382 protein-coding genes, 10 tRNA genes, 3 rRNA genes and 66 pseudogenes (2 of these 461 running past the window's edge) are annotated in these 461,373 nt (G+C 34.6%); 194 read left to right on the top strand and 267 right to left on the bottom strand.

Annotated features, from left to right (window positions below; all coding sequences use genetic code 11):
* The 12 genes from ABLO99_RS02905 to rpsL all read right to left on the bottom strand — a co-directional run.
* Nucleotides 1–3,522, bottom strand: the start of a protein-coding gene (locus ABLO99_RS02905) for a DNA-directed RNA polymerase subunit beta/beta' (RefSeq protein WP_349968193.1). It extends 4,998 nt beyond the left edge of the window; the window shows 3,522 of its 8,520 coding nt (coding positions 1–3,522); it begins with the start codon at nt 3,520–3,522; its stop codon lies off the left edge, out of view.
* Between the two features lie 59 nt (nt 3,523–3,581).
* Nucleotides 3,582–3,980, bottom strand: a complete 399-nt coding sequence (gene rplL, locus ABLO99_RS02900) for a 50S ribosomal protein L7/L12 (RefSeq protein WP_349968192.1) — start codon at nt 3,978–3,980, stop codon at nt 3,582–3,584.
* 26 nt (nt 3,981–4,006) lie between these two features.
* Nucleotides 4,007–4,525 (bottom strand): 50S ribosomal protein L10, encoded by a 519-nt coding sequence (rplJ, locus tag ABLO99_RS02895; protein ID WP_349968191.1) that lies wholly within the window; start codon nt 4,523–4,525, stop codon nt 4,007–4,009.
* A 12-nt stretch (nt 4,526–4,537) separates the two neighbouring features.
* A complete protein-coding gene (gene rplA, locus ABLO99_RS02890; protein ID WP_047759007.1) occupies nt 4,538–5,191 on the bottom strand; it encodes a 50S ribosomal protein L1 in 654 nt (217 codons plus the stop codon).
* Nucleotides 5,192–5,195: 4 nt separating this feature from the next.
* The gene (locus ABLO99_RS02885; RefSeq protein ID WP_349968189.1) at nt 5,196–5,636 is read right to left on the bottom strand and encodes a 50S ribosomal protein L11; all 441 of its coding nucleotides are present in this window, start codon (nt 5,634–5,636) and stop codon (nt 5,196–5,198) included.
* Nucleotides 5,637–5,638: 2 nt separating this feature from the next.
* Nucleotides 5,639–6,475, bottom strand: a complete 837-nt coding sequence (nusG, locus tag ABLO99_RS02880; RefSeq protein ID WP_349968187.1) for a transcription termination/antitermination protein NusG — start codon at nt 6,473–6,475, stop codon at nt 5,639–5,641.
* Nucleotides 6,465–6,665 (bottom strand): preprotein translocase subunit SecE, encoded by a 201-nt coding sequence (gene secE, locus ABLO99_RS02875; protein WP_238580378.1) that lies wholly within the window; start codon nt 6,663–6,665, stop codon nt 6,465–6,467. Before secE ends, nusG begins: the two co-directional genes overlap by 11 nt.
* A gap of 19 nt (nt 6,666–6,684) precedes the next feature.
* A tRNA-Trp gene (locus tag ABLO99_RS02870) sits at nt 6,685–6,757 on the bottom strand.
* Nucleotides 6,758–6,769: 12 nt separating this feature from the next.
* A complete protein-coding gene (tuf, locus tag ABLO99_RS02865; protein ID WP_349967923.1) occupies nt 6,770–7,942 on the bottom strand; it encodes an elongation factor Tu in 1,173 nt (390 codons plus the stop codon).
* Nucleotides 7,943–7,954: 12 nt separating this feature from the next.
* Complete coding sequence (gene fusA, locus ABLO99_RS02860; protein ID WP_349968185.1) at nt 7,955–10,021, bottom strand: elongation factor G; 2,067 nt, start codon at nt 10,019–10,021, stop codon at nt 7,955–7,957.
* A gap of 21 nt (nt 10,022–10,042) precedes the next feature.
* Nucleotides 10,043–10,519, bottom strand: coding sequence for a 30S ribosomal protein S7 (gene rpsG, locus ABLO99_RS02855; RefSeq protein WP_114517759.1), 477 nt, complete (start codon nt 10,517–10,519; stop codon nt 10,043–10,045).
* Between the two features lie 5 nt (nt 10,520–10,524).
* Nucleotides 10,525–10,899, bottom strand: coding sequence for a 30S ribosomal protein S12 (gene rpsL, locus ABLO99_RS02850; protein ID WP_047759012.1), 375 nt, complete (start codon nt 10,897–10,899; stop codon nt 10,525–10,527).
* Between the two features lie 427 nt (nt 10,900–11,326).
* Here rpsL and prmC point away from each other — a divergent pair, with 427 nt between their 5' ends.
* Entirely contained in the window at nt 11,327–12,178 is an 852-nt protein-coding gene (gene prmC / locus ABLO99_RS02845) for a peptide chain release factor N(5)-glutamine methyltransferase (protein WP_349968182.1), read from the top strand.
* A gap of 1,259 nt (nt 12,179–13,437) precedes the next feature.
* Here prmC and ABLO99_RS02840 read toward each other — a convergent pair.
* The 5 genes and pseudogenes from ABLO99_RS02840 to ABLO99_RS02820 all read right to left on the bottom strand — a co-directional run bounded on the left by ABLO99_RS02840 (nt 13,438) and on the right by ABLO99_RS02820 (nt 16,250).
* On the bottom strand, nt 13,438–13,752 hold the full coding sequence (locus ABLO99_RS02840; RefSeq protein WP_349968180.1) for a transposase: 315 nt from the start codon (nt 13,750–13,752) through the stop codon (nt 13,438–13,440).
* A 43-nt stretch (nt 13,753–13,795) separates the two neighbouring features.
* Nucleotides 13,796–14,011: an IS110 family transposase gene (locus ABLO99_RS02835; RefSeq protein WP_349968178.1), complete on the bottom strand. Its 216-nt coding sequence runs from the start codon at nt 14,009–14,011 to the stop codon at nt 13,796–13,798.
* A 20-nt stretch (nt 14,012–14,031) separates the two neighbouring features.
* On the bottom strand, nt 14,032–14,238 hold the full coding sequence (locus ABLO99_RS02830; RefSeq protein WP_047758971.1) for a hypothetical protein: 207 nt from the start codon (nt 14,236–14,238) through the stop codon (nt 14,032–14,034).
* A 252-nt stretch (nt 14,239–14,490) separates the two neighbouring features.
* The gene (locus tag ABLO99_RS02825; RefSeq protein WP_047759014.1) at nt 14,491–15,249 is read right to left on the bottom strand and encodes a cell division protein FtsQ/DivIB; all 759 of its coding nucleotides are present in this window, start codon (nt 15,247–15,249) and stop codon (nt 14,491–14,493) included.
* 4 nt (nt 15,250–15,253) lie between these two features.
* Nucleotides 15,254–16,250: pseudogene (locus ABLO99_RS02820) on the bottom strand (D-alanine--D-alanine ligase).
* 582 nt (nt 16,251–16,832) lie between these two features.
* On the opposite strand from ABLO99_RS02820, the gene ABLO99_RS02815 reads away from it, so the two are divergent.
* The 3 genes and pseudogenes from ABLO99_RS02815 (at nt 16,833) to ABLO99_RS02805 (ending at nt 20,234) form a co-directional block, all read left to right on the top strand.
* Nucleotides 16,833–17,009: a hypothetical protein gene (locus ABLO99_RS02815; RefSeq protein ID WP_349968087.1), complete on the top strand. Its 177-nt coding sequence runs from the start codon at nt 16,833–16,835 to the stop codon at nt 17,007–17,009.
* 8 nt (nt 17,010–17,017) lie between these two features.
* Nucleotides 17,018–17,152 carry a hypothetical protein gene (locus ABLO99_RS02810; RefSeq protein ID WP_349968089.1) on the top strand — a complete coding sequence of 45 codons (135 nt, stop codon included), beginning with the start codon at nt 17,018–17,020 and terminating at the stop codon, nt 17,150–17,152.
* Nucleotides 17,153–18,432: 1,280 nt separating this feature from the next.
* A pseudogene (locus ABLO99_RS02805) lies at nt 18,433–20,234 on the top strand (reverse transcriptase domain-containing protein).
* A gap of 145 nt (nt 20,235–20,379) precedes the next feature.
* Here ABLO99_RS02805 and ABLO99_RS02800 read toward each other — a convergent pair.
* From ABLO99_RS02800 to ABLO99_RS02790, 3 genes and pseudogenes are all read right to left on the bottom strand, one after another.
* A pseudogene (locus ABLO99_RS02800) lies at nt 20,380–20,755 on the bottom strand (phospholipase D-like domain-containing protein); the annotation flags it as partial.
* Nucleotides 20,756–20,795: 40 nt separating this feature from the next.
* Nucleotides 20,796–22,274 (bottom strand): UbiD family decarboxylase, encoded by a 1,479-nt coding sequence (locus tag ABLO99_RS02795; protein WP_349968176.1) that lies wholly within the window; start codon nt 22,272–22,274, stop codon nt 20,796–20,798.
* Nucleotides 22,275–22,321: 47 nt separating this feature from the next.
* A complete protein-coding gene (locus ABLO99_RS02790) occupies nt 22,322–24,208 on the bottom strand; it encodes a DUF3857 domain-containing protein (protein ID WP_349968173.1) in 1,887 nt (628 codons plus the stop codon).
* A gap of 364 nt (nt 24,209–24,572) precedes the next feature.
* Here ABLO99_RS02790 and ABLO99_RS02785 point away from each other — a divergent pair, with 364 nt between their 5' ends.
* From ABLO99_RS02785 to ABLO99_RS02775, 3 genes are all read left to right on the top strand, one after another.
* Entirely contained in the window at nt 24,573–25,313 is a 741-nt protein-coding gene (locus tag ABLO99_RS02785) for a DsbA family protein (RefSeq protein WP_349968171.1), read from the top strand.
* Nucleotides 25,314–25,570: 257 nt separating this feature from the next.
* The gene (locus ABLO99_RS02780) at nt 25,571–25,960 is read left to right on the top strand and encodes a hypothetical protein (protein ID WP_047759394.1); all 390 of its coding nucleotides are present in this window, start codon (nt 25,571–25,573) and stop codon (nt 25,958–25,960) included.
* A gap of 161 nt (nt 25,961–26,121) precedes the next feature.
* Nucleotides 26,122–26,715, top strand: coding sequence for a TIGR02217 family protein (locus tag ABLO99_RS02775; protein WP_349968167.1), 594 nt, complete (start codon nt 26,122–26,124; stop codon nt 26,713–26,715).
* An 85-nt stretch (nt 26,716–26,800) separates the two neighbouring features.
* On the opposite strand, the gene ABLO99_RS02770 is transcribed toward ABLO99_RS02775, so the two are convergent.
* Together ABLO99_RS02770 and ABLO99_RS02765 are read right to left on the bottom strand one after the other, a co-directional pair.
* Nucleotides 26,801–26,923 (bottom strand): hypothetical protein, encoded by a 123-nt coding sequence (locus ABLO99_RS02770; protein ID WP_349968166.1) that lies wholly within the window; start codon nt 26,921–26,923, stop codon nt 26,801–26,803.
* Complete coding sequence (locus ABLO99_RS02765; protein ID WP_349968163.1) at nt 26,916–27,083, bottom strand: hypothetical protein; 168 nt, start codon at nt 27,081–27,083, stop codon at nt 26,916–26,918. The genes ABLO99_RS02770 and ABLO99_RS02765 overlap by 8 nt, the downstream gene beginning before the upstream one ends.
* A gap of 195 nt (nt 27,084–27,278) precedes the next feature.
* Between ABLO99_RS02765 and ABLO99_RS02760 the strand changes: the two genes are divergently transcribed.
* From ABLO99_RS02760 to ABLO99_RS02730, 7 genes are all read left to right on the top strand, one after another.
* Nucleotides 27,279–27,710 (top strand): hypothetical protein, encoded by a 432-nt coding sequence (locus tag ABLO99_RS02760; RefSeq protein WP_047759391.1) that lies wholly within the window; start codon nt 27,279–27,281, stop codon nt 27,708–27,710.
* A gap of 3 nt (nt 27,711–27,713) precedes the next feature.
* The gene (ccmA, locus tag ABLO99_RS02755; RefSeq protein ID WP_349968161.1) at nt 27,714–28,337 is read left to right on the top strand and encodes a heme ABC exporter ATP-binding protein CcmA; all 624 of its coding nucleotides are present in this window, start codon (nt 27,714–27,716) and stop codon (nt 28,335–28,337) included.
* 221 nt (nt 28,338–28,558) lie between these two features.
* Nucleotides 28,559–28,690, top strand: coding sequence for a hypothetical protein (locus ABLO99_RS02750; protein ID WP_255565463.1), 132 nt, complete (start codon nt 28,559–28,561; stop codon nt 28,688–28,690).
* A gap of 247 nt (nt 28,691–28,937) precedes the next feature.
* Nucleotides 28,938–31,499: an ATP-dependent chaperone ClpB gene (gene clpB, locus ABLO99_RS02745; RefSeq protein ID WP_349968159.1), complete on the top strand. Its 2,562-nt coding sequence runs from the start codon at nt 28,938–28,940 to the stop codon at nt 31,497–31,499.
* 27 nt (nt 31,500–31,526) lie between these two features.
* Nucleotides 31,527–36,179, top strand: coding sequence for an NAD-glutamate dehydrogenase (locus ABLO99_RS02740; RefSeq protein ID WP_349968158.1), 4,653 nt, complete (start codon nt 31,527–31,529; stop codon nt 36,177–36,179).
* A gap of 5 nt (nt 36,180–36,184) precedes the next feature.
* Nucleotides 36,185–36,475, top strand: coding sequence for a hypothetical protein (locus ABLO99_RS02735; protein ID WP_047759387.1), 291 nt, complete (start codon nt 36,185–36,187; stop codon nt 36,473–36,475).
* Nucleotides 36,447–37,814, top strand: a complete 1,368-nt coding sequence (locus ABLO99_RS02730) for a PleD family two-component system response regulator (protein ID WP_047759386.1) — start codon at nt 36,447–36,449, stop codon at nt 37,812–37,814. The genes ABLO99_RS02735 and ABLO99_RS02730 overlap by 29 nt, the downstream gene beginning before the upstream one ends.
* Before the next feature lie 7 nt (nt 37,815–37,821).
* Here ABLO99_RS02730 and recO read toward each other — a convergent pair whose 3' ends face one another.
* Nucleotides 37,822–38,565, bottom strand: coding sequence for a DNA repair protein RecO (recO, locus tag ABLO99_RS02725; protein ID WP_349968157.1), 744 nt, complete (start codon nt 38,563–38,565; stop codon nt 37,822–37,824).
* 122 nt (nt 38,566–38,687) lie between these two features.
* Between recO and ABLO99_RS02720 the strand changes: the two genes are divergently transcribed.
* On the top strand, nt 38,688–39,278 hold the full coding sequence (locus ABLO99_RS02720; protein ID WP_179943856.1) for a hypothetical protein: 591 nt from the start codon (nt 38,688–38,690) through the stop codon (nt 39,276–39,278).
* 93 nt (nt 39,279–39,371) lie between these two features.
* Here ABLO99_RS02720 and ABLO99_RS02715 read toward each other — a convergent pair whose 3' ends face one another.
* Entirely contained in the window at nt 39,372–39,710 is a 339-nt protein-coding gene (locus ABLO99_RS02715; RefSeq protein ID WP_047759384.1) for an outer membrane protein assembly factor BamE, read from the bottom strand.
* A 123-nt stretch (nt 39,711–39,833) separates the two neighbouring features.
* On the opposite strand from ABLO99_RS02715, the gene ABLO99_RS02710 reads away from it, so the two are divergent.
* Nucleotides 39,834–40,829, top strand: a complete 996-nt coding sequence (locus ABLO99_RS02710) for a ribonucleotide-diphosphate reductase subunit beta (protein ID WP_047759383.1) — start codon at nt 39,834–39,836, stop codon at nt 40,827–40,829.
* Between the two features lie 179 nt (nt 40,830–41,008).
* Nucleotides 41,009–41,968, top strand: a complete 960-nt coding sequence (locus ABLO99_RS02705) for an ankyrin repeat domain-containing protein (RefSeq protein WP_349968154.1) — start codon at nt 41,009–41,011, stop codon at nt 41,966–41,968.
* Here the strand turns inward: ABLO99_RS02705 and secA are convergent.
* Nucleotides 41,952–44,615 (bottom strand): preprotein translocase subunit SecA, encoded by a 2,664-nt coding sequence (secA, locus tag ABLO99_RS02700; RefSeq protein ID WP_349968153.1) that lies wholly within the window; start codon nt 44,613–44,615, stop codon nt 41,952–41,954. The two genes, ABLO99_RS02705 and secA, sit on opposite strands and share 17 nt — an antisense overlap.
* 50 nt (nt 44,616–44,665) lie before the next feature.
* Here secA and ABLO99_RS02695 point away from each other — a divergent pair, with 50 nt between their 5' ends.
* Nucleotides 44,666–44,845 (top strand): hypothetical protein, encoded by a 180-nt coding sequence (locus tag ABLO99_RS02695; RefSeq protein WP_153295581.1) that lies wholly within the window; start codon nt 44,666–44,668, stop codon nt 44,843–44,845.
* Nucleotides 44,846–44,956: 111 nt separating this feature from the next.
* The gene (locus ABLO99_RS02690) at nt 44,957–45,751 is read left to right on the top strand and encodes a hypothetical protein (RefSeq protein ID WP_349968151.1); all 795 of its coding nucleotides are present in this window, start codon (nt 44,957–44,959) and stop codon (nt 45,749–45,751) included.
* Between the two features lie 1,784 nt (nt 45,752–47,535).
* On the opposite strand, the gene metG is transcribed toward ABLO99_RS02690, so the two are convergent.
* The 3 genes from metG to ABLO99_RS02670 all read right to left on the bottom strand — a co-directional run bounded on the left by metG (nt 47,536) and on the right by ABLO99_RS02670 (nt 51,533).
* A complete protein-coding gene (metG, locus tag ABLO99_RS02680; RefSeq protein ID WP_349968149.1) occupies nt 47,536–49,065 on the bottom strand; it encodes a methionine--tRNA ligase in 1,530 nt (509 codons plus the stop codon).
* A 116-nt stretch (nt 49,066–49,181) separates the two neighbouring features.
* Nucleotides 49,182–49,523 carry a hypothetical protein gene (locus tag ABLO99_RS02675; protein WP_349968148.1) on the bottom strand — a complete coding sequence of 114 codons (342 nt, stop codon included), beginning with the start codon at nt 49,521–49,523 and terminating at the stop codon, nt 49,182–49,184.
* Between the two features lie 606 nt (nt 49,524–50,129).
* Nucleotides 50,130–51,533, bottom strand: a complete 1,404-nt coding sequence (locus ABLO99_RS02670; RefSeq protein ID WP_349968146.1) for an NAD(P)H-dependent flavin oxidoreductase — start codon at nt 51,531–51,533, stop codon at nt 50,130–50,132.
* A 136-nt stretch (nt 51,534–51,669) separates the two neighbouring features.
* On the opposite strand from ABLO99_RS02670, the gene coaE reads away from it, so the two are divergent.
* Nucleotides 51,670–52,248 carry a dephospho-CoA kinase gene (gene coaE / locus ABLO99_RS02665; RefSeq protein WP_349968144.1) on the top strand — a complete coding sequence of 193 codons (579 nt, stop codon included), beginning with the start codon at nt 51,670–51,672 and terminating at the stop codon, nt 52,246–52,248.
* Here the strand turns inward: coaE and ABLO99_RS02660 are convergent.
* From ABLO99_RS02660 to ABLO99_RS02640, 5 genes are all read right to left on the bottom strand, one after another.
* A complete protein-coding gene (locus tag ABLO99_RS02660; protein ID WP_349968142.1) occupies nt 52,238–53,422 on the bottom strand; it encodes a ribonuclease D in 1,185 nt (394 codons plus the stop codon). The genes coaE and ABLO99_RS02660 overlap by 11 nt on opposite strands.
* An 84-nt stretch (nt 53,423–53,506) precedes the next feature.
* Nucleotides 53,507–54,832 (bottom strand): dihydroorotase, encoded by a 1,326-nt coding sequence (locus ABLO99_RS02655; protein WP_349968140.1) that lies wholly within the window; start codon nt 54,830–54,832, stop codon nt 53,507–53,509.
* A 116-nt stretch (nt 54,833–54,948) separates the two neighbouring features.
* The gene (locus tag ABLO99_RS02650; protein WP_349968138.1) at nt 54,949–57,600 is read right to left on the bottom strand and encodes a lipase family protein; all 2,652 of its coding nucleotides are present in this window, start codon (nt 57,598–57,600) and stop codon (nt 54,949–54,951) included.
* Nucleotides 57,601–57,735: 135 nt separating this feature from the next.
* Complete coding sequence (locus ABLO99_RS02645) at nt 57,736–58,353, bottom strand: RDD family protein (RefSeq protein ID WP_349968137.1); 618 nt, start codon at nt 58,351–58,353, stop codon at nt 57,736–57,738.
* 22 nt (nt 58,354–58,375) lie between these two features.
* Nucleotides 58,376–58,458 (bottom strand) — tRNA-Leu (locus tag ABLO99_RS02640).
* 103 nt (nt 58,459–58,561) lie between these two features.
* Here ABLO99_RS02640 and ABLO99_RS02635 point away from each other — a divergent pair.
* From ABLO99_RS02635 to ABLO99_RS02625, 3 genes are all read left to right on the top strand, one after another.
* Nucleotides 58,562–60,004: a replicative DNA helicase gene (locus ABLO99_RS02635; RefSeq protein WP_349968135.1), complete on the top strand. Its 1,443-nt coding sequence runs from the start codon at nt 58,562–58,564 to the stop codon at nt 60,002–60,004.
* Between the two features lie 323 nt (nt 60,005–60,327).
* Nucleotides 60,328–60,462: a hypothetical protein gene (locus tag ABLO99_RS02630; protein WP_349968133.1), complete on the top strand. Its 135-nt coding sequence runs from the start codon at nt 60,328–60,330 to the stop codon at nt 60,460–60,462.
* Between the two features lie 66 nt (nt 60,463–60,528).
* Complete coding sequence (locus tag ABLO99_RS02625) at nt 60,529–60,696, top strand: hypothetical protein (protein ID WP_349968132.1); 168 nt, start codon at nt 60,529–60,531, stop codon at nt 60,694–60,696.
* Between the two features lie 541 nt (nt 60,697–61,237).
* On the opposite strand, the gene ABLO99_RS02615 is transcribed toward ABLO99_RS02625, so the two are convergent.
* The 5 genes and pseudogenes from ABLO99_RS02615 to ABLO99_RS02595 form a co-directional block, all read right to left on the bottom strand.
* Nucleotides 61,238–61,489 (bottom strand): integrase core domain-containing protein, encoded by a 252-nt coding sequence (locus ABLO99_RS02615; RefSeq protein WP_238580427.1) that lies wholly within the window; start codon nt 61,487–61,489, stop codon nt 61,238–61,240.
* A gap of 261 nt (nt 61,490–61,750) precedes the next feature.
* Nucleotides 61,751–62,001: pseudogene (locus tag ABLO99_RS02610) on the bottom strand (transposase); the annotation flags it as partial.
* Nucleotides 61,988–62,682: pseudogene (locus tag ABLO99_RS02605) on the bottom strand (IS5 family transposase). The pseudogenes ABLO99_RS02605 and ABLO99_RS02610, both read right to left, overlap by 14 nt.
* 191 nt (nt 62,683–62,873) lie before the next feature.
* A complete protein-coding gene (locus tag ABLO99_RS02600; RefSeq protein WP_238580455.1) occupies nt 62,874–63,209 on the bottom strand; it encodes a histidine phosphotransferase family protein in 336 nt (111 codons plus the stop codon).
* A 14-nt stretch (nt 63,210–63,223) separates the two neighbouring features.
* Entirely contained in the window at nt 63,224–63,499 is a 276-nt protein-coding gene (locus tag ABLO99_RS02595; RefSeq protein WP_047759543.1) for a hypothetical protein, read from the bottom strand.
* A gap of 137 nt (nt 63,500–63,636) precedes the next feature.
* Here ABLO99_RS02595 and purM point away from each other — a divergent pair, with 137 nt between their 5' ends.
* Nucleotides 63,637–64,674, top strand: a complete 1,038-nt coding sequence (purM, locus tag ABLO99_RS02590) for a phosphoribosylformylglycinamidine cyclo-ligase (RefSeq protein ID WP_349968130.1) — start codon at nt 63,637–63,639, stop codon at nt 64,672–64,674.
* Here purM and purC read toward each other — a convergent pair.
* Nucleotides 64,671–65,393 carry a phosphoribosylaminoimidazolesuccinocarboxamide synthase gene (gene purC / locus ABLO99_RS02585; protein WP_047759544.1) on the bottom strand — a complete coding sequence of 241 codons (723 nt, stop codon included), beginning with the start codon at nt 65,391–65,393 and terminating at the stop codon, nt 64,671–64,673. The genes purM and purC overlap by 4 nt on opposite strands.
* Nucleotides 65,394–65,458: 65 nt before the next feature.
* Here purC and trmD point away from each other — a divergent pair, with 65 nt between their 5' ends.
* From trmD to ABLO99_RS02565, 4 genes are all read left to right on the top strand, one after another.
* The gene (trmD, locus tag ABLO99_RS02580) at nt 65,459–66,157 is read left to right on the top strand and encodes a tRNA (guanosine(37)-N1)-methyltransferase TrmD (protein ID WP_349968129.1); all 699 of its coding nucleotides are present in this window, start codon (nt 65,459–65,461) and stop codon (nt 66,155–66,157) included.
* Nucleotides 66,154–66,531 carry a 50S ribosomal protein L19 gene (gene rplS, locus ABLO99_RS02575; RefSeq protein ID WP_047759546.1) on the top strand — a complete coding sequence of 126 codons (378 nt, stop codon included), beginning with the start codon at nt 66,154–66,156 and terminating at the stop codon, nt 66,529–66,531. Before trmD ends, rplS begins: the two co-directional genes overlap by 4 nt.
* 221 nt (nt 66,532–66,752) lie before the next feature.
* Nucleotides 66,753–68,003 (top strand): phosphate ABC transporter permease PstA, encoded by a 1,251-nt coding sequence (gene pstA / locus ABLO99_RS02570; RefSeq protein ID WP_047759547.1) that lies wholly within the window; start codon nt 66,753–66,755, stop codon nt 68,001–68,003.
* A complete protein-coding gene (locus ABLO99_RS02565; protein ID WP_047759548.1) occupies nt 68,000–68,797 on the top strand; it encodes a phosphoribosylformylglycinamidine synthase subunit PurQ in 798 nt (265 codons plus the stop codon). The genes pstA and ABLO99_RS02565 overlap by 4 nt, the downstream gene beginning before the upstream one ends.
* Before the next feature lie 1,053 nt (nt 68,798–69,850).
* Here ABLO99_RS02565 and ABLO99_RS02560 read toward each other — a convergent pair.
* The 4 genes and pseudogenes from ABLO99_RS02560 to ccmC form a co-directional block, all read right to left on the bottom strand.
* Nucleotides 69,851–70,798 carry an IS110 family transposase gene (locus ABLO99_RS02560; RefSeq protein ID WP_349967103.1) on the bottom strand — a complete coding sequence of 316 codons (948 nt, stop codon included), beginning with the start codon at nt 70,796–70,798 and terminating at the stop codon, nt 69,851–69,853.
* Nucleotides 70,799–71,147: 349 nt separating this feature from the next.
* Nucleotides 71,148–72,135, bottom strand: a pseudogene (locus ABLO99_RS02555) (IS110 family transposase).
* Nucleotides 72,136–72,178: 43 nt separating this feature from the next.
* Nucleotides 72,179–73,422 (bottom strand): annotated as a pseudogene (locus ABLO99_RS02550) (IS110 family transposase); the annotation flags it as partial.
* 726 nt (nt 73,423–74,148) lie between these two features.
* Entirely contained in the window at nt 74,149–74,859 is a 711-nt protein-coding gene (gene ccmC / locus ABLO99_RS02545; RefSeq protein WP_349968431.1) for a heme ABC transporter permease CcmC, read from the bottom strand.
* A 126-nt stretch (nt 74,860–74,985) separates the two neighbouring features.
* Here ccmC and ABLO99_RS02540 point away from each other — a divergent pair, with 126 nt between their 5' ends.
* The 6 genes and pseudogenes from ABLO99_RS02540 (at nt 74,986) to ABLO99_RS02510 (ending at nt 79,426) form a co-directional block, all read left to right on the top strand.
* The gene (locus ABLO99_RS02540) at nt 74,986–75,804 is read left to right on the top strand and encodes a pyruvate, water dikinase regulatory protein (protein ID WP_349967104.1); all 819 of its coding nucleotides are present in this window, start codon (nt 74,986–74,988) and stop codon (nt 75,802–75,804) included.
* A 69-nt stretch (nt 75,805–75,873) separates the two neighbouring features.
* Nucleotides 75,874–76,002, top strand: coding sequence for a type B 50S ribosomal protein L36 (gene ykgO / locus ABLO99_RS02535; RefSeq protein WP_349967106.1), 129 nt, complete (start codon nt 75,874–75,876; stop codon nt 76,000–76,002).
* Nucleotides 76,003–76,656: 654 nt separating this feature from the next.
* A complete protein-coding gene (gene ltrA / locus ABLO99_RS02530) occupies nt 76,657–78,414 on the top strand; it encodes a group II intron reverse transcriptase/maturase (protein ID WP_349968127.1) in 1,758 nt (585 codons plus the stop codon).
* 95 nt (nt 78,415–78,509) lie between these two features.
* The gene (locus ABLO99_RS02525; protein ID WP_047759341.1) at nt 78,510–78,764 is read left to right on the top strand and encodes a PAAR domain-containing protein; all 255 of its coding nucleotides are present in this window, start codon (nt 78,510–78,512) and stop codon (nt 78,762–78,764) included.
* Nucleotides 78,748–79,138: pseudogene (locus ABLO99_RS02520) on the top strand (DUF1016 N-terminal domain-containing protein). The gene ABLO99_RS02525 and the pseudogene ABLO99_RS02520 overlap by 17 nt, the downstream one beginning before the upstream one ends.
* A 33-nt stretch (nt 79,139–79,171) precedes the next feature.
* Nucleotides 79,172–79,426, top strand: a complete 255-nt coding sequence (locus ABLO99_RS02510) for a PDDEXK nuclease domain-containing protein (protein ID WP_047759304.1) — start codon at nt 79,172–79,174, stop codon at nt 79,424–79,426.
* On the opposite strand, the pseudogene ABLO99_RS02505 reads toward ABLO99_RS02510, so the two are convergent.
* A pseudogene (locus ABLO99_RS02505) lies at nt 79,423–79,934 on the bottom strand (transposase); the annotation flags it as partial. The gene ABLO99_RS02510 and the pseudogene ABLO99_RS02505 overlap by 4 nt on opposite strands.
* Nucleotides 79,935–80,418: 484 nt before the next feature.
* On the opposite strand from ABLO99_RS02505, the pseudogene ABLO99_RS02500 reads away from it, so the two are divergent.
* The 4 genes and pseudogenes from ABLO99_RS02500 to ABLO99_RS02485 form a co-directional block, all read left to right on the top strand.
* Nucleotides 80,419–81,662 (top strand): annotated as a pseudogene (locus ABLO99_RS02500) (IS110 family transposase); the annotation flags it as partial.
* Nucleotides 81,663–81,705: 43 nt separating this feature from the next.
* A pseudogene (locus tag ABLO99_RS02495) lies at nt 81,706–82,693 on the top strand (IS110 family transposase).
* Between the two features lie 349 nt (nt 82,694–83,042).
* On the top strand, nt 83,043–83,990 hold the full coding sequence (locus ABLO99_RS02490; RefSeq protein WP_349967103.1) for an IS110 family transposase: 948 nt from the start codon (nt 83,043–83,045) through the stop codon (nt 83,988–83,990).
* A 485-nt stretch (nt 83,991–84,475) separates the two neighbouring features.
* Nucleotides 84,476–85,492, top strand: a complete 1,017-nt coding sequence (locus tag ABLO99_RS02485) for a substrate-binding domain-containing protein (RefSeq protein ID WP_047759030.1) — start codon at nt 84,476–84,478, stop codon at nt 85,490–85,492.
* Between the two features lie 106 nt (nt 85,493–85,598).
* Here the strand turns inward: ABLO99_RS02485 and ABLO99_RS02480 are convergent.
* Nucleotides 85,599–86,352, bottom strand: a pseudogene (locus ABLO99_RS02480) (IS5 family transposase).
* A gap of 467 nt (nt 86,353–86,819) precedes the next feature.
* On the opposite strand from ABLO99_RS02480, the gene ABLO99_RS02475 reads away from it, so the two are divergent.
* Nucleotides 86,820–88,139, top strand: a complete 1,320-nt coding sequence (locus tag ABLO99_RS02475) for a pyruvate dehydrogenase complex dihydrolipoamide acetyltransferase (RefSeq protein ID WP_349968124.1) — start codon at nt 86,820–86,822, stop codon at nt 88,137–88,139.
* Nucleotides 88,140–88,220: 81 nt separating this feature from the next.
* Nucleotides 88,221–89,480 (top strand): hypothetical protein, encoded by a 1,260-nt coding sequence (locus tag ABLO99_RS02470; RefSeq protein ID WP_349968122.1) that lies wholly within the window; start codon nt 88,221–88,223, stop codon nt 89,478–89,480.
* Nucleotides 89,481–89,614: 134 nt separating this feature from the next.
* Here the strand turns inward: ABLO99_RS02470 and ABLO99_RS02465 are convergent, their stop codons facing one another.
* The 6 genes from ABLO99_RS02465 to ABLO99_RS02440 form a co-directional block, all read right to left on the bottom strand.
* On the bottom strand, nt 89,615–91,360 hold the full coding sequence (locus ABLO99_RS02465) for a type I secretion system permease/ATPase (RefSeq protein ID WP_349968120.1): 1,746 nt from the start codon (nt 91,358–91,360) through the stop codon (nt 89,615–89,617).
* Between the two features lie 245 nt (nt 91,361–91,605).
* Nucleotides 91,606–92,460 carry a hypothetical protein gene (locus ABLO99_RS02460; RefSeq protein ID WP_349968118.1) on the bottom strand — a complete coding sequence of 285 codons (855 nt, stop codon included), beginning with the start codon at nt 92,458–92,460 and terminating at the stop codon, nt 91,606–91,608.
* A 13-nt stretch (nt 92,461–92,473) separates the two neighbouring features.
* Nucleotides 92,474–95,566 (bottom strand): ankyrin repeat domain-containing protein, encoded by a 3,093-nt coding sequence (locus ABLO99_RS02455; RefSeq protein ID WP_349968116.1) that lies wholly within the window; start codon nt 95,564–95,566, stop codon nt 92,474–92,476.
* A 118-nt stretch (nt 95,567–95,684) separates the two neighbouring features.
* A complete protein-coding gene (gene tsaD / locus ABLO99_RS02450; RefSeq protein WP_047759033.1) occupies nt 95,685–96,695 on the bottom strand; it encodes a tRNA (adenosine(37)-N6)-threonylcarbamoyltransferase complex transferase subunit TsaD in 1,011 nt (336 codons plus the stop codon).
* 107 nt (nt 96,696–96,802) lie between these two features.
* On the bottom strand, nt 96,803–97,252 hold the full coding sequence (locus tag ABLO99_RS02445) for a hypothetical protein (RefSeq protein ID WP_047759034.1): 450 nt from the start codon (nt 97,250–97,252) through the stop codon (nt 96,803–96,805).
* 127 nt (nt 97,253–97,379) lie between these two features.
* Complete coding sequence (locus ABLO99_RS02440; RefSeq protein WP_047759035.1) at nt 97,380–98,117, bottom strand: hypothetical protein; 738 nt, start codon at nt 98,115–98,117, stop codon at nt 97,380–97,382.
* 327 nt (nt 98,118–98,444) lie between these two features.
* Here ABLO99_RS02440 and ABLO99_RS02435 point away from each other — a divergent pair.
* A pseudogene (locus ABLO99_RS02435) lies at nt 98,445–99,355 on the top strand (IS110 family transposase).
* A 232-nt stretch (nt 99,356–99,587) separates the two neighbouring features.
* Here the strand turns inward: ABLO99_RS02435 and ABLO99_RS02430 are convergent.
* Nucleotides 99,588–101,015 carry a HAMP domain-containing sensor histidine kinase gene (locus ABLO99_RS02430; RefSeq protein WP_349968115.1) on the bottom strand — a complete coding sequence of 476 codons (1,428 nt, stop codon included), beginning with the start codon at nt 101,013–101,015 and terminating at the stop codon, nt 99,588–99,590.
* 64 nt (nt 101,016–101,079) lie between these two features.
* Between ABLO99_RS02430 and ABLO99_RS02425 the strand changes: the two genes are divergently transcribed.
* Nucleotides 101,080–102,255: an aspartate aminotransferase family protein gene (locus ABLO99_RS02425; RefSeq protein WP_349968114.1), complete on the top strand. Its 1,176-nt coding sequence runs from the start codon at nt 101,080–101,082 to the stop codon at nt 102,253–102,255.
* Here the strand turns inward: ABLO99_RS02425 and ABLO99_RS02420 are convergent.
* Nucleotides 102,252–105,884, bottom strand: coding sequence for a DEAD/DEAH box helicase (locus ABLO99_RS02420; protein WP_349968113.1), 3,633 nt, complete (start codon nt 105,882–105,884; stop codon nt 102,252–102,254). The genes ABLO99_RS02425 and ABLO99_RS02420 overlap by 4 nt on opposite strands.
* 97 nt (nt 105,885–105,981) lie before the next feature.
* On the opposite strand from ABLO99_RS02420, the gene rimM reads away from it, so the two are divergent.
* The 3 genes from rimM (at nt 105,982) to ABLO99_RS02405 (ending at nt 107,792) form a co-directional block, all read left to right on the top strand.
* A complete protein-coding gene (rimM, locus tag ABLO99_RS02415) occupies nt 105,982–106,479 on the top strand; it encodes a ribosome maturation factor RimM (RefSeq protein ID WP_349968110.1) in 498 nt (165 codons plus the stop codon).
* A gap of 62 nt (nt 106,480–106,541) precedes the next feature.
* The gene (gene efp, locus ABLO99_RS02410) at nt 106,542–107,108 is read left to right on the top strand and encodes an elongation factor P (protein WP_047759040.1); all 567 of its coding nucleotides are present in this window, start codon (nt 106,542–106,544) and stop codon (nt 107,106–107,108) included.
* Nucleotides 107,109–107,792, top strand: coding sequence for an inositol monophosphatase family protein (locus ABLO99_RS02405; protein ID WP_349968108.1), 684 nt, complete (start codon nt 107,109–107,111; stop codon nt 107,790–107,792).
* Here the strand turns inward: ABLO99_RS02405 and ABLO99_RS02400 are convergent.
* A pseudogene (locus ABLO99_RS02400) lies at nt 107,789–108,854 on the bottom strand (IS256 family transposase); the annotation flags it as partial. The gene ABLO99_RS02405 and the pseudogene ABLO99_RS02400 overlap by 4 nt on opposite strands.
* 408 nt (nt 108,855–109,262) lie before the next feature.
* On the opposite strand from ABLO99_RS02400, the gene ABLO99_RS02395 reads away from it, so the two are divergent.
* Nucleotides 109,263–110,963 carry an ABC transporter ATP-binding protein gene (locus ABLO99_RS02395; protein WP_349968107.1) on the top strand — a complete coding sequence of 567 codons (1,701 nt, stop codon included), beginning with the start codon at nt 109,263–109,265 and terminating at the stop codon, nt 110,961–110,963.
* A gap of 884 nt (nt 110,964–111,847) precedes the next feature.
* Here the strand turns inward: ABLO99_RS02395 and ABLO99_RS02390 are convergent.
* From ABLO99_RS02390 to ABLO99_RS02380, 3 genes and pseudogenes are all read right to left on the bottom strand, one after another.
* Nucleotides 111,848–112,515, bottom strand: a pseudogene (locus ABLO99_RS02390) (IS630 family transposase); the annotation flags it as partial.
* A 130-nt stretch (nt 112,516–112,645) separates the two neighbouring features.
* Nucleotides 112,646–113,478 (bottom strand): IS5 family transposase gene (locus tag ABLO99_RS02385; RefSeq protein ID WP_349967383.1). Its coding sequence is split into 2 segments (ribosomal slippage): nt 112,646–113,112 and nt 113,112–113,478, totalling 834 coding nucleotides; the frame shifts between segments, so codons are not numbered across the junction.
* Between the two features lie 60 nt (nt 113,479–113,538).
* Nucleotides 113,539–113,832 (bottom strand): annotated as a pseudogene (locus ABLO99_RS02380) (IS630 family transposase); the annotation flags it as partial.
* A 283-nt stretch (nt 113,833–114,115) separates the two neighbouring features.
* Between ABLO99_RS02380 and ABLO99_RS02375 the strand changes: the two are divergent.
* The 5 genes and pseudogenes from ABLO99_RS02375 (at nt 114,116) to ABLO99_RS02355 (ending at nt 118,097) form a co-directional block, all read left to right on the top strand.
* Complete coding sequence (locus tag ABLO99_RS02375; RefSeq protein WP_349967716.1) at nt 114,116–114,949, top strand: transposase family protein; 834 nt, start codon at nt 114,116–114,118, stop codon at nt 114,947–114,949.
* A 33-nt stretch (nt 114,950–114,982) separates the two neighbouring features.
* Nucleotides 114,983–115,516 (top strand): hypothetical protein, encoded by a 534-nt coding sequence (locus ABLO99_RS02370; protein ID WP_349968106.1) that lies wholly within the window; start codon nt 114,983–114,985, stop codon nt 115,514–115,516.
* A gap of 87 nt (nt 115,517–115,603) precedes the next feature.
* Nucleotides 115,604–115,882 carry a hypothetical protein gene (locus ABLO99_RS02365; protein WP_349968104.1) on the top strand — a complete coding sequence of 93 codons (279 nt, stop codon included), beginning with the start codon at nt 115,604–115,606 and terminating at the stop codon, nt 115,880–115,882.
* A gap of 48 nt (nt 115,883–115,930) precedes the next feature.
* Nucleotides 115,931–116,971, top strand: coding sequence for a hypothetical protein (locus tag ABLO99_RS02360; protein WP_349968103.1), 1,041 nt, complete (start codon nt 115,931–115,933; stop codon nt 116,969–116,971).
* A gap of 459 nt (nt 116,972–117,430) precedes the next feature.
* Nucleotides 117,431–118,097, top strand: a pseudogene (locus ABLO99_RS02355) (JAB domain-containing protein).
* A 98-nt stretch (nt 118,098–118,195) separates the two neighbouring features.
* On the opposite strand, the pseudogene ABLO99_RS02350 reads toward ABLO99_RS02355, so the two are convergent.
* The 9 genes and pseudogenes from ABLO99_RS02350 to ABLO99_RS02310 all read right to left on the bottom strand — a co-directional run.
* Nucleotides 118,196–119,162: pseudogene (locus tag ABLO99_RS02350) on the bottom strand (DDE-type integrase/transposase/recombinase).
* Between the two features lie 36 nt (nt 119,163–119,198).
* Nucleotides 119,199–119,585 (bottom strand): annotated as a pseudogene (locus tag ABLO99_RS02345) (IS630 transposase-related protein); the annotation flags it as partial.
* 92 nt (nt 119,586–119,677) lie between these two features.
* Nucleotides 119,678–120,292 (bottom strand): annotated as a pseudogene (locus ABLO99_RS02340) (IS4 family transposase); the annotation flags it as partial.
* 83 nt (nt 120,293–120,375) lie between these two features.
* Nucleotides 120,376–120,519, bottom strand: a pseudogene (locus ABLO99_RS02335) (transposase DNA-binding-containing protein); the annotation flags it as partial.
* A gap of 117 nt (nt 120,520–120,636) precedes the next feature.
* Nucleotides 120,637–121,188 carry a 5-formyltetrahydrofolate cyclo-ligase gene (locus ABLO99_RS02330; RefSeq protein WP_349968100.1) on the bottom strand — a complete coding sequence of 184 codons (552 nt, stop codon included), beginning with the start codon at nt 121,186–121,188 and terminating at the stop codon, nt 120,637–120,639.
* Nucleotides 121,172–121,792 (bottom strand): oxidoreductase NAD-binding domain protein, encoded by a 621-nt coding sequence (locus ABLO99_RS02325; protein WP_047759048.1) that lies wholly within the window; start codon nt 121,790–121,792, stop codon nt 121,172–121,174. The genes ABLO99_RS02330 and ABLO99_RS02325 overlap by 17 nt, the downstream gene beginning before the upstream one ends.
* Before the next feature lie 99 nt (nt 121,793–121,891).
* Nucleotides 121,892–123,034, bottom strand: coding sequence for a SurA N-terminal domain-containing protein (locus ABLO99_RS02320; RefSeq protein WP_349968097.1), 1,143 nt, complete (start codon nt 123,032–123,034; stop codon nt 121,892–121,894).
* Nucleotides 123,035–123,356: 322 nt separating this feature from the next.
* A pseudogene (locus ABLO99_RS02315) lies at nt 123,357–123,467 on the bottom strand (IS5/IS1182 family transposase); the annotation flags it as partial.
* Nucleotides 123,463–123,780, bottom strand: a pseudogene (locus ABLO99_RS02310) (integrase core domain-containing protein); the annotation flags it as partial. The pseudogenes ABLO99_RS02315 and ABLO99_RS02310, both read right to left, overlap by 5 nt.
* A 465-nt stretch (nt 123,781–124,245) precedes the next feature.
* Between ABLO99_RS02310 and ABLO99_RS02305 the strand changes: the two are divergent.
* Both ABLO99_RS02305 and ABLO99_RS02300 read left to right on the top strand, forming a co-directional pair.
* Nucleotides 124,246–124,383: a hypothetical protein gene (locus ABLO99_RS02305; RefSeq protein WP_153295409.1), complete on the top strand. Its 138-nt coding sequence runs from the start codon at nt 124,246–124,248 to the stop codon at nt 124,381–124,383.
* Nucleotides 124,384–124,404: 21 nt separating this feature from the next.
* Nucleotides 124,405–125,160: pseudogene (locus ABLO99_RS02300) on the top strand (integrase core domain-containing protein); the annotation flags it as partial.
* Between the two features lie 320 nt (nt 125,161–125,480).
* Here ABLO99_RS02300 and ABLO99_RS02295 read toward each other — a convergent pair.
* Nucleotides 125,481–125,840: an IS3 family transposase gene (locus ABLO99_RS02295; RefSeq protein ID WP_349968094.1), complete on the bottom strand. Its 360-nt coding sequence runs from the start codon at nt 125,838–125,840 to the stop codon at nt 125,481–125,483.
* A 195-nt stretch (nt 125,841–126,035) separates the two neighbouring features.
* Nucleotides 126,036–126,191: a hypothetical protein gene (locus ABLO99_RS02290; protein ID WP_349968092.1), complete on the bottom strand. Its 156-nt coding sequence runs from the start codon at nt 126,189–126,191 to the stop codon at nt 126,036–126,038.
* Nucleotides 126,192–126,333: 142 nt separating this feature from the next.
* On the opposite strand from ABLO99_RS02290, the gene dapF reads away from it, so the two are divergent.
* Nucleotides 126,334–127,131, top strand: a complete 798-nt coding sequence (dapF, locus tag ABLO99_RS02285; protein ID WP_349968090.1) for a diaminopimelate epimerase — start codon at nt 126,334–126,336, stop codon at nt 127,129–127,131.
* Between the two features lie 225 nt (nt 127,132–127,356).
* Complete coding sequence (locus tag ABLO99_RS02280; RefSeq protein ID WP_349967103.1) at nt 127,357–128,304, top strand: IS110 family transposase; 948 nt, start codon at nt 127,357–127,359, stop codon at nt 128,302–128,304.
* Nucleotides 128,305–129,105: 801 nt separating this feature from the next.
* Here the strand turns inward: ABLO99_RS02280 and ABLO99_RS02275 are convergent.
* Entirely contained in the window at nt 129,106–129,240 is a 135-nt protein-coding gene (locus ABLO99_RS02275) for a hypothetical protein (RefSeq protein ID WP_349968089.1), read from the bottom strand.
* 8 nt (nt 129,241–129,248) lie between these two features.
* Complete coding sequence (locus ABLO99_RS02270; protein ID WP_349968087.1) at nt 129,249–129,425, bottom strand: hypothetical protein; 177 nt, start codon at nt 129,423–129,425, stop codon at nt 129,249–129,251.
* 604 nt (nt 129,426–130,029) lie between these two features.
* Between ABLO99_RS02270 and ABLO99_RS02265 the strand changes: the two genes are divergently transcribed.
* Entirely contained in the window at nt 130,030–130,569 is a 540-nt protein-coding gene (locus ABLO99_RS02265; protein ID WP_047759141.1) for a demethoxyubiquinone hydroxylase family protein, read from the top strand.
* Between the two features lie 122 nt (nt 130,570–130,691).
* Here the strand turns inward: ABLO99_RS02265 and ABLO99_RS02260 are convergent, their stop codons facing one another.
* The gene (locus ABLO99_RS02260; protein WP_047759142.1) at nt 130,692–131,918 is read right to left on the bottom strand and encodes a hypothetical protein; all 1,227 of its coding nucleotides are present in this window, start codon (nt 131,916–131,918) and stop codon (nt 130,692–130,694) included.
* Between the two features lie 479 nt (nt 131,919–132,397).
* Between ABLO99_RS02260 and purF the strand changes: the two genes are divergently transcribed.
* Both purF and ABLO99_RS02250 read left to right on the top strand, forming a co-directional pair.
* Entirely contained in the window at nt 132,398–133,783 is a 1,386-nt protein-coding gene (gene purF / locus ABLO99_RS02255; protein WP_349968085.1) for an amidophosphoribosyltransferase, read from the top strand.
* Between the two features lie 588 nt (nt 133,784–134,371).
* Nucleotides 134,372–134,560, top strand: a pseudogene (locus ABLO99_RS02250) (IS110 family transposase); the annotation flags it as partial.
* 159 nt (nt 134,561–134,719) lie between these two features.
* Here ABLO99_RS02250 and ABLO99_RS02245 read toward each other — a convergent pair.
* Nucleotides 134,720–135,544, bottom strand: a pseudogene (locus ABLO99_RS02245) (IS4-like element ISWpi18 family transposase); the annotation flags it as partial.
* Between the two features lie 51 nt (nt 135,545–135,595).
* Here ABLO99_RS02245 and ABLO99_RS02240 point away from each other — a divergent pair.
* Both ABLO99_RS02240 and ABLO99_RS02235 read left to right on the top strand, forming a co-directional pair.
* Nucleotides 135,596–136,701: pseudogene (locus tag ABLO99_RS02240) on the top strand (integrase core domain-containing protein).
* 49 nt (nt 136,702–136,750) lie between these two features.
* Nucleotides 136,751–138,028 (top strand): annotated as a pseudogene (locus tag ABLO99_RS02235) (IS4-like element ISWpi18 family transposase).
* Between the two features lie 518 nt (nt 138,029–138,546).
* Here ABLO99_RS02235 and putA read toward each other — a convergent pair.
* The 3 genes from putA to secB all read right to left on the bottom strand — a co-directional run bounded on the left by putA (nt 138,547) and on the right by secB (nt 144,935).
* The gene (putA, locus tag ABLO99_RS02230; RefSeq protein ID WP_349968083.1) at nt 138,547–141,687 is read right to left on the bottom strand and encodes a bifunctional proline dehydrogenase/L-glutamate gamma-semialdehyde dehydrogenase PutA; all 3,141 of its coding nucleotides are present in this window, start codon (nt 141,685–141,687) and stop codon (nt 138,547–138,549) included.
* A 131-nt stretch (nt 141,688–141,818) separates the two neighbouring features.
* Entirely contained in the window at nt 141,819–144,425 is a 2,607-nt protein-coding gene (acnA, locus tag ABLO99_RS02225; protein WP_349968081.1) for an aconitate hydratase AcnA, read from the bottom strand.
* A 6-nt stretch (nt 144,426–144,431) separates the two neighbouring features.
* Nucleotides 144,432–144,935, bottom strand: a complete 504-nt coding sequence (gene secB / locus ABLO99_RS02220) for a protein-export chaperone SecB (RefSeq protein ID WP_047759449.1) — start codon at nt 144,933–144,935, stop codon at nt 144,432–144,434.
* A gap of 164 nt (nt 144,936–145,099) precedes the next feature.
* Between secB and ABLO99_RS02215 the strand changes: the two genes are divergently transcribed.
* From ABLO99_RS02215 to ABLO99_RS02205, 3 genes are read left to right on the top strand one after another with little or no spacing between them, the layout of a single operon-like run.
* Nucleotides 145,100–145,759 (top strand): Tim44/TimA family putative adaptor protein, encoded by a 660-nt coding sequence (locus tag ABLO99_RS02215; RefSeq protein WP_349968078.1) that lies wholly within the window; start codon nt 145,100–145,102, stop codon nt 145,757–145,759.
* 13 nt (nt 145,760–145,772) lie between these two features.
* Nucleotides 145,773–146,468 carry a DNA polymerase III subunit epsilon gene (gene dnaQ, locus ABLO99_RS02210; RefSeq protein WP_047759448.1) on the top strand — a complete coding sequence of 232 codons (696 nt, stop codon included), beginning with the start codon at nt 145,773–145,775 and terminating at the stop codon, nt 146,466–146,468.
* Between the two features lie 44 nt (nt 146,469–146,512).
* On the top strand, nt 146,513–147,121 hold the full coding sequence (locus tag ABLO99_RS02205) for an SCO family protein (RefSeq protein WP_349968075.1): 609 nt from the start codon (nt 146,513–146,515) through the stop codon (nt 147,119–147,121).
* A gap of 48 nt (nt 147,122–147,169) precedes the next feature.
* Here ABLO99_RS02205 and rnc read toward each other — a convergent pair whose 3' ends face one another.
* The 19 genes from rnc to ABLO99_RS02110 all read right to left on the bottom strand — a co-directional run bounded on the left by rnc (nt 147,170) and on the right by ABLO99_RS02110 (nt 167,071).
* Nucleotides 147,170–147,868: a ribonuclease III gene (gene rnc / locus ABLO99_RS02200; protein ID WP_349968430.1), complete on the bottom strand. Its 699-nt coding sequence runs from the start codon at nt 147,866–147,868 to the stop codon at nt 147,170–147,172.
* Nucleotides 147,869–147,968: 100 nt separating this feature from the next.
* Nucleotides 147,969–148,994 (bottom strand): quinone-dependent dihydroorotate dehydrogenase, encoded by a 1,026-nt coding sequence (locus ABLO99_RS02195; protein ID WP_349968074.1) that lies wholly within the window; start codon nt 148,992–148,994, stop codon nt 147,969–147,971.
* A gap of 103 nt (nt 148,995–149,097) precedes the next feature.
* Nucleotides 149,098–149,715, bottom strand: a complete 618-nt coding sequence (locus ABLO99_RS02190) for a hypothetical protein (RefSeq protein WP_349968073.1) — start codon at nt 149,713–149,715, stop codon at nt 149,098–149,100.
* A gap of 285 nt (nt 149,716–150,000) precedes the next feature.
* A tRNA-Cys gene (locus ABLO99_RS02185) sits at nt 150,001–150,072 on the bottom strand.
* Between the two features lie 5 nt (nt 150,073–150,077).
* A complete protein-coding gene (locus ABLO99_RS02180; RefSeq protein WP_047759445.1) occupies nt 150,078–150,974 on the bottom strand; it encodes a class I fructose-bisphosphate aldolase in 897 nt (298 codons plus the stop codon).
* Nucleotides 150,975–151,032: 58 nt separating this feature from the next.
* Nucleotides 151,033–152,043, bottom strand: coding sequence for a molecular chaperone DnaJ (locus tag ABLO99_RS02175; protein ID WP_047759444.1), 1,011 nt, complete (start codon nt 152,041–152,043; stop codon nt 151,033–151,035).
* A 56-nt stretch (nt 152,044–152,099) separates the two neighbouring features.
* Nucleotides 152,100–154,379, bottom strand: a complete 2,280-nt coding sequence (locus tag ABLO99_RS02170) for an AAA family ATPase (protein WP_349968070.1) — start codon at nt 154,377–154,379, stop codon at nt 152,100–152,102.
* A 291-nt stretch (nt 154,380–154,670) separates the two neighbouring features.
* Nucleotides 154,671–155,879 carry a DEAD/DEAH box helicase gene (locus ABLO99_RS02165; protein ID WP_410543679.1) on the bottom strand — a complete coding sequence of 403 codons (1,209 nt, stop codon included), beginning with the start codon at nt 155,877–155,879 and terminating at the stop codon, nt 154,671–154,673.
* A 52-nt stretch (nt 155,880–155,931) separates the two neighbouring features.
* Complete coding sequence (locus tag ABLO99_RS02160) at nt 155,932–156,183, bottom strand: cold-shock protein (protein WP_047759441.1); 252 nt, start codon at nt 156,181–156,183, stop codon at nt 155,932–155,934.
* A 174-nt stretch (nt 156,184–156,357) separates the two neighbouring features.
* Nucleotides 156,358–157,692 carry a TldD/PmbA family protein gene (locus ABLO99_RS02155; protein ID WP_349968065.1) on the bottom strand — a complete coding sequence of 445 codons (1,335 nt, stop codon included), beginning with the start codon at nt 157,690–157,692 and terminating at the stop codon, nt 156,358–156,360.
* An 18-nt stretch (nt 157,693–157,710) separates the two neighbouring features.
* Nucleotides 157,711–158,583 carry an ATP synthase F1 subunit gamma gene (gene atpG, locus ABLO99_RS02150; RefSeq protein ID WP_349968064.1) on the bottom strand — a complete coding sequence of 291 codons (873 nt, stop codon included), beginning with the start codon at nt 158,581–158,583 and terminating at the stop codon, nt 157,711–157,713.
* A gap of 105 nt (nt 158,584–158,688) precedes the next feature.
* Complete coding sequence (locus ABLO99_RS02145) at nt 158,689–159,912, bottom strand: tetratricopeptide repeat protein (protein WP_349968063.1); 1,224 nt, start codon at nt 159,910–159,912, stop codon at nt 158,689–158,691.
* A complete protein-coding gene (locus tag ABLO99_RS02140; RefSeq protein ID WP_047759437.1) occupies nt 159,909–160,640 on the bottom strand; it encodes a hypothetical protein in 732 nt (243 codons plus the stop codon). Before ABLO99_RS02140 ends, ABLO99_RS02145 begins: the two co-directional genes overlap by 4 nt.
* Nucleotides 160,633–161,862 carry a lipoprotein-releasing ABC transporter permease subunit gene (locus ABLO99_RS02135; protein ID WP_349968061.1) on the bottom strand — a complete coding sequence of 410 codons (1,230 nt, stop codon included), beginning with the start codon at nt 161,860–161,862 and terminating at the stop codon, nt 160,633–160,635. Before ABLO99_RS02135 ends, ABLO99_RS02140 begins: the two co-directional genes overlap by 8 nt.
* A 116-nt stretch (nt 161,863–161,978) precedes the next feature.
* Complete coding sequence (locus ABLO99_RS02130) at nt 161,979–163,280, bottom strand: sugar phosphate nucleotidyltransferase (protein WP_349968059.1); 1,302 nt, start codon at nt 163,278–163,280, stop codon at nt 161,979–161,981.
* A 101-nt stretch (nt 163,281–163,381) separates the two neighbouring features.
* Nucleotides 163,382–164,647: a hypothetical protein gene (locus ABLO99_RS02125; protein WP_349968056.1), complete on the bottom strand. Its 1,266-nt coding sequence runs from the start codon at nt 164,645–164,647 to the stop codon at nt 163,382–163,384.
* 76 nt (nt 164,648–164,723) lie between these two features.
* Nucleotides 164,724–165,089, bottom strand: coding sequence for a succinate dehydrogenase, hydrophobic membrane anchor protein (sdhD, locus tag ABLO99_RS02120; protein ID WP_153295603.1), 366 nt, complete (start codon nt 165,087–165,089; stop codon nt 164,724–164,726).
* Entirely contained in the window at nt 165,086–165,463 is a 378-nt protein-coding gene (sdhC, locus tag ABLO99_RS02115; RefSeq protein ID WP_047759433.1) for a succinate dehydrogenase, cytochrome b556 subunit, read from the bottom strand. The genes sdhD and sdhC overlap by 4 nt, the downstream gene beginning before the upstream one ends.
* Nucleotides 165,464–165,567: 104 nt before the next feature.
* Nucleotides 165,568–167,071, bottom strand: a 16S ribosomal RNA gene (locus tag ABLO99_RS02110).
* Between the two features lie 220 nt (nt 167,072–167,291).
* Between ABLO99_RS02110 and ABLO99_RS02105 the strand changes: the two genes are divergently transcribed.
* The 10 genes and pseudogenes from ABLO99_RS02105 (at nt 167,292) to ABLO99_RS02060 (ending at nt 175,547) form a co-directional block, all read left to right on the top strand.
* The gene (locus tag ABLO99_RS02105; protein WP_349968054.1) at nt 167,292–167,840 is read left to right on the top strand and encodes a hypothetical protein; all 549 of its coding nucleotides are present in this window, start codon (nt 167,292–167,294) and stop codon (nt 167,838–167,840) included.
* Nucleotides 167,841–168,496: 656 nt separating this feature from the next.
* Nucleotides 168,497–169,232 (top strand): annotated as a pseudogene (locus tag ABLO99_RS02100) (transposase).
* Nucleotides 169,233–169,266: 34 nt separating this feature from the next.
* Nucleotides 169,267–169,471 (top strand): annotated as a pseudogene (locus ABLO99_RS02095) (IS256 family transposase); the annotation flags it as partial.
* A 461-nt stretch (nt 169,472–169,932) separates the two neighbouring features.
* On the top strand, nt 169,933–170,880 hold the full coding sequence (locus ABLO99_RS02090; RefSeq protein ID WP_349967103.1) for an IS110 family transposase: 948 nt from the start codon (nt 169,933–169,935) through the stop codon (nt 170,878–170,880).
* Nucleotides 170,881–171,405: 525 nt separating this feature from the next.
* Complete coding sequence (locus ABLO99_RS02085; protein WP_047759610.1) at nt 171,406–171,723, top strand: hypothetical protein; 318 nt, start codon at nt 171,406–171,408, stop codon at nt 171,721–171,723.
* Nucleotides 171,724–171,832: 109 nt separating this feature from the next.
* The gene (locus tag ABLO99_RS02080) at nt 171,833–172,507 is read left to right on the top strand and encodes a hypothetical protein (RefSeq protein WP_349968052.1); all 675 of its coding nucleotides are present in this window, start codon (nt 171,833–171,835) and stop codon (nt 172,505–172,507) included.
* Nucleotides 172,508–172,543: 36 nt separating this feature from the next.
* The gene (locus ABLO99_RS02075) at nt 172,544–172,684 is read left to right on the top strand and encodes a hypothetical protein (protein WP_153295642.1); all 141 of its coding nucleotides are present in this window, start codon (nt 172,544–172,546) and stop codon (nt 172,682–172,684) included.
* Nucleotides 172,685–173,296: 612 nt separating this feature from the next.
* On the top strand, nt 173,297–174,031 hold the full coding sequence (locus ABLO99_RS02070) for a hypothetical protein (protein ID WP_349968050.1): 735 nt from the start codon (nt 173,297–173,299) through the stop codon (nt 174,029–174,031).
* A complete protein-coding gene (locus tag ABLO99_RS02065) occupies nt 174,019–174,231 on the top strand; it encodes a hypothetical protein (RefSeq protein ID WP_349968048.1) in 213 nt (70 codons plus the stop codon). Before ABLO99_RS02070 ends, ABLO99_RS02065 begins: the two co-directional genes overlap by 13 nt.
* Before the next feature lie 659 nt (nt 174,232–174,890).
* Nucleotides 174,891–175,547, top strand: coding sequence for a J domain-containing protein (locus ABLO99_RS02060; RefSeq protein ID WP_349968047.1), 657 nt, complete (start codon nt 174,891–174,893; stop codon nt 175,545–175,547).
* Between the two features lie 144 nt (nt 175,548–175,691).
* Here ABLO99_RS02060 and ABLO99_RS02055 read toward each other — a convergent pair.
* The 8 genes and pseudogenes from ABLO99_RS02055 to ABLO99_RS02020 all read right to left on the bottom strand — a co-directional run bounded on the left by ABLO99_RS02055 (nt 175,692) and on the right by ABLO99_RS02020 (nt 187,852).
* Nucleotides 175,692–176,969, bottom strand: a pseudogene (locus ABLO99_RS02055) (IS4-like element ISWpi18 family transposase).
* A 101-nt stretch (nt 176,970–177,070) separates the two neighbouring features.
* A pseudogene (locus ABLO99_RS02050) lies at nt 177,071–178,314 on the bottom strand (IS110 family transposase); the annotation flags it as partial.
* 962 nt (nt 178,315–179,276) lie between these two features.
* Nucleotides 179,277–182,069 carry a hypothetical protein gene (locus tag ABLO99_RS02045; protein WP_349968045.1) on the bottom strand — a complete coding sequence of 931 codons (2,793 nt, stop codon included), beginning with the start codon at nt 182,067–182,069 and terminating at the stop codon, nt 179,277–179,279.
* Nucleotides 182,050–184,404, bottom strand: a complete 2,355-nt coding sequence (locus tag ABLO99_RS02040) for a type VI secretion protein (protein ID WP_349968043.1) — start codon at nt 184,402–184,404, stop codon at nt 182,050–182,052. The genes ABLO99_RS02045 and ABLO99_RS02040 overlap by 20 nt, the downstream gene beginning before the upstream one ends.
* Before the next feature lie 47 nt (nt 184,405–184,451).
* The gene (locus tag ABLO99_RS02035; RefSeq protein WP_047759266.1) at nt 184,452–184,817 is read right to left on the bottom strand and encodes a hypothetical protein; all 366 of its coding nucleotides are present in this window, start codon (nt 184,815–184,817) and stop codon (nt 184,452–184,454) included.
* A gap of 104 nt (nt 184,818–184,921) precedes the next feature.
* On the bottom strand, nt 184,922–186,199 hold the full coding sequence (locus ABLO99_RS02030) for a DUF350 domain-containing protein (protein ID WP_349968040.1): 1,278 nt from the start codon (nt 186,197–186,199) through the stop codon (nt 184,922–184,924).
* 97 nt (nt 186,200–186,296) lie between these two features.
* Nucleotides 186,297–187,325: a nitronate monooxygenase gene (locus ABLO99_RS02025; RefSeq protein ID WP_349968038.1), complete on the bottom strand. Its 1,029-nt coding sequence runs from the start codon at nt 187,323–187,325 to the stop codon at nt 186,297–186,299.
* Nucleotides 187,326–187,330: 5 nt separating this feature from the next.
* On the bottom strand, nt 187,331–187,852 hold the full coding sequence (locus ABLO99_RS02020) for a cytochrome b (protein WP_047759269.1): 522 nt from the start codon (nt 187,850–187,852) through the stop codon (nt 187,331–187,333).
* A 254-nt stretch (nt 187,853–188,106) separates the two neighbouring features.
* Between ABLO99_RS02020 and ABLO99_RS02015 the strand changes: the two genes are divergently transcribed.
* Together ABLO99_RS02015 and ABLO99_RS02010 are read left to right on the top strand one after the other, a co-directional pair.
* Entirely contained in the window at nt 188,107–189,279 is a 1,173-nt protein-coding gene (locus ABLO99_RS02015; RefSeq protein WP_047759270.1) for an NADH-quinone oxidoreductase subunit D, read from the top strand.
* A gap of 747 nt (nt 189,280–190,026) precedes the next feature.
* Entirely contained in the window at nt 190,027–190,311 is a 285-nt protein-coding gene (locus ABLO99_RS02010) for a hypothetical protein (RefSeq protein ID WP_153295528.1), read from the top strand.
* A 342-nt stretch (nt 190,312–190,653) separates the two neighbouring features.
* On the opposite strand, the pseudogene ABLO99_RS02005 reads toward ABLO99_RS02010, so the two are convergent.
* The 6 genes and pseudogenes from ABLO99_RS02005 to pstC form a co-directional block, all read right to left on the bottom strand.
* Nucleotides 190,654–191,756, bottom strand: a pseudogene (locus ABLO99_RS02005) (IS256 family transposase).
* A 319-nt stretch (nt 191,757–192,075) separates the two neighbouring features.
* Nucleotides 192,076–192,695, bottom strand: a pseudogene (locus tag ABLO99_RS02000) (IS66 family transposase); the annotation flags it as partial.
* 107 nt (nt 192,696–192,802) lie between these two features.
* Nucleotides 192,803–193,447, bottom strand: a complete 645-nt coding sequence (gene fsa / locus ABLO99_RS01995) for a fructose-6-phosphate aldolase (protein WP_349968035.1) — start codon at nt 193,445–193,447, stop codon at nt 192,803–192,805.
* Between the two features lie 350 nt (nt 193,448–193,797).
* Nucleotides 193,798–194,142 (bottom strand): F0F1 ATP synthase subunit epsilon, encoded by a 345-nt coding sequence (locus tag ABLO99_RS01990; protein ID WP_047759332.1) that lies wholly within the window; start codon nt 194,140–194,142, stop codon nt 193,798–193,800.
* 5 nt (nt 194,143–194,147) lie between these two features.
* Nucleotides 194,148–195,584 carry a F0F1 ATP synthase subunit beta gene (atpD, locus tag ABLO99_RS01985; RefSeq protein ID WP_179947463.1) on the bottom strand — a complete coding sequence of 479 codons (1,437 nt, stop codon included), beginning with the start codon at nt 195,582–195,584 and terminating at the stop codon, nt 194,148–194,150.
* 94 nt (nt 195,585–195,678) lie between these two features.
* A complete protein-coding gene (gene pstC / locus ABLO99_RS01980) occupies nt 195,679–196,767 on the bottom strand; it encodes a phosphate ABC transporter permease subunit PstC (RefSeq protein ID WP_349968033.1) in 1,089 nt (362 codons plus the stop codon).
* 107 nt (nt 196,768–196,874) lie between these two features.
* Here pstC and rpmH point away from each other — a divergent pair, with 107 nt between their 5' ends.
* The 3 genes from rpmH (at nt 196,875) to ABLO99_RS01965 (ending at nt 197,667) form a co-directional block, all read left to right on the top strand.
* The gene (rpmH, locus tag ABLO99_RS01975; protein ID WP_114517097.1) at nt 196,875–197,015 is read left to right on the top strand and encodes a 50S ribosomal protein L34; all 141 of its coding nucleotides are present in this window, start codon (nt 196,875–196,877) and stop codon (nt 197,013–197,015) included.
* A gap of 7 nt (nt 197,016–197,022) precedes the next feature.
* On the top strand, nt 197,023–197,367 hold the full coding sequence (gene rnpA / locus ABLO99_RS01970; RefSeq protein ID WP_153295560.1) for a ribonuclease P protein component: 345 nt from the start codon (nt 197,023–197,025) through the stop codon (nt 197,365–197,367).
* A gap of 90 nt (nt 197,368–197,457) precedes the next feature.
* Nucleotides 197,458–197,667: a hypothetical protein gene (locus ABLO99_RS01965; RefSeq protein WP_047759273.1), complete on the top strand. Its 210-nt coding sequence runs from the start codon at nt 197,458–197,460 to the stop codon at nt 197,665–197,667.
* 25 nt (nt 197,668–197,692) lie between these two features.
* On the opposite strand, the gene rrf is transcribed toward ABLO99_RS01965, so the two are convergent.
* Together rrf and ABLO99_RS01955 are read right to left on the bottom strand one after the other, a co-directional pair.
* Nucleotides 197,693–197,799, bottom strand: a 5S ribosomal RNA gene (gene rrf, locus ABLO99_RS01960).
* A 57-nt stretch (nt 197,800–197,856) separates the two neighbouring features.
* Nucleotides 197,857–200,643 (bottom strand): 23S ribosomal RNA (locus tag ABLO99_RS01955).
* A gap of 331 nt (nt 200,644–200,974) precedes the next feature.
* On the opposite strand from ABLO99_RS01955, the gene ABLO99_RS01950 reads away from it, so the two are divergent.
* The 6 genes and pseudogenes from ABLO99_RS01950 to ABLO99_RS01925 all read left to right on the top strand — a co-directional run bounded on the left by ABLO99_RS01950 (nt 200,975) and on the right by ABLO99_RS01925 (nt 208,852).
* Nucleotides 200,975–202,027, top strand: a complete 1,053-nt coding sequence (locus ABLO99_RS01950) for a methyltransferase domain-containing protein (RefSeq protein WP_349968029.1) — start codon at nt 200,975–200,977, stop codon at nt 202,025–202,027.
* Between the two features lie 68 nt (nt 202,028–202,095).
* Nucleotides 202,096–203,880 (top strand): ribonucleoside-diphosphate reductase subunit alpha, encoded by a 1,785-nt coding sequence (locus ABLO99_RS01945; RefSeq protein WP_349968028.1) that lies wholly within the window; start codon nt 202,096–202,098, stop codon nt 203,878–203,880.
* A gap of 309 nt (nt 203,881–204,189) precedes the next feature.
* A pseudogene (locus tag ABLO99_RS01940) lies at nt 204,190–205,323 on the top strand (IS4 family transposase).
* 292 nt (nt 205,324–205,615) lie between these two features.
* Entirely contained in the window at nt 205,616–207,133 is a 1,518-nt protein-coding gene (locus ABLO99_RS01935; protein WP_349968027.1) for a hypothetical protein, read from the top strand.
* Nucleotides 207,134–207,362: 229 nt separating this feature from the next.
* Entirely contained in the window at nt 207,363–208,070 is a 708-nt protein-coding gene (locus ABLO99_RS01930) for a uroporphyrinogen-III synthase (RefSeq protein ID WP_047759277.1), read from the top strand.
* Nucleotides 208,070–208,852 carry an exodeoxyribonuclease III gene (locus ABLO99_RS01925; RefSeq protein ID WP_349968025.1) on the top strand — a complete coding sequence of 261 codons (783 nt, stop codon included), beginning with the start codon at nt 208,070–208,072 and terminating at the stop codon, nt 208,850–208,852. Before ABLO99_RS01930 ends, ABLO99_RS01925 begins: the two co-directional genes overlap by 1 nt.
* 39 nt (nt 208,853–208,891) lie before the next feature.
* On the opposite strand, the gene ABLO99_RS01920 is transcribed toward ABLO99_RS01925, so the two are convergent.
* Nucleotides 208,892–209,848 (bottom strand): hypothetical protein, encoded by a 957-nt coding sequence (locus ABLO99_RS01920; RefSeq protein ID WP_349968023.1) that lies wholly within the window; start codon nt 209,846–209,848, stop codon nt 208,892–208,894.
* Nucleotides 209,849–210,040: 192 nt separating this feature from the next.
* Complete coding sequence (locus ABLO99_RS01915) at nt 210,041–210,295, bottom strand: hypothetical protein (RefSeq protein ID WP_047759280.1); 255 nt, start codon at nt 210,293–210,295, stop codon at nt 210,041–210,043.
* Nucleotides 210,296–210,437: 142 nt separating this feature from the next.
* Here ABLO99_RS01915 and ABLO99_RS01910 point away from each other — a divergent pair, with 142 nt between their 5' ends.
* The 7 genes and pseudogenes from ABLO99_RS01910 to ABLO99_RS01880 all read left to right on the top strand — a co-directional run bounded on the left by ABLO99_RS01910 (nt 210,438) and on the right by ABLO99_RS01880 (nt 218,309).
* A complete protein-coding gene (locus ABLO99_RS01910; protein ID WP_349968021.1) occupies nt 210,438–210,917 on the top strand; it encodes an OmpA family protein in 480 nt (159 codons plus the stop codon).
* Between the two features lie 142 nt (nt 210,918–211,059).
* On the top strand, nt 211,060–212,355 hold the full coding sequence (tilS, locus tag ABLO99_RS01905; RefSeq protein ID WP_349968019.1) for a tRNA lysidine(34) synthetase TilS: 1,296 nt from the start codon (nt 211,060–211,062) through the stop codon (nt 212,353–212,355).
* A 78-nt stretch (nt 212,356–212,433) separates the two neighbouring features.
* Nucleotides 212,434–213,510: an ATP-binding protein gene (locus ABLO99_RS01900; protein WP_349968018.1), complete on the top strand. Its 1,077-nt coding sequence runs from the start codon at nt 212,434–212,436 to the stop codon at nt 213,508–213,510.
* A gap of 54 nt (nt 213,511–213,564) precedes the next feature.
* Nucleotides 213,565–213,720, top strand: a pseudogene (locus ABLO99_RS01895) (tRNA(Ile)-lysidine synthetase); the annotation flags it as partial.
* A 12-nt stretch (nt 213,721–213,732) separates the two neighbouring features.
* On the top strand, nt 213,733–215,562 hold the full coding sequence (gene ftsH, locus ABLO99_RS01890) for an ATP-dependent zinc metalloprotease FtsH (protein ID WP_047759283.1): 1,830 nt from the start codon (nt 213,733–213,735) through the stop codon (nt 215,560–215,562).
* A gap of 187 nt (nt 215,563–215,749) precedes the next feature.
* Nucleotides 215,750–216,860, top strand: a pseudogene (locus ABLO99_RS01885) (IS256 family transposase).
* Nucleotides 216,861–217,676: 816 nt separating this feature from the next.
* Entirely contained in the window at nt 217,677–218,309 is a 633-nt protein-coding gene (locus ABLO99_RS01880) for a hypothetical protein (RefSeq protein ID WP_238580396.1), read from the top strand.
* Between the two features lie 95 nt (nt 218,310–218,404).
* On the opposite strand, the pseudogene ABLO99_RS01875 reads toward ABLO99_RS01880, so the two are convergent.
* Together ABLO99_RS01875 and mgtE are read right to left on the bottom strand one after the other, a co-directional pair.
* Nucleotides 218,405–218,647: pseudogene (locus tag ABLO99_RS01875) on the bottom strand (IS5/IS1182 family transposase); the annotation flags it as partial.
* A gap of 135 nt (nt 218,648–218,782) precedes the next feature.
* The gene (mgtE, locus tag ABLO99_RS01870) at nt 218,783–220,153 is read right to left on the bottom strand and encodes a magnesium transporter (RefSeq protein ID WP_047759284.1); all 1,371 of its coding nucleotides are present in this window, start codon (nt 220,151–220,153) and stop codon (nt 218,783–218,785) included.
* Between the two features lie 154 nt (nt 220,154–220,307).
* Between mgtE and prfB the strand changes: the two genes are divergently transcribed.
* A protein-coding gene (gene prfB, locus ABLO99_RS01865) for a peptide chain release factor 2 (protein ID WP_349968015.1) occupies nt 220,308–221,409 on the top strand; the annotation gives its coding sequence in 2 pieces (ribosomal slippage) (nt 220,308–220,373 and nt 220,375–221,409; 1,101 coding nt in all).
* A 173-nt stretch (nt 221,410–221,582) separates the two neighbouring features.
* Here prfB and ABLO99_RS01860 read toward each other — a convergent pair.
* On the bottom strand, nt 221,583–222,869 hold the full coding sequence (locus tag ABLO99_RS01860; RefSeq protein WP_349968013.1) for a Na+/H+ antiporter NhaC family protein: 1,287 nt from the start codon (nt 222,867–222,869) through the stop codon (nt 221,583–221,585).
* Nucleotides 222,870–223,035: 166 nt separating this feature from the next.
* Between ABLO99_RS01860 and ABLO99_RS01855 the strand changes: the two genes are divergently transcribed.
* Both ABLO99_RS01855 and ABLO99_RS01850 read left to right on the top strand, forming a co-directional pair.
* Entirely contained in the window at nt 223,036–225,252 is a 2,217-nt protein-coding gene (locus tag ABLO99_RS01855; protein ID WP_349968011.1) for an ankyrin repeat domain-containing protein, read from the top strand.
* Between the two features lie 69 nt (nt 225,253–225,321).
* Complete coding sequence (locus ABLO99_RS01850; RefSeq protein WP_349968009.1) at nt 225,322–226,242, top strand: RluA family pseudouridine synthase; 921 nt, start codon at nt 225,322–225,324, stop codon at nt 226,240–226,242.
* Nucleotides 226,243–226,248: 6 nt separating this feature from the next.
* Here ABLO99_RS01850 and ABLO99_RS01845 read toward each other — a convergent pair whose 3' ends face one another.
* Nucleotides 226,249–227,511 (bottom strand): MFS transporter, encoded by a 1,263-nt coding sequence (locus tag ABLO99_RS01845; protein WP_349968548.1) that lies wholly within the window; start codon nt 227,509–227,511, stop codon nt 226,249–226,251.
* A gap of 34 nt (nt 227,512–227,545) precedes the next feature.
* Nucleotides 227,546–229,348 carry an aspartate--tRNA ligase gene (gene aspS / locus ABLO99_RS01840; protein ID WP_349968008.1) on the bottom strand — a complete coding sequence of 601 codons (1,803 nt, stop codon included), beginning with the start codon at nt 229,346–229,348 and terminating at the stop codon, nt 227,546–227,548.
* Between the two features lie 300 nt (nt 229,349–229,648).
* On the opposite strand from aspS, the gene ABLO99_RS01835 reads away from it, so the two are divergent.
* A complete protein-coding gene (locus ABLO99_RS01835) occupies nt 229,649–229,951 on the top strand; it encodes a hypothetical protein (protein ID WP_349968007.1) in 303 nt (100 codons plus the stop codon).
* On the opposite strand, the pseudogene ABLO99_RS01830 reads toward ABLO99_RS01835, so the two are convergent.
* Nucleotides 229,902–230,058, bottom strand: a pseudogene (locus ABLO99_RS01830) (transposase DNA-binding-containing protein); the annotation flags it as partial. The gene ABLO99_RS01835 and the pseudogene ABLO99_RS01830 overlap by 50 nt on opposite strands.
* 405 nt (nt 230,059–230,463) lie before the next feature.
* Between ABLO99_RS01830 and ABLO99_RS01825 the strand changes: the two are divergent.
* Both ABLO99_RS01825 and rpe read left to right on the top strand, forming a co-directional pair.
* On the top strand, nt 230,464–231,750 hold the full coding sequence (locus ABLO99_RS01825; protein WP_349968006.1) for an N-acetylmuramoyl-L-alanine amidase: 1,287 nt from the start codon (nt 230,464–230,466) through the stop codon (nt 231,748–231,750).
* 266 nt (nt 231,751–232,016) lie between these two features.
* On the top strand, nt 232,017–232,697 hold the full coding sequence (gene rpe / locus ABLO99_RS01820) for a ribulose-phosphate 3-epimerase (protein WP_349968004.1): 681 nt from the start codon (nt 232,017–232,019) through the stop codon (nt 232,695–232,697).
* A 5-nt stretch (nt 232,698–232,702) separates the two neighbouring features.
* On the opposite strand, the pseudogene ABLO99_RS01815 reads toward rpe, so the two are convergent.
* A pseudogene (locus tag ABLO99_RS01815) lies at nt 232,703–233,523 on the bottom strand (transposase); the annotation flags it as partial.
* Nucleotides 233,524–233,790: 267 nt separating this feature from the next.
* Complete coding sequence (locus ABLO99_RS01810; RefSeq protein ID WP_349968554.1) at nt 233,791–234,108, bottom strand: hypothetical protein; 318 nt, start codon at nt 234,106–234,108, stop codon at nt 233,791–233,793.
* 199 nt (nt 234,109–234,307) lie between these two features.
* Between ABLO99_RS01810 and ruvX the strand changes: the two genes are divergently transcribed.
* Nucleotides 234,308–234,775, top strand: coding sequence for a Holliday junction resolvase RuvX (gene ruvX / locus ABLO99_RS01805; protein ID WP_349968003.1), 468 nt, complete (start codon nt 234,308–234,310; stop codon nt 234,773–234,775).
* A 27-nt stretch (nt 234,776–234,802) separates the two neighbouring features.
* On the opposite strand, the gene ruvC is transcribed toward ruvX, so the two are convergent.
* From ruvC to pheS, 11 genes are all read right to left on the bottom strand, one after another.
* Nucleotides 234,803–235,291, bottom strand: coding sequence for a crossover junction endodeoxyribonuclease RuvC (ruvC, locus tag ABLO99_RS01800; RefSeq protein WP_047759292.1), 489 nt, complete (start codon nt 235,289–235,291; stop codon nt 234,803–234,805).
* The gene (locus tag ABLO99_RS01795; protein ID WP_349968001.1) at nt 235,292–236,119 is read right to left on the bottom strand and encodes a cytochrome c oxidase subunit 3; all 828 of its coding nucleotides are present in this window, start codon (nt 236,117–236,119) and stop codon (nt 235,292–235,294) included. It lies immediately after the preceding gene.
* 47 nt (nt 236,120–236,166) lie between these two features.
* Nucleotides 236,167–236,826 (bottom strand): TenA family protein, encoded by a 660-nt coding sequence (locus ABLO99_RS01790; RefSeq protein ID WP_047759294.1) that lies wholly within the window; start codon nt 236,824–236,826, stop codon nt 236,167–236,169.
* A gap of 48 nt (nt 236,827–236,874) precedes the next feature.
* Entirely contained in the window at nt 236,875–237,552 is a 678-nt protein-coding gene (locus tag ABLO99_RS01785) for a TenA family protein (protein ID WP_047759295.1), read from the bottom strand.
* A 94-nt stretch (nt 237,553–237,646) separates the two neighbouring features.
* Entirely contained in the window at nt 237,647–238,822 is a 1,176-nt protein-coding gene (metK, locus tag ABLO99_RS01780; RefSeq protein WP_410543409.1) for a methionine adenosyltransferase, read from the bottom strand.
* A 36-nt stretch (nt 238,823–238,858) separates the two neighbouring features.
* Nucleotides 238,859–238,935, bottom strand: a tRNA-Ile gene (locus ABLO99_RS01775).
* 8 nt (nt 238,936–238,943) lie between these two features.
* Nucleotides 238,944–239,213 (bottom strand): 50S ribosomal protein L27, encoded by a 270-nt coding sequence (rpmA, locus tag ABLO99_RS01770; RefSeq protein WP_047759296.1) that lies wholly within the window; start codon nt 239,211–239,213, stop codon nt 238,944–238,946.
* Nucleotides 239,214–239,223: 10 nt separating this feature from the next.
* Nucleotides 239,224–239,526, bottom strand: coding sequence for a 50S ribosomal protein L21 (gene rplU, locus ABLO99_RS01765; protein WP_047759297.1), 303 nt, complete (start codon nt 239,524–239,526; stop codon nt 239,224–239,226).
* A 476-nt stretch (nt 239,527–240,002) separates the two neighbouring features.
* On the bottom strand, nt 240,003–240,473 hold the full coding sequence (locus ABLO99_RS01760) for a P44/Msp2 family outer membrane protein (protein WP_349967999.1): 471 nt from the start codon (nt 240,471–240,473) through the stop codon (nt 240,003–240,005).
* Between the two features lie 82 nt (nt 240,474–240,555).
* On the bottom strand, nt 240,556–241,791 hold the full coding sequence (locus tag ABLO99_RS01755) for an NTP transferase domain-containing protein (RefSeq protein WP_349967997.1): 1,236 nt from the start codon (nt 241,789–241,791) through the stop codon (nt 240,556–240,558).
* Nucleotides 241,792–242,835: a phenylalanine--tRNA ligase subunit alpha gene (gene pheS, locus ABLO99_RS01750; protein WP_349967995.1), complete on the bottom strand. Its 1,044-nt coding sequence runs from the start codon at nt 242,833–242,835 to the stop codon at nt 241,792–241,794.
* 763 nt (nt 242,836–243,598) lie between these two features.
* Here pheS and ABLO99_RS01745 point away from each other — a divergent pair.
* Genes ABLO99_RS01745 through ABLO99_RS01735 form a run of 3 tightly spaced genes read left to right on the top strand, consistent with a single transcriptional unit; the run spans nt 243,599 to nt 246,599 of the window.
* Complete coding sequence (locus tag ABLO99_RS01745) at nt 243,599–245,326, top strand: hypothetical protein (RefSeq protein WP_349967992.1); 1,728 nt, start codon at nt 243,599–243,601, stop codon at nt 245,324–245,326.
* A gap of 40 nt (nt 245,327–245,366) precedes the next feature.
* Nucleotides 245,367–245,954 (top strand): riboflavin synthase, encoded by a 588-nt coding sequence (locus tag ABLO99_RS01740; RefSeq protein ID WP_349967991.1) that lies wholly within the window; start codon nt 245,367–245,369, stop codon nt 245,952–245,954.
* Nucleotides 245,955–246,011: 57 nt separating this feature from the next.
* Complete coding sequence (locus tag ABLO99_RS01735) at nt 246,012–246,599, top strand: CvpA family protein (RefSeq protein WP_349967990.1); 588 nt, start codon at nt 246,012–246,014, stop codon at nt 246,597–246,599.
* A 132-nt stretch (nt 246,600–246,731) separates the two neighbouring features.
* Here the strand turns inward: ABLO99_RS01735 and ABLO99_RS01730 are convergent, their stop codons facing one another.
* The gene (locus tag ABLO99_RS01730) at nt 246,732–248,090 is read right to left on the bottom strand and encodes a phosphomannomutase/phosphoglucomutase (RefSeq protein ID WP_349967989.1); all 1,359 of its coding nucleotides are present in this window, start codon (nt 248,088–248,090) and stop codon (nt 246,732–246,734) included.
* A gap of 96 nt (nt 248,091–248,186) precedes the next feature.
* On the opposite strand from ABLO99_RS01730, the gene ABLO99_RS01725 reads away from it, so the two are divergent.
* The gene (locus ABLO99_RS01725; RefSeq protein ID WP_349967988.1) at nt 248,187–250,526 is read left to right on the top strand and encodes a hypothetical protein; all 2,340 of its coding nucleotides are present in this window, start codon (nt 248,187–248,189) and stop codon (nt 250,524–250,526) included.
* 146 nt (nt 250,527–250,672) lie between these two features.
* On the opposite strand, the gene ABLO99_RS01720 is transcribed toward ABLO99_RS01725, so the two are convergent.
* Both ABLO99_RS01720 and uvrA read right to left on the bottom strand, forming a co-directional pair.
* A complete protein-coding gene (locus ABLO99_RS01720) occupies nt 250,673–251,377 on the bottom strand; it encodes a ComF family protein (RefSeq protein WP_349967986.1) in 705 nt (234 codons plus the stop codon).
* A 65-nt stretch (nt 251,378–251,442) separates the two neighbouring features.
* Nucleotides 251,443–254,265, bottom strand: a complete 2,823-nt coding sequence (gene uvrA, locus ABLO99_RS01715) for an excinuclease ABC subunit UvrA (RefSeq protein WP_349967985.1) — start codon at nt 254,263–254,265, stop codon at nt 251,443–251,445.
* 278 nt (nt 254,266–254,543) lie between these two features.
* Here uvrA and ABLO99_RS01710 point away from each other — a divergent pair, with 278 nt between their 5' ends.
* Nucleotides 254,544–256,175, top strand: a complete 1,632-nt coding sequence (locus tag ABLO99_RS01710; protein WP_349967983.1) for an ankyrin repeat domain-containing protein — start codon at nt 254,544–254,546, stop codon at nt 256,173–256,175.
* 67 nt (nt 256,176–256,242) lie between these two features.
* On the top strand, nt 256,243–257,241 hold the full coding sequence (locus ABLO99_RS01705; protein WP_349967982.1) for a pyruvate dehydrogenase complex E1 component subunit beta: 999 nt from the start codon (nt 256,243–256,245) through the stop codon (nt 257,239–257,241).
* Here the strand turns inward: ABLO99_RS01705 and ABLO99_RS01700 are convergent.
* Entirely contained in the window at nt 257,228–257,599 is a 372-nt protein-coding gene (locus tag ABLO99_RS01700) for a TrbC/VirB2 family protein (RefSeq protein ID WP_349967980.1), read from the bottom strand. The two genes, ABLO99_RS01705 and ABLO99_RS01700, sit on opposite strands and share 14 nt — an antisense overlap.
* Nucleotides 257,600–257,912: 313 nt before the next feature.
* Between ABLO99_RS01700 and lepB the strand changes: the two genes are divergently transcribed.
* Complete coding sequence (gene lepB / locus ABLO99_RS01695) at nt 257,913–258,659, top strand: signal peptidase I (RefSeq protein WP_047758880.1); 747 nt, start codon at nt 257,913–257,915, stop codon at nt 258,657–258,659.
* 3 nt (nt 258,660–258,662) lie between these two features.
* Here lepB and ABLO99_RS01690 read toward each other — a convergent pair.
* The 4 genes and pseudogenes from ABLO99_RS01690 to iscU all read right to left on the bottom strand — a co-directional run bounded on the left by ABLO99_RS01690 (nt 258,663) and on the right by iscU (nt 261,751).
* Nucleotides 258,663–260,515, bottom strand: a pseudogene (locus ABLO99_RS01690) (Hsp70 family protein).
* Nucleotides 260,493–260,951: an iron-sulfur cluster co-chaperone HscB C-terminal domain-containing protein gene (locus tag ABLO99_RS01685; RefSeq protein ID WP_349967975.1), complete on the bottom strand. Its 459-nt coding sequence runs from the start codon at nt 260,949–260,951 to the stop codon at nt 260,493–260,495. The pseudogene ABLO99_RS01690 and the gene ABLO99_RS01685 overlap by 23 nt, the downstream one beginning before the upstream one ends.
* Nucleotides 260,944–261,348, bottom strand: a complete 405-nt coding sequence (locus tag ABLO99_RS01680) for an iron-sulfur cluster assembly accessory protein (RefSeq protein WP_349967973.1) — start codon at nt 261,346–261,348, stop codon at nt 260,944–260,946. The genes ABLO99_RS01685 and ABLO99_RS01680 overlap by 8 nt, the downstream gene beginning before the upstream one ends.
* A gap of 10 nt (nt 261,349–261,358) precedes the next feature.
* The gene (gene iscU, locus ABLO99_RS01675; protein WP_096617533.1) at nt 261,359–261,751 is read right to left on the bottom strand and encodes a Fe-S cluster assembly scaffold IscU; all 393 of its coding nucleotides are present in this window, start codon (nt 261,749–261,751) and stop codon (nt 261,359–261,361) included.
* A 192-nt stretch (nt 261,752–261,943) separates the two neighbouring features.
* On the opposite strand from iscU, the gene ftsY reads away from it, so the two are divergent.
* Nucleotides 261,944–262,855 (top strand): signal recognition particle-docking protein FtsY, encoded by a 912-nt coding sequence (gene ftsY, locus ABLO99_RS01670; protein ID WP_349967971.1) that lies wholly within the window; start codon nt 261,944–261,946, stop codon nt 262,853–262,855.
* On the opposite strand, the gene radA is transcribed toward ftsY, so the two are convergent.
* From radA to ABLO99_RS01650, 4 genes and pseudogenes are all read right to left on the bottom strand, one after another.
* Nucleotides 262,842–264,185: a DNA repair protein RadA gene (gene radA / locus ABLO99_RS01665; protein WP_349967970.1), complete on the bottom strand. Its 1,344-nt coding sequence runs from the start codon at nt 264,183–264,185 to the stop codon at nt 262,842–262,844. The genes ftsY and radA overlap by 14 nt on opposite strands.
* 375 nt (nt 264,186–264,560) lie before the next feature.
* Nucleotides 264,561–265,007: pseudogene (locus ABLO99_RS01660) on the bottom strand (hypothetical protein); the annotation flags it as partial.
* 65 nt (nt 265,008–265,072) lie between these two features.
* Nucleotides 265,073–266,139 (bottom strand): annotated as a pseudogene (locus ABLO99_RS01655) (IS4 family transposase).
* A gap of 362 nt (nt 266,140–266,501) precedes the next feature.
* Entirely contained in the window at nt 266,502–267,269 is a 768-nt protein-coding gene (locus ABLO99_RS01650) for a response regulator transcription factor (protein ID WP_114516870.1), read from the bottom strand.
* Between the two features lie 332 nt (nt 267,270–267,601).
* Between ABLO99_RS01650 and ABLO99_RS01645 the strand changes: the two genes are divergently transcribed.
* The 4 genes from ABLO99_RS01645 to ABLO99_RS01630 are packed head-to-tail and all read left to right on the top strand — an operon-like array spanning nt 267,602 to nt 271,041.
* Entirely contained in the window at nt 267,602–268,585 is a 984-nt protein-coding gene (locus tag ABLO99_RS01645) for an NAD(P)H-dependent glycerol-3-phosphate dehydrogenase (protein WP_047758888.1), read from the top strand.
* Nucleotides 268,586–268,604: 19 nt separating this feature from the next.
* Nucleotides 268,605–269,087, top strand: coding sequence for a phosphatidylglycerophosphatase A (locus ABLO99_RS01640; RefSeq protein WP_047758889.1), 483 nt, complete (start codon nt 268,605–268,607; stop codon nt 269,085–269,087).
* Nucleotides 269,077–269,856, top strand: a complete 780-nt coding sequence (locus ABLO99_RS01635) for a GNAT family N-acetyltransferase (RefSeq protein ID WP_047758890.1) — start codon at nt 269,077–269,079, stop codon at nt 269,854–269,856. Before ABLO99_RS01640 ends, ABLO99_RS01635 begins: the two co-directional genes overlap by 11 nt.
* 48 nt (nt 269,857–269,904) lie before the next feature.
* Nucleotides 269,905–271,041, top strand: coding sequence for a hypothetical protein (locus ABLO99_RS01630; protein WP_349967968.1), 1,137 nt, complete (start codon nt 269,905–269,907; stop codon nt 271,039–271,041).
* Between the two features lie 3 nt (nt 271,042–271,044).
* Here the strand turns inward: ABLO99_RS01630 and ABLO99_RS01625 are convergent, their stop codons facing one another.
* From ABLO99_RS01625 to ABLO99_RS01600, 6 genes are all read right to left on the bottom strand, one after another.
* Nucleotides 271,045–271,833 carry a succinate dehydrogenase iron-sulfur subunit gene (locus tag ABLO99_RS01625; protein WP_047758891.1) on the bottom strand — a complete coding sequence of 263 codons (789 nt, stop codon included), beginning with the start codon at nt 271,831–271,833 and terminating at the stop codon, nt 271,045–271,047.
* 55 nt (nt 271,834–271,888) lie between these two features.
* Entirely contained in the window at nt 271,889–272,347 is a 459-nt protein-coding gene (ybeY, locus tag ABLO99_RS01620) for an rRNA maturation RNase YbeY (protein ID WP_047758892.1), read from the bottom strand.
* 339 nt (nt 272,348–272,686) lie between these two features.
* The gene (locus tag ABLO99_RS01615) at nt 272,687–273,085 is read right to left on the bottom strand and encodes an EVE domain-containing protein (protein ID WP_349967966.1); all 399 of its coding nucleotides are present in this window, start codon (nt 273,083–273,085) and stop codon (nt 272,687–272,689) included.
* Nucleotides 273,085–274,269, bottom strand: coding sequence for a cell division protein FtsZ (gene ftsZ, locus ABLO99_RS01610; RefSeq protein WP_047758894.1), 1,185 nt, complete (start codon nt 274,267–274,269; stop codon nt 273,085–273,087). Before ftsZ ends, ABLO99_RS01615 begins: the two co-directional genes overlap by 1 nt.
* Before the next feature lie 223 nt (nt 274,270–274,492).
* On the bottom strand, nt 274,493–275,020 hold the full coding sequence (locus ABLO99_RS01605) for a hypothetical protein (protein ID WP_349967964.1): 528 nt from the start codon (nt 275,018–275,020) through the stop codon (nt 274,493–274,495).
* An 84-nt stretch (nt 275,021–275,104) separates the two neighbouring features.
* Nucleotides 275,105–276,613, bottom strand: a complete 1,509-nt coding sequence (locus ABLO99_RS01600) for a YifB family Mg chelatase-like AAA ATPase (RefSeq protein ID WP_349967963.1) — start codon at nt 276,611–276,613, stop codon at nt 275,105–275,107.
* 120 nt (nt 276,614–276,733) lie between these two features.
* Here ABLO99_RS01600 and ABLO99_RS01595 point away from each other — a divergent pair, with 120 nt between their 5' ends.
* Nucleotides 276,734–277,570, top strand: a complete 837-nt coding sequence (locus ABLO99_RS01595) for a polysaccharide deacetylase family protein (RefSeq protein ID WP_047758896.1) — start codon at nt 276,734–276,736, stop codon at nt 277,568–277,570.
* Nucleotides 277,525–279,081, top strand: coding sequence for a penicillin-binding transpeptidase domain-containing protein (locus ABLO99_RS01590; protein WP_349967962.1), 1,557 nt, complete (start codon nt 277,525–277,527; stop codon nt 279,079–279,081). The genes ABLO99_RS01595 and ABLO99_RS01590 overlap by 46 nt, the downstream gene beginning before the upstream one ends.
* 98 nt (nt 279,082–279,179) lie before the next feature.
* Here the strand turns inward: ABLO99_RS01590 and lon are convergent, their stop codons facing one another.
* The 5 genes from lon to ABLO99_RS01565 all read right to left on the bottom strand — a co-directional run bounded on the left by lon (nt 279,180) and on the right by ABLO99_RS01565 (nt 285,149).
* A complete protein-coding gene (lon, locus tag ABLO99_RS01585; protein ID WP_349967960.1) occupies nt 279,180–281,636 on the bottom strand; it encodes an endopeptidase La in 2,457 nt (818 codons plus the stop codon).
* Between the two features lie 15 nt (nt 281,637–281,651).
* Nucleotides 281,652–282,929: an ATP-dependent Clp protease ATP-binding subunit ClpX gene (clpX, locus tag ABLO99_RS01580; RefSeq protein ID WP_047758899.1), complete on the bottom strand. Its 1,278-nt coding sequence runs from the start codon at nt 282,927–282,929 to the stop codon at nt 281,652–281,654.
* Nucleotides 282,929–283,555: an ATP-dependent Clp endopeptidase proteolytic subunit ClpP gene (clpP, locus tag ABLO99_RS01575; protein WP_047758900.1), complete on the bottom strand. Its 627-nt coding sequence runs from the start codon at nt 283,553–283,555 to the stop codon at nt 282,929–282,931. The genes clpX and clpP overlap by 1 nt, the downstream gene beginning before the upstream one ends.
* An 11-nt stretch (nt 283,556–283,566) precedes the next feature.
* On the bottom strand, nt 283,567–284,910 hold the full coding sequence (gene tig, locus ABLO99_RS01570; RefSeq protein ID WP_349967959.1) for a trigger factor: 1,344 nt from the start codon (nt 284,908–284,910) through the stop codon (nt 283,567–283,569).
* A gap of 157 nt (nt 284,911–285,067) precedes the next feature.
* Nucleotides 285,068–285,149: transfer RNA gene (locus ABLO99_RS01565), tRNA-Leu, on the bottom strand.
* 217 nt (nt 285,150–285,366) lie between these two features.
* Here ABLO99_RS01565 and ABLO99_RS01560 point away from each other — a divergent pair.
* Entirely contained in the window at nt 285,367–285,960 is a 594-nt protein-coding gene (locus tag ABLO99_RS01560) for a BON domain-containing protein (RefSeq protein ID WP_349967957.1), read from the top strand.
* A 447-nt stretch (nt 285,961–286,407) separates the two neighbouring features.
* On the opposite strand, the gene ABLO99_RS01555 is transcribed toward ABLO99_RS01560, so the two are convergent.
* Nucleotides 286,408–286,593: a hypothetical protein gene (locus ABLO99_RS01555; RefSeq protein ID WP_047758903.1), complete on the bottom strand. Its 186-nt coding sequence runs from the start codon at nt 286,591–286,593 to the stop codon at nt 286,408–286,410.
* A 618-nt stretch (nt 286,594–287,211) separates the two neighbouring features.
* Between ABLO99_RS01555 and fabG the strand changes: the two genes are divergently transcribed.
* On the top strand, nt 287,212–287,946 hold the full coding sequence (gene fabG / locus ABLO99_RS01550; protein ID WP_047758904.1) for a 3-oxoacyl-[acyl-carrier-protein] reductase: 735 nt from the start codon (nt 287,212–287,214) through the stop codon (nt 287,944–287,946).
* Between the two features lie 93 nt (nt 287,947–288,039).
* Nucleotides 288,040–288,375 (top strand): TrbC/VirB2 family protein, encoded by a 336-nt coding sequence (locus ABLO99_RS01545; protein WP_047758905.1) that lies wholly within the window; start codon nt 288,040–288,042, stop codon nt 288,373–288,375.
* A 1-nt stretch (nt 288,376) separates the two neighbouring features.
* Here ABLO99_RS01545 and ABLO99_RS01540 read toward each other — a convergent pair whose 3' ends face one another.
* The 36 genes from ABLO99_RS01540 to carA all read right to left on the bottom strand — a co-directional run bounded on the left by ABLO99_RS01540 (nt 288,377) and on the right by carA (nt 309,223).
* Nucleotides 288,377–289,666 carry a M48 family metalloprotease gene (locus ABLO99_RS01540; RefSeq protein ID WP_349967955.1) on the bottom strand — a complete coding sequence of 430 codons (1,290 nt, stop codon included), beginning with the start codon at nt 289,664–289,666 and terminating at the stop codon, nt 288,377–288,379.
* A gap of 71 nt (nt 289,667–289,737) precedes the next feature.
* A complete protein-coding gene (ribB, locus tag ABLO99_RS01535; RefSeq protein ID WP_349967954.1) occupies nt 289,738–290,391 on the bottom strand; it encodes a 3,4-dihydroxy-2-butanone-4-phosphate synthase in 654 nt (217 codons plus the stop codon).
* Nucleotides 290,392–290,394: 3 nt separating this feature from the next.
* A complete protein-coding gene (gene greA / locus ABLO99_RS01530) occupies nt 290,395–290,889 on the bottom strand; it encodes a transcription elongation factor GreA (RefSeq protein ID WP_349967953.1) in 495 nt (164 codons plus the stop codon).
* A gap of 9 nt (nt 290,890–290,898) precedes the next feature.
* Entirely contained in the window at nt 290,899–292,440 is a 1,542-nt protein-coding gene (atpA, locus tag ABLO99_RS01525; RefSeq protein WP_349967952.1) for a F0F1 ATP synthase subunit alpha, read from the bottom strand.
* The gene (atpH, locus tag ABLO99_RS01520) at nt 292,437–292,988 is read right to left on the bottom strand and encodes an ATP synthase F1 subunit delta (RefSeq protein ID WP_047758910.1); all 552 of its coding nucleotides are present in this window, start codon (nt 292,986–292,988) and stop codon (nt 292,437–292,439) included. Before atpH ends, atpA begins: the two co-directional genes overlap by 4 nt.
* Before the next feature lie 38 nt (nt 292,989–293,026).
* A complete protein-coding gene (locus tag ABLO99_RS01515) occupies nt 293,027–293,380 on the bottom strand; it encodes a YraN family protein (RefSeq protein WP_047758911.1) in 354 nt (117 codons plus the stop codon).
* A gap of 29 nt (nt 293,381–293,409) precedes the next feature.
* Complete coding sequence (rplQ, locus tag ABLO99_RS01510; RefSeq protein WP_349967949.1) at nt 293,410–293,832, bottom strand: 50S ribosomal protein L17; 423 nt, start codon at nt 293,830–293,832, stop codon at nt 293,410–293,412.
* 7 nt (nt 293,833–293,839) lie between these two features.
* Nucleotides 293,840–294,907: a DNA-directed RNA polymerase subunit alpha gene (locus tag ABLO99_RS01505; RefSeq protein WP_349967948.1), complete on the bottom strand. Its 1,068-nt coding sequence runs from the start codon at nt 294,905–294,907 to the stop codon at nt 293,840–293,842.
* A 21-nt stretch (nt 294,908–294,928) separates the two neighbouring features.
* Complete coding sequence (rpsK, locus tag ABLO99_RS01500) at nt 294,929–295,315, bottom strand: 30S ribosomal protein S11 (RefSeq protein ID WP_047758914.1); 387 nt, start codon at nt 295,313–295,315, stop codon at nt 294,929–294,931.
* A gap of 24 nt (nt 295,316–295,339) precedes the next feature.
* A complete protein-coding gene (gene rpsM / locus ABLO99_RS01495) occupies nt 295,340–295,708 on the bottom strand; it encodes a 30S ribosomal protein S13 (RefSeq protein WP_349967945.1) in 369 nt (122 codons plus the stop codon).
* A gap of 59 nt (nt 295,709–295,767) precedes the next feature.
* Nucleotides 295,768–296,409, bottom strand: a complete 642-nt coding sequence (locus tag ABLO99_RS01490; protein ID WP_047758916.1) for an adenylate kinase family protein — start codon at nt 296,407–296,409, stop codon at nt 295,768–295,770.
* Nucleotides 296,406–297,734: a preprotein translocase subunit SecY gene (secY, locus tag ABLO99_RS01485; protein ID WP_047758917.1), complete on the bottom strand. Its 1,329-nt coding sequence runs from the start codon at nt 297,732–297,734 to the stop codon at nt 296,406–296,408. Before secY ends, ABLO99_RS01490 begins: the two co-directional genes overlap by 4 nt.
* 3 nt (nt 297,735–297,737) lie before the next feature.
* Nucleotides 297,738–298,208 (bottom strand): 50S ribosomal protein L15, encoded by a 471-nt coding sequence (rplO, locus tag ABLO99_RS01480; RefSeq protein WP_349967943.1) that lies wholly within the window; start codon nt 298,206–298,208, stop codon nt 297,738–297,740.
* 3 nt (nt 298,209–298,211) lie between these two features.
* Nucleotides 298,212–298,724, bottom strand: coding sequence for a 30S ribosomal protein S5 (gene rpsE, locus ABLO99_RS01475; protein WP_047758919.1), 513 nt, complete (start codon nt 298,722–298,724; stop codon nt 298,212–298,214).
* Nucleotides 298,725–298,736: 12 nt separating this feature from the next.
* On the bottom strand, nt 298,737–299,108 hold the full coding sequence (locus tag ABLO99_RS01470; RefSeq protein WP_349967940.1) for a 50S ribosomal protein L18: 372 nt from the start codon (nt 299,106–299,108) through the stop codon (nt 298,737–298,739).
* 5 nt (nt 299,109–299,113) lie between these two features.
* Nucleotides 299,114–299,659 carry a 50S ribosomal protein L6 gene (rplF, locus tag ABLO99_RS01465; RefSeq protein ID WP_349967939.1) on the bottom strand — a complete coding sequence of 182 codons (546 nt, stop codon included), beginning with the start codon at nt 299,657–299,659 and terminating at the stop codon, nt 299,114–299,116.
* A 16-nt stretch (nt 299,660–299,675) separates the two neighbouring features.
* Entirely contained in the window at nt 299,676–300,071 is a 396-nt protein-coding gene (gene rpsH, locus ABLO99_RS01460; protein ID WP_047758922.1) for a 30S ribosomal protein S8, read from the bottom strand.
* Between the two features lie 21 nt (nt 300,072–300,092).
* Nucleotides 300,093–300,401 carry a 30S ribosomal protein S14 gene (rpsN, locus tag ABLO99_RS01455; protein WP_047758923.1) on the bottom strand — a complete coding sequence of 103 codons (309 nt, stop codon included), beginning with the start codon at nt 300,399–300,401 and terminating at the stop codon, nt 300,093–300,095.
* 16 nt (nt 300,402–300,417) lie between these two features.
* A complete protein-coding gene (gene rplE, locus ABLO99_RS01450) occupies nt 300,418–300,951 on the bottom strand; it encodes a 50S ribosomal protein L5 (RefSeq protein ID WP_047758924.1) in 534 nt (177 codons plus the stop codon).
* A 6-nt stretch (nt 300,952–300,957) separates the two neighbouring features.
* Nucleotides 300,958–301,275, bottom strand: a complete 318-nt coding sequence (rplX, locus tag ABLO99_RS01445) for a 50S ribosomal protein L24 (protein WP_047758925.1) — start codon at nt 301,273–301,275, stop codon at nt 300,958–300,960.
* Entirely contained in the window at nt 301,275–301,634 is a 360-nt protein-coding gene (gene rplN / locus ABLO99_RS01440; protein WP_047758926.1) for a 50S ribosomal protein L14, read from the bottom strand. Before rplN ends, rplX begins: the two co-directional genes overlap by 1 nt.
* An 18-nt stretch (nt 301,635–301,652) precedes the next feature.
* Entirely contained in the window at nt 301,653–301,883 is a 231-nt protein-coding gene (rpsQ, locus tag ABLO99_RS01435) for a 30S ribosomal protein S17 (protein ID WP_349967934.1), read from the bottom strand.
* Complete coding sequence (gene rpmC, locus ABLO99_RS01430; protein ID WP_349967933.1) at nt 301,876–302,079, bottom strand: 50S ribosomal protein L29; 204 nt, start codon at nt 302,077–302,079, stop codon at nt 301,876–301,878. The genes rpsQ and rpmC overlap by 8 nt, the downstream gene beginning before the upstream one ends.
* A gap of 11 nt (nt 302,080–302,090) precedes the next feature.
* Nucleotides 302,091–302,504 carry a 50S ribosomal protein L16 gene (rplP, locus tag ABLO99_RS01425; RefSeq protein WP_047758929.1) on the bottom strand — a complete coding sequence of 138 codons (414 nt, stop codon included), beginning with the start codon at nt 302,502–302,504 and terminating at the stop codon, nt 302,091–302,093.
* Between the two features lie 11 nt (nt 302,505–302,515).
* Nucleotides 302,516–303,136, bottom strand: a complete 621-nt coding sequence (rpsC, locus tag ABLO99_RS01420) for a 30S ribosomal protein S3 (RefSeq protein ID WP_349967931.1) — start codon at nt 303,134–303,136, stop codon at nt 302,516–302,518.
* A gap of 39 nt (nt 303,137–303,175) precedes the next feature.
* Complete coding sequence (rplV, locus tag ABLO99_RS01415) at nt 303,176–303,526, bottom strand: 50S ribosomal protein L22 (RefSeq protein ID WP_047758931.1); 351 nt, start codon at nt 303,524–303,526, stop codon at nt 303,176–303,178.
* 5 nt (nt 303,527–303,531) lie between these two features.
* Nucleotides 303,532–303,816, bottom strand: a complete 285-nt coding sequence (gene rpsS, locus ABLO99_RS01410) for a 30S ribosomal protein S19 (RefSeq protein WP_047758932.1) — start codon at nt 303,814–303,816, stop codon at nt 303,532–303,534.
* 3 nt (nt 303,817–303,819) lie between these two features.
* Nucleotides 303,820–304,644, bottom strand: a complete 825-nt coding sequence (rplB, locus tag ABLO99_RS01405) for a 50S ribosomal protein L2 (RefSeq protein ID WP_114517040.1) — start codon at nt 304,642–304,644, stop codon at nt 303,820–303,822.
* Nucleotide 304,645: 1 nt separating this feature from the next.
* Nucleotides 304,646–304,933, bottom strand: coding sequence for a 50S ribosomal protein L23 (locus ABLO99_RS01400; protein ID WP_047758933.1), 288 nt, complete (start codon nt 304,931–304,933; stop codon nt 304,646–304,648).
* Complete coding sequence (rplD, locus tag ABLO99_RS01395) at nt 304,930–305,544, bottom strand: 50S ribosomal protein L4 (protein ID WP_349967927.1); 615 nt, start codon at nt 305,542–305,544, stop codon at nt 304,930–304,932. The genes ABLO99_RS01400 and rplD overlap by 4 nt, the downstream gene beginning before the upstream one ends.
* Nucleotides 305,545–305,546: 2 nt before the next feature.
* On the bottom strand, nt 305,547–306,269 hold the full coding sequence (gene rplC / locus ABLO99_RS01390) for a 50S ribosomal protein L3 (protein WP_349967925.1): 723 nt from the start codon (nt 306,267–306,269) through the stop codon (nt 305,547–305,549).
* Between the two features lie 9 nt (nt 306,270–306,278).
* Complete coding sequence (rpsJ, locus tag ABLO99_RS01385) at nt 306,279–306,599, bottom strand: 30S ribosomal protein S10 (protein ID WP_047758936.1); 321 nt, start codon at nt 306,597–306,599, stop codon at nt 306,279–306,281.
* Between the two features lie 14 nt (nt 306,600–306,613).
* Entirely contained in the window at nt 306,614–307,786 is a 1,173-nt protein-coding gene (gene tuf / locus ABLO99_RS01380) for an elongation factor Tu (protein ID WP_349967923.1), read from the bottom strand.
* 78 nt (nt 307,787–307,864) lie between these two features.
* Nucleotides 307,865–307,935, bottom strand: a tRNA-Gly gene (locus ABLO99_RS01375).
* Nucleotides 307,936–307,939: 4 nt separating this feature from the next.
* Nucleotides 307,940–308,022, bottom strand: a tRNA-Tyr gene (locus ABLO99_RS01370).
* A 106-nt stretch (nt 308,023–308,128) separates the two neighbouring features.
* Complete coding sequence (gene carA / locus ABLO99_RS01365) at nt 308,129–309,223, bottom strand: glutamine-hydrolyzing carbamoyl-phosphate synthase small subunit (protein ID WP_349967921.1); 1,095 nt, start codon at nt 309,221–309,223, stop codon at nt 308,129–308,131.
* A 201-nt stretch (nt 309,224–309,424) separates the two neighbouring features.
* Between carA and ABLO99_RS01360 the strand changes: the two genes are divergently transcribed.
* Nucleotides 309,425–309,901, top strand: a complete 477-nt coding sequence (locus tag ABLO99_RS01360; protein ID WP_349967919.1) for a hypothetical protein — start codon at nt 309,425–309,427, stop codon at nt 309,899–309,901.
* A gap of 472 nt (nt 309,902–310,373) precedes the next feature.
* Here the strand turns inward: ABLO99_RS01360 and ABLO99_RS01355 are convergent, their stop codons facing one another.
* Both ABLO99_RS01355 and prfA read right to left on the bottom strand, forming a co-directional pair.
* On the bottom strand, nt 310,374–310,661 hold the full coding sequence (locus tag ABLO99_RS01355; RefSeq protein ID WP_238580360.1) for a hypothetical protein: 288 nt from the start codon (nt 310,659–310,661) through the stop codon (nt 310,374–310,376).
* Nucleotides 310,662–310,750: 89 nt separating this feature from the next.
* Nucleotides 310,751–311,830, bottom strand: a complete 1,080-nt coding sequence (gene prfA / locus ABLO99_RS01350; protein ID WP_349967916.1) for a peptide chain release factor 1 — start codon at nt 311,828–311,830, stop codon at nt 310,751–310,753.
* A 106-nt stretch (nt 311,831–311,936) separates the two neighbouring features.
* Between prfA and yihA the strand changes: the two genes are divergently transcribed.
* The 3 genes from yihA (at nt 311,937) to ABLO99_RS01335 (ending at nt 314,798) form a co-directional block, all read left to right on the top strand.
* Nucleotides 311,937–312,530, top strand: a complete 594-nt coding sequence (gene yihA, locus ABLO99_RS01345; RefSeq protein ID WP_349967915.1) for a ribosome biogenesis GTP-binding protein YihA/YsxC — start codon at nt 311,937–311,939, stop codon at nt 312,528–312,530.
* A 4-nt stretch (nt 312,531–312,534) separates the two neighbouring features.
* Entirely contained in the window at nt 312,535–313,464 is a 930-nt protein-coding gene (argB, locus tag ABLO99_RS01340) for an acetylglutamate kinase (protein ID WP_349968546.1), read from the top strand.
* Nucleotides 313,465–313,763: 299 nt separating this feature from the next.
* Nucleotides 313,764–314,798 carry an efflux RND transporter periplasmic adaptor subunit gene (locus ABLO99_RS01335; protein ID WP_349967913.1) on the top strand — a complete coding sequence of 345 codons (1,035 nt, stop codon included), beginning with the start codon at nt 313,764–313,766 and terminating at the stop codon, nt 314,796–314,798.
* 10 nt (nt 314,799–314,808) lie between these two features.
* On the opposite strand, the gene grxD is transcribed toward ABLO99_RS01335, so the two are convergent.
* The 3 genes from grxD to ABLO99_RS01320 are packed head-to-tail and all read right to left on the bottom strand — an operon-like array spanning nt 314,809 to nt 316,724.
* Complete coding sequence (gene grxD / locus ABLO99_RS01330) at nt 314,809–315,132, bottom strand: Grx4 family monothiol glutaredoxin (RefSeq protein WP_349967912.1); 324 nt, start codon at nt 315,130–315,132, stop codon at nt 314,809–314,811.
* Between the two features lie 15 nt (nt 315,133–315,147).
* Nucleotides 315,148–315,366, bottom strand: a complete 219-nt coding sequence (locus ABLO99_RS01325) for a BolA/IbaG family iron-sulfur metabolism protein (RefSeq protein WP_047758942.1) — start codon at nt 315,364–315,366, stop codon at nt 315,148–315,150.
* A gap of 38 nt (nt 315,367–315,404) precedes the next feature.
* Nucleotides 315,405–316,724 carry a malic enzyme-like NAD(P)-binding protein gene (locus tag ABLO99_RS01320; RefSeq protein ID WP_349967909.1) on the bottom strand — a complete coding sequence of 440 codons (1,320 nt, stop codon included), beginning with the start codon at nt 316,722–316,724 and terminating at the stop codon, nt 315,405–315,407.
* Nucleotides 316,725–316,796: 72 nt separating this feature from the next.
* Between ABLO99_RS01320 and ABLO99_RS01315 the strand changes: the two genes are divergently transcribed.
* The 3 genes and pseudogenes from ABLO99_RS01315 (at nt 316,797) to ABLO99_RS01305 (ending at nt 319,034) form a co-directional block, all read left to right on the top strand.
* On the top strand, nt 316,797–316,967 hold the full coding sequence (locus tag ABLO99_RS01315) for a hypothetical protein (RefSeq protein WP_153295440.1): 171 nt from the start codon (nt 316,797–316,799) through the stop codon (nt 316,965–316,967).
* A gap of 36 nt (nt 316,968–317,003) precedes the next feature.
* A pseudogene (locus ABLO99_RS01310) lies at nt 317,004–317,426 on the top strand (IS110 family transposase); the annotation flags it as partial.
* Nucleotides 317,427–317,701: 275 nt separating this feature from the next.
* Nucleotides 317,702–319,034 (top strand): annotated as a pseudogene (locus ABLO99_RS01305) (IS110 family transposase).
* 44 nt (nt 319,035–319,078) lie between these two features.
* On the opposite strand, the gene ABLO99_RS01300 reads toward ABLO99_RS01305, so the two are convergent.
* A tRNA-Arg gene (locus ABLO99_RS01300) sits at nt 319,079–319,152 on the bottom strand.
* Nucleotides 319,153–319,303: 151 nt separating this feature from the next.
* On the opposite strand from ABLO99_RS01300, the gene ABLO99_RS01295 reads away from it, so the two are divergent.
* From ABLO99_RS01295 to ABLO99_RS01270, 6 genes are all read left to right on the top strand, one after another.
* Nucleotides 319,304–320,047, top strand: coding sequence for an ABC transporter ATP-binding protein (locus ABLO99_RS01295; RefSeq protein WP_047758943.1), 744 nt, complete (start codon nt 319,304–319,306; stop codon nt 320,045–320,047).
* A gap of 143 nt (nt 320,048–320,190) precedes the next feature.
* Entirely contained in the window at nt 320,191–320,358 is a 168-nt protein-coding gene (locus ABLO99_RS01290; protein WP_006013840.1) for a twin-arginine translocase TatA/TatE family subunit, read from the top strand.
* A 249-nt stretch (nt 320,359–320,607) separates the two neighbouring features.
* Nucleotides 320,608–321,687 carry a hypothetical protein gene (locus ABLO99_RS01285; RefSeq protein ID WP_349967904.1) on the top strand — a complete coding sequence of 360 codons (1,080 nt, stop codon included), beginning with the start codon at nt 320,608–320,610 and terminating at the stop codon, nt 321,685–321,687.
* Between the two features lie 154 nt (nt 321,688–321,841).
* Entirely contained in the window at nt 321,842–322,498 is a 657-nt protein-coding gene (locus ABLO99_RS01280; protein WP_047758945.1) for an exopolysaccharide biosynthesis protein, read from the top strand.
* Nucleotides 322,491–323,855, top strand: coding sequence for a cysteine--tRNA ligase (gene cysS, locus ABLO99_RS01275; protein WP_349967902.1), 1,365 nt, complete (start codon nt 322,491–322,493; stop codon nt 323,853–323,855). The genes ABLO99_RS01280 and cysS overlap by 8 nt, the downstream gene beginning before the upstream one ends.
* Before the next feature lie 6 nt (nt 323,856–323,861).
* The gene (locus ABLO99_RS01270; protein ID WP_114517227.1) at nt 323,862–324,275 is read left to right on the top strand and encodes a YqaA family protein; all 414 of its coding nucleotides are present in this window, start codon (nt 323,862–323,864) and stop codon (nt 324,273–324,275) included.
* A gap of 229 nt (nt 324,276–324,504) precedes the next feature.
* Here ABLO99_RS01270 and ABLO99_RS01265 read toward each other — a convergent pair whose 3' ends face one another.
* The 7 genes from ABLO99_RS01265 to hemJ form a co-directional block, all read right to left on the bottom strand.
* On the bottom strand, nt 324,505–327,432 hold the full coding sequence (locus tag ABLO99_RS01265; RefSeq protein ID WP_047758947.1) for an AsmA-like C-terminal domain-containing protein: 2,928 nt from the start codon (nt 327,430–327,432) through the stop codon (nt 324,505–324,507).
* On the bottom strand, nt 327,425–327,862 hold the full coding sequence (rnhA, locus tag ABLO99_RS01260) for a ribonuclease HI (protein ID WP_349967900.1): 438 nt from the start codon (nt 327,860–327,862) through the stop codon (nt 327,425–327,427). The genes ABLO99_RS01265 and rnhA overlap by 8 nt, the downstream gene beginning before the upstream one ends.
* A gap of 175 nt (nt 327,863–328,037) precedes the next feature.
* On the bottom strand, nt 328,038–328,925 hold the full coding sequence (locus tag ABLO99_RS01255) for a heme o synthase (protein WP_349967897.1): 888 nt from the start codon (nt 328,923–328,925) through the stop codon (nt 328,038–328,040).
* A 1-nt stretch (nt 328,926) separates the two neighbouring features.
* Nucleotides 328,927–330,477 (bottom strand): cytochrome c oxidase subunit I, encoded by a 1,551-nt coding sequence (gene ctaD / locus ABLO99_RS01250; protein WP_047758950.1) that lies wholly within the window; start codon nt 330,475–330,477, stop codon nt 328,927–328,929.
* Nucleotides 330,478–330,492: 15 nt separating this feature from the next.
* Nucleotides 330,493–331,257 carry a cytochrome c oxidase subunit II gene (gene coxB, locus ABLO99_RS01245; protein ID WP_349967895.1) on the bottom strand — a complete coding sequence of 255 codons (765 nt, stop codon included), beginning with the start codon at nt 331,255–331,257 and terminating at the stop codon, nt 330,493–330,495.
* A gap of 532 nt (nt 331,258–331,789) precedes the next feature.
* The gene (locus tag ABLO99_RS01240; RefSeq protein ID WP_349967894.1) at nt 331,790–333,304 is read right to left on the bottom strand and encodes an HlyD family type I secretion periplasmic adaptor subunit; all 1,515 of its coding nucleotides are present in this window, start codon (nt 333,302–333,304) and stop codon (nt 331,790–331,792) included.
* A 182-nt stretch (nt 333,305–333,486) separates the two neighbouring features.
* Nucleotides 333,487–333,915: a protoporphyrinogen oxidase HemJ gene (gene hemJ, locus ABLO99_RS01235; RefSeq protein ID WP_047758953.1), complete on the bottom strand. Its 429-nt coding sequence runs from the start codon at nt 333,913–333,915 to the stop codon at nt 333,487–333,489.
* 65 nt (nt 333,916–333,980) lie between these two features.
* Here hemJ and pdhA point away from each other — a divergent pair, with 65 nt between their 5' ends.
* Complete coding sequence (pdhA, locus tag ABLO99_RS01230; protein ID WP_349967893.1) at nt 333,981–334,961, top strand: pyruvate dehydrogenase (acetyl-transferring) E1 component subunit alpha; 981 nt, start codon at nt 333,981–333,983, stop codon at nt 334,959–334,961.
* A gap of 198 nt (nt 334,962–335,159) precedes the next feature.
* Entirely contained in the window at nt 335,160–336,584 is a 1,425-nt protein-coding gene (gatB, locus tag ABLO99_RS01225) for an Asp-tRNA(Asn)/Glu-tRNA(Gln) amidotransferase subunit GatB (protein WP_349967891.1), read from the top strand.
* A gap of 202 nt (nt 336,585–336,786) precedes the next feature.
* Here the strand turns inward: gatB and radC are convergent, their stop codons facing one another.
* Nucleotides 336,787–337,482 (bottom strand): RadC family protein, encoded by a 696-nt coding sequence (radC, locus tag ABLO99_RS01220; RefSeq protein WP_047758956.1) that lies wholly within the window; start codon nt 337,480–337,482, stop codon nt 336,787–336,789.
* Between the two features lie 283 nt (nt 337,483–337,765).
* On the opposite strand from radC, the gene ABLO99_RS01215 reads away from it, so the two are divergent.
* The gene (locus ABLO99_RS01215) at nt 337,766–337,960 is read left to right on the top strand and encodes a hypothetical protein (protein WP_047758957.1); all 195 of its coding nucleotides are present in this window, start codon (nt 337,766–337,768) and stop codon (nt 337,958–337,960) included.
* Here the strand turns inward: ABLO99_RS01215 and ABLO99_RS01210 are convergent.
* From ABLO99_RS01210 to ABLO99_RS01180, 7 genes and pseudogenes are all read right to left on the bottom strand, one after another.
* Nucleotides 337,901–338,979, bottom strand: a pseudogene (locus tag ABLO99_RS01210) (transposase). The gene ABLO99_RS01215 and the pseudogene ABLO99_RS01210 overlap by 60 nt on opposite strands.
* 428 nt (nt 338,980–339,407) lie before the next feature.
* Nucleotides 339,408–339,689: pseudogene (locus ABLO99_RS01205) on the bottom strand (transposase).
* 21 nt (nt 339,690–339,710) lie between these two features.
* Entirely contained in the window at nt 339,711–339,848 is a 138-nt protein-coding gene (locus tag ABLO99_RS01200; RefSeq protein ID WP_153295409.1) for a hypothetical protein, read from the bottom strand.
* 456 nt (nt 339,849–340,304) lie between these two features.
* Nucleotides 340,305–340,526, bottom strand: coding sequence for a diacylglycerol kinase (locus ABLO99_RS01195; RefSeq protein WP_255351234.1), 222 nt, complete (start codon nt 340,524–340,526; stop codon nt 340,305–340,307).
* Nucleotides 340,527–340,839: 313 nt separating this feature from the next.
* Entirely contained in the window at nt 340,840–344,136 is a 3,297-nt protein-coding gene (gene carB / locus ABLO99_RS01190) for a carbamoyl-phosphate synthase large subunit (RefSeq protein ID WP_349967889.1), read from the bottom strand.
* Between the two features lie 305 nt (nt 344,137–344,441).
* A complete protein-coding gene (locus ABLO99_RS01185; protein ID WP_349967887.1) occupies nt 344,442–345,206 on the bottom strand; it encodes an SDR family oxidoreductase in 765 nt (254 codons plus the stop codon).
* The gene (locus ABLO99_RS01180) at nt 345,193–346,008 is read right to left on the bottom strand and encodes a YihY/virulence factor BrkB family protein (RefSeq protein ID WP_047758960.1); all 816 of its coding nucleotides are present in this window, start codon (nt 346,006–346,008) and stop codon (nt 345,193–345,195) included. Before ABLO99_RS01180 ends, ABLO99_RS01185 begins: the two co-directional genes overlap by 14 nt.
* A 135-nt stretch (nt 346,009–346,143) precedes the next feature.
* Here ABLO99_RS01180 and ABLO99_RS01175 point away from each other — a divergent pair, with 135 nt between their 5' ends.
* From ABLO99_RS01175 to ABLO99_RS01140, 8 genes are all read left to right on the top strand, one after another.
* Nucleotides 346,144–346,491: a TrbC/VirB2 family protein gene (locus tag ABLO99_RS01175; protein ID WP_349967886.1), complete on the top strand. Its 348-nt coding sequence runs from the start codon at nt 346,144–346,146 to the stop codon at nt 346,489–346,491.
* A 115-nt stretch (nt 346,492–346,606) separates the two neighbouring features.
* Nucleotides 346,607–346,933 (top strand): TrbC/VirB2 family protein, encoded by a 327-nt coding sequence (locus ABLO99_RS01170; protein WP_047758962.1) that lies wholly within the window; start codon nt 346,607–346,609, stop codon nt 346,931–346,933.
* 388 nt (nt 346,934–347,321) lie between these two features.
* Complete coding sequence (locus tag ABLO99_RS01165; RefSeq protein WP_349966866.1) at nt 347,322–348,599, top strand: IS4-like element ISWpi18 family transposase; 1,278 nt, start codon at nt 347,322–347,324, stop codon at nt 348,597–348,599.
* Nucleotides 348,600–348,991: 392 nt separating this feature from the next.
* Nucleotides 348,992–349,201: a hypothetical protein gene (locus ABLO99_RS01160; protein ID WP_114517362.1), complete on the top strand. Its 210-nt coding sequence runs from the start codon at nt 348,992–348,994 to the stop codon at nt 349,199–349,201.
* Entirely contained in the window at nt 349,182–349,466 is a 285-nt protein-coding gene (locus ABLO99_RS01155) for a type II toxin-antitoxin system RelE family toxin (RefSeq protein ID WP_114517363.1), read from the top strand. Before ABLO99_RS01160 ends, ABLO99_RS01155 begins: the two co-directional genes overlap by 20 nt.
* A gap of 117 nt (nt 349,467–349,583) precedes the next feature.
* Nucleotides 349,584–349,820 carry a hypothetical protein gene (locus ABLO99_RS01150; RefSeq protein WP_114517364.1) on the top strand — a complete coding sequence of 79 codons (237 nt, stop codon included), beginning with the start codon at nt 349,584–349,586 and terminating at the stop codon, nt 349,818–349,820.
* 7 nt (nt 349,821–349,827) lie between these two features.
* Complete coding sequence (locus ABLO99_RS01145) at nt 349,828–350,112, top strand: type II toxin-antitoxin system RelE family toxin (RefSeq protein WP_179947484.1); 285 nt, start codon at nt 349,828–349,830, stop codon at nt 350,110–350,112.
* Nucleotides 350,113–350,311: 199 nt separating this feature from the next.
* Nucleotides 350,312–351,181, top strand: a complete 870-nt coding sequence (locus tag ABLO99_RS01140; RefSeq protein WP_349967882.1) for a DnaB-like helicase C-terminal domain-containing protein — start codon at nt 350,312–350,314, stop codon at nt 351,179–351,181.
* On the opposite strand, the gene ABLO99_RS01135 is transcribed toward ABLO99_RS01140, so the two are convergent.
* The 4 genes from ABLO99_RS01135 to ABLO99_RS01120 form a co-directional block, all read right to left on the bottom strand.
* Nucleotides 351,178–351,486 carry a type II toxin-antitoxin system RelE/ParE family toxin gene (locus ABLO99_RS01135; RefSeq protein WP_349967879.1) on the bottom strand — a complete coding sequence of 103 codons (309 nt, stop codon included), beginning with the start codon at nt 351,484–351,486 and terminating at the stop codon, nt 351,178–351,180. The genes ABLO99_RS01140 and ABLO99_RS01135 overlap by 4 nt on opposite strands.
* Entirely contained in the window at nt 351,467–351,688 is a 222-nt protein-coding gene (locus ABLO99_RS01130; protein WP_007301853.1) for a hypothetical protein, read from the bottom strand. Before ABLO99_RS01130 ends, ABLO99_RS01135 begins: the two co-directional genes overlap by 20 nt.
* A gap of 91 nt (nt 351,689–351,779) precedes the next feature.
* Nucleotides 351,780–352,079, bottom strand: coding sequence for a type II toxin-antitoxin system RelE family toxin (locus ABLO99_RS01125; protein WP_349967877.1), 300 nt, complete (start codon nt 352,077–352,079; stop codon nt 351,780–351,782).
* Complete coding sequence (locus ABLO99_RS01120) at nt 352,069–352,308, bottom strand: hypothetical protein (RefSeq protein ID WP_349967876.1); 240 nt, start codon at nt 352,306–352,308, stop codon at nt 352,069–352,071. The genes ABLO99_RS01125 and ABLO99_RS01120 overlap by 11 nt, the downstream gene beginning before the upstream one ends.
* Nucleotides 352,309–352,539: 231 nt before the next feature.
* On the opposite strand from ABLO99_RS01120, the gene ABLO99_RS01115 reads away from it, so the two are divergent.
* Both ABLO99_RS01115 and ABLO99_RS01110 read left to right on the top strand, forming a co-directional pair.
* Nucleotides 352,540–352,818, top strand: a complete 279-nt coding sequence (locus tag ABLO99_RS01115; protein ID WP_349967875.1) for a hypothetical protein — start codon at nt 352,540–352,542, stop codon at nt 352,816–352,818.
* A 120-nt stretch (nt 352,819–352,938) separates the two neighbouring features.
* A complete protein-coding gene (locus ABLO99_RS01110) occupies nt 352,939–353,319 on the top strand; it encodes a hypothetical protein (RefSeq protein ID WP_349967874.1) in 381 nt (126 codons plus the stop codon).
* Between the two features lie 184 nt (nt 353,320–353,503).
* Here the strand turns inward: ABLO99_RS01110 and ABLO99_RS01105 are convergent.
* The 3 genes and pseudogenes from ABLO99_RS01105 to ABLO99_RS01095 form a co-directional block, all read right to left on the bottom strand.
* Nucleotides 353,504–354,781, bottom strand: a pseudogene (locus ABLO99_RS01105) (IS4-like element ISWpi18 family transposase).
* Nucleotides 354,782–354,830: 49 nt separating this feature from the next.
* Nucleotides 354,831–356,495 carry a hypothetical protein gene (locus tag ABLO99_RS01100; protein ID WP_349967872.1) on the bottom strand — a complete coding sequence of 555 codons (1,665 nt, stop codon included), beginning with the start codon at nt 356,493–356,495 and terminating at the stop codon, nt 354,831–354,833.
* A gap of 41 nt (nt 356,496–356,536) precedes the next feature.
* Nucleotides 356,537–357,055 (bottom strand): hypothetical protein, encoded by a 519-nt coding sequence (locus ABLO99_RS01095; RefSeq protein WP_349967871.1) that lies wholly within the window; start codon nt 357,053–357,055, stop codon nt 356,537–356,539.
* A gap of 475 nt (nt 357,056–357,530) precedes the next feature.
* On the opposite strand from ABLO99_RS01095, the gene ABLO99_RS01090 reads away from it, so the two are divergent.
* The 5 genes and pseudogenes from ABLO99_RS01090 to ABLO99_RS01070 all read left to right on the top strand — a co-directional run bounded on the left by ABLO99_RS01090 (nt 357,531) and on the right by ABLO99_RS01070 (nt 363,421).
* The gene (locus ABLO99_RS01090) at nt 357,531–360,185 is read left to right on the top strand and encodes a hypothetical protein (RefSeq protein ID WP_349967869.1); all 2,655 of its coding nucleotides are present in this window, start codon (nt 357,531–357,533) and stop codon (nt 360,183–360,185) included.
* A 335-nt stretch (nt 360,186–360,520) separates the two neighbouring features.
* Nucleotides 360,521–360,748 carry an ankyrin repeat domain-containing protein gene (locus tag ABLO99_RS01085; protein WP_349967867.1) on the top strand — a complete coding sequence of 76 codons (228 nt, stop codon included), beginning with the start codon at nt 360,521–360,523 and terminating at the stop codon, nt 360,746–360,748.
* Nucleotides 360,749–360,829: 81 nt separating this feature from the next.
* Nucleotides 360,830–361,381, top strand: coding sequence for a hypothetical protein (locus tag ABLO99_RS01080; protein ID WP_349967864.1), 552 nt, complete (start codon nt 360,830–360,832; stop codon nt 361,379–361,381).
* Nucleotides 361,382–361,384: 3 nt separating this feature from the next.
* Entirely contained in the window at nt 361,385–362,212 is an 828-nt protein-coding gene (locus ABLO99_RS01075) for a hypothetical protein (protein ID WP_349967862.1), read from the top strand.
* Between the two features lie 98 nt (nt 362,213–362,310).
* Nucleotides 362,311–363,421 (top strand): annotated as a pseudogene (locus tag ABLO99_RS01070) (IS256 family transposase).
* 54 nt (nt 363,422–363,475) lie between these two features.
* Here ABLO99_RS01070 and ABLO99_RS01065 read toward each other — a convergent pair.
* The 4 genes and pseudogenes from ABLO99_RS01065 to ABLO99_RS01050 all read right to left on the bottom strand — a co-directional run bounded on the left by ABLO99_RS01065 (nt 363,476) and on the right by ABLO99_RS01050 (nt 364,664).
* Nucleotides 363,476–363,769, bottom strand: coding sequence for an ankyrin repeat domain-containing protein (locus tag ABLO99_RS01065; protein WP_349968545.1), 294 nt, complete (start codon nt 363,767–363,769; stop codon nt 363,476–363,478).
* A gap of 3 nt (nt 363,770–363,772) precedes the next feature.
* A pseudogene (locus ABLO99_RS01060) lies at nt 363,773–363,880 on the bottom strand (hypothetical protein); the annotation flags it as partial.
* 58 nt (nt 363,881–363,938) lie between these two features.
* Nucleotides 363,939–364,298: an ankyrin repeat domain-containing protein gene (locus ABLO99_RS01055; protein ID WP_349967860.1), complete on the bottom strand. Its 360-nt coding sequence runs from the start codon at nt 364,296–364,298 to the stop codon at nt 363,939–363,941.
* A complete protein-coding gene (locus tag ABLO99_RS01050) occupies nt 364,299–364,664 on the bottom strand; it encodes an ankyrin repeat domain-containing protein (RefSeq protein WP_349967857.1) in 366 nt (121 codons plus the stop codon).
* 603 nt (nt 364,665–365,267) lie between these two features.
* Here ABLO99_RS01050 and ABLO99_RS01045 point away from each other — a divergent pair.
* The 3 genes from ABLO99_RS01045 (at nt 365,268) to ABLO99_RS01035 (ending at nt 366,163) form a co-directional block, all read left to right on the top strand.
* Complete coding sequence (locus ABLO99_RS01045; protein ID WP_237350128.1) at nt 365,268–365,714, top strand: MFS transporter; 447 nt, start codon at nt 365,268–365,270, stop codon at nt 365,712–365,714.
* A gap of 91 nt (nt 365,715–365,805) precedes the next feature.
* Complete coding sequence (locus ABLO99_RS01040) at nt 365,806–366,021, top strand: hypothetical protein (RefSeq protein WP_238580422.1); 216 nt, start codon at nt 365,806–365,808, stop codon at nt 366,019–366,021.
* Nucleotides 365,978–366,163: a diacylglycerol kinase gene (locus tag ABLO99_RS01035; RefSeq protein WP_349967855.1), complete on the top strand. Its 186-nt coding sequence runs from the start codon at nt 365,978–365,980 to the stop codon at nt 366,161–366,163. The genes ABLO99_RS01040 and ABLO99_RS01035 overlap by 44 nt, the downstream gene beginning before the upstream one ends.
* 11 nt (nt 366,164–366,174) lie before the next feature.
* Here the strand turns inward: ABLO99_RS01035 and ABLO99_RS01030 are convergent, their stop codons facing one another.
* Genes ABLO99_RS01030 through ABLO99_RS01020 form a run of 3 tightly spaced genes read right to left on the bottom strand, consistent with a single transcriptional unit; the run spans nt 366,175 to nt 371,060 of the window.
* Nucleotides 366,175–367,122: an RluA family pseudouridine synthase gene (locus ABLO99_RS01030; RefSeq protein WP_410543675.1), complete on the bottom strand. Its 948-nt coding sequence runs from the start codon at nt 367,120–367,122 to the stop codon at nt 366,175–366,177.
* Complete coding sequence (locus ABLO99_RS01025) at nt 367,110–368,867, bottom strand: hypothetical protein (protein ID WP_349967853.1); 1,758 nt, start codon at nt 368,865–368,867, stop codon at nt 367,110–367,112. Before ABLO99_RS01025 ends, ABLO99_RS01030 begins: the two co-directional genes overlap by 13 nt.
* A 60-nt stretch (nt 368,868–368,927) precedes the next feature.
* Nucleotides 368,928–371,060 (bottom strand): ComEC/Rec2 family competence protein, encoded by a 2,133-nt coding sequence (locus ABLO99_RS01020; protein WP_349967850.1) that lies wholly within the window; start codon nt 371,058–371,060, stop codon nt 368,928–368,930.
* Between the two features lie 73 nt (nt 371,061–371,133).
* Here ABLO99_RS01020 and ABLO99_RS01015 point away from each other — a divergent pair.
* Together ABLO99_RS01015 and ABLO99_RS01010 are read left to right on the top strand one after the other, a co-directional pair.
* Nucleotides 371,134–371,210 (top strand) — tRNA-Met (locus ABLO99_RS01015).
* 386 nt (nt 371,211–371,596) lie between these two features.
* On the top strand, nt 371,597–371,827 hold the full coding sequence (locus tag ABLO99_RS01010; RefSeq protein WP_349967847.1) for a hypothetical protein: 231 nt from the start codon (nt 371,597–371,599) through the stop codon (nt 371,825–371,827).
* A 207-nt stretch (nt 371,828–372,034) separates the two neighbouring features.
* Here the strand turns inward: ABLO99_RS01010 and pdxH are convergent, their stop codons facing one another.
* Genes pdxH through ABLO99_RS00995 form a run of 3 tightly spaced genes read right to left on the bottom strand, consistent with a single transcriptional unit; the run spans nt 372,035 to nt 373,559 of the window.
* The gene (gene pdxH / locus ABLO99_RS01005) at nt 372,035–372,628 is read right to left on the bottom strand and encodes a pyridoxamine 5'-phosphate oxidase (protein ID WP_349967845.1); all 594 of its coding nucleotides are present in this window, start codon (nt 372,626–372,628) and stop codon (nt 372,035–372,037) included.
* A gap of 15 nt (nt 372,629–372,643) precedes the next feature.
* Complete coding sequence (mutM, locus tag ABLO99_RS01000) at nt 372,644–373,459, bottom strand: bifunctional DNA-formamidopyrimidine glycosylase/DNA-(apurinic or apyrimidinic site) lyase (protein ID WP_349967843.1); 816 nt, start codon at nt 373,457–373,459, stop codon at nt 372,644–372,646.
* Nucleotides 373,425–373,559: a hypothetical protein gene (locus ABLO99_RS00995; protein ID WP_349967842.1), complete on the bottom strand. Its 135-nt coding sequence runs from the start codon at nt 373,557–373,559 to the stop codon at nt 373,425–373,427. Before ABLO99_RS00995 ends, mutM begins: the two co-directional genes overlap by 35 nt.
* A gap of 28 nt (nt 373,560–373,587) precedes the next feature.
* On the opposite strand from ABLO99_RS00995, the gene ABLO99_RS00990 reads away from it, so the two are divergent.
* A tRNA-Thr gene (locus tag ABLO99_RS00990) sits at nt 373,588–373,660 on the top strand.
* Between the two features lie 53 nt (nt 373,661–373,713).
* Here ABLO99_RS00990 and ABLO99_RS00985 read toward each other — a convergent pair.
* Nucleotides 373,714–375,231: an acyl-CoA carboxylase subunit beta gene (locus ABLO99_RS00985; protein WP_349967840.1), complete on the bottom strand. Its 1,518-nt coding sequence runs from the start codon at nt 375,229–375,231 to the stop codon at nt 373,714–373,716.
* 205 nt (nt 375,232–375,436) lie between these two features.
* Nucleotides 375,437–376,459: a hypothetical protein gene (locus ABLO99_RS00980; RefSeq protein ID WP_238580424.1), complete on the bottom strand. Its 1,023-nt coding sequence runs from the start codon at nt 376,457–376,459 to the stop codon at nt 375,437–375,439.
* 137 nt (nt 376,460–376,596) lie between these two features.
* Here ABLO99_RS00980 and der point away from each other — a divergent pair, with 137 nt between their 5' ends.
* From der to ABLO99_RS00965, 3 genes are all read left to right on the top strand, one after another.
* The gene (der, locus tag ABLO99_RS00975) at nt 376,597–377,922 is read left to right on the top strand and encodes a ribosome biogenesis GTPase Der (RefSeq protein WP_047759529.1); all 1,326 of its coding nucleotides are present in this window, start codon (nt 376,597–376,599) and stop codon (nt 377,920–377,922) included.
* A 132-nt stretch (nt 377,923–378,054) separates the two neighbouring features.
* Nucleotides 378,055–379,089: a hypothetical protein gene (locus tag ABLO99_RS00970; RefSeq protein ID WP_349967837.1), complete on the top strand. Its 1,035-nt coding sequence runs from the start codon at nt 378,055–378,057 to the stop codon at nt 379,087–379,089.
* Nucleotides 379,090–379,180: 91 nt separating this feature from the next.
* Nucleotides 379,181–379,672 (top strand): disulfide bond formation protein B, encoded by a 492-nt coding sequence (locus tag ABLO99_RS00965; protein WP_349967835.1) that lies wholly within the window; start codon nt 379,181–379,183, stop codon nt 379,670–379,672.
* A 1,003-nt stretch (nt 379,673–380,675) separates the two neighbouring features.
* Here ABLO99_RS00965 and ABLO99_RS00955 read toward each other — a convergent pair.
* From ABLO99_RS00955 to ABLO99_RS00940, 4 genes and pseudogenes are all read right to left on the bottom strand, one after another.
* The gene (locus tag ABLO99_RS00955; protein WP_349967834.1) at nt 380,676–381,557 is read right to left on the bottom strand and encodes a hypothetical protein; all 882 of its coding nucleotides are present in this window, start codon (nt 381,555–381,557) and stop codon (nt 380,676–380,678) included.
* A 112-nt stretch (nt 381,558–381,669) separates the two neighbouring features.
* Nucleotides 381,670–381,858 carry a hypothetical protein gene (locus tag ABLO99_RS00950; RefSeq protein WP_349967831.1) on the bottom strand — a complete coding sequence of 63 codons (189 nt, stop codon included), beginning with the start codon at nt 381,856–381,858 and terminating at the stop codon, nt 381,670–381,672.
* 239 nt (nt 381,859–382,097) lie between these two features.
* A pseudogene (locus ABLO99_RS00945) lies at nt 382,098–382,440 on the bottom strand (transposase); the annotation flags it as partial.
* A gap of 50 nt (nt 382,441–382,490) precedes the next feature.
* Nucleotides 382,491–383,138, bottom strand: coding sequence for a hypothetical protein (locus ABLO99_RS00940; protein ID WP_349967830.1), 648 nt, complete (start codon nt 383,136–383,138; stop codon nt 382,491–382,493).
* A 635-nt stretch (nt 383,139–383,773) separates the two neighbouring features.
* Between ABLO99_RS00940 and ABLO99_RS00935 the strand changes: the two genes are divergently transcribed.
* The 5 genes and pseudogenes from ABLO99_RS00935 to ABLO99_RS00915 all read left to right on the top strand — a co-directional run bounded on the left by ABLO99_RS00935 (nt 383,774) and on the right by ABLO99_RS00915 (nt 398,995).
* The gene (locus ABLO99_RS00935; protein WP_349967829.1) at nt 383,774–385,318 is read left to right on the top strand and encodes an ankyrin repeat domain-containing protein; all 1,545 of its coding nucleotides are present in this window, start codon (nt 383,774–383,776) and stop codon (nt 385,316–385,318) included.
* A 429-nt stretch (nt 385,319–385,747) separates the two neighbouring features.
* A pseudogene (locus ABLO99_RS00930) lies at nt 385,748–387,145 on the top strand (IS4 family transposase).
* Nucleotides 387,138–387,332 carry a hypothetical protein gene (locus tag ABLO99_RS00925; protein ID WP_047759684.1) on the top strand — a complete coding sequence of 65 codons (195 nt, stop codon included), beginning with the start codon at nt 387,138–387,140 and terminating at the stop codon, nt 387,330–387,332. Before ABLO99_RS00930 ends, ABLO99_RS00925 begins: the two are co-directional and overlap by 8 nt.
* Complete coding sequence (locus tag ABLO99_RS00920; RefSeq protein ID WP_255351244.1) at nt 387,329–387,457, top strand: hypothetical protein; 129 nt, start codon at nt 387,329–387,331, stop codon at nt 387,455–387,457. Before ABLO99_RS00925 ends, ABLO99_RS00920 begins: the two co-directional genes overlap by 4 nt.
* 18 nt (nt 387,458–387,475) lie before the next feature.
* Nucleotides 387,476–398,995: an ankyrin repeat domain-containing protein gene (locus ABLO99_RS00915; protein WP_349967826.1), complete on the top strand. Its 11,520-nt coding sequence runs from the start codon at nt 387,476–387,478 to the stop codon at nt 398,993–398,995.
* On the opposite strand, the gene ABLO99_RS00910 is transcribed toward ABLO99_RS00915, so the two are convergent.
* From ABLO99_RS00910 to ABLO99_RS00895, 4 genes are read right to left on the bottom strand one after another with little or no spacing between them, the layout of a single operon-like run.
* Nucleotides 398,896–400,086, bottom strand: a complete 1,191-nt coding sequence (locus tag ABLO99_RS00910; RefSeq protein ID WP_349967825.1) for an Rpn family recombination-promoting nuclease/putative transposase — start codon at nt 400,084–400,086, stop codon at nt 398,896–398,898. The genes ABLO99_RS00915 and ABLO99_RS00910 overlap by 100 nt on opposite strands.
* Nucleotides 400,083–400,502 (bottom strand): group II intron maturase-specific domain-containing protein, encoded by a 420-nt coding sequence (locus ABLO99_RS00905; protein WP_161794193.1) that lies wholly within the window; start codon nt 400,500–400,502, stop codon nt 400,083–400,085. The genes ABLO99_RS00910 and ABLO99_RS00905 overlap by 4 nt, the downstream gene beginning before the upstream one ends.
* On the bottom strand, nt 400,492–400,797 hold the full coding sequence (locus ABLO99_RS00900) for a reverse transcriptase domain-containing protein (protein WP_161794194.1): 306 nt from the start codon (nt 400,795–400,797) through the stop codon (nt 400,492–400,494). Before ABLO99_RS00900 ends, ABLO99_RS00905 begins: the two co-directional genes overlap by 11 nt.
* Nucleotides 400,724–401,548 (bottom strand): reverse transcriptase N-terminal domain-containing protein, encoded by an 825-nt coding sequence (locus ABLO99_RS00895; protein ID WP_349967823.1) that lies wholly within the window; start codon nt 401,546–401,548, stop codon nt 400,724–400,726. The genes ABLO99_RS00900 and ABLO99_RS00895 overlap by 74 nt, the downstream gene beginning before the upstream one ends.
* A gap of 1,005 nt (nt 401,549–402,553) precedes the next feature.
* Between ABLO99_RS00895 and ABLO99_RS00890 the strand changes: the two are divergent.
* The 3 genes and pseudogenes from ABLO99_RS00890 to ABLO99_RS00880 all read left to right on the top strand — a co-directional run bounded on the left by ABLO99_RS00890 (nt 402,554) and on the right by ABLO99_RS00880 (nt 405,310).
* Nucleotides 402,554–403,463, top strand: a pseudogene (locus tag ABLO99_RS00890) (helix-turn-helix domain-containing protein).
* Between the two features lie 171 nt (nt 403,464–403,634).
* Nucleotides 403,635–403,932, top strand: a pseudogene (locus ABLO99_RS00885) (DNA repair protein RadC); the annotation flags it as partial.
* 100 nt (nt 403,933–404,032) lie between these two features.
* Nucleotides 404,033–405,310 carry an IS4-like element ISWpi18 family transposase gene (locus ABLO99_RS00880; protein ID WP_349966866.1) on the top strand — a complete coding sequence of 426 codons (1,278 nt, stop codon included), beginning with the start codon at nt 404,033–404,035 and terminating at the stop codon, nt 405,308–405,310.
* 333 nt (nt 405,311–405,643) lie between these two features.
* On the opposite strand, the gene ABLO99_RS00875 is transcribed toward ABLO99_RS00880, so the two are convergent.
* Complete coding sequence (locus ABLO99_RS00875; protein WP_349967821.1) at nt 405,644–407,191, bottom strand: cytoplasmic incompatibility factor CifA; 1,548 nt, start codon at nt 407,189–407,191, stop codon at nt 405,644–405,646.
* Nucleotides 407,192–407,580: 389 nt separating this feature from the next.
* Here ABLO99_RS00875 and ABLO99_RS00870 point away from each other — a divergent pair, with 389 nt between their 5' ends.
* A complete protein-coding gene (locus ABLO99_RS00870; protein ID WP_349967819.1) occupies nt 407,581–409,884 on the top strand; it encodes a hypothetical protein in 2,304 nt (767 codons plus the stop codon).
* A 776-nt stretch (nt 409,885–410,660) separates the two neighbouring features.
* Here ABLO99_RS00870 and ABLO99_RS00865 read toward each other — a convergent pair.
* Nucleotides 410,661–411,200 (bottom strand): annotated as a pseudogene (locus ABLO99_RS00865) (pyrimidine dimer DNA glycosylase/endonuclease V).
* A gap of 12 nt (nt 411,201–411,212) precedes the next feature.
* A complete protein-coding gene (locus tag ABLO99_RS00860; RefSeq protein ID WP_349967816.1) occupies nt 411,213–412,094 on the bottom strand; it encodes an Rpn family recombination-promoting nuclease/putative transposase in 882 nt (293 codons plus the stop codon).
* Between the two features lie 205 nt (nt 412,095–412,299).
* Here ABLO99_RS00860 and mutL point away from each other — a divergent pair, with 205 nt between their 5' ends.
* From mutL to ABLO99_RS00845, 3 genes and pseudogenes are all read left to right on the top strand, one after another.
* Nucleotides 412,300–414,126, top strand: a complete 1,827-nt coding sequence (gene mutL, locus ABLO99_RS00855) for a DNA mismatch repair endonuclease MutL (RefSeq protein WP_349967814.1) — start codon at nt 412,300–412,302, stop codon at nt 414,124–414,126.
* Nucleotides 414,127–414,194: 68 nt separating this feature from the next.
* Nucleotides 414,195–415,113: pseudogene (locus tag ABLO99_RS00850) on the top strand (helix-turn-helix domain-containing protein).
* A gap of 170 nt (nt 415,114–415,283) precedes the next feature.
* Nucleotides 415,284–415,940 carry a RadC family protein gene (locus ABLO99_RS00845; RefSeq protein WP_349966961.1) on the top strand — a complete coding sequence of 219 codons (657 nt, stop codon included), beginning with the start codon at nt 415,284–415,286 and terminating at the stop codon, nt 415,938–415,940.
* Between the two features lie 18 nt (nt 415,941–415,958).
* Here ABLO99_RS00845 and ABLO99_RS00840 read toward each other — a convergent pair whose 3' ends face one another.
* From ABLO99_RS00840 to ABLO99_RS00770, 15 genes and pseudogenes are all read right to left on the bottom strand, one after another.
* On the bottom strand, nt 415,959–416,378 hold the full coding sequence (locus ABLO99_RS00840) for a hypothetical protein (protein ID WP_349967811.1): 420 nt from the start codon (nt 416,376–416,378) through the stop codon (nt 415,959–415,961).
* Entirely contained in the window at nt 416,379–416,588 is a 210-nt protein-coding gene (locus ABLO99_RS00835) for a tail protein X (RefSeq protein WP_208571687.1), read from the bottom strand.
* Entirely contained in the window at nt 416,585–416,932 is a 348-nt protein-coding gene (locus tag ABLO99_RS00830) for a phage tail protein (protein WP_349966949.1), read from the bottom strand. Before ABLO99_RS00830 ends, ABLO99_RS00835 begins: the two co-directional genes overlap by 4 nt.
* A gap of 1 nt (nt 416,933) precedes the next feature.
* Nucleotides 416,934–419,243: a phage tail tape measure protein gene (locus tag ABLO99_RS00825; protein ID WP_349967808.1), complete on the bottom strand. Its 2,310-nt coding sequence runs from the start codon at nt 419,241–419,243 to the stop codon at nt 416,934–416,936.
* Between the two features lie 109 nt (nt 419,244–419,352).
* Complete coding sequence (locus ABLO99_RS00820) at nt 419,353–419,610, bottom strand: phage tail assembly protein (RefSeq protein ID WP_349968542.1); 258 nt, start codon at nt 419,608–419,610, stop codon at nt 419,353–419,355.
* Between the two features lie 133 nt (nt 419,611–419,743).
* Nucleotides 419,744–420,619: an Rpn family recombination-promoting nuclease/putative transposase gene (locus ABLO99_RS00815; protein ID WP_349967806.1), complete on the bottom strand. Its 876-nt coding sequence runs from the start codon at nt 420,617–420,619 to the stop codon at nt 419,744–419,746.
* Nucleotides 420,620–420,714: 95 nt separating this feature from the next.
* Nucleotides 420,715–421,221 (bottom strand): phage major tail tube protein, encoded by a 507-nt coding sequence (locus tag ABLO99_RS00810; protein ID WP_349967805.1) that lies wholly within the window; start codon nt 421,219–421,221, stop codon nt 420,715–420,717.
* A 121-nt stretch (nt 421,222–421,342) separates the two neighbouring features.
* The gene (ltrA, locus tag ABLO99_RS00805) at nt 421,343–423,043 is read right to left on the bottom strand and encodes a group II intron reverse transcriptase/maturase (RefSeq protein ID WP_349967804.1); all 1,701 of its coding nucleotides are present in this window, start codon (nt 423,041–423,043) and stop codon (nt 421,343–421,345) included.
* A gap of 490 nt (nt 423,044–423,533) precedes the next feature.
* A complete protein-coding gene (locus ABLO99_RS00800; protein ID WP_349967802.1) occupies nt 423,534–424,721 on the bottom strand; it encodes a phage tail sheath subtilisin-like domain-containing protein in 1,188 nt (395 codons plus the stop codon).
* 33 nt (nt 424,722–424,754) lie between these two features.
* The gene (locus tag ABLO99_RS00795) at nt 424,755–425,318 is read right to left on the bottom strand and encodes a hypothetical protein (RefSeq protein WP_349967801.1); all 564 of its coding nucleotides are present in this window, start codon (nt 425,316–425,318) and stop codon (nt 424,755–424,757) included.
* A 23-nt stretch (nt 425,319–425,341) separates the two neighbouring features.
* Nucleotides 425,342–426,763 carry a hypothetical protein gene (locus ABLO99_RS00790; protein ID WP_349967800.1) on the bottom strand — a complete coding sequence of 474 codons (1,422 nt, stop codon included), beginning with the start codon at nt 426,761–426,763 and terminating at the stop codon, nt 425,342–425,344.
* Nucleotides 426,760–426,945: a hypothetical protein gene (locus ABLO99_RS00785; protein WP_349966935.1), complete on the bottom strand. Its 186-nt coding sequence runs from the start codon at nt 426,943–426,945 to the stop codon at nt 426,760–426,762. The genes ABLO99_RS00790 and ABLO99_RS00785 overlap by 4 nt, the downstream gene beginning before the upstream one ends.
* A 2-nt stretch (nt 426,946–426,947) precedes the next feature.
* Nucleotides 426,948–428,127: pseudogene (locus ABLO99_RS00780) on the bottom strand (hypothetical protein).
* Nucleotides 428,128–428,131: 4 nt separating this feature from the next.
* Nucleotides 428,132–430,064: pseudogene (locus ABLO99_RS00775) on the bottom strand (DUF4815 domain-containing protein).
* Nucleotides 430,065–430,070: 6 nt separating this feature from the next.
* Nucleotides 430,071–430,754, bottom strand: a complete 684-nt coding sequence (locus ABLO99_RS00770) for a hypothetical protein (RefSeq protein WP_349967798.1) — start codon at nt 430,752–430,754, stop codon at nt 430,071–430,073.
* 188 nt (nt 430,755–430,942) lie between these two features.
* Here ABLO99_RS00770 and ABLO99_RS00765 point away from each other — a divergent pair, with 188 nt between their 5' ends.
* Together ABLO99_RS00765 and ABLO99_RS00760 are read left to right on the top strand one after the other, a co-directional pair.
* Nucleotides 430,943–432,193: a hypothetical protein gene (locus tag ABLO99_RS00765; RefSeq protein ID WP_349967796.1), complete on the top strand. Its 1,251-nt coding sequence runs from the start codon at nt 430,943–430,945 to the stop codon at nt 432,191–432,193.
* Entirely contained in the window at nt 432,135–433,274 is a 1,140-nt protein-coding gene (locus ABLO99_RS00760; protein WP_349967794.1) for a hypothetical protein, read from the top strand. The genes ABLO99_RS00765 and ABLO99_RS00760 overlap by 59 nt, the downstream gene beginning before the upstream one ends.
* Here ABLO99_RS00760 and ABLO99_RS00755 read toward each other — a convergent pair.
* The 8 genes and pseudogenes from ABLO99_RS00755 to ABLO99_RS00720 form a co-directional block, all read right to left on the bottom strand.
* On the bottom strand, nt 433,264–434,172 hold the full coding sequence (locus ABLO99_RS00755) for an AAA family ATPase (RefSeq protein WP_349967793.1): 909 nt from the start codon (nt 434,170–434,172) through the stop codon (nt 433,264–433,266). The genes ABLO99_RS00760 and ABLO99_RS00755 overlap by 11 nt on opposite strands.
* 9 nt (nt 434,173–434,181) lie before the next feature.
* Nucleotides 434,182–434,742: a hypothetical protein gene (locus ABLO99_RS00750; protein ID WP_349967790.1), complete on the bottom strand. Its 561-nt coding sequence runs from the start codon at nt 434,740–434,742 to the stop codon at nt 434,182–434,184.
* Between the two features lie 27 nt (nt 434,743–434,769).
* A complete protein-coding gene (locus ABLO99_RS00745; RefSeq protein WP_349967788.1) occupies nt 434,770–435,261 on the bottom strand; it encodes a hypothetical protein in 492 nt (163 codons plus the stop codon).
* Between the two features lie 32 nt (nt 435,262–435,293).
* Nucleotides 435,294–436,100 (bottom strand): AAA family ATPase, encoded by an 807-nt coding sequence (locus tag ABLO99_RS00740; RefSeq protein WP_349967785.1) that lies wholly within the window; start codon nt 436,098–436,100, stop codon nt 435,294–435,296.
* A 17-nt stretch (nt 436,101–436,117) separates the two neighbouring features.
* Nucleotides 436,118–436,474 (bottom strand): annotated as a pseudogene (locus ABLO99_RS00735) (AAA family ATPase); the annotation flags it as partial.
* 21 nt (nt 436,475–436,495) lie between these two features.
* Complete coding sequence (locus ABLO99_RS00730; RefSeq protein WP_153295509.1) at nt 436,496–436,633, bottom strand: hypothetical protein; 138 nt, start codon at nt 436,631–436,633, stop codon at nt 436,496–436,498.
* 465 nt (nt 436,634–437,098) lie between these two features.
* Nucleotides 437,099–437,563 (bottom strand): annotated as a pseudogene (locus tag ABLO99_RS00725) (AAA family ATPase); the annotation flags it as partial.
* Between the two features lie 56 nt (nt 437,564–437,619).
* On the bottom strand, nt 437,620–438,135 hold the full coding sequence (locus tag ABLO99_RS00720; RefSeq protein WP_349966921.1) for a sigma-70 family RNA polymerase sigma factor: 516 nt from the start codon (nt 438,133–438,135) through the stop codon (nt 437,620–437,622).
* A 216-nt stretch (nt 438,136–438,351) separates the two neighbouring features.
* Here ABLO99_RS00720 and ABLO99_RS00715 point away from each other — a divergent pair.
* A pseudogene (locus ABLO99_RS00715) lies at nt 438,352–440,315 on the top strand (AAA family ATPase).
* Between the two features lie 704 nt (nt 440,316–441,019).
* Here the strand turns inward: ABLO99_RS00715 and ABLO99_RS00710 are convergent.
* Nucleotides 441,020–441,145 (bottom strand): hypothetical protein, encoded by a 126-nt coding sequence (locus tag ABLO99_RS00710; RefSeq protein ID WP_019236432.1) that lies wholly within the window; start codon nt 441,143–441,145, stop codon nt 441,020–441,022.
* Between the two features lie 1,217 nt (nt 441,146–442,362).
* A complete protein-coding gene (locus tag ABLO99_RS00705; protein WP_349967783.1) occupies nt 442,363–443,385 on the bottom strand; it encodes a virulence RhuM family protein in 1,023 nt (340 codons plus the stop codon).
* Between the two features lie 517 nt (nt 443,386–443,902).
* On the opposite strand from ABLO99_RS00705, the gene ABLO99_RS00700 reads away from it, so the two are divergent.
* From ABLO99_RS00700 to ABLO99_RS00585, 24 genes and pseudogenes are all read left to right on the top strand, one after another.
* Nucleotides 443,903–444,364: a crossover junction endodeoxyribonuclease RuvC gene (locus tag ABLO99_RS00700; protein WP_047759131.1), complete on the top strand. Its 462-nt coding sequence runs from the start codon at nt 443,903–443,905 to the stop codon at nt 444,362–444,364.
* A 103-nt stretch (nt 444,365–444,467) separates the two neighbouring features.
* A pseudogene (locus ABLO99_RS00695) lies at nt 444,468–445,744 on the top strand (DNA modification methylase).
* Nucleotides 445,745–445,877: 133 nt separating this feature from the next.
* Nucleotides 445,878–447,815 carry a hypothetical protein gene (locus tag ABLO99_RS00690; RefSeq protein ID WP_349966919.1) on the top strand — a complete coding sequence of 646 codons (1,938 nt, stop codon included), beginning with the start codon at nt 445,878–445,880 and terminating at the stop codon, nt 447,813–447,815.
* A 180-nt stretch (nt 447,816–447,995) separates the two neighbouring features.
* Nucleotides 447,996–448,478, top strand: a complete 483-nt coding sequence (locus ABLO99_RS00685; RefSeq protein ID WP_349966917.1) for a hypothetical protein — start codon at nt 447,996–447,998, stop codon at nt 448,476–448,478.
* A gap of 19 nt (nt 448,479–448,497) precedes the next feature.
* Nucleotides 448,498–449,941 (top strand): annotated as a pseudogene (locus ABLO99_RS00680) (ankyrin repeat domain-containing protein).
* Nucleotides 449,938–450,168, top strand: coding sequence for a hypothetical protein (locus ABLO99_RS00675; protein ID WP_349966915.1), 231 nt, complete (start codon nt 449,938–449,940; stop codon nt 450,166–450,168). The pseudogene ABLO99_RS00680 and the gene ABLO99_RS00675 overlap by 4 nt, the downstream one beginning before the upstream one ends.
* Nucleotides 450,128–450,883, top strand: a complete 756-nt coding sequence (locus ABLO99_RS00670; protein ID WP_349966913.1) for a phage terminase large subunit family protein — start codon at nt 450,128–450,130, stop codon at nt 450,881–450,883. The genes ABLO99_RS00675 and ABLO99_RS00670 overlap by 41 nt, the downstream gene beginning before the upstream one ends.
* Nucleotides 450,853–451,741: pseudogene (locus ABLO99_RS00665) on the top strand (terminase gpA endonuclease subunit). Before ABLO99_RS00670 ends, ABLO99_RS00665 begins: the two are co-directional and overlap by 31 nt.
* On the top strand, nt 451,731–451,964 hold the full coding sequence (locus tag ABLO99_RS00660) for a gpW family head-tail joining protein (protein WP_349967781.1): 234 nt from the start codon (nt 451,731–451,733) through the stop codon (nt 451,962–451,964). The pseudogene ABLO99_RS00665 and the gene ABLO99_RS00660 overlap by 11 nt, the downstream one beginning before the upstream one ends.
* 39 nt (nt 451,965–452,003) lie before the next feature.
* Nucleotides 452,004–452,291: a hypothetical protein gene (locus ABLO99_RS00655; protein WP_143688829.1), complete on the top strand. Its 288-nt coding sequence runs from the start codon at nt 452,004–452,006 to the stop codon at nt 452,289–452,291.
* Between the two features lie 93 nt (nt 452,292–452,384).
* Nucleotides 452,385–452,582 carry a type II toxin-antitoxin system RelE family toxin gene (locus ABLO99_RS00650; RefSeq protein ID WP_237350101.1) on the top strand — a complete coding sequence of 66 codons (198 nt, stop codon included), beginning with the start codon at nt 452,385–452,387 and terminating at the stop codon, nt 452,580–452,582.
* A 128-nt stretch (nt 452,583–452,710) separates the two neighbouring features.
* The gene (locus tag ABLO99_RS00645) at nt 452,711–454,108 is read left to right on the top strand and encodes a phage portal protein (RefSeq protein WP_349967777.1); all 1,398 of its coding nucleotides are present in this window, start codon (nt 452,711–452,713) and stop codon (nt 454,106–454,108) included.
* A gap of 23 nt (nt 454,109–454,131) precedes the next feature.
* Nucleotides 454,132–455,144: pseudogene (locus tag ABLO99_RS00640) on the top strand (S49 family peptidase).
* Between the two features lie 67 nt (nt 455,145–455,211).
* Entirely contained in the window at nt 455,212–455,571 is a 360-nt protein-coding gene (locus tag ABLO99_RS00635; protein WP_349967030.1) for a head decoration protein, read from the top strand.
* A 33-nt stretch (nt 455,572–455,604) separates the two neighbouring features.
* Nucleotides 455,605–456,601 (top strand): annotated as a pseudogene (locus ABLO99_RS00630) (major capsid protein).
* Between the two features lie 83 nt (nt 456,602–456,684).
* Nucleotides 456,685–456,990, top strand: coding sequence for a hypothetical protein (locus ABLO99_RS00625; RefSeq protein WP_052265018.1), 306 nt, complete (start codon nt 456,685–456,687; stop codon nt 456,988–456,990).
* Between the two features lies 1 nt (nt 456,991).
* Nucleotides 456,992–457,489 carry a phage tail protein gene (locus tag ABLO99_RS00620; protein WP_349967776.1) on the top strand — a complete coding sequence of 166 codons (498 nt, stop codon included), beginning with the start codon at nt 456,992–456,994 and terminating at the stop codon, nt 457,487–457,489.
* Entirely contained in the window at nt 457,486–457,968 is a 483-nt protein-coding gene (locus ABLO99_RS00615) for a hypothetical protein (protein ID WP_349967775.1), read from the top strand. The genes ABLO99_RS00620 and ABLO99_RS00615 overlap by 4 nt, the downstream gene beginning before the upstream one ends.
* A complete protein-coding gene (locus ABLO99_RS00610) occupies nt 457,955–458,419 on the top strand; it encodes a phage baseplate assembly protein V (protein WP_349967773.1) in 465 nt (154 codons plus the stop codon). The genes ABLO99_RS00615 and ABLO99_RS00610 overlap by 14 nt, the downstream gene beginning before the upstream one ends.
* A 1-nt stretch (nt 458,420) precedes the next feature.
* Complete coding sequence (locus tag ABLO99_RS00605) at nt 458,421–458,675, top strand: PAAR domain-containing protein (protein WP_349966980.1); 255 nt, start codon at nt 458,421–458,423, stop codon at nt 458,673–458,675.
* 23 nt (nt 458,676–458,698) lie between these two features.
* Nucleotides 458,699–459,034, top strand: coding sequence for a GPW/gp25 family protein (locus tag ABLO99_RS00600; RefSeq protein WP_349966978.1), 336 nt, complete (start codon nt 458,699–458,701; stop codon nt 459,032–459,034).
* Nucleotides 459,035–459,036: 2 nt separating this feature from the next.
* Nucleotides 459,037–459,813, top strand: coding sequence for a baseplate J/gp47 family protein (locus tag ABLO99_RS00595; RefSeq protein WP_349966977.1), 777 nt, complete (start codon nt 459,037–459,039; stop codon nt 459,811–459,813).
* Nucleotides 459,813–460,967, top strand: a complete 1,155-nt coding sequence (locus ABLO99_RS00590) for a phage tail protein (RefSeq protein WP_349966975.1) — start codon at nt 459,813–459,815, stop codon at nt 460,965–460,967. The genes ABLO99_RS00595 and ABLO99_RS00590 overlap by 1 nt, the downstream gene beginning before the upstream one ends.
* A 159-nt stretch (nt 460,968–461,126) precedes the next feature.
* Nucleotides 461,127–461,373 carry the 5' end (the start) of an ankyrin repeat domain-containing protein gene (locus ABLO99_RS00585; protein ID WP_349966974.1) on the top strand. 449 nt of this gene lie beyond the right edge of the window, so 247 of the gene's 696 nt are visible here — the first part of the coding sequence; it begins with the start codon at nt 461,127–461,129; its stop codon lies beyond the right edge, outside the window.

The raw sequence follows: 461,373 nt of genomic DNA, 5'->3' as shown, positions 1-461,373 counted from the left end.
ATCATCATCATTAAGAGATTTAATTCCCTCACAAAAAGCACGTTTGATTTTATTAATCTCGTCAAGAATATTGCCTACTTTTTCTCCTAATTTTTTACAAGCCCAACCTACATGCGCTTCCAATATTTGCCCTACATTCATTCGTGAAGGAACGCCAAGAGGGTTAAGAATAATATCAATAGGAGTACCATCTTCCAAATAAGGCATATCTTCCACTGGAACAACTCGAGAAATCACACCTTTATTTCCATGTCTACCAGCCATTTTATCTCCTGGTTGCAGACTATGTTTCACAGCAATGAAAATTTTTACTGACATTGACACACCCTGAGGTAAATCATAACCTTCATGTAATTTTTCTACTTTTTTCTTAAATTGTGCTATTGCATTTGATATCTTTTGATTAAAACCCTCTTTTAAGCTCTCAACTTGCTTAGAAATAGATTGGTTTTTTAATCCTATACCCCACCATACCTCACGTTCAATAAAATTAATACTTTCTCGATCTTGAGAGCCAGAACTAATAAGAAGTTTTTTCAATTCATCATAGAAATATTGACTAATAACATTGATTATATGGTCTCGCTCTTTCTCAAAGTCATTTACCTCTTTTTGCTTAATGAGAAATGCCCTTTCATTTTCTTCTCCCCCCCTGCGTGTAAAGACTTGCACGTCAATCACTGTCCCTTCAATATCCGGAGATGTATATAAAGAGGAATCCGCACAATCAAATGACTTTTCACCAAAAATTGTCATTAACAGTTTTGTCTCAGGAGGCAATGAAAGAGAATGCTTAGGTGTAACTTTCCCCACCAAAATATAGCCCGGACCAACTCTTGTACCAATTTTCACTATACCACTATCATCCAAGTGATAAAGATTTTCTTCATTAACACCGGGTATGGCACGAGTTATTTTTTCTGACCCTAAAGGAGTATCATGCACAACACATTCAAATTCTTCTATATGAATAGAAGTAAAGAGATCTTTTTTAACAACTTCACTAGAAATAATAATTGAGTCTTCAAAATTATAACCTTGCCAAGACATAAAAGCAACTAGCAAGTTTTGACCAAGTGCCAATTCACCATTATTAATAGCAGGACCATCAGCTATCACATCACCTTTCTTAACACAATCACCTACATGCACCAGTGGTCTCTGATTAATACAAGTATTATGATTAGAACGCTGAAATTTCCTTAGATGATAAATATCTACATCCAAGTAGTTAACCCCTTCTTTATCAAAAACACGTATAACTATAGAGTTACTATCAGAGCTATCAACTATGCCATCACGTTTTGCTAAAACTACAGCGCCAGAGCCAGAAGCTACGAAAGACTCCATACCAGTAGCAACCAAAGGAGCAGTAGGCTTCAATAAAGGTACAGCTTGACGTTGCATATTTGAACCCATTAGTGCTCTATTAGCATCATCATTTTCTAAAAATGGAATTAAAGAAGCAGCAACTGATATTACCTGCTTAGGAGATAAATCAATGTAACTCACTTGGTTACTACTTACCATGACAAAAGTACCAGCATATCTACAATACAGCATATCATCAACAAAGCAATTGTTTTCATCAAGCTTTGCACTGGTATCAGCTATATAATATAAACCTTCATCTATAGCAGACAGATACTCAATTTGATCAGTAACAACCTTATTCACTACTTTCCTATAAGGACTTTCAATAAACCCATATTTATTAATACGAGCGTATATAGCCAAGCTGTTAATTAAGCCTATATTTTGCCCCTCAGGAGTTTCAATAGGGCAAATTCTTCCGTAATGAGTTGGATGAACATCACGCACTTCAAATCCCGCCCTTTCTCTTGTTAAACCACCAGGACCTAACGCCGACAACCTTCTTTTATGTGTTATTTCAGATAATGGATTAGTCTGATCCATAAATTGAGATAATTGAGAAGAATTGAAAAAATCTCTTAAGACATTGGTTAACACTTTTGGGTTTATAAAATCGGATGGAGAGACTTTATCTAAACTAGAAGTAGACATAGAATCAACTACTGCCCGCTCCAATTTTAATAATCCAGTTCTAAATTGATTTTCTATAAATTCCCCAACTGAACGGACTCTTCTATTTGCTAAATGATCAATATCATCTACAGATCCTTGACCATCACGTAACAATACTATTTTTCTTATAATTCCAATAATGTCTCCATGTGTTAAAGTAGTTAAATTTTCGTCATAATTTAACCCAAAGCAAGAGTTAAGTTTTAATCTACCAATATCAGACAGATCATAATATTCTTGATTGAAGAAAAGATTATGGAAAAATTCCTCTACTATCTCTAAAACAGGAACTTCACCGGGACGTAAAACTTTATATATTTCGTATAGCGCATTCTGATAAGACATATTTTCATCTAAGAAAAGTGTATTTAATATATAAGGTCCAACAGAAACATTATCTATGTTCAATACTGATATTTTATCTATAGATAACAACTCAAGCTTTTTTACATCCTCTAATTTTATAGGTTCACCAGCAGATAAAACTTTTGCAGAACTAGCACTATCTATTAAATCTTCTGCAAGAAATAAATCACATATAGAATCAGAAGGCACCAGATACTCTTTCAATCCATCTTCATGCATCTTTTTGGCTAGCCTTGCGGTAATACGAACATTAGCTTTAAGCAGGATATTACCTGTAACATCCCTTAAGTCAAAAGGCAATCTAACTCCCTTAAATTTATCAGGAGTGAAAGGTACTTTCCAACCACTTTTATGTTTTACATACTCTACTTTTTCATAAAATTTATTAAGTATATCATTATTTGATAGGCCAAAAGCCTTTAATAAAACTGATATTGGCAATTTTCTCTTTCTATCAACACGAAAATACAAATGATCTTTAACATCAAACTCAATATCAAGCCAAGAACCTCTATAAGGAATAACTCTGGCAGAATAGATCAATTTACCAGAATTGTAAGTTTTTCCCTTATCACTATCAAAAAACACTCCAGGAGATCTATGCATTTGTGAAACGATAACTTTTTCTACGCCATTAATGATGAAAGTGCCATTATCAGTCATCATAGGCAGTTCACAAAAGCGAACTTCTTGCTCTTCAACAGATTTTATAACAGTTGCAAATTTAGAATGATCGCCACTCTCTTTAATTAATTTATATTCATCAAGAGAAACACCATCCTGCATAATAACAAGACGTATAGAAGCAATAACCTGAGCAGAAAAAGTTATACCACGTTTTATACATTCAGATTCATTATACTTAAGATCATCTACCCTACAACTCATAAACTCGATAGTAGCCCTATGCAAAGGATCATTTATTGGAAAGATTGTATGAAAGATAGCTTCAAGCCTTTTATTATCCTTACTATTAGAACTAAAGGAACTATATGATTCCTTTTGAACTTTAACCAAATCTAACAAAGAATCTTTTAAATCAATCGACCTGGAATAAGAAACTCTAGGAACAAAAGCACTAGAAGCACACATATAAGAAGAATCAATCATTAAAATACCTTCAACTAATTAAAAGAGCTATATCAACATAAAATTAATATACTAACACTTTATTCAAACTCAACTTTAGTTGCTCCTGCTTCAATAAGTTTTTGCTTTATTTTTTCTGCTTCGTCTTTAGAAACATTAGCAATCAAATCTTTAGGCAAAGATTCAACCAACTCTTTTGCTTCTTTTAAACCCAATGTAGAATTAACCTCTCTAGTAGCTTTAATAACTCCTATTTTTTTGCTCGCATCAATTTCTTTAATTACAACTTTATACTCAGCTTTTTCTTGAGCAGCAGGAGCGGCATTATCACTAATAGGCGCCCCAGCACCAACAACTTCACCAAGAAAAGAATTAGCAGGCAACCCTATTTTCTCTTCTAGAACTTTTACAAGTTCAGAAGCCTCTATTAGTTTTAAATCTAATATTTTATTAGCTAAATCACTTATTACATTACTCATAATTACCACCTTACTTAACAACAAATTTATTTTTTAGAACTATAATAATCCAAAACTCTCATAAGCCTCATAGAAGATAAATTAATAGACAACGCCAATCGAGCAGGAATATCATAAGATATTAAACGCATAATTTTAACACGTAATTCATCCAGAGAAGGCAATTTAGCCAATTTATTAACATCTTCCACTGTCAACAATTCATTTATATGAGCTGCACAAATTACAGACATTTTTTCTTTATTAGTATTAACAAAATCAACTATTAATTTTGCAGCTTCTACTATGCCACTAGAGTATATAATAGCAACAGGACCAGAAAATTTGCCTGATAAATAAGAAAATCTGCCAGTCCTTTCCAAAGCTAAGCAGGCTAGAGTGTTTTTAACTACCAACATCCCACTCATTACAGACTTTAGGCTATTCCTAAGAATTAATAAATCATTAACATTCATAGACTTAAAATTTACCAATATTAAGAAATCATTATTTACAAATATATTCATTATGCTCTGTATAAATTCATCCTTATCTTTACGCTTCACGGTACCACTCCCCTAAATTATATCTTCTATTTTGTTTATTTTATAAGCTTTACCCATAGTTGAATTTAAAAAAACACCTTTAAAGTAAACTCCTTTTACAGAAGTAGGTTTATTATCTTTAATTACTTTAAGAAAGGCTTTTAAATTTTCCAATAAATTATCAACATCGAACTTAACACTCCCTAACTTACCATGAATAATACCACTCTTATCTGTCCTAAATCTTATTTGACCAGACTTAATAGTTTTAATAGCCTCCTCAACATTAGAAGTCACAGTACCAAATTTAGGATTAGGCATCAGCCCTTTAGCACCCAATATTTTTGCAATAGGAGTAATTTTTACAATAAAATCAGGAGTAGTGATGCACCAATCAACATCCAACTTTTTACCTTTTTTTATTTCTTCAACTAAATCCTCTCCCCCTGCAATATCAGCATCAGCTTTTTTAGCTTCTAATAAATGCTTACCCTGAGCAAAAACAGCCACTTTAATATCCTTTCCAATACCTTTAGGTAAAACTACTGTACCACGCACCTGCTCTTCAGATTTACGAGAATCTATTCCTAAATTGACTGCAATATCAATTGATTCATTAAACTTTGCTGAAGCAAACTCAATAATCTTCTTCAAACACTGCTTAGGATTATCATTATATGTATTCATTTACCTAACCTTCCACAACTTCTATACCCATAGATTTTGCAGTGCCTACAACCATTTTCACCGCTGAATCTTCATTACCCACTTTCATATCAACCATCTTGCACTTTGCCACTTTAATTATAGCAGACATAGGTAATTTAGTCACTAATTCTTTACCAGGATTACCAGAACCTTTAGTTAATTTAGCCTCCTGCTTAAGTAAATAAGCCACAGGCGGACCGCTAACAGTAAAATCATGAGAGCGATCATCCTTTATGGAAATTCGCACTGTTACTAAATCGCCTACTTTATAATTAGCGTTAGCAGCGCTAGTAACTTTATTAAAAGCTTCACAAAACTTAGGAATAGGTATACCACGCGGACCAAGTACTGAAGCAATTTTCGGTCCTGGAACTGCTTTTCCAGCTTCCATAAGTAAGTTAATCTTAGCAATTATAACACTCATAACTACTCCTCTATTTTTTCAACTTGAGCAAAATCAAGCCCTATTATTGTTGGCTTACCTAAAATCGATACTTCCACATTAATAATTTTTTTCTCATCATTTACCATATCTACCTTACCAGCAAAATTTTGAAAAAGACCATCATTGATTTTTACTTTTTCACCTTTCTCATAACCATAACTTAACTTTTTCGTTTCTTGAGCATTGTAAAGCGCACTACACATTGAGCGAATCTCATCATCCGTAATTACCTTTGGAACATTACCATTTTTCAAAAATCCATAAACCTTAAGAGATTTTGGTATATTATTGATAAAATTCAATACCTCATCACATAAATTCACGTATAAAAAAACATAACCAGGAAAGCATTTCCTCCGTGCAGCAATTTTTTTAGATTTTAAGTCCATCTCACTTAACTCTTCACAAGGAATAAAAACCCCATTAAAATAATTGTTAATACCCAATCTCATAGAATTTTCTAATATATGTTGGCGCACTTTCTCTTCATAATTAGAGGCAACTCTTAAGATATACCACTTATATCTATTAAATTCCTTGCGTTTTGAATTTATCTCATCATCTAAAATCTCCTCAAAATTACCAGACTCGTCACTACAAAATCCAATCATTTGATTCAAAATATTTTTGCTTTCATCACACAGATGCATACATATATATACTTCACATAACTCTTTTATATTAGACTTTGAGTTATATACTATCTGATAAGGAATAAATACCTCCTTAAAATAGACAGTATTGCTTACCAATTCACGTATATCTGATTCATACCCATAATCAACTTTAATGATATACCATTTATATTCACATTCCATAAATAATTCCAAACAAAGTCTTAATTATGTAAAGAGACATAAAATCCACGAAACAGAAGAAAATCGAAAAACATAATATAACAACTATTACAACAAACAGAGATGACAATACCTGCTGTTTTTTTATCCAAGCAATCCTCCTTATTTCTTGCTTTATATCACAAAAAAAACCACACAAATTTTTTAACATTTTTACTATAACATTAATGCAGGAGCGATAGGAATCGAACCTACAACCTCTGGTTTTGGAGACCAGTGCTCTACCAATTGAGCTACACTCCTATAATTCAAATCTTACTCCAAAATTTCCGAAACCACACCAGAACCAACAGTTCTACCACCCTCTCTTATCGCAAAACGCAACCCCTTATCCATTGCTATTGGTGCTTGCAATTCTACTTCTACACTCACATTATCTCCTGGCATTACCATCTCCTTCCCATCTAGCAATTTTATGCTCCCAGTTACATCCGTTGTCCTTAAATAAAACTGTGGCTGGTAATTCGCAAAAAATGGTGTATGCCTTCCTCCTTCTTCTTTCTTCAATATATATACCTCCGCATTAAATTTCTTATGCGGCGTTATTGTCCCCGATTTTGCTAATACTTGCCCTCTTTCCACCTCCTCTCTCTTTGTCCCCCTTAGTAATATCCCTACATTCAGCCCCGCACTCCCCTTATTCAGCAACTTCTTAAACATTTCTACACCAGTACATATCGTCTTTTGCGTCGCTTTTAGACCTATTATCTCTATCTCATCACCTGTTTTTATCTCTCCCTTTTCTATCCTTCCCGTTACTACCGTCCCACGCCCCGATATCGAAAATACATCTTCGATTGGCAATAAAAATGGTAAATCTACAGGCCTTGGTGGAATCTCCACATATTCATCTAATTTTCCCATCAATTTGTCTATTGATTTCTTTCCATATTCACTGCTATCATCCTCCAGCGCCTTGAGTGCTGAACCAACTATCACAGGTACTTCATCCCCCGGAAATCCGTACTTGCTCAGCAACTCTCTCACTTCCATTTCCACTAAATCTATCATATCAGCATCAGCAACATCAGCTTTATTTATGTATACCACAATATATCCAACACCCACCTGCTTTGCCAGCAATATATGCTCTCTCGTTTGTGGCATTGGCCCATCAACCCCCGACACCACCAATATTGCTGCATCCATCTGTGCTGCACCTACTATCATATTCTTTACATAATCAGCGTGCCCAGGACAATCAACGTGTGCATAATGCCTTTTTTCCGTCTGATATTCAACATGCGCTGTTGCTATTGTTATTCCCCTCTTTCTTTCTTCTGGCGCTTTATCTATTTGATCATATGCTATAAAGTTCCCGTAATGTTTTGTTATTGCCGCTGTTAACGTTGTCTTTCCATGATCCACATGTCCTATCGTTCCCACATTTACATGCGGCTTGTCAAATGCTTCTACTACTGCTGTCATAATTACTACCCTTTAATTATACTTTAACTCATCAACTACATATTGTGGCACTTGTTCATAACAAGAAAAATGCATACTATATTGAGCTCTTCCTTGAGAGATAGAACGCAAAATATTTATATAACCAAACATATTTGCAAGAGGTACAAAAGCAAGAATCATAGTACTACTATTATGCGTTTCCATACTCAAAACTTGCCCCCTTCTGCTATTTACATCACCCATTATATCACCCATATACTCTTCAGGTGTAATGATTTCAACCTTCATTATAGGCTCTAACATTTTTGGACCAGCTTTATTCGCCATCTCTTTAAAAGCACCTTTAGCAGCAAGTTCAAAAGCTAAAGGACTAGAATCAACCTCATGAAAAGCACCATCAAGAAGAATAGCCTTAAAATCAATCAATGGAAAGCCAGAAATGATACCACCTTCTTTTATCAATTCCAAACCATTTTGTACACCAGGAATATATTCCTTTGGAATTGCACCGCCTACAATTTTACTTTCAAATTGAAACCCAGAACCAGGCTCAAGAGGTTCAAATTTTATTTTAACCTTAGCAAACTGACCAGCACCACCTGATTGTTTTTTATGAGTGTAATCAATTTCAACAGATTTAGTGATAGTTTCACGATATGCAACTTGAGGTGCACCAACATTAACACCAATATTGAATTCACGCCTTAGCCTATCTATAATAATTTCAAGATGTAATTCACCCATACCTTTCAGTATAGTCTGACCGCTTTCCGCATTCACTAATATCCTTAAAGAAGGATCTTCCGCAACTAATCTATTCAAAGCAACACCTAATTTTTCCTGATCTGAAGTAGTTTTAGGTTCTATAGCAATTTCAATAACAGGCTCAGGAAATTCCATACGCTCCAATAATATAGGAAAATCAACAGAACATAAAGTATCCCCGGTGGTTGTTTTCTTTAATCCAACCAAGGCAACTATATCACCAACTTTAGCTTCGTTTATATCTTCTCTGTTATTTGCATGCATAAGCAGCATTCTACCAATCCCTTCAGTCTCATTTTTCCCTGCATTTAACACGATAGATTTAGATCTCAATTTACCAGAATAAATACGAATAAATGTCAAACTGCCTACAAATTTATCTGTCATCACTTTAAATGCAAGAGCAACGAATTTCTCCTTTTCTAAAGGTTTGATCTCAATTTTCTTTTCTGAATCTTTAGGATCAGTTCCAACAATTACATCAACATCAATAGGAGAAGGTAAAAAATCAACCACACCATCTAAAAGTGGTTGCACGCCTTTATTTTTAAAAGCTGATCCACATAATACAGGGACAAATTTTCCTTTAATGGCCCCACTTCTCACACATTTTTTCAATAAATCAACTGGTAAATCATTAGATTCAAAGTAAGTATTCATCGCCTCGTCATCCATCTCAGCTGCAGCATCTAATAAAAAATTTCGATATTCTTGAGCCTTATCAAACAAATCAGAAGGAACATCTTCATAAGAAAATTTAGCGCCTAACGTTTCTTCTTGCCATATAATGGCTTTCATAGAAATGAGATCGATTATACCTTTAAAATCTTTCTCACTTCCTATTGGTAACTGAATAACTAAAGGTGCTGCACCAAGCTTCGTTTTTATCATATTGACACATCGATAAAAATTTGCCCCTATTCTATCCATTTTATTAACAAAGCAGATACGAGGAACATTATATTTATCAGCTTGACGCCAAACTGTCTCAGATTGGGGCTCAACTCCAGCAACTCCATCAAATACAGCAACCGCACCATCTAAAACCCTTAAAGATCTCTCAACTTCAATAGTAAAATCAACATGACCAGGAGTATCTATTATATTAATCCTATGATCATTCCAAAAACATGTTGTTGCAGCAGAGGTAATTGTAATACCACGCTCTTTCTCCTGCTCCATCCAATCCATAGAAGCTGCACCATCGTGCACTTCACCAATTCTATTTTGTTTACCAGTATAAAATAAAATACGCTCTGTTGTGGTAGTCTTACCAGCATCTATATGAGCCATTATCCCTATATTTCTATACCTAGATATTAAAATTTCCATATTACAATCAATCAGCTAAAATTAAAAACGAAGATAAGAAAATGCCTTATTAGCTTCAGCCATTTTATATTTTTCTTCGCACATCTTAAACGCACCACCGCATTTATTATAAGCATCTAGTATTTCAGATTGCAGACAATCAACAGTAGTTTTGCCACTCTTTTTTCGAGTAGCAGAAGCTGCTCTAGCAATCCACCTCAATGCTAAAGAAATCGCCCTCTCTTGCCGAACTTCAACAGGCACTTGATAAGTTGCACCACCAATACGTCGAGAACGCACTTCTATAGAAGGGGTAACATTTTCTACTGCTGTTTCAAAAATTGACAAAGCACCTTTGCCTATTTTCTTTTCAACTAAAGATAAAGCACTATAAGCAATCTTTTCTGCAATAGATTTTTTACCACATTTCATAATTGTGTTAATAAAACGCATAAGCAAGACACTGCCATAACGAGAATCAGGACTTGTTCTTTTTTTTGCTTTATTACGACGAGCCATAAATTTTAACCAGATTTCTTTACACCATATTTTGAACGAGCTTTCTTTCGATTTTGCACACCACGCAGATCAAGAGCACCTCTTATTATGTGATAACGCACACCTGGCAAATCTTTAACCCGCCCACCACGTATTAAAACAACAGAATGCTCTTGTAAATTATGACCTTCACCAGGTATATAAGCCGTCACTTCACCATATCCACTAATTTTTACTCTAGCTACCTTGCGTAGCGCTGAATTAGGCTTTCTAGGAGTTGTGGTATATACTTTAGTGCAAACACCCCTCCTTTGAGGATTGCATTCTCCTAAAGCTGGTACCTTTTTCTTGCAGATCAATCTTGATCTACCTTTAGACATCAATTGATTTATCGTAGGCATATGTTATAAACTCAAAGCTCTCAAAATAACTAAGTCTCTAGTTATAAAATAATAAACCTCAATAGTCAATATAAAAATAAACATTATCACTCTAATAATCTCAGCCTAACTGCTTTGAAAGCTACTGATAGTCATATGCCAAAGCGCAGATTAGCTCGAATATCAAAAAATTATCGCTTCACTTGCTATAGCTAAATTAGTATGGATATAGTGTGAAGGCTACCACAGAATATGCAAAGAATATTGCTTATAACAGAACCAAGAGCTTCTCACATTAACACCAATTGAATTAACCAGGTTACTTAGTAAATCCAGACGATTTTTACAATCCTACGCTTGACACTGGGATTGAGTGCAGCTATCCTAAGTTCAAAGTTTTACACTTAATTTTGCTGTCCTTAGCTAAAAGGGACACATTTTTAGAATAATGAAAACAATCAACGCTTTAATTCAGGAAGGATCGAAGCTACTATCGTCACATAGAATTGAATCATCACATTTGGATTGTGAAATCATCATGCAGCATGTACTTGGAGCAGAAAGATCATTCATAATCATGAATCACACCAATCATGTACCAAGAAACAAAGAACTTTTATTCTGGGAATTAACAAAAAAAAGAGTAGAAAAATATCCAATATCGCAAATAGTAGGTAATCGTGAATTCTGGAGTAAAAATTTTATAGTTAACCAACATGTTCTAGATCCAAGGCCAGATAGTGAAACAGTAATCTCGACAGTATTAAAATATTACCCGAATAAGAAGCAAAAAATAAAAATTGCAGATTTTGGCACAGGCACAGGTTGTTTGTTGATCTCCGTGCTTAGTGAGTATGAATATGCTATTGGAGTTGGTTTTGAAAAAAGCCTGGAAGCATACAAAATTGCCTACCAGAACACAAAGAAACATAATCTTCTCAGCAGAGCTAAAATATTTCCAAATTCGTGGACAGAATGTAGAGGCTTATTTGATCTCATAATAAGCAATCCCCCATACATTAAAAGAAGTAAATTAAAAGATCTGCAAGCTGAAGTACAAAAGGAGCCAAGAATTGCTCTTGATGGAGGTATTGACGGATTGAACTGTTACTTGAGTATTTTTCCAATATTGAGAAAGTGCCTTAAAAAAGATGGGTTTGCAATACTGGAAATAGGCGAAGATCAAAGCAATATTGACAAAATAATACCCTCGTATGGACTAGCTTTTCAAGAATACATATATGATTTGGCTGGAATGAAAAGATGCATTGTTGTAAAGCAAGGTAAAGAATATGACTAGCAGAATGCTAACTTTCTAATCCGTAGGAACAAAAACTCCTTTACAAATTTCGTTAGTTCACTTATCATGACAATAAGGGTATTTATGACTCAAAACTTGTTTTTGACCTGCAGGCTCAATGACAAAAATTCAGTAAAAAACTTAGGGTACTTATTGGCGGATTACATAAAATTATAGCGGCTGCATGTCTTTTTTATTTTTTCTACATTCAGCCAAAACGCGCTTATTTTAAGCGTTAGCACATTATTACAGCGCCAGTTTAAATTATTATAGGGTCAAACTCACTACGTGGGGGTTCTTTTGCCTTTTTTGCAATTAGTAAATTTATTAATATTTATAGTTAGAGTAATTTAAGAGAGCCAGCGCATGAGGCACGGCTGCACGAACATTATCTGCAGGATGCCAGTGCCCAGACACTGGCATCCAGGAATTTTATTACGTTGGTAAGCACAAAAGTAGCTGCTTTATGTTAGAATAAAGCGTTTCCAATGATTACGAAAAAGCTAGATTCCAGTACTGGAATGACATCCTACTTGGCATGACACCCTACTTTAGTAAATTTGCAAAGAAAACTGGATTCCAGTGTTACGCACTAGAATAACAGGAAAAGTTCTCTAATTGCATAAAAGTCAACAATAATTTTTTGTATCATGAAAAATATTTTTTGATGTAAAATTCAGCTCTAATACAACCTTTTATTTATTATTGTATTATCTTATTCAATCAAAAGAGGTTTTATTGGCAATAAAAACATCAACACTAATTTCCAATTAATCTCTTTTAAACTATGTAGCCAATGAATATGTGCGTCCACACAAACTTAAACCACATATTCATTAAGCTTATAAAAACTAAGGTATCATTCTTTTCCTCTATAGTCTTAATATAAGTTAAAAGTAGCATGCTTCCATTGTTCTCTCCGCGGTCTAATATGGCTAATTTATATTGTAGCACTATACTTGTTAGGCGGAAGTGGACGGCCACGAAGTCTATGCTTCAACTTATCCTCTTGCTTATCCCTTCCATCGGCATTTACTTTCAGTAAAATTATTGTTTTATACTTCTTTAGTGTTTATTGATAGCAAAACTCTTTTCTATCGATTAGCATCTTGTGCATAATCACGGCTAATTTTCTTGCTACTGCAACAATTGCTTTTTTCATGCCCTTTTTCTTTTTAAGCTTCAATCCCCAGCTTCTTAATTTAAATGTCCTTTTACATTTTACCAGTAAGACCTGCGCGGCTTCATATAACATATTCCTACAGTCCCATTTTTGATATACTTCCGTGTCGATCAATCTCACCAGAAGCGTACTGTCTTGGACTTAATCCCATATAGGCTCCAACTGTATAAGATGTTTCAAACCTATGCAGATCATCTATTGCAGCTTTATATGTCATTACTACTATAATACCAACTCCTGGAACAGTAGTTAATAATTTACAATCCTCATCTTTTTTGCTTTGTTCTGAGAGCATTTTATCAAGTTTTCTTGTTGATTCTTCTATTATTTCTAAACTATGTACTAATGATTCAATTGAGGTTTGGCTAATTTCATCTAGATTATTAACCATTTCTTGCACTTTTAAAGCAAAGTTTGCAGAACTAAGACGTTGATTAACTTTTATCCCGTATATTTTCCCTTATTGTTCCCGCAATTTGCTCTCTGCAACGTATTAATTGTCTTCTGCTTCCAAGTATTATTTTAACCTGACAAGCTTCGTCTGATTTTACTAATACCCCCTTAAATAGCCCAACTCTCATCATTTGTGCTATGCCTCTTGCATCATTTTTATCATTCTTATTGATTCTCGCAGATAATGCTGCTGCCATATGCCTTGCATCTACACAAGTTACTGGTAATCCAAAACTCTTTGCACATCGATATTGATAATTGCCCGCTTTCTATTCCTATGGACTCGTATTTTTTGTTTTGACCAATCAGCTATTGCACTGCTTTCACTTGCAACAACCCCTTCTTTAACAATTTTTCCTTTCTCATCAATGATACTAATAAAAGTTTCTTTGAGTGAGACATCTAACCCGCTATAATGTTTCATGAGACTACTCCTACTGTAAAAGTTTAAATTATTCTTGAAGAACTAATTCATTGAATTTGTTACTTCGTGCTAAAATAATGGAGTATGTCTCTCCATCATTCAATAGCAATTACAGTATGTATAGCCTTTCTTATAATAGTCCGAACAGGGTAAGATATGTGTTTATACCTATAGTAGGCTAGTAGCATATTATGATCTGTTCGGATTATTGTGAAAAGAGCTATAGCTACTTGCATGACAAGAAAAGGAGCACTACCTTTTTACAAAGATCTTATCAGCAACACGCATATCAATTATGCTCCAATTGCTAAAAGTAAAGTCAGTTGTATTTTGCAAGTGGTTTAAATAATCCCATGCGCTATAAGGATTATCTTCAGGCAATTTTACTGTAGAATTGTCATCAAGTACGATATTCCACCTTCTATTTCCTACATAAATACAAGAAGAAATATGATCTCTTAATTGAGTTTTTCTCTCTAGCATATCTTTAATGAATCTTAGGTTTGATAACGAATTTTGTCCTTTGATTACAACGAGGTCATCTATCGGGTAGTCATTTACGATCACTTTACCTTCAGAATCAATTACTGAAGTTCTGTTATCATCTTTCCAGAGAGCGAAAGGTGTATGTTCATCTACATCAATGTGTAAGATATTAGGCAAAATTCTATAAATTCTTACATATTTTATCCATTCGCTTACAGATTGTATATTATCTATAAGTTTTGAGAGTGATATATACATGATAGGTTGCGTTCTATCTACCAAACTTATAATGTCCTTTTCATTTGTAAATTTGTTGCCGGTGACAACTACTTTATCGATTAAAAATCCATTGCTGAGTAATAAGTTGGATAAGTGATCATTATACCAGGTAAAGTAGCAATTAAATCGATTTATTATTTTATCAAGTGAGCTGTAGAGTATTAGCGTAAGAAAAAGTGCTATGATAACAACCAAGGCACACTTACGCAAAAAACTCCTTTGGCTTCTAGTAACATTGCTCAACATTTACTTAATCTCTAACATTTTTGTGCTGCTTCAATAATAATTTTAACTAATTCATTAAAATTGATTCCTTTTGTCAATTTTGCAATTTCTGGCACTAACGATAATTCAGTAAAGCCAGGATGTGTATTAATCTCAAGCATTTTTAAAGTGTTGTTTTTTGGATTATAACGGAAGTCTGAGCGGGAAATAGTTTTGCATCCTAAAAATTGGTGAACTTTCAGTGCGTGTTTCAAGGTCATTTTATATATATTGCCAGGAATTTCAGCAGGAAATATATGTTCTGCAAATCCATCTGTATACTTTGCTTCATAATCATAGAATTTATTTTTTGGTCGTATTTCCATAGTGCCAATGGCTTCATCTAGCAACACAGCAGTATGTAACTCTATACCCGGTATGTATTCTTCTATGATCATCAAGTCTCTTGAGTAGTCTTTTGTCATCCAAGTATCTCCTTCCTTGTCATTCGAGTAGCTTGACACTGGTTCTTCTTTCTGGTCACGCGCTGCAAACATATTTTTTAATTTTAAGTAATCCTCATGCGAGCAAATCATGTGTACTCCAATGCTTGAGCCTTCGTTAATCGGCTTTAAGACGTACGGATAATCAATTTTAATATTATTTTTTAGCACATCTTCTCGACTAATTACATAACCTTTTGGAGTGTCGATACTAAGAGACCGAAATATATGTTTTGACATTGCCTTGTTCATCGCAACAGCCGAAGCTATAACTCCGGAGTGTGTATATTTTATACCTAAGATTTCCAATAAACCTTGAATACAACCATCTTCACCATAAGGTCCATGCAGAGCGATAAAAGCAAGGCCCGGATTAATTTTTCTAAGCTTTTCAGCAATGTTGCTATCAACATCTATTTCTATTGCATTATATGAAAGGCTACCAAGCGCCTTCTTTACTGCTTTTCCGCTCATAAGTGATACTTTTCTTTCGCAAGAAAATCCACCACTTAAGATTACTATAGTTGGAACCATAAGCATTCTATGTTTTGCTATATATCATATATAAAAGATACTTTTATCTTCAATAGAAAAAATGTTTTGAAAAATTCTATAGCTCTATCCTATGCACAACTGTACGAACGTTCGTTTTGTTAAGTGATCTATAGCTCTAACCCAAGAAAGGTTTTCCTACGTCATACCACCACGACATTTCTTAGCATATCTTACTTTACCCACAAATATAAATGTTTGTTGCATAGCTCTTAATGGCATAACTTTTGCTTGAAACAACTGTTTATATGGTGCAATTTACAGCTTTTAGTTGCTAAAATTATAACTCTTAGTTTAATAATTTTAATCTAATAAGCTTTCAGGTTAATAAAATTAAATTATCTGAGTAAATACAATACTATGTTTTTATTTGTGGGTAATAGTAAGCTTAGCATATAGCTCACACAGATAAAGTTTACTCTTTTGTCATCCTATGGCTTGACCATAGGATGGCTTTGTTGCATCACTCAAGAGAAAAGAACTGGCAGTTACTGACGAAATTCACTATAAAACAGGCATTTAACCTACGAAAGAAAAATATGCCAACTAAAATGAAGATCAGTAACTGCCATGAATATAACAGATTTCTGCAAGAAAGAGGAAATATTTTTCATTTTATTAATGGAAAATTGGTACGAAAATAGCCCCAAAATGCGAGGTGGCAATTATATTTATAGTGATAAAGTTGTGATTTTAGTGCATATAGTCGCTAGTCTCTTTAGAATTGGCAAACGGTGGGGTTTATAAAAGGATATTTGCAGCAAGTAGGAAATAGCTATTCGCAGGCTTCAAGAAGGTTTAAAAAACTCAATATTAAGATCGATGATTGCAGAGTTGATAAAAACAATATGGAAGATATTGCAATTGCCATAGACAGCACAAATTTATAATAACACCCCTGGCTACAGTAAGGAAAATAGGAAAGTATCGCAGTTATAAACAGGTAAGATGTAATGTTGAATATAAATAGTAAAAAAGCTATTGCTGCAAAATATAGCAATGGTCAACCATTACGGTACTTGCTGACTTGATTTCAGCACGCTATAAAAGCATTATAGAGCATACGATAGGCACAAGCTTTATAAATTGTATATGATATAAAGACAAAAGTTCTACCGAAAAATTGTGCAGCAGAACATACAAAATTGGATTATATGGCTGAGAGAAATGCCGCCATTAGATTATGTGGTAAAGAAGGTGTGAAAGAGTGGAAGCAATTTATGGGAAAAGGTCATATATTGAAGGATTTTTCTCAAGCAAATATTTGGGTTTAGTTTTAGAATGAGATAAATCGAGAAAAAGAATTGCTAATAAAATGCTACTTGCTCAATAAATTTACTGATATTGGCACGGCTAAGTTTGAGGTAGTTTCATGAATTTATTATGCTTTACCCACTATCCGATAAGCGATGCAACAAAGCCATCCAATAGTCAGAGGCTGGCTATGGCAGGTTTTATAAATCGGAGATGTATACATCTCTCAGAAATATAGAAAGATACCTCGTAAGATGGGTCAGGACAAAATATGAGAAACTTCGGGATCATGGAAGGCTAGCAAAGCAATTTCTAGGAAAAGTGAGAAAGAGGTCTCCAAATATTTTCTATCACTGGACACTAGGATTGAGATCAAAAGGCTGAATAACGGGAGCTGTATAAACCGAGAGTGTGCGCCGTGGTACGCATTAAGAAATACTTAGCGGAGCTAAGCGGGGTTCAGAATAAAGGGCCTCGAGGTGAACAACTAACTTTAACCCGAAAGGGAAGGAGGACAAGAGCATGTATGTAAAGCGAGAGTTATCTGAAGATGTGTAAGATAACGGCTTGCAACACCTGATCAATATGGTTAAAGCTAAACTGCTTGAATTCCAATCTTCAGGGGTGGAACTTCACATCCATGGGTATCACATTTAAAACCCCATGTCTACAGTAAGCAAAGATTAAACTTTCGTCTGTGTGACATTCTGGCTGTAGAACGATAAGTAGTGAACTTATTTAAGAGGATGAATAGAAAACCTAAGTTGATCTAGAACAGTTCTTAGTGACGGAACATGGGATGACCTAAGGAATGCGAGTTCTATGGTTACGGAGTCATCGTAGTAGTCGTGAAAGTAACGAATCACCGGGGAGTGTGGGAAAGCCACATACAGGGCAAAGGGTGACAGATAATCGAATGTTGAAATTGGGAGGTACGCAGGCTGAAACAATACTTAACATTATACGTGAACGTGGACAAAGAAATTTGCCGGTTAAAAACGTATATCGCCTACTTTATCAGCGTGATCTTTACCTTCGAGCGTATGGCAAACTTTGTTGTAATAAAGGTGCTATGACAGAAGGTGTGACAACTGAAACAGTTGATGGTATGTCTTTGGAGAAAATCGATAAAATCATAGAGGATCTACGCTATGAGCGATATCGGTGGACACCAGTAAAACGTATCTATATTTTAAAGAAGAGTGGTAAACGCAGGCCGTTAGGATTGCCAACATGGTCAAATAAGTTACTTCAAGAAGTAATCCGATTAATATTGGAAGCCTACTATGAGCCTAAATTTAGTGAATGTTCACATGGATTTCGACCAAAGCGTGGATGCCACACTGCATTAAGAGCAGTAATGCAAAAAGGCAGAGGTACAAAATGGTTTATAGAGGGAGATCTCAGTGCATGTTATGACTCAATTGATCATACTATGTTGTTGAAAATACTGAGTGAAAGCTTCCAAGATAACCGTTTTATTCAGCTAATCAATCGACTGTTAAAAGCAGGATATATGGAAAATTGGAAGTACAATAAGAGTCATAGTGGGGTACCACAAGGTTCTATTATTGGTCCAATTCTGAGTAACATATTACTCGATCGGTTAGATAAACATGTGGAGCATATACTAATACCAGCAAATAACCGAGGTAAGCGAAGAAGGACAAATCCAAAATATTTAAGGTTAACCATGCAAGTATCGATGATGAGAAAACAAGGGAACTGGGATCAAGCAAAACAACTGCGTCAATTAGTGCAGAGTATGCCATCTAAGGATTCTTGCGATCCAAATTATCGACGTCTTTGGTATGTTAGGTATGCTTTCTAGTAGGGTTTGCAGGACCAAAAAATGAAGCTGAACAAATTAAAAATGAGATTGCTAAATTCCTCAATGAGGAGCTCAAACTTATGCTTAATGAAGATAAAACGCTTATTACACACGCATGTGATAGCAAAGCCAATTTTTTGGGTTATGAAATACACGTCTTGCATGCAGATGATAAACATGATCATCGGACACAACGATGTATTAACGGTAGTATTGGGTTACGTGTACCACATCATATAAAGCAGAAAAAGTGTTCTGAATATATGCGTTGTGGAAAGCCTATACATTTACCTCAACGTACACTTGATACAGCTTACAGTATTGTTGCTCAGTATCAAACTGAATATCGAGGAATTGTACAATATTACAAAATGGCCTACAACCTTCACACACTAAGTTATTTGAAGTATGTGATGGAAGTATCATTAGTAAAGACTTTAGCATCTAAATACAAAACAACTTGCAGGAAAATTTATAGAAAATTTGGTGCGATGATTGAAAACGATGAAGGTGAAAAACGAAAAGTCATCCAAATCAGAGTAGATCGTTTATCATCAAAGATACCATTAATTACACACTTTGGTGCTGTACCACTAAAATGGAATAAATGGGTAAGCATAAGTGACAACCTTATACCAATATGGAATAAGCGTAGTGAAATAGAGCAAAGACTATTGGCACAAACTTGTGAATTATGTAAATCACAAGAGCAGATTGAAGTACATCACGTACGTAAACTTGCTGATTTGCTAGGTAAACGTAATACTGAGCTACCGAAATGGAAAAAGAGAATGATTGAACGACAGAGGAAGACTCTTGTTGTTTGTCATGAATGCCATAAGAAAATCCAATATGGAAAATATGATGGTGACTCCTTAAAACGTTAGATTATTGGAGAGCCACGTGATACGGATGCGTGATTCGGAGAGGGGTTGTTGGAAAAGTACTTAACAAGTAACTCGCTGGCTGCCCACTCTACTTTCCGTACAGTTCTGCGAGAGACTGGTGGGGAAGTTCTGCTGATCTACTCTCCTTTTGATTATCAATAACTATTACCTTATTATGGGCGATTTTTGGCTTATTATCGATCCAAATAGGTATTCCATTTGAAAACAGTTCACTTATAACACTATATTTGAGTGGAGTTGTGATTTATCTAAGACGACTTTAACATCAACACCACGCTCTTTGCGTTAATCAAAGATTTTGCAACTGTTCCAAGAGTAAATGTATATTCTTGAACTAAGATAGACTCTTTAGATTGGTCTATCTCGCTGATTATCGGTACAGCGCAGTCTTCTTCAGGTGAGAAACAAACTGTAGCTTTTGGGCAAGGCGAGAATATAGGACCCGCATGGTAATACAGAGAAAAACATGCTAACAAAAATAGAAGATACAAAAGCCTCACAAACCACACCTAAATACACGGCGGTAGTCTACATCATAGTTTAATCACCTGTCAATCCATATTCTCCCCACTTCTCTGTAACTTTTTTTACTATTTCTTCATCCATTTTAATTTTTCTTCCCCACTCTCGTTTGGTTTCAGGTGGAAGTTTGTTTGTTGCATCAAACCCTATTTTACCTCCAAGTCCGCTTTCAGGAGAGGCAAAATCTAAATAATCAATAGGGGCATTCTCTATCATGATTGTATCACGCACAGGGTCCATTCTTGTTGACATTGACCACATCACTTCCTTCCAATCACGTATATTTATATCATCATCAACAACTATAATAAATTTCGTGTATAAAAATTGCTTGAGAAAAGAGAGTATACCCATAACAATTCTTTTTGCGTGTCCAGGATAAGATTTTTTTATCGACACTATCGCTATTCTATATGAGCAACCTTCTGGAGGCAGGTAAAAGTCCACTATCTCTGGAAATTGATTGACAAGAATTGGTACAAAAATTTCATTGAGCGCTTCACCAAGAATTGATGGTTCATCAGGTGGCTTGCCAGTGAAAGTGCTGAGATAAATCGGGGTTTTGCGCATTGTAATTGCAGTAATATTAAATTCAGGAAATTGCTCAACAGAATTATAGTAACCGGTATGGTCTCCGTATGGCCCTTCATCTTGATACCTATCCAAACTCATATAGCCTTCCAAAACGATCTCTGCGTGAGCTGGAACCTGAAGGGGAATAGTTCTACAATTTACAAGCTCAAGAGGCTTTTTGCGCAGCAGCCCAGCAAATTGGTATTCCGACAATGTTTCTGGCACCGGAGTTACCGCAGCAATAATTGTTGCAGGATCACTACCAATCACAGCAGCAGCAGGAAATTTCACATTTTGCCCGCTCTCTTTCCATCGTTTATGGTGACCTGCACCACCACGATGTGCAAGCCAGCGCATTAAAGTCGTTTTTTTATCCACGACCTGCATACGATATATTCCAAGATTAAAGTTATCTTGCTTGTCTGCTGTTGGTCCTTTTGTGACCACAAGCGGCCAGGTGATAAGCGGTGCAGGCTCATTTGGCCAGCATGTCTGAATAGGCAGCAGACCTAAGTCAACCTTATCCCCAGTCAGCACCACCTCTTGACATGGAGCTTTGCTCACAACTTTGCTTCGCATTGACAATACAACTTTCAGCAAAGGAAACATCTTCACAGCATCCTTGAAGGTTTTGGGTGGCTCAGGTGATCGCAAAAATGCTAGAAGTTTACCTAAATCTCTTAGCTCACCAGCAAGTCCCAATGCAATTCTCTCAATAGTACCAAATAAATTCACCAGAACTGGAATCGAGTTTTTGCCGTTTTCTGTGACAACGTTTTCAAAGATGATAGCTGGTCCTTTGTTTGACAAGACTCTGCGATGAATTTCTGTCATTTCCAGAACTGTTGAAACTTCCTTTTTAATCCTAATTAGATCTTTTTTCTCTTCTAAGGCTTTGATGAAGTCGCGTAAGTTGTTGTACATATTTTAAAAATTTTAAGCCTTTTAAGAAGTGTTTTCCCCAGCACAACTCATTCACTTATTATTATAGAAGCTCTAGAAAAATTATTCTCCAACTCGCTTTTTAAGTTTTTATACTCAGCAGTCTTTAATTCTTCATTAGTAATAAAACTTTTCTTTATAGCTATTACATTGCTAAATTCAGTTCCGTCATTTTGATATTTACATGATCTATTTACATATAACCAAGGAGAATCTATTTCAAAATTCAAACTTTCACAATTTTTAATTTTGATATTTTTTATTATCATATGGCTTTCCTTAGTTTTAGGTACACCGATAAAAAGGTCTGATACTTGGTCAGAAGCTGTATTCACAACATCATTAAGCCAATTGTCTCCTAAATTTAAAGCAGGCCCTAGATTTGTCTTAAAAACCTTATTTTTTTTCTGAAATTCATACTTAATTATAAGATCCTCTACATTACGCGAAGTAAGGTCAGGCAATTCTAAGAACTTCTTTTCTTCTTCATCAAGATATACTCCACTAATCATACGAAAAACAGAATCTCTTAATTGCTCATCTGAATAATATAATCCAACACCTGTTAAGCCTAGAGCTGCTTCCCCTTGCACGATAAGCTGGCCATATTCATTTACAACATTATCTTCTATAGTTAATTCACTATGGGATATCACTTTTGAATTTTCACCTTGTACAGCAGGAATTTTTATGTAATCCGCTTCCTCAGAATCGAGTACTAGAGCGTTCCTATCAGCAATGTCTGGAAAAATACCCTGTGCCATACTGACGGTATTAGTTGGATCAATCCAATATATTTTTCCACCTTTATTTGTTACTTTGAGCATCACATGATTAAAATTACCCATATTGGGTAACGCTGCTTCAAAATTCGAAATGCTAGTAGTTCCTCTCATAACTAAAATAGGTTGAACTTTATAACCAAATTTTTGCAAAATAGCAGCCGTGCTAGCAGAAAAGTCTTTGCAATCCCCAACTTGAGAATCAGCAATTTTCTCCAAATCTCTCGGAAAAAATTTTCCTGACACTGTACGCCAGTCTCCCATGTACTGAACTTTTTCATTCAATAAAGAAGTAACAGCATTGATCTTATCTTCATCAGTACTCTCACTGGTAGCAGATTCTGCTATAGCTTTAAAAGTTGCAGGAAGTGGCTGGTTAATGACGCTATGATAACCAGGAGCTAACTTTTTAGCTAAATCCTCCCATTTAGATAGGCTTGAAAGTGATACCCAAGTGTTGTGTTTAATATTCAATATTCCATTATGTGGTTCATTTGTTGTGTTTTCATAAACTGCTTTCTTCAGAGCAATGCTTATAGAGTGTATATCATCATTTTTTTCCTCAGCGATTTCTAATACTTCTCTTGGATCATTAACTTTAATCTCCAGGGGTAATTCAGAATTGATTTTAGTATTGTCTGCTTGTAAATAATTTCCCCAATAGTTAAAAGTACGACCATAAAAGTTATCAATAGGAACCTTTTTGTTAACTTGTTTATACCTTAAATATACTTCTGTACCAATTTCTATTTTAGGAAACGATATAGTTACTTGCCTTAACTGATCGAAGCCTTTACTAGGACTAGCTAGCGGTTTATCCTCTATCATGTCTTCAGTGACTATATATTCCTCTCCGTTATAAGCTGTTTTAGCTTCTAAAACAGTCAAATCTGCACTATCATCATTGTAGATTAAACTATACAGGGAAAATCTATCACGCCCAGACTCCTTGAGTATTTTTGCTTGAAGTTCTACTTCCGTTTCGTAGGTACCATCTTTATTAACATTAATGTTAACATTAGAAAACTTATACTCAATAGAAGCATCTTCATACTTACTCCACCTTGCTTCAGCTGCAGAAGTTACAAAAAATACTACCAATGCTAAGTTAAAGAGAGTTTTTAAAAATTTCATTACGTCACCACATTTACTGAAAAATCATTTTATTAGACTTACACAATGCCACCTACAATACAAACAGCCAGCTAATTAGGAAAGAAACTTACTTTCTATAGGACGGCTGTTTCTTTACCAATCATTCATATAATTTACCGCCGCGTTTGTTAGTATTATACGCGGCGGTTATAATATATCAACTTTTTTTACCACATTTACAGTTGATATACCTGGCGGTAAAGACCACCTAAAACTTCTGAAATGCCCGCGCCAAGTTTTCTAATATAACAATATACTAAGTTTTGATGCAAATATTTTTATATATTAACATTCAACATTTCTTTACTATAATGTGTCTTAATTATCTCTTTTAAGTAAGTGTATGTCTAAGATACCATTTTTATTGATTTTTATATTTGCAGTAGCAAGTTTACCAGTAATAAACAATTGGCTTTCACATCGCAGTCAAGTCTTAAATGATGACTATATAAGTGAGAGATTAGATGACTACATCAGTAAAAATTTTGATAAGATCATAAAAACTCTTCGGGAAGAATCAGCTAAAGGTAGTTATGCTAATGCAATCAAAAGTAAAATTTCTCAGCATAAAAATGAAATATTCGACTCCGCTTATCCTTACTCAGGAAATGAAAATAGCAATGTCATAGCTGTAGGGTTTTTTGACTATTCTTGTGGTTACTGTAAAGCTATGAAGGATGATGTAAAACAATTGATCAATGATGGCAAAGTTAAGTATATTTTTAGGGATGCTCCAATACTTGGTAACAACTCTTTAAAGGCAGTAAAAGGTGCTCTAGCCACTTATTTTATCGATAAAGAAAAGTACTTAGATTTTCACTATGCTGCCTTAAGTCACAGAGGAGAATTTTCGAATGAAACTATATTAGGTATAGTAAAAAATATAGGGATTAACGAGGACGATTTTAATAACTCTATGAAGGATAATGCAGACAAAATTGAGCAAATGATAAACAACAGCAAACTTTTAGTAAGGGATTTGGGAGTAGGCGGTACACCTTTTTTGATAATTGGAGATAGTCTTTTTGTAGGAACAACTGATTTGAATGTACTGCGCAAAAAGGTGGATGAGTTAAAGGGCTAATAAATTTCTTGCTTGACAGAGCAAATGAACCTCAGTATAGTAAGGTTAGGTGTGATAATCTTACATTGCATAATAGCTCAAGAAGGCAAGTAACATCTATAATTTGAGCGTAGCCAGTTTACAAACACTGGTCAATCTGTAAAAAAAAATTTAAATTTACTGGAGTTCAATATGATAAAGCTTAACTATCTATTTTATTTGACTTTTAATAAAATTTATTATATTTTTAATAAATTAACATTGTTTAGGAAAATGATATGACTGGTAACACAAATTTAGATTCAATAATTCCTGAAACAAAAAATGGTCAAAAGACGATTAAGGATTTAAAGACTGCTCTTAAAGAAAAAGAAGTAAGCTCTATATGTGATGCTTTAAAGCTTGTCTTTGCTACCATTCCTGCTTTTGCTGCACTTGGATTGGTTGTGTCTATGGTAGTAGTATGGGCTTCAGAAAGTTTAGCCGGTTTTGTATTACTTGGTGCAATCATAGCCTCTCCTCTTGTTGGCATAGCTGCTGGATTAATTACATATTTTTTAGATCAAGACCGTAAACAAGCTAAAGCGATAGAAAAGCCATTGGCGCTTCTGGAAGAAGCTGAAGTGTCTGAAAAATTACCATTATTACAACCCTCTATGCAGTCATAATATTACTGGTTTCTTCTTTCACTAGTAATCAACATCTTACATTTACTTCATCTCTTAATATTATCTAGAAACCTAGATAATATTAAGTGTTTGTTGTAACTTGCATAAACCACACTTTTTTTTAGCTAAAATATCTCAACTTCATTTTCATAGGAGGACATATGCCATTTACAGAAATTAGATTTCCAGAAAATATATCTTATGGGTCCACTGGAGGACCGGAATTTTCTACTGACGTTGTAACAACTCATAATGGTTGTGAACAGCGCAATATCAATTGGTCTCATGCACGTGCCAGATACAATATAGCTTATGGAGTCAGGTCAAACGAGCAGCTAACAGAACTCATAACATTTTTTCAGGCACGAAAAGGTAAAGCAATAGGGTTTCGTTTTAAGGATTGGTCAGACTTTACAGTTGTCAATCAAGAAATTGGCATAGGAGACGATAAAAAAACGACCTTTCAACCGATCAAAACTTACATAAGTGAAAAAGACAAGCATACACGAACGATTAAAAAGCCAGTGCATGATACAATAAAAATTTACCTAGATGGTGAAGAGACAGAAAAATATTCAATAAATCATTCAACAGGAGAAATCACATTTATGAAGCCACCAGCAAAAGGCACAATAATTATTGCAAGTTTTGAATTTGATGTGCCCGTGCGTTTTGATACAGATTACCTAAACGCTTCTATTGATAACTACAGCAGCAATAGCTGGAATAATATTCCCTTGGTGGAAGTGAAGTAAGCTATTAGCTACCATAAAAATTAAGCAATGTTAAGTTTTTCTCTATATCTCTGCAAAAATCATCATAGTAATCAGACTTAGTTCTCTAAAGTAGCTGGTCACTTTGTGTAAATTGCTCAAAAGAAAAATCATCACTAAGTTGTTGTATATCACTCTCATCTTTATCTAGTAAATTGAGTTTATCAGATTGTGTTTCTTTATCAGTCATTAATAAAAGGAATATTTTCGTTTTTATCTGTTATATCAATACCTTCCTCTTTTGCTTTTAGAGCACCTACTATATCTTTATAGCCCAGAATGTCAGCCAAATCCAGAGGAGTCTGTTTCATAATATTTTTTGCATTAACATCAATACTTTCTTCTTTCAACAGAGCACGTACTACCTCTTCATGATTATTAATGGTAGCTAAATATAGAGGATTTTTAAGCTTGCTATTATAATACGTTGTTTTTGTCCTTTAGAAAGTTTCAGTCTACTGTCTTTCTTCAGAGAAGAAATTGCAAAATTTCTATAGTTATGGTATAATTATAAATACTGCTTTCCAATAAGCTGAGTACGAAAAATGCCTTTCGGACAAACCATTATATATAGCACAACATTACTTGCTGTAATTACAGTATTTTTCTTTTTTAGAAAAATATACAGAGATCGGATTAGGAGAATCGTATTTCCTAAAAAAGTCCTTGAAGAAGAGTGGGAAGAAGACAGAAAATTTAATGAATTATATCAAAAAAATAAGCAAAGAGAGCTGATGAAACAACAGGAAATGCTACGCGAGAAGCAAAAAGATATACAAGTTTACAAAGATGATCTAGAAATAGTTGATATAGCAAAACCGGTAGGTAAGTGGACAAAGATGGTTATGATAGGTAATGGTTTAATGCAGCGTTTTGCACAATTGATACATAGGGAAGGCGGACAGAAAGGGTTTTGGGAGCTATTTGTAAAAGCTCAGGCTTCAACTCAAGGGAAGCATAAAGGAAAGGGCAGATAATTCATGCTAGAATGTGAAAATTTATCCTGCGCTCGCAATAACAGAGTATTATTTGAAAATCTTAGTTTTAAAGCTAAGCCAAAATCAAAGATTTTAGTTACTGGTCCAAATGGTAGTGGTAAAACCAGCTTAATTAGAAGTTTATCTGGACTTTTGCCACCAGTATCAGGCAATATAATGTACTGTGGAAAGGATATATATGATGACATAAAATCCTATATACCTTCCATGGTCTATATAGGCCATAAAAACGCCTGTAAAGATAGCTTAACAGCTGGTGAAAACATAGAATTCTGGGCAAGAATACGGAACACTAGAGAATTAATTATGGCAGCCGTTTGTTGCTTACAGTTGCAACCTGTACTTAATATCAAATATAGTGAACTTTCTGTAGGATGGAAAAGAAGGGTTGCGCTTGCTCGCCTCTTAATTTTTAATGCAAATGTTTGGCTGATAGATGAACCCTTCTGTAATCTTGATAGCACAACGTGTGAATTAGTATTGAACCTAATCTCAATACGCTCTGAGCAGAACGGTACAGTAATTATTACAGGGCATAGCTCTACAGAACAATTATGTGACTTCACAACAATCGATATACGTGATTTCAATAGACTTCTTGTATAATTTTTGGCCTTACGGATTAGTAACCTTACCCAGAAAAAGTAGAAGGAAGTTAAGACGTTTTTGAAATAAAATAAAATGTTTTTTCAAAGAAGTGTGATATGGCAAATAGAAGGGAATATACAGCAGAATTTAAATTAGAAGCAATTAAGCTGGTCAAAGAAACGGGTTAACCCAGCAAAAATAGCAAAAGATTTGGGTATAAGTGGCGATTTGTTAAGCAGGTGGTAAGAAAATATAATGAAAAAATGTCTGGAGCAGACGCATTTCCAGGAAAAGGAAAGTTAGCTCCTTATGATAAAGAAAAGCCCTTGCCAACTAAAAAGAGTAAAATATTCTTTTATAAAAGAGCATAGAAATTATGGATGTTGATGTGCTTTGTGTTGTTAAGGGCCTTATAGTAAAATTATCAATATTCATCATTTCTCTAATAATTAAAATATATACTTAATATAATTCTATTTTTTACAAAAATCTTTTTTCCCCTACTTTGTGTAAATCTAGAAAATTTTTGTTTGTAATCTTTATCGATAAATGACTTTAGGTTTAAAATTGAGGAAGTAGTTGCTATATATACCAGCAAGTATGAGTTAAATTTGTATTATGGATTTAAATAAATTTACCGAAAAAGCGAAAAGCTTAATTCAGAGTGCTCAAATGAAAGCATTGGGATCTGGGCATCAGGTTTTTATGCCCGAGCATTTACTGAAAGTAATGCTTGAAGATGAATCAGGTTTAGTCCAGGATTTGATAGGCGCTTGTGGTGGAAATATGCAGAATATTTCTGATGCTGTAGATGGTGCAATAAAAAAGTTTCCAGTAGTTAAAGGTCCAGGAAGTGGCAGCCTTCAACTTTCAAGAGAAGTAGCAAAAGTTTTTGAGGATTCAATCGGTATTGCAAGGAGGAACAAAGATTCATTTGTTGCCGTTGAGCGTTTACTGCAGGGCCTTGCTGCACAAAAAGATGATACTGTAGGTAAAATTCTAGCGGAAAATGGTGTTACACCGCAAAAATTGAACTCAGTTGTTGCAGAAATGAGAAAGGGCAGCAGTGCAGACTCGCCAAATAGTGAAGAGAAATTAAATGCGGCAAAGAAGTATACAAAAGATATTACAGAACTTGCTATGCAAGGTAAGCTTGATCCTGTAATTGGCCGTGATGAGGAGATCAGAAGAACTATGCAGGTATCGTTGAGGCGAACAAAGAACAATCCAGTGCTGATAGGTGAGCCTGGTGTTGGAAAAACTGCAATAGTTGAGGGACTTGCAAATAGAATCGTTGCAAATGACGTACCACTTGGTTTGCGTGATGCAAAAGTTTTAGCTTTGGATCTTGGTGCATTAATTGCTGGAACGAAGTTTAGAGGGGAGTTTGAAGAAAGGCTAAAAGCGGTAATCAATGAGGTTTCAAAAGCAGAGGGAAAAGTTATTTTGTTTATAGATGAGCTTCATACTTTAGTTGGAGCAGGGGCAACAAGTGGTGCAATGGATGCTTCAAATTTGCTAAAGCCTGCTCTTGCGCGTGGAGAAATTCGCTGTATAGGGGCTACAACTTTAGATGAGTATCGTGAACATATAGAGAAAGACCCTGCGCTTGCGAGACGTTTCCAGCCTGTGTTTATTTCTCAACCAACTGAAACTGATACTATTTCAATACTCAGGGGCTTGAAGGAAAGATATGAGGTACATCACGGTATTAGGATTACAGATGGTGCAATAATCGCTGCTGCAACGCTTTCTAATAGATATATAACAGATAGGTTTTTACCTGATAAAGCGATCGATTTAATTGATGAGGCAGCAAGTAGGGTTAGAATTGAAATGGACAGCAAGCCTGAGGTTGTTGATGAGCTTGAGAGAAAGATTATACAGCTAAAAATCGAGTCAGAGGTTTTGAAAAAAGAAAGTGATGAGAATTCTAAACAACGCTTAAGGAAGATAAATGAGGAAATTGAAAGTCTAAACAGTAAATTTGCTGACTTAAGCAGTAAATGGCAGATAGAGAAGAATAAAATAGCTAAAATACAAGAAATTGCTGAAAAATTGGATAACGCGAGGAAAGAGTTGGAATTAACTCAGCGCAATGGAAATTTAGGAAGGGCAGGGGAACTGATGTATGGTGTGATTCCTCAACTTGAAAGTGAGTTGAAAGGTCAGGAGGAAGTTACTGATAGTTTCCTAAAGAAAGAAGTTACCGAAAATGATATTGCAAATATTGTTTCAAAATGGACAGGCATTCCAGTTGATAACATGATGCACAGTGAAAAGGAAAAGCTTCTTAATATGGAGAATGAAATAGGGAAAAGAGTAATAGGACAGAAAGGTGCAATAGAAGCGATAAGTAATGCAGTGAGACGCTCCCGCTCTGGTGTGCAAGACACTAATCGACCTTTTGGTTCATTTTTATTCTTGGGTCCAACCGGAGTTGGAAAAACAGAGCTGGCAAAAGCCCTTGCCGAATTTTTATTTGATGATCAATCAGCACTTCTGCGCTTTGATATGTCAGAATATATGGAAAAACATTCTGTTTCAAAGCTAATTGGTGCGCCTCCTGGGTATGTTGGTTATGAACAAGGTGGCAGGTTAACTGAAGCAGTGAGGAGAAGACCATATCAGGTAATTTTGTTTGATGAAATAGAAAAGGCAAATCCAGACATATTTAATATATTGTTACAGATTTTGGATGAAGGCAGGCTCACCGATAGCCACGGTAAATTGATTGATTTTCGCAATACCATACTAATTTTAACTTCTAACCTTGGTGCTGAGGTGATGCTCAAAGGAACTGCTGAATCCGTAAAAGATGAAGTGATGCAAATAGTTAAATCAGCATTTCGTCCAGAATTTTTAAACAGACTAGATGAAATTATTATATTCCACAGCTTAACCAAAGATGACATTTATAAAATTATAGATGTTCAATTCTCTTATTTACAAAAGATGCTTGCTAAGCGTAAACTAAGTATGAATTTGTCACAGGAAGCTAAAGAACTAATAGCACAAACTGGCTATGATCCTGAATATGGAGCAAGACCTCTAAAAAGGGTAATACAGGAATATATTCAAAATAACCTAGCTAAGTTAGTTTTATCAGGGGAAGTAGTAGAAGGAGATGAGCTAATAGTGCACGCTTCCGGTAATGAAATCTTAGTTAAAAAGATTTAAATTCGCTGTGTATTTTTGTTTTAAGAAATGTGTATAAATCATAATGTTAAGGTTGAGTTTTTATTTAAGTTAGTTGATCAGGGAAATCAAAAGGAAAAAGAAAAGATTAAAGAGTTTATAAAATACTTTTATAATTTTGTCTATAATAGTGACCTAAAAGTCAACGATAAATTTCTTTTATACATTGCAGAAGATGCATACAACTTCATTCTCAAAAAAGAGAAAGAAGGAAGTAAATTGGCGGTAAATAATGTAAATGATATTTCAGGGATAGAAGGCAATTTCACTATAATTAAGATAACAAATGATGACATACCTTTTTTAGTTGATTCTATTATTGCCACTATTAAGTCGCATGATTTAACCATATGCTACTACAGTAACAGCATAATTAATGTCCAAAGGAAAGATAGCCTAATAGATAAGATTTATCTTTTGGAAGAAGGTAATGGAATCAAAGAGTCAGTAGTATATGTAATTATTAAAGGTATAAGTGACAGTTTTGTTGATACATTAAAAGAATCTCTACAGAAAACGCTGAAAGCGGTTAATTGTGCTGTGAAAGATTGGCACTTAATGCTGCAAAAGCTGGATGAGGTTCTTGAACAGCCGGAGTCGAACGCTGTAAACAGAGATTTTCTGGCTTGGTTGAAGAATAACAATTTTGTATTTCTAGGTTACCAAGAATACATTGCTAATAAAGATGAAAAACTTGTTCCAAGTGATGAAAAAAATCTTGGTTTGATGAGAGCAAGTGAAGAGTATCAGGATTCATTGATTTTTTCTGAAAATTTGAATTCTTTATACATACTAAGATCAGACCTAATCTCAATAGTTCATCGGCGTACGTACATGAACTGTATAGGGGTGAAAGAATTTAATGACCAGGGTGATATGATAAGGGAACGGCATTTCTTTGGGCTATTTACTTCTGTAGCGGAAGTTCAAGATATTCAAACTATTCCGATAATAAAGAATAAAGTCAAGACAATAGAAAAAAAGGCAGGGTTTGTGCCTGGTGGCCATAACAACAAAGCTTTAATCTCTATCTTACAGACATTCTCTTGTGATGAATTATTCCAGTCAAATGAAGACGAGTTATTTGAAATTTGCACTTCGATCATGTCTCTTGCGATTAGACCAAGAGTCAAATTATTTTTGAGAAAGGCAGGGAACTTTATTAGTTGCATAGTACTGATACCGATGCGTTATGCTAGTGCAAGGCTAATGTTTAAGATACGCGATATATTGAAGGATGAGACGAATGCAGAAAGTTCAGATATTTATAACAATCACATTATCAATGAATATGATTTGATGAAATTGCACGTGGTGCTAAGAACCAAAAGCGCTAGCGTTTTTGATGATGAAGTTTTACGTATCGAGAACAAATTAAGAAACATTACAGAAAAGTGGGAAGATCGTTTTATAGACAATTTATATAATACTTTTAGCACTGTTGAGGATGTATTCATTCGTTACTGCAAAGCGTTTCCAATAAGCTATCAAGAGAATTTTGAACCTCATGATGCGTACTATGATATGAAAAAATTGGAGATAGTGAGAAAGAAAAAAGTCAGCGAAGTTGATTTGAGGCTTACTCGTGACAATCTCAACTATCAATTGAAGGTTTACACTCCAAGCAACGGAGGCCTTGAATTGTCAAAGATATTAAAGGTTACTAAGAATTTAGGAGCTAAGATTCTATCTCATAATGGCTATTACATAGAAATTAACGATGGAATATGGATACACCATTTTGTGTTGTCAAGAGTTGACGAATTGATAGATAACATTATTCTGAAAGAACAATTTGAAATAACGCTTGCAAAAGTATTCAGCAAGGAAATTAAAAATGACTATTTCAACAGTTTGATCATTATTGCTGGGCTCAAATGGAAGGAAGTGCTTCTGATTAGAGCGCTAAGTGCCTATCTAAAGCAAACGTTATTTAACTATAATCCAGAATATATACAAAAAATAGTATCAGAGTATCCAAAAATAATGAAATATCTGATACAGCTATTTCGTGCAAGATTCAATCCTAATATAGATATTGATAGAACAGAAACTACTAACATTTTCCAAGAAAAAATTGAAGAACTACTAAAAGAGATCAGCAATGTTTCACATGATTGCGTTTTACGTTCGATATTTAACTTGATAATGGCAATTTTGAGGACTAGTTATTATCAAGATGATAAGCCATACTTATCTATAAAATTTGATTCGAGTAGAATGAATGATTTACCTGATCCGCGTCCATATCGTGAATTGTATGTTTATTCAAACCTTTTTGAAGGAATACATCTAAGAGGAGGGAAATTAGCCCGTGGTGGTTTAAGATGGTCGGATAGGACGGAAGATTTTCGCACTGAAGTTTTGGGACTCATGAAAGCCCAGATGACAAAAAATGCGGTCATTGTGCCTGTTGGTGCAAAGGGTGGATTTGTAATAAAGCAAGTTTATAAAGACAAAAACATTTTAAGAGAGAAAGGTGTTGAATGTTATAAGAATTTTATCAGAGGAATGCTTGATATTACTGATAATGTAATTGATGGCAAAATAATTCCACCAGAAAATGTGATTAGGTATGATGAAGATGATCCATATTTGGTAGTTGCAGCAGATAAAGGCACTGCTTCATTTTCTGATTATGCTAACCAAATAGCCTCTGAATATAATTTTTGGCTTGGAGATGCATTTGCATCTGGTGGATCAGCAGGTTATGACCACAAAAAAATGGGTATTACAGCAAGAGGTGCATGGATTGCAGCACAACGGCATTTTTGGAGAATGAATAAGGATATTTACCAAGATGCAACTGTTATTGGAATTGGAGATATGGCTGGTGATCTGTTTGGAAACGGTATGCTGCTTTCAAGAAATATACGTTTAATCGGCGCATTTAACCATATGCATATTTTTATTGATCCAAATCCTGATGCAGAAAAGGGTTTTGCAGAGCGTAAACGCCTCTTTGAATTACCGTTTTCAACTTGGATAGATTACAGCAAAAGTTTGATTTCTCAGGGTGGCGGAGTATTTGAGCGTAGCAGCAAGCAAGTAGACATTTCTCAAGAAATGAAAAAGTGCTTTGATATAACGGAAGATACGTTATCTCCAAACGACTTGATCCGATATCTACTCAAGGCAAAGGTGGACTTCATATGGAATGGAGGAATTGGCACATTTGTTAAAGCAAAGAGTGAAAGTCATGGCATGGTTGGTGATAAAGTAAACGATGAGTTAAGAGTAAACGGTCAGGATATTAGAGCTTCTATGTTTATAGAGGGTGGCAATCTTGGTTGCACACAGCTTGGAAGGGTAGAATATGCTAAAATAGGTGGGTATATCAATGCAGATTTTGTTGATAATTCAGCGGGAGTAATATGTTCCGATCTTGAAGTTAATATCAAAATTGTTTTTATGAAAGGAGGGAAAATTTCCTTAGAAAAAAGGAATGAAATACTGGCTAGCATGGTAGACGAAGTTGCATTTAAAGTGCTTGAGGATCATAACAAAATTGAAACAAAAGCATTACTCCTTGAGTGCTTGCAAGCTAAAGAAAGATTGGAGCAGCACCATAGATTATTACTCAATTTAGAGAAATCTGGGCTGTTAAACCGAGACGTAGAATTCCTTCCAGCTGAAGAAGAGATAGCGAGAATGTTAGAAGGTTTCAGTTCTTCTCAGCTTTCTGTTCTGATGTCTTATGCAAGAACAGCAATAAAAAATGAAATTATACACTCTGAGCTACCTGAAAAAGATTTCTTATGCTGTGATTATTTACTAAATTACTTTCCACAAAAGATGGTAACAGAGTTCAAGGATTCCATACTGAAACATCAACTTCGCAGGGAAATTATTTCTACTTGCATTGCAAATGATGTAGTAAATAGGATGGGCTGTATATTTATTAATAATTTGGTTGAGAGTACTGGAATTAAAGTACATGAAGCAGTTAACATATATATCGTTGTCAATCACCTATATAATTTAAGTAGCCTTTGGCAGGGAATTGATAAATTGGATGGAAAAATAGATGTTGATTCATACTTGCAAATAGTGAGAAATGTACAAAAATTTATTGGTAGAGTATCATTTTGGTTAGTAAAAAATCTTGATCTTGTAGAACTAGATGGTGTTGCAGAATTTAGGGGTGCAATTGAAACTTTAGGCCATGATGTTTTAGATGAGCACCTGTTAAATGTCTATAATCATGGATACACTTCTTTAGTAGAACTTGATATAAATGAAGATCTAGCAAAGAGGGTTGCTGATCTACGTATTCTTATTTATGCGCTGGACGTTATATCTGTTGCTGAACAGACGTCTTTGTCCATTTTTGAAGCTGGTAGAATATACTTTGAATTAAAGTCGCTGCTAAGGTTTAATATGATCAGAACAATTGCCATCAATATGAAAAGCCGTTCTTCCTATTGGGATCGCAGCTTAATTAATGACTTATTGGATGATTTAAGCAATTATCATCATAAGCTAGCTGTTAAAGTCATAAAAGCTACTGATAATCATGTAGATAAGGTTCAAATTTGGGCTTATAGTAATAAGGATTGCATAGAACGTTACAATAGCTTTTTAAATGAGATGACTGCTTCTAAGCTTGATTTAAGCAAATTAATATTCATAATCAGAAGAATTAAAGTACTTGCTTCGTAGGAAAAATGTTTAACATAGGTTTTTCAGAAATTTTAGTTGTAGCTTTAGTGAGTATAGTTGTTCTTGATAAGAGTAAGGTACCTGTATTTCTTAATCTTATTAAAAATATATATAGGTATTTTGTGATTGTAAAGTCAAGAATTAGGAAATTGTTAAAGGATGCTGGGATTGAAGACTTATATGAAGAGTGTAATACTGAGAAAGTCAATTACATAGTTGGTGAAGATGGCAAACTTTATCCTGCTTATAATGTAGATAATACAAAAAATGACAGCAAAGATCCTAGTAGTAGATGATATACCATCTAATGTTAAGCTTTTGGAAGCTCAGCTAAAAGCAGAGTACTATACAGTTATAGTAGCTCACGATGGCGAAGAGGCGATTGATTTAGTAGCGAAACAGCAGCCAGATATTATCTTACTCGATGTTATGATGCCAAAAATTAGTGGTTTTGAGGTTTGTAGGGAGCTAAAGAATGATCCCTTAACGACTCATATTCCAATAATTATGGTAACTGCGCTGCATGACATTCACGATAGAGTGCAAGGCATTAATGCTGGTGCAGATGACTTTCTAACTAAGCCAATAGATGAAACTGCTTTATCTGCGAGAATTAAGTCTCTTATGCGCTTAAAGACAGTAATAGATGAATTACGCTTGAGAGGAGAAACTAATGCTGAGATTGGCGGAGTAACAGGTATGGATTATTCTAACCAAATCTTTGATGCTAGCATACTTGTTGTAGATGAAGACGTCTTTCAAGCAGAGCAGATATATAATGTACTAAAGCAGCGCTTTAGTTCAATTAGAATACTGAGTGATCCAATGGAGGCATTAAAGGTTGGTATTAAGGATAACTACGATCTTGTTATTTCTGGCATGCAATTTTCAAAAACTGATGGCTTACGTTTGTGTTCTTGGTTTCGTAGTAAGGTGGAGACACGTTATACACCAATTCTAATTCTTTCTGAGGATTATGATAAAAGCAATTTAGTAAAAGCACTTGATGTAGGTGCTAATGACTATTTAACAGTACCTTTGGATGAGAGTGAATTAATAGCTAGGGTTAATTCGCAAGTGAAACGCAAAAGATATCAAGATGCCTTGAGAATGAATTTATTTAATAATGTGGAGATGTCTATAAAGGATCCACTTACTAACTGTTATAATAGAAGATATTTTGATGCACACTTAAGAAACATTGTTAAGGATTCCATGGAAAAGGATAGAAGTTTGTCCCTTATGATGCTTGATATAGATTATTTTAAGATGGTGAATGATAACTTTGGGCATAATGCTGGAGATGAATTTTTAAAGCAAGTGCAGAAAAGAATTTCTGAAAATATCAGAGTGACAGATTTATTGGCTAGGTTTGGCGGTGAGGAGTTTGTTGTTGTAATGCCAGATACCAGTATATCGGATGCATGTACTATTGCGGAGAGAGTACGCAAAATCATTGCTAAAAAGCCTTTTATACTTGCAGATAAAAATACAGCTCACAATTTAACTGTGAGCATTGGAACCGCAGAAATGCAAAAATCTGACCTTGACAATATTAAAGAATTTATAGTACGTGCCGACAAATATTTATATAAAGCAAAAAACAGTGGTAGAAATAGAGTAGTTGCTGGTTGAAATTCTTTCAAAGAGGTGGTGACTCAGATTCAAATGATAGCATAAAATTTCTCAACTCTGGAAATTTCACATTTAACTGCAAAAATAGATATTTATTTAAAAAATGCCCTGTAATTTTCAGTCCTAGTCTAAATTCTTGATATGAGTAGCTGTTTTGTAGGTTGTTATTGTATACATCATGCAACATTTGTGGAAAAGGTAGTAGTTTATCTGCATAACAGTCGCCTGCTTTTTTCGACACTGCTCTACCAGTTTTTGGAGAAATAAATTGCAGATTTTCTTTCACACCTGTTACAGCACATTTTGATAGGTCTAACTTAAATCCAAGTTGCGTAAGAAGCAGAAGCTCTAAGTTAAGGTAATAGCTTTGCCAAAATTGGCTATTGTATTTAATTACATCGATGAAGTGTCTAAAATTGTCATACAACTCTGTACAGGATTCACTATCTGGAAGGATTTTTTCTAAGATAGAGGAAAAAGAAATAGCAGCAATACTTTTTAACCTATCTTGAAAAAAATGATGGAATGGAGATTCAATTAACTCGCACTTTAAAAAACCTAGATTTTCAGGTAACTTAGCACTCCATTCTACATGTAATAAATTACTTATTTGAAATTTATAGTTGCTATTGTTTGTTAATCTAGTTAATCCTCTGCACTTTCCATGATTTCTTGTAAATAGGGAAAGAATTAAATTTCTATCACCGTATTTTTTAGCAGCTATAATAACACCTTCATCTTTCCATCTCATTTGGAGTATATTGACCATATAGAAATATAAGGTTAATACGGCAAATTTGGTTAAGTCAACTGAAATACATTGACTTTACGTGCAATATTAGCTTTAAACCAGTAAAATAAGCTGCTCGACATATGCGTTTTTTCTATTTTAATTATATTCTTTTTTTGTCTCTATGTTGTTTTTTGCTTTTTTCAATGAAAGCCCAAACCGATGATACGTCAGTTATTCCTATACCACAAAGGAAAAAAGGATTAGTTGAACACGCGCAACCAAGGCAAATTATTGAAATGCAAGAAATTGATGAGGGTATTCCAATTCCAAAAAGAAAAAAGGGTGTAGAGAGAAAGCTAGGAGAGGATATCAAAGAGGCAAAAAATGAAATAAGAGACAAAAAAACCGTTGAAAGCAAAAAGGATGAGTTAGTTGTAACAGAAATTATTAACTCTATAAGGGACAAGCTGACAGAGTGTTGGAGCATTCCTGAAGGCATAGTTTATAAGGAAAATTTTAGTATAAAAATTAACTTATTGTTATCCAATAAAGGTGAGGTCATTGTGGCCAATATAGCAGACAGTATTTCCTATCAAAATCATCCACTTTTTAGGTCAATAGCAGATAACGCAATGCGTGCAGTATATAAATGTAGCCCGTTAATTGGCTTGCCTGCTGAGCACCATCACATTTGGCGCGAAGTCACATTGGATTTTATTCTAAATAGGTAAAATAAACTTTTCACATTACTCAAACTACTTCTATGCGATTCTTCGATGACAGTACTCAAGCGGCAAAAAACGGGCAGCACAACTAGCGAGTTTTCAATAAATGACGGTTAAAGACCTCTCTGCAACGTTGACTTCTCTTATATCTGTAATTTCACCGCTCTGATCGAACGAAATTTGCAGAGATTTACTGCTGTACTTCCTTTTTCCCAAGAAATTAGCTTGTTTAATTTTATATGAGACATAGTACCAAACGTTTTCATCGAACTTTGATACTAATGTTGGTGATCCTAAAGTATGAACCACTTTTTCTTTATCATCACCTACTTTTATCTTGCTCCACAGTTCAACATTAATGCCAGGAACTCCGCGATTATGAATAGTGTGTGTGCAGCTCACTGTGAATAATAAAATAAAAGATATTAATGCTCGCATTTTTGTTGATAAATCACTCGAAGCTATAATACACTAATAAATTACCTGCCGTCAAATTTCAAAAAGTTAAATTGACTAATATCGCTTAATATAGTATTTACTTCAAAGATAATTAGGTGTCTTATGTCGTTATTAGAATCGGATCCAATATACAAGCCTTTTAATTACCCTTGGGCATATGATGCATGGCTCCAGCAACAAAGGATACACTGGATACCTGAAGAAGTTCCGCTTGCTGATGACGTGAAAGATTGGAAAACTAAACTTTCGAATGTGGAGAAAAATTTATTAACCCAGATTTTTAGGTTTTTTACTCAAGCAGATATTGAAGTAAATAACTGCTATATGAGGCATTATTCAAATATATTTAAGCCAACAGAAGTATGTATGATGCTTGCAAGCTTTTCCAATATGGAGACTATACACATTGCAGCCTATTCATACCTTCTAGATACGATTGGCATGCCAGAAAGTGAATATCAAGCATTCTTAAAGTATGATGCTATGAGAAAGAAGTATGAATACATGTTAGAATTCGAGGAAAGCAAAAAACACGATAAAAAACATGTAGCTAAAACTCTAGCAGTGTTTGGTGCATTTACCGAGGGGTTGCAGTTATTCGCATCATTTGCAATTTTGCTCAATTTTCAACGCTTTGGAAAAATGAAAGGCATGGGACAAATAATTGCCTGGTCAGCCCGTGATGAAACTTTGCACACCAATTCAATTATCATGTTGTTTAATACATTTATTAAAGAGAATAATGAAATTTGGGATGACGAGTTTAAAGAGGAATTATATTCTGCATGTCGCACCATCGTTGAACTTGAGGATGAATTCATAAAGCTTGCTTTTGATTTCGGAGACGTTGAAGGATTATCCGCAGAAGAAGTGCGCAATTACATACGCTACGTAGCAAACAGACGGTTAATGCAATTAGGTCTTGAGTCCATATATGATGTTAATGATAATCCTGTTCAGTGGCTTGATGAAATACTAAATGGCGTGGAACATACGAATTTCTTTGAAAATAGAGTAACAGAGTATAGCCGTGCAGCAACTCAAGGCACATGGGAGGAAGCTTTTGCTGAAAACGATACAAACAGTAAAGAGCAGTAATTACACCTTTTTTTATCATTCCAGCACTTTATGCTGGAATCTGAAAAGAGGGGCTGCTGGTTTGATATTGTAATAACTGGGTCATAAAATAAAAATCCTACCATATTTTCTTAAATTTTCATTGACATCAACTATACACTATGATGAAATTCCCTAGTTTGTGCTAAGAGGTAGTATCAATGTTCAAAGCAATATTAGAAGAGGTTAACAGTAGTCCAGATCTAAATAAGGAGAATTTAATTGATAGAATTAAAGATGAGCTAAAGAAAAGAAATCAACTTATATATGATGATTGGAAAAAAAGCGAATTTGATATAAATCATCTATTTATACAGGATTTTATATTAAGTAAATTAGCTAAAGATGATGAGGAATTACTAAAGCTCTTCATGAATCAAGGAGAAACTCTTTTGTGTGTTGCTGCTAGACATGGATGTATAAAAGTAGTAAAAAATCTTCTAGAAAACGGGGCAAAGACCGATATAAAAATTAAGTATGGCGCAGCTCCTTTACATGGGTCTGCTGCATATGGGCATACGCAAATAGTAGAAGTCTTACTAAGAAAAGGAGCAAAGGTTGATTTACAAAGCGAAGATGGATTGACTGCTTTACATTATGCTGCTTGCCGCAATTGTACACGAGTAATCGAAGCTTTATTAGAGGAAAGAGCAGATATTAATATACAAGATAAAGATGGAAGAGCTTCTTTGCATTATGCTGCCGAATGTGGATATACAAGTACGGTAAGACTTTTACTAATAAATAGAGCTAATATCGATCTACAAGATAAAGATGGACATACTCCTTTGAATTATGCTTGGCGTAGTAAATATCCAGAAACAGCAAAACTTTTACTAGAATGTGGCGCAAATCCATCATTTATTCACAGGCCTAAAGCAAAAAAAGCAGGAGTTATTGTAGGTGTTACAGTTGCTATTGGGGTTCTAATAGCACTTGTTCACGTTACTACGTTATCTTTACTGTCAGGAGTTGATATTAGTATAGTATCTGCACTAATAATCGGTGGAATTTACTATGAGGTTGCGTATGGAGTATCAGAGTACTCATTGAGTAGTGAGTTAGATGATATTGATATTAGCAGCTATAGCATGCTTGTAACAACTAATTCAATACAGTAGTAACCGCGCCATGGCAGTGTTTGTATTTCTTCCCGGAGTTACAAGGGCACTTGTCGTTTCTTGAGACTTTGGGAAGTCTGATATTTTTAGCAGGGTGTAACCTGTTGCCTATTTCTTGGTTGTCTGCCAACTTAAAGTGTGCTAGGCGGTGAATGGTAAGTTCCTTCCATTTTTCAAGCATCGACTCAAACATCAAAAAAGCTTCACGTTTAAATTCATTCAGTGGGTCTTTTTGCCCCATGGCACGCAAATTTATGCTTTGTCTTAGGCTCTCTAAAACCGAAAGGTGTTCCCTCCATAAATGATCAAGTGTCATGATCATCACTTGTTTCACTATCGTATTCCACAAATCTGTAGTTTGTTGACTATTGAAATATTTTTCTTTCTCAGTAAAAAATTCTTGTATCTTATCATTTACATAATCTAAGGCTTCTTGTTTATTCAAAAACTCTTCTAGAGCTTCCTTGTTAAGCGTTACCCCATACCTTCTATCGAATTCTTTGGCAATATCTTCAACATAATCCTCGTAATAACCACTTTGTACTATACCTTCTATTACATCCTCATTTACTTCACTATATACTTCAACTAAGTCGTTGATTTCATTATTTAAAATATTATTTCTCTGCTTAAAAATAACCTTACGTTGATTGTTGATTACATCATCAAACTTTAACAAAGACTTCCGCACATCATAATTTCTAGCTTCAACTTTCTTCTGTGCCTTCTCAAGTGCTTTATTAATCCATGGATGATGAATAGCCTCGTTGTTCTTTAGTCCCACTCTTTGTAAAAAACTCCTCATTCTATCAGATCCAAATATCCTCATTAAATCATCTTCAAGTGATAAAAAGAACTTAGAAAGCCCAGGATCCCCCTGACGGCCAGAACGGCCACGCAGTTGATCATCTATTCTTCTGCTTTCATGCCTCTCGGTTCCAATAACACATAAGCCACCAGCTTTTATAGCAATTTCCTTATCTTTTTTTACTTTTTCAACTATTTCTTGATATTTTTTCTCTCTTTCATCAGCATTTTTTATTTTCTCGAGCTCTACCTTTACAATCATTTCAGCATTCCCACCAAGCTGAATATCAGTTCCACGTCCTGCCATGTTAGTTGCTATAGTAATGCTTCCTGGTACTCCAGCTTGCGCTATTATGTATGCTTCTTGTTCATGATAACGAGCATTCAATACTGAATGCTTAAGAGAATGGCTTTGCAAAAGTGTAGAAAGTTTCTCAGAGTTTTCAATACTTACTGTGCCAACAAGGACCGGTTGAAGGCGTATATGGCATTCTTCTATGAACTTCAACACAGCATTAAATTTTTCTTTTTCTGTGCCATAAATTTCATCATCAATATCAACTCTTTTTACAGGTACATTGGTTGGAATTTTTACTACATTTAATCTGTATATATCACGAAACTCTTCTGCCTCTGTTGCTGCTGTTCCCGTCATTCCGGAAAGTTTATTGTACATACGAAAGTAATTCTGAAATGTGACCGATGCTAAAGTTTGGTTTTCATACTGAATTTCAAGATTCTCCTTCGCTTCAAGTGCCTGATGAAGACCATCGGAATATCTCCTGCCCTCCATCATACGCCCAGTAAACTCATCAATAATCACTACCTTGCCATCCTTTGCTATATAATCTTTGTCAGCAGTGAACAGCTTATGTGCACGCAATGCTTGGTCTATGTAGTGAGTCATTATCATATTGTTGGTATCATAAAGCGAAGAATTTTCAGGAATGAGATTATATGACTTCAGTAGTTCTTCCACTCGTGAAATACCATCTTCAGTCAAGAACACCGTCCTACCTTTTTCATCTACTTCATAATCAGAGTCAACTAATTTGGTCACTATTTTATTGATATGCTTATATATCTGATTGTTTTCCTCAACTGGGCCAGAAATAATAAGCGGAGTGCGAGCTTCATCAATGAGTATTGAGTCCACTTCATCAACTATTCCGTAGTGAAAGCCTCTCTGAACCATGTCTTCTTGAGAGAATTTCATATTGTCCCGCAAGTAATCAAAGGCAAGCTCGTTATTTGTGGAATACACGATATCTGCACTGTAAGCCTCTTTTCTCTCTTCATCTGTCAAGTTATTCGTAATAAACGCAACAGAAACCCCAAGAGAATTATATAATTTGCTCATCCATTCTGTGTCTCGTTTTACAAGGTAGTCGTTAACAGTTACAACGTGCACGCCTTTCCCTTCTAAGGAATTTAGATATGCTGCTAAAGTTGCAACAAGTGTCTTTCCCTCTCCTGTTTTCATTTCTGATATCATGCCATTATGAAGGACCATTCCACCAATTAGCTGAACATCAAAGTGCCTCATACCAAGAAATCTTCGCGATGCTTCGCGTACAACCGCAAATGCAGGTATTAGAAGGTCATTTAGTGTTTTTCCATTTTTCAATTCTCTTTTAAATTCCGCGGTTTTACCAGCAAGCTCCTTATCAGATAAGCTCTGCATTTCTGGCTCTAGCACATTAATCTGCTGAACAATTTTTCTGAAGGACTTTATTATCTTCTTGTTCGTTGATCCAAATATCCTTTTTATAAAAAGAAGCGACAATGTAAAAATGAAGAATATAAGAATAGTTGTTAAAACTAACATAGAGTCTGGCATAAACTTGGGTAAAGTCTTATTTAATATGAGATTATATTACTAAACGTAGCTTGCGGCAATTAGATTCAGAAAATCTTTATTTACACACTAAGGAAAAGCTTCTTGCAGACGAAATGTTAAAGAATCTGCCAAAAGGGTTTAAAGATTCTCCGGTCAAGTTAGTTATCAAACGTTCCGAAGATCCAACTTTAATTTTAACTTTACCAAGAAAAGCAATACCTCATTACTAAGAAGTGGCTGGTTATATAATGTTTATCCATACCTAATTAAGTATATTAATGGGTAAATGAATTTTAATACAATCTTATTATACTTATACACACGTTGTATAGAATGAAGGCATGGAAGATTTTATAACTGCAAGAAGGAAAGATGATGCTGTGATATCTGTTTGTCAGGATAATAAGAAAAAAAACGTGTTAATCTCGGGACTCAATCAAGCCGCAAGGGATTTATTAAAATATGAAGAAGACAATTTACTTAATAAGCCGTTAATCAATATTTTGAGTACAAGAGCAGCCGATGATGTGAAAAGCTATTTAGAGTATACTGAAGATGGACGCGATTTGCCGGATATATTGCCAAAAGTGATAGGTTTTTCCTTAATTGACGCTAAAGGAGAAGATATAAAAACAAAGGTAAAAGTTTTTTGCACAACGCAATTTACTAATAGCAAGATTAATTATGAGCTATTGATACGTGACATTAGCCTGCTTCATAAGTTAAGAATATTTAGGGATAAATATCTGATGGGTAAAAAATATGAAAAACACAACTTGTTTGATATACCAAACAATGAGTCCACTATTTTGGAGTTGTATGTTCTATTGAGTTTTGCTTTTCAATACCAAATTACTGCAGTTATAGGAATAATAGGCTTAAATAGTAGCTGTAACGAGGCAAATGATGCACTAAAAATTGTCATAGAACATTTCTATCAAAATTGCCGTAGTGATGATTTTCTAGGATGTATTGATGAGAATAAGGTGCTTTTTATTTTGATTAACTGTGATGCAAAGAACACATCTAAAATAGTTAATCGTATACATTCTGCCATTAACAAGCAGTTATTAAAGCGAAAACTACTAAGTATATCAATAATTTATGGGAGTGTAATAAAAAGCATAGTGTCTTAAGATTCAGAGACACTTCTGTAGATGTGTAGTTTATTGTTATCTGAAATTCTTGACTTCCAATTTGGAAAATGCTATTATTATAATAGGTTATGTGAGGTAAGTATGGGTGCGCCAAGAAAAGCGTTTAGAATACAGTTGGTCAACCTAGGCAAAGTCTAGCCAATAGCCTAGAACAGACCATTATGGTGCGTAAGGTAACGAGCGTATCAAAGCTAATGGAATGGACAATTGCAGGGTACAACGAAAGTGAAGGTGTTGAGTCCCGAAATTTGTTATGACATAGAGGTTGACATTTTCCATGAGATGGAAGACAGCATGAAGGGTAACAACAAGGCAAGTTATCACTCACTCTATCGGGATCTGAGGCCGTGTCATGTGTTGAAATGGATTCTAAGTGAACTTGGGAGATCCTTTGTATTCCTAAAAGGTGCTCTGGAACAAGTCAATAAAGGCAAGGACTGGAGGAAGTGACCTTACCCAGAAAAAGTAGAGAGGAAGTTAAGAAGTTTTTTCAAAGAGGTGTGATATGACAAAAAGAAGAGAACATACAGCAGAATGCAAAAATGAAGACTGGAAAAAGAAACAGGTCAATCATCAGCAAAAATAGGAAGAGATTTGGGTATTAGCGGCTAAGCAGGTGGGTAAAAACATACAATGTCTGGAACCCAGGAAAAGGAACTTGTGACAAAGAAAAGTTTGATTTAAAGAAAGAGCTGGCAACGAGAGAAAGAGACATTTTAAAAAAAGCCCTGGGATATTTTGCAAACCAAAAAGAGTTTTTATAAAAGAACATGAAAACTGCTATAAAACACGGGAATTATGAAGGTTTTTGAACGTATCTGCTTGTATAGATGGATTACTCAGAAAAAAACAATAAGAGAAGAGCTCATACAAAGAAAAGCATCACAATGCAGGTGCGGAGCTCCTAAACTGAATTAAAGGCTTTAGGTAAAATCAAAACAATGTTATGCAGAAAAATGGCATTCAAGCTAAGCTTAGATGAAGGTTTAAAACTACAAATAACATATTGAATCAGAATTTCACCACTGATCAACTAAACAAGATATGGGTTTACGTACATAAAAACCAATCAAGGATGGTTGGCAATAATAGATTTAGTTGATAGGCATAGATATGGCTATTGCGCAAATCTGCTTATAGCGATCAAGGATCACAATACACCTCTAAAAATTATCAATTTTTACTGAGTACAAAAAGTATTATTTCTAGACAAAGGTTGTTGTTATGATAATGCTGTTTCAGAGAGCTTTTTTAGTTCACTCATACTCATTGATACTTCACAATACTCTGCACAACACCGCAATATTTGAATATATAGAAATTTTTTATAATAAACAGCGTAGACATTCTACATTGCATTCCTGAACTTTTTATTTTCATAGCAAAAACTTCTTTACTTCCTCTCTACTTTTTCTGGGTAAGGTCAGGCTTTAATCAAATCGCTTCAATTGCCGGAGCTGCTTGCCGTTGGAGCTGCTGCTGTTATGTATTATACTCAATGCAGACAACAAGATACTCAAATTGCTAATGCTCAAACAAATCAGGTAATTTCTAATAACTTAACTTTAGTTGAGTAAGACCAAGCTAAAAATCAATAGCATAACCATTATCTGAGAAAAAAGTTCAGAAAGATGTGTCCAATTAGCTAGTCAAGCAGAAGAGATAAAATGTAAAAATAGAGCTATTTCTACTGAGGTTGATTCTATTGAGTTAAGCAAGCTAACTAAAGCAACACTAGTTCAGCCTGGTTTACTAAGGGTTTTTTAAGTATCAACCCTTAAAAAAATCGGTGTAGGTTTGGGTAGTGTAATGTCTAAACCTACGCATGCGTTGCACAGAGATTTTAAATCACGTTGTTCTTTTGGAATTTGCAACTGATCGAGTATCATTTCTGCTGATTTTGGAACGATTGGCTTCAATAAAATGCCAATTATTCTGATATATTCGAGTAATTTATAAATCACTAAATTCATACGCTCTCTATCGGTTTTACTGAGTGTCCAAGGTGCACTTTTATCTATATAAGTATTAGCCTCAGAGGAGATATTGATAATTAAAAATATAATATGATTAAACTCATACTTTGAGAGATGATTCATTACTTGATCAAGTGTAGCTTTGCAATTTGGCAAACTCTCATCATCTTTAAGCAAATTTCGATCAATTGTTGGTACAACTCCCGAGCATTGCTTGTGCAGGAATGAAATTGTTCTTTGCACTAAATTACCTATATTGTTTGCCAATTCTGAATTTATTCGGCTGATCATGTTTTTCTTACTGAAATTACCATCTTGACCGAAACTTGCTTCTCGAAGAAGAAAATAGCGTAGTTGATCAACGCCAAACTCTTCTGCAAGACCGATTGGGTTGATAACGTTACCAAGAGACTTGGATATTTTTTCTCCTTCATTTAGCCACCAACCATGAACTGCAATTTGTTTTGGCAGTGGTAAATCTGCTGCAAGAAGAATAGCTGGCCAGTATACAGCGTGAAAACGCAATATGTCTTTACCGATCACATGAACGTTGAAGGAGTTTGTCCAAAACTTCTTATATTCCTCATCTTCTATATTAGGAAAGCCTATTGACGTGAGATAGTTAGTGAGCGCATCTATCCAAACGTAGATTACGTGTTTGTCATTTCCTGGTACTTTTATTCCCCAGTCAAAACTAGTACGAGAAATCGAAAGGTCAGTCAGTCCTGACTTTACAAACGATAACACTTCATTTTTTCTGCTCTCAGGAAAGATGAAATTCAGCTGATTTTCATATAACTCTAGCAGTTTGTTCTGCCAATTTGACAAGCGAAAAAAATAGCTCTCTTCTTTTATCCACTGAACTTCAGCGCCTGTTGGTGCTCTGCCATCTATCAACTCTGACTCCTGATAAAAAGCTTCGTCACGAACTGAATACCAACCTGAGTAAGAATCTAGATATATTTGTCCTCTCTCTTCAAGCCTATTCCATAGAACTATAACTGCTTGTTCATGACGTTCTTCTGTGGTGCGAATAAAATCATCACAATCAAAGTTCATTAGCTCAGCTAATTTTTTGAACGTAACACTTATTTCATCTGTAAATTCTTTTGGCTCTATTCCCTTTGCTTTAGCTGCTTTTTCAATTTTTTGTCCATGTTCATCTGTACCAGTAGTAAATTTGATGTTCTTTCCAGCTAGTTTTATAAATCTAGCTGCAACATCACAGATAAGGGAAGTATATGCGTGGCCGATGTGTGGCTTGTCGTTTACGTAATATATTGGCGTAGTGATATAAAAGCTCTCAAATTGCTTCATTTCATAGTGCTTAAAACTTAATCATATCTGCACTAGTAATAAAAATCAATATAACACAAACGATCTGAAAATCCATTATACCGCTGCGCGTTGCAGCGGTATTCTCGATTAGTAACTTATGCTTTAGCAGCACAACCTCCAAACTGTTGTGTCGCATTAGGATCACCAAATGCATACCCAGGTGTGCCATCATAAGAAGGAGCACTTGGAGAGTAAGCAGGTGGTGGTTCACGATACGAAGGATCTCTATGATAATTATCTACCGCTTCTTTAGCTCTCTCAATATTTTCTGACTCTTTCTCATGCTTCATATGAAAAGCCAAACTACCAGCAAAACATACAAGAGAATTAATACCAAGAATGACTAAACCCCAAACTGGTAAGACTGGGTTAATAGCGCAACCTACCAAAGCTGCTAAAGAAATTGCACCAACTGCAAATTCTATATTTCTGAACATTTTAAGTTTATTATCCAGGTAATCTACCTTTTCTGATTTTCTAGCCGTTTTTTCGCTGCTGTTGTACCAAACACACATTAAAGCATGGAAAGCAACACACGCAACTACAGCTACTATCCCTAAAGCTAATAATTTCCTGTTGTCTTCTGCGTCTTTTTTCTTATCTTCTCTGCTTAGCTGGTTACTACTACCAGAACCAAGGTTATTTATAATTGTAGTATGACCATTACCACTAAATAGGCTACGCAGTAGAAAATAATCCCAAAAATCTAAACCTCTATTATTGTGTACATGTACGTGTGTAACCTGAGGTCCCGTAGGTTGTGCCTACTACTTCCATTATCACGTTCTGTACTGTGCCTACGAGTTGGAATGCTATGTGTAAACTCTCCATACATTCTGTCGAACTCTTGCTCATTCCAAGTCGAATTCAGTGTATGCTGTAAAAACTCTTTAACATTATCGTTACTGTCAGATTTTTTTTATATAGGCAAGAGCATACCTTTCTAAAGCACTATCACGCATAGATATTTTCCTCAAATTAAGATTAAATTAATAAATACTCATTATAACAAAGTAAAGTTTACTTGTCAATTCAACCATAACCTAATACCCAGTTAATATCCTTCCCACCAGTTCTTTTACTGTCGGTACGTAGCCATTCTCATAAAATGGGTCTTGCTTAAATCTGTACACATTGTGTCCAGAAAACATGAGTTCATTTTCAACATTGCCGTCATGTACAATGTTTTGCAGTGTCTTTTGTATACAGAAACTCCTTGGATCTGGTTTTTGTCCTGTTGAATGGTCACCGTGATCTTTCCAATTGCTAAACAAACAATGGCTCAAACATCCCATGCAATTGATTTGATCTTGTCTTATCTCTGAAAATTTGCTTGGTGTCACAAAAATAACAGTTGTATCTGGAGTTTTCATTGCCTCTGTATAACCTGCTTTAGTCCATGTATTTGCTAGTTCTTTGCCTTTTGCAGTAAGGTAAATCTTTCTACCTCTGCTACCCATTGCAAATTCATTATTAAACTCTTCGCTTGCACTTTCCGAAAATTTTATTTGACGTGAATTTCGTTCCTGTAGCTCATGTATGAAGTTATTTCTTACTGCAGATGAGTAGAACCCTGTTGGACTAAATTTATTTAAAAATACATCACCTTCTTCTAAAGTAAGTAACTTCTTTTTCCATTCTGTAGAGATCGGGCTTTCTTTCGTCAAAAGCGGACGAGTACCAAACTGAAAAGCTATTGGTCCGATTTGTAAATTGTCAAACCAATGTTCCCAATCTTTCAAATGCCACACTCCCCCCGCCATAACAATTGGTGTTTCAGAAAGACCGACCTCATTCATGAAAGATCTAAGCTCTGCAACTCTTTCAAATGGAGCCTGTGGTAATTCCGGATCTTCACTATTACTGAGTCCATTGTGACCACCAGCAAGCCACGGATCCTCGTATACTACTCCACCAAGTAAAAAAGAAGATATTTTTCGGTAAGCACGCTTCCATAATGCTTTAAAAGCGCGTGCCGATGAGATAATAGGGTAATAATAAACTTGATATTTAGCTGCAATTTCTCCGAGTCTGTAAGGCATACCAGCACCGCAAGTGATACCATGAACTAAGCCTTTTGCTTTTTCTAATATGCCATGAAGCACTTGTTCTGCTGCCCCCATTTCCCAAAGCACATTCATATGTACTCTTCCACGGCCTTTTGATATTTCATTCGCTATTTTTGCTTGACTAACTCCAGCCTCGATACTATACTCAATTAATTCCTTATGTTTTTCATTTCTTGTTTTACCTTTATAAATCAGTGGTACTAACTCGCCGTTGTCATCGATAAGTTTAGCATTTGCACCAGAAAACGTACCGACAGCACCTGCTGCAGCAAATGCCCCACCTGATCTTCCATCACTGATTGCAATGCCTTTGCCGCCCTCGACGATTGGCCACACTTCTTTCCCTGAAATCACTATCTTTTTTATCTTATTTTTCAAAATTTCCTCTTAATCTTTTACTCTATTTTACTTGATTACTAAAAAAATAATAGCTTTTCTTTTAATACACATACATTCAGTTTTAAGTAGACATAACAGCTACGGCACATATTCTCTTTAAGAAGTCTTTTGCTATATGATAATAGGTCTAACAGGTGGAATTGCAGTCGGAAAGAGCTTTGTAGCCAATTGCTTTAAAGAATTTGGTGCCATTGTGTTTGATGCCGACTCTGTCGTGCACCAGCTTTATAAAGTGGACGAAAACATAATAAGTTATGCAGAAGAAAAATTTTCTGGGGTAGTAATAAATGGGAAAATTGATAGAACAGTATTGTCTAAATATTTTTTAGCCTATGATGAAAATTGGAAGCAATTCCAGTCTTTAGTGCATTCCGCTGTGCGAAATGAATTAGAAATTTTTATTGCTCAGGAAAAAAAGACCGATAGGAAGCTCTTAGTCTTGGACATTCCACTCCTGCTGGAAACTAGATTCCGTTTATATTGCGACTTTATTGTTTTCATCCATGCAGATAGCATTGTGCAAGCTAAAAGGCTCAGTGAGCGTAATATGGATAAAGAAAAGCTGGATCTAACGTCCAGTATTCAGCTACCTATTGAAGAAAAAAGGCAAATGAGTGACTTCATCATCGATACCAGCGCAAATGTTTTTTCTCAAGTGAAAGATATAATAAACTCGTTAGATTTCAGCATGTGATACGGTTATTTTCCACCAGATTACTCCGAATTTTAGCTGTACTATCCGCAGGTTTTACCATTAAAATTTCAAACCTTGAGCCTGCGTTCAAAAACGATTCTACTGATCTGCCGAAAAAATCATATCTCCATCCCTTGAATAATTTATCTATCTTCCCAGATATTGATCCAGCTAACTCATTTTTTGATGAAACTAACTTTCTTGATATGTTGTTTTCCTTACATTTGCTCTCTAAAATAATCGAGAGTATATCAAATACAGATTTATCATAATTATCTGACAGAGTATAATTTTGCTGCACAAATTCCTTTTCATTCTCATTGAAAATATCTATAAATTCTAATAAATCTTCCTCTTTTATATTTTTTGTGTTCCTCTTAAGGTCATCTAAAACCTCGTCAATACGCTCCACATTTTTTTCAATAAGACCAATTATTACAGCATTATTAATTACTTTATTACGATTGATATTATAGCGTTGTGCTAAAGTCTCTTGCCACTCACTTACTGCTTTAACAACTAACATTAGCCTCGGATTTGCTTCATAGTTAAATTTAACCCTCCTCCATGCATCTTTTGGACTATGCAAATACCTATTTATATTAACCAATAATTCCATCTCTTCTTGAAACCAACTCATCCTATTACTTTCTTCAAGTTTACTGCACAATATTTGGTGTAGGTCATATAAGTGTACCACATCGCTTATTGCATAGTCTAATTGGTCCTCAGATAGTGGACGACCTAACCAGTCTGAATTTTTAGCTTTAATCTTATCTAGCACTATCCCTTGATATTGTTCTACTACTTTTGAGTAACCAATAAAGTCATGATAATAATGACAAAACATAGCAGCAACTTGAGTATCAAAAATGGGAGTGGGAACACACTTAAACACAGTTAATAGGGACTCTATGTCTTGCCGACAACTATGAAAAACTTTGGTTATGTCTCGATTCAGCATTATCTTCTTAATGAGCGACAAGTCAATCTCTGGTACTAGTATATCTACAATAAAACTCTTATCTCCGTAAGAAATTTGAATTAGCGACAATCTTGGGTAGTAGATTAAATTGTTTCTAATGAACTCCGTGTCAACTGCTATAAATTTTGGCTCTTTTGCTATCAACTCTTCACATGCATTCTCCAGTTCCGATGTCGTACTAATTAGCATATATTTTTTATTCAGTGGCTATATTTTACCACTTATATTAAATCTTTACAATTGGTTGAAATTCAAAGCACAACTATATGATAACTAACTCTTCTGTAAATATACAGTTTTGCCAGACACAACAGTACGTATTACGCACCCTTTTACCTTACGTCCATCGAAAGGAGAATTCTTTGACTTACTAGCAAAGGTGTCAACTTTAATTTCCCATTCATGATTCAAATCAACTAAAATTAAGTCCGCTGCAAGGTTTTTTTGTATACGACCACGTGGCACATGTATTATATCTGCAGGCTTATATGTCAATTTTGCAAGCACATCAAGTAGACCCATTTGTCCACTGTGATATAGTTCAAGTGAAAGGGGCAGAATTGTTTCAAGGCCAACAATACCAAATGCAGCATTTTCAAGTGGTAGATCTTTAGAACTACGATCATGGGGTGCATGATCAGTTGCAATGCAATCAATCACACCTGTTTTTAAACCTTCAATCATAGCTAAACGATCTTCTTCAGTGCGAAGCGGCGGATTCATTTTTGCGATTGCTCCATGTTGCTTTACTATATCTTCGGTTAAAGTAAAGTGATGAGGAGTTACTTCACATGTAACATTTAATCCCAAATCTTTTGCACGTTTAATAGCATCAAGTGAATCTTTTGAAGATACATGTAAAATATGGTAGTGTACATTTTCTATGTCCTTCATTAGCAGTATATCACGAGTTACCATAACCGATTCCGATGCACTCAAGATTCCCTTCACTCCCAATTCTTCAGAAATCTTACCCTCATTAATTGCACCACCAGCAGATAAATTTAAATCTTCTGCATGTTGAGCAATAGGAACATCAAGCATACTTGAATAAAGCAGCGCCTGTCTCATAATCATTGGGTTCATAACTGGCATACCATCATCGGTGAACCCAACCGCACCTACTTCCTTTAAAAGTGCCATTTTAGTTAATTTTTCTTCCGAAGTGGTGATTTTAGCGTAAAATTCAACATTCACATGTGAAGTTTCAAGTGCTCTATATTTCAAATATTTAGCCAAGACAACACTATCAATTGCTGGAACAGTGTTTGGCTGACAAACTACAGTTGTAACGCCTCCTGCAGCTGCAGATTTGCTACCCGTATGTATAGTTTCTTTATGCTCTTGACCTGGTTCACGAAAATGCACGTGAATGTCAATAAGGCCTGGCATTAGAACAAGCCCTTTACAGTCTATTGTTTCATCAACTCCACTTGTTGAAAGTAATGATTCGCTAAAATCAACAATTTTATCCCCTTCAGTTAACAATGAACCTTTTATATCAAGTTTAGTTCCTGGGTCGATAATACGAGCATTTATATACGCAATTTTATAGCCTTCCTTTTGCCCTGTCTGCAATAAATTCCAAGATTGTGTCATTATATTTAAGTATCGATTACAAAATAAATCTAAAGTTTTTTTAGTAAAATACAACCAAATTAAAGTGATGGTATAATAACTAGCAATAAAGAATATTTAAATTACTAACTTAATATCTAAGCAGCTATTCTATAACTATTATTTTCGATCTCGACATTACTAAGTGCTGTATTTGCCTTATAAAAACAGTAACATCCTACTGCAAGAAAAGTTGATGCAGCTATAATAAGTGAAACACATATTGCTAAATGAAGCATTGTTAGATTTGCACCAACAGCAAATGCTCCAGATGATACAAAAGAAACAGCGGCGTAAATACCTTGCTTTTTACTATAAATTCTTGCTTTCAAGAATTTTTCATTTAGCTCTTCATCTTTGCTTTCAGATTGTTTCTTTAGATTCTTCTCTAGTACTTTACTTTTATTTTCAGATTCCTGTAGCCTTGTTTTCAGGTCGTTATTTTCATTTTTAAGTTGAGTTACTTCGTCAGTTAAGCCTTGCCTTGTATCATTCAGCTGATTACTTTGTGCAGTCAGTTGAGTTACCTGAGCTTCGAGCTTTCCAATCTCTTCTTTCTTCCTTTCAAGCTCCCTTGTTTGACTAGCTAAATTACTGTTTTCCTCTTCAAATTGAGCTGCTTCTCTAGTTTTTTCATTCAAGCCTTTCTGCAACTTGTTAACTGCGTTTTCAAATTCCTTTGTTTTTGCAACTAAGCTTTGCTGTGCTTGTTTTAGTTCTTCTTTTAATTGAGAAGCATTGTTCTTTGCAATATCTAGCTCTTTCTCCCTCTCTTTGAGTTGAGCTTGAGTATCCTCCAGCTCTTTTCCTGTAAATTCTGCCTTTCCTTTTAGCTCAGTTTTTGCTTCCTTGAGCTCTGTGATCTCTGCTGTGAGAACAGCTATTTTACTAGCCTGACCTTGCTTTATACTGTTCAGCTCTTCTATTTTTTTCTTGAATTCTTTCTCATTTTGTTTTGATTGAACTTTCAAATCTTCCAGTGCCTTCTTTTCTTCTGCAAACTGATTGTTCAGATTACCAACATTCTTTTCTAGCTTAGCGTTTGTTGACTTAAGTTCCTTTATAGTACTATTAAGCTTGGTTACTTTTTTAGTTTGTTCATCCAGCTCTGCTTTCTTTTCTGCAAGCTGATCTTTTGTCCCTTTAAATTCTGCAGTAAGTTTATCTACTTGATCATTGAGTTGATTAGTCTTCTGTTGTTCTTGTGTTAATTTTTCTTTTTCATCATCTAGCTCTTTAGTTTTTCCAACCAAACTTTGTTGTATATTCTTTAACCTTCCCTCTAATTGAGTTTTTTCATTAGTAAGCTTAGCTACTTCTTCTTCTCCTTTTTTAAGTTTTTCTTCTACGTTTGGAGCATATTCAATGGGTATTTCAGAAAGCTTAATCTCTTTATTTTCTTCCTCAACTTTTTTAAAGAACTCCTTATCATTCACATCGACATATGACAAAACTGCATGGTAAAATATGCCACAAATATAAGCAATAGGAAGATACTTAGATGGATTGTTGTCTGATTTAAAATTCTCCTGCTGCACTTCCTGAATAAGGTTATAATAGGTATCAATTTTATGATAGTGTGGCTCCAAATACTCTAAAGCTTTACCCGTTTCCAGTTTTAATGGTTTACCTACATGCTTATAATGCATACCAGCATTACCGTGTGGCAAACATGGTACTGGATCTGATTGACAAGCTACTCTAGTAGTCTTATTTCCAAGACAATCATTGTAAACTTTAGCAGCACCATTATAGAAAACTCTTGGAGAGCCAAAAGTTGCAACATGAACATCTTCGGCATTTTCTGTTTTATTAAGGCATAAAGCAGCTATACTAGCAAGAGCACCTCCCATGCTATGACCTGTAACATTGATTTTTAAATCTTTGATTGCTAACCCTTGATCATTAGCATAACCTTGTAATACTTTATGTATGCTAGGCCAAGAGCGTTTGAATAAGAAGTAGAAACCAGAGTGGACATAATGATCTTCAGGTAAAAATGATAATTTAGCTAAAGAAGCACGAAGATCTTCCTTCACATCATTCAAATCGCGAGTCCCATGATAAGCTATAGTCACTTCCTCGCCTTTAATAAAAATATAACCAGCATCTCGATTATATGAATTGCTACCAGTTAAAGCATAGCCGACATCGTGTTGTTCTAACTTATAATCAGTATCCGAGCAATATTTGTCTTCAATGAGTTCATTGTCGTAAAATTTTATAATTTGATAACCTTCTTCTTCAAATTGCCTTTTAGTTTTGTACTCATCTTGCTTTAATTTTCTGTCCACATTACCGTAGGAAATCTTGCTAAAAGTACACATTTTTCGCAATTTTTCTTTATCAAATCCTGCAATTTCTCTTTTTATCAGATCAGCAAGATCAGAAGCATAGTCTAATTCAGCTTGTTTTGTATTTAAACCTAGAACTTCGCATAAAGCAGCATGATCTAAATCAGGTTCTTTATCTAAAGATTCTATTAAACTCTTATATATTCCATTTATAAGGAGAGGATCAGAGTTAGCATTATCTACTTTACTAAGAAATGATTTTAACCGTCCAAGAGAATTTTTGTATTGCGGAGTTTTCGCTTTATTTAAAAGTAATTCTAAAGCTTGAAGTGTTTTGCCTATTTCCTCATGATTAATATGCTCAAAACTATTACCAATAGAATTCATTGAACTTTCAGCAACAGTTGATCCGCTCAAAGAAGTATGTAGATCATTCTCTAGATTAGGAGGCGCCATATTTCTTACCTACTATAAGCTTAATTAATTTAAGTATACTACTTAGGTAAGTATTTAGTCAAGTAATGTATTTAATTTATTTAGTGAAATTACTAAAATTCTCTTATTTTTAACGATATAAGTAACACGTAAGACTTAATCCACTCCATTATGTTCTGAGACCATACATCTAAGACTTTTACTTGTTACAACTACTGTGCCTGCAATCTTATCATGCCAAGTTTGGCAACTTTTGTCGAAGCTTGCCCATATGAAACCTAAGAATAGTGGTGTAGTTGACAATATAAAGGAAAAAAACCTCTTTATTGCTTGTTTGAGAGTCAATTTTTCAAAAGTTTGTGCACTCACAACTCTAAGCCCAAGTAATAATTTTCCAGGTGTAGCACCAAACCTTATCCACATATATGCCACATAACTAAAAAGCATAATAAATTGAACTATCTGATTTAGAACTAGTAACTTAATTACTTTACTCTGCATTGCTGTTTCCTCTGCAGATAGTGGCACATGCATTTGATATTTTGCAGCAACTTGGCCTAATATTTTACTACTCTCTGAGCTCATAAAGAGTTGATTTAAGACCTGACCGCAAAATTGCAAAAATAAAACAATGATAATTAAATCAAGTAGCACTGACAAATAGCGTCTAAGTCCCGTTACGTAACATATTCCATTTTCATCTTTCTTTACCCTTTGAATAGCATTTATAGAAGAAAGAATGGCAAATGAACGATTAAAAAACTTGTGTAACATAAAGCACTTTCCAATGTTTGAGTGCCCCTGGCCGGACTTGAACCAGCATGCTCTTGCAAGCAACAGATTTTGAGTCTGCCGTGTCTACCATTCCACCACAGGGGCCTACTTTAATGCTATAAGCAACACAGGATTAGTCAAATTTTTTTCTCTTTTAAGTCGAGATTGAATATTCTACAATAATCAATCATTACTCTAAAAACTTAAAATGAATGAATTAGTTAACCTTATTGATTCAAGAGAAGAAATATGTAAATTGCCACATAATTTAGAAGCAGAGCAAATGCTCATTGGTGCAATGATTCGAGATAATAGAATTTGTGATGCAGTTGAAGACATAATCACAGCAGATAATTTCTATGATCCACTACATCAAAGCATTTTTACCCAGATATCTAAAACCAGAAAACACGGCATAGTCGCCAATGAATTAAGCCTAAAGATGTTTTTTGAAAATGATAAAGCATTTGCCGAATGTGGTGGAGTTGAGTACCTAGCAAAACTTGCAGCAAAGGCAAGCATTGCACTTGATATCTATAGCTTGACCAGAATAATCCGTGATACTTATTTAAGGAGATGCTTAATCAAACTCGGGCAGGAGATAGTTGACGATAGTTACAACTACGACATTGAAAATCCTGCACAGGTACAAATTGAGCAGGCAATGACAAAATTGTTCAACTTAGCAGTAAAAAAGCAAGGTGAGAAAACATACATAAAGCTTACAAGTTCAATTAAAGATGTGGTTGAGAAGATCAGCAAGCTGAAGAATAACCCAGAGGCGCTAGGTATTACAACCGGACTTCAAGACCTAAACCAGCTTCTTGGTGGTTTGCAGAAATCTGATCTGTTAATTATAGCTGCAAGACCTTCAATGGGGAAGACAGCATTGGCGCTGAACATCGCACTTAATGCTTGTAAGATTTTGCAAAAAAGAACAGATAAACAACACTACGTAGCGTTTTTCTCACTTGAAATGTCAGCAGAGCAATTGACTGCAAGATTGATTACTATAGATTCAGGCATTGGTTATTATAAGGCACTGACTGGGAGAATTAGTGATTTTGAATTACACGAATTCATTAATGCTAGTACAGATCTATCCGAATTACCTTTCATCATAGATGACACTCCTGCGTTATCAATTAGTGCTCTTCGTACCAGAATACGTCTTCTCTATCAACTATATAATGTAGAGGTGGTCTTTATCGATTATCTGCAGTTAATTCGAGGAACAACAAAAAGGAGTAGTGAAAATAGAGTGCAAGAAATCTCAGAAGTGACACAAGGTTTGAAAGCAATTGCAAAGGAACTAAATATTCCCATTGTCGCACTATCGCAGCTCTCTCGTTCTGTTGAGCAGAGGGATGATAAGAAACCACAACTTTCCGATTTACGTGATTCAGGAAGCATAGAGCAGGATGCAGATATAGTAATGTTCCTCTATAGAGAAGAATATTATGAATTAAGAAAACAGCCAAATGAAGGGAGTAATAAACATCGAGAGTGGCAAGAGAAAATGGAGAAAATTAGAAATATTGCAGAACTGATTATTGCAAAACAAAGAAACGGACCAATTGGTAGTGTGAAGCTACATTTTGACTCTAACAGAGGTGCGTTTAAAGATTATACAGAAAGATATAGTCTCTAGTGGTCTTTAGGAAATGCTGGAAGTATTCAACAAATCATACGAGTCAAGTTAAGGAAAAATAAGAATGAAGAGGATAGAATAATAAGGTATAAGTTCTGCAAGATACATTTTTAATGAGAGAAGCAACAATGAATAAAATAACTCGCTTATCAAAGAACCTCAATGAATTTTTAATGAAAAAGCAATCGATTAAGACAGAAAAGAAAGAGGTAATTTCACTAGGCTCTGTGAACAAAATGTTAGCAGGTCAAATTAATTGAGGGCAGGAAGTATAAAAAAGCGGTAATTTAACCTAATGATCATAAATATAGAGAAGTTACCGTATGAAATATCACATAAAAAAGGAAATTTGGAAGCAAATTTTTGCATTTTTAAAGAGCACAAAAGGAATACACAGTAAAAATGAGGAGAAGTTAAGAATATTTATGGAAGCAGTGTGGCAAAGTGGCCGCCAATGACCAAGAATTTACGGTAATTACAGGAGTATACATAGGAGGTTTAAAAAGTGGTGCGAAAAGGGAATTTTGGCAAAATTACTTAAGTATGCACAACAAGATCCAGATTTGGAAATCTCCATAATTGATGGAACAATCATCAGATCTCATTCATGTTCAGCTGGATATAGAAAAGATTCTCAGGCTCAAGAGGTCTTAGGGCGGAGTAAAGGTGAACTAAAATCACGCACTTGTTGACGCATTGGGAAATCCACTCAAATTTATTCTGACCTTAGGCCAAAGGAACGCAGGCATCACAATTCTGATTAAAAATGTCTCTAGCTCCACTGTAGTGGCCGATAAAGGCTATATGCTTTTATTGCTAGTCTTGAAAGTAAAGGATGCACTGTTGTTATTCCACCAAAGCGGAATCGTAAAGTGCAGAAACATTATGATGAGCATATTTATAAAGAGCGGCATCTGATTGAGTGCTTCTTCGGGAAAATTAAAAATTTTAAACGCATTTTCTCTCGTTTTGATAAGACTACTGAGGTCTTTATGGGTTTTTTGAATTTTATCAGAGTACTCATATGGTTATTCTAAAATTTTGTTCACAGAGCCTAGTTTTATGTGTGTGATTCATAGAGGTTATTACAGCTGATTTGTCAAATCAAGTCTAAACTCGAAATAGGTAGTCTGTTAAGAGATTTTATATTTTTGAAGTGATCTTAACCTCTGATCGTGCTTGTAATTTTGCATGACAAATGGCTCTTTTGACGAGATATAATTTTTTTGCACTTCACTTAAACAAGGAATTGTACTTTCTAGTTCTTTGCCATGGAGTTTTTCCTTGAAGAGTACTATGAGAACGTTGTTTATTATAATATTCTTCCCAACCTCTAAGTTTAATTTGCAGTTCAGGATCCTTGATGTTAACGCTACTATAAAATTCATCTAAATCTGTACGCTGTGCTCTTTCCACTTTGCCATTTAAATGTGGAGAAAACGGCTTAATAGGACGAAATTTAATTTTCCATTCTACTAAGCACATTCCTACACCTCATAAGCAAAAAATTCCTGCCCTCTATCAGTTTGAATTCTTTGACAATGAAAGGGCATTCTTTCTCTTAGCTGTTCAAGGAAATCCAGAGTATTTTTTGAAGCATACGCGTCAAGTTAAGAGAATACGCCCAATATAGCAACCATTTAAGGTTTATTTGTTATATTTATTTTTTAAGAAATCTTGATCTAAAATAAGATAATTTTTTTTAAAGAATCGGAAGTGTTAAATAAACTGTGTCAAACCGAATTTTTAATTCAACTCAATTTTCAATCTACCAGGAAAGAAGATGTCAAGTTGAGATACAGTTAAAGACCAATTAGGCAGAGCCATTTTTGCTCTACTTTTTTTATAGCACAATATACCTGCTTATACAAGGCATTTGTGTTGGTAAATGCGCCCTTGGTCTTGGGAAATTTCCTAATTTGCCTGTGTAGCCCCTCAATGGGATTAGTAGTATAAATTAGCTGCCTAACTGGCCCAGAATATTTAACACTCCCGGCTGGTGTTGAGTTTTCGCTCGCAATTTTTCCATAACCGTCTACACTTCTCCAACCAAGCAAAAAACAACCCATCTTTTTGGCAATACGGCAAACCTGTGTAATTCGCTTCACCTCAACAGTTGCATCAATAGTATCTTTTATTTGGGTTGCAAAATTTTCTCCAGTGTAGCCGGCATCAACTAGTATATTTTGAGAGGTTTTCTTTAGCATTTTTAACCATTATCAAAGCACTGCTACGGTCAGTTACTTCTGCAGTTGTCACATGAATTGCATGTCTTGAGTATCAACTGCAACATGGGTTTTATACCAGAAATCTTTTTGCCAGCATCATAGCCCTTCTTTTCAGCAGTATCTGTGTTCTTTACACTCTGTGCATCAATTATACAAAAGCTGATTTTCTCTCTCCGACCATTGCTTTGTCTCAATTAATTTTTTTTAAGACTAGTTGCAGAAAACTTGATTCTTCTCCATTTTTTTATTCCAGATTTGAAAATAGTAGTATATGTTTTCCCACTTTGGAAAATCCTTTGGTCCATTGACAACCGCTTTTTAGAATGTACAGCACTCCACAAAATATACCATAAGTTTTCTTGGCCTTGTTTTCTTTCTGCTGCTTTCCAGTATTGGTCTGATTTTTTTAAATTGTTCTCGACTTACATCACTTGTTTTGCATATATATATACCACACTCTTAAATCTATGCCTACTTTACCTCATCCTCTAGAGATTTTAAACAGGTTCTAAGAATCTGTAGCTTTCAAAAAGAAATTAACTACAGATTTTATATCTAAGTTATTTTACAGAATTTTTCCTTTCTTTATTTAACACCCAAACTTACAACATTGAGTGCTTTTCATGAAATACGAGGTCATTTTAAGTTATAGTTAAGCCTATATTCAGCGAATTACTTTCGCAAGTACAATTGATTTTAGTGTTATAATGCTCTAACAGTAAAGAAGTCATATAGATACTAATGTTTTTTGTGTCCAAAGGAATATCATTTTTTTTTGTTAACTTGCTTACTAATGATGTGCTTATTGATCTATGTTCATTTTCTACTTTTATAGTTAGTAGTGTTTTATCTTCTGTTTTAGCCAGCAAAATAGACACTAATTCAATTTGTGCCACTGCACTGACTATAGTTATCACCATATTGGAGATTATCTTATTTATTCTTTCAATTAAGTCTTCTGTAGGGCATTCACTTATCTTCCACTTAAGCTTTACTTTTTTTTTAATAAATAATTTTCTATATTGGATTTAGTCTTATCAAAGCTGCGATTATCTAATGAAGAAGAATACGCTTGCTTCATAACTTTATATTTATATATTAAACCATTAGAGCTTTCTTCAAGTAGTGATGTTATTTCTTTTAGCATATTAGGATTGTTTTCTTCAAACTCTTCCAATCCACCCACTATTCCTTGCATAGAACTAGCAAGATCATGAAGAATTCGTCCTGATAGGCATTCTGTTATTAACATTATGTTTTTATTCATTGGATAAAAGTATAAATGATTTAAGTTAACCCTATATTGGTAGGCACGTAGTAGTCAATTTAAGAGAAAGTTTCGTTGTGTTTTTTGTGTCCAAGCATTAATGTAGTATTAATAATTGTGAGATTTATAAAAGAACTATGAGTACTTATGCTAAATCGGGAATAGATCTAAAACTATATAATGAGCTGATAAAAAAAGTTAAACCTATTATTGAAAAGACTAAAGGAGAAGAAGTAATTAGCGAAGTAGGGTCATTTTCTGCATTGTTTGATTTTTCTACGCTGAGTAAGAAGTACGACCATCCAGTGCTCGTTTCCTCAACTGATGGAGTGGGAACAAAATTGTTAATAGCTCAAGAAGTGAATAAGCATGATACTATAGGTATAGATTTAGTTGCAATGTGTGTAAATGACTTACTTGCACAAGGAGCAACGCCTTTATTTTTTCTTGATTACTTTGCAACAGGCGTTTTGAGCAAAGACGTTTTAGTATCTGTGATCCAAAGCATTGCAAAGGGGTGCAAGCAAGCTAAAATAGCATTGGTTGGTGGAGAAACTGCGGAAATGCCTGGAATGTATGGTAATAATCACTATGACCTTGCAGGATTTGTAGTTGGTGTAGTTGATAAAAGCAAAATTCTTCCAAAATGTGATGCTATGAAGGAAGGTGACTATATAGTCGGCTTAGAGTCAAATGGAATTCATTCAAATGGATTTTCTTTGGTGCGCCATATTTTCAAAAGCTTAGGTATAAATTATAATGATATATCTCCATGGAATAATAAATCTTGGGGTGAAATACTACTTGAACCAACAAAGATATATGTTGATTCTTTGTTGCCTATCGTGTCAAAAATAAAAGGCATTGCACACATCACAGGTGGCGGATTAATAGATAATATTCCGCGGATTCTTCCAAAAAACTTATTTGCAAACATAGACATTAACTCCTGGAAGTGGCCAGATATATTTTTATGGCTGGAAGAAAAAGGCAAAATAGAAAAGAGAGAAATGTTAAAAACATTTAATTGTGGTATTGGTATGGTGCTGATTGTAGATCCCGAAAATGTTAAGGATGTGGAAAGCCATTTCCAAAAGCGTGGAGAAAAAATTGAAATTATTGGAAAACTTGATGAAGCATGTAATCCTCTATCTGATAGAGTGGTATTTAGTTAACCTAACTTTACTGGCAGTCTTTTTGCAACTTCTAAGTATGCTTCTTTCAAGTCACCTAAATTCAAACGAAAGACGTCTTTATCTAGCTTTTTATAAGTATTTTTATCCCATAACCTGCAGTTATCAGGGCTGATTTCATCGGCTAAAATGATTTTAGTACTGTCATTTATTAATCTGCCAAATTCTAATTTGAGATCAACTAAATGTATATTTGCATTTGAAAATAGGTCGACTAAAATTTTGTTAATCTCTAAAGTTTTAGCTTTAACTTCATCCATTTCTTTGCTAGATAGCCAATTAAAGTACAGTATGTGATTTTCATTCACCATTGGGTCGGCTAGGTCATCATTTTTGTAAAAAAACTCGATTATAGGAGATGTAAGTGCCTCACCTTCTTTGATATTAAAACGTTTGCAAAAGCTGCCAGCTGCAATATTTCTAACCACTATCTCAAGAGGTATTATCTTAAGTTTTTTAACTAGCTGTTCTCTTTCGTTTAGAGTTTTTATAAAGTGCGTGCTAATTCCTGCTTCTTCAAGCTTTTTCATGATAAAAGCACTAACATGATTATTAATTATTCCTTTACCCTCAATGATTTCATATTTTTCCTTGTTGAACGCTGTAACATCATCTTTAAAGTGCTGTATGACAGTTAACGAGTCTTCAGTTGCTATAATGGATTTTGCTTTACCTTCGTAAATGATTTTATTCGATGACATGATTAATTTAGCTGTATACTATAAGATAATATCAAATTGCTGCTTAGTTTACTACAAATTTGCTAATGACATTTAGTGTTACAGTGTTAACCATATTTCCAGAAATGTTCCCCGGGTTTTTGAACTATTCTCTTGCCGGAAAAGCGTTAGAAAAAAAAATATGGAACCTTGAAGTAATAAGTATTCGTTCTTTTGCAAAAGATAAACATTCAACTGTGGATGATGTTCCATATGGAGGTGGAGCAGGAATGGTTATGCGTCCTGATGTGGTTGGCGATGCAGTTAATAACGTGCTTTCTGTTCATAAAAATACTAGATTTATTTATATGACTCCATCTGGCACAAAATTTAATCAGAATATTGCCAGAGAATTATTAGAGTTTCCTCATATAACAATATTGTGTGGTCGATTTGAAGGTATTGACCAAAGAATAATTGATGTATATACTCCTTATGAGTTAAGTATTGGAGATTATATACTTTCAGGAGGTGAGCTGGCTGCAATGGTAGTTCTTGATACATGCGTTAGGCTTCTTCCAGGTGTAGTAAGTAATTCCGATAGCGTTATTGAAGAAAGTTTTAGTTATAGTGGTGGTATGCTTGAATATCCTCAATATACTAGACCTGAGCAGTGGAATGGGCATAAAGTTCCTGAGGTTCTATTGTCTGGCAATCATAGGAAAATAAATGATTGGAGGCAGGAGCAATCTTATGTTATAACAAAGGAGCGTCGACCCGAGTTGTTGAATGGAGATGATAAATGACAAATTTGCTTGAGAAATTTAATGAGCAGCAAATGCAAATACTAACTAAAGAGCTGCCGGTCTTTCGTCCTGGTGATGATTTGAAGGTCACTTTTAAAGTAGTTGACGGTGCAAGTGAACGTATACAGATATTTGAAGGCGTGTGCATTTCACAAAGAAACCGCGGATTACACTCTTCTTTTTCAGTTAGAAAGGTAAGTCATGGAGAAAGTATAGTATCGCAATTTTTTGTTTACTCTCCTGCATTGATTTCAGTACAAGTGATAAGAAAGGGAAAGGTCCGTAGAGCAAAATTGTATTATCTGTGCAAGCTGTTTGGGAAAGCTGCAAGGGTCAAAGAACGTACTACTTATGTTAAAAAGAAATCTAAGTAGATACAATAGGGAGTGATGTCAATTGTGTCATCCCAGTGCATGGCACTAGGATCTGCCTTATTCTATATCATGGATGTGATTTTTAGCATAGAGTCTGTTGTCTGATTTGTAGATATTTTTATAACTGGATTCCAGTGTTAGCTACTATGTATGACATCAATGGTTATTAAACTGGACGTTTGTACATCTATGGGCTTGACGATAGGATCCAGGAAAAATAAATGAGTATAAAGAAAAAATTTCTTAAATTGCTTCAGTCAAGGCGTGTGCACGCTCGTATAAAAAGGAAAAATAAAAAGAACAGAATGTTACGCTTTTGCTCTTTCACGGCACTAGTTATCTCACTTGGCTGCCCTATATGTATATTGTTAAGTATATTAGTTAACTCCTATAGCGCCTTAACAGTAACGAAAATTTTATTGCCAATTGAAATAAGTGCTGATCTTACTTTAACGAATAATCCTGGTGATTTCCGATATAAGTCCATTATCCTACTCAATAATTCTTTACATAAAGTATTTGAAGGAATTGATTTTAAAGACAGTGACGAAATTTTAAGTCGTAACTCTTACAAGGAGCTAGAGAAGTTTTTTCTTAAGAGAGTAAAAAATAGTGGTGAATATGAGATTTGGTTTACCGCATCGAGTGTGATCAATTCAGTATATAAAAATAAATGTTTGAATGATCGTTACGCTAAATTACTTGATTGCTTGAAAGAAAAGGGGAGAGTAAGAAAATTTTTTAATAAGTCTCTATTTCTTAAGTCTGATTCTCGTGAGCCCGAGAATGCAGGGATTTTAGGGGCATTTATCGGTTCATTAATGACAATTGTAGTGTGCTTAGTATTGGCACTACCAATAGGAATTATGTCGGGCGTCTGTCTTTATGAATTTATGCCTAAAAATAGGCTAATAACTAGTATTGTAGAAATTAGCATGAACAACCTTGCTGCAGTGCCTTCGATAATATTTGGTGTAGTAGGACTGACTCTCTACCTTGGCATATTTGGGCTACCCCGTTCTTCACCGCTTGTTGGTGGGATGACTCTTTCATTTATGATGCTGCCTAATATTATCATTGCGACAAAAAATGCCTTTACAAACGTTCCTATTGCAATAAAAGATGCAGCTTTTGCTCTTGGAGCACCTCACGTCAAGGTAATATTGGATCACTCTTTGCCGATTGCGTTACCAAGGATAATACATGGTGCTGTGCTTGCAATTGCAAGGATTTTAGGAGAGTCTTCCCCTTTACTTATGATAGGTATGGTAGCATTTATTGCTGATACACCTACATCCTTCTTCGATCCGGCAACTGTTCTACCTGTACAAATATATATATGGTCAAGTAGTCCTGAAATTGCATTTATTGAACTTGCTGCCATTGCAATTATAGCTTTGTTGTTAATGCTATTTGCTTTGAATTTAATAGCAAATTTTGTAAAAAGAAAGTTCGAGTTTTTTGATTCATGAAAGTTATTGTTTTATCTGGTTATGGCTTAAATTGTGAAAAAGAAACTGCATTTGCATTTATGGAATGTAGCAGAAAACTTGATATCAGCAATGTAGAAGTAAAAATTGTTCACATTAATGAGGTTATAAATAATCCAGATAAACTAAAATCAAGCAATATACTTGCAATTCCAGGAGGTTTTTCCTACGGTGATGACACTGGTGCTGGCAATGCATTTGCTTTGCGTATTAAGAACAACTTGTTAGACGAATTTCAAGATTTCTTATCTCAGGATAAGCTTATTATAGGAATATGTAATGGTTGCCAGATATTAGTAAAATTAGTTCCAGAATTCTCTAATCTAGCTTTAATTCCTAATGATATAGGTAATTATCAATGCTGTTGGGTTAGAGTGAAAGTTAATCCACAAAGTAATTCTGTTTGGCTACAGGGTCTGAATGAACTATATCTTCCTGTTGCTCATGGAGAAGGCAGGTTTTTTATGGATCAAGATATTTTAAATCAATTGGTTGAAAATAATTCCTTTGCACTACGTTACGTTGATGGAGATGGTGACTATGCAAATTTACAATTTCCTTACAATCCAAACGGATCTACATATGATCTGGCAGCTTTGTCAGACAAAAGTGGTAGAGTGCTAGCTTTAATGCCTCACCCAGAGAGGGGAATGTTTTTCACTCAACAAGATAACTGGCCGTTTGAAAAGGAAAAGTACAAACGCTTAGGTGTTGCTGTGCCAAAATATGGTGATGGGATGCTTGTATTTGAAAATGCACTAAGGTATTTTTGTTAAAATTGATTTGTAGGGATTTATAATCGATTCTGGTATTGCAAAAAGCCACTTGACGGACCTTGCTATTTCTCTTATCGTGGCAGTAAGGGTACTTATGACCCATTGTTTTTGACCTGTAGGCTCAATCACAAAATTCAGTAAAAAACTCAGGGTATTTATTGGCGGATTACATAAAATTATAGCGGCTGTATGTCTTTTTTATTTTTTCTACATTCAACCAAATCGCGCTTAAAATAAGCGTTAGCACATTATTACAACGCCAATTTCTATTATTATAGAGTCAAAACTCTCTACTCTGAGCTTCTTTTGCCTTTTTTCTACTTAGTTAGATTATTTGAGAAATTAATTAAAATATTTATAATATTGACTTTTTATCACAACAATGCTAGTATTAAGCTAATATTACTTTAGTGAGGTGTGAGCAATGGTTGATGTAGCTTTCATTGGCGTAAATACAGTTATTGATAACGGATACAGAAGAAAAATAAACTCGTTATGTCAGGGTTATTTTTAGCTGTATCAGCAGCAATTGCTGTCTGGTTTATCCTTCCTGGATCGCAAAATGTACTTGCTTCATTTTTGCTTCCAGCTATATTCCTTCTCTTGACTCTGTCTATGGGATATTATACGTTTCTTTTTGGTTGTGAGAAAAAATCTGTAGTAGACAATGTCCTTGGGATCTGCTGAGTCAGTTAAGAGAGTGCGTTGCCAAGACGGGCAGGCTTTGTTACATAGGAGAAAAAGATTCAGCAGTGATTCTGTTATAGAGTAAATATCTATCAAGTAAATACAGCTTATGCCACAAAGAATGAAAGTCAGCAACTGAATTGAATATAACAAATTTCTAGAAGAAAGATATCAACTATGTTTAAAAATTTTTTATTTGTGTAATTTTGCAACTTCATATGGGCAATAAAACCCCGTTTTGTCGTATAAGAATAGAATTTTATATCAAACAGCTACTACCTTGCTTAAGCCAATGAATATGTGCGTTTAGTGTGTGTGTGGACGCACATATTCATTAACTAATTTTAATTATTGCCATGTAAATTTCTAAACATGCAAATTAATTGCTTCTTTAAGTCTGGCATTGGCGATGACTATAATTTTACGCATAAGTGCAGTGAGTGCTACCATCTTTCTTTTACCACTATCAATAAGCTTACAATAAAAAGCAGCAAGTTCTGACTTGGAGTTTCTAGCAGCCATAGCAGCTGTGAAAAGCTTTGAACGAACGTTACTTCTTCCACCTATAATCCTTCGGTAACCAATAGCTTTACCACTTTCCTTAGGATGAGGTGCAACACCTGCAAGGCTTGCAACTTGCCTTTTGTTTAAGGAACCAAGTTCCGGTATAAGGCACAATAAACATTGAGAGGTTTTTCTACCTATTCCAGGAACTGTTTCAAGAATCTTCTGGTATCGGTTCAGTTCAGGGTTTTCATTGACTATTTTTTGTATAGCTTGATCAAGCTTTTCTACCTGATTATTGAGGAATTCAATAGTTTGTTGACAACTTTCCTTAATGTAATCATTTCCAGGAGTTTTAAGCCTATTTTTTTCTTGAACAAGCATTTTCGTAATATCATCACGACGCTGACAAAGTGTAAATAAGGTGGTTTGTTCTTTTGAGATAGGTGTAAATAGCTGCAGACGTCCACAACGCTCAACACCATATTGGGCAAGCGCTTTTGCATCCAGATTGTCAGTCTTTGCCAAAGTTCCATGAGATAGAATGAAGTTTTTAACTTGACGAGTATTAGCACGATGCACAGCAATGTTTCTGTCAATAAGAAAATACAATAAGCCAAGCTCATAGCCTCCTGTAGCTTCTAAAATTATCATGGAATTGGGTAAGATATTTGAAAATTTTTGGTAAAATTGTTTCCAGCCAGAACAACTATTGTCAAACTTGATAACACTTTTTTGTTCATTCACTGCAATGACAAATTCAAGTTTTCCGATATCAATGCCAATAAAATTTTGATAAGATATAACCATAAAGAACCTCGAGAGTTTAAGTTAAAATTTAAGATTGTAAACGGGTGCATATGTATGTCCCAAACAACTATTCAAACGTCTCGAAGGATAGGCTTGAGTACCTTGATATCTACGTATGTGTAATACTACCGTCTTACGGTCGCTCAAGCCTTTGATAACTATATTTTTTTATAGAGCTACCTTCCTTCTTGCTTCTTTTATATCATATTTCCAACTTACAACCGTCTTGCTAGTCAACAAAAAAATTACTCAAGCTGTATCATAAAATCAAAAAATACTTCTGATTGTGTAACAGTACACAGATTACAGTTAGTGAATATGTTGAATGGATTGGAAGCATTTTTTGATTTTAAACTACAGTCAACATCCTAGTTCTGTAATTCTTGATATGATTTGGATCAAAAGCACTTTTGGATGTCAGGATACCGAAAATGATATGGAGTAGCTTACGCTCCCACAATTGCCATATTATGCTTACCCTTCTTCTTTAGTCTTTGGCAAAAACTCACAATGATAGGATTGTGATTCTTGGCTACTATGGCAGGAAAGAAAAGGGCCTTACGTAATGTTTGTAACCTGATTTACTTAATCTTGGTTTAGAATGTACAGATGAACCTGATGTTATATTTTTCGGTATAACTCCTGTATATGCTGCCAATTGCCTGGCATCTCTAAAAGCTTTTATGTCAGGGATTTCAGCTAAAATAGCTATTGCTGATTCCTCTCCTATTCCTGGAATAGTCAATAGAAGCTGAAAATTTTCCAACAATTCTTTGTGCTGCTTTAATAGTTTGCGTATGGAGTTTTTTATTATTTCTATTTTTTTAACTATATTCGTTGCAAGATCCTCCCAAGCATTTGCAACTTCTTTAGGCAGTCTCTCTTTTTTTTCTAGGTGGTTATTTACTAATTCTTTTAACGCAACTGAGCAACGATAAAGATGTTTTAATTTTTTCATTTCAGAAGAAGGTGGTGTCCAACGAGTTGGTTCCTGTCTTTGGCAATAATCAGCAATAATTTCTGCATCAGTCTGATCATTCTTTTGTCTTACGAGCTTACTCCTTGTATAAGATTTAATACAATAAGGATTTACAACACTAACAAAATGTCCAGCATTGTGCAGAAATTCAGCCAAAGCTTCGCTATAACAACCACATGCATGCCTTTACTTCTTCCACATTATGCTTTTGTAGAAAACTCAGCAGACCTTGAAACCCAAGATCATCGTTCTTAAAGCTCCTTTTCCTAGTTTCACGCTTTTCTTTTTTACTTATGAATGAAAGAAAAACATCAAAGCGATCTTTTGATACATCAATTCCAAGAAAGTTGTTGATCATATATAACCCCATACGTTACCATTTAAAACGAAAAGTAAGCCTTCTAAGAAACTCCCTCAACCAGTTCATCTTTTTGAACTAAGATGTAGCCAAATTCCTGTGCTTTTTTGATCAAGTTTTTTTTAACTCTCTCTTTGTAACGTGTTTCATAATAGTTCATTCCTTTTTCAACATATTCTTACCCATACTTTAGCATACTATAAAAAATGCATGCTAGTTTTCTTGCGGTAGCCGTGATTGCTTTTGGTGCACCTAGTCGTCTCTTTATTCTTCTACAGTACGCACCTATTCCGCTGTTGCTTCTTGATACACAGTGAGCAGCTATTCGAAATGCATTTGCAGCACGATTAATGACTTTACGCGTTCTTGTGCTAAACACTTTTTCTCCTGTAATTTTATTGGCAGGGCTAACCACGATGAAAAGTGTTTTTCTGTCCGCCATCTATTAGGGTTTATGCCAGTTTCTGAAATTATTGTTTGTATGGTTACTACATCAAGTCCTGGAACTTTTCCCTACCTGTAATTCTATGCAGTTCTTCGTGTATAGCAAAATTTGGCCTATGTTTTGTAGACTTACGCTTTATTTTATTACATAGCTTGTTCCCACCTGACTTTGTCTCAAATGTTTTATAATATCCTTCAATACTTCTATCACATTCTGCTATTTTTTCCTGATAAATATTGTATAGCTCAAACTCTTGTTTTAGTGTAAACAGGTGTTCCTCTCTATAGTTAATGCTTTTGCAATGGTAGATTTATCATTTTTTATTCGTCCATCTCTTAATTCAGCTAATTTTTCTGGATTTCTTTCACCCTCAAGTATTGCTTTAATAATTTGCATGCCAGTAACTCCTGTTATATCGCTTATCACCTTATGCAATTGAATGCTCATTTGAATTAACGCTTTTTGCATACGTTGAATGTGTGCTGCTGCACTTTTTATTAGGTTATCTCGTTGTCTAGCGTAGCTGCGTAATACACAAATTTGATTATCTGGTCTAAATGCAGTCCATAGCTATGCAGTTGTTGTAACCACTGGCAATCATCAGATTTTCTTCCAGGCACATTCTTAACATATTTTGCGTTTACTAATTTTACTTCAAATCCATATGATTCAAGTACTTGAAACAAGGGGATCCAATACACTCCTGTTGATTCCATGGCTATTGTAGTAACTTTGCACCTCTTTAACCACTTTGCTAAGTTATAAAGATCTTCTGTGAAGCAGCAGAATTTTTGTATATTCTGTTTATCTCTTCCTTCTGGTACACATACATAATGCACAGATATCTATTCCTGCCGCATCAGACCTCTAATTTACTTTTTGTTTTTGCCATTTCTAACCTCCATCATATAATAATTGAAAAGCACTTCAGCTTGGAACGGTTGAATTATACGCTCTTCTAATCGAGGTAGTCTCAAAGACTCCATCAGTGATTTTCCTTCCAAAACCATGCTAACCTACGGGCACTAAGGCACCATTGCCTACTCGGCTATAACTGCAGAAGCGCTTCTCCGTAAAATTATATTCAAAAAAGTAGAAAATAGGAGTTTCTTTCTGGTTTGACAGGTTTTATATCTGTCCGATGCTAACCTTGTGGATACAGAATTAGAGCCATTTAGGTCTTTCTACGATACCGTCCAGCCTATACTTTTGAGGAGGGAACTCTTATCTTTCTTACAGATTTTATATCTAAGAGGAGAAACAGAGTTCTTCCCTCCTCCACCTAATGCTTAAGCTTAAAACATTAGATGCTTTTTACAAGATACAAGAAGGGAAGCGGTAAAAATTATTTTAGACATTAAACAATAAAATTAGTAATTTATAGACTCTTTAAAAAAAATTATCTTATTTTAGATCAAGATTTCTTAAAAAATAAATATAATAAATAAACCTTAAATGGTTGCTATATTGGGCGTACTCTTAACTTGACGCCTATGGGTATCTGAAATGACCAAAGGTATTTTGCTTAATTTTCTCTAGCATATTCTTCTATAGAATTGCAAGACTATCTAATACCGCATACTGATTTCTCTTTTTATTTTGTACAAATTAATTAAGTAAAGTGAGTACAGTATCCACACTACTAAAAAAAATGTGGCATAAAACATAAACATTACAATGAGTGGCAACAGTAAAGAACTTTCTATTGCTACTCCACCTCTTCTTAGAATACTTGCTGGCTGATGAAGAGTAGACCATAAATTCACAGAAAATTTTACTATGGGAATATTTATAGCACTAAAAATGGCAAATACTGCTGCTGATTTTTCTGCCCTTGCTTTATTGTCAAAAGCGCTCCACAATGAAAGGTAGCCAACATATAGGAAAAATAAAATCAGCATTGAAGTAAGCCTTGCATCCCATACCCACCAAGTGCCCCAAGTTCCTTTTCCCCAAATGCTGCCTGTGATTAAACATATTGCCGAAAAGACTGTCCCTGCAGGAGCAGCAGCATGTGCCAAGATACTAGCAATGCTATTGTTCCACACCAACGAAATGAAACTGAGTGATACAATAAGTCCATATATTCCAAGAGCAAGCCATGCAGAAGGCACATGAATGTACATAATTCGTACAATTTTTCCTTGTTTATAATCCTCTGGGGAAAAAAATAACGCCAAAAACATTCCAATTAAAAAACATGCGAAACAAATAACCCCAAGCCAAGGTAGTGCTTTTTTAGAGAAAGAAGAGAAATTTGTAGGTTTTAATAAAAACATTTGTTTTGAGGATAATTGTGTTAAGAATTTACCAATTAGTTTGACTTTTATCAACAAGATAGTTTTTCTATATTTACGTAGGTTAATAAATTAGCATAATTTCAGAGCAGGTTGCCTATTTGCCATATGACCCTTAAAAAGCTTAATCTACACTTAGTATCAGATTCAAGTGGTGAAACTGTTATATCAGTTGCAAAATCAGCCCTGAAGCACTTTCGTTCTGTAGAAACGATCGAATATGTTTGGTCTTTCGTAAAAGGAGAAGAGCAGATTGACAAAATTCTGGAGGAAATTAATAGGAAAAATGATGAGCATAATTTTGTTATATGCACTATTACTGATGATGAGCTAAGAAAATATCTAAAAGATAACTGTATAAAGCTGAAAATTCCCTACAGAGCAATATTATCACATATTATTAAAGAAATTTCATCCTATCTTGAAATTGAAAAAGACGAAAAGCTTGACTTGCATACTGAGATAAACAACGAATATTTTCAGCGCATTGACACAATAAATTACACGATTAATCATGATGATGGACAAAATATTCAAGATATTTATGAAGCAGATATAATTTTGATTGGAGTTTCACGCACATCAAAATCTCCCACTAGTATGTATTTAGCTTATCGAGGCTACAAGGTTGTAAATGTTCCTTTTATTAGTGAAGTACCCTTTTATGTCGATTTGGCAAAATTAAAAAATAAGCTGGCGATAGGAGTAACAATAAACCCAAGTAGACTAGTAGAAATACGCAAAAATAGACTTACTTCAATTAATAACAAAGATAATAATATATACGCTGACCCTAGAAAAGTAGAAAAGGAAATTAAAGAAGCAGAGGAGTTCTTTAAGCAAAATAACTGGCCAATTATTGATGTCACGCAAAAGTCGATTGAAGAAGTATCAGCAACAATTATACAATATTTTAATAAAATGTGAAAAATTTACCAATTGACTAACTCTCTATAAATAATCATAATATAGGGTAATTTAGTTCTTAATATAGATATGAAAGTTAAAGCGTCGCTAAAATCTTATCGCAATAGAGATAAAAATTGTAAAGTTGTAAAAAGGGATGGTAAGATTTACGTTATAAATAAGGTAAATCCAAGATGTAAAGCGCGTCAAGGTTCTTAGCTTTTTATTCACCTTCTCATATCATATGGAAACATGGTGGTTGTATCTAGAAAGAAAAGTTGTTATGCTTGAGTATAGCCTTGCTCATTTCTTCTCTTATATTATATTTTAGTATTAGTACGATTACAGGCAAATATGGCTTGTTAACATTAATCCACTTTAAAAAAGAAATCAATTACAATAAACTTTTGCTAAGTGCGATCCGAAAGTCGTGATTTTGTGATGGTTAAATTCCATCTTCCCTAGATATCGGGGATAATGTGTATCTCACATTTTAGAGATTGGCAACCTCTAAGGTGCAAGCATGAGATAGAAGCAGGTAATGCTAAACCTTATGGCAAATTCCTGCAAACAGAGTTAGATATGATTACGAGAGAAACCTATGTCTGAATTGTCGTAAGGTTTAATATGCGAAATAAGGTTGAAAACGCATTGACCAAAATGGTACGAAGCAAAAGAGGAGTCAAAGTTTTAGTTTCTTTGATTATGGATATTCTCAGCTTCCGGCAAATAGTAGGAATCTAAGTCTAACGTGAAACAAAGTCATGGAACGGAGTAACCACATGGAAGCTCTTATTATTCTTTGTTTAAGAAGGATAACTAAGAAGGTGGCCAACTGAATGCTTCTATGTGGAGGGATTGTTTAAGAAGCAAATGCTCAAAGTAACACTTGGGATATGCAGACGTGGACACTGTAGTTTGGAAGGTAAAGTTATGAGTAGTAGTGAATATGTTGTGAGCCAACAAAAAGTTAGGTATAAATGGAACGAAATTCCTTGGCGTAAGCTGGAGAAATCTTCATTTAAGCTACAAAAACGAATTTACCGAGCTTCTAAGTGTAATGATATCAAAAAGATGCATAAGCTTCAGAGATTATTACTCAAATCAACAAGTGCAAGAACACTCGCTGTCAGAAAGGTGACTCAGGATAACAGGGGAAAAAAGACAGCAGGCATTGACGGAAAAGCTAGTCTTAATCAAAAAGAAAGATTGCAATTAGCAAACTCTTTGGATATAAGAAAAAAAGCAAAACCATCAAGACGTGTCTGGGTCCCAAAATCTGGAAAACCACTGGAGTATCGCCCTCTTGGTATACCCACGATAGCAGATCGAGCAAAACAAACACTTGTCAAAATGGCACTAGAACCGGAGTGGGAGGGAAAGTTCGAGTCAAACACTTTTGGTTTTAGACCTGGTAGGTCATGTCATGATGCAATAGCGGCTATATTTATTTCACTTGGAAGGAAAACAGCATTTATTCTGGATGCTGATATTTCTGGATGCTTTGATAATATTAACCATCACGCATTGCTAGAAAAACTCAATACCACACCAACTTTAAAGAGAATTATAAAAGGATGGTTGAGAGCAGGCGTTATGGAAGATAGAAAGTTTAAACCTACTAAATGTGGTATAATTCAAGGAGGAACAATTTCTCCTTTACTTGCTTGTATTGCATTACATGGATTAGAAAGTCATATTAAAAAAGCATTAGTATGTGAACTTTTTCAATACGCCAAAAGGAAATATGGTAGCAAGGCATCACGTACAGTAGCACAACAATCAATAAGTGTAATTGCTTACGCCGATGATTTTGCGGTCCTACATGAAAGTAAAGAAATCATTCTTAAGGCAAGGATAATAGTCGAGGAATGGCTAAAAACCATTGGACTAGGATTAAAAATGTCAAAGACAAAGATTTCTCACACTTTAAATGGAGAAGAACCAGGATTCAATTTTCTTGGATTTTCTATAAGACATTATCCAACAAGAAGTAGTAAGAAAGGTTACAAGTTATTAATGAAACCAAGTCAAGAATCTATAAAACAGCATAAATTCACTATTAAACATAAGCTTAAAGGATTGCGTGGAGCAACGCAAGAAGCAGTAATAAAAGAACTTAATCCTATAGTTAGAGGGTGGAGTCAATATTATATGTTAGTAGTTTCTAGGAAAACCTTTGAATTAATGAGTGATATAGTGCATAGAAACCTTTGGAAATGGGCAGTCCGTAGACATCCAAACAAAGGTAAATGCTGGATTAAGAGGAAATACTTTAATAAGTATAAAAATGACAACTGGAGATTTATGGCAAGTAACAAGATTCATCTTATTAGACACAGCGATCATGCTATCAAACGGCATGTCAAAGTGAAAGGAACTAAATCGCCATATGATGGGGATTGGATCTATTGGGGTAATCGTTTAAGGAAGATTCCAGATAAGCCACCAAGGGTAACAAAATTAATGAAGTTGCAACAAGGTAAATGTGCTCAATGTCAACTTTGGTTTAAAAGTGATGACGTCCTAGAGATACACCATAAAGACCTTAATAGACGCAATAATATGAGCAAAAATTTATCCTTGCTGCATGGACATTGTCATGATGAAGTACATAGGAGGTGTGCATGAAAAGCACCAAATTAGAGAGAAGCCGGATGATGGGTAAACTATCAAGTCCGGTTTTGAAGTCGAGTGAAGAAGGGCAACCTTCTCACTTAGATAACATGAATAAACCGGTTGTGCGATTAGGGGATTATTGTGTAGAAACAACACCGCATTTCTGCATTATCGGCAGTAACAATGTTTTTGTAAATGGTAAGCCAGTTTGTAGGAAAGGAGATAATTTTACAGAAGGTAGAGTATTAACTGAAGGATCAAAAACAGTATTTGCAAATGGTATTGGTGTAGGAAGAGTAGGAGATTCTGTATCTTGTGGTTTCAAGGTAGTAAGTGGAAGTAGTAATGTTTATTCAAGATAAAAATAAACCATGTGCTATACTTACTAAAAGTAAAGTTATGAATATGGACATAGCTATTAGCCTATTAGGAAACATCAGTAATTTAATAGATAGAGCAGAGAATCATCTTGCTACACATTTCAATTCTACTCTAGTATTGTTAAATTGGGAAATTGGTTCCAGAATTGATCAAGATATCTTAAAGCACAAACGTGCAGACTATGGCAAGCGAATCATCATTTCGGATGGTGCAATTTTCTAAATTCTTTCCTGATCAAGAAATTGTCGCGACACTGTCACAACAATTGAGTTGGTCACATTTTGTAGAAATTATTGCAATTTCTGATGAGCTGAAGCGTAATTATTATATAGAAATGTGTCGTATTGAAAGGTAGAGTGTTAGGGCACTACGTAGTAAAATCGATACTATGTTGTATGAACGTACAGCGCTAGCAAAAAAACCTGAAGATTTCATAAGAAGGAGTATAAAAAATTTACGTGAAGAAAATATGTTAGCACCAGAATTCATTTTTCATGACCCATACTTCCTTAGCTTCATGGAATTGCCATCAAGTTATAGTGAGACTGATCTAGAAAATACAATCTTGGATGAATTGACAAAGTTTTTACAAGAGTTTGGAAATGATTTTTATTTTGTAACACGTCAAAAACCGAATTTTTAATTCAACTCAATTTTCAATCTATTAGGAAAAAAGATATCAAGTTGAGACATAGTTAAAAGGCAAAGCTGTAGTCCATTTTTGCTCTACCTTTTTTATAGCACAATATACCTGTTTGTACAAGGCATTTGTACTGGTCTTTAGTTTTAGTTGATTTGTCTATGCAACCCCTCAATAGGATTGGTGGTGTAAATCAGCTTCCTAACAGGCCCAGAATACTTAAAATAACCAGACAAATTTTCCCAATTGTTTTGCCACGATTTTGTAACCAAGGGATATTTTTCACTCCATTTTTCTTCCAGCTCAAGCAAATAATTCTCAGCGATCTCCTTACTTGAAGCACGATATATTTTTTTCAAATCATTCATAAAAACTTTCACATCTTTGCTGGATACATATTTCAATGAATTTCTTATCTGATGCACTATACACTTCCGCTTTAGCTATTTATGGCTGTAGGAAAGCTTTTCAGACCATCTACACAAGCTATCAGAATATCCTCTACTCCTCTTGTATCTTGTAAAAAGCATCTAATGTTTTAAGCTTAAGCATTAGGTGGAGGAGGGAAGAACTCTGTTTCTCCTCTTAGATATAAAATCTGTAAGAAAGATAAGAGTTCCCTCCTCAAAAGTATAGGCTGGACGGTATCGTAGAAAGACCTAAATGGCTCTAATTCTGTATCCACAAGGTTAGCATCGGACAGATATAAAACCTGTCAAACCAGAAAGAAACTCCTATTTTCTACTTTTTTGAATATAATTTTACGGAGAAGCGCTTCTGCAGTTATAGCCGAGTAGGCAATGGTGCCTTAGTGCCCGTAGGTTAGCATGGTTTTGGAAGGAAAATCACTGATGGAGTCTTTGAGACTACCTCGATTAGAAGAGCGTATAATTCAACCGTTCCAAGCTGAAGTGCTTTTCAATTATTATATGATGGAGGTTAGAAATGGCAAAAACAAAAAGTAAATTAGAGGTCTGATGCGGCAGGAATAGATATCTGTGCATTATGTATGTGTACCAGAAGGAAGAGATAAACAGAATATACAAAAATTCTGCTGCTTCACAGAAGATCTTTATAACTTAGCAAAGTGGTTAAAGAGGTGCAAAGTTACTACAATAGCCATGGAATCAACAGGAGTGTATTGGATCCCCTTGTTTCAAGTACTTGAATCATATGGATTTGAAGTAAAATTAGTAAACGCAAAATATGTTAAGAATGTGCCTGGAAGAAAATCTGATGATTGCCAGTGGTTACAACAACTGCATAGCTATGGACTGCATTTAGACCAGATAATCAAATTTGTGTATTACGCAGCTACGCTAGACAACGAGATAACCTAATAAAAAGTGCAGCAGCACACATTCAACGTATGCAAAAAGCGTTAATTCAAATGAGCATTCAATTGCATAAGGTGATAAGCGATATAACAGGAGTTACTGGCATGCAAATTATTAAAGCAATACTTGAGGGTGAAAGAAATCCAGAAAAATTAGCTGAATTAAGAGATGGACGAATAAAAAATGATAAATCTACCATTGCAAAAGCATTAACTATAGAGAGGAACACCTGTTTACACTAAAACAAGAGTTTGAGCTATACAATATTTATCAGGAAAAAATAGCAGAATGTGATAGAAGTATTGAAGGATATTATAAAACATTTGAGACAAAGTCAGGTGGGAACAAGCTATGTAATAAAATAAAGCGTAAGTCTACAAAACATAGGCCAAATTTTGCTATACACGAAGAACTGCATAGAATTACAGGTAGGGAAAAGTTCCAGGACTTGATGTAGTAACCATACAAACAATAATTTCAGAAACTGGCATAAACCCTAATAGATGGCGGACAGAAAAACACTTTTCATCGTGGTTAGCCCTGCCAATAAAATTACAGGAGAAAAAGTGTTTAGCACAAGAACGCGTAAAGTCATTAATCGTGCTGCAAATGCATTTCGAATAGCTGCTCACTGTGTATCAAGAAGCAACAGCGGAATAGGTGCGTACTGTAGAAGAATAAAGAGACGACTAGGTGCACCAAAAGCAATCACGGCTACCGCAAGAAAACTAGCATGCATTTTTTATAGTATGCTAAAGTATGGGTAAGAATATGTTGAAAAAGGAATGAACTATTATGAAACACGTTACAAAGAGAGAGTTAAAAAAAACTTGATCAAAAAAGCACAGGAATTTGGCTACATCTTAGTTCAAAAAGATGAACTGGTTGAGGGAGTTTCTTAGAAGGCTTACTTTTCGTTTTAAATGGTAACGTATGGGGTTATATATGATCAACAACTTTCTTGGAATTGATGTATCAAAAGATCGCTTTGATGTTTTTCTTTCATTCATAAGTAAAAAAGAAAAGCGTGAAACTAGGAAAAGGAGCTTTAAGAACGATGATCTTGGGTTTCAAGGTCTGCTGAGTTTTCTACAAAAGCATAATGTGGAAGAAGTAAAGGCATGCATGTGGTTGTTATAGCGAAGCTTTGGCTGAATTTCTGCACAATGCTGGACATTTTGTTAGTGTTGTAAATCCTTATTGTATTAAATCTTATACAAGGAGTAAGCTCGTAAGACAAAAGAATGATCAGACTGATGCAGAAATTATTGCTGATTATTGCCAAAGACAGGAACCAACTCGTTGGACACCACCTTCTTCTGAAATGAAAAAATTAAAACATCTTTATCGTTGCTCAGTTGCGTTAAAAGAATTAGTAAATAACCACCTAGAAAAAAAAGAGAGACTGCCTAAAGAAGTTGCAAATGCTTGGGAGGATCTTGCAACGAATATAGTTAAAAAAATAGAAATAATAAAAAACTCCATACGCAAACTATTAAAGCAGCACAAAGAATTGTTGGAAAATTTTCAGCTTCTATTGACTATTCCAGGAATAGGAGAGGAATCAGCAATAGCTATTTTAGCTGAAATCCCTGACATAAAAGCTTTTAGAGATGCCAGGCAATTGGCAGCATATACAGGAGTTATACCGAAAAATATAACATCAGGTTCATCTGTACATTCTAAACCAAGATTAAGTAAATCAGGTTACAAACATTACGTAAGGCCCTTTTCTTTCCTGCCATAGTAGCCAAGAATCACAATCCTATCATTGTGAGTTTTTGCCAAAGACTAAAGAAGAAGGGTAAGCATAATATGGCAATTGTGGGAGCGTAAGCTACTCCATATCATTTTCGGTATCCTGACATCCAAAAGTGCTTTTGATCCAAATCATATCAAGAATTACAGAACTAGGATGTTGACTGTAGTTTAAAATCAAAAAATGCTTCCAATCCATTCAACATATTCACTAACTGTAATCTGTGTACTGTTACACAATCAGAAGTATTTTTTGATTTTATGATACAGCTTGAGTAATTTTTTTGTTGACTAGCAAGACGGTTGTAAGTTGGAAATATGATATAAAAGAAGCAAGAAGGAAGGTAGCTCTATAAAAAAATATAGTTATCAAAGGCTTGAGCGACCGTAAGACGGTAGTATTACACATACGTAGATATCAAGGTACTCAAGCCTATCCTTCGAGACGTTTGAATAGTTGTTTGGGACATACATATGCACCTGTTTACAATCTTAAATTTTAACTTAAACTCTCGAGGTTCTTTATGGTTATATCTTATCAAAATTTTATTGGCATTGATATCGGAAAACTTGAATTTGTCATTGCAGTGAATGAACAAAAAAGTGTTATCAAGTTTGACAATAGTTGTTCTGGCTGGAAACAATTTTACCAAAAATTTTCAAATATCTTACCCAATTCCATGATAATTTTAGAAGCTACAGGAGGCTATGAGCTTGGCTTATTGTATTTTCTTATTGACAGAAACATTGCTGTGCATCGTGCTAATACTCGTCAAGTTAAAAACTTCATTCTATCTCATGGAACTTTGGCAAAGACTGACAATCTGGATGCAAAAGCGCTTGCCCAATATGGTGTTGAGCGTTGTGGACGTCTGCAGCTATTTACACCTATCTCAAAAGAACAAACCACCTTATTTACACTTTGTCAGCGTCGTGATGATATTACAAAAATGCTTGTTCAAGAAAAAAATAGGCTTAAAACTCCTGGAAATGATTACATTAAGGAAAGTTGTCAACAAACTATTGAATTCCTCAATAATCAGGTAGAAAAGCTTGATCAAGCTATACAAAAAATAGTCAATGAAAACCCTGAACTGAACCGATACCAGAAGATTCTTGAAACAGTTCCTGGAATAGGTAGAAAAACCTCTCAATGTTTATTGTGCCTTATACCGGAACTTGGTTCCTTAAACAAAAGGCAAGTTGCAAGCCTTGCAGGTGTTGCACCTCATCCTAAGGAAAGTGGTAAAGCTATTGGTTACCGAAGGATTATAGGTGGAAGAAGTAACGTTCGTTCAAAGCTTTTCACAGCTGCTATGGCTGCTAGAAACTCCAAGTCAGAACTTGCTGCTTTTTATTGTAAGCTTATTGATAGTGGTAAAAGAAAGATGGTAGCACTCACTGCACTTATGCGTAAAATTATAGTCATCGCCAATGCCAGACTTAAAGAAGCAATTAATTTGCATGTTTAGAAATTTACATGGCAATAATTAAAATTAGTTAATGAATATGTGCGTCCACACACACACTAAACGCACATATTCATTGGCTTAAGCAAGGTAGTAGCTGTTTGATATAAAATTCTATTCTTATACGACAAAATGGGGTTTTATTGCCCATATGAAGTTGCAAAATTACACAAATAAAAAATTTTAAACATAGTTGATATCTTTCTTATTCCACTTTTCCTTAACTTGACGCCTATGGTTTATTTAACACTCCCAAAAACGTTGTATTTTAACATTAGATTGACTACTTTTGCACTTAACAACTCAATTATTTGTTAGGAGATACTGCAACGTAGCTATGGTGTAACCTAGTTTTATTTTTTGTGGAGTATTTTTCCTGGCTGCTTGATAATAAATTGTGATTGCTATACCTGCTGAAATCTAGAAAAAAAGCTTTTCAGTTTGATTTTTTATTACAATAATTAAGTTTACACTCTTAAGCAGAAACGATGCTGAAACGCTTTTTCCTTATTTTTGCACTTGTATTACTCATGCCGCTATCAAATACCGATGCCCGAAAGTACATCAGAATTGTTGGATCTTCAACTGTTTTTCCGTTTATCTCATTTATAGCTGAAGAATTCAGTCGTGTATTTCCCTTTAAAACTCCAGTTGTGGAATCAATAGGAAGTGGATCAGGGTTCAAAATGTTTTGCTTAGGGATAGGGGAAGACACACCAGATATCACCACTTCATCTCGTCCTATCAAGGAAGTAGAGAGAGAACTATGCAAAAGAAATAAAGTTAATGAAGTAATAGAGATCATCATTGGCTATGATGGAGTTGTCATTGCAAATTCAAATCAAAGCCATAGATTTGATTTTACGAAAAATGACCTATTTGAAACTTTATCTGCATATTCTCAAGAAAATGGCAGATTAGTAAAAAATAATAAAAAATTTTGGTCTGATGTAAATCAAGCCCTACCAAAAACAGAAATTAAAATCTATGGTCCACATCAAAATACAGGCACACATGAAACTTTGGTTAATTTTATTATGCTTGATCAATATTCATGTATGAACTCAAGGATTTTCAAAGAGAATTATAAAGATCAGGAAAAAAGAAAGAAAGCATGTAGTAATATCAGGGATGATGGAAGGTATATAGAAGTTGGAATTAATGAAAACATAATAATACAAAAATTGAAGAGCAATAAAAACGCTTTAGGAATATTTAGCTTCAGCTTTCTAGCGAAAAACCAAGATGAAATTCAAGGAAGTACAATCGCAGGAATTGAGCCAACTTATAAAAATATATCATCGGGGGAATATATGTTAGCAAGGCCTTTATATCTTTATATAAAGAAAGAACACTTATATACTGTTGATGGGTTAAGAGAATTCATTAAAGAAGTTGTAGACTCTATCAGCACTGAAGGTGGATACTTATCTAGGCTTGGCTTAATCCTACTTTCAAGCGAAAATATGAAGAAAGTCTTGGAAAAGGTTCGTGATATAATGTGACGACTTTGATATTTTTTTGTTCTGGATACTAGGTTAACAATAGAACGTTTAATAGAGTACATTTCTTTTTTTAGTATTATCATACTTAGATTTCCTAAGAACCTGTTCATAATCTTTTGAGGAGCAAAGAAGTGAAAGCCAATTTGTAAGCTGGTGTTGAGTTTACGCTCGCAATTTTTCCATAACCGTCTACATTTTTCCAACCAAGCAAAAGACCTCTCTACAACCCATCTTTTTGGCAATACAGCAAAGGTATGTAATTCGCTTCACCTCAACAGTTGCACCAATAGTTGCTTTTATTTGTGTTGCAAAATTTTCTCCTGTATAGCCAGCATCAGCGAGTATATTTTTGACTTCAGAGAGTTTTGCTTTAGCATTTTTAACCATTTTTACAGCATTGCTACGATCAGCTGCTTCTGCCGTTGTTATATGAATTACGTGTGGAAGACCTTGTGTATCAACTGCGCTTTATACCTGAAATTTTTTTGCCTGCATCATAGCCCTTTCTTTCAGCAGTATCTGCGTTTTTAACACTTTGAGCATCAATTATACAGAAACTGTTTCCTACCATTGTTGATACGGACCTTTCTAACTAATTTTTTTTAAAACACTCTCCAAAATACTTTCTTTATCTTCGCTTAGTTTTTCGCTCCATTTTTTAAAGTAGTCGTAACAACTTCTCCATTTTGGAAACTCTTGTGGGAACATTCTCCACTGGCAACAGCTTTTTAGGACGTACAGCACTCCACAAAATACATCATAAGTCTTCTTGGCTTTGTTTTTTTTCTACAAGATTCTAGATCTGGTAAAATTATCTTGAATTTTTCACGACTTATGTCACTTGGGTATACACTTCTCATATATCTAATTTATATACATTATCTCCTACTTTATCCCTTCTTTGAGATCATGTACAGGTTCTTAGAACAGACTTATCCATTTTCATAGTGATCTTGCTATCCGTACTCTGTTTTTGATATCCATAAGTATCTTTTTTTATCGTCGCATAACGCTTGCTGCTGAGTAAATTACTTTTTATCTATCCACAGTCTTCATTTATATCACAAATTTCCAATTTTCAAACTCTTCTATAGCTTTGAGGGGCAGGTTTTTGCAAGTGTATATCCATTTTACAGGATATTGAAACCCTGGTCCTGTTCTCATATTGACTTTATTTGATTTTATTGAAATAAAGTCGCTAGCAAGCAAACTAGAACTAAATAATAAAAACATCAGTATGACAAACTTATTCACTACAAATTACGATTAGATTGACATAGGATAAAGAGTAAATTAAAAATTGAATAGATCTTTTAATATATAATAAATGCCTATAGAAATATTGATGCCTGCTCTTTCCCCTACAATGAGTAAAATTGGAGGAAAAATTGTAAAGTGGTGTAAAAAAGAACAAGATAAAGTTGAAGTAGGTGATGTTATCGCCGAAATCGAAACTGATAAAGCCATAATGGAGTTTGAGTCTATCGATGAAGGAATTTTAGCAAAAATTTTAGTGTCAGAAGGAGCAAGTGGCGTGCCTGTAAATCAACCGATAGCTCTAATGTTAGAAGAAGGAGAAGATGAAAGTGCACTTAACAACTATACCTCAACTTCCACCAATAATGTGGTTGAAAAGGAAATAAAAAAAGTGATAGAAAGTGCTGTTGATAATCAAAAATCAAAACACCAAGATTTAAACGAAAAGCCAACGGGGCACTCTCCGGTGTCATTCCAGCGCGTGACGCTGGAATCTAGGAATCAAGAAGTATGGATCCCAGTGTCAAGCACTGGGATGACAGAAGGTTATGCTGAAGGTAGAACAAAAATAAGCCCTTTAGCTAAGAAAATAGCTCAAAATGAAAATGTTGATATAAAGCGATTAAAGGGTACAGGTCCATATGGTCGTATTATCAAGGCTGATATATTAGAATGTCTAGATCAAACTAAAAATTATGAGAGATATGAGGAAAATACAATAATTGAAGTAAGCAGCATGCGCCAGGTGATAGCGCAGCGCCTAGTTGAATCTAAGCAAAATATTCCACACTTTTATTTAACTATAGACTGCTACGTCGATAAGCTAGTATCGCTCAAAAATGAAGTTAATTCAGCGAATGAAAACAATAAAGTAACAATTAATGACCTAATTATAAAAGCTGTGGCTTTCAGCATGAAAAAAATTCCTGATATAAACTCGTCATGGATAGATAATAAGATAGTAAAATACTCAAATATAGATATCTCAATTGCTGTAGCGCTTGAGGGTGGATTGATTACTCCTATAGTGAAAAATGCTGATAAAAAAGGTATTTTATCTATATCAAAAGAAGTGAAAGATTTAGTAAGTAGGGCAAGATCTGGAAAATTAAAGCCTGAAGAATTTCAAGGAGGAGGGTTTACTATTTCCAACTTAGGTATGTTTGGTATAAAAACTTTTAGCGCTATAATCAATCCGCCACAGTCTTGCATTATGGCTGTTGGCGCATCTAAAAAACAGCCGGTTGTCATAGGTGAAAAAATAGAGATAGCAGAAATAATGACAGTTACTCTCTCTGTTGATCATAGAGCAGTTGATGGAGCACTCGGAGCAAAATTTTTAAATGCCTTTAAACACTATATAGAAAACCCTACGGTAATGCTTCTTTAGCCTTGTTAGCATTATTATTATAATAAAATTAATATCTCTTGATTTATACTTTTATTAGTTAATAGGTTTAGAGGTAAAAATATGACTAATCAAGAAAGACAACAACGCAGTATATCTAATGCAAAGAAGCCTAGTTTGGCTGACATTTTAAAGACAATGAGGAAAACTATACCAGTGCTTTTTGACACATCCGAGCAGGATAAGAAAAGTTCTCCAGTACAAACAACAGTTGATGATATATCCTGGGAAGTAAGTAACTCCACTCCATGTCTAACGCCGCAAAGAAGCGAAGCATCAACAACTATTTTGAAAGTTCCAGGTGTTATTCATACCACAACAAGAAAAAATAATGTTGGAAGCGGATTAAATGAATTGAATGCAAGAAAGAAGGCTAATTTTGTTGCTCCAGAGCTTAGCATTGCGAAGAAGAAAGTTACTTCAGAGTACCATATTACTCCAGCTGAACATCGGCCTACTCTTTCTGAATACATGATGCAAAAGGAAAGAGAAGCAAAAGAGTCAAACCCTTTTAAGACACTGATGGAAACTATGCCAGTATACTACGAGCCAGTGTACAAAAATGTTGATGACACATTCGAACAGGATAAGAAAAGTCCTCCAGTACAAGCAACTGTTGACGATATGTTCTTTGGAGGAATAAATGATTCTACTCCATGTCTAACACCAGAAAAAAGTCAAGCAACAACTACAGATGAACTAGAGACTGTAAAATTCCTTAAAACATCAAGCAAAGCAGAAAGAGAAAATCTTGGTTTTTCTCCTAAGCAGCAAGACGATCAAAAGGTTGAGGTTAGCACAAAAGCTTACAATCCTCTTGATTGGAATCCAATCTATCAAGGTAAAAAGCGTTTTAGTCCAAGATATCCGTTGTTGCACAATAATGCTGAAATGCACGGCAACATAACTTCTGCTTACTCAATCGCAGAAAAGTGCATGGTAACACGCGATGGCAATGAGCTTGAAGCAAAGATGGAGAGAAAGCATGGATTTCAACAAGATCTAAATGTTAAGCATACGAAGGCTGATACTGTAGTGTGTTCTATTACCAAAGGTAATGATAAAAAAGATATCAGACTTGATGATTCATATAAACAAGAGCCTACATCAAAAATGTCTAAGGTCAATGTGAGGGAATTAGCAAATAGGTTCCGCAAATCTGATATTTCATATAAACAAGAGCCTACATCAGAAATGTCTAAGGTCAATGTGAGGGAATTAGCAAATAGGTTCCGCAAATCTGATATTTCATATAAACAAGAGCCTACATCAGAAATGTCTAAGGTCAATGTGAAGGAATTAGTGAATAGATTCCGCGGTTAATCGTTATTGGATTTTTTGCATAACAATTGCTTAAGAAAATCGAATATAGTATCAGTACACTGGGACAACACTGTCATAAACTGTACATATAGTACATTATAAGGTAAAGGGAAGTATCAAATACTTCCCTCTTTTTAACCACTAGCTGAAGAACGTTTATCTTCTGTGGTATCTGGTGATGGAGCAACTAATCTGCTCAAGATCTCATCTTTTGGTCCCATAGCGTAAATAACACCATCTGACATGATAATCACTTTATCAACCACGGATAGTAACGGTAGCTTATGAGTGATGATAACAGTGGTAGTATTTTGTTCTCTTGCAACATTGATTGCATTAATCAAACGCGCCTCTCCATTACTATCTAAGTTAGCATTCGGCTCATCAAGCACTAAAAGCTTAGTATTACCATAAAAAGCTCTGGCAAGTCCAAGAAGCTGTTTTTGGCCACCAGAGAGCGTTACTCCTCCAGGTCCTCCTATTGTTGTATCATATCCATTTGGCAGGCTTAGTATTAATTCATGTATTCCTGCAGTTTTTGCTGCTTTGATTATTTCTTCAGGATTTGGATCTGGTCTCATGCGAGCAATATTAGCTTTAACGCTCGTGTTAAATAACTCAATATCTTGAGGTAAGTAACCAACATAATTACCAAAGTTCTCTCGATTCCAAGTATATACATCAGCGCCATCTAGTCTGACTACACCTGATATGGGTTTCCACACACCAACGGTTAGTTTTGCAATGGTCGACTTACCAGAAGCACTCGCACCAATAACACCAACTACATCCCCTGGTTCTATTACAAATGATATTCCTTTTACTGTTGGCTTATTACTCCCATAAGGAGTAAAAAATACCCTATCAAATTCCAACTTCCCTTCAGGCTCTGGTAGAGACATAGTTTGTTCTCTTTTTGGTGATGTTAGTATAAGTCTTTGCAGCCTCTCATATGACATTCTGGCTTGATTTAAAAATTTCCAAGTGTGAACTGCTGCATCAAATGGAGCCAATACTCTACCCATTAAAATCGAGGCAGCAATAATGCTACCGGCAGTTTTGTGAGCTGTGATTGCAAGTAATGCACCTGTTCCAATTACTGAAATTTGGAGAGTTGAGCGTAAAAACTTAGTAATCCCAGTAATTACATTAGAACGATTCTGTGCTGTAATTTGCATTGCACGATTTTGATCATTTCGTTTACACCAATCAGAAACTATAAATTCTGACATACCCATAGCCTCAACCACCTCTGCATTTCTTGTTGCAACATCTATAGCATTAATATTGCGTATAGTTTCTTCATTGGTTTCTCTCAATATACGCTTAGTAGCAAGTTCATTCCATATTGCCATTGAAACTAGTATAATGATTCCTGCAATAGCTATAAATCCTGTAGAGGTATGTATCATAAAGATGACAACAAGGTAAATTAACGACCATGGAGTATCAAACAGTGAAAATATACCATTTCCTGTAATGAAATTTTTTATTACCCCAAGGTCACGTATTGCTTCACCACTGGAAGTTGAGCTTTGCACTGATGTTAATCTGATTGACCTTACTATCAAATCTGGTGTCGCGGTTTTATCAATCCAGTCGCCAATTTTTGCCATGGCTAAATATCGACAAGTTTCAAGCATTGCAGAGCATGCAAACGCAGATAAAGTAATAATCGTTAGCATAACTAGTGTTGATACACTCTCGCTCGATATCACTCGATCAAGTACCTGAGAGGTGTAAAGTGGCAAAAATAACATTAACGCATTAATCCCTGAGCTAAACCAGAAAATGAACCAAAACGCACTCTTGCACTTCTCTAGACAAGTATATAGTATACTTTGTTTTAATTCCTTTTTTATTGATGGAGCGATTTCCACAATCTTCCTTTTAACTTAACTGTATGCACCATATATAATTTTTATTTCGAAAGTATTAATAGCTATTGCCTTACCCTATCATTAATATAATAAAATATTAACATATGCAAATATAAACTTTCTTATGGAAGTTTAGCAAGACTATCAAATTCATTTTTACTATACGATGATAGCCTTGCCAATTATTTCTTTATCTACTACCTAGCAATGATTCACTAGAATGTCTGCTATTCCTCCGATCTTGGTCAAAGTCTATAATCAGAAGATATTCTAGATTTCAATACTCTACGTGCAGTTTCTCTTCTGCTCATAGAAGCTGGACTTGAATACGTTCTTGATCTACCATATTCCTCTTGAAAACGGTCTGCTTCCTTAATAGCAACCTCCGCTACAGAACTAGAAAGCGTTGTGCGTGGAACTTCTTCCTCGCTCACAGAAAATAGCTTATTTGCACTAACATAACTCATACGATGAACTGTTCTATTACCTGTACCAGCAGTACTAAACTCTTCTCTTATAGAGGTTGAGCAATTTGGATTAGAAAAAGTTGAAAATACTGAGTCCCTTCCCTTTCCTATACAATCAAAAGATGTCTTAGATTTTGGTAATTTACCTACGAACTTTTTTTTCGTCATATAAGACGGATTTGATTGCACCCTTGGCCTATATTCCACTTCAAAAAAGTCTGCTTCTTTAATGGTAACCGCCCCAGGGCTAGAAAGTGTTGCAGACGGAAATTTACTAGCTCCATCCTCGCTCACAGGAGGTAGCTTATTTACACTACCATAACTCACACGACGCGCTGCTCTATCAGTGGTACCAAACTCTTCTCCTGAGGTTGAGCAATTTGGAGGAATCGAAAATATTGAGTACTCATGGGTATCAGCAAACCGCTTTATTAACCCATACTCTTCTTCATCCCTTTTTGCAGCACTTTCTGATAAGCTTGATGTATCAACCACATTTTCCTTCTTCCTAAAAACATTAGCTGCTCTTAGCTTGTTTATCACAGCCTTTAATTTGCTTTGCGAAGCTTCTTGTTTACTTTTTGAATGTTCTTCTATAGTAATTAAACATGACGCACTATCACATCTGTCCATTGTATCTTGTACTCTACTGTTGCGTCTTACATACTGACCAAACTTTTTTTGTTACATCATTCAGAAAAGATGAATTTCTTCTGCTCGCTAAAGACTTATCTGAACATTGTGCTACGCTATCATGCCTGCTCATTTTTTGAGAAGGCATATTGGGTTTGTCTCTATTCTTTAAGTCAACTGCATTCATAAAATTATTAAGCGTACTTTTCAATTCTGAAATGTCTTCTGCATTCCTTATTGTACTGTATCCTTCCAAATCATGGACTTCTACTTTTGTCTCGGCTGATTTTCCTGTTATCTCTTCAATTCCGTCTATTTTTTCAGTATAGTTTTTTATGTCATTCTTAAGTGGTTCTTTTCGACGACTAATTACTAAATTAGACAAGAAAAGTACAAGTGATATTAAAGAACAGGCAATAGAAATATAAGTAAAAAATTTTTTCACTTCAGATTCTGACTGATCGAATAGAACGCAAGACGAAATAGTAATACTTGCTATTGGTGTAAGCACGTTAGTGATGCGTGAAACCATTTCCTGTTTCTCTTGATAATCTATCTCAAATTTATCATATTTTCTTTTTCTGTCCTTCTTTATTTCATAAAAAACATCTAAAAATAACCTCAAGATACTTGTATCGCTATGTTCAAGAGAATAATCTAGGGCTGTTTTTCCTGCATTATCTTTTATATCAAAATCTATTTTCTCACTTATAACTTTCTTTGTGTCATTCATTGTTAAGCAGAATAAGGCATTGATAGCTTTCTCTCTGAAATGCTCATTCTGCTTACGCTTTTCTAAAACTATGCTTTTCAAGAAGCGATCTTGTTTAAAATCCTCATCTACAATTCTTTCAAAATCATTATCATTCATTACAAGGTAGTGTAATGGTGTTCTTCCAGATTTAGATAAAATATTCAACGTTTTCTCAGCATAGGGATAATTATCTTTCATGAAATATTTTATTACCTCAGCATTAAGGCTCATAGCAGCTAAGTGTAGAGGTGTAAGCCCATGAATGTTTGTGTTAAAGAGTAGGTGAATTTTTGTCGTGCTACTAATATCCAGCCTAGTCAACTTAGAAACACTTTCAATAATATACTGAGAACATCCTATGCCGTCGGCAAGAGCAGCCATGTGTAACGGTGTATTGTCATTTTCATCATTATAAGAAAATAACACTCCAATGCTATCAGCCATGTTTCTATTTACAAGGCTTTCCTCCGCTAAAAATTCAAGACATTCCTTATTACCGCTCAAAATAGCTGCAAATAGCAACTTTTTTTGCGTATTTTGCTCCGAAAAAATATCAATTTGGCTCTTTTGCATCAAATACTCAACGCATTCCATGCTTCCACTTAACATAGATAAGTGTAGTAAAGTTTGTCCATCCTTATTCTCCTTACTTAATATTTCTCTTACTCCCTTTTCCTGTATAAGAGTGAAAAGGTGCTCAAGGCATGATTTATTGCCAACACACGCTGCCATATGAAAAGCTGTGTTACCGCTTTGGTTCTTACGCAAAATCTCCTGGTGAACGTCGATTTTCTGTTTTTTTAACTCTCCTTCTATCACGCTCAAAAACTCTAGACCAACGAGTTGAGCAGCAAAATGTAAAGGGGTGCTTCCTTCATTATTACTCTCATTTACTTGCATACCTCTATCTATTAACAGAATTACACATTGTTTTCTTGACTCTAGCTCTGTACTTTTCAACAGAGCTAAGTGTAATGCTGTATTTCCTTTGCTTGTCTTTGTGTTTAAATTATGATTAGGGAATTTATTGAGTAAAAAATGTAGACAATCAAACTGCCCGTACATTGCAGCCAAATGTACAAGATTTCTTCCATGCTCACCTTTAGATTCAAGAATATCTTCTCTATTTTCATGAAATAGCTCTATACAATCTGCATTACCATGCATAATAGCAATATGTAAGGGGGTGTTATCTTGCTTATTCATAACAATTTTTGCACCTAATCTACTAAACAGTTCTATTAATTGTTTATTTCCATGCTGTGCAGCTATATGCAATGGGGTGTTACCATCTACATCTTTTTGATTAATATCACTTTTTAGTTGACCTAACAATTTTGAATGCTCTATAAGAAAATTTATAGCATTATCTTGGGTTTCTGAATCTTGAGTTTCTGAGTTACCTGCAATTTTATGCAAAGGATTCTCATGATATTGATTGTTTAAAAATTTTACTCGATTATCGATGAAGAACTTTATGCACTCAGCATTCCCAGATTGTGCAGCAAAGTGTAATGCGTTATTTCCATATCTATCTTTTTTAATTCTCTCCCTATCAAAAATTCCTCTTGCTGTAAGTACTTTTTCTAAATACCCTAGGAGGCTAAAACTTCCGCTTCTAGCAGCATAGTGCAATTCACTCTTATAATTGATAGTACTAGTAAAATGTGCCTCATTTTCCATGAGAGTTTTAAAGCATTCTTCATTGCCAAATTTAGCCGCATAATGTAGTGGTGTTTTACCACCTCTATCTTCACTCCTTACTGCTTCTTTAATGTCAAAATTAGAACTTTCTATCACAAAAAGTAAAACATCTTCTTTACCCGACTCGGCTAAGTAATGTAGAAGCGTTTTACCGTTACTGTCTGCAAAATTCTCTAGTCCTATAATCAACTCTCTCTTCATATTAAGAATTAGAGATACAGCTATTTGAACATGAATATCACAATCCCTGTTTTTATTTCGTCTTTCTCTAATTCTTTCAATAGCCACTGTTAATAGCGAAGAACCATCATTACTTGTTATATTCCATCCATCTTGACGAAATTTTTCAGCTAATAAACCTCTTATATTTTCTGCTGAAATCCTGCTTTTTATATGATCAAGATTATTAGTATATATATTATAGTTTTCTTCTTGAGTTACTTTATTAATATAATCATATATGATTATTAGGTCTTGCTTATTGACTTTATCTTCTGAATTGCCTTGTAATAAGAGGTCTATCTCACTAATTGCTCCGGCCATACCAATGGTTCCCGCAGTAAATAAACCTGAACTGAGTGTCTTTGCGCTTGTACTAGATTTAGCTTTGAAAACATTAGTAACTGTGTCAAATTTATTTTTGAACATACTGTACCTCATAAATAATAATGCCGGTAGTGAATAAGGCTTTAGTAGATACCACTGTAATTTTTAAGCCTACAAAAATTCACCAGCGGCCGCATTATATAATAGATAATTTTTTGTGCTAGTAATATTTTTCTAATTCCCACTTTGGCCTTGGTGCAAAGTCAAGAGAGTCTACATAGTTTCTCTGTAACCTTTCAATTCCTGTCCATCCAATCATCACTGCATTGTCTGTACATAAATTGCTTGGAGGAGAAAGCACGTTCAAGTCTATGTGCTTTTTTAATCTCTCTTTCAGGAAATTATTTGCTGCAACTCCACCAGTAATTACAAAATCATTGATTTTAATATTTAAAGATACAGTAATAATAATCGCATTTTTGACCCTATCGATTAATATGTCGCTAATACACTCTTGAAACGAGGCGCACACATCACAAACATCTTGCTTGCTCATTGCAAGCTCTTTCACTAAGTTTTTTACTGCTGTTTTAATTCCAGAAAATGAGAAGTCACATCCAGAGCGTTTTATCATTGCTCTTGGCAGCTTAAATCTCATACCATCACCTTTTTTAGCTAACTCTTCAATCAATGGACCTCCCGGATAGCTTAGGCCTAGCATCTTAGCAACTTTATCAAACGCTTCACCCAGTGAATCATCGAGTGTTTCCCCAAGTTTAATATATTTACCTACATCCTGTGCAATTAAAAATTGACAGTGGCCACCTGATATCAGTAGGACTAAAAACGGAAATTCAACCTTATACAGTAGCCTAACAACTAATGCGTGCGCTTCTAAGTGATTAACTGCAATGAACGGTTTTTGTGCTACATGTGCAATTGCTTTAGCCATCATTGTACCAATTATTAGTCCACCTATAAGCCCTGGTCCTGATGTTGCCGCAATTGCATTCAGATCACAAAAGTTAAGGTTAGATTTTTCCATAGCACTTTTTATTAGATCACTTAAATGCTTCATATGAGCACGTGATGCTACTTCAGGAATCACCCCACCGCATTTTTTATGCTCTGCCTGAGAAAGAATTTCGTGAGCAAGAACTTGCTTATTACTATTTACAATTGCTGCCGCAGTTTCATCGCAACTTGTTTCAACCGCTAAAATGGTTTTCATAAATACTTTAATTGTGAAAACTATACCTTGAAATGCTGTAACTGCAAAACGTACATAACTTAAGCTAAAAACAATCTGCTCTACTATAGCTAAGGCACCTAACTCTACTATTGTTGTCTACTCTGCTGACTTGTAGCTACAGTAACATCTTCCAGATCAGACAATGGCAATAATTGTTGTTTAAACCCTTCTATTAACCAGTCAGCAGCCCATTCTGCAATACTTTCTCTACCAGATATTCGAATTTTTTCCTTAAGTTCTGTAACAAATCCCTGGGATTTTATTTCTTTTTCTTCTGATATTTCTTCCCCATTTGCACGCGTTATTATCCTGCTACACTTTGCTATGACAGCATTGCGGGATATTTGTACTTCCCTTCCCATCAATACATCAATAAAATCATCAGATAATTTTACCTCTTCTGTTACTTTTAGACCATTAAGAGATGTTGTTGATTGTTTATACCGCCCTACAGCAGAGCTTGTTGAACTTCTTAGGATATTCATTATAAGATCTCTGATACTTACCTCAAGTGGAAAGCCTATAGTTGCATGCATCTCTTTATTATTTTCATTACTTGCATTCTAAAATGCTAGAATTGCCTTGTCAATGAAAATCACAATTCCACTGCTCATTAGTGGATCCACCTGTAATGGTAAATGTAGAAGAATATCTAGCTATAATCTAATCACTGTCTCCAAATATAGAACCAAATTTTTTGCCTCCCGGGGAAAATTTATTAGTCCAACTGCTTTGTACTTTGTTTATATCTTTAAAGGCAGTTTTGTTGCTATACTCCTTTACTTCTTTATCTATTCTCTCCATTATTTGTTGATCCAAATAGCTCTTTTTCCATTGGTTAGTAGCAAGAAATACTTTGTTTAAATCTTGAGTGCGAATTAGATACTCTTTATCTTTAGGATAAACCTCCTGAGCCCAAGCGAATAGCTCAAAATAGCGTGCAAATAATTCAGATGCGCGTGATTTTAGAATTTGGTAAGCTTGTATCTCTTTAAATATAATTTGACCAATAATTTTTTGTACCAGAATATTTGACTGCTTTAAGTTCTGCTCAATATCCTGATAAACTTTATAGAGAAATTCTTGCTCTAATCTTAAGTCCAGTTCATTTTCAACCATATGTGAAAGTTCATGTACTATGATGTAAGGATTTGACCTTCTTAGCACAATAACATACTTATTTACACCAGAAGATCGAATTGTCTTGCATACTCCCTCTTCCATATCCACTAATCCTTCTTGATATATCTCAAATGAGAGTCTATTTTGCTTTATTAGTGACAAAGTGAGGTTTAATGTATTTCTAAACTTCTCAAATTGATAGAGATATTCGACATATCGTATTACGTTTTCACTATTTCCTACTTGAGTTGCTTGTTTTATTAAGTTCCTGATTAGCATGCTTTATTATAAAGGAATTTTCTTTATAATAAAGAGGTATAAAGTGTTTTCAGGAAGCATAGCTAAAGTAATTTAAGTTCACTGACATCCCACTACTTATTAGCAGCCAAGAGATTGTAAGTTAAAAATATGTTATAAAACGAACAAGAGGGAAGATAACTCTACTCACTATAGGAATAGAACTATCACGGGCATGTGCAACCGAGGGAAAATTGGTATTACAACCGTCGTTATCAAGGTACACTAGCCCATCTCTCGATACGTTTGAATAGTTGTGTGGTATGCACCCATTTACAATCTTAAATTAATAAAACTATCGAGGTTATCATGATTACATCTTATCAAAATTTTATTGGTATTGACATCGGAAAATTCAAAAATGTCGTTGCAATCCACAAACAGAAGAACGCTATCAAATTTGACAATGATTCTGCTGGTTGGCAACAATTATTTCAAAAGTTTTCAGATATTCTACCTAATACTTTAGTAACTTTGGAAAATACAGGAAAATTGGTTTATCACATTTTCTTGTTAACAAGAATATTGCAGTACATCGAGCTAATACTCGTAAAGTAAAAAGTTTTATTTTATCTCACGGAACTTTTGCAAAGTCCGATAAATCAGATGCGATGGCTCTTGCTCAATATGCGCCATAGAACTCTCTCTCTATTTGCACCTACGTCAAAAGAACAATCAACTCTAGCTGCACTTTGTCAACGTCGTTACGCAAATGAGAACTCAGGAGAAATGTAGACTGGAAGCACCTGAAAACGACCATATAAGGGAAAGTTGTCAAAAAACTATCGAATTCTTTAATAGTCAAATAGATACACTCAATAATACTATACGAAAAATCATTGATGAAAATCCAGAGTTACAAAAGCGCCAAAAAATCCTTAGAACGGTAGCAGGAATAGGTAAAAAATTATCTCAAGATTTTTTGTGTTTAATGCCAGAACTTGGCTACTTAAACAGAAGAGAAGTAGCAAGTCTTGCCGGAGTAGCACCTCATCCTAAGGAAAGTGGTAAAGCTGTTGGTTACCGAAGGTGGTAGAAGTAATAAAGCTCTTTATATCAGCCATGGCTGCAGCAAAATCGAAATCTGTACTTGGTGGCTTTTATTCTAAACTTATTGAAGATGGTAAGCTCTAATGCGTAAAATTATAGTAATTGCTAATGCAAGACTTAAAGAAGCAATTAATTTGCATACTCTCACAACGGTGACTGAAATTGGCTAATGAATATGTCCGTCCACACAGACTTAAAGCACATATTCATTAGCTAAACAGAAATTGTTACGGCAGCTGTTTGATATAAAATTTTATTTCTATTACACACGGATTTTTATTGCCCATATAATTTGCAAAATTACACAAATAAAAAATTTTTAAAAAAACATAATTGATACCATGGTAGCATGACTTAGGAATGTATAACGTAACTTTTAAGTGCAATATCAAATAGATTCTACTAAAAATCAATCAAATCTTCACATGTTTGTTCTTCATAAAAGAAGTTCAATGTTATCGTAGTACCAAATTTTGATTCACTTTTAATGTTGAAAGTTCCACCCATTAACTCTACTAACTTCTTGCTTAGCGGTAATCCAATACCTGTGCCTTCGCTCCTATATCCTGAATCTGCTTGGCCAAAAACGGACATGACTTTATATATGTCCTGCTGCATTATCCCTATCCCATTATCATGAAACTCTATAGTTAATAAATTTTTTTCTATATTCTCTTTAATAACCATTCTTATTAAACCACCTTTAGGAGTGAATTTGATTGCATTTGATAACAAATTTATTATAACTTGCTTCATTCTTTTGGGATCGGTGATAACTAATAATTGTTTATCAGATATCTCTTTCTTTAAACTAATTCCTGTTTCTTTTAGTTTAGGTGATAGCATATTTAAGCACGAATCTATTATCTTATTCAGGTTAAACTTCACTTTCTCTACCGTTAAACTACTTGATTCAGCTTTAGAAAAATCGAGTACATCATTAATTAAAGCAAGTAAATGCGTACCTGCATTATATATATCGTCTACATATTCCTTGTATTGAGAGTGATCTACCGAACCTAAAGTTTCATTTTTGATCAACTTTGCAAATCCAATAATAGAATTAAGAGGTGTACGCAACTCATGTGTAACGCTTGCAAAAAATTTTAACTTGTTTGCATTCTCCTGCTCTAATGTCTCTTTAATCTGTTGTAATTCAATATTAGTTTTATGCTGCTTGGCTAGCATTTCTGTATTAGAAAAGTGCAAATAAAGCATTATCAGTATTAAGGTGAGTGATAATAAGCCCACGAATATTAAAAACAAACTATATACCACAACACAAGAGTCATCATAGCTTTGAATAATCTTCAAAAAAAACGAAGGTTTAGTGTCACCTTCATGAAATATAGGAAAAGTAGAAGTTAATGTATTTCCTGTAGCATAAAATATTTCTTGATTGTTTAGCAACTTATCAATTTCATCGTTTGTAAGTAACTGCTCATAATCATGACCTTGAGTATTAAAATTACTGAAAATTACTCTGGCATTTTGATCATACAGTATTAAGCTAAAATTCTTTACTTTGCTCACTGATTGTAATAATTCAGCACGCAGTTTTACCAGCTGGTTTATGTAGTCAAAACTGTTGTATTTAATATGATGCTTTTCTATTAGTAAATAATGGTATTTTTTTATTATACTACTTTCCAATAGATTTTTTAAGTTTACATTCGAATTACGGTAAGAAGAAAGAAAATTATTCCTTAATGAATAATTGCAATATATTACGCTAAACAAAATCACAAGAATTAATGAGAATAGCGTGATAATTTTTGTATATCTATTTTTTTTTAGTTTAGTAAAAATTAATTTACTTAATTTATACATATCCTTCTCATTGTAAAATAACGGCTTTTATGGTATTAATTAAAAATTAGCATATCATACTTTTATGACAATTTCTCCTATCTTGCCAGTTTATTCTCCTATTAATATAAATTTTTCTTATGGTAAAGGTATTTACTTGTATGATATCGACAACAAGCGCTATATAGATTTTCACTCTGGAATAGCTGTTAGCAGCTTAGGTCATGCCAACCCACGGTTAACTAATGTCCTAAAATTACAAGGAGAAAAGCTATGGCATATATCAAATACCTATAATATCTCTACTGCCAACAACTTTGCAGAAAATTTAATAAACAACAGCTTTGCTGATACCGTATTTTTCACAAATTCTGGAGCAGAAGCAGTGGAGTGCGGACTTAAGATTGCCAGGGCCTATCAAAACGGAAAGGGTAATAAAAATCGCCATAGAATTTTAACGTTTCATGGTGCATTTCATGGCAGAACATTTTTAACCTGTGCTACGAACGATAGACAGAAATTTTCTGAATTACTGAATCCTTACATTGAATGGTGTGATAACATAGAGTCCAATATTGAGAGTGTAAAGAAAGCAATTTCCAGTGGTATAGGTGTTATATTAATAGAACCAATACAGGGACAAGGTGGTATCAAAGTAATGGATGATACCTTTATGCAGGAACTAAGAAAACTATGTGACGAAAATGACATATTGTTATTTTTTGATTGCGTGCAGTGCGGTGCTGGTAGAACAGGAAGATTATTTGCGTACGAACACATAGGAGTTAAGCCTGACATATGCGCCCTTGCAAAAGGAATAGGGGGAGGGTTCCCGCTAGGGGCTTGTCTTGCAACTGAAAAGGCTGCTAAGTACATCGCGGTCGGCATGCATAGTTCCACTTTTGGTGGCAATCCACTTGCAACTTCAGTAGGCAATGCTGTACTGGATGAATTGCTCAGCCCTGGCTTCTTAGAAAACGTTGAAGTCAGAGGTAAGTATTTAAAAAATAAATTAGAGGACTTAGCAAGTAAGTTTTCAATGATAGAAGAAGTAAGAGGAAAAGGGTTAATGCTCGGAATAAAAGTAAAAATGAATAACCAAAAGTTCGCAGAAGAGCTAAGTCACCGTAGCTTACTCACTGTTGGAGTAACATCAGATAACGTTGTAAGAATTTTGCCTCCACTCATTATCACTGAAAAAGAGATTGATAAAGGCATTGATATCCTGACTCAATATTTAACTGAAAAATCTTTCAGTTAAGCGTAGCAGACCTGCTCGCTAGTTGTTGGCTGTACTGAAACTGCAGACAAGTCAGTAGCTATAACTTCATTAGTTGTTTCATTCATGCATTTCACTTTTCCCTCCTTTCTTATCAGTGTAAGCTCATTTATATCACTTAGTGAGTCAAATTTTGTTACATCCTCAAATATAAACGATTGTAAGATATTTTTCTTAATAAATAAGAAAACGTAATGACCAGATGATAAAATTGCGCCTAATAAATTCTGCATTAAACCATTTTTAAAAATACATCTAGGCAGTTTCTCTAAAAGAATTGATGTTCCAAAAAAAAATGCTCCTCTTGTTAAATAGGTCGTTATTTCATATAACAATGCACCACACAAAAACGCTAGTGGTCCAAATACTATCAAACCACAAAGTGAAGGCAATGGCATGTTCTGGCCTAATAATATTCTACTTATAAGCTTCATTGAAACTATAAATCCAACAAATAGCATAGCTCTACCTAGATATGTCCTGTTTTTAGAGCGATTGTTAAAGTTTTTCTCACATAACTTAGAAAAATCATTGTTAACTCTTACTTCAAAAATACTATGATTGGTTTTTAATTTTAGCTCCAAGCCCTCTATTCCATGACGCCACTTATGGCAATTTACAATTTCATCAATTACTATACTGATCTGATTATTGATCTTGCATAATTTGCTCTCTTGATATGAGTTTCCTTGATAATACTTTTCTCTAAAGTTTGCGCAGTTTAAATTCTTTAAATCACATAAAAAATCTTTAATTTCTTGTGCCAATTTATTAGTATCACCTCTGCAGCCTACAATTTTCAAAATTGTTACCAAGTGTTCATTTTTAATTTGAGCAATTGTTCTATCTAATGCACGTATATATTGCTTGGATTGAAAATATGAGATGATTTTTTCTTTACATCTATCTCCATTCTCTTCGTAAAACCTATTTTGTGTAAAACTATCGTCATGCTTTTTAGCGATTTCTAACGCATGAGCTAATACATTTTGAGCTTTTACACTACTCTCACAGTGGCAATTTCTGATTATGTGTACATACGCTCTTGCACTGGCATCTTCAGATTTATCTATATTGTACGCTTTAGCCAAAAAGACTAAATAGTCAAACCCTGCCCATAGATAATACATTACCTTTGTTATAGTACTTCCCACAGAAAACAAAGCTGAGCGTGTGCAAGATAACTTACCGTCGTTTTTAACTCTATCCTCATATGAACGAAGGTATTTCTCTGTGCTCTTTAAAATCTTATGCAAGTCTTCTTCTGTCTTTTTGACATCAAAATCATTGATGTCATGAACTTTTTCGTACGCTTCCTTTATCAAATCACTAGAAAATTTTTTCAGAGCTGGATCGTTGATATTTCCTAATGCATCAATGTTTTTACTAATATAGATTTCTATTTTCCTTCCAAGTTCTTCTCCCATTCTATTTTTTAGCAACTTATTGTATTTATCAGTAGCTGGAAACAAAATTTTCTGACAAAAATTCCGTGGTTCGTTTTTAAAATTTGCTAAGATCTTATCCACAAATAGCTCAACTTTTTCACCTGCAGCAGCAAAAAACCATGCTTGCCTGCTCGCATTACGTTCCCTATTTCTTCCAAGATTTTGTAGGGCTTCAGATGGATTATTGAATTGACTGATTGAATCTGCAAATATTGATGCAACATGATTATATTCACTATCAAACCCACGACCTTTCGATCCATCTACAATCGTTGTCAACGCACATTTAGCTAACGCATCAAAATCCCTTTTTTCATAATCACAATGGATAGTTCGATATCCGCCTATTTGATTACGCATTATTGCTGAAAAGGGTCTGTTCTCTTCAATATCAAGATCATTTCTCCCAATCCCTGCAAAGATGCATTTATTTTCCTTGCAGAAATTACTGAGGCTATGCAGTACACCTTCTTCTCTTTCCATGAAACCATGTAGCTCTTTGCTTAAGTGCCAGTTATCAACTATTAACCTGCATTGCTCATTATCACTTTTACGCAATGCTTCAATTACTACCTTTATTTGCGGTAAAAGCTTGCCTCTAGCAAATTGTTCACTAAAGCCTTTTTCCTTTAGGTAGCTTATAATATTGTTATCATTAGTAGAGCTAATATTCTTTTTAACATCTTCTATCAATCCGCCTAAACCTTCTCTTCTTTTTTTATCTAAAGTAATATTATCACACTTCATTAAATATGAGAGAGTAAGATCGATCATTGAATGCATTACTCTATATTTTAAATATTTAGCGGTATCACTAAAATCGACTTTCTCTTTTAATTCAGATATCTGCGCTTCTGTCAGACTAGGATGTTGCTTTTTAACACAGTTTATAAAATTCGCTTCACGTAACTTGAGCCTGTAGTCTTGATATGACATCCCTTCAGGCTGGAATTTATTATATACTTCATAACGTGTACCACCTTCATATACTAAATTATTCTTACCCTGCAATGCAAAACTAAGATTAACTATGCTATTTACATCATCAACTAAAATCAGAGCACTTTCTCCAATTGGGCTTTGCACGTTCCATCTTACAGAAGTTAATAAATCATCGTTATCAACAAGTTTATTGTAATTAAAAACTTCTTCACTCTCTTCAACATATTCATGAACTGGACTGGATTTTTCTCTAGTAAATAAGCTACGCAGGTTAGCAAGAAATCTAGAAAGCAGTTCTCTTGATTCTATTCCAGTTGCTTTAGTTAGCACCCACCAAATTGGCAACATTACTATACCAAATATAAACAGAGAAATTGTATGGTATAGCTGCTTAATCAAAGCAGAATACAGCCAATAATTTGAAGTTATACCAACTATTGCAGCAACATTACTTTTTATAACAGGAAATAATATAATCATAGGTATTATAGTAACAGCAATATTCACTACAAATGCTAGAGTGAAATTTGCTCTTCTATTGGTTTTTGCAATAACACTCATTGTTTCGATGGTGCTTGCAATACAACGTCTACTCAATCTTGTAGGGCTGATAACTTTTCCGCATCTATTTAAAATCCTTCTCTTTGGTGTTGCAGTTAGATAAGTTGTAGGATACTCCCCATCAAGCTTGCACATGTTCTCAAAAGCCTGCTGCTTGCTGATACTGTCTGCTTCATCAACACTAATCCACAATTTGGTATTTTGGTCTTCAAATTTTTGATCATGTAAGAGCAGGTCATGCGTTACTATAATTGTTGTAGGTTCAGTTGCCTTCAATGCATTTTTAATTTCCTCAGCAGTTTTAGGTGTTCTAATGTTTACAGTAAATGCACTACTCATCATTTTTTTAGCTTGGTTTACTAGATCACTGTTTGGTACTGCAACCAGATGATGAAACCCTACTTGGGCTAGTACATGACTCCACATTCCAATATCGTAAGTCTTCCCAAATCCAGTTTCTGCATCGATCATAACATTACAGTTAGTAGTGGAAGAGTTACTTAGATGTTCTAATATCCCCTCAACAACAGGTTTACGACGTGCTACTATTATAGATTCCTTTGTGTCATCAAGCTTTATAGATTCACCTTGTAGCTTGCAGTTGATTTCTTCTAAGCCACTAATGATACTTTGCTTTTCTTGATTACTGATAGAACTCACACATTACCCACTATAATTATAACAATATTAATTGTATGTTAATTCAGTAAATTGTCAATTCTATAGACAAAAAGCTGATTTTAGCTATCATACTAATATGAATGTATGTCTCGGTATAATTACTTCTCCCCACGGAATCAAAGGGGCTGTCAAAATAAAAACCTTTACTGAAAAGCCCGAAAATATTTCCCTATACGGTGAACTAACAAGTGGCGATGAAAATTACAAAATAAGCTCGGTGTCTGTTATTGGTGATAATTCAGTAATAGCAATAATCAGCGATGTAAATTCACGTAATGAAGCAGAGCTTTTAAGAAACAAGAAATTATACATAGAAAGAGACAAACTACCACAGTTAAATAATGAGGATGAATTTTATCAAAGTGACCTTATAAACATGGAAGTAAGGCTAGAGAGTAATGAATTATATGGCTATGTGAAATCTGTATGCAATTTTGGCTCAGGGGATATATTAGAAGTTTTGGTTATCAGCACAAAAAAAAACATCATGCTATCTTTCACTAAAGAAACATTTCCACATATAAATATAAAGAAAAGGTATATAGCAATCAATATGCCAGGATTTATTGATTAATAAAGACTTTGATGTTTGTATAAAGTTATTTATAATCGTCAGACTAAATTAAAGGTGTAATTATGGCAGAAAGGGCTAATGATATCAGACCAGGTCAGGTTCTGGAACATAATGGTGGGTTGTTTTTGGTTGTGAGTATTATGCATACTCAACCTGGTAAAGGTGGTGCATACATACAAGCTGAAATGAAAAATATCAAAACTGGAGCAAAATACTATGAAAGGTTTCGTTCTGATGCAACAATCAGAAGGGCAATTTTAGATGAAGAGGAATATGTTTACCTTTTCACTGAGGGAAATATTGTAAATCTTATGCATCCAAGTAATTACGAGCAGATTATTATAAATTTAGATTTATTAGGGAAAAAAAAGGCTTATTTACAAGATAATATGAAAATTAAAGTAGTAACTTATCAGGATAAAATAATTTCTGCGCATGTGCCTGATTATGTTACATTAACTGTAAAAGAAACAGAATCTGTTATCAAAGGGCAGACTGTTACTGCTTCTTATAAGCCTGCAATTTTGGAAAACGAAATACGCGTTAACGTGCCTCAATTTATAAAAGAAGGTGATAAAATTGTAGTACATACTCCTGATAACAGCTATTACGAAAGAGTAAAAGAGTAGATGGCCATTTCATCACCACGAATCAATGCGATGCTTGATTCTGTACGCAGTGCCTCCAAGCAGCTTATACGTGATTTTAATGAATTGCAAATTTCCAGTGTTAAGTCAGCGGACTTTATCAATAAAACTTATTCAAATTCCAAGCAACTTATATACGATTGCTTGAAAAATTACAAACAAGACTATGAGTTTATTTGTGAAGATCAAGATGCAAAAGACGAAGGTTATACTTGGTTTATTATGCCCATAGAGGGCAAGGAAAATTTTTTTAGCTGCATGGTTTACTTTGCAGTATCAGTTTGTCTCATTCATAAAAACAGAGTTGTAGCAGCTGTGATTGATGCCCCAGCCCTTAGAGAAACTTTTTGGGCAGAAGAAAAGAAAGGTGCTTTTCTTGAAGATTTTAAATCTCGTCATGTAAGAATGCGAATGAAAGCCCGTGAAGGGGGGATAATAGACATAAATGGTGATTTATTAAATAAATTATTGCCTGGCAATAATAATGTACGCTCCCTCGGCTCGACAGTTCTGGGTTTCGCATACCTTGCTGCCGGAAGATACAATGGAATAATTTACTCTGGAATTAACAAATACAAAACTTTGCTCGGCAGACTTTTTCTGCAAGAAAGTGGTGGAAGGTTAAAGGAAGATAGAGGGCTCATCATTGCTGGAGATATAAACTGAGATATAGTCAATGCCCAATCATGTATAGGCATAGTCCATTTCTCCTCCGCTTTCTTTATAGCACAATATACCTATTTATACAAGGCATTTATGCTAGTAAATGAGCCCTTGGTTTTGGTGAATTTCCTAATTTGCCTATGTAGCCCCTCTATGGGATTAGTAGTATAGATTATCCTCCTAACTGGGTCGGAATACTTAAAATAACCAGATAGGTTTTCCCAATTATTCTGCCAAGATTATAGGGTACTTTGTGCCCCATTTTTCATCTAATTCCAACAGATAATTCTCGGCAATTTCCTTACTTGAAGCTTTTCTTTAAATCACTCAAAAAACTCTTTACTAGCTACATACTTCAGTGAGTTACGTATCTGATGCACTATACACATTCTGCATTAGGGAACACACCGTTTATTTCTGCAGGAAAGCTTTTTAGCCCATCTACACATGCAATTAGAATATCTTCCACTCCTCTCTCTTTGAGATCATTTAGTACTCCCAACCAGAACTTCACTTTCAGCTAAATAAAACTTCTTTTCTGCCATTTTGCTAATATATTATACATACATTTACTTACACAACTCCTTAAAAAACCATGAAAACTATCGGATATACAGACTGCAGCGGACGACTACGCCATTCGTTGATTACTGTTTGTCAGTAATACTTGATATCTCTGCCGCCGATATTTTGTGATCGTAAATTTCCTCAATATGTGACGCTATATCTCCATGCCACTGGCAAATGTGCTTAAGACCTTTGCTTCAAGTTCTGTTGTTTGTCTTTTTCTAACTATTTGGGGTTCAAAGCTTCCTTCCCTGTCTCTAGGTGTTAACAACTCAAATGAGTTGTACGTAAAGTTTTTCCCATTTCTTCGATTATTTTCTTCGCTTTCACCAGACAAGTGGTGTTCTATTTCACCTTCTAGACTCGCCTCCAGCAGCTTTTTTATAAATGGTGTTAATGCTCCCTCCTTTCCTGTCAACGGTCTTCCTTCTCGTATAGACGACAGGTTTCTAATTCTTTATAATCTACCAAACCGGTAGTTTTATTTACTTGACTCATGTCAAACCTCCGTTTTTTTATATCAATTATATTTTTATTTCTTGGTTTGACACAGTTTATTTAACACTCCCAATAAATTGATAAAAAAATGGAGGTTTGACACACTTCTTTGAACGTTCCCAATGAATATTAAACTCTGGTCTGGCCAGTAGTTTTTTTATTACACAATTCATAATAAACATAGGGGTAACATTGAGCATTTTTCCAACCACCGGCATAACTCTTCAGCTATGGTGGCTCTTCTCTTCTATCTTCGAGCATTGCACTTGGCATAATGCTGTCCTACAGTAAAAATCAAACTAAAGTTTCTTGAACGTATTGCTCTCAGGAGGTACACTGTGGACTAATGCTGTACCTTTTTCCTAAAACTAAAATCTATATACTTAACTTTAGAAACTTTAAAATAAGATGCGATCTAATATTAGAGAGTTATTTTACTACATAAAACCTAATCTATCTTATTTCATCGTAGCTTTTATTGCAGTTCTATTTTCAGCTTTAACGATTCTTCTTTTTGGTAGGGGCTTAACCAACATAATTGATTCTAGCGCAGAGCACAATTTTACTACCAAACTATTAGTTGCAATACTTATAGTTTTAGCCATTTCTCTCACTGCATTTATTCGGTTATATTTCATTGGCATTGGCAGCGAAAAAGTTATCGCAAGAATCAGATATGACTTATATAGCAGTATCACTAACTTGCAACCAAGCTTCTTTGAGAATATAGGCGTACAAGATGTTATCTCAGCGTTAATTACTGATACCTCTGTGCTGCAATCAATAATAAATAGCAGCTTACTAACCATATTACGAAATTTTGTGATTCTGATTGGTAGTGTTGCCATGTTATTATATACAAATATACAACTAACTGCGTATGCAGCAGCAATAATACCTATACTACTCATTATCATGACCTCACTTGGAAAAAAAGTGCGTAGCTATGCACGCTTTGCCCAGGATAAATTAAGTGAGCTTGCGTCATTTAGTGAGGAAAATTTTCGATCTATAGTGACTATTAAATCGTTTGTACTCGAAGAAAATGAAAAAACCCGTTTTAAAGAGTATTTAAACTCAGTATCAAAATCATACGTAAAATTAGTACTCTTGCGTGCTATCCTAGTAACTCTAGTTATCACGTGTGTGATAGGTTCACTGGTTGTTTTGCTCTTTTTTGGTATTAAAGAAGTCTTAAGCAATAATATAACTATTGGAGAACTCTCCTCATTTGTGTTTTATTCAGCGCTCGCAGCAGGAGCTATAAATAATTTGAGCGATAATATCAGTGATTTACAACGAGGTCTTGGAATAGTAGAGCGTTTATTTGAATTTAAAAATATGAAAAGCTCTATAGCAGATGCCGATGATCCTATAAAAATTTGTAGTGTTCAAAAAGGAATTTCGTTTAATGGCGTAACATTTTTTTATGCTGATAAGCTAGCGTTAAATAACGTATCATTTTCTATAGAGGCAGGTCAAGCAGTATCAATTGTTGGGCCATCTGGCAGTGGTAAAAGTACCATTTTAAAGCTTCTGCTCCGTTTTCATGATCCAAACAAAGGTAGCATTACTATCGATGGGCACAATATTAAGTCAATTGCGCTAAATGACCTCAGATCGTTGTTTGGCTTAGTGCCACAAGATCACATGATATTTTCTTGCTCAATAATGGAAAATATACTATATGGCAAACCAGGTGCTGAATATGAGGAAGTAAGGCAAGCAGCTACCAGTGCTTATGCGATGGAATTTATTGATAAGCTGTCTGATAAATTCGATACATTTGTAGGAAAAAGAGGATTAAAACTCTCTGAAGGGCAAAAACAACGTATTATAATAGCAAGAGCGATACTCAAAAACCCTCAGATTTTAATACTGGATGAAGCAACTTCCGCCCTTGATTATGAAAGTGAGAACCTCGTGCAAAAAGCATTGAGCAAGTTAATGCAAAACAGAACAACGATCGTAATTACACACAGACTATCAACCGCACTTAAAACTGACAAGATTATAGTAATTAATCATGGAAAAGTAGAAGAAGTAGGAACTCATGACTCTCTAATGAGTAAAGACGGGCTGTATGCAAAGTTGATGAAGATAGGGTAGAAATTTAAATCATAATGTTGTTAATATGCTGGATTTGGCAATCAAGTTATTAAATTTTTAATTATTTTAACTTATAATAATATCATAGTATTTTTCAAAGGATTATTATGCAATATTTAGTACCTTTCAGTCAGCCAGCACAATCGTGTTATAGTTCGCTTCCATCAAGACCAAACTATGCTCAACCTACTCGTGATATTAGTACGTCTCGAGATAATTTATGTAAACCTACTCATGATATTAATACGTCTCGAGATAATTCATGTAAACCTACTCATGATATTAATACGTCTCGAGATAATTTATGTAAACCTACTGATGATATTAATACGTCTCGAGATAATTTATGTAAACCTATTTGTGATGTTGATTCGTCTTACGATCATGTTTGCCAATATTACGCCTATTATGACACGCACCCAAATTCTTGTGATGCAGGTGTGTTTTCTTACTAGAAGATTGTTTTTAAACAACTCACAAACGTACGTGCTGTTATTCTAGCTATATGTGTTTCAAGAGCATATGGATTGAATAATCCATATGCTCCTTATTCATAATGACTATAGCAACAATTTTTTCAGCAATACAATTAATTTACAGTTTCTTTTTGGAATCTTTGCTCGTAGTAAAATTTCTGAACTAATACTTACTACTTACACAATAGCTGATCTTTCTCTCATTAATTAACACAATAGCATTCTACCTTATACCAATTCTCAATAATAATGAGACAAATGAAAAAGAGTGCTTTCCGTGTATAACTGGAGGTTTAAGTGAATTTATCGTATATTCTATTTGTCTTTCCAATAACGAAATTTAGTATTACTAAGTTAAATTACACTACCATAAAAATGGTATTCTGAAATATGTTATACCAATTCTCATTATGAGGAGGACAAATAGGAGACATAGCAGAGTTGTTTAATTGTAGAGTGGGCAAGGGAAGCAACAAATTTACACAAAGTAAACTCAAGGAGAGTAATTGTATCGTATATTTTATTACGCAAAATGTTCTGTTTTATATATAACCAAAGTCTTGCAACTGCAGGCGAGTATGGTGATAGGTACACAATCTCAATATTTTTAGGCACCTTTAAATTTTTTGACTTATGCCAACTAGCACAATCCATAACTAAAAAAGCCTCTCTTGTTCCTAAATATTGGGACATCTGCTTAAGAAATACATTCAGTGTTGACATTCGGTGCAAATAAGCTAGAGTTCTCTCCATTTTTAGGATTAACTGCACTGTAGAGATAAAAATTTTGTCTACCTAATTTTATTTTAACCTTTGTCCTGATGCCCTTTTTAAACCAACCACGTCCGACTTTCGAATGTGTGCCAAACCGCGATTCATCAAAGAAAAACAGCTCTTTTCCAAGATACTTGCCAATAACTTCATTGAGATTTTTTTTTGAATTCCTCTTGCTTTCTTTTATCTTGTACGTTGTATTGGTGTAATATATGAAAATTTCATATATTACGGTGCACTGTAGACTTACTGACATTCAGACCAAATTTTTCCTGAATCTTTATTCTCATTTCTTTAATAGTATAGCTCTTTTCACAATAATCCGAACAGATCATAATATGCTACTAGCCTACTATAGGTATAAACACATATCTTACCCTGTTCGGACTATTATAAGAAAGGCTATAAGAGGTTGTCCACAAACCATTAAATTCAAGCATATTCCCTACTTAACATAACTTTACTCATAGCCAGATATATGAAACTTTCAGTAGATGTTGTAAGTAAATCGTACTCCTTTGATAGCCTTCTATTTCTATTGATCCAAGCAAAAGTCCTCTCTACCACCCACCTTCTCGGTTGTACTGCAAATCCAGGATCCCGTTGTGGCAATAGTTCTGGTGGTGTATCTTTATGCACCCAAAACCTACATGGAGGTCTTTTCACAATTTCAATATCTATCCCATGTTCTTCCTCTATATGGGTTTTTAAATCTTTTCCTTGGTACCCCATATCAGCCCACATTTTCTTAATATTGCTGTATTTTTCTTTCATATTGTCCAATACCATCTTCACCCCATCTCTGTCATTTTCGCTTGCAGCTCCTACATAGCAACCAAGCACAAATCCTTGAGTATCTGTGATTATATGTCTTTTTCTCCCATTTACTTTTTTTGCACCATCATAACCTTTGACCCCCCTTTTTCCGTGATTTTTACCGATTGACTATCCACTATGCATGCGCTTGGCTCCTCACTTCTTCCCATTTTTGACCTACTATATTTAGTGATATCATAGTTCACTTTCTCAAAAATCCTCTGCTTTTTCCATCTTCTAAACTGTTCATGCACAGCCTTCCACAACGGAAAATCGTGTGGTAAATTGCGCCATTGACATCCTGTGCGCAGTACATAAAGAATTGCATTCAGTATCTCACACTTACTGTATTTTGGCGGCCTTCCTCCTTTCTTATACGATACCCTGAAGTGTTTTTCTATTCGGGACCATTCCCTTTTACTTAAATCTGTTGGATATTTTTTCCTCATCTCTTACCTCAATATTCTGCCTTTATATACTACTTATTTCTTGATTTGTGGACAACCTCTAATATTAGGATTTTCTTCTATCCATACTTCAACTTGCTCAAGTTGGCTATGATTCAATCTAGTTTTTTTACGGCGTTGAGCAGGAGCAAATAGTTTTTCTTCTCTTCCAAATTTTAAGTCATGAAGTTACTGCGTTTCTTGAAATGCAGCATATCTTTGCTACAGCCGTTATGCTACGCTTTTTTGCTGCAATTACAGCATTTAGTTTTTTTATGCATTGTTTCTTACTTTTTTCAGCATTTTTCTTGCCGATTCCACCACTTGCTCATCTAATAGTTTTGATCTTAATCCTATTTTACCCCGCTATTTTACTTGTTTCAGTATGGACTTTTTTTCTCTTTATTGTCTATCTGCTCTCTCCTTAATGGGAGTTGGTATTACAAATCAAGAATCTTGAACATGCTAGTTTTAATCTTAGAATTATAAAATTATTAACCTTTTCACTATATAATAATCTAATTAATTGTTTTCTTAAGGATCGTTATGACTCATCAATCTTCAGACCCCCTGCGAAAGTAGAGAAAAAGGAAGAGAGAGATAAAAAAGGATGTAAAATAATAAATTTAGCAGAGGTAAAATGACAATAAGTTACGAAAAAATAGCAAAAACACCTTATATCTTTTGCCAACTAACAGGGTTAAAAGTAGAAGAATTTCAAAAAATAGTGAAAAAAGTTAGGCAAGAGTGGGAAAGGATAGAAAAAGAGAAGAAATGCCATGGAAGGAAATCACGCATTGGAACATTAGAAGATAAAATTTTATGTGTATTGATTTATTATAGAACTTATATAACTCATCCATTTTTAGGTTATTTGTTTAATTTGCACAACTCCAATATTTGCCGGCTATTGAAAAGAATGGAACCGTTACTAGCTAGAAAAATTACGATCAAGAAGGATAGAGCAATGACACCAGAGAAGATACTAAAGGTTTTAGCAGATGTTACAGAGCAGTCGATACAAAGACCTAAAGATGTTAAGAAACGAAAGAAATCCTATTCAGGGAAGAAAAGGTCTAACACAATAAAGACTGAAATTATTATAGAAGAAACTGGGAAAATTTTGTCTGTGTCAAAATCACATAGAGGTAGAGTGCACGATTTTCTCATAAGAAAACAGGAAAAGTTTCTTTCAACTAATAGCATAAAATATGCTGATTCTGGTTATCAAGGTTGGCAAAAGTTGCAGAGTAACGTTTTGATACCGTATAAAAAATATCGCAAAAAGCTACTAACAGCAGAGCAAAAGGAGCATAATCAGAAGCTTGCATCGTTTAGGATGAGAGTAGAAAATAAGATACGGGAGATCAAGATTTTCAAGATTATGTCGCACGTTTACCGCAATTTTCAGAAGAAACTTAATATGAGATTTAATATTATCTCTGCTATTATTAATCTAAAGCATGCTTTTTAATTAGTTTCTGTTCCTACACTTTCTTACCCTATTTTGTTACTTACCCGTTTCGCAGGGGGTCTTTCTTTATCTACACGTACGAATTCATGTATTCCTACTCGTGTAGCTTGCATAACTGACTCACGTTGCCATCGTAACTTTGACCCACGACATGATGGACTTGAGTTAAATATACAGCTTCCTGACTTCGATTTAAATATACCACCTTGTCCTGCTTGTCCCCCTTGTCCTTCTTATCCACAACCTAAGCCTGAACCTAAACCTAAAGAACTCGTTGATCTTTCAAAGCTTTCAACAAGAATCAATATATTAACTGATGATATTGTTAATGCTCATACCGAACTACCAACAGGCCTGAAGTCTAAAGAGTGTGCAAAAATTATTATGAACGCTGAAAATGACCTTGAGATTAAAGGTGGTAAACTTGTGGGCGAATGTTACAACAGTCCTAAATGTGATGAATGTGTAGAAGCAATAAACTCTTCCATAATAGAGAAGCAATATGCTGACCCCTTTGTTTCTGACCACAATATACCAGCATTAGAAGGCATTGTTTATATTCTATAAAAGTAATAAAATGTGTACATTGTTAGTACACACTTTCATTTTGTGGTTAATTTTTTAATAATTTTTTTTTACTGAAGGAGTTATTTTATGTTGAAAAGCACATATTCTTATCCAAATCAAAAAAATACAAGTCGTGCATGCTTATTACCACCTGATACATGTTCTGTTAGTGATATGATGAGAGTTAATTTGTTCACAAAGTTGGATGATTGTAAAGTCAATAAGAGTAAGTTGATTTATGATAAATGTGGTAAAGATCTTAAGTGTAAGATTGATGATAAGACTATGAATGAACTGAAAAAATGTTTTAAGTTTGAGATTGATGATAAGACTAAAAATGAACTGAAAGAAAATATTAAGAGTTAGCTAAAGAAAGGTCTTAAATTTGAGATTGGTGATGAAACTAAGAATGAATTGAAGAAAGATATTAAGAGTGAGCTAGAGAAAGGTCTTAAATTTAAGATTGATGATAAGACTAAGAATGAACTGAAAGAAAATATTAAGAGTGAGCTAGAGAAAGGTCTTGAATTTAAGATTGGTGATGAAACTAAGAATGAATTGAAGAAAGATATTAAGAGTGAGCTAGAGAAAGGTCTTAAATTTAAGATTGATGATAAGACTAAGAATGAACTGAAAGAAAAGATTAAAAATGAACTAGAGGAAGATCTTAATTATAAGATTGATGATAAGACTAAGGGTGAATTGATAAAGGAAGTAGAAGAAAAAATAGACAAAGAATTAAGGGTAAAGTTAAATTGTGACATATTAAAAATGTGTAACCTTGAAGAGAAAACTAAAGAAATAATTGATGATGGTGAGTGTAACCGAAAAGGATGTGAAAACAGCAAAAAAGATGGTAACTATATTGACGTAAGTAACGATGGTAAGCTTTATATAAGAGAGGCAATAAATAAATTATACCCTGACTTAAGTGAAGACATTATTGGCAAGATTAAAACTAATGATTATTATGTAAAACAATTTGGTATAAAAGTAACTAACTGTGATAAGAATGGTATAGACTACAGTTATATCACTAGTAGAGGAAGCATGGATTCATGGTGCGTTACTATTCCTTCGGGTAATCTTTGCAAAGAATCTTATGATATACGGCAAGATGTTGAAAGTGATCAGTATGAGAATTGTAAAAATCATATTTTTGATGATGAGGCTTATGTAGTAAGCGCAAAAGTATATTACAACGGTGGAAGCATCGACAAAAATAAGCCAGCGGTAGTGCTTTCTCAAAATCAACCACTGATTATTGCTGACAAGAAAACGCATAAACTTGTAAAAAAAGATGGGACAATAAGTGATAAAACACTTGATGAATGCAAAGAATTTTTTGATAGTGATAAAAGAATAACTAGTTGTGCAGAAGAAAAAGGAGATTGTGAAGTTTGCAAAGAAACAATTTGGGATTTTCAGGATGTAGTACCAGCGTTTTTTATATAAGGGAATCAAGATCTTGCATAACCATATGAAAAACCAATAGCCCATTCTTCTTTGTCATTCCAGCGTTACGCGTTGGAATGAAAGGCTATAGGTGTCATCCAAGTAGCTGACACGGAGCAACACGTCATACCACCGCGGCCGCTAACGAGTAGCGGAATGACAGTTCTTCAAATTGTCGGTAAACCTAAGTCGCTTTAGCTATAAATTACATCAGATAACCCTTCAACTTCCCCCACTTATCCGTTATACTACCACAGGTCTCTCTTTAGACGAAATTCAACAGATTTAAAATAAAAAATCAGTATATATTAATATCTTAACTTCTTGATGAAAAAATAAGTAAAAAAGATTTAAAAATTGATTTGACTTCACTCGAAAGCTATGGCTCTATGCCAATGCTGATAAAAAAACAGCAGTAAATATTTAAAAAAAATTTGTTGTTAGTGAAGGGTAAATTATATGAATAATAATAAGAATAAAGAAGAAATAGAATTCAGAATATTAGAAAGCAAAGGCAAAGCACTACTTGATCGTGAAATCAATGGAGACGTTTCTAAGTGCAGTATATGAAAGGCCACAAGCTCAAGAAATTGCTAAAAATCTGGTGAATACCTATACGGGAGTAGGAAGGATTTTAGGTAGAGAAATGGATGACCTGAAAGTTATAGAAGGAGTAACTGATTCTGCAGTAGCAATGATTATGTGTGTTAAGGAAACGTTAGAAAGAGTACTGAGAGAAAAAGCTCAAAAATAAGCCAATAATGGACTTACAAGGGCTATTAGAATACTTGAACGTAAGTATAGGCCACTCACGAAAGGGAATGTATAAAAATACTGTATTTGAATAAGAGGCGCCAATTAATCGGAGAAGAATCCTATATTGGTGAAATGGAAAAAGCGCCAGTATACATAAAGGAAATTACAAGAAAAGCATTAATAAAAAATGCAACACTAATAATAATGTCACATAACCATCCAGGAGGGAGCTTAGAGCCGTCAGAAGAAGATCAAACAGTAACGAAGAGCTTAGGCAGCAGCATGTAGTACTGTAAGCGTTAGATTATTTGATCATATTATTATCACAAGTGGGGGCTATTTTAGCTTTAGAGAAAACGGATTGTTATAGCAAAAAGTATTTGCAAATCCACTCACTATAATTTATAATAAGTAATAAAGTGTATAAACTAAGATTTGTATACTTAAAAAGTATTTTTAATATGGGGGTTATATGACTAGTAAAGATCGGAATAAAAAGACTAATGTTAATTGTATGGTCCCAGAGTGTGAATTTAGTGTAAACAAATCAGGAGCACTGTAAACATATAAATTCAAAAGGTGTAAGACCATTGAGAGTTTTGAGTCTTTTAGCGTAATTATAACAAAAGCATAAAGATGCTCTTTGAGTTGCTGATGAGATCGATAGTAATACTTCTTAACTGTAGCATTTTTTAAGGTTTTATTCATACGTTCAACTTGCCCATTTGTCCAAGGATGGCTAACTTTTGTCAAACGGTGTTCAATATCATGTTCTTCACAAACTCTATCAAATATATGTTGAAAGGCATACTTATGACGCTTCTGATTAGTAAATTGTATACCGTTGTCTGTCAAAACGGTACGGATTTTATATGGTAAAATTCTAATCAAGTTACGTAAAAACTCAGCAGCTATAGGTTTTGTAGCGCTTTCGCGAAGCTCAACATAAGCAAATTTGGACGTTCTGTCTATAGCAACAAACAAATGCCTTCCTCAGTTCTAATATCAATATGAAAGTAGCCGATAGGATATTGTTTGAACTTCTTTTTAGGCTGGATGTCTCCATCAACATTTGGTAATCTGCTAATATCATAACAACGATGCAAACTAGAACGAGTCAAATATGGAATTGTTGCTTGTAAAGCATATAGGCAATCATCTAGAGGAAGAAGCGTATGTTTACGAAATGCAACAATTATAGCCTCTTCCTCTTTGGTTAAAACTTTGGCTGTTTTGGTCTCATATTCACATCTTTGGTGAATGAACGTTTTTTCCATTTGACAATAGTTTTTGGATTAAGATTATAGCATTGAGAAAGTTTTGCTATGCTCTCTTGACTATTTTGTATTGTCCTACGCACTGCCCCTGTTGTTCTGGTGCACCCGTGTAACCATAACTCCTCCTTTGATGGTATTTTTTTCTCACATTCTATCATACCATCACACTCCGGGACTGTACAATATCTTCGGTGTCCAGATTCGTCGATATACACTAAGTTTTCAGGTTCTTTTGTTTCTATAATTTTTGTGAATTTGGCACGATTTTCTTCGCTTCTTTCTTTGTACCCATAGGTCTTTTTTTCTCGTAAAATTGACCTTTTTTAAAGCTCCGCTAATCGTTTGACAACTTATATTGCCCAAACAGTTTAGCCATTTCTGATAGAGTTTTTCCACCGTGCTTTTTAGCAAATTCAGCAAACGCATTCCAGTCGGTAATTTTATGGTTATAGCCCACGCTTCCAGGCTTTTTTGACTGAAAATCTCCCGTTTTCTCACGTCTTTTCTTCCACTCGTATAAAGTTGTTTTTCTGATCTTAAATCTCTTGGGCTCCACTCTCTCCTTCATCCAACGCTTCCATTACCTTTTTCCTTAAGTCATAACTATATGCTACTTACCTTCACTACTATAAATCCATATCTTACTCTTTTTCTACTATTATGAGAAGGGCTATAACTTATCCTCTAAACATTCTAATAACTCCATTTTTTGATTTATCATATATGTTGGTATCAACGACTTATGAAATAAGCTCCTATTTCATTGATTTGTTTATTGGCACAAAATAACCGAGATTAGCAAATCATTGCTTAATATATTACTTACTATATCCTTGGTCTGACCTCCGTTAAATTAAGTTGGTCTATTTCATGTAGTCGAAAACTCCGGACTTAGTATTGCTTTCATAGCCACTGTAGCACCCTTATATACATCTCTTCCATACTGTTAGGTAGAGCCACTGTCCAATAATTTAACACTATTAAATTGCTGTAAGATTTTGCAATCAATCCGTAGACTGTTTTTAAATAAACACAAAATACATTTGTTTCATAAATTCCACTGCTTCTTCAGTAAATCTAAACCTTGTTTTGTTATATCTCTCGTTTAGTAATTGACACATTGTTTCTACGCTACAATTATCAACTCCTATAAGACCATGGCTTTTACGAACGACGAACCTTTTAGCTTTCTCTTTCTTTTTATAAACCTTGTTGTAATTGAGATTTTGTCTGCTTTTTCATTAAAAAAATCTTTGAGCTTTTTTGATAAGCAAGTTATTTTATTCATTGGTTCTCTCACTAAAAGTACATCTGGGAGAACTTATTATTCTATCTCTTTCATACCTTTATTTCCTTAACTTGACGCCTATGGTTTATTTTACACTCCCCGTTCAGGCGATTCAGCAAAACTGTTTTTAAAAGCCTCTTACTTAATCTTATATCACCAAAATTAACAATTCCAAATTCACTTTCTGCCCATTTACCAGTTGAGGTGCTTATATTTCTTTTTATCATATATTCCATTTTTAGATCATAGATCTATTTATAATAGAAAGTTGAATTAGTAAAATAGCAGCTTTTTCTCTATTTATAGATTTATGGGTAATAGTAAGCCTTAGAAGTGGGGTTACGCTACTCCTTTCTATCCGTTTTCTTGGGCAATCCACTTTCAAATCTAACACACATCTCAGTGATTATAATATCCAATTTTTGATCATGTTGTTCTACAGGTAAATCTTTACAATATTGTTTCTCATAGGCTACACCTATAAATATTTTTCCAAGCGGCCGTAACTTTTTTATCATTGCATCATACCAACCACCGCCAAAACCTAATCTATTAAAATGATCATCAAAAGCAACAACAGTAGTAATGATTGTGTCGGGAATTACATCTTCATTTGTTTCGTTCCATCCCTCAAATCTTAGCAACTGATTTTTATCAGGAATTGCTACTTTATAACCTAAATAGAGCAAACGACACATCAAAGGGACAACATTTATTTCCCCATCCATTGGAATGTAAGCCGCAATTGTTTTGCCTTTAACGTAGCTTAAGTTCTGATTAAAGAAATTAATAAGGGAATTTGCCGCATAATTAGAATAACTTTCATCAATATCTTTTCTTATAGTTCTATATTGCTCTCTTATTTCCTTTTTGTGCTGTTTAATGTCTTTGAACATGATCTATCCATTTCGCAGTGAGTTTTTCTTGTAAACTATTTTGTTTTAAGCGCTCACTTAAAAAATCAAAGTCAATAAATTCCATATCCTGGTCTTGATTACTGCAACTATAAACAAAACTCCTTTCTCCTGTTTCCGTATTTATATGTTGCTGAACACACTGAGCGCAGATTTCCTTCATCATACATTGCATAGGAGAATTAACTGACGATATTGCTATGTGACTTGACTTCAGATATGGCTTTAAAATTGTTTTTCTAGCGTCATTTACAGCTTTCATCATTTTATCAGAACCAATAGTGATGATTTTATCTATAGCGTTCAAATTAATACCTAGCTTTCCTTGTTGATAAGAGATTATTGCATCAACTATATTACCATGAAATGATTTATCTTGATCTCTGCTTGTGTCTATCAATCCTTCTTCACATGCCCAAACTACCGCATTTGATGCACGTTCTATCAGTGCTCGTTTAAATACATCACTTAATTTCTTATAGCCAGCAAAGTACAAAACCTTATTATTATTTTCAAGACACGCCTTCCCTATCGAAAATAATACTGCATTTCCAACTCCACCACCAATTAGCATTATATTCTTCATGTGCTATTTTAACTATATTTGTTCAAATTTTTTGAAATTTTATAGAACAAAGTAATTTTCGCATACAAAGCCAGAGACAAGGACACTCTCTGGCTTCAACTAATGCCGGTAACTGACAGCTGAATTTTTACGCATATCATCTAATAACAAGTTGCTTTGTATCATAATTTTTTGTTGGCGCATCTGCCATTTAATTGCTTCTATATCCGCTACATTACTCTTGATATCACACAATATTATCAACTTTGCAGTGCCATTTTTTCTCAATTCTACTATCTCATTCACACTTGTTTTACTAAATAAAATCTGTAAATCAGGACTTAAATCTCGCATTTTTATTTCAAACTCTTTTGCATTTGGCAGCTTAAAATTATCTGCCAATTTATCAAAATTTAAACAATTAACTTTTTGCTCCTTGAGATTATCCAATAAACTTTCTGAACCTTCAACCACAATCTGTTTTAATTTTAAAGTGCTTTCCAGCAGCGCATAACTAAGCTGTACTTTATCTATGACTTTTATAACGGAGTAACCTCCGCTGAAACTAACCGGACCTGCTATATCGCCGGTTTCTAGTCTTTCTAAAACGCTCTTAAGTTTATCTTTGAACTGACTTAAATTAACTGTTGCTTTACGTATCTTTATTGAAGATTCTGGGTTATTACTATTACGTAATTTTTTTACTAGATCTTTAGCTATACCATAAACGTCCTTGCCTTTTTGATCAGGAATTATAAACTCTTGGAACGTGATAAGATAATCCGGCTTTTCTGTTTGCCTTTTTACATCATCTACTTCTTTATCGCTTATCTTAATAAATGGCATAATTCCTACTTCAATAATCTTGTCCCACAACAGCTGACGCTTCATTTGTTTTTTTAGGATGTTGAGATCTATATTATGCTTCTTTACGTATTGATCAGCTTCATTAGCCTTAAGTTTAAAATTTTGGGTTAAAAATAACATGATAGCATTATCTAACTCCTCGTTGCTCAATTTTATATTCAGCCTCCGCGCTTCGTTGATAATGATAATTTCGTCTATTAGCTCCCTAAGAATTTGAGGCTTTGCTTCTTTTTGATTAACACTTTGAGTGCCAAACAATGAATTTATCAAGTTGATGCGTTTTTCGATGTCCAAATTTGAAATTGGCTCACCATTTACATCTGCAACAATTTCAATCTCGGTTGCAAGCAACCTAAATGGCAACATTATTAATAGTAAAATTAATATTTTATGCATATAAGGCTATTCAGCTAATAACCAATTCTATAATAAATGCTGAGTGAATGCTAGCTAACTTTTTAATAGTTAAAGAAGGAAAGAAAATCACTGCAATAAATACCTAAATAGTAGTAGTATACGGAGCAAAGGGTACTAAAAAAAACTTCTTCTCACGACTATTATGTAAAATAGGTAAAAGTAGCTATATTCCTTTTTTCTGATAAATACAGGAAATAGGCTTTTTTGGCTACAAATGCATAATTCGTTTCTATATTTTATGTTCAAGTGTTAAGTTTGCAATCAATAGACTTCTTGCATAACCTAAGGAAGCAGCTCAAAATTATAGAAAGAGGCAAAACCGCAAACCGAAACGCCTTCGTTTATTTCTATACCTGTCTGAAATTATTTTAAATCGCTTTAGTAAACCAATAACTACAACTCTTTGGCTAGATGTATGGTCCCAGAGTGTGATGGTGTGGATTTAGTGTAAACAAATCAGGAGCACTGTAAACATATAAATTCAAAAGGTGTAAGACCATTGAGAGTTTTGAGTCTTTTAGCGTAATTATAACAAAAGCATAAAGATGCTCTTTGAGTTGCTGATGAGATCGATAGTAATACTTCTTAACTGTAGCATTTTTTAAGGTTTTATTCATACGTTCAACTTGCCCATTTGTCCAAGGATGGCTAACTTTTGTCAAACGGTATTCAATATCATGTTCTTCACAAACTCTATCAAATATATGTTGAAAGGCATACTTATGAGTGCACCAAGAAAAGCGTTTAGAAGACAGTTGGTCAACCTAGGCAAAGTCTAGCCAGCAGCCTAGACCATTATGCTGCGTAAGGTAACGAGCGTAGTAAAGCTAATGGAATGGACAATGCAGGGTGCAACGAAAGTGAAGGTATTGAGTTCCGAAATTGCCAACATCATGGAGGTCGACACTTTCCATATAGTGGAAGACAGTATGAAGGATAACGACAAGGCAAGTTATCACTCACTCTATCGGGATCTGAGGCCGTGTCATGTATTGAGATGGAGTTTACGTAAACTTGGGAGATCCTTTGTATTCCTATTAAGGTACGTTGGAACAAGTCAACAAAGGCGAGATTAACGGAAGATACAAAGGAAGTCGGACTGATTGATAGTACTCAGAGTGTGGGAAACAAGGGGAAGCGATCAGCGGTATAGTTAGGGATTGTTACACCAACACAACAGAGGTTGGGATATGATGCAAGGAAAACTAAATCAGATAGCAGTAATAAAAGATGCTGTGAATGCTACACTGAAGAGCCGTATGCGGGAAATTCGCAAGTACGGTTCTGTTGGGGGGATCATAGCAACTAAACCTAATAGGAGGATTTAAAGTTATGATCTCTACCAGACGATAAGTAAAAGCAAGCCATTATATGCAAATAGAGTATCAGAGAATATAGAAAAAGCAGATAGCAATAGAATTTCCAGCATATGGACAAGAAAGAGCAGCAAATGAACTGAAAAAGAGAGGAATTCTAATATCTGCTAGCGGGAATATGGCAAAGAAACGACCTTGAAAATTTTAAAAAGAGATTGAAAGTGCTGGAAGCAAAGGTAGTACAAGATGGTATAATTTTGACAGAGGAGCAAGTTACTGCTTTAGAAAAAGCTAAGGAACAAAAAGAGGCACATGGCGAAATTGAGACACAACACCCTGGATACTTAGGTAGTCAAGATACATATTATGTAGAAAGGTATTGGACGAATTTATCAACAAACTTTCATTGACACCTACTCTAGAGTGGCCTTCGCTAAGCTTTATACGGAGAAAACTGCCATCACAGCTGCAGATCTTCTCAATGATAGAGTTATACCATTTTTTGATGAACAGATTGCTACGCATTTTAACCGATAGAGGTACGGAGTATTGTGGCAAACCAGGGAATCATGCGTACCAGCTATATTTGGGAATAGAAAATATTGATCACTCTAGAACCAACTCCACAGACTAATGGCATATGTGAAAGGTTCCACAGAAGATGAATGTTACAATATTATCTTTAGAAAGAAAATTTACACCTCTTTGGCAGAACTTCAGTTAGACGTAGACCATTGGGTGCATTCTTACAATAGATCTAGACCACATTCGGGTAAATATTGCTATGGCTATGCAAACCTTTTTTGACAGCATGCATATTGCCTACCAAAAAAATATTGATAACATTAGAACAGATTCTGATATCGGTTTTGACTTCGTCGATTCTTCTGTCAGTTAATTCATGCCTGTCAGATTAAGTCTGGGCTATTACAGCTTAGCTACTCATTGACCAGTCAACTAGATCAATTATTGCTGCCAAATATAGCCAGCCATCCTTAGTTTTTCTGTATGTAAACCCATACTTTATTTGGCTGACTAGTAGTGGTCCAATATATTGGAAGTTATAACCCTATTGTCAGTCTGCTGTTTTTTGCTTTTGAATCTTCGCCTCAGTCTAGCTTGTTTTTTTGCATGATATCCTGCACTGTTTTGATGTTGCAATTTTTACCTAAAGCCTTTAGTTTAGGTGCCCCATATCTACAATTAGATGCTTGGTGTATTTTTTGAATATCTGCTAGAAGCTGCTCCCTTGTTGCTGCTTTTCTTCTTACTAGTCCATAGTAGCCGCTAGCAGATACTTTCAAAATCCTGCATAACTCCTGTACTTTATAGTAGTTTCTATGCTTTTTGATAAATAAATCTTTGTAACTTGCAAAATATCCCAGGGCTTTTTTTGAAATGTCTCTTTCTCTAGTAACTCTTGTTAGTTCTTTCTTTAATTCAAACTTTTCTTTATCACATGGTGCCAACTTTCCCTTACCAGGAAATGCTTCTTCTATTGATCCTTTTTCGTTATATTTTCAGTCACTTAGTGTACTGTTATCTATTCCTAAATCTTTAGCTATTTTGCTTGCCCCGTTTCCTTTACCAACTTTATTGCCTCTAATTTAAATTCCACTGTGTACTTTTTTCTGTATAATAAGCTCTCATAATCATGTTTTATTTTACCTCAAAAATGGCTTAACTTCCTCTCTACTTTTTCTGCGTAAGGTCAAACCAGCATCAGCTAAAACTTGATAACATCGACTCTTTAAAAATCCTAAAGTCATGTCGTTTACCGTTAGCAAAGGAAGTACATACAATTTTCCTGTTAAAAACATTTGCTCCCTTTCCAACCTCAGCTTGCCAAAAGAGCATTTTGCTATTTTTCGGTATTGACTTAGCACTCACACTACAGAAAACTATAGAATACAAAATAGCTGTAATTAGAAGAAAAATTTTCACTTATATAATTTTACTATAATGGTAAGTAACCTAACAGACAAGATCCCGTTTGTAAAGATGCACGGTACTGGTAATAGTTTTGTTATCATAGACTCACGTTCAGCAAATAATTTAGACTGGAATTATAGACAAATTGCTGATCAAAGCAGTTGTGATCAAGTAATAATTATAACAATGTCTAATGCTGCAGACTGCTTTATGCATATCTATAATGCTGATGGCAGTCGAGCTGAAATGTGCGGAAACGCAGCACGTTGTGTTGGATATTTGATAATGTCAGAAAAAGGTACTGAATATATCACTATTGAGCTGGTAAACAATCGTATCTTAGAATGTTTTAAAATGAGTGATAAATCAATAAAGGTCAATATGGGTAAACCACTGCTTAAATGGCATGAAATTCCTCTTTCTTGTGAATGCGATCCCCTTTATCTACCTATAGAGCTTGAAATGCTGAAAGAGCCAGTTGCAGTAAATATTGGTAACCCTCATATAGTTTTTTTTGTTGATAACATAAGCGAAATACCATTGCGAAATTTAGGACCAAAGCTAGAAAATCACGAATTATTTCCTCAGAAAACAAATGTTAGTATTGCACAAATAGAAAAATCTGGAGAAATAAACTTAAGAATTTGGGAAAGAGGAACAGGTATTACTGCTTCATGTGGTAGCGCAGCTTGTGCAGCATTTGTTGCATCTGTACTTCGTAAGTGTTTGGCTACCAAACAAACTTCAGTAAATTTACCAGGAGGTCAGTTACTGATTGAGTGGTCAGGAAATGTATTGATGAATGGCGATGTAGGGTTTATGACCTAGGCGGTTGTAAGTTGGAAATATGATATAAAAGAAGCAAGAAGGAAGGTAGCTCTATAAAAAAATATAGTTATCAAAGGCTTGAGCGACCGTAAGACGGTAGTATTACACATACGTAGATATCAAGGTACTCAAGCCTATCCTTCGAGACGTTTGAATAGTTGTTTGGGACATACATATGCACCCGTTTACAATCTTAAATTTTAACTTAAACTCTCGAGGTTCTTTATGGTTATATCTTATCAAAATTTTATTGGCATTGATATCGGAAAACTTGAATTTGTCATTGCAGTGAATGAACAAAAAAGTGTTATCAAGTTTGACAATAGTTGTTCTGGCTGGAAACAATTTTACCAAAAATTTTCAAATATCTTACCCAATTCCATGATAATTTTAGAAGCTACAGGAGGCTATGAGCTTGGCTTATTGTATTTTCTTATTGACAGAAACATTGCTGTGCATCGTGCTAATACTCGTCAAGTTAAAAACTTCATTCTATCTCATGGAACTTTGGCAAAGACTGACAATCTGGATGCAAAAGCGCTTGCCCAATATGGTGTTGAGCGTTGTGGACGTCTGCAGCTATTTACACCTATCTCAAAAGAACAAACCACCTTATTTACACTTTGTCAGCGTCGTGATGATATTACGAAAATGCTTGTTCAAGAAAAAAATAGGCTTAAAACTCCTGGAAATGATTACATTAAGGAAAGTTGTCAACAAACTATTGAATTCCTCAATAATCAGGTAGAAAAGCTTGATCAAGCTATACAAAAAATAGTCAATGAAAACCCTGAACTGAACCGATACCAGAAGATTCTTGAAACAGTTCCTGGAATAGGTAGAAAAACCTCTCAATGTTTATTGTGCCTTATACCGGAACTTGGTTCCTTAAACAAAAGGCAAGTTGCAAGCCTTGCAGGTGTTGCACCTCATCCTAAGGAAAGTGGTAAAGCTATTGGTTACCGAAGGATTATAGGTGGAAGAAGTAACGTTCGTTCAAAGCTTTTCACAGCTGCTATGGCTGCTAGAAACTCCAAGTCAGAACTTGCTGCTTTTTATTGTAAGCTTATTGATAGTGGTAAAAGAAAGATGGTAGCACTCACTGCACTTATGCGTAAAATTATAGTCATCGCCAATGCCAGACTTAAAGAAGCAATTAATTTGCATGTTTAGAAATTTACATGGCAATAATTAAAATTAGTTAATGAATATGTGCGTCCACACACACACTAAACGCACATATTCATTGGCTTAAGCAAGGTAGTAGCTGTTTGATATAAAATTCTATTCTTATACGACAAAATGGGGTTTTATTGCCCATATGAAGTTGCAAAATTACACAAATAAAAAATTTTTAAACATAGTTGATATCTGTTCAGATGCGTGGCAAATATTGAAATCAATGCTCCCTTTCTTGTCACCCCAGTGCTTGACACTGGGATGGCTTTGTTGCATCGCTTATCGGATAGTGGGTAAAGCATAATAAATTCATGAAACTACCTCAAACTTAGCCGTGCCAATATCAGTAAATTTATTGAGCAAGTAGCATTTTATTAGCAATTCTTTTTCTCGATTTATCTCATTCTAAAACTAAACCCAAATATTTGCTTGAGAAAAATCCTTCAATATATGACCTTTTCCCATAAATTGCTTCCACTCTTTCACACCTTCTTTACCACATAATCTAATGGCGGCATTTCTCTCAGCCATATAATCCAATTTTGTATGTTCTGCTGCACAATTTTTCGGTAGAACTTTTGTCTTTATATCATATACAATTTATAAAGCTTGTGCCTATCGTATGCTCTATAATGCTTTTATAGCGTGCTGAAATCAAGTCAGCAAGTACCGTAATGGTTGACCATTGCTATATTTTGCAGCAATAGCTTTTTTACTATTTATATTCAACATTACATCTTACCTGTTTATAACTGCGATACTTTCCTATTTTCCTTACTGTAGCCAGGGGTGTTATTATAAATTTGTGCTGTCTATGGCAATTGCAATATCTTCCATATTGTTTTTATCAACTCTGCAATCATCGATCTTAATATTGAGTTTTTTAAACCTTCTTGAAGCCTGCGAATAGCTATTTCCTACTTGCTGCAAATATCCTTTTATAAACCCCACCGTTTGCCAATTCTAAAGAGACTAGCGACTATATGCACTAAAATCACAACTTTATCACTATAAATATAATTGCCACCTCGCATTTTGGGGCTATTTTCGTACCAATTTTCCATTAATAAAATGAAAAATATTTCCTCTTTCTTGCAGAAATCTGTTATATTCATGGCAGTTACTGATCTTCATTTTAGTTGGCATATTTTTCTTTCGTAGGTTAAATGCTTGTTTTATAGTGAATTTTGTCAGTAACTGCCATTTCTTTTTATTGAGCTATGCAACAAAGCCCACTGGCATCCAGAAGACTGACCAGGCAATAAGAACTGGTCACGCGCTGAAATGACATCTCTATAGGACTCCCAACTAATCCAAATATTAAGAAATTTACTAAATAAAAAAAGACAAAAGAATCCCCGAGTAGCGAGTTTTGACCCTATAATAATTTAAATTGGCATTGTAATAATGTGCTAACGCTTATTTTAAGCGCGTTTTGGCTGAATGTAGAAAAAATAAAAAAGACATGCAGCCGCTATAATTTTATGTAATTTGCCAATAAATATCTGAGTTTTTTTACTGAATTTTGTCGTTGAGCCCAAAAACAAGGATAAATACTCTCATTGGTATGATAAGGGAAAGTGGGAGGTTTTGTCAAGTAACTTTTGTCGTTGCTATAGCTACTTGAGTTTCTGTAATCATAATGTTTTTGCAATGTATGCATGGAATTTTATTTACTCTACAATATGTTGGTTTATAGCAGTACTAATACAGAAATAAATGGAGGAAACATTGAAAAACAATATAAAAAAATTGAAAGGAAATTTTTTAGAACAAGCAATTAGAGTAAATCATGCTGGCGAATATGGAGCCATTTGCATTTATTCTGGTCAAAAATTTATTCTTAAAAAATCTTCCATAATTGACAAAATAATTGAAATGGAGGAGCAGGAAAAAAAACATTTCCACTATTTTAATGAGAAAATCAAGGAGCAAAGAGTTCGTCCTACTGTTTTGTTGCCAGTTTGGCGTGTTTTAGGGGTGTCACTTGGTGTTGTAACTGCCATGATGGGTAAAAAAGCTGCTATGGCTTGCACTGCTGCAGTTGAAGAAGTGATCGGAGAGCACTATAAGGAGCAAGTCTTACATTTAGAAGATGGGGAACTAAGAGAAACTATAAGTAAATTTCGCGATGAAGAGTTAGAACATAGAGATATTGCAATTCAGCACAATGCTGAAAGCGCACTTGGCTACAACGTTTTATCTTCATTCATAAAAACAAGCTGCAAAGCTGCTATTTACTTCTCTAAGTTGATTTAATCAATCACTATTTTGACAATCACATTTGCCTTTAGTTCTTCTGTTAATTACTGTCTCATATCCTCTGCTCTAATTTCACGCGTATGAATATTTATAATTAATTTCTTGTCCTGAAAAATATATTAATTTAATCCCTTACCTGAGTGTTCTTGTTGCTGCGAACATGTTTGCATAAGACTAGTAGATGGAACATCCTTAATAGTCTGGGGTAACCCTATAGGAGTATTCTCAAAACTCTTGCCTATAACTTCTGAAACACTTTTCCCTTCTATAAGACAATTCCCTACAATGCTTGATTTATTTTCTAACTTGCTAAACCTTATTTTGCTTTCCTCATCAATTTCTACTACCATTTTGTTGCCATCCTTCCGTAGATAAATACTAATCTCTCCTAGTTTAGTAGTAAAAAATATTTCAATACCACCTTTCAAGATATCTGTGTAATTTCTTTTTCCGTCTTTTGTGATTTCAACTCTTACTATACTTTCCTCAATTTGAAATATGCCAATTTCTAAATCTTTAGCTTTTTCATTATTAAAAATTCTTGCAGTTTCAATAATACTACCTTGTGGATATCGAATGTAAAAATATTTATTATCTACTTCTAGGTCATATTCATCAATTTGCTTATTATCTTTTTTTACAATACCTTCATATGCTATACTCTCTAGAATTTTTCTCCTACTCTTACATTGCTCGTTCAAATTATTTAAATAATCAGAGTCATAATATCCGCCCTCAATATCGCTATAAAAAGACAACCCTTTTTCTACTCCGCCTTTTAACACTAAATTATGAGTGATATTTTGTATGATATTTTTCGTAGTTGAATTATGTGGATTTGTGTGAAAGCGATTAATCAATTCTTCCATTTTTTCAAATATTAAATTTGTTACAGTTTTATCATCCTTACCGTAATACGAGTTTAATCTTATTCCTTGGTTTAAATAATCCTCTGTTATGCGTTTAATGTACCTTAAAACGCTTTCTTGCTCATTGTGTTCTGTTACACCTCTTATCATCTCATCACAAAATTTTTTAATTAGATTTTGTTCATCTATAGTTAATGGTATTTGCAATTTCGTAAAAGATGAGTCTCGCTCAAAAAGATGATTTATTGACCATCTCTCTGCTATTTCAATAGAGTCAAGACTTTTGAGATATTCTATAACATCTTTATTTTTTTCGTACCTTTTCTTGGTTAAATACATGTGCCTATTCTTACGACTTATGATCGGTAATTCTGGATTTGGTGAGCTATTCAGTCGATTCTTGAAGAAGTTATAAGAGAGCTGTTCAAGCTTTAAAAGATGATTACTTTCATCTCGTTTGTTTACCTGATTAACCATATTGTATACCACTACTCACTAAAGCTTTTTAGTAATTATCTCAATACATAGGTAAGTCAATAAAAAATATCTTTTTTTCTTCGGTACTTAAAAATTGTCAAAAATCTCAAAAGGAGAATAGTTTACTAGAATTGATCTAAAAAAATCAATTGGTGAAGGGGTTCTGCTCTCAATTTTTTTGCTGTAAATTTCTGTAGCATTCTACAAGATCAACCTCACATTCACTCTGTTTTTATATCGGAGCTAAAAATATCAGCCAGTGAAGTCCTATACACCAAGTACTAGCAACTATCACAAATAGATTTGTTATGTTAAGTAATACCAGTTACCCATACTTTGTTTGATTAATTGCGTATAACCTACTTTCTGATATATATCAAAGTTATCATAGAAAGCTTCAGCTTTGAAAGGGATTAACAAATAAAATTCTTGTATTTTGCCTCTGCTAAAGTACAATCAGGCTTTATTTAATATTTTTTATGCTCAATGAAGTACATGAGGAGTGTGGGGTATTTGGCATAAGTTGCAGCCAAAGTGCTGCTTTTAATTCTATACTCGCTCTACACGCTTTACAGCATAGGGGTCAAGAGTCTTTTGGCATAGCAACTAGTAACAACGGTAAGCTACTCTCTTATCATTTTCAAGGTCAGGTGAGCAGCGTACTTGATGATATAGATGAAATAAAGAAATCCTTACCTGGAGATTGCGCAATAGGTCACGTTCGATATTCAACAAGTGGTAGTAAGTCTGGAATACAGCCCATGCTTGGTAAAAGTGACAGATTTGGCAGTTTTGCTATAGCACATAATGGTAATTTAATTAATATTTCTCCTATACGCGAACAATTAATTAAACAAAAGTGCATTTTTCAGTCAGATATTGACACAGAAGTACTAGTGCATCTGATAGCAAAAAGTGAGAAAGATAGCTTCTTGAAGGGTTTTATATATGCATTAAAGCAAATACAAGGTGCTTATTCTTTTGTAGCAATCAATCAAGAAGTAATTATTGGAGTACGAGATTCAGCAGGAATCAGACCTCTTGTTTTAGGAAAGTTAGATGGTTCTTATGTTCTTGCATCTGAAACTTGTGCTTTTGATATAGTAAATGCGAAGTTTGTTAGAGAAGTAGAGCCAGGTGAGTTAGTCACCATTGATCGAAATGGTAATTTAGCTTCAGCGTTTCCTTTTTCACAGCAAAAATCAAGTTTTTGTATTTTTGAATATGTTTATTTTTCAAGACCTGATAGCATAATGGAAAGCAGGTCTATATACGATGCAAGAAAAGGGATAGGAAAAACACTTGCAGAAGAGAGTCCACCAAAAAACAATGTGGATATGATTGTACCTATACCTGATTCTGGAATACCTGCAGCTATTGGATATGCAAAGCATTCAAGGTTACCCATGGAACTGGGAATAATTCGTAATCACTACATAGGAAGAACGTTTATACAGCCAACCGCTGAAATACGTAAGGTTAGAATAAAATTAAAATTCAATGCTAATAAGCATACTTTAAAAGGTAAAAACATAATTTTAATAGACGATAGTATAGTGCGTGGTAGTACGCTCAGAAGTATAATAGTTATGTTAAAAGATGCGGGAGTAAAAGAAATTCACTTAAAGATTTCAAGTCCACCAATTAAGCATTCTTGTTTTTATGGAATAGATACACCAGATTGCAAAGATTTAATTGCCGCAACTCAATCTATAGAAGAAATAAAGAAAAGTATAGGAGTAGATAGCTTAGCCTTCTTGAGTATTGATGGACTATATAGGGCTGTTAAAGCAGAAAGGCGTAACAATGCTACACCACAATATTGTGATGCTTGTTTCACTGGTGACTACCCAATTGGTAAGTAATCTATTATTAATGAAGGTGAGGTTTTTTCTATATTATACTAACAGTTTTGAAAATAGACTTTTTGCATAACCGTATAATTTTTACCTGGGCGCCATTTATGTAAAAACTCCTTTACAAACTCCACCATTCCCCTTACCATAACACTGAAGGTATTTTATTACCTTCAATCTGTGCAGATTAAACGACAAAAGCATAACACAGTTGGCGTCTTATCTTTAATTTTTTGCACTATGCGCACCTTATGTCTTCACAATATTTCTAGGTTTTTATCTATATAAGCATCAGACAAACAAAATCTGTCAAATCAAGAAGAAATACCAAAATTTAAGTTTAGCAATTTTCGGGTATAGTTGTGCAGGGAGCGTCTCTGCAGTTATAACCGATTTTTCCAGTGGTGCCTTAAGTGCCCGTAGGTTAGCATGGTTTTGGAAGGAAAATCACTGATGGAGTCTTTGAGACTACCTCGATTAGAAGAGCGTATAATTCAACCGTTCCAAGCTGAAGTGCTTTTCAATTATTATATGATGGAGGTTAGAAATGGCAAAAACAAAAAGTAAATTAGAGGTCTGATGCGGCAGGAATAGATATCTGTGCATTATGTATGTGTACCAGAAGGAAGAGATAAACAGAATATACAAAAATTCTGCTGCTTCACAGAAGATCTTTATAACTTAGCAAAGTGGTTAAAGAGGTGCAAAGTTACTACAATAGCCATGGAATCAACAGGAGTGTATTGGATCACTGCCATTAAGTTAAGGGAAAGAGAAGTTAAGATTGGACAAAAAATTTGAAGCGATTGATAATTATGGTAAATACTAGGGTGAATTTTTAAGAAAAGGGAGTCTGAAAAGTGCAAGTTATTTAAAAAAGTAATAATTGCAGGTTATTTTGCAAAGAATGTACTAATGCAATGATACTGAAAAGATATCTTGAATTTAAAACACATGTTTTCTAGCTCTTTTCTGGTAGTTGAGTGAACGAATATCAGATATCTTATGACGATCAACTCTTCTCCCTTTTCTTACCACTAAAGTGTTCATCAAAAATAACTGTGATAGTCGATCCATAATGCAGTCTATGTCTGACTCTGTAGAAAAAATATCAAAGGCTAAGTTTTTAATCGCATTAAATGAGACAGATTTATTGATGCTTTTTTTTAGTTTACTATTCTGTGCGCTCAATGTCTCTTCATCATCTTCTATCATGATACTTTCTAGATTACTGATGAAGATAGTTGACCAAAAATCCTGCTTGATAGTTTCAATACTTTTTCCTGTGAAATTCTCTAAATTTAATCTTCCCTTCAGCCTAAAAAAAAATGTTTCTACTCCCCAGCGCAAGTAATATAATCTCTCAAACTCTTCGACTGTAAAACTTTGCTCATCTAACAGAGATGTTACTAACACTTCAACTTCTCCAGAAGAAAGTATTATTTTGACTAACCTGAATTTCATCTCATCAGGTAATCCTAGCTTTCGTAGCTGTCTTGCTACTTTAATAGGTGCGGTAGACACTACCACCATACTAGATGGGCTTTCCGGCTTAAACATAGCGTTTATTTCATTGAAAGACGAACTTGGACAGCGAATTATATAATTGATTTTCCTTCCTGTAAGCTCAGCAAGAAATCGATAAGATACGTATCCTCTATCACAGATTAACAAATCGTCTGATTTTATGGATTCAAGCATACCGATCGCTAAATCAACCTCATAGCTGTCACCTCTACTTAGCTGTAATAGTTTAGATTTGATCTGACAGGTTAATAAAGTAAGATAAAAATACAAACAAATTTTAAAGGAGTGTCAGATATGAGTACAACACAAGAAAAAATACTAAAACCAAAGTTAGGATTGCTAGAACTTGCAAAGCAATTAGGAAATGTATCACAGGCGTATGGGATATTCAAGGGATACATTTTACCGCTTCAAAGAACTGTATGAAACAGGAGGAGAAGAGGCTTTACACGAGATAAGCAAAAGCAAGCCATTGTATGCAAATAGAGTGTCGGAGGATATAGAAAAAGCAGTAGTTGAAATAGCAATAGAGTTTCCAGTATACGGACAAGAAAGAGCAGCAAACGAACTGAAAAAGAGAGATCTCTGCAAGTGGAATAAGATCAGTGTGGCAAAGAAACGATCTTGAAAACTTTAAAAAGAGGTTAAAGGCATTAGAAGCAAAAGTAGCTCAGGATGGTATCATTTTAACAGAAGAACAGATAACAGCTCTAGAAAAGGCTAAGGAAGAAAAAGAGGCCCATGGAGAAATTGAAACAGAGCATCCAGGATACTTAGGTAGCCAAGACAGTTATTATGTTGGTAATATCAAAGGTATTGGACGAATTTACCAGCAAACCTTTGTTGATACCTATTCCAGAGTTGCTTTTGCTAAGCTTTACACAGAAAGGACTGCTATCACAGCTGCAGATCTTCTTAATGATAGGGTAGTACCGTTCTTTGATGAACAGATTGCTACGTGTTTTGACGGATCGTGGTACAGAGTATTGTGGCAAACCTGAAAATCACAGCTATATTTAGGGGTAGAAAATATTGATCATTCTCGAACCAACTCCACAGACTAATGGCATATGTGAAAGGTTCCACAGAAGATGAATGTTACAATATTATCTTTAGAAAGAAAATTTACACCTCTTTGGCAGAACTTCAGTTAGACGTAGACCATTGGGTGCATTCTTACAATAGATCTAGACCACATTCAGGTAAATATTGCTATGGCTATGCAAACCTTTTTTGATAGTATGCATATTGCTTATCAGAAAAATATTGATAGCATTAAACAGGATGCTGATATCGGTTTTCAATTCTTCTGTCAGATAATTCATGCCTGTCAGATCAAGTCTAAACTATTACACATTAAGTTAAGGGAAAGTGATGGACTGTATTGTAAAATCAGGTAAGATCCACAAATTAAAAGAAGTAATGACATGAGTAAAAAAAAGAATAATCATGTTTATAAAAAATAAATTGATGAGTTTAAACTTTATAAACGCACACAGAGCATCCTCAAAAGACTTCTCACGAAAAAGAAAGCTGCCCTTCATTAATGTATTTCTCCTGATTTTTAGAAAGAGTGTAAAGTCATTACAAGTAATGCTTAATGAGTTTGTTCTGCATACAAGAAAAGATTACACAATTACGGCAAGTGCATTTACTCAAGCAAGAAAGAAGCTAAAGCATACTGCGTTTTCAGAGTTAAATGATGATATAGTTTCCCTATACTACCAAGATCAGGAATTTAAAACCCACCATGGCTTCAGAGTACTTGCATTTGATGCTTCAATACTGATTCTGCCAAAGAGCGACAAAATAATAGGCGAGTTTGGCTCAAGAGCAGTATGGAATGGAATCCAGAGATTTGAAGACTATACAAGTGCAACCTTTGAAGTTTGCTACGATGTGCTAAATAATATTGCAATAAAATCTGTGCTAAGTAGAGGTGACAGCTATGAGGTTGATTTAGCGATCGGTATGCTTGAATCCATAAAATCAGACGATTTGTTAATCTGTGATAGAGGATACGTATCTTATCGATTTCTTGCTGAGCTTACAGGAAGGAAAATCAATTATATAATTCGCTGTCCAAGTTCGTCTTTCAATGAAATAAACGCTATGTTTAAGCCGGAAAGCCCATCTAGTATGGTGGTAGTGTCTACCGCACCTATTAAAGTAGCAAGACAGCTACGAAAGCTAGGATTACCTGATGAGATGAAATTCAGGTTAGTCAAAATAATACTTTCTTCTGGAGAAGTTGAAGTGTTAGTAACATCTCTGTTAGATGAGCAAAGTTTTACAGTCGAAGAGTTTGAGAGATTATATTACTTGCGCTGGGGAGTAGAAACATTTTTTTCTAGGCTGAAGGGAAGATTAAATTTAGAGAATTTCACAGGAAAAAGTATTGAAACTATCAAGTAGGATTTTTGGTCAACTATCTTCATCAGTAATCTAGAAAGTATCATGATAGAAGATGATGAAGAGACATTGAGCGCACAGAATAGTAAACTAAAAAAAAGCATCAATAAATCTGTCTCATTTAATGCGATTAAAAACTTAGCCTTTGATATTTTTTCTACAGAGTCAGACATAGACTGCATTATGGATCGACTATCACAGTTATTTTTGATGAACACTTTAGTGGTAAGAAAAGGGAGAAGAGTTGATCGTCATAAGATATCTGATATTCGTTCACTCAACTACCAGAAAAGAGCTAGAAAACATGTGTTTTAAATTCAAGATATCTTTTCAGTATCATTGCATTAGTACATTCTTTGCAAAATAACCTGCAATTATTACTTTTTTAAATAACTTGCACTTTTCAGACTCCCTTTTCTTAAAAATTCACCCTAGTATTTACCATAATTATCAATCGCTTCAAATTTTTTGTCCAATCTTAACTTCTCTTTCCCTTAACTTAATGGCAGTGATGCTGGGATCCAGCTTCTATGCAACTTAATTAAAAACGTTTGTTTTAGCGTAAGACAACTACCTTTAGCTCATCAGCTAGTTATGCAAAATTTCTGGATTCCAGACTGGAATGACACCATTTGCTGTGCAATTTACCTTCAAAAATGAATGTTCGTACAGCTATGTCATAAAGGAACCAGTGTCAGCTACTCGGATGACACCTTTTTTCTGCTTAGTTTAGGTTATGCAAGAAGTCTAGTGCATGAGCTGGTCCTTTTCAGATCTTAGCGCTGTCTGCACGAACGTCTAGCTTAGGGGTAAGAAAAATTAGGGCCCGCAAATTAATCCAAACACAGAAGTGTAGTGTTACCACCGAATGCTGTAGTGTTAACACTTACAACTTTTTCTGTAGAAAAACGCTGTAAATAATGAGGACCACCAGCTTTTGGCCCAGTGCCAGATAGTCCTCTACCACCAAATGGTTGTATCCCAACTGCTGCACCTATTTGGTTACGGTTGATGTAGACATTTCCAACTGATATTTTTTTACTTATAGTGTCAATTTGACTTTGTATACGACTCTGCAAAGAAAATGTGAGCCCATATCCTGTATTGTTTATATCACTTATAACTTCATTTAATTGTGACTTGTTAAAACGTATGATATGTAAAATAGGACCAAATACTTCTTGCTTTAATTGCGAAATTTTTTGTATCTCATAAACATATGGAGGAAAGAAATAACCATTATGAGAATTTGTATCCATGGGTACTTTAAATAACAGATTTGAGTCTTTATCCTCTGACATTTTTTGCGTATGTTGAGTGAGCATATCGATAGATGCTTTGTCAATTATTGGACCAATATCAGTGCTAAGTTGTATTGGATCACCAATCTTTAGTTCTTGCGCTGCACCGCATATCATTTTTATCTGCTTCTCTGCTATGTCCTCTTGAATAAACAGTACTCTAAGTGCAGAACAGCGCTGACCGCTACTGCGAAACGCAGAAAGCAAAGCATCCATAGTCACTTGCTCTAAGAGAGCAGAACTATCAACAATCATAGTATTTAATCCGCCAGTTTCAGCGATAAGCGGCACAATAGGACCGTCCCTGCCAGCAAGCATTCTATTAATTATTTGAGCAATTTGTGTTGAACCAGTAAAAGCTACACCAGAGATTCTGTTATCTGGCACTAATGTTTTGCCTAAATACCAACCATCCCCTGGAATAAGGTGCAGTACATTTTTTGGTATCCCAGCTTCGTGTAGTATCTTAACAGCTTCATAGGCAATAATCGGCGTTTGTTCTGCTGGCTTTGCCAGCACTGCATTACCTGCTGCAAGTGCAGCTGAAACCTGCCCAATAAAGATAGCAAGCGGAAAATTCCACGGTGATATGCATAAGAAAACTCCTCTGCCTTCAAAAAAGATGAAGTTATCTTCACAAGTTGGACCTGGCAATTTTTTCCAGTCATTCAGTTCATTTTTTGCTATCGTTGCATAATAGCGCAAAAAGTCGATTGCCTCTCTTACTTCTGCTATTGCATCGGATAAAATTTTTCCTGCTTCTACGATTAGAATGTAAACCAACTCTTTCATCCTTTCTTCAAGCAAATCTGCAGCTTTTTCAAGGCATTTAGCGCGCTCTTCTGCTAAAACATTCTGCCACTTAGTAAAAGCACTATGTGCTATTTCAAGAGCGTTTAAAGCCTGATCGCTTGTTGCACTTGACACTTCCCCAATTACATTTTCTAAATGTGCAGGATTTACTACTTCAGTAAATTTGGCATCATCAAAAAGTGACTGTCCGTCAATTATTGGTCCAACTTGCCATTTTTTTTCACTAAAGCTCTTTATATCATCTGCAAATTGTGAAACTATCACCGAGTCACTAATATCCATTCCCAAGGAATTTTTTCTTTCCTCTCCAAAAATATCTTGTGGCAATGGAATGTTTGGATGAGGTTCATACTCCAACCTTTTAGCTTTTTCTGATGGATCTGAAACTAACTCTTCAGTTTCAACATTAGGATCATTTATTTGATTAACAAATGAACTATTAGCTCCACTTTCAAGAAGACGTCTAATAAGGTATGGTAGTAGGTCACTGTGTTTACCAATTGGTGCATATATACGACAACTGATGCTTGTTGCAAGTTCTGACGTTGCATAATCATATAAATCCTTACCCATTCCATGTAAGCGCTGAAACTCAAATCCAGGATGATCTTTGTCAGCAAGCTCTATTATAGTAGCAAAAGTATAGGCATTATGAGTTCCAAAGCATGGGTAAAAGTGATTTACTTTGCTTAAAAGCTTCTGTGCACACGCAAGGTAGCATACATCAGTATAGCTTTTTCTTGTAAATATTGAATAACCACTTAACCCTAGCTCTTGTGCACGCTTGATTTCTGAGTCCCAATATATACCCTTCACAAGCCTCACCATAATTTTGTGCTTTGATCGGATAGCAACATCCTCAACAAAATCAAGCACAGATAAAGCACGTTTTTGATACGCTTGCACAGCCAAGCCAAGCCCTTCCCACTGGAAAAGTGACTCATCAAGACGCAATTGCTCGAATAAAACTAGTGACATCTCAAGTCTTTCTGATTCTTCTGCATCTATGCATAATGAAATGTTGTATTTTTTTGCTTCATGACAAAGTTCCAGCAGTTTAGCTCTCAACTCTTCAGCTATATTATCGAATTGGCTGAATTCATAACGTGGATGTAACGCAGATAATTTGATTGAAATTCCATGCGATTTAAAACAATCACTTATATCAGTGGATTCACCTATAGCTTTTATTGAATGCATATATGAATTAAAATACTCTTCCGCATCCTCAGCTGTGTGAGCAGCTTCGCCAAGCATATCAAAAGAGCATAAGAATTTGCTATTATCATTTGGTTTTACATTTTCCAGTGCTTTCTCTATAGTCTCTCCAATAACAAAATGGTTACCAAGCATTAACATTGCTTGTTTCACTGCTTTGCGAATAATTGGCTCTCCTAAATTTTTCAGCAATCTAGAAATTGCGTAATAGAATTTTGGATCTCTTTCATTACTCCTTAATATACTACTTCCTATCATTAAACTCCACGTGGAAGCATTGACGAACAATGAAGAAGAATGTCCTAAATATTTACTCCATTCTTGATTGGCAATTTTATCTTTGATTAGCTCGTCTATTGTATAATCATCTGGTATTCTAAGTAGTGACTCAGCAAGACACATAAGTGCTATTCCTTCGTCGTTGGAAAGCGAGTATTGCTGCATGAAAGAATCTATGACATCTAATTTGTTGCCTTTAATCTTTTCAATAACTTGTTTTGCTATATTATAAATTCTATTTTTTGAATCAGCCGAAAGCTCTGTGTTTTCTACAAGGCGACGTACATAACTTTTCTCATCAGTACGATAAAATCCTTGTAAACGTTTTCTCAATTCGTTAGGTTCTTGTATAGAGGTAATCATATATAACTATCTGCAAAACACTCTGTTACCGTAGTAAGGTAAAATTATATCATAACTTTGCATAGAGCAAATCATTATTTATGAAGGGACCAGGGCTGGCTAAAAGAAGTCCATGTAATAACTTCACTAAATCAAAAGGATTGTGCAAGTATGTAGCTTAACACTCCGCCATGCATTAAGTATTTAATCTCAGTTGCGGTTTGTACACAGCATTTGAGTTGAATTGATTGCTTTGAATTATCCTTTCTTTTGATGATACATTCTAGATTTCCACCTGGCACTATTTCACCTTTTATGCTTATTACCTCGCTACCATCAAATATCTTTCTAGTTATTCCATTTTGGAATGTAAGTGGAAGAACACCCATGCCAACTAAGTTGGACCTATGTATACGCTCAAAGCTTTCTGCAATTACAACCTTAATCCCCAACAGTAAAGTACCCTTTGCTGCCCAATCCCTACTTGAACCTGTACCATATTCCTTTCCTGCCACAATGATGAGAGCTTCCTTGTAGCACATCGCTGCATCAAAAATCGACATAATTTCTTGAGAAGGAATATATTTTGTATAGCCGCCTTCGATGCTTACCATTTCATTTTTTATTCTAATGTTAGCAAAAGTGCCACGCATCATTACATTGTGGTTACCACGGCGAGATCCATATGAATTAAAGTCCTGTGGTTCAATTCCAAGCCCCTTTAAATATAGGCCAGCAGGACTATTTGAGGCAATATTTCCTGCAGGGGAAATGTGATCAGTAGTTACGCTATCGCCAAACATCGCCAATACTTGTGCACCCTTTATATCGATTTTATTATTTTTAGGTGATAAATTATCAAAATAAGGCAGATTTTGTATGTAAGTGCTGTTTGCATCCCAATTATAGATTTCACTTTTTTCACACTTTATTTTTTGCCAATGTTCATCACCAGAAAAAACATCCTTATACTTTTGTATGAACATCTCACGTGTTACCACATTTTTAACACAATCTTCGATTTCATTGTTTGTTGGCCATATATCTTTGAGATAGACATTATTTCCATTCTTATCTGTGCATATTGAATCTTTTGTCAGATCAATTTGCACAGTACCAGCAAGCGCATATACAACAACAAGTGGCGGAGATGCCAAGTAATTAGCTTTAACTAATGGATGAATTCTTCCTTCAAAGTTACGATTGCCAGATAAAACTGCAGCAACAGTTAGGTTTTTATTTTTAATATCATCTTCTATATCACTATTAAGTGGACCAGAATTCCCAATGCAAGTTGTGCAGCCATATCCAACTAAATTAAAGCCCAAAGCATTTAGATCTACCTGCAATCCAGACTTTTCTAAATATTCTGTTACAACTTGTGACCCTGGAGCAAGAGAAGTTTTAACCCAAGGCTTTGATTTTAATCCAAGTTTAATTGCATTACGAGCTACAAGACCTGCAGCAATCATCACACTTGGATTTGAGGTGTTAGTGCAGCTTGTTATTGCTGCAATCACTACGCTGCCACTCTGGAGCTGATCGCCATAGATAGGTTCCAACGGAGGTCTGTTTGTCTCATTAATAGGAAAAGATGTAGAAAAAGATTCCGCTACTTCTGAAAGGAAAATCTTATCCTGTGGTCTTTTGGGACCAGCCATTACTGGCTTCACGCTTGATAAATCAAGCTCTAGTGTGTCAAAAAATGCTAACTCATTATTGCCACGCCACAATCCTTGCTCTTTCGCATAAGCCTCAACTAATTTAACCAGCTCTTCTGGCCTTCCGGTCAAGTTTAAATAATCTAGTGTTTTCTGGTCAATTGGAAAGAATCCACAAGTTGCGCCATACTCTGGGGCCATGTTAGCTATAGTGGCCCTATCTGCCAAAGATAAATAATCTAAACCATCACCATAAAATTCTACAAACTTACCAACAACACCTTTTGTTCTTAGGATATTGGTAACCGTCAGCACTAAATCAGTCGCAGTTACTCCTTCTGGAAGTCTGCCAATTAATTTAAATCCAACTACTTCTGGAATCACCATACTAATTGGTTGACCAAGCATCACAGATTCAGCTTCTATGCCTCCAACACCCCAACCAAGGACTGATAACCCGTTAACCATTGTAGTATGGCTGTCAGTACCAACCAAAGTGTCAGGATATATGACTCCATCATTATTATACACAACTTGCGCTAAATATTCAAGATTCACTTGGTGGCAAATTCCAGTACCTGGCGGTACTACTCTAAAATTTGTGAAGGACGACTCTCCCCACTTTAAAAATTGATATCTCTCCAAATTTCTTTTTACTTCTAGCTCAACATTTTTACTGAATGCGGAAGTGCTTCCATAACTATCTACTTGAACAGAATGGTCAATCACAAGATCAACCGGTACAGATGGGTTTATGTTACTCGGGCTTCCTCCATTTTGCTTTACATAGCTCCGCATTGAAGCTAGATCAACAACAGCAGGAACCCCTGTAAAATCTTGCATCAACACCCTTGCTGGTTTATAGCTAATTTCGTGATTAGTGTGTTTATTGACGCAGTCTGCTAGTACTCTTATGTCATCCAGCTTTACGTTTACTCCATCTTCATTGCGCAATAAATTTTCAAGCAATACCTTGAGTGAGCAAGGCAATTTGGTTAAATCTATTCCTAAGAATTTACCAGCACTACTTAGGCTAAAGTAGCTATATGACTTTCTATCAACATTTAAAGTCGTTTTTGCATTTAAAGAATTGTTCATCCTGTATTAATTAAAATTGGAATTGCTAGCATTACTTTTTTGTTGTTGACTTTGCTGCCGATACATAGTTTCAAAATCTATAGGATCTAGCATAAGTGGAGGAAATCCACCACTACTTGTAGCTCTTGCGATTATTTCTCTTGCAAAAGGGAAAAGAAAAGTAGGTCCGCCAATAAACAAAGCTTGTCTAACTTCTTCCTTACCCAGCTCTTTCAAATTTTCTATTGAAAAAATACCGCAATACTTTACCTCACAAATGAAAGCTATACCATCTTTCACATCTTCATCTTTTATCGTTGCTTTGGCTTCTATATGCAAAGTAATTTCATGAAAAGGCTTTTCTTCATTTATTTCTTTTTTGTTTTCTGTGCCTTCTAATTTTGCTGAATTAATATTAACCATTACATTAATATCGGGAGCTTTACTAGAAGGAAGGAATGGCGAATTTGGATTCTCAAACGAAAAATCTTTGACATACTGACCATGAATTTTCATTTTATGTTGTAACATTTCTTACGTCTCCTTTAATTAAGTTGAGATGTTTAATACTTCCTTATATAATATATTGATTTATAAACGAATAGCAAACTTGACTATAGGTGAATATGAAAAACATATTTTTATCAATAATTAATAATATTCAGATATTTTATATACCAAGGGGTTAAGCTATTATGATAGAGCTTGCAATATATGCTTTACTAGCGGCGTTTATTTTTTCACGTTTGTATAATTCTTTAGGAAGGTCAGCTAACCTCAATCTAGAAAAGCTACCTGGTGTATTGGATGTAAGTCAAAGTGGAGAAAACGTAGTAGAAAATATTGAGAATTACATTTACAGCAACAACAAAAGTTCAATAAAAGCTACTTATGAACAAATATTACAAAAAAATAAGGATTTCTCCATTTCCCATTTCATAGAAGGTTCAAGTATAGCTTTTGAATTAATAATCAAATGTTTTAACCAAGGAAATTTGTCCCAGTTAAAATCTCTTCTGGACAAAGATTTATATAACAACTTTGTAGACAAGATTAAACATCGTCAAGAGATACATGAGTCTATAATTGTTTCTATCGCTTCACAAAAGATCTTAGAAATAAAACTAGTAAAAAACGTAATATTTATTGCAGCATATTTCCTTTCAGAGCAAATTAACTTCGTTAAGAATAATGAAGGAGATGTCATATCAGGCAGTATGTTCACTATTAACAAAGTTGAGGATGTATGGCAATTCAAAAAAAATATTAATTCATCAGATCCAGCTTGGGTGCTTGTTTCTATTAACTACAAGAAGGCAAGTATTGATAAAAATTTAACAACAAACGATAAGTAAGGTTGTTGCATTGATGGGAAGTAAGTTACGCGAAATAGTACTTGATACTGAGACTACAGGTCTTGACACTGGATCTGGCCATCGAATTATTGAGATAGGATGTGTAGAACTAATTAATCGTATTCCAACAGGTAAAACATTTCATCGATATCTTAATCCAGAAAGAGATATACCCTACCATTCATTTAAGATTCACGGTATTAGTGAGGAGTTTTTAGAAGATAAGCCACTATTTTCAGATGTTGCACTTGAATTTCTTGACTTCATATCTAATAACATTTTGGTAATTCATAATGCTGAGTTCGATGTTAAGTTCCTTAATATGGAGTTAGGCAAGTTGAATGCTGGGTTAATTTCTTCAGACAGAGTGCTAGATACATTACCACTTGCAAGAAAAAAATTCATAGGGTCGCCAGCTTCTTTAAATGCATTATGTAAGCGTTTTGATATATCGCTAGAAGGTAGAGAGTTGCACGGAGCATTAGTTGATGCTCAATTGCTTGCAAAAGTCTATGTTGAGCTTACAGGAGGATTGCAAACCTTTTTGTTTAATAGCGAATGTGACCAGGACAATAACTACACGTTTATCCAGCATAAAGTGCGCAATTTAGCTCGCAGAGAACACTCACCAAATAGTGAAGAAATTGATGAGCATAAGAAACTGTTAGACAAAATTAACAATTCACTTTGGAAGGAATATATTGAATAAATCAGCTAATCAAGATATGATTTAATTTTACTGGAGACGCTTTAATGATAAAGTTTATAAGGTTATTATCTAGTTTATTGATAGCATTAGCGGTTGTTTTTTTAGGTTATTGTTATTTCACTAAAAAAGGCATATTTGCCGCAACAGCGATTCACAACGCAGAAGTTGAGATAGGTGGGGATTTTTCCTTGATTAACCAAGATGGACAGATCGTGCGCAGTAGTGATTTTAAAGATAAATATATGATGATTTTCTTCGGATTTTCCTCATGTAAAAGAATTTGCCCTATGAACCTTGGAATAATTTCAGAAACACTTGCAAAATTAGATGAAAAAACCAACGGCAAGCTACAAACATTTTTTATCACAGTTGATCCTGAACGCGATAGCACGGAAAAACTTAAAGAATTTCAGCAGCAATTTGACCACAGAATACAAATGTTAACTGGCGAAAGAGAAAAAATAGACGAAGTAATTGTAAAGTATAAAGTATACGCTAGCAAAGTTGGTGGAGAAGAGGAAATCAACCATTCTTCAATAATATACCTTATTGGCCCTGGAGGAAAATATGTCACACATTTCGTAGCTGATTTAAATTCAGATGAAAGTCAATCTGATAAGATTTTGGCTGAGATAAGAAAATATGTAAGCTGAACTAAGAACTATTAGCTTACTTAAAATTTATGTTAATGACTATTTTACTTAAATTAAGTCGTTTTTTCTAATTTTTTCTAGCATCAACTCAGCAGCTTTTTGTTCAGCAATTTTCTTACTATAAGCAGATGCAGAAACTTTGCCATAATTCTCTATGCAAATTGATATAGTAAACTCAGGATTGTGTGCTGGTCCAGTCTGTTTTACAAGCTCATACTCTGGTAAAGGTAGTTTATTTTTTTGAGTCCATTCCTGCAGCGAAGTTTTAGGATCTTGAGGAGGATCGATGATATCCTTAGCTAGCTTTTCCCAATGTCGGATAATAAATTTTTCAACACTCTCAAATCCACCGTCAATATAAATTGCACCTATTAGTGCTTCAAGCGAATTTTCTAAATTTTTTAAGGTACATCTTCCCCCATTGTATCGTTCACTATTATTCATGATGATAAAGTTACCTAATTCTACTTCTTTAGCAACATTAGCAATGGTACTGCCACAAACTAAATCCGTTTTTCTTTTTGCCAATGCTCCTTCTTTTTCTTTAGGAAACATTTTAAACAACATAGCAGATACAACCATATTCAAAACACTATCGCCCAAAAACTCTAGCCTTTCGTAGCTTACGATCTGGTTTTCGCTATTCCTTTTATTTACGCTTGGGTGAGTTAATGCCTCTTCTAATATTGCATGATCTGTAAATTTATAATTAATAACTTTAGATATTGTATCGTTCAAAATTTTTATATTCATCGTTCAAAAGAAAAGCACTCCCTATCATACCTTTACACTAAAAAATTAGCTCTACTTTACTAAAACAATATCAATAACTTCCAAAATGTACAGCCTAATGTATACAACCCACTGCTTCAGTAACGTTACTAAATCCATCTCTTCTTACCAATTCCGCAAGCTCCAGGTTGATTTTGTTCACAACTTGATGCCCCTGGTATACGAGAGCAGTGTACAGTTGTACTAAAGAGGCTCCTACCTTTATTTTTTCATATGCGTCAACACCACTTGAAACTCCCCCGCATCCTATCAATAGGATTTTGCTCTTAGTAAGCTTGTACATGTCACTCAATAACTCGGTTGAAAGTTGAAATAGTGGCCTGCCGCTCAACCCACCACTCTCATTATAGTAAGAATCTCTACTTATCGTAGTGTTGCTTACTATTAAGCCGTCAATTTTATATTCTAGTGTAAGCTCAGCGATATTTTCTTTTGTTTGTTGATCTATATCTGGAGATATTTTTAATATTATCGGTATGGATTCAGAGCTATCGATTGATTTCCGGGTTAGAGTGATAGATTTCAACAATTTGGATAATTCTTGTTTATTGTGCAAATTGCGCAAGTTAGGTGTGTTGGGAGATGAGATGTTCAGTACTATATAATTGCTCTTTCCATATACTATCTTTATTAAGTCAACATAATCGCTGATTTGGTCCTTTGATGTACTGTTTTTTCCTATATTGATGCCAAAAATGCAATCACCAAGCTTAGTTTCACTTATCTGTTTAAGAAAATAGTCTACTCCTTTATTATTGAACCCCAATCTATTAATTATTCCTCCATCTTTAATTAACCGAAAAATTCTCGGTTTTTTGTTTCCATATTGAGGATGTTTAGTTACAGTACCAGCCTCAATAAATCCAAAACCAAATGAGAGCATAGGCCTTATAACTTCTGCATTTTTGTCAAAACCTGCAGCAAGACCCAAAGGACTTTTAAGTTTATTACCAAAGAAGTTTACATTTAAAGACTTCGGTAGTTCTATAGGTTTTCTACAGGGCATCTTTTTTAATGCCGCTATTACCAAGGAGTGAGCAACTTCAGGCGGCAGTAAAAACAGTAAATTACGTAATATCATTTTGTAAAACACTTTGCTTATTTTTTACCATGCAACAAGAATAACTTAGAAAGCTTGAGGTTTATCGAAATAGTAAGTATATAGTTTCTATGAGTAGTAAAAACTAATTTTTCTGAAGGGAAATTACAACCTGATCAGTATTTTTATCTACTAATTCAAGGTAGCCAAATTTGTTAATTTGAGATTTTATTAGTATAGGGATCTTATTTCGATTTAAATAAAATCCCTGTTTTGATTGTTTATTAATGCGCAACCTTACATCCTCATTTTTCCAAGCAAGCATCTTATTTATTCCAGATTTTTCTTTACAATTATCTTCATTTACCAATCCTAAATATTCATCTTCTGAAGAATATATTGCAATCTTGCATATTCTATACCCTACCCAATTCCCTAGATATGGATCAGTATCGTTTTTTTCGTGAAGCTCGAACTCCCCTTTAACATATTCCCATGGAGCTTTTGCATTACCTATTTTTTTTAGAAAGAGTACATCCTGATCAAAGTTTATAATGGTCCTTGTATGAAATGTTGTTAAGCTTGTGTCCCATAATAGTTGTTCTGTGATGCTAAAATGTTCTTTATCCTTTTGCATATTTTGAAATGATACGATTATCACATCTGCTCCAACTTCTCTTCCATAGTTAATATATTGACTAACACGTCCATGTTTGGCTGTGAATGATGACTTACCTATTAACAGAAAGATTAAATAATGCATTATACATAGTCTGTGCACCGTAAGCTGTACCAACGTAAACCGGTTGTTTGTTAGATGCAGGGTACTTTTTTGGTGCAAGATGAGTATACGAGCTCTTTAATAAATAGTGAAAAGTACAACTGGCAAGCAAGAAGGGCAAACCAATTAATAATAAAACTTTCGTTAGTCTCTTTGGCATTTTACTGCTTATATTTTGAATATAGTATCTTATTTTTTTAAATATTTCATTAAAAGCCACACCTCTTGCTAAAATTTCAGAAGAAAAAACGATCTAATTGAAATAAGAGGCCGGGACCGGAATTGAACCGGTATAAAAGGATTTGCAGTCCTCCGCATAAGCCATTCTGCCACCCAGCCGTTTTTTATGTGTAGATATCCATTATATCTTTTAGCATAGATAAAGCATCCTCTCTTTTTCTCTGAAAAGTGTTACGCCCGATAATTGAACCATTACCACCGCCTTGCTTAATCTCTTTCGCTTCATCGCATATGTCATCTACTTCCTTCGATTCACCACCAGAAAAAACTACTATTCTTTTCCCTGCAAAACAAGACCTTTTAACATATTCAATTCTTTTAGATAATGACTCAATATTTTCTGTTTCTATTTTCTCCCTTTCCAAATAGTTAGTTGGAAGTTTTACTTTGATTATATTAGCGCCAAGTAAAGCTGCTATGTGCGCAGCATAGGCAATGACATCAACCGCCGTTTCACCTTCTTTGGAAATTCCTTCACCGCGTGGATAAGACCATAGCACTACAGCAAGGCCGCAGGACTTAGCCTCAGCTATAATTTCGCGAGCTTCTTCCATCATATCAAAGCATTTAGCAGAACCAGGATATATAGTAAACCCAACAGCCACGCAGCCCAAACGTAGTGCATCTTTTACAGAAGCAGTTATTGCTTGATCAGAAGTTAAGCCTTTTGAGTGCAAGGAGTTAGCGCTATTAAGCTTCAAAATAAGCGGAAGCATTCCAGCATAAGTTGAAGCACCAGCTTCGATCATACCAAGTGGAGCAGCGTATGCGCTTACTCCCGAATCAACTGCAAGCTGAAAATGATAATGTGGATCGTAAGCATCGGGGTTAACTTCAAAGCTTTTTATTGGTCCATGTTCAAATCCTTGGTCTACAGGAAGAATTACTAACTTGCCAGTGCCACCAAGTTTTCCGTGCATAAGAACGCGAGTAAGATTTGCTTTTACCCCAGGATTTTCACTTTCGTAATAACTTAAGATTTGTTTTACTTCTTCACTCATTAATATCTTCAAATTTACTCAAAGTGTAGCAAAAACTATAGTTGAAGCAAAGACCTTTTTACGCTCTTGTTCCTACACCTATATTTAAAGGTGTAACTTTAGGATCGGTGGTGTGCTGTTGTGGTCTTTCTTGAATTAAATCTTCAAAACATATTTTAACAACAGGAAGAACGAGCGGCATAAGCACTAATTTGTAGTCATACCATGCAAATTTTTCCTTGTAGCTAAATTCTACGTCTTCTTCATATAAACGCTGAATGCAGTGTTCACTATATAATTCAGAAGCTTTCGTAAAAGTTCTAAGTGAAGCAATAAGTAATAAATCCAATACCAAATTAACTATCAGCATCGTTCCATATTGAACAGGCCAGCCATTTTGTGCAATTTCCGATACTAAACTACATACAGCAAACACTGCTGCAGTACATATAACACAATTATTAACAGTAATAAGCAGATTGCATCTTCGATTGAACCTGTCCAGATTTTCTTCTTGTAGACCCCTTTGTTTACTTGCTGCATAAAAAATGCCACACAAGGCTATAATGAACAACCATGGCCAAATCCCTATGCTGAATGCATAAAATTTATAAGCAACGCTTTGCAGCTTGCTAGTAGTGGCAAGCTGTGATAAGCAATATTTGACTTTACGTGACGAATCAAGTACCACATTTGCTAATATAAAAAATAAAAATGCTCTATTTATAGCTTTGCTTCTACGTGATAATATTCCATGAATTTTTGTTTGCCTCCTCCGTTCTTCTTCACTTGATAGCCTTTCATATTGACTAGGAGTTTTCCCTTCTTTTAAAGCGTTGAGATGCTTCTCTAGCTCTTTTTTATCTGCACTAAGTTTTTGAAACTTTTCTGTAGCTATCTTTTTCTTCTCCTCATCTTTTTCTTTGTCAGGGTGGCACTTTAATGAAAGCTTTCTAAAGCGCCGGTCAACCAACCTGAGTATATCGTCAAACTCCTGACTTATTACTTCTTCCGCCTTTATTCCCAATCTTGAAAATAAATTCTGTAAATCTTGATTACTGTAATACTGATTTCTAGTTAAACTTGCCACTGTAGCCTTATTAAAAGAGGTAAGTGTATTATATTTAGAATGCTAAAACAAGAATTTTAAGTTATATCAAAAGCAATTTCTTGCTTATTCATATAACTCCTTAATTTCTTTCCTTTGATTAATCGACGATTCAGTATTTCTTCAGCCAAATGACTTTTTATCTCTTTTTCAATCAGCCTCTCTATTGGGCGCGCTCCCATTTCTTTGCTATAACCTGTTTGTGCAAGGTAAGTCTTTACTTCTTCTTCCACTGAACAGTTTATGCCCTTTTGCATAAGTTGTTTTTTCAATTCTTGAATAAATTTATCCACAATGTGCAAAATGACATCCGCATTCAAGTCAGAAAAAGAAATGACTGCATCCAGGCGATTACGAAATTCAGGGCTAAAAATCCGTTCTACTGCTTTTTCGCCATCACCAATATTAAAGTCCTTATGCCCAAAGCCAATAGAACTTTTACTACGTTCAAATGCCCCTGCATTGGTTGTCATAATTAAAATTGTATTGGAAAAACTAACTTTCCGTCCGTAAGTGTCTGTAACGCACCCATAATCCATGATTTGTAGTAATATATTGTAAATATCACTATGAGCTTTCTCAATTTCATCAAGAAGTATGACACTATATTGATTGTTAGATACAGCTTCTGTAAGCAATCCACCTTGGTCGTAACCCACATATCCAGGAGGAGAACCGATCATTCTAGATATTGTGTGAGATTCCATATATTCAGACATATCAAATCGTATAAGGTTCATACCCATACTTTGTGATAGTTGCTTCGCAAGTTCAGTCTTACCTACACCAGTTGGTCCTGCAAAAAGATAATTTGCCAAGGGTTTATTGTAATCTCTCAGACCAGATTTTGCAATTTTAATAGAATTAACAAGAGACTCTATCGCTTGATCTTGACCAAAAATGACCTTCTCGAGATTTTCTTTCAGAGATTTTACTCTTTGCATATCATCAAGCCCGCAAGGTACGTTTGTAATCCTAGTGATAGTATTCTTAATATCTCTACTGTTTATAATTTTTCGCCTGTTTTTTTGTAACTTACAATATGCGCCTGCTTCATCTATAACATCAACTGCTTTATCAGGTAATATTCGCCCAGTAATATACTTATGTGAAAGTTCAGCTGCAGATTTAATGGCATGTTTCGTGTAATATACTCCATGGTACCCTTCATAATAATGCTTTATACCATCTAGTATCTTTACTGTATCATTAACGGAAGACTCTTTTACATTAATTTTTTGAAACCTCCTTGCTAATGCTTTATCCTTTTCAAAGCTATTGCTATATTCTCTGTATGTAGTTGCACCTATACAACGCAATGTACCTCTTGCAAGTGCAGGTTTGAGCAGATTGCCGGCATCAAGAAAGCTGCCACTTGTTGAGCCTGCTCCAATAATAGTGTGTATTTCGTCAATAAAAAGAATAGCACCAGGTTTTGTCTCAATTACTTTTATTATAGATTTTATTCTTTCTTCAAAGTCACCTCTATAACGTGTTCCCGCAAGGAGTGATCCTAGATCCAAAGCATAAATTGTGCTGGATCTCAGTGCACTCGGAACACTACCTTCGATAATTTTCAACACCAGACCTTCAACTATTGTTGTTTTACCAACACCTGGTTCTCCGACATATAAAGGGTTATTTTTTCTGCGTCTTAGTAAGATTTCTATAGTGCGATTTAATTCGTAATCACGACCAATGATATAATCTATTTTTTTGCTTTTTGCATAATCATTTAAATTTTTACAATAATTTTGTAGAACTTCTTCATCTTTTAGTAATTCACTTTTATTTGCTACAGTAGAGATATCGTTATTCTTATCAAGTTTTATCTTGCGATTAGTGATGCATTCTTCTATATCACCTGAATATTTTATATTAGATATATTATAAATCAAATTAGAATCCTTCGCATTCTGTTTGCGCAATAGCTCTTCAATATATAAATCTTGTTCAGACAGAATCTCTAACAGAACACTTGCTCCATTTATTTCTTCTTTTCCCAAGCGATGAGCCCGCATCATGGCTTTATGTATTATGCATTGAAATAGCTCATCAGGCTTAACTTTATTGACAGTCAATTCGGAGTTGTCTTGTAAAAAACCTTTTATATTATTACCATGATCATTCCTTAATATAATATTATCTATATTTATGATTTCATCAGCTCTGATGTTACATCTTGACAAAACATAATTTACATCCACATCTTTAGTTAATGCTAGCAACAAATGTTCCACTTTTGCATATTTAAGCTTACAATTAGAAGCAATCAGCAACGCTCTATTTAAACTTGCCTCTAAATTTTTAGAAATCATCTATTCTCTTTAAAAGTGTAAATTTATATATAATTAGTAGCACACAATTATTAAAAAAACTGAAATCTAGTAGCTCGTTGTAGCCAAATTAAACCCAATTACAGCCTCACGTTATACTGTTATAATATATCTTCAAAATGGATCTTATTTGTAAGCAGTGGAATTACGATTATCAAGTTGTAGCTAACCCTAATTTGGGTTAGCTATATATTCTTTCTGCCATCCTTCAGCCACTTCACTTTGCAGCAAGCTTATTGGAGTTTTCAAAGAATAGAAGAATAGTTAAGTACATTAATATGCTTTTTCTAGTACTCTACTTGTCTTCTTAAATGCATTGATCTTTTTTCTACCGTATTTAGTCTTTAACGTACTTGGTCTTTTAAAGACCTTTTTGCTGTTACGTTTTTTAAATTGCACACTACAATCAAAATTTGGCTCTCCTTCTTTATCTGCTAATGCAGGCCGTCTTCCCTTATCTTGAGGTGTAACAAAAGATAGCGCATACCCTTCAGCTCCAGCACGTGCAGTTCTACCTATACGATGAATATAGTCAGCTTGCGATTGTGGTGCATCATAATTGATAACATGTTGAATATGAGGAATATCAAGGCCACGAGAAGCAACATCTGTTGCAACCATGATTTGATTACGGCCACGACGAAAAGAATTAATGACCCTTTCGCGCTTGTGCTGCCTTAAATCGCCATGAATTGCTAAAGCGCTATAGTCATCTTTGTACAACTTGTTAGCTAGCTGATCTGCCCCTTGCTTTGTTTTGACAAAGATAATGATTGACCCTTCGCGCTGACATAGTTGTGTAACAAGCTTTTCATATTTTTCTGATTCTGATGCATAAACAATTTCTTGCTTAATTTTTACAGAAGTTTTAGCCTCACAATCAGCAGAAATACGTTCCGGTCGATTAAGGTACTTCTCAGTAAGTTTAACTATATCACTAGGAAGAGTTGCAGAAAACATAAGGGTCTGCCGTATTTTTGGCAGATATTTCATGATTCTTTCAACTTGAACTCCAAAGCCCATATCAAACATGCGATCCGTTTCATCAAGCACAAGAATGCTAACATTGCTAGTAATCAAAGTTTTACGCTCAATATGGTCCATAATACGACCAGGAGTACCTATTACAATTTGTGTTTTTTTCTGAAGCTGATTTAGCTGCCTAAAAATAGGCTCACCTCCAATCAACAAAGCGACCTTTAGTGCAGAATTTTGAAATAAGAGTTTTCTTATCTCATTTGTTACCTGATGGGCAAGCTCTCTGGTTGGCACGATGACTAAAGCTGAACCAATGCTTGGCTCATTCAGCAATTTAGCAACTAATGGAATAGCAAATGCTAAAGTTTTTCCAGTTCCTGTTTGAGCAGACCCAAGAATATCTTTACCCTGGAGAGCTAAAGGAATCGCTTGCATTTGAATCGGAGTTGGAACACAAAGATTATTTTTACTTAGAGCTTGTCTAAGCAAAATCGGGAGGCCCATTTCATGAAAATTACTCACAATACATTACCCTATTACAAAGCTTCATGACAAACTAATCTTCTAATCTTAAATTTATTGCAGATTTTTTATCTTCTCCGTTCCTACCACGCTCCTCTTTAAGCTCATAACTTACTCTTTCCCCTTTCATTCCTCTCTTTTTATCCTCTCCTCGAAGTGTATCAGGACTTATTCCTGAACGTTCTAATGTACTAACATGTACAAAAACGTCCTCACCTTTACCTTCTGGCTTGATGAAACCATAGCCTTTTTCAACATTAAACCATTTTATATTACCAAATTCCATATAAATAACTCTTAAACTATTAACTAATATTATTAATGTGATGAAAAACTTTGAAATTACGATTTAGAATGCTTTAAGCTTAGTTATTGCAACTAAACTTCTATACTCCATAGTCTATTCTTAACATTACATGGTTATAATACACAATTATTGTACTTGATGCAACTAAATTTTTTAATCACGAAATGAACCTGCAACTGTCATTTCACTAACTTTAATCGTTGGTGAATTAAATTGCCCACAGAAAGTTAGGTCATTTGCAACAACTAAATTGCTAAACATATCTTTCAAATTGCCGGCAACAGTAATCTCGTGTATTGGATAGGTTATTTTGCCATTCTCTATAAAAAATCCGGATGCACCCTGACTATAATCGCCATTAATTAAATTAACACCAAAACCAAATAAATCAGTTACATATATTCCCTCTCTTACTTCCTCAATTAATTCCTTAAATGATCTATTACCATTTTTGAAATAGAAGTTACTAGCTGAAGGAATAATTGCAGCATTGCTTGCACGAGTTGCATTTGCAGTTGTTTCCAAGTTTAATTTCCTAGCCGAATATAGATCTAAAATCCAATTTTGTAGTACTCCATTTTTTACAAATTCATTTTCTCTGCTCATTACGCCTTCCCCATCAAATGGTCTTGATGCTATACCCCTTGGTAACAACGGGTCATCGATAATGTTAATTCTATCATTGAAAATCTGAGTGTTTAAACTATTTTTCAAAAAAGAGCTATTATTCACAACATTGCTGCCATAAATGGCAGAAGCAAAACTTTTCACTAATTCTTTTGCTGCTCTTCTTTCAAAAAGAACTGGAAATTTACCAGTTTTAATTGTACATGAATTTAACTGGTCTATTGCTCTTTTTGCTGCTTCTTTCCCAATTAACTCTGGCGATTTTAAATCACTAAAGTTACATGTTACATCGTAATCGTAGCCAATCTTCATTTCACCCTTTTCTCCAGCAACGACAGAAATCTGATTAATAAAAGTTGACTTACTAAATGAACCAATAAAACCAGAAACTGTTGATAATACCGTATTTACTGAAGTATGTGAAGATGAAGCTTCTTTAGAATTAATAATATTTTTATGTGCAAGAGCTGAGTTTTCTGCAGCTTCAGTAATTTCTTTTAATTTATCAATGGTTACAACATTATTATCTGAGATATTTAAATCTGCAGAAGAGATATAATTACTGCCATCTATAGCAAAGCTAATATAAGGATCTTCCTGGGCATTCTTTGCCATTTCTACCACTCGGCTTATCGTATCACTGAGATTATTCAAATCGTTTGTAGAAATATACGCAGCTTTGTTCTTACCTGCTATAGCTCTAATTCCTATAGTACAATTTTTAGATTGTGATATTTGCTCAATTTTTGATAAACGCTGAGAAACCGAAGTCTTATTAGTTTCATATATTACAACTTCCGCATCTTGATTCTGCTTTTTTATTAGTTTAGTGATATCTGCTACAATATTTAATATATTCATTTTTTATTCCTTAGGTCTCTATAAAGATTCTGCACCACCTATAACTTCAATCAAATCAGTTGTAATTGCTGCTTGACGAGAACGATTATAAAGCAGTGCTAGTTTATTCAGCATTTCTTTAGTGTTTCTGTTTGCTGATTCCATAGCAACCATTCTAGCACTATTTTCACTTGTTGCACTTTCAAGTGAGGCGGAGTAAAGAGCAACTGCAATGTAATCTTGAATCAAAGATTTTAAAATAAATTCAACATTTTGTGGTTCATATTCATAGCTATAATCTGTCGTTGAATTAGCTAGAGAGTTATCAATCAAGGATGAGCTTTTACTCCATGGTTTTATTGTTTCCAACATTGGTTTTTGCGTGAAGGTATTATAAAATTTGCTATACAAAACTTTAACCTTATCATATTTACTTAAGTCTATATCACTAACCAAAGCTTCTATATGCTTTAGCGTGATTTCCTTATTACTTTCAACCTTCAAAATACTTTTAGAGTCAAATCTACCCTTACCTATCTCAAAAGCTTTTTTACCAAAAAATACAATATTTACTTTCTTGCCACTTACAATTAATTTATTTATATGCTTCTGGCTAAATCTGATAACAGAAGAGTTAAAGTTACCACACAAGCCACGATCAGACGCAATAACAAATATTAGGTAAGAATCGTCTCCATTGACATTTAGAACTCTTGCCAGTAAATCTTGATCAATTGACAGCATTGATGAAGAAATAATTCTATGCAGCTTAGATATATGCAATTTTGAATTTGATAATTTTTTTTGGCTTTGTAATAATTTTGCTGCAGAAACCATTTGCATTATTTTCGTGGTTTTCTGCACAGACTTAATATTCTTAATTCTTAAGGACAGTTCCTTCAAGCTCTTCATTTTGTATACAACCCCAATTTATTAAAATATATAACTGGTAATGTCTAAAAACAAGTTTTTTTAATATGGAATTGGCCTTTCTTAATAATTAACAAGAGCATTTTACTATAAAGCTTTATTGTATATACAATCAAAACTATTGCAGCTCGAACACTTATAATCCCATTGCTTTAGCTCTCTATTACAACCAGTACATTTCCAACTTGGATCAGGAACAGCTTCTGAGTCCATTTTGTTTAACCAATAAATTGCTTGATCATACTCTTGCAACATAATCTTGAGCCGTATCATAACAAGATAAATTGATATATAGTTAGCTTTTTTCATAGCAGTATCTAAATACTGACTTGCAAGATCATATTTACCCAAACTAATTGAAGACGAAGCAAGTAAACAGTAACTAAAATAATAATCAGGACGTAAGTTGTATAATCCTTCAGCACCTTTATTATTTAACTTGATATACATTCTAGCTGATTGAGGAGTAGGATTTACCCTATGCTCTTCCTCTAATACTGCGGAAGCTTTTCTGATTTTTTCAAGTTTGATATATAATTCTGCCTTTAAATAATTGATGGGCTGAAAAGTTGCATAATAACTTTGTGCTTTAGCTAAATAATCTATAGCTTTGTAAAAACTTCCTTTACCTTCGTATTGCTTTGCTAAAGCGCAATAAAAAACCGCTAACATCTTTTTACGATCAAAGGAAAGAAAAATATTGAATTTGATAGCTTCCTTTAACTTTGAAATTGCATTTATCCAATCTTCTTGCAATATACAATGCTCTATTTGAAAGGGAATAGACAGAATTTTATCATTAATTGAACTAGAGCAATATTCTATAAATTTTTGAAAGACTGATCTTTCTTGCTTTAGGTGAACAATCAATTTATTGACCAGAAGTAGAGCTAAGTTGCGATTTTTACTTGCAATACTCGTCAAATTATGGCTAAAAAAGCTGTAATTTCCCGTTTTACCTGAATTAAAGAGCTTTACTAAAGATAATTTATCGCTTTCTTCATTTAGATTTTTAATTAGCTTATTAGTGTTCTCTATATCACCTAAGTCTAAGCTAAAGAAAGCTTCAAAGAGAAGCAATTCTTCCCTACTTCTTCTTCTATTTTTTATGTTAGCAAATGTTGATGAAATAGAAGAACAAAAACGTGCAACTCCAATCAATAAAAATAATAGAACTACACAAGCAAGAATAACGAAATACAGATCAATACTTATAATATAGCTGCCTAGCTCTAACTTGACTACTTCACCACTAACCTTAACCCATATCCCAAATAAAAAAGAGAGAGCAAAAATTATAAAATAACTCATGAGATGTATTGTAATAAGTGATGATATATTGTTGAAGTATTCTTGAAAGCCACAATAAAACCATTCAATTTATTAAGCCATGGCTTAAATTCCGGGTATGTTAAATCGCTTATTATGGTTTCTATGCTCTGCCAATCATTATCGCTTATTGACTCCTCAATTTCGATAAACTTTGCTCTTAATGGATCATTTTTATCTTTTATTTTCATCCAATTTGAAATAATTTTTTTAAACAATGTACTTTTATTATAGTCAATAACAGCAATATTCTTCTCAAAAGACAATTTTAAACCGTGTAAAGTATCTACCTCTTTCAAATTTTCTAGCTCATTTACTGCATTTTCTATTTCTGGATCGTCAAGCTCTGATACCAAAGGCTTTATTGAATTTATATGATTATCAAACTTTGTTTCTTGCAATAATGAATTCCTCATTTTAACTACAAGTAGAAGTAACTTTGCGAGGTTCTTATGCCTTGAACTACCGTCACCTTGCTCACATTGAGTGTGCAGATTTCTCTTTAAATCAAATATCTTTTTCTCTACCTTAAATTGATTAACTTCAAGTAACGTTCTAAGCTCGTCTATCTTTTCCGTTAGAGCATTTATACTGTCTTCACTTTCTTGCTGATTTATTTTAAAAAATATTATGTTATTTATTGCAATACAGCTGACAAACAATAATACAATTAAGAACCAACCTATATATTTTTGTTGAGTATCATTCATAACGTAATATCTCCACAGGATCTTGTGCAGCTGCTTGCAACGCAGGGGGAATTGTCGCTAAAAATGATAAGAACAATGCAAGTACGGAAATGTTCACCACATCTTGAGTGGATAGTATTACTGGCAAGCTTGAAAAAAAATGTATCATAGGATCAAGCAATTTGACATTAGTAATGCTTTCTAAAAACACTCTAATATTCTCAATGTTGAGAGAAAAAATAACCCCTATAATAGAGCCAAGACAAGTTCCTGCAAAACCAATTAGTAGTCCACAAGCGCAAAATATGCGCATAATGCTTCCACTTGTTGCACCAAACGTACGCATGATTGCAATTGCAGATTTCTTTTCTCGCACTATCATCATCAAACTTGAAACAATATTAAATGCTGCTACAACTATAATCAAAGTAAGAATTAAAAACATCACATTTCTTTCAGTTTTTAAAGCATTAACATAATGGCTTTGCTGAGATTGCCAACTTTCAGCTTTCATCCCTGTTTCTTTTGCTATAGCATCTGCCAGCTTATTAGCCGCAGCGATATCGTCTACAAATACTTCTATATTTCTTATACTATCTTTATAATTAAAAAAAGCCTGAGCTGATTTCATGGGCATGTACATCAAGGTATTATCATACTCAAACATACCCATATCAAATATGGCTACAACTTTATATTCTTTCATTCTTGGCATTTCATTAAACAATGCATCAAATCCTTCAGGCGATACAAGCATAATATTATTACCATAATCAATCTTCAAAGCTTCTGCTAACCTTGCCCCTATTATTATCCCTTCATCAAATTTTTCCATATTACCCACAATCACATTATTTGTAACAGTAGTATTATTAAATAAGTCTTTAGCTGATACACCTCGGACCACGCTACCTACAATTCCACCATTTGCTGCAACGATCACTTGATCATTGGTCATAGAAATGGCTTTTAATACACCTGGGATTTTCTCAATAGATTTTGACACTGCATGGTAATCTGAACTAATGTTTCTATCAAAGTAAACATTAATATGACCACTAATACCAAGTACAGAGTCAAGCAATCTTGCTCTGAACCCATTCATTACAGACATTACTACTATTAGCATTGCAACTCCAAGAGCAATACCAATAATAGAGAATAAAGTCATTATAGAACAAAATCTGGAGTTCTTTGCTCGCAAATAGCGAGCAGCTATAGTAATTTCAAATGCAATGGACATTATACTAAGATTTAAACATCATATTTTTTAGACTTCATATAATTGTAGACTTTCCTTTACCTAAAATTAGGTTGTCTAAATTTAGCAAGCTTGCAGAGTATATTCAATACCCTATATTAAAACCTTCCATATACATCGTCCAATCTTACTATATCACTATCAGATAAAAACTTCCCCACCTGAAACTCAACTATCTCAAGAGGAAAGCTTGTGCTTTTATTCTCAATTCTATGAAACACCTTCCTTGGAATCTCTATTACATGATTTTTCGCTATAGCATATGTTTTGTCATCTAAACTAACACATCCAACTCCTGATAGTATTATATGGTACTCATCTCTATAGTGGTGAAATTGCTTAGAAGTACAGCTTAGTGGATTTATAAAAAGATATTTTATAAGAAAATCCTTGCCCATTAAAACTATACTATAAAATCCCCATGGCTTAATCTCTTTCCTTATTGGCTTTGCTTCCTTAACTTTATTAATAAACAACATTAGGCTCTTATTTGGCCGTTTATAAACTCTACTTAGTAAATTTTTTGCATCATTTTCTGTCATCAAAACTGGCTCTCTTCCTTTGGTTATAGGCTGAAATGACTCCAAATTTTTACTAAATCTCTTACTTAATTCTAAAACTGAACCCCAAGTACCAACATCCATCCAATCGAAATTGGCTTCTATCATTACAACATTTTCTGCTTTTTCTATCATTAGGTGATCAATAGATATACCCTCAATTCCTGCACAATCTTGCTGTTCCAAATACAGAAATCTCTCTCGTGGTACAAAATGTTTTATACTTGCACAACATAAATTATAGAGATGCAGAGCAATTTTTTTTATCTCATCTATATAGCGTCTTGCTTTCAATACAAACATTCCAGAGTTCCAATAATGATCGTTGTCCAACTCATATTCAGGCTTTTCTATAAAGCTCTTTACTATGTGATATTTCCTTTTCTGATCATAAACTGCATTTATATAGCCATACTCAGAATTGAATTCATGAGGCTTGATCCCAAAAGTAACTATAGAGTCAGTTTCAGAGGCTAGCTTAAACGCTTTCTCAATAGAAACATAAAAACTATTCAAATCACCTATAAAATGGTCTGAAGGCAGAATTAAGATTGTCTCGTTTTTATCGCAGAGAAGTGCAGCAATTAGTATTGCCGCCGCTGTTCCAATTTTCACTGGTTCGAAAATCACTTTATACTCTCGCAGCGCATGCAACTCCTTCTTCACTAACGACTCGTACTGTATATTTGTGGCAATTATGGGTGGCATATAACCACTTTTTAGCCTCAATAAAGTGTTCTGAAACATAGTGTTATGGCTAAATATTTTTTGAAATTGCTTTGGCTTCGATAAAGGCCAAAGTCTGCTGCCACTACCACCACATAGTATTACAGGGCGCATATAGTTAAGAAATTTAATTAAATAATTAACATCTTATACTAAGAGTAAAATGCATGCAAGTTTTTGTTGTGGAATAGTTAATAAAGAAAGTAAACGTTGATTTAAAGTAATGATTGATTATTGTGGGTACATGATGGAGCACCTTTGTCTTTCTGTAAACTCCTCTCATTTTGTAATTTCTCAACATAAGTATTGCCGCTCTTTTGATTTCCAAATCCAGCTATTTCTTCATTAATTTTGTTTTGCAACTTTTCCTTTAAGCTTTCTCCAATACCTGATTTTCTAGATTTATCTATACTTTCACTACTTTTATTCAGCACCTTTTCTAAGCCTTTTTCAATATCTGGCCTCCTAGCGTTAAGCTCATCCCATGTGCCCACTATACTAAGTGGCTTATGATGCTTTTGCCCTGGCTTTAGCCTTTCTCCACCTTTAATAACATGAAAGTCACTTTTTGCTTCTTCCCAACATCCTTCCAATTGATATTTCCACATAGTGTAGTAAGCATCACCATACTTTTTTTCATTTGCTACAAATAATAAAATTGGAGCTTTAAGTATGGTAGCTCCTACATTTACTAAATTTTTTACTGCTATTGCAGGAGTAAATAAAACATAACCTAAAAACTTCGCAATTGGGTTTTGTTTGCTTATTAAATATTCCCCAAATTTTATAGGAATCAAAGTTAACAACCTAGTACAAACTTTAGCCAAGCTTGTAGCAAAAACAATAGGAACAGATATAAGACTCTTATCTAGCTCTAGATTGCCATTTTGATCTCTAATTTCTGAAAAATGGCTGCTTAGCTTCTTATAATCACTAGTGTATAATAGCTTACCGTTTCTCCCTTTCTCATCTCTATGCTCTTCATTAACCTTTCCTGTTTTATCATTGATAGAACAATCTTTTTTAGCAAGAAAAGAGGAATTAGTTAATCTAAGTAACTCAGTATCAAACTCAAAGACCGGCAAGTGTTTTTCAAGATCTATTTTTGAAAACTTAAATGGCTTATAAAATTTACTATAATCATTAACCTCACGCCTACCTTTACTAACTAAAAAGTCAATAGTAAAGTAAGATTTTTTATCAATTTCTTTAACCAAGGCTAGATCAAATTTGTATTTATTATATATAAGCTGGTACTCTGGATTTCCGTCTTTATCTTTTACAAGCTTGTCATTTTTTTTTACAACTCTCCCAGAATCTACAATCTGATCATAATTTTTTGGATATTGACACTTTCGTCCATTCTCATATATCATTATCTTTCTAAGGTCTTTGACATAAACTTGAGATTCGGATGAGGTAAATATACCCTTCACTTTTAGTATAAGATCTGTTACCCTTGTTTTTAATACCCCAAACATATTGCTAAACCAAAACCGCTATAGTTCAATAATAAAATTAGTACACTAACAATATATTAACACAGAACTGACAATTTTACAAGAAAATATGCCTGTAAAAGAAAAAGATTGTAAATGCAAGGGTTATATAAGTAATGCTTGATAAGCACTTTATACACATAACTGTAAAAATCCGTAGAGGTATATTGTATATATAATCCTCACACACTACCTGCATCCCAAGAACTGCATGCCAAAAAACACAGAATACCAATATAACAAAAAATAAAAGCTCTAGCGGGTGATTAACAGCCTGAAATAATTTTTCACTAAAAGATAAAGAGCTATCAATATAAAATGTGCAAGAAAGTGAATAAATAAACCAAGGAAATAAAAATAATAAAATCACCGCAGAAACACGCTGGATCCACCAATGATGTACTGAATTTCCAGATTGACTCATATAAGCATAAATAAAAAGGCCATAGTAGAAAGAAGTAGCGTTACTGTTAGTAACATAGCACTTTTTGAAACACTAGCAATTTCTAAATTAAGTCCAGCATCCCACAATAAATGACGAATACCATTAAGAAAATGATATAAGAAGCTTATAAAATATAAAACATAAGCTAATTTAGCAATAGGAGTAAATAATAATACATTTAAGTACTTTACTATAAATAACTTGGGAAAATAAACATATAATATGAAACACCAAGAAAGTATCATTAATAAAAGGAATAGCAAGATACCAGTCAATCTATGCATAATAGAGAAAAAACTAGTAACCTGTACTTTATATATTTGTAAATGTGGAGAAAGAGGCCTATCACTCATAAAATTCCGTTACCGGGAAATTAAAAAAAATAAAGTAGAAGTAAAGACAGCAGCATAGCACATAACAATACCACCATTTAAAATGATAAGCTATGTACAAAGCCTAAGGAGGTAATCCAGCTGCAGATTCCCCTACTGCTACCTTGTTACGACTTCACCCCAGTCACTGATCCCACTTTAAATAACTCCCTCCTTACGGTTAGGTCATTAGCTTCGAGTGAAACCAATTCCCATGGCGTGACGGGCAGTGTGTACAAGACCCGAGAACGTATTCACCGTGGCATGCTGATCCACGATTACTAGCGATTCCAACTTCATGCACTCGAGTTGCAGAGTGCAATCCGAACTGAGATGGCTTTTAAGGGATTAGCTTAGCCTCGCGACTTTGCAGCCCATTGTAGCCACCATTGTAGCACGTGTGTAGCCCACTCCATAAGGGCCATGATGACTTGACATCATCCCCACCTTCCTCCAGTTTATCACTAGCAGTTTCCTTAAAGTCCCCAGCATTATCTGATGGTAACTAAGGATGAGGGTTGCGCTCGTTGCGGGACTTAACCCAACATCTCACGACACGAGCTGACGACAGCCATGCAACACCTGTGTGAAATCCGGCCGAACCGACCCTATCCCTTCGAATAGGTATGATTTCCATGTCAAGGAGTGGTAAGGTTTTTCGCGTTGCATCGAATTAAACCACATGCTCCACCGCTTGTGCGGGTCCCCGTCAATTCCTTTGAGTTTTAATCTTGCGACCGTAGTCCCCAGGCGGAATGTTTAACGCGTTAGCTGTAATACAGAAAATAAATTTCCCATATTTAACATTCATCGTTTACAGCGTGGACTACCAGGGTATCTAATCCTGTTTGCTCCCCACGCCTTCGCGCCTCAGCGTCAGATTTGAACCAGATAGACGCCTTCGCCACTGGTGTTCCTCCTAATATTTACGAATTTTACCTCTACACTAGGAATTCCTCTATCCTCTTTCAATCTCTAGATTAACAGTTTTAAAAGCAATTCCAAGGTTAAGCCTCGGGATTTCACTTTTAACTTATTAGTCAGCCTACGCGCCCTTTACGCCCAATAATTCCGAATAACGCTAGCCCTCTCCGTATTACCGCGGCTGCTGGCACGGAGTTAGCCAGGACTTCTTCTGTGAGTACCGTCATTATCTTCCTCACTAAAAGAGCTTTACAACCCAAAGGCCTTCTTCACTCATGCGGCATAGCTGGATCAGGCTTTCGCCCATTGTCCAATATTCCCCACTGCTGCCTCCCGTAGGAGTCTGGACCGTATCTCAGTTCCAGTGTGGCTGATCATCCTCTCAGATCAGCTATAGATCATTGCCTTGGTAAGCTATTACCCTACCAACAAGCTAATCTAATATAGGCTCATCTAATAGCAATAAATTTTTCCCCCGTGGGGCGTATACGGTATTAGTTGCCGTTTCCAACAATTATTCCGTACTACTAGGTAGATTCCTATACATTACTCACCCGTCTGCCACTAAATTATACCGTAGCAAGCTACAATATAATTCCGTTCGACTTGCATGTGTTAGGCCTGCCGCCAGCGTTCATTCTGAGCCAGGATCAAACTCTCAAATTTAGACTTCAACCTATAAAAGGTTGAGGATACATCGGATAAATCCGATAAAAAATAATTTAGCTTAATACTGCTGTCTTTATTTCTACTTTAGAAATATTTTAATCTCCAACTATTCAAACAACTTTGAAAACATTATTATGTGATATAATCAATATGTCAATATGTTTTTGCAAATCAAAAGGCATTAATGTATAAATATATAATCATTTAGAATATTAACATGAAAAAATACATCTTTCTGCTTGCACTTGCGCCAATGTTAGTTGGCATCATATTATACTTATTGCATAACATTGGTAATACAAAACAATCTATAACTTCAGGTGACAAGTTTTATGAAGGATTATTCTTAAAAAAAGATAATAATCCACTGCTAGAAGAAATAGACTCAAACTGGAAGTATTTAGCAAATTTTGAACGCGCATTTAATCATATCTCAGATTCAACGCCAACAGATACAGCATCTATTTATAGTGATTTAGCAGATAATAAAGATATTCCTGATGTTTTTTGTGAATTAGCACGATACTTAGAAGTAATGAGCTCACTTCACTCTAATGGTAAAAAAATAAATCAAGAAACAATTGATAGTTTACAATCAAGTACAGTGTATCCTTATTCAAGCCAAGAAGTAACCGCTATAGTAAAGATACATAATAATGATATTAAAGGTGCAATTGAAATACTGCATTCACTATTAAATGATAGAGAATGCCCTACTCTAATCAAGGCCAATGCACAAGAATTACTTCAGATATACGAAAGCTAAAAAACTGCTTGCATAACAGCAGTGTGTTGGATTCAATGAAAGCAGAAAAAGTTGCTTTACAAATTTCATCAGTCTCCTTATTATGACATTAAGGGTATTTATGACTCAAAACTTATTTTTGACCTGCAGATTCAATAACAAAATTTAGGGTATTTATTGGTAGATTACATAAAATTATAGCGCCTGTATGTCTTTTAAATTTTTTCTACATTCAGCCAAATCGCGCTTAAATTAAGCGTTAGCAGTAGGGTCGAGAGCTGGCGCGCCTACTTTAGGGTTTGATGGCTTATCCATCACTTTCATGATGGTCCTCAATCCAAATTCCCATATTTACGTTTCCAACTCCCGCCTCATCAAACGCAGCATGCGTAGAGTAGGTAGCCAGAGAGTTACAGTTAAGCACTTTTCCAACAACCCCTCTCTGACCTTACCCAAAAAAAGTAGAGAGAAAGTTAAGACGTTTTTGCTATGAAAATGATGAATCAAAAAGTTCAGGAATGCAATGTAGAATGTCTACGTTGTTTATTATAAAAAATTTCTATATATTCAAATATTGTGGTTCTATAGCCCTTCTCATAATAGTCCAAAAAGAGTAAGATATGGATTTATAGTAGTGAAGATAAGTAGCATATAGTTATGACTTAAGGAAAAGGGTAATGGAAGCGTTGGATGAAGGAGAGAGTGGAGCCCAAGAGATTTAAGATCGGAAAAACAACTTTATATGAGTGGAAGAAAAGACGTGAGAAAACGGGAGATTTTCAGTCAAAAAAGCCTGGAAGCATGGCATAAAATTACCAACTGGAATGCATTTGCCGAATTTGCAAATGAGCAAGGTGGCAAAACTCAGTCAGAGATGTTGGGGCAATATTAGTAGACAATCGAGCACTTAAAAATATAGGATTCACAAGAAAAAAAAGACCTATGGATACAAAGAAAGAAATGAGGAAAAGCGATCTCAATTTGCAAAGGTTATAGCGACAAAAGAACTTAAAGAATTGGTGTATATAGATGAGTCTGGCATTGATAGCAGTGAACTTATGGATATTGTCAGAAGGGAAAGCGGTTTTATGCTCTAAAATCTGGTAAGAAAACTCAACGAATCAGTATGATTGCAGCCTTAAGTGGAAGAAAGGTAGTTGCTCCGTTAACCTTTACTGCAATATGTTAATAAATGGTTTGAGCAGTTTCTGACACCGATCTGGACAAACTTGATAATGCTACTTTTCATAAGTCTAATAAGATTTGCTAAAGGGGTTGGTGCAGAAATTTTATATCTGCCTCCGTATTCTCCAAATTTTAACAAAATTGAGCATAATTGGTTTGCTATAAAAAACAGAATCAGGAACTCTATTCACATCTTTTCGTCATGCTGTCGATTCTTCCTTCTTATGACCTTTCTGGACTATTATGAGAAGGGCTATACTCTAGAAAGCTGATTTATACTACCAATCCAATTGAGGGGTTATATAGACAAATCAATTAAAACTAAAGACCAGTACAAACGCCTTGTACAAACAGGTATATTGCGCTATAAAGAAAGTAGAGCAAAAATGGCTCTGTCTAATTGGGCTTTAACTATGTCTCAACTTGATATCTTTTTTCCTGGTAGGTTAAGAATTGAGTTGAACTAAAAATTCGGTTTGACACAGTTTATTTAACCATACGCGTCAAGTTAAGGAAAAGTGGCATAAGAAAGATACCATCTTGCTAGTCAACAAAAAAATTACTCAAGCTGTATCATAAAATCAAAAAATACTTCTGATTGTGTAACAGTACACAGATTACAGTTAGTGAATATGTTGAATGGATTGGAAGCATTTTTTGATTTTATGATACAGCTTGAGTAATTTTTTTGTTGACTAGCAAGACGGTTGTAAGTTGGAAATATGATATAAAAGAAGCAAGAAGGAAGGTAGCTCTATAAAAAAATATAGTTATCAAAGGCTTGAGCGACCGTAAGACGGTAGTATTACACATACGTAGATATCAAGGTACTCAAGCCTATCCTTCGAGACGTTTGAATAGTTGTTTGGGACATACATATGCACCTGTTTACAATCTTAAATTTTAACTTAAACTCTCGAGGTTCTTTATGGTTATATCTTATCAAAATTTTATTGGCATTGATATCGGAAAACTTGAATTTGTCATTGCAGTGAATGAACAAAAAAGTGTTATCAAGTTTGACAATAGTTGTTCTGGCTGGAAACAATTTTACCAAAAATTTTCAAATATCTTACCCAATTCCATGATAATTTTAGAAGCTACAGGAGGCTATGAGCTTGGCTTATTGTATTTTCTTATTGACAGAAACATTGCTGTGCATCGTGCTAATACTCGTCAAGTTAAAAACTTCATTCTATCTCATGGAACTTTGGCAAAGACTGACAATCTGGATGCAAAAGCGCTTGCCCAATATGGTGTTGAGCGTTGTGGACGTCTGCAGCTATTTACACCTATCTCAAAAGAACAAACCACCTTATTTACACTTTGTCAGCGTCGTGATGATATTACAAAAATGCTTGTTCAAGAAAAAAATAGGCTTAAAACTCCTGGAAATGATTACATTAAGGAAAGTTGTCAACAAACTATTGAATTCCTCAATAATCAGGTAGAAAAGCTTGATCAAGCTATACAAAAAATAGTCAATGAAAACCCTGAACTGAACCGATACCAGAAGATTCTTGAAACAGTTCCTGGAATAGGTAGAAAAACCTCTCAATGTTTATTGTGCCTTATACCGGAACTTGGTTCCTTAAACAAAAGGCAAGTTGCAAGCCTTGCAGGTGTTGCACCTCATCCTAAGGAAAGTGGTAAAGCTATTGGTTACCGAAGGATTATAGGTGGAAGAAGTAACGTTCGTTCAAAGCTTTTCACAGCTGCTATGGCTGCTAGAAACTCCAAGTCAGAACTTGCTGCTTTTTATTGTAAGCTTATTGATAGTGGTAAAAGAAAGATGGTAGCACTCACTGCACTTATGCGTAAAATTATAGTCATCGCCAATGCCAGACTTAAAGAAGCAATTAATTTGCATGTTTAGAAATTTACATGGCAATAATTAAAATTAGTTAATGAATATGTGCGTCCACACACACACTAAACGCACATATTCATTGGCTTAAGCAAGGTAGTAGCTGTTTGATATAAAATTCTATTCTTATACGACAAAATGGGGTTTTATTGCCCATATGAAGTTGCAAAATTACACAAATAAAAAATTTTTAAACATAGTTGATATCTTTCTTATGCCACTTTTCCTTAACTTGACGCCTATGATTAAATAAACTGTGTCAAGCCGAGAAGAAAAGTCCCTGAAGAAGAAAGGAATCAAAGAAGAGATGATAAACATATTGTACAAGATGATCAATCTGTCCATAGAAGTCCAATAGTTAAAAGGACAAATTTTTTTGCTAAAAAACTGGTTGAATCCACGAAAGCCAATAAAGAAGAGTTAAAAAAAGCAGCGGTTTCTTACGTAGAAAGTATAGAGCTATTAAAACAATATCAGAATGATGAAATAAGGCTAGGACTTCTTAGTTTAACTGATAATGAAAAAAGAAGTGTAATGGAGGAAACATTACGTAAGACTGATCCTATACCAGGTGATGAAGAATTTATTAAGGCTGTTATTGATAAAGCCGAGCAAGCACTAGAGCAGAAGTACTTAAGAAAGAACTGCCACGGGGAATATGACCAGGGATACCCTACAGAGAGGATGCAGTATGATTACGCAAGGGATGACGCAAAAATTACTATACCTGAATCTATAGGTTATATAAAACTACTTATTGATAATTTTTCTGTTCCATTACAAAGAAAAAAAAGAATTGCTAGTTACTCTTATGGAGCAAAACCCAAGTTTGGTAATGAGCAAATTATCTAAGGTAAAAGAAAAACTTGGAAATAGCGTAATTCTCAATAAAGAATAGTTTAATAAAATAGAATTACATGGATTATTAAATGATATAGACGAAGATAGAAAAGTAGATGAGTTGTTTAAAGAAATCAGTGGTCTAGATATAGAAAAGGTCTGGAGAGAGCAAAAAGAGTTCGTTCTTCTAAAACAAATATATATAGCAGCAACAACGTATGGTGAAAATAGCAGTGCTTGTCTACAAGGTACATGGAGCCAAATTATTGGTAGTATAAACGAAATTAGCTCCAAAATCGTGGCACAATATGATCAACATTTAAAAGAAGAACAAGAGCTAGAAGCACGAAAAGATGTTATTACAGAAGAAAATATTAAGCCATTTATGGAAGGTTTAGCTAATAAGCTAATTCAATATGTGGAACTTCATCCAGAATTAAAAAAAGCTCTTGGAGATTTTGTATTAGCTATAGCTATAGTAGATACTACTAAACCTGAAGAAATTACCTTTGAACAGCAAAAAATTCTAGCAGAGATAAATAAATACTTTAGCGAAAATATTAAGGGTGTTTTACAGAATTACAATAAAGACATACCAAGTAGAGGTGAATACGCTCTTGTTATCGAGGGATTGTCAGAGATAGAAGTAATGCAACGCTTTGCACAAGAGCTATTTAATCAGCAGGAGAATATCGCAAGAGAAACGGAAGCTCAAATTGATGGAGATGATAATAATGCTGCTCCACGAATTGAAAAGAAAACTATTGTAGCTGCTTCCACGCTAACAATAGCTTGAGTTGCTTTAGGTGTAGCTATTGCAGTTTACTTAGAAATGTTAGCAGTGGGAATAGCAGTTGGAGCTTGTTGTCTTGTTGCTGCTGCAATCATATGCTATTGTAATAGTCCTGCAAATTTACTTAAAGATAGCAATGCTGAAGTTGTAGTGAATCAAATAACAGTGGCAGAATTATAACTTAAGGTAAGGAGAAGCAGGAGGGTTGGCTTTATTACATGGCTACCTATGAAAGGCCAACTATGCAAGCAACTTACTGAAAATCTTATTTTTTTGTAATCAATTTATCCAATTTTAGTGGGAGTGTTGAATTTACTAACTTTTCATAAGTGAGATTAAAGAATTACAGAAGATTTAATAATTTATAGACTCTTCCAAAGAAATTATCTTTCTGTCAGCTTCTCTTATCGATGATAGTTCTAGTTCTTTATAGTCTACCAAACCGGTAGTTCTATTTGCTATTTTTTGACTCATGTCAAACCTCCATTTTTTATGTTAATTTATTACTTCTTTCTTGATTCTTTTATTAAAATATGTAATAGTTAAATTATATTGTCTTTTTAGTGGGAGGAGATTATGGGTGGTCGTATTACTTGTATTGGCATTGATGATTAGAGATATATATTTAATACGGTAGAAGGTGACAGTAGCTTAGATGAGCATAATGTAATCGATAAAATAAAGGAAAAATTAAAAGAAAAAAGTGGAGATGTATATAAAAGGTGGAAGAGATATAATTTTGATATAAATTATTCTTTCAATGTCGATGGTTATATAACTTTAGGTACCAATTTGTTGACAGGAGCGGTTACAAATAGGAGTCTAAAAATATTGCGAGCTCTATCAGATAGAGGAGCTACTTTCGCTAATCCACTTTCTCTCGCGTGTCCAGAAAGAGAGGATTATGAGCAGATAGTAAAATTTCTAGCAGTATATGAATTTGAGCCCAAACTATCTGGAATAGTAGAACTGTCCTTTTTTTTAGTTGATTACTTTTGTATTACAAAACAGTCGGAATATTGGAATAGATGTCTAGATGAAGTAAAAAGAATGAAGGAAGAAAAGATTCATAATAATGTTACGTTTTACAATGTTTTGACAGGTGATAGTAATGAATTAGCATATAGTGCATGGAAGGGAGTTTTATTAAAAACATCAGAAGGTGACTATAAAAGTAAATTTCCTATATATAGTAATGATCTAAAGCATCAACTCAAAATAGGAAATCAGAGATTGGATGATTTGCAGATAGCTGAGAGAATTATAGGTAAGATATTTGCTAAACGTGTAGGGAAAGAAGGTCCGTTTAGTCGTAAGATCGCTGGATATTTAAGTAATGAAGATATAGAAAACTTAAGAAAAGCAACAATTCAAGTTCAAGAGCCAAATAATCCCTCTTCTACAATAAAGAATGAGTGTGGTGAAACTTCGAGATGTCTAGCTAAAGATGAAAATATAATACAGCCTTTAAAAGAGGCAGAAACTATAACTAGCAAAGCAATAAAAACTGGTGTTTGGGTATTATAACTGCACTGACAATAGGTATTGGATGCAGTATTGCCGGCGTTGAGTTATCAATATTGGCTATAGCTGGCATAGCTGTAGCAGCTGCGTTAGTAATAGGAGTTATTGCTGGTGGTATTACATATTCAGTATCAAAGCCTAGTGATAAGCTAGATAAACCTGACTTAAAAGTATTTAACCAACAAGTACCTGAAAAAGTTTGATAACAAAAGCCCAAGCAGAAGATCTTTTACCTTCCTTTTGTATTTTTTTGTTAAAAGGTTATTCCGATGCTTATGATTTTTGGAGTATACTGACAGTAAAAGAAGGACTGTCAGGGCAGGCAATGGTGTCAACTTAAGAGCCTACCTTAGCAACTTCTTTGTTGAAATAAAATAGAAACAAAAGTGCTATTTCTTGCAGTTTTTAGGTAATTTAATGGTAAAAGTTTTAGAGAGAAATTTTATACACGATCGCTGATATTTTTCCTTAAGTTGACGCCATTGCCTGAACGGATACGGATTTTAAGTGATTAATTGGCCAATTTCGGCTAAATTTTTGTATGAACTAATTTGTTGAGCTTTGTTGCAACAACTTTACGTTTTTATTTTCATAATGCTGCTTTTATTTCAATTGTTCTCACAAATATATGTACTATTTTTATGCTTTTTAAAAAAAGTAAATAAATAAATTTTCGTTGATGCTAGAAAGCGTAGTGTTTTGTTAAATTAGAACGGGCTTTTAATATAGGTTAACAGCAGTTTTTAGTTATTCCCTTTGTTGGAGAATTTTGATGTAAATTGCGTTTCTAATATTGACAAAAACTTGAGTTAGTGATACCATCAATGACGAAGAAAATGTTACAGCACTGCTAAAGGAATTTATGCCTAGTTTTTATCACGTCAATGGTTCCTCTGAGTTTGACCACTATAAGGTATTAGAAGTGTCAGAGAATGCTACCTTCGAGGAGATAAAAGCAGCATATAGGAAATTATTACTAGAGAATCATCAGGACAAAATTTTGCAAAATCTGCCAGGTGAGGAAAGGAAGGAGTACTATAGGCTATCAAAAGAACTAAGATATGGAAAATCACTTTTAAGGTCAGAAAAAGAGCAGTGGGATTATTTTCAACAGAAACTCAAACGTAGCACAGAAATTTGTGATGCATACAAAGTATTAGGAGATCCAGAAAAAAGAAAGAAGTACGATACTGATAAAAGAGAAACAGGTGATATTCAGTCTGAGCTGCGTAAAGCTTTTCTAGATAAAAATTTAGAAAAGGTAAAAAATCTAATACTAAAAGTGGAGGATTTTGAAAAGTTTCTAATGCAATTTGTAAATATTCCTCAAGTTGGAAAAGTACGCTTGTTATACTGTTTTGTTTCAAATGCCTGTGAAGATTTCAAGTGGGTTGAATGTTTTAAAGTAGTTCTTGACAGGAAAGGTATAAAAATTGACTTTAATGTTGATATTGGTCCTCTTGGTACCACTGCCATTAAGTTAAGGGAAAGAGAAGTTAAGATTGGACAAAAAATTTGAAGTGATTGATAATTATGGTAAATACTAGGGTGAATTTTTAAGAAAAGAGAGTCTGAAAAGTGCAAGTTATTTAAAAAAGTAATAATTGCAGGTTATTTTGCAAAGAATGTACTAATGCAATGATACTGAAAAGATATCTTGAATTTAAAACACATGTTTTCTAGCTCTTTTCTGGTAGTTGAGTGAACGAATATCAGATATCTTATGACGATCAACTCTTCTCCCTTTTCTTACCACTAAAGTGTTCATCAAAAATAACTGTGATAGTCGATCCATAATGCAGTCTATGTCTGACTCTGTAGAAAAAATATCAAAGGCTAAGTTTTTAATCGCATTAAATGAGACAGATTTATTGATGCTTTTTTTTAGTTTACTATTCTGTGCGCTCAATGTCTCTTCATCATCTTCTATCATGATACTTTCTAGATTACTGATGAAGATAGTTGACCAAAAATCCTACTTGATAGTTTCAATACTTTTTCCTGTGAAATTCTCTAAATTTAATCTTCCCTTCAGCCTAGAAAAAAATGTTTCTACTCCCCAGCGCAAGTAATATAATCTCTCAAACTCTTCGACTGTAAAACTTTGCTCATCTAACAGAGATGTTACTAACACTTCAACTTCTCCAGAAGAAAGTATTATTTTGACTAACCTGAATTTCATCTCATCAGGTAATCCTAGCTTTCGTAGCTGTCTTGCTACTTTAATAGGTGCGGTAGACACTACCACCATACTAGATGGGCTTTCCGGCTTAAACATAGCGTTTATTTCATTGAAAGACGAACTTGGACAGCGAATTATATAATTGATTTTCCTTCCTGTAAGCTCAGCAAGAAATCGATAAGATACGTATCCTCTATCACAGATTAACAAATCGTCTGATTTTATGGATTCAAGCATACCGATCGCTAAATCAACCTCATAGCTGTCACCTCTACTTAGCACAGATTTTATTGCAATATTATTTAGCACATCGTAGCAAACTTCAAAGGTTGCACTTGTATAGTCTTCAAATCTCTGGATTCCATTCCATACTGCTCTTGAGCCAAACTCGCCTATTATTTTGTCGCTCTTTGGCAGAATCAGTATTGAAGCATCAAATGCAAGTACTCTGAAGCCATGGTGGGTTTTAAATTCCTGATCTTGGTAGTATAGGGAAACTATATCATCATTTAACTCTGAAAACGCAGTATGCTTTAGCTTCTTTCTTGCTTGAGTAAATGCACTTGCCGTAATTGTGTAATCTTTTCTTGTATGCAGAACAAACTCATTAAGCATTACTTGTAATGACTTTACACTCTTTCTAAAAATCAGGAGAAATACATTAATGAAGGGCAGCTTTCTTTTTCGTGAGAAGTCTTTTGAGGATGCTCTGTGTGCGTTTATAAAGTTTAAACTCATCAATTTATTTTTTATAAACATGATTATTCTTTTTTTTACTCATGTCATTACTTCTTTTAATTTGTGGATCTTACCTGATTTTACAATACAGTCCATCACTTTCCCTTAACTTAATGGCAGTGCTAAGAAACTCCCTCAACCAGTTCATCTTTTTGAACTAAGATGTAGCCAAATTCCTGTGCTTTTTTGATCAAGTTTTTTTTAACTCTCTCTTTGTAACGTGTTTCATAATAGTTCATTCCTTTTTCAACATATTCTTGCCCATACTTTAGCATACTATAAAAAATGCATGCTAGTTTTCTTGCGGTAGCCGTGATTGCTTTTGGTGCACCTAGTCGTCTCTTTATTCTTCTACAGTACGCACCTATTCCGCTGTTGCTTCTTGATACACAGTGAGCAGCTATTCGAAATGCATTTGCAGCACGATTAATGACTTTACGCGTTCTTGTGCTAAACACTTTTTCTCCTGTAATTTTATTGGCAGGGCTAACCACGATGAAAAGTGTTTTTCTGTCCGCCATCTATTAGGGTTTATGCCAGTTTCTGAAATTATTGTTTGTATGGTTACTACATCAAGTCCTGGAACTTTTCCCTACCTGTAATTCTATGCAGTTCTTCGTGTATAGCAAAATTTGGCCTATGTTTTGTAGACTTACGCTTTATTTTATTACATAGCTTGTTCCCACCTGACTTTGTCTCAAATGTTTTATAATATCCTTCAATACTTCTATCACATTCTGCTATTTTTTCCTGATAAATATTGTATAGCTCAAACTCTTGTTTTAGTGTAAACAGGTGTTCCTCTCTATAGTTAATGCTTTTGCAATGGTAGATTTATCATTTTTTATTCGTCCATCTCTTAATTCAGCTAATTTTTCTGGATTTCTTTCACCCTCAAGTATTGCTTTAATAATTTGCATGCCAGTAACTCCTGTTATATCGCTTATCACCTTATGCAATTGAATGCTCATTTGAATTAACGCTTTTTGCATACGTTGAATGTGTGCTGCTGCACTTTTTATTAGGTTATCTCGTTGTCTAGCGTAGCTGCGTAATACACAAATTTGATTATCTGGTCTAAATGCAGTCCATAGCTATGCAGTTGTTGTAACCACTGGCAATCATCAGATTTTCTTCCAGGCACATTCTTAACATATTTTGCGTTTACTAATTTTACTTCAAATCCATATGATTCAAGTACTTGAAACAAGGGGATCCAATACACTCCTGTTGATTCCATGGCTATTGTAGTAACTTTGCACCTCTTTAACCACTTTGCTAAGTTATAAAGATCTTCTGTGAAGCAGCAGAATTTTTGTATATTCTGTTTATCTCTTCCTTCTGGTACACATACATAATGCACAGATATCTATTCCTGCCGCATCAGACCTCTAATTTACTTTTTGTTTTTGCCATTTCTAACCTCCATCATATAATAATTGAAAAGCACTTCAGCTTGGAACGGTTGAATTATACGCTCTTCTAATCGAGGTAGTCTCAAAGACTCCATCAGTGATTTTCCTTCCAAAACCATGCTAACCTACGGGCACTAAGGCACCATTGCCTACTCGGCTATAACTGCAGAAGCGCTTCTCCGTAAAATTATATTCAAAAAAGTAGAAAATAGGAGTTTCTTTCTGGTTTGACAGGTTTTATATCTGTCCGATGCTAACCTTGTGGATACAGAATTAGAGCCATTTAGGTCTTTCTACGATACCGTCCAGCCTATACTTTTGAGGAGGGAACTCTTATCTTTCTTACAGATTTTATATCTAAGAGGAGAAACAGAGTTCTTCCCTCCTCCACCTAATGCTTAAGCTTAAAACATTAGATGCTTTTTACAAGATACAAGAAGGGAAGCGGTAAAAATTATTTTAGACATTAAACGATAAAATTAGTAATTTATAGACTCTTAAAAAAAATTATCTTATTTTAGATCAAGATTTCTTAAAAAATAAATATAACAAATAAACCTTAAATGGTGTATCCGTTCAGCAAAGTGGCAAAATAAGATAGACAAAAAAACATAGAAACAAATGGTCAGTGCGTGACGCTGTAATGGCTTTGTTGCATAGCACTTCGGATAGTAGGTAACGTACAATAAATTCATGAAGCTATTTCAAACTTAGCCATCCCAGTGTCAGCTGCTCGGATGACAAGAAAGGGAGCACTGGTTTCAGCATTAACCATGTATCTGAACAGATACTAAATGGTTGCTATATTGGACGTATTCTCTTAACTTGACTCGTATGCTTTTTTGAACGTTCCCGAGTTGAACTAAAAATTCGGTTTGACACACTTTTTTGAACATTCCCCAGAGTTCTTTGACTATAGTCCTAATAATTCTTTTTTAATTTCTTCTTTAATGGTATCAATAATCTCTTTATCAAGTTTATTTATTAAAGAATCATCAATGGCTATGATATCATTTGGATTTTGTATCATTTTTTCAATAGCATCATCTATTTTTTTTACTCTTTCTTTATTAATTTTGTCAAACATAGGTTTAATCTTCACATAACCAGGAGCACCTTTACTGTAACTTTTGGTGCTTTTGTTGATACAACCGCCAGCACCATATATTTTATTAGTGTAGCTTTGACTACATTTTGTTACATCTTTATATCCAATCTCACCATTCCTTATGTATGCTATTTTATTATCCTTTCTAGAGTTTAACTCATCTCCTTTTACAACTTCTTCTTCTAGCTTTAAATTTTGCTCATGAATTATTGTATCTTTGTAATCTCTCCCCCCATAGGTTCTGTATGTACCCCCGCCTGCAACAGTAATTAAATCTTTACAATTTACTCCTGAAGAGTTTCTGCACATTTTTATTAAAGTAGGTCCCCCATCTTTGTTAGATTCATTATCTTCTTGCCCACCACCTCCTTCTGTCACTTTTACTTTAATATATGGATAACTAGGGTTGACTTTTAGTTTAGCTTTAATATAATCACCTGGCCTTCCTGGCTTATTTACAGTAGAATGAGCTTTGCCAATTACATGACCAGCTTCACCACCTCCCCATGCCTCTATTTCAACATAATCATACACCGATAAGTTATCTGTATAGCCATCTCCAAGCTCATAAAGTTTTCGATTCTTTTCTTCAATATTCTGCTTTTTACTTTCCAATTGCTTCTTAATTATTTCTCTTAACTTCTTTTTTAAACCTTCTAAATCGAACCTACATAATTTATCAGCGAAAAAGACTTCTGTTCTATTTGCTTTAATTGGATTATCTAACTTCGTTACAACGCCATTTTCATCTTGTGAAACTCTTAAGTAAAACGGCTTATCATCCTTATCTACATACTGTGTTGAGCGACTACACACTCCATCAAAGCAAAGGCAACCATCATCACCTTGATTGCAATTTTTTTCTTCATGCTTTCCATCTGTTAATTCATATACTATCTTGCATTTGTTACAATTTTGTTTTGTATCTATCTCTTTATCCTCTTTCGTCATGCAATTATCTCTAGGCTTATTTTCTTCAGGAATGAAAATATATTCCTTCTTATTGAATATTATCTCATCCAGCTCATTTTGCGGCTTTGCTAAAACCTCAATTGTTTCGTTACAAGGAAAATAATAAAGTTGATTCGACTCCTTTGAATAAACAGTACTGTATTTAGCATAGCTTGCCCCCACTGATTTTAGCGGTATTAGCTCACTTTCTTTTTCAAGAGCAAACTCCTCCGGTTCTGGCTGCCAACCAGAAAGGCAGAGCATTTTACTTTTAGAATTTTCTTTATATTTTATTTCTACTTTTGGATATCCTGAGTTATCTAGCTTGTACTTATTACCCTGAAGCTCTTTACATTCTGTTTCGATATTAGGAACATAACCATACTTTTTTAAAACCTCAAACTGAGAGTTATTTTTTAATATACCTTCTATTATGTTATCGATATCGCTTTTACTGTTACTACTATCAGTTGTTTTTGCTACTATTACCGGCTTTACTACTTTTAAAGGTAGATGGCCAACGTATGTAGGAGAATTCGCATTAACATAAAAAGTACAGACTCCATTATTGTGAGTTCCACGTGCATCATGAGTGCAAACATTCTCACTCATCTTCATTTTTACTTTTAATGTATTTTCACCTTTACCCTCATCAGGCTTTGGTATGCTCACTTCTTCAAGCTCTGGAGCAGGCGGTGCTGGGAAACAGCGAGCAGGAAATTGTAATTTTCTTTCGGACTCTTCTCTCTCAGTACCATAATATTCAGTGCAGAGCCGACCTTTTTTTCTATAAGTTTTAAAGTGATGGTGGGTATCTTTATCTGGAATAGAGTATGGAGCACTTTGAATATTCTCATTACTTGAAACAACGCGTGGAAAAGGTAGCTCCCTTCTTTCCTTCAGCTCACCAACAATGACTCCAACTCTTGGATGAAAGTAATCGTTGTCTTGATTGCTTATAGGAAAAATTCTAACTTGCGGAGGTGACATCGCAAGTTGCTCACAAAACGGAGGAGGACCGGGCGCAAGTGGCACAGGGACACATTGTACTTTTGTTTGATAGCAAACATCGCATTCATCTTTACCTACAGAAGTCGCACGTGCGAAAAGTTTTGTTGAATAGTCTGCACAAGCAATTTTTTGACTACAAGCACACACCTTAGGAGAATTGGCAAATTTTTCTCGCTCTTTTTCAGTTACATCTTTTGCCCACTCCCAGTTCATGCCATTTTCCAACTTATCTCCCTCTTTTGTTCCTTGCCAATCGATGAAAACTGCTGCAGAAACTCCAGCACCACTCCCTTGAGTTCCGTATATTTTTTGACAAGACTGTTTATTATACAATTCATAACAATTATCTCCTTCATAATCACACACTCTAATTCTCGGATTAAAGTAACCATCAACACCTTGATTTCTCACTGGACTCACTTTAATATTTTTTAATAGATGATCATCATAATTTACATTGCCCCAATCAAAGCTAATAATCTTCCACAAGCCTTTACCTGTCTTATTTACAATTTCTTCAGCATGAGTATTAGTTTTTACTAAGTTTGGACACGACGGAGCAGGGTACCCACTATTTGCACCAAGCAAAATTAGCACTAGGAAAAAAAATTTGACTTTAAACTTTACATTTTTCATAGAACACCGGTAACCACTTACTCACTTTTTCGCCCTTTTCCTTTATTGCTTCATACATATACTTTATAGTCTCTTTATTAGCCGAAAGCACATGTATTTTTTTCATATTTTTCAAATCTAGACTTAAAGTTACTAAACCTTTGTATTGCTTTATCAAAAATAAACCTTCCTGCGTTGGTGTTCGCAAAATAATACCCATTTCCTCTTTCGATAGAGAAAATGCCTTCATGTATGACATGTCTGCATTAACGTTCGGCATAAAGATTCTTGTATCAACATGTTTATCTAAATGTTGAGTAAACTTGCTAGCAAGTGCTAGAGTTAAGTTTTCAGTACTTAGAATTACTACAACATTCAACTTTGTCATCCTATGCATCCAGTCGTCAAACTCTTCCTCTGTAGGAAAAATATTACTTATCTCCCATGCTTCATCCAAAACAAGTATTGCAGGCGAGCCATCACATTTTGCTTCAAAAGAGTATAAAAAATAGTAAAGTATCACGGACATACATTCTTTTTGCTTAGTGAGATTTGCAGTATTGAGAGATATGGTTTTTGTTTCCCAGTCAATGTCTGACTCATCACCATCTTGGAATAAGTAAGCAAATTCACCATCACCGCACCACTTACTTATTTTACCCCCAAGAAGTAAAAGCACCTCAGAAATTTGAGAAATAGAGCGCGATTCTCTTGGTATAGCAAATATAGAATCTACAATTTCTTTTATCTTTTCTTCTACGTCCACCAAACTTGCATCTGCCACCATTCTTTTTATCAGCTCGATCAGCATATTGCGATTAGAAACATTATCTTCAATGTTCAGTGGGTTAAATTTTAGACTTGCATCTTTATATTTTGGATCAATTATGTAATATTGGCCGCTTACTGCTTTAGTAAAGATTATTGATTTTCCAGTATTATCTAATATTACAATCATGGGATTAAATTTTCTTGACTCCAATAGTAGAAAATTGATCAGTGAGGTTCTGCCTGAATTTGGAGTTCCAAGTATCGTGGTATGACCATTATTTTTCTTTCCATGAAAGTTAAAAAAATAAGGGCTTCCTTTTTTTGAAAAAAAGACTGTTACTGCTTCTTTCCACCTTCCCCCTTTTAATGTACCCGATGTAAAATCGTGCAACATAGCAAAGCTGCAAGCATATTTTTCTAATATATTTTTCGGTTGTGTAACAAAAGCAAAGTTTCCAGGAAGCTGCGCCCAAAAATGATTTTCCATGTGTAGATCAGTTCTAAACATCATCAAACCGATTAACGACATTACAGAGGATAGATCGCTGATATTTTTAGCTAATCTGTTCTTATCATCTGCAAAGATTGTAAAAATAATTTTCTGTTGACAAAAATCCATAACAGAAGTTTTTTCAAGTTCTATTATTTCCTTTATTTCTGAGTTTTGAAGTAAGGTGTTATCCTCACTGATCTGCAATATATTAATTTGTTTTTTGAATTCTTTGACTGCTTTGCTATTACTAGTGAATATTATTACCTCTGTAATAATAAGCTCAGAGTCAAGTTGCAAACATCTATCTATATTTTCCAAAGAGATTTCTCGATATTCCTTTATGCAAAAAATAGAACCAAACTTCTGTTGATTTCCAAATATTGTTTGAAATGTGTTGAATCCAAAAGCTACTTTTAGATTTTTAACATGTTGCGATAGATCCTTTTCATATATTGGATATTCTTTGTGGGTTAATGTAATAATATAATGGAGAAATTCCATCATCTTAGAATATACTTTGCCTTCACTAAACCTAAGGCCCAGCTTTTTAGCTCCAAAAGGTTCTAAATCTTTTTGAATCAGACCAGTCACCCTTTGCAATTCTTGATGATTTTCTTGTAAGAATAATCTATGTTTACTCTTTATAACCCCCCAAAAAAATGTATTACTAATATGCTTGCCAAAATCACTAAATAACACCACAATATACAGCTCATTTATATACTGTAATTTACTATCAGTTAGTTTATTAAACCATATTGAATGTAACTGATCGGAGAAGTCTACAGTTTTATTCCACTGTAAGCTCGGTTTGTTGTGCTTTCGGACAGTATGAATCCAAACGGTAAAATATAAGCTTTTGATATTTTTTGATATGCTTTTTCTAATTTCAGTTCTAAGATCGCTGTGGTTATCAACTGAAGAATAATCTTTTAATTTGATTATTTTTAACAATTCCCCCTGTTTTGTTAGTATAGTTTCTTCATCGTAGTGGCAAGCATAAGGGATAAAATCTAAATTAATACTCTCTAGTAATGCTAAATTGTTCTTTTTTTTAGACTGAGAGCTAGTGGCCGGTACTTTTAGCTGCATACAATATTATGCGTATTCAATAAAAAGATAACTAAAAAACATAAAACTTAATTCTTATCTTCTTTTTTGCTATCGGATTGTAACTGTATATCTTTTGCAAAGTTGAATTTTTCTTTCAAGTAATCTGTTGCTTTTTCTGTACTCCCAAACATCATGATCAGTACGCCAAACATTATCATGAAAAAAATCAAACCTCTGAACACTACTGCAAGTATCACTGTAGCTATACATAACCCTATAATTGTCGAAGGACTCATATTTTCCATAGTATCTTTAACTGAAAATGAAGAAAAAAAAGTCTTTAATGTTTCTGGTATGTTTTTTAACTCATCACTTGCTTTGCTAGGACATGACATGAAGATAAAACTTAACAGGGCTACAATAGCAAAAACCCTACCCAATTGAATATGCATCAGCTAAATACCTTTAAGATACTTCTCAACTATAACAATTTTTACATCAATAGGCAAGAACCGAATTCACTTGCTCACCATAAGTAACTCATATTTAATTTTTACTATGCCATAAGCTCTTTATTGTCAATAAGAGGACTCACACTAATGGATGTCAATTTACTTGACAGAACATTTGAATACAATTCAACTGCTGCTGCTATAGCAAACACTGCAGCCGTAGCAAATAGTACTGCTGCTCCTACTAGTCCTGATGTCATTGCTCCTGCAACAATGCACCCTATTGTGGAGAGAGCACAACCTGCTACAAATGCAACGTGAAGATTTCTGTTATTGGGTTGTTTAACTTCACTCTTCTCACGATATTTAGAAGAGGGTCTTCTTCCGCTTGGCCCTTTGGGCCTTGTTTTGGTTAGGTGTGCTAATTTTGTCTCTCCCTCATCCTTTGGTTGCAAACCGTTACTTTCTTCAGTAGAGCTTAATGTTGTGCTTACACTTTCCTCAGATGAATTGCTTGTTACTGAAGTTAAGCTGCTCCTCCTGCTACTTGATACCAAGCCAGGTGAATTTATTTCACTATCTGAGTCATTGCTACTACTGAGTTTAGAAGTATTTGCAACGCTTAGCACTTCTACAGCATCTGCAGTTGTACTAGGGTCTTTATTTTTTAAATCCTCACAAGATTGGCTAAAGGAGCCATTCAATTGTGATTGTGCAATCTCCTTTCTTGCTTGTGATTGTTCTGATGTAGGAACTGTTGAAGCACCATAACAACCTGAATTTCTCAATGTATTGTACGTTCCAGGGGTTCCTTTTCCACTTACACCCTTAGCTAAAGAACCCCTTTCCAAAGCACTACTACCCGAACTTTCAGCACATGCAACTTCATTAGAAAAACTTTTATTCTTAAATAATCTCATGTCATTAACTCGTCTATCTGTTTGATGATTTTTTTGATTTTGAATAGTACTAATAGAAAGATCCTTATCGCTGCTCTCGATAGTAATTTTTGCAATTATTCTTAATATTTTCCCTTTTATTGTTGGTGATCTTTGTGATGATTTTCCTTCATTGCTAAGTACTGAAGGTTTTGTTAATTTCTCTGACTCTATCACTTTTGTTTTCAATGCTGGAAGGAAGTTGTCAATATAATATTTATAATATTCTTTTTGTTCTCTCAGTGACTTTTCTAATTCAATTAATACGTTAGGATCAGCTCCTTTGTTGAACAACTCTATGCATTCTTTCAGAGTTCTGTCTTTTTCAGATTGTGGGCTTGGATGTTTGTGCTCTTTTTTTGTTACCTTTTTGTATATAGTGTTGTGCAATTGTCGATTAATAATTACTTCACTACTCTTATGCTTTTTTAAAGTACCTAGCATAACATTTCTCCGTACATAACAAAATGTATAGATACCTCTTTAGCGTTAATTTTACGTTAAACTTGGGCAATTATACCTTATTTAGCTTATTACGAAGCTACTTGCTTTCCGAATTTTCTACTTCTACAAATTTGCTTTTGGTATAATTGTCTGCTTGTTGAACTAACATACCTATCACTTCTTTTACAGATTTTTCCCTATCAACCATACCAACACTTTGACCGGCCATTAAAGATCCTGTTTCAACATCTCCATCAATTACTGCTCTTCTTAAAGCACCAGCCCAGAACTTTTCTATTTCAAGTTGCCCTTCTTCTTTTGAGGTCTGTCCATTTTGATATTTATCGATAATGTCTCTTTGATGCTTCATAAAATCGTCACTTGCTTTGTTAGCTATAGCTCTTACTGGAATTACAGGGAAATCAGCACTGATCTGTATAGAAGATACTGCATTACGCGCAGCTGATTTGATGAATACTTCTTTAAAATTTTTGTGAGCGATTGACTCATTAGTGCAGACAAATAATGTGCCTATTTGACAGCCACTTGCTCCCATCTTTAGGTAGTTCATTATCATTTCGCCTCTTCCTATTCCACCTGCAACAAACACCGGTGTTTTCTCATTTTTAAAATAAGGCAGTATCTCTTGTGCAAGAACAGAAGTGCTGACTGGACCTATGTGACCACCTGCTTCCATTCCCTCTATTATTAACGCATCTACTCCCATTTTTACTAACCTTTTCGCGAGGCTTAATGCTGGTGCAAAACACATAACTTCAATGCCCGCACTCTTGATTTTTTCTATATTAGGCTTCGTTGGTAGTCCACCGGCAAGCACTATATGGCTCACTTTCGTTTCAATGCACACATTTATCAACTCACTTAACTTTGGGTGCATAGTAATTAGATTTACACCAAATGGCTTATGAGTTAATTTTTGCGTCTCTATGATTTCTTTTTTCAGTAAGTCTGGAAACATTGCACCGCATGCAATTACGCCGAATCCACCGGCATTTGAGATTGCTGAAACCAAATTTCTCTCCGAAACCCAGCTCATAGCACCACCCATTATGGCAAATTCACTACTAAGAAAATCTGTTCCTTTTTTCCAGAGGCTATTTAACATATAACCTATATTATACGTTTAAAAATGTTTTGTTTATCTATAAATGTGTGTTTTAAAGCACCAAGTATATGCAAAGTTATAAAGACTACCATAAAATATGCAAGCATCGAATGTAGCTGATTAGCTGCACTAGCTAGCTCTTTGTTTTCATTGATTAACAAAGGGATATGAAAAAAATATTTGATCTCTTTGCTAGAAGCAGAAGACATGACATAACCAGATAGTGGCATTAGCACCATCAAAGCATATAAACCAAAGTGTATCGTTTTGCTCGCATTGATTACAAATCGAGAAAAATTGGCTGGTAATGGCGGAACATAAGTAAAGACGCGAAAAAATACGCGTACTATAATTAATCCAAGAGCAGTGATACCGCAAGCCTTATGAATAGCGTATATGCTGAATTTAATTTCACTACTAATCGGCAAACTTTTCATGTACAAGCCAGAACAAAGCATGCCAATAATAAGAGCAGACATTAACCAATGAATAATCCTTAAACCTAAACTGTATTTATTGTCTTTCATTAATTTTGATTACTCTAAAATAGGACTTAAAAAACTATTTTTTAGTCAAAATTATCTATACATAATTTTGCTGCCTTAATCAACACAAGTATAATAATTGTACGTGCAACATAAACATTGTCTATCAGATCATAAGAAGGTGGTGAAGTTTGTAAGGGCTTTTCTGTTGTAACGATAGTTGTGCCCGTGCAAGAAGCCTATTGACTTTAAGCACATTTTAGCCTATACAATTTCAATATCTTAAACTACCAAGCATGCCCGATCTAAAGACAATGATGTTAAACTTTGGACCACAGCACCCAGCTGCACATGGGGTGCTACGTCTTGTTTTAGAGATGGATGGCGAGGTGATCGAAAGAGCAGATCCCCACATTGGGCTTTTGCATCGCGGCACTGAGAAGTTAATAGAACATAAAACGTATCTTCAAGCTCTGCCTTATTTTGACCGCCTTGATTATGTGTCACCAATGTCACAAGAGCATGCGTATTCGTTATGCGTTGAAAAATTGTTGCAATGTGAAATTCCAATCAGAGCAAAATATTTGCGTGTTTTATTTTGTGAACTGACAAGGATACTAAATCACTTACTGAATGTCTCTTCTCAAGCACTTGATGTTGGAGCAATGACTCCTCTTTTATGGCTCTTTGAAGAAAGAGAAAAAATACTGGAGTTCTATGAAAGAGCCTCAGGTGCAAGATTTCACGCAGCTTACATAAGACCAGGTGGAGTTGCAGCAGATATTCCAGAAGGTTTGATTGAGGATATTGCAAAGTTTATAGAACAATTTCCAAAGTATATAGATGATGTTGATGAACTTTTAACAGAAAATAGGATATGGAAGCAACGCACTGTAGGAATCAGTGAAATATCAATAAAACAGGCGCTTGATTGGGGCTTTAGTGGACCAATGTTGCGTGCTGCTGGTCTCGCTTGGGATTTGCGAAAAAGCCAATCATATGAGATATATGATTGGCTAGATTTTGATATACCAATTGGCCAAAATGGTGACTGTTATGATCGTTATTTAGTTAGAATGGCGGAGATTAGGCAATCTATAAGCTTGGTGAAGCAATGTATAGAGAAGATGCCTGAAGGGCCAATAAAAACTGAAGATAGAAAGATCTCTCCACCGCCAAGAGCAGAAATGAAAACATCCATGGAGGCTATGATCCATCATTTTAAACTTTATTCAGAAGGATATCATGTACCAGCAGGTGAAGCTTACACAGCTGTTGAGGCACCAAAAGGCGAGTTTGGAGTATATATAGTTTCAGATGGTACCAATAGGCCTTACAGGTGCCGAATAAGAGCACCTGGCTTTGCACATTTACAGGCCTTAGACTTCATGGCAAAAGGACATATGCTTGCCGACGTTGCAGCAATTATCGGTTCACTCGATATAGTCTTTGGTGAGATTGACAGGTAAGATAACTGTAGTTTCATTCATTACATATTAACTTTCATCCTGATATCTATGCTATCCTTAATTCGCCAGATTATGAAATAAGAGATAAAATTGAGAGTAAAGTACGTACAATTCTTCCTTCCAAAAACATAATTAATGTAAAAGGCAGCGATATAAGCAGTTGTGTTAAAAGTTAATAGAAAAATGAAAAATACTGAAAATAATTTTCACTTGGTAGGCTATAAAGCCAAAGATGTTTTGACACATTTTTACGTAATTTAAGTTGTAATTCTTAGCTTAAATTCTTTTAATAAGTAAGGAAGATATGAAGCTTTAGATTTAACAAGTTAAGGAATATGTGCTTATAGTTTGTGTGGACGCAGGCTTTGTTGCATAGCTAGTGTTGGTTTAATGAAGGAAAAAAGCTTTAAAATGTATGGTACTAACACATTTTGTTGTAAAATAGGCATCTTTCAAACAAGTATAACTTATGCCACAAAAAATGAGAGTAAGTAACCAAAGAGAATATAACGAATTTCTCAAAAAAAGAGGAAATATTTTTCACTTTATTAATAGAGAATTGGTATGAAAGCAGTCCGAAATCAGCTGGCGGCAACAATGTTTATAGTGATAAGGTTGTAGTTTTAGTACACATATCTATTTAGGATAGGTTTAAGGCAAGCAGTAGGTTTTGTAAAGGGTACCTAGAAAAGATAGGAAAGGTTCTGAAGCTACTCTCAAGCTTCTAGGAGGCTAAACAAACTCAATATGAAGATTAATGATTGTAGAATAAATAAAGATGATATAGAAAATATTGAAATTGCTATGGATAGCAGCATGATTAGTATTTACAGCAATAGTTTTCAACACCACAAAACTAATGTTGAGAAAAGGAAGTATAATTATCTCGCTCAAGTGAGAAAGTTACATATTACCTTAAATATAATGAATAAAGAAGTAATGGCTACAAGCGCTACTTTACGTGACAGTGTATTAGCGTGTAGCATGAGATGGATAATAAGAGCAATATTTTGTCTCTTCGTGCGGATATGATGCAACCAATGTGTACAAGATATGTAAGGAGCTTAATATTAAACCTATAATACGACCCATAAAGAAAGCAATAGTCTATAAAAAGAGAGATTATTTATCGGAAAGGAATAACAACATTAAAGTTATACAATCTTGTGAAAACTATGAGAAAGAGTGGAAAATGATGATGAAATACGATTTGAGATCACATTTCTTTTTTAGGTTTAATTGGATTTAGTTTCAAAAATAAATCTGAAATAAATCGTGAGAAAGAGTTGCTAATAGTGTTACTTGATTAATAAATTTACTGCAATCGGCATGCCTAAGTTGGGAGTGTTAAATAAACTGTGTCAAACCGAATTTTTAATTCAACTCAATTTTCAATCTGTTGGGAAAGAAAATGTCGAGCTGAGATATAGTCAATGCCCAATCATGTACAGGCATAGTCCATTTCTCCTCCGCTTTCTTTATAGCACAATATACCTGTTTATACAAGGCATTTATGCTAGTAAATGAGCCCTTGGTTTTGGTGAATTTCCTAATTTGCCTATGTAGCCCCTCTATGGGATTAGTAGTATAGATCATCCTCCTAACTGGGTCGGAATACTTAAAATAACCAGATAGGTTTTCCCAATTATTCTGCCAAGATTATAGGGTACTTTGTGCCCCATTTTTCATCTAATTCCAACAGATAATTCTCGGCAATTTCCTTACTTGAAGCTTTTCTTTAAATCACTCAAAAAACTCTTTACTAGCTACATACTTCAGTGAGTTACGTATCTGATGCACTATACACATTCTGCATTAGGGAACACACCGTTTATTGCTGCAGGAAAGCTTTTTAGCCCATCTACACATGCAATTAGAATATCTTCCACTCCTCTCTCTTTGAGATCATTTAGTACTCCCAACCAGAACTTCACTTTCAGCTAAATAAAACTTCTTTTCTGCCATTTTGCTAATATATTATACATACATTTACTTACACAACTCCTTAAAAAACCATGAAAACTATCGGATATACAGACTGCAGCGGACGACTACGCCATTCGTTGATTACTGTTTGTCAGTAATACTTGATATCTCTGCCGCCGATATTTTGTGATCGTAAATTTCCTCAATATGTGACGCTATATCTCCATGCCACTGGCAAATGTGCTTAAGACCTTTGCTTCAAGTTCTGTTGTTTGTCTTTTTCTAACTATTTGGGGTTCAAAGCTTCCTTCCCTGTCTCTAGGTGTTAACAACTCAAATGAGTTGTACGTAAAGTTTTTCCCATTTCTTCGATTATTTTCTTCGCTTTCACCAGACAAGTGGTGTTCTATTTCACCTTCCAGACTTGCCTCAAGCAGCTTTTTTATAAACGGTGTCATCTCTTCCTGTTAGCGATCTTCCTTCTCGTATAGACGACAGGTTTCTAATTCTTTATAATCTACCAAACCGGTAGTTTTATTTACTTGACTCATGTCAAACCTCCGTTTTTTTATATCAATTATATTTTTATTTCTTGGTTTGACACAGTTTATTTAACACTCCCCCTAAGTTCGAAATGGCTGCGTGAATTTTTCATATAAAATGTTAACATAAGTGGCTATGCAACAAAGCCGGTGGAGCATAAAATTCGTGAAATTAAGATTTTATGTCGCATACCTATCGCAATTTTCAGAAGAAATACAACATGAATAATTGCTGGTCTGGTAAACCTCAGACATGAGTTTTATTGATCCTGCTGCTCGCCTAACTCATGCTAAAATTAGTTGCATACCGTTTCGCAGTGGGTCTAAAGTACCTCTCGGTTACTACCAAACTATTATGATTGCAGCATACATTGTTTTTTAAAACTTTCATTCCTCTTGACTCTGTAAGTTTTACAAAACTTGCTTAGCAAACACCAACCAATATTGTAATGACTCGTTTCATCAATATGCAACAACTTTCAGTTCCCTGCATTTTGATGCAACTCTATGTTCACTGTTTGATATGCTACCAATACTTATGCTCAAATTAAAAATTTCATTATGCTTTGAATTTTTGTAAAATCTCTTGAGTGCTGCGATTACACCTTGCTCCAAATGTATCTGCATTTTGCTAAGGAGCTACTTCTTCTTTTTCCACACCTTCAACTGATATTCTACTACATAAGACTTGGTTTGGTGAATCCCCCACCACATTCGCAAGAATTCTACCTTTACTACCTTCCATTTTAGATGCCCAACCTGACCGCCAATGTTCCTCTTGCTTATCCTTTTTTATTTTATACAATTCTTTTGAACTTGGCATTGATGAATTTTTCGAGTTTAAACCAAGCCTTTCCTTTCTTTGAGCATTCTCAGAGCTTCTTTTTCGGCTTTTAAATTTTCTACCTCTATTTTTAAGTTTTCGCAAAGTTCTAAAAGTTTTACCATATTACCTCATAGCTATTCTATGATTAGACCGCCTTGTCTACCTTGCTACTCCCCTGAACAGATACAATTATTGTGTTTTATGTTTTTTTCACATTTAGTAATGTCATTTATTGTTTTATGCCCCAATCTTTTTCAAATATTGCGACCCCTTGATCAGTAAGTGGATGATTAATTAACTGTCTAAGTACTTTTGCTGGTGCAGTAATTGAATTAGCACCAAGTTTTGCAGCTTCTATCACATGTGCTGGGCTTCTTACTGATGCAACAAGAACTTTTGTTTTGAAACTATAATTAGAATATATAGTGCATATATCTTTTATTAGCGATAAGCCATCATAGCTTATATCATCAAGACGGCCAACAAAGGGAGAAACAAAACAAGCACTGGCCTTAGCGGCAAACAGTGCTTGTCCAGGAGAAAAACATAATGTGATATTAGCAGGTATTTTATGCTCTGTCCACAACTTTTTACAAGAAATTAATCCTTCATGTGTAAGGGGTAACTTTACTACGATATTACTAGCGATTTCCGCTAATTTAAGGCCTTCCTTAATCATATCTTCATGGCTACTTGCAACAACTTCAACACTAACAGGCCCTTTTATAATAGAGCATATTTCACTTACTAAATCTTCGTATTTATCTTTATGCCCAGATTTCGCTATCAAAGAAGGATTAGTTGTTATGCCATCAACGAACTCTTTTAGCTCCTTAATTTCATTCAAATCAACGCTATCAAGAAAAATTTCCATATTAACCTCCTATTAAAAAATCATTTTTGTAAAATCTTGTCATCCAAATACCCTGCTTTGTCATCCCAGTACTTTTTTTTTATCATGTCATCCCAGTGCTTGACACTGGAATCCAACCTATTTCATCATAGAAATTGTTTTTGACATATGTTCCTAGAATCTATTACCCATTGCATAATTTACAAATATTTTTACATCTAGATCCCAGTGTCACGCACTGAGATGATAAAGGTGAGCACTGGAATGACAGGGAAAGGAATACTAGATGACAGAAAAAAAAGCACTTAGATGACAAAAATTGGGCTACTGGGATGACAAGAAAGTGATAATCGACTTTTTGCCTAAAATAACTAAGAAAGAAACTTCTCATCAAGATAATTTAAATATATACCAACTCTCTTATTTTTTAATGATTCCTCATCATGAGTCAAGTGATCAAAAACCTGAATTTGATTTGTTACAATGCTACAATTATTATTCGCAACCTCTAATATACCACTGTCAATTACAACTTTTTTCTTTGTCTGGTTATTCATTTGAGCAGTAATTATACCAGGCAATAAATAAATTAAGTAAGGAGAATAGTAAGCTAAAATCATCAACTCCCCCTCAAGCCCACTCACTGAAAGAGAAACTACTTCATCAAATGAAATTTTATTATCAGGAGAAAAAAATTGCACCTTAAAAGTGTTCATCATCTTTAATGCTTAGCTCCAACTTCAGCTTTTATCGACTCAGCCTTTTCTATTGCTTCACCTATACTTCCTACCATATAAAACGCAGCTTCTGGCAGATGGTCATATTTACCTTCAATAATTCCTTTAAAACTGGAAATAGTATCAGAAAGTGAAACAAATTTGCCAGACATGCCAGTAAATACCTCCGCAACATGAAAAGGTTGAGAAAGAAACTTCTGAATTTTACGAGCTCTATCAACAACAATTTTATCTTCATCAGATAGTTCATCCATACCAAGTATTGCGATAATATCTTGCAGCGACTTATAAGTTTGCAATATACGTTTCACCTCAGAAGCCACATTATAATGTTCCTCACCAATGATTTCAGCAGATAAAGACTGAGAAGTTGAATCAAGTGGATCAACAGCAGGATATATGCCCATTTCAGCTATTTGTCTTGACAATACTGTGGTGGCATCAAGATGAGAAAATGTAGTTGCTGGAGCTGGATCAGTCAAATCATCCGCAGGAACATATATAGCCTGTATAGAAGTAATAGAACCAGCAGTAGTTGAGGCTATTCTCTCTTGCATAGCGCCCATATCAGTTGCAAGAGTTGGCTGATAACCAACAGCTGATGGTATTCTTCCAAGTAAAGCAGAAAGTTCAGAGCCAGCTTGAGTGAAACGGAAGATATTATCTACAAAAAATAGAACATCTTGGTTTTCACGATCACGAAAATACTCCGCCATAGTTAGCGCCGTTAAAGCAACTCTAGCCCTTGCTCCAGGAGGCTCATTCATTTGACCATAAACCAAAACGGCTTGAGATTTTTCGTGCTCATTTATATCTATTACATTCGAAGTGATCATCTCATTATAAAGATCATTACCTTCACGCGTTCTCTCCCCTACTCCGGCAAATACGGAAAATCCTTTATGAGCTTTTGCTATATTATTAATTAATTCCATTATCAGAACTGTTTTACCAACACCAGCTCCACCAAATAAGCCGATTTTTCCTCCTTTAAGATAAGGTGCAAGAAAATCTATAACCTTTATTCCTGTAACTAAAACTTCTTCCTGTATCTTCTGCTCAGTAAAACTTGGAGGTGATCTATGTATAGGTTCTAAATCATACTTTCCTTTCAGCGGACCACACTCATCTATAAGCTCTCCCACAACATTAAAGATCCTTCCTAAAGTTGAACGTCCAACCGGAACTGATATTGGTGCACCTGTATCAACAAATTCGTCACCTCTTGACATACCATCTGTGCTATCCATAGCAATACAACGGACTATATTGTCACCTATATGCTGTGAAACCTCTAAAACTAGCTCCTTGCCCTTATATTTTAATTTGCTTTTTAAAGCATCAAATATCTTAGGTAATCCGCCTTCAAATCTTAAATCAACAACTGCTTGAGTTATTTTAACTACTTTACCTGTATCCATCTCTTTCATCACCTAACACTACAATTCTAAAAGAACTTCTAAAGAAAATAAATCTTACATTATTAACAGAAATTTTGCAATATTAAAACACTTACTAGTTACGCTTCATTATAAACAATGCAAATGCATTCAATAGCCAAGTAATAATAAACAGCACCAAACTAAGCGCATAAGCAGCAAGAGTTTGCACACTATTGAAATCCTGATCTCCGGTAAGCAATGTAGCAATTTGCACAGTAATCGTAGTAATTGAATTAAGAGGATTAAAAGTCAAATTTGCATTAATTCCCACAGCCATTAGCACAATCATTGTTTCACCTATCACTCTTGAAATCGATAATAAAATTGCACTTAAAATTGTAGGCATTGCATAAGGTATTGTTATATGCCATATAGTTTCCGCTGGAGTTGCACCAAGCGCCATAAAACCATAACGTAAACTTTTTGGAACAGATCTTATAGCATCTTCGAGTAAAGAAATAATAAAAGGAAGAATCATTACCCCAATTGATAAACCAGCAACTAAGGCACTTTCTGAGTGTATACTTAACTCAAAAAAATTAGCTACCTTCCTCACAAATAAGGATAAAAATACAACTGAGAAATATCCATACACAATCGTAGGAATAGCAGATAAAACTTGTAAAATAGTATTAACAACGTAACGCGCTTTCTTGCTTGCATATTCGCTAATATATATTGCAGAAAGTAAACCAAGCGGGACCACAACTAACATTGCTACAACAGTTATAAGTAATGTCCCTACTAAAAGTGGTGCTATACCAAAATACCCCACCTCTCCTTTGCCGATAATAGCTACATTGTGGTTCCATTTTAAACAAAATAAGAATTTTGAAATAGCTACTTTATTAAAAAAATTAATGGACTGAATAAAAATAGATAGCATTATAAATAAAGTGATAAAAAGTGATATGGCTAAAGCCATAAATAACAAAAATTTTACCATCTTATTTCTTTTATCCTTAAAGATAAAAATCAGCATAAAAAAAAGTAACGCTATAGAAATAGAAGTTATAAAATAACCATCATAGAGTGCTAACAACCAAGGTAGCATCCACATACAACTCAAATATATATAAGACTTAACTTTACTTACTGTTTGAAATCTACTCAAACAAAATAAAAGGATTAGTAAAACAGGTACACCTATAATTAAATTCATTTTTCCATACATCAAATTTTATTCTACAAGAATGTCATATAAGTTCACTATTATTTGACAATAAAGTAAAACTATTTAAAATAAATCATTATATTAATACAAAAACAATGAGCACAAAAAGAACATTCCAACCAAGCAAATTGATAAGAAAGCGTAGGCATGGGTTTCGTTCACGCATGGCAACAAGAGCTGGAAAAGCAATCCTTAATAGGCGTCGTTCATTAGGATGTAAAAAATTATGCGCATAATAAAACTATCGAGCATAAAAAAAAAGATTTTTCTTCTGTTTTTAAAAATAAGTTAGCATTTAACAGTTCTTTTTATCGCGGATTTTACATATCGCTATATGCCAAAAAAGAAGAAGAACCTGAAAAGTATGTTAACACTATTAGAATAGGTCTAGCTATTAGTAAAAAAGTCGAAAAAGCAGCAAAAAGAAATAAAATAAAAAGGCAATTACGAATGCTCGCTAAAATTAGCATTTTAAATATAAGTAATGTAGGATACTACTACATAATACTAACTCATAAAAACATTATGCAAGCAGGTTATAAAAATTTACAAAAAGATCTAACTATTTGCTTAAAAAAGATAAAATAAGAAAAAATTTTCACTAAAGTATTTACAACTATATTTTTTATGATAAGGTAAGTAAAGTTTTTAAAATAAATTAATAGATGTGGGTAGTTAGTGGTAGAGAGTATAAGAAAGCAAGATAAAAAGCTTGATACAAATAATATTAAGGAAGGTTTTTATGAATATAAAGAATCTAGCTATCGTACACAATGGAAAATAGCATTTGAACAAAGCCAATACTTAGAACAAAATAAGAATAAACCTAGAGCACAGCTGCTAAACTTAAACATAGAAACAACCTCTTGCAATAAGAGAATCATTTGATAAAAGTAAAAAAAAAATTTTATAAACTTGGCAGCGACCTACTTTCCCTTTTTAAGTATCATCGGCGCTAAAAAGCTTCACTTCCGAGTTCGAAATGAGATCGGGTGGTTCATTCTTGCTATAGCCACCAAGTTAATAAAAATTTCCAATTTAATTTAATATTTAACACTGCATATATACATATAGAAAGCAAATAAATCAATCAGGCTATTAGTACTAGTTAGCTTCACATGTTACCATGTTTCCACACCTAGCCTATCAACGTGGTAGTCTCCCACGGCCTTAATTGGGAAATCTTTTTGAAGAGGGTTTCTTGCTTATATGCTTTCAGCAATTATCCCATCTATACATAGCTACCCAGCGATGCTATTGGCATAACAGCTGGTACACCAGAGGTATATCCATCTCGGTCCTCTCGTACTAGAGTCAGATCTTCTCAAATTTCCTTAACCCACGGCAGATAGAAACCGAACTGTCTCACGACGTTCTAAACCCAACTCACGTATCACTTTAATCGGCGAACAGCCGAACCCTTGGGACCCTCTTCAGCCCCAGGATGTGATGAGTCGACATCGAGGTGCCAAACGGTGTCGTCGATATGAACTCTCGAACACCATCAGCCTGTTATCCCCGGCGTACCTTTTATCCGTTGAGCGATGACCCTTCCATACAGAATCACCGGATCACTATGACCGACTTTCGTCCCTGCTTGGCTTGTCAGCCTCGCAGTCAGGCAAGCTTATGCCATTGTACTATCAAGCTGATTTCCGACCAGCCCTAGCTTACCTTCGCACGCCTCCGTTACTTTTTAGGAGGCGACCGCCCCAGTCAAACTACCCACCATACAATGTCCTAGTTCCAGATAATGAAACATAGTTAGATATCAAAAATGCAAAGGGTGGTATCTCAAGGTTGACTCCATTACAGCTAGCGCCATAACTTCAAAGTCTCCCACCTATCCTGCACATCACATTTTTAATAGCAATGTAAAGCTATAGTAAAGGTGCACGGGGTCTCTTCGTCTAACCGCGGGTACCCCGCATCTGCACGGGGAATTCAATTTCGCTGAAATGATGTTGGAGACAGTGGAGAAATCGTTACGCCATTCGTGCGGGTCGGAACTTACCCGACAAGGAATTTCGCTACCTTAGGACCGTCAGTGTTACGGCCGCCGTTTACTGGGGCTTCAATTCAGAGCTTGCACCCTTCCTATTAACCTTCCAGCACCGGGCAGGCGTCAGACCCTATACTTCCACTTACATGTTTGCAGAGTCCTGTGTTTTTAGTAAACAGTCGCTACTCCCTATTTTGTGCCACCTACTCATAGTTGCCTAAAAGCAGGTTACCCTTCTTCCGAAGTTACAGGTATAATTTGCCGAGTTCCTTCAACATCATTATTTCAACACCTTAGTATACTCTACTCATCTACCAGTGTCGGTTTACGGTACGGCCTTATAAATATAAGTGCTATTTCCTGGAGCTTTTTCTAAGCATAGATCAATCCAATAAGACCTATACAAATACAAAACCCGTCACACTTAAAAGGTTTAGGAATATTAACCTAATTGCCATCGACTACTCCTTTATGGACTCGCCTTAGGAACCGACTAACCCTACGCAGATTAACTTAACGTAGGAACCCTTAGATTTTTGGTGAGAGTGTTTTTCACACTCTTTTACGCTACTTATGTCAGCATTCTCACTTCCGATATCTCCAGCAGTCCTCTCAAACTACCTTCACAGACTTACGGAACGCTCCGCTACCGCACCCATTGATCGAAATCAACAAGTACTCACATCTTCGGTATACAGCTTTAGCCCCGGTACATTTTCGGCGCAGAAAAACTTATTTAGACAAGTGAGCTGTTACGCTTTCTTTAAAGGATGGCTGCTTCCAAGCCAACCTCCTAGCTGTAATGGTTTTTCTACTTCCTTCCCCACTTAGCTGCAATTTTGGGACCTTAGATAGTGATCTGGGTTGTTTCCCTCTTCACCACGGACTTAGCACCCGTAGTGTGCCTGTTGTACAATTAATTATTGGTATTCGGAGTTTGGTTAGATTTGGTAAGATGATGAATCCCCCTAGTCTATCCAGTGCTCTACCCCCAACAACATACATACAACGCTCTACCTAAATAGATTTCGCGGAGAACCAGCTATTTCCAAGTTTGATTGGCCTTTCACCCCTAATCACAACTCATCCAATAATGTTGCAACATTAACTGGTTCGATCCTCCAGTGTGTTTTACCACACCTTCAATCTGGTCATGACTAGATCACTTGGTTTCGGGTCTAATCCATAAAACTAAAACGCCCTATTCAGACTTGCTTTCGCTACGCCTACACCTAACGGCTTAAGCTTGCTTCATAGATTAACTCGCTGACCCATTATGCAAAAGGTACGCTGTCACTCTAATACAAACTAACTACAAGATTGCTCTTGTAGGAAAAGCATAGAGCTCCAACTGTTTGTAAGCACTCGATTTCAGATTCTATTTCACTCCCCTCCCGGGGTTCTTTTCACCTTTCCCTCACGGTACTTGTTCACTATCGGTCGCTAAGGAGTATTTAGGCTTGGAGGATGGTCCCCCCATATTCAAACAGGATTTCACGTGCCCCGCTCTACTCAAGGATTTAAAAACTTTCTACTTATACAGGACTATCACCTTCTATGGTTACTATTTCCAGAGTATTCTAATTCTTATTCTTAAATCACTAGCCTTTTCCGCTTTCGCTCGTCACTACTAACAGAATCTCGATTGATTTCTTTTCCTTTGGCTACTTAGATATTTCAGTTCACCAAGTTTGCTTTACATACTTAGTATGTAATAACTAGCTAAGCTAGTTGGGTTTCCCCATTCGGAAATCTGCGGATTAGAATTTGTTGACAATTACCCGCAGCTTATCGCAGCCTGCCACGTCCTTCATCGCCTCTTAACGCCAAGGCATCCATCAAGTGCTCTTAATAATTTATTTATCTGACTATATGTAGAATATGCAGAGTTAAACATTAACTTACAATTGAATTGAGATTAAATTAATCTCTACCATAAAACTTGTCAAACATCTAAAAACTAATCTTTTACATACTACAACCTGATAAATAATATGTCAACGCCTTTTTACACAAAACATTTCCTATTATTATCAACAACAATATACCAGCAATCCTAAACAGTATAATCTGAGAAATATACGGTAAATTTATATATACAGAAAAATTAATGAAAAAGATATTTTGTAAGATAAAATGTGTTAAAATTAGTTACCTAAAAACGATAATGAACATTCGGAGTATTTCTAATGTATGAAAAGTAATCTCTCTTTTATAAAAAACGTTGTTTTAAATTGTATATCTAAGCTTACTAGTGTATTAAATATTAAGAAAGTAAGAGATTTGATTATGGATAAATATAATACTCTCTATAAAGAAATCGTAGTGCTTCTTGAAAAATCTAAAAACCTGTTAAATACCAACATTGAAATCGGTTTATATCACTTTTATAAAGGTAATATATCAGATGCAAAGTTAAGATTTTGGTTAATTAGCATATTCCACCCCAATTCACCTATAATCTGGTATAATATTGGAAGATGTCATTTTGCAGTAGGAAATACTAACAAAGCTTATAATTATTTAACAAAAACGCTAAAATTAGATAGTAGTTATGAAGAAGCTTCTTACTACATAAAAAAAATAACAAACACATCAGATATTATAGAATTGCCTGAAAATCTCATAAAGCAATATTTCGATTACACAGGTGAATATTTTGTTGAGCATTGGCTGATTGCCAAACAATACAGAGGGCATGAACTCGTACACATGATAATTACAAAAGTCTTTAACAACTCCACTTCTGAACTAAATATACTTGATCTTGGTTGCGGTACTGGAATATGTGGTCATTTCCTAAAAATAAATAATGTCAGAAGTTGTACAACGGGAGTTGACATCTCAAATAGAATGCTAAATATTGCAAGAGGATGCCTTATAAAAGGTAAACCTGTTTACAATGAGTTAATACATATGGAAATGAAAGAGTTTCTTAAACAGGAGAAGAGCCAGCAGTACGATGTAATTATCTTTGCTGAAGTACTACATTATCTATATGATTTTCGAGCAGAATTGGAATTAGCAAAAGGATTGACAAACAAAAAAGGGGTTATTGTATGTTTGGTAAGAAGAAAAGAAGGTAAAGGTATTGACTTTATAAACAAAGGAGATTATTTTCGTCATTCGGAAGACTACATTCACCATGTTGCAAGAGAAATAAACATGCAAATAAGTCATATGAGTTATTGTAAAATATATGGCAGTCAGGTTGACGGTATCTTGTTTGCATTACAGCATCCATAAAAAAAAAATTCAACAACTTAATCTAGGAATCGCTCAAATAAATGTCTATGAATCATAAAAGGAGCCTTATGAATTACATTGCTATTAACTACGCAAAGGACAGTAAATTAACCGACTTTGGAAAAGCAGTTCTATTGGACAGGTATTTAATAGAAAATGAAAGTTATCAAGGTCTCTTTATACGCATTGCCAATTACTACTCTGATAACAAAGAGCATGCACAGCGTCTTTATGATTACATGAGCAATTTGTGGTTCATGCCTTCAACGCCAATACTTAGCAATGGTGGTACCAAGAGAGGATTACCTATTTCCTGCTTTCTTAATGAAACTGAAGATAGCTTGCAGGGAATAGTTGATTTATGGAATGAAAATGTTTGGCTCGCTGCACGTGGAGGAGGCATAGGTAGTTATTGGGGAAATCTACGCTCAATTGGTGAAAGTGTCAAAGGTAGCGGTAAAACATCAGGAATTGTGCCATTTATTGTGGTACAAAATGCTCTAACACTTGCAATCAGTCAAGGATCTTTAAGAAGAGGAAGCTCAGCAGTTTATCTTCCTGTATCCCATCCAGAGATAGAAGAGTTTCTTGACATACGCAAGCCAACAGGAGGTGATCCAAATCGCAAAGCACTAAATATACACCATGCTGTAATAGTGACAGATAAATTTATGCAAGCCGTTGAAGGTGACAAAGAGTGGGAGTTAATCAGTCCTCACAATAAAAAAGTTATCTCAACTGTCAAAGCACGTGATATATGGATCAAAATGTTAACAGCAAGAATTGAGACTGGAGAACCTTACATTATTTTTCTTGATGCAATAAGTAACAATAAACCAGAATCTTACAAAAAGCTCAATTTAGACATCAAAATGTCAAACCTATGCAGTGAAATAACTTTAACTACAGGTTACGATCACCTGAACAAGTCACGCACTGCTGTATGTTGTCTATCATCTGTGAATCTTGAATACTACGAAGAATGGAAAGATAATGAGCTCTTCACAGAAGATATAATGCGTTTTCTTGATAATGTACTAGAGGACTTCATAAATAAAGCACCAAATGAAATACAGCGAGCAAAATATTCCGCAATAAGAGAGCGTAGTATCGGTCTTGGTGTGATGGGTTTTCATTCACTTTTACAAAGCAAAATGATTCCTTTTGAATCGGTAATGGCACAACAATGGAATAAAAAAATATTTAAGCATTTACGACAACAAGCAGATATAGTTTCTAAAAAATTAGCAGAAGAAAAAGGGCCATGTCTTGACGCTAAAGAAATCGATCTAATGGAAAGGTTTACACATAAGCTCGCTATCGCTCCAACTGCCTCAATTTCGATTATTGCAGGCAACACTTCCCCTGGAATAGAGCCATATGCAGCAAACGTATTCATACAGAAGACACTAACAGGTTCATTTGTAGTGCGAAATAAATTCTTGCAAAAATTATTAGCAGAAAAGAATCAAGACAACGATAAAATATGGTCCTCAATCTCGACAAATGAGGGTTCTGTTCAGCATTTAGATTTTCTTAGTGAGCATGAAAAACTGACATTTAAAACAGCATACGAACTTGATCAACAATGGATTATAGAACATGCAAGTAATAGAACTCCTTATATTTGTCAATCTCAATCAGTAAATCTGTTCTTATCTGCCAATGTGTATAAACGTTACTTACACAAAATACACATGCTTGCTTGGAAAAAAGGATTAAAAAGCTTATATTACTGCAGATCACAATCAATACAAAGAGCTGACAAGGTCTCACATGACATATTCAAAAAAAGCGAAATATTGCAACAAAAAACAGATATTAATTATGATGAATGTCTATCATGCCAGTAGACTGTGCATACCTTACTGTCACCAAAATACAACTGTACAAAAGTTATGTTTTCAAGGCAACTCAGTTGTCGCTCAGTATTCTCTTACCCGGCAGGCTTTATTGCATAGGAGAAAAAGATTTAGCAGTGATTCTGTTATAGAGTAAATATCTATCAAATAAATACAGCTTATGCCACAAAGAATAGACTTCTTGGATAACCTAAGGAAGCAGCTTAAAATTAGGGAGTGTAAAATAAACCATAGGAGTCAAGTTAAGGAAATAAAGGTATGAAAGAGATAGAATAATAAGTTCTCCCAGATGTACTTTTAGTGAGAGAACCAATGAATAAAATAACTTGCTTATAAAAAAAGCTCAAAGAATTTTTTAATGAAAAAGTAGACAAAATCTCAATTACAACAAGGTTTATAAAAAGAAAGAGAAAGCTAAAAGGTTCATCGTTCGTAAAAGCCATGGTCTTATAGGGGTTGATAATTGTAGCGTAGAAACAATGTGTCAATTACTAAACGAGAGATATAACAAAACAAGGTTTAGATTTACTGAAGAAGCAGTGGAATTTATGAAAAGAATGAATCTGTGGTTCTCTTTAAAAATATCTTGCAAGTTGATTGCAAAATCTTGCAGCAATTTAAAAGCGTCAAGTAGTAGCTCTGCCTAACAGTATGGAAGAGATGTATAAAGGGTAGTTACAAAGGTTATGAGAGTAATACTAAGTCTGGAGTTTTCGACTACATGAAATAAACCAACTTAATTTAACGGAGGTCAGACCAAGGATATAGTAAGTAAGCAATGATTTGCTAATCTCGGTTATTTTGTGCCAATAAACAAATCAATGAAATAGGAGCTTATTTCATAAGTCGTTGATACCAACATATATGATAAATCAAAAAATGGAATTATTGGAATATTTAGAGATTTTTAGAAAACGAGGTATTGTTAGGAAAAGAAGCAAAAATTAGAGTAAGAATTATATGTCAGAAACTAACTGAATATGGCCAGAAGAAGGAAAGCTAATAGATTAGCGAGATCGCAAGGATATACATCCTCTACAAGAATTGTTAAACTGGTCAATACTAATGTTCCAGAAAATAAAATTAGTGCTGAGCAATAGAGTAAGGTGGCAAATTATTTAAATTGTATAAAAGCCATATCAGACTTGATAAGCTACCGTGCAGAGTATTATGTGAACTATATGCTAAATTGTGCGCAATTCTTATATTTCACGGCATAGTTGGTTGCACAGAAGTGAAAAAGAATACAGTTTAACAAAGGCATTTATTGAGTTAAAAAGGCGGGTTAGAGAGTTATTTTTAGCACTAAAGAATAAAGTTAATAGTTTGGAAATTTTTCTTAAACATAACTTGGTCACGATTTTCATTAAAAGATAAGTACAGAAAAACTAGAGTATCTACCTAACTTCCCTGAATTCGCTCACAATCTCTTAACTTGACGCCTATGGTTTATTTAACACTCCCAATCTAAACGAGACGTCATATCGCAACAATCACTAACGAGTAGTGGCCTCTCGCCATCTATAGCCCCTTCTCCTATCATTCCAAGACTAGGATAACACCTATCGACAGCAGCATTCACAAAAATGTGTTCAGCTACTTACATTGTACCATTTAATTTTCTGTGCTTCCAAAAAACACATTAAGTGAACATTGGTAGCCGAATTAACACTAACTTAAGGACTGAAGAATACAATTGTAATATATTGTTAATGTGAGGATCAAAATGTTATCTAATGAAAAAAATTCTAATTTAAATCACACCCAAGCTCAGCAACATGATATGAATTTGAGTGAAATGATGAGAGATTCATCAAATGCAGAGATTATTGATAATCCACAAGCCCAACAAAATAAACTTTCTGGATTGTTAAAACGATCAATAAAAGATTTCTCTATTTGGTCTGCAGAAAAGCAGATTCTTGCAGTAAGTGCAGCAGGTGGGTTATTTGCAGCAGCATTACCACTTTTATTGGCTGCCGCACCACTTGCTGCAACAGGTGCAATGATTGGTCTTGCTTTATTTTTCTCGGTAAAAGCAGTTCAATCTGGATATAAAGGGCTCAAATGGTCAGCAGAAAAAACAGTTGAAGGGGCGAAGCATATTGGCGGGAAAGTTAAAGATGGTTATGAGTATTCAGTAGGTTCACTGAAGAGAGGTACTCATCTTATCAATGAAAAAACGAAAGAAAAAGCAAGTGATATGCTCACTGCAGCAGCAAATAAGTTATATCGTGCGGCTGGTAATGAAAATTATTCAGACAGAATAGATGATGAGCTTACTCCTGATTCACCACAAAAGAGGAGAGTTCAAGAAGTGAAAAAGGATCTTAAGGCAATTTTTGTTGATAAGGGAAATAATTCTGAATTAATAGAGAGCATACGTTCTGGAATATCAGAGAAAATAGAAGGAAAAATAAAAGCGAAAGAAGAGGTGGAATTCACTTCCTCTGCAGATGATTTTACGGAAAATTTTGGTTTAATTACAAGATGGAAAAAGCAGAAAAAGTTTATTGATAACTTGGACGCAGATGGTTTACGTAAATTAGTTACAGAAAGGCTAGTAGATAAATCTAAATACTTTAAAGACAGTACTTTCTCTGAACATCATGATGAGATTCAAGAAGTGATTAGAGAATGCAAGGAAGAGCATGCTCGTTTTAACACTTTGGAACGTCTTAATAAGGGAGCAAAAAGGCATAAAGCAGGTTCTATTAATCCACTGGAACAGAGCTTATCAGGAAGCAGTTCAATGGATTCTTTAAGCACTGACAGTACTGTTAGCAGCAAAGCGGAATTGTTAAGTTCTAGTGAGCATAAGAAAGTAAATGCAACTTCCTCGCTAAGGAATAAACTTCCGTCATGGCTTGGAGGTAAGGCAGTGCCAGAGGAGGCTACTTATATAAGCTATAAAGATTCTCAGTTGGATGAGCAATCTGCAGACATAGGAAATAGCCGTTTTTATGTTGCTCCGGAGAAACCGCCAAGAAGCAATTCAATGGGTTCTATAAGCACTGACAGTACTGTTACAACTCCTAGCTTTACCAGTTACCGTCGTAATTCTGATAGTGGGTTCAATTCACCAAGTTCTTCTACTCCACAAAGACATAGTCCTTCTCAAGAAACAAGATTTGGTCTAGGAGTTACGGAAGAGCTCACTGAGAAGTTGGCAAAACGACGTGCGATTGTAGATCAACCAAACGTAGAATCTGTTCAACAAAAAGCTGAGCCTAGTAAAGGATAAACAAAACCGCTTATCATTCTAAAAGGATGTTACTCAACGAGTAACGTCCTTTTTCCCATTTGATCAAAAATGTTCGCTTATTTACGATCAATTTTTCATTACCGGGCCAATCATGGAGTCTCTTTTACCTTTTTTTTCTAATTTATGCAAGAAACTTAAAAAATAAAAGTTTTTATTCAATAATTTGTCTATAAGGGATATTATTTTACTGCTAGTGAAATAAACCAGAATGAAGTCCATTTTATTGACAAGGCCTTTATTAGATTCGTTGAGTACAAGAAGCACACTGAAAAAATATGGATACAAAGTTTTTATAGAACCAGTATTTACAATAAAGCTCTTAAATCCTGATATATCTACCTATGAATTTGACGTTGTGATATCCACAAGTAAAAACAGTGTAAAGGCTTTCAGTCAAATATGTAAAGAGGATGACTTTCCAATTATTACGGTTAGTAATTCAACCATGCAGGCTGCAAAAAATTTGGGATTTTCCGATATAATCTCAGCAGACAGCAACGTTGATGGTCTGATATCATTTATAAAAACTCATTATTCAAACGCAATAAAGTTCTTATATATAAGGGGACAAGAAGTATCATGTGACCTAAAAAAAAGATTATCTGAAGAAGATTTTAACGTAAGAGAAGTTGTACTCTATAAAACAATTACTAAAAGGAGTCTAACTAATAGGTGTAAAAATTTATTATTGGATGGTAAAATTGATAGTGTTGCCTTTTTTTCCTCACAGACAGCAAGGGTATTTTGTTCATTAGTTCTAAAAAGTGGACTATCTCATGTGATAAATAATACAGTTGCATATACCATGAGTAAGAACATTGCTGATAGTTTAAAGTTAATCAAATGGAAAAAAATTATAACATCGAGATTGCCTACTGGGGAGAGTTTAATTGATATAATTAATAAGGATTGTTGATGCTAAAGATTGCAACTTGGAACGTAAACTCCATACGTAAAAGAATTAACCAACTTTGTAGTTTTATAGTTGATAGTCAGATAGATATAATTTTGCTGCAAGAGATAAAATGTACAGAAGAGCAATTTCCTTATGCAGAGATAGAAAAGTTAGGATATGAATATGCTATCTATGGACAAGTTGCAAGAAATGGTGTTTGTGCTTTATCTAAATATCCAATATTGGAGCAGTTTAAGATTGACATTGTAGAAGATTATCAAGAAGCGCGTTATGTAGAGTGCATAATAAAGTACAATAATCAGAAGGTAAGGGTAGGAAGTGTATACGTGCCAAACGGCCAAAGCCTAGACTCTCAAGCATTTGAATATAAACTCAAGTTTTTTGATAATTTATATAAAAGAATGAACAATCTATTAAAAAATGAAGAGTTAACCATCATAGCTGGCGATTATAATGTTGCACTGAATGAAATTGATATTTTTGATTCAAATTTATTAAATGGCCAAGTGTGCTTTCATATAAAAGAGCGTGAGAAATTAAGAGCGATCTTGAATCTTGGTTTTAAAGATGCATTTAGAATATCTCACCCAAACTTGCAACAATTCACTTGGTGGCATTATCAAGGTAATTCACTAAGAAATAATCAAGGAATGCGAATAGATCATATGCTGCTATCGCCACAAGCTGCAGATAAATTGGAAACATGTTACATAGACGATAGGTTGCGTAAGCTAGAAAATCCATCTGATCATACTCCTGTTGTATGTGTTATAAAACAATAAAAGACCTCTTACACAATTCACTTTTGGTAAGTCTATGTCTTACTTGACTGCTTGCCCTTGTTCCTCAACTAGCTGATCTACAGTAACTTGCTCATCAAGCACAGTAAGCTGCTCACCCCCTTTATTTCCCACCTGAGAAGCTTGTTCCGGAGTAGGTTGTTTTTTACTCCCGTCAGCAATTGTTTCAAGAGGTCTTTCAATTGGGGTTTTTAAAATATCATCAATGCCATTGCGAATTTTTTCATTCAATCTTGCTCTTTTTTCTGTATCATCTTTATCTTGTGAACTAGGGTCATATAAAGTACCTTTTTTGTTATTTGAAAAAAGAACCTCAACTCCTCCCTTTACGGCAAATATTGTACCAATAACAGCAGCAAATACCGCAAGTGTAGTAGGACCAAAAATCAATATTGAAGCAACGGAAAAAAGGACAGGAATAAAAACCTTGCGTACGAAAGCTGTTACCATCTCTTCATCACTGAGCGGTGGTTCATCTTCCTCTTTTTTGTCTTTACTTAAGAATGGTATTTTTTCTTTCACCCCATTCATAAAAGAGCTGGAAATATTTTTTGGGTCTATTTTTATTCCAAGTGGCAAACCAATAAGCTTTATGAGTGAATCCTTAGCTTCTGTAACACGTATATCAGCTACACAATCATCTACTAATTTCTTTCTTTCATCATTCTCTAAATTCTCTTTGTTCGCTAATTTTTTCTCTCTAACTTCTTTAAATGCAGAAAGTAAAAACTGACAAAAATTCTCTTCACTGAGTGAGTTTATATCTTTTAGATTGACATTATCAAGTGGTATGTTGTTATAAGCTGATATAAAATGATCAGTTATTCCTTTGTTCTCTTTTAATTTGGCTTTACCTTCTAATACTTTTACAAAGTAATCATAGATTGCCTTATGTTCCTTCTTGAGGAGTATCTCATTTTTTCCCATCACCTGAGTAGATGACTCTAAAGGCTTAGCTTTTACTTTTGGAGCTTTCATAACTGATCTATTTACATTAATCTATGCTTTAATTGTAGCATATTTTTCGTATTAATTCAAATGATTTACACTCTAAGAACATGTCTTAAAAGGACTCAAGTAGTTAATTTAGCAAGCATAATAGTAATCATATTAAAGAAGATACCACTTTTTGAAGTAAGGGGAGAATGCTCTTGCTCATACGTCTAAAATTCAAGCAAAGGTTCTTTCAACAATCCAACGTTTGGGAATAACATGAAATCCTGTAACATCAGCAGCCTTCTTGGCAATCGTTAATAAACATCCTGTTTTCAATAAACAGTGATTTTGCAATTTGCCTATATATCCCTGATCAGCAAAAAACTTACGTAAATTTGCATTTAGCTTGAACAAAAAGATACCATCACGATCTTGAACGCTTGCACTATGAACATGCCAGCCTTTGCTGGACGCACAAAAATCGAGCATCTTATCAGAAAATTAATTGTCAGGTTGTATTGTAAAGGAAATATTTAGTATTTTATTTTTCTTGACTACATTATAGTATAGAGTGATTATTAGTCACAAAATTAAAATTACGCACTATATTTAAAATTATGGAGGTTTAGTAATGTGGAGTAGAGTGGTTATAATGTGTTGTTTTTGTTTGCTGATTACCGGTGTAAGTTCTTGTCCTAAAAAAGAAGTAAGTGTGGCAAATAAAATGAATGCCGTTATTAAGCAAATAGGTGATAAAAGAGTTTTCTTTGGTTACGACGAATCTAGTATTACTGAAATGAGTGCAGATGCATTGCTTGATGCAATGGAAGTGTTACAAGATAACCCTGATGCGAAGGTTACTTTAACTGGTCATACTGACAATCGTGGTTCTCATGAATATAATCTTGCATTAGGTGCTAGAAGAGCAGATGCAGCTAAAAAGTTTATGGTCAGCTGTGCATCTTATCTAGAAAATAGAATAAAAACTGCTTCTAAAGGTGAAACTGAGCCTTTGGTTGACGTAAAAGATGATTCTAAAAATTCTAAGTACGAAAAAGACCATGCTAAAAATCGTAGAGTAGAATTTTCATTCTCTGGAATAAAAAGATAGTCTCCTTTGAATCCCAGTGTTCAGCACTGGGATGATAAACAGTCAAACTTGTGCTTCTACTGATTGTTAGCTCAATTTGCATTGAAGTGCTATGCCGGTATAATTTAGAGAGGTTTGAATTGCCTAATCATCAAGAAATATAATGCAATTGGAGTTGTTATTTCAAAATATAGTTAATAACTTTGCTTTTCATGATAATCAAGTTGCGGTTGCAGTATCAGGTGGTATAGACAGTGTAGTTTTATTGCACTTAACGATTAATTGGGCAAAAAAAAGCAAGCTTTTAGCCCCTATAGCATTAACAGTAAATCATGGGTTACGTTTAGAATCTCAAAAAGAAGCTCATTTTGCTATGAGTTATGCAAAAGAACTCGGAGCAAAGGAGTCGTTTGTATTAAATTGGGAGAAGAAAAATATTAAAGGCAATATTCAGTTGCAGGCACGAAAAGCACGGTATAAGTTATTAATAGAATGGTGTAAAAACAATAATGTTAAATATTTATTTGTTGCTCACCATAAAAATGATCAAGCAGAAACATTTTTGTTGAGATTAGAACGAGGTAGTGGCGTAGATGGATTATCATCAATGGACTACAAATCTTTCTTAAATGGTATTTATGTATTTAGGCCGTTGTTAAATTTCAGTCGTAGTGAAATAGAAAGGTATGCTAAGCTTCACCAGTTAAGATGGACCGAAGATAGAAGCAATTATGACTTAAAATACAAGCGAACTTTATACCGTAACTTGCTTGAAGCAAGTGATAATCAAGATGTTTTAACAGACCGAATATGCCTTGCAGCCCTTCATATGAAAAGAGCTGCAAAAGCGTTGATGCACTACACACGCCTTGCATTTAATGACTGTGTTAATGTGTATGATCTTGGTTACATTGAAATTAAATTAAGTAAACTGTATAAACTACCAGAGGAAATAGCCTTAAGGCTTCTTCTTTACTCTATAATGGCAATTACCAGCAAACACTATAAACCAAGATACAACAGCCTTGTTGCAATATTTAATAAAATATTGCAACAAGATAGTAATGTTAACTGTACACTCTATGGATGCAAAATAAGAAAATATGGAGAAAGCGTCCTGATAATAAGAGAACCATCAAAGATACGGCAAATTACTGTGTACTTACCATTAAATGGTCCTATTGAATGGGATAACAGATTTAGCTGCATAGTGCTCGGAAATCGAGAATGTTCAGTTATCATTGCTCCACTAAAAAAAACACAAAGAGTTCCTGAATTTCTGAAGGATTATAACTGCTGCCCTGAAGTTTTTTATTCTTTACCTACGGTACAAAAAAATGGAAAGGTGATTGCTTATCCATGTATAAAACATGATAGCAAGAATATTAGTGATGATGAGATTAAATATTCCATCAATGGTATAATAAAGGAAAATTTGCTAAAATTAATTGATATTTAATTAGGAATTACAATGAGTGGATCAAGATTTTTCAAATTTGTTTTATTATGTCTAACAATCGCTGCTTTTATTTGTCTTATGTATATTCTTTTTTTTAAAATTAAAGCTGCTGCGGACACTATATCTTTCACGCCTATCATTATAAAATCTGTTGTAGTAACATGTTCAGTAATATGCACTGCAGTTGTATTATGTTTTGCTATCTATTCTTTGCTAATGAAATTACCTGGAGTAACAAAGGTTGAGCAGGATGAGCAAAAAGTAACGTTTGACGACGTTATAGTATCAGATAAAATGAAAGAAGCACTACGAATGATTTGTAATGATATATCACAGGAAAAGAAAGCTCTATTTGAAAAGGTTGGTTTTAAGCCACCACAAGGCCATCTTTTATATGGCCCACCAGAAAATGGTAAAACACTTATTGCTCGCGCAATTGCGGGTGAAGCTAAGCTTCCATTTTTTCCCATTTCCGGAGCTGACATTGCTGGTCGATTTGCTAATCAAGGTGTACACAATATACAAGAACTTTTTCGAACAGCAAGAAAAAAGGCTCCTTGTGTAATTTTTATAGATGAGATAGATTCTATCGGTTCAGAACGTAGTGACTCCAAGAACGAATCTAATAGAGCTATAAACGAGGACCATAACAAAACTTTAAACCAACTACTGATTGAAATGGATGGTTTTAATTTTAACAAAGGTGTAATAGTAATTGCTGCAACTAACCATCAAGACGTTTTAGATGAAGCACTGCTTAGGCCTGGTCGTTTTTCTAAGCATATCTATATTCCTCTACCGGAATTGGGTTCACGAAAAAAGATATTAGATCTTGACATAAAGAATGTGCCAATTGCATCAGGTCTAACTCTTAAAGAAATTGCAAGAAAAACTGAAGGCTATTCAGGAGCTGAGTTATCTAATTTAGTAAACGAGGCCAAGCATAACGCCGTAAAGCGTACTCAAGAGCAAAAAATAGACGAACCTGTTGTTAGCATGGGTGATTTTACAAAAGCACTTGAAGAGCTTAACAATAAATCCAAAAAGCTCAAGGATAAAAAAGTGAGCAATATAGATGATAATGTAATAAGTGCACTACTGCAAGCTACTGTAGAATGTTACACACGCCAGAGTTTTGCCAGTACAAACACATAATAAGGATGATTATTGCAGTGGAAAACAACTTTTTAAGTTTGTAATTATTACTCTGAAATTTACTACTCTTTGCCAACAGTGCAAAAAGATGGAAAGGTGATTGCTCATCATGATGTAAATTATAACGAAAAAAATACCGATAACAATAAGGTTCAATGCATTATTAATAGCATGATAAAACAAAATTTGATAAACTTTATTGATATCTAGTTAAAGGTAACAATGAAAAAATTTTTAGAAGGTTTATTGATCTGGTTAGTGATTATTGTTCTTATTTCAGTTGCTTACATTCAGTTCAGCGGAAGTATAGGCAAGAGTAAAGCAACCATACCTTTTTCAGAATTTTTAACTAGACTGGAAGATAATGATATAGAAAATGTTACTATAAGAAACCAAAGCATTGAAGGCAAGTTTAGAGATGGGTCAGCCTTTAACTCAAGTGGTGTTATATATAGCGACTTAATAAAAAGTTTGCATGATAAAAAAGTGAAGTTCTCCTTTTCAATTGGAGATTCTGCAATAGGTATAATTGGTGGACTACTTATTCAATGGATTCCGACGCTTATCTTTTTCGGTTTATTACTTTTCCTTTTTAAACAAACGCAAGCAGGAGGCAATAGAACTATAAGCTTTGGCAAATCAAAAGCTAGGCTTATAACTAGTGGAAAAAAAGTGACATTTGATGATGTTGCCGGAATTGATGAAGCAAAAGAAGAGTTGGTTGAGATCGTTGATTTTCTTAAACAAAGGCAAAAATTTCAAATATTGGGCGGAAAGATACCAAAAGGATGTCTTTTAATTGGTTCCCCTGGAACCGGTAAAACCCTACTTGCTCGTGCAATTGCAGGTGAAGCTAATGTACCATTTTTTAGTATTTCCGGGTCTGATTTTGTTGAAATGTTTGTCGGTATTGGTGCAAGCCGTGTACGTGATATGTTTTATCAAGGCAAGAAAAATGCTCCTTGCATAATTTTCATAGACGAAATAGATGCAGTGGGTAGGCATCGCGGCATTGGTCTTGGTGGCGGTAACGACGAAAGGGAACAAACATTAAATCAGTTACTAGTTGAAATGGATGGCTTCGAGTCTAATGAAGGTGTGATAATAGTTGCTGCAACTAACCGTCCAGATGTGCTAGATCCAGCACTACTTAGACCTGGTCGTTTTGACCGACAGATTACTATTTCTTTACCTGATATCAATGGGCGTGAAAGAATATTAAATACGCATATAAAGAAAATATCGATAGCGCCAGATGTGAATGTAAAAACAGTTGCAAGAGGAACACCAGGTTTTTCAGGTGCTGATCTAGCAAATTTAGTAAATGAATCTGCACTTATTGCTGCGAGGAGAAACAAGAAAATTGTTACCATGGATGATTTTGAATATGCGCGTGACAAAGTGATGATGGGCATGGAAAGACGGTCCTTAGTTATTACGGAAGAAGAAAAAAAGCTTACTGCTTACCATGAAGCTGGTCATGCAGTAGTTGCAGTTAATATGCCTGCCTCTGATCCAATACACAAAGCAACTATTATTCCAAGAGGTAGAGCTTTAGGCTTAGTTATGAGACTACCGGAAACAGATAGAGTGTCTCACACAAGAGAAAAGATGATAGCAGATATAACTGTTGCTATGGGTGGAAGAGTGGCAGAAGAACTAATTTTTGGTTATGATAAAATTACAAGCGGTGCATCTTCGGATATAAAGCAAGCATCTGATTTATCACGTGCTATGGTGACGAAATGGGGAATGAGTGACAAAATAGGGCCAATATATCACAATCGTGAACAAATCATGCATGATTCTGAGACAATTTCTGAAGATACATTAAAACTTATAGATGAAGAAGTAAAGAAAATTGTATTTTCTTGCTATGAAAAAGCAAAAGACATTTTGACCAAGCGTAGGAAAGACTTGGAGCTCATTGCTGAAAATCTACTGGAGTTTGAAACTTTAACAGGCGATGAAATAAGTGACATATTAAGTGGGGAAAAAATTGTTAGAAATGAAAACGAAGGCAAGGAAAAGGTAAGAAGATCATCTCTCTAATTAGATCTGACTTTATTTAACACTCCCTTCTGGTAAGTATTGCTACGGTAAGACCTTTTTTGACAGTATGCATATTACTTACCAAAAGAATATTGATAACATTAAAACAGATTCTGGGAAGTGTTAAATAAACTGTGTCAAACCAAGAAATAAAAATATAATTGATATAAAAAAACGGAGGTTTGACATGAGTCAAGTAAATAAAACTACCGGTTTGGTAGATTATAAAGAATTAGAAACCTGTCGTCTATACGAGAAGGAAGACCGTTGACAGGAAAGGAGGGAGCATTAACACCATTTATAAAAAAGCTGCTGGAGGCGAGTCTAGAAGGTGAAATAGAAAACCATTTATTAGCTGAAAGTGAAGAAAATAATCGAAGAAATGGGAAAAACTTTACGTACAACTCATTTGAGTTGTTAACACCTAGAGACAGGGAAGGAAGCTTTGAACCCCAAATAGTTAGAAAAAGACAAACAACAGAACTTGAAGCAAAGGTCTTAAGCACATTTGCCAGTGGCATGGAGATATAGCGTCACATATTGAGGAAATTTACGATCACAAAATATCGGCGGCAGAGATATCAAGTATTACTGACAAACAGTAATCAACGAATGGCGTAGTCGTCCGCTGCAGTCTGTATATCCGATAGTTTTCATGGTTTTTTAAGGAGTTGTGTAAGTAAATGTATGTATAATATATTAGCAAAATGGCAGAAAAGAAGTTTTATTTAGCTGAAAGTGAAGTTCTGGTTGGGAGTACTAAATGATCTCAAAGAGAGAGGAGTGGAAGATATTCTAATTGCATGTGTAGATGGGCTAAAAAGCTTTCCTGCAGAAATAAACGGTGTGTTCCCTAATGCAGAATGTGTATAGTGCATCAGATACGTAACTCACTGAAGTATGTAGCTAGTAAAGAGTTTTTTGAGTGATTTAAAGAAAAGCTTCAAGTAAGGAAATTGCCGAGAATTATCTGTTGGAATTAGATGAAAAATGGGGCACAAAGTACCCTATAATCTTGGCAGAATAATTGGGAAAACCTATCTGGTTATTTTAAGTATTCCGACCCAGTTAGGAGGATGATCTATACTACTAATCCCATAGAGGGGCTACATAGGCAAATTAGGAAATTCACCAAAACCAAGGGCTCATTTACTAGCATAAATGCCTTGTATAAACAGGTATATTGTGCTATAAAGAAAGCGGAGGAGAAATGGACTATGCCTGTACATGATTGGGCATTGACTATATCTCAGCTCGACATTTTCTTTCCCAACAGATTGAAAATTGAGTTGAATTAAAAATTCGGTTTGACACAGTTTATTTAACACTCCCAGATTCTGATATCAGTTTTGACTTCGTCGATTCTTCTGTCAGTTAATTCACGCCTGTCAGGTTAAGTTGTGTCTAGTACAAAAATTATGCAAAATATCTTACCTTCCAGTTTTGGCAAATTCGACGTTCTTCCATGGTACTTCTTCTGTTTTTCGACTTTTTCCCTCTCTGGCCTCACTTTTTCTACAATTTTCTCCAATTCTTCTATCTTTTAACCTGTCACACTCCGAAAATTCCTTGGATGTTTCTTTAGATTATTATACCTTAAACTCATTTTACCTCACTTTTATTTCGCTTGCTTCCTTTTTATCATACTTTGAGCCTTTTTTTACTTGTTTTGCAGCAGCTCTTTCTTAACTTGACGCGTATGGTTTATTGAACACTTCCCATTTTCATAACAAAATCTACGTTACAATTGTTTTTCTTGAGAGCACTTTATGCAAATTTATTGCCTCGCTTTCTCACTCCGCAATTAAAAAATTCTGTAATGCCGCTTATGGTGGTTCGCTAGTAATGAGAATTGGTATTACCAAATCCATTATAAAAACAAGATTTTGTTGTTAAGTCTACTTATATGGTTAAGATGGCTCTAAAGTAGTATAAACGCTAATCAACTATGTTTTTAAAAAAAAGAGGAAATGTTTTTCATTTTGTTAATAGAAAATTGGTATGAAAATAGTCCAAAAGTTGCAGGTACACTTATAGTGGTAAAGTTGTAATTTTAATACACATATCTTTTTAGAATTGGCTTGAGACAAGCTGTAGGTTTTGTAAAAGGTTATATGGTACAAATAGGCAAAAAACTTAAGGTTATCAGCTATACACAAGCTTCCAGAAGATTTAAAAAGCTTAATTTGAAGATTGATGACCATAGAACCAATAAAGATGATTTGGAAAATATTAAAATTGCCGTAGATAGCACTAGAGTTAGTATCTACAATAATAACGGTGGGCATAATACTCGAAAAAGAAAATACAGTGGCTATGGTCAAGTAAGAAAACTACATGTTGTTTTAAACGTAAATGATAAGAATAGTGGTGTTGCTGTGCCGGTCTGCGATATGTTAGAGGAAGTCAGTGATAAATATAACATTTGTTCTATTCGAGCAGATGCGGCTTATGATATAAAAAGTGTGTATAAAGAATGCAGAATATTGTGCCTATTATTCGCCCTAGCTAAAATTTGTTTAGCTATCAGAAAGAAACAAGTAGAATATGAGAATTATGAAGATGGTATTAATGAATGGAAGAAAAAAGTTAAGTATGGAGCACGGTCTTATATTGAAGTCTTTTTCTATAGGTTATTTGGGTTTGGCTTGAAAAATAAATCAGAGGTAAATCGTGTGTTAATTAAGTGCTACTTACTGAACAAATTTACTGATATAGGTATGGCTAAATTTAAATTAGCTGCGTAAATTCATTGTGATTTACATGCCTATCAGTGCTATGCAACATAGCCAACCCGCATCAACCAGTATATTTTGGACTTCAGCTGGATGTTTTATTAGAGAACCCATTTTGCTATTTTATACGCTGTGCTTTCACTTATCCCATAGCTTTATGAAAATATGTTCCATATTCCCGCAACACCATAAGCAGCATATTTTCCTCGCTCAGCTTGTTTTTCCTACCTCCTTTAGCCTTTTTTCCTTATTTGCTTCCCGTAAAATCTCTACCATTTTATTAAATGTTACCTTTTTTACTCCTTTAACCTGCGAAATTTTTCATCATCCAACTCTTCTACTATTTTCACCTTTTCCCTCACTAAAAATACTTATCTTGCCATGTTTTTTCCTCTTATCCTAGTTTTTAAAGAAGTCTATTGTACTGAACGTTATGGTAAAGGGGACGGCAAAGCTTGTAAAGCAATTTTTTTATATAGCACGATTTAGCTATTTAATAAAAAGATTGTGGCTAGACCGAGAAATATAAGAGCTGAGAGAATATCAGTTGTTGCTGATGTTAGAATTGAAGAGGAAATAGCAGGATCGGATCTTAAACGATGGAGCATTATAGGAATGAAAGTGCCGATAAATGTTGCAGTGATTGACATTACAATCATGGAAATCACGAAAATGATCTCCACTTTTAAACTATGGAACCTCATTGCTAATACTACGAGTGAAATTGCAGATAAAATTACCCCATTTATAAGACCTATCATAAATTCTTTTATAAGTATTCTTTTTGCATTTTGCTCAGTTAGATATTTTGTTGCGATTGCACGGATAGTTAGTGTTACCGTTTGGGACCCTGCATTTCCGCTCATTGATGCAATGATTGGCATAATTATTGGTAGTACTATAAAACTTTGTATTACGTTATCGAAAAAGCCAACTACTATAGAACATATTGTTGCAGCTAAGAGGTTAAACAATAACCAAGGTAACCTTTTAATTATAGTTTTATGTATAGGGGCATTTATATCAGATTTAGAAGATACACCGCTTATTTTAAGTACATCCTCTTCTGCTTCTTGTTGAACGATTTTGATTACATCTTCAATAAGGATTACACCTATAATTTTACCATTCCTATTTACTACTGGAGCTGATAATAGAGAGTAATCTTTAAATATTCTTGCTACTTCTTCTTGATCCATTCCAGTTTTAATTATTTTTATATCTTGACTCATTATCTCTTTTATTATTGTTTCTCCTGAGTAGGATATTACCTTATTTAAGTTGAAACTACCTATGGGCTCTAATTTCGAGTTAATGATGAAAATTTGATAAAATGTTTCTGGTATTTTTTTATAGTTGCGCAAGAATTCCATTAGCTGATTTATCGTCCAATAATATGGAGCTATAACCATATTTTTATGTATCAACCTTCCTGCACTTTCTTCTGGGTATGATAACAATTCCTCTACTAATTTTTGAGTTGCATTGGGTAAGTAGTTAAGTATATTTTCTATAGACTTTCTATCCAAGTCTTTCACTATGGCTACTATGTCTTCTACATTAAGAAGCATTAGCAACTTTGCTGTATTTTCTATTCCCAATATTTCTATGATCTCTATTTGTAAATCTGGTACCACATGCACTAGGGCATCACTTAACAAATGTTGATCGAGGATACTAACTAATTTCTCCCTGTGATCACTGATCGAAGTAGATAAAAAATAAGCTAACTGAACGCTATCTATCGTTTTTACAATATTACAAACATTTTCTAATTCTTGATTATCGAGTGACTCTATTAAGTCATCAATAGCCTTTTTGTCTAAACCATAATGAGAATTTGTTTTAATATTCATTACTTTACCTTATTTTTTAATAAATATACACACTTGATTTTGTTGAACATTCAAGTATAATAAAATTATTTTGAATTAACTATTATATGGTTAAATTTCTATTTTGTTTGCTGTTATTGTTAGTGATAATAAATATATTAAAATCTAAAGTATAATGAAAACCCATCCAGAAATCCTTGAATACTTTCAAGGCTTAAATAAAAGTATTTCTCTTATCAGGAGGTGTCTTTGACATAGAAAAATTAAAGTTGCGTCTTGAGGAACTGGATTCTCAAGCGTCGAATGATAATCTATGGCAAGACAATCAAAAGGCACAAGAAATTTTAAAAGAACGTTCTAAAATTAAGCATGACATAGAATCGTTTTCAAAGCTAGAAAGCGATTACAACGATGCCATCAGCTTGATGAAATCTGCTATTGATGAGAATGATGAAGAATTTTTTTCTGAAGTTGAAAATGAATTAGCCAAGCTAGAGAAGTTAATCAAACTTAAAGAGACAGAATCCTTATTTACTGGTGAAGCAGATAATAATAACTGCTTTTTGGAAATCCACTCAGGAGCTGGCGGAACAGAGAGCAATGATTGGGCTGAGATGCTCATGCGCATGTATACAAGATGGGCAGAAATTTATCACAACTTTAAAGTTGAAGTTGTAGAAAAATTAGATGGTGATGCGATTGGTATAAAATCTACAACAATAAAGATCATCGGAGAAAAAGCTTACGGGTGGGCAAAAAGCGAAAGTGGAGTTCATAGATTGGTGAGAATATCACCATTTGATGCAAATGGTAAACGTCATACCAGTTTTGCAAGTGTTGGAGTCACTCCAGTGATCGAAGATTCAATAGATATTATTGTGGATGAAAAGGATTTAAAGATCGACACTTACCGTGCTTCTGGAGCAGGTGGTCAACATGTAAATAAGACTGAAAGTGCGGTACGTATTACCCATATTCCAACAGGCGTTGTAGTTCAATGTCAAAATGGTCGTTCTCAACATAGAAATAAAGATGAGGCACTTAAGCTACTTAAAGGACGTTTATACCAAATTGAACTGGAAAAAAAAGAACAAAAGATGGCTGAGGAATATGGTAAAAAATGTGATATAGGTTGGGGCAATCAAATCAGATCATACGTTATGCACCCATATCAAATGGTAAAGGATTTAAGGATTGGACATGAAGTAGGTAATATAAACTCTGTTTTTGATGGTAATATAGACTGTTTCATAGTTAGCGTGTTAGAGTTAAAATAAGGTTTGCTGAAAGTTAAGTTTTATGCTCCGCTAATAAGGTAAAAAGAAAACCAAAACCTATTGAGAAAAATGGAACAATTTTGTGGATATATCTATTATCCAAGTAGCTGATGAAAATGGCAACTCGTTTCTTATGGGCACAAAAATGTAATATGAAGAGAAATCTTCGTACATTAAGTTGTAGCCGCGCAACGTCTGCCATTGATGATTATTTCACCTACTGTAACTGCTGCTAAAATAAAGCAGTAATACACTTGTGTTAACAAAGAAATAGGTGAGACAGAAGCAATGCTACCTGCTAGCAGCAGCTGGGAACCATAAGGCAAAATGCCTTTTGTAACGCAAGCAAAAATGTCTAACAAGTATGCACTACGGTATGACGGAATATTATGCTTTTGCGCGAGCCTTCTTGCAATATCGCCACTTAATAAAATAGCAATGGTATTATTAGCAACTAAAACAGTAAACATAGATGCTATGCCCGCTATTACAAATTCAGCTTTAGTTTTTGTGATATTGCTTTCATCGATAAGTTTGTGTAATGCCTTTTGACCCTGCTTGTACATTATATGACTCAATCCGCCAATAAATAGAGCAAATATCACTATCTCGTTTACTTTTTTGAAACCGTCATATATGTCATGAGAGAGTTGAATGATAGTATAGTCAAAAAAAGTCATCCCTAATACACTAGCGACAATTATATTTATAGTTATTGTTACTAAAGTAGTAACTTCAAATAACCCCATGATTATTAAAGAAATATAAGGAATAATCTTTATTACTGATAAATAATCTAAATTTGATGTAGGAATAATCTCTGTACTATCTGCAGTAACTGCCAGATAGACAAATGTTATGATGCTGGCAACAAATGCTACTTTAGAATTTACTTTAAGTTTATCCTTTATCGTAGCCCCCTGTGAAGAAACAGATGCAATAGTAGTGTCAGATATCATTGAAAGGTTATCACCAAATACGGCACCCCCAACTACAGTTGCAGCTCCGATTTCAAGACCAAAAGCCCCACTTTTTGCTAAGTTAACAGCTATTGGTACCATTAATACAACAACTCCCATAGATGTACCAATTGCAGTTGATATAAAAGCGGAAGCCAAAAATACTCCAGGCAGTAGTAATCTTGCTGGAAGAAAGTTGAGAATTAAATCAGCAACGGTATCTGCACTACCAATTGATTGAGTCACCACAGAAAATGCTCCAGAAAATAGGAAAATTAAACACATAGTAAGGGTATTTTTATCACCCATACCCTCGATGACAGTATCGATGTTACGTTGAATTTTACTTGCATTGCGTGCAATAGCAAAAAATAGCGCTGGTAGTAGGCAGATTACCGGTGAAACTTGGTGAAGCGGATTATCAATTCCGATGAAGGAAAAATAGATACCACTTCCAAGGTATAAGACCAAAAAAATAAACAAAGGAAAAAAAGCTGTCATTTTGCTGCCTTAAAACTTATAATTATAATCAATTAAGTGGTTTCAGGCAAGCTTGGTTTTCTGCAAGTTGATAACAGTCTTTGAGACTCTCAAGTTACGCTATGGAAAAATGTGTTGACCATTGTACCATAATATATAGCATCAAAATATAGTATGAGGTAAAGCTATGGTAATGACATATGAACAGTGGAACATAATATTAGGTGTAATTGATCAAGAGGTAAATTTAAGTAAAGACAATGTAATTGAAAGAATAAAAGAGCTATTAAAGGAAGTAAAGATACTAGGGCAAGCAGAAACATCAAGAATGTTAGAAGAGATATCGCATGGATTAGAAGTATCAAGCAAGATTCCAAGAGTACAAGAGACACAAGAACCATTAAAAAAGAGACTAAAGGTGGTAAATGTACCACAGACACCAGAAGAAGCAAAAAAGATACTAAAGGAGACAGGGATATCAAATGCACAAAAGATGGTAAAAAGAATGCTAAAAAGATTAGGTGTAAAAGAGACATCAGGAGAATCAAAAGCAGTGGTGCTAGAGGATATGCTAGATGCACTAAAGATCTCAGAAAAGGTACCAGTGATGCTAGACGCACGAGAGACACTAAAGGCACTAGAGGTACTGAAGAGAGAAAGTAGAAATATGTATAAAAAGTGGGAAGAAAATGAGTTTAATGTAAATTATTGGTTTACAGTAAATTACAATATACTACGTAGTGCGCATGATCAACACACATTACTGAGTTTAGCTATTAGTCTTCGCCTAAAAAATGTAGTAGATGCTCTGCTTAAAGTAAAAAGAATCAGTATTAACGCAAAAAGTCCATTTTTTGAATGGACTGCTTTACATTGGGCTGCTGAAAAAGGCAATGTAGAAATAGTACTCAAACTAATAGAAAAAGGGGCAAGTGTTAATCAGTTTGGTTCGTGTGGATGGACTGCTTTACATCTTGCTGCTGCAAATGGTAATATAGAAATAATAAAGATCTTAGTAAAAAATAGGGCAAATGTTAATCAGAAAAATGTAGCAAAATTGACTGCTTTGTATGAAGCTGTTAGAAACAGGCATAAAGAAGTAACAAAGTTCTTACTGCTTAATGGAGCCGATGTTAAGGAGAATGGAGCATGTGAGGTTAATGTTTTACATTTGGCTATTATGAAGAATGATAAAGAAATGGTGGAGTGCATAATAGAAAATGATAAAAATATTAGGGGAGATATTAATATGACGGATGCATTTGGACGGACTCCTTTATATTTGGCTGCTACAAATAATAATACATCACTATTAGAGATTCTATTACAAAATGGTGCAGATGATAATATAGAGGATAGATTAAGTGGATTTACTCCTTTACACATTGCTGTTATAAGTGGCAGTTTGCAAGCAGTAGAGCTCTTATTAAAACACAATAAAGCAAAATTAAAGTTCCTAGAAGAATTCAAGGTCCTATTACAAAATGGTGCATATGACAATCTAAAGGATAGATTGTATGTACGTACTCCTTCATGGGTTACTGCTATAAATAAAATTTTAGAAGAAGTAGAGCTCTTATTAGAACACAACAAAGCATATATTAATCGGAAAGATAGATGGGGATGGACTGCTTTTGATTATGCTTTCATACGTAACGATAGAGGATTAATAGATATTCTAATAGGCCATGGAGCAGATATGAATATAAAGGATCCACTTAAAATACTATTCGCTGTTTCTCCAAGTAATATTTTTGTAGCACGCCCTCTCCTAGAGCAATTGGAGGTATGTGATGATTTTTCGAAATTAATTCAAGCCTACAGTTTACATTATGCTGCCGCACATGGTGATATACAAAGCATACGTTATCTATTAGAATCTGGAGTAGATGTTAATGCAATTAGTGATTCAGGATTAACTCCTTTGCATTATGCTGCCAATAATGGCCATGAAAAAGTAGCAGAGATCTTAATTTCCCATGAAGCAGCAGTTAATCTACAGGATAATCTAGGGATAATTCCTTTAGGTTATGCTATTGACGGTAAACATTTGAAAACAATAAAGACCTTAATACCCTGTACAAATCTTTTGTTGCAGGATAATTGTGGTGAAACTGTAAAAGATTTAGATGAACGTAAAGGTGCAAGTAATTTTTCAGACAAAGCAGAAAAAAGAGTACGAGCTCTGAGAGAAAGAGTAACACCTTTAGTTAATGATATTGCAAATGTGCAGTCAAAGCCTAGTACTGAAGTGTGTCCAGCTAAAATAGATGGAATAAAAGAACGAAGAGCACATAGTCCTTGCAGATGGACATATCGCAAAAGAAAGCTCAGTACTGAAATGAATTCAGATTCTAGTACAGAAACAGATGAGTGTAACGATAGGTGGTCATACGGAAGGTAGAGTAACTATTGTTCAGAAATGTAGTTCATTTAACCGATAATTGATATTTTTTGATGTTTATTATAAATAATGGAATGCCACAAAGCCATATTAGTAGAAGACAATAACGTTAGACTCGATAGGTATATCAGAAAAATTTTTCCAGACCTGAAGCAATCTGTAATTGAGAAGTCTTTAAGGAAAGGATTAATCAAAGTTGATAATTGTAAGGCAAAACCCAGCGATAGAGTGAATTCTGGGCAAACTATAACGATAAGATACTTAGATTATATTGAAAACACTAATTCTGATCGTAAATATAATGAAAAGCTAGCAAATCTACTAAGAGAGAACATATTATATGAAGACGAATATATATTAGCTATAAACAAACCCGCAGGAGTAATTGTTCAAGGCGGTATAAAGGTAAAAATTAGCATTAGTGATTTGCTTGACCAAATAAGAGAAGGGGAAGTATTTAAAATTGTCCATAGACTCGATAAAGATACAAGCGGAGTGATCATATTCGCGCGCAATGCTAGTGTTGCCAGATACCTTATGGAAGAATTTAAAGGACGGAGGATAAAAAAAACTTACCTAGCATTAACTTCTGGTATACCGAGCAAGGATAATGGAACAATAGACTATCCATTAGCAAAAAAATATGTTTCAGGGCAAGAAAAAGTGGTTATTGATGAAGACTCACCTCAAAATGCCACTACGTATTTTTCAATTATATCAAGGTTAAAACATAATGTTGCTTATTTAAAATTACAACCAATTACCGGTAGAACCCATCAGTTACGTGCACATTTAGCTCATATAAATTGCCCTATTCTTGGTGATGGTAAATATGGTGGTAAAAAAGCTTTTATTAATGGAGCAGTAAATCAGATTCACCTTCATTCGCATTCTTTATCTTTAAAATTACCAAATAATAAAGAAATTACTATCACTGCTCCTGCCCCTAAACACATCGAAAAGTCTATTGAAGTGCTATCTTTCGACTGAACGATTTCACCAATCAACTTTTCTGTCTTTGGCTTTAATTTGAAGTACAGATATTAGGCTAATTAATGCACAGATAGTAAGGTAAATCCCTGCTGCAAGTTTTGTTTCAGTTCTTTCTATAAGCCACATGCATATCGATGGAGAAAGGCCACCAAAAATACCTGCTGATATGTTATGAGCTAAACTGAAGCCGGTACACCTAACTTTCGTTGGAAATAACTCACAGGCGAGAGAATTATATATTCCAAAAGATGCACCTATCGGCACACTTATTAATAGGAAAGTGAGCGTTATAATATAGTGATTATTATGTGATAATAGCGAAAGTGCCGGCAAACTGATGCAAGCTAAAGCTACTAATGTAGGAATTATCACGTTTTTTCTTCCAACTTTATCAGACAGTATTGCAAACAGCACTGCAGACGTTCCGAATGTGATTTCAACCACAATCCTTACTACATTTTTAATATCAATGCCTGAGAAAGTAAGTTCTTTGACAGATATGTTGTAAAACATGATTGCTGAATAAACAATTGCATTTTGGGCAACGCCAAGCCCAATTGCTAGCACAAATGCCTTTTTATAGTCCCTGATTAATTCTAAAAATGGAGAATCAGATAAGCTTTTATTTTGACCATGAATTTTATATGCTAGGCTCTCTTCCATTATGTATCTTATTAAGAAGCCTATTATGCCCATAATAAAGCAGAAATAGAAGAGCAACCTCCAGCCCCAAATTTCATAATTTTCACCTGTAAATTTTTTGCAAATAGCTATCATTACAAAACATGTAATAGAACCAAGAGCACCACTGAAAGCTTTCATGCTACCTAAAAAGCCTAGATTTTTTTTATCGCTTGAATGCTCTATCAAAAAGGCTGAGTTGATACTCGTTTCCCCTCCTGTTGCCATTCCTTGTATTATTCTACAAAGCAGAAGTAATATAGGAGAAAATATTCCTATTTCTCTAAAACTTGGTATAATTGCAATTGCAGTAGACGATATCGAAGTTAATATTACGGAAGTCAGCAAAATTTTCCTCCTGCCATACTTATCTCCAATGTAACCAAAAATAAATCCACCAAGTGGTCTGAATCCAAACCCAATCGCAAAACTGCCAAGAAATTTAATTGTGCTTAAATAATCACTTTCTGAAGGAAAAAAAACGTTGCTTATTATATGTGTTAAAACTCCAAATAGAGTTACTTCATACCATATAATCATATTGCATATTATGCTTGATAGTACTGCTTTTTGAATATCATTCATGACTTCCGATTTACCACACTTTACTATAAAATTTTTACTCAATAACCTTTAGAGATAACTCGCATAAATGTTTATTGTCCACTTTAGAAGGAGCACCCATTAGAACATCTTCACCCTGCTGATTCATAGGAAAACAGATTACTTCACGAATGTTTGGCTCATCGGCAAGTAGCATAACCATTCTATCAACCCCTGGTGCTATACCGCCATGAGGTGGCACTCCAAACCTGAATGCACGCACAAGCGCACCAAATTTTGTATCAACTTCTTCTTTACTGTAGCCTGCAATGGCAAAAGCTTTGTACATAATATCCAGTTTGTTATTACGAATTGCCCCACTTGACAGCTCTATTCCATTGCAAACAAGATCATATTGGTAAGCAAGGATGTCCAGTGGATCTTTTTCTTCTAAATCCTTCAAGCCATCACGCGGCATGGAGAATGGGTTATGAAAGAAATCTATTTTTTTGCTTTTATCATTATACACAAAGTATGGAAAATCGATGACCCAGCAGAACTTGAAGATATTGTCATCTATAAGACCTAGTTCTGATCCCAAAAGAGTACGCACTTTCCCTGCAATTATTGCTGCTTCATTTTTCTTATCAGAAGCAAAAAACACACTATCCCCAGGCTCTATATTTGTTATTTCTTTTATAGAATTTAGCCGATTGTCATTGAGGAATTTAGCAATTGGTCCTTTTGCAATGCCGTCCTTATCAAATGTTATATACCCAAGACCTTTAGCGCCAAACTCTTTTTGTGCATGTTCTATTTTTTTATCAAAGAAGCTACGAGGTTCCTCTGCTGTTTTGGGGGCGGGGATGGCTCTGACTACCATACTGCGTTCAATATTGTTTTTGAAAATATTGAACTCTGAATCACGGAAAATTTCTGTAACATCGCTGATTAATAATGGATTACGTAGATCTGGCTTATCAGAGCCATATTTGAGCATTGCGTCTTTGTATGTAACGCGCGGAAAATCTTTATCAACTGATTTGCGAGAGAATTTAGCAAACACTTTATATAAAGTAGATTCAATAACTTGAAATATATCCTCCTGAGTTACGAAAGACATTTCAAGGTCTAGCTGATAAAACTCCCCAGGAGAACGGTCAGCCCTTGCGTCTTCGTCACGGAAACATGGGGCAATTTGAAAATACTTATCAAACCCTGAAACCATGAGTAGCTGTTTAAAAATCTGCGGAGCTTGTGGTAATGCATAGAATTTACCAGGATTCAGCCTACTTGGCACTAAGTAGTCACGTGCTCCTTCAGGAGATGAAGCAGTAAGTATTGGAGTTTGAATTTCTAAAAACCCTTGCTCTATCATGATCTTCCTGAGTTCTGCGATGATTTGTGAGCGCAGAATAATGTTGTTACGGGCTTTTTCACGCCTTAAGTCAAGAAAACGATATTTAAATCTCATGTTTTCTGGGTATTCTTGCTCACCGGCGATACTTGCTAATATACTCCTTTCTTCTTTTGCTATCTCTTCATCACGGTGGAACTCAACTTCCGACTCAATGCACAAATTATTAACTATAACTTCAATTTCCCCTGTGGAAATAGAGCTATTTACCGTATCTTCAGTTCTAGCTTTGACTGTTCCTGTGACAGTAATCACACTCTCTGATTTTAAATTTGATATCTCATCAAAAAAGTCTTTATCATTATTGAACACTAGCTGAATTCTTCCATAGAAGTCTCTTAAATCAACAAAGATTAGGTTACCATGGTCACGTTTGCGATACAGCCATCCAGAGAGGGTAACTTCCTTTTCTACATCACTCTTCCTTAATTCGTTACACGTGTGAGTCTTATAGCAGTTCATTTAATTCAAATTTCTAGAATACAGAAAGATTATAAAATAAATTAACCTTTGGGCAAGCTAATATCTAAAAATCCTTTACAAACGATTCTGATTTGGATATACTTTTTTATGTGTGTTGAAGTATATTTATGACTCCTGAAGCATTACAAAAAATTCTAGCTGAAGAAAGATTCTGTATTAAAGAAACTTTCTAGCACTATTATCAAGGATGATTTAGAAAAAGTAAAATCAATTTTTGAGAAAAATAGTTCTATTATTAAAGATGTTGTTGCTGAGGTTAATTTCGCAAGCGGTAGAAATTTGTTAAGGTATGCTGTTGATAACAAAATGGCTAAGTATTTAATAGAGCAAGGTGTAAGTTTTACAGCTGCAATCAGAAAGGCGATCCCAGATTTGGAAGCAATAAAATCAATCTGTGAGGTAAATAAATCTATAGTTAAACGTGAGTTACAGAGAGATGTTAGCATATTAGAGTATATAGCTCTTAATAGAAGTGATGTTAATGACATTATAAAGTACCTAGCTGAGCAAGGTGCAAACCTTAATGCAGTGGATAGTTGTGGGTGCTACTTGCTTCAGACCAATTTCCACATGCCTGATTGATTGAACTTTCAGGCATACTTACCAACAATATTTACTAATCGATCAGTTAATCTTTTATCTCCAAGCACTGCATCTCCAAATTCATTTTTAGCCCATTCACTTGCCATTTTTATATCCTCAATATTTGCACACTTTAATATTCTAATCCTTTATTTTTATGTCCATTTATATTTGTGGGTAATAGTAAGAACGCCAAAATGTAATGATAAAAGTACTAATTGTAGCTGTAGCAAGTCTTGATTGGCTGAAAAAAAGTAAACATTTTATGCGTATTATGTTAATTTAGTTATATTGCGGGCAATTTGTAGGATGCTAGAGCTGCATGAGACTTATAGTAAAAAAATGTTTGTCAGTTTTATTTCTCTTGCTGCTTGTAGCACCTGTTACATCTGAGCAGCAATCTTATTCGGATGAGATTGAGGCCGACTTTCAAGATTTGAAAAGAAATCTGCCATCCTTAAGAAACATGCTATTTTTAGATCCTGTACCAGATTCAAATTATGATGATAGAGATGGCAAAAAAAGTGTTGATGGTGATAGTGCATCATACCGAATCACCAACATTAAAAAGCACAAAATGCGCATTAAATTCTGCAGGGATATCAGTACAACTTATTGTCGATAGGGATGGCAGCATTACTCTGATGGTCCCACTGGAAAAAAGAGCGTGGCATGCTGGTATAAGTTATGCAAAAGTTCAAATAGATAATGTGGTTAAAGAGCTACAAAAGCTGAATGATTATTCTATAGGTATAGAGATTGTAAACACAGGGCTTGAGCCTTTTCCAGAAGAGCAAATGAAATCTGTCAAAGATCTGATTTTATACCTCATGAAACGCTTTAAAATTAGAAAAGATATGATATTTAGTCACGCTGAAATAGGTACTATAGTATATAACTCAGCCATTGAAAGCTACGCAATGCGTAAGCCCGATCCACATAAGTGGTTTGATTGGGAATTATTAGAGAAAAATGGCATCGGACTGCATATAGGTGATAGAATCAGTCCTCAAGATGCAAGACAAAAAGTAAATGAGGTTTTGTATAAGGTAGGTGATAAGAGTGAAAATATTTTGAAATTAAAAAAAAGGTTGAACAATTTTTTTTATAAAATACTGCCTTGGAACGACAAAGAAGGTAACACTGACAATAGCGCTGATTACTCAAATGAGTTTGATGAGAATTTTGCGTGGGTTATCAATCAGTTTTCAATGCACCACTTGCCGAAAGAAATTAGAAAAGACTTGCCTCTAAAATTAGAACAGGAAGATATTTTGCCTAAATTTTTAAGTGAATATGGCAATTGTATTTTCAACAAATTCACATCTTTTAGTAATAAAATTGAATCAAGTTTACAACCACCATTTTTGAATGAAGAGGATTACAAGCGTTTATTATCTTCTTTTGCAGAATATAAAAATAATATTTCTTCTAGTGCATTTGCTACGCTCATGTACAAGATTAAGCTATATTACGACTCTTATCTAAGGTATAATATAAGATCTTCGCTTTATATGCCATTTAAGCTTAATATATTTACAAAGTTGGATATTTTAAAGAATGAAATATTGTCTTTTAAGTCTATAAGCTCTGAAAAGGCTATAGAAGTTTCGAGTTTAATTAATGAGTTTAGGTCAAAAATTTTATCTGATTTCCAAAATTTTGAGAAGCAATGGTTTCAAGAATTTAAGGACACTTGGAAACAAAAATTTATACCAGATATGGAAAAGCAAATGTCTTGGACTGCGCTGCATAAAACTGTGTTGGAATATTTAGAAGGAGCGAAGAAAAGAGTCTAATGATTATTGCAATAGCCACAGATACTTGAGCGTTTATCAGTTGAGCAGAAGAAAACATCAGATAAATTACAAGCACTGCGTTTTTTTTACTTATGCTAACAATTTTTTGTGGTGAAAACTATTTATGGTTCAACCTGAACAAGATAATTCAAAGGTTGCAATTACACATAGGATATAAAAAAATTTCTAAATGAGACTCATGTAGTATTGGGATGACAGAGTTCAAAAAATAAGTTACTTTTTTTATTTTTGGTAAAAAGTAGTCCATGGGTATTAAAATTGCACCTTCTATACTTTCAGCAGATTTTGCAAAATTAGGGGAGGAAGTAAAAAGAATTAGCGACTTGGATGTAGATTATATACACATAGACGTTATGGATGGAAATTTCGTTCCAAATATTACAATAGGTCCGAATGTTATCTCTGCAATACGTAAATATAGCAATCTTCCTTTTGATGTACACTTAATGATTAAATCTCCTGGTGACCATATTGAAAGCTTTATAGAAGCTGGTGCTGATATTATCACTATACATGCAGAAGCAGAGATACACCTTGAGAGGCTAGTAAGAAGGATAAAATCATACAAAAACATAAATAATACGAAAAAAACAATACAAGTTGGAGTTTCAATTGTCCCTTCAACTTCTCCAAGTATGCTTGAATATATAATACATGAGCTAGATATTGTGCTAATCATGACAGTCAACCCTGGATTTGGAGGACAGGAGTTTATTCATTCGCAGCTGCACAAGATATCTATTATAAAGAAAATGATACAGGACCGCAACCTTAAAACGCAAGTTTCAGTAGATGGTGGAGTTAACTTTTCTAATGCAGCTGATATAATAAAAGCAGGTGCAGATATATTAATTGCTGGATCATCAATATTTAAAGCTGAAGATATGAAAAAAGCTGTAAATGATCTTAAAAATCCATTGTTATAACCCTCCTAATAAACTCCTTCAATTAACTCACCCTTTCTAATCAAGACATAACCAAATTCAAGGGCTTTTCTACTTAGATTCTTCATAACCCTGTCTTGATAAAGTTTCTCATAATAATCAATTCCTTTTTCTACATATTCTTTTCCATATTTTAGCATATTGTAAAAAATACATGCCAATTTTCTTGCTGTAGCAGTAATTGCTTTCGGTATCTCTAGTCGCTTCTTTAAAACCTCCTGCAGTATGCACCAAGTGCAGTCTTGATACACAGCAAGGCATTCGCAGCACGATTTACAACCTTACGCGTTCTTGTTCCAATAATTTTCCCTCCTGTAATTTTATTAGCAGGACTCAACCCGAGCCATAAAGAAAAATGCTTTTCTGTCTGCCATTTATTGTGATTTATACCTGTTTCTGAAATGATAGTCTGTATACTTAATACATCAAGTCTTGGAACTTTAGTAAAATCCACTCCCGTTATTCGATATAAATCTTCGTCTACGGCAAAATCTGGACTATTCTTCTGCTTCCACTTTTTTATTTTATTCAATGTTCCGTTCTCATTCAACTTTGTTTCAAATGTTTTATAGTAATTTTCTATACTTTTATCATATTCGGTTTGAAAAAAAGTATATGCTGCATATTCTTGTTTCAATACAAACAAGTATTCTTCTCTATAGTCGCCTGTTAGTACTTTTGCTATAGTATGTTTATCGTTCTTCATATTCGAACTTCTAAATTCAGCTAGTTTTTCAGGGTTCCTCTCTCCTTCAATTATTGCTTTAATAATTTTCATACCTGTTACACCGTTGATATCACTACTAACCTAAGGAAGCAGCTCAAAATTATAGAAAGAGGCAATAATATTTAACCATAGGCGTCAAGTTAAGGAAAAGTAGCATAAGAAAGAAGAGAAGCGGTAAAAATTATTTTAGACATTAAACGACAAAATTAGTAATTTATAGATTCTTTAAAAAAAATTATCTTATTTTAGATCAAAACTTCTCAAAAAAATAAATATAACAAATAAGATACCTATCTTAAATGGTTGCTATATTGGGTATATTCTCTTAACTTGACGCCTATGGTTTATTTAACACTCCCGAACATTTTGCGTAATAAAATATACGATACAATTACTCTCCTTGAGTTTACTTTGTGTAAATTTGTCGCTTCCCTTGCCCACTCTACAATTAAATAACTCTGCAATGTCTCCTATTTGACTGGCCAACAATGAGAATTGGTATAAAATCACAACTTTATCACTATAAATATAGTTGCCACCTTGTATTTTTAGACTATTTTCGTACCTATTTTCAATAGCTTCACTGACGTAATGAAAAATGTTTCCCCTTTTCTCAAGAAATTTGCTATATTTGTTTTGGTTACTGACTCTCATTTTTTGTGTCATATTTTTTCTTCAAGGGTTAAATGGCTATTTTATAATGAATTTTGTCAGTAACTGCCACTTCTTTTCATCTGAGCTATGCAACAAAGCCATTCCAGTGGTCAAGCACTGGAATGACACCTTGCCTTACAGAACGTTCTTACAGCTCTATATCACGCTACAACTTATTTGTTTATTCTTGGCTTTAAAGGAAATCTAATAGATGCTACATAGAAATCCAGACGAGTTTCTAAAGTCTATTCCAAGAGATAAACGCATAATGTGCCTTGATATGGGAGGAAAACAAATAGGCGTAGCATTTAGTGATAAAACACAGCTTATAGCCACAGCTCATAGTATATATTACAGAAGAAATATAAGCAAAGATTTAGGTTGTTTACATAGAATACTTAAAGAAAATGAAGCTGGATCAATGGTAATAGGACTACCATTCACAATAGATGACCAAGAGACTGAATGGTGTAAAGCAATAATCCAATTCGCAAATAAAATAATAAAAAAATGTAAAGTAAACATATACCTACAAGACGAAAGTTTATCAACATCTCTTGCAACTCACGCACTAAAAATTACGGGAATATCAATCACAAAATCGAAAAAAATAGATGATAAAATTGCTGCATGTATTATTCTGCAACGAACATTAGATAAGATAAACACCATCAAATAGTTTTTTTTAAACTGAATTCATGTAAAATTACTTAATAAAACAAGAGCTTTTCGTATAAGCATGACAAATTGCTGTAGCAAGAGCATCAGCAGTATGGTGACATTTTATGTTTAAGTTTTTAACTATTTGCTTCACCATAAATATAATCTGATTCTTATCAGCATGGCCATTTCCGGTAATGCTCTTTTTTATATAGTTCGCATCATATTCATTCATGGTCAAATCCGTCATTTGTAATACTAAAATTGCAATTGCTCTTGCATATCCTAAAGTTAGTGAAGATTTTGGATTCTTATTAACAAAAATTTTTTCTACAGCAGCTTCATTAGGAGAGTATAGAAAAATTACTTTCTTTAATTGTTCAAAAATTATATTTAGACGTTCACCTGTACCCAATTTACCATCAGTTGATATGGTCCCACCACCCAAAAATTTAATATTATTCTTTTCTTTCAGGCTGATAATGGCCCAACCAGTCTTACTCATCCCTGGATCTAGACCTATTATTTTAATCACTTAATAAAGGCTTAACCAATAAATAAACAAAAATAAAAATATCCAGACTAGATCGACAAAGTGCCAATACCAAGAAGCAAATTCAAAGCATAAGTGATCTTGAGGTGTAAATTGATCTTTTCGAGCTCTAAATAAACATACTGACAAAAATATTATACCCATTATAACATGAACGCAATGAAAACCAGTAATCATGTAAAAGTTAGATGTATAAATAAGTTTTTCTCCTGCTTCTTGTAAAGAAAAACTTGCTTCATGATACTCAAGTGCTTGGACTATTATAAAAAAAACTCCAAGCAATATAGTCATAGACAGCATTTTAATCATGCTCTTTTTATCATTTTCAAGTAAAAAATGATGTGCTGAAGTAATTGTTGTACCAGAAAGTAATAATATCAACGTATTCATAAATGGTAACGACCATGGATCAGGTGGTAAAATCCCTTCAGGGGGCCATTCAACTTTTTTTGTAGGAGAAAACGCTTCAAATAAAAAAACCGGATCAAGCCAGGCTTTAAAGAATGAACAAAAGAACGCTATAAAAAACACAACTTCCGAGAGGATAAATAAGTACATTGCAAGCTTGAGTCCATGTTTTACAATGGCAGTATGGCATTTATCATAAATTGCCTCTCTTATTACATCTCTCCACCAAAAAAACAGTATCCATGATACTGCAGAGATCCCCAGAACTAAACCAAATATTCCAGAAATTTGTTTATGGAGTGCACCAATTAACCCAAGTGCAAGAACAAGAATTGCTAATGATATAGCAATTGGCCAGGGGCTTGGGTCCACTAAATGAAAATCATGTTCTTTACTTTTCATATCATCTCCAAAAATACGTATCAAGCATACAAATTAGCTTAAAATTGTCAATATTTCTTAAAATCTTGATCAAATTCTGAAAAATTATATGCGCTATTCCAAAAATCTAACTCAAATTGCACGCTTATTCTAAACAATTCAAGCATTCTTCTTCTTTCTTTTTCTCCTACTTTTTGGCAATACTCATCAACAATACTTTCCAAAGCGATGCATCCAGACCCTATTAAATTACTGCTATAAAAATCAAACCAATCTCTATATCTATTGTTTTTCTTAATTTTATTTCTCATACTGTCAACAACAACCTTATATATAAAATGGCAAGAGTATAAAACTGTTATAGCTTCATAAGTGTCGCTATATGAGGTAGATAAAAGAAAGTTAGTGAAATTAAAGCACTTGAGAGACTTCTCTCCAAAACTTATGGAATACACAGTAAAGTAGTGCTTATATAAAACTCTCACAATGGCTATTGTGCCCTGAGCTACTTCAATGAGTGAGGTAATATTGCTAAGATCTTCTACTTTGGATGCAATGATCAATATGGTACGAATGTAACCATCTAAAAATAGTGCATCCTGCTGGATATAGAATTTAAAACTCTCTATATTTAAAGTACCGTCCATTAACTCAACATTAAAAGGGTGATTAGCTACATCCCTCAAAAGATTCGATCCATAACAATTCCTAATTATATTACTAAACATATAAAATACTAAAAATCAAGATTCTGACACGAGTTGCCCTATATTAGATTATAAGTTGCGACCTGCGTTATAATAGATCTCATCCCAAAACACCAATTCTAGTTCCAGCCCTTTCCTAAAAAACCCACGCATCTTTCTCTTTTCACAATCGTTAGTTTCCTTATATAATTTATTTGTAATATTAGTAACCTCATCAATCGCAGCATTCATTTCTTTGCTATCGTAAATGTTGATCCACTCTTTGTATTTGTTATTTCTAACCTCCTTGGGTGTTACCTGATTCATCATATAATCCACAATAATTTGGTATATATTGAAGCAAGGGTAAGATGCTGCCAAAGCCCCAGCAACAAAATTATGATATGCAGCGCATATGAAAAAATCAGTAAAGGCAGAACAGGCTCTTGATTTCTTGTGATTATCGGATAAATCACAATCTGCAAAATATTCTTTATATTGCTTACGAACATCAAACGTTCCTCTTGCCACATTTATTAAGCTGCTCATTATCTCAACGTCATTAGCTTTAGCTGCAATAATCAATAAAGCACGAGTACAATCCACTAAATATAAAAAATCCTGCTGAAGATAAAATTTGAACTTTTCATAATCTAGCGTATTATTAATCAATTCAACATTGAAAGGATGTTTTTTTATTTTTTCAATAAGATCAGATGATTCTCTTACAGCAATATCGTAAAATTCTTCTTTCGGTTTGTTAGACATATATGAACCTCACAAATATAAAAGCCACTAGAATTAGTATAAAAAACTAATTACACTTTAATAATAAGTTATTATATCAGTATCGAGCTAGGAATCAAAACTTTAAAGCAGTTCTACTTTTGTCTCCTATATTGAATTCTCTACAAAGATCAGCAGATAAGTCCATACTTTCCCAAGAAAATCCACCATCACTTTCTGACTTTTTACCGAAATGTCCATAATAGGCTGTACGTTTATATATAGGACGATTAAGCGATAAATGCCTGATGATACCTTTAGTTGATAAATCTATGTTACCTTCAATAAACCTTTTAATCCTCTTTTCATCTACTATATTCGTACCAAATGTATCAATATAGAATGAAGTAGGTTTTGAGACACCAATTGCATAAGAAAGCTGCACAAGGCAACGTTTAGCCAAGCCGGCAAAAACAATATTTTTAGCAAGGTATCTCGCCATATAAGCTGCTGATCTATCAACCTTGGTTGCATCTTTTCCAGAAAATGCTCCCCCACCGTGTGGAATATAGCCTCCATAACTATCAACCATAATTTTCCGTCCAGTTAACCCACAATCACCAACCGGTCCACCGATAACAAATCTACCTGTTGGATTAACTAAGAGATTTTCCTCAGGACACATCCACCCTTCAGGTAAAGATGAAATTATGTAAGGATAAATTATTTCCTTCACTTTCGATTGACTCAGACCTTCAGAGTGCTGTATCGAAACAACAACATTTTCAGCACACACTGGAAGGTTATTCTCATACGCCAAAGTAATTTGTGACTTTGCATCTGGGCCAAGCTTTACCTCTTTAACCATACTAATGATATTTTTTAGAATCAAGTGTGCATAAAAAATGGGTGCCGGCATGAGGCTTTCCGTCTCTGTTGTTGCATAGCCATACATTATGCCCTGATCTCCAGCGCCTTGATCCACACCTATTGCAATGTCATTTGATTGTTCATGTAGCAATATATTTATCTTCACTGTTTTCCAGTGGAAACCATCATGCTCATAACCAATATCTTTTATTGTATTTCGTACAATACTTTCAATCTTGTTATTTTCAATGTTAGGCCCAAACACTTCCCCAGCTATAATAACATTATCTTTGGTAACCAAAGTCTCTATTGCAGTACGTGAAGAAGAGTCATTAAAAAGGTATTCGTCAAGTATTGCATCTGAAATCTGGTCTGCTACTTTGTCTGGATGACCGGCTGCTACTGACTCACTAGTTACTAAATTCTTATGTAAAATTATCATCTAGTTACACAATATCAAAACTACTGTAAGTCTAAATGGTGGGTCTGGGAAGAGTTGAACCTCCGACCTCACGCTTATCAGGCGTGCGCTCTAACCACCTGAGCTACAGACCCATATTTATTCAAGCCAAAGCTTGCATATCATCTGTAGGTACAACATCAATAAAAGTCTTTTTATTTGCTGATTTTCTAAAACTGACCCAGCCTTCTATTTTAGCAAAGATTGTATGATCTTTACCCATACCAACATTTTTTCCAGGATGGAATTTTGTACCTCTTTGGCGTACAATTATGTTACCAGGAATAACCTCCCCATTCTTCTTTACTCCGAGCCTACGCCCTGCAGAATCTCTACCATTACAGGAACTACCACCTGATTTTTTAGTTGCCATATCTTACCTCTTACTTTTGAAGACTAATTTCATTGATACGAAGAACAGTGATATACTGCCTATGACCAATTTTCCTACGGTAATTCTTTCTTCTCTTTTTCTTAAAGATTATAATTTTTTTATCTCTACACTGCTCCAGCACTTCGGCTTTAACAATAGCACTAGATGAACAAGATAAGCCATTATTTGAAATACAAATCACTTTATTGATTTCCACTTCCTCTTTTTCTTCAGCTTGTAATCTTTCTACTTTGATTATGCTACCTTTTTTTACTAAATACTGCTTCCCACCAGTTTCAATCACTGCAAACATGACAAATATCAATTATCGTTATTAACACTAATCGTAAATGATGTTATACATACTGTCAATATAAATAAAAACACGAAATACTTCTATCTTTATCTACTTTTCCCTAGAGAGTAGTTAAGTTTTAAAAACAAGAGTTTTAAGGCTTGACTATTCTTAATTTCCCCTACTTTACTTCTTTCTAATGAAAATATCCGTTCAACAAAGTGGCAAAATAAGATAGACAAAAAAACATAGAAACAAATGGTCAGTGCGTGACACTGGCATCCAGTCCTTTTTCACAAGAAACGTTGTAGAGCGCTTTCGTGTTTACCAACTGAGTGCCCCTGGATCCCAGTGTCACGCACTGGGATGACAAGAAAAGAAACACTTCCATTTCAATTATTTGCACATTAGCCATACATCTGAACAGATACTAATTAAAACTTTAAGATGCTAATAAAAACTCAAGCTTTCACTAAAAAACATTCAATTAGAGCTTACAAATTAAAACTCATTCCAAGTTCAACTCCATGCGAAAGTTCATGGAACTTTTGCAGCTTATAGCCAGCAAAAACATTTGTTCTCTCAGAAAGTGGAAGATTAATACCAGAACCTATCTGGTAGGAAAAAAATCCTTCTACGTCTGTCCCTTGCTCTTCTGACAGAGGAATTTTAGCAACTCCTCCCACACCAAAAGTAATATAAGGAGTAATATCTGTACTTTCAAATTTATAATGATAATGAAGTTTTGCCATAATTCCCGCATCTAAAATCCCTTCATTAATAACAAGTTTAACTGCAGGGCCAAATGAAATTTTAACGCTATCTGTACAATGATAGCCAAGATCATAGTTAACACCGAGCATGCCATACGACGAAGAGGTGTATGTTCTATCTTTAATCCAATCAACTCCAAAAGATGGTACTGACAAAGAACAGCAGGCCAACAAAGTAAGTAATTTTTTCATTTTTATCCTCTAAAGATTAATACATGCGTATACAAGCATGTAAATATTAAAAATAGTATAAATTGCAAGTAAAAAATTGGAATTATTTTATTTTTTTTGTTATTTGCCTTTCTCTTGCAATTGCAAGACTTCTCTTTGGCACATCTTCCACTATAACGCTACCTGCTGCAACTAGAGAGTCATCATGCACATTAAGCGGTGCAATTAATGAACTATTGGCACCAATAAAACAATTGCTTCCAATATTTGTTTTATGTTTCTTTTTCCCATCATAATTACAAATAACGGTACCTGCACCTATGTTACTCCCCTGCCCTACCTGAGTATTTCCTATATAACTTAAATGCTTTATCTTAGTATTTATACCTATATCACTTGCTTTTGTTTCAACAAAATTACCTATGATTGCACCATCACCTATTGTTGTATTTTCACATTTGGCAAATGGACCAACCCTAACACCAGATCCTATTTTTACTCCAGGACCAAAAAAAACGTATGGATAAACAATCGAATCCATACCAATTTGCGTATCAAGAGAGAAAAAAACAGTCTCTGGAGAAACAAGCGTTACTCCAGAGTTAGTGAAAAACTTTCTTTTGTCTTCTTGAAGGTAAAACTCAGCCTTTGCAAGGTCATTCCTATTATTTATGCCAGTTGCCTCCTCCTCATCAGCAATAACGTAGCCAACATTTAAATTACTCTTTACTGCAATGGCAACGATATCGGTCAAGTAATATTCATGAGCTTGGTTATTACACTCTATTTTCTCCACCAATTCACGTAGATTCTTTTCACGTGCAACCATTATTCCGGCATTAGCAAGAAATTCCTCATCATTATTTCTACCATTTTGTGCTTCTACGATTTCTCTTAGGGAACCGTTCTCAATAATTAGTCTACCGTATCCTTTATTATTAGTTTTAAATCCAAGACAAACTAAAGCATTGCTCTCTCCCAAGCAGCTTATCATTTTAGTTATTGTGCTGCTTTTTATTAGTGGAGTATCCCCATACTGCACAACAACTATATCTGACAATTCTTTCAGATTTCTCATTGCAATTTTGACTGCATCCCCTGTGCCAAGCGTTGACTCTTGTGTAATTAATTTTATACCCTCAAAGCATTCCAGCCTTTGAGTTAAAGGCAAATCAATTACAACAGCTATTTTTTTAGGATTTAGCTGTTTTGCATTATAAATGACGTGCTCAAGCATAGAGAAATTACCTACTTTGTGCAGAACCTTAGGTAAGCTTGAATTCATTCGTTTACCATGCCCAGCAGCAAGTATAACAAATGTATAAGCTTTGTTTGTCACTTATCTTAAAGACGAAAAATGAAAACCATAATGGTTGAGCCAACTGATTCTGTTGTCATAAAAGCTCCTTAGATCACTAATTTGATATTTCAGCATTGCTAGCCTTTCTATACCAATCCCAAATGCAAAGCCACTGTATTTAGTATGGTCTATGCCAACATTTTGAAAGACATTTGGGTGCACCATACCGCATCCAAGTACTTCAATCCATTTACTATCTTTATAGCTTATATCCACTTCTGCAGAAGGCTCAGTGAAAGGGAAAAAACTATTACGAAAGCGTATTTTTAGACCTTTATCTCCGAAAAATTTACTAAGGAAGCGATGAATAGTAAACTTTAATTGGCCCATATTGACATTTTCATTAACATAAAGCCCTTCTATCTGGTGAAACATAGGAGTGTGAGTTGCATCAAAGTCATTTCTGTATACCCTACCTGCAGTCACTATTTTAATTGGAAAAGTTTTTGTCTTTTCCATGGTTCTAATCTGCACAGATGAGGTATGAGTGCGCAGCACCACTCTTTTATCATTTATTTTGTTTCTTAAATAGAAGGTATCCTGCTCTTCGCGCGCAGGGTGGTGACTCGGAGTGTTTAGCGCATCAAACACATGAAATTCATCTTCAATATCAGGACCATCAACTGCTTTGAAGCCCATATGTGCAAAAATGAGCTTTACTTCACTTATAACTTTGCTCAGTGGATGAATCTTGCCAATTCTTTCTGGTCTGACAGGCAGTGTGATATCAACTGCTTCATTTTGCAGTTTTAATTTAACTTCTTCAGCTTTTAGTTCATTTTCTTTGCTTGTTATAAGCTGGTCTATCTTATTGCGTAAAACGTTAATAACTGCACCTAGATCGCGTTTTTCTCTTGCATCATCTATATTCTTTAAATCATCAAAATAAGCCTTTATTAGACCCTTTCTCCCCAAGTATGACAACCTAACTTTTTCTAAATCTTGCAAAGAAGCAGCACTTTCAATCTCAGAAACTGCCTTATCTTCAAGTAAAGGTATTTCACTTATTAGCTCCCTGTTCACCTTAAAAACGCTAGCTTAAACTTTCATTATAGTGAAATCTTTAATATCATCAATAAAACTATTTGGATAAAAAGGTGTCATCCCAGTACTCTCCTTCTTGTCATTCCAGTCTGGAATCCAGGAATTTTATTAGGTTGGTAAGCATAAAAGTAGCCGTTTTATGTTAAAATACAACGTTTTGATGATCATGAAAAAACTGAATGCCAGTGTCTGGGCACTGGCATGACATCATCTTTTTTATCAGATGCATATGAAATCAGCGCTTTCTTTCTTGTCATCCCAGTGCTTGACACTGGGATCCATAACAGGTAGTAAGAAGTGCTGGAATAACATCTCTATAGGACTCCTAACTAATCAAAAATATTAAGAAATTTACCAAGCAAAAAAAGGCAAAAGAATCCCTCAGTAGTGAGTTTTGACCCTATAATAATGTAAATTGGCATTGTAATAATGTGCTAACGCTTATTTAAAGAGCGTTTTGGCTGAATGTAGAAAAAATAAAAAAGACATGCAGCCGCTATAATTTTATGTAATCTGCCAATATATACCTGAGTTTTTTACTGAATTTTGTTGTTAAATCTGCAGAGATTAAAAACAAGGATAAATACTCTCATTGTCATGATAAGAAGACTGATGAGGTTTGTAAAGTAACTTTTTCTGCTTTTATTGAATCTAACACGCTACTGTTATGCAAGGGTACTCTAATTATTAATTTATTGACTAATTGTGTTTTTTATTTCACTCTACATTAAAAAATTTACTCATGCATAACAGTAACATAAAAACTCAGAGAAAATACGAAATGGAGGATTTACCTAAGTTTTTTAAGGATAGATCCAAAGACATAAGTAAAGCATTTTCTAATGAAGTGCTGGAGATTAGCACCATTCGCTCAAAAAATGTTGCAAGTGATACACAAGAGTTTTCATTTAAGCTCAAGCTGCTAACAGAGGTAAACCCTAATGCAGTATTATCTCAAACAAAATATTTAATTGATTTTTTTATCTGCCTTTCTCGGGAGAAAAACTTCACAGCCAATATAAAAGTGCTAAAAGAAAGTGAAGAATTATACAATAACTACTATAAAACTAACAAAACTGTAGAAAAATTCATAAGTAATGCTCCAATTCAAATCCTTCTACAGGGCATAACAATAACGCTACAAACAGACGTTAAAAACATCAACCTCAATAGCTTGCAACAAATTGAGGCATCCTTGAATGAGCGGCTAAAACATATAGAAAAAGCCAAAAATGAGGAGCAAAATCAAGATACATTACAAGTAGAAGAAACTGAAAATAAAAACGAAAATGTGGTTGAAAAAGGGAACACGCAAGATAAACAAATTGTGCAAAGTTCGTTTGGCTACAATATAGCAAGTAACAGAAAGCAAATTACACGTCCACCAGTAATTGTTGCTGCAATGCATGAAAATTTTTCCTGGTTTAGGTCTCTTTTTCAGCCATTCAATTTTTTTAATACGGCACAATTCTTTTTCCCACAACTGCCCAAATTTTCTATACAGAGTAACAATATGCCACCTGGTGTTATTCCAGCACTTGACCAAAAAGAAAAAGAACCAGTGTCAGCTACTCAGACAACAGAGGATAGCACAAGAAATTTAGTGTCTCAAGAAACAGAGCGGGATATAGGTCAAACTAGGTCGCACACAGACTACTTTAAAGCTAACAGAAAAAAGAAGTCGAAAAAGCAGGCCAAAGAACTATCGGAAGAGGAAAAACAATCAATCATAAAACAAGTTCAATTTGATGCTAGATTAGCTATAGTAGATAATTTGGCTGAGCACAAGGGAAAAAAACTCGATGAAATATTCGTAGAAGTAGTAAGTAAATATAAAAATCAAGATCCAGATACATTTTACAATATTTTCAACTCAGTGTTTAATATTATTTATTTCCAAGATAAACAACTACATGAAATATTAGAGCCGAATGAGATATCAGAAGTAAAGGTACTCAAAAGCCCACAACCTCCTAATAACTCACTTCTAGGTAAAGAATATTTAAAAAAGCAAGTAGATAGAAAAAAAGTGCAATTGCTCAAATTAGTTTCGGGCATTCCTATACAATCTTCTCCACAGCTTAGGAAGATTTCTCATGAAATTTTACCAAGCAAAGCTGTAGACCATTTACCAAAAATAAATGAAGCTAAAACTCGATTGCCTACTAATATTAGTCTCAAATCACCATTAAAAGCTATGTTTTCTTCGAAAGAGACTTATTTTTGTCTATTTTTAGTAGCAGCTTCTATATCAGCACTCTGCCTATGGCACTTGCCGCTGGGAAAAGTGTCAATTTTAAAGGAATTGGTGCCAACAGAAAAAAGGGAAAGTATCGGTCTAACATTAAACATAGGGTTACCAATATTAATTACACTGTGCGTTTTGAGCCTGGCTTACCTTATATATTCTAAATATTCTGTAGAATCTATTGAGCAGATAAGTAAAAAAGATCTTCTTTTGCGCACCTAACAAATAAGATCTTTTGTGATATAATTATTTATTTTATTGCATGTTTAAAGGAATTATTACAGATATTGGAACTGTAATTGATATCACCACTCACTCTAACTCCTTCCACATCAAAACACAAAATTTATCCTCTGTAAATAAAGGAGATTCAATAGCCTGCTCCGGAGTGTGTTTAACTGTTGTCGACATAATGAACGATGTATTCATAGTTCAATTATCTCAAGAAACTATGAAGGTTTCTAACTTAAATATGTGGAAAATAGGAAAAAAAATAAACCTAGAACAAGCAATGAAACTGAGTGATAGGATTGATGGCCACTTGGTTCAGGGCCATGTTGATGGGATAGTAAGAATCTTAACAATTGAACGAAATTTAGATTCTCATGAAGTCAAGTTATCGTGCCCACAAGAATTAATTAAATTTGTTGCGAAAAAAGGTTCTATAACGCTAGATGGGGTTTCTCTCACAGTAAATTCAGTTGTCAATCAAGAGTTCACTGTGAATATCATTCCCTATACATGGAAAAACACAACTTTTCAGCATAATAAAACAGGTAATTGCCTAAATTTAGAAGTTGATATGATTGCTCGGTACTTAGACCAGCTGATAAAATATCAACACAATTAATTTTACAACTTTGTTATTTATAACTATTATATCTTGAAAATCATATAGATACAAAATATGTTTTTCGATAGCCTAATTATCTTTATTATTGTCTTGTGTGTAATAATATCGATAACTAGAGGTTTTATAAAAGAGCTATGCGCATTAATGTTCTTGTTCTTATCAGTCTTTTTGACAGCCAGTTACTATGATTTTTTTGTTATAAATTATAGTAAGTATTTTGACTCTAAAGTCACACAGAACATACTTTCTACAATCTCTGTATTTATCGTACTTAATCTTACATTCATGACAATGAATAATTGGCTAATGTACATATTATCACCCATAAGGTTGGGATTAATGGATAGAGTTACTGGAATGTTTGTCGGAGCACTTAGAGGAATATTGCTTTCTTATGTACTATTTTTTGCTGTGCACTTATATTGCCACGCAGTATACGATAAAAAAGAGGGGGAGTCTAAAATAGAAGCAGAAGACATATTGCCTAACTGGATAATCAATTCACACTCTTACCAGGCTCTATTTGTGACAACAGAAGAAGTAATTGACATGTATGTACCAGAGTCGTTGATACTAAAAATAAAAGAGATTGGTGAGGAAATGGTTGATCAAGAAAAATCTAAAAATAATAAAGAAAAGTGAGTATTCACTTTCTATAGCTAAACTAGATTAGACAGCTGTTATTCACAGCAGTGCGCCATAGGTCATACCAATCCCTATTATTAATCAAACAAAACTGCAGACATTTTTGAATAAACAAACCATCAAAAAAATTTAAATGTATGATTTTAGTTCATCGATGTAATAAAACAAAACTTTTTTAGTGAGTTCAAAATCTTCTAAGGTATTTCCTTCACATCTTGCTGTAATGCAGTTTTGCGTATTTGATACTCTAAGAAGCCACCAACCTTTATTATCAGTTACCTTAATACCATCAAGCTCTGAAAATACAATATTTTTCTGCTTTAGTGTCTCCTTTATTGACTCAATTATTTGAAATTTTTTCTCATCCTTTACTACAATTTTCACTTCATGAGTGATATATAACTTTGGTAAGTCTTCAATCATCTCAGATAGGCTTTGGTTTTTCTTAAGTAAAATGTCAATGGCTTTAATAGCAGAATATAGTCCATCATCAAAACCCAGCTCAGAAAAGAAAAAATGGCCACTGAGTTCACCGGCAAACTTTGCTCCTTCTTCTACCATCTTTTTCTTAACTAGTGAGTGTCCAGTGGCACAGGTAATTATTTGTCCTCCTAATTTACTAACGAGATCATGCACTTTCATACTCATTTTTACGTTGGCAATAACTTTGCTTTTTGGGTGTTCCGCCAATACTTCACGTGCAAAAATCATAAATAAGTGATCATTGGAAACAACATTACCTTTATTATCAATCAAGCGTACCCTATCACCATCACCATCAAGTGCAATACCAAGATCACATTTATCTTTCTTGACAATATTGATTAACTGAGCAAGATTTTTTTCTTCTATGGGATCTGGATCATGCAGTGGAAATGTTCCATCTATAGAGTTATTGGTTACGATGTGTATATGATCTGGTAAAACCTTTTCAATATATCTTACAATTGTTGGACTATTGCCAAAATCCCAGGCTATTTTTAGTTTTTGTGTAGTGTTATTCTTGAGCGCATTTTTTAATATGTGAATATACTCACTATATGTGTTCGTGTTAATTAAGCTTCCAATTTTCGTGCTGTTTTTAATTGTACTGCCTATAATTTCCTTCATTTCTTGATCTGAGTAAACTTTTTTACTACTGAAAAATTTAAAGCCATTATATTCGCTGGGGTTATGAGAAGCAGTGATCATAATTCCAAGGTCTGCCTGCATCGTTGCAGCGTAGAGCATAGGTGAAGAACAGAGCCCAACGCGTATAACATTCGCACCGGATAAAATTAAGCCTCTGATTAATTCTTTTTCTATGCTTGGTGAATCTATCCTGCTGTCATAGCCTACACAAACGTTAGCTGCAGTTTGACCAAATTTTCTGCCTATCTCGTATCCATCACTGATTTGCAGGTCTCTGCCTACCACACCTCTAATATCGTATTTTCTTATAATAGTATTGTCCATAGTGCACTTCTTGGAGTGGTTAATATATAACATTCCCGCCAAATACTCAAGTTTATTTAACTATAAGATTAGTTGATTTTTTAAGAAAATATACTAATATTATAACATAGTTCTCTAAAAATAGAAATTATGCCAAAAGAAAACTTATTTATAGCTGAAAATCAAGATTTAGATGTAGATGAGCAAAAGAAAAATGATATTTTAAGTTTCATTGAATCTTGCAACAATTTTCAGGATTTTATAAAAAAACTAGAGGAAGAAAACTTAATTTGGTATTTTATTGGCCCTTTACGCAAAGATAAGGACATTAAAGAACAGATAAATTTAAAGTGGGAAAATGAGTTTCAAAAATTTGAGCAATCAATAAATGAAACACATAAAAATTTTGAAGCATCCCTACCAGGTGAAAATTTCTTAGTATATACAACAAAAGATAATGACTTTCAAATTAGGTTTGAAAATAAAGAAAAACCAATAGAGATTAGTACCCTTTTGAGAGCCAGCGACGAAGGTAAGGTTTATAACCTATCTTTAGGGAAAGATAGTCAAATAACTGCAACCAAAAAAGGCAGCGAAAGGCACTATGGTTTTACTGGTTCAAGCTCATGTGAGATGACCATTAACTGGCAAGCTAAGGATTCTAAAGGCAATAGCGTAGATTGTAGCATGACTGTAGAAGTAAATTCTAATGGCATAGAAAAAGTGATTGGTGAGCCAAAATTTGGTGATTTAATTTTCAAAGATTTAGAATCAGAAGAAACAAAAAAGAAAATATTAGAATTAGTTGAGCAGAATAAAGAAGTTTTTATCAACGGAAAAATTCTGTATCAAGCTTTTACTGACATGGGCAAAAGTGTGAACGAGCAGCAAACACCAGCAGAGGAAACATTTACAAAAAATTCACCACAGTCACCTATACTAAGTAGTAGTGGATATTCCTCTCCTGGTTCGCGTAGAAGTTCTTTCTCTGGCGTTAGTGAATTTAGTGACGAAGAAGATGAAATGCTTGAGAATAGCATGTCTGATGACGAGAAAGAGTATGAACAAGAAGGATCAGAAAATGGAGTGGATGAAATTATAGATGGAATTGAGGAGTTAAAAGAAGAAAAAGAAACGTTTGCTCAATATTTTGCAAAGCAGGCAAAGCAGCTTGAGGATCTAAAGTCAGAACGTAACTCCTTGAAAAAGGAAGTTAATGAACAACAGCAAGCAATATTTGAAAGAGATCAAAAAATCAAGGAACAAGATGCTTCTATTAAGTCACTTACAGAGAAACTCAAAAAATCAGAAGAACTTAATCAAAATATAGAAAAGGAAGGTGATACAGAGATAAGAACATTAAGTGAAGAAAAGCAAATTTTGGAAGGAGAAGTTAAAAGACTTAAAGCTGAATTGAAAAGAATAACGCAAGAAAAAGATCAAGGTATTGAACAACTAACACAAGAAATAAAGGCGTTAGAAAAAGAACTACAGGGTAAAAATAATGCAATTGGTAAGTTAAGTGATCAGTTGAAAGATAAAGAAAATGAAATAAATAGGATAAATGAAGAGCAGCAGAAAAAATTAGAGCAAAGTGAAGCTAAGTTAAGTGCACTAGAAAAAAAGAATGCAAATTTGGAAAATGATCTAAAGAAAACATTGGCAGAAGGTTTAAAGGATAATCACGAAAAGCAGTTGGTAGAAGAATTGACGGAAGAAAAAGAGAAAAATAATACATTGGCTAAAGAGATGAAACTATTGTCTCAAGAATTCAATGCATTACAGAGAAAAAACGAAGATTTAGAGAGGAAAATTCGACAACTTGAACCTGGAAGATCACCCGCAGATGAGATGAGTGAGGTAAATACGAATGAGGAAATAGATAAGCTTAAACAACAACTTAAGGCAAAGGAGGGTATGTTAACACACACACAAGAAGAGCTGAAGTCTGTTAAAGACGCTCTAGAGCAATTGCAGGACATATTACAGCAGGAAAAATATCAGGCAGCTATCTCAACTCAAACTGAAGTTGAATATGAAAGTAGAAGAACAAGCATGCAGCAGCAAGACCAAGATATACAAGCTGTAAACAACAACTCAAGCAGAATAGCTAGTGGGTTAAGACAAGAAAACAAAAAATTGACTAGAGACAAACTAACTATATCTGAGCAATTAAAACAAAAAATAAAAGAGATTGATGAGTTAAAGAAAAATTTAAAGCAATTACAAGAAGAAAATACACAACTAAGACAAAAAGCTACTAAAGGTACAGTAGTTAATGCGTCATCTTTAGCAGATCAAAGAGAGGCTAAGGAAGAGGAAGCTCGAACAAACATACCGCAAAACATTATGGATTGGCCTGTTCCAATTCCAGACGATAAACCGGAAGAGCAGAAAACTCCATTAGAGCCAATCAAGGTAAATACAGAACTATCAGATCCAAACATAGTTCCTGCTGAAGCTTCAGAAAAATCTACTCCTTCAAAATGATGATTTTGCTTCAACTGTAGCTAATCCAATGTCTATTTAATAAAAAAATGTGAGGCTCTTTTGTACTCCATTCTTCTGAAATTTTCAATAAAAAACCGTATTGAAAAATAATTATAGACCTAGTATACACTATAAAAAGCTGATTTTCATACAGTTCTTGCAAGCGATAGCACTCTCACTTCTCTTGCACCAAAGTTTAAAATTTCCTGAGAGCAAGACCTTACGGTTGCTCCAGTTGTTACTACATCATCAACCAATATCACTATTTTGTTTTTGATAATTTCGCTGTTGCTTATTTTAAAAGCCTTTTTCAAATTTTTTTCACGCTGCTTAAGTGAAAGACCAGCTTGAGGTACGGTGTGACGAATACGTTTTATTGCAAATGGTATATAGGATAAATTGGATAGTTTACTTAATTCCTTCGCGAGCAATGCTGCTTGATTATATTTACGTTTAAATAAGCGTATTTTGTGTAGCGGTATGGGGATTATGACCTCTGCATTTTGAAACATGTCTTTGTTAGTTTGATACATCCACTTTGCGTAGACTTTCACATAATTTAAGTTATCAAAAAATTTAAAATTTATAATCATATTTTTGCTATGTTCATCGTAGGTGAAAACTGATCTTAACACTTTAAACGGTGGAGGATTGCTGATGCATTTGCCACATGTATAAAGATTATCTGAGATTACTGCACCACAAACATTACAGTAATGCTTAGTTAAAAAATTGATTTTTTTATTGCATTCACTGCATAAATCATAACTTTTATCAATTATACATTCACAACTTACGCATACGTTTGGAAATATGAGATCTGTAGCTTTTTTTAGTAATAGAAGATTCATGAATTAAATATGTTAGGTGTAATTTATACCTTTTAAAATACTCCTCTACAAATTGTAACCAGTGATTAAGAAATAGTTGATACTTGATCTAATAAATACGTTTTAAGATACTTGCCTGTAACGCTTTCTGGAGTCTGTGCAACTTTTTCTGGAGTTCCTACAGCAACCACCTTTCCACCCTTCACTCCACCCTCTGGACCAATATCTATTATGTAATCAGCAGTTTTTATAACATGTAAATTGTGCTCAATAACTATAACAGTGTTTCCTAAATCAACTAACCTATGGAGTATTTTCAGTAAGTTATTTACATCTTCAAAATGTAATCCAGTTGTTGGCTCATCAAGAATATACAATGTTCTTCCGGTAAATCGCTTTGATAGTTCCTTAGACAGCTTTATTCGTTGTGCTTCACCCCCAGATAAAGTTGTTGACGACTGTCCAAGCGTTATATAGCCAAGCCCCACTTCCTGTAAAGAAATCAACTTTTCCTTTATCATTGGAAGATTTTCAAAAAAGTCACATGCTTGATCTATTGTCATATCAAGCACATCAGAGATTGATTTTCCCTTGTAAGTAACTTCCAATGTTTCCCGGTTATATCTCTGTCCTTTACACTGTTCACATTTCACATAAACATCCGGTAGGAAATGCATCTCGATCCTTAAATGCCCATCACCTTTACAAGCTTCACATCTTCCTCCCTTGGTATTAAATGAAAATCGGCCTACATTATATCCCCTAGCTTTCGATTCTGGAAGACCTGCAAACCAATTTCTGATGTGAGTAAACATACCAACATATGTTGCTGGATTTGATGCTGGGGTCCTACCAATTGGCGATTGATCAACTTCTATAATTTTATCTATGTACTCAAGGCCTTCTATTTTGTCGCATTGACCATGCTTTACAGATGAATGATTTATCTTGTGTGCTGAGTATTTATATAGTGTTTCTATCACTAAACTTGATTTTCCTCCTCCTGATATTCCAGTAACACAAATAAAATTCCTTATAGGAAATTCAACATTTATACTTTTTAAGTTGTTCTCACACGCGTTAACTACCTTTATGAACTGAGTTGCTTGTTTTCTTCTTTCTGGAATTAAGATTTCTTTCTTTCCGCTCAAATATTGCCCTGTTATGCTTTCTAAGCTTTCTTGTACCTGATCTGGTGTTCCTTCTGCAATGATTTTTCCTCCGTTTACACCAGCTCCAGGGCCAATATCAATCACATAATCAGCAGCCATTATTGTGTCTTCATCATGCTCAACAACAATCACAGTATTACCCATGTCTCTCAAATTTTTAAGCGTGGCAATTAATCGATCATTATCACATTGATGAAGGCCAATTGAGGGCTCATCAAGTATGTATAGCACCCCTGTTAAACCAGAGCCAATTTGCGAAGCAAGCCTGATCCTCTGGCTTTCACCGCCAGAGAGAGTGCTAGATTCACGATCAAGCGTAAGGTAATCTAGCCCTACATTCTTTAAAAATGTCAATCTCTTGATTATTTCATTTGATATTTTATCTGAGATTTGCTTCTGTTGTTCTGTAAGCTTGTCTGACAAATTTCCAAACCACTTAAGGGACTCATCGATGCTGAGCCCTGATATTTCACCTATATGTTTTTCGTCAATTTTCACTGTAAGTGCTTCTTTCCTTAATCTATAGCCAGCACATTCCTTGCAGTGAGCGATAGAGCAATACCGCTCAATAAGTGCTGCATCATAATCCATCTGGCGTTCTAGGATACTGACCAAGCCTTGAAATTTCATTTCTCTAGAGCCAAAGAGTATCAAATCCTTCACTTTTTGGTCTATATTCTTCCACGGAATATCAAGGCTAAATTTGCAATTTTCAGCCAGTGATAGAATTGCATTTTTTAGCAATCCATAATTTGCATGCACTTGACGGGACATTGATCCAATTGGCTTTAAAGCACCCTCAGATATCGAGAGCGTTTCATCTGGCACTATCAGTTTTGCATCAACACTTAATTTCTTACCCAGTCCGTTACATGAACCGCATGCACCGTAGGGGCTGTTAAAAGAAAATAATCTTGGCTCTACTTCCTCAAGAGTGAAGCCAGACTCAGGACATGCAAAATTCTCTGAGAAAGTTAAAGTTTGACCATTTTTATACTCGGAATTATGGTTATCAGGTAAGTTCACTATTTCTGCATATATTAAGCCATGGCCAAGTCTCAATGCTGATTCTATACTGCTTGGTAGTCGATTTCCTATATCACCTGATATGGATACTCTATCTGCAACTACGAAAATATCGTGCTTCTTGTTTTTATCTAGTTTAGGCAAATCATCTATATTGTATATTTCACCATCTATTTTTAGTCTCACGTAACCCTGCTTTTTAATTTCCAATATTTCTTTGAAGTGCTCTCCCTTTCTGCCACGTACAATAGGAGCAAGTATATATATTTTAGTTTCTAAAGGTAATGCTGTAATAGTATCTACAATTTGAGATACAGTCTGTTTCGTTATTGGCAACCCAGTTACAGGTGAATAAGGCATTCCCACTCGTGCATATATCAAGCGTAGATAGTCGTAAATTTCAGTAACGGTTCCGACAGTTGATCTTGGATTTTTTGAGATTGATTTTTGGTTGATTGATATTGCAGGAGAGAGGCCTGTGATTAATTCAACATCAGGTTTATCTTGAATGTTGAGAAATTGACGCGCATAAGACGATAGACTTTCAACGTATCGGCGTTGGCCTTCTGCATAAATCGTGTCGAATGCAAGGCTGGATTTACCAGAACCACTTAGTCCAGTTATAACAACTAACTTATTTTTCGGTATATTGATATCTATACTCTGGAGATTATGTTCTCTTGCACCTTTAACTCTGATAAAATCATCCATACGTCATGTACCTTTGACCATTACAGCCTCAAAATACATAAACTTACAACAACTTTCTACTAATTTTTTTAACTATTACAGAAAACGAGGTAGCACAACTAGTGCAAACCATTTTACCATCTGATCTACAACTATATAAACATCTGTTTCTGCTAAGGTAACTCGTGCAACAAACCAATGTTGGGAAACAGAAATTTTATTTTATACAAAATATAGAATTTCGATAAATTTAACTTTTTTATGAGATTATGCAGCGATAAATTTGAGAAGGAAAGGTTATGGCAATAGAGAAGGAGAAGTTTTTTGAAATAATAAATAAGGTAGGTAAGAGTGAAGGTTTGGATCAGGATAATTTGCTTGAAAGAATAAAGAATGAGTTAAAAGGAAAAGATGTAGGAGAGTACAACAAGTTTAGTAGAAATTTTAGTAAAGAATATCAATTCAGTATAAAAATTTCAGAAGAAACTGTAGAAGATTGGACATTATTACATCTTGCTACAGCATGTGACTGTCTGTTGATAGTGGAACTTCTACTGAAAAAGAAAGTAAGTGTTAGCACTCGAGTAAAAAATAGTTCTAAAAATGATGGGCCAACTGCTTTGCATGTAGCTGCTTCTTATGGGCGTGAAAACATAGTAAAGCAACTACTAAGTGATGATCGAGTGAATCCTTCATTAAAAAGCAAAAATAAGACTCCAAGGGAGGTGGTTGGTAATACAGAAAATAAGGAAGCTATAGTAAAAATGTTAGAGAAAGCAGAAAAAGATCATTCGCGGAAGAAAATAAAGGGTTTTCACATAAAGGTTGAAGAGGGAAGTTGCCACCATTTATCTCAGAATGATCATATGACTCAGTCGAGCTCAGCTGTGAATGGTAATAATGCAACTACTGCATTAGGAAATGGTAAAGGAAAATCAGTACCGATAGAAGTACAAATGCGGAATGAAAGTAAGAAAGAGAATAATGACAATGTTCAGAGTGAACAAATTGCTTCTAATTCGATTACTGGTGAAAGTAATAACATTATAGTAAATAAGCAATACTTACCTGTTAGCGTTAAGAGTATGGTAGAAAAAATTGAATCACCGCAAAGAAGAAGTGTTACATGTAGTGGTAAACAGACTCCTACTGGTGAAGGTGTTAGTAGTGACGACAGCGGTCTAGAACTTGAGACTACATTTGATACTTCTTCCTGCTTCGAAATAAATCATGACGGGGTAGGTAATGAAGTTGATAACCAAACTTTAGAAAGTTTACTATCTCAAATTCAGTTGCGAGATAGTCGAACCCGGGAATTAGAAAGGTTAGATAAGGAATTAAAACAGATTGAACTGGGTAAGGCAGAAAAAGAGCCGGCAGAATTAAAGAGTTACGCAGCTGGACATGAGACTAGGTTGGAAGCACTTGGTAAACTCAGTGAAGAAAATCAATCACTAAAACAAAAAACACAAGAGCTCAAAAGTGAAAACGCAACACTTAAGGATGAGTTAGAAAAAATAAAAGGTCAGCACTCTAATGATTTAGATGAACATGAGACTCGGTCAGAAGTACTTGATAAGCTCAGTGAAGAGAATCAATCACTAAAACAACAAATACAAGATCTAAAAAGTAAAAATACAACACTTAATAGTGAATTAGAAAAAATAAAAACTAAAACAGATGAAATTCCACTAGAAAAAACAGAAAAAGGACAACTGTGTTTCTTAAAAGTTGCTTCTGTAAACCTTGTAACCATGTTGGCAGTAGGTGTCATCTTTAGTATAGCTTTCCAATTACCAGTTCTATTGATGATTGCAATTTCTGTGACATCTGCGTTGGTAGCTGGTGGCGTTACATATGCAACAACAAAACCTGCTACTGAATTAACTGAATTGAAAAAAGAAGTAGCCATTCAACAACATAGTTTGTAAAACTTAACTTGTGCGCTTCCTGGTAATTTTGATATAGTTATTTCAGTTGAAATCTACAGGTTTACAAATGGCAAGCTTAAGTGTAAGAGAAGCGTTATGCATAGCAATCAGAGAAGAAATGCAAAATGACCCTGATGTATTTATCATGGGTGAAGAAGTTGCAGAGTATGATGGTGCTTATAAAGTAACAAGAGGGTTACTGAAAGAGTTCGGAGAAAATAGGGTAGTTGATACACCTATTACCGAACATGGATTTGCTGGCCTTGCTGTTGGAGCAGCATTTGCTGGGCTTAGGCCAATTGTTGAGTTTATGACTTTTAATTTTTCCATGCAGGCAATTGATCAAATCATAAATTCCGCAGCAAAAACAAATTATATGTCAGGCGGACAACTTGGATGCCCTATAGTGTTTCGTGGACCAAATGGTGCTGCAGCAAGAGTTGCAGCACAACATTCTCAGTGCTTTGCATCTTGGTATTCGCATGTTCCAGGGTTAAAGGTAATAGCACCTTATTTTGCCTCTGATTGCAGAGGTCTGCTTAAAGCTGCAATTCGTGATCCAAATCCAGTAATATTTCTAGAAAACGAAATAGCTTATGGGCATGAGCATGAGGTTTCTGATTCTGAGCTATCAAATAAAGATTATCTACTTGAGATAGGCAAAGCTGCTATTATACGGGAAGGAAAGGATGTAACTATCACTGCTTTCTCATTGAAGTTAATGGATGCGTTAGATGCAGCAGATTTACTCTCTGATAAAGGCATAGAAGCGGAAGTTATTGACCTCAGAACCTTAAGACCACTTGACACTGAAGCCGTTATTAACTCTATTAAGAAAACTAATAGATTAGTTAGCGTGGAAGAGGGTTGGCCATTTGCAGGAGTAGGAGCAGAGCTGTCAGCCGTTGTTATGGAACAAGGATTTGACTACCTTGATGCTCCAGTTGTACGCGTAACCGGCAAGGATGTTCCCTTACCTTATGCTGCAAATTTAGAAAAGAAAGCGTTACCACAAGTGGAAGATATAATTGAAGCTGTGCACCAAGTCTGCTTTAGAAAGAAATAGCCCTATTAACTCTTTTTTTATCTCCTGTTCCACACTCTTCCATAAAAGAGGCATTTGTAGAGTTTATACCACCCATTACTTTTATGACAATAGTTTTAGCACCAAAAAACACAGCGCAAAATACACCGAGCGCAAAAAGAGCAGGCCATGGCATTCTACCAAATATTGCAAGTAAAGCTGCGCCTATTATCACTACGGTCATAAGTGGCCCACCTATTCCCCAAACGTAACCAATAATATTACATATTACTTGAGCAGTTGTATCAGCATTGGTGTCAGCAGCACTCCCAACATGAGAAAAAGAAATAAATAATACTATAAGAAAAATATTGAAAATTCTCTTGATTGTAGGGTTCATCCCTATACCTTAAGTGTAAATATTGTAATTATATCTAAAATAGTATAATTTTCAGTAAAACTAGCATAAAGATTGAATAACAAACGATGCAGCCAAAAGTAGTTGATGCACAAACATTGTGATTTATACAATATTGCATAGCAAATGACATCTATTGGCTGGGAATCATTGTCAATTACTTGAGACAATGCCTTACTCCTTGAAGATACAAGCTTATTTCGACTTTCGCAAAAGAGCAATAACACCTATGAGTAAAACTTCACATTACCACTTTTATGTGTTATAATAAGCCTAATTTATAAAGAAAATAAAATTGAAAAAGTTGAGAGAGAACCGGATAGTAAGAACGAGAAAGTTTTTATCTTCACTATCTTTTTTGCTACTAATTGCGCTATCAATACGCAGTTTTTTATTTGAGCCATTCCATATCCCTTCTGGTTCAATGAAAAGCACACTACTTGAAGGAGATTACATTTTTACTAGTAAATATTCATACGGTTACAGTAAACACTCTTTTCCATTTTCTCCCAATATCTTTAGCAGCAGAATCTTTTATACCCCTCCAGAGCGTGGTGACATAATAGTTTTCAAACCTACAAGAAACAACAGCATTAGATTTGTTAAGCGGGTAATAGGAATACCGGGCGATAAAGTGCAAATGATAGAGGGAGAATTGTACCTAAATGATCAAAAAGTAGAGTGGAAGCAAATTGAAAGTTTTTTTGATTATGAGTCAAAGCGTAGCATACCAAGATACATAGAAACGCTTCCGAGTGGCAAGGAACATGAGATTTTAATAGACAATGCATCCAATAAGCTATCACATAACACTCCAGTTTATTATGTACCTGATGATCAATTTTTTGTTATGGGAGACAATAGAAATAATTCTTTTGATAGTAGGTTTCCTGAAATTGGGTTCATACCAGCGGAAAATATAATTGGATGCGTGAACATGGTTGGTTTATCGTTTAAATTAGGCAAAGTTGATTGGTTGCCATTTAATTTTAGGTTACCTATTGCTCTGAGATTTGACAGGGTACTGCACAAAATTGTGTAAACTCTATCTGTCTACTAATTCGCAAATTCTAAAGCAAAATTTTCTAACTCAGCGATAGCATTATTAATGTTGTCTAAGTCATTTCCCTGTAAAGCGTCTTTTGCGTTCTGTAATAAAATTTTCAACTTTTGGTCAGTGGAAACATTTTCAACTAGATGTATGAGCTTGTTACCGTTAATTTTAGCCTCTGCAAGGGAACGAGCCTTCATGTCTTCATCAAAGTTGTTTACTGACTGGCTGACCATATCCTGAATATCTTCTTCACTTAAGCCAGAGCTTGACTTTATTTCAACTGTTTGCTCAATTTGAGTAGTTTTTTCTCTCGCAGTAACAGTCAATATGCCGTCAATGTTGACTGTAAATTCTATTTCAACTCTTGCTAAACCTGCAGGCAGTGGCGGTATACCTTTTAGTTCAAACTGCGCTAGAGATTTGTTATCCTCTATCATTTCACGTTCTCCCTGACAAACGTGAATTTTCATTGCTGGTTGCCCATCAACATAAGTTGTAAACTCTTTTATCTCTGAAACTGGTAGTGGTGTATTTCTTGGTATGATTTTTTCAACTATGCCTCCCATAGTTTCTATACCAAGTGATAAGGGTAGAACATCAAGGAGAATATTCCTATCTTTTGAGCTCGAAGTCAAATCATGAGCTTGCAGAGCTGCCCCAATGGCAACTGCTTTATCTGGATCCACGTCATTCAGTACTTTATTTCCAAAGAGCTTGACTAGTGAATTTTGAACCAATGGTGTTCTAGTTGCACCACCAACCAAAATTACTCCTTTTATATCATCAATTTTAAGATCTATATCGTTTACAGTACGAGTGACTATATTGATGGTCTTATTAACTAAAGGACTTATTGCCTGTTCAAATTCTTCTCTGGTAATTTCACATTCAAATAATTCACCGTTAATATTGAATTCAAAAGTGCCTACGGTGTTTTCGCTCAGGTATTCTTTTACAATACGTGATTCAATAAGTGTTGTCATTCCAGTGCTTGACACTGGAATCCAGTTCTTATTATATAACTTTCTAGTGTGTTCATTTGTAATCAAACTTTCTGGATCCCAGTGTCGGAGCACTGGGATGACACTAGAGCATTCTTTGTTTAAACCTACTTTTTCTCTATACTTATCAAGTACAATTGAACTTAATAGGTGATCAAAATCATCACCGCCGAGTTTGGTATCACCACCAACCGCAAGGACTTGAAACACTCCTTGATGTAATTTCAATATTGAAATATCAAATGTTCCTCCACCAAGGTCATAAACTGCATATATTCCACTGTTATTGTTCTTTTCAATGGAATAAGAAAGCGCTGCAGCGGTTGGTTCATTGACAAGACGAAGAATTTCTATACCAGCTAATTTTGCTGCATATTTAGTTGCGTTGCGTGCTGAATCGTCAAAGTAAGCCGGTACAGTAATAACTGCTTTTTTTACTTTTATTCCTGTAGATTTTTCTACTCTCTTGCATAAAGCTTTTAATATTTCAGCAGAAATCTCAATAGGAGTAAGATACTTCTCCTCTGAGCATTTTACTCTAATAACTTTTTCACTTTCGTTATCTATTTCAAAATTGAGGCCTTCTTTATTTAATTCTTCAACACTTTCACCCATTAAACGCTTTATTGAGTAGATTGCATTTTGACCGACGTCACAGCCAGTTTTCAATGTATTATTTTCATACGAAATAACAGAAGGCAGTAGCTCTCTTCCCTGCTCATCTTTAAATATCTCCACATTGCCAGCTTTATTTACCATAGCAATCAAAGAATTGGTAGTACCAAGATCTATACCAAAAACTACTTCACTTGAATTTGGTTCAGAAATTTGAATTGGTTGCATTCTTTTTCACCTCCTCAAATGACTTATATAAATATTTCAATCTTAAGACTTGTGTAGCAGCTCCATCAAAATTCTTTACAGCAAAAGTGTTAATTAGGTTTTTAATGCAACCTTTTATTTTTTCATCAATCATCCTGCTTGCAAATTGTAGATCATCGCAGTCCAGCAAATACTCTCTTATTTCCACTGATTCACTTAATATTTCAGAATTTAAGTGGTCCTTTTGGCTTTTCACATCAAAAAAATCCAGCAAATGCTCGGCACGTTTTAGCGGTGACTTTAGTATCTGATAAGCTCTGTTAATATTTTCCATGTTTTGGGACTGCCTTTCATTTATATCAGTTTTGCTTAGCTCAATATATTTTTTCTCTAACTCATCAAAGCTGATATTGAAAGTTGGTTCAATTTCAAACAATGTAAAATAGCTGCTAGACATGAAAACTCTCTCCACAACCACACTTTCCTTTTTCATTGGGATTTTTGAAAACAAAACCCGATGAAAATTTTTCTTCTACATAATCCATTTCAGAGCCAAGAATAAACATGACGGATTTTGGATCGATCAAAACTTTAACTTTTTGGTCATCACTGCAGTTTTCCTCAATTATCGACTCTAAAGGACGAGTATCATACGCATATTCAATATCATATTTTAAACCAGAACATCCTTTTTGTTTAATTAGCACTCTTATTCCTATTGCTTCTTCTGATTTCTCAAGGTTAGTATGCTTCTTTTGGTCCAATAAATACCTTATCCTCTCCACTGCATTTGCAGTTATAGTGATAAGTTTTTTATCTTTCTTTATAGCATTTACTCCTTGATATTCACTCATGCTTTAGTTCTCAATGTCCACCTTTACTTTGTTTGCTTTGATAGTCATGAATAGCAGCCTTTATAGCATCTTCAGCAAGCACCGAACAGTGTATCTTCACTGGAGGTAAAGACAACTCTTCCACTATTTGAGTATTCTTTATCTGTGTTACATCTTCAATAGCTTTTCCTTTTATCATCTCTGTTAACAAGGAACTTGAAGCAATGGCAGAACCACAACCAAAAGTTTTAAATTTTGCATCTTCAATAACACCTTTGTCATTGACCTTTATCTGCAATTTCATTACATCACCGCACGATGGTGCACCAACTAGGCCAGTACCAACATTTGGATCATTTTTATCCAGAGAACCAACATTCCTTGGATTTTCGTAATGATCTAAAATTTTTTCATTATAACTCATAAAATTACCTATAAACCACTACCTTATATTATAACATATTTAGGTTAAAAACTAAAGTGAAATACACTAGCAAACGGTATATTTTACTCACAGAATAACACAAAAGTGAGTGTATTTAACTTTACAAATACACGTAGTGCATGTCATTCTTTATATTGTAATTAAGTTTATAATTTTAAAAGGAGTATTCCCTTGAGTTTATTTGGTAATCTTTATAAAGGCTTGTTAAAAACTTCTTCTCGCTTTAGCGACGGGGTGAAAAGTATTTTTTCTGGCAAAAAAAAATTAGATCAGTCGCTTTTGGATGAGCTAGAAGAATTGCTAATTAGCATGGATATTGGTCATAAAACTTCTAAGTTGATTATCGATAGGCTCGCAAGCATCAAATTTGACAAGGAAGTTGAGCATAATATCATCACACAGCAGTTAATGAACGAAATAGAAGCTATATTAAACCCTGTCGTGCAACCGTTAATTTTAAACAGAAAACCACACATAATAATGGTATGTGGAGTAAATGGTAATGGTAAAACCACAACTATAGGTAAGCTCGCATATAAATATAAGGAGATGGGAAAGTCCGTTATGCTTGTTGCATGCGATACATTTAGAGCTGCTGCTAGTGAACAATTAAACATTTGGGCAGAACGCTCTGGTTGTTCTATCGTTACTGGAGAGTACGGTAGCGATTCTGCGAGTGTGGCATATAGAGCTGTAAGTCAAGCTATGAAAGATAACGTTGATGTTGTTCTAATTGACACAGCAGGAAGACTGCAAAATAATGTAAACCTTATGGAGGAGTTATCAAAAATATATAGAACGATAAAGAAATTGGATGACACTGCCCCTCACGATGTTATTTTAGTTCTTGACGCAACTACCGGCCAAAATGCTTATGGCCAATTAGAGGCATTTAGTAAGATGGTCAATGTTACCGGGCTAATCGTAACAAAGTTAGATGGCACTGCTAAGGGTGGAGTAGTAATTGGACTTGCAGAAGCTTATAAGGTAAAGTTACATGCTATAGGAATTGGTGAAAGTATAGAGGACTTAAAGGAGTTTACTAGTAAAGAGTTTGCTGAAGCGTTATTTAATTGTAATTAAAGACTTCTCTTAATTCCCTTACGTGACTAAGCTTGATTATCTCAATATCACGAGAAGAGTAATTACCATTTTTAGGCATAATTGCTTTTTTGAATCCTAACTTTTGTGCTTCTTTTAGTCTGAGATCAGCATGCAAGACATTCCTAATTTCTCCTGAAAGTGCAACTTCGCCACAGATTATTGAAGAAGCTGGCAGCGGTAAATTTACTACACTTGAAATAAGGGAAGCAGCAACAGCAAGGTCAGCCGATGGTTCCTGTATTTTCAATCCTCCTGCGATATTTAGATACACTTCTTTATCATGCAAAAACATCTTGCAACGAGCATTTAGCACTGCAATGATCATAGCCAATCTATTAATATCCCATCCAACTACTGCCCTTCTTGGAGTTGCCATATTAGTCCCTGCTATTAATGCTTGCACTTCCATTAAAATTGGTCTTGAACCTTCAATTCCTGCAAATACGGCGCTGCCAACTACTTCTCTGTCATGGGCCATCAGAAACAATGATGATGGATTATCAACAGGCACAAGTCCTGCTTCAGACATCTCAAAAACACCAATTTCATTTGCAGGGCCAAATCTATTTTTAATAGTGCGTAAAATGCGATATTGATTACTATTTTCACCCTCAAAATATAGTACTGTATCTACCATATGCTCCAGGGTTTTAGGTCCTGCTATTTGTCCATCTTTCGTTATATGGCCAACTATCAAGAGAGAAACACCATCTTGTTTTGCAAGAACGGTCAATTCATGAGCACAGGTGCGAACTTGAGTCACAGTTCCTGGTGCTGATGTGACTTTGCTATCGTACATAGTTTGTATAGAATCAATTATTAAGAACCTAATACTTTTATTTTTTCTTATTGTTGTTACTACATCAGTTAAAGACACTGTAGATAAAAGCTTAATTTTAGGTTCGTTTATCTTAAGACGCTTTGCTCTAAGGCTCACTTGCTCTAAAGATTCCTCGCCAGACACATAAAGACATTCAAAAGAGGAAAGTTGTACAACATTAGCTGCAATCCTAAGCAAAAGAGTAGATTTTCCAATTCCAGGTTCACCACCAATTAAAATACTAGCTCCCTGAACGATACCCCCACCAAAAACTCTATCTAATTCTTCTATTCCTGTTAAAAAACGATCCGGAGTAATAATTTCACTATCTGATAATGCCTTTATTGGATTTGGGGTAGATGTACTTCTCGTTTCTGTTTTTAGCACTATTTCTTCGACAACCGTATCCCAATTATCACATGCAACGCACCTTCCTACCCATCTTCCAGTACTATGACCGCAGAACTGACATACGTATACAGTCTTCATAAAAGTCAAAATTATAATTGTAATAAAAATTAGCTAAATAGGTGAAATAAATTTAAACGCTGAGCCTTACAAATCTTGTAATGTTAAAATAATTCTCATAAGTTTTAAATCCATGTACAATAATTGCACAAATTTGTGATTTGACCAGCCGTCATTAAAAACGAAAAACTTACTTGGCCAATCGATTATTATGGTAAGTAGATTGGCGGAGTTTGTAAAGCAACTTTTATATCTGTTCAGGTGTACGGTAAATAATTGAAACCTGTGCTTCTTTCCTTGTCATTCCAACTTCCATAATGTCATCCCAGTCTGGGATCCAGTCCTTTTTTGCCACTCTGCTGAACGGATACCAATTTTTAGTTTTGTTTCTACGGGTCAGTTAGTACGAGCTTTGCCTTCAAGCAGATGTAAAAGCACAATTATTACGAATAACATTCCACCAATAACTGATATAGCTCCACCCGTAATAAAACAAGCACGTGCCAACATTGATGAAATGTTTGGCAGATCTGCAACTTTTCTTAAGGCACCATATCCACCAAGCCAAACAAGGCCAGTAATATGGAGAAAATGTCCCAAACTGTATGCATAAATGTGTAATCTTGCTATGGAGCTTTTTATTTCTTTACAGCCCAATTTTGGTAACAGCCAGTAGATAAAATTCATGAAAGCTATAGTAATACCAACTACAGAACCGTGATAATGCGCAGGAATGGTGACGTTTCCTTCAATAGTTAGAACTCCAAGCACGCCTCCATAGATGAACAATACAAACGAGTGCAGTAAATAGTTGCCCTTATCATTGAGCAGGGTTTTTATGTGTGCGCCAAGAAAAGCGCTTAGAATACAGTTGGTCAACCTAGGCAAAGTCTAGCCAACCATACGCGTCAAGTTAAGGAATGTAGAGAGCTTAAAGTAGATACCCTGGTCTTCCTATATCTGTCTTTCAAAGAAAACTTTGACCAGATTACAGTAAGCTTTTTAAGAAAAGTTTTCAAACTATTAACTTTATTCTTTAGTGCTAAAAATAACTCTCTAACCCGCCTTTTTAGCTCAATGAATGCCTTTGTTAAACTGTATTCTTTTTCATTTCTGTGCAACCAACTATGCCGTGAAATATAAGAATTGCGCACAATTTAGCATATAGTTCACATAATACTCTGCACGGTAGCTTATCAAGTCTGATATGGCTTTTATACAATTTAAATAATTTGCCACCTTACTCTGTTGCTCAGCACTAATTTTATTTTCTGGAAATTAGTATTGACCAGTTTAACAATTTTTGTAGAGGATGTATATCCTTGTGATCTCGCTAATCTATTAGCTTTCCTTCTTCTGGCCATACTCAGTTAGTTTTTGACATATAATTCTTACTCTAATTTTTACTTCCTTTCCTAATCTTTTTCTGAAGATAATTGACCTTCCAAATACTCCAATAGCTCTATTTTTTGATTTATCATATATATTGGTATCAACGACTTACAAAATATGCACCTGCTTCGTCAATCTGTTTAAAAGAACTAGGCACAAAGTAGCCAAAATCAAAAAATCATTGGCTGTTCAAGATAATCCCTATAACCTCGATCTGACCTCCATTAAATTTAATTTATCTAGCGCTTGATTCAGGTAATCAAAGACTAACTGTAGCTTTATTCTTGATTTAGTATTACTCTCACAATCTCTATAGCTATCCTTTGTACATATCTTCCATGCTACCGGGTATGCTAATGTAACTGCTATCCAATAATTTAACGCTTCCTAATTGCTGTAAAATTTTGCAATCAACTTGCAAGATATTTTTAAAGAGAACCACAGATTCATTCTTTTCATAAATTCCACTGCTTCTTCAGTAAATCTGAAATCCAATTATAAACCTTGTTGTAATTGAGATTTTGTCTGCTTTTTCATTAAAAAATTCTTTGAGCTTTTTTGAGATGCAAGTTATTTTATTCATTGGTTCTCTCACTAAAAGTATACCTGGGAGAACTTATTATTCTATCTCTTTCATACCTTTATTTCCTTAACTTGACGCCTATGGTTTATTTTACACTCCCCTTTACGCTCAATTTGACCACTTATGTTTCTTTTGCTTCTTGGCTTGTCTCTTTTTTATTTCCTTTAACTCAGCATTCTTTATCTCTAAAGCCTTATTTTTTTCCTCTAACTTTTTAGCTCCGCTTCCAACTTTTTTATTTTTTGTTGTAAATCTTTCTAAAGTTCTAAAAGATTAACCATGTTACCTCACTTTTACGATTGATTTTTATCTTACTTAGTCTACCTATTTTGCTGCTTTAATGAATGGATAAATAAATAATTTCACGCACTGTCCTTAACTTGTTCTGTTTGATATCCACTACTACTTTCGCCTATAGCATTAGAATATTCTTCATCGTCAATGTATTCTTTTAGAACATATCCTCTGCCCCAAACGGTTTCTATGTGGCTTATTCCATCATTTGCATTTTCAAGTTTCTTACGTAATTTGCACATAAAAACATCAACTATCTTGTTATCTGAAGGTTCGTCCAAGCCATTGTAAAGATGGTTTAAAAACATTTCTTTTGTCAAAACCGTTCCTTTACGTAATGCCAACAATTCTATCATGGAATACTCTTTGTTAGTAAGGTGAACCGTTTTGCCTTTCACTTCAACAACCCTGTGGTCAAAATTGATATTTATATTACCAATCTTTATCACTGATTCGGGATGACCTTTAGTACGACGCACTATGGCCTTCATTCGAGCTAATAATTCGCTCTTATGAAATGGCTTGGTTAAGTAATCATCGGCACCATACCCAAGTCCTTTAGCTTTATGGTTGACGGCGGAGATACATGAAAGTATTAAAACAGGAACTTTGATTTTTGCACTTCTTAATCTTAACAGTATATCATATCCATCAATATCACCAGGCAGGTGTATATCTAGAATAACTAGATCGTAACAATCTCCACCCGAGGAAACCATATTATTGTTATAATCTTGTGCAGAAGTAACAACGTCGCAAAAATGTCCATCGGAAGCTAAAGCATTAACTACAGTCTTTGCACTTACTTGATCATCTTCAATTAATAATATACGCATATTTTACACCCCATAAATAATTTATAATTTTAGTAATATATATAACCAAGGAAAGTAACAAATCAAATTTTTATTAACGAATAATAGAAATTACACTTATTAATTAATAGTTAACATGTCGTTCCAAAATTATACAAGTAGATCTAAAATATAATAGATATATTATATACTATAATAATAATAGTATTTTTAGTAAATATTGAAAAAAAGCTATTCTTATTAAAAGAATACTTAAGTTAATAGATATTTAACTATTTTTTATATCTATGTTATATTTTTAATTTACTTGTTTTACTATTTTAAATTATAAGTAATACTTTCAGGAATATTGAGTGGCAATATCAATTTTAGGTGCTGGTGCATGGGGTACAGCAATTGCAATTTCACTAAGTAGTAAGAAAAATGTAATTTTGTGGACTCGCAATGAGGCCACATTTGAATCAATTAAGGAAAAAAGAGAAAGTGACAAGCTACCTGGTTATCCAATTTCTGATAATGTATCAGTAAAATTAGCTATTGAAGATACAGTTAATGCTTCAGTAATAATCCTAGCTGTTCCCACTCAGTCTCTAAGGGAAATATGTCATCAATTGCATGATTGTAACCTAAAAAAAAATGCAGCAGTAATTTTGGCTTGTAAAGGAATAGAAAAATCTACATTAAAATTACCTAGTGAAATAGTCAATGAAGTTTTACCTAATAATCCTATTGCTGTTTTTTCTGGCCCTAGTTTTGCTATAGAAGTTGCAAGAGAATTACCATATTCGATGGTTCTTGCATGTCAAAATGATGTATTATGTCCAAAACTAGTATCAGAGCTACAGCAAGAAAACGTTAAGTTATATCTCAGTAGCGATGTTATAGGTATACAAGTTTGTGCAGCGTTAAAGAATGTTTTTGCTATAGCATGTGGGATTGTTCTAGGTAGCAAGCTTGGGTTTAATGCTCATGCAGCATTGATTACGAAGAGTATGAGCGAAATTAAGAATTTATACTCGGCAAAAGTTGGTGACCATAATATAGATATGAATACACTACTTGGGCCAGCATGTTTAGGTGATCTAGTTATGACATGCACATCCTTGAATTCAAGAAATCTATCTTTTGGATTTAAAGTAGGTAGTAATAACAATAGCTTTGATGTTCAGCAAATTTTATCAGAAGGCAAATCAGTGATTGAAGGCTTTAACACTGCTAAGTCCGCGTTTGATTTAGCAGGAAAGCTAAAGATAAAAATGCCTGTATGTGAAGCGATCTATAGATTATTATATGAAAATACCTCCATAAAAGATACTATTTCTGTTCTTGTAACTTAGTTTTGTATTTCGGTATATTATGAAATTTTTATATAAACTGATATCAACATGGTGGCTATCTGGCACGGTAAAAAACATGCCAGGTACTATAGGCAGCTTGGCTGCTTACCCAATTGTTCCCGTAATACTGAGTGACAGAATTTTAGGTGTAGCAATTATTTTTTTTTTATTTTTGATTGGATTATGGTCTACAGGCAATTATATACAACATTACAAAGCTCCATGTGATCCAAAAGAGGTAGTAATTGATGAAGTAGTTGGTCAATTGCTGACAGTACTTCTAGTTTCAATATTATTAGACCAAGAAATGAATAGCTCTGTATTGTTGGCGTGCTTTTTCTCCTTTAGGTTTTTTGATATAATAAAAGTGTGGCCTATAAATTTGATTGATAGGAATACCAAAGGTCCTTTGGGTATTATGCTAGATGATGTTGTAGCTGCAATTTTAGCCTGCGTTTTTATAGGAGCCTTTTATTGTTTATTGTTGGTTTATGCAGGATAAAAAAATTTATTATTCAAACTTAATTGTTCAAAACCTGAAGGATTATATACTTTATGCAACGAATTTATCCAAGTGGGAAATACATGATAGATTTGATAACATTATATTTACAATAAATGGTACTAGGGAGTCATTATTTAATTTTGTGTTTTGTGAAGATCAATGTACTGAGCTTTCTATATGGAGAACTCTAGATTATCTCAGAGCAAGAAATATAGAAGCAACATGGGTAATGGACTCACATCTAAAAACAAGAGATATTTTAGAAAAGTATGAAATAAAACACGTTAGCACACCCAAAAAAGCTTTACTTAATATGAAAAATTATTTTTTACCTGCTGATGCTGTTCCGAATTTGAGATTGAATATTGTAAATAGTAGTGAACTCTTAGAACAGTTAGATTTGCACACTTCTAAAATTTTTTATCATAATGTTGGAATTGTCAGCACATTTTTTCGCCGGTTATCAAATTATGATGATAAGAGCTCAGGATTAAGATTTTTTCTTGTAAAATTAAATAATGAAATTATTGGGACATGCGGTCTTTATATTCAAGACAGCGTAGCTGGTTTTTATAGTGATGGGGTTTTGCCAATTTATAGGGATCATGGGTTAGGTACTCAAATTGTTTTAGAAAGAATAAAGATAGCTAAGCAACTTGAATGCAAATATGTAGTAGCACATTGTATGAAACCTTCTGTAAACCTTTACAAGAGGTTAGGTTTTCAGATGTTGGGCAACCTTTATCTATATACCTCTTCAGTATAATTTCTTTGCTGAGCAGTTGCAAGTTTTTACGTTCGTTTTAACAACGCTATGTTTTTTTTGTATGAAGTAATTTTAATATTAATTCTAATATTCTTCTTTTTCTCATATTCTAAATTAAAAATTAGTAATAAAATTAAAGACTTACAACATCAAAATGTTATCATAAATAATTTAATAGATACTGTAAATGATGGATTTTATATTTGGGATGCAAAAAAACGTATAGAAAAGTTCTCTCCCAATTTACTAATTTTGCTTAATACTGTTTTTTATTCGTTTAATGAGTTTGTAAATTTTTTTGAGCAATCAGAAAGCTTAATTACAAGCTTTGCTGAGGCAAAGGAAATAAATAAATCTTTTACTCTAGATTTAAAGTCAAAAGACAGTGAGGTTTATTGTACATGTTATGGTAGAAGCATAATAGATTACTCTAATAACGTGATTGGTGTGTTGTTATGGATAAGGAATATCTCAGATTATAAGATAAAAGCTAACGAACTTGAGTTAGAAAATAGTAAGCTTATGCGAGAAGTGGAAAGCTATAAAAAAGTTTTTGACTCTTTACCATTTCCAATACTGAAGTGCAACAAGAATGAAAAAGTAAGGTTTTATAACTTATTTTATGATAAATATATAGGCAGCTCTAAAAAATTTACTGTTGCGAGTGGCTCCTATAACGTAAAACCAGGAAAGTGTGTAATAACTTACAAGAACGAACCTAAGGTTTTTAATTTTGTTAAAGTTCCAATACAAAATTCTAGTAGCATGGTAATGTATGGAAAAGATGTTAGTGATGAAGAAAAATTACATACTGAGCTAAACAATTGTTTGGCTGCACAAAAAAGTTTGCTTGAGAAGTTATCGATTGCTGTAGCGATATATAGTAAGAATCAAGAGTTAAAATTTTATAATAATGCTTTTATAAAAACTTTTCAGTTTGACCCAAAATTTTTGGCATCTGACCCAACTTATCACGAAATTATGCTTTACCTATTCGAATCTAAAAAGCTTTTAGGAAAAGAGGATTTTCAAACTATTAGTAAACAAAGACATGAGTTGTTCAAAGGATTATTTGAATCATATGATGAAACAATGCATTTCATGAATGGAAGAACGTTTAGAGTATTAACAATACCCTACGCTTCAGAGGGTTTACTATTTTCTTACGAAGAGTGTAAGAAATAATGCTCAAACTCCTTCTCTCTCTACCATGAGCTGTTTTACTTTTGCTATCGCTCTTGCTGGATTAAGCCCTTTCGGACAGGTTTTTGTACAGTTCATTATTGTATGACAACGATACAACTTAAATGGGTCGTTTAAAGAATCAAGTCTTTCTCCTGTCTTATTATCACGACTGTCGGCAATCCATCTGTAAGCTTGCAGTAATATTGCTGGCCCTAAAAATTTATCACTATTCCACCAATAGCTTGGGCAACCAGTCGAACAGCAAGCACATAGTATACAATCAGACAGACCATCTAATTTTTTTCTATCTTCAGGAGATTGAGGATATTCTTTATTCGGCAGGGTAGGTTTGTCTGTCTGTAACCAAGGCTTAATTGATTTATACTGCTCATAAAATTGGCTTAGATCTGAAACTAGATCCTTTACTATAAACATATGAGGTAGTGGATATATTTTTATTTCACCTTTTATATCACATATAGATTTAGTGCATGCAAGAGTGTTGGTACCATCTATATTCATTGCACAAGATCCACATATCCCTTCTCTGCAAGAACGTCTAAAAGTTAAGGTCGAATCTATTTCGTCCTTTATTTTTATTAATGCATCAAGTACCATAGGACCACAATTATCCATATCGATAAAAAATGTGTCTATTCTTGGATTTTTATCATCATCAGCAGACCAACGGTAAATTTGAAATCTTCTAATATTTTTTGCTCCAGTAGGAGTAGGATAAATTTTGCCCTTTTTATTAACTTTAGAATTCTTTGGCAAAGAAAACTGAACCATATTGCTTACCTTTTACAGCTAAAACCCCTTTATTTGTAAATAACATATTTTGGTATTATCTACCATACTTTTCCTTTTCAAATTCAAGCAAAGCTAAAATCTTATTTTCTAAATTCTTCATTATAATTTCCTCATCTTCTTTTTGATGATCATAGCCAAGTAAATGCAATAATCCATGAACTAACATGTGTGCAGTGTGAGTAAGGATGGATATACAGTACTCATGAGACTCTCTTTCTATTGTATCTATTGCAATTGCTATGTCTCCTAGATCACATTTACTAGATAATTGTTCGCATGGAAATGATAGTACATTAGTTGGCTTGTCTATTTTTCTAAACTTAAGATTAAGTTGATGTAGCAAGTTATCATCAGCGAGAGCTATTGATATATTTGGTTTATAGTGGTCTATTATTAATTCTTTTAGAGAAGCATTAATAATATTTAATACAAAACTCTCTGGGTCCTCCGTAATACTATGCCACCTCTTATCAAGAATGTTTACTTCTAACATGAATAACGCACCAGAAAGGACATTATCCCATAACTTGACATTGAAACCCAAAAAAGAAGAGTTATAGACCATCGTATCATACATACAACTATACGAATATTGTACACTAGAAGGATGCCATCCCAGTGCCCCGACATTGGGATCCAGGAATTCTGATTAGATATTAGGTGAGTGAATATAAAAGCTATATTAAAACACAACATTTTTAATGTGGTTGCATTACAGGCAGATTCCAGTGTCAAGCACTGCTTTGTGTTTGATGAAAAATCGGCTACTTCGAAACAAACACTCATACAGCTGTATGTTGTGTGCTGAGGTAATATTGTTTGGCAACAGGTATTACACATCACTCATCCTTATTATTTCATTCCACTCAGTCTCTAAAACTGGAGAAACTGATAAACGTGATTGTTTTAATATAACCATATTTTTCAAAAGTGGGTTTTGTTTTATACTTTTTAACGTCACTTGGTTACTTAAAGGTTTCAAAAGTTTTACATTCACTAGTCCAAATTTGGAATTATAAACATGATAATACTCCTTTAATACTTCAACTATTCCAAGTATAACTCTCTCTTTACCTGTATGATAAAAAAATGCAAGGTCGCCTAATTTCATAGCTCTCATGTAATTTTGAGCTTGATAATTGCATACACCATTCCACCGCGTCACCTGCTCCTTTCCCATTTTTTGCCACGAGTATTCACTTGGTTCTGACTTTAGTAGCCAAAATTGCATTATTTTTTTCTTCTTAAATAAGCTGGTATATCATAAACATTGCTACCCCACTTAACTCTTTCGTTTGTTTGCTCAGTTGAAGCATATTCTTTTGTTTCTAATGTTGGAATTTGATTATAAGGCCATTTAAAATTTTTTTCCTCTGCTGGGATCTTGTTTTGATTAACAGATGAATTGTCGTTACAGCTATCAATGCCAGTTGCAAGAACAGAAACTCTAACTCTTCCCTCCATCGCCTGATCAAAAGTGGCACCAAATATTATATTTGCATTTTCATCCACTTCTTCACGCACTCTATTGGCTGCAGAATCAACTTCAAATAGAGTCATGTCTCCACCACCAGTAATATTAATCAATATTCCTTGCGCACCTTTCATTGATACATTGTCAAGCAATGGATTAGATATCGCAGCCTCTGCAGCACTAATTGCCCTATCTTCTCCTTCTGCTTCTCCAGTACCAATCATTGCCTTACCCATCTCACTCATTACTGTTTCTATATCAGCAAAATCAAGATTAATCAGTCCTGGCATGATCATCAAATCAGTTACTCCTCTTATGCCAATATGCAGAACATTATCGGCGAGTTGAAATGCGTCAGCAAATGTAGTTTTCTCGTTAGCAATTCTAAATAAATTTTGATTGGGAATGACAATAAGTGTATCTACGTATTTTTGCAACTCTTCAAGTCCAAGCTCTGCAATGCGCATACGTCGCACACCTTCAAAACCGAACGGCTTAGTTACAACTCCAACAGTCAGTATCTTTTTTTCTTTTGCTCCTTTATCTTTAACTACCGCTCTTGCTTCTCTGGCTGCTTTTGCAATTACCGGTGCAGCACCTGTTCCAGTACCACCACCCATCCCTGCTGTGATAAAGAGCATATGGCTATCTTTTATATGCTCCATAATTTCATCAATTGATTCTTCTGCTGCACCTTTACCAACATCAGGCAAAGCACCAGCACCAAGGCCCTTAGTTAAGTTAATACCAAGTTGAATTTTTTTATCACATAATGACTTCTCTAACGCTTGAGCATCGGTATTTGCTACAACAAAATTTACTCCTTGTAAATTGGATTGAATCATGTTGTTCACAGCATTTCCACCAGCACCACCCACTCCCACAACGGTAATCCTTGGGTGTAATATAGGTAACTCCGGCAGACTAAGATCAATAGACATTTAAATTACTCAAATTTAGCGAATTCACTTGATAGTAAGTTACCGCTTTTTTAATAATATGCAAATACTTTTCACTTCTATAGGCTATAAATAGTAAATATGGTTTACTTATTCTTAATAATACTCAAGTACCATAAAACAACAGGCAAAAATTTTGCACCTATAGAGAGTGTAACTCCACTGGTGCAAAAAATAGAAATATCTATGAAAAAAGGGATAGAAACTACCCTTTTGTTGAGGCTGCTTTTTGTTCCCAACCGACTTCTGCAGCAATCTTGTCTAAAACTGTTTTCGGATTCCCTACATCGAGCCTGGTAGTATCATTCACTTTGTTTAATAACTCCTTCACTCCACCAATTTGACCCGCCTTACTACTGTTCATATATGCATATACAGGTGCAGCTATTAAAGCTGCCACCGCAGCAACAACTATAAAACTAGCAACTAGTGGATGAGCAACTAAAAATGCAGATACTGCAGTAATAGCAGGACTAACGAGTGTTGCAGCCTTTGTTCCAACCGTACCGACGAAAGCCGCATAAGCTGGACTCAAAAAATAAGCTGCTGTAAGCGAAGCTACTGCTGCAATTGCTACAAAAGTCGCGGCCGTCTTGTATGGATGGTGACATACGTATTGCCAATTTGCGCTAGCAACACCCTTAGTTGTATTCAAAAACCCTTCCTCAGACTGATCCCACCCTTTTCCATTAGCTTCCCAGAGGGAATCATCTTCTAAAACATTTACTGTCATAACTCTACTCCTTAAATAGAATATTAAAATTTTATTAAGAATAATATATAGTAAAAAAAGCTGCCTGTCAAGTAATTTAATTTATTAGTATAATCTTATTCTGTAATTCAGCGCTTCAGCAATGTGTGCTCTTTTTACTTCTTCACTTTTTGCAAGATCTGCAATTGTTCTTGCAACTTTTAATACGCGTGTGTAGCCTCGATTGGAAATGTAATTTTCTTTCAGTACATATTTTAGCAATTCTAACCCTGCCTGATCTGGTTCAGTAAATTTATTAAATGCTTCACCGCTTACTTCTGAATTGCAACGAATATTTAATTCACTATAGCGCTCAGTTTGAACTTTTCTTGCTGCTACCACTCCTTCTCTTATGATTTTACTACTTTCTCCCTCCATAGAGATTTCAGGAGAGAGTATGCTAACGTTTGGCATTTCAATGCATATGTCTATTCTATCAAGCAATGGGCCTGATATTTTGTTTTTGTAATCTGTGCCACACTTTGGAGCTTTGTTGCACGATCTGCTTGCATCACCTAAATAACCGCACCTGCAAGGGTTCATTGCAGCAATCAGTTGAAAATTTGCAGGGTAGGTTATGTGAGCATTTGCCCTTGCAACGGTAACTTTTCTATCTTCAAGTGGTTGGCGTAGAGAATCAAGCACAAGTCTTGGAAATTCAGGTAGCTCATCAAGGAATAACACGCCATTATGAGCCATGGTAATTTCTCCGGGTTTTGCATTCTTTCCTCCCCCTATCATTGCTGGCATAGAGCATGAATGATGAGGTTCACGAAAGGGACGCGCTACTTTGAATATTTCATTACCAGTCTTTATTATACTGGAAATAATATTAACGTCAATCATCTCCTGTTCGGTCAAATCAGGCAGCAATCCTATAAAGCGCTTAGCAAGCATTGATTTTCCAGTACCAGGAGGGCCAACAAGAAGCATATTATGCCCACCTGCCGCCGCAATTTCGGCTGCTCTTTTTGCAACAACTTGGCCTTTGATATCCTTCATATCGGGAACCAATCTTTTTTCTTTGGGTGCAGCGCTATAATTAAAAGTTACCGGCTGAATTAATTGCTCACCCTTAAAGTGTCTGATAATATCAGTTAATTTCTCTATAGCCAGAATTGAAACATTCTTCACCCATACAGTTTCTACACCATTTCCTCTCGGGCAAATTACTCCTTTATTTACCTGTTTTGCATTGATCGCTGTTGGAAGTACTCCTGAGATTGGTATGACTCTGCTGTCTAGTGCAAGCTCGCCCATAATTATATAAGACTGAACTTTTTCAACTGGTATCACATTCATGACAACAAGTAGTCCAACAGCAATAGCTAAGTCATAATGACTACCTTCTTTAAGCAAATCCGCAGGGGAAAGATTAACTGTGATTCTTTTTGGAGGTAGTAGTAAATTAATTGAGTTTAATGCCGCTCTGATGCGCTCTTTAGATTCTGCAACAGTTTTATCCGGCAGTCCAACAATATTAAAAGCTGGAATACCATTTGCCATGTGAATTTGTGCATTAACATTTACTGTGCTGGTTCCCTGAAGTGCAACGGTATTTATATTTGCAATCATACTATATTATATAAAGTTATTAATATAATATATTGACAAAGTAACGAAGTAAACAGTAGCTGTTAAAAGTGGTTTAATTTAGCAAAAAAGTGCAGTATTCTATCACTTTGCTGATTATATATGTTTATAAGAATAATCGCTTTTCTTTTGCTATATTCAAGCGCAGTTTTCTGTAGTGATTGTAACTTTAACTTACCGTATCGTGGGCTCAGTTGTGATTTGGATCTATCATATAGAAATTTAAGTAATATAAAGAAATTATTGAATAACAAAGATAAGTTTGTTGCACTTACGTTTGATGATGGACCGTCTTATAATAGAGCAGGAGATATTATTAATATTCTGGAGAGCAATAAAACAAAAGCGACATTTTTTGTGCTTGGTGAACGTATAAATAAAAAAACATATGAGATAGTAAAGAAAATCCATGAAGCAGGTCATGAGTTAGGCAATCACTCTTGGTCGCATAGGAAGTTGACATCACTTTCAAGTGAGGAACAATTGCAAGAGTTGGAAAAGACAAATATAGCAATTAAAAATGTAACAGAACAGAGTGTAAAATGGTTTCGTCCACCATATGGATGTCACAATGATAATTTGATCGAAAATACTAATAGATTAAATATGTATTCCATATTATGGACAGTTGACTCTCTGGACTGGCAAGGCGATAAATCAGAGATTTTAATTGAAAGAATTGTAAGCAACGCACATAATGGAGCAATTATATTATTCCATGATCACGATAACAAGTCAAATACAGTTGAAGCTTTACCTCAGATTATTGAAATACTAAAAAAATCAGGTTACGAGTTTGTTACCTTAAGTGAGTGGGAGGAAAGGGTTTGTAATGTAGTAAAAGCTAGAAATGTGCCAATAAAAGGAGGAGGAGTGCATTTTAAAGGAATCCTATGTGGACAAAAAACAAGGTCTTCAACCGCAGAGCATTTATATTAGGTGGTATTCAGCTTACTATTTTTGCTATTTTTAGTTATAGGTTGTATACTTTACAAGTACGAGATAGACAAAAATATGAAGTGCTATCCAATAATAATAGGATAAAAGTTGTTACTATTGTGCCTAAACGAGGCAGGATTTTGGATAGGAATAGCGCTGAACTCGCAGTAAACAAAATTTCGTATATTGTTTTGTTTGATGGGCAAAGAACCTTTACTAGGGAAGTTGATTTGCAAATGTTATCAGAAATTAAACCTGATGCGACAAAATCATCAGAAACGAAAATAACTGCTCTTTATAAACGTTACTACCCGTTTGGTTCGATATGTTCTCATATAGTCGGATATACAAAAAGACAGCAAGGCATAAACGAAGCAGGGGTCAGCGGCATTGAATATACATATGATCATATATTAAAAGGCAAGCCAGGAAAGTCTGAGCAGGAAATAAATTCTAAGAAGCGTATCATGAGAGAGTTATCTAGCATACCGCAGCAAGACGGACAAGATGTACAGCTGACAATTGACGTTGATTTGCAGAGGAAAATTGCAGAGGTATTTAAAGACCACCAAGGTTCCACAGTGGTAATTGATGTAAATAACGGAGAAATTTTAGCATTGTATAATTCACCTTCTTACGATAATAATCTTTTCACTAGCAGATTATCAAATGAAACTTGGGAAAATTTAAACAATCCTTCATTACCGCTTGTAAACCGTGCATTATCATATCAAATTCCACCTGGTTCAATATTTAAAATAATAGATGCGCTTGCGGGTTTAAAAGATGGAATAATAACACCAGAAGAAAAATTCTCGTGTAGGGGCTATATGAAGATAGGTGAGCGGAAATTTCGTTGCCTAAAAAGCAAAGTCCATGGATATGTATCTTTAAACGAGGCAATGGCCTTCTCATGCAACACTTACTTTTATAATATAGGAAAAAAAATAAATGTAGATTCTCTACTAGAAATGGCTAGCAAATTTGGTATAGGAAGTGGACCATTAATTGGAATGTTTAAGGAAGAAGCTCCGGGATTGTTGCCTGATGTGGATTGGCGTGCACGCAAGCTATATTCAGAGTGGTATTTAGGTGATACCATTAACTTAGTTATAGGACAAGGGTATTTACTTACAACGCCATTACAGCTTGCGGTTCTTGCAGCGAGGGTTGCAACAGGAAAGGAGGTAATTCCCCACATTGAGATGAGTAAATCAGGGCAAGACTTTCTTGATATTGATGTGAATCATGAGCATCTTAGTGTGGTTCGAAAAGCTATGTTTGACGTGGTGAATTCTAACTATAGAAAAGGGCTAGGCAGTGTACAAATTGCTGGAAAAACTGGTACACCAGAGATAAACTCTAAGGGTGAAAGTCATAAATTGTTTATCGCTTATGGCCCCTACCATGATCCGCGCTATGCAATCTCAGTGTTTATAGAACACGGCAAAGCTCCACGCCAAGATGTTGCAATTGCTAGTGAGATATTGCGATATATGCTTGAAAAATGACCTTATGAAATGGTCATATATGTTACTTGTAATTCATCTATCCAAATCATAACTGTTTAGACTGAAAAAAGAAACGAAAATTGTATAAACCTTTCAATTTAGTGCTTTAATGTTTCTGACAAAGGAAAGGCATTATCTTTATTTTCTATAGAGAGAGACACACTACTTTCATTGTTATCATCAATTGAAGTAATAGGGTGCATCAAAGCAACTTTTATAACTTTATCAATATTCTTAGCAAAAATTACGTTGATCCCTTTTTTAATATTTGCAGGAATCTCTTGCATATCTTTCTCATTTTCACTTGGTATAATCACAGTTTTGATCGATCCTCTTAGCGCAGCAAGCAACTTCTCTCTCAAGCCCCCAATAGCTAAAACTCTACCACGCAATGTTACTTCGCCTGTCATAGCAACACTTTTGTTAGCTGGTATATTTGTCATAAGAGAAACAATAGATGTACATACTGCACTGCCAGCAGAGGGACCATCTTTTGGCACAGCACCCTCAGGTACATGCAAATGTATATCATTATTTTGAAATTTTTCGGGTTTTATACCGAAAAATAAACAATTTGACCGTACATAACTATATGCAGCTTTTATAGACTCTTGCATAACCTCTCCAAGCTTTCCTGTGTATTTTATTTCCCCCTTACCCGGAATTAGGACTGACTCTATCATCAAAATATCACCACCTGTTTCAGTATAGGCGAGACCAGTTACTACCCCTACCAAACTCTCATTTTCTGCAATGCCAAAGATATACTTACGTACCCCTAGATAATCTTGTAAATTACCAACCTCCACCGATATTTTCTTATTTTTATCAGTTAATATTACTTTAACTGCTTTCCTCATGAGCTTTGCAAGTTCCCTTTCCATGCTTCGCACGCCGCTCTCACGTGTATATAAACGTATCAACTCGTATAATGCTTCATTAGTTATTTCCCACTCCTTCTGATGCAAACCATGCTCTTTCTTTAATTTTGGAATAAGGTGATGTGTAGCAATACTGATCTTCTCATCTTCGGTATACCCGGATAATTGTATAACTTCCATCCTATCACGCAAAGGATGTGGCAAATTTAAGCTATTTGCTGTAGCTACAAACATTACACTTGAAAGATCAAACTCAACTTCCAAGTAATGATCCGTAAAGTGTTTATTATGCTCAGTATCTAAAACCTCAAGTAATGCAGATGCAGGATCGCCACGCGAATCAGAACCCATCTTATCTATTTCATCAAGCAGAAAAAGTGGATTGCATGACTTAGCTTTTTTCATATGTTGAATAATTCTACCAGGCATTGAGCCAATATAAGTTTTTCTATGTCCTCGTATTTCAGACTCATCACGTACACCACCAAGAGATATGCGAACAAAATCTCTTCCTACTGCTTTTGCCATAGACTTAGCTAAAGAAGTTTTACCAACACCAGGTGGTCCAACTAAGCAAAGTATAGGACCTTTTATCTCTTTTACTCTCTTTAATACTGCTAAAAATTCTATTATTCTATCTTTTACTTTCTCTATGCCATAATGATTTTCATCTAAGATTTTTTTAGCTGCATTTAAGTTAATTTTTGCATCTTTGTACTTTCCCCACGGCAAATCAAGCAACCAATGCAAGTAACTAGATATAACTGTTGCTTCAGGAGAAATGGGATTCATTTTCTTATATCTCTTCAAGTCAGTTATGGCTTTTTCTCTCGCTTCTTGAGAAAGCTTTGTTTCATTTATCTTTTTTTCAAATTCATTGAGTATATTCCCTTCATCCCCATTTTCAAATTCACCTAATTCTTTCTGTATAGCTTTTAATTGCTCGTTAAGGTAGTAAACTTTCTGAGTACTTTCAACCTGTGATTTAATTGTTTTATACAAGTGGTTTTGTGCGCTCAAAATACTTATTTCTCTCTCAACAAGAGCAAAAACTTTTTTTAAACGCTCTTTTGGGTTATAAACTTCAAGTATGTTTTGCTTATCTGATACCTTTATATTTAAGTGTGAAGCTACCATGTCTACAAGTTGATCAACCTCTTTGACTTGATCAATAGGGTTAATGATAATCTCGGGCTGACTTTTCTTGTTTAATTTACACCAACTGTCGAATGCATCTATAACAGACCGCCTTAAAGCTTCTAAATCAATATTATCTTCATTTTCTCCATATTCATAATAACCATCCAATGCTACTTTAGCCTGTAATAAAGTATGAGAGCTAATATATTCTATAACTTCTCCCCTTCTCACTCCCTGAATCATGACTTTTACCGCGTTGTCAGGCAGTTTTATTAATGGTTGTATAATGTTTGCTAACACACCTACTTTATAAAGATCCTCTGATTCTGGATTATCAACAGAGCCATCTTTTTGTGCTATAAGAAAAATCTCATTTTGGTGACTACTGCTACTTATTGCATACTCTAATGCATGAACAGATTTTTCTCTACCTATGAATAAAGGTACCATTATATTTGGAAAAATTACTACATCTCTTAGAGGTAATACTGGTAATACAGCAGAATTAAAGTTTACAGCACGTTCAATACTCATAATATATGTCTCAAACTAATCATTAACCGTTATAACACCACTCCTATTACTATGATCAAGCATCACTTTTCCTAATTCTACCATTTTCTTAGTGATCGTTATAGCGCTACCTTCAAAACCTCCATTGCCAGCTGTATACATAACATCAAGCAAAAGTGACTCTAAGATAGCACGTAACATCCTTGCACCTGTTTTATAACTTATAGCTTTTTTAGCAATAGCTGATATTGCTTCATCTGAAAACTCAAGGTTTACTTTACTAAATGCAAGTAATGCTTTATATTGTTTTACTAGCGCATTTCTTGGCTCCGTCAACACATGTATTAAATCCTCATGATCCAGCTCATCTAAAACAGCAATTATTGGAACCCGCCCTACAAATTCGGGTATTAAACCGAACTTGATTAAGTCCTCAGGTTGAACATCATGTAAAGCATTTTTTTTCTTTTTTTCTTTAGACTGACTTATGTCCGCTCCAAAGCCAACTGACGTTCCCTTTTTTCTTGCCTCAATAATTTTATCGAGGCCCTCAAAAGCTCCTCCACAAATAAACAGTATGTTACTAGTGTCTACTTGTATAAACTCTTGTTGTGGATGTTTTCGCCCTCCTTGTGGCGGAACATAAGCAACTGTATCTTCCATAATTTTAAGTAGAGCTTGCTGTACCCCTTCACCTGAAACATCACGGGTTATTGAAGAGCTTTCAGATTTCCTTGTGATCTTGTCTATTTCATCGATAAACACTATACCGCACTGTGCTTTTGCAACGTCGTAATTTGCAGCCTGCAATAAACGTGACAACACACTTTCTACATCATCACCTACATAACCTGCCTCAGTCAAAGTTGTCGCATCAGCCATAGCAAATGGCACGTCTGAAACTTTAGCAAGTGTTTTGACTAGCAAAGTCTTACCAGAACCAGTGGGGCCGATAAGCATTATATTTGACTTCTCGATTTCAATATCACTTATAGTATGAAGTTGTACCATAGATTGACAATGGTTATACATAGCTACAGATAAAACGTGTTGCGCATGTTCCTGACCTACAACATGCTTGCTAAGAAAATTTTTTATATCTTTAGGTTTCTTTAGTAACAGCTTCATATCAGGTATACGATCTAAATTAAAAGCTCCCTCTTTCTTTTGACTTATTGCTTTATGGGATAACTCTATGCATTCATTACAAATAAACACCTTTAAACCTTCTGAAGAGTTAGTAATCAGTTTATCTACCTCGTTTTGTGCTTTATTGCAAAAAGAACAGTAGTGTAAATCATTATTGTTATCCATTAAACTACCTTTTGTTTAACTTTAATGTTTTCAATCTTAATATCTTTACGCTCAGCTATTACTCTGTCAATTAAGCCAAGTTTCATTGCTTCTATAGGATCCAAAAATTTATCTCTTTCCATCATTACTTCAATCTTCTTTAGTGAATGCCCAGTATGTTTTTCATAAATTTGATTTAGCTTTTTCTTAATTCGCAAAATTTCCTTAGCATGTATTTCTATATCAGTTGCTTGACCTTGATAACCACCAGATGGTTGATGTATCATAATTCTTGAATGAGGTAGAGAGTGGCGCTTACCTTTCGCACCAGCTGCAAGCAACAAAGAACCCATAGATGCGGCTTGACCTATACATAAAGTTGAAACGTCTGGCCTTATGTACTGCATTGTATCGTAGATTGATAAACCAGCAGTTACAACACCACCTGGCGAGTTAATATACATATGAATGTCTTTATCGGGGTTTTCCGATTCTAAAAATAAAAGCTGTGCCACTACTACACTGGCCATGTTGTCTTCAACAGGACCAGTTACGAAAATTATTCTTTCTTTCACTAGTCTTGAATATATGTCATAAGCACGCTCACCACGACTAGTTTGCTCAACTACAATTGGTATAAGAGTCATACCTTTTCCTATTAAATATTATCAAATAATTCCTTTAATTCTTTCACAGAAACAATCTGCTCTTCTTTATTAACTTTTTCTATTATATAATCTGTCACTTTATACTCAAGCGCTTGCCCTCTAACTAATTCTTGAAATTGCTTATCTGACTCAAAATGCTTAAGTACCCTGTCGAATTGCACATCTTTACTGACATATTGATTTACAATAACATTCAAAATATCATTTTGAGTTAATGATATTTTATATTCTGCACTAAATTTCATAAATAACATAGCAAGCTTTACGCGTTTCCCAGCTTCTTTACAAGGATCATCTTGAATACCCATTTCTTTTTGCACTCTTTGTTGCTCCTGTTTTACTATTTCTATAGGTAAATCAAAATTATAATTAGCATCCAAATAATCAAGTAACTCCTTTTTGATTAAGAGATTCCTCATTTCAGTGCATTGACCACTAATCACTTTTTTTGCATGACTTATCAGTGCAGAGTAATCTTGAAAACCAATACTCTTAGCTATTTCATCATCACTTTCAAAATCTTTGACAACTTGGATTTTATTAACTCGCACAAAAAAATCGGCTTCCTGTCCTGCAAGGGAAATGACTTGATAATCTTCAGGAAATTTCAACTTAAAATTTTTTGTTTCTCCCTTTTTCATACCAGTTAATTGATCCTCAAAACCATTAATAAATGTGCCAGACCCTAAATTAACAGCAAAATTTTTGCTACTTCCACCCTGAAAGAGCTTATTCCTAATCCGTCCTTCAAAATCAATTATCAATTTATCCCCATCTTTCGCTTGATAAGAAGCATCTTCAACAGAGATAAAGGAGGAAAACTTTATTTTGGTGGAATCAATGAATCCTTTTATATCTCCCTCTTCAATCTTTACTTCAATTTTTCTTAAGTTTATTTTATCAAGATCTATTACTGGTACTTCCGGCATCGATTCAAAAGATAGCTTGTATACAAAATTGCCTTCCTCATTCTCTTTGCTCAAACTTGGTAATGATATAACATCAACCCTAGGATAGATGTGGAACTTGACTTCGATTTTTTTTATCAAATCACTTGAGCAATGATCTATTGCATTATTCATCACATATTCCAAAGCTTCGTTTTTATAATTTGCAACAACAAGGTCATAAGGCATCTTTCCAGCCCTAAATCCAGGTGACTTCGCATTTTCTGCTATCTCTTGCAACCTGGAATTTACCTTTTGTTTTATATAATCACCACTAACTGTGATTTCATATTCGTGCCTTAGTTTACCTACGCTTAACTCTTTGTAAGTATACATATCATTTGATGCATCTGGTTCAACTATATTTTGGGGTGCGTTATTAGACATTATGATTCATTAATTGATATTTTAATTTATATCTTAATAAGGTTATTTTACCACAATCTAAGTTAAATGCAATCCTTAAGAACAGGTTTTTATACAAACAAAAGTGTATTAAGTGATTATAAATTTTCCCTTAAAACCCAAGTCACATGACTTTAAGTGCGGATAGAGGGACTTGAACCCCCACGAGCAAGCTCACCAGGACCTAAACCTGGCACGTCTACCAATTTCGCCATATCCGCAAGAGCCCTTCAGTAACTTATAGATAACCATTTCTGTCATCTTATGCAATTTAAAGATAGATTACAGTGTCACAAACTGAACTAATAACACTGGCTTCACTCAATCTAAGTCTTAATCACTTTAAAATATTTAAAATTTATTCAATTTATAGTATTTACACAATAAAAAAAGCTTATTAATATTTCTTAATTAAAGCTCTAATTCTGGAAATTAATAATGAGATTAATAGCAAGCTTCTTACTCGCAATTTTTCTGATTACACAGAATGGCTGCACGACTCTTGTGGGTAGTATAGTGGTAACAGCAACGGCTACAGCAATAACAATGCAAGATAAATCCTTGGGAAACATTGTTGATGATACAACTATAGTAATAAGAATCAATAGGGGGCTCTTAAAACATGGACTATTCTCATCCATAAAAGTTAAAGTGAGTGAAGGAAGAGTATTACTCATTGGAAATGTTGATAGTCCTGAAAAGCAACTTACAGCAGAAAAAATAGCTTGGCAGCAGAAAGAGATTAAAGAAGTGATAAATGAAATAAGAGTCACACCAATTCAAATGACTTCTATGCTAGACGTTACTGTAGATGGTATGATAACAGCAGAGATAAGAACAAGACTTTTGGGAAAAAGAAATATTAAATCAATTAATTATAGCGTTAATACAGTTGATAGAGTCGTTTATTTGATGGGCATAGCTCAAAACAAGGCGGAATTAAAGTCTGTAGTAGCAATTGCAAGAAAAGTAAAAGGAGTGAAGCAAGTGGTAAGTTATGTAAGGTATAGACATAGCAAATTGCGTCATTGATGAAAATTGACTTGAGTGTTAGCGTTGTGTAACTAAGCAATAAAACTCCTTTAGGGAGTGTTAAATATTATTGCCTCTTTCTATAATTTTGAGCTGCTTCCTTGGGTTATGCAAGAAGTCTATTGTATCGCTTTTTTCCTTCAAATCAGGATCAGAGTTCTTCTATATCTTTCCTAACTTGCTCTTTTGCAAATTCTATCTGTCTTTCTATATATTTTCTGGCTTTTCCTGTTGCAAACGGCACTTGTTTCCATATCGCTTAGATTGCGCTCAATTGCTCTTTCAATTCCTCATGCTTTTATGAAGCTATACATTCTTTTATCTCATCATTCTTCGTGATAAATTCAGCATATTTTTCTAATAATTTTGCATCTAATTTATCACTCTTTGCAAAGTGATTGCATGCTTTTGCAAACCCGATTTGGGTGAGCTCTATGAACAACTATGTTATATTCTTGTAATAATTTTATTACAAGCTTTTCGTAACCCCCTGTTTACACATAACTTAACAAATACGTTAGCCATTTTTGACTTTATAAACTCAGATATAGCTGTCTCGACATTTTCTATACGCTGATGTTTATTACTGATTGAGATATCAAGCGTTTCTTTTGAAACATCAAAAATACCCATTTTGTACCTACAAATATAATCAAATAATGCTGTACAGGATTGTTTTTAGATCCTTCTACCGTTCGTACTACATTTTTTAAGCTAGGAGTATTCCTACCATTTTTATCAATCCAGTTTGCTCATTATAACTTTACGGCTTTGATTTTATATATAATCCAGATTAGGCACTAAATTGGTAAAAACGAAAGCGCTTTTTTGATGGAACTGCGCAAAAAGACTGGATGCCAGTGTCGAGCACTGGAATGACACCCTCCATATAAACATTAAGAAATTTACTAAACAGGAAAAAGGCAAAAGAAACCCTGTCAGCTACTATCTATTTTTTTTAATTGGCGTTTTTTATTGTCTTAAATGCTTTAATAAGCGCATTTTAGCTTATGTAGGTGAAAGTTTTATAAAGACATAGAGTGCACATAGTGCAAAAAATTAAACATCAAGTATATTGAGTTTTTTGTCGTTTTATCTGCACAGACTGAAATATAGCTTCACTCTCAATAATAAGGAAGTTTGCCAAGTAAGTTTTGTCGTTTCTATTAAATGAAAGTTATGATTTATGAAAAAAATCTATTGCAAGCCTGTCAATATTCTGTTAAGAGCTGAGGTAATATAAAAATTATTATGTTTAGATTAGAGAACAAGAAATTTCTGATTACTGGTGCGTCAGGCGGAATAGGTCAGGCAATTGTAGAAGTTATGCATAAAGCCGGAGCAACTTTATGTATTTCTGGCACAAAAAAAGAAGTACTCGAAGAAGTTGCTAAAAAATATGAAAAAAACATTCATGTACTTCCTTGTGACTTATCAAATGCTGAGGAGGTAAATCAATTAATAAATAAAGCAAGTGAATTGATGAAAGGCTTTGATGGGCTCATATGCAATGCAGGCATTACACAAGACAGTTTATTGCTGAGGATGACAGATGAAGTATGGCAAAAGGTGATTGACATTAATTTGACCTCCACATTTAAGCTAAATAGAGAAGCATGCAAGAAATTAATTAAAAATAATTGGGGAAGAATTATAAATATTTCCTCAATAGTAGGTTTAACAGGCAATGCCGGGCAAGTAAATTATGCAGCTTCTAAAGCTGGGGTAATAGCCATGAGTAAATCTATAGCAAAAGAAGTTGCAAGTCGTGATATAACAGTAAATTGTATTGCTCCTGGATTTATAGATACTAAAATGACCGAAGTTTTAAATGAAGGACAAAAGGAAAAAATATTAGATAATATCCCAATGAAAAGAATGGGAACAGGGAAAGAAATAGCAGCAGGAGCCCTGTTTTTAGCAAGCGATGAGGCAAAATATATAACGGGGCATGTGCTTAACATCAATGGTGGACTATTCATGTAGCAACACTTATTTGTGGACAAATTATAAGTTTTACCCTAAAATAAATATATATAGGTTTAGATTCGCGTTAGTTTATTACTTGGAGGCAGAAGAATGAGCTATATAATAAAAAAGTTTTTTGATGCTTTATGTATAGTGTTATTTCTCTCTTTCTCAGGTTACGCAAGTGCCGCTAACGGTATAGATGATACAACTGCCCAAGTAATATGCAATATTATTGGTTATATTTGGGGAATAGGTGGACCGCTTATGACTGTAGTAATAATAGGTGCAGCTTTGCTTGCAATATTTGGCAGAATGCCATGGCCAGCTCTCTTTGCCTTAGGTATGTTTTGTGGTGTATTTTTTGGTGCCAAAGCGATTATAATGAAAATTATACCCGATAGCATTAAACAAGATAGTATGTTGAGCAAGTGTGGGGAAAAATAACTTAAAAATCAGGATGTTTTTGTGTGTATTGTTGCTTCATATCTTCAATTTGCAGCAAGTAAGAGCTATCTTTCGGTAAAGTTTTAACAGCTAACTCAACGTACTTCATAAATTTCTTTAAATTACCTTCAATACAAGCCTTTTTTGTCAAAGCAAAATAATACATTGCCATATCAGCACTACGTTTATATGCAATACTTAAATACTTCCAGACAAAAGCGTTATTTGCTTCTACGCTTGCAATCCGCTCCAGGTAAAAAATTGCCTTCTCTATGTCACCGTGTAATAATAAAGTGTGAGATAACGCAAGTTTCACTAAATAGTTATTCTTCTCAGATAAATACCTAAGTGATTCTTCATACATTTTTATTGCTTCACTTAAATTTCCAGCTTTGTATAGCATCTCTGCTTTTAATTCATATAAGTATGGATCATTGCGTGACTCTTGAATCAATGAATTAACTTTAGTAATAGCCTCTTCTATCTTTCCTTGCCTATAGTCAATTACAGCATTTACATACTTAGAATTATCTTCATATTTATTAAATAACACATGAATAGGGGTAAAAAAAGAGTCTAGCTTTGCAACCATACGCTCAAACTTCAGCAATTTATCTGCAAGAATTGGTTTTATATTGTTTTTAACCTTATAATTCTGTACAGCAAATATGCGTTTATCACTAAGTGGGTGAGTACGGAAATACTCTTCAGCATTCTCATACTCAATACTTTTAAAATAGTCAAAAATCTCTTTCATACCCGAATTATCATAGCCAGATTCATCAAGGTATCTTAAAGCATAGCCATCTGCTACACTCTCTTGCTCTTGAGAATAGTTAAAAAATAACCTTGAACTAAGCGTTACACCACTAAGCAAGATTGCACTAGCAACCTGAGGGTTAATGACAACACTAGAAACTAATCCTACCATATAACTAATCATTGCTATTGATTGAAAATAACCTATAGCACTACTCATTTGTAATACATGACCAGCAGATATATGAGCAATTTCATGTGCTAATATACCAAGCAAGACATAAGGTTCAGTCGAATATTGCAAAAGCCCTAAATGAATGAAGATACTGTTATTGTTAATTACAAAAGCATTAATCGATCTATCATTAACTATAAAAACTTTTATTTGATCATTATCAATATCCGCAGCAGAAAATAAAGGTTGCGCTAGATCCTTCACTACCGCTTCCACTTCACTATCTCTAATAATACTAACAGAGTAAGCACTATTACAATATGCAAAAAAGAACAGTAAAACAAAAAGCTTAGACATGGAAATTCCTTGTTTGTATAACTTTCAGGAATTTTACATTTCAACACTTAAACTATACGAATCTATAAATGCTAGTTTAACTTTTTAATGTAACTGATAAGTTTATCGATGGTAATTAACTTAATCTTATGTTGTTCAGCAAATTCAAGCAGCTGAGGTAAGCGCATCATAGAGCCATCATCATTTACTAATTCACATCCTACAGCCGCATGATTAGATCCAACCAATTTTGCTATTTCAACACTTGCCTCAGTATGACCATTGCGTGCTAAAACCCCGCCTTCACTTGCAATAATAGGGAAAACATGCCCTGGAGTGATAATATCGTCCTTAGTACTCTTTTCATCAATGGCGGTAAGTATCGTATGTGTTCTATCATAAGCAGAAACACCTGTTGTGATACCATACCGTGCATCAATTGATGTAGTAAATGCAGTATGAGGAGCAATCTTTTCGTCTACATTACTTCTCTTCATAAACTCAAGATCTAGTTTACTCATATGAAGCTCTGTCATGGCTAAAAATACAATACCAGTACCGTATTTAACCATAAAGGCCATATGTTCCGGCTTTATTTTCTCAGCTAAGACAATCAAATCGCCTTCATTCTCTCTACTTTCATCATCAACTAAAATGAACAATTTACCAGAACGAGCGTCCTCTAATACATCTTCCACAGAAGAAATACCAGGTAGACTCATTAAAGCATAAGTGGCCTGTACCATAATTTACTTAAATTCAATCTTAACTACTTTATACAATTTTTCTCCATTTGGCACTATCACTTCCACATACTCACCGACTTTTTTGCCAATTAAAGCACTCCCGAGTGGTGAATCGGTAGAGATCAACTGCTTTGAAGCATCAGCTTCATACCCACTTACAATCTTATAAACATATTCAACTTCACTGTTATCATCATTTAACATGCTTAACGTCACAGTTGCGCCAAACATTACTGAATCACCAGACAAATTTTTTACTTCTATAACTTCTGCATGTGAGAGTTTACTCTCTACCTCAATTATACGACCTTCAATAAAACTTAATCTTTCTCGTGCTGCATGATATTCTGCATTTTCGGATAAATCACCTTGATCACGAGCATCAGAAATAGCCTGTATGATAGAAGGTTTTTCTTCCTTTAACTTTTCAAGTTCAACTTGCATATTCTCAAAACCTTCCCTTGTAATAGGAAATTTATTAACAATAGATGAAGTCATAATCACTACCTAAACGCAATTAAATTGAGTAACAAAAGCACTCACAATACCAAGAACATCATTTTTTATATCATCATTAATGTCACTTGACAACTTTTTTAAAACTCCAGGATGCACAGTTTGAAAATAATTGATAAGATTGTACTCGAATTTATTGATACTGCTTATCTGTATCTTACTTAATTGATCATATAGATTAGAAAAGATATACATGAGCACTACTTGCTCTTCTATTGACATAGGTGAATGCTGTTTTTGCTTTAATAGTTCAATAAGATATTTACCCCTGTCTAACGACAATTGAACACTAGCATCAAGATCAGAACCAAATTTAGCAAAGTCTTCCAATTCTCTATATTGAGCCAAACTTAGCTTTACAGAGCCAGCAACTTTTTTCACAGATTTTAATTGTGCAGCAGAGCCAACCCGAGAAACTGATAAACCTATATTCACCGCAGGGCGAAATCCTTTGTGAAACAACTCAGACTCAAGAAAAATTTGCCCATCGGTAATTGAAATCACATTAGTTGGAACATATGCAGATACATCACCGGCCTGAGTTTCAATAATCGGCAAAGCAGTCAAAGACCCATGTCCTTTTTCATCAGACATTTTAGCAGCTCTTTCAAGCAAGCGAGAATGTACATAGAATATATCTCCAGGATAGGCTTCACGACCAGGAGGACGTCTGAGCAATAAAGACATCTGCCTATATGCCACAGCATGCTTAGATAAATCATCATATACCACCAAGCAATGCATTCCATTATCACGGAAAAATTCTCCAATAGTGCAACCGGTATAAGGTGCTAAAAATTGCATAGGCGCGCAGTCAGATGCACTAGCGACAACTACAGTTGTATACTCTAATGCTCCACTTTCTTTTAGCTTGTTTACCACTTTTACCACTGTTGAAATTTTTTGTCCGATAGCAACATAAACACAATAAACTTTTTGATTTTTTTCTACTTCGTCATTTATCTTCTTCTGATTAATGATAGTATCAAGCGCAATAGTAGTTTTCCCGATTTGTCTGTCGCCAATAATTAACTCACGTTGCCCTCTACCTATTGGAATTAGCAAATCTATAATCTTAGTTCCCGTTTGCAGAGGTTCATGCACAGATTTGCGATCAATAATGCCTGGCGCTTTAGATTCTATATTCATTTTGTTTTTGGCTCTAATTTCTCCGCCATCATCTATAGGATGGCCCAGCGCATTTACAACTCTCCCTAATAATTCATGACCTACAGGCACTTGTACAACATCGCCACTACATTTTACAACCTCCCCTTCTTTTACATCACGGTCATTGCCAAGCACAACTATTCCAGCTGTATCACGATCTAAATCAAGAACTATTCCTTCTACACCGCTTGCAAAAAATACCTTCTCACCAAACTTTGCTTTTTCCAGCCCATAAACCAATGCGATACCATCTATTACTGAAATTATTTTACCTATACTTTCCCGCTTTATAGGATTATCAAATGTCTCAACTTTTTCTCTTATTATACTTTCTATTTCGGAAAAATTCATACCGTTCTTCATACACAATTCCTTACTTTTAATATTTCCATTTTACTTAAATCAACTAATCTATCTAAGTAACTTTTTAGCGAAGCATCGATTAAATTAAAACCATACCTAACTACGAAACCACCTAATATAGAAGGGTCAACCACATTACTGACTTTTATTATTTTACCAAGAAAGCTCAAAGATTCAGTAATTATTTTTATATCAGGTTTCTTTAAAACCTCTGCTGATTTTATAGTGATTTCCAATTCATTTTCACTTTCCCTTACAAGACTTAAGAATTTCTCTAATATAAGGATTAATAAACGGGAGCGCTTATTTGCAAGTGTAACCATAATAAACTTCACTAAGTTTTCACTCAATTTCTCATTTATAGAAAGTATTGCCTCTTTTTTCTTTGCAAGAGAAGTCATAGGATGGGATAGGTATATCAAAACATCATGTTGATCTTTAAAAAAAGCCAATAAAAATTCTACTTCTTTTCTTATAGTACCTAGCTTATTTTCTGAGACATAAAACAGCGCTCTAGCATAAGATGAAACTAAATTATTGCTTTTCATATAAAATTACCTATTCTAGTAAATCTAAATTATTTCAGCTACCACTCTTCAATCCAAGCACTTTTTATATAAATAGGTCTTCTCTTTAAGGAAAGAAAACATAAATCATATCTGACTGAATAATCTAAAAAATCAAGATTTTTACTTAAGAAATACTTAGAAGAATTTATAATAGACTGACATTGAAGATGAGATATCGGTATTTCTTTTCCAAGTAAACTTGTTTTAACTTCTATAAAAATCAGCTCCTTTTTTTTAGATACAATTAAGTCAATTTCACCCAACTTACAACGGTAACGACGTTTTATAACATTATAGAACTTGAGTTTTAAGTATACTAAAACTAACAACTCACCACAGCAACCTACAAAGTAGCGCAATCTACTTGCCATAAAAAGAACAATTACGATAATAATTAACTTTATGTAACTACTTTACCTCCTTTTCTATTTTTACTGTAAATCTCACCTTTTGCTGAAATATCCCTATCAATTAACTCTATTACTGCCATTGGAGCGCAATCACCCTTTCGAGTACCAAATTTTATTATTCTAGAATACCCACCTTTACGGTCTTGATAACGGTTAGCTAAAACGTTTAATAATTTATCAACTACTAACTTACTATTATGAAGACGTGAAAGCAAAAGCCTTCTACCGTGTAAAGAATTCTTATTCTTAGCAATTGTAATAAACTTTTCCACATATGGACGAAGTGCTTTAGCCTTTGGTAAAGTAGTTACAATCTGCTCATGATTAATTAATGAGATAGATAGATTCTTTAACATTGATAATCTATGCTCGGTACAACGAGACAATTTACTTTTTTTTATTCCATGTTTCATATACTACCTAATCCTCATCAGTATGTTGTTTAGCTAGTTCATCTATATCTTTAGGTGGCCAATTTGGCACATTCATACCCAAAGACAAACCTAAACTATTTAAAACTAGCTTGATTTCATTCAAAGACTTTCTGCCAAAATTAGAAGTTCCTAACAGTTCAGCTTCCGTCTTTTGAACAAGATCACCTATATAAATGATGTTTGCGCTTTTCAGACAGTTATGAGACCTAACAGATAATTCCAATTCATCTACTCTACGCAATAAGACAGGATCATAGCCCAAATCTTTAGCACCATTAGACGAAGAAACCTGCGATTTTTTATAACTTACATCAGAACTAATAAAAGGCTGAAATTGTTCCTGTAATATCCTTGCAGCATAGTCAATAGCTTGACTTGGAGAGATTGTACCATCAGTTTCAATTGATAATATCAGCTTATCTTTATCAGTAACTTGACCAACACGACTATTCTCTACTCTATACGAAACCCTCTCGACAGGGCTATATAAAGCATTAACTGGAATAAAACCAATTAAATCTTGTTCACTCATAAGCTTTAAAAATTCATTTTCTTTATATTTAGTTACAGGAAGATAACCTTTTCCGTTAGCAACATATATAGTGATGTTAAGCTCTACATCTTGCCCTAGTGTACATATCACCAAATCTTTATTAACAATAGAGCATTGGTCATCAGTTTCTATCATTCCAGCTAATACTTGACAAGGCCCTTTAGCGCTCAAATTTAAGCACTTATTAGACGTGTTATTTAACTTACATCTCAACATGCCCATATTTAATACTATATTAGTTATGTCTTCCCTAACTCCTTGAATCGAAGTAAATTCATGATTCACACCTTCAATTTTTATTCCACAAACAGCACTACCGCAAAGAGAAGATAACATTGTACGCCTTAATGCATAACCTAATGTTAAAGCAAAACCACTTTCCAAAGGTTCTAGGACCACATCACTTTTTTTACTTGAATCACCTGATATTATCTTAATTGAATTAGGCTTAGTTAACTTATCTAAATTTCCACAGAAAGAAACATTATCACTATAATACATAAAATAAACCTTTCAAATATCTTATACTCTTCTTTTTTTCCTTAACCTGCACCCATTATGAGGTATTGGCGTTTCATCTGCAATTGAAGTTACAGTCAACCCACAGCTCCGAAGTGCTTTAACTGCAGCTTCTGCACCAAAACCAGGACCGCGAATTATTACAGAAACAACTTTCATACCAAATCCGTCTATTACTTTCTTCGCAGCAAAATCAGCAACCTTACCTGCAGCATAAGGTGTGGATTTTCTCGAACCAGAAAAACCACATGCACCAACAGAAGTTTGGTACAGCGTATTACCATAAACATCGGTTACATTTACAAAAGTATTATTAAAAGTTGCACGAATATGAACAACACCATTAATAAACGCTTTTATATTCTTACTAAACGTTTTAACTTTTTTCATAAAAACCCACGATAATAACAAATTTTATTTTTTCCCAGCAACAGGCAACCTAGATCTGCCTTTACGAGTTTTAGCATTAGTATGAGTTCTTTGTCCTCTCACAGGCAAACCCTTTCTGTGCCTTACTCCCCTATAACACCCCATTTCCACTAAAGATTTTATGTTTATAGCCACTTCTTTTCTGAGATCACCCTCTATGACATAATTTTGCCTAATAAAATTACTGATTTTCTCTATATCTTCATCTCGTAATTCTGAAACACGCTTGCGCTTATCAACTTCACAAGCATGACAAACCATATTCGCAGTAGTAATACCTATACCATATATATAAGTTAATGCAAAAGGAACACACTTCTTTACCGGAACATTTATACCTGCAATACGTGCCACTAATACCTCGATACCTTATTAATAATAACTCTTAATTTATATCACAAAACAACTTATAGTCAAACCAAATTACAAGAAATTTTACTTTCAATCTCTTGCATTACTCTATCAATACTCAAATTAGCGTTAATTGTTAACAATTTGCCCTTATAATACTCGCGTAAATCCTTCATCTGAAAGTAATATTCTCTTATTCTCTTATTAATTGCAGACATATTAGCATCATCAATTCTCTTCTCTAACCTCGTACTTTTACATTTAGCACAAGTAGTATTTTTAAAAGAAGATATACTATATATACTTTTACAATCCAAACACGTAAGACGATCTTTTAATCTATCAATTGCAATATTATCATCAAGCTGCAACTCAATTACAACATCAACATCCCTATTACATCTTTCTTGCAAAACTTGAGTTAAAAAACGAGCCTGGTTTAAATTTCTTGGAAAACCATCCAACAAAAAACTACCATCTATTGATGCAAGCTGGTCACACAATAATCTACATATAACTTCATCTTGAATTAAATTACCAGATTCGACAGTATCCTTTATTTCTTTACCTAATTTACTTCCGCTAGATATAATATTCCTTAATAAATCTCCTACTGAAATTAATTTCAAATTATATTTTGCTATTAATAAACTGGACTGAGTACCCTTACCAGAGCCAGGAGGACCAAAAATTGTAATAATCACTTCAGTCTCCTTGTTTTAGACTCATATTTCTTTATCCAACTGTCGTACCTATTCGAAAAAATATAAGATTGTACTTGCATAATAGTATCAGTAATAACGTTAACTATAATCAGCAAGCTCGTTCCACCAAAAATAAATGGTATATCATAATGATACCTCATAATTTCAGGTATAGTACATATTACCACCAAATACGCAGACCCAATAAATGTTAATTTGAAAACTATATCTTGAAGATAATCAGAAGTATGTTTTCCAGGCCTTCTACCAGGAATAAAACCACCATTTTTCTTAAGAAAATCAGCATTTTCCTCTGGATTAAATATAAAATTGGTATAGAAAAAGTTAAAAAATACTATAAGTATTAAGTAAGTTATGATGTACACTACTTTATTTGCCATAAAGTAATTTAAAATAAAATCAGCAATGGCATGATCCTTATAGAAACTTGCGATTGAAATAGGCGTTAATAGAATTGCATTAGCAAAAATAGTTGGTATGACACCAGATAAATTGATCTTTAATGGAATATAAGTAAAATCGTCATTATGTAATTTTTTAAACTGTTTTTTGGGATATTGAACAATTACTTTTCTATAAGAAGATTCTGTAAAAATAACTAAAAGGAGCAGTAAAAAAAACAATACTACAACAAAAAGGATAATGAATAACGACATGCTACCATTTTTATTTAATATTAACAGAGATGACAAAGCATTATGTAATTCGGATATTATGCCAGTAAAAATGATTAATGAGATACCATTACCTATACCGCTAACACTGATCTGCTCACCAAGCCATATTAAAAATACAGTTCCACCTAAAAGGCTAAAGACACCTATAGTATGAAACATAATACCAGGTTCGACTACAACTAATACTCCTTCCCTATTCATTCTTTCTAACCCTATTAGGATCGTAATTGATTGAAAGATACAAAACACTATAGTCATATAGCGTATATAAGAGTTCATTTTTCGACGTCCCAACTCTCCATCATTTTTAATTTCATTGATTCCTTTAACGGCAGAAGATAATAATTGCATAACTATGGATGCAACTATGTATGGCATAACGTTTAATGCTAAAATTGTCATTCTAGCTAAAGCGCCACCAGAAAATAAATTAAATACTCCAAAAACACCAAAACTCTCTTTTGGAAATATATCATTGATTATATCAAGGTTAATTCCAGGAATAGGTACATAAGTACCCAAACGATAACAAACTAAAGCCACTAGCGTAAAAAATATACGCTTTAATAAATCACCTTTATATAATAACGTAGAATCCAAACTATTAAATGCAAATTTACTGTTCATGATTTACGATAGTATTTCCACACTACCACCAACTGAAGTTACAGATCTTTTTGCAGCTTCCGATGCAAAATCAACATGAAACACAAATTTTTCGCTCAATTTACCTTTATTAAGAAGTTTTATTTCGCTCTTAACAGATCTGATAAAACCTAACTTATGTAGCAACTGCTTATCTATGATAGAGTCCTTTACTATTTTTTTAGCTTCTATTAAACGCTGTACATCACCAACATTAAATATAGAGTATACATTTTTGCGTATAGGCTTAAAACCTCTTTTAGGTAAACGAGTATATATAGACTGTTGCCCACCTTCAAAACCATTTATGGAAACCCCACTTCTAGCTTTCTGCCCCTTATGTCCTCTACCGGATGTTTTACCTTTACCACAACCAATACCTCTACCTAACAATTTAGGCTTTTTTTTCTTAGATAATTTGGTAAATATAGAATTTAATTTTACAGCATCATTCATACTTTACCTATTTTCAACTATCTCACTAATCTTTTTACCCCTCTTGCCTGCCACTTGGCGAGGAGATAACATAACACCAAAAGCCTTAAACACTGCACATATAATATTATGAGGATCATTTGATCTAGTAGATTTAGCTACCACATCCTTTATACCTAATACCTCAAAAACCAACCTCATTGCTCCACCAGCAATAATACCTGTTCCAGCCCTTGCAGCTCTTAAAACTATCTCACCAGAACAAAATTTAGCTTTAATATCATGATGTAAAGTTCTACCTTCACGTAAGTACACTCTAATCATCGACTTCTTTGCAGCATTTACAGCTTTCACTCTTGCTTCAGCAACCTCTGCATGCTTACCTATTCCACATCCTACCCTACCCTTCTCATCACCAACAACAACCAAAATTGAAAATGAAAATCTTCTACCACCTTTGGTAACCGTTGTTACTCTTCGCACTGAAACTAAAAGCTCTAATAAATCATTATTATTTTGTAAATTCTTTATAGCCATACTCAAAACCTTCTAAAATTCAAATCCAGAGCTTCTTAAAGCTTCAGCAAATTGAGAAATTAATCCTGTATATTTATATGCACCACGATCAAACGCAAACCGCTGCTCCAATTTCATACCAGACAGACGCTCAATCATTAAAGAAGAAACTTGCTTTATAGTTTCAGGATTGACCCTACCTTTACATACGCCCCTAATTTTAGCATCCAAAGTAGAAGTAGAAGCGATGGTGATTCCTTTTGCATCGTTAATCAACTGAACGTAAAAATGTTTATTAGACTTAAATATGGATATACGTAAACGCTCAACACCATTATTGAGCTTCTTTCTATTACGTAACTTCCTTTTCTTAGCATTACTTAAAAAATTATACAATCTTTTCATTTTAATTACTTCTTTTTACTTACAACCTTACGCGGCATAAATTTGCCTTTTATTCTAATACCCTTACCTTTATAAGGATCATATTTTCTAATTTTGCATATATCAGAAGCCACCATATAGACTTTTTGCTTATCCATACCACGAATCACTAAATGAGTTGGCTTTATACACTTAATCTCAACATCTTTAGGCACTTTATACTTAACATTATGGCTATAACCAAGATACAAAGTCAAATACTTATCATCACACTCTGCTTTATACCCAACACCATTAATTTCAAAATCAACAGAAAAATCATTAACCATACCGTTAATAACATTATTAATATTACTTCTACAAGTACCCCACATAGATTTTATTTGATCATAATCATCGCTATTTTGATCAACAGAAAGTAATAATTGATTATCAACTACCTGACACAGAATGTTACCACACAGGCTCAGCTCCTTTTCTGCCTTAGCATTTTTTATTAATATCCTACCATCATTATATTCAACTGAAAAATCAGCAGGAATATTAATAGGTGCTGCACCTATACGAGACATATATTTCTCCTATCATTCAAAACACACGACACAAAACTTCTCCACCAACCTTTAATTTACGCGCGTTATAATCAGTCATCACTCCTTTCGATGTAGATATAATAAAAATACCAAGACCATTATATGCTTTAGAAATGTCCTTATACTTAGAATAAAAACGACAACCAGGCTTTGACACCCTAATTATGTCGCTAATTACAGATGACTTTTCATAGTACTTCAACTTTACAATGAAAGAAGGTATATTACCTATAACTTCTTTTTGATAATCAAGGATATATCCTTCATCTTTTAAAATCTTCAATATAGAAGAATTTAGTTTGGAAAACAACACTATTGTTGTTCTATGCACTGCTAATTGAGCATTACGTATCCTTGTTAAAAAATCACCAATACTATCAGATAACGCCACAATATACTCCTTATATTATATTCACCAACTAGACTTTGTAACTCCTGGAACTTGCCCAAAAGAACATAAATCACGCAAAACAATTCTACATAAACCAAATTTTCTATATACCCCTCTTGGTCTCCCAGTTAAAGCACACCTATTTCTAATTTTGGTTTTAGAAGAATCTCTAGGCAATTTTTTAATCAGATTGTTTTGAGCAGCAAACCTCTCGTCAAGAGATATCTTCTTATTATTCATTATAGATTTCAACTCTTCCCTTCTCTCCTTATACTGATCGCATAGCTTCATTCTACGAAGATTCCTCTGTACCATAGATTTTTTTGCCATATATTTTTTCTCTCAATTAATCAAAAAAAGGAAACCTAAAAGCCAGTAATAACTCCTTTGCTTCTCTATCACTAACCGCACTTGTTATAACATTAATATCCATACCTCTAATTTTACTTATTTTATCATAGTCTATTTCTAAAAATGAGATATGCTCCTTGATACCAAAGGAAAAATTACCATTACCGTCGAATTGCTTCACACTAAATCCTCTAAAATCTTTTTCCCTTGGTAAAGTAATATATATCAATCTTTCTAAGAACTCATACATTTTATTTCTACGCAATGTTACTTTGCAACCTACTGTAGCACCTTTTCTAATCTTGAAACCAGAAATAGATTTTTTTGCAAAAGTTGACACAGGCTTTTGCCCAGCAATCAAATATAGATTATCAAATGGCTCATTTATCGCTTTACTATCTGCAGCAGCATCTCCAACACCCATATTAATACATACTTTAACAAGTTTAGGTACTTGCATTATATTGTCGTAATTGAATTTATCCTTTAGAGACTTTACTATACTACTTTTATATAACTCTTTAAACATATCAACCTAATCTATTACTTCTCCAGAAACTTTTGCAAAACGAACTTTTCTATCATCTATAACCTTAAACCCTACTCTAGTTGGAGTTTTATACTTAGGATCCAATGTTGCAACGTTGGATATATCAACAGCTAACTCTTTATTTAATACACCACCACTACTACCAGCTTTTGGTTTAGTATGTCTTTTATGCACATTTACGCCAGAAACAATTACTTTCTTTTTAGCATCACGTGTTATAACTTTGATTACCTTACCAATTTTTCTCTTATCCTTACCAGTTAAAACTATAACATCGTCACCACTTTTTATTTTAGCACTCATTATAAAACCTCAACAGCTAATGACATTATCTTCATAAAAGAACCAGATGATAACTTTTTTACTGGACCAAACACCCGAGTACCAAGCGGTTCACCTTGATCATTAATTAAAACCACAGCATTGCTGGAAAAACGAATTACAGAGCCATCAGATTTCTTAACACTATTTTTCACTCTAACAACAACTGCTTTATACACCCTTCCTTTTTCAACTTTACCTTTTGGATTAATAGATTTAGTAGATATAATAATCACATCACCTACAGATGCAGATTTCCTACCACCTAACAAGCCAATACAAAGCACTTCACGCGCACCAGAATTATCAGCTACTTCTAATAATGTATTTTTTTGAATCATATAAACACCTATTCCATCTTAGCTATTGATCACAACCCATCTTTTAGTAGCAGAAAGAGGCTTATGTTCCTGTATTAAAACCCTACCCCCTTTTTTGCAACTATTATTTTCGTCATGTGCTGTATACTTCTTATATTTTTTGATAATCTTCTTATACAGCTTATCCTTATACACTTGCAATACTGAAACCTTTACAGTCTTATCACACTCAGCCTTAGTTACAGTACCAGAAAAAATCTTCTTAGGCATTTTTTTCCTCTCTCCTTCTTATATTTAATACAGTTAGAATACGAGCTATGCTCTTTCTTATTAAGCTAAAACGTGAAACATTGTTACATTGCCCCAACTTCTTTTGAAAAACCAAATTAGCAAATTCTTTTCTCAAATTCACAAGAATTTCATGTAACTCTTGTGAAGATTTTGATTCAACTTCAAGTATATCCATTACAACTCCATTCAATCATGATTAGATACAAATTTACACTTCATAGGAAGCTTAGCAGTCGCCTTTTCAAGCGCCAATTTTGCTAAATGCATTGGAACATCACTGCTAATTTCAAATAAAACCCTACCGGGCTTAGCCTTAAATATCCAAAACTCAACACTACCTTTCCCTTTGCCCATACGTACATCTGCTGGCTTTTTACTAACCGGGGTATCAGGAAAAATTCTTATCCACACTTTACCAGAGCGTTTTAACATTTTAGATATTACACGTCTTGCAGTTTCAATATGCTTAGACTGAACCTTACCTACTTCCACAGCTTTTAAGCCATAATCTCCAAAAGATAATGTACTACCACCCTTCGCATTACCCTTGATTCGCCCTTTAAACACCTTTTTATATTTACTCTTTTTGGGAACAAACATTTCAATATACCTTAACTACCAATATAAACCCAAACTTTAACTCCTATAATACCACATATAGTTTTCGCTTCACAAAAAGCATAATCTATATTAGCACGTAAAGTGTGCAAAGGCAAACGACCTTCTTTATACCATTCAGTACGAGCTATCTCAGCACAGTTAAGACGCCCAGAACAACTCACCTTAATACCTTTAGCACCCATCCTCAAACAACTTAGAATAGCTTTTTTCATCGCTCTTCTAAATGAACCCCTTTTTTCTAACTGTTGTGCAATGCTGTTTGCTATTAAAGCTGCATCTACTTCAGATCTTTTAACTCCTACTACATTCACTTCAACATTACTTTTTACTTTTTCAGCTATTTTTTGCTTTATCTTCTTAATATCTGACCCTTTCTTACCTATTATCACTCCAGGCCTAGAAGAATGTATTATTACAGACACTAAATTGACCGTACGCTCTATAACTACCTTAGAAACACCAGCATGCTTAAAAGATTTATTTATATAACTGCGAATAAATAGATCTTGATGTAATCCCTGTTTATAACCCTTTTCAGCATACCAAATTGAATTCCAGGTATTAGTATTTACTTGCAACCTAAACCCTATAGGATTAACCTTTTGTCCCATATTTTTACACTTTCCTTATTAATTTTCCATTTTTATGAATCATATAATTACCCCCAATTTTACAGTTATATTACTATAACGTTTACTAACTCTATTAGCCCTACCCATAGCTTTTGGATATACTCTACGCAAAGTAAGAGACTTACCTATTAAAATTTCTTTTATATATAAATTATCAATGTCCAATCCATAGTTATTTTGAGCATTAGCAATTGCAGAATTCAATACCTTCATTATAAAATCAGCAGCTTTTTTTTCGCAAAATCTTAATTGTATATTAGCAAAAGAAACTTTTTTATTACGTACTAAATCAGCAGCCAAATTCAATTTACGAGGAGTTGATTTTAAAACCCTAGAACCAGCCTTAACTATTACATCTCTGTTTTTCATATCAATCACCTTCTTGTTGCCTTCTTATCACCACTATGCCCAGTAAATTTACGAGTGGGTGAAAATTCACCAAATTTATGACCTATCATATTCTGATCATTAACATTAACAGGAATGTAATCCTTACCATTATAAACAGCAAACTTTAAACCCAAACAACTAGGAGGGATTACAGAAGCTCTAGAGCGAATTTTTATGACCATATTAACAAGCCCTTTCTTTAAAGCAGCTTTTACTGCTCTTATTACAGAAGGATGACAAAAAGGCGGCTTCCACACAGATCTACTCATAAATTACCCTTTTAATTGCTTTATATATTTATTACTAGGTTTGTTTTTCTTTCTAGTTTTCCTACCATTAGTTGAAACACCCCAAGGAGTAACAGGATGACGACCACCAGAAGTTTTTCCTTCTCCACCCCCATGAGGATGATCAACCGGATTCATCGCAACCCCACGCACAGTAGGTCTAATTCCAAGCCACCTACTTCTCCCAGCTTTACCTAGCTTTCTATTCTTATGATCAGAGTTAGAAACTACACCAATAGTAGCTTTACAAGAAGATAAAACCAGCCTAACTTGATCAGACCTAAGTCGCAATAAAGTATACTGACCATCACGCCCAACAATTTGCGCATAACAACCGGCAGCTCTAGCAATCGCAGCACCATTACCTGGTTTTAGCTCAATATTATGAACAAAGGAACCAACAGGTATATATTTCAATAACAAACAATTACCTGGTAGAATATCAGCATCATTTCCAACTGTAACAATATCACCAAGCTTCATACCTTGAGGAGCTAATATATAAGACTTAGTATCATCTTCTTCATATGATATCAATGCTAAAAACCCACTTCTATTTGGGTCATACTCTATTTTTTCAACTACACCCCGACCACTTCTATTACGTTTAAAATCTATCATCCTATACTTCTTCTTGTGACCACCACCCCTGTGACGAGTTGTAATTCTACCTTGATTATTCCTTCCACCACTGGATTTCTTACCAGATACAAGAGACTTTTCTGGCTTATCTTTTGATAAACCAGCTTTACTTATTAATACAGTCCCACGAGAAGACGGAGTAACAGGATTAAAAAATTTCATACCTATATTAAACACTCATTATATCTAATTTCTGACCATCTATCAAAGAAAAATAAACCTTTTTTTTCTGTTTTTCACAACCAATCACACCCCTGAAACGCCTATATTTCGGTTTTACTTTAATAACATTTATAGAAGAAACCTTAACATTAAATAGAGACTCTATTGCCGACTTTATTTGACACTTATTTACATTCACAAAAACATACAAAGAATATTTATTAAACTTCTCCCTCAAAAAAGAGGCCTTTTCTGTAATTATAGGAGATTTTATTATATTATTATATTTGATCATAATAATCTACCTTCAAGATGCTTTAAAGTATCTTTTGTTAACATCACACATTCATGATTCAATATATCAAAGACATTTAACCCAATAGGTTTGATTAAGTCCACATAATGCAAATTTCTAACAGCACGCAACAAATTATCTCCATAATTCCCAACTATCAAAAAGGAAGAAAATTTAAAATTTTTAATATATTCACACATTTCAGATGTTTTCTTCACATCAACATTTAAATTATCCAGAATAATCACTTGATTATTTAAATATTTTAGAGATAAAGCAATTTTTAAACCAAATTTGCGTACCTTTCTATTAAGAGAATAAGCATGACCCCTCACAACAGGGCCGAAAATAACCCCACCACCTCTAAATTGAGGAGATCGCAAACTCCCTTGTCTTGCTCTACCAGTACGTTTTTGACCATAAGGTTTAGCTGTTGTGCCAGAAACATCACTGATACCTTTTGTTTTATGAGTACCAACTCTTCTCTTTGCTAATTGCCATCTCGCTACATCATGCAAAATACTCAAATTTTGCTTGGCAGAAAATATCAAAGGGTTAAGCTGAGCAATACCTACATTATTATTAGATAGATTAACTAAATTACATTCCATAACTAACTCACCAAATTACTAGTATCATCATTTGCATCTAACAGCAAACCCACCGGAAAAGGAGCATCTTTATGTAAAGATTTTTTAACTGCATCTCTCACAAAAACATAAGAATTTTTAAACCCAGGAACATTGTTACCCTTTACAGCAATTATACTATTTTCATAATCAATAGATAATATCTTCATATTTTGTGCAGTTACTCTGCTATTACCTAAATGACCAGCCATTTTCTTTCCTCTGAATACTCTACCAGGATCCTGACATTGACCAGTAGAACCTTGCGATCTATGAGCAATAGAAACACCATGAGATGCCCTAAGCCCACTAAAATTATGCCGTTTCATCACACCAGCAAACCCTTTACCTACAGAACAACCCGTAATATCAAGATATTGACCAACTACAAAATGATTAATTCCCACCTTTTTACCACATTCTATTCCCAATAGGTCATTTAATCTACTTTCGTATAACTTGCATTTATTATTTATACCATTTTTCTTTAAATATTCCAACTGAGGTTTTGCTATATTTTTAAAATCTCCTGCACCTAAAATGACTGAATTGTAGCCACATTTATCTTGTCTTTTTATACCAATAATATAAGTTTCGCTGAGATGCAATAAAGTTACAGCCATGCGACTATTATCAGAGTATATAGCAGTATGACCAATATTCGCCATTAATAAACCAATTCTCCTCAGCGAATTTATTCTCTTCATTTCCTTCTCCTAAACCTTAACTTCCTTAACTTTTAGATCCACTTCCACGCCAGCAGAAAAAGATAAACCTGTAAGCATCTGCATCATAGTAGGAGTAAGATCATGCAAGACAATTAAACGCTTGGAAATTCTCATTTCAAATTGTTCACGAGATTTTTTATCAACGTGAGGAGATCTATTAACAATAAATTTAGAATCTTTTCTTGGCAACGCAATCGGACCAGATAATTTTGCACTAGACCGCTTTAATTCATCAACAAATTTTCGAACACACTCCTCTAATAAAGAACAATCGAAAGCCTTAATCTTAATGTATATATCTTGCTTCATCTCAATTATTACACTTACTCCAAAATTTCCGAAACCACACCAGAACCAACAGTTCTACCACCCTCTCTTATCGCAAAACGCAACCCCTTATCCATTGCTATTGGTGCTTGCAATTCTACTTCTACACTCACATTATCTCCTGGCATTACCATCTCCTTCCCATCTAGCAATTTTATGCTCCCAGTTACATCCGTTGTCCTTAAATAAAACTGTGGCTGGTAATTCGCAAAAAATGGTGTATGCCTTCCTCCTTCTTCTTTCTTCAATATATATACCTCCGCATTAAATTTCTTATGCGGCGTTATTGTCCCCGATTTTGCTAATACTTGCCCTCTTTCCACCTCCTCTCTCTTTGTCCCCCTTAGTAATATCCCTACATTCAGCCCCGCACTCCCCTTATTCAGCAACTTCTTAAACATTTCTACACCAGTACATATCGTCTTTTGCGTCGCTTTTAGACCTATTATCTCTATCTCATCACCTGTTTTTATCTCTCCCTTTTCTATCCTTCCCGTTACTACCGTCCCACGCCCCGATATCGAAAATACATCTTCGATTGGCAATAAAAATGGTAAATCTACAGGCCTTGGTGGAATCTCCACATATTCATCTAATTTTCCCATCAATTTGTCTATTGATTTCTTTCCATATTCACTGCTATCATCCTCCAGCGCCTTGAGTGCTGAACCAACTATCACAGGTACTTCATCCCCCGGAAATCCGTACTTGCTCAGCAACTCTCTCACTTCCATTTCCACTAAATCTATCATATCAGCATCAGCAACATCAGCTTTATTTATGTATACCACAATATATCCAACACCCACCTGCTTTGCCAGCAATATATGCTCTCTCGTTTGTGGCATTGGCCCATCAACCCCCGACACCACCAATATTGCTGCATCCATCTGTGCTGCACCTACTATCATATTCTTTACATAATCAGCGTGCCCAGGACAATCAACGTGTGCATAATGCCTTTTTTCCGTCTGATATTCAACATGCGCTGTTGCTATTGTTATTCCCCTCTTTCTTTCTTCTGGCGCTTTATCTATTTGATCATATGCTATAAAGTTCCCGTAATGTTTTGTTATTGCCGCTGTTAACGTTGTCTTTCCATGATCCACATGTCCTATCGTTCCCACATTTACATGCGGCTTGTCAAATGCTTCTACTACTGCTGTCATAATTTTAACTCTTCTATCTAAAATACAAATACATCAATAAATAATATGTTGATTTTATATAAATACAACAAAAAAAAGAGCGGATAGTGGGAATCGAACCCACGTCACTAGCTTGGAAGGCTAGAGCTCTACCATTGAGCTATACCCGCACAATGGAGGAGGTAGGATTCGAACCTACGTACGCTCACGCGGACAGATTTACAGTCTGTTACCTTTAACCACTCGGTCACCCCTCCACAAAAATTTGTTAAGAGAACACTACCTTAACTCAAGCTTTTATTGTATTTAATACTAAACGCCTAAAATTAAAAAATCAAGCAATAAAACCTACTCTGATTAAAATCACGCAGATTTCATTTTATACAACACAATATTATCAATAAAACGTCTAAACAAATAGTGCGAATCATGCGTACCTGGAGCTTCTTCTGGATGATATTGCACAGAAAAGACTGGGTAATCCTTAATCATTATTCCCTCTACAGTATTATCAAATAGAGAAATGTGAGTAATCTCAACATTACTTGGAAGAGAAGCTGAATCAACAACAAAACCATGATTTTGGCTAGTTATCTCAATTTTTTCACTCTCTAGATCACAAACTGGATGGTTACTCCCTCGGTGACCAACATCCATCTTGACGGTCTTTGTCCCCAAAGTAATCGACAATAATTGATGGCCCAGGCATATACCAAAAATTGGTATTTTAGACTTTATAATAATGTCTATTTCTGAAATTACACTCCCTCCTATCTCTTGCGGATCACCAGGACCATTTGAAAGCACTATACCATCTGGATCCATGTTTAATACTTTTTGAGCAAAACCTGTACCTGGTCTAATTAATTCAACTGTACAACCAAGTTCTATTAAGCGCGAAACTATACTAATTTTTACGCCAAAATCAACAATTACAACCCTATATTTTGCATTAAGGTCACTTTTTTTAAATTTACTATGCAAGCTGACTTTATTGGTTATTTCTATTCCATCTACAGATTTGTATTCCTTTAATTCATTTAATATATGTACCTCACTTGACGGACATATCATTCCATTTTGAGATCCATGTTCTCTCAAATGTCTCGTTAAAGCTCTAGTATCAACTCCTGATATCCCAATTACGTTATTTTTCTCTAACCAATCATTTAAACTGATATATGAAGAAGGGTGGGACATAGAAGAAAGTTCACGCATAACCACACCACTTGTAAAAATTTTCTTTCCTTCATTATCCTTATGGTTTATTCCAACGTTACCAATATGAGGAAAAGTGAACGCTATTATTTGATCAGCAAAAGAAGGATCAGTTATAGTATGCTGATAACCGGTCATACCAGTGGTAAAACAGACCTCACCTATGCACTTGCCTTTTTTACCTACTGATTTTCCCCAAAAGCATTTACCATCTTGTAGAATTAAAACTGCGTCCTGCACTTCATTATCTATTTAACTGATTCAAAACAGTATACAAGAATTTCAAATAATACGTAACTCTTTCTAAAATTCCAAATTTAACCACGAGGCAGCGAAGAACAACATGAAAAAAACTTTTAACGTGCCCTTTCATAAAATATGTTGACTATCTCCGTATTTTATATTAGATATACTCCGGCAGTTATGAAATGGAGGTTTATTATGTCAAATGAAATCCAACCTAAAAATAAGTTACTAATTGTAGGAGCTGGCTTACTATTCTTTGCGATGGTGTTCCCATCATTTTTTCTCTTAGCAAAAATAGCCATAGGATTAGCTATGATCGCAATTGCAACAATCGCGGTAAAAATTGCCTCAAAAACAATATCAAACGTTCTTGAAGAGAAGGAAGTAGGTCAAAATCAGGCAGCACAACAAACAACACAAAGTAAAATTATAAACCTAGCTATTGGATTAACATCTATACTTGTAGGAGGATTATCACTATTCATTATAGCACAAACTGGCTTAATTGCAACATGTGCAGCTATAACCGCTTTAGCTCTATACGAATATATTAAAGATGAAGAAACAGGTAAGACTATAAATGATAAATTCGATGAAATAGCTAACAACACAACTGAGTTTTGTGTGGACAGCATTGAAAAACTTATTCCATCACAAAGCTGCGGAGTGTGACCTTTTAGAAGTAATAATTAAATTTAAAAAAAAACACGGACATTGTTTTCATTAGGAAAACCCAATAAAAAACGGCCCATCTTACAGCGTTTAAGTTTGCGCTGTACAATTGCAATAAAAATTACTTGACAGATTTTGACAGCTGCTATCTCCCTCCTTTCCTGGTAAGCTATCTTTTATCCTCTCCCACTGCTCGTCCTTCAAGTCATATAGCATCTTTTACTTTCCGCAAAAGTACTATTATAATTCTATTATCTTGAATGTCTACACTGCCTAGAGACTAATCCTTTTTTCCTCTCCTTTCTTATCTTATTTTTTGTTCACATAGACTAGCATGATCAAAATTATCAACTAATGGATTTTCGCAATAACGTCAATAGCAGCTACACCTTTTAGCAGGTCTATAGTTGAATTTGAGCGTTCTATAAGTAGCAACAAATAAATATAACTTATTTTTTTCTATATAACACTGTTAGCCGAATAGATATTCGCTTGACGTTTCTATGCCTTCATTATCATTAGTAATACTCAAGGAAAAACTAAACTTAATAAGATTTGGAAGCATATTGTTGTTCCATGATTCACGTAATGCTGCTATACCTTCGTTACAGATATCGTCATAAAGTAAATTAAATTCTTTGATATTTGAAAAACTACCATCCTTTAGCGCATTCATTAATATTACTCCACTTTCAATATCAATATCATTAGAAATTAAATCAAGTTTAACAAGATTTGGAAAGTTACCATTCTTTAACAATTTAGTGATTGCTATTGAACCTTCTTCACCAATAATGCTAGAAGTTAATTTACACTCAGTAATATTTGGAAGATTAATATTCTTTAATGCTAACCCCCTCCGGCCAACCTTTCTGCTTCATTACGTGAAATCAATGCCTCAATAAATTCATCTAGTTCACCTTCTTTTATAATCTGCTCTAATCGATGTGAAGTTAGATTAATTCTATGATCTGTAATTCTTGATTGTGGAAAGTTATAAGTTCTTATACGTTCAGAGCGATCTCCAGAGCCAATTTGACTTTTTCTCATTGTTGACCTTTCCATTTCTTTTTTTTGTCTTTCAATTTCATATAGCCTTGCTCTCAAGACTTTCAGTGCTTTAGCTTTATTTTTGTGCTGCGATTTTTCGTCTTGCTGTATTACAACTATTCCTGTTGGCAAGTGGGTTACCCTTACTGCACTATCAGTAGTATTCACTGATTGCCCTCCAGGGCCACTAGATCTGTAAACATCTATTCGTAAATCTTTCTCTTCTATTTTAAAGTCAACCTCTTCAACTTCAGGTAGTATTGCAACGGTGGCTGCTGAGGTATGTAGCCTTCCTGAGGATTCAGTTTCTGGTACTCGCTGTACTCTGTGTACTCCTGACTCAAATTTTAGCCTTGCAAAAACTTCTGTTCCGTTAATAAGTGCAGAAGCTTCCTTATAACCACCTATACCTGTGTTAGAAATACTTATTGGCTCGAATTTCCAATTTCTTCTTTCTGCATATTTTTGGTACATACGAAACAATATTGCTGCAAATAGCGCTGCTTCTTCTCCTCCTGTACCTGCTCTGATTTCTAATATTGCGTTTCTTGAGTCATCTTCATCTTTTGGCAATAGCGCTAACTTTAGCTTGGCTTTTACTTTTGGTAATAGTATCTTTTGCTTCTCAAAAAGTTCTTCTTTTGCTAACTCTTTTATATCATTTTCGCTATTTTCATCTTTCATTATTTCTTCTAAATCTGAAATTTCCTCTTTCAGTGTATTATATTCATCGATTATCTTGATGATTGGTCTGAGTTCAGAGTATTCCTTTGAAAGACTAATGAATTCTTTTTGACTCAAATTGGTAGGACTTTCCAAACTCCTCTCTATCTCATTAAATTTTTTTTTTAAGTCTTGTAAATTATTCTCTATATCCATATAACACAGTTTCAACTGTTTAAGTAAGTAATATATACTGAAATAAAAAATTTCTTATATCAAGCAATAACACTATAATTACCTAGGATATTTCTACCTGAACATAATGGCAAGACAGATAACATCAAGCTGCAGCTTCATATTTGGAGCTTCAGACAAAAAATCATTACCAGATGAATCAGCTCCAGAGATTGCGTTTGCTGGTAGATCAAATGTAGGAAAATCGAGTTTGATCAACTTACTGATAAATAGCAAAAAAGCTGCAAGAGTTTCCTCTAAGCCTGGATGCACTAGACAAATAAATTTTTACTCTATGTACAATGATAAGTTCAGGATTGTCGACCTACCGGGATATGGCTATTCTCGTGCAAGCAGGGAAGAAGCAATACGATACTTAAATCTAATTGAGTATTATCTAATTCAAAGGAGAAATCTAAGAAGAGTGTTTGTGCTTATAGATAGCAAGGTAGGATTAAAAGAAATAGACAAAGACTTTGTTTATTGGTTAATATGTAATAACATTAACTTTAACATTGTGTTAACAAAAATAGATAAAGTGAGTCAGGAAAGCCTAGATGCTACTCTAGAAAGCACTCAAAAGTGGATTAATAATGAGCATGTGTCAATTCATCAAATAAGCATCTGTGTTAAGCATAAAATAACCAAGGTAAGAGATGAGTTTTTCAAGTTTACAAGATAAAAAAATGAAGAGCGATGAATTTTCAAATAGTGAGATACCATTTAAGCAAAAAGCAGAAATATTACTTGAAGTGCTGTCTAGCATACCTAGCTTTGTAGGCGAAACTTTTATCATCAAATGCAGCAGTGTAACAATCTCAGATAAAACGCTGCTTAATGCTTTTGTGCATAATATTGTCCTGTTGAAACAGCTTGGTATAAATCCGGTGATAGTTCATGACGGAGAATATGAAATTAACTCAGCGTTAAAAATGCTAGGTATGAACAATAAGCTTGTAAATGGTGTCAGACTTACAGACAAAAGCACTATGAAAATCATTGAAATGGCACTATGTGGTTCAGTTAATAAAAAAATTGTTCAGCATATAAATTCTGCCGGTGGTTCAGCTATTGGATTATGTGGAAAAGATGGCAACCTCATAAAAGCTGAAAAGACAAGCACTACGCTTAGGGAAAACAGATTAAATAATATTGAAAAAATACTAGACATGGGATTTATCGGTAGACCAACTGAGATCAATCCTGATATATTATTTTTTATTGAAGAATCAGATTCTATACCAGTTATTGCACCTATCGGTTATGGAAAAAATGGAGAAACATATCATATTGATGCCGATAGAACTGCAAGTGCAATTGCAATTGCAGTTTCCGCGTCTAAAATGATAATCTTGAGTGATACGGATGAAGAAATAAACGCAATTGGCAATGGAAGAGTCTTGATTAAAAGTTTAAATGCATCAATTGATCGTGGCAAAATTAAAGGAGAAAAACTTGTTGAAAGGCTTATGGCATATACTAAAATGGTGGAAGAATGTGCTGGAGTTGTTCACATAGTTAATGGTAGAATACCTAACATTATGCTTGATTTATTTACTAAGAATAATTCAAGCATATCAATCATGGATGATTTAGTACTGCCTATAACGATATGAACGTTGGAAATTTGGGAACCACTATTTAAATATATATTTATTTTTGTTACAATATTCTTATTTCCATCATATCATTTGATGGAAATTTTCAGTCTTATGCACGACTTTATTTACATTTTTATTTGATTAAAAATTGCATTTTAGCAATAAAAAACTTATTTATTGTAGGAAAACTTGTGTTTGTTCTCACATAAAGCTATTTATGGAGTGATAATGGATGTATTATACTTACATTTCTGGTTCGGAATTTTATGCAGTTGTTTCTAACAAGATTAGTCAACAAGTTTTATTGTTTAAAGATGAGAAACAAAGTTATTATTATTACTAGTGCCATTCTTATTTTACTATTTGTTGTCAATAATGTGTTTTTGAGGAAGAATCAAACAGTTCATAGTGATAATACAACTAATAGCTTTTCAGTAAAAACTCAGGAATATACGCCACAAAACCGCACTATATATTTAAATTCTTCTGGTACAGTAAATCCCTTGCATAGGACCAATCTTATCTCAAGAACAAGTGGTCAAGTTATTGCTGTTTATTTCTCTGATGGTGAAAAGGTAAAGAGAGGTAATGTAATTTTAAAGATAGAAGATTATGACAGAGTTGAGCAAGTTGAAAAAGCCAAAGCCTTATTAAAGCAATGTGAAATTGAGTATCATTCCTCTCAAACATTGAATAAAAAAGGCTATGGAGCACAAATACGAGTGGAAGCAGCTTTTACCAGATTGCAGAGTGCAAAAGCTGACCTAAAAAGGCTAGAATTGGATTTAGAAAATACTGCAGTTAAATCTCCTATTGATGGTTATATTGATAAAATCAATGCAAACGAAGGGGATTTTGTTAATGCTGGGCAAAAAATAGCTGAAGTGGTTAATTTCGATCAAATTCTTGTAGTGTTATACGTTTCGGAGAATGAAGTAAATAAAATAGAGCTAGGCAGCACAGCTCAAATTAATTTACTGGACGGAAAAGAATTGGCAGGTGAAGTAAGTTTTATTACTAAAATTATTGAGCCTAGAACTGGATCCTATAGAGTAGAGGTAAAGGTAACTGATAATGAGATTATATCCTTGCAAGGACTTACTGCTAGTGTAAGTCTACCTTCAGGCAAAAGGTTTGCATATAAAATTCCTTCTTCAGCCTTGAGCTTAAGTGATGATGGTGTTCTTGGAATAAAGATTGTTGATGACAATAATTATGTAGTATTTACACCAATAGAAATTGTTGATCATGAAAACGATGGGGTTTGGATAGTAGTAAATAACGAAAATAAGCCTATAAAGTTAATAACATTGGGCCATCTATTTGTTAAGCCTGGTGATAAGGTTTAAGTTTGGGAACTTATTCCGAAATAATCTTTTTTTCCTTTAATAAATTTTGTAATTCACCTTTTCCATACATCTCGCGGGTTATGTCACAGCCACCAACAAACTCTCCCTTTATATATAATTGTGGAATTGTTGGCCAATCAGAAAAACTTTTTATAGACTGACGTATTTCATCATTCTCGAGCACGTTGATGCATTTAAACTTTACATTCAACTTTTTGAGAATTGACACCACGAGTCCAGAGAATCCGCATTGAGGAAAATCAAAGGTGCCTTTCATATACAACACTACATCATTTTCTGCTATATCTTTTTTTATTTGTTCAAAATTGCTCATAAATTCACCTTAATTTTAAGCGCTAGTTTCTAATTGCAATGCATGTATAGACTGACCTTCAAGAGCTTTATATACCATTCTATGTTGTTCTATTTTTGTCTTGCCGGAAAAACACTTGGAAGTTATTTTTAAATGGTAATGATCATCATCTCCAGCAAGGTCCTTAATCTTTATATCAGCATCAGGAAATGACTGTTTGATAATTTTCTCTAATTTATGAATTACAATAGTCATAAGTTTATTTTAATTATAAGTCTAAAATATGCAATTGATTATTGTGAAGACAATAGATCCAGCGTATTAAGAACACTAGCAAGACGAGATTTTAATTGATCTTCATATTCACTCCAATCTTGAATTTTCTTTCTTGCAACACCTGAGTCAATCGCGGCTTTTGCAACAGCAGGAGATACTATAGAAATTAATCTTGGGTCAAAAGGAGTAGGTATTATATATTCACGTCCATAGCTCATTTTACGACCACCATAGGCTGCAGATATCTCATTCGGCACTGGCTCGCGAGCAAGCTTTGCTATTGCATCTGCAGCAGCAATTTTCATTTCATCATTTATTGTCGTTGCATATATATCAAGTGCCCCTCTGAATATGTAAGGAAATCCCATTACGTTATTGACTTGGTTGTTATAGTCTGACCTACCAGTTGCAATTATTGCATCTGGCCTTACAGATTTTGCAAACTCAGGCCTTACTTCTGGATCAGGATTAGCAAGAGCAAAAATGATCGGGTCTTTACCCATGCTTTTTAACATCTCTTCGCTAAGCACATTTTTTGCAGATAGTCCGATGAATATATCAGCGTCTTTTATGGCATCGAGTAGAGAACGTTCTTTAGTGTCAGTTGCATATTTTTCCTTCCACTCATTCATGTCCTCTCTTCTGTCTTTGTGTATTACTCCTTGTTTGTCACATAATACTATGTTCTTAGCACCCATGGACTTTAGTATTTCCAAACACGCAATACCAGCTGCTCCAGCTCCATTCATGATGATCTTGACATTCTCTAATTTCTTTCCAGCAATATCGAGGGCATTTTCTATACCAGCTGCAACAACCACTGCAGTTCCGTGTTGATCATCGTGGAACACTGGAATATCCATCAATTCATTTAGACGTTTCTCTATTATGAAACAATCAGGAGATCTTATATCTTCTAGATTTACCCCCCCCCAACTTGGTCCAAGATACCTTACTGCATTGATGAAATCTTCTATATTTTCTGTGTCAACTTCTATATCGACTGCATCAATGTCAGCAAAACGCTTAAATAAAACAGCTTTGCCTTCCATGACGGGTTTTGAAGCAAGAGGACCGATATTACCAAGCCCAAGCACTGCAGTGCCATTTGAAATAACAGCTACATAATTGCTTTTTGCCGTGTAATCATAAACAGCTTCAGGATTTTTAGCTATTTCAAGGCATGGAGCTGCAACACCAGGAGAATAAGCAAGTGATAGATCATACTGTGTACATAAGGTTTTTGTTGGTATAATCGACACTTTACCAGGCTTATCACTCCTATTATGATACTTAAGTGCTTCTTGTTTTGCGGTATTATCTAAATCATCGTTCATTCTTATGTTTTAAGCTCGTATTTTTTAAGTATATGGAGTTTTTATGAATGTTCAATTGTAAACTATTAACTTGTGAACTCGATTGTATTTCTATATAAATTTATCTACTACACAGCAGCCAAGCAACAAATTGCTGGTTACACCAAAGAGAAACTCATTCATTCAGAAGAGCTACTTGAGATCATAAGAGAACAGCTAAATAAGGATGATGTGAGGATTTTAACTGATACAATTGAGGTGTAATATTATTCCAGTGGATATTTATGCTAAGCACAATCAGAAGAAATAATTGAAGGAGAGAGGAACCCTGAAAAACTAGCTGAATTTAGAAGTTCGAATATGAAGAACGATAAACATACTATAGCAAAAGCATTAACAGGCGATTATAGAGAAGAACACTTGTTTGTATTGAAATAAGAATATGCAGCATATACTTTTTTTCAAACCGAATGTGATAAAAGCATAGAAAATTGCTATAAAATATTTGAAACAAAGTCTGATGAGAGTAAAGAGTTAGGTAAGGAAAAAAACAAATCTAGAAGAGGCAGACCAAACTTCACCTTGCGTGAGGAATTATATCGGGTAACTGGCATAGATTTTACTAAAATTCCTGGACTTGATATACTGACTGTGCAAACTATTATTTCAGAAATTGGCATTAACCATAATAAGTGGCGATCAGAAAAGCACTTTACTTCATGGTAAGCATCGAACAGGCAAAACCTGTCAAACCAAAAAGAAACTCCCTAATTTAAGTTTTTAGTAATTTGTTGGTATAATTGCGTAGGAAGCACTTCTGCAGTTATGACCGATATCCCAATGGTGTCACAGTGCCCGTTGGTTAGCATGGTTTTGAAGGTGACGGTTAAACCATTGATGGAGTCTATTCAGACTACCTCGTTTAGGAGAGTGCCTTAATTTTACCGTCTCAAGCTGAAGCGCTTCTTCAATGATAAATTATATACTAAAGGTATAAAATGGCAAAAGTAAAAAATAAGTTGGAAGTAATGAACCCTAATGCGGCAGGAATAGACATTGGCTCATCTGTACATTATGTATGTGTTCCAGAAGGAAGAGATGAGCAACATATCCAAAAGTTTGGTTGTTTTACAGTGGATCTGCATAACTTAGCAAAATGGTTGAAGAAGTGTGAAATTAAAACGGTAGCTATGGAATCAACGGGAGTATATTGGATTCCTTTATTTCAAATACTTGAATCATATGGATTTGAAGTAAAATTAGTAAACGCGCGGCATATTAAAAATGTACCTGGTAGAAAATCTGATGTTCAAGATTGCCAGTGGTTGCAACAGTTACATAGCTATGGACTGCTCCAAGGATCATTTAGACCAGATGATCAAATTTGCGTACTGCGTGGCTACGTCAGACAACGTAATAATCTAATCAGAAGCGCAAGTACACACACTCAACGCATGCAAAAGGCATTAATTCAGATGAACATTCAGTTACATAAGGCAATTAGTGATATTAACGGTGTAACAGGTATTAGGATTATTGAAGCGATAATTGAAGGTGAAAGAGATCCTGAAAAATTAGCTGAATTAAGGGATGGACGAATAAGAAATGATAAATCTACTATTGTAAAGGCATTAACCGATGACTACAGAGAGGAACACTTGTTTACACTTAAGCAAGAATATGAAGCATATACTTTTTTCCAGGAACAAATAAAGGAATGTGATAGAAGCGTTGAAAGCTACTATAAAACATTTGAAACAAAATCTGATGAGAGCAAATCAACAAGTAAAGCACAAGGCAAGCAAAAAAATGATCCAAACTTTAATTTGCATGAAGAATTATACCGGGTTATCGGGATAGATTTTACTAGATCCAGGATTCAGTGTACTAAGTATACAGACCATAATCTCAGAGACTGGTATCAACCATAACAAATGGCCAACATTTTCGTCTTGGTTGGGGCTGAGTCCTGGTAATAAAATCACTGGAGAGAAAGTGTTTAGCACGAAAACTTGTAAAGTCGTAAATCGTGCTGCAAATGCCTTACGGCTTGCTGCACAATGTGTATCAAAAAGTAATACTGCTCTTGGTTCACAATGCAGAAAGTGGAAAAAACGACTGGGAGCTCCAAAAGCGATCACTGCTATGGCAAGGAAATTAGCATGTATCTTTTATAATATGCTAAAGTATGGACAAGAGTATGTCGAAAAAGGAATTGATTCTTACGAAAAACTTTATCAAAACAGGGTTATGAAAAATCTGAGTAAAAAAGCTTCTGAATTTGGCTATATCCTGGTAAAAAAAGACGAGTTAGTTCAAGGAGTTTCTTAGGAGAGCTTAGTTTCTTGATTTTAAACCACTTTATTAAGATTAAGTGGGACTAGTGCGATTCGAACGCACGGCCTTCGGATTAGGAATCCAACGCTCTATCCTACTGAGCTATAGCCCCGTGTCTTCTACTATTTATGCAAAATTATAGCAAAAAGTCTCTAATCTTCCTAGTTCTTCTGTACAATTAATTCATAATAGTAAAAAATATTTCTGTATTTTTTGAGTGTAATACTGTTATATTTAATAACACGGTTCCAATTGAAAGATTAATGCTAGTTAACAATATTAGTTATTTTTATAATAATCAAGATGGCTTTGCTTTAAACGATATAAACATTAAGGTAAAGAAAGGAAGTATTGCCTGTTTACTAGGACATTCTGGCTGTGGCAAGTCAACAATTTTAAAATTAATCGCAGGAATAGAAAATCCAAAATATGGAACCATTATTATAAATGATAAATTAGTTGCAAGTAACAAAGTATCAATTGCGATAGAGCGTAGAAATATCGGATTGATCTTTCAGCATTCTGCATTATTTCCTCATAAAACAGTAATAGAGAATATAACTTTTGCTATTTGCAGTCCTTCTAAGAAAGAAAAATACTTTACTGCATTGGAAATCTTGAAGCTATTTAATATAGAAAAATATGAAAACATGTACCCTCATGCTTTATCAGGAGGACAGCAGCAATTAGTTGCAATAGCAAGAGTAATGGCACAAAATCCTGATGTTGTTTTGCTCGATGAACCATTTTCTAATTTAGATATACTGCTCAAATACCGAATAAGACAACATATATTGTCATTTTTTAGAAGTAAAAATATTCCTGTACTCATGGTAACTCATGACCCACAAGAAGCGTTGAAAGTTGCAGATTTTATTTATGTAATGAAAAACGGTAAAATTATTCAATCAGGAGTCCCCAGCTATATATATAATAGGCCTAAAGATGATACGTTAGCAAAGTTTTTTAGTGAGCTTCCTCTTACTCTACAGCTAAACGAAACCTAATCTCTTCAAGCTAATCTGAAGCTGTTATAAAATAGATCGAAAAATTTTGACCTATAATTAAATAAAGGTGATATAATTCATGTGTTACTTGGCTTCAGTCAGGTTTTAATATCTAAAAGTTAATATTTTCAATGGAGGTGAAAATGAGTTTAGGACCATGGCAATTGTTTTTAGTCTTAATAATAATCTTAGTTCTGTTTGGTGCAGGCAGACTACCGCAAGTTATGGGTGATTTAGGAAAAGGCATTAAAAACCTTAAACAAGAACTTAAGGATTCAGAGAAACTATCATCTAACGAGCCAGATCGTTAGCGTCTCCATACTCCATAACACGCACTAAGGTGCGTGTTATTTGTTCAAAGTATCGCTATTTTCTACTTAATTCTTTCCTCTGGTTTTTCTAATACCGTTAAAATGCTTTATAGAAATTTTCGCAATCACTTTATATGACATACAAACAAGTTCTGTAGTGAAAAAAATGCAATCACTGTTATTAATAAATTTTTATGTGTATTACGTTGATAATGTAGAAATAAAGTTATTTAAATGTGAGGTATGAAAATGAGTAAAAATAACAATCAACAATACAAAAACTATTCTGAAGATTATAATGGTAAAATAGGTATTGACACTAATGGACAAAAGTTTCAATTAATCAAAAACAACTCAAATCCTGTATACAATTATGAAGTTCGTGATATGGATGGGAATCATATATATAACATTAGAGAACAATGTATACCAAAATTCTTTAATAAGATATATAAGCCTGCAGAGTCAAAGATTTTTGATAAAGCACCAGAAGCTATAGAGGAAGTATTACAAAAAGTATTTTCATTTCAAGATGAAGATATAAAATATAACATAAGGTATGACGACATGTCATCACAAGAGAAATTCCAAATTCAAAAGGACATTCATACTGCTTATGAAAATTTTAAAAAATTGTTTGATGTAAACAAACCTGAAACAACTTTAAATTTAGAAGTTAATGTTTTTAACAACAAGAATGATTACCAGAAATATAATGAATTAGCTGGCATTGACGCAGATAATGCTTATGGTGCAACTGATGGTAAAGCGATAGTAGTATACAAATTTGCCGGTATGGACTTTGTTTTAGGTCATGAGCTGGGCCATGTGTTCCAAAATGAGCTATTAACAAGTATGAAGAATTCATTAGACTCTGAATTAGTTGGAAATTTGATTGGGAGTCAAGTAGAAAAAGAAAACAAAAAAGATATAGATAGTGGAGAGATAAAAGAATATCAAACTGAAGAGTATGAAAATCCAGCTCATAACGAGGTTAGAAAAAGCGATGAAGGTGATAAAAATATAGTGGAGGAAGAGGAAATAGAAGGAGATAAACTATATAATAACAAAGAACTCTATAGAGAAAAAAGAGAAGTGCAAAAAGAAGCTGCTAAGCTAGATGAGAATACAGAAGAGAGTCAATCTACACAAACAAGTGAACCTGGTATATTTTCATCTCTTTTTAGAAGTTTTATATCATGGGTGTTTGGTACAGGAGAAGAAAGTGAATCTATCGAATTGTCGCAGAATTCATTGTATTCTGATCAATTAAGTAATGACTTGGACGAAAGTCATTATTCTCAATCAGATACTAATAATATACTATAACTTTTTTAGGTAGTTTAACCCTTGCGTTATATACACGCAAGGGAAACCTGTTTGAACTTCATCTCCACCAACTGCAAGTATAATGATAAAATAAAGATGTGTATTGAAACAAAGCAATAATTGTGTTATGAATTATTTTTACTAAAAGGCAGCTGTGCAAAAAAGTGAGAAATTAATTAAAAGTAAAAAATTGGCTTCCGATATTCTAAAAGAGGTTGCAGATACTAATAACAATGCTAGTGATAAAGTAACATTGTTCGATATTAAGACAGCTTTGCATGAGCGCGGTTTTGGTATTTTAATAATCATCTTCTCCTTACCACTATCGGTACCTATACCTGTTCCACCTGGCTACACAACTATTCTTTCTATACCTTTAATCTTATTTGCGCTGCAGCTTCTATTTGGGTTTGATTCTCCTTGGATGCCTAATTGGCTAGAAAGAAAATCTTTTCAACGTTCAACACTAGCTCTTGTGGTAGAAAAAACTTCACCTGCATTAAAAAAAATAGAAAAGTTCATGAAACCAAGAATGTCTTTCATTTTTTACGGGCCTGGCGAAAAAATTTTAGCTTTTATAATGCTGCTTTGTGCATTATCAATAGCTCTTCCATTACCTCTTACTAACTTTATTCCCGCAATTGGCACAACTCTCATTTCACTGGGTATTATGAGCAAAGATGGACTTCTCTCTATACTGGGAGTTTTATTATCTTTATGTGGGCTATTACTTACTCTTGTTGTCATAGTCAAAGGACCACAACTTATAATCGGAGCATTTTCTTTTCTAAAAAGTTTTATATATGGTTAGGCTTTACAACACTTTAACAAAAAAAAAAGAGTTCTTTATACCAATCAATCAAGATCATATAAAAATGTACGTCTGCGGACCAACGGTATACGATACGGCACATATAGGCAATGCACGTTCTATTGTTGTTTACGATGTGTTATTTCGACTGCTTAAATTTTGTTATGGTAAAGTTACTTATGTGCGCAATATAACCGATATCGATGACAAAATAGTCAATACAGCAAATGAGAAAAGTAGTAATATAGAAAGTATCAGCGCATATTATACCAAAGCTTTTCATGAAGACATGAGAAGCATAAATTGTGCAGAACCAACATATGAGCCAAAAGCAACAGAAAACATAAATAATATTATCAAGTTAATTAAGTCTTTGCTGCAATCTGGTCATGCCTATGAATTCAATAAACATGTATATTTTAGTATAGAGTCTTATCCTGAATACGGTGCATTATCAGGAAAAAAAATTGATGAATTGGATCATGGCAGTAGAGTTGAAGTTGATGAAAGTAAAAGACATCCAGGAGATTTCGTACTGTGGAAACCTGCAAATGATACTGACTATAAACTTTCAAGTTACTGGAGTAGCCCATGGGGAGAGGGAAGACCGGGATGGCATATAGAATGTTCAGCAATGTCATATGCTTACCTTGGCAAAGATTTTGACATTCATGGCGGCGGTATAGACTTGCAATTTCCTCATCATGAAAATGAAATCGCTCAGAGTAAGTCTGCATTTGCTGGATCAATTTTTGCGAAATATTGGATACATAACGGTTTTCTTACGGTAAATGAAGAGAAAATGAGTAAATCCTTACTTAATATAGTTAAAGTAAGGGATTTGCTAGATAGTGGAATAAAGGGTGAAGTAATACGTTATGCGCTGCTTAAAACTCACTACAGAAAACCACTTGATTGGACAGAAAATGTCATCTCTGAGTCGCAAGAAACTTTAAACAAGTTTTATCGATTATTACGTGGTACATGTGTTGAGGAAAGTAATGCGGAAATCTCTAAAGATTTTATAGAGGCTTTAAAAAATGATTTAAATATTCCTGAAGCTTTGGCTACATTGCATGAAATGGCCACAGAGATCAATAAAACGAGTAATGAAAATGAGAGGCTAAAATTAACTGAAAGTTTTATCAAGACTGCACGATTTATTGGTCTTCTCGAATCAAGTTATCAAGAGTGGTTCACTGCTGGTGTGAGTCATCAAGAAATAGAAAGATTGATAGACTTAAGAAAAGTAGCAAAACAAAACAAAGATTATGATACTGCAGATAAAATAAGGGAGCAGTTGAAACAAATGGGGGTTACAATTTCTGACAATGAAGACGGTACAACGACTTGGTAAATTCATATGGAAAATTATCTGCTGTTGTTCACAGATAGACTAGTATCATCGCTTATCTTACCCATACATCAAGGTTTTGTACTTTACACTATGTTATGCTTTAGGTCACATTACAATCCACTACTTATATTACTTTTTGGAGTATTGGGATCCAGTCTTGGTGGAATAGCTAACTGGTATTTAGGTAGAATAACAATTTTTATCAGGAGATCATACCACAAATTAGAGAACGAAGATAAAACACCAAAAATCGTAAGGAATCTACTGATCTGTACAGTTGCATTATTTTCGTGGACACCAGCGCTTGGAAGTGTGATTGAGATTTTATCCGGTTACTTCAAGTTAAACCTTTATATTCTTGTTCCCTTAATTATTTTATCTAACTTCCTCTGTTTATTGTATCTAATATTTACCATTTAGCGTAGTGATCAACTCGCTTGTAAACATATAGCTTCCTAATAAACATTTAAGAATTATTGAACAATCGAAAACATAATCAATAGCACAACTCAGCATCCTCCTACTTTATATGTTAAATTAAGTCTTACAAAGTAGTAATATAAAAACGTATAGAAAAAGAGGAACCGTTTTCTCCTACCTTTTATTATTTAGTGCATATCAAATCTACAACAAACAAATTTCCTTCCGGTCATATCGAGCTAAGTTTCTTTTTCACACTACCTTTTAAAATGCTTTCATTAGTTTTTGTCATAATACGATCAAATACTCCTAATAATCTCTTAAGTAAGCTTGGAGTTAGCGAAGAGATAGGATTAACAGATACGTTATTGTTCTTATCATCACCATTTGCTTTGTAGTCTATTGAAATAATCCCCCTACTTTTCCCACCAGTAAGAAGTTTTCCGATTATAGGGATTTTTAACAAAGATTTGTTAATTGAGTATGCTGGTATTACTTGTCCTTCAACCTGGAATTTATAATCCTTAATATCGAGCCTGCCACTAGTGCTAATGCCCAATTCCGCTCCTTCAAGCCAAGACTCTTCAATTTCAATAGTGCCATCTTTATATGAAAAAGGTGCATTACACTTATAAAAATGCACACCTTCGTTTTTTATAGCATTTACAATACCAGGCAGCGAAGACATCGATAGTAAAGTAGTAAGCAGTGAAGCATCTTTGATATAGAAATTGCTGATAGATAGCATGCCGTAATGTTCCCCTTTTTCTCTCTGAGAAGATAGATAAAAAGATAATTTGCCGTCTTTAATTGATTTACCAATACCTAAAGAACGCAAAAGCATACCCGAATTATCCGAATATATTTCAAGCCCTATTTCACTATATTCTGCTAGTATATTACTGTTATCTTCCAAAAACTGTCCTATAAATTGACTTCCATTGCAATTACCTTTAGTGCAGGTTACATTCAGCTTAGCATTTTTGATCACAATGCCTTCTTTCATGATGACATTGTCAACATTCATATTAATTTCTACATCTTTGTTTAATCCATGATTGTTTTTGCCAAGCAAACCTAAAATATCACTTAAGTTGATTTCCTTGCCATAAATAGTTACGGCGTTTTTCTCTTTACCCAGCTCAATTTCTACATTAAGATCGTTGCCTGGCAATTCAAATTTGCTAGAACTTAAATACAAATTTCCATCCTCTACTTTTCCGCTGAACTTCATGTCTAAGTCATTTCCTACAACGTCTAGTTTGTCTATTAACAACTCACTTGCTCCTTTTAACTTTACAGAGAACAAAACTTTATTGTGATCTTCAAAGCGATTTTTCCACCCTAAATAACTTGAACGTGATTTAAGCTCTGATAAATCTATACTACCATTAATATATCCCGTTTTATCTTGATTTACCACTGATTCTATATTTACATTGATGTAGCCATTATCGAAATTAAGTACTTGAGCAGGTAAATCTCCGATTAAATTCCAGGCGAAACTTTCATTTTTGTTGCTACTTTTCAGGTCAAATAATAGCTGTGTGTTATTCACCATGCCGCTACCATTTAAATCTATAAAGTCACTACCAAAATCGAGCTTAATATCATATTGACCAAGACTTTCATTATAAGCAACCAAATTGTCAATTTCAGAATGAAATTTGGCCAAAAAATCTACCTTTTTGTCACTAGAGTTTAGATTAAAGATGCGAAAATTAAATACAGATTTTGCTATTCCATCTATCTTGTCCCTTGTAACCTTAATCATGTTGTCCAGCTTAAATCTTATAGGCTCATACAACCCGTAAGCATCACTTGTGACCTTACCATTGATAACTAGAACTGACTCTTCCTTATCGAGAAAGTTCATTTCAACACTACCACCATCAATAGTGAAATTCTGAAACTTAGCGCTATTTACAGCAATTGTGAGGTTGTTATTTTTGAGAATTAGATCACCATTTAATTCTCTCACTTGCTCAAAATCTTCATCAAATCTGACGCTGCCGTTTTCTATATCGGCAACAATTACGACGTCTGATAGATCATCATTAACTAAGCTGTTAATTTTGCCGTTGAAACTTATGATTGTATTTACAATATCCCCATCAATATTATCACAATACCATTTTTTAAATCTATTGTTCACTATACCATCTGGTACATAAGTACATAAATCTTTTGCAACAAGTCTACTAATGTTAACTCTAAACAAAGCATGATTTGTACTAAAGTTCATTTTGCCCATTAAAGAGAGATACGTGCCGTTTAAGTTAAAATGAAAGTTTTTTACACTAATTACTCCATTACTATATGTCAAATTTACATTTACATTAGTTATAGCTAAGTTTTTATTCTGATGATTATCTGTGTTTAATATGTATATGTTCCCATCTACAACTTCATCCTTTCCATTAATTTTCATTGAAAAGCTTCCTTTGAAGCCTACATCTTTGTCTAAGTTTTGAACTAATGTGGAAAACTTGCTAAATAGTTTCAGTTTTAGGTTATAAAATCTCCCATACACATTCAGTAAATTATTGCGATTTTTTATCGTAATAGATAAATCATCTAGAAATCCCTTTTCACCTTTTGTATAAACACGAATGTCTAAAATATTAAAATCTTCTCTTTTTCCGATATATAATTTATCAATAAAAAATTCATCTTCTGTGTTTTCGTTGATAGCAATGTTAGTGATTTCAATTCTTGAGTCTGCATTTAAGTCAAAAAAGAATTTCCTTATTGTTTTTACTGAGTTTTGCAGATTGAAGTTTACTGCTTTAAAGTCAGCTTTTTTCTGATTGATACATACATGCACATTATCAGCTGAAACTTGAGAGAAATTTATGCTAGTTTTAAATAGAGAACTTAACTTAAAATGTGCGGAAAGCTCAGGTATTTTTATAGTAAAATCAGGATTTGTTATTTTTAAATCTGTAATGACTAGTTTGCCATCTTTCTGCCAAATAACCGAGGTACTCTCCATGTTGACATCCGAATTGGCAAATATTTTCGATATTTTTTTCTTTGTGTAAAAATTAATATAACTAATATTAATTTCTAAAGAATCCTCACCTTTAAAAAAGATAAAGAAGCAAAATATGAATAATAAAATTATAGAAAATGATATAGTGATTTTTTTAAGCATCGATTATTGCTTTTCTTGCTAAACTGTCGGCCTCCTCGTTATATTTATCACCATTATGCGCTTTCACCCACTTCCAGTTAATCTCGTGTTGCAAAGCAACATTGTCCAATTTTTTCCATAATTCAATATTTTTTACTGACTTCTTATTACTTGTCTTCCAACCGTTCATTTTCCACTTATTTATCCACCCTGTTATACCATATTTAACATAAAGGCTATCCGTATACAAACTGATATTACAAGGAAATTTTAATACCTTCAGTCCATTGATCACCGCTGTTAACTCCATTTTATTATTTGTGGTATTTTCTTCTCTACCATAAATATCCTTTCTATGATTTTGAAACAATATGATCGCTGCCCACCCTCCTGTCCCTGGGTTACCAGAACATGCTCCATCTGTGTATATTGTCACTTCCTTTTTATTCATCTTTAACTGTAATGAATTAATAAAGTATAACGTTGCTTCTATAAAATCACAATTTTTATAGATATAGAGGCAATTTAAGCCTAACCTTTAAATTTTATTGTAGAAACAAAAAAAAGTGCTACAACGAGCATTATTAGAAGAGAAAGTAAAAGATAGTTTTTGTGTTCTTTCATAATCAAAATAAGTCAATAGAACAAAAAATAATACTAGCAAACAGAAAAAATAGATAAGAAATTGAGTAAGAAAACATTTTTTTCTGCGAGCTATGACTCTTAAGCCTTATAACGGATGCAGCAAACCAAATAAAAACACAACCTTCAATAATTGCCATACTTAGGTAAATCAGGGTCTTTTTCAAAAATAATGCTGGAAATAAGCTAATTAATACCAGCAACACGCTGTAGATTAATATATACTTTCTTGTTTTTTCCTGGCCATGGATAACATTAAACATTGGAATCGATGCTTTTGCATAATCCTCAGATCTATTTAAAGATAGAGCCCAAAAATGTGGTGGAGTCCACATAAAAATTATTAAAAATAAAACGAAACTTTCCCAACTTACAGAGTTAGTCACAACTGCCCAACCTATCATTGGAGGAAAAGCACCTGCTGCACCACCGATAACAATATTTTGTGAAGTGCGCCTTTTGAGCCAAACTGTATACACGAAAACATAAAATAATATGCTAATTGCAAGCAGAGTAGCAGAAACATAGTTCACTGCTATTGCCATGATAAATACTGACAATATCCCAAGAGTTATACCAAACTCAAGCGCGCTTTCTGCAGAAACTCTACCTGAAGGTATAGGGCGATTTTTTGTTCTCTCCATAAGTAAGTCTATGTCTCTGTCATACCACATATTTATCGCACCTGCAGACCCTGAGCCAAGAGCAATGCATATCAGAGATATTAGTGCAAGAAAAGGATGAATGCTACCTGGCGCAGCAATGATTCCAGCAACTGCAGTAAATACTACAAGGTACATTATCCTTGGCTTCAGCAAATGCCAAAAGTCCAATATTGTCGATTCAACGCTTAACAAAGCACTTATGTACACTTTATTTTACCACTGGTGGCTTTTCAAAAGTATGAAAAGGTGGTGGTGAAGATACCGTCCATTCCAAGGTATCACCTCCCCAAGGATTATTTCCAGTTTTTTTACCCCATTTAAAGAGATGTATAACTATAAATATAAAAAACATAACTGAAACAAAGGACATATATGAGCCAATTGAGGATATATAATTCCAAGGAATAAACGCATCAGGATAATCTGGTATACGCCTTGGCATACCAGCTAAACCAAGAAAATGCTGAGGTAAAAAGGTAATGTTAGTGCTAATGAAAGTGAGCCAAAAGTGGATTTGACCTAAGCGCTCATCATATTGTTTACCTGACATTTTGCCTATCCAATAATAAAAGCCAGCGAAGGTTCCGAATAAGGCAGCCAGTGACATAACATAATGGAAGTGAGCAACAACATAATAGGTATCGTGCAAAAGCTTATCTATTCCACCATGAGCAAGAATTATTCCGGTTATGCCACCACCAACAAACATAAAAATAAAACCTAGTGCAAATAGCATTGGTGTCTTAAATTCAATCGCCCCACCCCACATAGTTGCAATCCAACTAAAGACTTTTACACCAGTTATAACACCAATGAAAATTGTGCTGGTGCTAAAAAATATAGCAGCATCTTCGCTAAGCCCAACAGTAAACATATGGTGAGCCCAAACCATGAAGCCAAACGCTGCTATGCCTATCATTGCATAAACCATTCCTTTATAGCCAAATACTGGCCTATGGGAAAAAGTTGATACGACTTGGCTTATGATGCCAAATGCAGGAAAAATAATTATGTAAACTTCTGGATGACCAAAAAACCAAAACAGATGTTGAAATAACACAGGATCACCGCCACCAGCAGGATCAAAAAAGGAAGTACCTATATTACGATCAGTGAGCAGCATAGTTATAGCACCAGCAAGTACCGGTAAGGCAACAATTAACATAAATGACGTTAGTAAAACAGACCAAACAAATAGTGGCATCTTAGTGAGTGACATGCCTTTTGCACGCATATTGAATATAGTGACTATAAAGTTGATCGCCCCAACAATTGATGACATACCAGCAACATGAAGTGCAAGTATAGCAAGATCAACTCCTGCACTTGGGTGAGACATAATTTGCGACAAAGGTGGATATAAAGTCCATCCTGTTCCAGGACCTTCACCTGCAAACACCGAGAGGATGAGCAAAATAAAAGATGACACTAATAACCAAAAACTTAAATTATTCATACGAGGAAATGCCATGTCTGGCGCACCAATCATGAGAGGCACAAACCAATTACCAAATCCTCCCATTAGAGCTGGCATTATCATAAAAAACACCATTATTACTGCATGTCCTGTAACCATCACGTTATATAATTGATAGTTACTGTTAAGTATATTAATGTGCATTAGTTGAGTACGAATAATCACTGATAATAATCCACCAATAATTCCAGCTAATATGGAGAAAACAATGTACAGTGTTCCTATGTCTTTATGGTTAGTAGAAAATAGCCAACGTCTTATACCTTCTGGTACATCACTCATATTTATACTCCAAATTTAACTCACTAATTTTTTATTTTCGATCCACTTATTAAAATCCTCTTTACTCACTGCCTCAACAACAATTGGCATAAACCCATGGCCTGGACCACACAATTCATAACATTGCCCATAATAAATACCGTGCTTTGTAACATTAAACCACGCCTCATTTAGCCTACCTGGTATTGCATCAATTTTTACACCAAAAGCCGGTACTCCCCAGCTATGTATTACATCTCCTGCTGTCACTTGCAAACGAACGTTAGTATTGACAGGTAAAACAACGTTATTATCAACAGAGAATAGTTTCAAATCCCCTTCGATAAAGTCGTCTTTTCCTTTAATATAGCTGTCAAATGAAACACCTTGATATTCTGGGTACTGATAACTCCAATACCATTGATGGCCAATAACTTTCAGTGTAATGTCAGCTTTTGGCACTTTCTCCTGTAGTTTAATTAATTCAGCATTTTTAAAAGCCAGTACTCCAACAATAATCGTTGGTATAACAAACCAGACAATTTCTAAAAAGATATTATGACTCGTTTTACTTACATTTTTCACTTTACTCTTACGAAAACGAAATACTACATAAGCAAGCAGTGTCCATACAAAAAGCATGATTGCAATCATTACACTCATCACAAACGAATGTGACTTAACTACAACCTCCATTATCTCAGTTGCAGGTGCAGGAAATCCAAATTGCCAAGAAGTAGGAGCAGAAGCAGCTGATATGTTTGAGTAAAACATTATCAATAATGCAAATAACTTCACCATATTCTTTGCTGTAAAACTAACTATATAATAGTATATATAAACTTACTATGCAAATAGAGATTAATGATGATTAATGTTTTTTTAGCATTTAATAAGTATAATAATACAATACTAACTTGAGGAAAAAAGCATTTACATGAATCTATTTTAAGTTAAAATATTATAATATTTTTGATTAAGTATTTACTTTAAGAAAATTCTATAATAAGTTTAATAGTGTCTGTTACTGCTAATAACCCTCTAGCCTCACACCTAAAAGCAGTAACAGACACTATTAAACTTTATTGCAAATTTACTTATCTATAATTTATTGAGATAAAAACCTTAATAACCCCTTTTAATAACATTATTCCTTAGTTATATTATATACTTGAGCTTACTAACTAACCTTTAATACTCACGTTAGCATCTATATCTTGAACCAAAGTTTTACATATTATAGAAAATAATTATAAAAGGACACACTACTTGTATATAATTTTTTTTTGCATATTAAACTATGTAAGCAAACTTTTTAGAAAAGCCAAATAAACTACCTCTCTATGAAAGACTTGTCGACTGTTGCAAGTATAGGCGTAAACAAGAATGATAAAAGAGTACGAGATTGAGTAACTATGTACACTTCTGCTGGCATACCAGGGTATAGGTATACATTTTTAAATTGAGCAAGCTCTGACTTCGGTATCACTACGCGCACTGAATAATAACGCCCTAGTCTTGGGTCATCAAGAGCATCAGGAGAAATATGACTTACTATACCACTAATTAAACTTAAACGACGTGCACTGTAAGCACTCAGCCGGACTTTAACCTTTAGTCCTTCTAGCCCATCAATAGAGACTATGTTGCTATCTTTCTTTTGTGCTGACAGTATCTCTTCTATGTTTCTGGTCTGAATTTTAGCATCTATTATTAGGTCATCATTCGATGGCACTACGCTCATGATCGGAACTCCAGATTGTATAACACCACCTTCAGTATGGTATCTTATATCTGTAACTATCCCATCTTGAGGAGATTTAATTATCGTACGTGCTAACGAATCTTCAGCAACCATCAGCCTCTCTTTCAAGTCTGCAATAGATGTGCTAACTTCCTTAAGTTCAGCGTTTGCTCTTTCTTGAGAATCGTTTGTCACGTTTATAATTTCTAATTCTTTCTCTCCAATTTTTTGCTGCGCTTGAGATATTAGAGTACGGTAATGCCCGACTCTGCCCTCAATTTCAGCAAACTGCTTTTCTAAAGCTAAAATGTGCGGTTTGCTTATATGGCCACTATCAAGTAATTGTCTTTTTGTTTCCAACTCCTCAGTTATCAAGTCATATTGCTTATGAGCTGCATTTAGTTGAAAGTTTAGCCCTGCCAATTCGTCATTTAACTGCTTTATACGCTGTTGTAATATATCTGTTTTTCCTAATATGCTCTTTCTCTGAGAGTTGAATAACTTCACTTGATTTCTTATCACTTTATTTACAAGCTCATCGTCAGATAATCCTTTAACCTCATCAGAAAATTCGAGTGTGTCCAAATCTACTCTGATTGCAAGAAGCCTTGCCTCGGTTGCCAAAAATGATAAAAGCTTTTCTTTGATAATACTTAAATTCGCCTTCTCGTTAACATCGCTTAATAAAACTAAAGGCTCATCTTTTTTAACTGCTTGGCCCTCTTTTACTAAAATTTTGCTTATTATTCCTCCACCCAAGTGTTGAACTATTTTCCTATTTGAAGATACAATAACTTCTCCACTTGCATGCACTGCCCCGTCAATTGGAGCTATAGCCGACCAAATACCGCCTATTCCAAAAAAGATGAGTATCACCACTAAACCAAAAAACAGTGGTCCCCATGTGACTTTCAGTACTTCATTTACGTTATTACTTTCGCGTTTAAAAATAAAATTTACTATTGCATCGATCCATGCAAACGTCTTATCCAAAAATTTTGGATATTTTTTCTTTCTATTTCCTGCTCCTTGCATATCTATATCATCACTGCCAATCAGGCCTGTCAAAGAAAATCCAGCACCAAGCTTTTTTAACTTACTCATTATAATACTACTGTGAATTCGTGTTAACTAGGATAACACACAAAAACAAAGAATCTATAATTTAAGCACTTTACTTAGACTGTGAAACATCAGAATAAACTATTTAGTAACAATTATTATGTTAGCGTTCGAGCTCTTATTAAGCTAGCACAAGCTAGGCTAGTAAACGTAAAGAGTAAAAATCAAAACGGTTTTACAACAACCATAATAACTATAACTATTATTAACACTGTAACTGCCTCATTTAAAACGCGAAAGTAAACGTGGGTTTTTTCATTTGAACCCATTACAAAACTTTTCCTATGCATTGCAAGTAGCCCATGAATAGCAAACATAAAGAGTAATGCTAGTGCTTTTACATGGAACCACCCTTCGCGGTATGCTTCCCTGATAACCATTAGTGTAATTCCAAGACCAAGTGAGAAAAGCATTGCAGGGTTTATGATATATCTAAGTAGTCTCTTTTCCATTGTTTGAAGCAAGCTATCATTTTCTGACCCTGGTTTTACAGATGCATGATAAACATAAAGTCTTGGCAAATAAAGCATACCTGCCATCCACATAATGACGGAGATAATGTGAAAAGCTTCAAGCCAGTGGTAATAACCCATTGAAATTTATTACAAAATGTTAAAAACTTCTGATATTATTTTAGTTTAATGAAAAAGAAACCAATATGAAAGCAGAAAATTTCACTAAAGAACAGATAATTGGATTCTACAGGAAAATGCTACTCATACGCAGATTTGAAGAAAAAGCAGGACAATTATATGGAATGGGATTAATAGGCGGGTTCTGTCACCTATCAATAGGGCAAGAAGCAGTTGCAGTTGGGACTCAAGCTGCATCAAAACCTGGTGATGCTTTTATCACAAGCTATAGAGACCATGGCTTAATGCTCGCATGTAATTCTGATCCGAATGTCGTGATGACGGAGCTAACTGGCAAAGAAACGGGATGCTCAAAAGGCAAAGGTGGTTCTATGCACGTATTTGACGTTGAAAAAAAATTCTTCGGTGGGCATGGAATAGTAGGAGCGCAAGTTCCAATTGGCACAGGAATAGCATTTGCTAATAAATATAAGAAAAAAGATAACGTGGTATTCACGTATTTTGGTGACGGTGCTGCAAATCAAGGACAAGTATATGAATCATTTAATATGGCAGCTTTATGGAAATTACCTGTAATTTACATCATAGAAAATAATGAATATGCAATGGGAACTTCTGTGCAAAGATCAACTTTAGTAACAGAGCTGTATAAAAGAGGAGAAAGTTTTGATATTCCTGGAAAACAAGTTGATGGAATGGATTTTTTCTCTGTTTATGCGGCTACAAGCAAAGCAGTTGAATACACACGCAGCGGAAAAGGGCCTATCCTGCTTGAAATGAAGACATATCGATATCGTGGCCATTCAATGTCAGACCCTGCTACTTATCGCTTAAAAGAAGAAGTTGAAGATATAAAGCAAAATCATGACCCTATAAGCACTTTAAAAAAGTACATGATAAATAATAAATTTGCTTCAGAAGAAGAATGCAAAGCTATTGATAAGGAAATACGAGATTTAGTGAAAAAGTCAGAAGATTTTGCTAAAAACAGCAAAGAGCCAAGCATTGATGAATTGTATACTGATGTTTATAAATTTATTAGCTAATCAGTTGCCCTCAAAATTATGTTTTGGCCTACTATAGATAGTTTTTGACAGCGTGTAACTTTATCCTAGCCAATAGAACCTGTAAAGTAATTTTTGTATTCTTGATATACACTGCTCTTAAATCATAGGCTGAATGAGTTTTATTTGACTTTTTGTGCTAGTTTGCAGAATATAGAGGTTATTACTTGAATCAAATACATGACAAAAGAGGATTGGGAAACAGTAATTGGACTTGAGGTGCACGCTCAAGTTTCTTCTAAGACTAAGCTATTTTCTAGTTCACCGATGGAGTTTGGTGCTGAACATAATACTCAAGTTTCTCTAATTGATGCAGCAATGCCAGGTACACTACCAATATTAAATTATCGCTGCATAGAGCAAGCAATATGCACTGGACTTGCACTTTCTGCAGAAATTAATAAATGCTCTTACTTTGACCGGAAAAATTATTTTTATCCTGATTTACCACAAGGTTATCAAATAACCCAGTTCTTTGAGCCAATAGTTAAAAATGGCAAAGTGTTTATCAATAATAATGAAAAAGAAATAAGAATCGCAAGAATTCACTTAGAGCAAGATGCAGGAAAGAGTATTCATGAAGAAAGCAAAACTTACATAGATTTAAATCGTGCAGGTGTTGCTTTAATGGAAATTGTTTCAGAGCCAGATCTTCGTTCATCTGCAGAAGTTGCAGAATTCATGAAAAAATTGAGGCAGATTTTGCGTTACATCGGTTCATGCGATGGTGATATGGAAAAGGGCTCACTTCGCTGCGATGCAAATGTTTCTGTTCGTCCAAAGGGTAGTAGTGCATTTGGTACCCGCTGTGAAATAAAAAACTTAAATTCAATACGTTATATCGTACAAGCTATAGATTATGAAACACAAAGGCAGATCAAAATTTTGGAAAGCGGAGGAGAAATAAGTCGAGATACCTTACTGTTTGATGTCACTTTAGGAAAAACAAAAGTGATGAGAAGCAAAGAAGATTCAAGTGACTATAGATATTTCCCTGAGCCTGATTTGTTACCTGTTGAAATAAGCCAAGACAAAATTGATTCTATTAAATCATCTTTACCCGAGTTGCCAGATCAAAAAAAACTGCGATACATTGAGGAATTAGGTATCAATGAATACGATGCAGACGTTATCACTTCTGATAAAGAAATTGCTGATTATTTTGAAAAATTGGTAAAAAAGCACGATTCAAAGATTGCAGTTACCTGGTTAACCGTCGAGCTTTTCGGTCGTTTAAACAAAGCAAATATTGATATTGTTAGCTCCCCAATCAAAGCAGATGCTTTATCCGAGCTCCTCGACTTTATCGTCGATGGAACGATCTCTGCTAAACTTGGTAAACAAGTTTTTGATATTATGTTTAAAACTGGAAAGTCTGCATCCGTTATTATAGAAGAGCAGGACCTAAAACAAATAACCGATAGAGGTCAAATATCAGAAATTATCGACAAAATCATCAATAGCAATCAGGATAAAGTTCAAGAATACAAAAGCGGTAAAACAAGATTATACGGATTCTTTGTCGGCGAAGTCATGAAATTCACCAAAGGAAAAGCCAGCCCTAATGTCGTGAACTTGGTTTTGAGTGAAAGATTAAGTAATTAGTCACATTTTTTTATTCGCATCGGTAGTACATCTTGTAGATATTCTCAGATCTATTCTATGATATATGTGTGTAATAACATAAAAGAAACCCTGTTAGCCAGTTATTCACTATCTATTTTTTAAATTGGCGTTTTTTATTGTCTTAAATGCTTTAACAAGCGCATTTTAGCTTAACCTTCATAATAAGGAAGTATAGCTACATTTAGATCTGTTTCCCCTGCTGTAACAACAGCCTATTTTCCTTGAAACTAAAATAGCTACTGAATGTAATAATAATGTGATCTATTAATTCTATCCCTACATTTTTGCAAGCTTCTGCTAATTGTTTGGTGAGAGAAATATCGTTGCTTGAAGGCTGTGCATCTCCGCTTGGGTGATTGTGGGATATTACAATGGACGTTGAGCCAATTAAAAGTGCACGTTTTATGATCTCTCTAACATAAAGAGGAGTTTGATCTACTGTACCAAAGTTTTGCAGATCTTCCGCTATTAGACGATATTTTTTATTCATGTAGATAACGCGAAAATTTTCTTTATTGAGGCTTCCTATACTTACTTTTAAATAATCAAGGAGTTTTTTCCAATTATTGATTATAGGTAGGTCCTTTATTTCTTCTCGTGCAGAGCGAACAAAAGCCTGTTTTACACAAAAGATAGCCGATATGGCTGCATTATTAACTCCTTCAATATTCTGCAGTGTTTCTAAATCGGCATTAAAAACTTTATTCAAACTGCCAAAATTTTCTATCAAACTCTTTGCCACTGGCTTTACATCAATTCTACTGTATGCTGAGTATAAAATGTGTTCTAAAACCTCATAATCAAGCAACGATTGTCCATTATCTGAAATGATTCTCTCTCTTAAGCGCTTTCTATGCCCTTTTTTGTAATCTTTCATTGTTTATAATAAGAAATAAAGATGCTGGGCCCAAAATTTACACCATTATCTTTAGATTCGGCATGTCTGGTAACTTGAAATATTTTAATTATATAGAATGAAGTGCATTAAAAGTCAATCGAAGATCTTTAAAGACATGATATAAAATATATATTGCAGAATTGGATGGTTAAGTATATATGACATAGAATATTTAAATGTTTATTAGGTATAGTTAAAACCCAAGATAAAAAAAGTAATTAATACAGTATCTAAGTTTGGCTTAGGAGTTACTATAGCGTTAATGACAATAGTAGTAACAACAACAGCAGCTATTGAGCCATTAGTGGATAAGCGCTATTATTGGTTGGTAGAAGTCATAGTCCTATCCCCCTTGTTTGAGTTGGGAGTGTTAAATAAACTGTGTCAAACCGAATTTTTAATTCAACTCGATTTTCAATCTACCAGGAAAGAAGATGTCAAGTTGAGACATAGTTAAAAGGCAAAGCTGTAGTTCACTTTTGCTCTACTTTTTTTTATAGCACAATATACCTGCTTATACAAGGCATTTGTGTTGGTAAATTTTCTGATCTGCCTATGCAGCCCCTCAATAGGATTAGCAGTATAAATTAGCTTCCTAACTGGCCCAGAATATTTGAAATAACTGGACAAATTTTCCCAGTTGTTCTGCCAAAACTAGAGGATACTTTTCTCCCCATTTTTCTTCCAACTCAAGCAAATAATTCTCGGCAATTTCTCTGCTTGCAGCACGGTATACTTTTTTCAGATCATTCATGAAAACTTTTACATCTTTGCTCGATACATATTTTAGAGAATTTCTTATCTGGTGTACTATACATTTCCGTATTAGCTATTTATCGCTGTAGGAAAGCTTTTTAATACATGCAATCCTCTACTCCTCTCTCTTTAAGGTCATTTAGCACTCCCAACTAAAACTTCGCTTTCAGCCAAATAAAACTTCTTTTCTGCCATTTTGCTAATATGTTATACATACATTTACTTACACAACTCCTTAAAAAACCATAAACACTATTGGATATACAGATTGCAGCAGACGACTGCGCCATTCATTGATTACTGGCAGTAGTAATGTTTGATATTTCTACTAGCGATATTTTATGATCATAGATTTCTTCTATATGTGATACTATATCTCCATGCCGCTTGCAAATGTGCTTAAGACCTTTGCTTCAAGTTCGGTTGTTTGTCTTTTTCTAACTATTTGGGGTTCAAAGCTTCCTTCTCTGTCCCTTGGTGTTAACAGTTCAAATGAACCTGCACTCGTGCGTAAAGTTTTTCCCATTTCTTCGGTTATTTTCTTCACTTTTAGCTGACATGTGGCTTTCTATTTCACCTTCCAGGCTTGCCTCCAGCAGCTTTTTTATCAATGGTGTTATCTCTTCCTGTTAGTGGTCTTCCTTCTCGTTATAGACGACAGGTTTCTAATTCTTTATAATCTACCAACCCGGCAATTCTATTTGCTATTTTTTGACTCATGTCAAACCTCCATTTTTTTATCAATTTATTACTTTATTTCTCGGTTTGACACAGCTTATTTAACACTCCCTTTTGTGAAACATTCTTTCTATTAGATTTCTTTTTTTATATAATTCTTTATCGTACTCTCTCGGTGTTTTCCTATTAGAACGTGGTGGAATAACTGATTCAGCATTCACAGTTCTGCTGCTTTAATCATATAATTTGCATCATATCCTTTATCAGCAATAAGTGCTTCCATTTTCTTGCCTTCTATTAGGTCTAAAGCTTTTACATAATCTGATCTTTGGCCAGCAGTAACAAAAAACCTTAGCCTAGAGCATCACAAACAGCGTTGTAATTTGCTTGAAAATCCACCTTTAGATCGCCCCAATTCCTGTTCTTGCACACCATATTTTTTCCTTGCACCAACTGCATGCTGATGCGCTCTAATTATTGTCGAATCTAATCATAAGCCACTCTGTGTCTTCATCCACTGCTAGGGTGTTGAAAATCATTTGCCATACACCCGATCTTGCCCATCTTATAAACCTTTTATGTACACTCGACCATTTTCCATATTCTACAGGCAAAGCTCTTCATGGTGCTCCTGTTCTGCCTATCCGCATTACTGCTGCTATGAACTTCCTGTTATCTTTTGCACTTCTCCCGCTATCTCCCTCCTTTCCTGGTAAGCTATCTTTTATCCTCTCCCACTGCTCGTCCTTCAAGGTCCGGTAGAGATCATAACTTTAAATCCTCCTATTAGGTTTAGTTGCTATGATCCCCCCAACAGAACCGTACTTGCGAATTTCCCGCATACGGCTCTTCAGTGTAGCATTCACAGCATCTTTTATTACTGCTATCTGATTTAGTTTTCCTTGCATCATATCCCAACCTCTGTTGTGTTGGTGTAACAATCCCTAACTATACCGCTGATCGCTTCCCCTTGTTTCCCACACTCTGAGTACTATCAATCAGTCCGACTTCCTTTGTATCTTCCGTTAATTCTCGCCTTTGTTGACTTGTTCCAACGTACCTTAGTAGGAATACAAAGGATCTCCCAAGTTCATTTAGAATCCATCTCAACACATGACGCGGCCTCCGATCCCAGTGATAACTTGCCTTATCGTTACCCTTCATGCTGTCTTCCATCATATGAAAAATGTCGACCTCTATGATATTGAAGATTTCGGAACTCAATACCTTCACTTTCGTTGTACCCTGCATTGTCCATTCCATTAGCTTTACTACGCTCGTTACCTTACGCAGCATAATGGTCTAGGCTGCTGGCTAGACTTTGCCTAGGTTGACCAACTGTCTTCTAAACGCTTTTCTTGGCACACTCATATAGCATCTTTTACTTTTCGCAAAAGTACTATTATAATTCTATTATCTTGAATGTCTACACTGTCTAGATTACTTACATCTAAAACAAACAAAATTGAAATACATACTATAAAAAGCAGTAACTCCTGTCTGAACGCAACTTCTGATACAAAAGCTGATTTTATTCCTTCACAAGAATATTGGATTGCTTTTATTAGACGAATAATGCTTTTCTTCATTATCAATTTAAAAACTCAATGAATTACACTTATTGCACTCAGGTAAAAAATGCATGAAAACACCTTTCAGTAATGATCACTTACAAAGTAGGAATCATGCTATAAATACGCAGATTTTTACAGTTAAAGTCTGCACATTATTTGAATTAGGAAAATTAATACAAAGCCTTTCAACGAGCAACCAAATACTCAAGTAATTATATATCGACAACCATAATAAAAAATCCCTTTAATTAAATTTCTCACTCACTTGAATTTGCTACGTTACAAAATTCTTATTAAAGTAGAGTAATAATTTATTTAGTTTTAATATTTAAACATTTTGTACTTGCTGTAATGACTTCACTTCCAAATTGCTATTCTTTACATATTGAATTGCAAGCACTAATGCTTTACTTCCAGAAGCTGTGGTGCTGTAAGCTATATTTTGCAAAATAGCAGTTCTTCTGATATCTTTGCTATCTGAAACTGATTTTACACCTTTTGAAGTATTGATCACTAGATTTATTTTTCCATCTTTGAGCATATCAACTATGTGGGGTCTGCCTTCTCTCACTTTATTTACAGCTTTTGCAACAATGCCGTTATTATTCAGATACAAAGCTGTGCCTTTGGTTGCATATATTTCAAAGCTCAGTTCTTTCAACATTCGTGCAACAGGTAATATATACTCTTTATCATCATCTTTTACTGAAACTAAAGCTGTTCCTTCTGTTGGTAATTTGTATCCTGCAGCTATGTGCACTTTTGCAAGTGCTGCCTCGAAGGATAAGTCGATTCCCATCACTTCTCCTGTTGACTTCATCTCAGGACCAAGTAGGATATCAGTTTCCGAAAAGCGCATGAATGGAAAAACTGCAGCTTTAATAGCAAAGTGATCGAGAGATTTTTTCTCTTGATCTAATTTTTTGCCTAAAATAACTTCAGTAGCGAGCTTTGCAATAGGAACATTGATTACTTTAGAAACAAAAGGAACTGTACGACTAGCTCTAGGATTAACTTCAAGTATGTATACGTCACTCCCTTGAACAGCAAACTGAATGTTTATCAGGCCTTTCACTTTTAATGCTAATGCTATTCTCTCAGTTTGGAGCTCGATCTCTTTTATTACTTCGTCACTCAATGTATTTGTCGGTATTGAGCATGTTGAATCGCCAGAGTGGATACCAGCTTCTTCAATATGCTCCATGACCGCTGCAATGAAAACTTTTTTCCCATCACACACAGCATCAACATCAATCTCAACTGCATTGACTAAAAATTTATCAAGAAGCAGCGAACCATACTCAAAGATTTTAGTGTGATTCAGGACGTACCTTTTGAAACTATCAATATCATGCAGAATTGACATAGACTGACCACCGAGGACATATGATGGCCTGACTACTAGTGGAAACCCCACCTTTTCTGCGTTGGTTAACGCTTCTTCCACTGAATAGCAGATAGAGTTTTCAGGTTGTTTTAAATTAAGCTGCAAAGCAAGATTTTTAAACCTCATGCGATCTTCTGCAAGGTCAATAGAATCAAAAGATGTACCCAAGATATTAAAACCTCTCTCGTTAAGCACTTTGGCTAACTTTAAAGGTGTTTGACCACCTATTTGAACTATTACACCAACCAGTGTGCCATCTTCTTGCTCTTTACTTAGTATTTCAAGCACATCCTCTGCAATGAGTGGTGCAAAATATAAACGATCAGCAGTATCATAATCAGTTGAAACGGTTTCTGGATTACAGTTAATCATTATTGTTTCATATCCCATTTCTTTGGCTGCAGAAACTGCATGAACGCACGCGTAGTCAAATTCAATACCCTGACCAATGCGGTTTGGTCCACTACCTAAAATGACAACTTTTTTTCGATCCGAAATATTCGCCTCACATTCCGTTTGATTTTTAACATCACCCTCATAACAGCCATACATATAAGCAGTGCTTGATTCAAATTCAGCTGCACAGGTGTCTACACGCTTATAAATTTGTTTAATGCCAAATTTTTTCCTTATTGCTTCAATTTGCTCTGATGTCATTCCAGTGCGTGACACTGGAATCCACCTATTTTTTTCTTGGATCCCAGTATCAAGTACTGGGATGACAGAGGTAGGTCTATTACTTAATTTTGCTAATCTTGCGTCTGAAAATCCCATTTTTTTCAGCTCTAATATTTCATGTGCAGTTCCAGGAAGGCCATTTTCCTTGATTTTTTGTTCAGCCACGATGATTTGCTGTATATTTTGCAGAAACCATAAGTCATATCCTGTAATCGAATTTATTTCTTCTATGCTAATTCCGTGGCGCATTGCATCAGCAGCAATCAGTAATCTATTTGGTAGCAATTTTGCTAACTGAGATTTAACATCTGTGTCTTCAGAAAACACTTCATCAAGTCCTGTTAGCCCTGTTTCAAGTGAACAAAAAGCTTTCTGCAGTGACTCATTAAAAGTGCGGCCAATTGACATCACTTCTCCCACTGATTTCATGGAGGTTGATAATTCACAATTTGTCCCCTTAAATTTCTCAAACTCAAATCGAGGAATTTTAGTGACGATATAATCAATCACTGGTTCGAATGCTGCTGGTATTATTGGAGCGCAGTCGTTACGTATTTCATCGAGCGAATAGCCAATAGCAAGTTTAGTTACAACTTTTGCAATAGGATAGCCTGTTGCTTTTGAGGCAAGTGCAGAAGAGCGAGAAACCCTTGGATTCATTTCAATCACAACGAGGCTTCCATCTTCTTTAGGATTCACTGCAAACTGAACATTTGCACCACCGGCGCTAACATCAATTTCTCTCAACACTGCTATAGATGCATTTCTCATTTGTTGATATTCAGCATCACGCAGAGTTAAAGCAGGAGCAACTGTGATACTATCTCCGGTGTGCACTCCCATTGGATCAACATTTTCTATTGAACACACTATTATACAGTTATCCTTGCAGTCACGGATAACTTCCATTTCATATTCTTTCCAGCCAATAATTGATTCATCTATCTGAACTTCATTTATTGGCGAAATTTTGAGAGCACTTTCTGCGATATTGAAAAACTCCTCTTTATTATATGCTATGCCGCTACCTGCACCACCAAGGGTGAATGATGAGCGGATGATTGCTGGTAATCCAACGTAATCCAAAGCCTTTTTTATTTGTTCTTGATTTTTTATAATGACACTTTTGGGGTATTTTAGCCCTATTTTATCCATGGATTGGCGAAATAATTCCCTATCTTCTGCTTTTTTTATTGCTTCTCTATTTACTCCTATTAATTCTACGTTGTATTTGTCTAACACTCCATCACCTGCAAGTTTTATTGCGCAATTGAGTGCTGTTTGCCCGCCCATTGTTGGCAATATTGCGTCTGGCCTCTCCTTAATTATAATTTTCTCTATGATTTCAGGCAGTACCGGCTCAATATAAGTTGCATCAGAGAATTCAGGATCTGTCATTATAGTTGCGGGGTTGGAGTTAACCAAAATGACTTTATAACCTTCACTTTTTAATACTTTACAGCTTTGCGTTCCGGAATAATCAAACTCACACGCCTGACCTATAACTATTGGGCCTGCCCCTATTACTAATATAGATTCTATATCTGTACGTTTTGGCATAATTACAATAACGGTCTCTATTCAAGTAATGTTACCAATCTTTCCTGTATATGTGAATTTTTATTAAACCTAACTACTTTTAGGCTTAACGTATAACTTTACAAACATTGCAATTTGAGTCCACTAAGAAGGATGTCATCCCAGTGCCCAGACACTGGGATCCAGCTTCTTTTTTTCTAGATTCCAGTGTCAAGCACTGGAATGACACCATAGAGGCACTGGGATGACATCCTTCTTAGTGGACTCAAATCACAATGTTCATACAGTTGTGGGCTTAACGGTATCTTTGCAGATACTATGGTAATTTATTCAGGAGATTTGCTAAGTGGTAAGATTTTTCCTGATACGCTGCAATCGTTAGAAGCAAGCTCCACAAATTTGTCTGTTAGTTCATCAGGTGGCACCAATTCAGATGTGTCTTTTCCGGGAAACGCTTGCTTATACATTTCACTATCGACAGGCCCTTCTAAATACACAGCATTTACGCACAAATTCGTATGTTTTGTCTCAGATGCATATATCTGCACCATTATTTCTAGTGCAACTTTACTTGCAGCATACGGCATCCAATATGGATAAGAGGAAGGAGAAAGTGTCACCTCTGAGGTCATGAATATCACTCTTCCAGCATTAGACTTTTTTAGCATTGGATCTAAGTTTTTTAGCAAGTACCAATTGGCAGTAAAATTTGTATTCATTACGTGCTGTAGCTCTTCAATCTCATAGTCGTGAATGGGGTTCAGTTTTCCTAAAATTCCAGTACACGCAACTAGTATATCAAGTGCTCCAGATTCTGATAATTTTAGGCTTTCTATCATATTTGGCAGTACTTTTACGCTCTCAAAATCCAAAAGATCAAGCTGAATTAGTTTCACAGAGCCTTCTCTAAACTTTTCAATTTCATTATGTAGTGGTCTGAGATTATCAAGAGATCTGGAAATCAGAATCACAGATGCACCTTCTTTTACAAGTTTTTTTGCAACAGAAGAGCCTACTCCACCTGAAGCCCCGGTAATTAAAGCTACTTTACCTTCTAACTTACCCATTTCTTTCTCCTTAGCGAGATTCATTGAAGTATTTTAGCTGAAAATTAAATTTTGCTCCATATATAAAAATCAAACTTAGCACATAAAAAAATAGTAACGACACCACCACACCACCTAAACTTCCATATATCAAATTCAGTTGGTCAAAGGAAGCTTTTAAGTATTGCTTGAAAGCCGAAGCGGAAATTGTCCAAAGAATAACAGCCACACAAGATCCGGGAAATACGTCTGATAAGTTTTGTTTTATGTTTGGCAACATAAAATATAGCCAAGAGACTACTGTGAAAAGTACAAATTCAATGAGGAGATATTTAGTATAACTAATCCCCTGATAGGAAAAATCAATTAGCATCGGCACTAATGTAGAGAACACTATAGTTAGAGTTATAATAAGTGTGATCACTAAAAATTGTAATATACTGAGTACCCTTCTCCATATATAAGGCGGCGAAACCGGAATTTTATAAGCTTTGTTCAATACTGTTCTTAGCCCTTCAATTGTTGACGAGGCGGTCCAAACAGCGCCTACAATTGCTAAAGTTAGTAAGCTTTGCGGCGGGCCTGATATTATCTCTCTAATACGCGGCATCAAAGATGATAAAATATCCTGTGGCATGTTATCAATAATGAATGCCCAGCCGACGTTGTATTGGTCTAAGAAACTTGCGAATGTTGACGCCACAGCCATTAAAACAATAAGAAAAGGAAATATTGATAACAGGATTAAAAATGACAGATACCCTGCGTGCTCCACTCCATCATTGTAAATTGTGTCAATCAAAGCACGATAAAGGCAATAAACGATGCTATAAAATTTCTGTAGCACTGTAATATAAATAAACTAAGAAAAGTATTCTAAATGAAATAAAGGATATTTTTAAGCAAAAAATCCTCACCATTTACTTAAACTTAATCAATGTGATAGATAGTTAAATATGAAACAGAAATTATCGGAGGCATAATGAAAAATTTTCTTCTACTTGTAGCTTTAATTCTCTCCTTTGCGTTTGATGCAAGTGCTGCTGGTCTAGACGCAACATCAGCAGTAATCTGCAAAATAATGGGTTATACTCATGGCTTAGGTGGGCCGATGATTACAATAGTGATAATAGGTGCAGCCTTGCTTGCAATATTTGGCAGAATGCCATGGCCAGCACTTTTTGCACTTGGTGCATTTACTGCTGTGTTTTTTGGTGCCCCTGTCGTTGTTTCAAAAATAGCGCCAGATGCAGCAAGTAAGTGCGAGACATGTCCTGCTGGACAAACATTGAAGCCTGATGCAGATGGAGTATACACGTGTAAGTCCTGATGCAAGTGGAGGATACACGTGTCAGTAAAAAGTATTGAGTAAATGATACAACTTGTATCATTTACTCAAATTTAATTAAAATGATAGATAATCCAGCGTTAAATACGGAGACATAATGAAAAACTTTCTTCTACTTGTAGCTTTAATTCTTTCCTTCGTATTTGATGCAAATGCTGATGAAACATCAGCAGTAATATGCAAAATAGTAAACTATACTCACAGCTTAGGTGGGCCGATGATCACAATAGTGATAATAGGTGCAGCCTTGCTTGCGATATTTGGGAGAATGCCGTGGCCAGCACTTTTTGCACTAGGTGCATTTACTGCTGTATTTTTTGGTGCCCCTGCAATTGTGAAGGCAATAACAGGACAAGCTGCATGTACTAGTAACAATTGCCCTTCTGGTAAAGCATGGGATTCTAATCAAAGTAAATGTGTATAGGTATTACAGGCTTAGAAAAATCTTAAGTAAATGGTGCTTTTTAAAGGAGCATCATGAACTTGTGATTTAAGTCACCATGAAGGTGTTATTTGAGTATCTTCTTCGATGTCATCCCAATGCCCTCTTTCTTGTCATTCAAGTAGCTGACACTAGTTCCTTTATGATGGTGTCATCCCAGTGCTTGACACTGGGATCCAGCTTTTTCATAATCATCAAAACGTTGTATTTTAACATAAAACGGCTACTTTTACGCTTACCAACTTAATAAAATTCCTGGATGCCAGTGTCACTGCCATTAAGTTAAGGGAAAGTGATGGACTGTATTGTAAAATCAGGTAAGATCCACAAATTAAAAGAAGTAATGACATGAGTAAAAAAAAGAATAATCATGTTTATAAAAAATAAATTGATGAGTTTAAACTTTATAAACGCACACAGAGCATCCTCAAAAGACTTCTCACGAAAAAGAAAGCTGCCCTTCATTAATGTATTTCTCCTGATTTTTAGAAAGAGTGTAAAGTCATTACAAGTAATGCTTAATGAGTTTGTTCTGCATACAAGAAAAGATTACACAATTACGGCAAGTGCATTTACTCAAGCAAGAAAGAAGCTAAAGCATACTGCGTTTTCAGAGTTAAATGATGATATAGTTTCCCTATACTACCAAGATCAGGAATTTAAAACCCACCATGGCTTCAGAGTACTTGCATTTGATGCTTCAATACTGATTCTGCCAAAGAGCGACAAAATAATAGGCGAGTTTGGCTCAAGAGCAGTATGGAATGGAATCCAGAGATTTGAAGACTATACAAGTGCAACCTTTGAAGTTTGCTACGATGTGCTAAATAATATTGCAATAAAATCTGTGCTAAGTAGAGGTGACAGCTATGAGGTTGATTTAGCGATCGGTATGCTTGAATCCATAAAATCAGACGATTTGTTAATCTGTGATAGAGGATACGTATCTTATCGATTTCTTGCTGAGCTTACAGGAAGGAAAATCAATTATATAATTCGCTGTCCAAGTTCGTCTTTCAATGAAATAAACGCTATGTTTAAGCCGGAAAGCCCATCTAGTATGGTGGTAGTGTCTACCGCACCTATTAAAGTAGCAAGACAGCTACGAAAGCTAGGATTACCTGATGAGATGAAATTCAGGTTAGTCAAAATAATACTTTCTTCTGGAGAAGTTGAAGTGTTAGTAACATCTCTGTTAGATGAGCAAAGTTTTACAGTCGAAGAGTTTGAGAGATTATATTACTTGCGCTGGGGAGTAGAAACATTTTTTTCTAGGCTGAAGGGAAGATTAAATTTAGAGAATTTCACAGGAAAAAGTATTGAAACTATCAAGCAGGATTTTTGGTCAACTATCTTCATCAGTAATCTAGAAAGTATCATGATAGAAGATGATGAAGAGACATTGAGCGCACAGAATAGTAAACTAAAAAAAAGCATCAATAAATCTGTCTCATTTAATGCGATTAAAAACTTAGCCTTTGATATTTTTTCTACAGAGTCAGACATAGACTGCATTATGGATCGACTATCACAGTTATTTTTGATGAACACTTTAGTGGTAAGAAAAGGGAGAAGAGTTGATCGTCATAAGATATCTGATATTCGTTCACTCAACTACCAGAAAAGAGCTAGAAAACATGTGTTTTAAATTCAAGATATCTTTTCAGTATCATTGCATTAGTACATTCTTTGCAAAATAACCTGCAATTATTACTTTTTTAAATAACTTGCACTTTTCAGACTCCCTTTTCTTAAAAATTCACCCTAGTATTTACCATAATTATCAATCGCTTCAAATTTTTTGTCCAATCTTAACTTCTCTTTCCCTTAACTTAATGGCAGTGCGGCTGGCATACCCTCTCTATTCCTAATAATGTCTTGCAATACTATACTTAGTATTAACTTCTGTGTCATTTCTCCTTAACATCAGCAAAAGCTAATACCCGTGTATACTCAACCTACCATAATCTGTCAATATAATTCTTTATTGAAAATTTTAGGAAAATATTGTATAATTAATGGTAGATTTCGGTAAAACTTATGGCTGATTCAGGCATTAATATTAGTGAAAAAGTTTTAAAAGACCTTGCTCGTCTGGCTAAAGTAAAGAATCAATCAGCTCAAGAGCTAGCAGAGCAGTTTATAAAAGAAGCAATTGAAAATGAAGAAGATATGGCAATAGCCAAACTTGCTATTCAACGTGACACTCGAAATGCAAAATTCATCAGGCATGAAGACATCAACTGGTGATAAGTATTTAATCTGCTATGAGGAAAATGTAGTTCACAAAGACATTTCAAACCTTCCAAAGACAATATGGTCAAGGATAAAAGAAATTGTAAAAGAGCGTCTTACACTTTCTCCTGAAAAAGCAGGAGATCCATTACTCGGTGAGTTCAAAGGACATCGTAGAATACGATCTGGTGATTATCGTTTGGTTTATAGGATAAGTAAATTAGAACGTACAGTAATAATTACTGCAATAGAGCATAGAGAATACATCTATAAAAGTTAGAACCTTCCTATAAGCATAGTATATTTCATTATACAGCCCTCCTTGCTGATCCATTCTTTATTGAAAATTTTAGGAAAATGTTGTATACTTATGTAGCAGTATATCTTGGTAAAATTTATGGATGATTCAAAAGTTGTTATAACACTCAACTCAAAAGCTCTCCACAATCTCACCCAACTAGCTACATTCAACAAAGAGTCAGTTGAAAAGTTAGCAAAAAGGTTAGTCATAGATGGAATCGAATGTGAAATTGAAAATATCGCACTCTCGAAAATCATCAAGGAAACTGATTCTCCTGATGCAAAGATGATTAAAGGCGGTGATGTAGATTGGGATACACTATTATCTGCATAAATAAATTGTGAAGTATGAGGTTGATTACCCAGAAAAAATCTTTAAGAGAGATTTTCGTCCCTTGTCACCAGAAATAAGAAAAAAAATAAAAAAACTCATAGAAGACGAAATTGCATTTAATCCATTCAAGGTTGGTAAACCGCTAAGTGGTAATTTGAAAGGATATAGAAGCTTCAGAACTAAAGATTGTCGTATTGTGTACCGTATAAACATTGCAGAACATAAAATAATTCCTGCTTCAGTAGGATATAGAAAAGATGTTTATGATAAGATACCATTAGATTTACTGTAGAAATATATTATTATACAGCCCTCCTTCCTGATCCATTCTTCACCTTAGGTGGCTTTGCTCAGCTCAAAAATAACCATTTTTTTGGGTACCCCCCACTATAAGTTATATTATATTATTTATAAATAATATAATATAACTCATTGGGAGAGGCGACGAAACAAGATCTTGAGTTTGAGGAGCCTCCGGTTTAAGGTGAAGAATGGATCAGGAAGGAGGGCTCAGGGTCGATGAGGACGTCAAGTTAATCTTTGACTATCTCAAAGACTATAAAAACTATATCAATAAGCTACTCAGCAATACGAGTGACATCGAAGGAATGACCACAGGAATAGAGGAGCTTGATAGAATAACAGGTGGCTTCAAGGAAGGAGAGCTCACTGTGCTTGCCGCTCGTACTTCAATTGGTAAGACCTCAATAGCATTATACATGGCCTTACAGGCCGCAAAGCTCTTAAATGACCATGAATACATCTGCTTCTTCTCACTTGAGATGTCAGCCAATCAATTGATCAATAGAATAATCAGCATCGAAGTGAATGAAACAATAAATAACATTCTCAAGAATGAAAATATGGATCTTTTATATCGCGGAATAAATCAAATAACTTTTCTAAATATTCTCATCGATAACTCAGGCAATATAGATTTAAATGTCCTCAGAAAAAAAATCGCATCAATCTGTAAAAGATACAGCATAAAATGCATCTACATTGACTATCTGCAGCTACTCAGAGGATCAGGAAGAACGGAGAATAGAACTCTTGAGGTAACAGAGATCAGCAGAACTTTAAAGAACATCGCCAAAGACTTTGAAGTTCCTGTTGTAGCATTATCACAAATTAGTCGCAGAGTAGAAGAAAGGCAAAACAAAAGACCGCAACTAGCAGACCTAAGAGAGTCAGGGAGCATCGAACAGGATGCTGACATAGTTTTACTACTCTACAGAGACAGCTACTATAAAATAGGCTCTAATAACGAACTGGAGATAAACGTTGCAAAGAATAGAAGCGGCTCAACTGGAAAGGTTACGGTACCTTATCAAGTTAATACTGGCAGGATATTGATTTAACGTTTTAGTAAGTCTAATATTGCCTGATTGTAAATGTTATCTCTATGTCCTATCGAAACAACAGTTACTATACGTTTTGCAGTATCTACACGGTAGATGATACGATAATCACCCACTCGTATTCTGCGATGTCCCTTTAATCTATTGCGTAATGATACACCATTACCAATAGGATCAGTCTCTAGATATTCTTTTATTGCTTCTTTAATACTTGGTTTAATGTCTTCTGGTAAGGAAGGTATATTCCTCTTAATAACATGTTTGAGATATTTGAGAGTATAACGTTTATTTCCAGATGTCTTCACTATCTTCTATTTCTTCTGCATCATCATCACTCAATTCCCTAATAATTTTAGAAAACGCAATATCTTCTGCTTCAAGCTCGATCGCTTCTTTGACCAGCTTTCCTGCTAACTTTTGAACAGACTGCTTAGTAGCCTTAGCCAGCTCAATAAGGTGTTGTGAGGTTTCTGTATCAAAGGTTACATTAATCCTTGAATCTGCCATAAATTTTACCGAAGTTTATGAGTAATTATACAACATTTTCCTGAAATTTTCAATAAAGATCTCTTCTAAAAATTCAGAAGAGATCTTTGACTTATAATAAATCTGATAACTTTGTTTGCTTATAAACAACACTTCTGTGCTTTATTGAAACAATAATTACTTTGTATTCTATAACGTCCACACGATAGACAATGCGGTAATCATCAACTCTTACCCTTCTGTGTCCTTTGAAGTTACCATATAACGGTTTACCAAATTTCATTGGATCAACTGCCAGTCGCTCTTCTATGGCTTTTATGATACTTGACCTTATTTCTTTTGAGATGCGTGGAAGATCTTTCTTAAGAATATTTTTTGAATAGATAATATCGTATTTGAGCTTATGCTCCATCTTTTAGAACTGTATTCCAGTCTATATCCTTACTTCTAATCATCTCCATATCTGGGGTATCACACTCATCAACAATTTGAGATAGTGCAATATCTTCTACTTCGTCAATCGCCCTTCTGATTAACTTTTCTGCTAATTCTTGAACAGGCTTCTTAGTAGCTTTAGCCAAATCAGCAAGACAACCTGAGGTTTCGTTACTGAAAGTTACATTAATCCTTGAATCCGCCATAAGTTTTACCGAAGTTTATCAGTAATTATACAACATTTTTCTGAATTTTTCAATAAAGGATTTGTAGATCAAACAATAAAAGGTATATGCTTTATATAGCATAAAGCTATACTATCCTTGGTAAACATTAGATTTTAAGGGGAATTTATGTAAAGGGCATTTCTGCCCTTTACACTTATTTGAATTTTTAGTAGAATTCAAAGCGCAAACAAAAAAAACTACTAACATCCTATGAAAGGAAATCAAAGTAAAGAATATCAAAACGAAAAAAAGAGTCAAGCAAAAAAAAGCTTAACTTCTCATTATCGCGTCCATCACAACTTCAGCATACGTGGAAGCATACACATAGTTAATCTCAACAGTAAACATGTGCAAGCACAGGTCAATTCTGCAAGGAGAATTAAGGCGCGAGGAAAGTCAATTGAGCGCAAACTTCCGACGAGAACTTTCGACACGCGTCTTACTGGCAGTGAACTACTACAAGTTTTAAAAAATGAGGAGGTAAGATGATTTAAAAATGGCACTTCTGTTCCTCCGGAACATAGAAGTTATCTTTCAGAACCTTTCAATCCGCACAAAGCAAAGAAAATCTATGCAAGTAGAGAGCAGAAAGCGGCGGAAAAATACTTTGTGAAAGTAGTAAAAGAAAAATTTCGCGATTTAAAAACGTCAAAAGCGCCGGATGTGCTCGCAATTAGAGAAGAAGTAATAGAAAAAGTTCTCGAAAAGTTCAAGAATCACAACGAAATTAGACCAATAATGGTATATATCAAAAATCTATTCATAACCTTCGATGAACATCTCTACAGCAAGATGAGCATGAAAGAAAAAGTCGACCACCACATCGATTTGATAATAAAAAACACAAGTGATGAGAGAGAGGAAGAACTACTTAGAGGAGGAGCAACGGCGGAGGAAGTATACCACACTTTCAGGACGGTACAGGGATATAATCTATACCAGATAAGCCTGCTGAGCGAGCGAGGAGGAGCTTCTCTTCACTGCCATTAAGTTAAGGGAAAGAGAAGTTAAGATTGGACAAAAAATTTGAAGTGATTGATAATTATGGTAAATACTAGGGTGAATTTTTAAGAAAAGAGAGTCTGAAAAGTGCAAGTTATTTAAAAAAGTAATAATTGCAGGTTATTTTGCAAAGAATGTACTAATGCAATGATACTGAAAAGATATCTTGAATTTAAAACACATGTTTTCTAGCTCTTTTCTGGTAGTTGAGTGAACGAATATCAGATATCTTATGACGATCAACTCTTCTCCCTTTTCTTACCACTAAAGTGTTCATCAAAAATAACTGTGATAGTCGATCCATAATGCAGTCTATGTCTGACTCTGTAGAAAAAATATCAAAGGCTAAGTTTTTAATCGCATTAAATGAGACAGATTTATTGATGCTTTTTTTTAGTTTACTATTCTGTGCGCTCAATGTCTCTTCATCATCTTCTATCATGATACTTTCTAGATTACTGATGAAGATAGTTGACCAAAAATCCTACTTGATAGTTTCAATACTTTTTCCTGTGAAATTCTCTAAATTTAATCTTCCCTTCAGCCTAGAAAAAAATGTTTCTACTCCCCAGCGCAAGTAATATAATCTCTCAAACTCTTCGACTGTAAAACTTTGCTCATCTAACAGAGATGTTACTAACACTTCAACTTCTCCAGAAGAAAGTATTATTTTGACTAACCTGAATTTCATCTCATCAGGTAATCCTAGCTTTCGTAGCTGTCTTGCTACTTTAATAGGTGCGGTAGACACTACCACCATACTAGATGGGCTTTCCGGCTTAAACATAGCGTTTATTTCATTGAAAGACGAACTTGGACAGCGAATTATATAATTGATTTTCCTTCCTGTAAGCTCAGCAAGAAATCGATAAGATACGTATCCTCTATCACAGATTAACAAATCGTCTGATTTTATGGATTCAAGCATACCGATCGCTAAATCAACCTCATAGCTGTCACCTCTACTTAGCACAGATTTTATTGCAATATTATTTAGCACATCGTAGCAAACTTCAAAGGTTGCACTTGTATAGTCTTCAAATCTCTGGATTCCATTCCATACTGCTCTTGAGCCAAACTCGCCTATTATTTTGTCGCTCTTTGGCAGAATCAGTATTGAAGCATCAAATGCAAGTACTCTGAAGCCATGGTGGGTTTTAAATTCCTGATCTTGGTAGTATAGGGAAACTATATCATCATTTAACTCTGAAAACGCAGTATGCTTTAGCTTCTTTCTTGCTTGAGTAAATGCACTTGCCGTAATTGTGTAATCTTTTCTTGTATGCAGAACAAACTCATTAAGCATTACTTGTAATGACTTTACACTCTTTCTAAAAATCAGGAGAAATACATTAATGAAGGGCAGCTTTCTTTTTCGTGAGAAGTCTTTTGAGGATGCTCTGTGTGCGTTTATAAAGTTTAAACTCATCAATTTATTTTTTATAAACATGATTATTCTTTTTTTTACTCATGTCATTACTTCTTTTAATTTGTGGATCTTACCTGATTTTACAATACAGTCCATCACTTTCCCTTAACTTAATGGCAGTGATCCTCTCTCCACCTACCATGTTACATATGCTTATATCTATATCATCTGTAGACAAATCAAGCTTTGTAACTAAGCTACCACCTTTGTCGCAGATACCTAATTGATAGTACGGTTTTTGCTCATTACTAGTCAGCACCTTTAAGTAAATGCTGTCTTTTTCTAATTCATATGGACTTGTTATAGTACCTTGCTTACCGTAATATAATTTATCATCTTCAAAATACCAGTATGATATATTTGCACTGCCAGCTTTTTCACCAGTTTTAATTGATTTTACTACCAGATCATCTCTTAGCTTATTAAGATATTCACAATCTATTTCTTTACTTTTTTCTGATTCAAAAGTCATTTTAAGATTGCTTTCGATTTCTTCTGTCTTAGTGCAATATTCTTTTTTTACTTCACATTTTTCATCTTTACACCGTTCTATATCTCTTTTGAGTTCAATAATTTTTGTATCAAGCTTATGCTTCTCACCTTCAAGATCACGTATTTTGTCTCTGAGTTGCTGCTTTTCTTCATCACATCCTTCTTTTTCAGCTCTATAGCATTTTATCTTGCCTTCAAGCTTAAGAGTCTCTTTGTCACATTCCTCTTTTTCTTTTTTATTTCGTTCTAAGTCTCTACCAAGTTTTAGCTTTTCATCTTCAAGATCATATATTTTGCTGTTGAGTTGCTGCTTCTCTTTATCACACCCTTCCTTTACAGCTTTAAAGCACTCTATCTTGCTTTTGAGCTCCAGAGCTTCTTTATCAAGTCTTTCTTTTATTGTTCTACAACGTTCTATATCCCTTATTAGCTGATTGTTTTCTATATCACACTTATCCTTCTCGTTTTGACAGCTTTTAGCTCGATCTTCGCACTTCTGTTTATCTTGCTCGCACGTTTGCTTATCCTGATCGCACTTCTGCTTATCCTGATCACACTTCTGCTTATCTTGCTCGCATGTTAGCTTATCCTGATCACACTTCTGCTTATCTTGCTCGCATGTTAGCTTATCCTGATCACACTTCTGCTTATCTTGCTCGCATATTTGCTTATCCTGATCGCACTTCTGCTTATCTTGCTCGCATATTTGCTTATCCTGATCGCACTTCTGCTTGTCTTGCTCGCACGTTTGCTTATCCTGGTCGCACTTCTGCTTGTCTTGATCACACTTCTGCTTGTCTTGCTCGCATATTTGCTTATCCTGATCGCACTTCTGCTTATCTTGCTCGCATACTTGCTTATCCTGATCGCACTTCTGCTTGTCCTGCTCGCATGTTAGCTTATCCTGATCACACTTCTGCTTATCTTGCTCGCATATTTGCTTATCCTGGTCGCACTTCTGCTTGTCCTGATCGCACTTCTGCTTATCTTGCTCGCATATTTGCTTATCCTGGTCGCACTTCTGCTTATCTTGCTCGCACGTTTGCTTGTTTTGTTCGCACCGATCTTTTTCAGTCTCACATTCCTTAGCTTTGTTACAGAATTGGTTAGGCGTAGGTATGACAACTTCAACTGGCCTAATTTCTTCGGCAGTAGCCTTATTTGCCTTCTTGCAAAAAACGTTTTGCATATTATTAATAATCACTTCTGCGCTTCTTTGCTGATCAAAATCATTAATTGCCATAAATTTTCTCTCGTTAAAGATTAAATGCTTAAATTCAGAATTTATATAACGTTGCTATCATAAATATCACTACTAAAATCTTCATACATTTTTGATGTTGCTGGATTTGCGTTATTCTCAGGTATAAGAGCGTTATTTACAGCTTTAAGACACTGTTCGCATTTTTCGTTTTTGCACGTAGCTATAAGTCTACCACCTAAAAATGTAATGTCTTTACTCGGTACAAGAATTTTAAGCTTGCTAAGACACTCTCTGAGCTTTAGATCAGTATTTGTGCCGTCTGGTCTTAATATATAACCTTCTTCACCTACTTTTACTCTCGTCTTCAAGTCATTAACAAACTTCTCATCTTTCCCCAATAGACATTTTTTCGGCATACAAAAATTTATTGACATTTCGGCAAGTTTATCATTCTTACCTTCCGCAGAGTCACAGCTACTTGGCATACTTACATTTACCACTTGCGTGGCAATCATGTCATCTTTTGGCGAGTAGGCTTCATTTTCTGAAGGCGCACTGAATGTTTCTAATTGTGGATCTGAAAGAGATTCATTGATCATAATTTTTTCCCAGTAAAATATCTATTTTGGAATAAAATAGTAAAGATTCTAATAATAAACCTATCTAAAATATAATAAACAAAGAAAGATTTAAATAAAACAACCATTTCCAGCACCCAAAACCAGCAAGCGTGAGAACTGTTCCTTTTGGGATGCATTGGTCTACCACTCAATACGTTCGGATTTTTATTTATAATAATTTTACTATACGCTAAAATTAGCTATATTGGCTTACTTTTGCTAAATTTACATACGAACCAAATTGCTTAATTTGATTGCAAAAATTTCAAGCTTCTCTTTTCACAACGCCGCTTTTATTTTAATTGTTCTCACAAATATACGTACTATTTTTATGCTTTTTTAAAAAAGTAAATAAATAAATTTTTTGTGGCACTACGAAATCAGTATTTTTTATAAATATTACTTAAAAAGTATTAAAATATTTGCTAAAATAATAATATTTAGTAAGGTAAAAATGAATTTCAACAAGCATGTTCAAGGCGGCAAATTACGTTTGGATTATCAAAGAGTAGATATCAAGGAATTGATAAGCTTTTTGCAAGAGAACAGAGGTATTACACAACTTTCTCTCAGGGATTGTAGTATTGATGAAGAAGGAGTAAAAGCTTTAGCTAAGCTTACAAACCTTACTAAACTTGATTTGTGTGATAACAAAATTGGTGATGAAGGAGTAAAAGCTTTAGCTAAACTTACAAACCTTACTGTTCTTGATTTGAGTTTGAACAAAATTGGTGAAGAAGGAGTAAAAGCTTTAGCTAAACTTACAAACCTTACTGAACTTAATTTGTGGAGTAACAATATTGGTGAAGAAGGAGCAAAAGCTTTAGCTAAGCTTACAAACCTTATTAAACTTAATTTGTGGAATAACAATATTGGTGCTGAAGGAGTAAAAGCTTTAGCTAAGCTTACAAAACTTACTGAACTTAATTTGGGGAGTAACAATATTGGTGCTGAAGGAGTAAAAGCTTTAGTTAATCTTACAAAATTTATTAAATTTGATTTGAATAGTAACAACATTGGTATAAAAGAAGTAAAAGCTTTGGCTGAATCTGAGGAATACTGGGAATTCATAGATGAATTTGGTTATACATGTCTAGGCAGCTCTCTAGTTTTTTATCAATATCTGAAAGCATCATGGTCTAAAGCAAGAGCAAGATCTAACGGTAATGTTGGCAAGCTAGATGAAAACAGCGTAAAGAAGTTGTTTTTTGATCTTGCGCGACAAAATTATCGCAGAGAGGGAATAGAGCTTCTTTTGAATGATCCTGATAAATATCCTTTTCTAATTAATTCAAGAGATGAGCAAGGACACACACTATCTCATTTCTATACTTACTCCCCTGAGCCTGAGATGCAAAAGTTTTTCTTTGAACGTGGCATGGTCCCTGAAGAAGAAAGGAATCAAAGAAGAGAAGATAAACGCATTGCACGAGATAGTCAATCTGTCCATAGAAGTCCAATAGTTAAACGGATAAATTTTTTTACTAAGAAGCTAGTTGAATCCGTAAAAGTTGACAAAGAACAATTGAAGCAAGCTGCAGCTTCTTACGTGGAAAATATACCTGAATTACTTGAACAATATCATAATGATCCGATAAGACTAAGGCTTCTTAATTTAACTGATAATGAAAAAAGAAGTGTAATGGAGCGAACATTATCCGACAATGATCCTATACCAAATGATAAAAAATTTATTAAGGATGTGATTGATGAAGCTAAGCGAGCACTAGAGCAGCAGTACTTAAAAAAGAACGACCATGGTGAGTATGACCAAGAATACTCAACACAGAAATTGCAATATGATTATACGGGAGATGATGCAAAAATTACTATACCTGAATCTATAGGTTATATAAAATTACTTATTGATAATTTTTCCGTTCCACTGAAAGGAAAAAAGGAGTTGCTAGTTACTCTTATGGAACAAAACTCAGAGTTAGTAAGAGGAAAATTGTCTATAATTAGAAAAGAACTCGGAAATAGTGACATCCTCAATGAAGGACAATTTAAGAAAACAGAACTACACGGATTATTAAATGGTATAGATGATGATAAAAAAATAAATAAGTTGTTTAAAGAAATCAGTGGTCTAGATATAGAAAAGGTCTGGAGAGAGCAAAAAGAGTTCGTTCTTCTAAAACAAATATATATAGCAGCAACAACGTATGGTGAAAATAGCAGTGCCTGCATCCAAGGGACATGGACCCAGATTATTAGTAGTATAGAAGAAATTAGCTCGGAAATCGTGGAACGATATGATTGCTATTTAGAAAAAGAACAAAAATTGGAGGTACAAAAAGATGTTATTACAAAAGAGAACATTACACCGTTTATAGAAAATTTAGCCGACAGATTAATTCAATATGTCAAGGATAATCCAGAGTTACAAGAGGTTTTGCAACATCACTTGTTACGCATAGAATGTATAGATATTAATGATCCTGAGAAAGTTACGTTTAAACAACAAAAGATTTTAGCAGAGATAAGTAAATATTTTAGCGAAAATATTAAGGGTGTTTTACCGAATTACAATAGAAGTATACCAAGTAGAGGTGAATACGCTCTTGTTATCGAGGGATTGTCAGAGATAGAAGTAATGCAACGCTTTGCACAAGAGCCATCTAATCTTCAGGAGAATATCACAAGAGAAACGGAAGCTCAAATTGATGAAAATAGTGATTTTGATGCAGAAGATAATAGTAACAGTTATGCAACTATTAGTGAGAGCGACACAGATGAAGAATTTTATGATGCTAATGAGTCAATTTTTCCAGAGGAAAGCAAAACACTGTTAGTTCCAGAAAGATTACAACCAGAAAATTCAGTTATAGCAACAGATCAAACAAATGGTATTCAAAATAATAATCGACAGCCAAGTCCACGAATTGAAAAGAAAACTATTGTAGCTGCTGCTTCCACGCTAGCAATAGCTGGAGTTGCTTTAGGTGTAGCTATTGCAGTTTACTTAGAAATGTTAGCAGTGGGAATAGCAGTTGGAGCTTGTTGTCTTGTCGCTGCTGCGATCATATATTGTTGTAATAGTCCTTCAAATTCACTTAAAAACAGTGATGCCACAATTGTAACTAATGAGAGACATTTAGAGGCTTAAATGAAATGGCAGAGAAAGATTTCTTTTTAGAACATTCCATATTGGATTTTAAGTGATTAATTGGCTAATTTAGACTAAATTTTTGTATGAACTAATTTGTTGAGCTTCGTTGCAAAAATTTCACACCTTTGTTTTCACAACCCTATATTTATGCAACGTGTTCTCACAAAGGTAGGTACTTCTTTGCAGTTTTGAAAAAGTAAACAATTAAACTCTTTGTGATGCTAATTTATAGTGTATTTTCATTGAATTATTGTTTTGGCTTCATTGGAATATATGCTAACATTAGTTTTGTGTAGTGGGGGTTAGTATTAAGAATTTAAATTGGAGGTGGTATGCTTTTACATGATGCTGTTAGAGAAGGTTGCTTAGATTTAGTTTCAGCTTTATTAAATCAAGGAGTAGGTGTTAATATACAGGATAATGATGGAGATACTGCTTTGCATTTTGCTAACCTTAATAACAACGTGGAAATACAAGCTCTATTGCAAGCTGCAGAACCCAATGGCAACATGAACAATGTGAATATGGAGAACTTATACGGACCAGGAATGGGCAGATGAAACTATTCTGGTAGGCAGGATGTTTTTCTTGTTAATTTTCGCTTGCATGTTACAATAAGTATCGAAGGTGAGGTGTATGCTATGAATAGTGAGATAAAAAACAAGCAATGTGTGGAATACGCAGAACAAACTAGCTCAAAAAGTTATTCTCCAGATTATTGGGCTTCACAGCCAAATATTATTCCAGTTAGTGGCGGCTTAAACGCGAGTAATACTGGTACCGATCTAAGCAATTTAAATTCAGAGAAAGGCTCGAACTCAAGCTGTGATTTAGGTAACTCTCTTCCTTTTTTAAAAGGAGATTCACCTTTAGCAGAAAAAGAAATACCATTGACTGATGAAGAGAGTTTGTTAAACGACGAATTTCATCAGAAGATGAATGATATAGAGGAAAAAAATGAACAAGAGTATAAGAAAATTAAAGGAGAAAAAGCCTGGACAAAGAGTGCTCTAAAAGATATTAAAGATGTAGTAGATGAGTATCTTAAAAAGGGAATAAAATTGAACTCATATTGTGACGACAATGGAACAACTGTAGTGAATTTAATATTTAGGAAAATGCAAGATGTTCTTGAAAAAGTAAACCCTGGCAGAGAGATTCGTTGTAGTAAAGATCCAGATCCAGCAATATAAAATGTGAGCATTATACTAGATATTGCTGAAGATTTACTATTAAAAGGCGGGAAAGTGCAGCGATGTCTTTTCTATAACGATAGGATGTCACATGCGACTATGGGATTCATAAATCTTCGTAATGAACAGTTTGATAACTATCTTTCTGGTGAATGTGAAAAAATTAGAAGCCGGCTAGAAGGAGCTGCGCGTGAAAGCATTGTGAACAAAAACAAACAAATTCAAGATGAGTTAGAAATAAACATAGATAATATATATTTTTATATAAAGTATCCACAAGGTAGTATTATTGAGATTGTAAAAATTACAAATGAATTGGAGGTAGAACATCTAGAATTAGAAGTCTGCGAGTTGGAGATAGGAGGAAGTAAAGTAATAGTTGAATTTAAAAAAGAAGAAAGAAATTACACTGACATTGCAGGTAGTGACGGTATAGTGTTAACTTTCTACACCAGCTTGGGGAAGTTAGAAGTTGAATTATATCTTGATGAGGAGGATGAAAATCTCATAGGGGTAGAAGTAAGAGATCAAGAAAAGTTAGAGAAATTGAAAAGTTGTAAAGAAGAAATAGGGCAAAATTGCTTATTAGGAGGTTTATCAGTTAATCAAGCTATAGAACAAGGGTATTTTGAACGATCTAGAGAGCTTTGTCAGTCTTCTGAAAGAGTTAGCTTATCTGAAAAAATTGAGGAAGCAGCATTGGAAGCAGTAAAAGATTTAGAGTATGGCGATATAGTAAACTCTTCGTCAAATTCCTGTAGAGAAAGTTATGCAGAAAATCAGGGTGCTAGTATGAACTCAAGTCACTCAGTGCAGCAACAAGTGAAGTGAAAATAGTAGGAGTTTAAGTATTTCAGTGGGAGTGTTAAATAAACTGTGTCAAACCAAGAAATAAAAATATAATTGATATAAAAAAACGGAGGTTTGACATGAGTCAAGTAAATAAAACTACCGGTTTGGTAGATTATAAAGAATTAGAAACCTGTCGTCTATACGAGAAGGAAGACCGTTGACAGGAAAGGAGGGAGCATTAACACCATTTATAAAAAAGCTGCTGGAGGCGAGTCTAGAAGGTGAAATAGAACACCACTTGTCTGGTGAAAGCGAAGAAAATAATCGAAGAAATGGGAAAAACTTTACGTACAACTCATTTGAGTTGTTAACACCTAGAGACAGGGAAGGAAGCTTTGAACCCCAAATAGTTAGAAAAAGACAAACAACAGAACTTGAAGCAAAGGTCTTAAGCACATTTGCCAGTGGCATGGAGATATAGCGTCACATATTGAGGAAATTTACGATCACAAAATATCGGCGGCAGAGATATCAAGTATTACTGACAAACAGTAATCAACGAATGGCGTAGTCGTCCGCTGCAGTCTGTATATCCGATAGTTTTCATGGTTTTTTAAGGAGTTGTGTAAGTAAATGTATGTATAATATATTAGCAAAATGGCAGAAAAGAAGTTTTATTTAGCTGAAAGTGAAGTTCTGGTTGGGAGTACTAAATGATCTCAAAGAGAGAGGAGTGGAAGATATTCTAATTGCATGTGTAGATGGGCTAAAAAGCTTTCCTGCAGCAATAAACGGTGTGTTCCCTAATGCAGAATGTGTATAGTGCATCAGATACGTAACTCACTGAAGTATGTAGCTAGTAAAGAGTTTTTTGAGTGATTTAAAGAAAAGCTTCAAGTAAGGAAATTGCCGAGAATTATCTGTTGGAATTAGATGAAAAATGGGGCACAAAGTACCCTATAATCTTGGCAGAATAATTGGGAAAACCTATCTGGTTATTTTAAGTATTCCGACCCAGTTAGGAGGATAATCTATACTACTAATCCCATAGAGGGGCTACATAGGCAAATTAGGAAATTCACCAAAACCAAGGGCTCATTTACTAGCATAAATGCCTTGTATAAATAGGTATATTGTGCTATAAAGAAAGTGGAGGAGAAATGGACTATGCCTGTACATGATTGGGCATTGACTATATCTCAGCTCGATATTTTCTTTCCCAACAGATTGAAAATTGAGTTGAATTAAAAATGCAGTTTGACACAGTTTATTTAACACTCCCAAATATAATAAATAAGATATCTACCTTAAATGGTTGCTATATTGGGCATATTCTCTTAACTTGACGCGTATGCTTCTTTGAACGTTCCCCGCAAAGTATTTAACTAAATCCAAGTTACCACTTTCAGCAGCATAGCGTATAGGTGTTTTATTGCTCATATCTCTAGCATTAACATCCGCCCCCTTTTCCTCTACTAGGTATTTAACCAACTCCAAGTTACCACTCTTAGCAGCATAGTGTAGAGGTGTTTTATCACTTTTATCTTTAGTACAAAGGCTTTCCCTTTTATCTCCTAAGTACTTAACTAGATACAAGTTACCACTTTCAGCAGCATAGTGTAGAAGTGTTTTACCACTTTCATCTTTAACACAAAGGCCTTCCCCTTTATCTCCTAAGTACTTAACTAGATACAAGTTACCACTTTCAGCAGCATAGTGTAGAAGTGTTTTACCACTCTTATCTACAGCATCAAAGGCTAGCCCTTTATCTCCTAAGTACTTTAACTAGATCTAGATTACCACTCTCAGCAGCATAGTATAGAAGTGTTTTACCACTCTTATCTTTAGCATTAAAAGCTAGCCCTTTCTCTACAAAATATTCAGCCAGATCCAAATTACCACTTTTAGCAGCATAGTGCAAAAGCGTTTCACCACCCACATCTCTAGCATTAATATCTACTCCCTTTTCCTCTACGAGATACAAAACTGAACCCAAGTTACCACTCCTAGCAGCATGGTACAGAGACATTTGATAGAAAGCACCTTTAACACTAGTTCTCTTTCCACTTGCTAGGTATTTAGCCAAGTCCCAATTATCATTGACAACAGCATGTTGCAGAGACATCTAATAGAAAGCACCTTTGACACTAACTCTAACTTCCTCTACTAGGTACTTAACCAACTCCAAATTACCATTCTTAGTAGCATAGTATATAAGTGCCCCACTATTTACATCCTTACTACTAAAGCCTACCCTTTTACCTACGAAGTATTTAACTAGATCCAAATTACCACCCTTAACAGCACAGAGCATAAATGTATTACTACCTGTATCTGCAGCACTAAAGTCTATCCCTTTATCTCCTAAGTACTTAACTAGATCCAAGTTACCACTCTCAGCAGCATAGCACACAACACTAAAAGCTACTTCGTCGCAACTTACAACCCTGTTACTAATTCTGTATGCATTAGAAATTTGATTTACACCCATTTCACCCTCCCTTATACATAAACAATGAATATACCACTGATTTCATATGCGCTGCATGCAAACCTTAACTATGCTCCACCACTCGTATCAATCACCCTATAAGAAGCTCAGCCATATCCATCAGTGCATTACAAATTAAGCATCTTTTGCTTTCACACAAGAACCCAACTTAATAAAGGTAAATACTACTTTTAACATTTGTTAAGTCATATTTAGAATTTTTTTTTGAAATAATTTTCGATGAAGATTTTTCATTAATTTTATATAAAATATTACTAAAAACTTAGATAATATAACCATCTCCAGCAACCAAGCTCATCTTTTAAAATTTTAAATAGGTTCTTAGAATCGGTATCCTATTTTCTGGAGATGTACATCAGATTTAGTTGATGCATAGTAGCTATAAATTTAACTCTGTTATAAATTCAATAAATTAAAATAGATATTCATAAGAATATTGCTTTCCGTAACTAAAGCACTTATAATCCCAGGTTTCAGACAAAGGTGATGCTATAAAGAAACTTTTTAATATGGTTATTAGCATCATTGTTTTATGCATACCAATATATATTACGCATGATTCCAAATGTCGTAGTTTCTGAATTGACAATAAAGTTTAATATAGGAGCAATAGAAATAGGGCAATTTGGTGGGTTATACTATGCAGGCTATGTATTAGCACATATTCCTGTAGGTATTCTCTTAGATAGATTTGGTTCTAAAGTTGTTGTACCGATTTGTATTGCACTAACATCCTTGGGTGCTTTACCTTTGGTTAGTTCTAGCAATTGGGGTTATTCTATTGTTGGAAGAATAATCACTGGCATTGGATCATCTGCTTCAGTACTTGGACTTTTTAAAATAATAAGTATCTATTACCATAGAGAAAAATTCGCTGTGATGTTTAGCATATCAGCTATTATTGGCATTTTAGGTGGTATATTTGCCACTAAACCATTACATATCTTATTTGATGAATTCGGGTGGACTTACTGTATTTATAATAACCGGATTATTGCTTGCTTTAACTACCTTTGTGTCTATACCTAGAGTTGGTACCTCAGACAAAATAAATATTGGAAATTTAAGCAAGGTTATATTCAATAAAGATATTTTATTGATAAGCTTATTCGGTGGTTTTATGATTGGGCCATTAGAAGGCTTTACAGATGCATGGTCTGCAACATTCTTGCATGAGATGTACGCTATAGATAGACACATTGCATATAGTATTTCAAAATGGATATTAATAGGTTTTGGGGTTTTATTATTTCCTTATGTACTAGTGAAGTATCCAACTAGAACGTGCAGTAATGATAAGCAGCCTATTCCTGGTGTTAATTGTGGAAATTGTTAACACTGCTTTTGAAACGACAATTGAGCGTATTTCCAGTGAACAACATATACTTTCAAAAAAAGTAAAAGATCTAGGTAGTGCAGCAGTTTTTCTCTCATTAATTAACTTCTTGATAACATGGATGATAATATTGACAGGTTAATACGAATGTTATTAAGATATGTTGTCAAACTCACCAATTAAAGTTTTTATATCTTGCGGTAAATCAGAGACAAATTCCATGTATTCCTTGCTTTTTGGGTGGTGTAATCCTAATTTGTAAGCATGTAGTGCTTGTCTATTGAAATTACGAATGAAACTAGAGTTTTTAGCATATTTTGTGCTTTTACTACTATTTTTGCCGTAAACTTGATCACCAACTATGGAATGTCCTATGTGGCTCATGTGGACTCGAATTTGGTGTGTTCTGCCTGTCTCTAAAGTGCATTTAACCAGGCTTGCTTGTCCTATAATTTTCTGCACTAAATAGTGAGTGATTGCTAATTTGCCTGTGATTTTTGTTACACACATCATTTCTTTATTACCGCGTTTGGGAGCGATATTAGTTTCTATAGTTCCCTGCTGGGAAGGTAATGCTCCCCAAACTACTGCTAAATATTCCCGCTTTATTTTACGATTTGATAACAATTCAGACAAAAAACCATGGGCTTCTTCATTTTTTGCAATTACCATTAGTCCACTAGTATCTTTATCAAGCCTGTGAACGATTCTTGGTCTTGCATCAAGGTAAGCGATAACTGCATTCAAAAGCGTATCATTGTTTGTCCCAGCACCTGGGTGCACTGTTAATCCACTTTGTTTACTCAGAACTATAATGTCCTCATCTTCATAGACAATATCAAGTTTTATGTCATAATTAGGCTCAATTGATGTGGATATGTCAGGTTGAACGAGATGCATCACATACTCTTCATCTGGTTTTACTATGTGGTCATTATTAATTATCGGTATGCCAAGTAATTTCACCTGCTCATTTTGTATCAATCTTTGCGCTTTACTGCGCGATATGTTGCATTTTTCAGCTATATAGGTGTCTAACCTTAATTTTTTCTCATCACTATTAATGTTTAAAGTTATGTCTATGGCAACTACCTTGCACAAGCTACTTCAAATGCTGCTTGAACATTTGGGTCTATAAACATTGTTGCACTAGACTCAATTTGCAGATCACCTCGTTTTTTAATATGGCAAGTCGTTTGAGAGCCATTTTTCCAGTGAATTATTATTTTATTATCAAAATTTCGTAATGTTGCCTCAACCTTATTATCTTTTTCTTCCAGCTTAATAGATTCTAATAAATAATATAGAAAGTCACTTGGTTTGCCGTTGATTTTTTCTTTCCATTCATCTGTTCTTTTTCGTTCAAATAAATCTTTTTTCTGCTGCCTTATTCTGTCTTGTTTTTCTAAGACTGCCATTTGTTCTTGTAGCTCCTTCTCTTCATCTACTAGTTGATCAGTATTATCTTCATTATCAGGCTCATGTGGTTGGTTGTGTTCTTCTAATAACTGTGTCTGTATCTCTTGATCTGCGGATTCATTAGTACTAGTTTGCATCTCTTTATTTGCAGATCCGTTAGCATTAGATCGACTACTGCTTCCTTGCCCATTTTGTTGAGGGTTGGGGTTATTAGGTGCGTTAGGCAGTCTTTCATCTACAAAAACCGCTCCAGATAATCCCATACGGGCTCCAGGTTTAAGTCTAGATATTCTATCTTCTAAAGTCTCTGCTAGATTACTCAAGTTGTTTACTAAACTCATTACCTTTTCTACGTCCACTTCACTCAGTTTATCTTTTACGTCTTTGCTAACTTCTTTACACAGAACATCCACACTTTCACTAATATCTTTCAGGCAGGCAGTTATTTCTTTACTAGCAGTTGTTTTCACCTCATCTACATTTTTCTTTATATCTTTTTCTAATTTATCAAGTAAAGCTTTGAGATCCTTCCCTATACTGTCAAGCGTTTCTTTAATGTTAATATTTGCAGGCTTTAAAAGACTATTATCAAGTAAATCGCAAGCTTTTTTAAGGTTACTGTCAAATGAGTTGCAAAACGGACTAAGTAGTTTTTCCATTAGAGATATTAGTTCATTTTCCCTTTTACCAAGCTTATTTTCTACCACTGATACAACCATGCCCTTTCCAGACCAGTATGGAAATAGAAGACCTAAAGAACTGTGTTTTCTAATAGTATGATTTTCATGATCCACGCTATTACTTATTAGATTGCTAAGTGTTGATATGATGCATAAAAGAATAGCGACTAATAAAGCTATTAATATTATTGGAGCATTAATGGATTGTGATGTTGCTGAAACTACTATAATAGCACCAAATACATATGATCCAGTAAACAAGAGAATCCTATTTCTATTTTCTGTTTCTATATCTTCTAGTATTTCTCTCTGCGTCTTAGAAATTGGTAAAACTATTGAAAGCTTTTCCCCCCTTTTATCTAAATTTGTTACAATTTCAATTTTTTTAGCTTCTTGAGCAATCTGGCTGTACTGTTCGTCAACTTGATAGTTTCCTATTTTTTTATCTATTTCATTCTCTTTTATTTTTTGTGTATTTATAAAGTTTATAATAGCAGTAAGTAAGAAAACTGTAAGAGGAATAAAGGCAAGAGGTGCTGGCGTGAACGCAAATCCAGCAATACTTACTGTAACAGACTGAATAGAAAAGGCAGTAAATGCTATAAGAGTAGCAATGGTACTTGCTATCGATATAGTACCAGAATACTTTCTTATAGAGCTCAAAACTCTACTGGGCTGGTCAGAAAGTTTTCTAAATCCTAAAAAATCAAAATAGTCTTTGAAAGGATCTTTAGTGTCTGTAACCATAACATTTTTCTAGTTTGAATTTATTTAGGTATACATTAACCAACCTTAAAATCAAGTTTCTTAATTTTTCAACATATGCCAAGGCCTATTGGAGCGCACTGTATTAATCTTTACGTAACGATTTGTTAACCAAGCAGAATGTGTGCCATACGTTCCTAAATCGGCATATTTGATAGTTTTAGTATTACAAACTGAATAGTTGAATTCACTTAGTTGGATTATTAAATCAACTTTACCACAATTTTCTAGAATATCTTCTTTTTTGTAAGCTAGCAACACTGACTTACTATTTCCTTTATTATATATACAGCCATAATCGTTGCACTTTAGTCTTTTATCTGGATTGCTATATTTTGTATGATTCAAAATTTGGTTCTGCCCATTTTGCTTCGCCCATGTTTTGACAACAAAGTTCCTATTTTTCCTGGTGAGAGAATATAGTAAGTTATCACTTTCTTTTACAGCAACATTATCAGCATTTATTAGGATGTCGGGGGTTTTATATGCGGTGCTAAAGCAAATACCCAGCACAATAAAGAAAATTCCCAAGAAACGCCAATTTCTTTCCCACAAGCACAGCCACAATAAACCAAGTGTTATGATAATAATTGATGAGGCAGGAAAAGTGCGAATGGGAATAATTAGATACTGAAGATTAGCTATTGCATTTGTTATGTACAAAACGCTTTCAATTGGTCGTTCTATTAGCGGCGTTATAATCCACTCAATGCCTAAGGGAATCAACAAAACATAGATTATTCCAAGTGGAATAATAATGAGTGTAACTATTGGTATGGCAATCAGATTTGTAATAATGCCGCTGATTGAAAAATAATTAAAATTATATATTGTATATGGAACCGTTGCTAAGCTTGCTATTACTGAGCTGATCATTATCGACACAAAATATTTTATTATTTTTATTTTTAAAAATTTATTGGCATTAATCTGATAACTGGCAACCAACGCCAAGACAGCAGAAAATGACATCTGAAAGCCTGGTTTTAAGATTGCTTCTGGTTCTATTATAAGTATCACCGAAGCAGCAAACGCAATTGCTATTAATCCTCGATATTTTCTCTCTATCATTATTGCAACGAGTACTAAAATCACCATAATGTAGGCACGCTGAGCGGAAATTTGCATACCAGTGATCAATAAATAAAACGTGGTTGGTAAAATAGTAAGGAATGCAGATATTTTCTTGGTGTTATACTTAAGAGTCAAAGTTTCAGATATTGCGAATAAATTACGAAATACTATAAAAAATAGACCAGCAACGAACGATAAATGTAGACCAGATATAGCGAATAAATGTGCTATACCTGAGTCTCGTATTGCATTCATAGTTTTTTGATCTATCCCGTCTTTTTTGCCAATTAATAATGCAGAAATTATGTCCGCATGTGGTTTTTTGGTATTTTGCTGCAGGTTTTCATAGATATACTGACGGAAAGATTCTATATACTCCTGAAATTTCCTTGCTTCAGCCTTCTTGTGCAGGACTATTTTGCTTGTTGCAAAACCTGTTGCACTTATTTTCTGGTAATATGCTATTCGTGCAAAATCATATGCATACTCCGAAGGCGCAATCTTTAGAGGGAAGAGTTTTGCTGATAATTTTACTTGATCGCCTATTTTAATGCCTTCTTCCACTTTAGTTATAACTGATATTCTGATGTTATCTAGAGCTCTATCCGGTGTCATTCCAGCGCGTGACCATATCTTTTTTTTCTGGATCCCAGTATCAAGTACTGGGATGACAAAAGGGGGTGCTGGGATGACAGGAGAGGATTTTGAGATAGTAGAGACAGAAAGCAAAAATTGTTTATATGAGCCCCTATCGTTAATATCCTTCACTGTAGCAACAATATCTTTTACGTACTTTTCTTTGTCGAGGATTTTAGTGTCTATTGAAGCCGTTCTTAATTTGCTGGCTGTAAATCCTACAAGCACTGCAATTAAAGCGATACATAATATCGCGTACTTTTTATGTAATATGGCAATCAAAATTAGTATAGGTGAAAGCAAAAGAAAAATAGATATACAGCTTGGTTCACAATTTAGGGAAAAATAGGTTAAGGCCCCTACACACTGAAAAACAGGAACCCACAGTATCAGGTTATATTTTTCATTGCGTAGATTGTTACGTATATAATTTACTATTATGTTAAAAAAGGTTAATAGATACATAAATATACGTAATAGTGTGATTTTATTCTTTATATTATTTATTATTGCATATATAATAATAAATAAGCAACGACGCGGGATGGAGCAGCTCGGTAGCTCGTCAGGCTCATAACCTGAAGGTCGTAGGTTCAAATCCTACTCCCGCAACCATCTTCCAACTGTACAAATATTGTGGTTTCAGATAGAAACAACTTGACAAATTTCGTCAACCTCATTACCATGAGAATGAAGCTATATTATTTAACTTCCCAATCTGTGCAGATTAAAACGACAAGAAGACTTGTATTTGGTGTACTATTTTTGCACTATGTGCATCCTATGTCTTTACAAAATTTTCGGGTTTTTACCCACATAAGCTGAAAAACGCTGTTTAAGACATCACCCAACGTCAAATTTTAAAATAAAGAGTAGAGTAACTAGCTATTACGGGGATTCTTTGTCTTTTTTTTTGCTGGTAAACTTCTTAATGTTTATAGCTAAAAGAGTCAGTAAATACTTGATTCAGAAATTCTAATAAGTTGGTGAATATAGCAAGCATGAAAAAAATTCAAATAAGTTGCCAAGAGCAATATAAAGTATTCTTGCTTAAAAACAGTAGCTGGCATAATGATAGCTCGAATCTACAAGCATTCCAGAGATTTCTTGGGTTAGTTGATCCGAATGCACTATGTTCATTTCAGCAATTTCTTGGGCAAAAAAAGGTTATGGAGCTTTTGGTACAACATATGAAGGATACCAGACCTAGCTCATCAGTAGATAACAGTTGACTTATCGAAAATCAATATCTCTGCACCCAGCAAGTGATGTGAAAACCTGTACAGTGGAGCGCATCAGGTTAAGAAAAACTTGATGAGAAAAAAGAAGTAGTCTATTAAAGAGAGTTTATAATGAAAAGACAAGTTTCCCAACTTTAGGATAAGGGAGCTTACTTGGATGACAAGAAAGGCTGAATAACATCAAGCGCATATCTAAAATTAAGGATATAGTTGTTCTATTTTCCAATTGCTTTCTTCAACAAGAGTATATCTAAACCTGGTATGTCTCCTGTGTTCACCCTCTTGCCAAAATTCAATTACTTTTGGTATTACACAAAATCCCATCCAAAAGTCAGGACGGGGAACTTGTGTGTTGTAAAATTCCTTCTCCTTCAATTTGATGGCTTGCTCAAAATCTTGCCAATTTTTTAGAACGCTCGATTGTTTTGAGCACCATGCGCTAATTTGACTATCGCGTGCTCGAGAAGAGAAATATTCGTCAGCCTTTTTACCGCTTAGAAGCTTAACCTCTCCTTCAATTCGTACTTGTCTAGAAAATTCTGTCCAGTGAAACACTAACGCAGCTTTGGGGTTCTCAGTCAATTCTTTCCCTTTTTTACTGTTTACGTTAGTGAAAAACACAAAATCTTCTTTGCTGTATTCCTTTAGTAATACTACTCTTGCAGATGGAATACAGTCTTTGCTACAAGTTGCTAGTGTCATTGCAGGTGGTTCTCTATATGACGAATTGAGTACTTCTTCATACCACTTTGAAAACAAATCAAAAGGATCTTTTTTAGGTAAGAATGTCATATTCAAAAATAAAATTTAATTCTGACATGAATTGCAAAAATAAGTGCTACGCCCATTTTGTCGTATAAGTGTTATGATATTGTTGCAGATCTTGCAAGGCTTTTGCACTTTACCATATACGTAAAAGTTATTTTGAAAGTATCCAGCAAATCCAGATGGCTGTGCATAATCTTTCAGTGTTGAACCACCAGTAGCAATTGCATCACTCAGAGTATTTTTTATTTCAGTAGCAAGTTTTTTGCACTCTGTATATGTCAAGTCTTGTGCTGGCCTAAGTGGTGATATGCAGGCTCTAAATAAACTTTCAGAAGCATATATATTGCCCACCCCAACTATCAATTTATTATCCATTAATGCAGATTTGATATTTACTTTTTTGTTCTTCAGCAACTCCCGCAGATAGCCTCCACTGAATTCATCTGTGAGAGGTTCTATTCCGAGGTTATTAAAAAAGTTTAGTTCTTGTTCTCTGTTTAAAACAATCACTAATCCAAACCTTCTTGGGTCATTAAAGATTATTGAAGTGTTGTCAGAAAATAAAAATACCACGTGATCGTGCTTATTCCGCACTTGATCGTGGTCAGCATATATAAGCTTTCCGCTCATGCCAAGATGTATGATTATAGCCGAATTATTATCTGCGTGCCAGATTATATATTTACCTCTACGCTTGATATCGTTTATAATTTTGCCCTTTAGCAAATCATCAATATTTTTTGTTATTGGGGTACGTAAATTCCAATTATTAACTATAACATTACTAATTTGCTTGTTTTTAATTTTATCAAGCAAGAAGTTAGAGATTACTTCCACTTCTGGGAGCTCTGGCATCTTGTCTACTCTGTTGCTGTTTTTTTCTTTTTAGAATATTTTGCTTTAAAGCTTTTGCCAATCTTTTTTTCTCTTCTTCTTTTTCCTTATTTTTTTTCATGTTATTCATTATCATAATACGTGAACTTGCCGTTGTAGCTCAGGTGGTAGAGTACGTCATTGGTAATGACGAGGTCCCAAGTTCGAGTCTTGGTAACGGCACACTGATTACACTTATAATATTGCATAACTTGCAAGCAAGGCTTAAAAGAAAGTTACAGAGGTAGGTTATCATGCTTTTTCCATATCCTTTCTACTTTCTTGTTTTTGAGTAGCTCTAGCGCTTTGTGAAAGTGATACCTTGTTTTACTTGGCACTATTATATCATCAATATACCCATGTGATGCGGCAAAAAATGGATTAGCGAACTTTTCTTTGTACTCTTTAGCCAGTGTTTGTTGATCTTTTTCACGTCGAAATATAATTTCAACTGCACCCTCAGGGCCCATCACAGCTATTTCAGCAGTTGGCCAAGCGTAATTTATATCACCTTTTAGATGTTTAGAGTTCATGACAATATATGCACCACCATACGCTTTTCTGGTGATCAAACTAATTTTCGGCACGGTCGCTTCAGCGTAAGCATAAAGCAATTTTGCTCCGTGCTGTATTATATTATTGTATTCTTGATTTGTACCTGGCAGAAACCCTGGAACATCAATAAGTGTGATGATGGGAATGTTAAATGCGTCACAAAACCTTACAAACCTTGCAGCTTTTCTTGAAGAGTCAATATCCAAACATCCCGCAAGATGCATAGGTTGATTTGCAACAACACCAACAGTGTTACCTCCAATTCTACTAAAACCGATTATGATGTTACGAGCAAAATCGGGTTTTAGTTCAAAGAACTTCCTTTCATCACACACCTTTTCAATCAGTTCATACATATCGTAGGGAGTATTAGGATTATGAGGAATTAAAGTGTTTAAAGATTCATCAACATCATCGACATCATTGCAGATTGGTACAGGTTTCGGGGATTGTTGATTATTTGCCGGCAAAAAGGTGAAGAATTCACGCATTTTTAGCAGCATTTCAACATCATTATTAAATGCAAAGTCTGCGACTCCTGTTTTGCTTGTATGGATTTTTGCTCCACCAAGATCTTCGTGGCTTACGTCCTCGTATGTAACTTTTTTTACTACATCTGGCCCGGTTATAAACATGTATGAGCTGTTTTTCACCATGAAAGTAAAGTCAGTCAGTGCTGGAGAATAAACTGCACCACCAGCACATGGACCCATGATTAGAGAGATTTGTGGTACAACGCCTGATGCATTTACATTCCTTTGAAAAATTTCTCCGTAACCAGCAAGGGAACTTACTCCTTCTTGGATTCTAGCTCCACCAGAATCGTTTAGTCCGATAATTGGAACCCTGGCATTAATTGCCATATCCATAATTTTGCATATTTTTTTTGCATGTGATGCACCAAGTGATCCGCCAAAGACAGTGAAATCCTGAGAGTAAACAAAAACTTTTCTGCCATAAATAGTACCGTGGCCAATTATAACGCCATCACCTAAAAAATTAGCATTTTGCATGCCAAAATCAGTTGCGTGATGTTTTACAAATTTATCATATTCTTGAAATGAATTTTCATCTAGCAGTATACTCAGCCTTTCTCTAGCGGTTAGCTTTCCTTTTTCATGTTGCTTGTTAACCCTAACAGGACCGCCTCCTTTTTCAGCTTCTAATGTTTTAGTTTCTAGTATTTGAAAGTCTTGCATATCAAGGGAAGTTATTTTTCAATAAGTTAAGTATACATTACTTTTTTGCAGTGTCTATTTTGACATAAACACCTTCTTAAGGTCTAACGAAATTGATGAAACTGCACGTGGTTACTGCGACTATCAGAAACAGATTTATAGTCTAGCATTTTTAACGCCAAGCAATTGTACACTGTTAAACAGTGTACATGCTTTGTCTATCAGCTTACACTGTTAGAACTTCCTTAGAATGCTGAGATAGATTAGTATCGTCTAGATTAGAAGAAGGCGCATTGCTTTTTGTTTGCACAAAGCTTTTGGCAGCTTCAATGACCTTGCTTATACGAGTCTCTTTTTCTAGCTCTGCACAATGCTTTAAGAAGACTTCACAGCTTTTATCATCCATATGTACCATTATATTGCCAAAATCCTCAGCTTTTTCAGAGAATAAAACCATTTCAATTTTTTCATCGCCTACTTCAAAGGTCATTTTTACTTTGCCTTTTACACCGTGATATTGTCCATCTCTTATTTTTATTGTATTATCTTTTCCAACTTTTAGTATTCCCTCTAAATTTTGAAATTCTGAGTTGTTCAAAAATTTTGCAGGACTTACAATGCTTTTTTCTGAGTATTTTACACAATAAAACGCATTATCTCTTTCTACTATAACTCTGTCTTTTTCACCATGATCAATACTTTCACTTGCAATTTTCTTTAGGTTTTGTAAGTATTCTTTACGTTTTTCGATTATACCTTCTGGCAATAGTTTTAACACTTTTTCACTTACATGATTACCTTTTGAAACTAGATCATACACTTCTGATAAAACAGGCTCTAGTTTGCGTTTGCCGTCCTCATTAATGTTTACGTCATTATTTTTGAGATGGTGAAGCTTCTTTATCATATAATCTAGTATTGGTCCATCTCCTCTACTTACATACACTGGCGCGCTAAACATGATCTTTTCTTGTTTCCAATGCTTTATAGATTTTTGAAACCCCTCTGCCATATTTTCTACAGCTACAGTTATAGGTTTGTCTGATGCTATGTTATATTCAAACTCTACTGTATACATATCACGCAACCCAGCAAAGATGTTGTCTGCCATCTTTTCGTCAACATGCTCATGTATTGCTGCGGTTGGTATAAACTTTTCTCCAAATCTTTGTGAATTTTTTTCTAATACATTCCCCTGTAACTTTTGTTGTTCTGATTCTAAACTTTGTACTTGCTCGAATGCTAACATAACTACCCTCCAACTTTATATAATAAACTTAAGATAAAATATCCCAATTTCAGAATAAGTATATAATCTATCAAGTCAATAGTTAAAATGAAAAATTTTGATTATAATCTACTATGTACAAAACATGCTCTTAAACTATGCTGAAAATTGCTATAATAGGCCTTCCAAATGCAGGTAAGTCAACTCTTTTTAATAGGCTAATAAGAAGAAAAGCAGCGGTAGTTAGTGACATTCCAGGAGTAACGAGAGATAGACGAGAAGGAGTTGGAAGAATTAGCGATTTGGAGTTTAAAGTCATAGATACAGGAGGATGGAACGATCAAACCAGTTTTTCACTACAAGTTATTGAACAAATAGAGTTTTCTTTATTGAGCGTAGATGTAGTTTTCTTTCTTGTTGATGCAAAAGTGCAAAATGAGCAGAACAAAGAGTTTGCAAAGTGGCTGAAGAGAAAAACGAATAAACCTGTAATACTAATAGCAAACAAATGTGAAAGTCATAAATCGGAAAACGTTGATTATTTGCAGTTTTTCAATTTCATAGGTCCGGTATACATCTCAGCCGAACATAATCTTGGTATGGTTGATCTTTACGATGCATTAGCTGGTGTTATTGAAGGTTTTAGTAAAGGCACTGAGCTGCCTGAAAGTGAGTCCATTAGACTGAGGATTGCGATCATCGGTCGCCCAAACGTTGGAAAATCAACTTTTTTAAACAGTTTACTTGCAGAAAATAGACTAATAGTAAGCTCAAAACCCGGTACCACGCGTGACTCTGTGGATATCTCATACGACCATAATGGAAAACTTATCACTCTCATCGATACTGCGGGAATCCGTAGAAAGGCAAATGTTATTGACAATTTAGAATCAAGATTTGTTGAAAAAAGCATAGAGTCAATAAAGCGCTCTCATGTGGTAGTTTTAATGCTAGACTCCCTGCTTGGCGTTGAGCAGCAGGATTTATCAATTGCTGAAGCTGCAATTAAAGGGGGGAAGGGAATTATCATTGTTTTAAATAAGTGGGATTTAATAGGTAAGGATGACAGAAGTAAGCTAATAAAATTTGTCAAACAACAGGAAGTGACTCGGTTATTTTTGGAAGTGCCAACTGTAACAATTTCTGCGTTGAAAGGTATGCGCTGCGGTGATGTAATAGATAAGTGTCTTGAAGTGAGTGAATCCTTGAACAAGAAGATCAGCACTGCAAAACTGAATAAGTGGCTAATAGATGCTGTGGAAAAACATTCTCACCCACTTGTAAAAGGTAGAGAGATTAAAATGAAGTATATTGCTCAAATTGGCACCAAACCTCCGGCTTTTTCTTTGATATGCAATGTCCCTGAGAGTGCTGATGAAAATTATAAACGTTATTTAACTAATGGTCTTAGAAAAAACTTCTTTGTTGAAGGCGTACCAGTCAGATTACTTTTGAAAAAGAATAAAAATCCCTATGTAAAGTAGGTAATCTTGTTTTATTAAGAATATAGCTTTTTGTCTTATTAGTATTGTTAATAAGTGAATAATATTACTTAAATAAATAGTTGATAAATTAATATTACATAGTAAAGTATTAACTTATTTAGTACTTTTGCTATGAATTATAAGGGACAAGATTTAAGGCCTGGATCTCCACATACTTTCACGGTTGATACACCTTTAGTATTTCAGTGGCTTCCAAGGCGATATGGATACCCGATTCCAGAAAAATATTTGGAGAGATTGAGCGAATGGGCAAAAAGGGAAGATACGCGTGTAGTGAAATTAGTAATAAATGGATCTGGTTTTACTCCTGAGCAACGTAAAGAGTTGGAAAATAAAATATCAAACAGAGAATTTAACCCAAACAAAAACATAGAGCTTATAGACTTTAATGAGCTGGATTTAAGAGAGTATGAATTTAGCTTTCATTTACAACCGGATAAGGAAATTGAACTGTCTCAATGTTCTAAATACACTGTATCTCGATATTTTAGAGATCTATACTCTATTCCAGAAAGTAAAAGATTATCTTTTGGTGTTGAGATAGACAGCATGCGTATATTTATGTTGTTGGCACTGAAGTCTCCTATGATCTATTTCGATTTTGATATTTTACCTAAAGAAAACGAAAAACTTGGTGAGATTCAGGCTAAGCAGGGTTTTCTAGTTGCTGAAAATGACGAAACAGGTCACGATTATGACGGTATACCAAATATTGAAAATGCTATAATTGCTGTAAGTGATACTGGTAGAGTAAAGATTATGGAAGTTTATAATGAAATGAAGTATAGATTCCAAAAGCATTATCCTATGCTTCGATCATCACTACATCATATTTATACAATGATGGAAAATATGATAAGTCGTACCCCACTTGATGAAAAGCCTTCTATTTCTTTGTCTGATTGTAAAAATTATGACGAATATCGGGACAGGTTTTTCAAAGTGAAAAGATCGATTATACAAAGAGCGTTTGGGTTTAAAATCAATGGAGGGAAGGTTGATATTCAATATGATAACAGCTGGATGAAGAATAAGAATGAATTGTATACCAAGGAAGAGATTGCAAGAATAGATGGTGATGCTAGTGTTGCAACTAGTATCCAAGTCAAATCAGTATCAAGTTGTGAGCATATGTATAGAAGTTAGATAAAAAAAGTGACATGTATTGCTCTATAATCATATAGAGCAATACTAAACAAAAGTTGACTTTTTCGATTGTTGTGGTAACTCATTAACTATGTCAGATATAAATAACAGTTCTACAATTTTTCTCTTATCAAGTGCTGTTGCTTTAATTTTTGCATATGTGCTGGAGTATTTTTTCAATATGCTACCGTGCGAGTTATGTATGTACGAGCGAGTAGTTTACTATGTTACAGGATTACTTGCAGTAGTGTATATGCTAAAAGGCAACAAAATTCTAATCTATGCGATGTTTTGCAGCTATCTCATTGGTGCGATAATATCTTTTTATCATGTAGGTCTTGAGCTTCACTTATTTCATGATGTTTTAGGCTGTACAGAGCAAGCAAGTGGCAATGTCAGTGTAGAAGAGCTAAGAAATAATCTGTTGAACCCTAATTACTCTCCATCTTGTGACAGACCTCATTATATTTTTGGAATTTCCTTAGCAACATGGAATCTTATTTACCTTATAGTAGCCCTGTTTGTATCAGGTAAGATGTATTGTAAAGAAAGAAATTTAAGGCACAATTGGTGCAAAAAATAGCAAGAGTATATGTAGCTGGAAGTTTGAAAGCAATAACAGAACATATTGACCTTACCCAGAAAAAGTAGAGAGGAAGTTAAGAAGTTTTTTCAAAGAGGTGTGATATGACAAAAAGAAGAGAACATACAGCAGAATGCAAAAATGAAGACTGGAAAAAGAAACAGGTCAATCATCAGCAAAAATAGGAAGAGATTTGGGTATTAGCGGCTAAGCAGGTGGGTAAAAACATACAATGTCTGGAACCCAGGAAAAGGAACTTGTGACAAAGAAAAGTTTGATTTAAAGAAAGAGCTGGCAACGAGAGAAAGAGACATTTTAAAAAAAGCCCTGGGATATTTTGCAAACCAAAAAGAGTTTTTATAAAAGAACATGAAAACTGCTATAAAACACGGGAATTATGAAGGTTTTTGAACGTATCTGCTTGTATAGATGGATTACTCAGAAAAAAACAATAAGAGAAGAGCTCATACAAAGAAAAGCATCACAATGCAGGTACGGAGCTCCTAAACTGAATTAAAGGCTTTAGGTAAAATCAAAACAATGTTATGCAGAAAAATGGCATTCAAGCTAAGCTTAGATGAAGGTTTAAAACTACAAATAACATATTGAATCAGAATTTCACCACTGATCAACTAAACAAGATATGGGTTTACGTACATAAAAACCAATCAAGGATGGTTGGCAATAATAGATTTAGTTGATAGGCATAGATATGGCTATTGCGCAAATCTGCTTATAGCGATCAAGGATCACAATACACCTCTAAAAATTATCAATTTTTACTGAGTACAAAAAGTATTATTTCTAGACAAAGGTTGTTGTTATGATAATGCTGTTTCAGAGAGCTTTTTTAGTTCACTCATACTCATTGATACTTCACAATACTCTGCACAACACCGCAATATTTGAATATATAGAAATTTTTTATAATAAACAGCGTAGACATTCTACATTGCATTCCTGAACTTTTTATTTTCATAGCAAAAACTTCTTTACTTCCTCTCTACTTTTTCTGGGTAAGGTCAGTGTTAGGGAGAGTAAAAGAGGTAACTTCTATTGAATCTAACTCCTTTTGAAGATCAAAAATTGGGTACATTCGCTCTTTCACTTCCTCCTCCAATGGTGGTGCTGAAGGCGTTAATAATTGTCCGCTATCGCTAAGATCTATTAAATCTTCCACATCCTGTTCTTTTTCTGTTTGTTCTAGCTCTTTTTCATTTTCAGTGTTGGTTGCTTTATCTACGTGTTTTGGTCCTTCTATAAAGTCTTCTATTTCCCTTGCAAAACCTTTCCAACAGTATATCTTTATTAAGAAAGCTATACCTGCTATTGCACATGCTATTATAGCAGGTGGAACTGCTAACAAGGAATAACAGAAATACTGATCTACTGTTGGACCTCCAAATATAATATGACAATAAAATGGACAGAGGAAAAAGAACGCAAATGAAAATACAATGGTAATCACTGATATAGTATATACACGTTTTATCGTTTTAATTCTTTCCTTTTTACTATTAAGGCTTTGGTATGTTTTTTTAACACCAGCTTCATCATCCTCTACATAAGCTTTTAGTTTCTTTTCTATTATTGTTGTAAGCTCATCTTTCAGTATAGAATAATATTCCTTTGGATAAGTTCTGGATATCACTTTTTCACCACTAAGAAGATTTCTTACGTGCTCTTTATATAGCTCAATTTCCTCAATTCTAGATGCAGTTTCAGTGATTTTTGCACCCTTTTTAGCAACTTCTTCATCTTGTTTTACATTTACTTCTTTAGCAGATAACTCAGCTATCTCTTTGCGTGCCATCTTCTGCTCTTCCTTCAACTTCTTTATCTCCTCGCCCATTAAATCTTGCAATTTTTGATTTACCTTATTCAAATCCTCTTTTGCTTCTTTTAGTAAATTTTTATGAGTAAAGTATTGTAATAAAATTGGTAAAACTAAAGGGTCTTTCCTATAAGCAAAAACGAAGACATGCGAGGTAACCTGATTAGGTATTATTTCTTTTGGTAAAACTACTTTCTACTTTATTTAGTTCTATCACGTGATCCCCTGAAACTATATCTGCTAGGTAAGTTTTATAATCTTTTTTGTTACCATCAACTGGTCTATAAAATTCTTTGTTACTGAATACCTTAGCTAAAGCTTTCGTATCAGATTCTATAATATTGCTCAACATTAAAACTCCCTAATTCATCGTTTTGTACATACAGTTTAATACTATTTTAATGACATGTCAAATTAATGTAATTATTAATTATATTGCTTAATTAATAAATTAGACCCCATTCTGTTTGAAGGATAAAATTACTATGAGTTTTCCTAATTATTCCCAAATTCATTATTGCTAGCCCTTTAATATATATTATTAAAATTTTAAGATAAAATACTCGTCTCCAGCAACCAAAACCAGCAAGCATGAGAACAAGTTTCTTTTGGATCAATTGGTCTGGCATATGTACTTAAGACCTTTGCTTCAAGTTCCGGGTGTAGGCTTATTTGCCTTTTTTTGGCTATTTGCGGTTCAAAGCTTCCCTCCCTATCTCTTAGTGTTAACAGTTCAAATGACCCTGCACTTGTGCGTAAAGTCTTTCCTGTTTCTGCGATTATTTTCTTCGTTCCTATTATTTGATAGATGGCTTTCCATTTCACCTTCCAGACTTGCTTCCAGCAGCCTTTTTATGAATGGTGTCATCTCTTCCTGTCAATGGTCTGCCTTCCCTTATAGACGATAGGTTTCTAACTTTTTGTAATCTACCAAATCGGTAGTACTATTCGCTTAACTCACATGTCAAATCTCCATTTTTTATATTAATTTATTATTTTTCCACGTTCAAAGAAAAACTTTTGCATCTCAGGGGAGTGAGTATAGAAATGGGATAGTGTGTGTCCTTGTTCATCTCTTGAATTAATTAGAAAAGGATATTTATCAGGATCATTCAGCAGAAGCTCTATTTCCTCTCTGCGATAACTTCGTTGCGCAAGATCAAAAAACAACTTCTTTACACTGTTTTCATCTAGCTTGCCAACATTACCGTTAGATTTTGCTCTTGCTTGAGACCATGATGCTTTCAGACATTTATAAAAAACTAGAGAGCTGCCTAGACATGTATAACCAAATTCATCTATGAATTCCCAGCATTCCTCAGATTCAGCCAAAGCTTTTACTTCTTTTATACCAATGTTGTTACTATTCAAATCAAATTTAATAAATTTTGTAAGATTAACTAAAGCTTTTACTCCTTCAGCACCAATATTGTTATTCCACAAATTAAGTTTAATAAGGTTTGTAAGCTTAGCTAAAGCTTTTACTCCTTCATCACCAATATTGTTATTCCACAAATCAAGTTTAGTAAGGTTTGTAAGCTTAGCTAAAGCTTTTGCTCCTTCTTCATCAATACTACAACCCCCGAGAAAAAGTTGTGTAATACCTCTGTTCTCTTGCAAAAAGCTTATCAATTCCTTGATATCTACTTTTTAATAATACAAATGTAATCTGTCGCCTTGAACATGCTCGTTGAAATTCATTTTTACCTTACTAAATATTATTATTTTAGCAAATATTTTAATACTTTTCAAGTAATATTTATAAAAAATACTGATTTCGTAGTGCCACAAAAAATTTATTTATTTACTCTTTCCAAAACCGCAAAAAAGTACATATATTCGTGAGAACAATTTGAATAAAAGTGGCGTTATAAAAATAAAAGCACAAAATTATTGTAACAAAGCTAAGCAGATTAGTTCATACATAAATTTAGTAAAAGTAAGCCAATATAGATAGTTTTAAGGTATAGCAAAACTGCTATATTAAAAAGTTCGAATGTATCACTTGGTAGACCATGCCATCCCAAAACGAACACTTCTCACGAGCGTTGGTTTTTATTGCTAAAAATGGCTATATTATTTAAGTTTTTAGTGATATCTATATAAAATTAATAAAAAATCTTCATCAAAAGTTATTTCAAAAAAAATTCTAAATATGGCTTGACAAATTTAAAGTAGCACTCTATACCTAAAATAGTATTGCTCTCTTGAGGTCTTATGGGTTATTCAAAAAAGCATTTATGTTCAGTCTATTATGGGGGTTTTATATGTTTCAAGCTGATGATATGAAGGAAAAGGTAGTTGCCATATATAGAACAGAAAAGGGAAAGAAAGTGTTGGAAATTTTGGATATAATGTCCTATTTTTCATCTAAAAATATCCCTATTAAAATGTTTGTAGATTTAGTAGGGGGAACAGAGGAACTTGAGTCTGCAGTTGAATTATTAAAACAATATTCAGTAATTAATCTATTACAACAAAATCCAATAATGTTAGATATTAGCGAGCCAACTCAGCAGGTTATAAGAACAATATTAAAGGAAGAAAATAAAGAAGAAGTTACTTTAAGAAAAGCACTCAAGTTATTTCAAATTGGACTGGAATCAGACAATTTAGATCACGCGATTTCTACTTGGCATTATGCTAATGGGTGTCAGGAATTGATTGAGGAATTTTATATGCTTCCAAGTAGTATTGTACAAAAGCTAGGTGATTGCGGTAGATATGAGGAGGCATGTTCGTTTGGAATGGAGCAGTTGAAAGTGTTAAGGTTGCATGATGAAACTCTATTATATTTGCAGTATAAAATAGGTAATGTACTATTGAAGCAAAGAAAGTTTGAAGAGGCTCTGAGAATTTATGAGAATAAAACACGTGTTCATAAGGATGTTAAAGTTTTTTTACGCTATGCTGCTGAAGATGGTAATCTTGAAGCAATAAAATTCCTTATAGAAAACAAAGGTGCTGACGACGATGTTTATTATGGTAAAAGCCTTATGCACTGCGCTGTTCGAGGCAATAATCTTGAAGTAGTGAGGTTCCTTGTAGAAGAGAAAGAAGTGGACTCTAATTTAGCTAATATTTGGGGCGTCACTCCTATTCAACATGCATCTGAGCAAGGCAATTTAGATATAGTAAAATTTCTGGTAGAAAAAGGAGCTGATTTTAATTCTATGAACAATAGTTATCAGACCTCTGTTCATTATGCAGCTAAACAGAGTAATCCAAGCATAATAGAGTTTTTTGTAGAGGGAGGGGCTGACTTTATGGCACGTGATAGTGATCTTAAGACTCCTTTACATTATGCTGCTAAAGGGGGTAATTTGGATGTAGTAAAGTTTCTAGTGAAAAAAGGAGCTGATGTTAACTGTGCTGATAGAGGTGGTAAAACTCCTTTACATTGGGCTGCTTATATGGGTGATTTGAATATAGTAAGGTCTCTTATCAAAAAAGGTGCGAATGTTAGTGCTATCGATAAAAATCTTATGACACCTCTAGATTATGCCTTTGAAAAGTTTGATCCAATGGAGCCTATTGATTGCATAGGAGGTACACAACTACACTATGCTGTCCACTTTGGTAATGTCGAATTAGTTCAAAATTTGCTAAAACGTGTAAAAGATGATCAATTACATGACTTCATTAATCAAATGACAAAAGGAGGTAATACAGCACTAAGTTTAGCAGTGAAAGTAAATAATAAAAATATTATAAAAATATTGGACCAGGCTTTACAAGAGGTACCACATACTAGCATAGAAAACGTAAGTATAGCGGGTCCAAGTTGTTTAGGTTTGGATAACCTTACTTAACAGTTAACTTAATTTAAAGTAAAGCAATAGCAAGTATTGGAGGTGTTTTATGGGTGCGTCTGGTCAACCTAGGCAAAGTCTAGCCAACAGCCTAGAACAAACCATTATGCTGCGTAAGGTAACGAACGTAGTAAAGCTAATGGAAAGGACAATACAGGGTGCAACGAAAGTGAAGGTATTGAGTCCCGAAATTGCCAACATCATGGAGGTCGACACTTTTCATATAGTGGAAGACAGCATGAAGGATAACGACAAGGCAAGTTATCACTCACTCTATCGGGATCTGAGGCCGTGTCATGTATTGAGATGGAGTTTACGTAAACTTGGGAGATTCTTTGTATTCCTATTGCTTACTATTACCCACAAATATAAATGGACATAAAAACAAAGTATTACAATATTAAAGTTTGCAAATATTAAGGGTGTAAAATGGAAAGCAAGAGTAATGAATGGGCTAAAAATGAATTTGGAAATGCTGTACTTGGGGATAAAAGATTAACTGATCGATTAGTAGATATTGCTGATAGCTTGGCAAATATGCCTGAAAGTTCAATCAATCAAGCATGTGAAAGTTGGTCAGAGGCAAAGGCAGCATATCGCTTTTTCCAAAACGAGAGCATAAAAGAAGCTGACATCTTAGCATCACATATTACAAAAACTGTTGAAAGAGCAAAAGATTATAAAAGAATTATTGTAATTCAAGATACAAGTTTTCTTTCATATACTGGCCACAAAAAAAACAAGCGGGTTGGGGGCTATTTCTAGCAAGATGAGTAATGGTCAAGCTAAGGGCATGGTAATGCATACAGCTCTTGCTGTTAGTACGGGAGGATTAGTGTTGGGAATACTAGATCAAAAGATTCATTCGAGACCTTCTAATTCTGAAGAAATCAAAAATTTAGAAAAAAGAAAGCATAACACTGCTATTCGTATTGAAGATAAGAAGAGTGTGAGGTGGTTAGAAGCCTTTAAAAAAACAAATAATCTTATAGATAGTACTCAAACTGAAGTTGTCACTGTGTGTGACAGAGAAGCAGACATATATGATTTTTTTGAGTGTGCACATAATCTTAACTCAGCAGTTTTAGTAAGAGCTTACCAAAATAGAAGCATAAACAAACAATCCAGATTTTCTAATGATAAGCAAAGATTATGGGAAGTTGTTAAAGGCTTTCCTTGTCAAGGGATAATAAAAGTTGAAATTCCTGCAAGAGATAATAAGCCAAAAAGGACAGCGTGTTTGGAGGTGAGATTTGGAAAATTTATGATGAATCCGGACAAAAGCAGCATAAGACATAAAACCGAAGAGTTACCTAACCTACCACTTTACGCAGTTTATGTTGTTGAGAAAGACTCTTCCTCTAAAGAAAGCCCGCTAGAGTGGATGCTTTTAACAAATCTTCCAGTAAATAGTTTCGATGAAGCTGTTGAAAAGGTTAGTTGGTATTGTCTTAGATGGAAAATAGAGATATTACATAAAATTTTAAAGTCTGGCCTCAAAGTTGAAGAATGTAGGCTTGGAACAGCAGAAAGGTTAAAGCGATATTTAACAATCATGAATATTATTGCTTGGAGAATTTTCTTTATTACAACAATTGCAAGAACTGATCCAACATTACCGTGTATTACCTTATTAGCTGAAGAAGAATGGAAAGTTTTATACGTAAAAATACATAAATGCCCAAATGTAGCCCCTACTATAAAAGAAGCTATTTCATGGATTGCTCAACTTGGGGGTCATTTAGCCAGAAAAAATGATCCAGAACAGGCCCCATTACTCTTTGGAAAGGATGGAGACTTGCTACTGAACTTTATATTTGTGGGTAATAGTAAGTTCCTACTAAGGTACGTTGGAACAAGTCAACAAAGGCGAGGACTGACGGAAGATAGAAAGGAAGTCGGACTGATTGATAGTACTCAGAGTGTGGGAAAGCCACATACAAGGGGAAGCGATCAGCGGTATAGTAACTGGTTTGGGGATTGTTACACCAACACAACAGAGGTTGGAATATGATGCAAGGAAAACTAAATCAGATAGCAGTAATCAAAGATGCTGTGAATGCTACACTAAAGAGCCGTATGCGGGAAATTCACGCAAGTACGGTTCTGTTGGGGGGGGATCATAGCAGTGAAACCTAATAGGAGGATTTTAAAGTTATGATCCCTAACAGACAGTCAAGTACGCCGGTTAAATATAATCTAAAAATGAAAGACATCACTGTACAATCCCCCTATCCTCCATCTTTAAAAAATCGCAATGTAATACTCACTAAGGAAGGTGTGGGGAGTGATTACCCAGTCGATTTAGCTCAACACCACATTATTTCACGTGTCATGCTCAGAGATTTTTACAATAAGCTGATAGAAAAAGGTGATGTTAAAAAATTCAGAAGATTTTTCTCTGCTCTAAGGGAAAACATCCCTGAGTATTATAGAGAATCAAGAGAGGGCAATAGTAATAGTAGGGAAGATATTACGAGAGCTCAAGAATTTATAGATAATTTAATGGAAGGATCTATTATACATAGTAATAATAATGAAGCAGCTTCTTGCACTGATATTAAAGATCCCTTTCTTACTTGTTTATTATGGCTTCCTGGAAACATTTTTATTGGTCCTGATGCTAAAAACAGATCAGATGATCCAGAGACGGGTTTTGAAGAGAATGCACGCACGATTATAGGTGAGAAAAACTTTAAGAATATAAAAAAAATCAAAAACCTTATGGATAGTTACATTCGAGGAGATTTGACAAGCTTAGGATTTTTTGAAGCACAGCTTATTAAATTAGTAAGGAAAAGTAAACCATACCCATTACGAGCAAAGCAGTGGATTATTAGTCATGGTAAATACAAAATAGCTGTACAGGATTTTACGCCGTGTAAAACAAGAAGCAAGAGAGCAGCTAGTGGAAGGATGTTATGTATAGACTTAAATGATATGTTTCGTTTGTCAGAAGAAGCAGAAAGAGATGTGTATACAGAAGAAGGTAAAAAGACATTTCAAGAGATTCTGCAGCATTTAAATGAAGGTAAACATAATCTTAATGCATCACTTGTAATCATCTACCGTATATTAGCGGATAAATGGCAAAGATTGAGATTTCTTGAAGAGACGGAGGAGGTATTGTATAATTTCCTTGGTGAATTAGCAAGTATATGGATAAGGGCTTTGCAAGATGAAAGCATACCCTTTAAGAACATAGATCTTTCTAGTGTCTATGATAGCTTATTGAAGCTGAGAAACTTTAATGATCGATGGAAGATAGAGGATCCGAAGCTCCCTAATCTAATCTTGGAGCTTGCAAATAAGGCACAAACATATACGAAATTTGGTTCTCAAGATATTGCAAATACCTTAAATGCGCTATCAAAGTGGGATCTATCATCGGACCCTAAGTGGAAAGATCATTATAAGCCTCTGATTCTCGAGCTTGCAAAAATGGGAATAAAAATATCAGATCAGTTTAATGCTCAAGATATTGCAAATACCTTAAATGCGCTATCAAAGTGGGATCTATCATCGGACCCTGAGTGGAAAGATCATTATAAGCCTCTGATTCTCGAGCTTGCAAAAATGGGAATAAAAATATCAGATCAGTTTAATGCTCAAGATATTGCAAATACCTTAAATGCGCTATCAAAGTGGGGTCTGTTATCGGACCTTAATTGGAAAGATCATTATAAGCCTCTGATTCTCGAGCTTGCAAAAATGGGAATAAAAATATCAGATCAGTTTAATGCTCAAGATATTGCAAATACCTTAAATGCGCTATCAAAGTGGGGTCTGTCATCGGACCTTAATTGGAAAGATCATTATAAGCCTCTGATTCTCGAGCTTGCAAAAAAGAGAGAGGAAATACTTAGTCAGTTTAATGCTCAAGATATTGCAAATACCTTAAATGCGCTATCAAAGTGGGATCTGTTATCGGACTTTAATTGGGAAAATCATTATAGGCCTCTGATTCTTGAGCTTGCAAAAAGGGAAAAGGAAGTACTTAGTCAGTTTAGTGCTCAAGATATTGCAAATACCTTAAATGCGCTATCAAAGTTGGATCTGTTATCGTGCCTTAATTGGGAAAGTTATAGGCCTCTGATTGTTAGTCTTGCTGAAAAGGGAGAGAGAATATCAAATCAGTTTAATGCTCAGGATATTGTAAATACCTTAAGTGCGCTATCAAAGTGGGATCTATCATCGGACCCTAAGTGGAAAGATCATTATGAACCTCTAATTCTTAAGCTTGTTGAAAGAGGAATGGAAATATCAGATCAGTTTAATGCTCAAGATGTTGCAAATACCTTAAATGCGCTATCAAAGTGGGATCTGTCATCGGACCTTAATTGGAAAGATCATTATAGGCCTCTAATTCTTAAGCTTGTTCAAAGGGGAATAGAAATATCAAATCAGTTTAATGCTCAAGATGTTGTAAATATCTTAAGTGCGACATCAAAGCTGGATCTGTTATCGGATCTTTATTTTTCCACATATCATAAACTTCTGATTCTTCGGATTATAAAAAAGAGAAAAAAATCAGATTTGGTTTATTATCTAGATCAGTTTAATGCTCAAGATATTGCAAATGCCTTAAATACGCTATCAAAGTGGGATCTGTTATCGGATCCTGATTGGGAAGAACGTTATAAGCCTCTAATTCTTGAGCTTGTTAAAGAGGGAATAAAAATATCAGATCAGTTTAATGCTCAAGATATTGCAAATACCTTAAATGCGCTATCAAAGTGGGGTCTGTCATCGGACCTTAATTGGAAAGATCATTATAAGCCTCTGATTCTCGAGCTTGCAAAAATGGGAATAAAAATATCAGATCAGTTTAATGCTCAAGATATTGCAAATACCTTAAATGCGCTATCAAAGTGGGGTCTGTCATCGGACCTTAATTGGAAAGATCATTATAAGCCTCTGATTCTCGAGCTTGCAAAAATGGGAATAAAAATATCAGATCAGTTTAATGCTCAAGATATTGCAAATACCTTAAATGCGCTATCAAAGTGGGATCTGTTATCGGGCCTTAATTGGAAAAGTTATAGGCCTCTGATTGTTAGTCTTGCTGAAAAGGGAGAGAGAATATCAAATCAGTTTAATGCTCAAGATGTTGCAAATACCTTAAATGCGCTATCAAAGTGGAATCTGTTATCGGATTTTTATTGGAAAAAACATTATAAGTCTCTGATTGTTAAGCTTATTGAAAGGGAAATGAGAGTAGCGTATCAGTTTAGTGCTCAAGATATTACAAATACCTTAAATGCGCTATCAAAGTTGGATCCGTTATTTTCTCATAAATTCAAAAAAAATAATAGGTTTATAATCATTGATCTTGTTGAAAGGCAAGTAGAAATATCGAATCAGTTTAGTACTCAGGATATTACAAATACCTTAAATGTGCTATTAAAGTGGGATCTGTTATCGGACCTTGATCGGAAAGATCATTATAAATCTCGGATTCTTAGGCTTATAAAAAAGAGAAAAAAATCAGATTTGGTTTATTATCTAGATCAGTTTAGTGCTCAAGATATTGCAAATGCCTTAAATGCGCTATCAAAGTGGGATCTGTTATCGGACTTTAATTGGAAAGATCATTATAAGCCTCTGATTCTCGAGCTTGCAAAAATGGGAATAAAAATATCAGATCAGTTTAGTGCTCAAGATATTGCAAATGCCTTAAATGCGCTATCAAAGTGGGATCTGTTATCGGACTTTAATTGGAAAGATCATTATAAGCCTCTGATTCTCGAGCTTGCAAAAATGGGAATAAAAATATCAGATCAGTTTAATGCTCAAGATATTGCAAATACCTTAAATGCGCTATCAAAGTGGGGTCTGTCATCGGACCTTAATTGGAAAGATCATTATAAGCCTCTGATTCTCAAGCTTGCAAAAATGGGAATAAAAATATCAGATCAGTTTAATGCTCAAGATATTGCAAATACCTTAAATGCGCTATCAAAGTGGGATCTGTTATCGGACCTTAATTGGAAAGATCATTATAAGCCTCTGATTCTCAAGCTTACAAAAAGGGGAGAGGAAATACTTAGTCAGTTTAATGCTCAAGATGTTGCAAATACCTTAAATGCGCTATCAAAGTGGGATCTGTTATCGGATCCTCATTTGGACAGATATCATTATAATTTTCTGATTTTTAGTCTTGCAAAAATGGGAATAAAAATATCAGATCAGTTTAATGCTCAAGATATTGCAAATATCTTAAATGCGCTATCAAAGTGGGATCTATCATCGGACCCTAATTGGAAAGGTCATTATGAATCTCTAATTCTTAAGCTTGTTGAAAGAGGAATGGAAATATCAGATCAGTTTAATGCTCAGGATATTACAAATACCTTAAATGTGCTATTAAAGTTGGATTCATCATCAGATCCTGACTTGGAAAAGCATTGTAATCTTCTGATTTTTGAACTTAAAAAGAGAAGAGACGAGCCAGAATTGAATATTGATGATGAAATGGCGGTGGAGCTCAAAGAATTCAAAAGTAAAATAGGTAACGAAGTTTTAACTAGACATGAAAAAATAAAAGGCACTACTACTCATGATGTAAACAAGAGTGATGTGTTAAGTAACGCATTACAGTCCTTACAACTAAATGAAGTATCATTGTTGATGAGTCAAGAAAGTAAAATGTCTACAAAATTAGAAAAAAAGACATATTACAACACACTGATTGATATTGGCGCACTCGTTTATGATCACAAAAATCATGTTCATAGAGATCGTTTGGAAGCAATAGAAAGTAGGATTTTTGATAATCCGTTGCTCAGTGTAGGACATGACTTATATTACTTATCAAAAAATGAAGATAATATTGTTGATCAAGATAAATTGTATTCTGATCAAATAAAAAATAAGGTTAGCTCCTATAGTTATATAGAGAGCGGGAGTAGATTAGATGCTATATATAGTGAGCTCAGTGATACAGACATAAAGGATTACTTTAGTGATAGTAACGTCGAGGGGGTTTATACAGAAATTGAGGCCTATAATAAAGAAGTAATGACTATACATTCCATTCAGGTATCTGCTGATGAAGTATACGTGAACGTAAAGGATAATAATGGCAACTACCAAAAAGTAGTGATAGGTGATGTTGCAAGCATACAAAACACAGAAAATTATATATTAGATGAGGAAATTTCTGAGATCAAATTCAAAACGGATAATGATAAAGAGTATGTAATAACGCAAGAGGGAGAGGACGTTAAGCATTGTTTGAATATTCCTGGTGGATATAAAGTAAAGGTTGATGATGTAATTAGCAGCCTTACTAAAAATAAAAAGGAAGTGATTCGTAATGAATTGAACAATCTAGGGTTATCAGCAAGTGTGAAGGAGATTGAAGAGATAGGCAATGCTGAAATAACTGATCAGGGTTATAGTAATGCTATGAATGAAATTAGACAAAGTTTTTTACAAAAAGGCATAGGAGAAGATACTTTTGACCGATTTAGAAATCGTTTTGACAGTTTAGGTGAGAAGATTTTTGAAGAATACATTAATGATGTAGAAAAAAAACTTGAAGGTCATGGAATTGAATTTAATCGCAATAAGTTTGATTCAGCAAGAGTAAAGGGAGCTAAAGGAGGAAAGCTTTTCTTTTTTATGGCTATCTATGATCTTTTTGACAGTATACTTGATACATCAACTCTTGGGCGGCATGACAATGATGCTTTAAAGAAAATATTTGGCATAAATGGCGTATTGGATGCTCTCGATGATGTCAGGGAAAGTCTAAGCACTCAACATATGCGTCCTGATGGTAGTAAGGGAGTAAGACTTTTAGGGAGGAAGATTACAAACAAGATACCAGATGTTATACGTAAAGGTTTTGTTAAAATAATTAGTAATCCTGTAGTGAAAAGCATTACATTTGTAACCGTTGCTTATCAATTTATATATAGCATAAGTGAAATAGCGAAAGGTAATCATCATCCATTAAACTACTATTGGACAACTAGTAGCGGTGTAAAATTGGCGAGTATGAGTATAAGGCCTGTAATGGGATTTAGTTTTGCGATAAAGGGCATAAATATTACTCCTAAGATTTTAAGAAGGTTATCTATTGCAAGCAAAACTTTAGGCAAGTTGTCAAAGGTTATTGGGGTTGTTGATATGTTGATATCAATTGGTACGAGCATCCATGAAAGAATGGAATATACTAGAGCAATAGCGGAACAAGTGCCTCTATTACCTGGCAAAGAGCAAGCAGATGTATTTTTTGCAGAATGGAGAAAATTTTTTACAGGAAGAGATTTAGGAAAGGAGTATGAAGAGGTAATTAGAATAAAAGGTCATTTAAATGATGTAAAAAAGAAGGCTGTTGAAGTGTTGGTTGGTAGTGATGTAGCTGCAGTTGTATGGTATATATCCTCTATTAAAGAAAGATATAATGAGATAACTATTCATAGAGAAGGAATGTATTCTCAAGCGATGAAAGTACATTATACAGTTGAATGTGAGCCGGAAAAAGAATATAAAAACGTTTCTTTTAATAGTGGTGCTGGCACTATTTCTAATTCTTACGTAGCGTATCATAATTTATCTCTCCTTAATATACCTAAAGCACTAAAGATGAAACCTTATATCTTGGGCATGAGTGGAGATGTGGGAGCTTTTCGTAGTAATATGGGATGTTTTGACAAATTTAATGAAGAAGAGGTTTATATTATTGATACAAACGCAAGACATGTCTTTCATCTAACCAGATTTGAGTACGAAAACCTTGATTTAAGAGTTGTAGATGCACCATTAAAATACACGAAAAAAGAACCTCAATGTGGTGCTGTAATCAATCTAATTTATCCAAGAAGAAAATCTTCCGCTTGTAATATTGCCAAACTTCGTAGAGAATGTACACAGGAATTTGTCCTTTCAGATGAACCTTTCGTTTTAGCCGATATAAAAAAGAGTCGCTCTTCTCCAATATTATACCTATTAGGGCCTAATCAGTTAATAGCAGCAAAAGATTACCCAGCAATTATGTATGTTCCAAAGGGTGAGATAGATTATATCGGTTCAAAATATCATGATAATACCTTTATTATCAATCACGATACTCGTGGTAATATTAGTGGAGGAATAGTAAATAATATCATAGTAATGAATTATGATACCCCTAGCCTTTCTGTTGAATTAAATAAAGGGATTGTTGAAATGGGAGAATCAAAAATACATTTATTGAATGTATATGATTATGTTTCTCATTCTACAGATAATCAATCCATTATTACTGATTGCAAAACAAGGTATATTGATGCAGGAGAAGGCGGAGGGTATAATTCTATACAAAGTCATGATGTCGATTGCCAAGACAATGATTATGAAGTGAGAAAGGTTAACAAGAGGGATACACACCTTAGAAGTACAAAACAAACATCATTCATTGTTGATAAGAGCAGTGGTGATGGTGCTGGTATAAATTCTGGTAATCTTGGATCAAAGAAAAACTTGGATGTGATACTTTTTGAAGGTAATGATATTAGACTATTAAGAATAAATGAACACCAAGCTTATTACAATCTAGAGCTTTTGGCTGATGATGAAAAGAGCAAAGTTGCAAGTATTAAGGTAGGTGATTTTGAAAAATTAATGATCCAAGCAAAAAAAGCAGGGATAACAGAAGTAGTTACGATACAGAATAAATCTTTGTCTGATTTAATAAAAGATATGAAGTATCAGAAGCTGAATCACTCAGGAATTGATGTTGGTAGCAAAATTATGGAAGACAGTAAAAAAATATCGAAAGCAGTAATAATTGCAAACATTATAGATTCAGAAGGTCCAACGGCTTATAAAGTCGCAAAAGATATTATTAATAACAATAATCTAGGTGTCCCAATATCTTTAGTGCAAGCGAAGAAAATTGTGGGCAATGTTGTTTATGAAGAGATAATTGGAGGTATTTATACTGATGAGATAGCAGCTGATTTTAGTTGTGAAAATATTCATTGTAAGAAGGTTATTACGATAGAAATGAACTCATACAGTAGTGATTACGTTGTTAAATTTCCTCAGACTTACAAGCGTAGTCATTCAGTTGATTTTACACTGAGAATAATAACAGCACCTTACGCTAGCACATCTGATAAGGTAATTGACCTTACTGGGTGTGACATAGATCCAAAAAATATTAAATGTAAAGTAAATTGTGAGAATGCTAATGAAATAGTACTTAGTAGTCATATTAATCAAGGATCTTTCCAAATTGTTTTAGATAATTATTTACGAGGTCCAAAATATCAACAAGTTGCTTTTCAATTTAACAAAGGTGGTAGGTTTTACAAAGTTAACAGTGCAAATCTTAAATTTGAGCCCGCAAGGGCAGGGGTGGATCCTGATGGTGAGAATAAAGTTGGTTCTTCATTAAGAGAGCGGATGTTTGATGCTATAGATCAAGATAATATGGATGAAGTTGAGGATCTAGCTAAAAGTATTGATATTGAGAGGTTAACATCTTTTGATAAAGGATGTGCTAGCATTGAATATCAAGATATTCGCGGTCGTAGTCTTTTGCACTTAGCTGCTCAAGAAGGCAAATTGAGTATGGTTAAATTTTTTATTAATCAAGCTGTTAGTGTTATGGATATAGATAAGTATGGCAATATACCTTTTTATTATGCTGCTAAAAATGGTCATACTGAAGTAGTAAATTCTCTATGGGATAAGGCAGTAGGGGTGCAACGTGAAATGCTAGAAGCCAATGACTATGAAGCATTTAAATTAGCTGCTAAAAATGGTCATACTGAAGTAGTAAATTCTCTATGGGATAAGGCAGTAGGGGTGCAACGTGAAATGCTAGGAGCTGATCGCTATGAAGCATTTAAATTAGCTGCTAAAAATGGTCATACTGAAGTAGTAAATTCTCTATGGGATAAGGCAGTAGGGGTGCAACGTGAAATGCTAGAAGCCAATGACTATGAAGCATTTAAATTAGCTGCTAGAAATGGTCATACTAAAGTAGTAAATTCTCTATGGGATAAGGCAGTAGGGGTGCAATGTGAAATGCTAGGAGCTGATCGCTATGAAGCATTTAAATTAGCTGCTAGAAATGGTCATACTAAAGTAGTAAATTCTCTATGGGATAAGGCAGTAGGGGTGCAATGTGAAATGCTAGGAGCTGATCGCTATGAAGCATTTAAATTAGCTGCTGAAAATGGTCATACTGAAGTAGTAAATTCTCTATGGGATGAGGCAGAATCATTAGGGGTGCAACGTGAGATGCTAAAGGCTAATAATTATGAAGCATTCACATTTGCTGCTGAAAATGGTCATACTGAAGTAGTAAATTTTCTATTGAATAAGACAAGCTTATCAGAGGTACAACGCGAAATGTTAAAGGCTGATAGTTATGAAGCATTCAGATTTGCTGCTAAAAATGGTCATACTGAAGTAGTAAATTCTCTATGGGATAAGGCAGTAGGGGTGCAACGTGAGATGCTAAAGGCTGGTGGCTATCGTGCATTCAATTTGGCTGCTGGAAATGGTTATACTAAAGCAGTAAACTTTCTGTGGGAAGAAGCAGTATCATTGAAGATGGAATATTTTATGTTAGAAGCTGGTATCATAAAGTATGAAGCATTCAAACTGGCTGCTGAAAATGGTCATACTGAAGTAGTAAACTCTCTGTGGGATAAGGTAAAATCAGGGGTACGATATAAAATGCTAAGGGATAGTGGTTATCATGTGTTCAAATTGGCTGCTGAAAATGGTCATATTAAAGTAGTAGACTCCCTGTGGAAAAAGGCAGAGTCATTTAAAGTACAACATGAAATGCTAGAATTTTGGCATCATCTGGCATTCAAATTGGCTGCTGAAAATGGTCATGATAAGATATTAGATTTTCTGTGGGGCAAGGCAAATTCATCGGGGGTACAATATTCAATGCTGATGACTGGATGTTATAAACCATTCAGATTCGCTGTTAAAGGTGGTTATGATGAAGTAATAGACTCTCTGTGGACAAAGGCAAAACAGTTAGGTATACAGCTTGCAATGCTAAGGGATAATGATTATTATGCGTTCAAATTGGCTGCTGAAAATGGTCATACTGAAGTAGTAAATTCTCTATGGGATGAGGCAGAATCATTAGGGGTGCAACGTGAGATGCTAAAGGCTAATAATTATGAAGCATTCATATTTGCTGCTGAAAATGGTCATACTGAAGTAGTAAATTTTCTATTGAATAAGACAAGCTTATCAGAGGTACAACGCGAAATGTTAAAGTCTGATAGTTATGAAGCATTCAGATTTGCTGCTAAAAATGGTCATACTGAAGTAGTAAATTCTCTATGGGATAAGGCAGTAGGGGTGCAACGTGAGATGCTAAAGGCTAATAATTATGAAGCATTCGTATTAGTTGCAAAAAATGGTCATGATAAGATATTAGATTTTCTGTGGAACAAGACAAGCTTATCAGAGATACAACACGAAATGCTAAAGGCTGGTGGCTATCGTGCATTCAATTTGGCTGCTAAAAATGATCATACTGAAGTAGCAGATTCTCTATGGGATAAGGCAGGATCATTAGAGGTACAACGTGAGATGCTAAAGACTGGTGATTATAAAGCTCTTGCTCTTATAATTACAGGCCGTGAGGGTGTTTATTTTTTAAAAAGATTTCGATCTGCCATTAGTGTTGATAAGGAATCAATAATTTATTCACCCCATATTAGTGGTATTCTCATTCAAAAATGGAAGGAGTGTCTTGAAGCTGTAGCACATCGTGAAAATGAGGAAATGTTCAAATGGGTATGGCAAACTTTTATCCTTCCACTTAGACTTGAAAAAAAACAAGAGATCAGTGAATTTTATCAAGAATTCAAGCAGAATTCTACAGAAGCAGGAGGTTCACCAAAAAGAGCTGAAGAAAGTGTACAAGAAAAGAAAAAAACTACACAACGCAAACGTCGTCATCACCATGGAGATTATAATCGTCATCATGGTCACTTATCACGTAAACCTCTTGCTATAGATTTAAGTAATCAACATGAGGTAGTGGCAAGTAGTAGCGCAAGACCATCTTCATGGATAAATGATTTGTTTAGTTGGGTAAAAGATTCTATAGGAGGGTTGTTTAGTTCTAGAGCTGCTTTACCTGAGGAAACATTAAATACTACAAGCTCCATCTCACAAATTGATGCGCCAATAGATGTAAATGGTACAATAATGTTACTTGATTTATTGATTAGAAAAGTTACAGGTCAAAAGTACATTTCTACAGCAGATCAGCCTATATCTCCACTAGAGGCACAGAGCTATGCATTGAATATTACAAAGGGATTTGAGCGATTATTGAATGAAACAGCCACTAAATCAGGTATATCAGTAAAAAATCTAAGCTTTGATCCTGTGGTAGTACAATCAGCTATAGTTAGGCAAATAGTAAGTGAAAAATTTTCTGAAATATCAAAAACTCTATATTCATTTGCAAAAGAAGCATGTCCAGAATTAAAACAAACTGATAAGTTTCTAGTCCACTTAAGAAGCCAATTAGAAGGGGAAAAAGAAACTGTACTGCTACAACAAAAAATAGAGAAACCTTCTGAAGTCTTAGATCAACAAGTTTCAAGGAAAGTAGAGCTACCTAAGAGGCCTAATACTTTCTTAAATGGAACATCAGTAGTTAAAGGAATAAGCAGTGTGTTAGAGCGATAAATCAAGGAACTATATGGTCTTTCTGCCTGTAACTGCTTGATTTCATTAGAGGAAAGACCTGTAGTTTGCGATATGATGTCAGTAGAGACGCCAGCCTTAAGTAGATTTTTGGCCACAGCTATTTTAGCCTGTTGTTCGCCCTCTGCTATACCTTCAATTTTACCTTTTTGACGGCCGATTTGGATGCCTTCCTGTCTACCTTTTTCTTGACCTAGTCTAAGACCCTCATCAAATTTTTCAGCAAAAGCAGCAATCTCATCCATTATACGTTTTTTCCTTTGCTCATATGCTAGTAATTCTTCTTCTGACCAGTTAAACTTATTCATCTCTTCATAAGCTCGTTTTATTATTACGTCACTACCAACTATCTTATCTAGATCCTCTTCCCTTGTTTCTCCTGCATAACGAAAAAAATAACACCATTTTTCTACTATATTTTCTAGTTGGTCTTCTTTTGTCTTTGTAAATTTTGGTAGTTCTATGAATACAAAGTAAAAATCCTTCAAGTCATGTTCAAAGCTATTTTTATCCAAGATGACATGATTTGATTTGTACTCAGCCTTATCTGGAAAAATAATGCAATCAGCAACAGCAATAAAGATAATTTCCTTGAGATTATGATACTCATCACCTTGATCAGCTTGACTTGAGTAGGCTTTAGCAGCATAATACTGAGCACGCTTTTCGAAGCCTTTGGTCTTAGTGAACTGCATCTCTATGATGTATCTGGAACCTTGAGAGTCCTTACAAAGAACATCGACAATACTCTGCTTTTTGGCGGCAATCTCTGGGTCCAAAATGGTAGCTAAGAATTCAACATCGTGAATAGCGGCTAAGCCAGTAAAGCCTAAAATATCTTTCAAGAAATGAATGAGGATATCTTTATTCTTCTCAGTGCCAAATATTCTTTTGAACGAGTAAGAGTTTAGTGGACTGAGATATTTTCCACTAAACTCTCCTCTAGGAACCGTACTTGAAAGTTTCCCTTCATACGGCTCGAGCCATCTTAAGTCCTTTTCTCGAGAACCGGCAACAGCTTCCTTCAAATATTCTGGCATTTCAAATTCCTTACTAGGATTAACATTAATCATATCTTATCATCCTCATAAAGAGAAGGATTATTTGATCTACGTTTTTCAAAGTAGGCATACCATTCTTTATCGTAGGGATTTGCCTCAGCTTGAATTTTCTTGTGGCGACGAATTGGTACGCTTGTTGCTTGAAAGAGTTCCTTCCACTCAACTGTACCTTTATTCTTAGTCAGCGCTGCAAAGCACCATCTTCTGGCTTCTTTTGTTTTAAAGTATTTCTCCTTAATCCAGCGTAAGCCTTTATTAGGGTGTCTGCGTTTTGACCATTGCCATAAGGCTTTAAAAATCTCAGAATCCACTTTCTCATAAGCTTTTCTTGCGCATATTCCCCTGTGGTAATAGACCCACCCTCGAATTTGAGGTGTGAGCAGTTCTATTACTTTTTCTTGGGTTGCTGCGCAGTTCTTACGAATCAAGCACCGGATGCGCTTCAGAAGTCGGTTTGTACTTTCTGCTGAAGGTTTGATGATTATCTTCCTTTCGTACTGTCTGACCTAGAAAATCAAATCCCTGTTCTACGTGTGTGATCTTGGTTTTTCCTGTGGATAGAGTTAACCCTCTGTCGCTGAGGAAATCCTCTACTAGCCTTTTAACTTTAGTCTCAAGAATTTCTTTTGATTTTCCAGTTACTATGAAGTCATCCGCGTAGCGAATCACGTGCACACCATATTTCTTGCGTTTTCTTGTTCCCGAAATGTTTACTGATAACATTTTCGAAACCATCAAGGGTCAAGTTAGCAAGTACAGGGGAGATAATTCCTCCTTGTGGAGTCCCTGCTATTGTGAAGCGGAACATTTGTTTTTCTATGAACCCAGATTTTAACCATTTGCTGAGAATATTCTTTTCTATTGGAATTGAGCTTTCTAACCAGCAATGGTCTATTTCATCAAAACACTTCTTAATATCCGCCTCTAGGATCCATTGCGATCTGTCGCGTCCCGCCAAAGTTTTGTGGATCTGGCTTATCGCATCAGCAGCTGAGCGATGTTTCCTAAATCCGTATGAGTGTCTATCTCCTATTGTTTCTGCAACAGGATCAAGTCCCATAAGATATAAGGCCTGCATCGCTCGATCTTTCATAGTGGGAATACTAAGAGGTCGCTTGCTGCCTGTAGGTTTGGGGATATAGACTCGTCTCAAAGGTTGAGAGCGATATCCTCGTTGCCTCAGGTTTGCAATTCCTTGAGATTTTGCTGAAGGGCTCTGCCACAACTGGTTGTCAACACCAGCTGTACATTTTCCTTTATTTGAAGTTACGCGTTTTACTGCCAACGCTTTAGCACTAAAACTACGTGTGAGGAGGCGTTGTAAAGTTTTCACTTTATTCCATCTCCTAGCTTTTGTTGCCTGAACAATACGAGCTTGTAGCCTTCTGGTATTTTTTTTACACTGAAACCAGTTAATTTGATTCCAGTGTTCTGCCGTACCGAAAGGTGCACTTACAATTTTACCTGTAACCATCTGCTTTCCTCACTTAAAAGGTTTTACAAACAATCTTGTTCAAGATGACCGTAGTGGACGTCAGTTCTCTTTCGAGCCAGATAACGTTTAAACCTGTATCTCATCCATTACAGATGAGCATTCACTTTTTCCACACTCCCAATCCCACATATCCATCAGTCTTTCTCATGATCAACCTTACTGAGTAAAGAAATTACCCAGAGATATATGGGGTTTCCGTGTTCCACCTATCAAACAACGAGCGGGTTAGGATTGATCTATACACCGGTGGTGTTTATGTTTGCGTATCAGATGCGTTCACGCTGATAACCTACCACATACCTTTTGGTCCAAGCCTGTCAGTGTCTTTGGCTTGTTCGATTTAACGATGCTTACGATCATTCACTTCTGTTATCCATACCGTTTACCCTAGCCCCCGTGCCAACTTGACACTTATAGCATCGTTCCTTCTTCACAGACCGAACTTCTCCTTTTCGGGCGGGTTCATTGTCCTAAACGCTTTGCATAAGACATTACTGTACTTATACAGTTTAGTAGGGTACGAGTGGCAAAACACTCGGTTTAGTCAGTGCTAAACAGTTCAATAGACGACTTTCACGTCACACAAAAGCATAATCATTGCGTGCATCAAGAAATTTAGATAAAGCCATAGGAAATCCACTTAAAAAGCATTAATAATTATACACAATTGTGAAGAAATATTCAACGTTTTTATGCTAAAGTCTATTAAAGTTAGCAAAATTTCAAGAGTTGGGAAAAATTACCTTCATAGATAACCCTAGTATGCACCTTAGACGCCCTTTTGTAGATCTTTTTATCAACTCTTCTATAAGGTAATATTAAAATGCCAACAACATGATTTAGCAGCCTCAAAGATACCTATTTAAAGTGTGAACTTCTTCGCTTGTCATAGCATAGGCATTTAATATACTAGTTCTCAACAAAGGTAACATATGCTAGAAAATTTCTATCTAAAACTTTTAAAATTGCAGGTTATGAAAAAGAATGACCGTTAGCTATACTAATTCTTTAGATCACGAAGTGGGAGAGAAAGTAAGAAGTTGGAGGTTAAAGCGAGGTTATACTCAAAAGGATTTAGCGGAAAAAATCGGCGTAACGTATCAAATAGTACTACAATATGAAAAAGGAACACGAAAAATTTCGATTAAAAAGTTGTGCGCTATAGCAAAGGTGTTATCAATTAATATTACGGATCTTATTCCTGTATCAAATGAAAAAATCTGTTTTGAAGATAAGGGAGAGGAGATATTAAATCTAGTAAGAGAATATAAAAAGATTAATGATCAGGAGTTACGTAGAATGTTTTGTTTGCTAACCAAATTTGTCCAAGTCAGTGAAAAAAGTAGTAGGAAAGCAGAGAAAGTAAAAATTGCAAAGGGTTTGGTTAAAGAAGGAATTTCTGTTGATGTCGTTGCAAAAACAATAGGTCTCTCTGCTGATGAATGTGTTGAAGAAAAAGTTGGTTCTATATACTACCAAATAGGGAAAAAGATAAAAGAATGGAGGCTAGTGAGAGAGTATACTCAAAAAGATTTAGGAGAGAAAATGGCTACAACACGTGACGAAATAAGCAATTATGAGCAAGGAAGGACTGCTATTCCACTGGAAAAATTATATGAGATAGCAGAAACATTATCAATTAGTATTACAAATCTACTAATAGAGGAAGATGAAGGTAGTAAAGTAGTACCTAATTTGATAAAAGAATACAAAAAAATTGAGAGTCAAGAATTACGCTATGCGCTAATAAAATCTCTGCTTGAAGAGATACGGATTTGCGAAGAAAAAGTGAAAAGAGCAGAAAATTGCAAAAGACTTAGTAAAAGAAGGAATTTCTATCGATATTGTGTTACGAACAGTAGTCATCTCTCTAAGCGAAATTCAACAAGTTTAAAATAAAAAAATCAGTATATATTAATATCTTCACCTATTCATGAAAAAATAAGTAAAAAAGATTGAGAAATTGATTTGACTTCACTCGCAAGCTATGGCTTTATGCCAATGCTGATAAAAAAAACAGCAGTAAATATTTAAAAAAGTTTGTTGTTAGTGAAGGGTAAATTATATGAATAAAAGTAAAGAAGAAATCGAATTCAGAATATTAGAAAGCAAAGGAAAAGCACTACTTGATCGTGAAATAATGGAAACGTTTCTAAGTGCAGTACATGAAAGGCCACAAGCTCAAGAAATTGCTAAAAATCTGGTGAATACCTATACAGGAGTAGGAAGGATTTTAGGTCGAGAAATGGATGACCTGAAAGTTATAGAAGGAGTAACTGATTCTGCAGTAGCAATGATTATGTGTGTTAAGGAAACACTAGAAAGGGTACTTGAGGGAAAAGCTCAAGGGAGAGCCAATAATCACTGCCATTAAGTTAAGGGAAAGTGATGGACTGTATTGTAAAATCAGGTAAGATCCACAAATTAAAAGAAGTAATGACATGAGTAAAAAAAAGAATAATCATGTTTATAAAAAATAAATTGATGAGTTTAAACTTTATAAACGCACACAGAGCATCCTCAAAAGACTTCTCACGAAAAAGAAAGCTGCCCTTCATTAATGTATTTCTCCTGATTTTTAGAAAGAGTGTAAAGTCATTACAAGTAATGCTTAATGAGTTTGTTCTGCATACAAGAAAAGATTACACAATTACGGCAAGTGCATTTACTCAAGCAAGAAAGAAGCTAAAGCATACTGCGTTTTCAGAGTTAAATGATGATATAGTTTCCCTATACTACCAAGATCAGGAATTTAAAACCCACCATGGCTTCAGAGTACTTGCATTTGATGCTTCAATACTGATTCTGCCAAAGAGCGACAAAATAATAGGCGAGTTTGGCTCAAGAGCAGTATGGAATGGAATCCAGAGATTTGAAGACTATACAAGTGCAACCTTTGAAGTTTGCTACGATGTGCTAAATAATATTGCAATAAAATCTGTGCTAAGTAGAGGTGACAGCTATGAGGTTGATTTAGCGATCGGTATGCTTGAATCCATAAAATCAGACGATTTGTTAATCTGTGATAGAGGATACGTATCTTATCGATTTCTTGCTGAGCTTACAGGAAGGAAAATCAATTATATAATTCGCTGTCCAAGTTCGTCTTTCAATGAAATAAACGCTATGTTTAAGCCGGAAAGCCCATCTAGTATGGTGGTAGTGTCTACCGCACCTATTAAAGTAGCAAGACAGCTACGAAAGCTAGGATTACCTGATGAGATGAAATTCAGGTTAGTCAAAATAATACTTTCTTCTGGAGAAGTTGAAGTGTTAGTAACATCTCTGTTAGATGAGCAAAGTTTTACAGTCGAAGAGTTTGAGAGATTATATTACTTGCGCTGGGGAGTAGAAACATTTTTTTCTAGGCTGAAGGGAAGATTAAATTTAGAGAATTTCACAGGAAAAAGTATTGAAACTATCAAGCAGGATTTTTGGTCAACTATCTTCATCAGTAATCTAGAAAGTATCATGATAGAAGATGATGAAGAGACATTGAGCGCACAGAATAGTAAACTAAAAAAAAGCATCAATAAATCTGTCTCATTTAATGCGATTAAAAACTTAGCCTTTGATATTTTTTCTACAGAGTCAGACATAGACTGCATTATGGATCGACTATCACAGTTATTTTTGATGAACACTTTAGTGGTAAGAAAAGGGAGAAGAGTTGATCGTCATAAGATATCTGATATTCGTTCACTCAACTACCAGAAAAGAGCTAGAAAACATGTGTTTTAAATTCAAGATATCTTTTCAGTATCATTGCATTAGTACATTCTTTGCAAAATAACCTGCAATTATTACTTTTTTAAATAACTTGCACTTTTCAGACTCCCTTTTCTTAAAAATTCACCCTAGTATTTACCATAATTATCAATCACTTCAAATTTTTTGTCCAATCTTAACTTCTCTTTCCCTTAACTTAATGGCAGTGGAAACGGCCTTCACCTACATAGTACAAAAAAGACGGACATTGATCTAAAAAAGACTCAAACCTTTGTCTGAAACCCTCAAGATCTCCATCCACTAAACTCCTAATAAGTCCATCACCATTACTCATAAAATACTTCTCTATTTACTATGACCAGAAACACCACTCACGCTAGGTGATCCAAGCATGGACTGTGGATTAGAACCATCGAGTGGCGAAGATGCCTTCCCCAGCTCAGAAGGTGATTCTTGCGAGAAAAAACCACTAGTATCAGAGGATTTTAATGTGGATTGCGAATGACTACCAGAGCCATCAAGTGGCAAAGTTGCTTTCTTACTACCACAAGCTTGAGATCGTGGCCGTAAACTATACTGATGACCATCACTTCTAGGAGGTAAAGTTGTTTTCTCTAATTCAGAGAACAATTCTTCTGCCAAGTTACCGTAATCTATACTTTCTTCCATTCCTTCCCTATCGCATAATCTAAGATTTTTTGTTATTATTTTTTTAAAGGACTCAAATTTTTCAGGAAAGCAATCTTTGGCAAATAACATCATATCCAATATTTCTTTCTTCTCTATTTCCCTATCAGACTCATGACTATCTTCTCGCTTCCAATTAATTATTAATCCTCCAAGTACACTCTTTATAGGAACTGTACAATTAGAAATATTAACAGAAGTCTTTCTGTATTCAATAAAGCAGTCACACTTCCAAATTTCCATAATAAGAGATCTAGCTTGAACGCTTGACTCAGGATTTTCCAACATTACATTTGAAAGTGAGTAAAGAAGGAGGTCATACTTATCCTGTGATAATATTTTCTCTGAATGGTCTCTACGTGCTGAAACTTCTTCATAACACCAGCACTGTACTAAATCATGAACTGTATCAAAAAAACACGAATCTATTAATTGAGCAAAAAGGGAATATACTCCTTTATCTTTCTTCGATAATTTCTGTAACAGAGTATCTTTATTAGCTATATTCCTTATACAAAAATCTAAAATAGGAGCGTCTTCCTCGATAGCTTGAACGTGAGACAGAGCAATGATCGCTTCTGTAAGCTTCTTCTCCGCCATATCTTGATTTTCTTTCAAAATTTCTTTATAAAAATATTCTACTCCTTCACTCCACTTAAGTTTTACAGCACTATCAAAACCTTCTGACGCATTACTTGGTTGCTTTAATTCCCCAGATTCTCTATCAATCCAGAAACTTAATACAGGGTCTCTCCTTTTCATCCCATACAGCAGTGAGTTTAATATGTATTTATTATCATCTTTTACAGAATGACCATTACCATCAACTGCATTAGATGAAAAACTTCTTTTATAAGAATCAAATTGCTCCTTAAAGAGAGAAGGAATTTTTTCTACCACACAGTAACTAGAAGCTATCTCATATCTGCGAAGCGGATTATCGATTTCTCCTATTTTCTCTTCAGTCAATCTTTGACCTAAAACAGCATTATTTAATCTTATACCTGACCAGCAATTTTCATCTTGGAAGATATTGTACAAAAATTGCAGCTTATCATCCTTAAAGAACTTTATATTTTCTATATAGGTTTCTACCCATCTTTTAACAGCTAACTTCCTTCCAGCAGCAATGTCATGATCTGTATATTTTATCACGTCTTGTAGCTTTTTAAGTACTTCAGCCTGACGTTTTGTTTCTATTGGCATTTAACCCCTCCATATCATGAAAACAACATTATGGTACTAAATTTATAACTAGATTACAACACTCATATTACTCAAGATAGGCGAATTTAATATACAACTCATTGACCAAATCTGGAGGAATATTTATGAAATTATTGAGTGTTTTCTGGAAATTTTGATTTAACGGAATTTATAACTGCCATTAGGTTGTCTGGAAACTAGTAACTCCAGTTATATGCAATTTTTAACATAATCTTATCAATATTATCCAGATATGATCAGCAAATATGTTGCTTTCCAGAAAAGCTTTGGTAGAATTAGCCGGGAGATTGGTATTAGATTTGACTATGTTAGTTTTTGGGTAATTTCCTATTTCAGTTATGTATACACTTGATGGCAGAGGTAAAATTATGGTCGTAAATACAAAACCCAATCAGCAGGAGGCTGAGGAAAGTCTCTATACCATTTTGGGGTTCAAGGGGCAAGAAGATTTTCAAGGCCAAACGGACAAGATGCTTGGTAGTGATAATAGAAAACTTAAAAAACTACGGGCCAAGCTATTTGGTAAATGTAAGAAGAAAGTACGGATTGATGAAGAAAATAATCAGGCAGCTAAGAAAGTTAATGATCAAATCAAAAAGTCTAAAACTATTGAAAGTAAATTAAGTGATTTACTGGAATTTAAAAAACAGCTCAAAGCTTTCCTGAAAGATCAAGATAATCGCGGTATTGTGTTAAATAAAATCGATTCTGATAGTACTGAACACGTAGTTGAAGTTAGTGATATACATACAAAAAGGCGTGCCAATAAAAGGCTCAGAGAAAATAGAACTCTAACCTCTAATAGAGAAGATTTTGAACAAGCTTTGGGGTATATAGAATTACAAGAAAAAGCTATGGGAATTACACTCGAAGAGCTTGCAGAATACAAGAAACACCGTGTTAAGATTTTTCTGCTAGATCATATTAATTCATCAAGAAGTAAGCATTTTAAGTTGCATTGTGAAGTAGGAGACGCTATAACAATATTATCAAATGATGAGCTGAGAACCTTCTACGATAAAGAAGTAGAGAAGAAAACGTTACAACCAATATTATCTTACGGAGAATGTAAACAAGTGTATGACAAAATGAACCGCGCAAAAAATGAATCTCATGTCGTAATCGAAAAAGAAGAACTTAGAGAGAGTGTTAGAACAGTAATGGGGGTGAAGTGCTTTATGAATGAAAGCAGTAGAGAAAATCAGAAAAGTGGTACTAGTCCAACAGAAACTTCTACAAATTATAGACAAAAGCAAGTTGCCTCCAGTGATAGTAGAACACTCGGTAGTAATGACATGCCTTCACTAGGTAAATCGATTGAGAGTAGCCAAAGTGATTTGTTCGTGCCATTTGAGGCTCCTGTTAATACGAGTACCCCGATTAAACCTACCAATCCATCTAACCTGGTTACCACCGGTGAGGATTATACCAATTATGCAAATCTGAGTGACGAGTTGGGCGTAAGTGGCATAAATAGAATTGTTGAGCCTGTCGAGCTAGTAGCGAATAGTTTGATAAAAATCAAAGAAATCGCGGAACAGCAGAGTAATACTGCACTAAGTGAAGAAGTAATAGTTCTTGAAAGATATGTGAAAGGTTTGATGGGTGTTACAGAAGGAATTATCGTAGATATTGGTGAAAGATTAGTGCAAAATGATTCTAAAAACATGCCTATTGAACCAGGATTGAAGGTATTGAAAGAGATGAATAAATCTTTAGACGACAGGGTTCAAGAGTTACAGAAAGAAGTAGATAGACTTGAAGAAGAGAATAAAGGTTTTCTAGCCAAAAATGATAAACTTAAGGAAAAGCTTGCTACAGCAGAAGAAGAAAAGGAATTGCTATTTGATGAAAAAGAAAAGATACAGGAGGTTATAAATGTCCTCAATGAGAACAATAGACAATTACAGCAAAAAATAAGTGGGTTAGAAGACGATTATAGGTATCTAAGGGCAGAAGAGACAAAAAGAGAAACCAAAGATTCGTGTATACAAGTGGGGAAGGCAGATATACCAGAAGGAAAAGCTGAATTAGGTAAAGACTATGAAAGTAAATTAGTAAAGCTGGAGCAAGAGATAGATGCAAAAGGGAGACGATGTGAGGAATTGCTATTAGAAAATAGTATATTACGAAGCAATTTAGAACAATCAAAGGCAGAGAATAAACGATTAGAAGGCATTGAAGAAAGCTTGAGTATCGATGCCTCACATTTTTGCTCTGGAGAAAATTTGCATAATGAGCTTATTCTAGCTAATGAACAGCCGAAAAATATTGATAGATCAATCCAAGCTAAAATGGAGTCAAAAGTTGCCCCTGAGGTTGTGGATATTAATGTAACACAAGGTTATAGTAAAAGGGTTAGTAACCTATCTCAAGTCCCTGAACAAAGTTCAGCAGTAAAATCTCAATTCTCAGAAGCAAGCGCTCAGAGTAGAAAGCAAATAATTTGTGCCTCTGCTTCTCTTATATTATCTGGAGCATTTGCTATTGGTACAAGTTTAACGATGTCTCATTTAGGAATATCTATTGGACTTGCTTTGGCTGCATTAACTTTCCTTACATTGGGATGTTATTGTTCGTATAAGGCAAGTACGATACTTAGTAATATTAAACCTTATCAAACTGTAAAAATGGTTGATCATGAAGCTGTTTTTATGGCTCCTAGTTTATAACTGTTTGGAAAAAAAATATATTGTTTTACTCCCCCAAAGATTTAGTGAAAAGAGATAAAGGGAAAGATGAGAAGTTCTATCAGCTCTCGGTGCGGCAAATTAATTGCTGACGGTGATATAGAACATTACTTAGTGATCTAGAGGATAGGGAATTGGCGAATAAAGTTCTAGGTGCAGAAGGAGATATAGATGAAGAAAAGACCAAATTTAGTAGAAAAATTAGCAGGATTTCTCTGAGCTCTGTACATGATAGTGAGGGAACAGCAAAGTAGTTGTATTAAGGGATTAGTTTTATGTTCTGAACTCAACTTTTCGGTAGGCTGTAAAAGAGGTAATATCGAGACCTTCCTTTGAGATTCCAGATTATCAAAGTACTCTGCTCTTCTGAAGTTAGTGATGTTAGGATACCTCTGGGTCGCAGTACTAATAACCAGAATTATGGATTAGGATAAAAAAAAGAGTAAATAGTTTATAATTTAAGCGTTTACAATAGAGAAATTAGCATGTACCTAAATTTGAGCAGCAGATATCTTGAAATTACCATCAATTCAGTAAAATTGAAGAGTTTCAATGGTTTGACAATGTAAGGTATTCAAGGGAGTGTTAAATAAACTGCCATTTTAAAATTTGATCAGACTTAGTTAAAAGAGTGGAGATTTTAATGATTTACCTCAAATCTAATTGAGAATTCGCGTTAGAAACAGTTTACTTAACACTTCCCTACAGCCGGTTTTGGCTTTTGTTGTATCTTCCTCTTTGCAAATTAGAAAGGCTCTCTATTTGTAGCTTATCAGCTGTGGTATTCTGTTTAGCAACCAATCTGGTGCTTCTCTGCCTTTTTCCCACTTGGCAAACCTCATCTTTTCTTTTAGATAATACTCTCTATAGGCTTCTATTGGATTACTACATTTATATCGATCAGGTAACGCTTGTGTAAAAGCTTATATATCAGCTGATTGAAAAATTAGCAAATCCTTATTATTATCACACCAATCTATAACTTCTTCAGATTTATGCGTTCTTTTGTATCGCCAGGTGTACTCTTTACATAATTCTTTTCCATATCCTATCAACCAATAAAAATTCCCTTTCGACTGTCTAGCCCATAAAGAGCAAGGATGGTTTTTGTGAGTAAGTTTATATGGAACTTCTATATTTTGGTCTGTAATGCTGACTAAAGGATTTGGCGCTTTTAATGCTATTGAAAAAACACTGCTAAGTAATTGAGCAGTTTCTAATGGCATTTTCACTATATGCTTATCGCATAACATTTGTGCTGCAATTATAGGATTTTCGTCTAATACAAAGATATTCATCCAGAGATAGAATTAACCTAGGCCTTTAACTTCATCAGCCGTAAGACCAGTAGTTTGAGCTATAACATCAATAGAAACCCCTGCTTTAAGTAGATTCTTTGCAACTGCTATTTTAGCTTGCTTTTCACCCTCTGCTCTACCTTTTTCATGGCCGATGAGGATGCCTTCATGAAGTTTTTCTTCAAGGCTAGATAAATAATCATCGGTACGTTTCTTAGCTTGGTCATAAGCAAGACGTTCTTCTTTACTCCAATTATATTGGTTCAGCTCATCATAAGCCCTGCCAATAATTAAATCACTGCCTATTATTTTTTTTAGATCATCTTCACTTGTTTCACCGGCATGTTTAAAAAAATAACACCATTTCTCTATTATATTTTCTAATTGATCTTCTCTTTTTTTAAATTTAGGTAACTCTATAAAAGTAAAACTAAAGTCTTTGAGATCATGTTCAAAAGTTATCTTATCAAAAGTAACATGATCAGACTTATAAGCTAGCTTATTAGGAAACAAGATAAAATCAGCAATGGCAATAAAGATAACGCCTTTAAGATCATGATACTGATCACCTACATCAGCTTGACTTGAGTAGGCCTTAGCGGCATAGTATTGGGCACGTTTTTTAAAGCCAGTAGTTTTAGCGACTTGCATCTCAATTATTGTTTTTATCCCTGTAGAATCAACACAGAGAACATCAACAATGCTTTGCTTTTGAGAGGCAATGACAGGGTCTTGAATGGGACTGAGAAAGGAGACATCTTTAATCTTATTGTCATCGGTAAGACCTAGTATATCATTAAGAAAGTGAATAAGAATATCTTTATTTTTTTCGGTACCAAAGATACGGCGAAAGGCTATATCATTGCGAGCATCAAGAAACTTCGAAAGAGCCATGACAAGTTAACCTAGAAAGCATTAATAATTATACACAATTGTGAAGAAATATTCAACTAAAATTAAACTACAGGAGAGCTTGCCATAAAATTTTGGCCTGGGTTTTTTACAATTATTTCTGTTTTGAAATTAGTGAAGATGCCTAATAGAGATTGATTTTTATTAACATTAAAGCTATATCTTCATCAGACTGAGAGTTGGAGATATGGCAATAATTCTTTTAGACACAAAAACTATAAATCGTATAGCAGCAGGAGAAGTAATAGAAAGGCCAGCGAGTGTAGTAAAGGAATTAGTAGAAAATGCAATAGATGCTGGAAGTTCAGAAATAGAGATCAAAATAGAAAGTGGTGGGCGCAATCTTATAACTGTGACAGATAATGGAAATGGAATAGAAAAGGAAGATTTGGAACTTGCGTTTATGCGCCACGCTACTTCAAAATTAAGCGATAGTGAGTTAATAGAAATCAAGCACCTTGGGTTTAGAGGAGAAGCTTTGCCTTCAATTGCAGCAGTAAGTAGAATGAAATTATCGTCTAAGACAAGTGGAGCAAAGGAAGCATGGTCTATAAGTTATGAGGGAGGAGAAAAAGTAGGAGAGGTTATCCCTTGTTCTTTATTGCAGGGTACATATATTGAAGTTCGTGACTTATTTTTTGCCACACCAAATAGATTAAAATTTCTAAAAACCGAGAGGGCAGAAACACAAGCTATAGTTGATATTGTAAATAACTTAGCAATAATTAATTATAGTATTGGGTTTAATCTCACTTCCGGTAATAAAAAGCTCTTAAAATATGCTAAACAAACTTCATTATCTAACAGATTATGTGAAATAGAAGAAGAGTTTCAGAGCAATTCGCTGGAAGTAAAAGAGGAAGAGGAAGGCATCAAACTTACGGGACACATCTGTAAACCAACTATCAATCTAGGCAATTCAACTCAGGTCTATACGTTTGTTAATGGCAGGCCAATAAAAGACAACCTACTTGTTGGTGCAATTCGATATGCGTATCAAGATTTTATTCCAAGTGGAAAGTATCCTTTTGCAGTACTGCACTTAGAAATACCGTACGACCAAGTAGATGTAAATGTGCATCCAAATAAATCAGAAGTAAGATTTCAGAATAAAAGGTTAATATATGAAATAGTGAGAAGAGGGATAATAAAAGCATTGTCAACGAGGTTTGCAGCAAGTGGTCAAGGTATTGAAGAGGAGCTGATTTTTAATGATAGTAAAAGCCAAGAGCAGATTGATAGTAAAGAGAAAAAAAATCAAAAAGAGTTTTATGAGAAGAGACCAAGTCTTTTAGAAAATCGTCTAATGAAAGAATTCAACACACCAGACGAAAGAAAGCAAAGCTTATCAGGAAGTTTTAAGTATGAAGGTATAGAGAAATCTACACCACAGAAAGGAGTTATGGTTCTAGAAAGAGAGCAAATTGATTTAATAGCGGATCATCCTTTAGGGTATGCACGCTGTCAGGTCTACAATACTTACATTATTGCTGAGGCTGGAGACAGGCTAATTATAGTAGACCAACATGCAGCCCATGAGAGATTGATATACGAGTGCTTAAAGCAAAAATCAAGCATAAAAAGACAAAAACTTCTTCTTCCTGAAATAGTTGAAGTTAAAAACCAAGCTGAAATGGAGATGGTTGAAATGTATAAAGATAAGCTTTTTGAAATGGGTTTTGGTATTAAAATAGAATCAGAAGATAAAGTAAGGGTGAAAGAAATACCTGCAATTTTAGGAACAATAAATGTGAGAGAGATGGTGATGAATATAATTGATAGATTGATGGAGATAGGAGATACTCTACCTATAGAAGAAAAAGTAAACAAGATACTAGCTACCATTGCGTGCCATGGGTCAATTAGAGCTGAAAGGGAAATGAAGTTGGAGGAGATGAATGAGTTGATGAGACAAATGGAAGAAACACCGTATGCTGGGCAATGCAATCACGGAAGACCAACTTACATAGAAATGAAACTAAGTGATATAGAAAAATTATTTGAAAGGAAATGAGTTCAATTTGTCAAAAAGGTTACCAATTAAGTATACGTGATAGCTCTTTTAATTATAGAGTATAAAATGTGAAAAAAGAGAATAATTGCTCTAACTTTTTAGACTACAAAGTAATAGGACAGGAAGTAAGAAATTGGAGGTTAAAGCGAGGTTATACTCAAAAGGATTTAGCGGAAAAAATCGGCGTAACGTATCAAATAGTACTACAATATGAAAAAGGAACACGAAAAATTTCGATTAAAAAGTTGTGCGCTATAGCAAAGGTGTTATCAATTAATATTACGGATCTTATTCCTGTATCAAATGAAAAAATCTGTTTTGAAGATAAGGGAGAGGAGATATTAAATCTAGTAAGAGAATATAAAAAGATTAATGATCAGGAGTTACGTAGAATGTTTTGTTTGCTAACCAAATTTGTCCAAGTCAGTGAAAAAAGTAGTAGGAAAGCAGAGAAAGTAAAAATTGCAAAGGGTTTGGTTAAAGAAGGAATTTCTGTTGATGTCGTTGCAAAAACAATAGGTCTCTCTGCTGATGAATGTGTTGAAGAAAAAGTTGGTTCTATATACTACCAAATAGGGAAAAAGATAAAAGAATGGAGGCTAGTGAGAGAGTATACTCAAAAAGATTTAGGAGAGAAAATGGCTACAACACGTGACGAAATAAGCAATTATGAGCAAGGAAGGACTGCTATTCCACTGGAAAAATTATATGAGATAGCAGAAACATTATCAATTAGTATTACAAATCTACTAATAGAGGAAGATGAAGGTAGTAAAGTAGTACCTAATTTGATAAAAGAATACAAAAAAATTGAGAGTCAAGAATTACGCTATGCGCTAATAAAATCTCTGCTTGAAGAGATACGGATTTGCGAAGAAAAAGTGAAAAGAGCAGAAAATTGCAAAAGACTTAGTAAAAGAAGGAATTTCTATCGATATTGTGTTACGAACAGTAGTCATCTCTCTAAGCGAAATTCAACAAGTTTAAAATAAAAAAATCAGTATATATTAATATCTTCACCTATTCATGAAAAAATAAGTAAAAAAGATTGAGAAATTGATTTGACTTCACTCGCAAGCTATGGCTTTATGCCAATGCTGATAAAAAAAACAGCAGTAAATATTTAAAAAGTTTGTTGTTAGTGAAGGGTAAATTATATGAATAAAAGTAAAGAAGAAATCGAATTCAGAATATTAGAAAGCAAAGGAAAAGCACTACTTGATCGTGAAATAATGGAAACGTTTCTAAGTGCAGTACATGAAAGGCCACAAGCTCAAGAAATTGCTAAAAATCTGGTGAATACCTATACAGGAGTAGGAAGGATTTTAGGTCGAGAAATGGATGACCTGAAAGTCATAGAAGGAGTAACTGATTCTGCAGTGGCAATGATTATGTGTGTTAAGGAAACACTAGAAAGGGTACTGAGAGAAAAGCTCAAAAGTGAGCCAATAATGGACTTACAAGGGCTAGTAGAGTACTTAAACGTAAGTATAGGTCACGCAGAGAGGGAATGTGTAAAAATATTGTATTTGAATAAAAGGCGCCAATTAATCGGAGAAGAATCCTATATTGGTGAAATGGAAAAAGCACCGGTGTACATAAAGGAGATTACAAGAAAGGCATTAATAAAAAATACAACATCAATAATAATGTCACATAACCATCCTGGAGGAAGTTTAGAACCGTCAGAAGAAGATCAAGAAGTAACAAAGAGCTTAGCAGCAGCATGTAGTACTGTAAGCGTTAGATTATTTGATCATATTATCATTACAAGTGCGGGCTATTTTAGCTTTAGAGAAAACGGATTGTTATAGCAGAAAGTATTTGCAAGTTTACTCACTACAATTTATGCTGAGTAATAGAGTGTATAAATTAAGGTTTGTATACTTAAAAAGTATTTTTAATATGAGGTTTATATGACTAGTAAAGATCAGAATAATTTGATGCCATTCTTTAGATACTTTTTCTTTTAATGAGAGTCTTAAATTTGTTGCATGAGCCTTTATTAGTAAGGTTTTAGGTGGACTTTGCACTGTAATTTCATTAACTGTATATACACCCATTGGCAACACATCTGTTTCTCTATAACCTAGAGCAATATTTAATTCATTTGGAATATCTATGTCTTCGTCCCTGTAATCAACATGTACTTCAACTACATCGTCTATTGTCCCAGATTCATCTGTAAGGCGCAATGATATGACTCTATCTTTAATTGATTCACATTTATCTATTATAAAATCTGGCTGCATTTATTCCCAGACCTTTAATTTTGACTTTTGTACTGGTTTCTGAATAGTAGGAAGCTTTATCTTTAATCCTGCAGGCAAAAAGCTTCCGTATTCTGCCAAACCTAAGTTCTCTGCTAGTACTAATTCCACTACTCCATCCGTAAATCCGTAATGTTTCCAGCAAATCAGATCTAGCATTTCTCCTTCTTTGGCTAAGTAATATATAATCATCTATAGCTCTTCAAACTCAAACTAAATTCAACTTTTCTTGGTAGTCCACTAGGTAAAAAATACATCTGCTTTTCTTCTAACCTGGTAATTACGAACTGTCCTAAAATATTACCTAAACTATCTACTAAAACATGTGGTTTTTCAGCTTCTTTCATATTCTTTAATTGATTTAGCCCATTGAGATTATGTAGATAAATCGTTCCTTCTAAATCTATATCTTCTATACCTTGACCGATATTTTGTAATAGTGGCATATTTTCAATACACTCAATTGTGCTCCAACGATTTTCCCTATTATACTTTAAACTTGTTGGAGCAAATTTATACGGGCCAAGAGACAACATTTTAATAAACAGGGTCTATGGTATCAAACAGAACATCACGTGATTTTTCTCTTATCCTTTTTATTACTTCATCAGCAAGGCTGCGAACATCTTGATTTGGTGCTGCTTGTACACTTATGTTGAAATAATTATGTTGAGTTTGGTTAAAGGTTTTATTTTCATATTTGCTTTTTACGTACTCTTTTAGATTTTTCTCATCTACTATAGATTTCTTTTCTGCGATAGCATGTTTAATTTTAACATTATTCCAGCTATTTTTAGAAATTCCTTTCATCACACTATTATTTGATAAAGGATTCCCATTATTAAAAATACTATTTTTAGAAAGTAAATTGCTAGCTTCTCCATCAACTAACGAAATAACAGTTTTTCTCTTCTCAAATTCTTTTATTGGACTATTTTCTGACACTTTCCAAAATACGCTACTAACTGTATCTCCCATCCATGAAAAAGCCTCTCCTATCGGTTTTATGATTGATTTCCAAAAACTAGCAAAAAATTCCTTCACTTTTTGCCAGTGAGTGATAACAAGTGCTGCACCAGTGACAAGTCCAGCAATTAAAAGCCCTATAGGATTACTCATTACAGCAAGCGTTATTGCTCTTAGCCCTGTTATTACTGCAGGAAAAACTGTAGCTGATAAAAATGAAAATGTTGCAATTATTTTTGCCCTTAAACCGAGAACTGTACTTGCTAAAAAAGTAAACCCATAACCTAAGCCTACTACTAAGATTTTCAAACTTATTAAAGCTGCTATAGTTCCCATGATTGCTGTAGTTAAGGTTGGATATTTTTCTGCAAATAAGGCTATGCTCCTAGTTTTTTCTTGTAAAAATTCAGCTATAAATTTTAAAGTAGGCAGCATCACCGAGCCCAGGTTCATACCAACTTCAGCTATTGCATTGCGAAGGAGTCTTAATTTATTGGCTGTAGTGTCTGCACGATTTTTGAATTCTTTTTGCAGAGAGCTTCCATACTTTTCTGTATTAGCCAATAACTTTATTGCATCCTCATACTTATTAAAACTTCCAGCTAATAATGCAATATCATCTTGATATTCCTGACCGAAAAGTTTCATCAGGATTGTAGAACGTTCCTGATTATCCATTTTCTTTAGAGTTTGAAAAAAGTAAAGTAGTGCTTTTTCCCCATTTTCACTTATCCTTTGTACCATTTCTTCTGCGGCTATGCCCGTTTCTTCTAGTGCTTCCTTAAATTCTTTTCCTTGACCTTCAGCAGTTTGAAGTTTTGAAAGTAGTGCATTTATAGCAGTTGCAGCTTTTGCTGGTTGTTTGCCCAAACTAATGAAAGCATTTACTAAGCTACTTGTTTGTTCAAACTTTAATCCAAACTGCTTTGCAGTACCACCAACTATTGCTAGAGCTTCAACCATATCTTTTGCTTTAGCAGCAGTGTTATCTGACAAGTGGTTGATCACATTACCAACGTGTTCCATTTCACTAACATTAATTCCATAAACGTTAGAAAGTTTAGCTATAGAATCTCCTGCTTGTTCTGCAGACATATCAAATGCTGTAGACATTTTTGCCACTGTTTCTGTAAACATAAAAAGATCTTCTTTCTTGATACCAAGTTGACCACCGCTTGCAGCTATTTGTGCTAATTCTGCAGCAGATAATGGTATAGTACGTGACATCTCTTTTAACTTCTTGGCAAATTTATCAGCTTCCTTTGTCTTTTCGTCAAAATCAACTACTTTTTTAACATCAGCCATAGCCGATTCAAAATCAATTGCAACTTTAACTGGAGCTGCAAGCGAAAGGCCTAGCCCAATAGTCTCTATAATTTGTGACTTAAAATGTGCTTTGCTTGCTAAAAAACTTTGGTGACTACGTATTGCAGACCCAAGCTTACCATACTTACCTTTTAGCACTTCAATAGAAGAACCAAGTTTATATTGATCACTTACTAATGACTTAATATTTCTTCCACTTTTCCTTACTTCTTCATTAAATGAATGCAAAGCATCTCTCTTTTTCAAATATGCTTCTTTTGCTTTTGTTGCAGAAAACTTAGCTTTATCAAACTCAGCTTTTAAAGTTTTGCTTGGTTTCTCTATTGCTTTCATTTGTTTAGCTAAAGATTTTACCTGATCCTCAAAACCTTTCCATGACCTTCTGCTAGTTAAAACATCACTACCCAACTGCTTAAACTTTGATACTGATTTTAAAGATGAATCAAGCTTTCTTATATTCTCACCAAGACGAGTAAGTTGACTACTACTGCCTTTTATTACAGCACTGAAACTGCCATCTAAAGCTGCTCCTATTTTTATAGATAACGTTGACATTGTACCTTCCTCGCTGCTTCATGCCATAGGATAAATTCATTAATTTCCATATCAAGCAAAGGCTCAATTCCACTACCAATAATAGAACTGAGCTCGATTACTTCTGACCTTAAATCCTTTGAATAATTGGTGAAAAAAAATCTTTTAATACTTCCTGCACTTTCACATAATCAGCAATATCTAACTCTTCAATCGCTTCTTTTGCAACTGATGTCAGATTGGCAGTCAAAGTTACTTCCTTACTCAAATCACTACCATTAATGCGCTCTACTGCCAAATAGTCTCTAACTTTTGGACGTCTAACGGTAAGTTCTGAGACAGAAATTCCATCAACTGTTATTGGGTTATTAAGTGTTATAGCTTGCATACTTCTCCTGAAAAAGTTAATTAAATAAAAGTCCATATCGGCTTTTACATAACTAATTTTTGTTACTATAGTTTTTGTGTTTGATTAACGATCCTTCATACTAAATTTCTCAATATAAAGATGATAGTAGGGGTTATTTCCCTTCAACTTGAATTAATTCTTGAACCTCATCGACAGAAAGACCTGTACACTTGACAATAGTGTTAATGTCAACATTATTAGTCAACATCGCTTTTGCAACTTCAATCTTTCCTTCAATCTTTCCTTCTTTTTTGGCATCATCAAGTTTTTGAGCAAGAACGGCCTGTTCATCACGAATACGCTTAGTCTCCTGTTCATAGGCTATAAACTCTTTTTCTGACCAGTTAAACCTGTTTAGCTCTTCATACGCTTTTTTGATTATTACGTCACTTCCTGTTATCCTTTCCAATTCTTCTTCACTTGTTTCATCAGCGTACTTAAAAAAATACACCCACTTCTCAACTATATTTAAAAGCTGATCTTCTTTAGTTTTGGAAAATTTAGGCAGTTCAATAAATACAAAGTAAAAATCTTTTAGATCATGTTCATTAGTATCTTCATCCCGAATGGTGTGTTTTGATTTATACTCAGACTTATCAGGAAATAGTATACAATCTGCTATAGCAATAAAGATAATTTCCTTAAGGTCATGGTATTGATCGCCCTTGTCAGCTTGTCTTGAGTAAGCTTTAGCTGCGTAGTATTGGGCACGTTTTTCAAAGCCTTTGGTTTTAGCGACCTGCATCTCAATTATCCATTGCACTCCTGTTGAATCTCTACATAGCACATCAACAATGCTTTGCTTTTTAGATGCGATATCAGGATCTTGAATAGTACTTAAAAACTCTATATCCTGTATTGCATTTTTGCCAGTAAAGCTCAAAATATCATTTAGAAAGTGAATGAGGATATCTTTATTCTTTTCTGTACCAAAGATACGGCGGAATGCTACATCATTCTTAGGGTCGAGAAATTTAGATAAAGCCATAGCACAAATGCCTAAAAAATATTAATAATTATACAGCATTATTAGTAATTTTTCAATAAAAAAGTGGCTGTATGAAAATGCATCCATCTATTCCATTAAATCCCTAAAACCGTTTGCAGCAAGGCCATTTGATCAACACCATTTATCTTTCTAATCATATTTTCAGCATCGATTTCTATTAATTCATTACCACCTATAGTAAGTTTATAGTAATGAGCAGCTACAGTACACTTCAGCGTTGCTTTTTCAGCAGGTTTCCAGCTACCAAAATCAAATTCTTTGAATATGCCCCTAAGGTTGATAATTACTCCTTCAATATCATTACTTCCACTTCCTTGCATTCCTCCACGAAGCGTTAAAGAAACCGAGTTTCCATTTATCAAGCCAAATAGCCGAAAGAGTTCTGTATCGTATTCAGAAAAAGTAAAGTCTGCTTCTAATTTCTCCATGCCCATATCAATATTTATTGGAATATCCATACCACCAGCACGATACTCTTCTGTTTTTATGGTAAGTTTTGGTAGGGTAATTTCATCTATTTTTCCTACATAACCACGACCATCAACAAATATGTTAAAATTCTTTAAAATCTTTGGTAGCATTTCTCTTTCTCCTTTTTACAATATTGGTTATCTAAGGAGAGAAAGTCGCCCTTCTCTCCTCGACTTCAAAACCGGACTTGCAGCTTTCACCACATCCGGCTTCTCTCTAATTTGGTGTCTGTCATACACACTTCTTATGTAAGGAATCATGGCAATGCCCACGCAGCAAGGATAAGTTTTTGATCATATTATTGCACCTATTTTTGTCTTTATGATGTACCTCTAGAATATCATCATTTTTAAACTGAAGCTGACAATATTCACACTTTCTTTGTTGCAACTTCAAAAGTTTTATTACTAATGGTGATTTACCAGGTATTTTACTTAAACGATTTCCCCAATATGTCCAATCCCCATCATATGGAGATTTGGCTCCAAACACTTTGATATACCTTTTAATAGCATGATCTCCATGTTTGATAAGATGCATTCCATTATTTGTCATAAACCTCCAGTTGTCGTTGTTATACTTTCTAAAGTGTTTTTTCTTTATCCAGCGTCTTCCCTTGTAACGATGTCTGTAGACTGCCCATTTCCAAAGTTTTCTAAACATTATATTATCCACCGAATGAAATATTTTGCTTGAAACTACTGCAATGTAATATTGACACCATCCCCTAATGATTGGGTTTAGGTCTCTTATTACAGCTTCTTGAGGTGCTCCACGCATTTCTCTCATCTTATGTTTAATAAGTAATGTATGCTGTTTCACAGAATTACGACTTGGTTTAATTAGTAATTTATATGTTCTCTTATTTCTTTTTGGATACTGTCGTATCGTAAATCCAAGAAAATCAAAACCTGGCTTTAATCCGTTTAAAGGTTTAATCGTGTGAGAAACTCTTGTTTTTGAAGGTTTTAATTCTAGCCCAATGATTTTTAACCATTCCTCAACTAGGATTTTTGCCTTCATTATAATTTCTTCACTTTCATGTATGATGACAAAGTCGTCGGCATAGAAAACCACACTCATAATTTTTTGTGCATCTCTATGTGCCATTGCTCTACCTTTCTTTTTCGCATATTGAAAAAGATCGCCCTTAAGTTCCTTTCTAATATGTTGTTCCACTCCGTGTAATGCTATACATGCAAGTAATGGTGAAATTGTACCCCCTTGGATTGTACCACGCTTAGTGGGTTGGAATTCGTTATTTTCCATAACTCCTGCTTTTAACCATCCTCTTATTATTCTTGTTAAACTTGGAGTGGTATTGAGTTTCTTCAGCAGTGCATTATGTTCAATATTATCAAAGCAACCAGAAATATCAGCATCTAAGATAAATGCCGTTTTCTGCTTAATGGCATTAAATATCGCTCCTATTGCATCATGGCATGATCTACCAGGTCTAAAACCATACGTGTTCGGCTCAAATTTTGCTTCCCATTCAGGTTCCAACGCCATTTTTACAAGTGTTTGTTTCGCTCTGCACGATATAGTGGGAATACCAAGTGGGCGACGCTCCAATGGCTTACCAGGTTTTGGGATCCAGATTCGTCTTGATGGTTTTGCTTTTTCTCTTAAATCCATAGAGTATGCTAATTGCATTCTTTCTTTTTGGTTGAGACTAGCCTTTCCGTCAATACCTGCTGTCTTTTTTCCTCTATTATCCTGTGTTACCCTCCTAACAGCAAGCATTCTTGCACTTGTTGATTTAAGTAATAATCTCTGAAGATTATGCATCTTTTTGATGTCATTACATTTAGAAGCTCGGTAAATTCGTTTTTGTAGCTTAAATGAAGATTTCTCCAGCTTTCGCCAGGGAGTTTCATTCCATTCATACCTAACATTTTGTTGGCTCATAACATATTCACTACTATTCACAACTTTACCTTCCAAATTACAGTGTCTACGTCTGCATATCCTAAATATTACTTTAGGCATTAGCTTCTTAGACAATCCCTCCACACAAAAACTTACGGCTGGCTACCTGTTTATTACCCTTATTCAGAATAATAAAAGATTCTGTGTGGTTACTCCGTTCCATAAAACCGTTTCATGTTAGACTTAGGTTCTTACTCTCTGCCGAGAGATTGGAAACGTCTTGATCAGACACAGCGATTCTAATCATCCATTTTCTCCATACCTTTTGGTCTATGCGTATCAACCTTACTCCGCATATTCTCATTCACGACAGTTCAAGCATAAGTTCCTCTCGTAACCATATCTAACTCTTCTCGAAGGGATTTATTGTAAGGTTCAATATTACCTCCTTTTAGTCCATACTTGCATTCTAAAAAGTTGCCAATTCTCCAGAATGTGGACTATGATTTCAGTCAGACGTTATAGCGGATGGAATTTAATCATCACGATTTCATGACTCATGGATCGTACCACCACTCACCAGGTGTGACCTAAAAGTAATCTGTTCTGCTGGATATGGTGGTGTAAACTCGAAGTCAAAATACACTTTCCCGCTTGCAATGTTTGCTGGTGTATTGAGTTCTGGTGTTGCATAACATTTTCCGCTAATAATCGCCCCTTGTGCCTTTAAACTTGCTAGATAAGAATTCACCCCCTCAACCACATCATCTATATAAGTTTTTGTGATATTGCGATCAACTGCCCATAAATGAGCTCGAAGTAAACTATCGTTAATTAAATCTGCAGTACGCCTCACTGACAAAAAAGCCCATTTTGAGTCATTTGAACATGTTCTATTTCCCCAAAGCCTATAGCCATTTTGATGAATTATCGTTGTTACTTCATTTTCATTTAAATGGTTTGCTCTACAATTTGTATTACCGAGCGTAGAATCAATAGGCCTGCTTGTTCCAACAATACCATTTATCTCTTTATTTGAAGGCGAGTGCCAGAATCCTTGTTCGCTATCTACTTTCGCTATTAAACCAGCTACAAATGAACTTGGAGGCAAAATTTCTTCTTTTCCTTCAGTAAATACCTTAACCCAAGGATCAACGATGTAAACTCTTGAGCTGCCTACACCTTTTCTCCACTTGATTGCTTCTTCATCATTGGTATTTGGTCCATCTGCTACTATTATGCTCCTCAGCTTTTCTGCTACTCCCATCAAAGCTGCTACTACTGGGTTTTTAGATTCAGGCAATTGATGAGTAAACTGAGGTGCAATTAGTATTCTAGGTAGCACATGAACTATACTTTCACTACTGAGAAATGCCTCAATTCCCTGATATTCTCCAGTTTCTTCGTCAACTCCACCAATTATATTTTGAATAGTTTCACTTTCTTTGAGCTTTGGATCGCTGTTTTCACTTTCTTCAACTCTAATTACTACTATTGTTGCACCAATTTGGGAAAATATTCCGTTTATTGCAGAAGGTAAACTGCCACTCTTTCCAAGTTTTGCTGCTTCTTTTAAGCTTCCTGCTATTAGTACTGGTTTATTCAGTGGAAATTTTTGCTCATCAGCTTCAGGTGCAGTACCAATTACACCTATCACTGATGATTTAGCTGTGCGTACTACCTTGGCCCCTGAGGTTACCTCAATAACATTTACACCATGTAAAAATTGTTCTGGCATTTTTTTCCTTGTACGCTGATTTTTGAAAAGAATTTAACTTTCTAGGTTTTGCATTTTTTGTTTACAATCATCTAGCAAAGTTTGCAGCTCTTCTTTACTTTTAGCTTCACCGATTTCCCTTTCAGCTATATCCACCAATTCTTCACATTTGATTATTGCTTTTTTCGCTCTTTCTACTTTGTCCTGGATTAGTTTAGCCATTTCAACTATTGAAATTCCTCGTACTTTTGCTAAAGGCTCTATAATTTCTGCATCTTTCTTATTTATAGATTCTGGCGCTGCTAAAATGTTTTCTGCGGCTTTTGCTTGTATTTGATACGACTTAGACTTCTGATGAGAATGTCCTGTGTATTGGTTAGTATAGTTATCATAATAAGCACGAAGATTAGAAAGTGCAGAAAACTTCGCATTTTGCAATAATTCCAGCTCAATATCTTCCTTATTCCTTTCAACAATTTTCTCTCCTTCTGTTAAACAATAACTCTTTTGCCAATTAAAATTCTTTGGCGCTTCATACCAATTTTCACCCTCTGGTTTATTTTTAAGCGTTGTTGTTTCTACTTGTTTGTTATTTTCAAAACGTATGTAAATGCTCACAGTTTTTCTCCCTATTTGATTTACTACCAAATCTCATGTGTGCTAGATAACCCAGGACATTGCCAAGCTCTTAGTGTTCTCTCTACATCTACCTCAAGTTCTGTGGTCAGAAAATTACTACGTATGTTACATATTCCCCACTGGATAAATTGGCTATAGATATACACATTACCTGAAAGCATACCTTCACTAACTTTTCCTCTGCTATCTAGATAAGATGATGTATACAGTAACACTGCAACTGTTTTTCCTGCTGGAATTTCTACATTTCCAGATCCAGCAAATCTGCTACTCGAACTCGTGTATTGGTAAACATTTTTCCATGTTATTTTTGAAATCCTCGATTTATTGGTATTATCAGGTGTTCCCACAAATGCTCCTGCTCCTTCGTATCCTGAACTCCAATAAGATGTACCAACAAAGTTTAATGTTCTTGTTATATCACTACTTGTGGTATTTTTTACAAACATTACTCCCAGTGCAGCATATGGATAGTAATATATTGAATCATGACTACTCGAAAAACTGTTTGTGTATAACTCTCCGTAAATAAATGTTCCTTTATTTCCCTCTATAAAACTGAGTTGTCTTGGCCGATAAAAACTAACGTAATCTGTATCGTATGTATGGCTACCTGCAAGTAGTTGCAACATGTAGTCGGTTTTTGTTATATCACTACTCCACTTTCCAAGCTCTGTCATAAAAGTTCCGCGGCCAAAATAATTATTTTTTCTGCCAAGTACACCAAATAAGAAAGGTAATGCTCCAGGTTCAACCATGTTGCGCTTTCTTATTTCTTGTGTAAGCGACACTTTCAGCTCATCATCTCTAGTTTTTATCTCGTTTGTAAGGGATGTTTTTAATTGGTTATCACGAGTTTCTATTTCCCTAATAATTGATGAGCCAGATGGTACATTATTAACAGCACGAAAATCTTCTACTAAACCTTTAAGACCATCTTTATGACTGTTGCTAATACTATTTATTGCTGCAATATTGACATTCTTTCTCGTATCAAGTAGTGATAAATTTGTTGTTCCTTTTTCATCAATTCTCTTTAATAACTGCTTCTCTGATTCAGAGATCACTGCTAAAGAACTAGCTTTTTTATTATCCAGATCAGTTAAGTGTTTTTTTGCACTATCAAGAAGTTCTTTTAGCTTACCATCAGTCATCTGCACAATTTCAGACACTGCACTTTTGTCGACTATCAATTCCAATGCTTTAGCAAGATATGCTAGTTGATCTGGTGTACTATTTGCTGCTAAATCCTTAAGTCTTCCTTGTAGTGCATCAATTATTTCTTTTATTGTGGTCATTTGTACAACGTTGGAAATAGCTTTTTTATCTGCTATCAATTCCAGCGATTTTGCAAGATATGCCAATTGATAAGGTGTGCTACTTGCTGCTAAATCCTTTATCCTTTGGTATATTGCTTCTTTCATTCCCAAAAATTCAAAAAAGTTTCAAATCTAAATCGTTCAAAATTATTTTTAAGTTCCTCTTCTCTTTCACTCATATCTTCATCTATCTTTTCTATGGCTCTGCGTATACGTACTACATCTTGAGCAGCAATGTTCTCTGGATGCGGCAAAGGATATCCTCGTTTAGTTTCATCATTTGGCATTTCTATGTTACAATCACTCTTAAATTTTTCACTCTTGGACGATAAACAACCGTTCCGCTAAGCACTAATTTTACCCTTGTCTCATTACCATTAAAATTTGATAGCACGTGAGTTCTTTCCACCCAGTTGTCTCCTATTGGTTTTCCCGTTGTTAAATTTACTAATTGCCATTCTCCCACGTTTTTCTCTACATAAGTTTTAACGTCTGCAGTACCGGGTATCAATGCATCGTAGGTAATTGTTATCTTAGTGTTAGAGCCGGCGGTAATGCTCCTGGTGACATAATCTCCTTCTTCCCTTATATTTCCCAGAACTAGCTGTAACCCAGGATATAACACTGGACTTTTTTCTTGCCCTCCTTTTAGGCTTGCTTTTACCGTTAGCTCTCCAGATAATCTTTCACGCAGTGCAAGCGGCAAATTATCAGACAAAAAGTTTTCTCTTCCCTCTTCATCTGTTAAAACAAATTCCACATTGGTATCAAATGCTACTTTTTCGACGTTCGTCAAAACAATTAAATCTGAAGTATTGTTTGCTGTAACTTTGCCCAGATCAACAACGTGAGAATTTTCGCTAAATTTTGCAGCTAGTAGTCGAAACGTTAAATCTAAATTTTGATGTGGAGTCCAAGTACTTGCATTGCTCGATGAAAGTAGTACTCCTACTTGATAAGGCTGACTGGTTACCCAACGGCTGTTTACTGCATCGTATTTGCCAAGTTCTGCTACTTTGACCGCATTTTCCCCGTCATCGGTAAGTAAAACTATCGCATATTCCTGCCCTCCATGGCAAAACACTGGCGACCATTCTATACGTGTTGCTGTGCCATCTATCTTTATATTTTTTGGCTCAATATAACTTTCAGCAATGACAGTCTGCGAGGGCATTCCCACTGCTGTTTCTCTAATCTGTACAACAACACGTTTTTTGCCTTTATTTACAAACCATAGCTCCACGCCTACTATGTGCCTACTTTCATTTAGCGTAAATGTTTGCGCTAACTCGTCTTGCTGCGATAACTCTTCTTCTTTCCTCTATGGTAATTGTTTTTTTACCAGTATAAGTTGCCTCTCCATAGCTTCCTTTATCCCCATAAAACTGTACTAATTTGGTACCTGCTGGAATATTTGCTGGTACTTTCACCTTTCCCTGTAATTTTCCCTGATTGTTAGCTGTGAGCATGTTTTTATGCAGTAGGCTGAATGACGATACCATCGAACTTCACCTCCTTAAGCTTCTCACTTGGCTCAAAACCTTCAATTTCAAAATTCTGTACTGCTTCTCTCATAAATTCAGCTTCGTATGAAGTACTTGACAGCAATTCTGTTGTTTCTTTAACATTAAATACCCTGGTTATTGGACTTTTCCAATTCGTGGTAACCTCCGTCCAGTGATCAATGTTTTTATTTAGAGTAATTTGAACCGGTACTGGGTCAAAAGCTTGATATGGATTAATCTTTTCTCCTTTAGTCTGTAAAAGCTGCTCAAGCACTGGCTCAAGTTCATACGGCAATAAATAAGGTTCTTTACCTCTTTCAACATCAATAATTTCTACTTCTATCGGTAAAATTAATTCCTTGTTTACTATCGCTGCAGACTGCGAAATTCCTTGATCGCGCATATCATCATCAAAGAATGAATCAACAAATACTCCTTTTTTGGTGGTAGGTTCTCTTGAATTTGCATCACTGCGTAGACGTTCCTCTGCAACCAGCGCATAAAGATCATTTATTCCTTTTTTCATTGCTTCAAGCTCATTCATCGGTACAGCATGAATAGCATTATTCACTATTTTTACCCCTTCTTTTTCTCCGTTTTTCCATGTCTGATGAATGTAGCAGAGCAAAAGTTGTCCGCTAGGTGCTTTAGGCATTGATGGTCGCCAAGGGTGAGCTATACCTTTTATTCTCCTTACTGCTCCTTTGCTATCGATAGTAATTAAATCATAGCGTGGCATTTTCCAGGTGTAATCAATCAGAACCAAGCTGTTATCAACTGCTCCTTTTACTTTACATCCCTCTTCGCTTATATCTTCAGGGCTTATATGAGTGCGGCAGCGATAGGTTATCAGGTAACTACTTCCAGGAGCTGGTTCTTTACCAGGTAATGACCAATCAACGTTTCCTGCGTTTAGTTTGTAATCTATACTATTTTCATAAATAACATTGCCTTGTTTAACTTGAATAATCTCAAGTACTGCAGAGTCAGGTATCGGATCAACAGCTCCTGAATATGAACCATGAGTAATGGTAATGGTTTTTTGAACAGTTATATCTACTTTTTTAATTTCACTTATTGGAAAATCATTAACCTTCAGTTCCATTACTCTTTGGCTATTTGGCTGAAAAGTATGTGGTTCTGATTCAACTGATTTTATATCCGGATCTTCATCAAAAGAAACACGAATACTGTGAGGAAGTTCAATCTCATAGCCATCAACATGAGCTTTGCCCTCATTAATCACAAATATTTTTTTTCCTCCTTCTCCCTCTTCCTTTTGCAGGAACATTACTTCAAGACCATTTACGACGTAGGAACCATTTGCTTCTTTGTCATAACTAGCAAGAGCAGTAGTTACTATGTTTGCTTGTGGAGGTGGTGAATGTTCTATTAATACTCCATTTTCAATGTTATAGATTGGATAAAACTCTCCTTCAGAAAAACGTGGAGAAAGACCTTCTGCTTGATAACCCCAAATGGTGGAAACTTTAAGCCTTGCAGCTCCTACTTCCTGATAGTTTCTTGTACCAACAGCAGGATCACGAAGGTTTTCATCCTCAAGTTCTGTAATCGTAGATTCTACATAATAAACACCTATGCGAACTGTGGTACTCAGTGGAATAACAAATTCTTCTTTTTCAACTTTTCTAACTGCACCGCGCAGATAGATTTTTCCTCCCTCAAGTGTAGCTTTACCAGTTTTTGCATCTATAATACAATTGCTTCCCGTTATAACATCACCATCACGAAATATTGCATCACCTATGCCTTTAAGCTTAGAAAGAGCATACTCCTGAGTCTCATTTAATTCTGCAGACTGTAGACCTCTTCCTGCAAGGAACAAACTTTTCGTACTCTTTGTCAGGATTAAAGCGGTTATAATAGGCGTTTAAAGTCATTTTATTCTAAAAGGTTACAACAAATGAAAAAGTTTCCCGGGTGGCAGCAGTTCTGATAAGCGGCACTGTATGCTCAAGGACCAATAAAATTCCAGGATCTTCTATATCTTGTGGTTCAAAATATCTCTGTCCTTCAGGTAATCCTTCTTTTATTTTAGTACCAACCATAACCCCTAATTCCCTTATCACTTGATTTGCTGCGTCCGTGAAATCGAAAGTAAATTTAAGATAGAGATTATTAGTTGGTACATTTGAGGGCCTAAACCTTCCAGAAGGAGTTACAAGTTCGCCGTTTTCATCACCTGTGCAGAAAAGCACTTCATCCGCAGTACGTCTGCCAAGTTCATTGAGCAGCTTTTCAGAAGTTATCAGCTCTGGTGGTGTGCTTTCAGTATACTCTATGGTAACTGTACTACCTGCCGCAATGGAGCTATTTTCCGTACGTTTAATTACACCAGTACTGCTATCAACTGTATAGTCAACACTTGGCTGATGCATTGTTTGTCCTGTAACAACCTTCACATCTTTAATAGGTTGATGATCAAGTTTTATTTCACCCTTAACGAAAGTTTTTTCTACTTTATGGCTACTTCCATAGCTTCCATCACCACTTCCCCAAGCAAGATGTAGAGATTGCTCTTTTATACTTGCGGCTATTGCTGCTCGACCTGATTGTGTGAGTATTGACATTAATTACCTTATTTCATAGCAAAGCAATTGCTTCAAATACCAATTGTTAACTCAAGCCCCCTTATATATATAAGTTCAACTTTTTTCAGAAATGTGTTCACTTTTTTTTGCAATTCTTTTTTTTATAATAAGTTTTTATTGACTAATCTTTAATCTACTTTAGACATAATATACTTACTTTTAGATATATGATAACTAATAGAGAATTTTGGGAAAGTAGTTTAGAAATGCCAGTATCCTTTTTGCTTAAGGACTTTCAAAATCCAAGTTTACGTGAAAGTTGGCTTGATTCTCTTTCTGGTAGACAATTAAGTGTGATCTTTAACCATTATTTTCAGAATAAGCAAAATAGGCAATTATTTAAAGACCACGAAAAATGCGATGATATTTCAACTCAGCAAAAACGCAAGATGCTTATTAAAATTTCTGAATCTCTGTTTGATTATTATTTAGTCAATCGTTTTAGTCGTGCAAAATCAGAAACAACTATAGCTGAAGTAGCACAGTCTGTATTAGGCCAAGATCTTCTGAAGTCATTTCTGCTACAAAATAACAAATATGACAAAAAGTCCTTGTTGTTCACTCTCTTTATAACTAATCGTAACTTACTAAAACAAATTTTCTGCTTTAATCAAGTACAGAAAAAAGGGTTTTTACCTTTCGTATTAAAAAATCCTCCAAGACAAAAGTCCACTTCATTTAAGAATTTTTTATCAGAAAGTACAATACAGGAAATATTAAAACAGCATGATCTCTCAGAAAATGATAGTTTTGAAAGTCAGTTTCAAGAACTCTTTTACTACCAAAATAGTATTTACTTATTTATACGACGTGCTAGTAAAGATAAAGATTTTGTGATAAGTTTAAATAAAGTAATACATGGTTATAAGCCTGATTGGATCATTTTTGATTTTTCTTCTAATGCTAATCAAGTACATTTATCCACTAAAAATATTAAACACGGTTTAAAAATAGCAAATAGTATTGTCAGCCTTTATTTTGCTCTTGAATGCTCTTTTGTCAGTTTACATAGCCAAAACACAGTGGCACAAGTACGTACCTTCCTATGTTCATGTATACCAAAATCAGGACTTGATGATATTAGCATATGTGAACTTAAACTTACTTTAGCTAAACCACAGACCTTTATTACATTAAATACAAATGAAGTTGAAAAGTGGTTGAACATATTAGAACCTTCAGTTGGTAGTGTGTTACACGAGGTTTCCCTTATTCAATATGTGAAGGTGATATTTAAAAACAAAAAGGTTACTTTATCCTTTCGAGTACAGGACTCAAGCTATATAGCAATTAACTACTCAGAGCACGTACTTGATAAAAAAGAACGTGAAGATTTTAAGTTGTTGTTTAGGAATACGTATGGACTTACCATCTTGTCAAAAGCACAATACTACTGTCTATCGGCAAATAATTACTAACCTGCTTGAGTGGAATACTTCTCATGATTCACCTAGTCAGGATTTTTTAGAAGTTGCACAATACTTATCAAGCCTTGGGTTTTTAAGTTTAAGAGAATATTATTTTATAGTCTGTGCTAATGATACAGATGATTCTGATTTTCGTGTAATAGATTCTTTCTGTAACAATAGGCTAGAAATCGCAAGTGATTACGATGAGGAATATGATGACCCAATAATGTGTGACCTATGTAATCGTGATATCCTGCCTGATACCTATGAGAAGCAACGTTACCATTCTCTAGAGATAAATGTTAATCATTTGAAAGTTATTGAATGGTTTGAAGAACAATTGGCAAATTTGAACATCACTTCGAATAAAGTAGCAACAGGGGTTTATTATGTTATTGTTGGCACAAGCCTTGTCAGCTTAATTATTCCGGATTATTGTTCTGATAAATCATATCTAACTTTAGATAAGCTCAAAACTAATCCTACTGTTTTGATCAGTTTCAATGAAAAAAACCTTAAACCATTGTTAAACCTGTACATTATTCCCATGGCCGATTTAATTTGTGGATATCGAACTTTAAATGAAATATTAAATGAAACAGTTGAAAAAGGAGTACCAAAGTTATTACCTAACGTTTCTTTTCAGGCGCTAAATTGCTATCCTTATATTCCACTACAACAAACCAAACTAGCAACTCAAGAAAAGATTCTGCAATTACGAATCAAAAACGGTGGCATTTATATCAATGACATAGAGATTGTCAATAAGCAATCTAAGTTAGGAATGAATATCTTTTTTGTTCTTCTTGAACAATTCTGGTGCGATTTTAAAGAAGGCATTTCTCCAGGGCAACATAAAGCATTAACTATTGAACAAATTGCAGATTACCTGGGAAATATTTCCGATGCTGAACAACAAATTCGTAAACCGATAAATAGAATGCAAAGAACCATGGTAGATAAGTTAGCTATAACCTTAGGCATGAATGTAAAAAGAGATGATATTATTCAAACTCTACCATGGTCTGGAATAGGTATCAAGGAATATGGCTATAGACTTAATCCTTCCACTCTCAGCCTTAAGAAGTAGCACAAGTGCTGCGCCACTGGCTATTTACTTTGCTAATCTGCATAGCTGGAATAGATTCACCATTCCTCAGTTCAAATATCAATTTGTGTTGCTCATTATCTTTCATCATCATCACGCCTGAAGTATATAAACTCCTTAAGGCAGAAGCACCGCTGAAACTTTGAAATGGCTCTTCTGACAATGATCTCTTTGATACCTTTTTGGTATTGTGCGTTAAGATAATACCACATCTAGGGTTTGTCATCGCTCGTAACTTTTCAACTCTATCTTTTAAAAAACAGAACATGGAGCTATTGCTATTCTCTTCTTTGTATTTATTAAAATCAAAAATACTGCGCAGCGTATCTATAGCAATAATATCTACTTCTTTTACGTTTAATGTTTTTGCCATAATATTACCGATTTTTTCTACTCCTTCAGAATCTAAAAGTAGCTTTGTCTTTGGAGTAATAATTAAATTTTCTGATACTAATTCTAAAGATTTTTCATCAAATTCCAGTTGTTGCAACCGCTCCTTAATGTAGTGATACTCAATATCAGTTTGAAGATAGAATATTTTCAATGGTTTAGCTGGAACCATGCCTAAAAATGGTAATCCTGCAGACATATATGCTAACCAAGAGAGTAAGAGGTCAGTTTTCCCTACTTTTGGTGCTCCTCCTAGTAATAGCATTCCTCCAGGCGTTAAAATCCTTGGTGAAATTATGTCTTTTGGTAATGGAGATTTATCTTTTAAATATTGTCTAGCTGGAAATGCCTGTATATTCTTTTGGTTTGATGCAAATAGTTGTTTCACATCTATCCCTTCTTCATACCCCTCAGGTATACTGTGCAATATCCCTAAATTAGCTAGTTCAGCAGCAATCTTTTCAGCATATTTTTCATCCTTATCTGGCAAAATTATTACCTACTTACCTATTAATATAGACCAATCCGTTTCACTGATAGATCCATATATACCAAGCATCACAGTTGTTGCCATAATTCCGTGCTCTATTAAGGCTTCAGCTCTTTTCTCTCCTTTTACTATTACTAGCTCATTGGACCTAATAATACCAGGTATGTTATATAGTGGTTTTAAGCCCTTGCCAGAAGTTTTCGGATACCAAACATGTCTGTAATTGTTTCTGTAGAGATATGCATATGCTATCACTTTGTTATTCTCGTCAAGATAACTATATCTTGCAGTTATATGTTTATTGAGCCATTTGTTTATAACTCCAGAAAGTCCAGCTTTATCAGCAACTAAACTCCAAAGTGTGACAATATTACCATTGTTTCCACTATTTAGGCCATACCAGCTTCCTATCTTACCGCCTGCAACTTCAACTATAATTTGGTCTCCACCGATATTTCCAATATAGAATTTCTTCTTGAAAAATTTACCGCCAGGCAGTAAATAAAATAAACATGCTTTGATGTTATGCAGTAGTAAAAATTCCATTTCTCCAGTAATACAAAATTCCATAAGTCCTCCAATTCTAAAAGACACAATTTAAAATGGCACCCAATCAACTTCAGGTTGCTCTGGGATAATAACCGTAGCAATCTTGTTTTTTTCTCCATATCGATCAGCTTCAATACCAACTTTTGCAGTAAACTCTAACCCGTTAAAATCAGCTATAGAGTTGACTTTTCTAGCAATAGCTGCTTTTTCTGAAGTGTCATTTGAATGAATGTTCCGTGCTGACTCCAAAATACTTCTAAGCATAGAACGACCAGATTCTCCCCAAGTATCTTCTCCTTCAACGCTTGCTTTGCCACTTTTAATGCCAATTACTTGAAAAATCTTACGTTTTGCATATAGACCTTCAGTGACAGTAAATTCAGCGTTTAAATAGATGCTGCCAGTAGTGTAGCTTTTCGTGAACCAATTTTCATAACCTCCAGGCTTTATTGCCATTTTTACCTTGACTGTTGTACCTTTCGGTATTAAACTGCTCTGCAGTTTCGCGTTATTAAAATCAGTTAAAAAATCTGTTAGCATATTGTTCCCTATAAATTAAGTAAAAAAAAGAATCAACTCCATTGGTCTACAAGTTTCCAACGACCATTTATCTTATCGACAAGCTTGCTTGCCACACGTTCACCATTTCGCAGCTCAAAGACTATTTGACGGGTAGTGCTTTCTTCATCATAAGCAAACATCACCATGCCAGTGCTATAAAATCCACGTAAAGATCCAGCACCACTTAGGCCTTGAAATGGATCTTCTTCCAGCATCTTTTTGGACAGTTTTTTTGTGTGGTGGGTGAGGATTATACCTGCATCTGGATTAATAATGTTCCTCAGTCTTTCAAGCGTTTTTTGCAAAAAGAATAGCATAGCGCTGTTGTCATTTTCATTACCATATTCACTTGAGTTAAAAATGTTACGAAGAGGATCAATCGCAATAATATCAGGTTTGAAACGCTCTTTAACAACATTTTTAATTTCATCTATTTCTTCACTACTAAATGATAATTGCACTCTTGGCGTGATAATTAAGTTATTGGCAGCTACATTCAAAAGTTCGTTATCCAGTTGAAGTTGTTGCAACCGTTCTTTCATATATTCATACTCAATTTCAGTTTGCATGTAGAAGATTTTCAAAGGTCTACTTGGTGTCATACCGAGAAATGATCTACCAGCAGCCATGTAAACAAGCCAAGAGATCAAAAAGTCACTTTTTCCGATTTTAGGTGGGCCACCTAGTACTAACAAACCTCTTTTAGTTAGAATTCTAGGGGAAATTATATCTTCTGGTATTGGCGTTTGATCACTTAAATACTCCTTTACGCTGAAAAAAGGAATTTTTTGACCGATATTGAAAAAGCTTTGTTCCATAATAATTTCTTCAATTTTTAATTAAACAGCAAAGTTTTGGCTTTAATTTTCGCAAGTAATTTACCCAGATGCGGCTCTTCAACCATATTAAGGCAACCACTTCGATCTTTAGCAGGGTATCCCCAAGAATTAATGGTATGACAGACAAATGAACGTACTTCTGTGCCATTATCTTTCTTAATTCCAACCATGCTGATCACCTCATCAACAATGCCTGGAATCTCACTAGCGGTTTTAGCTCCTTCACATTGAGGTAGCCAAATTGGACGATTGCAGTCATCAAGATATTGACCTAATGTTCCAACTATGATAGTGTCTTTGTCTCTGATATGTTGAAATTGATTGAGCCAAGCCATCATCTCTTGAGCAAGTAATGTCCGGTAGAGATCATAACTTTAAATCCTCCTATTAGGTTTAACTGCTACGATCCCCCCAACAGAACCGTACTTGCGAATTTCCCGCATACGGCTCTTCAGTGTAGCATTCACAGCATCTTTGATTACTGCTATCTGATTTAGTTTTCCTTGCATCATATTCCAACCTCTGTTGTGTTGGTGTAACAATCCCTAAACCAGTTACTATACCGCTGATCGCTTCCCCTTGTTTCCCACACTCTGAGTACTATCAATCAGTCCGACTTCCTTTGTATCTTCCGTTAGTTCTTGCCTTTGTTGACTTGTTCCAACGTACCTTAATAGGAATACAAAGGATCTCCCAAGTTTACGTAAACTCCATCTCAATACATGACACGGCCTCAGATCCCGATAGAGTGAGTGATAACTTGCCTTGTCGTTATCCTTCATACTGTCTTCCACTATATGGAAAGTGTCGACCTCCATGATGTTGGCAATTTCGGAACTCAATACCTTCACTTTCGTTGCACCCTGTATTGTCCATTCCATTAGCTTTACTACGTTCGTTACCTTACGCAGCATAATGGTTTGTTCTAGGCTGTTGGCTAGACTTTGCCTAGGTTGACCAACTGAATTTTACGCACTTTGCTTGGCGCACCCATAGGCAGCTCTCATATCCTGTTTTCCCGATCTCTCAGAAAAAGCTTCAGGTTGCATTTTTGCCCATAATAGACATAAACGTGAAGCAACGGTTATACTGTCCACAAAGATGCATCGGTATTTAGAAACTTCAGAAAGAAGATTTTTATACTTACCAGATACATGTTCATGGTGTCTTTGGCTGTATGCTTGATCAGACCTCAGCGCAGGATTAGGCCCACCAATAAGACAAGCAATATCTCTGGCCTCATTCCAAGTGCGCATATTGATAGAATCCCCTTTCCAGTCTTGTACAGCTAAAAGTCCTGCTTCAAAATCAAGACAAAGTGTTGGTTCATTCAAAGTTTTAAGCAGACTGGTTTTGCCGATTCCATAAGGTCCAAAGATTACTACCTTTACACCTGTTACTATTTTTACCCTTTCTTTGCTGTTTATTATTTTTAAAGTCATATATCGCGGCCCTCCTATAAGAGTTATACTAGAACTGTTACTTGTTGTTTGATTTGCTAAAAAAAATTTTTTATGTGCCGTCTTATTCGTTGCAAAGTGTTATAAACTGTTGTGCGTGGTATTCCATTTATTTCAGCTATTTCTGGAACACTGAAAAATTCCAGTTGTCTGCATAGTACTTGCCATTCTTGGGGTAGTGTTGAGATAACATCGTTCACATCAATACGAGTTGTGATTTCAGTGATAAAACGACATCTATCATCAACTACTTCATGTAGATCATCAGGATCAACATAGAATATACCTTGTCTGCCACCACGTTTTTTACAGAGTTGCTTATTGATTAAATTAATAGCTCTACACTTAACAAGTTGACATACAAAGGTAGAAAAAGAGCTTCTACTTTCGTCATATTTCTCAATAGCAGGCCAAATCATACAGAAAAGTTCTTGCTCAATATCTTCAAGACTGTCATGCGCAAAACACTTTAAGTTCTTTATACATTTTGCGTAATGTCTAACGTACTTGACAATTATGGGATCAATTCCTGAGTAAGAATTCTTTGATTTCATTAAAGCTCCTTGAATAATTAACTATCAAGGATGACCTTTATAGACGGTTAATTGCAGGTTCGGAGAAATTTAAATAATTGCGATACGATTTTAACCTATTGATATTCGCTTGCTTTTTTTTGAGAATAGTTGCGGTAGCATTTAAAATAATGTTGATGTAAACATTAGCCTTCAAAACTTGAATAACTCTTATGTAAGGTTGTTTATGGTTTTATTATGAATATCGATTCTAAATCTTTAAATGATAAAGCAGAACTATTGCTTAACATAAGATCTTGCCTTTTTTACCTTTTACCAAGAGGAACTTTCCGTGGAGATAAGTTTTACGTAGGTGATGTGCATGGTAATAAAGGAAAAAGTCTGGTAGTAGAATTAAGTGGCAGTAGAGCTGGGTTATGGAATGATTTTGCAACTGGAGAAGGTGGTGACATTATCGACCTTTGGGCAGCTGTGCATAGAAAGAATGCAAGGACAGAGTTTCCTGAGGTAATAGCTTCAATAAGTGAATGGCTCGGAAATAATAAAAAATACAGAGAGAAACAATATGTTGATGAAGACTTCGAGAAATTTATTACCCACAGTTGGAATTATTATGATGAAAATGGCCAGGTCATTGTAAAAGTTTACCGTTCTGATCCTCCTGGAAAGAAAAAAGTATACAAGCCTTTTGATGTCAAACAATCTAAGTTTGCAGCACCAGAGATAAGGCCACTCTACAACATTCCAGAAATCTTAAAGTCTGATAAAGTTATTCTGGTTGAAGGAGAAAAATGTGCAGAAGCGCTGATAGAACAAGGAATTGTAGCTACAACAACAATGTCAGGAGCAAATGCACCTATTGAGAAGACAGATTGGACTCCACTTAAAGGTAAACACGTTGTTATATGGCCAGATAATGATGAAGCAGGTAAACGATATGCTGAAAATGCTGCAAAAAAGCTTTTAGAGATCGGAGTTGCATCACTTGTTATTCTTAATATTCCACAAAATAAAACAAAAGGCTGGGATGCTGCTGATTGTGTGTTAGAAGGAATAAGAGCTTCTGAGTTTATTGAAAGGAGGTTAAAAAAATGATAAACTCAATATTTTAGATTGGAATCTCAGCCGTTATTTAGGTGAAGTACCAACACAAAAGTTCCTAGTTGAAGGGTTATTTCCTTTAGGCGTTACTTCAATAGTAGCTGCTATGGGAGATACAGGCAAAGGAATGCTACTACTTGATTTAGCTCTCAAAGTTGCAAGTGATACAGATCAGATCTGTGGTTTTGGTTCGCTTGTAAAAGAACACGGATCAGTGGTAATTTTTTCAGCAGAAGATGATGCAGATGAGATACATCGTCGCTTAGAACGTCTTGATCCTGAAGGTAATAGAGCAAAGTACCAGGATCGTGTATTTATTGTACCTATGCCAAACACAGGAGGACCATTTTCTATAATAAAAACCAATACGCGTGGTAAATGTCCTGAAACTTCAGAAAAATTTGAAGGTATTAGCGAACAATTAAATGCAATTGAAAATTTAAAACTGATTATTTTTGATCCATTAGTATCGTTTGTTCATGCTGATATAAATTCAGATCCAGAACTTGGGTGGTATTCAACAGGATTGCTTGCAAGTTTGGCAACTGAAACAGGAGCGACTGTAATTGCTGCACATCATATGAGAAAACCTAAATGTGGATCAATTACAACCGTAGAACAAGCAAGAGATGCAATAAGAGGTACAACTGCACTTGTTGATGGAGTTAGATGCTCTTTTGCATTATGGCCTGCACCAGTAGAGCATCAAAATTCAGTGTGTAATACACTAAAGCTTGAAAGAACTCATAGTAAAATTTATCAGGGAGCAGTGGTTAAGTCCAATGGGGCAGCAGACAGAAGTGTAAGAACTTATTCACTACATTAAACTTTCAGCCCACGAAGGCCATCCATTTACGCATACAGGTGGTCCTGGAGTTTTCAAGCAACGGCATAAATTACCACCCATGTTTCATAATGCTAGCAGACATAAACTTGAACGTTTAGTACAGAGTTTGCTAAATGAAAATAAGATAGTAAAAGGTATGGCTGCAGATTCAAAAGAAGATAAGTGGCTTGATGTTCCAACTGGTCCTTTTGCAAGAGGTGAAGGTAAATTTAAGCTGGGTGCAGGGAAATTCAAAGTTGCTAATAGTCTTTAAAAACAGTTTACAGCCATCAGCATAAATCTGCTATAATAAAAGGTTAATTACAAACTTGAAAAAACTTTTATTAAAAAAATGGGTCATACAAAAAGCATTTAAGCTAAACTGGGAATACAAATTTCGCAACTATAGGCAAGCTTGATGTATTTCATTACTTTGGCTAGGCCGATCTGAGTTTTATAGTTTCCGTGATTTCCGGCAAAATTTCAAAATAAGGAAACAGAAATATAATACACCTAAACCATTGAAATTCATTATTTTTATCCATTTAATATCTATAAGACTTTATCTTTCCAGTTCCAAAAGACTTAATGAATCAGATCGCCATAAAACCCGCTACAGTAGCTAGCTTTCCACTTTCCGAAAATCTTATATATTATTATAATATGTAAATAACACTATACATATATATATACTAATGACAAATAATAATAAACAATATGAAAATATAATGAGGTTAACTAGAATTAAAGTAATGCTTAGGGAGTGAAGAAAAAAGAAGTTAGGGGAACTGGAAAGGCCTTAAAATATTCATAAATACAAGAAATAGCTTTTAATGCGGATTTAAAACGATTCTATGACTTTAGGGTACAATTATACCACCAAGACCTAAGTTGCTTACGTAGAATAGCTTAAAACTCAATTACAAGGGACTTCTAAATTATTTTCTACTTTAAATTTTTACTTGTTATAAAAAAACTTCATTTTAGTTTATCACGTCTTTTATTCGTTGTAAAATATTTTTTCAAACAGGCAAAGTAGTCGTCAACTGATGTTTGAATTACGTATGCTATTCCATCAAAATATAAATCAATAACTGCTGGCATATCAGAGGCTTATAAATATGGTCATAAGTTAGATGCAGAACGGTCTCGTAGGTATTCTACAATTGATTTATACGGAAGGGACGTCTATATACAATAAATTCGCTCTGTCAGGCATTTGGGAATAAAGCAGGTCTTGGTAGTCAACATTCGATCCGTGAACTTATTGATACTTCAGCTACAAAAGGCTATATAAAATTTAATAGAGAAGGTAAAAATGGAGCAAGAACTAGATATGGGGTGCCTTGTGTTGCAGGCATGGAAAAGAAAAGTAAGGTATTTGATCATCAGCTGAATAAAGAAGTGACAATTTATGAAAGGATTTTACCGACCGATTATAAATCACTGGAGAATGGTAGCGTCTTACCAGTTGAAAATCCGAATACTTGGGTTTATCATAGCATCTGCAATTAATAAAGTTTTCATAGAAACTATGAGTTACTTCAGTCTTCGGATTTGCTCAGTTTGTCTTCAGAATTTGCTTAGTCTATGTAGACTGAATTTAGTAAAGGTGAAAGAAATGCGAGATTTTCAACAACTTAGAGGGATTATCGAATTTTATAGCTGCAGACTGAGTAATAGGGAAAAAGTTCAGGAATATAGAGGGTTTTGTTCAACTCTCAGTTTTCAGAATAACTCCTATTATTATATAATAATAATATAGTAGTATGACTTTAAAACATACTACTTGTACCTAACCTTTGCAACTAAAATAAATATAATTTCTTAAAATTAAAGGAAGTCAGAAAAATAGGTGCAAATAACTTAATCAACAAAAACTCTATGTACAATTGAAGTGTATAACTTTAAGTTTTCGTAGTTAAACTAGAAATTTGAGTCTAATGCTTTGAATTTTTTTAGAGAAGGTAAAAACACATTTTTAAGCTAGTTGTTAATTTAGGATGGTTTTATCTAAGCTTATAACAGACCTTGAAGCTCAAATAAAAGCTATTCTTTAATCACCGCAGAGGAAAGAAAATTTTTCAAAAAAACTGTTAACGCAAAGTGGAGACGAAGATTTAAATTTTGGGTTTTATGTCTCCATGTTGATGGGCAAAGCTAGAGCTGTACCTTTTAACGTTTATACTCTGGCTTTAAAAAATAGTGCCTTTTACCCCAAACTTTTATTTATTAAAAAACTGTAGTTGCAAAGAAAATTTCTGAAACCTAAAGAACAAATGGATTTTTTTATGATTTCTTTACCTTTACAAGATTCAGCCCTAAGCTTTTACACTTTTTTGATCAAGACTTTTCTTTTCTTCCACCAATTTATCAAAGTCTGACTTATATGACTTATCCTGTGTTTTTCTAAATACCTCATATTCTTTTGTAGCTAGGGCAATTGCTACTTCATGAGAGGTTTTGCCATAATTCTGTAATATATCTTGCTCATTAAATCTTAAAAATGCATCGAGTTTCTCTTTCCAATCCTTCATATACATTACTTTACCCCTGGCAGCTTGAAACTCTGCGTAATCTATATACATATTTACTATTCTGTTTAGCTGAGCAATTTCATTTTTATCTAAATAGTTTTTTGCTACTTGCGTGTCAGAAAGAAAGATTTTTCCCTTAGACCCCTTACGCCAATTTGTTAATCCCATATTAGGTTTACTTCTATCCACTCTGTTAGCAATAATTTCTGCTGCTGTATTTCCAGTAATAGCAAAATGCAATTTATTCTGCACTATAGCAAAGAAATTTTTTGTTTCAGTTGAACAGCTTGCATAGTCTACTGAAGTTGCATAAATGTCTGTGATTTTCTGATAAGCCATACGCTCACTTGCACGAATTTCTCTAATTTCTTCAAGCAACTCATCAAAAAACCGAGTGTCAAATCTAGAGCCATTTTTAAATCTATTGCTATCAATCACGAAACCTTTGAAAATATACTTCTTTAGCTTATCAGTTGCCCATGTACGAAAAGCAGCACCACGCTCTGAATTGACACGATAACCAACTGATATCACAGCCTCTAAATTGTAGAAAACCACATCACGTTTTACTTCTCTTTCTCCCTCTTTTTGAACTATCGAGGATTCCTCGGTAGTTGAGTTTTTATCTAGTTCTTTACATAGATAAATGTTCTTTAGGTGCAATGAAATATTATCAGTTGAACAGCCAAATAACTCAGCCATATGTTTCTGAGTAAGCCATAGATTTTCATTTTCAAATCTAACTTCAATACATACCTTTCCATCATCTGTTTCATAGAATAAAATTTCATTATGATTCCTGTTCATACACTTCCTTTAACACCCTTTAAAAAGCAAATAAAAAGTACTACTAATGATTAGATTGATATAAGTAAACTTACAGGTAAGTTTAACATCGTTTTTATTCATTGTAAAGAAAAAATTTGTATGAAGGAGAAAACTCACTTTGCAACAGCTTTCATAAATTCCTTGTATCTCTCATCTTTTTTTATTGAGTGTTCCCAGAAAACCTTTAAATTAGCTGATAGCAAGAGAAACAAAGTGTTTGCTAAGTTGCGTAATTGAGAAGAAATAACTTAACTAAAACAAAAAATTTTAGTGCAAATCAAATTTCTGACCTCATTTCTAGTATATATCTGTTAAGAGGTGGTTGAAAGAGCTACTATAACGTAGACAACCTCGACCCACATACTTCTTAGGGGTAGCACATGATTCTTGGATTTCCGTTGTTGGCCAATAAAAAAACTATAAACCGCTTTTTGATAGTACATTTTGACAGAACCAAACGATATTTAGTGCTACTTATAGTTTTAAATAATAGCAAATGCTAACACTAGACCTCGGCAAACAAACAGGCTGGGCTATTCTCAAAGACGGAGTAATTCAAAGTGGCAGTGAAAACTTTCATGGTAGCCGTTTCAGTGGAGGTGGCATGCATTTTTTGAGTTTTCGCAATTGGCTTAATTCCTTGGAGCATAAGTTCACTGCGGTTTATTTTGAAGAAGTAAGAAGACATCTTGGAACTGATGCAGCGCATTGCTACGGTGGTTTCCTTGCCGTTCTCTCTGCTTGGTGTGAGGAGAACAATATTCCCTACCAAGGTGTTAATGTTAAAACTATCAAACGCTTTATAGCTGGTAATGGTAATGCAAGCAAAAATGAAGTTATTGAAGCGATACGTGAAAAAGGTTTTTCACCTCGAGATGATAACGAAGCAGATGCTTTGGCATTAATGTTCTACGTTAATAATTTTAGTAAAGATTTTAATATGCTAGATAGCACATAGGAAGTGGGTCCTTTCGGCCAGGCTGGCGGGTTTGGTGGGTTCGACCCCAGGCCTTCTCTAGCGTCAGATATATTTTGAATATTAACTTTTTAATTATTAAGATATGAATTTAGCAATCCACTACTATCCTACTCGAAACCTAGTTGAATATGAGCGTAACCCACGTAAAAATGACGATGTGGTCAACAGAATGTGTGCTTCTATTCGAGAATTTGGCTTTCGTATTCCAATAGTTGCAAAAAGCGATGGCACTGTGGTTGATGGTCATTTAAGACTTAAAGCAGCAAGAAAACTTGGTATGGAGAGTATTCCAGTGGTTTTAAGTGATAATTTAAACGAACCACAAACTAAAGCTTTTCGATTACTGGCAAATCAATCAGCTAATTGGGCAAAGTGGGATGATGAGCTTTTGAAAGTAGAAATTCAAGAGTTAGAAGATTTACAGTTTGATCTTAAAATGACAGGATTTGAATTAGAAAAAGTTCAACATTTCCTTGATGATTTAGATAGTGAAAAAGAAGATCTTTCTGACTTAGCTATTGATGACAAAAAAGTAACAAAACCAGGTGATCTTTGGATTTTAGGTGATCATCGAATCTATTGTGGTGATAGCTCTGTAGTTGAATCATATAAAGCGCTGTTAGATGATAAAATGGCAGATATTACTGTGTGTGATCCTCCATATAATGTTGATTATGGTAGCAGTCAGGAGAGAGAAGATAAAAAAATATTAAATGATAATCAAGGTGAAAAGTACGAACTTTTTCTCTACGACATCTGTTCCAATATTTTAGCATATACGAAGGGAGCAATTTACATCTGCATATCATCATCAGAGTTTTCAACGTTGCAAAAAGCATTTGAGGAGGCAGGAGGAAAATGGTCAACATTTATCATTTGGGCAAAGAATCACTTTACGCTAGGCAGATCAGATTATCAAAGACAATACGAAGCAATGCTCTACGGTTGGAAAAGCGGTAATAAACGTGAGTGGCATGGCGGTAGAAATCAAAGCGATCTGTGGTTTTATGATAAGCCAACACACAATACACTACATCCAATGATGAAGCCAGTAGAGCTAATGGAGAGAGCAATAGTAAACAGCAGCAGACCAGGAGACATAGTACTTGATCCATTTAGCGGTTCTGGAAGTACACTGATTGCATGTGAGAGAACAGAAAGAATTTGCAGAACAATAGAGCTAATTAGCGGCTCTGGAAGTACACTGATTGCATGTGAGAGAACAGGAAGAATTTGCAGAACAATAGAGCTAAATTTGTAGATGTAACCATAAAACGTTGGCAAGTGTACACAGGTAGGGAAGCAATTCTTTCTGGTGCTGGTAAAACTTTTTCAGAGATTCAAGAAGAAAAACAGTAAGAAAAAAGTGGAAAAGATAACGCAAACAGAAATTTAGTAAGCCTTGGTAGTTGTAATATTAATTTACTGGTATATACCGTATTTTAATGAGTTTAGCGTAACAAATAACTTTGGATTAAATGTGGTGTACTCAATGAATCAAGAAAAGACGTTAGCTGGAGTAGTAACGTCGCAAACAAATAATGAAGCATCGTTTTCTGAAGAAGTAGAAAATAATGTTTCAAATTCTACACTATCTGTTAAGGAGAGAATTGAATTGTTTGAAAAAGGTACGAAGCAAACACCTATTATTAAGGAGAAACATATGAAGCAAACTTGCGGTAGTCACGATCTGAAGCAGTGCAACACTGAATACAAAGCAGCTTTTTCAAATGTGATTAGTAATGGTAGTGATGGCAGTATTACACTAGGAATGGACGAGGCAGGTGCTGATCAATTTGATGCACTTTCAGTGTTGGATAAGAGTGAAGATACAGAGGATGAATTTAATGCAGTTTGTGAGGCAAATGGAATAGAATATAACCGTCCGTATTCTCTTGATCAGTTTGAGGCAGCATCCAACACATCTTCCAACCCCAAAATAGACAATACAAAAGAAATGCAAAAAGAGGAAGAGGATAAAGAATTAGGAGATAAACCAAAGCCGTTACCTAGGAATGGAATGTTAGAGAAGGACAATATTAGAAATGTAGCTCCACCTTCACCTAGAACAGCAGAAAATCATCGGTTGAGTATTATTCAGAATATTGCACCACCAAAGCTACCACATTCTTCTTTCCAATTAAATGGAGAAAAATGTGATGAGCAAGAAGCTATAGGAGAACCTATGTATGCAACTATAGACAAAAATAAAAAATTCTCGAAAAGAGGTTTAGATGGTGAAATAAACGATCAAAGTCCGGAGATGGAAAAGTCAAATTCTGAAGAAACATCAATTAAGAAAGGATCAGAAGATATAATTGGTGAACCTGTAGATCTGAATACAAAATTTTTAAAAAAGAGTTTGGAAGGAAGTGATAGTGGAATAGACAATAGAAGTGCAGAGATGACAAGATCAAATTCTCAAGTAACAGAAATGAGTGAGTCTTGTGGCAATCAAGGATGGGAGAATATGTCATTAAATCATGATAGTCCAGTTACACTTTCAACTAGCTCATCAGAAAAAAGTGATAATGAAGAAACCCCGTTAATTAAAAAAGAAAAGAAAACAAATAGAATTTTGCCAAGAGTAAAATATGCAGTGCAGCAGAAGGAATTTATAATTTTCGGTATAGCTGCTGTTGCACTTAGCGTTTCTGCAGCTTTGGTATATTTACAGGATAAAGCACAATTTATTGCATTTTTTGCAAACAGTGTCATCTATGTAACTATACCAATTCTAGCTGTTGCATTATTGGTTGCAATTAGTCCGATATTTTGTGGAATAAAGCAATTTAGAGATACTGAAGAGTGTCAAATAGGGAGAAAGAATGCGAATGAAACTTTGAATCAGGTGCGAGAGTATCAATCAAAAGATAAAGTAATAAAATCAGTCAAACTGGAATACGGCAATGGTACTCATTCGCATTTTACACTTAACGCTTGGGAGGGTAAGAACAACTTCATTAATATTGACGACAAAGTCATTAGTAGAAGAAATAAAGTAGAATCAGTAATCAAAGATAGGCCATTATTTACAGCATTATTAAGCAGTTTGGTTGCTGCAAATATAGTATTGCCTTTATTACTGTATGTAGAAGGTGGTATTAATAGTGTACAGAAGTTTTACCAGAACGCTTTGATTAATAACGTAGGGTTATCACTACTTATAGGCTCGAGTATACTTGCACTATCAGTGATATTCCTTGGAGTACATTACTACAGAAAAACAAATTGCACAAATCTTGTATATTGTGAGGAAAGAATTGAACCAGAAAAAGTTAATGGAAAGTTCATTGAGGAAATAAAGGAAGCAAGGACAAAAGTGCTTGAAGAAAACCATAGTAAAGATGCCAAATGCAGCAGTTTAACGCTAGAGCAAGTAGTGGTTGAATCTCATAACTACAAAGATGCAATTTATAGTATTAGTTGAAAATGGCCAAATTTCACTATGTAAAAAGAAAGCAGCTATAAACCGGAGTACTTCGCTCTATATTAGTAAAATATCTCTAAGACGCCGGCAAGTATAAACAGGTAGGAAATTGCTGATACTGGCAAAACCTTTTCAGAGATTCAAGAAAATTCGTAGAAACAAGAGAGAGGAGAAAAAAAAGTGAAAATCACACAAACAGAATGGGCAAGAGAGATAGGAGTATCAAAGCAATATGTCTGTTATTTAGTAAAAAAAGGAATAGTTGAGTTGGAGGATGGTTTGATCAATAGAGAACAAGCAAATGAAGCGGTGGCAGCAATAAGAGATCCAAGTCAGCCACTTAGGAGGAAAAATCCAGAAAACGAAAATACAAATAACCTTTCTACAATGTTGCTAAAAACTAGAATAAAAAATGAAATGGAGCGAGGAAGGTTGCTAGAAGCAAAGGCAAAAGCTGAAATAGGAGAACTTGTAGCAGTAGAGGAAGTAAAAAGTGAGGCATTTAACGTAGCAAGAGTTGTACGTAATAATTTGCTTAATGTTCCAAATAGAGTTTCAGCACTGCTTGCATCACTGAGTGACACTGAAAAAATTCACGAGACGCTAACTGAAGAGATTACAAACTCATTACAAGAATTATCTAATACTAAATTTCAAATATAAAAAAGATTTTGAATACAAAATGGCTGATAACTTAAGTTTAGAGTTAATAAAGTGTTTAATCAATCAACCTGGATTAGATGTTAATGTCAGAGGGTTAAACGGAAAAACTCCACTGCATTGCGCTATAGAGTTTAAGCATGGTAAATTTGTTACTCACGAAGAAGAACATTAATCCTTTTGTGGAAGATAATGAAGGTTCTTGATTACGCCAAAGAAGGGAAAAAAGCAGAAATATTACAAGCACTAATTAATAACAAGTACGGGTCAGAACAAGATAGCTTACTTCATTTAGCTGCAATGATAGGTGAAATTAATGCAGTGAGATATTTGATCAGAAAAGGTATTGACGTTAATGTACGAAATGCTTTGCATCATACGCCATTACATCTAGCAGCAGGCATAGGACATGGAAATGTTGTCAAAATTTTAGTAAAAGAAGGAAACGCTGAAATTGATGTCTTTGATGCACGAACCAATGCACTATGCAGTTAATAATAAAAAGTTGGAGATAGTAAAGTTACTGCTGAAGCTTGGAGCAGATGTGAATAGTGCACGCATGGGACAAAACTCAATACCTGTTCATATAGCTGTAAGTAATACTAATTACGATGAAAGAGACTTATGTCTTGATATCCTCAAATGCTTAATAAAGGAGCCTAATGCTCAAGTCAATTTGCAAGACTATGAAAATAGAACACCACTACATTACGCTGAAAGACTTAAAACAATAGAGGTCTTACTAACGCGAGAAGATATAGATCCTCTGGTAAAAGACGATAGCGGCAAGACACCATTTGATTACGCTAAACCTGAGATAAAGAAGGCTTTAATGAGTAATAAATACGGTTCTAAAAAGAATAGTCTACTCCATTTAGCTGCACAAAAAGGAGTTGTAGATACAATTTTAAAAGAAGAAATCGATATTGATATTGTAAATAATAAAGGTCTATCACCGATTTACCTTGCTGCAGAAAAAGGACATTTACATGCAGTAAAATTACTACTGAAAAAAGGAGCAAATTATACACCTGTTTTGCACTTAGCAATCAAATCAAATAATTTGGAGTTACTTAAAGTTTTATTTACTGAAAAAAAATGGGTCATTGCTCTGCAGAGATACCGTTGTTAATTTTCCAACCATTCATAATAAATATATAGCACAGAGAGAAATAGCAGATAAAAGGATGAAAAAGCATAATAATATTATCTGCATCTATATTACAGTCAGCGCAATAGCAGTAGCAGTATATATAGGGTTAATAACAACAACAATAAGCAATGCGATCATTTTTGCAACAATAACAGGGGTATTTGCGCTTGTTATAGCAATAATCATAAGTGAGATGAGCAAAAGATATATAGAAAACGAATTTCAGAAAAAGATGTTTATGGAACTGGAGGAGTGTAGTTCTACTGTTAATGATTTTGAGATAGAACCAATTATGAGTAGATGCAGACAATGATATACGCAACATCTTTTTCTGAAGGTTTAAGACCAGATCCGCAACTTAAAGTATCAGAGTGGGCAAATGAATATCGAGTTTTAGCGCCAACTGCAGCATCAGAGCCAGGTAAATGGAGAACAGAGAGAACGCCATATCTTAAAGAAATCATGATCTCCATCCTCGCCAGCAGAAAAAGTAGTATTCATGAAAGGAGCGCAGATTGGAGGAACAGAAGCAGGAAATAATTGGATAGGCTATATCATAGATCAAACACCAGGTCCAATGTTAGTTGTGCAGCCAACAGTTGAAATGGGAAAACGTTGGTCAAAGGGAAGATTTGCACCACTGATTGAAAGTACACCATGTTTAAAAAGTAAAGTAAAAGACCCAAGGTCAAGAGACTCAGGCAATACTGTACAAAGTAAGGAATTTCCAGGTGGAATAGTAGTAATAACTGGAGCAAATAGCAGTGTGGGACTTCGCTCTATGCCAGTAAAGTATCTCTTTCTTGATGAGATAGATGCATATCCAGGAGATTCAGGAGGAGAAGGAGATCCAGTACTACTCAGTATTGCACGAACTAATACATTTGCACGGCGAAAGATTTTTTTAGTATCAACACCAACGATTCATGGAATAAGCAGAATTGAGAAAGAATTTGAAGCAACAGATAAGAGATATTTTTTTGTACCATGTCCGCATTGTAATTACTATCAAGTTCTAAAGTGGTCACAAATAAAATGGGAAGATAAAAATCCAAATACAGCACACTATATATGTATAGAATGTGGTAAAAAGATAGAAAATCATCAAAAAACAGAGATGCTTGAGCGTGGAGAATGGAGGCCTACTAATAGAGTAAAAGGTGAGAAAAAAGGATTTCATCTTTCAAGTCCAGTTGGCTGGTATAGTTGGACTCAAGCAGTAGAATGCATGCAAAAGAAAGTGAACAATTACTAAAAGTTTGGATAAATACCACACTTGGAGAAACCTGGGTAGATAAAGGAGAAGTACCAGACTGGAAGCAATTATTTAACAGGAGAGAATTTTTTCAGATTGGCACAGTACCAAAAGGCGAAGTAATCCTCACAGCAGGAGTAGGTGTCCAAAAAGATCGTCTAGAGGTGGAAGTTGTAGCATGGGGAAAAAGTCGTGAAAGTTGGTCAATAGACTACCGAGTATTTGAAGGAGATACAGGAGGTGGAGAAGTATGGGGAAAACTCTCTGAGCTCTTAAATCATCATTTTATCGGTAAAAATGGGCTTGAATACATGATAAGCATGATGGCAGTAGATGCAGGGTATGCAACACAGGAAGTTTACAATTGGGTAAGAGGTCATCAAGGCTCTGGAAGAGTAATGGCAGTGAAAGGTGTAAATAAAGCCCTAGTGCCACTTAGCAGCCCAAGTAGAGTAAGTTGGAGGGCAAAAGCTGAAAAGAGGAATAAAGCTCTGGCCAGTAGGAGTATCGATATTAAAGTCAGAGCTTTTTCAATTACTTAATGTTTTAAAAGAAGGTGAAGAAGCTCCAGCAGGATATTGTCACTTTCCGGAGTATGCACCTGAATATTTTAAACAGCTAACAGCAGAGCAATTAGTCAGCAAGGTAGTAAAAGGATACACTAAACAAGAGTGGCAAAAGGTAAGAGAAAGAAATGAAGTACTGGATTGCCGAATTTATGCGAGAGCAGCATCTATTGCACTTGGAATTGATCGTTGGCCAGAGAGTAAATGGAATAGTTTGAGTGGAAAAATGGAAAGCAAAAAGCCCAAAAAATTAAGACAGAGTAAATGGCTTGGTAATCAAAATGTACAGTGAAGAGTATTTAACTCAAGTTGAGAAAGCAATTCAAAAACTGCAAAGCGGAGAGCGAGTAGTATCAATTGCATATGGTGACCATGTGGTGAGATATGCTGAAGTTCAGATAAAGGATCTACTAAGCTTAAGACAACGAATTAAAGCTGAACTGAAAGTTGCAGGTGTGAGACCGAAGAGAAGAATTGTGATTGCGACAAGTAAGGGGATTGACAAAATTGTGTAAAAATGTTATAGTTTAAAATTGGTATTTTCTAGTTAAAATATGGATCAAAGTCAAGAAAGGCTTAATGTTAATGTAAATTTTGAGGGGGAATTTGCTCACTACCTTATAGAAATGGCAAAAGTTCAAAATAGAACTATAGAAGAAGTTGTAAAGGACCTAGTGGAAGAAGAAATTGAAGCAAGTAAATTATCTGAAGAAGATGATGAAATAGATGAAGTAGATATAAAGTTGGCTAAGCTTTCTCTTGAGCGTGATGCTAGAGGTGATGAAGAAATTAGAAGTGAGGATGTAGATTGGAATAGAATATTATCTGCAAAAACAGTCTAAAGGTGGAGATACAAGCTGGGATACGATATTATCTATTCAAAAAGAGTTCTTGAGGAGGACTTTCTTGCATTACCACCAACGATAAGATCTAGAGTGAGAAGAGCTGTAGATAGTCGTCTTGCAACCAACCCTAAAGCAATAGGTAAAGCATTATCGCATGAATTCAAAGGGTATTTTAGGATACGAGTAAGTGATTATCGTGTAATTTATAGGATAAACTACTCAAAACACACAGTAACTATTACTGCAATGGGACATCGGAAGGACATTTATGAACGCAGCCCAGAATAAGCGTTGGTATTTGTGCAAGAGCCTCATGCGTAATTTATAAAGTGTTAACAGCCAGACTCTCCAGCAGCTTGCTGTAATTTTTTAATGTCAAATTGCGCAACAAACTGCTGTATAATCAAAGAGGCAAAATGTTATTAAAATCGTTCAAACAACTATTTAGTAAGCCAAAAATCAAAAGTTCTGCTTGGGATGGAGCAGGCTCAGGAAGAAGATTTTTTCACTTTCAACCAGAGTTAGGAAGTATAAACAATTTGCTGTCTCAAAACCTTGAAACTTTACGTAGTCGATCACGTGACATGGTGAGAAAAAATCCATATGCAGCAAATATAATTGATACGATAGTAAGTAACTCTATTGGAACAGGAATAAAACCACAATCAAAAGCAAGAGATGGAGAATTTCGAAAGAAGGTGCAAGAATTATGGCTAAGATGGACAGATGAAGCAGATAGTAACGGAGTAAGTGATTTTTATGGATTACAAGCTCTGGTATGTAGGAGCATGATAGAAGGTGGGGAGTGTTTTGTACGCCTCCGACATCGTAAACTCGAAGATGGATTTTCTGTACCATTGCAACTTCAAGTATTGGAATCAGAGCATTTGGACAATAAGAGCAATCAAACACTAGCCAATGGTAATGTAATAAGAAACGGGATTGAGTTTAACAAACTTGGGCAAAGAAAGGCATATTACTTATTTAGAGAACATCCAGGCGAAGGCTCATTTGGAGAATCAGTGAGAGTACCAGCAAACGATGTTTTACATATCTATAAACCACTAAGACCTGGTCAGATTCGAGGAGAGCCATGGCTTTCGAGTATACTGCTAAAGCTCTATGAACTTGATCAATATGATGATGCAGAGCTGGTGAGAAAGAAAACTGCAGCAATGTTTGCAGGGTTTATTACAAGACTCGATCCTGAGGCAAATATTTTAGGAGAAGGTGAAAGTAATGAGCAAGGAGTAGCACTATCTGGTTTAGAGCCTGGAATAATGCAACTTTTAGACCCAGGAGAGGACATAAAATTTTCAGAGCCATCTGATGTTGGAGGAAGTTATATGAGACAGCAACTGAGGGCAATAGCAATAGGTAAAGGAATAACATATGAGCAACTAACAGGAGATTTAACCGGCGTTAATTATTCATCCATTCGAGCAGGGCTGATAGAGTTTCGCAGAAGGTGTGCAATGTTACAGCATAACGTGATAGTGTTCCAGTTTTGTAGACCTATTTGGAATAGATGGCTAGAGTTAGCAGTACTTTCTGGAGAACTCTGTATAGATGAAAAAGTAGTAAAAGCAGCGAAAGAAGAAGTAAAATGGATACCACAGGGATTTGATTGGGTGGATCCTTTAAAAGATCAACAAGCACAGCAAATGGCAGTAAGAAATGGCTTCAAGAGCCGCTCAGAAGTAGTATCAGAAATGGGTTACGATGTAGAAGAAATTGACCAAGAAATAGCAGAAGATCAAAAGCGTGCTAATTCTTTTGGACTTTGTTTCGATTGTGACGTTAATGTGCCATAAAATACAATAAGGGGAGGAAGGTGATGTGGATAAATAAACCAATAATGGTAGAGAGAAGAAGCTTTGAACTACTATCATTATATAACAGCAAACAACCTATCTTTAAGAATTTAAAGCATTTTCATATAAACCCAAAAGGAATAGCAATAATACGTATTTATGGAGTTTTGACAAAAAAACAGAAGCTTTTGATCATATTTTAGACATGACTTCGTATGAAAATATTCATGAAGAGATAGAGAGTGCTTTAGAAGATAAAAGCATAGAGACGATTCTACTTGACATAGACAGTCCAGGAGGGGAAGTAAACGGTGTCTTTGACCTAGCTGATTTTATTTATGAATCAAGAGCAAAAAAGAGAATTATTGCAATAGCAAATGATGATGCATATTCTGCTGCGTACGCTATAGCCTCTAGCGCTGAAAAGGTATTTGTGAGTAGAACTTCAGGAGTAGGAAGTATAGGAGTAATAGCAAGTCATATAGATCAAAGTGGGTTTGATGAAAAGCAAGGAATAAAATATACCACAGTATTTGCAGGAAGTAGAAAAAATGATTTAAATCCGCATGAGCCAATAACGTCTGAAAGTTTAGAAAACCTGAAAAGCGAAGTGAATCGTTTGTATGGAATGCTGGTTGAGCTAATAGCACGCAATCGAAACCTTTCTATAGAAGCAATCAAATCAACGGAAGCAGGGCTACATTTTGGCGAGAAAGCAGTAGAAATAGGTCTTGCAGATGGAGTTACAACATTTTTTGAATTTATCAACAATCATAAAAGTAGGAGTGTTAGTATGACAACTATTGAGGAGAACTGTCGTAGAGAAATTTTAGAGATAATAAGATTATGTAATGTATCAAAGATGCCAGAGAAAATAGGAGAATTTATAGAGCAAGGCGTAAGTATTGAGCAAGCCAGGGAAGTTTTAATGGAATTACTTGCAGAGAGAACGAAAAAGACAGAGATACTGAGTGCAATACCACAGAATTCAGGAGAAGATTTAATGATACAGGTAGCAAGAAGTCGTAGGAGTTAAAGTATTTTTATAACCGCCGTATATAGCATTGATAAAAGCGGCGGTAAGCAGTTAAGGAGAGAAATTTATGAGTTGTATAAGCGAACAAAATAATCTGGGTGACCTATTAAAGTATGAGGTGTCAAGTCTATATTCAAGAGATCAGATAACAGTAGCAAAGGGACAAAATCTTAAACTTGGTACAGTAGTGGCTCTCGATAAAGATAACATGATTAAGATAATAGATCCAACTTCAACAGATGGAGCAATAGGTGTAATAACAAGTGATGTAAATGCGACAGAAAATACCAAAGCAGTAATTATTACTCGTGGTGCAATACTAGCAGATCATGCGGTTGTGTGGCCAGCAAATATTAATGAAGAGCAGAAAAATGCAGCAGTAAAGCAACTTGAAGCACGAGGGATCATCATCCGCAAAGGAGTTTAACTAAAATTAATAAGAAAAAAAGGAGAGAAAGAAATGCAAAATCCATTTACAAACGCAGCATTTAGCATGACGGCACTAACAAATGCGATGAATATATTGCCGATAAATTATGGACGAGTTGAAAATTTAAATTTGTTTCCAAGTAAGATTTAGACATATTACCATAGAAGAACACAACGGAGTATTAAGTTTATTACCAACGCAAGTACCAGGGGCACCAGCAACAGTAGGAAAACGCGGCAAAAGAAAGGTAAGAACATTTACGATTCCGCACATTCCGCATGATGATGTAGTGCTGCCAGGGGAAGTACAAGGAATAAGGGCATTTGGATCAGAGAGTGAACTTAAAGCGCTGGCAGATGTAATAACTGATCATTTGCAGCTAATGAGAAACAAGCATGCAATAACATTAGAGCATTTGCGAATGGGAGCGCTGAAGGGAATAATTTTAGATGCTGATGGGTCAGAATTATTAAATCTGTACAACGAATTTGAAATTACACCAAAAGTAGTAAATTTTGCCCCTGGAACAGCAACAACAGATGTAAAGCGTAAGTGTATGGAGGTATTGCGACATATTGAAGACAACTTAAGTGGCGAATATATGACCGGAATTCATGCCTTGGTAAGCCCTGAGTTTTTTGATGCACTAACTTCTCATGCAAAAGTAAAAGAAGCATATGAAAGATGGCAAGAAGGAGCAGCACTTCGAAATGATATGAGGTCAGGGTTTACATTTTGTGGAATCACGTTTGAGGAATATAGAGGGCAAGCAACAGATCCTGAAGGAACCGTAAGAAGGTTTATAGAAAGAGATACAGGACACTGTTTTCCAGTAGGAACAGCGAGCACATTTACAACATATTTTGCACCAGCAGATTTTAATGAAACAGTAAATACACTAGGACAGCCACTATATGCAAAACAAGAGCCAAGAAGATTTGATAGAGGGACTGATTTGCATACGCAGTCAAACCCTCTGCCAATGTGCCACCGTCCAGCAATACTAGTCAAGATCGTTGCAACATAGGTAGAGCAAATATAAAGTGGTGTGAGGCAGAAGAATGCTTTACCTCTTCTTAGCATATAAATGTTAGTATATAGCGGAGAAACGTGCAAGAGAATATTAAGAGATTATTTAAAGATTGTTTTGCCCATTTAGGAGAAGTGGCTTTATATAAATCAAAGGATAAGTCATATATGGTACAGGTATTAAAGCAACAGCCAGATAAATTATACGAGATTGGTGAAGGACAATTTGTGGGAGAGATGCTTTTTCTTGAGGTAAGCATTTTTGATATACTGAGGCCAATTGTAGGAGATATTTTTGTTATAGGTGATTGCAAATACAAAATACACACACCACCACTTAGAGATAAATCTGGAATGGTCTGGCGAATCGAAGCGTATGGGGTGTAAAATGTCTGTGCATATAGAAGTTAATAGTATAGAAAGTGTAAACGCTAAAAGAAAAAAAATAGAATTAGCAATAGTGAGAGCGTTAAACAGAACAGCACTATGGCTAAAATCACAAGCAGCTAAGGAAATTAGTGAGGAAAAGAAAAGTTTGATAAGAAAGAGATTAAGAATTTTTAAAGCAAAAACAAGCAGATTAGAAGTGTTAATTAGAGCAAGTCTCTATGACATTAGAGCATCGGCAATTGGAAAAATACAAAAAACAAGAAGAGGATCGAAAGTAGGAAAGCATGAGTTTATAGGAGGATTTGCAGCAGTTATACCAAAAGGAAATAGCGGTATGTTTAAACGTGAAGGAAGGGCAGCATTGCCAATACAAGAAGTAAAGCTACCACTGGAACCTGAAGGCTCAAGAATAATAAAAGACCTTGTTAATTATGAGAGTGAGAGAGTGTTTGAGAAATACTTTAAGCATGAGCTAAACTATATTTTAAAGGTATGACAAAGTTCTGGACAGATTTACATCAAGCAATTTGTACTACACTGAAGAAAGAAATCCTAACTATACAAACATGCGAAGTATATCCGACGATAAGAAAAGAACCGTTAGCACCAGCGGTATTAGTAGAACTTAGTAGTCTTGAAAAAGGAAGTGATCCAGGAACAGGTGAACTAGCTCTGAGGGTAAGATTTGAAGCAAGAATAGTAGTTGATAGTACTATAGAAAATGCACCTATTATTGTCAGAACATTAGCAGCAGAAGTAGCAAGAGTAGTAAATAAAAATACTTGGAACGTGAAAAATGTTTCACCAGGAGAATTTATATCAGGAGGAGGAGATGATTTTAGGCCAGAATTAGATGCATATCTCGTGTGGATGGTTGAATGGGTGCATACAATACACGTAGGGCGATCTATTTTGAAAGAAGGAAAATTTATGCCACACAAAATAGAAATCGGTGAAATAAATGTTAGAAAATAATTTTGCAATTTCGGAACTACAGAGGAAAATGGCCAACATTGTTCGTATAGGAGTTGTAAAAGAAATAGATTATGAAAAAGCAAAAGTAAGAGTTAAAATAGGAGAATTTTTAACAGATTATTTACCATGGATAACGAGCAAAGCAGGAAAAGATAGAGATTGGTCTCCACCAGATATCGGTGAACAGGTTATGATATTTTCTCCTCTTGGCGAATTATCGTTAGGAGTGGCGTTAGGAGGGATATACCAGGAAAAATACCCTGCATCAGAGAATAAAAAAGAGGTGAGTAGCTTAACATTTCAAGATGGAACAAAGTTGTCATACGATAAAGATAAACATCATTTAGAGATTGAAGTAGTAGATAAAATAACACTGAAAGCTGGAGAATCGAGAATAGAAATGACAAAAAGTGGAATAAAACTGAAAGGAAGTAGAATAGATTTAAATTGACATGAGAAGAGCTATAGTTTGTACAGGTGATAATTGTACTGGAGTACCTATTCATGTTTGCGTAAGCGGGAGTAAAGATGTGCGTATTAATGGTAGATCTGTCTGTCGTAGAAGTGATACCTTAACTATGGGAGAGACACTAGCACAAGGATCAAACAGCGTATTTGTAAATGGTATTGGTGTAGCGAGAACAGGTGATGTGGCGTCCTGTAGTTTTCAAGTAGTAAGTAAAAATCAAAGTGTGTTTTCAAAATAAAAAAAAATTAAAGTAGTCGAAAAATGAGAGGAATGGACGCTAAAACAGGAAAAGAATTAGAAGGAATAGAACATCTAAAACAATCAATAATTGATATACTGACCACTCCTATTAACAGTAGAATAATGAGGAGAGATTATGGGTCAAGACTATTTGAATTAGTAGATAAGCCAATAAATAGAGATTTAACTTTGGAAATCTATGCAGCAACAGCAGAAGCACTGGAAAAATGGGAAAAGAGATTTAAGTTAGAAAAAGTAAAAGTTGAAGGAGTAAAAGAAGGGAGAGTAACATTGAATTTAGAAGGTGTCTATCTTTCAGAAGGTAAGTTCATAAATATTAATGGAGTAGTTGTTTAAAAATGCAGCAGCCTGAATCACTGAACTTTGAAGAGATTTTTGCTCGGATGAAGGAAGAGTTAGTGAAGCGTGATGCAAGCTTTACAGGATTGGTAGAAAGTGATCCAGCAATGAAGGTATTAGAAGTAGCAGCATGGCGAGAACTTTTGCTTAGAGAAAGAATAAATGAAGCAGTAAAGAGTAACTTACTTAAATTTGCGACAGGAGAAGATCTTGATAATTTGGCTGAGTTTTATGGAGTGGAAAGACAAAAAGAAGAAGAGGATGAAAGATTTAGAAAGAGGGTAAAAGCAAAAATAGCAGGTTGGTCAACAGGAGGAAGTAAGGAATATTATAAATATCATGCACTGTCAGCAGATAGTAGAGTAAAAGATGCACTAGTAGAATCACCTATACCAGGAAAAGTACAAATTTCAATCTTATCAACACAAACTGGCATAGCATTAGAAGAGCTACTGGAAATTGTAAAAAAGCAGGTTACTAGAGATGATATAAGGGTTTTAACAGATACAGTAACAATAATTGGCTGCAATATTATGGAAATAGATATCCACAGCAGAATGAGCATAAGTCCTGTAATATCAGAGGAAGAAATCAAGAAGCAGTTTATTAAGAAGTTTGAAGCAAATAGAAGGCTGGGATGGAATGTTACAAGATCATGGATAATAGCGAATCTATTTGTAGATGGTGTAGAAAACGTAGAATTAATCGAGCCAAAAGAGGACGTTGTAGTACTAGGAAATGAGTGCGCTGCATTAAGAAAGTTAAAGGTTGAGTAATGTTATTGCCACCAAATGCAACAAAGCAGGAAAGAGCGCTGGTAGATGTGATAGATTATAAAGTAGATCCAAACTGTATCAGAGGATTTAAGTTTAGTCTTAAAGAAGAAACATTGCCGTGGATAATAGAAGAATATGGTTTAGAAGAGATACTGCGTTGGGTAAAAGATAGAAGAAAAGCCGTAGTAGAAGGAGTAAAATTTCAAAGACTGCGAGGAACACCTAAATCACTTAAAATAGCACTCAAGTGGGCAAATATAGAAGACATTACAATCATCGAAGAACCACCCGGTAAACACTTTTTTGAGTTGCAAGTAGGGATAAAAGAGGTACCAAATGACTTCTTCGTAGATGCAGTAGTAGAGCTGGCAAAACTATCACTGCCTGTAAGATCCAGATTGATGAGGATTTTTAACGATTATTATAATGCGCAGAGATTTATATTGGATGAGAGTTTATTTGGAGATCTTCTTTCTGATTATTCAGGGGTAAAAATAGAAAAAGATGGACCAGTGTTATCATTTGGAAGAGTAAATTTTTTCAGGTCTAGTGGTCCAGTTATTAGGATTATAGAAAACTATCTACGCGATCATTATGAACGAGCTTTAAGCAATGATATATATCGCCTAGATGTAGCAATCCTTGGAGAAACCGAGCCTCACATAAAGGATTACAAAGGCATCTATGAAAGAGATCATTTGTGGTACAACTTAAAAGCACTATATCCATTACCACAGAGTTTATTACCAGCAATAAAGTTTGCGAAAGCGCAAGTTATATTATCGGACAGTTGGAACTTAGGAGAAACAAATGCGTGCTTTCCGGTTGGTAGCATAGAAGAAGAAGGAAATAAATTTGTATTGGGAAACGATAAACTTTCAGGGCAACATTGGAGTTTAAAACACAAGCCAATTTTAGAAAGGTTTAGCGTTACTCACAACTATAAAGTAGAAAATTATACAGATCAGAAGGTCAGAAAATATGTTTTAGCAGAACACAACGTTTACTATAAAAATGATTTAGAGCAAAAAGACTCAATACACGAATTAGAAAAGCACATTTTAGTATTTTACCCGGGAGTACTGAAGTGGCATGAACATCGACATTTGCACAGAAGTTGGAAAGATAGTCGAATAATATCTCTAATAAGTTAAGTACTTATATTTAGATACTCATATATTATATTAATAATAGGTAAAAGTGTATGAAATAAAAAGAAAAAGGCTTGCTTTTTCATGCTAAAAAGGACATGACTTGAATAGCAGCAGGTAAATATAAGAAATTTGTCTGGCGCTAGGTTTGTGAGGTATGAAATGAGTTTTAGCAAGAGTAAGTTTTTTAAAGAAGTATCAAGTAACGATATTAATAAAAGAAATGAAGAAGGAGAGACGATCTTGCATCAAGCAGTAGAAATCTCTGATTACAAAACAGTGAGATTATTAATAAAAAAAGGAGCAGAGGTTAATGCAAGAGACAAAAATGGTTATACACCTCTGCACTGTGCAGTATTCGCAAAAAGTTTAGAAAATGTAAAAGTGCTGCTAAGAGAAGGAGCAGAAG

It is taken from the genome of Wolbachia endosymbiont of Armadillidium arcangelii (genome assembly GCF_040207875.1).
GTDB lineage: Bacteria > Pseudomonadota > Alphaproteobacteria > Rickettsiales > Anaplasmataceae > Wolbachia.
Note: the sequence above shows the minus strand (reverse complement) of the source record. Positions and strands in the feature narration are given on the sequence as shown.

Excerpts from the sequence above, each read along its gene's own strand:
- rplL (WP_349968192.1), bottom strand. The coding sequence starts at position 3,980 with ATGAGTAATGTAATAAGTGATTTAGCTAATAAAATATTAGATTTAAAA.
- rplA (WP_047759007.1), bottom strand. The coding sequence starts at position 5,191 with ATGAATACATATAATGATAATCCTAAGCAGTGTTTGAAGAAGATTATT.
- ABLO99_RS02885 (WP_349968189.1), bottom strand. The coding sequence starts at position 5,636 with ATGAGTGTTATAATTGCTAAGATTAACTTACTTATGGAAGCTGGAAAA.
- nusG (WP_349968187.1), bottom strand. The coding sequence starts at position 6,475 with ATGGAATGTGAATATAAATGGTATATCATTAAAGTTGATTATGGGTAT.
- secE (WP_238580378.1), bottom strand. The coding sequence starts at position 6,665 with ATGTTAAAAAATTTGTGTGGTTTTTTTTGTGATATAAAGCAAGAAATA.
- tuf (WP_349967923.1), bottom strand. The coding sequence starts at position 7,942 with ATGACAGCAGTAGTAGAAGCATTTGACAAGCCGCATGTAAATGTGGGA.
- fusA (WP_349968185.1), bottom strand. The coding sequence starts at position 10,021 with ATGGAAATTTTAATATCTAGGTATAGAAATATAGGGATAATGGCTCAT.
- rpsG (WP_114517759.1), bottom strand. The coding sequence starts at position 10,519 with ATGGCTCGTCGTAATAAAGCAAAAAAAAGAACAAGTCCTGATTCTCGT.
- rpsL (WP_047759012.1), bottom strand. The coding sequence starts at position 10,899 with ATGCCTACGATAAATCAATTGATGTCTAAAGGTAGATCAAGATTGATC.
- prmC (WP_349968182.1), top strand. The coding sequence starts at position 11,327 with ATGAAAACAATCAACGCTTTAATTCAGGAAGGATCGAAGCTACTATCG.
- ABLO99_RS02840 (WP_349968180.1), bottom strand. The coding sequence starts at position 13,752 with ATGGTTAATAATCTAGATGAAATTAGCCAAACCTCAATTGAATCATTA.
- ABLO99_RS02835 (WP_349968178.1), bottom strand. The coding sequence starts at position 14,011 with ATGGCAGCAGCATTATCTGCGAGAATCAATAAGAATGATAAAAATGAT.
- ABLO99_RS02830 (WP_047758971.1), bottom strand. The coding sequence starts at position 14,238 with ATGAAACATTATAGCGGGTTAGATGTCTCACTCAAAGAAACTTTTATT.
- ABLO99_RS02825 (WP_047759014.1), bottom strand. The coding sequence starts at position 15,249 with ATGTTGAGCAATGTTACTAGAAGCCAAAGGAGTTTTTTGCGTAAGTGT.
- ABLO99_RS02815 (WP_349968087.1), top strand. The coding sequence starts at position 16,833 with ATGAATATAACAGATTTCTGCAAGAAAGAGGAAATATTTTTCATTTTA.
- ABLO99_RS02795 (WP_349968176.1), bottom strand. The coding sequence starts at position 22,274 with ATGTACAACAACTTACGCGACTTCATCAAAGCCTTAGAAGAGAAAAAA.
- ABLO99_RS02790 (WP_349968173.1), bottom strand. The coding sequence starts at position 24,208 with ATGAAATTTTTAAAAACTCTCTTTAACTTAGCATTGGTAGTATTTTTT.
- ABLO99_RS02785 (WP_349968171.1), top strand. The coding sequence starts at position 24,573 with ATGTCTAAGATACCATTTTTATTGATTTTTATATTTGCAGTAGCAAGT.
- ABLO99_RS02780 (WP_047759394.1), top strand. The coding sequence starts at position 25,571 with ATGACTGGTAACACAAATTTAGATTCAATAATTCCTGAAACAAAAAAT.
- ABLO99_RS02775 (WP_349968167.1), top strand. The coding sequence starts at position 26,122 with ATGCCATTTACAGAAATTAGATTTCCAGAAAATATATCTTATGGGTCC.
- ABLO99_RS02770 (WP_349968166.1), bottom strand. The coding sequence starts at position 26,923 with ATGACTGATAAAGAAACACAATCTGATAAACTCAATTTACTAGATAAA.
- ABLO99_RS02760 (WP_047759391.1), top strand. The coding sequence starts at position 27,279 with ATGCCTTTCGGACAAACCATTATATATAGCACAACATTACTTGCTGTA.
- ccmA (WP_349968161.1), top strand. The coding sequence starts at position 27,714 with ATGCTAGAATGTGAAAATTTATCCTGCGCTCGCAATAACAGAGTATTA.
- clpB (WP_349968159.1), top strand. The coding sequence starts at position 28,938 with ATGGATTTAAATAAATTTACCGAAAAAGCGAAAAGCTTAATTCAGAGT.
- ABLO99_RS02740 (WP_349968158.1), top strand. The coding sequence starts at position 31,527 with ATGTGTATAAATCATAATGTTAAGGTTGAGTTTTTATTTAAGTTAGTT.
- ABLO99_RS02735 (WP_047759387.1), top strand. The coding sequence starts at position 36,185 with ATGTTTAACATAGGTTTTTCAGAAATTTTAGTTGTAGCTTTAGTGAGT.
- ABLO99_RS02730 (WP_047759386.1), top strand. The coding sequence starts at position 36,447 with ATGACAGCAAAGATCCTAGTAGTAGATGATATACCATCTAATGTTAAG.
- recO (WP_349968157.1), bottom strand. The coding sequence starts at position 38,565 with ATGAGATGGAAAGATGAAGGTGTTATTATAGCTGCTAAAAAATACGGT.
- ABLO99_RS02720 (WP_179943856.1), top strand. The coding sequence starts at position 38,688 with ATGCGTTTTTTCTATTTTAATTATATTCTTTTTTTGTCTCTATGTTGT.
- ABLO99_RS02715 (WP_047759384.1), bottom strand. The coding sequence starts at position 39,710 with ATGCGAGCATTAATATCTTTTATTTTATTATTCACAGTGAGCTGCACA.
- ABLO99_RS02710 (WP_047759383.1), top strand. The coding sequence starts at position 39,834 with ATGTCGTTATTAGAATCGGATCCAATATACAAGCCTTTTAATTACCCT.
- ABLO99_RS02705 (WP_349968154.1), top strand. The coding sequence starts at position 41,009 with ATGTTCAAAGCAATATTAGAAGAGGTTAACAGTAGTCCAGATCTAAAT.
- secA (WP_349968153.1), bottom strand. The coding sequence starts at position 44,615 with ATGCCAGACTCTATGTTAGTTTTAACAACTATTCTTATATTCTTCATT.
- ABLO99_RS02690 (WP_349968151.1), top strand. The coding sequence starts at position 44,957 with ATGGAAGATTTTATAACTGCAAGAAGGAAAGATGATGCTGTGATATCT.
- metG (WP_349968149.1), bottom strand. The coding sequence starts at position 49,065 with ATGAAGCAATTTGAGAGCTTTTATATCACTACGCCAATATATTACGTA.
- ABLO99_RS02675 (WP_349968148.1), bottom strand. The coding sequence starts at position 49,523 with ATGTTCAGAAATATAGAATTTGCAGTTGGTGCAATTTCTTTAGCAGCT.
- coaE (WP_349968144.1), top strand. The coding sequence starts at position 51,670 with ATGATAATAGGTCTAACAGGTGGAATTGCAGTCGGAAAGAGCTTTGTA.
- ABLO99_RS02660 (WP_349968142.1), bottom strand. The coding sequence starts at position 53,422 with ATGCTAATTAGTACGACATCGGAACTGGAGAATGCATGTGAAGAGTTG.
- ABLO99_RS02655 (WP_349968140.1), bottom strand. The coding sequence starts at position 54,832 with ATGACACAATCTTGGAATTTATTGCAGACAGGGCAAAAGGAAGGCTAT.
- ABLO99_RS02650 (WP_349968138.1), bottom strand. The coding sequence starts at position 57,600 with ATGGCGCCTCCTAATCTAGAGAATGATCTACATACTTCTTTGAGCGGA.
- ABLO99_RS02645 (WP_349968137.1), bottom strand. The coding sequence starts at position 58,353 with ATGTTACACAAGTTTTTTAATCGTTCATTTGCCATTCTTTCTTCTATA.
- ABLO99_RS02635 (WP_349968135.1), top strand. The coding sequence starts at position 58,562 with ATGAATGAATTAGTTAACCTTATTGATTCAAGAGAAGAAATATGTAAA.
- ABLO99_RS02630 (WP_349968133.1), top strand. The coding sequence starts at position 60,328 with ATGAAATATCACATAAAAAAGGAAATTTGGAAGCAAATTTTTGCATTT.
- ABLO99_RS02615 (WP_238580427.1), bottom strand. The coding sequence starts at position 61,489 with ATGTGCTTAGTAGAATGGAAAATTAAATTTCGTCCTATTAAGCCGTTT.
- ABLO99_RS02595 (WP_047759543.1), bottom strand. The coding sequence starts at position 63,499 with ATGAATAAAAACATAATGTTAATAACAGAATGCCTATCAGGACGAATT.
- purM (WP_349968130.1), top strand. The coding sequence starts at position 63,637 with ATGAGTACTTATGCTAAATCGGGAATAGATCTAAAACTATATAATGAG.
- purC (WP_047759544.1), bottom strand. The coding sequence starts at position 65,393 with ATGTCATCGAATAAAATCATTTACGAAGGTAAAGCAAAATCCATTATA.
- trmD (WP_349968129.1), top strand. The coding sequence starts at position 65,459 with ATGACATTTAGTGTTACAGTGTTAACCATATTTCCAGAAATGTTCCCC.
- rplS (WP_047759546.1), top strand. The coding sequence starts at position 66,154 with ATGACAAATTTGCTTGAGAAATTTAATGAGCAGCAAATGCAAATACTA.
- pstA (WP_047759547.1), top strand. The coding sequence starts at position 66,753 with ATGAGTATAAAGAAAAAATTTCTTAAATTGCTTCAGTCAAGGCGTGTG.
- ABLO99_RS02565 (WP_047759548.1), top strand. The coding sequence starts at position 68,000 with ATGAAAGTTATTGTTTTATCTGGTTATGGCTTAAATTGTGAAAAAGAA.
- ABLO99_RS02560 (WP_349967103.1), bottom strand. The coding sequence starts at position 70,798 with ATGGTTATATCTTATCAAAATTTTATTGGCATTGATATCGGAAAACTT.
- ccmC (WP_349968431.1), bottom strand. The coding sequence starts at position 74,859 with ATGTTTTTATTAAAACCTACAAATTTCTCTTCTTTCTCTAAAAAAGCA.
- ABLO99_RS02540 (WP_349967104.1), top strand. The coding sequence starts at position 74,986 with ATGACCCTTAAAAAGCTTAATCTACACTTAGTATCAGATTCAAGTGGT.
- ykgO (WP_349967106.1), top strand. The coding sequence starts at position 75,874 with ATGAAAGTTAAAGCGTCGCTAAAATCTTATCGCAATAGAGATAAAAAT.
- ltrA (WP_349968127.1), top strand. The coding sequence starts at position 76,657 with ATGCTCAAAGTAACACTTGGGATATGCAGACGTGGACACTGTAGTTTG.
- ABLO99_RS02525 (WP_047759341.1), top strand. The coding sequence starts at position 78,510 with ATGAATAAACCGGTTGTGCGATTAGGGGATTATTGTGTAGAAACAACA.
- ABLO99_RS02510 (WP_047759304.1), top strand. The coding sequence starts at position 79,172 with ATGTTGTATGAACGTACAGCGCTAGCAAAAAAACCTGAAGATTTCATA.
- ABLO99_RS02490 (WP_349967103.1), top strand. The coding sequence starts at position 83,043 with ATGGTTATATCTTATCAAAATTTTATTGGCATTGATATCGGAAAACTT.
- ABLO99_RS02485 (WP_047759030.1), top strand. The coding sequence starts at position 84,476 with ATGCTGAAACGCTTTTTCCTTATTTTTGCACTTGTATTACTCATGCCG.
- ABLO99_RS02475 (WP_349968124.1), top strand. The coding sequence starts at position 86,820 with ATGCCTATAGAAATATTGATGCCTGCTCTTTCCCCTACAATGAGTAAA.
- ABLO99_RS02470 (WP_349968122.1), top strand. The coding sequence starts at position 88,221 with ATGACTAATCAAGAAAGACAACAACGCAGTATATCTAATGCAAAGAAG.
- ABLO99_RS02460 (WP_349968118.1), bottom strand. The coding sequence starts at position 92,460 with ATGGACAGATGTGATAGTGCGTCATGTTTAATTACTATAGAAGAACAT.
- ABLO99_RS02455 (WP_349968116.1), bottom strand. The coding sequence starts at position 95,566 with ATGTTCAAAAATAAATTTGACACAGTTACTAATGTTTTCAAAGCTAAA.
- tsaD (WP_047759033.1), bottom strand. The coding sequence starts at position 96,695 with ATGAAAACCATTTTAGCGGTTGAAACAAGTTGCGATGAAACTGCGGCA.
- ABLO99_RS02445 (WP_047759034.1), bottom strand. The coding sequence starts at position 97,252 with ATGCATGCAACTATAGGCTTTCCACTTGAGGTAAGTATCAGAGATCTT.
- ABLO99_RS02440 (WP_047759035.1), bottom strand. The coding sequence starts at position 98,117 with ATGCTAATCAGGAACTTAATAAAACAAGCAACTCAAGTAGGAAATAGT.
- ABLO99_RS02430 (WP_349968115.1), bottom strand. The coding sequence starts at position 101,015 with ATGTATAAATTAAGTAAATTAATTTTTACTAAACTAAAAAAAAATAGA.
- ABLO99_RS02425 (WP_349968114.1), top strand. The coding sequence starts at position 101,080 with ATGACAATTTCTCCTATCTTGCCAGTTTATTCTCCTATTAATATAAAT.
- rimM (WP_349968110.1), top strand. The coding sequence starts at position 105,982 with ATGAATGTATGTCTCGGTATAATTACTTCTCCCCACGGAATCAAAGGG.
- efp (WP_047759040.1), top strand. The coding sequence starts at position 106,542 with ATGGCAGAAAGGGCTAATGATATCAGACCAGGTCAGGTTCTGGAACAT.
- ABLO99_RS02405 (WP_349968108.1), top strand. The coding sequence starts at position 107,109 with ATGGCCATTTCATCACCACGAATCAATGCGATGCTTGATTCTGTACGC.
- ABLO99_RS02395 (WP_349968107.1), top strand. The coding sequence starts at position 109,263 with ATGCGATCTAATATTAGAGAGTTATTTTACTACATAAAACCTAATCTA.
- ABLO99_RS02375 (WP_349967716.1), top strand. The coding sequence starts at position 114,116 with ATGACAATAAGTTACGAAAAAATAGCAAAAACACCTTATATCTTTTGC.
- ABLO99_RS02365 (WP_349968104.1), top strand. The coding sequence starts at position 115,604 with ATGTTGAAAAGCACATATTCTTATCCAAATCAAAAAAATACAAGTCGT.
- ABLO99_RS02330 (WP_349968100.1), bottom strand. The coding sequence starts at position 121,188 with ATGTTCAAAGACATTAAACAGCACAAAAAGGAAATAAGAGAGCAATAT.
- ABLO99_RS02325 (WP_047759048.1), bottom strand. The coding sequence starts at position 121,792 with ATGAAGAATATAATGCTAATTGGTGGTGGAGTTGGAAATGCAGTATTA.
- ABLO99_RS02320 (WP_349968097.1), bottom strand. The coding sequence starts at position 123,034 with ATGCATAAAATATTAATTTTACTATTAATAATGTTGCCATTTAGGTTG.
- ABLO99_RS02305 (WP_153295409.1), top strand. The coding sequence starts at position 124,246 with ATGATGCAAGGAAAACTAAATCAGATAGCAGTAATAAAAGATGCTGTG.
- ABLO99_RS02290 (WP_349968092.1), bottom strand. The coding sequence starts at position 126,191 with ATGTTTTTAACAGGAAAATTGTATGTACTTCCTTTGCTAACGGTAAAC.
- dapF (WP_349968090.1), top strand. The coding sequence starts at position 126,334 with ATGGTAAGTAACCTAACAGACAAGATCCCGTTTGTAAAGATGCACGGT.
- ABLO99_RS02280 (WP_349967103.1), top strand. The coding sequence starts at position 127,357 with ATGGTTATATCTTATCAAAATTTTATTGGCATTGATATCGGAAAACTT.
- ABLO99_RS02270 (WP_349968087.1), bottom strand. The coding sequence starts at position 129,425 with ATGAATATAACAGATTTCTGCAAGAAAGAGGAAATATTTTTCATTTTA.
- ABLO99_RS02265 (WP_047759141.1), top strand. The coding sequence starts at position 130,030 with ATGGAGGAAACATTGAAAAACAATATAAAAAAATTGAAAGGAAATTTT.
- ABLO99_RS02260 (WP_047759142.1), bottom strand. The coding sequence starts at position 131,918 with ATGGTTAATCAGGTAAACAAACGAGATGAAAGTAATCATCTTTTAAAG.
- purF (WP_349968085.1), top strand. The coding sequence starts at position 132,398 with ATGCTCAATGAAGTACATGAGGAGTGTGGGGTATTTGGCATAAGTTGC.
- putA (WP_349968083.1), bottom strand. The coding sequence starts at position 141,687 with ATGATTACCTCTATACAAGAACCTAACGAATTGAGAAAACGTTTACAA.
- acnA (WP_349968081.1), bottom strand. The coding sequence starts at position 144,425 with ATGAACAATTCTTTAAATGCAAAAACGACTTTAAATGTTGATAGAAAG.
- secB (WP_047759449.1), bottom strand. The coding sequence starts at position 144,935 with ATGTTACAACATAAAATGAAAATTCATGGTCAGTATGTCAAAGATTTT.
- ABLO99_RS02215 (WP_349968078.1), top strand. The coding sequence starts at position 145,100 with ATGATAGAGCTTGCAATATATGCTTTACTAGCGGCGTTTATTTTTTCA.
- dnaQ (WP_047759448.1), top strand. The coding sequence starts at position 145,773 with ATGGGAAGTAAGTTACGCGAAATAGTACTTGATACTGAGACTACAGGT.
- ABLO99_RS02205 (WP_349968075.1), top strand. The coding sequence starts at position 146,513 with ATGATAAAGTTTATAAGGTTATTATCTAGTTTATTGATAGCATTAGCG.
- ABLO99_RS02195 (WP_349968074.1), bottom strand. The coding sequence starts at position 148,994 with ATGATATTACGTAATTTACTGTTTTTACTGCCGCCTGAAGTTGCTCAC.
- ABLO99_RS02190 (WP_349968073.1), bottom strand. The coding sequence starts at position 149,715 with ATGCATTATTTAATCTTTCTGTTAATAGGTAAGTCATCATTCACAGCC.
- ABLO99_RS02180 (WP_047759445.1), bottom strand. The coding sequence starts at position 150,974 with ATGAGTGAAGAAGTAAAACAAATCTTAAGTTATTACGAAAGTGAAAAT.
- ABLO99_RS02170 (WP_349968070.1), bottom strand. The coding sequence starts at position 154,379 with ATGATTTCTAAAAATTTAGAGGCAAGTTTAAATAGAGCGTTGCTGATT.
- ABLO99_RS02165 (WP_410543679.1), bottom strand. The coding sequence starts at position 155,879 with ATGGGCCTCCCGATTTTGCTTAGACAAGCTCTAAGTAAAAATAATCTT.
- ABLO99_RS02160 (WP_047759441.1), bottom strand. The coding sequence starts at position 156,183 with ATGGAATTTGGTAATATAAAATGGTTTAATGTTGAAAAAGGCTATGGT.
- ABLO99_RS02155 (WP_349968065.1), bottom strand. The coding sequence starts at position 157,692 with ATGAATATATTAAATATTGTAGCAGATATCACTAAACTAATAAAAAAG.
- atpG (WP_349968064.1), bottom strand. The coding sequence starts at position 158,583 with ATGAAGAGCTTGAAGGAACTGTCCTTAAGAATTAAGAATATTAAGTCT.
- ABLO99_RS02145 (WP_349968063.1), bottom strand. The coding sequence starts at position 159,912 with ATGAGTTATTTTATAATTTTTGCTCTCTCTTTTTTATTTGGGATATGG.
- ABLO99_RS02140 (WP_047759437.1), bottom strand. The coding sequence starts at position 160,640 with ATGAATGATACTCAACAAAAATATATAGGTTGGTTCTTAATTGTATTA.
- ABLO99_RS02135 (WP_349968061.1), bottom strand. The coding sequence starts at position 161,862 with ATGTCCATTGCATTTGAAATTACTATAGCTGCTCGCTATTTGCGAGCA.
- ABLO99_RS02130 (WP_349968059.1), bottom strand. The coding sequence starts at position 163,280 with ATGCGCCCTGTAATACTATGTGGTGGTAGTGGCAGCAGACTTTGGCCT.
- ABLO99_RS02125 (WP_349968056.1), bottom strand. The coding sequence starts at position 164,647 with ATGTTTGGGGTATTAAAAACAAGGGTAACAGATCTTATACTAAAAGTG.
- sdhD (WP_153295603.1), bottom strand. The coding sequence starts at position 165,089 with ATGAGTCAATCTGGAAATTCAGTACATCATTGGTGGATCCAGCGTGTT.
- sdhC (WP_047759433.1), bottom strand. The coding sequence starts at position 165,463 with ATGAGTGATAGGCCTCTTTCTCCACATTTACAAATATATAAAGTACAG.
- ABLO99_RS02105 (WP_349968054.1), top strand. The coding sequence starts at position 167,292 with ATGAAAAAATACATCTTTCTGCTTGCACTTGCGCCAATGTTAGTTGGC.
- ABLO99_RS02090 (WP_349967103.1), top strand. The coding sequence starts at position 169,933 with ATGGTTATATCTTATCAAAATTTTATTGGCATTGATATCGGAAAACTT.
- ABLO99_RS02085 (WP_047759610.1), top strand. The coding sequence starts at position 171,406 with ATGGAGGAAACATTACGTAAGACTGATCCTATACCAGGTGATGAAGAA.
- ABLO99_RS02075 (WP_153295642.1), top strand. The coding sequence starts at position 172,544 with ATGTTAGCAGTGGGAATAGCAGTTGGAGCTTGTTGTCTTGTTGCTGCT.
- ABLO99_RS02060 (WP_349968047.1), top strand. The coding sequence starts at position 174,891 with ATGCCTAGTTTTTATCACGTCAATGGTTCCTCTGAGTTTGACCACTAT.
- ABLO99_RS02045 (WP_349968045.1), bottom strand. The coding sequence starts at position 182,069 with ATGAAAAATGTAAAGTTTAAAGTCAAATTTTTTTTCCTAGTGCTAATT.
- ABLO99_RS02040 (WP_349968043.1), bottom strand. The coding sequence starts at position 184,404 with ATGCAGCTAAAAGTACCGGCCACTAGCTCTCAGTCTAAAAAAAAGAAC.
- ABLO99_RS02035 (WP_047759266.1), bottom strand. The coding sequence starts at position 184,817 with ATGCATATTCAATTGGGTAGGGTTTTTGCTATTGTAGCCCTGTTAAGT.
- ABLO99_RS02030 (WP_349968040.1), bottom strand. The coding sequence starts at position 186,199 with ATGCTAGGTACTTTAAAAAAGCATAAGAGTAGTGAAGTAATTATTAAT.
- ABLO99_RS02025 (WP_349968038.1), bottom strand. The coding sequence starts at position 187,325 with ATGTTAAATAGCCTCTGGAAAAAAGGAACAGATTTTCTTAGTAGTGAA.
- ABLO99_RS02020 (WP_047759269.1), bottom strand. The coding sequence starts at position 187,852 with ATGAAAGACAATAAATACAGTTTAGGTTTAAGGATTATTCATTGGTTA.
- ABLO99_RS02015 (WP_047759270.1), top strand. The coding sequence starts at position 188,107 with ATGCCCGATCTAAAGACAATGATGTTAAACTTTGGACCACAGCACCCA.
- ABLO99_RS02010 (WP_153295528.1), top strand. The coding sequence starts at position 190,027 with ATGAAGATTAATGATTGTAGAATAAATAAAGATGATATAGAAAATATT.
- fsa (WP_349968035.1), bottom strand. The coding sequence starts at position 193,447 with ATGGAAATTTTTCTTGATAGCGTTGATTTGAATGAAATTAAGGAGCTA.
- ABLO99_RS01990 (WP_047759332.1), bottom strand. The coding sequence starts at position 194,142 with ATGAACACTTTTAAGGTGCAATTTTTTTCTCCTGATAATAAAATTTCA.
- atpD (WP_179947463.1), bottom strand. The coding sequence starts at position 195,584 with ATGGATACAGGTAAAGTAGTTAAAATAACTCAAGCAGTTGTTGATTTA.
- pstC (WP_349968033.1), bottom strand. The coding sequence starts at position 196,767 with ATGAATTTAATTATAGGTGTACCTGTTTTACTAATCCTTTTATTTTGT.
- rpmH (WP_114517097.1), top strand. The coding sequence starts at position 196,875 with ATGAGCACAAAAAGAACATTCCAACCAAGCAAATTGATAAGAAAGCGT.
- ABLO99_RS01950 (WP_349968029.1), top strand. The coding sequence starts at position 200,975 with ATGAAAAGTAATCTCTCTTTTATAAAAAACGTTGTTTTAAATTGTATA.
- ABLO99_RS01945 (WP_349968028.1), top strand. The coding sequence starts at position 202,096 with ATGAATTACATTGCTATTAACTACGCAAAGGACAGTAAATTAACCGAC.
- ABLO99_RS01935 (WP_349968027.1), top strand. The coding sequence starts at position 205,616 with ATGTTATCTAATGAAAAAAATTCTAATTTAAATCACACCCAAGCTCAG.
- ABLO99_RS01930 (WP_047759277.1), top strand. The coding sequence starts at position 207,363 with ATGAAGTCCATTTTATTGACAAGGCCTTTATTAGATTCGTTGAGTACA.
- ABLO99_RS01925 (WP_349968025.1), top strand. The coding sequence starts at position 208,070 with ATGCTAAAGATTGCAACTTGGAACGTAAACTCCATACGTAAAAGAATT.
- ABLO99_RS01920 (WP_349968023.1), bottom strand. The coding sequence starts at position 209,848 with ATGAAAGCTCCAAAAGTAAAAGCTAAGCCTTTAGAGTCATCTACTCAG.
- ABLO99_RS01915 (WP_047759280.1), bottom strand. The coding sequence starts at position 210,295 with ATGCTCGATTTTTGTGCGTCCAGCAAAGGCTGGCATGTTCATAGTGCA.
- ABLO99_RS01910 (WP_349968021.1), top strand. The coding sequence starts at position 210,438 with ATGTGGAGTAGAGTGGTTATAATGTGTTGTTTTTGTTTGCTGATTACC.
- tilS (WP_349968019.1), top strand. The coding sequence starts at position 211,060 with ATGCAATTGGAGTTGTTATTTCAAAATATAGTTAATAACTTTGCTTTT.
- ABLO99_RS01900 (WP_349968018.1), top strand. The coding sequence starts at position 212,434 with ATGTATATTCTTTTTTTTAAAATTAAAGCTGCTGCGGACACTATATCT.
- ftsH (WP_047759283.1), top strand. The coding sequence starts at position 213,733 with ATGAAAAAATTTTTAGAAGGTTTATTGATCTGGTTAGTGATTATTGTT.
- ABLO99_RS01880 (WP_238580396.1), top strand. The coding sequence starts at position 217,677 with ATGGTACAAATAGGCAAAAAACTTAAGGTTATCAGCTATACACAAGCT.
- mgtE (WP_047759284.1), bottom strand. The coding sequence starts at position 220,153 with ATGAATATTAAAACAAATTCTCATTATGGTTTAGACAAAAAGGCTATT.
- ABLO99_RS01860 (WP_349968013.1), bottom strand. The coding sequence starts at position 222,869 with ATGACAGCTTTTTTTCCTTTGTTTATTTTTTTGGTCTTATACCTTGGA.
- ABLO99_RS01855 (WP_349968011.1), top strand. The coding sequence starts at position 223,036 with ATGGTAATGACATATGAACAGTGGAACATAATATTAGGTGTAATTGAT.
- ABLO99_RS01850 (WP_349968009.1), top strand. The coding sequence starts at position 225,322 with ATGGAATGCCACAAAGCCATATTAGTAGAAGACAATAACGTTAGACTC.
- ABLO99_RS01845 (WP_349968548.1), bottom strand. The coding sequence starts at position 227,511 with ATGAATGATATTCAAAAAGCAGTACTATCAAGCATAATATGCAATATG.
- aspS (WP_349968008.1), bottom strand. The coding sequence starts at position 229,348 with ATGAACTGCTATAAGACTCACACGTGTAACGAATTAAGGAAGAGTGAT.
- ABLO99_RS01825 (WP_349968006.1), top strand. The coding sequence starts at position 230,464 with ATGGCAAAAAAAGTGTTGATGGTGATAGTGCATCATACCGAATCACCA.
- rpe (WP_349968004.1), top strand. The coding sequence starts at position 232,017 with ATGGGTATTAAAATTGCACCTTCTATACTTTCAGCAGATTTTGCAAAA.
- ABLO99_RS01810 (WP_349968554.1), bottom strand. The coding sequence starts at position 234,108 with ATGACACAAAAAATGAGAGTCAGTAACCAAAACAAATATAGCAAATTT.
- ruvX (WP_349968003.1), top strand. The coding sequence starts at position 234,308 with ATGCTACATAGAAATCCAGACGAGTTTCTAAAGTCTATTCCAAGAGAT.
- ABLO99_RS01795 (WP_349968001.1), bottom strand. The coding sequence starts at position 236,119 with ATGAAAAGTAAAGAACATGATTTTCATTTAGTGGACCCAAGCCCCTGG.
- ABLO99_RS01790 (WP_047759294.1), bottom strand. The coding sequence starts at position 236,826 with ATGTTTAGTAATATAATTAGGAATTGTTATGGATCGAATCTTTTGAGG.
- ABLO99_RS01785 (WP_047759295.1), bottom strand. The coding sequence starts at position 237,552 with ATGTCTAACAAACCGAAAGAAGAATTTTACGATATTGCTGTAAGAGAA.
- metK (WP_410543409.1), bottom strand. The coding sequence starts at position 238,822 with ATGATAATTTTACATAAGAATTTAGTAACTAGTGAGTCAGTAGCAGCC.
- rpmA (WP_047759296.1), bottom strand. The coding sequence starts at position 239,213 with ATGGCAACTAAAAAATCAGGTGGTAGTTCCTGTAATGGTAGAGATTCT.
- rplU (WP_047759297.1), bottom strand. The coding sequence starts at position 239,526 with ATGTTTGCAGTGATTGAAACTGGTGGGAAGCAGTATTTAGTAAAAAAA.
- ABLO99_RS01760 (WP_349967999.1), bottom strand. The coding sequence starts at position 240,473 with ATGAAAAAATTACTTACTTTGTTGGCCTGCTGTTCTTTGTCAGTACCA.
- ABLO99_RS01745 (WP_349967992.1), top strand. The coding sequence starts at position 243,599 with ATGCATAACAGTAACATAAAAACTCAGAGAAAATACGAAATGGAGGAT.
- ABLO99_RS01740 (WP_349967991.1), top strand. The coding sequence starts at position 245,367 with ATGTTTAAAGGAATTATTACAGATATTGGAACTGTAATTGATATCACC.
- ABLO99_RS01735 (WP_349967990.1), top strand. The coding sequence starts at position 246,012 with ATGTTTTTCGATAGCCTAATTATCTTTATTATTGTCTTGTGTGTAATA.
- ABLO99_RS01730 (WP_349967989.1), bottom strand. The coding sequence starts at position 248,090 with ATGTTATATATTAACCACTCCAAGAAGTGCACTATGGACAATACTATT.
- ABLO99_RS01725 (WP_349967988.1), top strand. The coding sequence starts at position 248,187 with ATGCCAAAAGAAAACTTATTTATAGCTGAAAATCAAGATTTAGATGTA.
- ABLO99_RS01720 (WP_349967986.1), bottom strand. The coding sequence starts at position 251,377 with ATGAATCTTCTATTACTAAAAAAAGCTACAGATCTCATATTTCCAAAC.
- uvrA (WP_349967985.1), bottom strand. The coding sequence starts at position 254,265 with ATGGATGATTTTATCAGAGTTAAAGGTGCAAGAGAACATAATCTCCAG.
- ABLO99_RS01710 (WP_349967983.1), top strand. The coding sequence starts at position 254,544 with ATGGCAATAGAGAAGGAGAAGTTTTTTGAAATAATAAATAAGGTAGGT.
- ABLO99_RS01705 (WP_349967982.1), top strand. The coding sequence starts at position 256,243 with ATGGCAAGCTTAAGTGTAAGAGAAGCGTTATGCATAGCAATCAGAGAA.
- ABLO99_RS01700 (WP_349967980.1), bottom strand. The coding sequence starts at position 257,599 with ATGAACCCTACAATCAAGAGAATTTTCAATATTTTTCTTATAGTATTA.
- ABLO99_RS01685 (WP_349967975.1), bottom strand. The coding sequence starts at position 260,951 with ATGTCTAGCAGCTATTTTACATTGTTTGAAATTGAACCAACTTTCAAT.
- ABLO99_RS01680 (WP_349967973.1), bottom strand. The coding sequence starts at position 261,348 with ATGAGTGAATATCAAGGAGTAAATGCTATAAAGAAAGATAAAAAACTT.
- iscU (WP_096617533.1), bottom strand. The coding sequence starts at position 261,751 with ATGAGTTATAATGAAAAAATTTTAGATCATTACGAAAATCCAAGGAAT.
- radA (WP_349967970.1), bottom strand. The coding sequence starts at position 264,185 with ATGAAGACTGTATACGTATGTCAGTTCTGCGGTCATAGTACTGGAAGA.
- ABLO99_RS01650 (WP_114516870.1), bottom strand. The coding sequence starts at position 267,269 with ATGCGTATATTATTAATTGAAGATGATCAAGTAAGTGCAAAGACTGTA.
- ABLO99_RS01640 (WP_047758889.1), top strand. The coding sequence starts at position 268,605 with ATGAAATTTTTATATAAACTGATATCAACATGGTGGCTATCTGGCACG.
- ABLO99_RS01635 (WP_047758890.1), top strand. The coding sequence starts at position 269,077 with ATGCAGGATAAAAAAATTTATTATTCAAACTTAATTGTTCAAAACCTG.
- ABLO99_RS01630 (WP_349967968.1), top strand. The coding sequence starts at position 269,905 with ATGTTTTTTTTGTATGAAGTAATTTTAATATTAATTCTAATATTCTTC.
- ABLO99_RS01625 (WP_047758891.1), bottom strand. The coding sequence starts at position 271,833 with ATGGTTCAGTTTTCTTTGCCAAAGAATTCTAAAGTTAATAAAAAGGGC.
- ybeY (WP_047758892.1), bottom strand. The coding sequence starts at position 272,347 with ATGTTAGAAGTAAACATTCTTGATAAGAGGTGGCATAGTATTACGGAG.
- ABLO99_RS01615 (WP_349967966.1), bottom strand. The coding sequence starts at position 273,085 with ATGCAATTTTGGCTACTAAAGTCAGAACCAAGTGAATACTCGTGGCAA.
- ftsZ (WP_047758894.1), bottom strand. The coding sequence starts at position 274,269 with ATGTCTATTGATCTTAGTCTGCCGGAGTTACCTATATTACACCCAAGG.
- ABLO99_RS01605 (WP_349967964.1), bottom strand. The coding sequence starts at position 275,020 with ATGACAGTAAATGTTTTAGAAGATGATTCCCTCTGGGAAGCTAATGGA.
- ABLO99_RS01600 (WP_349967963.1), bottom strand. The coding sequence starts at position 276,613 with ATGATTGCAAATATAAATACCGTTGCACTTCAGGGAACCAGCACAGTA.
- ABLO99_RS01595 (WP_047758896.1), top strand. The coding sequence starts at position 276,734 with ATGTTTATAAGAATAATCGCTTTTCTTTTGCTATATTCAAGCGCAGTT.
- ABLO99_RS01590 (WP_349967962.1), top strand. The coding sequence starts at position 277,525 with ATGTGGACAAAAAACAAGGTCTTCAACCGCAGAGCATTTATATTAGGT.
- lon (WP_349967960.1), bottom strand. The coding sequence starts at position 281,636 with ATGAGTATTGAACGTGCTGTAAACTTTAATTCTGCTGTATTACCAGTA.
- clpX (WP_047758899.1), bottom strand. The coding sequence starts at position 282,929 with ATGGATAACAATAATGATTTACACTACTGTTCTTTTTGCAATAAAGCA.
- clpP (WP_047758900.1), bottom strand. The coding sequence starts at position 283,555 with ATGACTCTTATACCAATTGTAGTTGAGCAAACTAGTCGTGGTGAGCGT.
- tig (WP_349967959.1), bottom strand. The coding sequence starts at position 284,910 with ATGTCTAATAACGCACCCCAAAATATAGTTGAACCAGATGCATCAAAT.
- ABLO99_RS01560 (WP_349967957.1), top strand. The coding sequence starts at position 285,367 with ATGAGATTAATAGCAAGCTTCTTACTCGCAATTTTTCTGATTACACAG.
- ABLO99_RS01555 (WP_047758903.1), bottom strand. The coding sequence starts at position 286,593 with ATGGGTATTTTTGATGTTTCAAAAGAAACGCTTGATATCTCAATCAGT.
- fabG (WP_047758904.1), top strand. The coding sequence starts at position 287,212 with ATGTTTAGATTAGAGAACAAGAAATTTCTGATTACTGGTGCGTCAGGC.
- ABLO99_RS01545 (WP_047758905.1), top strand. The coding sequence starts at position 288,040 with ATGAGCTATATAATAAAAAAGTTTTTTGATGCTTTATGTATAGTGTTA.
- ABLO99_RS01540 (WP_349967955.1), bottom strand. The coding sequence starts at position 289,666 with ATGTCTAAGCTTTTTGTTTTACTGTTCTTTTTTGCATATTGTAATAGT.
- ribB (WP_349967954.1), bottom strand. The coding sequence starts at position 290,391 with ATGGTACAGGCCACTTATGCTTTAATGAGTCTACCTGGTATTTCTTCT.
- greA (WP_349967953.1), bottom strand. The coding sequence starts at position 290,889 with ATGACTTCATCTATTGTTAATAAATTTCCTATTACAAGGGAAGGTTTT.
- atpA (WP_349967952.1), bottom strand. The coding sequence starts at position 292,440 with ATGAAGAACGGTATGAATTTTTCCGAAATAGAAAGTATAATAAGAGAA.
- atpH (WP_047758910.1), bottom strand. The coding sequence starts at position 292,988 with ATGAAAAGCAATAATTTAGTTTCATCTTATGCTAGAGCGCTGTTTTAT.
- ABLO99_RS01515 (WP_047758911.1), bottom strand. The coding sequence starts at position 293,380 with ATGGCAAGTAGATTGCGCTACTTTGTAGGTTGCTGTGGTGAGTTGTTA.
- rplQ (WP_349967949.1), bottom strand. The coding sequence starts at position 293,832 with ATGAAACATGGAATAAAAAAAAGTAAATTGTCTCGTTGTACCGAGCAT.
- ABLO99_RS01505 (WP_349967948.1), bottom strand. The coding sequence starts at position 294,907 with ATGTATTATAGTGATAATGTTTCTTTCTGTGGAAATTTAGATAAGTTA.
- rpsK (WP_047758914.1), bottom strand. The coding sequence starts at position 295,315 with ATGAAAAAAGTTAAAACGTTTAGTAAGAATATAAAAGCGTTTATTAAT.
- secY (WP_047758917.1), bottom strand. The coding sequence starts at position 297,734 with ATGAACAGTAAATTTGCATTTAATAGTTTGGATTCTACGTTATTATAT.
- rplO (WP_349967943.1), bottom strand. The coding sequence starts at position 298,208 with ATGAATGATGCTGTAAAATTAAATTCTATATTTACCAAATTATCTAAG.
- rpsE (WP_047758919.1), bottom strand. The coding sequence starts at position 298,724 with ATGGCTATAAAGAATTTACAAAATAATAATGATTTATTAGAGCTTTTA.
- ABLO99_RS01470 (WP_349967940.1), bottom strand. The coding sequence starts at position 299,108 with ATGAAAAGATTGTATAATTTTTTAAGTAATGCTAAGAAAAGGAAGTTA.
- rplF (WP_349967939.1), bottom strand. The coding sequence starts at position 299,659 with ATGTCTCGTATAGGTGCAGCACCTATTAATATTCCTGCTGATTTTTCA.
- rpsN (WP_047758923.1), bottom strand. The coding sequence starts at position 300,401 with ATGGCAAAAAAATCTATGGTACAGAGGAATCTTCGTAGAATGAAGCTA.
- rplE (WP_047758924.1), bottom strand. The coding sequence starts at position 300,951 with ATGTTTAAAGAGTTATATAAAAGTAGTATAGTAAAGTCTCTAAAGGAT.
- rplX (WP_047758925.1), bottom strand. The coding sequence starts at position 301,275 with ATGAGTGCTAAAATAAAAAGTGGTGACGATGTTATAGTTTTAACTGGT.
- rplN (WP_047758926.1), bottom strand. The coding sequence starts at position 301,634 with ATGATTCAAAAAAATACATTATTAGAAGTAGCTGATAATTCTGGTGCG.
- rpsQ (WP_349967934.1), bottom strand. The coding sequence starts at position 301,883 with ATGCCTAAGAAGATTTTTTCTGGTACTGTAACTAAGGCTGAGTGTGAT.
- rpmC (WP_349967933.1), bottom strand. The coding sequence starts at position 302,079 with ATGGATATACTTGAAGTTGAATCAAAATCTTCACAAGAGTTACATGAA.
- rplP (WP_047758929.1), bottom strand. The coding sequence starts at position 302,504 with ATGTTTGTTCCCAAAAAGAGTAAATATAAAAAGGTGTTTAAAGGGCGA.
- rpsC (WP_349967931.1), bottom strand. The coding sequence starts at position 303,136 with ATGGGACAAAAGGTTAATCCTATAGGGTTTAGGTTGCAAGTAAATACT.
- rplV (WP_047758931.1), bottom strand. The coding sequence starts at position 303,526 with ATGAAAAACAGAGATGTAATAGTTAAGGCTGGTTCTAGGGTTTTAAAA.
- rpsS (WP_047758932.1), bottom strand. The coding sequence starts at position 303,816 with ATGAGTAGATCTGTGTGGAAGCCGCCTTTTTGTCATCCTTCTGTAATA.
- ABLO99_RS01400 (WP_047758933.1), bottom strand. The coding sequence starts at position 304,933 with ATGATCAAATATAATAATATAATAAAATCTCCTATAATTACAGAAAAG.
- rplD (WP_349967927.1), bottom strand. The coding sequence starts at position 305,544 with ATGGAATGTAATTTAGTTAATCTATCTAATAATAATGTAGGTATTGCT.
- rplC (WP_349967925.1), bottom strand. The coding sequence starts at position 306,269 with ATGAAGAGAATAAATTCGCTGAGGAGAATTGGTTTATTAATGGCGAAT.
- rpsJ (WP_047758936.1), bottom strand. The coding sequence starts at position 306,599 with ATGAAGCAAGATATATACATTAAGATTAAGGCTTTCGATTGTTCTTTA.
- tuf (WP_349967923.1), bottom strand. The coding sequence starts at position 307,786 with ATGACAGCAGTAGTAGAAGCATTTGACAAGCCGCATGTAAATGTGGGA.
- ABLO99_RS01360 (WP_349967919.1), top strand. The coding sequence starts at position 309,425 with ATGTCAAATGAAATCCAACCTAAAAATAAGTTACTAATTGTAGGAGCT.
- prfA (WP_349967916.1), bottom strand. The coding sequence starts at position 311,830 with ATGGATATAGAGAATAATTTACAAGACTTAAAAAAAAAATTTAATGAG.
- yihA (WP_349967915.1), top strand. The coding sequence starts at position 311,937 with ATGGCAAGACAGATAACATCAAGCTGCAGCTTCATATTTGGAGCTTCA.
- argB (WP_349968546.1), top strand. The coding sequence starts at position 312,535 with ATGAAGAGCGATGAATTTTCAAATAGTGAGATACCATTTAAGCAAAAA.
- ABLO99_RS01335 (WP_349967913.1), top strand. The coding sequence starts at position 313,764 with ATGAGAAACAAAGTTATTATTATTACTAGTGCCATTCTTATTTTACTA.
- grxD (WP_349967912.1), bottom strand. The coding sequence starts at position 315,132 with ATGAGCAATTTTGAACAAATAAAAAAAGATATAGCAGAAAATGATGTA.
- ABLO99_RS01325 (WP_047758942.1), bottom strand. The coding sequence starts at position 315,366 with ATGACTATTGTAATTCATAAATTAGAGAAAATTATCAAACAGTCATTT.
- ABLO99_RS01320 (WP_349967909.1), bottom strand. The coding sequence starts at position 316,724 with ATGAACGATGATTTAGATAATACCGCAAAACAAGAAGCACTTAAGTAT.
- ABLO99_RS01295 (WP_047758943.1), top strand. The coding sequence starts at position 319,304 with ATGCTAGTTAACAATATTAGTTATTTTTATAATAATCAAGATGGCTTT.
- ABLO99_RS01290 (WP_006013840.1), top strand. The coding sequence starts at position 320,191 with ATGAGTTTAGGACCATGGCAATTGTTTTTAGTCTTAATAATAATCTTA.
- ABLO99_RS01285 (WP_349967904.1), top strand. The coding sequence starts at position 320,608 with ATGAGTAAAAATAACAATCAACAATACAAAAACTATTCTGAAGATTAT.
- cysS (WP_349967902.1), top strand. The coding sequence starts at position 322,491 with ATGGTTAGGCTTTACAACACTTTAACAAAAAAAAAAGAGTTCTTTATA.
- ABLO99_RS01270 (WP_114517227.1), top strand. The coding sequence starts at position 323,862 with ATGGAAAATTATCTGCTGTTGTTCACAGATAGACTAGTATCATCGCTT.
- ABLO99_RS01265 (WP_047758947.1), bottom strand. The coding sequence starts at position 327,432 with ATGCTTAAAAAAATCACTATATCATTTTCTATAATTTTATTATTCATA.
- rnhA (WP_349967900.1), bottom strand. The coding sequence starts at position 327,862 with ATGAATAAAAAGGAAGTGACAATATACACAGATGGAGCATGTTCTGGT.
- ctaD (WP_047758950.1), bottom strand. The coding sequence starts at position 330,477 with ATGAGTGATGTACCAGAAGGTATAAGACGTTGGCTATTTTCTACTAAC.
- coxB (WP_349967895.1), bottom strand. The coding sequence starts at position 331,257 with ATGGTGAAGTTATTTGCATTATTGATAATGTTTTACTCAAACATATCA.
- ABLO99_RS01240 (WP_349967894.1), bottom strand. The coding sequence starts at position 333,304 with ATGAGTAAGTTAAAAAAGCTTGGTGCTGGATTTTCTTTGACAGGCCTG.
- hemJ (WP_047758953.1), bottom strand. The coding sequence starts at position 333,915 with ATGGGTTATTACCACTGGCTTGAAGCTTTTCACATTATCTCCGTCATT.
- pdhA (WP_349967893.1), top strand. The coding sequence starts at position 333,981 with ATGAAAGCAGAAAATTTCACTAAAGAACAGATAATTGGATTCTACAGG.
- gatB (WP_349967891.1), top strand. The coding sequence starts at position 335,160 with ATGACAAAAGAGGATTGGGAAACAGTAATTGGACTTGAGGTGCACGCT.
- radC (WP_047758956.1), bottom strand. The coding sequence starts at position 337,482 with ATGAAAGATTACAAAAAAGGGCATAGAAAGCGCTTAAGAGAGAGAATC.
- ABLO99_RS01215 (WP_047758957.1), top strand. The coding sequence starts at position 337,766 with ATGACAATAGTAGTAACAACAACAGCAGCTATTGAGCCATTAGTGGAT.
- ABLO99_RS01200 (WP_153295409.1), bottom strand. The coding sequence starts at position 339,848 with ATGATGCAAGGAAAACTAAATCAGATAGCAGTAATAAAAGATGCTGTG.
- ABLO99_RS01195 (WP_255351234.1), bottom strand. The coding sequence starts at position 340,526 with ATGAAGAAAAGCATTATTCGTCTAATAAAAGCAATCCAATATTCTTGT.
- carB (WP_349967889.1), bottom strand. The coding sequence starts at position 344,136 with ATGCCAAAACGTACAGATATAGAATCTATATTAGTAATAGGGGCAGGC.
- ABLO99_RS01185 (WP_349967887.1), bottom strand. The coding sequence starts at position 345,206 with ATGAATCTCGCTAAGGAGAAAGAAATGGGTAAGTTAGAAGGTAAAGTA.
- ABLO99_RS01175 (WP_349967886.1), top strand. The coding sequence starts at position 346,144 with ATGAAAAATTTTCTTCTACTTGTAGCTTTAATTCTCTCCTTTGCGTTT.
- ABLO99_RS01170 (WP_047758962.1), top strand. The coding sequence starts at position 346,607 with ATGAAAAACTTTCTTCTACTTGTAGCTTTAATTCTTTCCTTCGTATTT.
- ABLO99_RS01165 (WP_349966866.1), top strand. The coding sequence starts at position 347,322 with ATGTTTATAAAAAATAAATTGATGAGTTTAAACTTTATAAACGCACAC.
- ABLO99_RS01160 (WP_114517362.1), top strand. The coding sequence starts at position 348,992 with ATGGCTGATTCAGGCATTAATATTAGTGAAAAAGTTTTAAAAGACCTT.
- ABLO99_RS01155 (WP_114517363.1), top strand. The coding sequence starts at position 349,182 with ATGAAGACATCAACTGGTGATAAGTATTTAATCTGCTATGAGGAAAAT.
- ABLO99_RS01150 (WP_114517364.1), top strand. The coding sequence starts at position 349,584 with ATGGATGATTCAAAAGTTGTTATAACACTCAACTCAAAAGCTCTCCAC.
- ABLO99_RS01140 (WP_349967882.1), top strand. The coding sequence starts at position 350,312 with ATGGATCAGGAAGGAGGGCTCAGGGTCGATGAGGACGTCAAGTTAATC.
- ABLO99_RS01130 (WP_007301853.1), bottom strand. The coding sequence starts at position 351,688 with ATGGCAGATTCAAGGATTAATGTAACCTTTGATACAGAAACCTCACAA.
- ABLO99_RS01125 (WP_349967877.1), bottom strand. The coding sequence starts at position 352,079 with ATGGAGCATAAGCTCAAATACGATATTATCTATTCAAAAAATATTCTT.
- ABLO99_RS01120 (WP_349967876.1), bottom strand. The coding sequence starts at position 352,308 with ATGGCGGATTCAAGGATTAATGTAACTTTCAGTAACGAAACCTCAGGT.
- ABLO99_RS01115 (WP_349967875.1), top strand. The coding sequence starts at position 352,540 with ATGAAAGGAAATCAAAGTAAAGAATATCAAAACGAAAAAAAGAGTCAA.
- ABLO99_RS01100 (WP_349967872.1), bottom strand. The coding sequence starts at position 356,495 with ATGGCAATTAATGATTTTGATCAGCAAAGAAGCGCAGAAGTGATTATT.
- ABLO99_RS01095 (WP_349967871.1), bottom strand. The coding sequence starts at position 357,055 with ATGATCAATGAATCTCTTTCAGATCCACAATTAGAAACATTCAGTGCG.
- ABLO99_RS01090 (WP_349967869.1), top strand. The coding sequence starts at position 357,531 with ATGAATTTCAACAAGCATGTTCAAGGCGGCAAATTACGTTTGGATTAT.
- ABLO99_RS01085 (WP_349967867.1), top strand. The coding sequence starts at position 360,521 with ATGCTTTTACATGATGCTGTTAGAGAAGGTTGCTTAGATTTAGTTTCA.
- ABLO99_RS01080 (WP_349967864.1), top strand. The coding sequence starts at position 360,830 with ATGAATAGTGAGATAAAAAACAAGCAATGTGTGGAATACGCAGAACAA.
- ABLO99_RS01055 (WP_349967860.1), bottom strand. The coding sequence starts at position 364,298 with ATGTCTCTGCAACATGCTGTTGTCAATGATAATTGGGACTTGGCTAAA.
- ABLO99_RS01050 (WP_349967857.1), bottom strand. The coding sequence starts at position 364,664 with ATGGGTGTAAATCAAATTTCTAATGCATACAGAATTAGTAACAGGGTT.
- ABLO99_RS01040 (WP_238580422.1), top strand. The coding sequence starts at position 365,806 with ATGATTGGGCCATTAGAAGGCTTTACAGATGCATGGTCTGCAACATTC.
- ABLO99_RS01035 (WP_349967855.1), top strand. The coding sequence starts at position 365,978 with ATGATAAGCAGCCTATTCCTGGTGTTAATTGTGGAAATTGTTAACACT.
- ABLO99_RS01025 (WP_349967853.1), bottom strand. The coding sequence starts at position 368,867 with ATGGTTACAGACACTAAAGATCCTTTCAAAGACTATTTTGATTTTTTA.
- ABLO99_RS01020 (WP_349967850.1), bottom strand. The coding sequence starts at position 371,060 with ATGTATCTATTAACCTTTTTTAACATAATAGTAAATTATATACGTAAC.
- ABLO99_RS01010 (WP_349967847.1), top strand. The coding sequence starts at position 371,597 with ATGAAAAAAATTCAAATAAGTTGCCAAGAGCAATATAAAGTATTCTTG.
- pdxH (WP_349967845.1), bottom strand. The coding sequence starts at position 372,628 with ATGACATTCTTACCTAAAAAAGATCCTTTTGATTTGTTTTCAAAGTGG.
- mutM (WP_349967843.1), bottom strand. The coding sequence starts at position 373,459 with ATGCCAGAGCTCCCAGAAGTGGAAGTAATCTCTAACTTCTTGCTTGAT.
- ABLO99_RS00995 (WP_349967842.1), bottom strand. The coding sequence starts at position 373,559 with ATGAAAAAAAATAAGGAAAAAGAAGAAGAGAAAAAAAGATTGGCAAAA.
- ABLO99_RS00985 (WP_349967840.1), bottom strand. The coding sequence starts at position 375,231 with ATGCAAGACTTTCAAATACTAGAAACTAAAACATTAGAAGCTGAAAAA.
- ABLO99_RS00980 (WP_238580424.1), bottom strand. The coding sequence starts at position 376,459 with ATGTTAGCATTCGAGCAAGTACAAAGTTTAGAATCAGAACAACAAAAG.
- der (WP_047759529.1), top strand. The coding sequence starts at position 376,597 with ATGCTGAAAATTGCTATAATAGGCCTTCCAAATGCAGGTAAGTCAACT.
- ABLO99_RS00970 (WP_349967837.1), top strand. The coding sequence starts at position 378,055 with ATGAATTATAAGGGACAAGATTTAAGGCCTGGATCTCCACATACTTTC.
- ABLO99_RS00965 (WP_349967835.1), top strand. The coding sequence starts at position 379,181 with ATGTCAGATATAAATAACAGTTCTACAATTTTTCTCTTATCAAGTGCT.
- ABLO99_RS00950 (WP_349967831.1), bottom strand. The coding sequence starts at position 381,858 with ATGTTGAGCAATATTATAGAATCTGATACGAAAGCTTTAGCTAAGGTA.
- ABLO99_RS00935 (WP_349967829.1), top strand. The coding sequence starts at position 383,774 with ATGTTTCAAGCTGATGATATGAAGGAAAAGGTAGTTGCCATATATAGA.
- ABLO99_RS00920 (WP_255351244.1), top strand. The coding sequence starts at position 387,329 with ATGATGCAAGGAAAACTAAATCAGATAGCAGTAATCAAAGATGCTGTG.
- ABLO99_RS00915 (WP_349967826.1), top strand. The coding sequence starts at position 387,476 with ATGATCCCTAACAGACAGTCAAGTACGCCGGTTAAATATAATCTAAAA.
- ABLO99_RS00910 (WP_349967825.1), bottom strand. The coding sequence starts at position 400,086 with ATGATTAATGTTAATCCTAGTAAGGAATTTGAAATGCCAGAATATTTG.
- ABLO99_RS00900 (WP_161794194.1), bottom strand. The coding sequence starts at position 400,797 with ATGTTATCAGTAAACATTTCGGGAACAAGAAAACGCAAGAAATATGGT.
- ABLO99_RS00895 (WP_349967823.1), bottom strand. The coding sequence starts at position 401,548 with ATGGTTACAGGTAAAATTGTAAGTGCACCTTTCGGTACGGCAGAACAC.
- ABLO99_RS00880 (WP_349966866.1), top strand. The coding sequence starts at position 404,033 with ATGTTTATAAAAAATAAATTGATGAGTTTAAACTTTATAAACGCACAC.
- ABLO99_RS00875 (WP_349967821.1), bottom strand. The coding sequence starts at position 407,191 with ATGCCAATAGAAACAAAACGTCAGGCTGAAGTACTTAAAAAGCTACAA.
- ABLO99_RS00870 (WP_349967819.1), top strand. The coding sequence starts at position 407,581 with ATGGTCGTAAATACAAAACCCAATCAGCAGGAGGCTGAGGAAAGTCTC.
- ABLO99_RS00860 (WP_349967816.1), bottom strand. The coding sequence starts at position 412,094 with ATGGCTCTTTCGAAGTTTCTTGATGCTCGCAATGATATAGCCTTTCGC.
- mutL (WP_349967814.1), top strand. The coding sequence starts at position 412,300 with ATGGCAATAATTCTTTTAGACACAAAAACTATAAATCGTATAGCAGCA.
- ABLO99_RS00845 (WP_349966961.1), top strand. The coding sequence starts at position 415,284 with ATGAATAAAAGTAAAGAAGAAATCGAATTCAGAATATTAGAAAGCAAA.
- ABLO99_RS00840 (WP_349967811.1), bottom strand. The coding sequence starts at position 416,378 with ATGCAGCCAGATTTTATAATAGATAAATGTGAATCAATTAAAGATAGA.
- ABLO99_RS00835 (WP_208571687.1), bottom strand. The coding sequence starts at position 416,588 with ATGATTATATATTACTTAGCCAAAGAAGGAGAAATGCTAGATCTGATT.
- ABLO99_RS00830 (WP_349966949.1), bottom strand. The coding sequence starts at position 416,932 with ATGTTGTCTCTTGGCCCGTATAAATTTGCTCCAACAAGTTTAAAGTAT.
- ABLO99_RS00825 (WP_349967808.1), bottom strand. The coding sequence starts at position 419,243 with ATGTCAACGTTATCTATAAAAATAGGAGCAGCTTTAGATGGCAGTTTC.
- ABLO99_RS00820 (WP_349968542.1), bottom strand. The coding sequence starts at position 419,610 with ATGCAAGCTATAACACTTAATAACCCAATAACAGTTGATGGAATTTCT.
- ABLO99_RS00815 (WP_349967806.1), bottom strand. The coding sequence starts at position 420,619 with ATGGCTTTATCTAAATTTCTCGACCCTAAGAATGATGTAGCATTCCGC.
- ABLO99_RS00810 (WP_349967805.1), bottom strand. The coding sequence starts at position 421,221 with ATGCTACCAAAGATTTTAAAGAATTTTAACATATTTGTTGATGGTCGT.
- ABLO99_RS00800 (WP_349967802.1), bottom strand. The coding sequence starts at position 424,721 with ATGCCAGAACAATTTTTACATGGTGTAAATGTTATTGAGGTAACCTCA.
- ABLO99_RS00790 (WP_349967800.1), bottom strand. The coding sequence starts at position 426,763 with ATGAAAGAAGCAATATACCAAAGGATAAAGGATTTAGCAGCAAGTAGC.
- ABLO99_RS00785 (WP_349966935.1), bottom strand. The coding sequence starts at position 426,945 with ATGCCAAATGATGAAACTAAACGAGGATATCCTTTGCCGCATCCAGAG.
- ABLO99_RS00770 (WP_349967798.1), bottom strand. The coding sequence starts at position 430,754 with ATGTCAATACTCACACAATCAGGTCGAGCAGCAATAGCCGCAAGTATA.
- ABLO99_RS00765 (WP_349967796.1), top strand. The coding sequence starts at position 430,943 with ATGATAACTAATAGAGAATTTTGGGAAAGTAGTTTAGAAATGCCAGTA.
- ABLO99_RS00760 (WP_349967794.1), top strand. The coding sequence starts at position 432,135 with ATGGACTTACCATCTTGTCAAAAGCACAATACTACTGTCTATCGGCAA.
- ABLO99_RS00750 (WP_349967790.1), bottom strand. The coding sequence starts at position 434,742 with ATGGAATTTTGTATTACTGGAGAAATGGAATTTTTACTACTGCATAAC.
- ABLO99_RS00745 (WP_349967788.1), bottom strand. The coding sequence starts at position 435,261 with ATGCTAACAGATTTTTTAACTGATTTTAATAACGCGAAACTGCAGAGC.
- ABLO99_RS00740 (WP_349967785.1), bottom strand. The coding sequence starts at position 436,100 with ATGGAACAAAGCTTTTTCAATATCGGTCAAAAAATTCCTTTTTTCAGC.
- ABLO99_RS00730 (WP_153295509.1), bottom strand. The coding sequence starts at position 436,633 with ATGATGCAAGGAAAACTAAATCAGATAGCAGTAATCAAAGATGCTGTG.
- ABLO99_RS00720 (WP_349966921.1), bottom strand. The coding sequence starts at position 438,135 with ATGAAATCAAAGAATTCTTACTCAGGAATTGATCCCATAATTGTCAAG.
- ABLO99_RS00710 (WP_019236432.1), bottom strand. The coding sequence starts at position 441,145 with ATGCCAGCAGTTATTGATTTATATTTTGATGGAATAGCATACGTAATT.
- ABLO99_RS00705 (WP_349967783.1), bottom strand. The coding sequence starts at position 443,385 with ATGAACAGGAATCATAATGAAATTTTATTCTATGAAACAGATGATGGA.
- ABLO99_RS00700 (WP_047759131.1), top strand. The coding sequence starts at position 443,903 with ATGCTAACACTAGACCTCGGCAAACAAACAGGCTGGGCTATTCTCAAA.
- ABLO99_RS00690 (WP_349966919.1), top strand. The coding sequence starts at position 445,878 with ATGAATCAAGAAAAGACGTTAGCTGGAGTAGTAACGTCGCAAACAAAT.
- ABLO99_RS00675 (WP_349966915.1), top strand. The coding sequence starts at position 449,938 with ATGATATACGCAACATCTTTTTCTGAAGGTTTAAGACCAGATCCGCAA.
- ABLO99_RS00670 (WP_349966913.1), top strand. The coding sequence starts at position 450,128 with ATGAAAGGAGCGCAGATTGGAGGAACAGAAGCAGGAAATAATTGGATA.
- ABLO99_RS00660 (WP_349967781.1), top strand. The coding sequence starts at position 451,731 with ATGTACAGTGAAGAGTATTTAACTCAAGTTGAGAAAGCAATTCAAAAA.
- ABLO99_RS00655 (WP_143688829.1), top strand. The coding sequence starts at position 452,004 with ATGGATCAAAGTCAAGAAAGGCTTAATGTTAATGTAAATTTTGAGGGG.
- ABLO99_RS00645 (WP_349967777.1), top strand. The coding sequence starts at position 452,711 with ATGTTATTAAAATCGTTCAAACAACTATTTAGTAAGCCAAAAATCAAA.
- ABLO99_RS00635 (WP_349967030.1), top strand. The coding sequence starts at position 455,212 with ATGAGTTGTATAAGCGAACAAAATAATCTGGGTGACCTATTAAAGTAT.
- ABLO99_RS00620 (WP_349967776.1), top strand. The coding sequence starts at position 456,992 with ATGTCTGTGCATATAGAAGTTAATAGTATAGAAAGTGTAAACGCTAAA.
- ABLO99_RS00615 (WP_349967775.1), top strand. The coding sequence starts at position 457,486 with ATGACAAAGTTCTGGACAGATTTACATCAAGCAATTTGTACTACACTG.
- ABLO99_RS00610 (WP_349967773.1), top strand. The coding sequence starts at position 457,955 with ATGTTAGAAAATAATTTTGCAATTTCGGAACTACAGAGGAAAATGGCC.
- ABLO99_RS00605 (WP_349966980.1), top strand. The coding sequence starts at position 458,421 with ATGAGAAGAGCTATAGTTTGTACAGGTGATAATTGTACTGGAGTACCT.
- ABLO99_RS00600 (WP_349966978.1), top strand. The coding sequence starts at position 458,699 with ATGAGAGGAATGGACGCTAAAACAGGAAAAGAATTAGAAGGAATAGAA.
- ABLO99_RS00595 (WP_349966977.1), top strand. The coding sequence starts at position 459,037 with ATGCAGCAGCCTGAATCACTGAACTTTGAAGAGATTTTTGCTCGGATG.
- ABLO99_RS00590 (WP_349966975.1), top strand. The coding sequence starts at position 459,813 with ATGTTATTGCCACCAAATGCAACAAAGCAGGAAAGAGCGCTGGTAGAT.